This is a genomic window from Novosphingobium sp. BL-S-20, assembly GCF_055521635.1.
Genome location: NZ_CM145494.1, coordinates 2,319,070 through 2,771,696 on the forward strand (window position 1 = coordinate 2,319,070; position 452,627 = coordinate 2,771,696).

At 66.2% G+C, this 452,627-nt stretch carries 409 protein-coding genes, 6 tRNA genes, 2 pseudogenes and 3 riboswitches (2 of these 420 only partly in view); of the genes and pseudogenes, 160 read left to right on the forward strand and 257 right to left on the reverse strand.

The window, feature by feature from the left end; all coding sequences use genetic code 11:
• On the forward strand, positions 1-292 hold the 3' portion of the coding sequence (locus ACZ1II_RS18560) for a hypothetical protein (protein WP_465145079.1). Its footprint begins 110 nt before the window's first position; the window shows 292 of its 402 coding nt (coding positions 111-402); its start codon lies off the left edge, out of view; it ends in the stop codon at positions 290-292.
• Between the two features lie 10 nt (positions 293-302).
• Here ACZ1II_RS18560 and ACZ1II_RS18565 read toward each other — a convergent pair whose 3' ends face one another.
• From ACZ1II_RS18565 to ACZ1II_RS18660, 20 genes and pseudogenes are all read right to left on the reverse strand, one after another.
• Positions 303-1,331, reverse strand: a complete 1,029-nt coding sequence (locus tag ACZ1II_RS18565; protein ID WP_465147375.1) for a hypothetical protein — start codon at positions 1,329-1,331, stop codon at positions 303-305.
• 6 nt (positions 1,332-1,337) lie between these two features.
• Positions 1,338-1,406: pseudogene (locus ACZ1II_RS18570) on the reverse strand (zinc-ribbon domain-containing protein); the annotation flags it as partial.
• A 136-nt stretch (positions 1,407-1,542) separates the two neighbouring features.
• Entirely contained in the window at positions 1,543-1,863 is a 321-nt protein-coding gene (trxA, locus tag ACZ1II_RS18575) for a thioredoxin (protein WP_147215623.1), read from the reverse strand.
• Positions 1,864-1,944: 81 nt separating this feature from the next.
• A complete protein-coding gene (addA, locus tag ACZ1II_RS18580) occupies positions 1,945-5,448 on the reverse strand; it encodes a double-strand break repair helicase AddA (RefSeq protein WP_465145080.1) in 3,504 nt (1,167 codons plus the stop codon).
• Positions 5,445-8,459: a double-strand break repair protein AddB gene (gene addB / locus ACZ1II_RS18585; RefSeq protein ID WP_465147333.1), complete on the reverse strand. Its 3,015-nt coding sequence runs from the start codon at positions 8,457-8,459 to the stop codon at positions 5,445-5,447. Before addB ends, addA begins: the two co-directional genes overlap by 4 nt.
• A gap of 126 nt (positions 8,460-8,585) precedes the next feature.
• Positions 8,586-9,311: a nucleotidyltransferase family protein gene (locus tag ACZ1II_RS18590; RefSeq protein WP_465145081.1), complete on the reverse strand. Its 726-nt coding sequence runs from the start codon at positions 9,309-9,311 to the stop codon at positions 8,586-8,588.
• Positions 9,308-10,297 (reverse strand): aminoglycoside phosphotransferase family protein, encoded by a 990-nt coding sequence (locus ACZ1II_RS18595; protein WP_465145082.1) that lies wholly within the window; start codon positions 10,295-10,297, stop codon positions 9,308-9,310. The genes ACZ1II_RS18590 and ACZ1II_RS18595 overlap by 4 nt, the downstream gene beginning before the upstream one ends.
• Before the next feature lie 98 nt (positions 10,298-10,395).
• Positions 10,396-10,857 carry a tRNA (adenosine(37)-N6)-threonylcarbamoyltransferase complex ATPase subunit type 1 TsaE gene (gene tsaE / locus ACZ1II_RS18600; RefSeq protein WP_465145083.1) on the reverse strand — a complete coding sequence of 154 codons (462 nt, stop codon included), beginning with the start codon at positions 10,855-10,857 and terminating at the stop codon, positions 10,396-10,398.
• On the reverse strand, positions 10,854-13,220 hold the full coding sequence (locus ACZ1II_RS18605; RefSeq protein WP_465145084.1) for a sensor histidine kinase: 2,367 nt from the start codon (positions 13,218-13,220) through the stop codon (positions 10,854-10,856). The genes tsaE and ACZ1II_RS18605 overlap by 4 nt, the downstream gene beginning before the upstream one ends.
• A 98-nt stretch (positions 13,221-13,318) precedes the next feature.
• Positions 13,319-14,767, reverse strand: a complete 1,449-nt coding sequence (gene ahcY, locus ACZ1II_RS18610; RefSeq protein ID WP_465145085.1) for an adenosylhomocysteinase — start codon at positions 14,765-14,767, stop codon at positions 13,319-13,321.
• Positions 14,768-14,888: 121 nt separating this feature from the next.
• The gene (gene katG / locus ACZ1II_RS18615) at positions 14,889-17,105 is read right to left on the reverse strand and encodes a catalase/peroxidase HPI (protein ID WP_465145086.1); all 2,217 of its coding nucleotides are present in this window, start codon (positions 17,103-17,105) and stop codon (positions 14,889-14,891) included.
• A 504-nt stretch (positions 17,106-17,609) separates the two neighbouring features.
• Positions 17,610-19,118: an L-lactate permease gene (locus ACZ1II_RS18620; protein WP_465145087.1), complete on the reverse strand. Its 1,509-nt coding sequence runs from the start codon at positions 19,116-19,118 to the stop codon at positions 17,610-17,612.
• A gap of 8 nt (positions 19,119-19,126) precedes the next feature.
• Positions 19,127-20,137 (reverse strand): 2-hydroxyacid dehydrogenase, encoded by a 1,011-nt coding sequence (locus ACZ1II_RS18625; protein ID WP_465145088.1) that lies wholly within the window; start codon positions 20,135-20,137, stop codon positions 19,127-19,129.
• A gap of 61 nt (positions 20,138-20,198) precedes the next feature.
• Positions 20,199-21,206: a L,D-transpeptidase gene (locus ACZ1II_RS18630; protein WP_465145089.1), complete on the reverse strand. Its 1,008-nt coding sequence runs from the start codon at positions 21,204-21,206 to the stop codon at positions 20,199-20,201.
• A 34-nt stretch (positions 21,207-21,240) separates the two neighbouring features.
• Positions 21,241-21,504, reverse strand: coding sequence for a GlsB/YeaQ/YmgE family stress response membrane protein (locus ACZ1II_RS18635; protein ID WP_465145090.1), 264 nt, complete (start codon positions 21,502-21,504; stop codon positions 21,241-21,243).
• A gap of 319 nt (positions 21,505-21,823) precedes the next feature.
• Entirely contained in the window at positions 21,824-22,573 is a 750-nt protein-coding gene (gene fabI, locus ACZ1II_RS18640; protein WP_465145091.1) for an enoyl-ACP reductase FabI, read from the reverse strand.
• Positions 22,574-22,583: 10 nt separating this feature from the next.
• A complete protein-coding gene (locus ACZ1II_RS18645) occupies positions 22,584-23,792 on the reverse strand; it encodes an ABC transporter permease (RefSeq protein WP_465145092.1) in 1,209 nt (402 codons plus the stop codon).
• On the reverse strand, positions 23,792-24,514 hold the full coding sequence (locus ACZ1II_RS18650; protein WP_465145093.1) for an ABC transporter ATP-binding protein: 723 nt from the start codon (positions 24,512-24,514) through the stop codon (positions 23,792-23,794). Before ACZ1II_RS18650 ends, ACZ1II_RS18645 begins: the two co-directional genes overlap by 1 nt.
• Positions 24,515-24,524: 10 nt before the next feature.
• Positions 24,525-25,847 carry an efflux RND transporter periplasmic adaptor subunit gene (locus ACZ1II_RS18655; RefSeq protein WP_465145094.1) on the reverse strand — a complete coding sequence of 441 codons (1,323 nt, stop codon included), beginning with the start codon at positions 25,845-25,847 and terminating at the stop codon, positions 24,525-24,527.
• Position 25,848: 1 nt separating this feature from the next.
• Positions 25,849-27,330 (reverse strand): efflux transporter outer membrane subunit, encoded by a 1,482-nt coding sequence (locus tag ACZ1II_RS18660; RefSeq protein WP_465145095.1) that lies wholly within the window; start codon positions 27,328-27,330, stop codon positions 25,849-25,851.
• Between the two features lie 156 nt (positions 27,331-27,486).
• On the opposite strand from ACZ1II_RS18660, the gene ACZ1II_RS18665 reads away from it, so the two are divergent.
• Positions 27,487-28,383 carry a LysR family transcriptional regulator gene (locus tag ACZ1II_RS18665; protein ID WP_465145096.1) on the forward strand — a complete coding sequence of 299 codons (897 nt, stop codon included), beginning with the start codon at positions 27,487-27,489 and terminating at the stop codon, positions 28,381-28,383.
• Between the two features lie 326 nt (positions 28,384-28,709).
• Here ACZ1II_RS18665 and ACZ1II_RS18670 read toward each other — a convergent pair whose 3' ends face one another.
• Both ACZ1II_RS18670 and ACZ1II_RS18675 read right to left on the reverse strand, forming a co-directional pair.
• The gene (locus tag ACZ1II_RS18670) at positions 28,710-29,048 is read right to left on the reverse strand and encodes a hypothetical protein (protein ID WP_465145097.1); all 339 of its coding nucleotides are present in this window, start codon (positions 29,046-29,048) and stop codon (positions 28,710-28,712) included.
• A gap of 173 nt (positions 29,049-29,221) precedes the next feature.
• Positions 29,222-30,211, reverse strand: coding sequence for an aldo/keto reductase (locus ACZ1II_RS18675; RefSeq protein ID WP_465145098.1), 990 nt, complete (start codon positions 30,209-30,211; stop codon positions 29,222-29,224).
• 268 nt (positions 30,212-30,479) lie between these two features.
• Here ACZ1II_RS18675 and ACZ1II_RS18680 point away from each other — a divergent pair, with 268 nt between their 5' ends.
• A complete protein-coding gene (locus tag ACZ1II_RS18680) occupies positions 30,480-31,334 on the forward strand; it encodes an aldose 1-epimerase (RefSeq protein ID WP_465145099.1) in 855 nt (284 codons plus the stop codon).
• A 2-nt stretch (positions 31,335-31,336) separates the two neighbouring features.
• Here ACZ1II_RS18680 and ACZ1II_RS18685 read toward each other — a convergent pair whose 3' ends face one another.
• Positions 31,337-32,053 (reverse strand): UTRA domain-containing protein, encoded by a 717-nt coding sequence (locus ACZ1II_RS18685; RefSeq protein WP_465145100.1) that lies wholly within the window; start codon positions 32,051-32,053, stop codon positions 31,337-31,339.
• Positions 32,050-33,420 (reverse strand): formimidoylglutamate deiminase, encoded by a 1,371-nt coding sequence (locus ACZ1II_RS18690; protein WP_465145101.1) that lies wholly within the window; start codon positions 33,418-33,420, stop codon positions 32,050-32,052. Before ACZ1II_RS18690 ends, ACZ1II_RS18685 begins: the two co-directional genes overlap by 4 nt.
• Before the next feature lie 82 nt (positions 33,421-33,502).
• Here ACZ1II_RS18690 and hutI point away from each other — a divergent pair, with 82 nt between their 5' ends.
• The 4 genes from hutI to hutU are packed head-to-tail and all read left to right on the forward strand — an operon-like array spanning position 33,503 to position 38,712.
• Positions 33,503-34,702 (forward strand): imidazolonepropionase, encoded by a 1,200-nt coding sequence (hutI, locus tag ACZ1II_RS18695; protein ID WP_465145102.1) that lies wholly within the window; start codon positions 33,503-33,505, stop codon positions 34,700-34,702.
• Positions 34,699-36,228: a histidine ammonia-lyase gene (hutH, locus tag ACZ1II_RS18700; protein WP_465145103.1), complete on the forward strand. Its 1,530-nt coding sequence runs from the start codon at positions 34,699-34,701 to the stop codon at positions 36,226-36,228. The genes hutI and hutH overlap by 4 nt, the downstream gene beginning before the upstream one ends.
• Positions 36,228-37,031 (forward strand): N-formylglutamate deformylase, encoded by an 804-nt coding sequence (gene hutG, locus ACZ1II_RS18705; protein WP_465145104.1) that lies wholly within the window; start codon positions 36,228-36,230, stop codon positions 37,029-37,031. The genes hutH and hutG overlap by 1 nt, the downstream gene beginning before the upstream one ends.
• A gap of 16 nt (positions 37,032-37,047) precedes the next feature.
• The gene (hutU, locus tag ACZ1II_RS18710) at positions 37,048-38,712 is read left to right on the forward strand and encodes a urocanate hydratase (RefSeq protein ID WP_465145105.1); all 1,665 of its coding nucleotides are present in this window, start codon (positions 37,048-37,050) and stop codon (positions 38,710-38,712) included.
• Between the two features lie 79 nt (positions 38,713-38,791).
• Here hutU and ACZ1II_RS18715 read toward each other — a convergent pair whose 3' ends face one another.
• Both ACZ1II_RS18715 and ACZ1II_RS18720 read right to left on the reverse strand, forming a co-directional pair.
• The gene (locus ACZ1II_RS18715; protein ID WP_465145106.1) at positions 38,792-39,856 is read right to left on the reverse strand and encodes a patatin-like phospholipase family protein; all 1,065 of its coding nucleotides are present in this window, start codon (positions 39,854-39,856) and stop codon (positions 38,792-38,794) included.
• Positions 39,857-39,921: 65 nt separating this feature from the next.
• Positions 39,922-40,671, reverse strand: coding sequence for an SDR family oxidoreductase (locus tag ACZ1II_RS18720; protein WP_465145107.1), 750 nt, complete (start codon positions 40,669-40,671; stop codon positions 39,922-39,924).
• A 103-nt stretch (positions 40,672-40,774) separates the two neighbouring features.
• On the opposite strand from ACZ1II_RS18720, the gene ACZ1II_RS18725 reads away from it, so the two are divergent.
• The gene (locus ACZ1II_RS18725) at positions 40,775-41,155 is read left to right on the forward strand and encodes a winged helix-turn-helix transcriptional regulator (RefSeq protein ID WP_465145108.1); all 381 of its coding nucleotides are present in this window, start codon (positions 40,775-40,777) and stop codon (positions 41,153-41,155) included.
• Positions 41,156-41,278: 123 nt separating this feature from the next.
• On the forward strand, positions 41,279-41,944 hold the full coding sequence (mtgA, locus tag ACZ1II_RS18730) for a monofunctional biosynthetic peptidoglycan transglycosylase (RefSeq protein ID WP_465147334.1): 666 nt from the start codon (positions 41,279-41,281) through the stop codon (positions 41,942-41,944).
• A 6-nt stretch (positions 41,945-41,950) separates the two neighbouring features.
• Here mtgA and ACZ1II_RS18735 read toward each other — a convergent pair whose 3' ends face one another.
• Both ACZ1II_RS18735 and ACZ1II_RS18740 read right to left on the reverse strand, forming a co-directional pair.
• Positions 41,951-42,349 (reverse strand): DUF1801 domain-containing protein, encoded by a 399-nt coding sequence (locus ACZ1II_RS18735; protein ID WP_465145109.1) that lies wholly within the window; start codon positions 42,347-42,349, stop codon positions 41,951-41,953.
• Positions 42,350-42,444: 95 nt separating this feature from the next.
• Positions 42,445-45,000 carry a TonB-dependent receptor gene (locus ACZ1II_RS18740; protein WP_465145110.1) on the reverse strand — a complete coding sequence of 852 codons (2,556 nt, stop codon included), beginning with the start codon at positions 44,998-45,000 and terminating at the stop codon, positions 42,445-42,447.
• Between the two features lie 347 nt (positions 45,001-45,347).
• Between ACZ1II_RS18740 and ACZ1II_RS18745 the strand changes: the two genes are divergently transcribed.
• Complete coding sequence (locus tag ACZ1II_RS18745; RefSeq protein WP_465145111.1) at positions 45,348-46,349, forward strand: cation diffusion facilitator family transporter; 1,002 nt, start codon at positions 45,348-45,350, stop codon at positions 46,347-46,349.
• Positions 46,350-46,460: 111 nt separating this feature from the next.
• Here the strand turns inward: ACZ1II_RS18745 and clpX are convergent, their stop codons facing one another.
• The 5 genes from clpX to ACZ1II_RS18770 form a co-directional block, all read right to left on the reverse strand.
• Positions 46,461-47,723 carry an ATP-dependent Clp protease ATP-binding subunit ClpX gene (clpX, locus tag ACZ1II_RS18750; protein ID WP_147215686.1) on the reverse strand — a complete coding sequence of 421 codons (1,263 nt, stop codon included), beginning with the start codon at positions 47,721-47,723 and terminating at the stop codon, positions 46,461-46,463.
• Positions 47,724-47,901: 178 nt separating this feature from the next.
• On the reverse strand, positions 47,902-48,570 hold the full coding sequence (gene clpP / locus ACZ1II_RS18755) for an ATP-dependent Clp endopeptidase proteolytic subunit ClpP (RefSeq protein WP_334182570.1): 669 nt from the start codon (positions 48,568-48,570) through the stop codon (positions 47,902-47,904).
• 156 nt (positions 48,571-48,726) lie between these two features.
• Positions 48,727-49,356, reverse strand: a complete 630-nt coding sequence (locus tag ACZ1II_RS18760) for a DJ-1/PfpI family protein (protein ID WP_465145112.1) — start codon at positions 49,354-49,356, stop codon at positions 48,727-48,729.
• Between the two features lie 105 nt (positions 49,357-49,461).
• Positions 49,462-51,033, reverse strand: a complete 1,572-nt coding sequence (tig, locus tag ACZ1II_RS18765) for a trigger factor (RefSeq protein ID WP_465145113.1) — start codon at positions 51,031-51,033, stop codon at positions 49,462-49,464.
• Between the two features lie 78 nt (positions 51,034-51,111).
• Positions 51,112-51,195 (reverse strand) — tRNA-Leu (locus ACZ1II_RS18770).
• 185 nt (positions 51,196-51,380) lie between these two features.
• Between ACZ1II_RS18770 and ACZ1II_RS18775 the strand changes: the two genes are divergently transcribed.
• Positions 51,381-51,542, forward strand: coding sequence for a hypothetical protein (locus ACZ1II_RS18775; protein ID WP_465145114.1), 162 nt, complete (start codon positions 51,381-51,383; stop codon positions 51,540-51,542).
• A 15-nt stretch (positions 51,543-51,557) separates the two neighbouring features.
• On the opposite strand, the gene sppA is transcribed toward ACZ1II_RS18775, so the two are convergent.
• The gene (sppA, locus tag ACZ1II_RS18780) at positions 51,558-53,453 is read right to left on the reverse strand and encodes a signal peptide peptidase SppA (protein ID WP_465145115.1); all 1,896 of its coding nucleotides are present in this window, start codon (positions 53,451-53,453) and stop codon (positions 51,558-51,560) included.
• A 270-nt stretch (positions 53,454-53,723) separates the two neighbouring features.
• Here sppA and ACZ1II_RS18785 point away from each other — a divergent pair, with 270 nt between their 5' ends.
• Entirely contained in the window at positions 53,724-54,704 is a 981-nt protein-coding gene (locus ACZ1II_RS18785; protein WP_147215695.1) for an aspartate carbamoyltransferase catalytic subunit, read from the forward strand.
• Complete coding sequence (locus ACZ1II_RS18790) at positions 54,701-55,942, forward strand: dihydroorotase (protein ID WP_465145116.1); 1,242 nt, start codon at positions 54,701-54,703, stop codon at positions 55,940-55,942. Before ACZ1II_RS18785 ends, ACZ1II_RS18790 begins: the two co-directional genes overlap by 4 nt.
• Positions 55,943-56,256: 314 nt before the next feature.
• Here ACZ1II_RS18790 and ACZ1II_RS18795 read toward each other — a convergent pair whose 3' ends face one another.
• The gene (locus tag ACZ1II_RS18795) at positions 56,257-57,501 is read right to left on the reverse strand and encodes an SPOR domain-containing protein (protein ID WP_465145117.1); all 1,245 of its coding nucleotides are present in this window, start codon (positions 57,499-57,501) and stop codon (positions 56,257-56,259) included.
• 2 nt (positions 57,502-57,503) lie between these two features.
• Positions 57,504-58,241: an AAA family ATPase gene (locus tag ACZ1II_RS18800; RefSeq protein WP_465147335.1), complete on the reverse strand. Its 738-nt coding sequence runs from the start codon at positions 58,239-58,241 to the stop codon at positions 57,504-57,506.
• A 239-nt stretch (positions 58,242-58,480) separates the two neighbouring features.
• Here ACZ1II_RS18800 and ACZ1II_RS18805 point away from each other — a divergent pair, with 239 nt between their 5' ends.
• The 5 genes from ACZ1II_RS18805 (at position 58,481) to ACZ1II_RS18825 (ending at position 62,865) form a co-directional block, all read left to right on the forward strand.
• A complete protein-coding gene (locus ACZ1II_RS18805) occupies positions 58,481-59,536 on the forward strand; it encodes an SPOR domain-containing protein (RefSeq protein ID WP_465145118.1) in 1,056 nt (351 codons plus the stop codon).
• 75 nt (positions 59,537-59,611) lie between these two features.
• Positions 59,612-60,913, forward strand: coding sequence for a DUF418 domain-containing protein (locus tag ACZ1II_RS18810; protein WP_465145119.1), 1,302 nt, complete (start codon positions 59,612-59,614; stop codon positions 60,911-60,913).
• Positions 60,914-60,982: 69 nt separating this feature from the next.
• Entirely contained in the window at positions 60,983-61,177 is a 195-nt protein-coding gene (locus ACZ1II_RS18815) for a (2Fe-2S)-binding protein (protein WP_086493477.1), read from the forward strand.
• 113 nt (positions 61,178-61,290) lie between these two features.
• Positions 61,291-61,776 (forward strand): bacterioferritin, encoded by a 486-nt coding sequence (gene bfr, locus ACZ1II_RS18820; RefSeq protein ID WP_147215701.1) that lies wholly within the window; start codon positions 61,291-61,293, stop codon positions 61,774-61,776.
• A 36-nt stretch (positions 61,777-61,812) separates the two neighbouring features.
• On the forward strand, positions 61,813-62,865 hold the full coding sequence (locus tag ACZ1II_RS18825) for an NAD(P)H-dependent flavin oxidoreductase (RefSeq protein WP_465145120.1): 1,053 nt from the start codon (positions 61,813-61,815) through the stop codon (positions 62,863-62,865).
• Here ACZ1II_RS18825 and ACZ1II_RS18830 read toward each other — a convergent pair.
• Positions 62,858-64,936, reverse strand: a complete 2,079-nt coding sequence (locus ACZ1II_RS18830; protein WP_465147336.1) for a prolyl oligopeptidase family serine peptidase — start codon at positions 64,934-64,936, stop codon at positions 62,858-62,860. The genes ACZ1II_RS18825 and ACZ1II_RS18830 overlap by 8 nt on opposite strands.
• A 158-nt stretch (positions 64,937-65,094) precedes the next feature.
• Here ACZ1II_RS18830 and ACZ1II_RS18835 point away from each other — a divergent pair, with 158 nt between their 5' ends.
• Positions 65,095-66,249 carry an AI-2E family transporter gene (locus ACZ1II_RS18835; RefSeq protein WP_465145121.1) on the forward strand — a complete coding sequence of 385 codons (1,155 nt, stop codon included), beginning with the start codon at positions 65,095-65,097 and terminating at the stop codon, positions 66,247-66,249.
• A 179-nt stretch (positions 66,250-66,428) separates the two neighbouring features.
• Here ACZ1II_RS18835 and der read toward each other — a convergent pair whose 3' ends face one another.
• Entirely contained in the window at positions 66,429-67,805 is a 1,377-nt protein-coding gene (der, locus tag ACZ1II_RS18840; RefSeq protein WP_465145122.1) for a ribosome biogenesis GTPase Der, read from the reverse strand.
• A 152-nt stretch (positions 67,806-67,957) separates the two neighbouring features.
• Here der and ACZ1II_RS18845 point away from each other — a divergent pair, with 152 nt between their 5' ends.
• Positions 67,958-68,557 (forward strand): CHAP domain-containing protein, encoded by a 600-nt coding sequence (locus ACZ1II_RS18845; protein ID WP_465145123.1) that lies wholly within the window; start codon positions 67,958-67,960, stop codon positions 68,555-68,557.
• Positions 68,558-68,727: 170 nt separating this feature from the next.
• Here the strand turns inward: ACZ1II_RS18845 and ACZ1II_RS18850 are convergent, their stop codons facing one another.
• On the reverse strand, positions 68,728-69,015 hold the full coding sequence (locus tag ACZ1II_RS18850; RefSeq protein ID WP_465145124.1) for a DUF3297 family protein: 288 nt from the start codon (positions 69,013-69,015) through the stop codon (positions 68,728-68,730).
• A 90-nt stretch (positions 69,016-69,105) separates the two neighbouring features.
• Here ACZ1II_RS18850 and ACZ1II_RS18855 point away from each other — a divergent pair.
• The 5 genes from ACZ1II_RS18855 (at position 69,106) to ACZ1II_RS18875 (ending at position 73,837) form a co-directional block, all read left to right on the forward strand.
• Positions 69,106-69,180, forward strand: a tRNA-Val gene (locus ACZ1II_RS18855).
• A gap of 121 nt (positions 69,181-69,301) precedes the next feature.
• A complete protein-coding gene (gene serS / locus ACZ1II_RS18860) occupies positions 69,302-70,741 on the forward strand; it encodes a serine--tRNA ligase (RefSeq protein WP_465145125.1) in 1,440 nt (479 codons plus the stop codon).
• Positions 70,742-70,881: 140 nt separating this feature from the next.
• Positions 70,882-71,646, forward strand: a complete 765-nt coding sequence (gene surE / locus ACZ1II_RS18865; protein WP_465145126.1) for a 5'/3'-nucleotidase SurE — start codon at positions 70,882-70,884, stop codon at positions 71,644-71,646.
• On the forward strand, positions 71,643-72,746 hold the full coding sequence (locus ACZ1II_RS18870; protein WP_465145127.1) for a LysM peptidoglycan-binding domain-containing protein: 1,104 nt from the start codon (positions 71,643-71,645) through the stop codon (positions 72,744-72,746). The genes surE and ACZ1II_RS18870 overlap by 4 nt, the downstream gene beginning before the upstream one ends.
• A gap of 11 nt (positions 72,747-72,757) precedes the next feature.
• Positions 72,758-73,837 carry a potassium channel family protein gene (locus ACZ1II_RS18875; protein ID WP_465145128.1) on the forward strand — a complete coding sequence of 360 codons (1,080 nt, stop codon included), beginning with the start codon at positions 72,758-72,760 and terminating at the stop codon, positions 73,835-73,837.
• On the opposite strand, the gene ACZ1II_RS18880 is transcribed toward ACZ1II_RS18875, so the two are convergent.
• Both ACZ1II_RS18880 and ACZ1II_RS18885 read right to left on the reverse strand, forming a co-directional pair.
• The gene (locus tag ACZ1II_RS18880; RefSeq protein WP_465145129.1) at positions 73,829-74,221 is read right to left on the reverse strand and encodes a DUF1761 domain-containing protein; all 393 of its coding nucleotides are present in this window, start codon (positions 74,219-74,221) and stop codon (positions 73,829-73,831) included. The genes ACZ1II_RS18875 and ACZ1II_RS18880 overlap by 9 nt on opposite strands.
• Positions 74,222-74,240: 19 nt before the next feature.
• On the reverse strand, positions 74,241-74,765 hold the full coding sequence (locus ACZ1II_RS18885) for a hypothetical protein (protein WP_465145130.1): 525 nt from the start codon (positions 74,763-74,765) through the stop codon (positions 74,241-74,243).
• A 115-nt stretch (positions 74,766-74,880) separates the two neighbouring features.
• Here ACZ1II_RS18885 and rimO point away from each other — a divergent pair, with 115 nt between their 5' ends.
• The 3 genes from rimO (at position 74,881) to ACZ1II_RS18900 (ending at position 78,108) form a co-directional block, all read left to right on the forward strand.
• Positions 74,881-76,263, forward strand: coding sequence for a 30S ribosomal protein S12 methylthiotransferase RimO (gene rimO / locus ACZ1II_RS18890; RefSeq protein ID WP_465145131.1), 1,383 nt, complete (start codon positions 74,881-74,883; stop codon positions 76,261-76,263).
• A 536-nt stretch (positions 76,264-76,799) separates the two neighbouring features.
• Positions 76,800-77,561 (forward strand): competence/damage-inducible protein A, encoded by a 762-nt coding sequence (locus ACZ1II_RS18895; protein WP_465145132.1) that lies wholly within the window; start codon positions 76,800-76,802, stop codon positions 77,559-77,561.
• Positions 77,551-78,108, forward strand: coding sequence for a hypothetical protein (locus ACZ1II_RS18900; protein WP_465145133.1), 558 nt, complete (start codon positions 77,551-77,553; stop codon positions 78,106-78,108). Before ACZ1II_RS18895 ends, ACZ1II_RS18900 begins: the two co-directional genes overlap by 11 nt.
• 80 nt (positions 78,109-78,188) lie before the next feature.
• Here ACZ1II_RS18900 and rplA read toward each other — a convergent pair whose 3' ends face one another.
• Together rplA and rplK are read right to left on the reverse strand one after the other, a co-directional pair.
• Positions 78,189-78,890, reverse strand: a complete 702-nt coding sequence (rplA, locus tag ACZ1II_RS18905; protein WP_465145134.1) for a 50S ribosomal protein L1 — start codon at positions 78,888-78,890, stop codon at positions 78,189-78,191.
• Positions 78,891-78,894: 4 nt separating this feature from the next.
• Positions 78,895-79,326, reverse strand: coding sequence for a 50S ribosomal protein L11 (gene rplK / locus ACZ1II_RS18910; protein ID WP_021232774.1), 432 nt, complete (start codon positions 79,324-79,326; stop codon positions 78,895-78,897).
• 205 nt (positions 79,327-79,531) lie between these two features.
• Between rplK and ACZ1II_RS18915 the strand changes: the two genes are divergently transcribed.
• Positions 79,532-80,245, forward strand: a complete 714-nt coding sequence (locus tag ACZ1II_RS18915) for a GNAT family N-acetyltransferase (protein ID WP_465145135.1) — start codon at positions 79,532-79,534, stop codon at positions 80,243-80,245.
• A 295-nt stretch (positions 80,246-80,540) separates the two neighbouring features.
• Here the strand turns inward: ACZ1II_RS18915 and nusG are convergent, their stop codons facing one another.
• The 4 genes from nusG to ACZ1II_RS18935 form a co-directional block, all read right to left on the reverse strand.
• Entirely contained in the window at positions 80,541-81,077 is a 537-nt protein-coding gene (gene nusG / locus ACZ1II_RS18920; protein ID WP_147215735.1) for a transcription termination/antitermination protein NusG, read from the reverse strand.
• 28 nt (positions 81,078-81,105) lie between these two features.
• A complete protein-coding gene (gene secE, locus ACZ1II_RS18925; RefSeq protein ID WP_086493495.1) occupies positions 81,106-81,300 on the reverse strand; it encodes a preprotein translocase subunit SecE in 195 nt (64 codons plus the stop codon).
• Positions 81,301-81,475: 175 nt separating this feature from the next.
• The gene (locus ACZ1II_RS18930) at positions 81,476-83,005 is read right to left on the reverse strand and encodes a hypothetical protein (protein WP_465145136.1); all 1,530 of its coding nucleotides are present in this window, start codon (positions 83,003-83,005) and stop codon (positions 81,476-81,478) included.
• Between the two features lie 222 nt (positions 83,006-83,227).
• Positions 83,228-83,303, reverse strand: a tRNA-Trp gene (locus ACZ1II_RS18935).
• Between the two features lie 208 nt (positions 83,304-83,511).
• On the opposite strand from ACZ1II_RS18935, the gene aat reads away from it, so the two are divergent.
• On the forward strand, positions 83,512-84,315 hold the full coding sequence (gene aat / locus ACZ1II_RS18940) for a leucyl/phenylalanyl-tRNA--protein transferase (RefSeq protein ID WP_465145137.1): 804 nt from the start codon (positions 83,512-83,514) through the stop codon (positions 84,313-84,315).
• A 35-nt stretch (positions 84,316-84,350) separates the two neighbouring features.
• Here aat and ACZ1II_RS18945 read toward each other — a convergent pair.
• Together ACZ1II_RS18945 and ACZ1II_RS18950 are read right to left on the reverse strand one after the other, a co-directional pair.
• Positions 84,351-84,650 (reverse strand): annotated as a pseudogene (locus tag ACZ1II_RS18945) (DUF2155 domain-containing protein); the annotation flags it as partial.
• 128 nt (positions 84,651-84,778) lie between these two features.
• Positions 84,779-85,186 carry an NADH:ubiquinone oxidoreductase subunit NDUFA12 gene (locus ACZ1II_RS18950; protein ID WP_147215739.1) on the reverse strand — a complete coding sequence of 136 codons (408 nt, stop codon included), beginning with the start codon at positions 85,184-85,186 and terminating at the stop codon, positions 84,779-84,781.
• A 234-nt stretch (positions 85,187-85,420) separates the two neighbouring features.
• On the opposite strand from ACZ1II_RS18950, the gene ACZ1II_RS18955 reads away from it, so the two are divergent.
• Entirely contained in the window at positions 85,421-86,476 is a 1,056-nt protein-coding gene (locus tag ACZ1II_RS18955) for an extracellular catalytic domain type 2 short-chain-length polyhydroxyalkanoate depolymerase (protein ID WP_465145138.1), read from the forward strand.
• 6 nt (positions 86,477-86,482) lie between these two features.
• On the opposite strand, the gene ACZ1II_RS18960 is transcribed toward ACZ1II_RS18955, so the two are convergent.
• Together ACZ1II_RS18960 and ACZ1II_RS18965 are read right to left on the reverse strand one after the other, a co-directional pair.
• The gene (locus ACZ1II_RS18960; RefSeq protein WP_465147337.1) at positions 86,483-86,947 is read right to left on the reverse strand and encodes a DUF192 domain-containing protein; all 465 of its coding nucleotides are present in this window, start codon (positions 86,945-86,947) and stop codon (positions 86,483-86,485) included.
• A 37-nt stretch (positions 86,948-86,984) separates the two neighbouring features.
• Positions 86,985-87,527, reverse strand: coding sequence for a regulatory protein RecX (locus tag ACZ1II_RS18965; protein ID WP_465145139.1), 543 nt, complete (start codon positions 87,525-87,527; stop codon positions 86,985-86,987).
• A gap of 150 nt (positions 87,528-87,677) precedes the next feature.
• Between ACZ1II_RS18965 and ACZ1II_RS18970 the strand changes: the two genes are divergently transcribed.
• Positions 87,678-89,438: a fatty acyl-AMP ligase gene (locus ACZ1II_RS18970; protein WP_465145140.1), complete on the forward strand. Its 1,761-nt coding sequence runs from the start codon at positions 87,678-87,680 to the stop codon at positions 89,436-89,438.
• Between the two features lie 276 nt (positions 89,439-89,714).
• On the opposite strand, the gene ACZ1II_RS18975 is transcribed toward ACZ1II_RS18970, so the two are convergent.
• The 5 genes from ACZ1II_RS18975 to ACZ1II_RS18995 all read right to left on the reverse strand — a co-directional run bounded on the left by ACZ1II_RS18975 (position 89,715) and on the right by ACZ1II_RS18995 (position 94,555).
• Complete coding sequence (locus ACZ1II_RS18975) at positions 89,715-90,155, reverse strand: DUF2721 domain-containing protein (protein WP_465145141.1); 441 nt, start codon at positions 90,153-90,155, stop codon at positions 89,715-89,717.
• Between the two features lie 24 nt (positions 90,156-90,179).
• Positions 90,180-90,995 carry a class I mannose-6-phosphate isomerase gene (locus ACZ1II_RS18980; RefSeq protein WP_465145142.1) on the reverse strand — a complete coding sequence of 272 codons (816 nt, stop codon included), beginning with the start codon at positions 90,993-90,995 and terminating at the stop codon, positions 90,180-90,182.
• A gap of 10 nt (positions 90,996-91,005) precedes the next feature.
• Positions 91,006-92,055: a mannose-1-phosphate guanylyltransferase gene (locus tag ACZ1II_RS18985; protein WP_465145143.1), complete on the reverse strand. Its 1,050-nt coding sequence runs from the start codon at positions 92,053-92,055 to the stop codon at positions 91,006-91,008.
• Positions 92,056-92,374: 319 nt separating this feature from the next.
• Positions 92,375-93,115 (reverse strand): TonB family protein, encoded by a 741-nt coding sequence (locus ACZ1II_RS18990; protein ID WP_465145144.1) that lies wholly within the window; start codon positions 93,113-93,115, stop codon positions 92,375-92,377.
• Between the two features lie 51 nt (positions 93,116-93,166).
• Positions 93,167-94,555 carry a helix-turn-helix domain-containing protein gene (locus tag ACZ1II_RS18995; RefSeq protein WP_465145145.1) on the reverse strand — a complete coding sequence of 463 codons (1,389 nt, stop codon included), beginning with the start codon at positions 94,553-94,555 and terminating at the stop codon, positions 93,167-93,169.
• 148 nt (positions 94,556-94,703) lie between these two features.
• Here ACZ1II_RS18995 and ACZ1II_RS19000 point away from each other — a divergent pair, with 148 nt between their 5' ends.
• The 4 genes from ACZ1II_RS19000 (at position 94,704) to ACZ1II_RS19015 (ending at position 100,791) form a co-directional block, all read left to right on the forward strand.
• On the forward strand, positions 94,704-96,296 hold the full coding sequence (locus ACZ1II_RS19000; protein ID WP_465145146.1) for an isocitrate lyase: 1,593 nt from the start codon (positions 94,704-94,706) through the stop codon (positions 96,294-96,296).
• 44 nt (positions 96,297-96,340) lie between these two features.
• Positions 96,341-96,511 (forward strand): hypothetical protein, encoded by a 171-nt coding sequence (locus ACZ1II_RS19005; RefSeq protein WP_465145147.1) that lies wholly within the window; start codon positions 96,341-96,343, stop codon positions 96,509-96,511.
• 286 nt (positions 96,512-96,797) lie between these two features.
• Positions 96,798-98,903: a putative bifunctional diguanylate cyclase/phosphodiesterase gene (locus ACZ1II_RS19010; RefSeq protein WP_465145148.1), complete on the forward strand. Its 2,106-nt coding sequence runs from the start codon at positions 96,798-96,800 to the stop codon at positions 98,901-98,903.
• Between the two features lie 553 nt (positions 98,904-99,456).
• A complete protein-coding gene (locus tag ACZ1II_RS19015) occupies positions 99,457-100,791 on the forward strand; it encodes an MATE family efflux transporter (protein WP_465145149.1) in 1,335 nt (444 codons plus the stop codon).
• A 96-nt stretch (positions 100,792-100,887) separates the two neighbouring features.
• Here ACZ1II_RS19015 and ACZ1II_RS19020 read toward each other — a convergent pair whose 3' ends face one another.
• Genes ACZ1II_RS19020 through ACZ1II_RS19030 form a run of 3 tightly spaced genes read right to left on the reverse strand, consistent with a single transcriptional unit; the run spans position 100,888 to position 105,064 of the window.
• Entirely contained in the window at positions 100,888-102,474 is a 1,587-nt protein-coding gene (locus ACZ1II_RS19020) for a DHA2 family efflux MFS transporter permease subunit (protein ID WP_465145150.1), read from the reverse strand.
• Entirely contained in the window at positions 102,474-103,613 is a 1,140-nt protein-coding gene (locus ACZ1II_RS19025; RefSeq protein WP_465145151.1) for an EmrA/EmrK family multidrug efflux transporter periplasmic adaptor subunit, read from the reverse strand. Before ACZ1II_RS19025 ends, ACZ1II_RS19020 begins: the two co-directional genes overlap by 1 nt.
• A complete protein-coding gene (locus ACZ1II_RS19030; protein ID WP_465145152.1) occupies positions 103,613-105,064 on the reverse strand; it encodes an efflux transporter outer membrane subunit in 1,452 nt (483 codons plus the stop codon). Before ACZ1II_RS19030 ends, ACZ1II_RS19025 begins: the two co-directional genes overlap by 1 nt.
• A 66-nt stretch (positions 105,065-105,130) precedes the next feature.
• Here ACZ1II_RS19030 and ACZ1II_RS19035 point away from each other — a divergent pair, with 66 nt between their 5' ends.
• The 5 genes from ACZ1II_RS19035 (at position 105,131) to ACZ1II_RS19055 (ending at position 110,390) form a co-directional block, all read left to right on the forward strand.
• The gene (locus tag ACZ1II_RS19035; protein WP_465145153.1) at positions 105,131-105,748 is read left to right on the forward strand and encodes a TetR/AcrR family transcriptional regulator; all 618 of its coding nucleotides are present in this window, start codon (positions 105,131-105,133) and stop codon (positions 105,746-105,748) included.
• Between the two features lie 191 nt (positions 105,749-105,939).
• Positions 105,940-106,443: an asparaginase domain-containing protein gene (locus ACZ1II_RS19040; protein ID WP_465145154.1), complete on the forward strand. Its 504-nt coding sequence runs from the start codon at positions 105,940-105,942 to the stop codon at positions 106,441-106,443.
• A 242-nt stretch (positions 106,444-106,685) separates the two neighbouring features.
• Positions 106,686-108,143 carry a sensor histidine kinase gene (locus ACZ1II_RS19045; RefSeq protein ID WP_465145155.1) on the forward strand — a complete coding sequence of 486 codons (1,458 nt, stop codon included), beginning with the start codon at positions 106,686-106,688 and terminating at the stop codon, positions 108,141-108,143.
• Positions 108,136-108,591, forward strand: a complete 456-nt coding sequence (locus tag ACZ1II_RS19050; RefSeq protein WP_465145156.1) for a response regulator — start codon at positions 108,136-108,138, stop codon at positions 108,589-108,591. The genes ACZ1II_RS19045 and ACZ1II_RS19050 overlap by 8 nt, the downstream gene beginning before the upstream one ends.
• Positions 108,588-110,390: a putative bifunctional diguanylate cyclase/phosphodiesterase gene (locus ACZ1II_RS19055; RefSeq protein ID WP_465145157.1), complete on the forward strand. Its 1,803-nt coding sequence runs from the start codon at positions 108,588-108,590 to the stop codon at positions 110,388-110,390. The genes ACZ1II_RS19050 and ACZ1II_RS19055 overlap by 4 nt, the downstream gene beginning before the upstream one ends.
• A gap of 88 nt (positions 110,391-110,478) precedes the next feature.
• Here ACZ1II_RS19055 and ACZ1II_RS19060 read toward each other — a convergent pair whose 3' ends face one another.
• Positions 110,479-111,324, reverse strand: coding sequence for a PhzF family phenazine biosynthesis protein (locus tag ACZ1II_RS19060; protein WP_465145158.1), 846 nt, complete (start codon positions 111,322-111,324; stop codon positions 110,479-110,481).
• Positions 111,325-111,497: 173 nt separating this feature from the next.
• Between ACZ1II_RS19060 and ACZ1II_RS19065 the strand changes: the two genes are divergently transcribed.
• A complete protein-coding gene (locus tag ACZ1II_RS19065) occupies positions 111,498-111,890 on the forward strand; it encodes a glycine zipper 2TM domain-containing protein (RefSeq protein WP_465145159.1) in 393 nt (130 codons plus the stop codon).
• Positions 111,891-111,952: 62 nt separating this feature from the next.
• Here the strand turns inward: ACZ1II_RS19065 and ACZ1II_RS19070 are convergent, their stop codons facing one another.
• Positions 111,953-112,696, reverse strand: coding sequence for a GGDEF domain-containing protein (locus tag ACZ1II_RS19070; RefSeq protein WP_465145160.1), 744 nt, complete (start codon positions 112,694-112,696; stop codon positions 111,953-111,955).
• Positions 112,697-113,054: 358 nt separating this feature from the next.
• Between ACZ1II_RS19070 and ACZ1II_RS19075 the strand changes: the two genes are divergently transcribed.
• From ACZ1II_RS19075 to ACZ1II_RS19105, 7 genes are all read left to right on the forward strand, one after another.
• On the forward strand, positions 113,055-113,720 hold the full coding sequence (locus ACZ1II_RS19075) for a hypothetical protein (protein ID WP_465147338.1): 666 nt from the start codon (positions 113,055-113,057) through the stop codon (positions 113,718-113,720).
• Between the two features lie 168 nt (positions 113,721-113,888).
• Positions 113,889-114,221, forward strand: coding sequence for a glycine zipper 2TM domain-containing protein (locus ACZ1II_RS19080; RefSeq protein WP_465145161.1), 333 nt, complete (start codon positions 113,889-113,891; stop codon positions 114,219-114,221).
• 110 nt (positions 114,222-114,331) lie between these two features.
• A complete protein-coding gene (locus tag ACZ1II_RS19085; RefSeq protein WP_465145162.1) occupies positions 114,332-115,132 on the forward strand; it encodes a sulfotransferase family 2 domain-containing protein in 801 nt (266 codons plus the stop codon).
• Positions 115,133-115,335: 203 nt separating this feature from the next.
• The gene (locus tag ACZ1II_RS19090; RefSeq protein WP_465145163.1) at positions 115,336-116,091 is read left to right on the forward strand and encodes an SDR family oxidoreductase; all 756 of its coding nucleotides are present in this window, start codon (positions 115,336-115,338) and stop codon (positions 116,089-116,091) included.
• 120 nt (positions 116,092-116,211) lie between these two features.
• Positions 116,212-117,459 carry a class I SAM-dependent methyltransferase gene (locus ACZ1II_RS19095; protein WP_465145164.1) on the forward strand — a complete coding sequence of 416 codons (1,248 nt, stop codon included), beginning with the start codon at positions 116,212-116,214 and terminating at the stop codon, positions 117,457-117,459.
• A gap of 104 nt (positions 117,460-117,563) precedes the next feature.
• Entirely contained in the window at positions 117,564-118,784 is a 1,221-nt protein-coding gene (locus tag ACZ1II_RS19100) for an argininosuccinate synthase (RefSeq protein ID WP_465145165.1), read from the forward strand.
• Positions 118,785-118,912: 128 nt separating this feature from the next.
• Entirely contained in the window at positions 118,913-119,458 is a 546-nt protein-coding gene (locus tag ACZ1II_RS19105) for a septal ring lytic transglycosylase RlpA family protein (protein WP_465145166.1), read from the forward strand.
• Positions 119,459-120,934: 1,476 nt separating this feature from the next.
• Here the strand turns inward: ACZ1II_RS19105 and ACZ1II_RS19110 are convergent.
• Both ACZ1II_RS19110 and uvrA read right to left on the reverse strand, forming a co-directional pair.
• Positions 120,935-122,740 carry a hypothetical protein gene (locus tag ACZ1II_RS19110; protein WP_465145167.1) on the reverse strand — a complete coding sequence of 602 codons (1,806 nt, stop codon included), beginning with the start codon at positions 122,738-122,740 and terminating at the stop codon, positions 120,935-120,937.
• Between the two features lie 98 nt (positions 122,741-122,838).
• Positions 122,839-125,745 carry an excinuclease ABC subunit UvrA gene (gene uvrA, locus ACZ1II_RS19115; protein WP_465145168.1) on the reverse strand — a complete coding sequence of 969 codons (2,907 nt, stop codon included), beginning with the start codon at positions 125,743-125,745 and terminating at the stop codon, positions 122,839-122,841.
• 504 nt (positions 125,746-126,249) lie between these two features.
• Between uvrA and ACZ1II_RS19120 the strand changes: the two genes are divergently transcribed.
• Together ACZ1II_RS19120 and ACZ1II_RS19125 are read left to right on the forward strand one after the other, a co-directional pair.
• Positions 126,250-126,651: a UrcA family protein gene (locus tag ACZ1II_RS19120; RefSeq protein WP_465145169.1), complete on the forward strand. Its 402-nt coding sequence runs from the start codon at positions 126,250-126,252 to the stop codon at positions 126,649-126,651.
• Between the two features lie 233 nt (positions 126,652-126,884).
• The gene (locus tag ACZ1II_RS19125; RefSeq protein WP_465145170.1) at positions 126,885-127,295 is read left to right on the forward strand and encodes a hypothetical protein; all 411 of its coding nucleotides are present in this window, start codon (positions 126,885-126,887) and stop codon (positions 127,293-127,295) included.
• Positions 127,296-127,534: 239 nt separating this feature from the next.
• Here the strand turns inward: ACZ1II_RS19125 and ACZ1II_RS19130 are convergent, their stop codons facing one another.
• On the reverse strand, positions 127,535-128,005 hold the full coding sequence (locus tag ACZ1II_RS19130) for a hypothetical protein (RefSeq protein ID WP_465145171.1): 471 nt from the start codon (positions 128,003-128,005) through the stop codon (positions 127,535-127,537).
• 276 nt (positions 128,006-128,281) lie between these two features.
• Here ACZ1II_RS19130 and ACZ1II_RS19135 point away from each other — a divergent pair, with 276 nt between their 5' ends.
• Positions 128,282-128,749 (forward strand): hypothetical protein, encoded by a 468-nt coding sequence (locus ACZ1II_RS19135; protein ID WP_465145172.1) that lies wholly within the window; start codon positions 128,282-128,284, stop codon positions 128,747-128,749.
• Positions 128,750-128,977: 228 nt separating this feature from the next.
• Positions 128,978-130,651, forward strand: a complete 1,674-nt coding sequence (locus ACZ1II_RS19140; RefSeq protein ID WP_465145173.1) for a M28 family metallopeptidase — start codon at positions 128,978-128,980, stop codon at positions 130,649-130,651.
• Between the two features lies 1 nt (position 130,652).
• Here ACZ1II_RS19140 and ACZ1II_RS19145 read toward each other — a convergent pair whose 3' ends face one another.
• Positions 130,653-132,161 (reverse strand): ABC1 kinase family protein, encoded by a 1,509-nt coding sequence (locus ACZ1II_RS19145; RefSeq protein ID WP_465145174.1) that lies wholly within the window; start codon positions 132,159-132,161, stop codon positions 130,653-130,655.
• Between the two features lie 109 nt (positions 132,162-132,270).
• Here ACZ1II_RS19145 and ACZ1II_RS19150 point away from each other — a divergent pair, with 109 nt between their 5' ends.
• On the forward strand, positions 132,271-132,855 hold the full coding sequence (locus ACZ1II_RS19150; RefSeq protein WP_334182501.1) for a septal ring lytic transglycosylase RlpA family protein: 585 nt from the start codon (positions 132,271-132,273) through the stop codon (positions 132,853-132,855).
• A gap of 79 nt (positions 132,856-132,934) precedes the next feature.
• On the opposite strand, the gene ACZ1II_RS19155 is transcribed toward ACZ1II_RS19150, so the two are convergent.
• Positions 132,935-133,384, reverse strand: a complete 450-nt coding sequence (locus ACZ1II_RS19155; RefSeq protein ID WP_465145175.1) for a globin domain-containing protein — start codon at positions 133,382-133,384, stop codon at positions 132,935-132,937.
• A 95-nt stretch (positions 133,385-133,479) separates the two neighbouring features.
• Here ACZ1II_RS19155 and ACZ1II_RS19160 point away from each other — a divergent pair, with 95 nt between their 5' ends.
• The 3 genes from ACZ1II_RS19160 (at position 133,480) to ACZ1II_RS19170 (ending at position 136,698) form a co-directional block, all read left to right on the forward strand.
• Positions 133,480-133,899 (forward strand): Rrf2 family transcriptional regulator, encoded by a 420-nt coding sequence (locus ACZ1II_RS19160; RefSeq protein WP_465145176.1) that lies wholly within the window; start codon positions 133,480-133,482, stop codon positions 133,897-133,899.
• Between the two features lie 160 nt (positions 133,900-134,059).
• Positions 134,060-134,218: a hypothetical protein gene (locus ACZ1II_RS19165; protein ID WP_465145177.1), complete on the forward strand. Its 159-nt coding sequence runs from the start codon at positions 134,060-134,062 to the stop codon at positions 134,216-134,218.
• 302 nt (positions 134,219-134,520) lie between these two features.
• Complete coding sequence (locus ACZ1II_RS19170) at positions 134,521-136,698, forward strand: M3 family metallopeptidase (protein WP_465145178.1); 2,178 nt, start codon at positions 134,521-134,523, stop codon at positions 136,696-136,698.
• Positions 136,699-136,810: 112 nt separating this feature from the next.
• On the opposite strand, the gene ACZ1II_RS19175 is transcribed toward ACZ1II_RS19170, so the two are convergent.
• The 5 genes from ACZ1II_RS19175 to ACZ1II_RS19195 all read right to left on the reverse strand — a co-directional run bounded on the left by ACZ1II_RS19175 (position 136,811) and on the right by ACZ1II_RS19195 (position 141,702).
• Positions 136,811-137,095 (reverse strand): GIY-YIG nuclease family protein, encoded by a 285-nt coding sequence (locus ACZ1II_RS19175; protein WP_465145179.1) that lies wholly within the window; start codon positions 137,093-137,095, stop codon positions 136,811-136,813.
• A gap of 75 nt (positions 137,096-137,170) precedes the next feature.
• Positions 137,171-137,950 (reverse strand): ABC transporter ATP-binding protein, encoded by a 780-nt coding sequence (locus ACZ1II_RS19180; RefSeq protein WP_465145180.1) that lies wholly within the window; start codon positions 137,948-137,950, stop codon positions 137,171-137,173.
• Positions 137,947-138,915, reverse strand: coding sequence for a FecCD family ABC transporter permease (locus ACZ1II_RS19185; RefSeq protein WP_465145181.1), 969 nt, complete (start codon positions 138,913-138,915; stop codon positions 137,947-137,949). The genes ACZ1II_RS19180 and ACZ1II_RS19185 overlap by 4 nt, the downstream gene beginning before the upstream one ends.
• A complete protein-coding gene (locus tag ACZ1II_RS19190; RefSeq protein ID WP_465145182.1) occupies positions 138,912-139,835 on the reverse strand; it encodes an ABC transporter substrate-binding protein in 924 nt (307 codons plus the stop codon). The genes ACZ1II_RS19185 and ACZ1II_RS19190 overlap by 4 nt, the downstream gene beginning before the upstream one ends.
• Before the next feature lie 34 nt (positions 139,836-139,869).
• Positions 139,870-141,702, reverse strand: a complete 1,833-nt coding sequence (locus ACZ1II_RS19195) for a TonB-dependent receptor domain-containing protein (protein WP_465145183.1) — start codon at positions 141,700-141,702, stop codon at positions 139,870-139,872.
• Between the two features lie 102 nt (positions 141,703-141,804).
• Positions 141,805-141,992: riboswitch (cobalamin riboswitch) on the reverse strand.
• A gap of 211 nt (positions 141,993-142,203) precedes the next feature.
• Between ACZ1II_RS19195 and ACZ1II_RS19200 the strand changes: the two genes are divergently transcribed.
• The 13 genes from ACZ1II_RS19200 (at position 142,204) to ACZ1II_RS19260 (ending at position 157,876) form a co-directional block, all read left to right on the forward strand.
• Positions 142,204-143,325, forward strand: coding sequence for a cell wall hydrolase (locus tag ACZ1II_RS19200; protein WP_465145184.1), 1,122 nt, complete (start codon positions 142,204-142,206; stop codon positions 143,323-143,325).
• Positions 143,326-143,459: 134 nt separating this feature from the next.
• The gene (locus ACZ1II_RS19205) at positions 143,460-143,810 is read left to right on the forward strand and encodes a hypothetical protein (protein WP_465145185.1); all 351 of its coding nucleotides are present in this window, start codon (positions 143,460-143,462) and stop codon (positions 143,808-143,810) included.
• Between the two features lie 55 nt (positions 143,811-143,865).
• Positions 143,866-144,333 (forward strand): HEAT repeat domain-containing protein, encoded by a 468-nt coding sequence (locus ACZ1II_RS19210; protein WP_465145186.1) that lies wholly within the window; start codon positions 143,866-143,868, stop codon positions 144,331-144,333.
• 444 nt (positions 144,334-144,777) lie between these two features.
• Complete coding sequence (mdh, locus tag ACZ1II_RS19215) at positions 144,778-145,740, forward strand: malate dehydrogenase (RefSeq protein WP_465145187.1); 963 nt, start codon at positions 144,778-144,780, stop codon at positions 145,738-145,740.
• A gap of 170 nt (positions 145,741-145,910) precedes the next feature.
• On the forward strand, positions 145,911-146,801 hold the full coding sequence (sucD, locus tag ACZ1II_RS19220; RefSeq protein WP_465145188.1) for a succinate--CoA ligase subunit alpha: 891 nt from the start codon (positions 145,911-145,913) through the stop codon (positions 146,799-146,801).
• 191 nt (positions 146,802-146,992) lie between these two features.
• Entirely contained in the window at positions 146,993-149,842 is a 2,850-nt protein-coding gene (locus ACZ1II_RS19225) for a 2-oxoglutarate dehydrogenase E1 component (protein WP_465145189.1), read from the forward strand.
• A gap of 8 nt (positions 149,843-149,850) precedes the next feature.
• Positions 149,851-151,080 (forward strand): 2-oxoglutarate dehydrogenase complex dihydrolipoyllysine-residue succinyltransferase, encoded by a 1,230-nt coding sequence (gene odhB / locus ACZ1II_RS19230; RefSeq protein ID WP_465145190.1) that lies wholly within the window; start codon positions 149,851-149,853, stop codon positions 151,078-151,080.
• A gap of 117 nt (positions 151,081-151,197) precedes the next feature.
• Positions 151,198-152,598, forward strand: a complete 1,401-nt coding sequence (gene lpdA / locus ACZ1II_RS19235) for a dihydrolipoyl dehydrogenase (protein ID WP_465145191.1) — start codon at positions 151,198-151,200, stop codon at positions 152,596-152,598.
• A gap of 836 nt (positions 152,599-153,434) precedes the next feature.
• Entirely contained in the window at positions 153,435-153,860 is a 426-nt protein-coding gene (locus ACZ1II_RS19240) for a VOC family protein (protein WP_465147339.1), read from the forward strand.
• A gap of 124 nt (positions 153,861-153,984) precedes the next feature.
• The gene (locus tag ACZ1II_RS19245) at positions 153,985-154,425 is read left to right on the forward strand and encodes a hypothetical protein (protein ID WP_465145192.1); all 441 of its coding nucleotides are present in this window, start codon (positions 153,985-153,987) and stop codon (positions 154,423-154,425) included.
• 21 nt (positions 154,426-154,446) lie between these two features.
• A complete protein-coding gene (locus tag ACZ1II_RS19250; RefSeq protein WP_465145193.1) occupies positions 154,447-155,202 on the forward strand; it encodes a TorF family putative porin in 756 nt (251 codons plus the stop codon).
• 91 nt (positions 155,203-155,293) lie between these two features.
• Complete coding sequence (locus tag ACZ1II_RS19255) at positions 155,294-156,802, forward strand: DUF4403 family protein (protein ID WP_465145194.1); 1,509 nt, start codon at positions 155,294-155,296, stop codon at positions 156,800-156,802.
• 135 nt (positions 156,803-156,937) lie between these two features.
• A complete protein-coding gene (locus ACZ1II_RS19260) occupies positions 156,938-157,876 on the forward strand; it encodes a quinone oxidoreductase family protein (protein WP_465145195.1) in 939 nt (312 codons plus the stop codon).
• Positions 157,877-158,124: 248 nt separating this feature from the next.
• Here the strand turns inward: ACZ1II_RS19260 and recN are convergent, their stop codons facing one another.
• Positions 158,125-159,786 carry a DNA repair protein RecN gene (gene recN, locus ACZ1II_RS19265; protein ID WP_465145196.1) on the reverse strand — a complete coding sequence of 554 codons (1,662 nt, stop codon included), beginning with the start codon at positions 159,784-159,786 and terminating at the stop codon, positions 158,125-158,127.
• A 219-nt stretch (positions 159,787-160,005) separates the two neighbouring features.
• On the reverse strand, positions 160,006-160,803 hold the full coding sequence (locus tag ACZ1II_RS19270; RefSeq protein WP_465145197.1) for an outer membrane protein assembly factor BamD: 798 nt from the start codon (positions 160,801-160,803) through the stop codon (positions 160,006-160,008).
• Positions 160,804-160,971: 168 nt separating this feature from the next.
• On the opposite strand from ACZ1II_RS19270, the gene ACZ1II_RS19275 reads away from it, so the two are divergent.
• The gene (locus tag ACZ1II_RS19275) at positions 160,972-162,753 is read left to right on the forward strand and encodes a cation:proton antiporter domain-containing protein (RefSeq protein ID WP_465145198.1); all 1,782 of its coding nucleotides are present in this window, start codon (positions 160,972-160,974) and stop codon (positions 162,751-162,753) included.
• A 152-nt stretch (positions 162,754-162,905) separates the two neighbouring features.
• Here the strand turns inward: ACZ1II_RS19275 and ACZ1II_RS19280 are convergent, their stop codons facing one another.
• Together ACZ1II_RS19280 and alaS are read right to left on the reverse strand one after the other, a co-directional pair.
• Positions 162,906-163,838: a glutaminase gene (locus ACZ1II_RS19280; RefSeq protein WP_465145199.1), complete on the reverse strand. Its 933-nt coding sequence runs from the start codon at positions 163,836-163,838 to the stop codon at positions 162,906-162,908.
• Between the two features lie 25 nt (positions 163,839-163,863).
• Positions 163,864-166,524 (reverse strand): alanine--tRNA ligase, encoded by a 2,661-nt coding sequence (gene alaS, locus ACZ1II_RS19285; RefSeq protein ID WP_465145200.1) that lies wholly within the window; start codon positions 166,522-166,524, stop codon positions 163,864-163,866.
• Between the two features lie 198 nt (positions 166,525-166,722).
• Between alaS and ACZ1II_RS19290 the strand changes: the two genes are divergently transcribed.
• Positions 166,723-168,537: a DUF885 domain-containing protein gene (locus ACZ1II_RS19290; protein ID WP_465145201.1), complete on the forward strand. Its 1,815-nt coding sequence runs from the start codon at positions 166,723-166,725 to the stop codon at positions 168,535-168,537.
• Between the two features lie 214 nt (positions 168,538-168,751).
• On the opposite strand, the gene recA is transcribed toward ACZ1II_RS19290, so the two are convergent.
• The 4 genes from recA to smpB all read right to left on the reverse strand — a co-directional run bounded on the left by recA (position 168,752) and on the right by smpB (position 173,474).
• A complete protein-coding gene (gene recA, locus ACZ1II_RS19295; protein WP_465145202.1) occupies positions 168,752-169,828 on the reverse strand; it encodes a recombinase RecA in 1,077 nt (358 codons plus the stop codon).
• Positions 169,829-169,924: 96 nt separating this feature from the next.
• Positions 169,925-172,363, reverse strand: a complete 2,439-nt coding sequence (locus tag ACZ1II_RS19300; RefSeq protein WP_465147340.1) for a hybrid sensor histidine kinase/response regulator — start codon at positions 172,361-172,363, stop codon at positions 169,925-169,927.
• Between the two features lie 35 nt (positions 172,364-172,398).
• Entirely contained in the window at positions 172,399-172,995 is a 597-nt protein-coding gene (locus tag ACZ1II_RS19305) for a DUF2062 domain-containing protein (protein WP_465145203.1), read from the reverse strand.
• The gene (smpB, locus tag ACZ1II_RS19310; protein ID WP_465145204.1) at positions 172,992-173,474 is read right to left on the reverse strand and encodes an SsrA-binding protein SmpB; all 483 of its coding nucleotides are present in this window, start codon (positions 173,472-173,474) and stop codon (positions 172,992-172,994) included. The genes ACZ1II_RS19305 and smpB overlap by 4 nt, the downstream gene beginning before the upstream one ends.
• Positions 173,475-173,732: 258 nt before the next feature.
• On the opposite strand from smpB, the gene ACZ1II_RS19315 reads away from it, so the two are divergent.
• A complete protein-coding gene (locus ACZ1II_RS19315; protein ID WP_465145205.1) occupies positions 173,733-175,610 on the forward strand; it encodes an alpha/beta hydrolase family protein in 1,878 nt (625 codons plus the stop codon).
• A 56-nt stretch (positions 175,611-175,666) separates the two neighbouring features.
• Here ACZ1II_RS19315 and dapA read toward each other — a convergent pair whose 3' ends face one another.
• Positions 175,667-176,548, reverse strand: coding sequence for a 4-hydroxy-tetrahydrodipicolinate synthase (gene dapA / locus ACZ1II_RS19320; RefSeq protein WP_465145206.1), 882 nt, complete (start codon positions 176,546-176,548; stop codon positions 175,667-175,669).
• An 80-nt stretch (positions 176,549-176,628) separates the two neighbouring features.
• Between dapA and ACZ1II_RS19325 the strand changes: the two genes are divergently transcribed.
• A complete protein-coding gene (locus tag ACZ1II_RS19325) occupies positions 176,629-178,605 on the forward strand; it encodes a lytic transglycosylase domain-containing protein (RefSeq protein WP_465145207.1) in 1,977 nt (658 codons plus the stop codon).
• Between the two features lie 209 nt (positions 178,606-178,814).
• Here the strand turns inward: ACZ1II_RS19325 and ACZ1II_RS19330 are convergent, their stop codons facing one another.
• Positions 178,815-180,188: a glycoside hydrolase family 27 protein gene (locus tag ACZ1II_RS19330; RefSeq protein ID WP_465145208.1), complete on the reverse strand. Its 1,374-nt coding sequence runs from the start codon at positions 180,186-180,188 to the stop codon at positions 178,815-178,817.
• Positions 180,189-180,310: 122 nt separating this feature from the next.
• On the opposite strand from ACZ1II_RS19330, the gene greB reads away from it, so the two are divergent.
• Positions 180,311-180,796: a transcription elongation factor GreB gene (gene greB, locus ACZ1II_RS19335; protein WP_465145209.1), complete on the forward strand. Its 486-nt coding sequence runs from the start codon at positions 180,311-180,313 to the stop codon at positions 180,794-180,796.
• Positions 180,793-181,302 (forward strand): hypothetical protein, encoded by a 510-nt coding sequence (locus ACZ1II_RS19340; protein WP_465145210.1) that lies wholly within the window; start codon positions 180,793-180,795, stop codon positions 181,300-181,302. Before greB ends, ACZ1II_RS19340 begins: the two co-directional genes overlap by 4 nt.
• Before the next feature lie 214 nt (positions 181,303-181,516).
• On the opposite strand, the gene ACZ1II_RS19345 is transcribed toward ACZ1II_RS19340, so the two are convergent.
• The gene (locus ACZ1II_RS19345; RefSeq protein ID WP_465145211.1) at positions 181,517-182,185 is read right to left on the reverse strand and encodes an outer membrane protein; all 669 of its coding nucleotides are present in this window, start codon (positions 182,183-182,185) and stop codon (positions 181,517-181,519) included.
• A gap of 330 nt (positions 182,186-182,515) precedes the next feature.
• Here ACZ1II_RS19345 and rlmN point away from each other — a divergent pair, with 330 nt between their 5' ends.
• The gene (gene rlmN / locus ACZ1II_RS19350) at positions 182,516-183,784 is read left to right on the forward strand and encodes a 23S rRNA (adenine(2503)-C(2))-methyltransferase RlmN (protein ID WP_465147341.1); all 1,269 of its coding nucleotides are present in this window, start codon (positions 182,516-182,518) and stop codon (positions 183,782-183,784) included.
• Positions 183,785-183,956: 172 nt separating this feature from the next.
• Positions 183,957-184,883: a formylglycine-generating enzyme family protein gene (locus ACZ1II_RS19355; protein WP_465145212.1), complete on the forward strand. Its 927-nt coding sequence runs from the start codon at positions 183,957-183,959 to the stop codon at positions 184,881-184,883.
• A gap of 64 nt (positions 184,884-184,947) precedes the next feature.
• Here ACZ1II_RS19355 and ACZ1II_RS19360 read toward each other — a convergent pair whose 3' ends face one another.
• The 4 genes from ACZ1II_RS19360 to ACZ1II_RS19375 all read right to left on the reverse strand — a co-directional run bounded on the left by ACZ1II_RS19360 (position 184,948) and on the right by ACZ1II_RS19375 (position 189,475).
• A complete protein-coding gene (locus tag ACZ1II_RS19360; protein ID WP_465145213.1) occupies positions 184,948-185,688 on the reverse strand; it encodes a LuxR C-terminal-related transcriptional regulator in 741 nt (246 codons plus the stop codon).
• Between the two features lie 941 nt (positions 185,689-186,629).
• Complete coding sequence (locus ACZ1II_RS19365) at positions 186,630-187,313, reverse strand: PIG-L deacetylase family protein (protein WP_465145214.1); 684 nt, start codon at positions 187,311-187,313, stop codon at positions 186,630-186,632.
• Positions 187,314-187,316: 3 nt separating this feature from the next.
• Complete coding sequence (locus ACZ1II_RS19370; RefSeq protein WP_465145215.1) at positions 187,317-188,222, reverse strand: methionyl-tRNA formyltransferase; 906 nt, start codon at positions 188,220-188,222, stop codon at positions 187,317-187,319.
• Between the two features lie 17 nt (positions 188,223-188,239).
• Positions 188,240-189,475, reverse strand: coding sequence for a glycosyltransferase family 4 protein (locus tag ACZ1II_RS19375; RefSeq protein WP_465145216.1), 1,236 nt, complete (start codon positions 189,473-189,475; stop codon positions 188,240-188,242).
• Between the two features lie 461 nt (positions 189,476-189,936).
• Between ACZ1II_RS19375 and ACZ1II_RS19380 the strand changes: the two genes are divergently transcribed.
• The 3 genes from ACZ1II_RS19380 to ACZ1II_RS19390 are packed head-to-tail and all read left to right on the forward strand — an operon-like array spanning position 189,937 to position 194,175.
• A complete protein-coding gene (locus ACZ1II_RS19380; protein WP_465145217.1) occupies positions 189,937-192,036 on the forward strand; it encodes a polysaccharide biosynthesis protein in 2,100 nt (699 codons plus the stop codon).
• A 40-nt stretch (positions 192,037-192,076) separates the two neighbouring features.
• Entirely contained in the window at positions 192,077-193,330 is a 1,254-nt protein-coding gene (locus tag ACZ1II_RS19385) for a DegT/DnrJ/EryC1/StrS family aminotransferase (RefSeq protein ID WP_465145218.1), read from the forward strand.
• On the forward strand, positions 193,327-194,175 hold the full coding sequence (locus ACZ1II_RS19390; RefSeq protein ID WP_465145219.1) for a sulfotransferase: 849 nt from the start codon (positions 193,327-193,329) through the stop codon (positions 194,173-194,175). The genes ACZ1II_RS19385 and ACZ1II_RS19390 overlap by 4 nt, the downstream gene beginning before the upstream one ends.
• Before the next feature lie 190 nt (positions 194,176-194,365).
• Here ACZ1II_RS19390 and ACZ1II_RS19395 read toward each other — a convergent pair whose 3' ends face one another.
• Both ACZ1II_RS19395 and ACZ1II_RS19400 read right to left on the reverse strand, forming a co-directional pair.
• Complete coding sequence (locus ACZ1II_RS19395) at positions 194,366-196,834, reverse strand: PhoX family protein (protein ID WP_465145220.1); 2,469 nt, start codon at positions 196,832-196,834, stop codon at positions 194,366-194,368.
• A gap of 143 nt (positions 196,835-196,977) precedes the next feature.
• Positions 196,978-197,730 (reverse strand): Crp/Fnr family transcriptional regulator, encoded by a 753-nt coding sequence (locus ACZ1II_RS19400; RefSeq protein WP_465145221.1) that lies wholly within the window; start codon positions 197,728-197,730, stop codon positions 196,978-196,980.
• A 338-nt stretch (positions 197,731-198,068) separates the two neighbouring features.
• Between ACZ1II_RS19400 and ACZ1II_RS19405 the strand changes: the two genes are divergently transcribed.
• On the forward strand, positions 198,069-200,618 hold the full coding sequence (locus tag ACZ1II_RS19405; RefSeq protein WP_465147342.1) for an HWE histidine kinase domain-containing protein: 2,550 nt from the start codon (positions 198,069-198,071) through the stop codon (positions 200,616-200,618).
• 261 nt (positions 200,619-200,879) lie between these two features.
• On the opposite strand, the gene ACZ1II_RS19410 is transcribed toward ACZ1II_RS19405, so the two are convergent.
• Both ACZ1II_RS19410 and ACZ1II_RS19415 read right to left on the reverse strand, forming a co-directional pair.
• Entirely contained in the window at positions 200,880-201,515 is a 636-nt protein-coding gene (locus ACZ1II_RS19410; RefSeq protein WP_465145222.1) for a hypothetical protein, read from the reverse strand.
• An 81-nt stretch (positions 201,516-201,596) separates the two neighbouring features.
• Positions 201,597-202,610, reverse strand: coding sequence for a DNA topoisomerase IB (locus ACZ1II_RS19415; protein WP_465145223.1), 1,014 nt, complete (start codon positions 202,608-202,610; stop codon positions 201,597-201,599).
• A 138-nt stretch (positions 202,611-202,748) separates the two neighbouring features.
• Between ACZ1II_RS19415 and ACZ1II_RS19420 the strand changes: the two genes are divergently transcribed.
• Together ACZ1II_RS19420 and ACZ1II_RS19425 are read left to right on the forward strand one after the other, a co-directional pair.
• Entirely contained in the window at positions 202,749-203,231 is a 483-nt protein-coding gene (locus tag ACZ1II_RS19420; RefSeq protein ID WP_465145224.1) for a hemerythrin domain-containing protein, read from the forward strand.
• Positions 203,232-203,320: 89 nt separating this feature from the next.
• The gene (locus tag ACZ1II_RS19425; protein WP_465145225.1) at positions 203,321-203,785 is read left to right on the forward strand and encodes a pyridoxamine 5'-phosphate oxidase family protein; all 465 of its coding nucleotides are present in this window, start codon (positions 203,321-203,323) and stop codon (positions 203,783-203,785) included.
• Positions 203,786-203,861: 76 nt separating this feature from the next.
• Here the strand turns inward: ACZ1II_RS19425 and ACZ1II_RS19430 are convergent, their stop codons facing one another.
• From ACZ1II_RS19430 to ACZ1II_RS19440, 3 genes are all read right to left on the reverse strand, one after another.
• A complete protein-coding gene (locus ACZ1II_RS19430; protein WP_465145226.1) occupies positions 203,862-204,245 on the reverse strand; it encodes a DUF2501 domain-containing protein in 384 nt (127 codons plus the stop codon).
• 63 nt (positions 204,246-204,308) lie between these two features.
• Positions 204,309-204,728, reverse strand: a complete 420-nt coding sequence (locus ACZ1II_RS19435; RefSeq protein ID WP_465145227.1) for a response regulator — start codon at positions 204,726-204,728, stop codon at positions 204,309-204,311.
• Positions 204,729-204,791: 63 nt separating this feature from the next.
• Entirely contained in the window at positions 204,792-205,403 is a 612-nt protein-coding gene (locus ACZ1II_RS19440; RefSeq protein ID WP_465147343.1) for a sigma-70 family RNA polymerase sigma factor, read from the reverse strand.
• A 624-nt stretch (positions 205,404-206,027) separates the two neighbouring features.
• Here ACZ1II_RS19440 and ACZ1II_RS19445 point away from each other — a divergent pair.
• Positions 206,028-206,822, forward strand: a complete 795-nt coding sequence (locus tag ACZ1II_RS19445) for a response regulator (RefSeq protein WP_465145228.1) — start codon at positions 206,028-206,030, stop codon at positions 206,820-206,822.
• Positions 206,823-207,051: 229 nt separating this feature from the next.
• Here ACZ1II_RS19445 and ACZ1II_RS19450 read toward each other — a convergent pair whose 3' ends face one another.
• Both ACZ1II_RS19450 and ACZ1II_RS19455 read right to left on the reverse strand, forming a co-directional pair.
• Positions 207,052-207,435, reverse strand: coding sequence for a PilZ domain-containing protein (locus ACZ1II_RS19450; RefSeq protein ID WP_465145229.1), 384 nt, complete (start codon positions 207,433-207,435; stop codon positions 207,052-207,054).
• Positions 207,436-207,496: 61 nt separating this feature from the next.
• On the reverse strand, positions 207,497-209,158 hold the full coding sequence (locus ACZ1II_RS19455) for a CHASE domain-containing protein (RefSeq protein ID WP_465145230.1): 1,662 nt from the start codon (positions 209,156-209,158) through the stop codon (positions 207,497-207,499).
• Positions 209,159-209,441: 283 nt separating this feature from the next.
• On the opposite strand from ACZ1II_RS19455, the gene ACZ1II_RS19460 reads away from it, so the two are divergent.
• Positions 209,442-209,654, forward strand: a complete 213-nt coding sequence (locus tag ACZ1II_RS19460; protein WP_465145231.1) for a NepR family anti-sigma factor — start codon at positions 209,442-209,444, stop codon at positions 209,652-209,654.
• Positions 209,647-210,234, forward strand: a complete 588-nt coding sequence (locus tag ACZ1II_RS19465; protein ID WP_465145232.1) for a sigma-70 family RNA polymerase sigma factor — start codon at positions 209,647-209,649, stop codon at positions 210,232-210,234. Before ACZ1II_RS19460 ends, ACZ1II_RS19465 begins: the two co-directional genes overlap by 8 nt.
• 79 nt (positions 210,235-210,313) lie before the next feature.
• Here ACZ1II_RS19465 and ACZ1II_RS19470 read toward each other — a convergent pair whose 3' ends face one another.
• The 4 genes from ACZ1II_RS19470 to ACZ1II_RS19485 all read right to left on the reverse strand — a co-directional run bounded on the left by ACZ1II_RS19470 (position 210,314) and on the right by ACZ1II_RS19485 (position 212,799).
• Positions 210,314-211,180 (reverse strand): NAD(P)-dependent oxidoreductase, encoded by an 867-nt coding sequence (locus tag ACZ1II_RS19470; RefSeq protein ID WP_465145233.1) that lies wholly within the window; start codon positions 211,178-211,180, stop codon positions 210,314-210,316.
• A 110-nt stretch (positions 211,181-211,290) separates the two neighbouring features.
• Complete coding sequence (locus ACZ1II_RS19475) at positions 211,291-211,893, reverse strand: superoxide dismutase (RefSeq protein WP_465145234.1); 603 nt, start codon at positions 211,891-211,893, stop codon at positions 211,291-211,293.
• 261 nt (positions 211,894-212,154) lie between these two features.
• Complete coding sequence (locus tag ACZ1II_RS19480; RefSeq protein WP_465145235.1) at positions 212,155-212,442, reverse strand: hypothetical protein; 288 nt, start codon at positions 212,440-212,442, stop codon at positions 212,155-212,157.
• An 87-nt stretch (positions 212,443-212,529) separates the two neighbouring features.
• Positions 212,530-212,799, reverse strand: a complete 270-nt coding sequence (locus tag ACZ1II_RS19485; RefSeq protein ID WP_465145236.1) for a GlsB/YeaQ/YmgE family stress response membrane protein — start codon at positions 212,797-212,799, stop codon at positions 212,530-212,532.
• A 189-nt stretch (positions 212,800-212,988) separates the two neighbouring features.
• Here ACZ1II_RS19485 and ACZ1II_RS19490 point away from each other — a divergent pair, with 189 nt between their 5' ends.
• A complete protein-coding gene (locus ACZ1II_RS19490) occupies positions 212,989-213,708 on the forward strand; it encodes an energy transducer TonB (protein ID WP_465147344.1) in 720 nt (239 codons plus the stop codon).
• Between the two features lie 60 nt (positions 213,709-213,768).
• A complete protein-coding gene (fahA, locus tag ACZ1II_RS19495) occupies positions 213,769-215,085 on the forward strand; it encodes a fumarylacetoacetase (protein WP_465145237.1) in 1,317 nt (438 codons plus the stop codon).
• Between the two features lie 196 nt (positions 215,086-215,281).
• Here the strand turns inward: fahA and ACZ1II_RS19500 are convergent, their stop codons facing one another.
• The 32 genes from ACZ1II_RS19500 to ACZ1II_RS19655 all read right to left on the reverse strand — a co-directional run bounded on the left by ACZ1II_RS19500 (position 215,282) and on the right by ACZ1II_RS19655 (position 249,120).
• The gene (locus tag ACZ1II_RS19500; RefSeq protein WP_465145238.1) at positions 215,282-216,205 is read right to left on the reverse strand and encodes an NAD-dependent epimerase/dehydratase family protein; all 924 of its coding nucleotides are present in this window, start codon (positions 216,203-216,205) and stop codon (positions 215,282-215,284) included.
• The gene (gene proB / locus ACZ1II_RS19505) at positions 216,202-217,332 is read right to left on the reverse strand and encodes a glutamate 5-kinase (RefSeq protein ID WP_465145239.1); all 1,131 of its coding nucleotides are present in this window, start codon (positions 217,330-217,332) and stop codon (positions 216,202-216,204) included. The genes ACZ1II_RS19500 and proB overlap by 4 nt, the downstream gene beginning before the upstream one ends.
• 62 nt (positions 217,333-217,394) lie before the next feature.
• Positions 217,395-218,336 carry a DMT family transporter gene (locus ACZ1II_RS19510; protein ID WP_465145240.1) on the reverse strand — a complete coding sequence of 314 codons (942 nt, stop codon included), beginning with the start codon at positions 218,334-218,336 and terminating at the stop codon, positions 217,395-217,397.
• A gap of 39 nt (positions 218,337-218,375) precedes the next feature.
• The gene (locus ACZ1II_RS19515) at positions 218,376-219,278 is read right to left on the reverse strand and encodes an alpha/beta hydrolase (RefSeq protein ID WP_465145241.1); all 903 of its coding nucleotides are present in this window, start codon (positions 219,276-219,278) and stop codon (positions 218,376-218,378) included.
• 95 nt (positions 219,279-219,373) lie between these two features.
• Positions 219,374-220,429 (reverse strand): GTPase ObgE, encoded by a 1,056-nt coding sequence (obgE, locus tag ACZ1II_RS19520; protein ID WP_465145242.1) that lies wholly within the window; start codon positions 220,427-220,429, stop codon positions 219,374-219,376.
• Between the two features lie 189 nt (positions 220,430-220,618).
• Positions 220,619-220,694 (reverse strand) — tRNA-Ala (locus ACZ1II_RS19525).
• Positions 220,695-220,840: 146 nt separating this feature from the next.
• Positions 220,841-221,581, reverse strand: coding sequence for a hypothetical protein (locus ACZ1II_RS19530; protein WP_465145243.1), 741 nt, complete (start codon positions 221,579-221,581; stop codon positions 220,841-220,843).
• A gap of 142 nt (positions 221,582-221,723) precedes the next feature.
• On the reverse strand, positions 221,724-222,464 hold the full coding sequence (locus ACZ1II_RS19535) for a Bax inhibitor-1/YccA family protein (RefSeq protein WP_465145244.1): 741 nt from the start codon (positions 222,462-222,464) through the stop codon (positions 221,724-221,726).
• 142 nt (positions 222,465-222,606) lie between these two features.
• On the reverse strand, positions 222,607-223,416 hold the full coding sequence (locus tag ACZ1II_RS19540) for a pyrroline-5-carboxylate reductase family protein (protein ID WP_465145245.1): 810 nt from the start codon (positions 223,414-223,416) through the stop codon (positions 222,607-222,609).
• A 96-nt stretch (positions 223,417-223,512) separates the two neighbouring features.
• The gene (locus tag ACZ1II_RS19545; RefSeq protein ID WP_465145246.1) at positions 223,513-224,019 is read right to left on the reverse strand and encodes a type III secretion system chaperone family protein; all 507 of its coding nucleotides are present in this window, start codon (positions 224,017-224,019) and stop codon (positions 223,513-223,515) included.
• A 182-nt stretch (positions 224,020-224,201) separates the two neighbouring features.
• Positions 224,202-226,253: an SPOR domain-containing protein gene (locus ACZ1II_RS19550; RefSeq protein WP_465145247.1), complete on the reverse strand. Its 2,052-nt coding sequence runs from the start codon at positions 226,251-226,253 to the stop codon at positions 224,202-224,204.
• Between the two features lie 139 nt (positions 226,254-226,392).
• Positions 226,393-227,940: a cell division protein FtsZ gene (gene ftsZ / locus ACZ1II_RS19555; RefSeq protein ID WP_465145248.1), complete on the reverse strand. Its 1,548-nt coding sequence runs from the start codon at positions 227,938-227,940 to the stop codon at positions 226,393-226,395.
• A gap of 337 nt (positions 227,941-228,277) precedes the next feature.
• Complete coding sequence (gene ftsA, locus ACZ1II_RS19560) at positions 228,278-229,558, reverse strand: cell division protein FtsA (RefSeq protein ID WP_334182192.1); 1,281 nt, start codon at positions 229,556-229,558, stop codon at positions 228,278-228,280.
• Positions 229,558-230,547 carry a cell division protein FtsQ/DivIB gene (locus ACZ1II_RS19565; protein WP_465145249.1) on the reverse strand — a complete coding sequence of 330 codons (990 nt, stop codon included), beginning with the start codon at positions 230,545-230,547 and terminating at the stop codon, positions 229,558-229,560. The genes ftsA and ACZ1II_RS19565 overlap by 1 nt, the downstream gene beginning before the upstream one ends.
• Entirely contained in the window at positions 230,544-231,500 is a 957-nt protein-coding gene (locus tag ACZ1II_RS19570) for a D-alanine--D-alanine ligase (protein ID WP_465145250.1), read from the reverse strand. Before ACZ1II_RS19570 ends, ACZ1II_RS19565 begins: the two co-directional genes overlap by 4 nt.
• A complete protein-coding gene (locus ACZ1II_RS19575; protein WP_465145251.1) occupies positions 231,497-232,003 on the reverse strand; it encodes a DUF4262 domain-containing protein in 507 nt (168 codons plus the stop codon). Before ACZ1II_RS19575 ends, ACZ1II_RS19570 begins: the two co-directional genes overlap by 4 nt.
• On the reverse strand, positions 232,000-232,896 hold the full coding sequence (gene murB / locus ACZ1II_RS19580) for a UDP-N-acetylmuramate dehydrogenase (protein WP_465145252.1): 897 nt from the start codon (positions 232,894-232,896) through the stop codon (positions 232,000-232,002). The genes ACZ1II_RS19575 and murB overlap by 4 nt, the downstream gene beginning before the upstream one ends.
• The gene (gene murC, locus ACZ1II_RS19585) at positions 232,893-234,314 is read right to left on the reverse strand and encodes a UDP-N-acetylmuramate--L-alanine ligase (RefSeq protein ID WP_465145253.1); all 1,422 of its coding nucleotides are present in this window, start codon (positions 234,312-234,314) and stop codon (positions 232,893-232,895) included. Before murC ends, murB begins: the two co-directional genes overlap by 4 nt.
• Positions 234,311-235,522 carry an undecaprenyldiphospho-muramoylpentapeptide beta-N-acetylglucosaminyltransferase gene (murG, locus tag ACZ1II_RS19590; protein ID WP_465145254.1) on the reverse strand — a complete coding sequence of 404 codons (1,212 nt, stop codon included), beginning with the start codon at positions 235,520-235,522 and terminating at the stop codon, positions 234,311-234,313. Before murG ends, murC begins: the two co-directional genes overlap by 4 nt.
• Positions 235,519-236,736, reverse strand: a complete 1,218-nt coding sequence (locus ACZ1II_RS19595; RefSeq protein WP_465145255.1) for an FtsW/RodA/SpoVE family cell cycle protein — start codon at positions 236,734-236,736, stop codon at positions 235,519-235,521. Before ACZ1II_RS19595 ends, murG begins: the two co-directional genes overlap by 4 nt.
• A complete protein-coding gene (murD, locus tag ACZ1II_RS19600) occupies positions 236,736-238,097 on the reverse strand; it encodes a UDP-N-acetylmuramoyl-L-alanine--D-glutamate ligase (protein WP_465145256.1) in 1,362 nt (453 codons plus the stop codon). The genes ACZ1II_RS19595 and murD overlap by 1 nt, the downstream gene beginning before the upstream one ends.
• 13 nt (positions 238,098-238,110) lie before the next feature.
• The gene (gene mraY, locus ACZ1II_RS19605; RefSeq protein ID WP_465145257.1) at positions 238,111-239,181 is read right to left on the reverse strand and encodes a phospho-N-acetylmuramoyl-pentapeptide-transferase; all 1,071 of its coding nucleotides are present in this window, start codon (positions 239,179-239,181) and stop codon (positions 238,111-238,113) included.
• Between the two features lie 16 nt (positions 239,182-239,197).
• Positions 239,198-240,715 (reverse strand): UDP-N-acetylmuramoyl-tripeptide--D-alanyl-D-alanine ligase, encoded by a 1,518-nt coding sequence (locus ACZ1II_RS19610; protein WP_465145258.1) that lies wholly within the window; start codon positions 240,713-240,715, stop codon positions 239,198-239,200.
• A 4-nt stretch (positions 240,716-240,719) separates the two neighbouring features.
• Positions 240,720-242,180: a UDP-N-acetylmuramoyl-L-alanyl-D-glutamate--2,6-diaminopimelate ligase gene (locus ACZ1II_RS19615; RefSeq protein WP_465145259.1), complete on the reverse strand. Its 1,461-nt coding sequence runs from the start codon at positions 242,178-242,180 to the stop codon at positions 240,720-240,722.
• 10 nt (positions 242,181-242,190) lie between these two features.
• Complete coding sequence (locus ACZ1II_RS19620) at positions 242,191-243,966, reverse strand: peptidoglycan D,D-transpeptidase FtsI family protein (RefSeq protein ID WP_465145260.1); 1,776 nt, start codon at positions 243,964-243,966, stop codon at positions 242,191-242,193.
• Positions 243,963-244,511, reverse strand: a complete 549-nt coding sequence (locus tag ACZ1II_RS19625; RefSeq protein WP_465145261.1) for a hypothetical protein — start codon at positions 244,509-244,511, stop codon at positions 243,963-243,965. Before ACZ1II_RS19625 ends, ACZ1II_RS19620 begins: the two co-directional genes overlap by 4 nt.
• Entirely contained in the window at positions 244,508-245,533 is a 1,026-nt protein-coding gene (gene rsmH, locus ACZ1II_RS19630) for a 16S rRNA (cytosine(1402)-N(4))-methyltransferase RsmH (RefSeq protein ID WP_465145262.1), read from the reverse strand. Before rsmH ends, ACZ1II_RS19625 begins: the two co-directional genes overlap by 4 nt.
• Positions 245,530-246,027 (reverse strand): division/cell wall cluster transcriptional repressor MraZ, encoded by a 498-nt coding sequence (locus ACZ1II_RS19635; protein WP_465145263.1) that lies wholly within the window; start codon positions 246,025-246,027, stop codon positions 245,530-245,532. The genes rsmH and ACZ1II_RS19635 overlap by 4 nt, the downstream gene beginning before the upstream one ends.
• 318 nt (positions 246,028-246,345) lie before the next feature.
• On the reverse strand, positions 246,346-247,251 hold the full coding sequence (locus tag ACZ1II_RS19640) for a DUF4350 domain-containing protein (RefSeq protein ID WP_465147345.1): 906 nt from the start codon (positions 247,249-247,251) through the stop codon (positions 246,346-246,348).
• Complete coding sequence (locus ACZ1II_RS19645) at positions 247,148-247,501, reverse strand: hypothetical protein (protein ID WP_465145264.1); 354 nt, start codon at positions 247,499-247,501, stop codon at positions 247,148-247,150. The genes ACZ1II_RS19640 and ACZ1II_RS19645 overlap by 104 nt, the downstream gene beginning before the upstream one ends.
• A gap of 16 nt (positions 247,502-247,517) precedes the next feature.
• Positions 247,518-248,528, reverse strand: a complete 1,011-nt coding sequence (locus ACZ1II_RS19650) for a cysteine synthase A (protein ID WP_465145265.1) — start codon at positions 248,526-248,528, stop codon at positions 247,518-247,520.
• Between the two features lie 274 nt (positions 248,529-248,802).
• Positions 248,803-249,120, reverse strand: coding sequence for a 2Fe-2S iron-sulfur cluster-binding protein (locus ACZ1II_RS19655; RefSeq protein WP_147218822.1), 318 nt, complete (start codon positions 249,118-249,120; stop codon positions 248,803-248,805).
• A 106-nt stretch (positions 249,121-249,226) separates the two neighbouring features.
• On the opposite strand from ACZ1II_RS19655, the gene ACZ1II_RS19660 reads away from it, so the two are divergent.
• Complete coding sequence (locus ACZ1II_RS19660) at positions 249,227-249,844, forward strand: DNA-3-methyladenine glycosylase family protein (protein WP_465145266.1); 618 nt, start codon at positions 249,227-249,229, stop codon at positions 249,842-249,844.
• Positions 249,845-249,856: 12 nt separating this feature from the next.
• Here ACZ1II_RS19660 and ACZ1II_RS19665 read toward each other — a convergent pair whose 3' ends face one another.
• Positions 249,857-250,150 carry a 4a-hydroxytetrahydrobiopterin dehydratase gene (locus ACZ1II_RS19665; RefSeq protein ID WP_465145267.1) on the reverse strand — a complete coding sequence of 98 codons (294 nt, stop codon included), beginning with the start codon at positions 250,148-250,150 and terminating at the stop codon, positions 249,857-249,859.
• Positions 250,151-250,215: 65 nt separating this feature from the next.
• Here ACZ1II_RS19665 and ccmA point away from each other — a divergent pair, with 65 nt between their 5' ends.
• The 3 genes from ccmA to ACZ1II_RS19680 all read left to right on the forward strand — a co-directional run bounded on the left by ccmA (position 250,216) and on the right by ACZ1II_RS19680 (position 252,356).
• The gene (gene ccmA / locus ACZ1II_RS19670; protein ID WP_465145268.1) at positions 250,216-250,797 is read left to right on the forward strand and encodes a heme ABC exporter ATP-binding protein CcmA; all 582 of its coding nucleotides are present in this window, start codon (positions 250,216-250,218) and stop codon (positions 250,795-250,797) included.
• The gene (locus ACZ1II_RS19675; protein ID WP_465145269.1) at positions 250,794-251,453 is read left to right on the forward strand and encodes a heme exporter protein CcmB; all 660 of its coding nucleotides are present in this window, start codon (positions 250,794-250,796) and stop codon (positions 251,451-251,453) included. Before ccmA ends, ACZ1II_RS19675 begins: the two co-directional genes overlap by 4 nt.
• 456 nt (positions 251,454-251,909) lie before the next feature.
• Positions 251,910-252,356: a hypothetical protein gene (locus tag ACZ1II_RS19680; RefSeq protein WP_465145270.1), complete on the forward strand. Its 447-nt coding sequence runs from the start codon at positions 251,910-251,912 to the stop codon at positions 252,354-252,356.
• Between the two features lie 198 nt (positions 252,357-252,554).
• On the opposite strand, the gene ACZ1II_RS19685 is transcribed toward ACZ1II_RS19680, so the two are convergent.
• Positions 252,555-253,715, reverse strand: coding sequence for an isovaleryl-CoA dehydrogenase (locus tag ACZ1II_RS19685; protein WP_465145271.1), 1,161 nt, complete (start codon positions 253,713-253,715; stop codon positions 252,555-252,557).
• A gap of 113 nt (positions 253,716-253,828) precedes the next feature.
• Between ACZ1II_RS19685 and ACZ1II_RS19690 the strand changes: the two genes are divergently transcribed.
• From ACZ1II_RS19690 to ACZ1II_RS19700, 3 genes are all read left to right on the forward strand, one after another.
• Entirely contained in the window at positions 253,829-254,710 is an 882-nt protein-coding gene (locus tag ACZ1II_RS19690; RefSeq protein WP_465145272.1) for a LysR family transcriptional regulator, read from the forward strand.
• A 371-nt stretch (positions 254,711-255,081) separates the two neighbouring features.
• The gene (locus ACZ1II_RS19695) at positions 255,082-256,002 is read left to right on the forward strand and encodes a LysR family transcriptional regulator (protein WP_465145273.1); all 921 of its coding nucleotides are present in this window, start codon (positions 255,082-255,084) and stop codon (positions 256,000-256,002) included.
• Positions 256,003-256,116: 114 nt separating this feature from the next.
• A complete protein-coding gene (locus ACZ1II_RS19700) occupies positions 256,117-256,650 on the forward strand; it encodes a phosphoribosyltransferase (protein ID WP_465145274.1) in 534 nt (177 codons plus the stop codon).
• 187 nt (positions 256,651-256,837) lie between these two features.
• Here ACZ1II_RS19700 and ACZ1II_RS19705 read toward each other — a convergent pair whose 3' ends face one another.
• The 7 genes from ACZ1II_RS19705 to ACZ1II_RS19735 form a co-directional block, all read right to left on the reverse strand.
• Positions 256,838-257,365: a DUF4269 domain-containing protein gene (locus ACZ1II_RS19705; RefSeq protein ID WP_465147346.1), complete on the reverse strand. Its 528-nt coding sequence runs from the start codon at positions 257,363-257,365 to the stop codon at positions 256,838-256,840.
• A complete protein-coding gene (locus ACZ1II_RS19710; protein ID WP_465145275.1) occupies positions 257,362-258,378 on the reverse strand; it encodes an adenosine deaminase in 1,017 nt (338 codons plus the stop codon). The genes ACZ1II_RS19705 and ACZ1II_RS19710 overlap by 4 nt, the downstream gene beginning before the upstream one ends.
• Positions 258,375-259,661, reverse strand: coding sequence for a guanine deaminase (guaD, locus tag ACZ1II_RS19715; protein ID WP_465145276.1), 1,287 nt, complete (start codon positions 259,659-259,661; stop codon positions 258,375-258,377). The genes ACZ1II_RS19710 and guaD overlap by 4 nt, the downstream gene beginning before the upstream one ends.
• 13 nt (positions 259,662-259,674) lie before the next feature.
• Complete coding sequence (locus tag ACZ1II_RS19720; protein ID WP_465145277.1) at positions 259,675-261,033, reverse strand: NCS2 family permease; 1,359 nt, start codon at positions 261,031-261,033, stop codon at positions 259,675-259,677.
• A 98-nt stretch (positions 261,034-261,131) separates the two neighbouring features.
• Positions 261,132-262,403, reverse strand: a complete 1,272-nt coding sequence (locus tag ACZ1II_RS19725; protein WP_465145278.1) for a spinster family MFS transporter — start codon at positions 262,401-262,403, stop codon at positions 261,132-261,134.
• 28 nt (positions 262,404-262,431) lie between these two features.
• Positions 262,432-263,313, reverse strand: a complete 882-nt coding sequence (locus ACZ1II_RS19730) for an alpha/beta fold hydrolase (protein ID WP_465145279.1) — start codon at positions 263,311-263,313, stop codon at positions 262,432-262,434.
• Positions 263,314-263,391: 78 nt separating this feature from the next.
• Complete coding sequence (locus tag ACZ1II_RS19735) at positions 263,392-265,740, reverse strand: TonB-dependent receptor (protein ID WP_465147347.1); 2,349 nt, start codon at positions 265,738-265,740, stop codon at positions 263,392-263,394.
• 152 nt (positions 265,741-265,892) lie between these two features.
• Between ACZ1II_RS19735 and ACZ1II_RS19740 the strand changes: the two genes are divergently transcribed.
• The 5 genes from ACZ1II_RS19740 (at position 265,893) to ACZ1II_RS19760 (ending at position 269,558) form a co-directional block, all read left to right on the forward strand.
• Complete coding sequence (locus ACZ1II_RS19740; protein ID WP_465145280.1) at positions 265,893-266,549, forward strand: TetR/AcrR family transcriptional regulator; 657 nt, start codon at positions 265,893-265,895, stop codon at positions 266,547-266,549.
• Between the two features lie 283 nt (positions 266,550-266,832).
• On the forward strand, positions 266,833-267,462 hold the full coding sequence (locus ACZ1II_RS19745) for a L,D-transpeptidase family protein (RefSeq protein ID WP_465145281.1): 630 nt from the start codon (positions 266,833-266,835) through the stop codon (positions 267,460-267,462).
• 23 nt (positions 267,463-267,485) lie between these two features.
• Positions 267,486-267,926 (forward strand): group II truncated hemoglobin, encoded by a 441-nt coding sequence (locus ACZ1II_RS19750; protein ID WP_465145282.1) that lies wholly within the window; start codon positions 267,486-267,488, stop codon positions 267,924-267,926.
• A gap of 89 nt (positions 267,927-268,015) precedes the next feature.
• On the forward strand, positions 268,016-268,690 hold the full coding sequence (gene ligK, locus ACZ1II_RS19755) for a 4-carboxy-4-hydroxy-2-oxoadipate aldolase/oxaloacetate decarboxylase (RefSeq protein ID WP_465145283.1): 675 nt from the start codon (positions 268,016-268,018) through the stop codon (positions 268,688-268,690).
• Positions 268,683-269,558: an amidohydrolase family protein gene (locus ACZ1II_RS19760; protein WP_465145284.1), complete on the forward strand. Its 876-nt coding sequence runs from the start codon at positions 268,683-268,685 to the stop codon at positions 269,556-269,558. Before ligK ends, ACZ1II_RS19760 begins: the two co-directional genes overlap by 8 nt.
• A 196-nt stretch (positions 269,559-269,754) precedes the next feature.
• Here the strand turns inward: ACZ1II_RS19760 and fghA are convergent, their stop codons facing one another.
• Together fghA and ACZ1II_RS19770 are read right to left on the reverse strand one after the other, a co-directional pair.
• The gene (gene fghA / locus ACZ1II_RS19765) at positions 269,755-270,585 is read right to left on the reverse strand and encodes an S-formylglutathione hydrolase (RefSeq protein ID WP_465145285.1); all 831 of its coding nucleotides are present in this window, start codon (positions 270,583-270,585) and stop codon (positions 269,755-269,757) included.
• The gene (locus ACZ1II_RS19770) at positions 270,585-271,697 is read right to left on the reverse strand and encodes an S-(hydroxymethyl)glutathione dehydrogenase/class III alcohol dehydrogenase (RefSeq protein ID WP_086491802.1); all 1,113 of its coding nucleotides are present in this window, start codon (positions 271,695-271,697) and stop codon (positions 270,585-270,587) included. Before ACZ1II_RS19770 ends, fghA begins: the two co-directional genes overlap by 1 nt.
• 87 nt (positions 271,698-271,784) lie before the next feature.
• Between ACZ1II_RS19770 and ACZ1II_RS19775 the strand changes: the two genes are divergently transcribed.
• Positions 271,785-272,681: a LysR substrate-binding domain-containing protein gene (locus ACZ1II_RS19775; RefSeq protein ID WP_465145286.1), complete on the forward strand. Its 897-nt coding sequence runs from the start codon at positions 271,785-271,787 to the stop codon at positions 272,679-272,681.
• Between the two features lie 188 nt (positions 272,682-272,869).
• Here ACZ1II_RS19775 and mdoH read toward each other — a convergent pair whose 3' ends face one another.
• The 5 genes from mdoH to pobA form a co-directional block, all read right to left on the reverse strand.
• Positions 272,870-274,690 (reverse strand): glucans biosynthesis glucosyltransferase MdoH, encoded by a 1,821-nt coding sequence (mdoH, locus tag ACZ1II_RS19780; protein ID WP_465145287.1) that lies wholly within the window; start codon positions 274,688-274,690, stop codon positions 272,870-272,872.
• Positions 274,687-276,267, reverse strand: a complete 1,581-nt coding sequence (locus tag ACZ1II_RS19785) for an OpgD/OpgG family glucan biosynthesis protein (RefSeq protein WP_465145288.1) — start codon at positions 276,265-276,267, stop codon at positions 274,687-274,689. The genes mdoH and ACZ1II_RS19785 overlap by 4 nt, the downstream gene beginning before the upstream one ends.
• Positions 276,268-276,348: 81 nt before the next feature.
• Positions 276,349-277,524: an efflux RND transporter periplasmic adaptor subunit gene (locus ACZ1II_RS19790; RefSeq protein WP_465145289.1), complete on the reverse strand. Its 1,176-nt coding sequence runs from the start codon at positions 277,522-277,524 to the stop codon at positions 276,349-276,351.
• Complete coding sequence (locus ACZ1II_RS19795) at positions 277,517-278,749, reverse strand: TolC family protein (RefSeq protein WP_465145290.1); 1,233 nt, start codon at positions 278,747-278,749, stop codon at positions 277,517-277,519. The genes ACZ1II_RS19790 and ACZ1II_RS19795 overlap by 8 nt, the downstream gene beginning before the upstream one ends.
• Before the next feature lie 344 nt (positions 278,750-279,093).
• On the reverse strand, positions 279,094-280,263 hold the full coding sequence (gene pobA / locus ACZ1II_RS19800; RefSeq protein WP_465145291.1) for a 4-hydroxybenzoate 3-monooxygenase: 1,170 nt from the start codon (positions 280,261-280,263) through the stop codon (positions 279,094-279,096).
• 138 nt (positions 280,264-280,401) lie between these two features.
• On the opposite strand from pobA, the gene ACZ1II_RS19805 reads away from it, so the two are divergent.
• Positions 280,402-281,265, forward strand: a complete 864-nt coding sequence (locus ACZ1II_RS19805) for a helix-turn-helix domain-containing protein (protein WP_465145292.1) — start codon at positions 280,402-280,404, stop codon at positions 281,263-281,265.
• 217 nt (positions 281,266-281,482) lie between these two features.
• Here ACZ1II_RS19805 and ACZ1II_RS19810 read toward each other — a convergent pair whose 3' ends face one another.
• Positions 281,483-285,643: a glycosyl hydrolase gene (locus tag ACZ1II_RS19810; RefSeq protein WP_465147348.1), complete on the reverse strand. Its 4,161-nt coding sequence runs from the start codon at positions 285,641-285,643 to the stop codon at positions 281,483-281,485.
• 3 nt (positions 285,644-285,646) lie between these two features.
• Here ACZ1II_RS19810 and ACZ1II_RS19815 point away from each other — a divergent pair, with 3 nt between their 5' ends.
• Positions 285,647-285,925, forward strand: a complete 279-nt coding sequence (locus ACZ1II_RS19815; RefSeq protein ID WP_465145293.1) for a DeoR/GlpR family DNA-binding transcription regulator — start codon at positions 285,647-285,649, stop codon at positions 285,923-285,925.
• A gap of 192 nt (positions 285,926-286,117) precedes the next feature.
• On the opposite strand, the gene ACZ1II_RS19820 is transcribed toward ACZ1II_RS19815, so the two are convergent.
• The 17 genes from ACZ1II_RS19820 to cyoA form a co-directional block, all read right to left on the reverse strand.
• Positions 286,118-287,443 carry a family 1 glycosylhydrolase gene (locus ACZ1II_RS19820; RefSeq protein WP_465145294.1) on the reverse strand — a complete coding sequence of 442 codons (1,326 nt, stop codon included), beginning with the start codon at positions 287,441-287,443 and terminating at the stop codon, positions 286,118-286,120.
• Between the two features lie 12 nt (positions 287,444-287,455).
• Entirely contained in the window at positions 287,456-288,316 is an 861-nt protein-coding gene (locus tag ACZ1II_RS19825) for an alpha/beta hydrolase (protein WP_465145295.1), read from the reverse strand.
• A complete protein-coding gene (locus ACZ1II_RS19830; RefSeq protein ID WP_465145296.1) occupies positions 288,313-288,798 on the reverse strand; it encodes a hypothetical protein in 486 nt (161 codons plus the stop codon). The genes ACZ1II_RS19825 and ACZ1II_RS19830 overlap by 4 nt, the downstream gene beginning before the upstream one ends.
• Positions 288,799-288,874: 76 nt before the next feature.
• Entirely contained in the window at positions 288,875-291,067 is a 2,193-nt protein-coding gene (locus tag ACZ1II_RS19835) for a TonB-dependent receptor (RefSeq protein ID WP_465145297.1), read from the reverse strand.
• A gap of 58 nt (positions 291,068-291,125) precedes the next feature.
• A complete protein-coding gene (locus ACZ1II_RS19840) occupies positions 291,126-291,959 on the reverse strand; it encodes a fumarylacetoacetate hydrolase family protein (protein ID WP_465145298.1) in 834 nt (277 codons plus the stop codon).
• Positions 291,960-292,005: 46 nt separating this feature from the next.
• On the reverse strand, positions 292,006-292,890 hold the full coding sequence (locus ACZ1II_RS19845) for a VOC family protein (RefSeq protein WP_465145299.1): 885 nt from the start codon (positions 292,888-292,890) through the stop codon (positions 292,006-292,008).
• Positions 292,887-293,318, reverse strand: a complete 432-nt coding sequence (locus ACZ1II_RS19850) for a GlcG/HbpS family heme-binding protein (protein WP_465145300.1) — start codon at positions 293,316-293,318, stop codon at positions 292,887-292,889. Before ACZ1II_RS19850 ends, ACZ1II_RS19845 begins: the two co-directional genes overlap by 4 nt.
• Positions 293,315-294,838, reverse strand: coding sequence for a bifunctional 3-(3-hydroxy-phenyl)propionate/3-hydroxycinnamic acid hydroxylase (locus tag ACZ1II_RS19855; protein ID WP_465145301.1), 1,524 nt, complete (start codon positions 294,836-294,838; stop codon positions 293,315-293,317). Before ACZ1II_RS19855 ends, ACZ1II_RS19850 begins: the two co-directional genes overlap by 4 nt.
• 15 nt (positions 294,839-294,853) lie before the next feature.
• Positions 294,854-296,089, reverse strand: coding sequence for an amidohydrolase family protein (locus tag ACZ1II_RS19860; RefSeq protein ID WP_465145302.1), 1,236 nt, complete (start codon positions 296,087-296,089; stop codon positions 294,854-294,856).
• Between the two features lie 97 nt (positions 296,090-296,186).
• Positions 296,187-297,113, reverse strand: a complete 927-nt coding sequence (locus tag ACZ1II_RS19865) for a LysR family transcriptional regulator (protein WP_465145303.1) — start codon at positions 297,111-297,113, stop codon at positions 296,187-296,189.
• Positions 297,114-297,314: 201 nt separating this feature from the next.
• Positions 297,315-297,866: a response regulator transcription factor gene (locus ACZ1II_RS19870; RefSeq protein WP_465145304.1), complete on the reverse strand. Its 552-nt coding sequence runs from the start codon at positions 297,864-297,866 to the stop codon at positions 297,315-297,317.
• Positions 297,863-299,206 (reverse strand): ATP-binding protein, encoded by a 1,344-nt coding sequence (locus ACZ1II_RS19875; protein ID WP_465145305.1) that lies wholly within the window; start codon positions 299,204-299,206, stop codon positions 297,863-297,865. Before ACZ1II_RS19875 ends, ACZ1II_RS19870 begins: the two co-directional genes overlap by 4 nt.
• The gene (locus ACZ1II_RS19880; protein ID WP_465145306.1) at positions 299,194-299,934 is read right to left on the reverse strand and encodes an SURF1 family protein; all 741 of its coding nucleotides are present in this window, start codon (positions 299,932-299,934) and stop codon (positions 299,194-299,196) included. Before ACZ1II_RS19880 ends, ACZ1II_RS19875 begins: the two co-directional genes overlap by 13 nt.
• Positions 299,935-299,983: 49 nt before the next feature.
• Positions 299,984-300,361, reverse strand: a complete 378-nt coding sequence (gene cyoD, locus ACZ1II_RS19885) for a cytochrome o ubiquinol oxidase subunit IV (protein WP_465145307.1) — start codon at positions 300,359-300,361, stop codon at positions 299,984-299,986.
• Positions 300,361-300,900, reverse strand: a complete 540-nt coding sequence (gene cyoC, locus ACZ1II_RS19890; RefSeq protein ID WP_465147349.1) for a cytochrome o ubiquinol oxidase subunit III — start codon at positions 300,898-300,900, stop codon at positions 300,361-300,363. Before cyoC ends, cyoD begins: the two co-directional genes overlap by 1 nt.
• 105 nt (positions 300,901-301,005) lie before the next feature.
• Positions 301,006-303,012: a cytochrome o ubiquinol oxidase subunit I gene (gene cyoB, locus ACZ1II_RS19895; protein WP_465145308.1), complete on the reverse strand. Its 2,007-nt coding sequence runs from the start codon at positions 303,010-303,012 to the stop codon at positions 301,006-301,008.
• Between the two features lie 7 nt (positions 303,013-303,019).
• Positions 303,020-304,306, reverse strand: a complete 1,287-nt coding sequence (cyoA, locus tag ACZ1II_RS19900; protein ID WP_465145309.1) for a ubiquinol oxidase subunit II — start codon at positions 304,304-304,306, stop codon at positions 303,020-303,022.
• A gap of 194 nt (positions 304,307-304,500) precedes the next feature.
• Here cyoA and ACZ1II_RS19905 point away from each other — a divergent pair, with 194 nt between their 5' ends.
• Entirely contained in the window at positions 304,501-305,814 is a 1,314-nt protein-coding gene (locus ACZ1II_RS19905; RefSeq protein WP_465145310.1) for an MFS transporter, read from the forward strand.
• Positions 305,815-306,137: 323 nt separating this feature from the next.
• On the opposite strand, the gene ACZ1II_RS19910 is transcribed toward ACZ1II_RS19905, so the two are convergent.
• From ACZ1II_RS19910 to ACZ1II_RS19940, 7 genes are all read right to left on the reverse strand, one after another.
• Positions 306,138-307,553: an efflux transporter outer membrane subunit gene (locus ACZ1II_RS19910; RefSeq protein ID WP_465145311.1), complete on the reverse strand. Its 1,416-nt coding sequence runs from the start codon at positions 307,551-307,553 to the stop codon at positions 306,138-306,140.
• An 11-nt stretch (positions 307,554-307,564) separates the two neighbouring features.
• Complete coding sequence (locus ACZ1II_RS19915) at positions 307,565-310,750, reverse strand: efflux RND transporter permease subunit (protein WP_465145312.1); 3,186 nt, start codon at positions 310,748-310,750, stop codon at positions 307,565-307,567.
• Positions 310,751-310,815: 65 nt separating this feature from the next.
• A complete protein-coding gene (locus ACZ1II_RS19920) occupies positions 310,816-312,105 on the reverse strand; it encodes an efflux RND transporter periplasmic adaptor subunit (protein ID WP_465145313.1) in 1,290 nt (429 codons plus the stop codon).
• A complete protein-coding gene (locus ACZ1II_RS19925) occupies positions 312,102-312,521 on the reverse strand; it encodes a hypothetical protein (protein WP_465145314.1) in 420 nt (139 codons plus the stop codon). Before ACZ1II_RS19925 ends, ACZ1II_RS19920 begins: the two co-directional genes overlap by 4 nt.
• 616 nt (positions 312,522-313,137) lie before the next feature.
• Positions 313,138-313,749, reverse strand: a complete 612-nt coding sequence (locus ACZ1II_RS19930) for a TetR/AcrR family transcriptional regulator (RefSeq protein WP_465145315.1) — start codon at positions 313,747-313,749, stop codon at positions 313,138-313,140.
• Positions 313,750-313,843: 94 nt separating this feature from the next.
• Entirely contained in the window at positions 313,844-314,656 is an 813-nt protein-coding gene (locus tag ACZ1II_RS19935) for a ferredoxin--NADP reductase (protein ID WP_465145316.1), read from the reverse strand.
• 437 nt (positions 314,657-315,093) lie between these two features.
• Positions 315,094-315,552, reverse strand: coding sequence for a MarR family winged helix-turn-helix transcriptional regulator (locus ACZ1II_RS19940; RefSeq protein ID WP_465145317.1), 459 nt, complete (start codon positions 315,550-315,552; stop codon positions 315,094-315,096).
• A gap of 112 nt (positions 315,553-315,664) precedes the next feature.
• Here ACZ1II_RS19940 and ACZ1II_RS19945 point away from each other — a divergent pair, with 112 nt between their 5' ends.
• From ACZ1II_RS19945 to ACZ1II_RS19975, 7 genes are all read left to right on the forward strand, one after another.
• Entirely contained in the window at positions 315,665-316,093 is a 429-nt protein-coding gene (locus ACZ1II_RS19945) for an organic hydroperoxide resistance protein (RefSeq protein WP_147218728.1), read from the forward strand.
• Between the two features lie 170 nt (positions 316,094-316,263).
• Complete coding sequence (locus ACZ1II_RS19950; protein WP_186829984.1) at positions 316,264-316,437, forward strand: hypothetical protein; 174 nt, start codon at positions 316,264-316,266, stop codon at positions 316,435-316,437.
• Between the two features lie 88 nt (positions 316,438-316,525).
• Positions 316,526-317,062: an RNA polymerase sigma factor gene (locus ACZ1II_RS19955; protein ID WP_465145318.1), complete on the forward strand. Its 537-nt coding sequence runs from the start codon at positions 316,526-316,528 to the stop codon at positions 317,060-317,062.
• Positions 317,063-317,100: 38 nt separating this feature from the next.
• Complete coding sequence (locus ACZ1II_RS19960; protein ID WP_465145319.1) at positions 317,101-318,033, forward strand: FecR family protein; 933 nt, start codon at positions 317,101-317,103, stop codon at positions 318,031-318,033.
• A gap of 35 nt (positions 318,034-318,068) precedes the next feature.
• Positions 318,069-320,471 (forward strand): TonB-dependent receptor, encoded by a 2,403-nt coding sequence (locus tag ACZ1II_RS19965; RefSeq protein WP_465145320.1) that lies wholly within the window; start codon positions 318,069-318,071, stop codon positions 320,469-320,471.
• 244 nt (positions 320,472-320,715) lie between these two features.
• Positions 320,716-321,318, forward strand: coding sequence for a polysaccharide biosynthesis/export family protein (locus ACZ1II_RS19970; RefSeq protein WP_465145321.1), 603 nt, complete (start codon positions 320,716-320,718; stop codon positions 321,316-321,318).
• Positions 321,302-322,555 carry an outer membrane beta-barrel protein gene (locus ACZ1II_RS19975; protein WP_465145322.1) on the forward strand — a complete coding sequence of 418 codons (1,254 nt, stop codon included), beginning with the start codon at positions 321,302-321,304 and terminating at the stop codon, positions 322,553-322,555. Before ACZ1II_RS19970 ends, ACZ1II_RS19975 begins: the two co-directional genes overlap by 17 nt.
• A 69-nt stretch (positions 322,556-322,624) precedes the next feature.
• On the opposite strand, the gene ACZ1II_RS19980 is transcribed toward ACZ1II_RS19975, so the two are convergent.
• Positions 322,625-323,824: a glycosyltransferase family 4 protein gene (locus tag ACZ1II_RS19980; RefSeq protein ID WP_465145323.1), complete on the reverse strand. Its 1,200-nt coding sequence runs from the start codon at positions 323,822-323,824 to the stop codon at positions 322,625-322,627.
• The gene (locus ACZ1II_RS19985; protein WP_465145324.1) at positions 323,821-325,206 is read right to left on the reverse strand and encodes a pectate lyase family protein; all 1,386 of its coding nucleotides are present in this window, start codon (positions 325,204-325,206) and stop codon (positions 323,821-323,823) included. The genes ACZ1II_RS19980 and ACZ1II_RS19985 overlap by 4 nt, the downstream gene beginning before the upstream one ends.
• A gap of 276 nt (positions 325,207-325,482) precedes the next feature.
• Between ACZ1II_RS19985 and ACZ1II_RS19990 the strand changes: the two genes are divergently transcribed.
• The 5 genes from ACZ1II_RS19990 to ACZ1II_RS20010 all read left to right on the forward strand — a co-directional run bounded on the left by ACZ1II_RS19990 (position 325,483) and on the right by ACZ1II_RS20010 (position 332,529).
• Positions 325,483-326,844 carry an O-antigen ligase family protein gene (locus ACZ1II_RS19990; RefSeq protein ID WP_465145325.1) on the forward strand — a complete coding sequence of 454 codons (1,362 nt, stop codon included), beginning with the start codon at positions 325,483-325,485 and terminating at the stop codon, positions 326,842-326,844.
• A complete protein-coding gene (locus ACZ1II_RS19995; protein WP_465145326.1) occupies positions 326,841-328,262 on the forward strand; it encodes a lipopolysaccharide biosynthesis protein in 1,422 nt (473 codons plus the stop codon). Before ACZ1II_RS19990 ends, ACZ1II_RS19995 begins: the two co-directional genes overlap by 4 nt.
• Entirely contained in the window at positions 328,259-329,428 is a 1,170-nt protein-coding gene (locus tag ACZ1II_RS20000) for a glycosyltransferase (protein ID WP_465145327.1), read from the forward strand. Before ACZ1II_RS19995 ends, ACZ1II_RS20000 begins: the two co-directional genes overlap by 4 nt.
• A gap of 177 nt (positions 329,429-329,605) precedes the next feature.
• A complete protein-coding gene (locus tag ACZ1II_RS20005; RefSeq protein WP_465145328.1) occupies positions 329,606-331,945 on the forward strand; it encodes a GumC family protein in 2,340 nt (779 codons plus the stop codon).
• 14 nt (positions 331,946-331,959) lie between these two features.
• Complete coding sequence (locus ACZ1II_RS20010; RefSeq protein ID WP_465145329.1) at positions 331,960-332,529, forward strand: sugar transferase; 570 nt, start codon at positions 331,960-331,962, stop codon at positions 332,527-332,529.
• A gap of 235 nt (positions 332,530-332,764) precedes the next feature.
• On the opposite strand, the gene ACZ1II_RS20015 is transcribed toward ACZ1II_RS20010, so the two are convergent.
• Genes ACZ1II_RS20015 through ACZ1II_RS20025 form a run of 3 tightly spaced genes read right to left on the reverse strand, consistent with a single transcriptional unit; the run spans position 332,765 to position 335,551 of the window.
• Complete coding sequence (locus tag ACZ1II_RS20015) at positions 332,765-333,430, reverse strand: HAD family hydrolase (RefSeq protein ID WP_465145330.1); 666 nt, start codon at positions 333,428-333,430, stop codon at positions 332,765-332,767.
• Positions 333,423-334,382, reverse strand: coding sequence for an ATP-grasp domain-containing protein (locus ACZ1II_RS20020; protein ID WP_465145331.1), 960 nt, complete (start codon positions 334,380-334,382; stop codon positions 333,423-333,425). Before ACZ1II_RS20020 ends, ACZ1II_RS20015 begins: the two co-directional genes overlap by 8 nt.
• Positions 334,383-334,396: 14 nt before the next feature.
• Positions 334,397-335,551: a glycosyltransferase family 4 protein gene (locus ACZ1II_RS20025; RefSeq protein ID WP_465145332.1), complete on the reverse strand. Its 1,155-nt coding sequence runs from the start codon at positions 335,549-335,551 to the stop codon at positions 334,397-334,399.
• A gap of 285 nt (positions 335,552-335,836) precedes the next feature.
• Here ACZ1II_RS20025 and ACZ1II_RS20030 point away from each other — a divergent pair, with 285 nt between their 5' ends.
• The 7 genes from ACZ1II_RS20030 to ACZ1II_RS20060 all read left to right on the forward strand — a co-directional run bounded on the left by ACZ1II_RS20030 (position 335,837) and on the right by ACZ1II_RS20060 (position 344,252).
• The gene (locus tag ACZ1II_RS20030; protein ID WP_465145333.1) at positions 335,837-337,564 is read left to right on the forward strand and encodes a glycosyltransferase family 39 protein; all 1,728 of its coding nucleotides are present in this window, start codon (positions 335,837-335,839) and stop codon (positions 337,562-337,564) included.
• A 259-nt stretch (positions 337,565-337,823) separates the two neighbouring features.
• A complete protein-coding gene (gene rfbF / locus ACZ1II_RS20035; protein WP_465145334.1) occupies positions 337,824-338,660 on the forward strand; it encodes a glucose-1-phosphate cytidylyltransferase in 837 nt (278 codons plus the stop codon).
• Positions 338,653-339,789: a CDP-glucose 4,6-dehydratase gene (gene rfbG / locus ACZ1II_RS20040; protein ID WP_465145335.1), complete on the forward strand. Its 1,137-nt coding sequence runs from the start codon at positions 338,653-338,655 to the stop codon at positions 339,787-339,789. The genes rfbF and rfbG overlap by 8 nt, the downstream gene beginning before the upstream one ends.
• Positions 339,780-341,000: a DegT/DnrJ/EryC1/StrS family aminotransferase gene (locus ACZ1II_RS20045; RefSeq protein ID WP_465145336.1), complete on the forward strand. Its 1,221-nt coding sequence runs from the start codon at positions 339,780-339,782 to the stop codon at positions 340,998-341,000. The genes rfbG and ACZ1II_RS20045 overlap by 10 nt, the downstream gene beginning before the upstream one ends.
• A complete protein-coding gene (locus ACZ1II_RS20050) occupies positions 340,993-342,252 on the forward strand; it encodes a methyltransferase domain-containing protein (protein ID WP_465145337.1) in 1,260 nt (419 codons plus the stop codon). The genes ACZ1II_RS20045 and ACZ1II_RS20050 overlap by 8 nt, the downstream gene beginning before the upstream one ends.
• 58 nt (positions 342,253-342,310) lie before the next feature.
• Entirely contained in the window at positions 342,311-343,267 is a 957-nt protein-coding gene (locus ACZ1II_RS20055; protein WP_465145338.1) for an NAD-dependent epimerase/dehydratase family protein, read from the forward strand.
• 4 nt (positions 343,268-343,271) lie between these two features.
• On the forward strand, positions 343,272-344,252 hold the full coding sequence (locus ACZ1II_RS20060; protein ID WP_465145339.1) for a glycosyltransferase family 2 protein: 981 nt from the start codon (positions 343,272-343,274) through the stop codon (positions 344,250-344,252).
• Here ACZ1II_RS20060 and ACZ1II_RS20065 read toward each other — a convergent pair.
• Positions 344,221-344,643: a GtrA family protein gene (locus ACZ1II_RS20065; protein WP_465145340.1), complete on the reverse strand. Its 423-nt coding sequence runs from the start codon at positions 344,641-344,643 to the stop codon at positions 344,221-344,223. The two genes, ACZ1II_RS20060 and ACZ1II_RS20065, sit on opposite strands and share 32 nt — an antisense overlap.
• A 229-nt stretch (positions 344,644-344,872) precedes the next feature.
• Here ACZ1II_RS20065 and ACZ1II_RS20070 point away from each other — a divergent pair, with 229 nt between their 5' ends.
• The 4 genes from ACZ1II_RS20070 to ACZ1II_RS20085 all read left to right on the forward strand — a co-directional run bounded on the left by ACZ1II_RS20070 (position 344,873) and on the right by ACZ1II_RS20085 (position 350,512).
• Positions 344,873-346,075, forward strand: a complete 1,203-nt coding sequence (locus ACZ1II_RS20070; RefSeq protein ID WP_465145341.1) for a TetR family transcriptional regulator — start codon at positions 344,873-344,875, stop codon at positions 346,073-346,075.
• 97 nt (positions 346,076-346,172) lie between these two features.
• Positions 346,173-348,461, forward strand: a complete 2,289-nt coding sequence (locus ACZ1II_RS20075; protein WP_465145342.1) for a TonB-dependent receptor — start codon at positions 346,173-346,175, stop codon at positions 348,459-348,461.
• A 28-nt stretch (positions 348,462-348,489) separates the two neighbouring features.
• Positions 348,490-349,719, forward strand: coding sequence for a Ca2+-dependent phosphoinositide-specific phospholipase C (locus tag ACZ1II_RS20080; protein WP_465145343.1), 1,230 nt, complete (start codon positions 348,490-348,492; stop codon positions 349,717-349,719).
• 10 nt (positions 349,720-349,729) lie between these two features.
• Positions 349,730-350,512 (forward strand): hypothetical protein, encoded by a 783-nt coding sequence (locus ACZ1II_RS20085; RefSeq protein ID WP_465145344.1) that lies wholly within the window; start codon positions 349,730-349,732, stop codon positions 350,510-350,512.
• 21 nt (positions 350,513-350,533) lie between these two features.
• Here ACZ1II_RS20085 and ACZ1II_RS20090 read toward each other — a convergent pair whose 3' ends face one another.
• Positions 350,534-351,172: a DJ-1/PfpI family protein gene (locus ACZ1II_RS20090; RefSeq protein WP_465145345.1), complete on the reverse strand. Its 639-nt coding sequence runs from the start codon at positions 351,170-351,172 to the stop codon at positions 350,534-350,536.
• A complete protein-coding gene (locus ACZ1II_RS20095) occupies positions 351,172-352,758 on the reverse strand; it encodes a tyrosinase family protein (protein WP_465145346.1) in 1,587 nt (528 codons plus the stop codon). Before ACZ1II_RS20095 ends, ACZ1II_RS20090 begins: the two co-directional genes overlap by 1 nt.
• 249 nt (positions 352,759-353,007) lie before the next feature.
• Here ACZ1II_RS20095 and ACZ1II_RS20100 point away from each other — a divergent pair, with 249 nt between their 5' ends.
• Entirely contained in the window at positions 353,008-353,469 is a 462-nt protein-coding gene (locus tag ACZ1II_RS20100) for a hypothetical protein (RefSeq protein WP_465145347.1), read from the forward strand.
• Positions 353,470-353,811: 342 nt separating this feature from the next.
• Here the strand turns inward: ACZ1II_RS20100 and istB are convergent, their stop codons facing one another.
• Together istB and istA are read right to left on the reverse strand one after the other, a co-directional pair.
• Positions 353,812-354,618: an IS21-like element helper ATPase IstB gene (istB, locus tag ACZ1II_RS20105; protein ID WP_465145348.1), complete on the reverse strand. Its 807-nt coding sequence runs from the start codon at positions 354,616-354,618 to the stop codon at positions 353,812-353,814.
• Positions 354,608-356,131 (reverse strand): IS21 family transposase, encoded by a 1,524-nt coding sequence (gene istA, locus ACZ1II_RS20110; protein ID WP_465145349.1) that lies wholly within the window; start codon positions 356,129-356,131, stop codon positions 354,608-354,610. Before istA ends, istB begins: the two co-directional genes overlap by 11 nt.
• Before the next feature lie 99 nt (positions 356,132-356,230).
• Here istA and ACZ1II_RS20115 point away from each other — a divergent pair, with 99 nt between their 5' ends.
• Positions 356,231-357,379, forward strand: a complete 1,149-nt coding sequence (locus tag ACZ1II_RS20115; RefSeq protein WP_465145350.1) for a tyrosine-type recombinase/integrase — start codon at positions 356,231-356,233, stop codon at positions 357,377-357,379.
• Positions 357,380-357,544: 165 nt separating this feature from the next.
• Here ACZ1II_RS20115 and ACZ1II_RS20120 read toward each other — a convergent pair.
• Positions 357,545-357,634, reverse strand: a tRNA-Ser gene (locus ACZ1II_RS20120).
• 153 nt (positions 357,635-357,787) lie between these two features.
• Here ACZ1II_RS20120 and hspQ point away from each other — a divergent pair.
• Entirely contained in the window at positions 357,788-358,168 is a 381-nt protein-coding gene (gene hspQ, locus ACZ1II_RS20125; protein WP_465145351.1) for a heat shock protein HspQ, read from the forward strand.
• Positions 358,169-358,241: 73 nt separating this feature from the next.
• Here hspQ and ACZ1II_RS20130 read toward each other — a convergent pair whose 3' ends face one another.
• Positions 358,242-359,147, reverse strand: coding sequence for an ABC transporter permease (locus tag ACZ1II_RS20130; protein WP_465145352.1), 906 nt, complete (start codon positions 359,145-359,147; stop codon positions 358,242-358,244).
• Between the two features lie 95 nt (positions 359,148-359,242).
• Here ACZ1II_RS20130 and ACZ1II_RS20135 point away from each other — a divergent pair, with 95 nt between their 5' ends.
• The 3 genes from ACZ1II_RS20135 (at position 359,243) to ACZ1II_RS20145 (ending at position 361,333) form a co-directional block, all read left to right on the forward strand.
• Positions 359,243-359,938, forward strand: coding sequence for a GcrA family cell cycle regulator (locus ACZ1II_RS20135; RefSeq protein ID WP_465145353.1), 696 nt, complete (start codon positions 359,243-359,245; stop codon positions 359,936-359,938).
• Between the two features lie 64 nt (positions 359,939-360,002).
• Positions 360,003-360,650: a peptidylprolyl isomerase gene (locus ACZ1II_RS20140; RefSeq protein WP_465145354.1), complete on the forward strand. Its 648-nt coding sequence runs from the start codon at positions 360,003-360,005 to the stop codon at positions 360,648-360,650.
• A gap of 335 nt (positions 360,651-360,985) precedes the next feature.
• Complete coding sequence (locus ACZ1II_RS20145) at positions 360,986-361,333, forward strand: hypothetical protein (RefSeq protein ID WP_465145355.1); 348 nt, start codon at positions 360,986-360,988, stop codon at positions 361,331-361,333.
• A gap of 99 nt (positions 361,334-361,432) precedes the next feature.
• On the opposite strand, the gene ACZ1II_RS20150 is transcribed toward ACZ1II_RS20145, so the two are convergent.
• The 8 genes from ACZ1II_RS20150 to fliG all read right to left on the reverse strand — a co-directional run bounded on the left by ACZ1II_RS20150 (position 361,433) and on the right by fliG (position 370,302).
• Entirely contained in the window at positions 361,433-362,104 is a 672-nt protein-coding gene (locus ACZ1II_RS20150) for a flagellar hook assembly protein FlgD (protein WP_465145356.1), read from the reverse strand.
• 12 nt (positions 362,105-362,116) lie between these two features.
• Entirely contained in the window at positions 362,117-363,625 is a 1,509-nt protein-coding gene (locus ACZ1II_RS20155) for a flagellar hook-length control protein FliK (protein WP_465145357.1), read from the reverse strand.
• Positions 363,626-363,708: 83 nt separating this feature from the next.
• Positions 363,709-365,808 (reverse strand): flagellar biosynthesis protein FlhA, encoded by a 2,100-nt coding sequence (gene flhA / locus ACZ1II_RS20160; protein WP_465145358.1) that lies wholly within the window; start codon positions 365,806-365,808, stop codon positions 363,709-363,711.
• A 22-nt stretch (positions 365,809-365,830) separates the two neighbouring features.
• The gene (locus ACZ1II_RS20165) at positions 365,831-366,289 is read right to left on the reverse strand and encodes a helix-turn-helix domain-containing protein (RefSeq protein WP_465145359.1); all 459 of its coding nucleotides are present in this window, start codon (positions 366,287-366,289) and stop codon (positions 365,831-365,833) included.
• Positions 366,289-366,648, reverse strand: a complete 360-nt coding sequence (gene fliN, locus ACZ1II_RS20170) for a flagellar motor switch protein FliN (RefSeq protein ID WP_465145360.1) — start codon at positions 366,646-366,648, stop codon at positions 366,289-366,291. The genes ACZ1II_RS20165 and fliN overlap by 1 nt, the downstream gene beginning before the upstream one ends.
• A gap of 11 nt (positions 366,649-366,659) precedes the next feature.
• Complete coding sequence (gene fliF, locus ACZ1II_RS20175) at positions 366,660-368,270, reverse strand: flagellar basal-body MS-ring/collar protein FliF (protein ID WP_465145361.1); 1,611 nt, start codon at positions 368,268-368,270, stop codon at positions 366,660-366,662.
• A 96-nt stretch (positions 368,271-368,366) separates the two neighbouring features.
• Complete coding sequence (locus ACZ1II_RS20180; RefSeq protein ID WP_465145362.1) at positions 368,367-369,041, reverse strand: FliH/SctL family protein; 675 nt, start codon at positions 369,039-369,041, stop codon at positions 368,367-368,369.
• A gap of 232 nt (positions 369,042-369,273) precedes the next feature.
• On the reverse strand, positions 369,274-370,302 hold the full coding sequence (fliG, locus tag ACZ1II_RS20185; RefSeq protein ID WP_465147350.1) for a flagellar motor switch protein FliG: 1,029 nt from the start codon (positions 370,300-370,302) through the stop codon (positions 369,274-369,276).
• 129 nt (positions 370,303-370,431) lie between these two features.
• On the opposite strand from fliG, the gene ACZ1II_RS20190 reads away from it, so the two are divergent.
• From ACZ1II_RS20190 to ACZ1II_RS20205, 4 genes are all read left to right on the forward strand, one after another.
• Complete coding sequence (locus ACZ1II_RS20190; RefSeq protein WP_465145363.1) at positions 370,432-373,131, forward strand: NHL repeat-containing protein; 2,700 nt, start codon at positions 370,432-370,434, stop codon at positions 373,129-373,131.
• Between the two features lie 11 nt (positions 373,132-373,142).
• A complete protein-coding gene (locus tag ACZ1II_RS20195; RefSeq protein WP_465145364.1) occupies positions 373,143-373,568 on the forward strand; it encodes a flagellar biosynthesis protein FlgB in 426 nt (141 codons plus the stop codon).
• 703 nt (positions 373,569-374,271) lie between these two features.
• Positions 374,272-375,315 carry an XRE family transcriptional regulator gene (locus ACZ1II_RS20200; RefSeq protein ID WP_465145365.1) on the forward strand — a complete coding sequence of 348 codons (1,044 nt, stop codon included), beginning with the start codon at positions 374,272-374,274 and terminating at the stop codon, positions 375,313-375,315.
• 230 nt (positions 375,316-375,545) lie between these two features.
• Positions 375,546-376,802, forward strand: a complete 1,257-nt coding sequence (locus tag ACZ1II_RS20205; RefSeq protein ID WP_465145366.1) for a putative bifunctional diguanylate cyclase/phosphodiesterase — start codon at positions 375,546-375,548, stop codon at positions 376,800-376,802.
• A gap of 102 nt (positions 376,803-376,904) precedes the next feature.
• On the opposite strand, the gene ACZ1II_RS20210 is transcribed toward ACZ1II_RS20205, so the two are convergent.
• The 8 genes from ACZ1II_RS20210 to flgC form a co-directional block, all read right to left on the reverse strand.
• The gene (locus tag ACZ1II_RS20210; protein WP_465145367.1) at positions 376,905-377,327 is read right to left on the reverse strand and encodes a flagellar biosynthesis protein FlgN; all 423 of its coding nucleotides are present in this window, start codon (positions 377,325-377,327) and stop codon (positions 376,905-376,907) included.
• On the reverse strand, positions 377,317-377,616 hold the full coding sequence (locus ACZ1II_RS20215) for a rod-binding protein (RefSeq protein ID WP_465145368.1): 300 nt from the start codon (positions 377,614-377,616) through the stop codon (positions 377,317-377,319). The genes ACZ1II_RS20210 and ACZ1II_RS20215 overlap by 11 nt, the downstream gene beginning before the upstream one ends.
• A 2-nt stretch (positions 377,617-377,618) precedes the next feature.
• On the reverse strand, positions 377,619-378,731 hold the full coding sequence (locus ACZ1II_RS20220) for a flagellar basal body P-ring protein FlgI (protein ID WP_465145369.1): 1,113 nt from the start codon (positions 378,729-378,731) through the stop codon (positions 377,619-377,621).
• A gap of 82 nt (positions 378,732-378,813) precedes the next feature.
• Positions 378,814-379,884 (reverse strand): flagellar biosynthesis protein FlhB, encoded by a 1,071-nt coding sequence (gene flhB, locus ACZ1II_RS20225; RefSeq protein WP_465145370.1) that lies wholly within the window; start codon positions 379,882-379,884, stop codon positions 378,814-378,816.
• Position 379,885: 1 nt separating this feature from the next.
• Positions 379,886-380,671, reverse strand: coding sequence for a flagellar biosynthetic protein FliR (gene fliR / locus ACZ1II_RS20230; protein ID WP_465145371.1), 786 nt, complete (start codon positions 380,669-380,671; stop codon positions 379,886-379,888).
• Between the two features lie 4 nt (positions 380,672-380,675).
• Positions 380,676-380,939, reverse strand: a complete 264-nt coding sequence (locus tag ACZ1II_RS20235) for a flagellar biosynthetic protein FliQ (RefSeq protein WP_465145372.1) — start codon at positions 380,937-380,939, stop codon at positions 380,676-380,678.
• 103 nt (positions 380,940-381,042) lie between these two features.
• Entirely contained in the window at positions 381,043-381,390 is a 348-nt protein-coding gene (locus ACZ1II_RS20240) for a flagellar hook-basal body complex protein FliE (RefSeq protein ID WP_465145373.1), read from the reverse strand.
• Between the two features lie 11 nt (positions 381,391-381,401).
• On the reverse strand, positions 381,402-381,809 hold the full coding sequence (flgC, locus tag ACZ1II_RS20245; protein WP_147219603.1) for a flagellar basal body rod protein FlgC: 408 nt from the start codon (positions 381,807-381,809) through the stop codon (positions 381,402-381,404).
• 116 nt (positions 381,810-381,925) lie between these two features.
• On the opposite strand from flgC, the gene ACZ1II_RS20250 reads away from it, so the two are divergent.
• The 3 genes from ACZ1II_RS20250 to fliP are packed head-to-tail and all read left to right on the forward strand — an operon-like array spanning position 381,926 to position 383,247.
• Positions 381,926-382,159, forward strand: coding sequence for a FliM/FliN family flagellar motor switch protein (locus ACZ1II_RS20250; protein WP_465145374.1), 234 nt, complete (start codon positions 381,926-381,928; stop codon positions 382,157-382,159).
• A gap of 4 nt (positions 382,160-382,163) precedes the next feature.
• Positions 382,164-382,493 (forward strand): flagellar biosynthetic protein FliO, encoded by a 330-nt coding sequence (locus tag ACZ1II_RS20255; protein WP_465145375.1) that lies wholly within the window; start codon positions 382,164-382,166, stop codon positions 382,491-382,493.
• Entirely contained in the window at positions 382,486-383,247 is a 762-nt protein-coding gene (gene fliP, locus ACZ1II_RS20260) for a flagellar type III secretion system pore protein FliP (protein WP_465145376.1), read from the forward strand. The genes ACZ1II_RS20255 and fliP overlap by 8 nt, the downstream gene beginning before the upstream one ends.
• An 82-nt stretch (positions 383,248-383,329) precedes the next feature.
• Here the strand turns inward: fliP and ACZ1II_RS20265 are convergent, their stop codons facing one another.
• From ACZ1II_RS20265 to motA, 13 genes are read right to left on the reverse strand one after another with little or no spacing between them, the layout of a single operon-like run.
• Positions 383,330-383,959: a PilZ domain-containing protein gene (locus ACZ1II_RS20265; protein ID WP_465145377.1), complete on the reverse strand. Its 630-nt coding sequence runs from the start codon at positions 383,957-383,959 to the stop codon at positions 383,330-383,332.
• Positions 383,960-384,002: 43 nt separating this feature from the next.
• On the reverse strand, positions 384,003-384,440 hold the full coding sequence (locus ACZ1II_RS20270) for a hypothetical protein (RefSeq protein WP_465145378.1): 438 nt from the start codon (positions 384,438-384,440) through the stop codon (positions 384,003-384,005).
• 27 nt (positions 384,441-384,467) lie between these two features.
• Positions 384,468-385,334, reverse strand: coding sequence for a flagellar motor protein MotB (locus tag ACZ1II_RS20275; protein ID WP_465145379.1), 867 nt, complete (start codon positions 385,332-385,334; stop codon positions 384,468-384,470).
• Between the two features lie 10 nt (positions 385,335-385,344).
• On the reverse strand, positions 385,345-385,644 hold the full coding sequence (locus ACZ1II_RS20280) for a hypothetical protein (protein WP_465145380.1): 300 nt from the start codon (positions 385,642-385,644) through the stop codon (positions 385,345-385,347).
• Between the two features lie 47 nt (positions 385,645-385,691).
• Positions 385,692-386,222, reverse strand: coding sequence for a chemotaxis protein CheD (locus tag ACZ1II_RS20285; RefSeq protein ID WP_465145381.1), 531 nt, complete (start codon positions 386,220-386,222; stop codon positions 385,692-385,694).
• 4 nt (positions 386,223-386,226) lie between these two features.
• On the reverse strand, positions 386,227-386,616 hold the full coding sequence (locus ACZ1II_RS20290) for a response regulator (RefSeq protein WP_186830014.1): 390 nt from the start codon (positions 386,614-386,616) through the stop codon (positions 386,227-386,229).
• A gap of 12 nt (positions 386,617-386,628) precedes the next feature.
• On the reverse strand, positions 386,629-387,660 hold the full coding sequence (locus ACZ1II_RS20295; RefSeq protein WP_465145382.1) for a protein-glutamate methylesterase/protein-glutamine glutaminase: 1,032 nt from the start codon (positions 387,658-387,660) through the stop codon (positions 386,629-386,631).
• Positions 387,657-388,541 (reverse strand): CheR family methyltransferase, encoded by an 885-nt coding sequence (locus ACZ1II_RS20300; protein ID WP_465145383.1) that lies wholly within the window; start codon positions 388,539-388,541, stop codon positions 387,657-387,659. Before ACZ1II_RS20300 ends, ACZ1II_RS20295 begins: the two co-directional genes overlap by 4 nt.
• Complete coding sequence (locus tag ACZ1II_RS20305; protein WP_465145384.1) at positions 388,541-389,029, reverse strand: chemotaxis protein CheW; 489 nt, start codon at positions 389,027-389,029, stop codon at positions 388,541-388,543. Before ACZ1II_RS20305 ends, ACZ1II_RS20300 begins: the two co-directional genes overlap by 1 nt.
• Entirely contained in the window at positions 389,026-391,245 is a 2,220-nt protein-coding gene (locus ACZ1II_RS20310) for a chemotaxis protein CheA (protein WP_465145385.1), read from the reverse strand. The genes ACZ1II_RS20305 and ACZ1II_RS20310 overlap by 4 nt, the downstream gene beginning before the upstream one ends.
• Positions 391,242-391,607, reverse strand: a complete 366-nt coding sequence (locus tag ACZ1II_RS20315; RefSeq protein ID WP_147219591.1) for a response regulator — start codon at positions 391,605-391,607, stop codon at positions 391,242-391,244. Before ACZ1II_RS20315 ends, ACZ1II_RS20310 begins: the two co-directional genes overlap by 4 nt.
• Entirely contained in the window at positions 391,604-391,951 is a 348-nt protein-coding gene (locus tag ACZ1II_RS20320) for an STAS domain-containing protein (protein WP_465145386.1), read from the reverse strand. Before ACZ1II_RS20320 ends, ACZ1II_RS20315 begins: the two co-directional genes overlap by 4 nt.
• Positions 391,935-392,819, reverse strand: coding sequence for a flagellar motor stator protein MotA (gene motA, locus ACZ1II_RS20325; RefSeq protein WP_147219590.1), 885 nt, complete (start codon positions 392,817-392,819; stop codon positions 391,935-391,937). Before motA ends, ACZ1II_RS20320 begins: the two co-directional genes overlap by 17 nt.
• Before the next feature lie 203 nt (positions 392,820-393,022).
• On the opposite strand from motA, the gene flaF reads away from it, so the two are divergent.
• From flaF to ACZ1II_RS20340, 3 genes are all read left to right on the forward strand, one after another.
• Positions 393,023-393,385, forward strand: coding sequence for a flagellar biosynthesis regulator FlaF (gene flaF, locus ACZ1II_RS20330; RefSeq protein WP_465145387.1), 363 nt, complete (start codon positions 393,023-393,025; stop codon positions 393,383-393,385).
• 175 nt (positions 393,386-393,560) lie between these two features.
• Positions 393,561-396,275 carry a PAS domain S-box protein gene (locus tag ACZ1II_RS20335; RefSeq protein WP_465145388.1) on the forward strand — a complete coding sequence of 905 codons (2,715 nt, stop codon included), beginning with the start codon at positions 393,561-393,563 and terminating at the stop codon, positions 396,273-396,275.
• Positions 396,272-396,892 carry a response regulator transcription factor gene (locus tag ACZ1II_RS20340; RefSeq protein ID WP_465145389.1) on the forward strand — a complete coding sequence of 207 codons (621 nt, stop codon included), beginning with the start codon at positions 396,272-396,274 and terminating at the stop codon, positions 396,890-396,892. Before ACZ1II_RS20335 ends, ACZ1II_RS20340 begins: the two co-directional genes overlap by 4 nt.
• Before the next feature lie 48 nt (positions 396,893-396,940).
• On the opposite strand, the gene ACZ1II_RS20345 is transcribed toward ACZ1II_RS20340, so the two are convergent.
• From ACZ1II_RS20345 to ACZ1II_RS20370, 6 genes are all read right to left on the reverse strand, one after another.
• Entirely contained in the window at positions 396,941-398,314 is a 1,374-nt protein-coding gene (locus ACZ1II_RS20345; RefSeq protein WP_465145390.1) for an alginate export family protein, read from the reverse strand.
• Positions 398,315-398,556: 242 nt separating this feature from the next.
• Entirely contained in the window at positions 398,557-399,435 is an 879-nt protein-coding gene (locus tag ACZ1II_RS20350) for a sigma-70 family RNA polymerase sigma factor (protein ID WP_465145391.1), read from the reverse strand.
• A gap of 173 nt (positions 399,436-399,608) precedes the next feature.
• Entirely contained in the window at positions 399,609-400,649 is a 1,041-nt protein-coding gene (locus ACZ1II_RS20355; protein ID WP_465145392.1) for a peptidoglycan-binding protein, read from the reverse strand.
• Positions 400,649-401,083 carry a hypothetical protein gene (locus ACZ1II_RS20360; RefSeq protein ID WP_465145393.1) on the reverse strand — a complete coding sequence of 145 codons (435 nt, stop codon included), beginning with the start codon at positions 401,081-401,083 and terminating at the stop codon, positions 400,649-400,651. Before ACZ1II_RS20360 ends, ACZ1II_RS20355 begins: the two co-directional genes overlap by 1 nt.
• Positions 401,067-402,404 carry a flagellar protein export ATPase FliI gene (fliI, locus tag ACZ1II_RS20365; protein ID WP_465145394.1) on the reverse strand — a complete coding sequence of 446 codons (1,338 nt, stop codon included), beginning with the start codon at positions 402,402-402,404 and terminating at the stop codon, positions 401,067-401,069. The genes ACZ1II_RS20360 and fliI overlap by 17 nt, the downstream gene beginning before the upstream one ends.
• Positions 402,405-402,420: 16 nt before the next feature.
• A complete protein-coding gene (locus tag ACZ1II_RS20370; protein WP_465145395.1) occupies positions 402,421-402,885 on the reverse strand; it encodes a flagellar biosynthesis repressor FlbT in 465 nt (154 codons plus the stop codon).
• Between the two features lie 175 nt (positions 402,886-403,060).
• Here ACZ1II_RS20370 and flgE point away from each other — a divergent pair, with 175 nt between their 5' ends.
• The 3 genes from flgE to ACZ1II_RS20385 are packed head-to-tail and all read left to right on the forward strand — an operon-like array spanning position 403,061 to position 407,477.
• The gene (gene flgE / locus ACZ1II_RS20375; RefSeq protein ID WP_465145396.1) at positions 403,061-404,377 is read left to right on the forward strand and encodes a flagellar hook protein FlgE; all 1,317 of its coding nucleotides are present in this window, start codon (positions 403,061-403,063) and stop codon (positions 404,375-404,377) included.
• Positions 404,378-404,437: 60 nt separating this feature from the next.
• Positions 404,438-406,546 (forward strand): flagellar hook-associated protein FlgK, encoded by a 2,109-nt coding sequence (gene flgK, locus ACZ1II_RS20380; RefSeq protein WP_465145397.1) that lies wholly within the window; start codon positions 404,438-404,440, stop codon positions 406,544-406,546.
• 22 nt (positions 406,547-406,568) lie between these two features.
• Complete coding sequence (locus ACZ1II_RS20385; RefSeq protein WP_465145398.1) at positions 406,569-407,477, forward strand: flagellin; 909 nt, start codon at positions 406,569-406,571, stop codon at positions 407,475-407,477.
• A gap of 91 nt (positions 407,478-407,568) precedes the next feature.
• Here ACZ1II_RS20385 and ACZ1II_RS20390 read toward each other — a convergent pair whose 3' ends face one another.
• The gene (locus tag ACZ1II_RS20390; protein ID WP_465145399.1) at positions 407,569-409,380 is read right to left on the reverse strand and encodes a hypothetical protein; all 1,812 of its coding nucleotides are present in this window, start codon (positions 409,378-409,380) and stop codon (positions 407,569-407,571) included.
• Positions 409,377-409,640, reverse strand: a complete 264-nt coding sequence (locus tag ACZ1II_RS20395; RefSeq protein ID WP_465145400.1) for a hypothetical protein — start codon at positions 409,638-409,640, stop codon at positions 409,377-409,379. The genes ACZ1II_RS20390 and ACZ1II_RS20395 overlap by 4 nt, the downstream gene beginning before the upstream one ends.
• Before the next feature lie 87 nt (positions 409,641-409,727).
• On the opposite strand from ACZ1II_RS20395, the gene ACZ1II_RS20400 reads away from it, so the two are divergent.
• A complete protein-coding gene (locus ACZ1II_RS20400; protein ID WP_465145401.1) occupies positions 409,728-410,183 on the forward strand; it encodes a hypothetical protein in 456 nt (151 codons plus the stop codon).
• 83 nt (positions 410,184-410,266) lie between these two features.
• Here the strand turns inward: ACZ1II_RS20400 and ACZ1II_RS20405 are convergent, their stop codons facing one another.
• The 4 genes from ACZ1II_RS20405 to ACZ1II_RS20420 are packed head-to-tail and all read right to left on the reverse strand — an operon-like array spanning position 410,267 to position 413,035.
• Positions 410,267-410,935, reverse strand: a complete 669-nt coding sequence (locus ACZ1II_RS20405) for a MotE family protein (protein ID WP_465145402.1) — start codon at positions 410,933-410,935, stop codon at positions 410,267-410,269.
• Complete coding sequence (locus ACZ1II_RS20410) at positions 410,932-411,519, reverse strand: DUF6468 domain-containing protein (protein ID WP_465145403.1); 588 nt, start codon at positions 411,517-411,519, stop codon at positions 410,932-410,934. Before ACZ1II_RS20410 ends, ACZ1II_RS20405 begins: the two co-directional genes overlap by 4 nt.
• Positions 411,516-412,535 carry a flagellar motor switch protein FliM gene (fliM, locus tag ACZ1II_RS20415; protein WP_465145404.1) on the reverse strand — a complete coding sequence of 340 codons (1,020 nt, stop codon included), beginning with the start codon at positions 412,533-412,535 and terminating at the stop codon, positions 411,516-411,518. Before fliM ends, ACZ1II_RS20410 begins: the two co-directional genes overlap by 4 nt.
• Positions 412,532-413,035 carry a flagellar basal body-associated FliL family protein gene (locus ACZ1II_RS20420; RefSeq protein ID WP_465145405.1) on the reverse strand — a complete coding sequence of 168 codons (504 nt, stop codon included), beginning with the start codon at positions 413,033-413,035 and terminating at the stop codon, positions 412,532-412,534. Before ACZ1II_RS20420 ends, fliM begins: the two co-directional genes overlap by 4 nt.
• 148 nt (positions 413,036-413,183) lie before the next feature.
• Between ACZ1II_RS20420 and ACZ1II_RS20425 the strand changes: the two genes are divergently transcribed.
• The 6 genes from ACZ1II_RS20425 (at position 413,184) to ACZ1II_RS20450 (ending at position 419,180) form a co-directional block, all read left to right on the forward strand.
• A complete protein-coding gene (locus ACZ1II_RS20425; RefSeq protein WP_465145406.1) occupies positions 413,184-413,927 on the forward strand; it encodes a flagellar hook-basal body complex protein in 744 nt (247 codons plus the stop codon).
• A 40-nt stretch (positions 413,928-413,967) separates the two neighbouring features.
• The gene (flgG, locus tag ACZ1II_RS20430) at positions 413,968-414,753 is read left to right on the forward strand and encodes a flagellar basal-body rod protein FlgG (protein ID WP_465145407.1); all 786 of its coding nucleotides are present in this window, start codon (positions 413,968-413,970) and stop codon (positions 414,751-414,753) included.
• A gap of 4 nt (positions 414,754-414,757) precedes the next feature.
• Entirely contained in the window at positions 414,758-415,195 is a 438-nt protein-coding gene (gene flgA, locus ACZ1II_RS20435) for a flagellar basal body P-ring formation chaperone FlgA (protein ID WP_465145408.1), read from the forward strand.
• Between the two features lie 13 nt (positions 415,196-415,208).
• Complete coding sequence (gene flgH / locus ACZ1II_RS20440) at positions 415,209-415,982, forward strand: flagellar basal body L-ring protein FlgH (RefSeq protein WP_465145409.1); 774 nt, start codon at positions 415,209-415,211, stop codon at positions 415,980-415,982.
• A gap of 265 nt (positions 415,983-416,247) precedes the next feature.
• A complete protein-coding gene (locus tag ACZ1II_RS20445; RefSeq protein ID WP_465145410.1) occupies positions 416,248-417,084 on the forward strand; it encodes a flagellin in 837 nt (278 codons plus the stop codon).
• Between the two features lie 254 nt (positions 417,085-417,338).
• Positions 417,339-419,180, forward strand: coding sequence for a methyl-accepting chemotaxis protein (locus ACZ1II_RS20450; protein ID WP_465145411.1), 1,842 nt, complete (start codon positions 417,339-417,341; stop codon positions 419,178-419,180).
• Positions 419,181-419,242: 62 nt separating this feature from the next.
• Here the strand turns inward: ACZ1II_RS20450 and cobU are convergent, their stop codons facing one another.
• From cobU to ACZ1II_RS20495, 9 genes are read right to left on the reverse strand one after another with little or no spacing between them, the layout of a single operon-like run.
• Entirely contained in the window at positions 419,243-419,749 is a 507-nt protein-coding gene (cobU, locus tag ACZ1II_RS20455; RefSeq protein WP_465145412.1) for a bifunctional adenosylcobinamide kinase/adenosylcobinamide-phosphate guanylyltransferase, read from the reverse strand.
• Positions 419,746-421,200: a cobyric acid synthase gene (locus ACZ1II_RS20460; RefSeq protein WP_465145413.1), complete on the reverse strand. Its 1,455-nt coding sequence runs from the start codon at positions 421,198-421,200 to the stop codon at positions 419,746-419,748. The genes cobU and ACZ1II_RS20460 overlap by 4 nt, the downstream gene beginning before the upstream one ends.
• The gene (gene cbiB, locus ACZ1II_RS20465; RefSeq protein ID WP_465145414.1) at positions 421,188-422,126 is read right to left on the reverse strand and encodes an adenosylcobinamide-phosphate synthase CbiB; all 939 of its coding nucleotides are present in this window, start codon (positions 422,124-422,126) and stop codon (positions 421,188-421,190) included. Before cbiB ends, ACZ1II_RS20460 begins: the two co-directional genes overlap by 13 nt.
• Complete coding sequence (locus tag ACZ1II_RS20470; protein ID WP_465145415.1) at positions 422,123-423,094, reverse strand: threonine-phosphate decarboxylase; 972 nt, start codon at positions 423,092-423,094, stop codon at positions 422,123-422,125. Before ACZ1II_RS20470 ends, cbiB begins: the two co-directional genes overlap by 4 nt.
• Positions 423,091-423,804: an adenosylcobinamide-GDP ribazoletransferase gene (cobS, locus tag ACZ1II_RS20475; protein WP_465145416.1), complete on the reverse strand. Its 714-nt coding sequence runs from the start codon at positions 423,802-423,804 to the stop codon at positions 423,091-423,093. The genes ACZ1II_RS20470 and cobS overlap by 4 nt, the downstream gene beginning before the upstream one ends.
• Entirely contained in the window at positions 423,801-424,382 is a 582-nt protein-coding gene (locus tag ACZ1II_RS20480) for a histidine phosphatase family protein (protein WP_465145417.1), read from the reverse strand. Before ACZ1II_RS20480 ends, cobS begins: the two co-directional genes overlap by 4 nt.
• On the reverse strand, positions 424,379-425,395 hold the full coding sequence (cobT, locus tag ACZ1II_RS20485) for a nicotinate-nucleotide--dimethylbenzimidazole phosphoribosyltransferase (protein ID WP_465145418.1): 1,017 nt from the start codon (positions 425,393-425,395) through the stop codon (positions 424,379-424,381). The genes ACZ1II_RS20480 and cobT overlap by 4 nt, the downstream gene beginning before the upstream one ends.
• Positions 425,392-425,799: a DUF1636 domain-containing protein gene (locus ACZ1II_RS20490; RefSeq protein ID WP_465145419.1), complete on the reverse strand. Its 408-nt coding sequence runs from the start codon at positions 425,797-425,799 to the stop codon at positions 425,392-425,394. Before ACZ1II_RS20490 ends, cobT begins: the two co-directional genes overlap by 4 nt.
• Positions 425,799-427,679, reverse strand: a complete 1,881-nt coding sequence (locus ACZ1II_RS20495) for a TonB-dependent receptor plug domain-containing protein (protein WP_465147351.1) — start codon at positions 427,677-427,679, stop codon at positions 425,799-425,801. The genes ACZ1II_RS20490 and ACZ1II_RS20495 overlap by 1 nt, the downstream gene beginning before the upstream one ends.
• 222 nt (positions 427,680-427,901) lie before the next feature.
• A riboswitch (cobalamin riboswitch) is annotated at positions 427,902-428,093 on the reverse strand.
• 68 nt (positions 428,094-428,161) lie between these two features.
• Positions 428,162-428,367: riboswitch (cobalamin riboswitch) on the forward strand.
• Positions 428,368-428,507: 140 nt separating this feature from the next.
• On the opposite strand from ACZ1II_RS20495, the gene ACZ1II_RS20500 reads away from it, so the two are divergent.
• Entirely contained in the window at positions 428,508-429,842 is a 1,335-nt protein-coding gene (locus ACZ1II_RS20500) for a cobyrinate a,c-diamide synthase (RefSeq protein WP_465145420.1), read from the forward strand.
• A 124-nt stretch (positions 429,843-429,966) separates the two neighbouring features.
• Here ACZ1II_RS20500 and paoC read toward each other — a convergent pair whose 3' ends face one another.
• The 5 genes from paoC to ACZ1II_RS20525 all read right to left on the reverse strand — a co-directional run bounded on the left by paoC (position 429,967) and on the right by ACZ1II_RS20525 (position 435,926).
• The gene (gene paoC, locus ACZ1II_RS20505) at positions 429,967-432,165 is read right to left on the reverse strand and encodes an aldehyde oxidoreductase molybdenum-binding subunit PaoC (RefSeq protein WP_465145421.1); all 2,199 of its coding nucleotides are present in this window, start codon (positions 432,163-432,165) and stop codon (positions 429,967-429,969) included.
• Complete coding sequence (locus ACZ1II_RS20510; RefSeq protein ID WP_465145422.1) at positions 432,162-433,112, reverse strand: FAD binding domain-containing protein; 951 nt, start codon at positions 433,110-433,112, stop codon at positions 432,162-432,164. Before ACZ1II_RS20510 ends, paoC begins: the two co-directional genes overlap by 4 nt.
• On the reverse strand, positions 433,109-433,798 hold the full coding sequence (paoA, locus tag ACZ1II_RS20515) for an aldehyde dehydrogenase iron-sulfur subunit PaoA (protein WP_465145423.1): 690 nt from the start codon (positions 433,796-433,798) through the stop codon (positions 433,109-433,111). Before paoA ends, ACZ1II_RS20510 begins: the two co-directional genes overlap by 4 nt.
• Positions 433,799-433,928: 130 nt before the next feature.
• Positions 433,929-435,725: a sensor domain-containing diguanylate cyclase gene (locus ACZ1II_RS20520; RefSeq protein WP_465145424.1), complete on the reverse strand. Its 1,797-nt coding sequence runs from the start codon at positions 435,723-435,725 to the stop codon at positions 433,929-433,931.
• A gap of 110 nt (positions 435,726-435,835) precedes the next feature.
• Positions 435,836-435,926, reverse strand: a tRNA-Ser gene (locus ACZ1II_RS20525).
• Between the two features lie 78 nt (positions 435,927-436,004).
• Between ACZ1II_RS20525 and ACZ1II_RS20530 the strand changes: the two genes are divergently transcribed.
• Both ACZ1II_RS20530 and ACZ1II_RS20535 read left to right on the forward strand, forming a co-directional pair.
• Positions 436,005-437,063: a peptidylprolyl isomerase gene (locus ACZ1II_RS20530; protein ID WP_465145425.1), complete on the forward strand. Its 1,059-nt coding sequence runs from the start codon at positions 436,005-436,007 to the stop codon at positions 437,061-437,063.
• The gene (locus tag ACZ1II_RS20535; protein ID WP_465145426.1) at positions 437,060-437,407 is read left to right on the forward strand and encodes a DUF1905 domain-containing protein; all 348 of its coding nucleotides are present in this window, start codon (positions 437,060-437,062) and stop codon (positions 437,405-437,407) included. The genes ACZ1II_RS20530 and ACZ1II_RS20535 overlap by 4 nt, the downstream gene beginning before the upstream one ends.
• A gap of 10 nt (positions 437,408-437,417) precedes the next feature.
• On the opposite strand, the gene ACZ1II_RS20540 is transcribed toward ACZ1II_RS20535, so the two are convergent.
• Both ACZ1II_RS20540 and hemF read right to left on the reverse strand, forming a co-directional pair.
• A complete protein-coding gene (locus tag ACZ1II_RS20540; RefSeq protein ID WP_465145427.1) occupies positions 437,418-439,514 on the reverse strand; it encodes a RelA/SpoT family protein in 2,097 nt (698 codons plus the stop codon).
• Between the two features lie 238 nt (positions 439,515-439,752).
• Positions 439,753-440,619, reverse strand: coding sequence for an oxygen-dependent coproporphyrinogen oxidase (gene hemF / locus ACZ1II_RS20545; protein ID WP_465145428.1), 867 nt, complete (start codon positions 440,617-440,619; stop codon positions 439,753-439,755).
• Positions 440,620-440,678: 59 nt separating this feature from the next.
• Here hemF and pdeM point away from each other — a divergent pair, with 59 nt between their 5' ends.
• Together pdeM and infC are read left to right on the forward strand one after the other, a co-directional pair.
• Positions 440,679-441,383: a ligase-associated DNA damage response endonuclease PdeM gene (pdeM, locus tag ACZ1II_RS20550; RefSeq protein WP_465145429.1), complete on the forward strand. Its 705-nt coding sequence runs from the start codon at positions 440,679-440,681 to the stop codon at positions 441,381-441,383.
• A 163-nt stretch (positions 441,384-441,546) separates the two neighbouring features.
• Positions 441,547-442,068, forward strand: coding sequence for a translation initiation factor IF-3 (gene infC / locus ACZ1II_RS20555; protein WP_147219547.1), 522 nt, complete (start codon positions 441,547-441,549; stop codon positions 442,066-442,068).
• 124 nt (positions 442,069-442,192) lie between these two features.
• On the opposite strand, the gene ACZ1II_RS20560 is transcribed toward infC, so the two are convergent.
• The 16 genes from ACZ1II_RS20560 to hisB form a co-directional block, all read right to left on the reverse strand.
• Positions 442,193-442,726 (reverse strand): J domain-containing protein, encoded by a 534-nt coding sequence (locus ACZ1II_RS20560; protein ID WP_147219546.1) that lies wholly within the window; start codon positions 442,724-442,726, stop codon positions 442,193-442,195.
• A gap of 108 nt (positions 442,727-442,834) precedes the next feature.
• Positions 442,835-443,323, reverse strand: coding sequence for a peptidoglycan-associated lipoprotein Pal (gene pal, locus ACZ1II_RS20565; RefSeq protein ID WP_147219638.1), 489 nt, complete (start codon positions 443,321-443,323; stop codon positions 442,835-442,837).
• A gap of 186 nt (positions 443,324-443,509) precedes the next feature.
• Positions 443,510-444,910 carry a Tol-Pal system beta propeller repeat protein TolB gene (gene tolB / locus ACZ1II_RS20570; RefSeq protein WP_465145430.1) on the reverse strand — a complete coding sequence of 467 codons (1,401 nt, stop codon included), beginning with the start codon at positions 444,908-444,910 and terminating at the stop codon, positions 443,510-443,512.
• Entirely contained in the window at positions 444,907-445,866 is a 960-nt protein-coding gene (locus ACZ1II_RS20575; RefSeq protein WP_465145431.1) for a hypothetical protein, read from the reverse strand. The genes tolB and ACZ1II_RS20575 overlap by 4 nt, the downstream gene beginning before the upstream one ends.
• Before the next feature lie 14 nt (positions 445,867-445,880).
• Positions 445,881-446,339, reverse strand: coding sequence for an ExbD/TolR family protein (locus tag ACZ1II_RS20580; protein ID WP_465145432.1), 459 nt, complete (start codon positions 446,337-446,339; stop codon positions 445,881-445,883).
• On the reverse strand, positions 446,339-447,049 hold the full coding sequence (tolQ, locus tag ACZ1II_RS20585) for a protein TolQ (protein WP_147219542.1): 711 nt from the start codon (positions 447,047-447,049) through the stop codon (positions 446,339-446,341). The genes ACZ1II_RS20580 and tolQ overlap by 1 nt, the downstream gene beginning before the upstream one ends.
• Positions 447,046-447,510: a YbgC/FadM family acyl-CoA thioesterase gene (locus tag ACZ1II_RS20590; RefSeq protein WP_465145433.1), complete on the reverse strand. Its 465-nt coding sequence runs from the start codon at positions 447,508-447,510 to the stop codon at positions 447,046-447,048. Before ACZ1II_RS20590 ends, tolQ begins: the two co-directional genes overlap by 4 nt.
• A 329-nt stretch (positions 447,511-447,839) precedes the next feature.
• Positions 447,840-448,217 (reverse strand): histidine triad nucleotide-binding protein, encoded by a 378-nt coding sequence (locus tag ACZ1II_RS20595; RefSeq protein WP_465145434.1) that lies wholly within the window; start codon positions 448,215-448,217, stop codon positions 447,840-447,842.
• 23 nt (positions 448,218-448,240) lie between these two features.
• Positions 448,241-448,567, reverse strand: a complete 327-nt coding sequence (locus ACZ1II_RS20600) for a phosphoribosyl-ATP diphosphatase (protein ID WP_465145435.1) — start codon at positions 448,565-448,567, stop codon at positions 448,241-448,243.
• 47 nt (positions 448,568-448,614) lie between these two features.
• Positions 448,615-448,785: a PEP-CTERM sorting domain-containing protein gene (locus tag ACZ1II_RS20605; RefSeq protein WP_465145436.1), complete on the reverse strand. Its 171-nt coding sequence runs from the start codon at positions 448,783-448,785 to the stop codon at positions 448,615-448,617.
• A 130-nt stretch (positions 448,786-448,915) separates the two neighbouring features.
• Positions 448,916-449,677, reverse strand: a complete 762-nt coding sequence (gene hisF / locus ACZ1II_RS20610; protein ID WP_465145437.1) for an imidazole glycerol phosphate synthase subunit HisF — start codon at positions 449,675-449,677, stop codon at positions 448,916-448,918.
• Between the two features lie 4 nt (positions 449,678-449,681).
• Positions 449,682-449,927 carry a hypothetical protein gene (locus ACZ1II_RS20615; RefSeq protein ID WP_465145438.1) on the reverse strand — a complete coding sequence of 82 codons (246 nt, stop codon included), beginning with the start codon at positions 449,925-449,927 and terminating at the stop codon, positions 449,682-449,684.
• Entirely contained in the window at positions 449,924-450,652 is a 729-nt protein-coding gene (gene hisA / locus ACZ1II_RS20620) for a 1-(5-phosphoribosyl)-5-[(5-phosphoribosylamino)methylideneamino]imidazole-4-carboxamide isomerase (protein WP_465145439.1), read from the reverse strand. Before hisA ends, ACZ1II_RS20615 begins: the two co-directional genes overlap by 4 nt.
• A 153-nt stretch (positions 450,653-450,805) precedes the next feature.
• Positions 450,806-451,429 carry an imidazole glycerol phosphate synthase subunit HisH gene (gene hisH, locus ACZ1II_RS20625; RefSeq protein ID WP_465145440.1) on the reverse strand — a complete coding sequence of 208 codons (624 nt, stop codon included), beginning with the start codon at positions 451,427-451,429 and terminating at the stop codon, positions 450,806-450,808.
• Positions 451,426-451,719 (reverse strand): YciI family protein, encoded by a 294-nt coding sequence (locus ACZ1II_RS20630; protein WP_465145441.1) that lies wholly within the window; start codon positions 451,717-451,719, stop codon positions 451,426-451,428. Before ACZ1II_RS20630 ends, hisH begins: the two co-directional genes overlap by 4 nt.
• Positions 451,719-452,321, reverse strand: a complete 603-nt coding sequence (hisB, locus tag ACZ1II_RS20635) for an imidazoleglycerol-phosphate dehydratase HisB (protein WP_465145442.1) — start codon at positions 452,319-452,321, stop codon at positions 451,719-451,721. Before hisB ends, ACZ1II_RS20630 begins: the two co-directional genes overlap by 1 nt.
• Positions 452,322-452,508: 187 nt before the next feature.
• Between hisB and ACZ1II_RS20640 the strand changes: the two genes are divergently transcribed.
• Positions 452,509-452,627, forward strand: partial view of an SspB family protein gene (locus tag ACZ1II_RS20640; protein ID WP_465145443.1) — the 5' end (the start) only. It continues 382 nt past the right edge of the window; the window shows 119 of its 501 coding nt (coding positions 1-119); it begins with the start codon at positions 452,509-452,511; its stop codon lies off the right edge, out of view.

Sequence of the window (452,627 nt, forward strand, 5' to 3'; positions counted from 1 at the left end):
CGCCGAAGCCCGCGGGAAGGCCTTGCAGGGCTTCGACGGCGAACGCGGCGTGAAGTTCGGCGGCAATCTCCCCGAAATCCTCGATGCGGGCAACGCCAGCCACATCTCATTCGAAATCGACGGCACGAGCGTGAAAGGCTACGATCGCGCCTCCGCGACTTTCTACGAGGCCCGTGTTGGCGAAGGACTCGTGCAGGTCTTCGATCACGGCGAGGCCGCCTGGTTCGCCTACGACATCCAGGATGCCGAGGCCGCCCAGAGCTATCACCGCAGCGCTGAAACGGGCCGCTAGAGCCCGCCTTTCAGACCCCGCAGATCAATTCGCTCTTGCCGCGCATCTGCTTGTCTTCCTGCGTGGCGGAAATCGACGAAGACACCGGGGTATCGTCGGAGACGGCGAAGCTGCCGTCCTTGTCGATGCGGAAGCCCAGCTTGCGGAACACCGCCTCCACGCGGGCGGGCGAATCGACGAAGGCCACCCCGTGCCATTCGTAGCCGCTCACCACGTAGCTCACCTTGAGGCCCCGGAACGTCTTGTTGACGGGATAGATATATTCCTCGGCGGATTCGTCTTCCGTAGTGGGCCTTAGCGCCGAGGCTTTCTCGAAATAGGGGGCCAGTTCGTCGCCGAATTCGCAGCTGCGCGGCTCGAACTCGATCAGCCCGTTCGCCGCCGCCCACTTGGCAGATGACGGCTGGGTCGGGCAGGCGTCCTTCGCCGCATAGCCGACGCCGCCGCCCGGCACCGCCAGTTCGACGGCGCCCTTACCGGTAATTCCGACGATCCGCACCGGCGATCCTGCCGGGACTTCCCCCTTCTCCTTCGAACCCACCGCTTCGGCCTCGCGGATCGTGCAAGGCGCAGTGGTCACGCGGTCGCTGCCGTCGATCTCGGCGAGGCGCGGCGGCGCGGCCGACGACAGATTGACGAGATTCACATAGGCCCCGCCCTCGTCGAGCTTCAGCCAGCGACCGCCCTGCGTGCCATCGACGAGCACCCCGCGCACCGCCTGCCCGCGCTCGATCCGCCCGACGACCTGCGATCCGTCCTCGCGCGGCGCATCGCGCAGATCGCTCTCCACCGCGACATGATAGTCGAGCGATTTCGGCGTCTCCGCTGCCGCCGTTTCATCGGCGACCGGCGCTTTGGTGGCGATGGACGGGCCGGTGGTTTCCCGCCCCAGCCAGAGCCCGCCGACGATGGCCAGCGCCAGCACCCCGACGCCCGCAATCAGCGGCACGCGGTTGCGGGCCGCAAACGAAGCGCGCGGCGCCGCCGGATCGTGCGCCGGAGGCACCGACTGCGTCTCCTGCGGAATCTCAGCCGTCACGGCCTCACCACAGTCCTGACAGAAACGCGCGCCCTCTCCGAGAGCCGCTCCACAATGCTGGCAATATTTACGCATTGCACTGCGATAATTCGAAACAAATCCCGCCCGCAAGTGACTGTTTCTGTTATCCCGTTACTGCAAACGAAAACCCCTCCCGCCTCGCGGCGGAAGGGGTTTTTCATTTCCAGCCAGAAAGCCGAAAAGCGAAGCGTCAGAGTTCGCCTTCGATCCAGCCCTTCAGCGCGCTCTTCGGAGCGGCGCCAAGCTTCTGGGCGACCGGCTTGCCGTCCTTGAACAGCACCATCAACGGGATCGACTTCACGCCGATCTCGGCAGGAATGCCGGTGTTGGCCATGATGTCCATCTTGGCGATGGTGACCTGGTCGGACAGCTCTTCGCTGATCTCTTCCAGAGCCGGGCCGATCATCTTGCAGGGGCCGCACCAGTCGGCCCAGAAATCGACGAGCACCGGCTTGTCGGACTTCAGAACGTCCGCTTCGAAGCTGGCGTCGGTAACAGCGATAGTCGCCATGAATTGAAACTCCTCGGGTATCTCGGTTGAACGCAATCTAGGGACGAATTGTCCGGAGGCAACGCCTGCCCCGGCATAGGTTTACTGGGCCGGGGAAAAGTCCGGCTTGTGGGCGGCCAGCACTTCGGCGGGAACCGTGATCAGGCGCGGCACCGTGGTGTAGAGCAGCGCCACTTCCACCGCGCGCCCCGGAAAGGCCACTTCCAGCGCAGCGGCATAGGCGCCCATCTGGCGCAGCACGCCGCGCGGCACCTGTTCCAGACGCTCGGGCGGACGGCGCGCGGTCTTGTAGTCGACCAGGCGCACGCGCTGCGGCTCCACCACCAGACGGTCGATCGTGCCCGCCACCACCTGCCCGCCGACGACCGCTGCCACCGGCACTTCGGCCAGGCTGTCCGGGCCGAACAGCTGCGCCCATGCCGGATTGCCGAGCACGGCCATCGCGCTTGCCAGCATGGCCTCGCGCGCGTCCTCCGGCAGGTCGGCGGCATTGCGGGCGAGCCATTGCCAGCCCGCTTCCTCGCGGAGGTCCGCCGCGACTTGCGGCAGGCGTTCGAGCAGCTTGTGGACGAGCGTGCCGCGCCGCAGGGCATCGCGCCCGGCGCCCGGCGGGAACGGCGGATCGGGCGCATCGTCCTCGCCCAGCGCCGAGGGCGCCAGCGGGCGCGGCGGGCGCGGTTCGGCAGGCGGCGCGCGCTCCAGCCAGCGCGGCAGAGGTTCGCGAAACGGCAGTTCCACCGAGCGCACTTCGGCAGGCAGCGGTGCAGGCACCGGGCCGTTCTCGCAGCGCGTGCCCCAGATCGCGTCCTCAATGTCGGCCTCTGCCGGGAACAGGGCGCGCAAGCTGGCGTACCAGCTCTTTTCCGCCGGGCCATCCTTGTCCCGCCGCCCGAGCGCGCCGCCGACGAACAGCGCTTCCTCGGCGCGGGTCATGGCGACGTAGAGCAGGCGCCAGTGCTCCTGCTCGTCGCCCTCGCGGTTGGCGGCGATCTGCGCGGCGATGCGGCCGACCTTCTCGTCCTTCGACAGCGGCGGCAGCGGCACCTTGCGGCGCTCCTCGCGCGGGTCGGCGAGATCGAAGCCCCGGTCCCGCGCGGCTTCCGGATTGCCGGTGGCATCGGCGAGGATGACGATCGGCGCCTGAAGCCCCTTCGAGCCGTGGACCGTCATCACCCGGACGAGGCCCGATGCGGCATCCGCCTCGCGCTTCAGCTCGCCGTCGCCCGCGTCGAACCAGGCGAGGAAACCCGCAAGGCTCGGCGTATCGGTGGCGACATAGGCCTGCGCGGCGTTGACCAATTCGTCGATCGGATCGTTCGCCTCGCTGCCGAGCCGCGCCACCAGCTTGCGCCGACCCTGCCACGGGCCGACCAGCAGCCAGTGCAGCATGTCCTGCGGCGGCGCGAAGTCCGCGCGCCTGAGCAGCTCGATCAGTTGCTCCAGCGCCGCGCCGATCTCCGGGCCGGACTGGGTGCGCAGATGCTCCCAGAGGCGGCGGTTCCTGTCGCGGTAGCCGAAGCGCAGCAATTGCTCCTGGCTCCAGCCCACCAGCGGCGAGACCAGCAGCGCGGCAAGGTTGAGATCGTCGAGCGGCTGCACCGCAAAGCGTAGCGCCGCGATCAGGTCCTTCACCGCCAGCGGCGCGCCGAGGCGCAGGCGGTCGACGCCCGCCACCGGCACGCCCGCCGCATGAAGCCGCGCGACGATCAGCCCGGCGAGTTCCTTGCGCTGGCGCACCAGCACCATGATGTCACCCGCGCCCGCCCGGCGCTGCCTACCTTTGCTGAGCGTGAAGCCCGGCCCCGAGGGATCGAGCCATTCGCGCACTTGCTGCGCAATACGCTCGGCCATCTGGCGGTCGGGGCGGGAGAGCCAGTTGGGCTGCTGCCCGTCATTGTCGTCGCCCTCTTCGAGCGGCTCGTCGTCGTCCTCACCGACCTGCTCGGAGACCGGCTTCCACAAGGCGACATAGCCGGGGCGTTCCTGGCCGACATGGCGCTCGGCGGGACGGTCGAGGCCGAAGCGGGCATGGCCGATCCCGGCGATGGCCTCGTCCACGAAATCGAGCACCGGCTGCGCGGTGCGGAAGCTGCGGTCCAGCCCCAACTCCACCAGCGGGCGCGCGGCCAGTTCGCTGCGCAGCATTTCGGCGTTCTCGGCGGCGTCCTGCATCCGCGCGCGCACGCGGTCGGCGGCGCGGCGGAAGTTCTCGGGGCTGGTGCCCTGGAAGCGGAAGATCGCCTGCTTGTAGTCGCCAACCACGAAGAGCGTGCGCATCAGGTCTGTGCGCTGGCCTTCGCCGGACCAGAACTCCTCCGCCATGGCGAAGACGATGTCCCACTGCGCGGCATTGGTGTCCTGCGCCTCGTCGACGAGGATGTGGTCGAAGCGGCGGTCGAGCTTGTAGCGAATCCAGTCGGCGGAGGCTTGCCCGCGCAGCAGATCGGCGGCGCGGCGGATTTGGTCGTCGAAGTCGATCAGCCCCTCGCGCTGCTTCGCCTCGTCCCAGGCGAGCGCGAAAGCACGGCCGAGGCGCAAGGCGGGCACCAGCCTGTTCGCGAGGCCCAGCAGCGCCTTGGTCTCGCGGATACGGGCAAGGCTCTCGCCGACGCGCAGGGCATAGCCTTCGTAGTCTGGATCGCGCTTGGAAAGATGGTTGAGGCTGCGGACGCTGTCGTCCTTGGTGAAGAGCGCGGCATGGAGATCGTCGATCCCCTCGGCGCGCTTCGCCGCACTCCAGGTCAGCCAGGGCACGAGAACGTCAGTGGCCTTGTGCGCGGTGGCGGTGTTCCACTCGGCCAGCACTTCGCAGCATTTGCGCAGCGAGCGCACGTCGAAGGCCTCCTCGCCGCACATCTCCGCGAGCAGGCTCTCGTCCGCCTCGGCGGGGAGGCCGAGCAGGCGCAGCACATGGCTGCGGATATCGCCCGCCTGCCACGATCCGGGGCCGAACCAGGCCTCACGCGCACCGGCGCAGCGCAGCAGGAAATCGACTACCGAATCCGGCCCATGCCGCAAGGAAAGCTGGGCGATGGCGCCGAGCAGTTGCGGGCCGTCGAAAGCATCGGTCTCGGCGGCGACCAGCAGGTCCGCGAGCACCTGCCGCGCCAGCAGCGCGCGTTCGCGGTCCTCCATCGGCCGAGTGCCGGGAACGAGCTGCGCTTCCAGCGGAAACGTCGCCAGCAGCCACTGCGAGAAGGCGTGGATCGTGTCGATCCTGAGGCCCCCGCCGGGACTGTCGAGCACGGCGGCGAACAGCGTGCGGGCGCGGTCCATCGTCGCGGGATCGGTCGGTGCACCGATGGCGTCGAGGCGCAGGAACAGCTGCGTCTCTTCCAGACGCACCCATTGGGCGAGCTGGTCGTTGATGCGCGCGGCCATTTCCGTCGCGCCGGCCTTGGTGAAAGTAAGGCACAATACCTGCGAAGGCTCGACGCCCTCCTGCAGCAAAAGCCGCAACACGCGCGAGGACAGCACCTGCGTCTTGCCGGTCCCCGCCGAGGCCGAGAGCCACACGGTATCGCGCGGGTTCACCGCCAGCATCTGGTTGCCGTGCAGCGGATGGACGGCAGCGGAACCGCTCATGCTGCGTCCTCCCCGCCCGCACGTTCCCCGCCCGCGTCTTGCCTGCCGCCAAGCGAGGTGATCCATTCGTCGAGGCGCATCAACTGGTCGTAGTCCGCATAAGAACCGAGTTCGGGATTGAGCCGCGCGGTGAACGGCTCGGTGCCGAGAATCCAGCGGTCGAGCGCGTCGTTCAGATAGCGCTCGGTTTCGGGCAGGAAGTCGTCCGGCTCGATCCCGGAGCGGCGCTTGCCGACCTTGAGCGGCGTCGTCGCATAGCCGATGCGGTTCTTGTCCTTGGCCATCGACCAATATTCGAATTCGCTGGCCTCACCCGCGATCTCTTGGCCCTGCATGTCCTTGAAGCCGCCCTCTTGCGCGATCAGCGCGATCAGGCCGAGTTGCAGCGCGAAACCTTCCTCCACCCGGCGCGGAGTCGGCGGCGAGCCGGTCTTGTAATCAACCACCGCCAACGAGCCGTCGGGCAGCCGGTCGATGCGGTCGGCGCGGCCATGGATGCGGATGTCGCGGTAACGCATGTCGCCCCAGGCCTCGCTGGCCACGACCTTGCGGCCCGCCGTCTTGTGCGCCAGCACGAGGTCGCGGAAAGTATCGAGCGCGGCGGAAAGGCGCGGCCACCAGAGCGCGCGCATCAGCGGGTGCGCGTTCTTCTCGGTTAGCACCGCCTGCGCGATGGCGTGGAGGCCGTCCACCGGCTCGCCCGCCTTGTGCCAGTCCTCCAGGATCTTGTGTGCGACTTCGCCCTTCCACGCGGCGCTCGGCTCGGCATCGAGCGCGTCGAGCTTGCGCAGGCGCAGCACGGCATTGGCGTAGAATTCGTAAGGATCGCCGCGCAAGCGGTCCAGCCCGGTCACGGCCAGATCGACACGGCGCTGCTCCGCCGAAGGCATGGGTTGCGGGCGCGGATGGCCCGCGACCGGCGGGGCATCGTCGAGCAGGCGCGCCAGACGCAGCGCCTCGCTCTCGATATGGCGCTCCACTTCGTCACCCAGCAGCGCCTTGATGCGCAGCACGAAGCGCGAAGGGATCACCGGCCCGCCCGCATCGCGCAAGGCCCAGCTCAGCACGACTTCCGGCGCGCCGAGCGCAGCGGCAAGGTCGTGCGCGGCGAGACCGATGCGGAAATCCGCACCCGGCACGCCGAGCGCGCGCAGCACAGCAGGCGGCAGCAGCGCGTCCTGCGAGGGCGACGCGGGCCAGACGCCCTCGACGAGACCGCTGCAGATCACCAGATCCGCGCGGCTCATCCGCGCTTCGAGCAGGCCGTAGATCGAGACGCGCGGATGGCCGCCCCAGGGCGGGCGTACGGAGACGCGGTCCATCGCATCGCGCAGCATGGCGTGAAGCTCGCGCGGGTCGAACAGCGTGCCTGCCGAGCCTGCCGCCGCGCGCAGTTCCTCGACCATCATGCTGAGGCTGCGACCGTCGGCCTGCGCCCAGATCGCCTCCCCGCAGAGCGCTTCGGCGGCATCGACGAGCGCCCCGAGCATCGCTTCCAGCGGCTGGCCCTCCTGAAGCGCGAAGAGCGGTGCCAGCACGGCCTCCACTTCGCCCCACCAGTCGCCCAGCTTGGCCTGCTGCGCGAGATCGGCGAGCGCCGTCAGCCCTGCACCGGGACGCGGCCCGCGCAAGGCGAGGTCGAGCTTGCGCGCCGATTCCAGCCAGCTGGCTCGCCCCTCTCCGCCGCCTGCCAGCGGGTGGACCAGCAGCGCGATCAGCGGCACCGGCGCGGCCTGCTCGGCCAGCACTTCCGCCAGCAGCAGCAGGAGCCGCCCCGCCGCCGTCTGCGCCAGGGGGCGGCCCGCGGTATCGTCCGCCTCGATCCCCCAGCGCGTCAGATGCGCGACCACGCGGCCTGCCAGTCCGCGATCCGGGGTGATGAGCGCGACGCGGCGCTCGGGCACTTCCAGCGCCTCGCGGATCAGCACGGCAATGGCCTGCGCTTCCTGCTCCGGGTGGGTGCTTTCCATCAGCCGCACGCCGGAAAGGCGGCGCTTCTCGGCAGGCAGGCCGACCCATGCTGCGGAGGCGCGCGGCGGCAGGAACAGATTGGAGATCACCGTGCTGCGCTCGGCGGGTGAAGCGCCGTAGCCGGAGCGATGCCAGGGCGAAACTTCCTCGCGGGCGATGCCCATGCGGTTCAGCAGAAGCTTGAGATGGTACTGCGGATGCGTCACCGCATCGCCCCGGCCGAACGGCGGTTCCTCCGGATTCTCGGGCTTTCCGGCAATGCCGAGTTCATCCCAGACTTCGCCCGGCAGCGCCAGATCGAAGTCCGGCAGGACCACCGAGCCGCCCGGCAATTCGCTGACCACGCGCAGCAATTTCGCCAGCGCGGGCGAGGCGCTGGTCACGCCTGCCGCGACCACGGGATAGTGCGGCGGCACCGCGCGCCATTCCTCGGCGGCATGTTCGAACAGGCGGTTGCGGCGCTCCGGCGCGTCGATCTCGCCGCGTTCCGCGAGTTCCGCGATCCAGTATTGCTGCACCTTGAGGAAGGTGCGGGTATTGTCGGTCCAGTGCCCGGCAAGGTCGCCGACGATGCCGATCACCCGCTCGCTCATCAGGTCGAGCGGGGCGATGCCTTCGACCAGCAGGCGGTCCATGGTGCGGCCCAGTTCCCAGGCGCGGCGCAGCAGGGCTGCGCCCTTCCCGGCCTCGGCGCCTTCGACTTCGCGCAAGTAATGGGCGAGCCGCAGCCAGCGCCGGGTCGCATCGGCGGCGGGCGGAATGTCGGCGGCGCCGAGCGGGTCGAGCAGCGGCCCGAGCGTCTCGTCAAGATCGAGATCGCCGACCACCGCCATGCGCGGCAGCAGCATGCCGGGCCGGTCGGTCGTGCCCGAATGGCGCACGAAAGCCTCGGTGACGGTGCGGACCGCGCGGCGACTCGGCAGCAGCAGGGTCAGCCTGGCGAGGCCGAGTTCGCCTTCGGAATAACGCGGCACCAGCCCCGCCACGAGGGCGTCGGCGAAACCACGGTGCGCAGCAATGGAATAGACTTTCGGCGTCATAATCAGGTGCGGCACCGGCCCACGCCCCCACCCGACCTCCCACTAGTGTATCCTGGATGGGAGGTCGGGTGGGGGCGTGGGCCGGTACCGCCAAAATCCGCCTGCGGCGGATTTTCAAACAGACTCTCACGCACGGGTCAGCCATTCCTCGGTCGGCTTGATGGCGGTCGGTTCGCCCACTTCGAACCACAGGCCGGTATGGGTGATGCCGAAGAGACGGCCTTCCTCGATGGCGCGGTTCCACAGCAGGTTGGTGGAAAACGGCCCTTCCGGCGCATCGCGCAGCAGGCGCTTCGAAACGATCTGGATGCCCGAATAGATGAAAGGGGCAACCCGGCCCTGCTTGCGGCGCGAGACGTGGCCCACGGCATCGAGGTGGAAATCCCCCTCGCCGCGATAGTTCATCGCGCTCGGGTGCGAGACCACCAGCAACAGCGCGTCCATTCGCTCCTCGTCCCAGGCGCGCGAGAGTTCGTGGAACACGTCCTCCGGCCCGTCGAGCCAGATATTGTCGCTGTTGAGGCAGAAGAAAGTCTCGGGCAGCAGCGCCGCCGCGTTGACCATGCCGCCGCCGGTTTCGAGCAGCTGCGCGCGCTCGTCTGAAACGGTGACTTGCGGCCCCTTGCGGCGCGCCTTGAAGTGCCCTTCCAGCGCATCGGCCAGATAGTGGACATTGACCACCGCCTTCTCGATCCCCGCCGCATCGAGCTTGTCGAGCGCATGGTCGATCAGCGACTTGCCCGCCACGCGGACCAGCGGCTTGGGCTGGGTCGCGGTGAGCGGGCGCATGCGCTTGCCGAGACCGGCGGAGAGCACCATGGCCGTGTCGCTGGCCAGCTTCACTTCATTCATGCGGCATAGCTCCCGCCGTTCGCGTCGCGCAGATGGGCGGGGATATTGGCATCGAACCAGCGCGCCACCGGCTCCAGCGCCGGATGGGCGAGGTCGCGCTCCAGCATGGCCCAGACGCGCGGGATCAGATCGAGGTAGCGCGGCTTGCCGTCGCGCCGCCAGAGGCGCACGAAAATGCCGATGATCTTGGTGTTCCGCTGGGCGCCGAGGCGGGCATAGTCGGCCAGGAACGTCTCGGGATCGACGCCGGTGATCTGGAGGTAGTGATCGAACATCTCCGCCTCCAGTTCGGGCGAGACGTCGCGGCGGGCGTCCTGGAGCAGCGAGACCAGATCGTAGGCCGGGTGGCCGATCAGCGCGTCCTGGAAATCGAGCAGGCCCTGCTTTTCCAGCGCGCCGAGCAGCATGATGTTCTCGGCATGATAGTCGCGCAGCACGGTCACGCCGGGGCGCTGGCGCGGGAGCATGCCGCTGAGCACGGTTTCCCAGGCGGCGACGAAACCGGCGGTGTCCACCCGCAGGTTCTGCGCGGCGCAGTACCAATCGACGAAGAGACGGACCTCGCGCTGGTATTCGCTCATCGAGTAGTCGAGGAAAGGCCCCGGCGGCAGTTCGCGCAGCTGCGCCAGAACGTCCACCGCGCCCTTGTAGACCGCCGATTCGTCATCGGGCCACTGGTCGAGGTAGTCGCGCATGCGGGCATGGCCGAAGTCCTCGATGAGCACGAGGCCGCGATCCGCCCAGTCCGACAGGATCTGCGGCGCCCGCAGCCCATTGGCATCGAGCCAGCGCGCGGCGCGCAGGAACGGCGTCGGGTCCTCGTTGGGCGGCGGCGCGTCCATCAGCATCGCCGTCTCGCCATCCGTGCGGGTCACGCGGAAGTAGCGGCGGAACGAGGCGTCGCCGGCCAGCGGTTCGACATGGGCACCCGCCCAGCCGGCCTGGGCGAGGAAGGGTTCGAGATCGGCGGGAAGATTCGTGCTCATTTCGGTTCCCGCCCTAGAGCATTTTCAAGTCAGGTGGAAACACCTGACGACCGGGAAAATGCGACCAACAAACAACAGGGATCGCCGTTCTGATGAAATCAGAACGAAACGCGATCCCGCCAATCGGTGCCCGGCTCGACAATGGCGATCCGCCCCTCATCCGCAACTTCCAGCGTAATTGAAAGGCAGCCCGGCTCATGCGCGAAGCCTCCGGCGTGGTCGGGCCACTCGGCGAGCAGCGCAGCACCATAGCGATAGTCGTCGAGACCGATCTCGTCGGCTTCCGACGGGTCCTTGAGGCGGTAGAAGTCGGCATGGACCAGCGGCAGGCGCACGCCCGGCGCGCCGGAAAGCGGCGGATCGTAGACCTCGATGATCGCGAAGCTGGGCGACGGCACTTCGCCCTCGTGCCCCAGCCCGGCGATGATCGCGCGGGCGAGCGTGGTCTTGCCCGCGCCGAGGCCGCCGGTCAGGGCCACCACGTCGTCGGGGCGCAATCGGTCGGCGATGGCGCGGCCGAAGCGCTCCATCGCGGCGAGGTCGGGCAATGCAATCTTCACGGAAGCTCCACCAGAGCGCTGGTGCCCTTGCCGGGCTCGGAAACGAGGCGCAGCGCGCCGCCATGGGCCTCGACCAGCTGGCGCGCGAGCGGCAGACCAAGGCCCTGGCTGCGCTCCACCGACTTGCCGTCGGCGCTGGCCTTCATGCCGTCAAGCGCGAGGGCGACACTGCGGCTGTCCATCCCCGCGCCCTGATCCTGCACGAGAATCTGGAGCCACTCCCCCTCGCCCGACGTGCGGCGGCCCAGCTGCACGAGGATGCGCTCGCCCCGCGGCGAGGCGGCAATGGCATTGTCGACGAGATGGCCGAGCGCGCGCGCCAGCCGCTTGCGGTCGCCGGAGATCGGGCGCAGCAGCCCGCTGGCCTGAAGATCGAGCACGAGGCCTGCCTTCTGCAGCCGCGCCGCGCGTTCCTCGACCACCGAGCGCACGAAGGGCATCGGGTCGATCTCTTCCTTCTTGAGCGGCAGCAGGCCCGCCTCGCTCTGCGAAAGGTCGAGCAGGCTGTCGATATGATCGCCGAGCTGCTCCACCGAGGTCAGGATCGCGCCGACATAGTCGTGCCCGCTCTCGGAAAGGTCGCCGCCGACGCCCGCTTCCAGCAGTTCCGCGAAGCCGCCGATCGAAGTCAGCGGCGTGCGCAGCTCGTAGCTCATCTTGGCAAGGAAGCGCGTCTTGATCGTGTCCGCCTCGATCAGCGCGGCATTGCTTTCGCGCAGCGCCGCCTCGGCCTTCTGCGAATCGGTGATATCGAGCACTGCCAGCAGCCCGTTGCCGTCCGGCAGCGGCACGCCTGCAAATTCCAGCATGCGGCCATCGGCCAGCGCGATGCGGCCGCCTTTTTGCGCGCGGTCGAGCGTGGCGGTGCGCACCACGCCGCCGACCGTCTCCGCCTCGACCGGACGCTTGAGGCGCGGCGCGATCTTCTTGAGCAGGTCCTGCATGTGCGGATGGGTGTCGAGGAAATCGCTGTCCAGCCCCCAGTCGGCGGCGAAACGGCGGTTCCAGATCTGCAAGCGCCCGTCCGGCGCGAAGACCGCAATCGATTCGAACAGGCTGTCGAACGTCGCCGTCCGCGTGCGCAGCAGGGTGTCGCGCACGGCGGAGAGGCGCAGTTGCTCGGTGCGGTCCTCGGCGATCAGCATCAACCCGCCGTCCGGCACCGGCTGGGCGACGATGCGAAGGTGCGTGCCGTCCGCGAGGGTCCAGGCTTCCTCACTCGCCTCGCCGCTGGCGAACCACGCCGCCTTCTCGCGCCGCCAGGCCGGGAAGTCGCGCGCCTCGGGCACGCGCCCGGCATCGCGCGCGGCATCGAGCAGGCGCTCGAAGGCGGGCAAGTCCTGCATGGCGGCGGCCGAAAGCTTGAACAGGCGCTGGAACGGCTGGTTGGCGAAAGTCAGGCGCTTCTTCGCATCGAACTGGGCGACGCCCGCCGAAAGCTGGTCGAGCAGCCCGCGCTGCGCCTCGCGGAACGCGCGGAACGAGCGCGACATTTCCTCAAGGTCCTCGATATCGACGGCATAGCCCGCCACCCCGTCCTCGCCGAGCGGCAGGTCGCTGACGCGCATCGCGCGGCGCTGGCCGTTGATCGTGGTCGAGACAATGCGCTGGATCGGCGCGCCCTTGTCGGCAGCGGCGCGCGCCACTTGCGCAGGCGTCAGGCCATCCGCGCTCTCGATCAGTTCGGTGCCGCTGGCGACCACGGCCTGCGCGCTGTCCCCGCCGACCGCGGCGACATAGGCCGAGTTCACCAGTTGCAGCTCGCCATCCGGGCGGCGGAACCACATGGGCATCGGCGCCGCCTCGATCAGCGAGACCAGCGCGGTGAAATCCCCCCTCGCCCGCGAGGCTTCGTCGCGCAGGCGGGTGAGTTCGGTCTCGCTGTCGGAAAAGTCGAAGACCCAGACCAGCGCGGCGCCGCCGGGCGAGATCTGCGGATCGGCCAGATGGCCGCGCAGCGCCAGCGAGCGGGTCGAGCCGCGCGGCGTCAGCACCATGCGGAACGGCGCGGCGGTCTTCTGGGTGCGGCGCACCGCCTCGGTCAGTTCTTCCAGCTTCGCGGTGGGCAGGCCGCGTTCGCCGCCAAGTTCGCCGGGGTCGAGTTCGGAGAGGAACTGCGGCACCCCGTCCAGCCCCAGCCACTGCGCGAGGCGCGGGCTGGCCTCGATTCGCCCGTCCGAGCGGACGAGCAGCGGCAGCGCGGGCGATTCCTCGACCATGCGGCCGAGCCTGCGCGCCGAGCGAAGCTGGCCTTCCGCGCGTTTCTGGCGGCTGCGCGCGGTAAGCACGGCCCAGGCCGCCGCCAGCATCCAGGCAGCGAGCAGCAGGCCGATCAGGAGGGGTACGAGGCGATCCTGGTCCATTCACCCAAGGCTATGAGGTGCGGAAGCCCTAAACACAATGGGGAGAGCGCCACGATTGCAGCACTCTCCCCATCGTTAGCCAATCAGTGCCTTACCGATCAGTAGCGGTAGTGGTCCGGCTTGAACGGACCGGCTTCCGGCACGCCGATGTAGTCGGCCTGCTTCTTCGACAGCTTGGTGAGCTTCACGCCCAGCTTTTCGAGGTGCAGCGCGGCGACCTTTTCGTCGAGGTGCTTGGGCAGCACGTAGACGCGATTCTCGTAGTCATCGTTCTTGGTGAAGAGTTCGATCTGCGCGAGCGTCTGGTTGGTGAAGCTCGACGACATCACGAAGCTCGGGTGGCCGGTGGCGCAGCCGAGGTTCACCAGGCGGCCCTTGGCGAGGACGATGATCTGCTTGCCGTCCGGGAAGGTCACGAGGTCGGTCCCGGCCTTCACTTCCTTCCACTCGTAGTTGTCGAGCGCCGAGATCTGGATCTCGCTGTCGAAGTGGCCAATGTTGCAGACGATCGCCTTGTCGCGCATGGCTTCCATGTGCTCGCCGGTGATGACGGCTTCGTTGCCGGTGGCGGTGACGAAGATGTCGCAGCGCTTCACGGCGTCTTCCATGGTGACGACTTCATAGCCTTCCATGGCGGCCTGAAGGGCGCAGATCGGGTCGATCTCGGTGACCATCACGCGGGCGCCGCCGTTGCGCAGCGAAGCGGCCGAACCCTTGCCGACGTCGCCGAAACCGGCAACGCAGGCGACCTTGCCGGCCAGCATCACGTCGGTGGCGCGGCGGATCGCGTCGACCAGCGATTCCTTGCAGCCGTAGAGGTTGTCGAACTTCGACTTGGTGACCGAATCGTTCACGTTGATCGCGGGGAACGGCAGCTTGCCGTCCTTGGCGAGGTGGTAGAGACGGTGGACGCCGGTGGTGGTCTCTTCCGAAACGCCCTTGATCGCATTGACCGAGCGCGAGAGGTAGCCCGGCTTGGCCTTGAGGAAGGCGTTGAGCGCGCGGACGAACTCGATTTCCTCGGCATTGGTGGGTTCGAACAGCGGCTCACCGGCTTCGACGCGCGCGCCCCAGAGCGCGAACATGGTGGCGTCGCCGCCGTCGTCGAGGATCAGGTTGGCGGTGAGGTCGGGGTTTTCCTCGGTCGACCAGTCGAAGATCTTGCCGACGTAGTCCCAGTAGTCGGCCAGCGATTCACCCTTGATCGCGTAGACCGGGATACCGGCAGCGGCGATGGCGGCGGCGGCGTGGTCCTGGGTCGAGAAGATGTTGCAGGTGGCCCAGCGCACTTCGGCGCCGAGTGCGACCAGCGTCTCGATCAGCACGGCGGTCTGGATCGTCATGTGCAGCGAGCCGGTGATGCGCGCGCCCTTGAGCGGCTGCGACGCGCCGAATTCCTCGCGCAGCGCCATCAGGCCCGGCATTTCGGTTTCGGCGATGGCGATCTCGGTACGGCCGAAATCGGCGAGCGAGATATCGGTAATGGCGTAGTCGTGGGCGATCTGGGCAGTGGCCACGGGAAGCTCCTGGTACGTTGGACGTTGCATGGGGACACCGCGCCTAGGCCCGGCGTCCCCCAATGCATCGTCCCTACCCCGTCAGCATTCGCGACGCAAATATAAAGATATCTTTATATGCTTCGCGAAAGTTGCGGCGGAGCACGCAAATTCACCTCAAATCGAAGCGATCCGCGTTCATCACCTTGCACCAGGCGGTCACGAAGTCCTTGAGGAATCGCGGCCCGGCGTCCGACTCCGCATAGACCTCGCTGAGCGCGCGGAGTTGCGAGTTGGAGCCGAACACGAGGTCCGTCCGCGTCGCCGTCCATCTCGGCTGGTTCGACGCACGGTCGGTGCCGGTGAACGTCTCGTCCGCCTCGTCGTGCACCTGCTTCCACGCCGTGCCCATGTCGAGCAGGTTGACGAAGAAGTCGTTGGTGAGCTGCCCCGGCCGGTCGGTGAACACGCCTTCGGTCCTGCCGCCGTGATTGGCGCCGAGCACGCGCAGCCCGCCGACCAGCGCCGTCATTTCCGCCGCGCCGAGGCCGAGCAATTGCGCGCGGTCGATCAGCAGTTCCTCGGTCGGCACCGTGAACGCGACCTGGAGGTAATTGCGGAAACCGTCCACGCGCGGTTCGAGCACTGCGAAGCCGTCCACATCGGTCTGCTCCTGCGAGGCATCGGTGCGACCGGGCACGAACGCGACGTCGAGCGGGGTTCCCGCATCGGCCGCCGCCTTCTCGATCCCCACGCTGCCGCCGAGCACGATGAGGTCCGCGATCGAGACCTTGCGGCCCGAAGCGCCGCCGTCGAACCCGGCCTTGATCCTCTCATAAACGCCGAGGACTTTCGCCAGCTTCTCAGGCTCGTTCACCTCCCAGTCCTTCTGCGGGGCGAAACGGATGCGCCCGCCGTTGGCGCCGCCGCGATGGTCCGAACCGCGATAAGTCGAGGCCGAAGCCCAGGCGGTGGAAACCAGTTCCGCGACCGTGAGGCCCGAGGCGAGAATGTCCCGCTTGAGCGCGGCCACGTCCTCGCCGGTAATGACGGGGCCGTCCGCCGCCGGGATCGGGTCCTGCCAGAGCAGGTCCTCCGCCGGAACTTCCGGCCCGAGGTAACGCGCCTTCGGCCCCATGTCGCGGTGGCAGAGCTTGAACCAGGCCCGCGCGAAAGCATCGCCGAAATAGGCGGGATCGGCGCGGAACTTCTCCAGAATCCGGCGATATTCGGGATCGACCTTGAAGGCCATGTCGGCGGTGGTCATCATCGTCGGCAGGCGGCGTTCGGGGCTATGCGCGCCGGGGGCGAGGTCTTCCGGCTTCTGGTTCACCGGCTGCCACTGCTGCGCCCCTGCCGGGCTGCGGACCAGCTCGTATTCGTAGTCGAGCAGCATGTGCAGGTAGCTCATGTCCCACCTGGTCGGCGTCGGCGTCCAGGCGCCTTCGAGGCCCGAGGTGATCGTGTGATCGCCGAAGCCGCTTTCATGGCCGCTCTGCCAGCCGAGGCCCTGCTGGGCGATGTCCGCGCCTTCCGGTTCGGCGCCGATCTTGGCTGCATCGCCCGCACCGTGGCACTTGCCGAAGGTATGGCCGCCCGCCGTGAGCGCGGCGGTCTCCTCGTCGTTCATGCCCATGCGCAGGAACGTCTCGCGGATGTCGCGGGCCGAGCCAATGGGGTCGGGCTCGCCGCCGGGGCCTTCGGGATTGACGTAGATGAGGCCCATCTGGATCGCCGCCAGCGGGTTTTCGAGCGCCATCTCCCGCTCCGGCTGGATGCGGGTTTCGGCGCCCTGCCCCACCCATTGCTCCTCGGTGCCCCAGTAGACGTCCTTCTCCGGCTCGAAAATGTCCTCGCGCCCGCCGCCGAAGCCGAATGTCGGCCCGCCCATGGACTCGATGGCGACATTGCCGGTCAGGATCAGCAGGTCGGCCCAGGAGAGCCTGGCGCCGTACTTCTGCTTGATCGGCCAGAGCAGGCGGCGCGCCTTGTCGAGATTGGCATTGTCCGGCCAGGAATTGAGCGGAGCGAACCGCTGGTTGCCCGAGGACGCCCCGCCGCGCCCGTCGCCGGTGCGGTAGGTGCCGGCGCTATGCCAGGCCATGCGGATGAAGAACGGGCCGTAATGGCCGTAGTCGGCCGGCCACCAGGGCTGGCTGTCAGTCATCAGCGCGGTGAGATCGGCCTTCACCGCCGCATAGTCTAGCGACTGGAAGGCCTGCGCATAGTCGAAACCCTCGCCGAGCGGGCTGGCGCCGCTCTGGGGCAGGATGTCGAGGGAAAGCTGGTTCGGCCACCAGTCGCGATTGGTTCGGCCCAGGAGCGATCGTATCGGCGTGCCGTGCATCGGGCAGCCGCCCATGTTCCCGCTAGAGGTCTTGGCGTCCATGTCGTTCTCCTTCCGGTCGGTACCGCCCACCCTGTTTCCGGGTGGTTCTGAAATGTCCGGTCATCGTCTCCAACGGCGCGCAGCTTGCCAGATATGGCGCCGGGATCAAAGCGCGAGCGCGCGCTGCCGTCACGCGAAATTCCGATCATCGACCGGGGGGAAACTGATGAAAGAAGCTGCCGGGATGCGCCGTTTTTCCGCCTCCTGTCGCGCTCGGTGGTAGTTGACAGGAGGCGGAAGTTGGCCCGACAGGCGAGGCCTGCCGTTGCACCTCCGGGACGGAGCCGAAGCCCCGCCTGATGGCTGGAGCGATACACTCCGTTCGCCCCCGCTATCTCCCGGAATTATTACACGTGCAAGACAAATATTCGCGCACCATCACATCTATAGATTCGATCGTTTCTTGAATTAACCAAGATATGAACAGAAACGAACATTGCAGCATGATGCCAAGCCTTTGCAACAGGCCTGAAATTTCCCGACGAATTCGGGGATATACTCGGCCTATCTCATCCGGCCGAGGCTCCACCAGACCAGCAGCACCAGCACCCCACCTGCCAGCGCATAGGCGAGGCAGACCGGCGCGGTGCGGGCCAGCGCCTTGCCCTCGCGCCCGACCAGTCCGACCGTGGCCGAACCGGCGACGATATTGTGCGGCGCCATGATATTGCCGATGCCCGAGCCGAGGCTTTGCCCGGCGAGCGCCAGCCAGTGCGGCAGAGTCACCGCATCGGCGGCAGCGACCTGGAAATTCGCGAAGATGATGTTCGAGGCCGTGCCCGAGCCGGTCACGAACGAGCCCAGCGCCCCGACCAGCGGCACCGCCAGCGGCCAGGCCTGCCCGAACAGGCCGGTCGCCCCCACCGCCAGCGCATCGATCAGGCCGCCGTGCACCATGAAGCGCGCCAGGGTCAGCACCGAGACGAGCGCGATGGCCACTTGCGGCAACCGCCTTGCCGCCGCCACCATCGAAGCCGCGACCAGCCTCGGCCGCGAACGGTTGGCCACGGCGGTCAGCAGGAAGGCCAGCAACAGCATCGTGCCGGGATGGTAGAGCGGCAACATCTGGTCGCCGAAAGCATGGCGATAGCTCCAGGCGATGGGATGCTCGCGCAGCAGGGCGCGCAGCGGCTCGATCAGGCGGCTGGCGAGGATCAGCAGCACGAGCACCATGTAGGGCAGCCCGGCCCGCACCAGTTCCCGCGTCGCAGGCGCGTCCTCGGCCCCGGCAGGCGGCGCGCCACGCCGCAGCCAGACTATGAACAGCGCCCCGCCCAGCAGCGCCCCACCGAGCGTCGGCAGTTCCGGCCCGGCCAGTCCCGCGATCAGCGCCGCGCAAGGGAAGAAGCACGCCGCCGCCATGATCGCCACCTGCCACGCTGCCGTGCCGTCGCGCCGCATCCTGGCGCTGCCCAGCTTCACGACGATCAGCGCGAGGGTCCAGCCGAGGCAGGCATGGAGCAAGAGGATCGCCAGCGAGAGCCGCCGCTCGTCCACCGGCGCCGCCTCCAGCAGCGGCACCATCGGCGCACCGACCGCGCCGAACGAGACGCCCACGACATGGCCCATGAGCGCCACCAGCAGCGCCCGCTCCGGCGCAACGCCGAGCGCAACGAGCATCGGCCCGACGATCGCCACCGGCGTCCCGAAACCCGAGGCGCCCTCCAGGAACATCGCGAAGAAATAGCCGACCAGCAGCGCCGTTGCCGCCGGGTCGGAAGAGATCGACGAAAGCCACTCGCCGATCACCCGCGTGCCGCCGGTGCGCACCTGGTATTCGTGGATCGAGAGCGCCGGGAACACGATCCACAGGATCGTCGCCGCCGTGAACCCCGCCTCCAGCACCGGCCCGGCCAGATCGGCAGGCGCGTCGCCGAACTGGAACGCCGCCACCGCGACGATCGCGGCGACCACCGCTGCCACCGTCCCTGCCGCCGCTGCCGACCAGCGCAGCCCCGTCATCAGCAGGACCAGCGCCAGGATCGGCACGAGTGCGAGAAGCGGAGCGGGCATCCTGCGCCCTAGGCCTTGCGCTCCGTGGGCACGGGATGGAGCGGCGCGCCGGCGCGCTCGAAAGCGCTGATGTTGTCGATGGTCGTCCCGGCAATGGCGGTCATCGCCTCGCGGGTGAAGAAGCCCTGATGGCCGGTGATGAGCACGTTCGGAAACGTCATCAGGCGCACGAAGACATCGTCGCGGATTACCTGATCGGACAGGTTCTCGAAGAACAGGTCTTCCTCTTCCTCGTAGACGTCCAGCCCGACATAGCCGACTTTGCCGCTCTTCAGCCCGGCGATCACCGCGCGGGCATCCATCACCGCGCCGCGACTGGTATTGATGAGCATGACGCCGGGCTTCATCTTCGCGATGGCCTCGCGGCCGATCAGGTGATGGGTCTCGGGCGTGAGCGGGCAATGCAGGCTGATCACGTCGCAGCGGGCGAGCAGTTCGTCGACGGCCACATAGCGCCCGCCTAGCGCGGTGAGTTCCCCGCTCTCGAACGGATCGCTCGCCAGGACCTCGCAGCCGAAGCCCTTGAGGATGCGCGCGACGTTGATGCCAATCTTGCCGGTGCCGATCACGCCTGCGACCTTGCCCTTGAGATCGAAGCCGAGCAGGCCCTCCAATGCGAAGTTGCCTTCCCGCACGCGGGCATAGGCCTTGTGGATCTTGCGGTTGAGCGAGAGGATCAGCGCGACGGCATGCTCGGCGATGGCGTCGGGCGAATAGGCCGGAACGCGGCCGATCTGAAAGCCCAGCTCGCGCGCGGCGGCGAGGTCCACATTGTTGAACCCGGCACTGCGCAGCACAATCAGGCGGGTGCCGTTCGCGGCGAGGATTTCCAGTTCCGCGCGCCCGAGCTGGTCATTCACGAAAGCGCAAACGCCCTCGTGACCCGCTGCGAGATGGGCCGTGTGAGCATTGAGCCGAGGCTCCAGATAGAACAGCGCATGCCCGGCGGCGGACTGCTCGTTGGCGTGATCGAGGAATTCACGGTCGTAAGGACGCGTGCTGAAGACCGCAACTTTCAAGGAAGTTCTCCAGTAATCAGGACATTTTCCGAAGTATCATCGCAGGAGGCGGTACCCGGTTTCACGGGAGCGGCTTCACCGCATCGATCACCGTCAGGTGCTCCAGCGGCCCCTCCCCCACGCGCGAGTTGGTGACGAGGATGGTCGTGCCGGGCGTCAGCACCGCCTTGACCTTCTCGTAGAACGGGCGCGGCAGGCGCAGGCGGTTGATCACCGCCTCGTCCACTTCGCGCCCCTCGTCCTCGGCGTGACCGGGCAGGCCGATATAGATCCAGCGCGGCCTGCCCTCGCGCAAGGCCATGGTGATGACATGGGAGCCGGGATCGTCGTCGTTCACTTCGGCCACGCTGCGGCCGATCTCCACCCCGCCGCGCAGCACCACGACGCGCTGGTCGAGCTTGGAGACGATGATCGAGAGCGGCCCGCTCGGCGCGAGCTGCGGGCGCCAGCGATATTGCTCACCGCCCGCCAGCGGGGTGCGGTCCACCGGCTTGCCCTGCCCGTCGAACGGCGCCAGCAGGCTGTTGTCGCTGGTGCGGACATGGCCTTCCGCGTCGCCCGCCACTACTACCGTCACGCCCAGCTTGGTGATCGCGAACAGCTCCTTCGCGAAACCGTAAGGCAGGTGGACGCAGCCGTGGCTTTCGGGATAGCCGGGCAGTCCGCCCGCGTGGAGCGCCACGCCGTCCCAGGTCAGGCGCTGCTGATAGGGCATCGGCGCGTTGTTGTAGGTGCTCGACCGGTGCTTGGCGTCCTTCTGGAGGATCGTGAACACGCCGGTCGGGGTGGCGTGGCCGGACTTGCCGCTCGACACCGTGGTCGCGGCGATACGCACGCCGTTGCGATAGACGATGCCGATCTGGCGCGAGAGATCGACGTAGATCACCACCGGCCCGCTCGGCGAGACGCCCGGCGCCCAGACCCATTCGCCGGGCTTCAGATGCTCGATCCGCCGCGCGAATTCCGGCGGCGAGCTGGCCTTCGCCCCTTGCGCCGAGGCCGGCGGCGACCAGAGCGCAAGAAGCCCGAGTGACGACGCCAGCAGCGCCGCCCGGTTCAATCCCCGCATTGCATTTCCTGTATTGTAGCCCCTGTATATCAGTTCAGCGCACACGCCCGCGCTGGATGAGATTGACGATGCCCAGCAGCACGACCGCGCCGATGAAGGCCACGATCAGGCCGACGATCGAGAATTCCTTGACCGATCCGGCAATGCCGAACTGGTTCGCGATCAGATTGCCGATCACCGAACCGACGCAGCCGACGACGATATTCCACAGGATGCCCATCGAGGCATCGCGGTTCATCACCAGACTGGCCAGCCAACCGGCAATGCCGCCCACGATCAATGCAATAATCCAGCCCATGACGTTCTCCCGATGAAAGTCCCGCGAAGAGGACGGAGATTTGGTCTTTACCTGAACAATTCTGCGGGGAGGCTGCGCCTGTCTTCCAAGAACGTCAACCGATACATCCGAATTTCTACGATTTCATACGAAACGCGTCGCGATCCGCAAAGTCATAGGCACAACCAACCCCGTTACGCCCGCGAACCATCCCGTCGCCCCCGCGAAGGCGGGGGCCCCGCTTCTTTTGCGAGGTCGCGTCTTGCGCAAGGAACAAGCGGGATCCCCGCCTTCGCGGGGATGACGGGGTGGTGATGGAGTGTGAGAAGCGCCGGACGGCTCATCCCCCGACGCTGTTGTAGCCGCTATCGACGTAGATCGTCTGCCCGGTGACGAAGCGCGATTTTGGTCCCAGCAGGAAGGCGCCCATGTGGCCGATCTGCTCGATGGTCACGAGCTGGTGGAGCGGCGCCTTGTCCGCCGCCAGCCGCATCAGTTCGTCGAGATGCGAGAGGCCCGAGGCGGCGCGGGTGCGGACCGGCCCGGTCGAGAGCGCATTGACGCGGATCGCGCTCGGCCCGAGTTCGTCGGCAAGATAGCGCACGCTGGCCTCCAGCGCCGCCTTGACCGGCCCCATCAGCCCGTAGCCCGGCACGACTTTCTCCGAACCGTAGAAACTCATCGTCAGGATCGAACCGCCGCCCGCCATCAACGGCTCGGCAAAGCGCGCGAGGCGGATCAGCGAGTGGCACGACACGTCCATCGCCTTGGTGAAGCCCTCCACCGAACTGTCCACCACCCGGCCCTGCAGGTCCTGCTTGGGCGCGAAGGCGACCGAATGGAGCAGGAAGTCGAGACTGCCCCAGCGCGCGGCGATCTCCGCGAAAAGCGCTTCCATCTGCGCGGGCGCGGTCACGTCCAGCGGCTGGAAGATCGCCGCGCCGAGCGCCTCTGCCAGCGGCTCGACATGGGGCCGCGCCTTCTCGCTCTGATAAGTGATCGCCAGTTCCGCGCCTTCCGCGCGCAAGGCCTCGGCGCAGCCGAAGGCGAGCGACTGGTCGTTCGCCATGCCTACGATCAGACCGCGCATGGAATTCTCCTCATTCGTGCCGAAGGGCGTCGATCGGATTGAGGCTCGCCGCGCGGCGCGCCGGGAAGTAGCCGAAAATCACCCCGATCGCCGCCGAGACCGCAAAGGCGCCGAGGTTGACCACCGGGTCGAATATCCACGGCAGGTCCATCAGCGGCGTCGCCACCCCGACCACCAGTTGCGCCAGCAAGAGGCCGATCAGCCCGCCGAGGCAGGACAGCACCACCGCCTCGACCAGAAACTGCATCAGCACTTCGTTGGCGACGGCGCCGATGGCGAGGCGGATGCCGATCTCCCGCGTGCGCTCCGTCACCGAGACCAGCATGATGTTCATGATGCCGATCCCGCCGACGACGAGGCTGATCGCGGCCACGGCGGCGACGATCCGGGTCAGCATCGTCGTGGTCTGGGTCAGGGTATCGGAAATCTGCTTGGTGTCGAAGATGTTGAAATCGTCGTCCTTGCCCTCGGTGATGTGCCTCCGCTCGCGCAGCAACCGGGTGAGGCTCTGCTGGACCTGCTCGCTCGAATAGTCGCCGTTCACCCCGACCAGGATCGTGCGGATCGAGGTCGAACCAAGGAAGCGCCGCTGCACCGTCTTGAGCGGCATGATGACGATATCGTCCTGATCGCCGCCGAAGCCCGCCTGCCCCTTGGTGGTGAGCAGGCCGATCACGTCGCAGCTGACATCGCCGATGCGGAAGCGCTTGCCGATCGGATCGACGCCGCGGAACAGGTTGCTGCTGACGGTCGAGCCGACGATGCAGACCGACTTGCCCGCCGCTTCCTCCTCCGGATTGAACAGGCGGCCCGACTGGAGCGGCCAGGGCTGGATCTTGAAATAGGCAGACGTGGTGCCGTTGATCGTCGTCGACCAGTTGGCGCCTTCGTAGATCGCCCGCCCGCTGTAGGAGACTTGCGGCGCGACCGCAGTGACGCCGCCCACCTGCTGGCTGATCGCAACGATATCGGCGGGATCGAAATCCTTGGGCGCCGGTCCGCCGCCGCCGCGACCGAAGCCCTGTCCGGGGCGGACCTGAAGGATATTGGTGCCGAGCGCGGCGATCTGCTGCGTCACCGCCGCCGTCGTCGCCTTGCCCAGCGTCACCATCGAGACCACCGCGCCGACGCCGATGACGATGCCCAGCATCGTCAGGAGCGAGCGCAGGACATGGCGGCGGATCGAGCGCAGCGCGAGGAGGAAGATCGTGCCCAGCATCAGCCGGTCACTCCGGCATGGGTGCCGTTGCCCTGATCGATCCGGTCGATCAGCCCGTCCTTGAAATGGACGATCCGCCGCGCATATTCGGCCATGTCCGGCTCGTGCGTGACCATCAGCACGGTGATCCCGGAATCGCGGTTGAGCGCGGCGAGGAACTCCATGATCTCCACCGAGCGCTGGCTGTCGAGGTTGCCGGTCGGCTCGTCGGCCAGCAGAACCTCGGGCTGGGTGACGATGGCGCGGGCGATCGCCACGCGCTGCTGCTGGCCGCCGGAAAGCTCGCCCGGCGTGTGCCCGGCCCAGTCGGCAAGGCCCACCTTGTCGAGCGCCGCCATCGCTTCCTTGCGGCGGTCCTGCTTGGCATCGCCCCGGTAGAGCAGCGGCAGTTCGACATTCTCCAGCGCGGACGTGCGCGCCAGCAGGTTGAAGCCCTGGAACACGAAGCCGAGGTACTTGCGCCGCAGCAGCGCGCGCTGGTCGCGGTCGAGGTTCTCGACGTGATGGCCATGGAACAGGAACTGCCCGGAAGTCGAGACATCGAGGCAGCCGAGGATGTTCATCATCGTCGACTTGCCCGAACCCGATGGCCCCATCACCGCCACGAAATCGCCCGCCACGATATCGAGATCGACGCCTTTCAGCGCCCGGAAAGCGGTCTCGCCGCTGCCGAAGACCTTGGTGATGCCGCGCAGCGAGATGATCGGATCGGGGGCGCTCATGCCGGTCGCCTCAGCTTCCCGAAGCGGCGAGCTGGCCGGTCACGACCTGCATTCCGGGCTTGAGGTCGCCCGAGACCACTTCGGTCTGCTGGCCGTTGGTGCTGCCGGTGACGATCTCGATCGGCTGCGGCGTGCCGTCGGCGCCGAGTACGTAGATGGTCTGGCGGGTGCCGCGATCCAGAGTGGCGCTCTTGGCGGCGCGCTGGCCGCGGCGGGGCGGGCGGAAGCTGATTGCCTCGGTCACGCCGCCGCTCTTCTTCTTCGCGCTCGTCTGCGGGGTGAAGGACAGCGCGGCATTGGGGATCAGCAGCAGGTTCTGCTTGTCCGAGGTGACGATATCGGCGGTGGCGGTCATGCCGGGCCGCAGTTTCAGGTCGGCATTCGCCACCGAGAGATCGGCCGCATAGGACACCACCTGCCCGCTGGTGCTGGTCGTGCTGGTCGAGGAACTGGACGAGCTGGCCGAAGAGGCGGTGAGGTTCGACGCGATCTCGACGCGGGTAATCTTCGCCGGGAAGGTCTGGCCGGGGAAGGCGTCCACGGTGAACTTCGCGCTCTGGCCTTCCTTCACGGTGCCGACATCGGCCTCGTCGATCGCCACTTCCAGCTTCATCTTGCTGAGGTCCTCGGCGATCACGAAGAGCGTCGGCGTGTTGAACGAGGAGGCCACGGTCTGGCCGGGATCGACCTGACGCGCCAGCACCACGCCCGAAACCGGCGAGATGATCCGCGCCCGCGCCCGCTGCGTCTGGTTCTGCGCCAGCGAGGCTTCGGCGGCGAGCACATTGGCCTGCGAGGTCTTGAGCGCGGCGGCGGCGCGCTGCATGTCGGCGCGGCCTGCCTGAAGCTCGGTCTTCGACGGCACTTTGCCGCCCGACAGCCGCGCGACTTCCTCCAGCCGCGCCAGTTGCGCCTGCGATTCCGCTAGCGTCGCCCGCGCCTGCTCCACTTGCGCGCGGTTGGCGGCAAGCTGCGCCTGTCCCTGCCGGATCTGGTCCTCGATCTGCTCGGGATCGATCTCGGCGAGGACCTGTCCGGCCTTCACTTCGTCATTCACGTCGACGAGGACTTTCACCACCAGACCGGAAAGCTGCGAGCCGACCGTCACCTGGGTGGTCGGCGCCAGCTTGCCGGTGGCCGAAACGCTGGTGACGAGTTGGCCGCGCTCCGCCTTGGTCGTCGCATAACCCTGCTTTTCCGCACCGCCGAAGCAGCGCACCAGCAGCAGCGAGAGCAGCACCAGCAACGCAAGGCCGGTCCAGAACACCCATTTGCGCTGCCAGATCGGCCGCTTGTCCGCGCCCAGGAATTCGTCGAGTTTCGCGTCGGCCATCTCAGTTACTTCCCTGGGGCTCGGTTGCCAGCACGGTATAGTCGGAAGACGGGTCCCAGCCGCCGCCGAGCGCGTCGTAGAGCGCGATCAGCGCGGTGGCGCGGTCGGAGTGCGCCTGTACCAATCCGTTGCGCGCCGAGATCAGCGCGGATTCCTGCGTGTTGAGCGTGGTGAAGTCGGTCAGCCCCGAGCGGTACTGCGCCCGCGCCAGCAGCGCCGAATTGTTCGAGGCGTCGAGCGCGATGGCGAATTGCCGCTCCCGCTCCTCGGCCGATTGCAGGGCGACGACGGCGTTCTCCACGTCTTCCAGCGCCGTCAGCACCGAGGACTTGTAGGCCGCGAAGGCGCCGTCCGCCGCCGCGCGGCTGGAGCGGACTTGCGCATTGAGCAGCCCGGCGTTGAAGATCGCCTGACTGATCCCGCCGAACAGGCCGCCGGTGATCGTGTCGAGCAGCCCGCCGAAATTGCCGGCATTGGTGTCGAGACTGCCGCTGATGTTGAGCTGGGGCAGAAGCTGCGCCTTGGCCACGCCGATCTGCGCGGTGGTGGCGGCAAGCTGGCGCTCCGCCGCGCGCACGTCCGGCCGCTGGCGCAGGACATTGGCAGGAATGCCCGAGCCGACCTGCTCCGGACCCTTGGGGATCGGCGCTGCTGCCGCCATCACCGGCTTGACTGCGCCCGGCGCCTGCCCGGTCAGCACCGCGATGCGCGAGACGGCGGCATTGTACTGCTGCTCGACCTGGGGAATGCCCGCGGCGGTCTGCGCCCGGCTCGCCCGCGCCTGTTCCTCGTCCACCGAGGAGACGAGGCCCGCCATCACCCGCCATCCGGCGATCTGGAGGTTGTCGTCCTGAATGGCGAGGCTGGCCCGCGCATTGGCCAGCTGCGCCTGATAGGCGCGCGCCAGCATGTAGTTGCGCGCGACTTCGCTCTCCACGGTGAGCAGGGTCGTCGCATAGTCTAAGCCCGAAGCCTCGAACTGCGCGCGGCTCGCTTCCACCGCGCGGCGATTGCCGCCGAACAGGTCGAGCTGGTAGCTGGCGTCGAGACCGAGCGAGAAGCTGGTGCGCCCGCCCCCGCCGGTGGTGATGACGGTGCCGTCGGGCTGGGTCAGGGTGGCCCCGCCGCCGCGCAGCGGTTCGGTGCGATTGACGCTGCCCGAGCCGCTGACCGAAGGAAACAGCGCCGCCCGGCTGATGATGAGCGATTCCCGCGCCTGCCGCAGCCGCGCGAGGGCCTGTTCGAGATCGAGATTGGCGGCGGCGGCCTGTTCGACGAGGCCGGTCAGCACCGGATCGTCGAAATTGCGCCACCAGCGGGTCAGGTCCTCGGCCTGCGGCGGCGCCGTGACGGACCACTGATCCGGCACGCCCAGTTCGGGCGCGCTCCGGGCCTTGTAATCGGGGCCTACCGCGCAGCCTGCCAGCAGGCCCGCCGTGAGCGGAACGAAGAGAAGACGATCGAATCCGGCTCGCAAGATCATCGGGCTCCAGGTGATCCCTCGACGAGTTGCGAAGTTGATCTGTTTCGCGAGGAAAGGTCAATAAGAAGCTGCGATGATTACAAAGTCTTGTCGCATCCTGATGTTCCCGACGCTTTTTCGGCGAAACCGCATGACAGTCATGATATGCGCGCATCAATGCACCGCGAACATCTCGCCGACCTGACCGCCTTCATCGCCGTTGCCGACGAAGGCAGCTTCACCCGCGCCGCCGCCAAACTGGGTTCCTCGCAATCGGCGCTGAGTCATACGATCCGCCGCCTGGAATCGCGGCTCGGCGTGCGCCTGCTCTCGCGCACCACCCGCGCGGTCTCGCCCACCGAGGCGGGCGAGCGTCTGCTCGCCACCTTGCGCCCGGCGATGGACGAGATCGCCATGGGCCTCGCCACTGTCAGCGAGCTGCGCGACAAGCCGGCGGGCACCGTCCGTCTCACCGCTTCGGAACATGCGGCGAATTCGGTGATCTGGCCGGTCCTGCGCAAGTTCCTGCCGCTCTATCCGGACATCAATGTCGAGCTGAACATCGATTCCGGCTTCGTGGACATCGTCGCCGAGCGCTTCGACGCGGGCGTGCGTCTCGGCGAATCCATCGCGCGGGACATGATCGCGGTGCGCATCGGCCCGCACGCCCGGCTCGTGCCGGTCGCTTCGCCGGACTATATCGAGCGCCACGGCATTCCCCAGACCCCGCACGACCTTGCCGCGCACCAGTGCATCAACTTGCGCTTCCGCACGCGGGGCAGCATCTTCGCCTGGGAATTCGAGAAGGACGGCCGCGAACTCAACGTCCGCGTCGACGGCCAGCTGACTTTCGACAGCATGGCAATGATCCTGCAAGCCGCGCTGGACGGCGCCGGAATCGCCATGATGATGGACACTTACGCCAAGCCGCATATCGACGCCGGACGGCTGGTGCCCCTGCTCGACGACTGGTGCCAGCCGTTCTCGGGCTACCACCTCTACTACCCCAGCCGCCGCCAGCCCTCCGCCGCCTTTCGACTGCTGGTGGACGCCTTGCGCTATCGGGGGGAGTAGAGGGGTGGTGGTTTCGATGCGGGTTTCATGTGGGACCCGACTTTGCGGATTCGCTCCGAAACCGACCTCCCAACCCGCTCAGGCTGAGCCTGTCGAAGCCCCCGGCGTCAGAACCCTGCATGAGGGGGATCAGGCGGATGGTCCAACGTCGCGGGCGGGCTTCGACAGGCTCAGCCTGAGCGGGGTTGGGTGAAAGACCGGCAAGCCTGAATGTAGTCCGATTACCCGGAACGCAGGCCGTTGAAGGCGCGCTCATGTCTTCCCGCCACCTGAATGACAGCTTTCAGGGTTTTAATCGCGAGAAGCTGTCATTCCGGATTCGCCGATTATCGGACGATGGGCGCGATCTCAAACAGGAGTGAAAGCTGTCGCTCGCCATTCCAGTCTTCTGGACATTTACTTGACCTACCTTGCCATTTCATCACCTTGCCCCACTCGGCGCGATATGCCTTTAAGGACGCCAGAATAGTCTCTTGGGCTTTGCCTGATGCGTAGGGGTTATCATCGAAGCCGGGTTCCCACATGCAGCAAGGACATATTGTGACACCCGCCAATCCGCCACTCTCATCGTATGCGGCTTTGTTGGAAAATTCGGGAAAACCGCATGAAGGGCAAAGCAAACGACCCTTTGCATCGCGGATATTGTATCGCTGAGCATCTATCATTCTGCACGCTTACTAAGTAGTGAGGCGGCTTTCCATTATCTTCGCTCCAAAAGCTGACCATCTCCTAACCCCGACCATCCCGCCATTCCACTCGGTCCATCCGCTCCCCGTTATCGGACATAAACCAGCCCGATGCATGACAAAACGGCCGGGTCGCCCCGGCCGTTTCCCGTTCAGCGCCCGATCGTCGCCATGAGTTCGGGTGGGTAGCGGTCGCCCTCCACCTGGATGGCGTCGGCGGCGGTCTGGAGATCGGCCAGTTCCTGCGCCGAAAGCGCCACATCGGCGGCAGCGATGTTCTCTTCCAGCCGGTGCAGCTTGGTGGTGCCGGGGATCGGCACGATCCAGGGCTTCTGCGCCAGCAGCCAGGCCAGCGCGATCTGCGCGGGCGTGGCGCCCTTGATCCCGGCGACCGACTTCAGCAGATCGACCAGCGCCTGGTTCTTGTCCATCGCCTCGGGCGTGAAGCGCGGCAGGCGGCTGCGGAAATCGCCTTCGCCGAGGCTGGTTTCGCGGCTCATGGCGCCGGTGAGGAATCCCTTGCCGAGCGGCGAATAGGGCACGAGGCCGATGCCGAGTTCCTCGCAAGCCTCAAGAATTCCGTTGGTCTCCACCCCGCGCGTCCAGAGCGAATATTCGTTCTGAAGCACCGCCACCGGCTGCACCGCATGGGCGCGGCGGACGGTCGCGGCGCCGGGTTCGGACATGCCGAAGTGGCGCACTTTGCCCTCGGCGATCAGGTCTTTGACGGTGCCCGCCACGTCCTCGATCGGCACGGCGGGATCGACGCGGTGCTGGTAGAACAGGTCGATCACCTCGACGCCCAGCCGCTTGAGCGAGGCGTCGGCGACCGCGCGGATCTGCTCGGGACGGCTGTTCAGGCCCTTCATCTCGCCATCGACGATATCGAAGCCGAACTTGGTGGCGATCACCACTTCGTCACGCCGCGGCCGCAATGCCTCGCCGACCATTTCCTCATTGGTATAAGGACCGTAGACTTCGGCAGTGTCGAAGAAAGTCACGCCGCGATCGACGGCGGCGCGGATCAGGGCGACGCCCTCGTCCTTGCTCACTTTGGTCGCATAGCCGAAATCGAGGCCCATGCAGCCGAAGCCGAGGGCCGATACTTCGAGGCCGCTGCGGCCGAGAATGCGGGTCTTCATGGGAAATTCTCCTTGGGCAGCCGCCACGCAGGGGGACTTGGGCAGGGGATTGGGGGGAGCGACGGCGCCTGCCGGCAAGATAGGCCGATGCCTCGCCCACGATTAGCCCGGTAAACGAGCACGCCGTGATGAACGGAACGCATCAATCGCACGCATTGCCCCGTCCCCGCTGACCGGGCTTGCCAGCAAGCCTTTGTTAGCGCTACCTCGATCTTGCCAGCGCGGCCATCAAGGCCTGCGGCAGTCCCATGGGAGTGGACCGGAAGCGATGATCGACCTCGAAGCATACGGCTATCGGCTGGAACTGGCCCCCGAACGCGGCGGCGCCGTGCTGCGGCTGGACTGGCGCGGCGAGGCGCTGATGCGGCCGGTCTGCGGGGAGACGATCTTCGATGTCGCCAGCTTCCCGCTGGTGCCCTTCTCCAACCGCATCGCCCGCGGGCGCTTCAATACCGGCGCGCGCAAGGGCACGATCGCACCGAACTTTCCCGGCTCCGACCATCCGCACCCGCTCCACGGCTTCGGCTGGCTTTCGGCATGGGATGTGGTTGAGCAGAGCGAGGAGCGCGCCATTCTCGAACACGCCTACCCCGGCGGCGAATGGCCCTGGCCCTATCGCGCGCGCCAGACTTTCAAACTGGGCGCGCAAGGTGTGAAGACGACGCTCTCCGTCACCAATCTCGGAGAGGCGACGATGCCCGCTGGCCTCGGCTTCCACCCCTATTTCCCGCGCGATGCGACGACCCTCTATCGCGGGCTGCACCACGGCGAGTGGTACAACACCCCCGACTGCCTGCCGAGTTCGCTCGACGAGCACGAGGAAGCGATCGACTGGTGGCAGGGCGCCCCGGTCGGCAGCCGCGCGGTCGACACCGCCTATACCGGGCGCGAGGGCCTGCTCGAAATCGACTGGCCCGCACGCGGCCTCGGCCTGACGATCGCGCCTTCGCAGGAACTGGCGACCACGGTGGTCTTCACGCCCGAGGGGCAGGACTATTTCTGCGTCGAGCCGGTCAGCCACGCCACCGATGCAATCAACCGCGCGCCGGAAACGATGCTCTGGCTGGAGCCGGGCGAGACCGCCGAAGTGAGCATGACGATCACGGGGCGCCTGCTGAGCTGAGGTCAGCCTTCGCGGCGCGCGCCCGGTCCGAAATGCGCAGTCAGTTCGTAGGCTCCGGCGACGAAAAGCTGGCGGACATACGTGATCGGCTCCGGCCCGCGCCAGGTCTTGCGCGCCACGCAGAGGCATGGCTCGCCCGGCTCCACCGCCAGCGCGCGCGCCTCGGCGGCGCTGGCCCCGGTCGCGGTGATATGGGCGTCGGCCTCGGTCCAGGGGACATGTTCCAGCAGCCATGTACCGGGCGAGGAGCCGGTGAAGTCCGCCGCCGATATCTCCGGCACCGCAGCGACGTTCACGAAGCGGTGTTCCCACGCAAAGGGTGTGCCGTCGGCGAAATGCACGCCTTCCAGTTCGAGCAGCGGCACCGCGCGGTCCACTTTCCACTCCAGCCGTGCCTGCCCGCCGGTCAGCTCACGCCGCAGGCCGAGATCGAAACGATAGGTCTGCCCGCGCTCGGCCACTTGTGCGCCGATATCGGGAATATCCATGGCCATCGCGTGGACGCGCGGCCGGGCGACGAAAGTGCCCGCCTTCTTGCGCCGGTCCACCAGACCTGCGGTGGCGAGCGCGGTCAGCGCCTTGTTCACCGTCATGCGCGCGCAGTCGTAATCCGCCATCAGCGCCTGCTCGGTCGGCAGGCGCGCGCCAGGAGCCAGCGCGCCGGAAAGGATGCGCGTCTCGAAATCCTGACGGATGCGTTCGTGGAGCGGTAAGTTCACCCGATCAGCCTGCCCAACTTGTCCCTGTAGCGCCGGACGACCGCATCCCGCGCAAGGTGACGGCCTCCGCTTACCACTTGCGCGCCGAAGCGCCAGACGCAATCCACCGCGCTCCGTCCGGCGGCGAAGACCAGCCCGTCGAGCAGGCGCTCGCTGCCGCGCATCGCCAGAGAGGGATGATCGAGGTCAAGCGAGACGGCATCGAACGGCAAGCCGATGGAAAGCCCGCACTTTACGCCGAGCGCCTGCGCGCCGCCCTGCACTGCCTGACGCCAGAGCGTCTCGCCGGTGGAGCGCATCTCACGGCTCGCGACAATATTGCGTCCGCGATGCTGGAGCCGCTGGCCATACTCGAACAGCCGCAGTTCCTCGGCGGCATCGATCAGCACGTTCGAGTCGCTGCCCACGCCCCAGCGCCCGCCCGCGTCCAGATAGGCCCGCGCCGGAAACAGCCCGTCGCCGAGATTGGCCTCGGTGATCGGGCAAAGCCCCGAGACCGCGCCGCTGCGGGCGAGCCGCCGGGTCTCGTCCTCGGTCATGTGCGTCGCGTGGACGAGGCACCAGCGCGCGTCCACTTCGGCATGATCGAGCAGCCATTCCACCGGCCGCTGCCCGCTCCAGGCGAGACAGTCCGCCACCTCGCGGACCTGCTCGGCAATGTGGATATGGATCGGCCCGGCGCCCGCCATCGCCTCCAGCGCCGCCAGTTGCTGGGGCGAGACGGCGCGCAGGCTATGCGGCGCGAGACCGACCACCGCATCGTCCAGCCCACTCACCGCCTGCCGCGCCCCATCGAGCAGCCGCGCGAAGCCGTCGAGATCATGGAGGAAGCGCCGCTGGCCCGTACTCGGCGGCTGCGCGCCGAAGCCCGAATGGGCGTAGAACACCGGCAGCAGCGTCAGCCCCAGCCCGACCTCTCCCGCCGCGCGGGCGATCGCCGCGCTCATCTCGGCGGGATCGCCATAAGCCCGGCCTTCGGGATCGTGGTGGAGATAATGAAATTCGCCGACGCGGATGAAACCGCTCTCCAGCATCTCCAGATAGGCCATGGCGGCCACCGCATGGAGGTCGTCCGGCGTCATCCGGTCGAGGAAACGGTACATGACCTCGCGCCAAGTCCAGAAGCTGTCGTCGGTATCGCCGCGCTGCTCGGCCAGCCCCGCCATGCCGCGCTGGAAGGCATGGCTATGGAGATTGCCGAGGCCGGGGATCACGCAAGCATGGCGCTCGTCGCCCGCCTGCGCCGCCGCGCCGCTCTCGATGGCGGAAATCCGTCCTTCCCGGACTATGAACCGCACGTCGGCAGCCCAGCCGTGGTCCAGCAGCGCGCTCTGCGCGAAGATCGAACTGGCGGGGTTTTCGGCCATGGCGGGAAGCTCCTTCATTATTTTGTCTATACATTAAACCAGGTCGATGCAATAACCGGGGCAACAGGAGGATGGACTCGTCATGCGCTGCGACAGGCTCTGGAAAAATGCCCGGCTGGCCACGATGACGGGCGACTCGATGGGCCTGGTGGAACAGGGCGCGATTGCGTCGCGGGACGGCCTGATCTTGTACGCCGGTCCGGAGGCGGAGGCTCCTTCATTCGACGCCGCCGAAACCATCGACTGCGAAGGCCGCTGGATCACGCCGGGCCTGATCGACTGCCACACCCACCTCATCTTCGGCGGCGACCGCTCGCGCGAGTTCGAGCTGCGGCTGGAAGGCGCCTCCTACGAGGAAATCGCCCGCGCCGGGGGCGGCATCGTCTCGACCATGAAGGCCACCCGCGCCGCCAGCGAGGACGAACTCGTCGCCTCCGCCCTGCCCCGGCTCGATGCGCTGATCGCGGAAGGCGTCACCACCGTCGAGGTGAAGTCGGGCTACGGCCTCGACCTCGCCAGCGAACTCAAGATGCTGCGCGCCGCGCGGCGGCTGGGCGAAGTGCGCCCCGTCCGGATCGTCACCACTTTCCTCGGCGCCCATGCGCTGCCCCCGGAGTTCGCGGGCGATGCCGAGGGCTATATCGACCACATCTGCGAGGTCATGCTCCCCGCCGTGGCCGAAGCAGGACTCGCCGACGCGGTGGATGCCTTCTGCGAGGGCATCGGCTTTTCACCCGCCCAGACCGAGCGCCTGTTCCGCACCGCCAAGGCGCACGGACTGCCGGTAAAGCTCCACGCCGAACAGCTTTCCAACCTCCACGGCGCCGCCCTCGCCGCCCGCCATAACGCCCTCTCGGCGGACCATCTGGAGCACCTCGACAGCGCAGGCATTGCCGCCATGGCCGCGTCCGGCACCGTCGCCACGCTGCTGCCGGGCGCCTACTACTTCTGCCGCGAGACCGTGCTGCCGCCGGTCGCGGGCTTGCGCGAGGCGCGCGTGCCGATTGCGCTGGCGACAGACTGCAATCCCGGCACCTCGCCGCTCACCTCGCTGCTGCTGGCGATGAACATGGGCGCGACCCTGTTCCGCCTTACCGTGCCGGAATGCCTCGCCGCCGTGACGCGCAATGCCGCGCAGGCGCTGGGCCGATCTCACCGGCTCGGCACGCTCGAACCCGGCAAGGCCTGCGACCTTGCGATCTGGGACATCGCGCGCCCGGCCGACCTCGTTTACCGCATGGGCTTCAATCCGCTCCATGCGCGCATCTGGAGTGGACAATGAACGACATCCTTCTCACGCCCGGAGACGTGAGCCTCGCCGCATGGCGCGCGGTCTATCGCGGCGCGGGCGTGAAGCTCGACCCGGCCTGCGCCCCGCGCGTGGCGACAAGCGCCGCCGCCGTCGCCCGCATCCTCGCCAAGGGCGAGCCGGTCTACGGCATCAACACCGGCTTCGGTAAGCTCGCCAGCGTGCGTATCGGCGACGAGGACCTCGCCACGCTCCAGCGCAACATCGTGCTCAGCCACGCCGCAGGCACGGGCGAGCCTTCGCCGGTGCCGGTGATCCGCCTGATGATGGCCCTGAAGCTCGCCAGCCTTGCGCAAGGCGCCTCGGGCGTGCGCCCCGAGACCGTCGCCCTGCTCGAAGCGATGCTGGCGCAGGGCCTGACCCCGGTGGTGCCCTCGCAAGGTTCGGTCGGCGCCAGCGGCGACCTCGCCCCGCTCTCGCATATGGCCGCGACGATGATCGGCGTGGGCGAGATCGTGTTTGAAGGCGAGCGCCTGCCCGCCGCCGAGGCCCTCGCCCGCGCCGGTCTCGCGCCGCTCGAACTCGGGCCGAAGGAAGGCCTCGCGCTGCTCAACGGCACCCAGTTCTCCACCGCCAATGCGCTGGCCGGGCTGTTCGAGGCGGAACTGCTGTTCCGCTCCGCGCTCGTCACCGGCGCGCTTTCCACCGAGGCCGCCAAAGGCTCCGACACCCCGTTCGACCCGCGCATCCACGCCCTGCGCCGCCATCGCGGACAGATCGAGGTGGCCGATGCCCTGCGCGGCCTGATGGCCGGCAGCGCCATCCGCGCCAGCCATGTCGAGAACGACGCCCGCGTGCAGGACCCCTATTGCCTGCGCTGCCAACCGCAGGTCATGGGCGCCGCGCTCGACGTGCTGCGCCAGGCGGCGACGACGCTGGAGATCGAGGCCAACGGCGTTTCCGACAACCCGCTCATCTTCCCGGAGGCGGACGAAGCCCTGTCCGGCGGCAACTTCCACGCCGAGCCGGTCGCCTTCGCCGCCGACATGATCGCGCTGGCCGTCTGCGAGATCGGCTCGATCTCCGAGCGCCGCATCGCCATGTTGGTGGACCCGGCGCTCTCCGGCCTGCCCGCCTTCCTGACGCCGCGCCCCGGCCTCAATTCGGGCTTCATGATCCCGCAAGTGACCGCCGCCGCGCTGGTCTCGGAAAACAAGCAGAAGGCCTATCCCGCCTCGGTGGACTCGATCCCGACTTCGGCCAATCAGGAAGATCACGTTTCGATGGCCGCCCACGGCGCGCGCCGCCTGCTCTCGATGGTGGAGAACGCGACCGCCGTGATCGGCATCGAACTGCTCGCCGCCGCGCAGGGCATCGAGTTCCATGCCCCGCTCACCTCCAGCACCTGGCTCGAAGCCGCCCGCGGGGTGCTGCGCGCCGAGGTCCCCGCGCTGGACGACGACCGCCATTTCCACCCGGATATGGAAGCGGCCAACGTGCTGATCCGCTCCGGCGCGCTGGCGGATACGGCGGCGGACCTCCTCCCGGCGATTTCGTGATGGCGCCTTTCGTCCTTTATCGCGGGGAGGCGCCGCTCATCGTCGCCTTCCCGCATGTCGGCACCGATCTTGCAGACATCGGCCCGACCTTCCGCTCGGAATGGCTGGCGAGGCGCGATGCCGACTGGTGGGTGGACGACCTCTACGCCTTCGCCCGCGAACTCGGCGCGACGACGATTGCGGCGCGCGTTTCGCGCAGCGTGATCGACCTCAACCGCGATCCTTCGGGCGCCTCGCTCTATCCCGGGCAGGCGACGACGGAGCTTTGCCCGACGACCACGTTCGACGGCGAGCCGCTCTACAAGGCCGAAGGCCCTGACGAAGCCGAAATCGCCCGCCGCCGCGCGCTCTGGTTCGATCCGTACCACGCCGTGCTACGCTCCGAGATCGCACGGCTGCGTGCGCTTCACGGCAAAGTCGTGGTCTATGACGCACACTCGATCCGCAGCCATGTGCCGCGCCTGTTCGACGGCGAATTGCCGCAGTTCAACATTGGCACCAACCTTGGCCAGACCTGCGATCCGGCGCTTTCCGCCGCCGTGACCCAAGTCTGCGAGGCCAGCGGCCTCACCCACGTTCTCGATGGCCGCTTCCGTGGCGGCTGGACCACCCGGCACTACGGCGAGCCCGCCAGCGGCGTCCATGCGATCCAGATGGAACTCGCCATTCGCGGCTACATGGACGAGCCCGAAGTGCCGAGCGAAGCCAACTGGCCCCTGCCCTATTCGGCGGCGCGCGCCGCCGCCCTCACCCCGATCCTGCAAGACGTGCTGAAGGCCGCCATCGCCTTCGCCCGCACCTGACCTGAGGAACACGCCCATGACCCGCCTCGACAACAGCCGCGTCATCAAGCCCGCGACCGGCACCGAACTCAGCGCAAAGAGCTGGCTCACCGAAGCCCCGCTGCGGATGCTGATGAACAACCTCCACCCCGACGTAGCCGAACGGCCGGAGGAACTGGTGGTCTACGGCGGCATCGGCCGTGCCGCGCGCGACTGGGAAAGCTACGACAAGATCGTCGAAACCCTGCGCCGCCTTGAGGGCGATGAAACGCTGCTGGTCCAGTCCGGCAAGCCGGTCGGCGTGTTCCGCACCCATGCCGATGCGCCGCGCGTGCTGATCGCCAATTCCAACCTCGTGCCGGAATGGGCGAATTGGGAGCACTTCAACGAACTCGATAGGCGCGGCCTTGCCATGTACGGCCAGATGACCGCCGGTTCGTGGATCTACATCGGCACGCAGGGCATCGTTCAGGGCACTTACGAGACGTTCGTCGAAATGGGCCGCCAGCACTATAACGGCGACCTTTCCGGCAAGTGGCTACTGACGGCGGGCCTCGGCGGCATGGGCGGCGCGCAGCCGCTCGCGGCCGTGATGGCGGGTGCCTCGTGCCTTGCCATCGAGTGCCAGCCCAGCCGCATCGAAATGCGCCTGCGCACCGGCTATCTTGACGTTGCCGCCAGCACCATCGACGAGGCCATGGCGATCATCGAAAAGGCCAATGCCGAGAAGAAGCCGGTCTCCGTCGGCCTGCTCGGCAACGCGGCGCAGCTGCTGCCCGAGATGTTCGCGCGCGGCATTCGCCCCGACCTGCTGACCGACCAGACTTCCGCCCACGATCCCGTCAACGGCTACCTCCCCGCGGGCTGGACCGTCGCCGAATGGATCGAGAAGCGCGAGCGTGAGCCTGAAGCCGTCGCCAAGGCAGCCAAGGCCTCCATGGCGGTCCACGTCCAGGCCATGCTGGACTTCCAGGCAGCGGGCGTGCCCACCACCGACTACGGCAACAACATCCGCCAAATGGCCAAGAACGAAGGCGTCGAAAACGCGTTCGACTTCCCCGGCTTCGTTCCCGCCTATATCCGCCCGCTGTTCTGCCGCGGCGTGGGGCCGTTCCGCTGGGCCGCGCTCTCCGGCGATGCCGAGGATATCTACAAAACCGACGCCAAAGTGAAGGAACTGCTGCCCGACCACGCGCACCTGCACAACTGGCTCGACATGGCGCGCGAGAAAATCCAGTTCCAGGGCCTGCCCGCGCGCATCTGCTGGGTCGGTCTGGGTGACCGCCACCGGCTGGGCCTCGCCTTCAACGAGATGGTGGCGAAGGGCGAACTCAAGGCCCCGGTCGTCATCGGCCGCGACCACCTCGACAGCGGCTCGGTCGCCTCGCCTAACCGCGAGACCGAGGCCATGCGCGACGGTTCGGACGCGGTTTCGGACTGGCCGCTGCTCAACGCCCTGCTCAACACCGCCTCCGGCGCGACCTGGGTGTCGCTGCACCATGGTGGCGGCGTCGGCATGGGGTATTCGCAGCATTCGGGCATGGTGATCGTCGCTGACGGCACCGAAGCCGCCGCCAAGCGTCTGGAGCGCGTGCTGTGGAACGATCCGGCGACGGGCGTGATGCGTCACGCCGATGCGGGGTACGATATCGCGCTGGATTGTGCGCGGGAGAAGGGTCTGGATCTGCCGGGAATTCTCTGAGGGTTTTATAGCCCTCAACCGTCATCCCTGCGAAAGCTGGGATGACGGTTGAGTTTTCACGAGGCGTCCGGGGCTCCCATCACCCCGGCCCGAACCGGCTCGCCAGATCGACAGTGCTCTCCTTGCCCAGCCGCTCGATCGAGGTCTCGCACCAGCGCCGGGCCGCCGCCTCGCCCGCATCGCGCAGGGTCAGCAACAAGTGCCGCACCGGCAGCAGCTTGCTCTGCGCCGGAAAGGCAGCGAGCGTCTCCTCGTCATGGATTTCGTGGAAACGCAGCCGCTCCACTTGCGCTATCAGGCCATCCTTCGCACGGGTGCGCCCGATCGAGGATTGCAGCAGGAACAGCCCCTGCAATTCCTTGCGCATGGACTGGTTGAAGCCGATTTCGGTAATCCGGTCGACGATGGCGGCGGCATTGCGCGGCGTCTGATCGCGCACTTGCGGATTGACGGTAATCAGCAGCAGATCGTCGTTCGCGCTTTCCAGCACCAGCGGCACGAGCGGCGGATTGGCGCTATAGCCGCCGTCCCAGTAATCCTTGCCGTCGATCGTCACCGGCGGAAAATAGAGCGGCAGGCAAGCCGAGGCGAGCAAGGCCTCGGTCGTCAGGTCCTGCTTGTGAAAGATACGCGCCGTGCCGCTCTGCGCATTGGTGGCCGAAATGAACAGCGGCGGCGCCGCGTCGCTGGCGATGGCCGCGAAATCGACGTGCTCCTCGATGATCTTGCGCAGGATTTCCTGCAATTCGCGCCCCATCTCCGGCGAAGTGTGAGCGGTGCCGAGATCGCCGAACATCGTGTTCCACCACGAGGACATCGCCCGCGTGGTTTCCGGAAAGGCCTCGATCATCGGGATCAGCGGCCCCGCCTCGCGGCCCGAGCGATTGAGTTCCTTCCAGAACGAGCGCAGCCGCTCCCGTGCGCCTTCCGCCCCGCCGCAGACGAGGCCCGAAACCAGCACCGCCGCGTTCATCGCCCCCGCGCTGGCCCCGCTCACCGCGCCCACCGCGAGGCGCGGTTCCTGGAGCAGCCCGTCGAGCACGCCCCAGGTGAAGGCGCCATGCGCGCCTCCCCCCTGAAGCGCGAGATCGAGGCTATGAGGCTTCTCGGGAGGCTTTTCCGTGCGGGCCATTCGCGTGCTCACTCATGCTGCATTGCAACATGGAAATTCATAGCATTCGCGAATGTTCCTTGCCAGCGGAGAACCACTCAATGCGCGGCACCGTTCAACGCCGCGAACGTCTCCGCATAGCGCCCTTCCGCTTCGGCATTGCGCAGGAAGCCGAGACGCTGGACGCCGATCAGCTCGGGCGTGGGCACCACCGCGAAAAGGTCCATCACTTCGTCGATGAAGGCGTCCAGCGGCATATAACCCTCGCGCGTGGACTGGCCGGGCGTCAGTTCGGTCTGCACCGCGGGCGGCGCCAGTTCGATCACTTCGACCACGCCATTGAGTGCGAAGCGCAGCGAATCGCTCCACGAATGGATCGCCGCCTTGGTCGCCGAATAGACCGCCGCGCCCACCAGCGGCACGAAGGCGAGACCGGAACTGACGTTGACGATCGCTGCATCGGCCTGCTCGCGCAAGTGGCCGATGAAGGCATCGGTCATGCGGATCGGGCCGAGCAGGTTCGTCACCACGCAGGCCTCGGCACGGGAGAGGTCGCGAGGGACCGAAACGTCCTCCAACGGCATGATCCCGGCATTGTTGACCAGCACGTTGAGGGCCGGGAACCGCGCGAGGATATCCGCCGCGAAAGCCGCGATCGCCGCCGGATCGGCCACGTCGAGCGCGAAGGCATGGATGTTCTCGCGGCCCTTCGCGGTTTCCTCCAGGCTGGCAAGCGTGCGCCCGGTGACGATCACGACATTGCCGGCATCGTGCCAGCGCTGCGCCAGTTCGCGCCCGATGCCGGTGCCGCCGCCGGAGAGAAGGATGGTGTTTCCGCTGGTCTTCATGGAACTCGCTCCTGTGAGAAGAGATTGCGGGAAGGGATGTAAGCCGATACTATATTTTGGAAAGTAGGCACCCAATAGTGCCGTAGTTACCCGAGAGTAAGAAATGGAAAATCCGGCAATTACCCGTTACTCGAACGTGCCCGGCGTCGATGCTCTCGTCAACGAGCTGATCGGCCGCGTCGCCGACAAGTGGACGCTACTGGTGCTGGAGGCCCTGGAGGAGCACGGCGAAAGCCGCTTCAGCGCCCTCGCTCGGGCCGTACCGGGGATCAGCCAGAAGATGCTCACGCAGACGCTGCGCCAGATGGAGCGCGACGGCTTCGTCCACCGCACCGTCCATCCGGTGATCCCACCCCATGTCGACTACCGTCTCACCCCGCTGGGCCACAGCCTGGGCGAGGCCTTCTGCAGCGTCTGGCTCTGGGCCGAAGCCCATCTCGAAACCGTAGCCGCCGCCCGCGCCGATTTCGACACCCGCGACTGATTTTTGCGCCGTACGGTGGAAAGCCGGTGCGCGAGCATCTTTTCCGCCGCGCCGGTTATCGCTAGTCAGAGCGCCGGACGGTGCGCATTCCCGCTCGCCGTACACCGGGGCTTCCTTCCTTTGCTGCGCATCCTTGCCAAGACCGTCTTCTGGTTCGTCGCGATCAGCGTGGGGCTGACCGTGCTCTACCGCTTCGTACCGCCGCCGGTGACGGTAACGATGCTGGTGGACGGCAACGGCATCACCAAGGACTGGCAGCCGCTGAGCCGGATCGACCGCAACATGGTCGCCGCCGCCATCGCCGCCGAGGACGGCAAGTTCTGCACCCACAACGGCTTCGACACGACGGCAATCGAAAAGGCCTTCGAGCGCAATGCCGCGGGCGGCCGCCTGCGCGGCGGCTCGACGATCAGCCAGCAGACCGCCAAGAACGTCTTCCTCTGGCAGGGCGACGGCTGGACCCGCTATCTGCGCAAGGGCCTGGAAGTCTGGTTCACTTTCCTGATCGAGAACCTGTGGGACAAGCGGCGGATCATGGAAGTCTACCTCAACGTCGCGGAGACCGGCATCGGCACTTACGGCGTGGAAGCGGGCGCCCAGCGTTACTGGGGCCAGTCGGCCTCGAACCTGACGACGATCGAGGCGGGCCGCATGGCTGCCGCCCTGCCCAGCCCCAAGACCCGCAGCGTGAAGAGCCCCTCCGGCTTCACCCGCCGCTACGGCAACACGATCGCCGCCCGGATCGGCACGGTGAAGACCCAGGGCCTCGATTCCTGCGTCTACGACTGACCGGTCTTAGCGACCGCGCGCAGGCTTCCCGGAGAGATTGAGCGCGATCGCCGCTCTAATCAGCGCCGTCAGCGCGGGTTCGTCGATGGCGTCTCCTTCATAGAAATCGATGGCGCGGCGCTGGTTGCCGTCGAGGCTGGCGTTGAACAGCCCGGCAGGATCGTCCAGCGCCGCGCCCTTGGCGAAAGTCATCTTCACTGCCGCCTTGTAGGTCTCGCCGGTGCAGATCATGCCGCCGCGATACCAGACCGGCACCCCGCGCCACTTCCAGTCCTCGGTGATCTCCGCATCGGCCGCGAGGATCACCCGTCGCAGCCGCGCCAGCACCGCCCCCCGCCAGTCCCCGAGTTCCGCGATCCGGGCATCGATGCGCTGCGAGGGCGTGGGCTCGTCGTTCGAATTCATCGCGTCCTCTCCCTTCTCCCGCGAGCATACGAAAAAAGGGGAGGAAACCGAAGTTTCCTCCCCCTCTATCCGTTCGCTTGCGCGAAAGCTCCGGATCAGAAGCCCATGATGAACGTGGCGCTGATCGCGCGCGGTGCACCGAAGTTCACGAAGGCCGAGCTCGAGGTCGGGAGGGTATCGAGACCGCCCGAGAACGAACCGACGTAGTAATCGTCGAACAGGTTGGTGACGTTCAGCTGGATCTCGCTCTTGTCGAGACCGAGCTTCTCCAGCTTGTAGCGCAGGTTCAGGTCCACCGTGGTGAAGCTCTTGAACTTCGCGCCGGTCAGGGTGCCGACCGTGCCGTTGATGTCGTTCAGGTAACGCGAGCCGGTGTACTTGGCCTGGCCGCCGACGCTGAAGTCGCCGAGGTCAAGCTGGGCGCGGCCACCGAACAGCCATTCGGGGGTGGCACGCTCACGCTTGCCAGCGGTACGGAGGTAGCTCACGCCGCCCGTGGTGTAGCAAAGGCCTGCAGCTGCAATCACGCCCGTGCAACCGCCGGTGACGGCATCGTTCTGGATTTCCGACTTGATCCACGAACCGAAGGCATAGAGCGACAGCGGCTGGACCGGACGGACCGAAACGCTGGCGTCGACACCGTACTTCTTCACCGGGCCGAGGTTGGTATCGGTGGCGTTGCCATCGATATCATAGGCGGTGACGAGGCGGTTCTTGTACTTCGTGTACCAGCCGGTCAGCGTGGCCTGGACCAGCGGGGTCGAGTAGCGCAGCGAAGCGTCGAAGCTGTCTGCGGTTTCCGGCACGCGGTAAGCCGCATCGCTGTCCGCCGGGAAGTAGAAGGCGTTGTACAGCGTATCGGTGCTGGGGACCGAGATGTTCTTCGAGTAGCTGCCCGCGATGCTCAGTTCCGGCGTGATCTTGTAGGTCAGGCCGACGTTGGGGAGTACCTTGTCGTAGTTGAGCTTGCGCGACTGCGGCAGTGCCGATCCGGTCGCCTTACCCGTCGTAGCGTTATACGAGTAGGGCTTGGCAGCGATGTAGGCAGCCTGCTGGTCTTCCGGCACGCAGTCGACGAAACCGCCCGAGCTGGTGGTGAAGCAGTTCTGCGTCAGGTCGCGCTTGTAGAACGGCGCGGCCACGCCGAGCACGACGGTCAGCTTTTCGTCGAAGAACGCACCGCGATATTCGCCGGCGATCTTGTGGAGCGTGGCGTAGGAGTCACGGTCGCGCTTCTGCAGAACGTTGCCAGCCAGGTCGGTCAGCGGATCGTTGACCGGGAACACGTCGAAGGGTTCGCCATTCGCCTTGAGCAGGCCGGCAGCGCCGGTCTGGCGGTGGTGAGCGCGGTCGAACGAGTACGACAGACGGACACGGTTGGTGTCGTCGATTTCGTAGGCCAGGTTGGTGATCGCAACATAGCGGTTGGTCTTGGTCTGGCTCGGCTGAACCAGGGTCACGCGGTCAAGCGTATCACCGTCGCCATTGAGATCGCGGCCGAAGTAGAACGAACCGCCGTAGTTGCCGGTGCCGGTGAAGCCGTTGCTGGTGTAGGCGCTCTCATTGGCGCTGGTGGTGCCGCCGCCGTTGGCCTTGGTGTACTGATAGGCCGCGTCGACCGACAGCGTGAGCTTTTCGGTCAGGTGGAACAGCGAGGCAAGACGCATGTTGCCGGTGTTCGACGGGTTGTAGCGACGCTCGAAATCGGTGCCGCACGAATTGGGCGAGTCCACCACGCCGGCACGGGCGGCCGCGACGGTGCAGTCAGCGCCGCCGGCGATGTCGTAGAAGCGGTCGGCCTTGTCGCCCGTGAACGCGCTGGCGCGGAACGGCGAACCGCCGAAGTTGTTGCGGTTCACGTTGTAGTGACCGGCAAGCGACACGAAGTCGCCGTTGGTGCCGATCGGCTGGTAGATCTTGCCGTTGAACTGCTTCTTCTCGACCTTGCCGTAGTTGGCGAAAGCCGCGCCGTTACGGGCATAGGAGCCCGAGAACCAGGCCTTGGTGCCGATCGAGGTGAACTCGCCGGTTTCGACCTTGCCGAACATGCGCTGGTACGAACGATCCGAACCGCCCGAACCGTCGGCCACCACGTCACCGTAGGACAGGCTGGTCATGATGCCGAACTTGTCGTCGGGAACCTTGGTGTTGATGTTGACGGTACCGCCGACGGCCGAAGCGGTCGGGCTATCGACGTCGGTCGAACCCAGGTTGACGTTGACGGTCTCGATCAGCTCGGGATCGACCTGCTGGTTCGAGTAGATCGCGTAGTTGCCCGAGTCGTTCAGCGGAATACCGTCGAAGGTCTGCGAGATACGGCTCGAATCGAAGCCGCGGATCGAGAAGTTGCCGCCGCTCGAACCCCAGGGGTCGTTGTTGGTGAAGCTGACGCCGGGAACGAGGTTGATCATGTCGTTCACGGTCTGGCCAGCGCGCTGGTTCGCGATGAATTCCTTGTCCAGCACGACCTTCGCCTTGGGCGAGTCGGGGGTGCGGATGCCGACGATGTCGTTCGTGCGGGCGCCGGTCACGACGATCGCGTCATCGAAGTCGGAAGAACCCGTCGACTGCGCGAATGCCGGGACAGCGAGGAACGCGGCGCCGACGGCGAGCGAGCTGGTCGCGGTGGAGAGAATGGTCTGAAACTTCATCTTAGCCCCCTGGAAACCTTCAGAGTGGTTGGAACCGAATGCGGAAAGGGTTGCCCCGCCGCAGGTTTTGCTGCGGCTGCTAAGAGCAGCGCAATATGACAATCTTCTGACGCACGGGATTCATTTCCGATCATCGCCGCGCAATTTTCTGACCCGAATTTCGGCGTTCAGCAAAATTCGCAAATTTATTAATATATATCAGGTATTTATTGCCCAATGTGACAAAGTGCGGTGAGGCATAAATGTCACGCACCGCGACTTCTGGGTCTCAGCTCCGGAAGCGCTTTCGGCATGAGATGATACGTCATCGCTTGCTGTTAAGGTCCCGCGCATGCGATGAAATTGCCATGGGCGTCGCACACCAGCATCATCACGGTCACTCCGATCACGGGCATTCCAACCACGGAAATGGCAAAGGCCATTCGCATGGCCATGGGCATTCTCATGGCCATCACCACCACGGCCCTCCCCCTGCCGGAGACATCGGCAAGGCCTTCGCAATTGCGGTAGGTCTCAACGTCGTCTTCGTCGTCGCCGAGGCGGCGGCGGGCTTCCTCAGCGGCTCGATGGCGCTGCTTGCAGATGCCGGGCATAATCTCTCCGACGTGCTCTCGCTGCTGCTGGCCTGGGCCGCCAGCGTACTCGCCGCGCGTCCGCCTTCGGAGCGCTTCACTTACGGCCTGAAGAGTTCCTCCATTCTCGCAGCGATTGCCAATGCGGCGCTGCTCTGGGTCGCCATCGGCGCGATCCTGGTCGAGACGGTCCGCCGTTTCGCGGAGCCTGCGCCGGTCATGGGCACGACGATGATCGTCGTTGCCGCGCTCGGCATCGCGGTGAACGCGCTGTCGGCCCTGCTCTTCGCCAAGGGCAGCAAGTCCGACCTCAACTTGCGCGCCGCTTTCGTCCACCTCATGGCCGATGCGGCGGTGTCTGCGGGCGTGGTGATCGCCGGGATCGTCATCCTGTTCACCGGCTGGCAGATCGTCGACCCGATCGCCTCGCTGGTCATCACCGCTGTCATTGCCTGGTCAAGCTGGGGACTGCTGCGCGAATCGCTGACGATGGGCATGATGGCCGTGCCCGAAAGCATCGACATCGCCGCCGTGCGCGCCTTTTTGGAAAGCCAGCCCGGCGTCACCCGCGTCCACGACCTGCATGTCTGGCCGATGAGCACGACTGAGACGGCGCTGACCGTCCACCTCGTCAAGCCCGGCGCCGACCGGGGCGACGGCTGCCTGCACGAACTGGCCCATGAGCTGGAACACCGCTTCGGCATCGGCCATCCGACCATCCAGATCGAAACCGACGCCGAGTCGCCCTGTGCTCTGGAGAGCGAGGCGGTCGTCTAGAACCTATCCCTCGTGGAAAAATGAAAACATGGAAAAATGAAAAGGCCCGCCCGGACGAACCGGACGGGCCTTTTTCATGATCCGGCCCCGAAAGGCCGGAATTCAGATGCCTCAGGCGGCTGCTTCCGCCTTGTCGCCCTTGAGGACGCGGACGGGTTCCTTGCGGCCTTCGACCACTTCCTTATCGACCACGACTTCGGCGATATCGCCTTCGGTCGGCAGGTCGAACATGGTGTCGAGCAGCAGGCCTTCCACGATCGAGCGCAGGCCGCGCGCGCCGGTCTTGCGGTCGATGGCCTTCTGGGCGATCGCCTCGAGCGCCTCGTCCGTGAAGGTCAGTTCGACGTCTTCGAGGTCGAACAGCTTCGCGTACTGCTTGATCAGCGCGTTCTTCGGCTCGCGCAGGATCTTGACCAGCGCCTCGATGTCGAGGTCGTTGAGGGTCGCGATCACCGGCAGACGGCCGACGAATTCGGGGATCAGGCCGAACTTGAGCAGATCTTCCGGCTCCGCCTTCTGGAGCAGTTCGCCCACGCGGCGCTTGTCCGGATCGGCGACATGAGCGCCGAAGCCGATCGAACGCTTCTGGAGGCGGTCGGCGATGATCTTTTCAAGGCCCGCGAAGGCGCCGCCGCAGATGAACAGGATGTTGGTCGTGTCCACCTGCAGGAATTCCTGCTGCGGGTGCTTGCGGCCGCCCTGCGGCGGAACCGAGGCGGTGGTGCCTTCCATCAGCTTCAGCAGCGCCTGCTGCACGCCCTCGCCCGAAACGTCGCGCGTGATCGACGGATTCTCGGCCTTGCGGCTGATCTTGTCGATCTCGTCGATGTAGACGATGCCGTGCTGCGCCTTCTCGACATTGTAGTCGGAAGCCTGGAGCAGCTTGAGGATGATGTTCTCCACGTCCTCGCCCACGTAACCGGCTTCGGTCAGCGTGGTGGCGTCGGCCATGGTGAAGGGCACGTCGAAGGTCTTGGCGAGCGTCTGCGCGAGCAGCGTCTTGCCCGAACCCGTGGGACCGACGAGCAGGATGTTCGACTTGGACAGTTCCACGTCGCCCTGCTTGCCGCTGTGCTTCAGCCGCTTGTAGTGGTTGTGGACAGCCACCGACAGCACGCGCTTGGCGCGTTCCTGCCCGATCACGTAGTCGTTAAGCGTCTCGCAGATTTCGCGGGGAGACGGCACGCCGCCGTCCTTCTTGCCCGCGATCCCGGCCTTGGTCTCTTCGCGAATGATGTCGTTGCAAAGCTCGACGCATTCGTCGCAGATGAAGACCGTGGGTCCCGCGATCAGCTTGCGCACTTCGTGCTGCGACTTGCCGCAGAAGCTGCAGTAAAGGGTGCTTTTCGCGTCAGATCCGCTCAATTTCGTCATTTTCCGTCTTTAGGCCATTTCCAGGCGACTCATCAAGTCTACCTTGGACAAGGCCGGTTTTGCAATCCTGAGACCGATATGGGTATCCCCATAACCGTTGCAAAGGTCATAACCCCGCAAGGATTGAAGGCCGAAGTCTTGCCAAACCATGGGCAGAACTCCGGCCTTGCGGTCATGTTCAGGCTTCGGTCGGCTTGTCGCCGTCGGGGCGGGTCTCGAAGACCTTGTCGACGAGGCCGAACGCCAGCGCTTCCTCGGCTTCGAGGAAGGTGTCACGGTCCATCGCCTTCTCGATCTCGTCGAGCGACTTGCCGGTGTACTTCACGTAGAGGTCGTTGAGACGCTTGCGCATCCGCAGGATCTCGCGTGCCTGGATCTCGATGTCCGAGGCCATGCCCTGGGCGCCGCCCGAGGGCTGGTGGACCATGATGCGGGCGTTCGGCAGAGCGATGCGCATGCCCGGCTCACCGGCGGCGAGCAGGAAGCTGCCCATCGAGGCGGCCTGGCCGATGCACACGGTCGAGACGCGCGGCTTGATGTACTGCATGGTGTCGTGGATGGCCATGCCGGCCGTCACCACGCCGCCCGGCGAGTTGATGTACATCGAGATGTCCTTCGAGGGGTTTTCCGACTCGAGGAACAGGAGCTGCGCGACGATCAGCGAGGCCATGTGGTCCTCGACCTGGCCGGTCACGAAAACGATGCGCTCGCGCAGGAGGCGCGAATAGATGTCGAAGCTGCGTTCACCGCGGCTGGTCTGCTCGACGACCATCGGCACCAACGCGCCGGTCACGGGGTCGGTTGTGAACTTTCCTTGGGCGCCCGAAGCGCCAAACAGGTCGAGCATGGGAGTCCTCTTCTGGTTTGGACCGCCTATGTCGCGTGCCCCCGCCCGATGTTCAAGGGCTTTAAGCCGTCAATCGATGCAAGACACACAACTATCGGGGGGCAAACGCCGTGTGGAGCACAAGTTGTGCCGCTTCCGGGCGGTTTGCAGCGCCCTTCACGCCGGTTCCGCACCCTTCAGGCTTTCCTGCGCCAGCCAGGGCGCGACCACCGCCATCGCACGCTCCACGTAAAGCTCCTTTTCGCCCACCGGCGCCACATAATGAAGCGCCTCCTCGGCATCGCCGGGCGAAGCGCCGCGGGCGATCGTCCAGGCCGCGAGATATTGCGAGGCCAGGCACCCGCCCGCAGTGGCGACATTGCCATGGGCCACGAAAGGCCGGTCGACCACGTTCACCCCCGCCTCGATCACCCAGGGCCGGGTCGTGAGATCGGTGCAGGCGGGCAGATCGCCGATCAACCCGAGCTTCGCCAGCAGCAGCGTGCCCGAGCACTGCGCCCCGATGAGCTGGCGCGCGGGGTCGAGCATGATTCGCGACAGCAGCGCCTCGTCGCGCGCGATCTCGCGAGTGAGAATGCCGCTGCCGATCAGCACCGCATCCGCCTCGGTCGCAAATTCCAGCGGCTTCTGCCGCTCGATCGTAACCCCGTTCATCGAGGTCACCTGCACCGAGGGCGAGGTGATATGCGCGGCCCAGCCACGCGATTTCATGCGATTGAGAATGCCTGAGGCCACGAACGAGTCGAGTTCGTTGAAACCGTCGAACGTAAGAACCGCGATCTGCATGGACGTCTCCGGAAAATGAGGTCGAAAATTGGGCGGCCAAAACGAAAACGGCCCGGTGCATCGCTGCACCGGGCCGTTTCGTGACGATCCGTCCGATGGAAGCGATCAGTCTTCCTTCTTGGCGGCAGCCTTCTTGGCCGGTGCCTTCTTGGCAGGCTTGGCTTCAGCTTCGCCCTCGGCTGCTTCGTCCTTCTTGGCCGAAGCCTTCTTGGCGGGAGCCTTCTTCGGCTTTTCCTCGGCGGCAGCTTCCTCAGATGCTTCTGGGGCCGGAGCCTCGGCAGCTTCCTTCTTGGCAGCAGCCTTCTTCGCCGGGGCCTTCTTGGCCGGCTTCTTGGCTTCGACCTTCTCGCCGTCGGTGTCGGCTTCGATGGCGGCCTGCAGCTCGTCGCGGGTCACTTCACGCTCGGTGACTTCGGCCTTCTCGATCAGGAAGTCGACGACCTTGTCCTCGTAGAGCGGCGCGCGCAGCTGGGCGGCCATCATCGGGTCCTGCTGGACGTATTCGAAGAAGCGCTGGCGGTCTTCCGGACGGTACTGCTGAGCGGCCTGCGAGACCAGCATCTGCATTTCCTGCGCGGTGACTTCGACGCCGTTCGACTGGCCGATTTCCGACAGGAGCAGGCCCAGACGCACGCGGCGCTCGGCGATCTTGCGGTAGTCGTCCTTCTCGGCTTCGATCTCGGCGAGAGCGGCGGCCGGGTCTTCCTCGTGGCTGGCTTCGTGGGTCAGCTGCTGCCAGATCTGCGAGAATTCGGCTTCCACCATGGTCGGCGGCACGTCGAAATCATGGCCGGCGGCAAGCTGGTCGAGCAGCTGGCGCTTCATGGCGGTGCGGGTCAGGCCGGCAGTTTCCTGCTCCAGCTGGCCCTTCAGGAGGCCCTGAAGCTGCTCAAGGCTCTCAAGGCCGAGTTCCTTGGCGAAGTCGTCGTCGATCTTCGATTCGGCAGGCGCCTTCACTTCGTGGGCGACGATGTCGAAGGTGGTTTCCTTGCCGGCGAGGTTCGCGGCCTGGTAGTCTTCGGGGAAGGTCACGGTGATGACGCGCTCTTCACCGGCCTTGATGCCGACGAGCTGCTCTTCGAAACCGGGGATGAAGCGGTTCGAACCGATCACCAGCGGGGCCTTCTCGGCCTTGCCGCCGTCGAACTCGACGCCGTCGAGCTTGCCGGTGAAGTCGATGATGACCTGGTCGCCGTCGGCGGCGGCGCCGTCCTTGGCTTCGAAGCGCTGCTGCTGCGAAGCGATACGCTCCACGGCTTCGGTCACGGCGTCTTCGGCCACGGGCACGACCAGCTTTTCGAGCTTGAGGCCGTCAAGCGAAGGGGCGGCGATCGTCGGCAGCACTTCGAGGCTGACGGTCAGCTCGGCATCCTTGCCCTGCTCGTAACCTTCGCCGAGGGCGACGTCGGGGTTCATCGCGGGGCGCAGGGCGTGGTCGGCGACCAGCTTGTCCATGGCTTCGCGGATCGTGGCGTTCAGCGCGTCCTGGTGGATCGCTTCGCCGTGCATCTTCTTGACGAGGTTGGCCGGAACCTTGCCGGCGCGGAAGCCGGGCATCTTCACCTGCGGGGCGATCTTCTTGATCTCGCCTTCGACGCGGGCAGTGATGGTCGTGGCGGGGATGGTCACCGTGTAGGCGCGCTTCAGGCCTTCGTTGGTGGTTTCGACGATCTGCATTTCAAATGCCTTCCTGTGCAATTCAACGGGCCTTACGGGGCCAATTCTCGCGACCTCATCTCCCCCAGGGCGGCGTAATGGTGCGGGCGAAGGGACTCGAACCCCCACATCTTTCGATACTGGTACCTAAAACCAGCGCGTCTACCATTCCGCCACGCCCGCAAAGATCGAAGCCTGAAACTCAAGGGACGTGCCCTTATAAGGCCACGCGGAAAAGGGCAAGCGCCGCGAGTCGCGTGAGTGCAAGTCGATGGCTGCTTCCCTCTGCAGATCGACTGCCTCGGGCAACTTGCGCCCGGCTACCGGGTTCCCACTTAGGAACCGACAGCAAGGAGCGAGTAACGATCATGGCCACCCAGCCCGCCGACGATCCCGGCAACACGCCGCCCGAAACCCCGGCCCTGCCCGGCGATCCGGGCGAACCGACAGCGCCGGAGGAATTTCCCGATATCGGCCCGGACTTCGACCAGCCCGAGACCGGGCCGGTCGAACTGCCGCCTTTAGACTGAGGCTTCCCGCCTCGGTCAGTCCTTGCCGAAGAACCGCGCGAGGCTCTCCAGCATCGAAAGCTCGCGCGCGTTCACCGCCTTGGCCGCGCCCGGCACCACCGGGCATTCGAGGCAATAGGCCTGCGCCCCGCGCGTCGAGAACATCGCCCCGGCCTGCTCGGCCACCCGCACGAACTGCTGCTGGCGGCGGATCGCCACGAAGCTGGCGAAGTCGAAGGCCGACTTGGGTTCGCTCGCCGAATCCGAAGTCAGCCCGCTCAGGAACTTCGAGAACGAATCCTCGTCCTCCTTCAGGTAGACCGCCTGCCACTTGCCGTTGCCGACGCCGCCGAGGCGGGCCGCTTCGGCCAGTGCCGCGTCGAGATCGCCGATCTTGTCCACCAGCCCGATTCGCTGCGCTTCCTGACCCGGCCAGACCCGGCCCTGCGCGATCGAATCGAGCTTCTCCGGCGTCATCTTGCGCGCGGCGGCGGAGAGGCCGACGAACTTGCGATAGGTGTTCTCGATCGAGGCCTGGAGCATGCCCTCCACTTCCGGCGTGAAGCCGCCGAGAATGTCGGGCTGGCCGGAAAGCGCCGTCGTCTTCACGCCGTCGCTGGTGACGCCGTAGTCGCCCAGGGTCTTCTCGAAGCTCGGGATCACCGCGAAGACGCCGATCGAGCCGGTGATCGTCTCGGGCTGCGCGAAGACCTGCTGGCCCGGCGTCGAGACCCAGTAGCCGCCGCTCGCCGCGACATTGCCCATCGAGACCACGATCGGGATCTTACGGTCCTTGTAGCGCACGATGGCACGGCGGATGCGCTCCGCCGCCATGGCCGAGCCGCCCGGCGAATCGACCCGCACGACCAGCGCCTTGAAGCCCTGGTCGATATTCTCGTCCAGCAGCTCGGCGATGCGGTCGCCGCCCGCCTTGCCCGGCCCGGCATCGCCGTCGACGATCTCGCCCGCCACGGTGACGACACCGATCTTCGCGCCCTCGGCCTTCTCCGGGTTCGCGGCGAGCCAGGCGGCGAGGCGGTTGGCCTTGTACGGCAGGTCGCCGGTGCCCTTGGCCGCCTCGTTCTTGCCCGCGATCTCGGCGACGCGGTTCTGGAATTCGGTGCGGTCGCCGAGACGGTCGACGAGACCGGCGGCCTTGGCGCCTTCGGCGAAATCGCCGCCCGAAGCCTTCGACCAGGCGACCGGATCGCCGGTCATCCGCTCGAGACCGGCCTTGGGCCGCGCCCGGGCGATATCGGCCTTGTAGCCGCTCCACAGCGCGCCGTAGATGTCCTCATAGGCCTCGCGCGCGGCGGGGGACATGTCGTTGCGCAGATAGGGCTCGACGAAGCTCTTGTAAGTGCCCGCGCGGTAGACGTGGGCATTGACCTTGAAGCGGTCGAGCAGGCCCTTGAAATAGACCTGGTTGCCGCCCGGCCCCGACACGAAAGCCCCGCCCATCGGATCGACCCAGACTTCGCTTGCGTGGGAAGCCAGCTGCACGCCGTCGTCCGCATAGGCATTGGCGAACGTCAGCACCGGCTTGCCCGCCTTGCGCACCGCGTCGAGCGCCTTGCCGATCTCCTCGATGTGCACCATGCCACCGCCCAGGAAGCGCGACATGTCGAGCACAACGACCTTGATCCGCGCATCCGTCGCCGCCAGCCGCAGCGCCCGCTCGATGTCGCGCGCTTGGTACTCGCTGGCCGGCGATTCCGCGCTCATCAGCAGCTTGAGCGGATCGACCTTGCTCTTCTCCTCGACGATGCTGCCGTCGAGATCGAGCAGCAGCGCGCCATCCACGATCTTGCCCGGCGCGGGCCGCGAGGACAGCGCGGCATAGAGCAGCGCGAAGAACAACAGCAGGAAAATCAGGGCCAGAGCGTCTTTCACGCCCACCAGCAGGTTCCAGATCTTGCGCGCGAACGTCATGAATTCACCAGCCTTTCCATGCCTAGCCATAACGGGCGAAAGGCGGCCCGGCCAGAGGGGGAAACCTTGCGCCTCGTCTCGGGGCCTTCGACAGGCTCAGGCTGAGCGGGGAGGAGAGCTTCAATCCCCAAGGCCATCTCGCCCTCTCAACCCACCCCCGCTCATCCTGAGCTTGTCGAAGGATCATCCCCAACTGTCGAAGCATCGTCGAAGGATCACGCAACAAACCACTTGAGCCGACTCCGCCCCGTGCCTAAGGCCTTGTCTTCGATGACAGCTCCAGAATTCATATATCCGGAAGGCTCCGCAGCCTTCCCGCATCGCAGCCTCGTGGGCATCGGCGGCCTGGCCCCGCACGAGATCATGTTCCTCCTCGACGAGGCCCAGCAATGGGTGGAGCTGAACCGCGGCACGCAGAAGCGCCGCGACCTGCTCTCCGGCCTGACGATCATCAACGCCTTCTTCGAGAACTCGACACGCACGCTGCTGAGCTTCGAGATCGCCGGCAAGCGCCTCGGCGCCGACGTGGTGAACATGGCCGTGGCCAATTCCAGCGTGAAGAAGGGCGAGACCCTGATCGACACGGCGTGGACGCTCAACGCCATGCGCGCCGATGCCATCGTCATCCGCCATGCCAGTTCGGGCGCGGTGCACCTGATCTCGAACCTCGTCGACTGCCCGGTGCTCAATGCCGGTGACGGCCAGCACGAGCACCCGACCCAGGCCCTGCTCGACGCCCTGACCATCCGCCAGAACAAGCGCGCCTTCAACGGGTTGCGCGTGACCATCTGCGGCGACATCCTGCACAGCCGCGTCGCCCGCTCCAACATCCTCTCGCTCAATTCGCTGGGCGCCGAAGTGCGCGTCTGCGCGCCGCCCGCGCTGCTGCCCGCCGATATCGAGCGGATGAACGTGCAGGTCTTCCACGATTTCGACGCGGCGCTGAAGGGCGCCGACGTGGTGATGATGCTGCGCCTCCAGCTCGAACGCATGGAAGGCCAGTTCATCCCTTCCCCGCGCGAATATCGCCACCTCTACGGCCTCTCGCTGGAGCGCCTCGCCAAGGCGGAAAGCAATGCCCTCGTCATGCACCCCGGCCCGATGAATCGCGGCATCGAGATCGACAGCAATGTCGCCGACCTCGTCGGCCGCTCGCAGATCACCACCCAGGTCGAAATGGGCGTCGCCATGCGCATGGCCTGCCTCGAAGTGCTGACGCGAAGAGCGCGCGGTGTGGAGGGATGGGCATGAGCAACAACGCCCCCCTGACCCTGACCGGCGGCAAGCTGGTCCTGCCCGACGGCACCATCGTCCCCGGCGCGCTGCGCAGCGAAGGCGGCTTCATCACCGCCCTCGGCTCGGACGTCGCGCCCCAGCCCGGCGACGAAGTCCACGACGCGCGCGGCAAGCTGATCGCCCCCGGCCTCGTCGATATCGGCGTCTTCGCCATCGACAAGCCCGCCTTCCACTTCGGCGGGATCACCCGCGCCGCGCTGATGCCCGACCAGAACCCGCCGCTCGACGTGCCCGCCCGCGTCCGCTTCGCGGCCCAGTCGGGCAAGCCGGACCTCTGGGTCCACCCGTTCGCCGCCGCCACCCAGAACCTCGAAGGCAAGGCCCTCGCCGAAATCGCCCTCATGCGCGACGCGGGGGCGAAAGCCGTCACCACCGGACGCCAGTGGATCGGCGATTCGGGCACGATGCTGCGCCTGCTCCAGTACACCGGCATGCTCGGCATGGTCGTGCTCACCCACCCCGAGGACGCCGGGATCACCGGCAAGGCCGTCGCCACTTCCGGCGAGATAGCGACCCGCCTCGGCCTGCCCTCCGCGCCCGCCGAAGCCGAAGCCCTCGCCATCGCGCGCGACATCGCCTTGGCCGAACTGGCGAATGCCGCCATCCACTTCCGCAAGGTCACGACCGCCAAGGGCCTCGACCTCGTGCGCCGCGCCAAGGATCGCGGGCTGAAAGTCACGGCAGGCGTCACGCCCGCCTACTTCATGCTCTCGGACCTCGCCCTCGCGGGCTTCCGCACTTTCGCCCACCTCTCGCCGCCGCTGCGCTCGGAAGACGACCGCAAGGCCGTGATCGCCGCCGTGGGCGACGGCACGATCGACGTCATCGCCTCCGGCCACGACCCGCGCGGCCCCGAGGACAAACGCCTGCCCTTCGCGGACTCCGCACCGGGCATGGCTGGCGCGGAAACGCTGCTGCCGCTGACGATGAACCTCGTACGCGACGGCGTGATCTCGCTCTCGCGCGCCTTCGAACTGATCGCCACGAACCCGGCGAAGCTGCTCGGCGTCAATGCGGGCAAGCTCGAAGTCGGGGCCGAGGCGGATATCGCGGTGATCGATGCCGACCGGCCGTGGATCGTCGATTCGGACAAGATGGCGGCTGCGGCAGGGAATACGCCGTTCGACAAGCAGCCCGTTCAGGGGCGCGTGCTGGCGCTGTTCAAGGGCGGCGTTGCCGTTAAGGCCAAGTAAGAGAAGGGATAAAGCAGGGGAGCATAGCCCCCCTGCACCCCCAATACCGTCTAGGTCAGGCGGACCAACTCCGTTGCGCGCCCATGGTGGCGTCGGAAGACTTATTGGCTGCGCCGCAGGGAGTGCGCGACCGCTAGGCAGCGCGCGACGTAGACATTCCGAGGGTCTGGGGGATCTCCTGAGCCTGTCGAAGGGCCCCAGGACTTTCACTTTTTTAACTTCCCTAAAACCAAAAAAAGACGGCCCCTGTCCGAAGACAGGAGCCGTTTAGTTCACATGGAACTCTTGTGCGAGGCAACGACCTCGCGGAAACTTCAAAGCTCGGCGCGGCGGGTCTGGCTCATCCGGACACTGCCGGGCAGAGGCCGCTGCTGCGCGTAGGCGAGACAGGGATTGCCGCCCTTCCTAACGCTGGAGCATACCGACTGCGCCGTGCGCTGGTCGAACCCGGCTGCCGCGACGCGGTAGTAGGTCAGCCCGTTCACTTTCGCCTCGGTGATACGCAGATCATGCCCTTTTAGCGCAGGATTGCGCGACTGGAAAATACCCCAGGCCTTTTTAGCACCGTCCATCGTCCGGAACGAGCCGAGCTGGACGAGGTGCGTGCCCGAAACGGCGGCTTTGGCAGGCACCGGCAGAGTGCGCGCGGCGACGGCAACCTTGGGCATCCCGGGCTTCAGCGCCGGACGCACGGCAGCACGCGCAGGGGCGGGCGGCGGTGCAGGTGCTTCGTCCTGCGGCTGATAGGCGCCCCAGAAGCTTTCGCCGCTCTGCACCGGCGGCAATTCGGCCTCGGGTGCGGGCGCGGGAACTTCGGCCTTGGCGAACTTCGGCGCGGCGGCGGGTGCGTTCAGCGCGAGCATCGTGGGCTGACCCGGATCGGAGCGCAGCGGAGCGCCGATCAATCCGGCGATCCGGGCGCGCGACTGATCGGCGCGGGCCGCTTTCGCCCACTCGCCGAGGCGGGCGTCGAGCTGGTCGGCAGGAACGTCCTGCGAGGCGATCAGCCGCGCCTCGCGCCAGCGCCCGTCGAGAGCATAGGCATAGGCGAGGTTCTGGCGCGCCTTGGGTGTATTTTCGCCGCCGCGCACCACGTCGGTCAGCACGTCCACACCCACGGCGGGCTGTCCGGCAAGGGCCACGGCGAGGCCGTAGTCGCTTGCGGCAATGCCGTTCCGGAAGCGCTGTAGCACGGCCATGGCCTCCGCTCCGCGACCGGCGCCGATATAGGCAAGCGCGGTGCTGAGGCCGGTGCGCGGGTTCTGGTCGCCCAGCGCAATGGCATCCTCGAACGTCGTCGCGGCCGAATCGAAGCGTCCGGCGGCGAGATAGCTCTGGGCCAGCGCGGCGCGGGCCGAGGCATCGCGCGGCGAGCGGGCGACGCGCTGTTCGGCGCGGGCGAGGTCCTTATCGGCAGGTTTGTCGGCAGGTTCGCCGGGAGCCGCCGACGAACCGGCGCGGGCGAAAGGTGCCTGTCCGGCACAGCTCACCAGCAGCACGGCGCCCATGGCGGTGCAGATCGCGAGGCCCGCATGGCGCAGGCGGAGATTGGCCTTCATCCTCATGCCCCGGCGACGCCTCCGGTAATCCGGCGCCCGAAGCCGCCGACCGGGCGCGGCGCGCCGGGCAAGACGGGCTGGCCGGTGAGGCCCGGTGCCGAGAACACGGTGCGGCGGAAATTGCGTTCGAGCCGGTCGGAAACATAGCTCCACAGCGCGGTCACTTCCTGCGCGGAACGGCCGTTCGGATCGACTTCCATGACGGTGCGACCGTCGATCATCGAGGCAGCGAAATCGGTGCGCTGGTGCAGAGTGACCGGCGCGACGGTGCCGTGCTGCGAGAGCGCGACGGCGGCCTCGGCGGTGATGCGGGCCTTGGGCGTCGCGGCGTTGACCACGAAGATCAGCGGTTTGCCCGCACGCTCGCAGAGATCGACGGTGGCGCCGACGGCGCGCAGGTCATGCGGGCTGGGACGGGTCGGCACAACGATCAGTTCGGCGACCGAGATCACGCTCTGGATCGCCATGGTGATGGCGGGCGGGGTGTCGATGACGGCCAGCTTGAAGCCCTGCTGGCGAAGCACCTGCAAATCGTTGGCGAGGCGGGCCACGGTGGTCTGCGCGAAAGCGGGATATTCGGCCTCGCGCTCGTTCCACCAGTCGGCGAGCGAGCCTTGCGGATCGATGTCGATCAGCACGACCGGCCCGGCACCGGCGCGCTGCGCCTGCACGGCGAGGTGCCCGGAAAGCGTGGTCTTGCCCGAACCACCTTTCTGCGATGCCAATGCCAGTACGCGCAAAGCCGTTACCCCCTGAGCGCCGCAGAAAAATCGGCGCCTCACAAGAGGCTGGATCGCAGATCGTTCCTAATTTAGGGTTAATCCCGCAATGGCATTCCGGCAGGACCGGTCGATCGTATGCCATCGGAATTAACGCGATTTTCGCTCTTCCTTCTCCATCGTGCGACCTGACAGAGCATTCCGGCAAGACTTTCGCTTTCGATGACCGGACCCGAACCAGGAATTAGAGGCCAGCCGACGTGCGGAAAAATCGACGCTCCCTTTCGCTGGGTCTCGCGCCCCTGGCCTTCGCCGTCAGCCTCGCAGCTGCTCCCGTCTTCGCGGACGTGAAGGCCGGGGTCGATGCCTGGACTGCGGGCAATTATGCCGCCGCCGTGCAGCAGTGGAGGCCGCTGGCCGACAAGGGCGACGCCGATGCCCAGTTCAACCTCGCCCAGGCCTACAAGCTGGGACGCGGGGTGCCGGTCGATCTCGGCAAGGCGGAGGCGCTTTACGGCAAGGCCGCCGCGCAGGGCCATGTCCAGGCCTCGGACACCTACGGCCTGATCCTGTTCCAGCGCGGCGAGCGGGCGCAGGCCATGCCCTATATCCGCAGTTCCGCCGCGCGCGGCGATGCGCGGGCCGAGTACATTCTCGGGCTGGCGCATTTCAACGGCGACATCGTGGAGAAGGACTGGGTCCGCGCCTATGCCCTCGTCAGCATGGCGCAGCGCGCGGGTCTGGCGCAGGCCACGAGTGCCCTCGCGCAGATGGACGAACATATCCCGCTGGCAGACCGGCAGAAGAGCATCGCCCTCGCCGCCCAGCTCACCGCACAGGCCGACGCGACCCGCGTGAGCGAGGCGACCGGCGCGGAACTCGGCACCGTGCCCCGCGCCGTGGCGGCACCGCGAGTCGCCGCGGCCTCCGAAAGCCCGGCCCGCGCAGGAGCCGACTATACGCTGCCCACGATTGCTCGCCCGGCGCCTCAAGCTCCAGCAAAGGCTCCCCCAAAAGTGGCCGCCGCCCAGCCTACTCCAAAACCGGCACCCAAAGCCCCACCCCGCCTTGCCCCGGTGGCGGCGAGCGGCGGTGTGTGGCGACTCCAGCTCGGCGCTTTCGGCGTCCCCGGCAATGCAGAGCGCCTCTGGGCTTCGCTGGCGAAACGCCCGGAAATGACCGGCGCCAAGCGCCAGCTCGTCCCCGCCGGAAAGCTGACCAAGCTCTACGCCGCCGGATTCGCCAGCAAGGCACAGGCGGACAAAGCCTGCGGCGCGCTCAAGGCCTCCGGCCACGAATGCATCGTCACCTCGTAGTTTACGAAGGCACGCGCCGGTCGTCGTGGACGAGGCACGCCTGATCGCTTATTCTCCCGCGCAGGGAGACAGGGAATGCTGGAAGCGATCACGGGCGAAAACGCCCGGACAGCTAGACGCGCGTCGATGTCATGGCGGCCACCCGATGCGGGAGGACGACTGGCGACGCTCGACCTCATCCGCGGCGTGGCCGTGCTGGGTATCCTCGCTATCAACATATCCGGATTCGCCGGGCCGAGCCTCGGCGCGCTGACGCCGGACTTTCCCGCCCCCGCCAGCCTGCCCGACGAAGCCGCATGGGCTTTCGGCTTCCTGTTCTTCGAAGGCAAGATGCGGGCGCTGTTCGCCATGCTGTTCGGCGCGGGCATAGCACTCCAGTGCACGCGCATGGACGCCGCCGGGCAGGACGGGGACTTGCTGCAATTCCGCCGCCTCTGCTGGCTGATGGTGTTCGGAACGCTCCATTATCTGCTGCTGTGGTGGGGCGACATCCTGTTCGTCTACGCCTGCTGCGGCATCGCCGTGCTGTTCCTGCGACGCCTGCCCTGCGCGGTGCTGCTGGGCCTGGCTGCCGGGATCATCGTCACCGCGACAATCGTCGACTTGTGGTCGCTGCTCCCGCTCGTCCGCGCCGAGGAGGCGGTCCGCCTCGGCACCGCGAGCGCGGCGCAGCATGGGGAAGTGACGGCCCGGCTCGATCTCTACCACGCCAATACGGCGGGGCAGATGCGGCTCTATCACGCGGGTTTTCTCGATATCGCGCTCTCCAAGCTGCGCGGCGATCCGTTCTGGCTCTTCACCATGATCGCCCATGCCTGGAGCGAAGTGCTGCCGCTGATGCTGCTGGGCGTCGTGCTGCTGCGGAGCGGGTTCTTCGCCGGGACATGGCCCGCGCACTGGATGAAGCGCCTGCGAATCGGTGCGACCGCCATCGGACTTGGCCTTACGCTGCTGGTGCTCGCCTGGGCCTGTCCGCGCCATTTCCCGCCGATCGCCATGGCCATGCTGCTCGGCGAAGCGCTCTGGCCTGCGCATCTGCTCATGGCACTGGGCTACGCCGCCCTGCTCCTATGGGCGACGCCGCACCTGATCGAGACCCGGCTCGGCCAGCGGATCGTTGCGGCAGGCCGGGTGGCCTTCACCAACTATATCGCCACCAGCCTGCTCATGTGCAGCCTGTTCTACGGGTGGGGTCTGAACCTGTTCGGCAAAGTGGATCCAGCGGGGCAATGGGCCTTCGTGCTGCTCGGCTGGATCATGATGCTGGCCTGGAGCCCGGCCTGGCTGAGTCGCTATCGCCGAGGCCCGCTGGAGCTGCTCTGGCGCTGCCTCACCTTGCAAAAACGCCTGAAAAACCGGCGTTCGGCAGTAGCTTGAGAGAAAAATCAACTCCGCTATTGCGATCCATTTGCATTTGCATATGATGGTCCTCAAGAGGATCGCACCATGTACGTTTGTATCTGCAATGCCATTCGTGAGACCGACCTGCGCACCGTCGCCCGCTGCTGCCGCGGCGATGCGACAGCGCTCTACGGTGCTCTCGGACATGCACCGCAGTGCGGACAGTGCCTGGACGATGCCGAAGACATTATCGCCGAGGAATCGGCAAGCGCCAACGCGCCGCTGAGCGCAGCAGCCTGACCCTGCAACAAGGCGGGTTACATCTGGCTTCGGCCGGGTGTTTTCGCGCGCCCGCTTGCCTTGTGCTCCCGAAAGGGCCATAAACCCGCCCGAACAGATTCAGGAGCTTTCCCATGAAGGGCGACCAGCAGGTCATCGATTTTCTCAACAAGGCGCTCTTCAACGAGCTGACCGCGATCAACCAGTACTGGCTGCACTACCGCATGCTGGACAACTGGGGCATCAAGAAGCTCGCCGAATACGAGCGCCATGAATCGATCGACGAAATGAAGCACGCGGACGTGCTGGCCGACCGTATTCTCTACCTCGACGGCCTCCCCAACTTCCAGGCCCTCGGCAAGCTGCGCATCGGCGAAAGCGTCGAGGAAATCCTGAAGGCCGACCTCGCGCTCGAACACGACGCGATCCCGCTGCTCAAGGACGCCATCGCCCACTGCGAAACCGTGCGTGACTTCGTCAGCCGCGAAATCTTCGCCCGCATCCTCGAAAGCGAGGAAGAGCACGTCGACTTCCTCGAAAAGCAGTTCGACATGATCGAGCGCATGGGCATCCAGAACTACTGCCAGCTCCAGAGCAAACCGGCAGGCGAGGGAGAGTAAGTCCGGACGGCGCGCGGAAAGGCCTCCATCTCAGACATGGACTTTCTCGCGCGCCTCGGTCTTTCGATACCTCTGATACAGGCGCCGATGGCGGGCACTTCCACCCCCGCCCTCGCCGCCACCGTCTGCAATGCCGGAGCGCTCGGCTCGCTCGCCCTCGGGGCCATCGCCCCCGACGAGGCCCGGCGCCAGATCGCCGATCTGCGCAGCCGCACCGCCCGGCCCTTCAATCTCAACCTCTTCGTCCACGCGACGCCGCAGCCCGATCCTGCGAGTGAAGCCGGGTGGCTGGATGCACTCGCCCCCCTCTTCGCGGAGTACGGCACACAGCCCCCCGCCGCGCTGGAAACGATCTACGAGAGCTTCGCGGGCAACGCGGAGATGCTGGGTGCCGTGCTGGAAGCAAAACCCACCGTCGTCAGCTTCCACTTCGGCCTTCCCGATACCGCCACCATCGCCGCGCTCAAGCGGTCGGAGTGCCTGCTCCTCGGCAGCGTCACCAGCCTTGCCGAAGCGGAGCTTTCGCTGGCGGCGGGGATCGACGTGCTCGTGGCGCAAGGCTGGGAAGCGGGCGGCCATCGCGGCATGTTCGATCCCGATGCGCCGGACGACCGGCTTGGCACTTTCGCGCTGACCCGCCTGCTCACGCAATGGGGCAAGTTGCCGGTGATCGCCGCAGGCGGGATCATGGACGGGGCCGGTATCCGCGCCACGCTCGATCTCGGCGCGGTCGCCGCGCAGCTTGGCACGGCCTTCATCGCCTGCCCGGAAAGCAGCGCCGATGCGGGCTATCGCACATTGCTTGCGTCCGATGCGGCAGAGCACACGGCGATGACGCGGGCGATCTCGGGACGCCCGGCGCGCTGCCTCGCCAATCGTTTCACGGAGTTCGGAGAGCGGGCCGACCTGCCGCCCGTCCCCGCCTATCCGCGCACTTACCATGCCGGGAAAGCGCTCAATGCCGCCGCGAAAGTGCGGGGCGAGACGCGTTACGGCGCGCAGTGGGCGGGACAGGGCGCGCCGCTGTCCCGCGCGATGCCGGCGGCGGAGCTGGTCGCCCTGCTCGCCGCCGAACTCTCGCTTACTTAGCGTCCGCTGCCGGAGCCGCCTTGTCGGTCCGGTACTTGTCGAACCACGCCAGGATCGCCGAAGCCTTGGCCGCCGACTGCGAGGGCCGCGCGGCAATGCCGCCGTGGCTGGCGCCCGGCACCTTGACCAGCGCCGTCGGCACGCCGCGAATCTGGAGCGCCGCGTAATACTGCTCCGCCTCGCTGACCGGGGTGCGGAAGTCTTCCGAGCCCACGACCACCATCGTCGGCGTCTTGACGTTGCCGACCAGACTCAGCGGCGAGCGGCGCCAGTATTCCATGGGGTCCTCCCAGGGCTTCTTGTCGAACCAGTAGCGCGAGGTGAACGGCGTCGCGTCCATCGTCAGCGCCTCGCTGATCCAGTTGATGACCGGCTTCTGCGTCACCGCCGCCTTGAAGCGGTCGGTCTTGCCGACGATCCAAGCGGTCAGCACGCCGCCGCCCGAGCCGCCGGTGACGAAGAGGTTGTTCGGATCGGCCACCCCGTCGGCGATCGCGGCATCGACCGAGGCCATGAGGTCGTCGTAGTCGGTGCCGGGATAAGCACGGTCGATCAGGTTGGCGAATTCCTCGCCGTAGGACGTGCTGCCGCGCGGATTGGTATAGAGCACCGCGTAGCCGTGCGCCGCGTAGAGCTGGTAGTCGGTCGCGAAGCCCGGCGCATAGGCGGTGTTCGGGCCGCCGTGGATTTCGAGGATCAGCGGCGCCTTCTGCCCCGGCGCGAGGCCCGCCGGCGTCACCAGCCAGGCATCGATCGCGCGGCCGTCCGGCGCGGTCACCGCCAGCTTGCGCACCGGCGCGAGGGCCTTGGCATCGAGCCAGGTGCCGTTGAGATCGGTCAGCTTGCGCCCTGCCCCGCCATTGCTGACCCAGAGATCGGCAGGACGCTGGGTGGTGCCCGAAGTATAGGCCACGCGCCCGCCCTTCGACACGCTGAAGGCGCCGCCGGTATAGGGCCGGTCGAAGTGATCGCCGGGGCTGAGCCCCTCGACGACGTTCTTGCGCGCACCGTCGAGGCCGACGCGGGCCACATAGGTCTTGGCGTGATCGTCGTACTGCACCATGATCGCCGAATTGCCCGCCCAGTCGAGCGCGTCGATCGAATGGTCGAAGCCCTTGGTGAGCAGCCGCGAACCGGAACCGTCGCTGTTCATCACGTAGAGGTCGGAATTCTCGTAGGACCGGTTCACGTCGTCATAGCCGAGATAGGCGATGTGCTTGCCGTCGGGCGAGACTTTCGCGCCGGAATCCGGGCCGTTTCGCGACGTCAGCGCCGTCACTGCGCCGCTGGCGAGATCGAGCGCGTAGACTTCCGAATTGTTGATGTCGCGCTGCCAGTTGTCGTGGCGGTTGGCGCTGAAAACGATGCGCTTGCCGTCCGGAGTCCACGAGAGCGGGCCGCCATCGTCGAAATCGCCGAAGGTCAGCTGGCGCGGGGCGCCGCCGTCAGCCGAGACCACGAACAGGTGGTCGTAGCCCGGCTGCGCATAGCCGCCGCCGTCGAAGCGGTAGGTCACGCGGTCGATCACCTGGAGCGGCTCGGCCCACTGCGCGCCTTCGGGGCGACCCGAGGGCTGCGCGCCCATCTTGAGGCCCTCGCCCGGCACCCGCATGGTGTAGGCGATCCGGGTGCCGTCGGGCGACCACGCGAGGCTGCCCGGACTGTCGGGAAGGCCCGTCACCTTGACCTTGGCGCCGCCGTCCAGCCAGAGCACATAGAGCTGCGGCGCGCCGCTGCCGTCGCTTGACACGAAGGCCAGACGCTTGCCGTCCGGAGACCAGCGCGGCGAGAAATGCGCCCCGGCGCCGGTGACGAGCGGGCGCTGCACGCCGCTGGCGGCATCGACCAGCCAGATCGAGGGCACGACCTTGTCGGTCATCACATCGGCAGCGGCGCGGACATAGGCGATGCGGCTGCCGTCCGGCGAGATCTGCGGATCGGTGGCACCGGCCAGCTTGAACAGGTCGTCGGGGGTGAAGCCGCGTTCCGGCCCCTTGGTGGCAGGAGCCGCATCCGCAGCAAAGGCGGACGAGAGCGGAACGACGGCGCAGGACAGCGCGAGAGCGGCCATACGGGCGGCCAGGTTACTGGGCAAAATGGGAAACTCCTGCTCGAAAGGCGGATGGCCCTGTCTTGCCCAGACTTCCTGAAAAATCCAGACTTCGTGAAAAATCCAGTCACGAAGCCTCTCGCGATTGCCTCTGCGCAAATCATGCTAAGACGCGAGGCATGGAGCAACCCGAACGCCCCCCCTATACCATCGAGGACTACGGTTTCGGCGTCCTCGTCATTCTCGTCACCGCCGCCTTCGCCTGGCTGCTGCTGCCCTATTTCGGCGCCGTGCTCTGGGGCGTCGTCGCCGCGATCCTGTTCCAGCCGCTGACCGCAAAGCTCGCGGCGGCCCTCGGCGGGCGCAAGAGCCTGGCGGCGGGCCTCATGCTGCTGGCGCTGCTGGCGCTGTTCATCATTCCGACCATCCTACTCGGCGTGAGCCTCGTGCAGGAAGTCTCGAACATCTACGAGCAAGTGCGCGGCGGCCAGATCGACATTCCGCATATGCTCGAACAAGTTCGCGCCGCCGTGCCGGAATCGTTGGAGCGCATGGTCGACCGCTACGGCCTCGCCGATTTCGAGAACTTGCGCCGCCAGTTCGGCGCGGGCATCGCCAATGGCCTGCAGGGCCTCGCCGCGCGGCTGCTCTCGGTCGGCCAGGGCGCCTTGAGCTTTCTCGCGGCGCTGGGCGTGATGCTCTATCTCACCTTCTTCCTGCTGCGCGACGGCGACCGCTACGGCGCGCTGATCCGCGACGCCATGCCGCTGCGCCCGCACCTTCGCGACCGTCTGGTGAACAACTTCGTCGTCGTCGTGCGCGCGACGATGAAGGGCACGGTGGTCGTCGCCGTCGCGCAGGGGCTGGTCGGCGGCACGATCTTCTCGCTGCTGGGCATCCAGGGTTCGCTGCTCTGGGGCGTGATGATGGGCTTCTTCTCGCTGCTGCCCGCGGTCGGTACCGGCCTCGTCTGGGTGCCGATGTCGGCCTACCTGCTGGCGACCGGCCACATGTGGCAGGGCGGCGTGCTGGCCTTCTGCGGCCTCTTCGTGATCGGCATGATCGACAATATCCTGCGGCCGATCCTGGTCGGGCGGGACACCCGCATGCCCGACTTCGTAGTGCTGATCGCGACCTTGGCGGGCCTGCAGATATTCGGCCTCAACGGCTTCATCGTCGGCCCGGTGATCGCCGCGCTGTTCATCGCCGTCTGGACGCTGATGCGCGAGATCAAGAACAGCGACGGCATGCTGGAACCCGATGCCATCGAGGTCGCGGAAGAACGCGCCGAAGCGCCGCTGTCGGATGCGGAAACCGCCGCGCATCCGTCCTGACGGGCGCGCGCCTAACCAAACCGCGCCCCCGCGCAGGCGGGGGTCCCGCTTGTTCTTGCGGCTCAGCACAAGAGAAGCGGGGTCCCCGCCTTCGCGGGGACGACGGGGGTTGGTTGGGCTACCTTATCGTTGGCCTGCCTATGGTTGGACTGCCCGTGATGGGCGGATTCCATACCCTCTTACTTGGCGAAGGGATTCTTCGGCATTCGCAAGTTGAGCCGGATCGGCACGGCCTCGAAGCCCAGCTCGCGGCGCATGCCGTTGATCAGATAGCGGCGATAACTTTCGGGCAGCAGGTCGAGACGCGTGCCGAACAGCACGAAGCCCGGCGGGCGGGTCTTGGCCTGGGTGATGTAGCGCAGCTTGATGCGCTTGCCGCCCGGTGCCGGCGGCGGATTGGCCGAGAGCGCATCGTCGAACCAGCGGTTGAGCGCGGCGGTGGGCACGCGCTTGCTCCAGGCCTCGCGGATCGAGAAGCCGGTGGCGATGAGGTCATCAATACCCTTGCCGGTGCGCGCCGAAACCGCCAGCAGCGGCACGCCGCGCACCTGGGCCAGACCTTCGTCGAGCGCGCCGCGAATGCCGTTGAACAGGCCGGACGGGCCTTCCGCCACGTCCCACTTGTTGATCGCGATGATCAGCGCGCGGCCCTCTTCCAGCACCTTGGAGGCGATGGTGAGGTCCTGATGCTCCAGCCCGCGCGTGGCATCGAGCAGCAGCACGACCACTTCGGCGAAATCGATCGCATGGCGCGCGTCGGCCACGGCCATGCGCTCCAGCTTCTCGGTGACGTTGGCGCGCTTGCGCATGCCCGCGGTGTCGATCAGGCTGACCTGGCGGACTTCCTGCGTCTTGGGATCGGTCCACTCCCAATCGACCGTGATCGAATCGCGGGTGATCCCCGCTTCCGGCCCGGTGAGCAGGCGGTCCTCGCCGAGGATGCGGTTGATGAGCGTCGACTTGCCCGCATTCGGACGGCCGACGACCGCCAGCTTGAGCGGACGGCGCAACAGTGCTTCCTCGTCCTCTTCCTCGGGGAACTCCGGCTCTTCGGGCTGGAGCGGTTCGAGGTGCGGTAGCAGCGATTCGAACAAGTCGGCAATGCCGACGCCGTGCTCGGCGGAGAAAGTGATCGGCTCACCAAGGCCCAGCGAATAGGCCTCCAGCACGCCGCCCTCGCCCGCGCGGCCTTCGGCCTTGTTGGCCAGCACGATCACCGGCACTGTCGAGGCGCGCAGCCACTGGCCGATTTCCTCGTCCAGCGGGGTCAAACCGGCGCGCGCGTCGACCACGAAGAGCGCGACATCGGCGGTTTCCAGCGCCGCTTCGGTCTGCTTGCGCATGCGGCCGGGCAGCGTCTGGTCCTCGTCGTCTTCCCAACCTGCGGTATCGACGATCTGGAATTTCAGGCCGAGCAGCTCGGCGTCGCCGAAGCGGCGGTCACGCGTGACGCCGGGCTGATCGTCGACGAGCGCGAGCTTCTTGCCGACGAGCCGGTTGAACAGCGTGGACTTGCCGACGTTCGGTCGGCCGATGATGATGACCTGGGGTAACATGCTATAACTCGATAAGGGATTCCGGCCCCTAGACGAATTCCGCGCAAATGGGAACTTTCGCATTTCCGCAATGCAGCGGGAACAAATTCCTACTTCGCGATTAACCATCCTCTGAAGGATTCTCACAAGCAAACAGGGCCGAATTGAGGGGCATGAAGGGTTACCGGATCGCAATCATGCTGGGACTGGCCGGAGCGACTGTCGCGCCTGCAAGCGCCCGCTCCGCCATCGACGACGCACTTGCCGGCATGGACGACGATCGTCCCGCCGCCGCGAAAGGCCCCGACTATCTCGAATGCGTGCCTTATGCCCGGCAGCTTTCGGGCATCCAGATTTTCGGTGATGCGCATACCTGGTGGAAGCAGGCATCGGGCCGCTACGCCACCGGCCACGCCCCGCGCGTCGGTGCGGTCATGGCGATGGAGCCTTATGCGGGATCGCAGCTGGGTCATGTCGCCACCGTGAGCAAAGTGGTCGATTCGCGCACGATCCTGGTCAGCCATGCCAACTGGTCCCCGATCGAGGGCCAGCGCGGGCGGATCGAGAAGAACGTCACCGTGCTCGACGTCTCTCCCGCCAACGACTGGAGCGAAGTGCGGGTCTGGTACGAACCGATCCACAACCTCGGCAATACCCACTGGCCGGTCTCGGGCTTCATCTACAACGACAAGCCCGGCAAGACGGTGGCCGCGACCAAGAAAAAGGGCCGCCGAAGCGACCCCATCGGCGACATCATCGCCGGTAACTACTGAGCATTCAACAAAACCCATCGTCACCCTGAACTTGTTTCAGGGTCCATTCGTGAACCTCAACCGGAGGTCTGAGCGGCGAAATGGACCCTGAAACAAGTTCAGGGTGACGATGTGGCTGAAAGCAGGTCTCACGTCATTGGCCCAGAAAAGGCCCAATGACGCCAAGACTATCAGATCTTCGCGACGGGTGCGTCCTCGCCGAGGTCCTCGTACCAGGCCTCGACCGGCCCCTGGAGCTTGACGGTCAGCGGATTGCCCTTGCGGTCCAGCGTCTTGCCAGCCTGCACGCGCACCCAGCCTTCGGAAATGCAGTATTCCTCGACATTGGTGCGCACGGTGCCCTTGAAGCGGATGCCCACGCCGCGCTTCAGCTTGTCCTCGTCGAAGAACGGGCTGCTGGGGTTGATGGCGAGGTGGTCGGGCGGCACGTCGGCGCCGGTCTTGGTCTCTTCGGTCATGCCCTCGCGATTTAATTGCAGATGGGCGCTTGTCAATTCGATCCGACTCATCTAGAGGCGCGCTTCCCCGACGGACACGGTCCATTCGGCGGGCGCGTAGCTCAGTGGTAGAGCACACCCTTCACACGGGTGGGGTCGCAGGTTCAATCCCTGCCGCGCCCACCATCTCCCCTTTCGCGAGATGGTTCAAGTCTTCGGACATTTTCCCCAAGATCGCCGTTTCCCGCAGGCCCGACCGGCTCCTCGAATCTTGCGCCTGCCGGCCTGAGACGGCATAGCGCGCGCCATGCACGATATCCGCCTTATCCGCGAGAATCCCGAAGGATTCGACGCCGGCCTCGCCCGCCGTGGGGTTGCCCCCGTGGCCGCCGACATCCTCGCCCTCGACGAGCAGCGCCGCTCGGTCGCGACGCGCATGCAGGAAGGGCAGAATCGCCGCAACGAAGCCTCCAAGGCCATCGGCAAGGCCATGGGCCAGGGCGACACCGCCACCGCCGAAGCGCTCAAGGCCGAAGTCGCCCAGCTGAAAGACACCCTCCCCGCGCTCGAAGCCGAGGAGAAGGACCTTTCCGCGCAGCTTCATAACGCGCTGGCAGGCCTGCCCAATATCCCGGTGGCCGAAGTGCCCGACGGTGCGGACGAGACCGAGAACATCGAAGTCGCCAAGTGGGGCACGCCCGGCACGTTCGCCTTCGAGCCGAAGGAACATGCCGATCTCGGCCCGGCGCTCGGCCTCGATTTCGAGACCGGCGCGAAGATTTCCGGCGCGCGCTTCACGTTCCTCAAGGGCCAGATGGCCCGCCTGCACCGCGCCCTCGCCCAGTTCATGCTGGACACCCAGACCGCCACCAACGGCTACATGGAATGCATCGTGCCGCTGCTGGTGAAGGACGAGGCCGTGTTCGGCACCGGCCAGCTTCCCAAGTTCGCGGAAGACCTGTTTATGACCAGGATCGGCGTCGATCGGGACGCCATTAGACAGGAAATTGACGCCGCGCTCGATCAGGTCCGCGACGAGGAAGAATTTTCCGGTAGCCCCGAAAAGATATTCGAGGAAGCTAAACGGAAAACTTATTTTGCAGTTCTGGAAGCACAGCAAAAGGCTTCCACAAATCGCCGCTGGCTGATCCCCACCGCCGAAGTCTCGCTGACCAACGCCGTGCAGGACGAGATCGTCGATCTCGAAGCCCTGCCGCTGCGCATGACCGCGCTCACCCCCTGTTTCCGCTCGGAAGCGGGCGCGGCGGGCCGCGACACGCGCGGGTTCATTCGCCAGCACCAGTTCGAGAAAGTCGAACTCGTCACCGTCTGCCCGCCCGAGCAGTCGGAAGCCGAGCACGAGAAGATGGTCGCCGCCGCCGAATCCATCCTCCAGGCGCTGGAACTGCCCTATCGCAAGGTCCTGCTCTGCTCGGGCGACATGGGCGCGACCGCACGCAAGACCTTCGACCTCGAAGTCTGGCTGCCGGGTCAGGCCGCCTACCGCGAGATCAGCTCGATCTCGAACTGCGGCGACTATCAGGCCCGCCGCATGAACGCGCGCTTCAAGCCGGAAGGTTCGAAGAAGACCGAGTTCCTGCACACCCTCAACGGCTCGGGCCTCGCGGTCGGCCGCACGCTCGTCGCCGTGCTGGAGAACTACCAGCAGGAAGACGGTTCGGTGCTGGTTCCGGAAGCGCTCAAGCCGTGGATGGGCGGGATCGAGAAGCTGGAGCCCTGCTTCTGAAGGGGCTTCGACAGGCTCAGCCTGAGCGGGGCTCGCGAGGGCATTCCTCCAATCCCGCCCAGCCTGATCCTTCCCTTCCGCTCATCCTGAGCTTGTCGAAGGATGAATGGGCCAACGCCCGGCCAAGTTAGAGAGACATCATGCGTATCCTGCTCACCAACGACGACGGCATCAACGCCCCCGGCCTCTATGTCCTCGAAAAGATCGCCGCCCAGCTTTCGGACGACATCTGGATCTGCGCGCCGAGCGAGGAACAGTCGGGCGCGGGCCACTCGCTGACCCTCGGCCGCCCGGTGCGGATGCGCGAACACGCGCCCAAGCGCTTCTCGGTGACGGGCACTCCCACCGATTCGGTGACGCTCGGCATCAAGAAGGCCATGCCCGGACCGCCCGACCTGATCCTCTCCGGCGTCAATCGCGGCGCCAATCTCGGCGACGACGTGACTTATTCCGGCACCGTCTCCGCCGCGATGGAAGGCGCGCTGGCGGGCATCCGCTCGATCGCGCTGAGCCAGGTCTATGCCGGCGAAGGCCATGGCAACAACGTCAGCTTCTCGGCTGCCGAGGAATGGGGCGCCAAGGTCCTCAGGCCCCTGCTCGACGCGCCTTTCGCGCCGCGCACGCTGGTCAACGTCAACTTCCCGCCGGTGGCCGGTGCCGATGTAAAGGGCATCCGCGTCGTCCGTCAGGGCTTCCATGACTATGCGCGCGGTTCGGTGGTCGAAGGCATGGACCCGCGCGGGTTCCCCTACTACTGGTTCGGCCTCCACGGCATCGAGCAGACCCCCGGCCACAGAACCGATCTGGAAGCCATCGCCGAGGGCTATATCTCGGTGACGCCGCTCCAGCTTGACCTCACCCACGACGCCTCGCTGGCCGAGATGGCGAGCCGCTTCGAGGCATGATGCGCAAGACTGCCCTGCTGCTGGCGGCGCTCGCGCTGCCGCTTGCTCCTGTTGTCGCCGCCGCGCCGAAGCAGGAAACCGTACACGTCGTCGCGGCGGGCGAGACGCTGAACGGCATCGCCAACCGCGCAGGCGTGACCGCCGAGGCGCTGGCCAAGGCGAACGGGCTGAAAGCGCCTTATGTCGTCAGGCTCGGCCAGAAGCTGACGATTCCCCGCGCCAAGGCGGCACCGGCAAAGACTCCCGCGAAAGTTCCGGCAAAGCAGTCCGATCCCGCCGCCCCGGCGCGAAAGGCCGCCGCCGCTGCGAACTCGACCGCCAAGGCCGCCATCGCCGCCGCCGGATCGCCAGAACAAGAGAGCGTCCACGTCGTCCAGCCCGGCGAGACTCTCGGCAGCATCGCGCTGGCCGCCAAAGTCCCGCGCGTGCTGATCGCCGAGGCCAACGGCTTGCAGGCCCCCTACAACGTGCGCCTCGGCCAGAAGCTGCACATCCCCCGCACCCGCCGCCATACGGTGAAGGCGGGCGATACCGGCTTCTCGATCTCCTACAAATACGCCGTGCCGTGGGAGCAGATCGCGCTCGCCAACGGCCTCGACGCCGGTGCGCCGGTCAAGCCGGGTCAGGCCCTGCTGATCCCGACCCTGCTCGACCCGCCCGCGACGAGCGCCGCTCCCACTCCCGCCACGCCGGTCGACGCGCCGCCTCCCCCGGCGGCCCGGTCGAAGCGCTTCGCCTGGCCGGTGAACGGCCCCGTCCGCCGCGGCTTCGCGAGCGGCACGAACAACCACGACGGCATCGACATCAAGGCGCCCGAAGGCACGATGGTCCGCGCCGCCGCCGCCGGAACCGTACGCTTCGCCGGGATGGAGAAGGAGCAGTTCGGCAACCTCGTCGTTCTCGACCACGGCGACGGATGGTTCACCGCCTATGCCTTCCTCAGCCGCGTGACCGTCAAGGACGGCGCGAAAGTGGCGGCCGGGGAACGGATCGGCCTAGTCGGCCACACCGGCCTCGCCAAAGGCAACGAACTCCACTTCGAAGTGCGGCGAGACGGCAAGCCCGTCGATCCGCTGGACGACCTCCCCAAGGCTCCCTAAGCTGGCGGGGCATGTCGAAACGGCACCCCGTCCGCAACCTGCTGCGACCCAACGCGATCAAACCGCTTCGGCGCACGCTGGCCCTACCGGTCTGGGCCGACGTGGTCCTGCGGCTCGGCGGCGCCTTCCTGCTGATCTTCATCGTCATCATGGTCCACTGGAGCGACCGCGCGGGCCTCAACGACGTCCACGACGGGCAGGTCAGCTTCCTCGACGTCGTCTACTTCACGATGATCTCGATCACGACCACCGGCTTCGGCGACATCGCCCCGGTCAGCGACCGCGCGCGGCTGATCGAGGCGGTGCTGGTCACGCCGATCCGGCTCGCGGTCATCACCATCTTCGTCGGCACCGCCTACAATTTCATCATCAAGCGCAGCTGGGAGACATGGCGCATGAAGCGAATCCAGGAGAGGCTGGAGGACCACATCGTCGTGCTCGGCTTCGGCGTCAGCGGTTCGGAAGCGGCGAGGGAACTGATCGAGCGCGGCACCGATCCCGCCTGCATCGTCGTGGTGGACCCCGCGCAGGCGCGCCTCGCCCAGGCCGAGAAGATGGGCTGCAACGTGCTCCAGGGCGACGCCACCCGAGACGAAGTGCAGAACGCCGTCCGCGTCGGCACGGCAAGGTCTATCCTGGTTTCAGCCGGGCGGGACGATACTTCGGTGCTGATCGTGCTGACCGCCCGCCATCTCGCCCCGAAGGCGCCGATCACCGTCGTCATCCGCGCCGACGACAACGAATTGCTCGCCCGTCAGGCCGGAGCCAACAATGTCATCAACCCGGTCCGCTTCACCGGCCTCCTGCTCGCCGGATCGGCGGAAGGGCAGCATGTCGCCGACTATTTCTCCGACCTCGCCTCGGCGGCGGGCCGGGTCCAGCTGGTGGAACGTGCCGTCGATCCCTCCGAGATCGGCGGATCGCTCGACACCCTCGTCAGCGGCGGCAAGGGCCTGCGCATCTACCGGGGGACACGCACCATCGGCTTCTGGGAAGACGATGCCAAAGCGCTCAAGGCCGGAGACGTGGTCGTCGAAATCCTGCCTACGGCTTCCACCGACCGGCCTCTCGCAGGCGACGAATCAGCCTAGCAGCCAGAACACCAGACCCATCGCCAGATAGGCGACCAGCCAGAACAGGCAGTCCATCGCCCGGCGCATCGGCTCGGCGCGGTAGCGCACATGGGTCAGCCAGATCGCCGGGAGCACGAAGGCGATGGCGACGCCGCCGGTCTGCATGAAATAGAGCCAGGGCTTGGCCGCCAGAGTCTCGGCGCCGATCCGCGCGAAATTGTGGCCGAGCATCACCGAACTGATCAGGAACACGAAGCAAACGAGGCCGTAATTGCCCGCCCGCTCGGACTTGCGGGGCGAAAGGCTGCGTCCGTCCTGAAACGGCTGCCCGTTCCAGATCACCCCCAGCACGACGGCGAGCGCCGCTGCCAGAACCACGGCCAACCAGTTCACCGGACCCATTGCAATTCCCTTTCGTTCGTCAGGCCGCTTCCGGCCAATCGAGCCGCGCCGAAAAACCTTCCTCGCCGTCGATCCACGCACAGGCGAACACGGCGATGGCATCGCGCACCCGTCCCAGCGCATCCTGTTCTCCCGGCGCTTCCAAGGATGCCGGTAACGGCACGAAGGAACTCTCGCAAGCGGTGCGGGCCATGGCGAGCAGGGCCTCGTCATCGCCGCCGCCCGACCACAGGTCCGCCTCGAAACACTCGACCAGTCGCTCGGCCTGGAGCAGTTCGACGATACCCTCATCGGGCACCACGGCTCGCGAAGCACTGGCGTGGCCACCTGCCTTGGCCATTTCAATCAGTTCTTCCGGATGGCGCCCTTCGGCGACCAGCCCCCAGAACCCGCGCGCGAATCCCAGGCCCTGCTCGACAAAGAAATGAACCGCGTCGTGAGGCACCGGGCCTTTCTTGGCGAAAATGGTTTCGATGCATTCTCCGCAAGCCCGGCGGATCGCGATATGGTCTTCCTTCAAACCCTTGGTAATCGTGATTTCCATGGCCTAGGTGATATTCCGCTACCCGGCCCCAGGCAATCGTATCGGCTCGACTCGCCCGGATTCCATTCAATTCGTGACTCCGGGCCACAATCGGAGTATCGGGCGCGCCATTCCTATGGCTATCGAAATCCCCTCTCCGCCCAAGGTCGGCATGGTCAGCCTCGGCTGCCCCAAGGCGCTTGTCGACTCCGAACGCATCCTCACCCGCCTGCGCGCCGACGGCTACACGATGAGTCCCGACTATGCCGGGGCCGATGTCGTGCTCGTCAACACCTGCGGATTCCTCGATTCCGCGAAGGAAGAGAGCCTCTCCGCAATCGGTGAAGCCATCGCCGAAAACGGCCGCGTGATCGTCACCGGCTGCATGGGCAACGAGGCCGACGTGATCCGCGCCCGCTTCCCGGACGTGCTCGCCGTCACCGGCGCACACCAGTACGAAGCCGTGGTCGAGGCCGTGCATGAGGCCGCTCCGCCCGAGATTTCGCCTTACGTCGACCTGATTCCACAGGCCTACGACGAAGCGGGCGTGAAGCTGACCCCGCGCCACTACGGCTATCTGAAGATCTCGGAAGGCTGCAACCACGCTTGCTCTTTCTGCATCATCCCCAGCCTGCGCGGCAAGCTGGCGAGCCGCCGTATCGACGCGGTGCTGCGCGAGGCGGAAAAGCTGGTGCAGGCTGGTACCCGCGAACTGCTGGTCATCAGCCAGGACACCTCGGCCTATGGCGTCGACGTGCGCCATGAAACGCGCATGTGGAAGGACCGCGAGGTCCGCACCCACATGACCGATCTCGCCCGCGAACTGGGCCAGCTCAGCGATTCGCAGGGCCGCAAGCCTTGGGTGCGCCTGCACTACGTCTATCCCTACCCGCACGTCGACGCGGTGATCCCGCTGATGGCGGAAGGGCTGATCACGCCTTACCTCGACATTCCCTTCCAGCATGCGGCGCCTTCGGTGCTCAAGTCGATGAAGCGCCCGGCCAACGAGGCCAAGGTGCTCGACCGCCTGCGCAAGTGGCGCGAGATCTGCCCGGATATCGCCATCCGTTCCAGCTTCGTGGTCGGCTTCCCCGGCGAGACCGAGGCGGACTTCCAGTATCTGCTCGACTGGCTGGACGAAGCCCAGCTCGACCGCGTCGGTGCCTTCCGCTTCGAGCCAGTCGAGGGCGCCAGCGCCAACGACCTGCCGAACGCGGTGCCGGAAGAGGTCAAGGAAGAGCGCTACGCCCGCATCATGGAGAAGACCGCCGCGATCAGCGCCGCCAAGCTCCAGGCCAAGGTCGGCCGCATCCTGCCCGTCATCATCGACGAAGTGGGTGAGCCGGACGAGGATGGCGACATCGGTGCAACTGGTCGCTCGCAGGCGGATGCCCCCGAGATCGACGGTAACGTCTTCCTGCGCGGGGCCGGGAAGGACCTGCAAGTCGGTGATATCGTTGACGTTCTTATCGAGGATGCCGACGAGCACGACCTCTACGGCGCGGTGACCGAAATCTGAATGCGGATTGGGTGATAGTTGCACGTCTTGCAACATTGCCCAATTTTTTCGCATTTGCAGCGAATCGGTACCAAGGGCATATGGAGCGGGCCTTTCAGGCATCCTCTCCCAAAAACTTTCCAAGGGCTGGTCTTCGGACCGGCCTTTTTTTTGCGCATCGCCCGCTGATCCTGTGAAGCAGCCAGGCCATCGCCTCCTCACCTCCCCCTTACCCGCTCCCGGCCATCGCAGGCGTGGCGTACAATCGCGCGCTCGGCGCACCGAAGGTGCTACATGCAGTTACAGCAACTTGCAGGCGCTGCCAAAGCCCCGGGAAATAGCGGATGACGCGAATAGTTGCACACCATGCAACATAGGCCCATTTTTTCGCATTTGCAGCAAAACGTGTCCGAGTTCATAAGAACCCTGCCTTTCAGGCATCCTCTCCCAAAACTTTTCATAGGACTGATCCTCGGATCGGTCCTTTTTTTTGCCCGTTTTCCGGGTGATAGCCGCCATGGCTGGCAGTCGGCGCGGCTTTGTCCTAGCCATGCTGCATGGCCGAATCGTCGCGAATCTACACCGCCGCCCTCGTCGTCATCGGTGACGAAATCCTCTCCGGTCGCACGCACGACAAGAACATCGCGCAAGTGGCGACCTGGCTTCAGGTGCAGGCCATCCGTCTGAAGGAAGTGCGCGTGGTCGCCGACGACACCGCCGCCATCGTCGAGGCGGTGAATACCCTTCGCGCCCGCAACGACTATCTCTTCACCACCGGCGGCATCGGCCCGACCCACGATGACATCACCGTGGATGCGATCGCCGAGGCGCTGGGCGTGCCCGTCATCGTCCACCCGGAAGCGCGCGCCATTCTCGAAACCTATTACGAGACGCGCGGCGGCCTCACCGAAGCCCGCCTGCGCATGGCCCGCACGCCTGAGGGCGCCAGCCTCATTCCCAACCGCTACACCGGCGCGCCGGGCATCCGCTTCGAAAACGTCTTCATCATGGCAGGCGTTCCCAGCATTACCGCAGGGATGCTCGATGCGCTTTCTGGCCAGTTGGAGGGCGGCGCGCCGCTGCTGTCGGAGACGATCGGCTGCTGGGTCGGCGAAAGCGAGGTCGCCGAACTGCTCCGCCAGACCGAAAAGACCCACGAGACCTGCCAGATCGGCTCCTATCCTTTCTGGGGCGAGGGCCGGACCGGCGCCAATTTCGTGATCCGCTCGGTCAGCGCCGAGGATCTCGCCGCCTGCACCCGCGCGCTGATACAGGGGCTGGAAGCCATGGGCCGTACGGCAGTGCCCGGTGGCATCTGAAATCGCCGCCGCGCTTGCCCTGATGGCCTCTTCCGTGCCTGCCCCCGTTCCCGCCGCACCGAGCCTCGAAGCCTTCGAGCAGGTCCTGAGCGACCACGACAGCGCCACCCTCGCACTGGAGGCGTGGTGCGCCATGCGCGGCTTCGCGCAGCCCGCTAGGGTGACGGCACAACTGGTCGAGGGCGAAGACCTGCCCGCTCCCGCCGATATTGCCGCGACGCTGCAGCTGACCGAAGACGAAACCGCCATATTGCGCCATGTCCGCCTGAGTTGCGGCGCCCGCGTGCTGTCGGAAGCGTGGAACTGGTACGTCCCCGAGCGCCTGACGCCGGAGATGAACCAGGTGCTGCGATCGAGCGACGTGCCGTTCGGCAAAGCCGTCGCCGCGCTTCGCTTTCGCCGCAAACCCCTCGCCGTGATCGCAGGCCCGGCGGCGAACTGCCCGGCCGGGACGATCTCGACCCACCGGGCGATGCTCTTCCTGCCCGACGACCGTCCGCTGGCCCATCTGGTGGAATGCTACACCGCGGCCAATCTGGCGCCCTGAAACAGGCATGAAAAAAGGGCCGGAGGTTTCCCCCCGGCCCTTCTATCCGTTTCGCCGATCCCGAAGGACCGTGCGCCAAATCAGGCGCCAGCGATTTCGGTCGTGTCGATCTTGAGGCCCGGGCCCATCGACGACGACAGCGAAATCTTGCGAACGTACTTGCCCTTCGAGCCCGAGGGCTTGGCCTTGACGATCGCATCGACGAATGCGCTGAAGTTGGTCAGCAGGTCGGCGTCCGAGAACGACATCTTGCCGATACCGGCGTGGATGATGCCCTGCTTTTCGACGCGGAACTCGATCTGGCCGCCCTTGGCGTCCTTCACGGCCTGCGTGACGTTCGGGGTCACGGTGCCGAGCTTCGGGTTCGGCATCAGGCCCTTCGGACCCAGCAGCTTACCGAGACGGCCGACGACGCCCATCATGTCCGGGGTGGCAATGACGCGGTCGTAGTCGAGGTTGCCGGCCTGCATGTCTTCCATGAGGTCTTCGGCGCCAACCTTGTCCGCACCGGCGGCTAGAGCTTCGGCAGCCTTGTCGCCCTTGGCGAACACGGCGACGCGAACGGTCTTGCCGGTACCGGCGGGAAGCGAAACCATGCCGCGAACCATCTGGTCGGCGTGACGCGGGTCGACGCCCAGGTTCATCGCGACTTCGACGGTTTCGTCGAACTTGGTGGTCTTGACGTCGCGCAGGGTCTGCAGCGCGTCAGCGACGGGGTAAAGCTTCATGTTGTCGCCGAGCTTCGCGGTCAGCGACTTCTGCTTCTTGGTCACCTTGGCCATGGAATCAGCCCTCCACCACTTCGAGGCCCATCGCGCGGGCCGAACCTTCGATGATCTTGGTGGCGGCATCAATGTCGTTGGCATTGAGGTCGGCCATCTTGACCTGGGCGATCTCGGCAAGCTGCGAGCGCTTGACGGTACCGGCGCTGATCTTGCCCGGCTCCTTCGAGCCCGACTTCAGGTTCACGGCCTTCTTGATGAGGAAGGTCGCCGGGGGCGTCTTGGTGACGAACGTGAAGCTGCGATCCGCATAGACCGTGATGATGGTCGGGATCGGCATGCCCTTTTCGAGCTCCTGCGTGGCGGCGTTGAAAGCCTTGCAGAACTCCATGATGTTCACGCCGCGCTGACCCAGCGCAGGGCCGATCGGCGGGGACGGCGTGGCGCTGCCGGCCTTGACCTGCAGCTTGATGTAACCTTCGATCTTCTTGGCCATGTGGCCACTCCTTTCACACTTTCACACCTGCCGGGCAGATGCTCATGTTTAGCGGTCTTACGGACGCCGGGGCATCCTCCCGCAGGGAATCGGGGGGCACGAGGCCGCTCCGAAGGGCGCGCCCCTAAACCATATCCGTCCAAAAGGAAAGAGCCGGATTCGTCTCTTCTCGCGGCGGTTCATCGCCGCCATATGCAGGAACGACATGACGGACAATCCACTCGACAATCTCTTCTGGACGGCGCTCTCCGGAGAGCAGGCCGCCTTCTCCATCGGCGGCGAGCACGCCAAGCGCTTCGATCCCGTGATCGGCCCGCTCGCAGGCCTGCGCGACCTCTCGCCGGAGAGCCTCGCCGCCTTTGCGCAGTTGGTGCGGACGACCGGCACGGCCGCGCTTGGGCTCACCGACGTTACCGAGGACCTTCCCATCCCCGGCACGCAGATCCTGCGCGGGGGCCAAGGCGTGCAGATGGTCTTCGACGGCAATGCGGAGCCCCTGTCGGAGATCGAACGCGCCCTTGACGATCCGCGCATCGTTCCGCTGGGCGAGAGCGACTACCCGGAGATGCTGGAACTCGCACTGCTTACCGAGCCGGGCCCCTTCGCCGAGCGCACCGGCGATCTCGGGCAGTTCTGGGGGATTCGCGAGAACGGGCGGCTTTTGGCCATGGCCGGCCAGCGCGTGCGCACGGCGAGCCATGTCGAAGTGAGCGGTGTCTGCACCCATCCCGAAGGCCGCGGCAAGGGCTATGCCGCCCTGCTTTCGCGCCGCGCGGCCGCAGCGATCCTTGCGGAAGGCCGCTGCCCCCTGCTTCACAGCTATGCCGACAATGCGACGGCGCTGGCGCTCTACGGAAGGCTGGGCTTCGTCGAACGCGCCCGCGTGCGCTTCACGATCTACGCGCCGGTTTTAGCCTGACCAGCACCCAGTTTTGGCCAGAAATCCAGCCTCACCTGCAAATCACCGCCTCACCTACAAATCTCCGTCGCCCCCGCGAACGCCCCGCTGCCTTTGCAAGCTCGCGTTCTGGCGGAAGGAGGAGAAGAAGCGGGATCCCCGCCTTCGCGGGGATGACGAGGATGGCTTGGGATCAGAACGCTGCTGGGAGCGACGAGGACGAGTGATCTGCGCATCGCGCGGACTCACAAAAGGACGGCCCAACCGAACCGCCCCCGCATAACGAAAAAGGCCGGGCGATTGCCCGGCCTTTCGATCACTTGCTGAGTTCGACGTGCTCGAAGTCGAGTTCGACCGGCGTCGCGCGGCCGAAGATCGAAACCGCGACCTTGACCTTGTTCTTGTCGAAGTCGAGTTCCTCGACGAGGCCGTTGAAGCTGGCGAAGGGACCGTCGAGGACCTTCACCGAATCGCCGATCTCGTAATCGATGTTGACGGTCTTGCGCGGTGCGGCGGCGGCGGCTTCGGCAGCACCGAAGTAACGCGCGGCTTCGCTCTCGCTGATCGCCTGCGGCTTGCCGCTCGAACCCAGGAAGCCAGTGACTTTCGGGGTGTTCTTGACGAGGTGGTAGACGTCGTCGTTCATCGCCAGCTTGGCGAGCACGTAACCGGGCATGGTCTTGCGTTCGGTCTGGACCTTCTTGCCGCGCTTGACCTCGGTGATGGTCTCGTGCGGAACCTGAACGTCCTCGACAAGCTGCGAAAGCCCCATACGCTCGGCTTCCGAGAGGATGGATTCCTTCACCTTGTTCTCGAAACCGGAATAGGCGTGGATGATGTACCAGCGGGCCATGATTCTCTCTTTAAGCTAGTTCAGGCGATCACAGCAGCGACAGGATCGAGCTGACGACCCAGCCGAACAGCGCATCGATACCCAGGAAGAACACCGCGAGAAAAACCGTCATGATTCCGACGAAGATCGCCGTCGTCACCGTCTCCTGGCGCGAGGGCCAGTAGATCTTGGAGGTTTCCGTGCGTACCTGGCGGATGAATTCGCCGGGACTGGTCTTGGCCATGACTGTCGTTCTCGCGTCTCTTGCCTGCTGCCTGAGCAGAAAAATTGCATCTCTTCCGGCTAGGGGCCATCGCCGCCCCGGCCGAGGCCGGGAGGGGCAGATGCGATCCTCATGTCGGAAGGAACCGCCGACTTAACCCCGCCCTGCCCGTTTTGCAAGGTCTGCCGAAGATGCTTTACGTCCCCGGAGCCGAAGGATCGGCGAGGCGGGCGAGGAAAGAATTCTCGCTGGAATAGAGAATCCGTGCACCGTCCGGCAGCGCCACCGGCTTTATCCGACCGATGTACCAGAGATACTCGGCATGGCGGGCCGGGCCGAACTTGCGCAGATCGATATGCTGGCGCGGCGAATAGAGGATACGCTGGCTGGGATCGGCAAAGCGGTACGACAGATCGCGCATCGACAGCATGTGCACGTCGGGCAGCGCGAAGTTGGAATTCTCCATCGCGCTGCGGCGCACCACGGCATAGGAGCCGAAGTGCTCGAACGGCCCGAAGCGCCACTGGATGCGCGGGATCGCCACGGCGGTGGCGACGCGGGCGCCTTCCGGCACCTGATCGAGCGCGGCAATGAGCTGGCGCGCGGTCTGCGCGTCCTCGTACCACACGACCGTCGTCACCGCGGTGCGCGAGACGAACAGCGCCGCCGCCGCCACGACCATCCAGCGCCGGATCGGCAGGTCGATCGCAAGGCAGGCGACCATCAATGCGGTGGTGCTGAGGCGGTAGTCGGCATAGTCGCCGCCGAAGATCTGGCGCGGCACGATCAGGGTCAGCACCAGCAGGATCAGCGCAGCCCAGCCGAAGCGCCCGTCGATCCGCTTGCGCAGCAAGGCCCAGCCGAGCACCAGCAGCACCAGATCGAGGCTGATGATATCGAAATAGAAGTCGAAGCTGCGCATCGCCTTGTAAAGGATGCCCCACTTGTATTCGAGCACGTAACGCCCGTAGGACACCTTCGAATTCGCACCCATGCCGATCAGCATCGGCAGCAGCGGGAAGATCAGCGGCCAGGGCTTCACGAAGGGGCGCCAGTCCAGCCAGCTGCGGCGGCGAGCCCATTCATAGCCGAACAGCATCACGCCCATCACGCCCCAGCCCGAGACGTGGCAGAGCCAGACCACGAAGCTGATCGGCACCATCACCGCCCAGCGCCACGGCTTGCCCTCCAGCTTCACCCAGAGCGCGAACGTGAACAGCCCCAGCGCGATCGACAGCGCATAGTTGAGGAAGCCCATCAGCAGCGAGGGCGACCAGATCATCGCGAAGGCGAGAATCGGCCCGACGCTCAGCTTGCGGCCGAGCGAACGGCAGGCCGCCACGATCGACAGGCCGGTGAGGAAGGGAATCATCGCGACGATGATCCGGCCCGCCTGCTCCAGCCCGAAGATCGGCGCCATCGGCACCATCAGCAGCTCTACGCCGAGATTGCCGGTCCATTCCCAGTTGAACACGAAGTAGCGCGTCAGATAGGGATCGGCCCCGTGATCCAGCGCGACCTTGTAGCCGGCCAGATGCGAGGGATAGTCCGTCATCTGCGGCGCCCAGGCGACGAGCGCGGGCAAGGCAGCCACCGCCGACAGCACCACGCCCAGCACGAGCGCCTTGTCCTGCCCCAGCAGCTGGGCGAGACGCTGCCACAGGCCGCGCCATCCACCGTTGTTCAGTCCGATCTGTTCCGCTTGCGGTTGCGCGGTTCCGTGCATCAGCGCCTGTATCTTTCTCGAGAAAGCCCCCGAACGATTTTGGTCCGGGCTGCCGACCAGGGTCGACGCGGATGCCCGATTCGCCAAACGCGGCTCTCTAATCGGAGTGCCGCGAATGACAAGGGATGCACGGTATCGCGCTTCTCCGTTTATCGCAATTGCAGCACGAAACGCGAAACGCCCGCTTCCGACGAATTCGGTAGCGGGCGTTTCAGGAAATGCTGGCAGGAGTGCACGGACTCGAACCGTGGGCCCTCGGTTTTGGAGACCGATGCTCTACCAACTGAGCTACACTCCTGCGGGCGAGGAGGCCTCTAGAAGGAGACGGCGAGGATTACAAGAGGGTTACGGCGCGGTGACGCAAGATAATTCACAGGCTTGCATTTTGTCCGCGCGAAACCCCAGATTATACGGCAAATCCCATGGCTTTCCATGGACCGCCCGGAGCCGGAGCGAAGCATTTCCTTCCGGCCACAAGCCCCTTTCAGGATACCGCTGCCAGGATCATGCACGCCCCCGCCACCCCGACCATGATCGAACCCGACCTGTTGATGCTGGCCTATCGCACCGGAATTTTCCCGATGGCGGACAGCCGCGACGATCCCGAAATCTTCTGGATCGAGCCGCGCCTGCGGGCGATTCTCCCGCTGGACGGCTTTCACCTCTCGCATTCGCTGGCACGGACGCTGCGCCGGGGGCGATTCTCCGTCACCTGCAACGCCGCCTTCTCCGAGGTCATGGAAGCCTGCGCGGCGCCGCGCCAGGTGAAGCCCGACAGCGACGACGACAGCGGAAGCTGGATCAGCCACCGCATTCAGGCGAGCTACGAGCAGTTGCATGCGCTGGGTCATGCCCATTCGATCGAAGTCTGGCAGGATTCCGGCGACGGTCGCCGCGAACTGGTGGGCGGCCTCTATGGCGTCGGTTTCGATCGGGTGTTCTGCGGCGAAAGCATGTTCTCGCGCCGCACCGATTCGTCGAAAGTGGCGCTGGCCTATCTCGTCGCCGCGCTGAGGCGCGCAGGGGCGACGCTGCTCGACTGCCAGTTCATGACCCCGCACCTCGCCTCGCTGGGCGCGGTGGAAATGCCGCAGAAGCGCTATCTCACGCTGCTGCGCGAGGCTCAATCGGTGGCGGGAACTTCGGTGGCCGGGGCCGGACTCGGCGAAGCCGGAGCGGCGGAAGCGGCTTCGGAAGGCGCTGCGCTCGGCTTGCCGGCGGCCTTCGCCGGGCTTTTTGCCGCATTGCCGGAAGCCGATGCTTCCTCGCCCGGGAAAGTCATCGCGCAGCTCTTGACCCAGACGTCATAGACCGGGTGCTCGACCGCGTTGAGCGCGGGCGAATTCTTGAACAGCCAGCCAGAGAAGACCTTGCGCCAGGCCAGCTTCTCGTTGGCGCTGCGACGTTCCTCGACGAAAGCCTGAACGAAAGCGCCCTCTTCCTGCGGCTGCTCCCAGGGGAGCGACTTCTCGCAAGTGGCGACCTTGACCACGAGGTTGCCGATGCGGCGCGCCTCGCCCGGCTTCATCACCAGGTCCTGGGTCAGGTTGTTGCGCTTGTTGAGGACGCCCAGTGTGACCACGCGGTCCTTGTTGGGCGTGCCGATCTGCTGGCCCTTGGCGGCCTGGGCAGGCCCTGCCTGCATCCCGGCGATCGCATCGGGAACGCTGGTATCCTGCGCCTCAGGCGCCGGTTCGCCCTTGCCGCATCCGGAGAGGAGCGGCAGCAGGACGAGAATCGGCGCGAAGGCGGAAAATCGCGTCACGGAAGCTCTCAGGCTTCCGGCGACCAGGCTTCGTAATCGCCCGTAGCCGCAGCGCGCTTGCCGCCACGTTCCAGAGCGCCCTGCGGACGATAGGCCGTGGCCGTGCCAGTGGCATTGGGGGTGTAGTCCACTTCCCAGATGCGCGCGGGCGCCAGATGGCTTTCCGGCACGCCGTCGTAGGAGTGGTGCAGCCACCCATGCCATTCGGAAGGCACGTTGCTGGCGTCGTTGGCGCCGGCATAGATCACCCAGCGACGTTCCCATCCCTCGGTCGTGCGCACTTTGGCGGACTTCGAGCGATAGTACTTGTTGCCCTGCGCGTCGGTGCCGACGTGCTCGCCGTTACGCGAGCTCCAGAGCGAGGTGCCGATGGTGGCGCCGTCCCACCAGGTGAAGATCTTGGACAGGATTCCCATGAGCCGCGCGTTAGCGCTGTTCACCGCCGATGCCAAGCATGTTCCCGAACGAAAACGACAACGAAGACGACGGAACCCGATCATCCGGGGACCATCTCCTCCGCTTCGGCTATATCTGCCCCCACCTGCAAATCGATTGCATGCTGGACATGCCCTCCCGCCCGCATCACGCTGCCATGCGGGAGAGAGGCTCGAAGGCGCTTGGTTTGGCAACGACCCTGGGGAGGGCTTCGCATGCGTAAACAGACATTCGCGCGACTTGCATTGGCCGCGCTGGCTCCTTTGGCTTTTTCAATCGCCGCACCTTCTTCCAGCGCTCAATCCGCCCGGCTCGCGAAATTGCCCGCCCTCGGCGTGGACGCGAATCACGTCACCGTTTCCGGCCTGTCCTCGGGCGGGTTCATGGCGGCGCAGTTCTCGGTGATCCATTCCGCCACTGTCAGCGGCGTCGGCATCGTTGCGGGCGGGCCTTACGGGTGCGGATTAATGGGGCTGGCCGTGGTCCAGACCTGCATGACCGGCTCGCCTTCCGGCTCGGGGGCGAGGCTCGCCGCGCAGATCAACGAGATGAGCGGCCTCATCGATCCACTCTCCAATGTGAAGGGGCAGCGCGTCTATCTGTTCCGCGGCGCCTCCGACACGGTCGTGGGGCAAGGCGCACTCGATGCCCTGCGCGACTTCTACAAGGGCGTCGGAGTGCCTGCGCAGAACCTCCAGTACCTCGCGAGCTTCCCGGCGGAACACGCCTTCCTCTCGCTGACGGCCAAGTCGACTTGCGCCTATCTCGGCGGGCCATACGTCAATCACTGCGGCGCCGACGGAACCGTTGGCGGCCAACCCCGCTACGACCAGCCCGGCGCGATTCTCACCAAGGTCCTGGGCGGCACCATCACGCCGCCTGCCACCAGACTGTCGAGCGCACCGCAGGCCTTCGCGCAGTCCCCCTACCTCTCACCGCTGAGCGCCATGGCCACGACGGGTTACGTCTACGTCCCCAAGCCGTGCAGCAGCGCCGGGGCCAATTGCCGCATCCATGTGGTGTTCCACGGCTGCGAGCAGGCCGCGGCCTATACCGGCGACGCCGTCTACGGGCAGCTCGGCTACAATGCCTGGGCCGATACCAACCGGATCGTCGTGCTCTATCCACAAGTCGAGAAAAGCACGCTCTCCGGCAATCCGATGGGCTGCTGGGATTGGTGGGGCTACACCGGGGCTTTCGCCACCCGCTACGGCCCGCAGACGCAATCGGTGCAGGCGATGATCGATCAGCTTGCCAAGACCGGCAGCTGACTTCGCCTACCAGTCCACCCTGTCGCCGGGCGCGATACCGAGTTCAGCCGCGCGCCCGGCATTCAGCTCCAACACGGCGATCACTGGCCCTGCCGAGGGCAGCGGCGTCTCGTCATAAGGCACGGCATCGGCGGCGATGTTGAGAACGCGGTGGTCCGGACCGATGAACAGCAGATCGAGCGGGATCACCGTGTTCCTCATCCAGAACGCAGCCTTGCGCGGCGTCTTTTCGGGGAAGATCATGCCCTCGTCCGCGCCCATCATGGTGCGGAACATCAATCCCTTGGCCTGCTCCGCCTCGCTCGCCGCCACTTCGACCCGAAAGACATGCGACTTGCCGCCCGATACGACGGTGAGCGGCACCACCGCCAATCCCGATTCGGGGTGGACGGATTTCGCTTCCGCCGCCGCACTTTCCGTTTCCGCCCCGCCTTTCGAGCAGGCCGCAGGCAAGAGCAGCACGGGCGCCATCAGGCAAAGGGCAACAATCCGGTTCAACCGCATCGCTTCACTCGTCTCCAGCCTCGGACACCCACGCCTCGGCATCTTCCGGAGTCCCGGCATCGATGATCGCGCGCGCCACGTCGAGCCGGTGCCCGGCCCGCAGCATCGCGCCCATATGCTTTTCCCGCAGCGGCCTATCCGGCTCCTGAACGCTAAACGGCCCGAACCGCCGCCGCCGCGCCAGCACCAGCGCCGCCTGGCGCTCGGCGGCCTCGTCGGGACGGACGTCCTCCCGCAGGGCCTCGTCCAGCCCGGCATGGCCCAGCGCCTCGCCTACCCGCCGCGCGCCGTAGCCGCGCCGCAGCAAGCTGCCCGCCTTCATCCGCGCCCAGCCTGCGTCGTCCACGTAACCGAGTTCGACATAGCGCCCGACCAGCCGCTCCAGATCGGGAGCCTCTTCCCCGTCCCAGCCCCGTTCGCGCAATTTGCGTTGCAGATAATCGCGCAGCTTCCCTTGCGTCGTGGCGAAACGCGCGACATAGGCCAGCGCCAATTCTTCCAGGCGTGGTTCGGAAAGTGGTTGCGGATTGCGACGCTTGACGGACATCTTGCCCTATTCGTGCCACAGTCGGCTCGGATTGGGGAGAGCGCACGGAACCACGTCGTGCGGATTTGTTGCCTCCGGATCAGAAAACCGGGTGTCAACAACGGGGTTCCGGTGAGAATTTACGGTATAACAACAACGGGTTAGAACGAAATGAACGACACCATCAACGTGGTGCCGCGAGCGATCGAAGCACTAGTCGCCACACCTAACGACGACGCGCTTGCCCGCCGCTTTGCCGATTTCGACACCTTCTGCGATGCGCTGGACTATGCGGCGCAGGGCCAGCGCGGCTTCAATTTCCACGATCCGCGCGGCACGCTGAAGCAGGTCTATCCGTTCAGCCAGCTGCGCACGGATTCGCTCAAGGTCGCCCATGCGCTGATCGCGCGCGGCGTGAAACCGAACGACCGCGTGGCCCTGATCGCCGAGACCGGCCCGGACTTCGCAGCCCTGTTCTGCGGCGTCGTCTACGCCGGTGCCTGGCCGGTGCCGCTGCCCCTGCCCACCAGCTTCGGCGGCAAGGACAACTATATCGAACAGCTCGCCGTCCAGCTTTCCAGCTCGGACCCGATGCTGCTGGTCGGCCCGGACGAGATCGCCGAAATGACCGCCCAGGCCGCGACGCGCCAAGGCTGCGACCACGCCACCTGGGCCGATTTCGCGGCCAAGGACGCCCCCGAAGTCGCCCTGCCCAAGGCCGGCCCGGACGATATCTGCTACCTGCAGTACTCCAGCGGCTCGACCCGCTTCCCGCACGGCGTTGCCGTCACGCACCGTTCGCTCATGTCGAACCTCGCCGCGCACAGCCACGGCATGGAACTGGCCGAAGGCGACCGCTGCATCTCGTGGCTGCCCTGGTACCATGACATGGGCCTGGTCGGCTGCTTCCTCTCGCTGATCGCCAACCAGGTCTCGGGCGACTATCTCAAGACCGAGGACTTCGCCCGCCGCCCGCTCGCCTGGCTCGACATGATCACGCGCAACGAGGGCACCTCGATCTCGTACTCGCCGACGTTCGGCTACGACATCTGCGCCCGCCGCATCTCTAGCCAGAGCCACGTCGACGATCGCTTCGACCTGTCCCGCTGGCGCCTTGCCGGCAACGGCGCCGACATGATCCGCCCCGACGTGATGCAGAGCTTCGTCAATGCCTTCGCACAGGCGGGCTTCAAGGCAACCGCCTTCCTGCCGAGCTACGGCCTTGCCGAAGCGACACTGGCCGTCACCATCATGCCGCCGGGCGAAGGCATCCGCGTCGAACTGGTCGAGGAAGAACGCCTCTCCGGCACCCCGCGCGACCTCAGCCGCCCCGCCCGCTACCGCGCCATCGTCAACTGCGGCAAGCCCGTGCGCGACATGGAAGTGGTGATCCGCGGCGAGAACGGCGACAGCCTCTCCGACCACAAGATCGGCAAGGTCTGGTGCCGCGGCACCAGCGTCATGCACTCCTACTTCCGCGATCCCGAAGCGACCGAGGCCTGCCTCGTCGACGGTTGGCTGGACACCGGCGACATGGGCTACATGGCCGATGGCTACCTGTTCATCGTCGGCCGCGCGAAGGACATGATCATCATCAACGGCAAGAACCACTGGCCCCAGGATATCGAATGGGCCGTGGAACAGCTGCCGGGCTTCAACCACGGCGATATCGCCGCCTTCTCGGTTGAAACCGACAATGGCGAGGAAGCCCCCGCCGTGCTCGTCCACTGCCGCGTCTCCGATCCAGCCAAGCGCATCGAACTGCGCGACCTGATCCGCGACAAGGTGCGCTCGATCACCGGCATGAACTGCGTGGTCGAACTGGTGCCGCCCAAGAGCCTGCCGCGCACCAGCTCGGGCAAGCTCAGCCGCGCCAAGGCGAAGAAGCTCTACCTTTCGGGCGAGATCGAGCCTTTCAAGCTCGCTGCCTGATCGGGGCTTTCAGATAGGGGAACGGGCCGGGAAGCGTTGTGCTTTCCGGCCCGTTTTCTTTTCAAGAACAAGAGATAAGCAGGGGGTCAACACCCCCTGCACCCCCATTACCGTATAGGTGGGGGCGCCTCCTCATCGTCGTGCCCAGATTGCCCGAAGGGCTATTTAATGCCCTGCGGGCGGCCGCAAGGCGCGCACAACGGATAGGCAGGGCACAACGAAGACAGTCTTGGGGGTGCAGGGGGTGTTGACCCCCTGCTTTTCCCTTTCCGTCCTTCAAATAGTCCGATGCAATTCCAGATAATCCCGCGGAATGCTCAGGGCTTCCTTCGCCACCTGGGTCTCGCGCAGGAACAGCACCAGCGCCACCAGCAGCAGCACGATCGAGGCGAGGAAGATCACCGCCGCGACGCCGTGGAGGTTCAGTCCGGCGAGGCCCTGGAGGAACAGCACCGCCACGGTCGTACCGATGCACAGTGCCGAGAGCACCATGAAGCGGATGGCCTTGGTGATGATGTTGATGCGCTTATCGACCAGGCGGATTTCCAGGACCACCATATCGTGTTCGGCGCCGGCTGTCCGGTTGTGCCGTTCCTGAAGCTCGCGCGCGCGATCGACCACCCGGCCGAGGCGACTGGAGAGGATGTTCAGGATATTGCCGATGGCGACGAGCACGAAAACGGGCGTCAGCGCCAGCTGGATGGTCTGGACGATCATGGCATCATTTATGTCTGACACGCGTCAGTCTGCACAGGCGCGAGCGAGCAGGCAGACGCCGTTTTCCGCAAATTCCACGTCGTCCAGCGAGGAGGCCAGTCCGCAGCCGCCGGGCGCGATGGTGTCGCCGCCGATGCGGACCGAACCTTCGCGCGGGATCACCAGCAGGGCCTGCGGATAGCGGGCCGCGACTTCGGGGGACGGCTTGCCCGCGACCTGATCGAGCAGGAACAGCGGCCCGTCTACGAGGGTCGCGCTGCCTTCGGCGGGGACACGCTTGTGCCAGCGGGCGAGATCGTAGACTTCACCGCGCGAGACGGCCATGCCTTCGTCGAGGTGCAGTTCGCGCGGGCGACCGTAGTCGTAGAGGCGATAAGTGATGTCGCTGTTCTGCTGGACTTCGATCAGGCTGACGCCGACGCCGATGGCATGGACGGTGTTGGCGGGAATGTAGAAGAAGTCGCCCGGCACCACCTCGTGCCAGGTCATCAGCCCTTCGATCGAGCCGTCGAGCGCAGCCTCGCGCATGGCTTCCTCGCCGATCGGCGCATCGAAGCCGATCCCGAGCGTGGCGCCGGGTTCGGCGGCCACGATCAGCCAGCACTCTTCCTTGCCCTGTTTGCCCAGCCCCTTGGCGAGCGTCTGGGCATCGCTGGGGTGCACCTGGACCGAGAGCTTCTCGCTGGTGAAAATGTACTTCACCAGGAGGTCGGGCAGCGCCGCGGGCGGCTCGAACCAGATCTCTCCAATGCGTTCACCGTCCGGAGCCTTGAACGGCGCGGGCAGCACATCCTTGCCCCAGGGCTTTTCGACCTGGCGGATCGGCAGTGCAGCAGTCATCGATATATCCTTACTGGTTGACGGCTCCGGAGAGCTTTCCGACCTTTTGCACACCGTCAACGGTCGTGACCAGCACATCGTTTCCGTCGATCACGACAATCACGTTTTCCAGCCCGATCACCGAGACCCGCGGCCCGTCGCTGTCGACCAGGACATTGCTGCAATCGACCATTTCGACTTCGCCGGAACCGCGCACGGCATTGCCTTGAGCGTCCTGCGGCAGCGCCTCGTGCAGGGCCTGCCAGTTGCCGATGTCCGACCATTCCATGTCGGCGGGCACGAGGGCGGCGCGGCGGGTGTTTTCCATGACCGCATAGTCCACCGAATCGCTTTCGACTTCGGCGAAAGTCGCGGCATCGGGGTGGAAGCGGTGGCCGTCCTCTGTGCCCTTCTCGACCGCTTCGCGCACTTTGGCGGCGATCTGCGGACGATGGGCGGCGAGTTCGGCCATGAAGTCGCCCACGCGGAAAGCGAAGATCCCTCCATTCCAGGCGTAATTGCCGTCGGCGAGGAACGATTTGGCGCGTTCGAGGTCCGGCTTCTCGACGAACTGCGCGGTGCGGAAGGCCTTTTCATGCCCTTCGATCGCCTCGCCGCGTTTCAGGTAGCCGAAGCCGGTTTCCGGCGCGGTGGCCTCGATGCCGAAGGAGACCAGCCAGCCGTCCTTCGCCAGTTCGGCGGCGGCGCAGGCGGCCTTGGCGAAGATTTCGGGGCGTCCGATATGGTGGTCGCTGGGGCAGACCAGCATCACTGCGTCTTCCGGCAGGCGGCAGGCGGCCAGCGCGATCGCGGCGGCCGTGTTGCGCGCGGCGGGTTCGACGATGACCGAAGCGCCCTCGACCCCGCGCAGCTGCGCCTCGACATGTTCGAGGTGCTTCGTGCCCGTGACCACCACCGGCGCCGCAAAGCCGCCGTCCGCCGGGCAGCGCGCCACGGTCGCCTCGAACAGGGTCGAATCGCCGACGAGCGGCAGGAACGGCTTGGGCATGGCGACGCGGCTACGCGGCCAGAGCCGGGTGCCGCTGCCGCCGCAGAGAATGACGGGTACGATTTCGGGCATGTTCAGCAGAGGAGCGCTCGCAGCATCAAGGGAGAGGGAATTTTCCGGCGCGCTATTAGACGCACCTTCGACCAATGCAACAGGATCGATCCAGTCAGACTTCATCATTCACTCCTGCGCAGCGGTTTTCCGGGGGCAATCGACCAGAGGCAATAGAAACACCCGACAACACCCGGAAAAACACCTGGATCCGGAAACTTCGTTTCGTCCCGCAAGGCTAGCGCGAACCGCGCCGCCCGTCTTGGCGGAACGAGACCAAACGAACCGGAGCCGCGCCATATGGAAAATGCCCCTTTTGGAGCATGTTGTCTTGCAAGCCCTACCCCTCGCCCTTGAGGAACCATCGCTGCCGCCAGCCGAATTCCGTCTCGACCGGATTTCCGGCGGCATCCCGGCCCGGCCTGAAACGGAAACGCTCGGTGGCGAGTCGGCAGGTGATCCGATCCGCCTCGGCATCGGGACTGGCGCGGATCACGCGGCAGGCCTTCACCCGCCCGTCCGTCCCGACTTTCAGGGCGATCACCACTTGCGAACCCAACCGCAGGGCGCGGCTCTCGCGAGGGTAGTCTCGCGCGGAGTTGATGTCCCCGGCAATCTTCACCGGTTTGGCGGCAATTCCGCCACCGCCCTGTCCTGAGCCGCCTGAGCCTGCTCCGGTTCCGCTGCCGAGGCCTGCTGCGCCGGTTCCCGTGCCTTCATCCCGCGCTCCGGCGGCGTTTTCGGTGCCCTTGCCTGCAACGGGTGGCGCCTCGCTTGGCCTGATCGTGATCGGCGCTTTCGGGACGGCGGTGTCGCGGGGCTTGGCGCGTTTGCCCGGCGCTCCGGCGGCGCCTTCATCCTGTGCGGATGACGGGTGCGGCTGCGGTGCAGGGGACGGCGGTGGAGGCGGAGTTGCCAGCGGCACGTCGAAGGTCTGCGTCAGCGATCCCACGATGGAGGCTGCGAATTCCGGTGTGAAAGCACGGATCAAGGCGGCGAGCGCCAGGAAATGAAGCAGCGCGACCAGCGCGATCGCACCCAGCCGCGTTTTCCGCGCCGGTTTGAGGTCGGCCTTCACCATGAGGGCGGAAATGCCATGGGGTTCGGCGGCTTGGCAAGGTGCCGGGGAGGATCAGCTTTCCGCGAAAGAGTAGGGCTGCGCGGCGCGGCGGTAGTCGTCGGCCAGCACGTCGCGGCCGATGGGCGGCACCGAGCGGGCTGCGCAGTCGGCGCGCTGGCAGAGGCGGCAGGTCACGCCGATGGGCGTGACGCTCGCCTCGCCTTCTTCTGCATAGACCAGCTTGCCCGCCTCTTCCGCCGCACAGGCGAGCGCCACGGCGCGCGTGACTTTCATCCGCCCGTGCCGCCCCTCGCCCGAAGTGACGGTGCGCGCGATCGAGAAGAAGCGCTGGCCGTCCGGCAGCTCCAGCCATTGGGTGCGCACTTCGCCGGGCCAGCGGAACACCTGATGGACCGACCACAAGGGACAGCCACCACCATGCGCCGCGAAGGGGAAGCCCGCGCCGTCCAGCCGCTTGGAGACGTTGCCCGCCTCGTCCACCCGTAGGAAAAAGAACGGCACCCGCTCCTCCCCCGGCCGGTGCAGCGTGGTCAGTCGGTGCGCGACTTGCTCGAAACTGGTGCCGAACAACCCGCAGAGCGCCTCTATATCGTAGCGCCGCACCTCGGCCGCGCGGGCGAATTTGGCATAAGGCATCAGGATCGCCGCCGCCGCGTAGCCCGCCAGCGCCCGGCGCACGAGCGTCGCCGTGGTCGTCTGCACAAAGGCGGCGGCGCGCACGACGGCCACGATGTCGCTGCGCATCGCGGTATGGGCGATGTGGGTGGCGATTTGGAACGCCCGGCTTGAGGGGCCGAGCGTATCGTCGATCAGCAGTTGCTGGTTGTGCCGGTCGAACCGCCGCAGCGAATCGACCATGACGTCGGGCGGTAGAAAACGCACGCGGACGCCCTTGGCGGCAAGCCAAGCGGTGGCGCCACCGGCCTGTTCGATCTCGCCGGCAAGTTCCTCCGCCCGCACGTCGAGGGCGTGGAAATAGTTGCGCGAAGCCCCAAGGAACCGCTGCGCCTCACGCACCGGCTCGTTCTCTTCCGCCGCCGGGCCGGAGGCTCGCTGCTCGGCCAGGGCCTGACTTTCGCGGGTGTAAGCGCCGTGAAGCCGCAGCAACGCTTCCGAAATGCCGGGAAAACTCATCGCGAGATCGGCCACTTCCAGCGAAGGCAAGTCGATGTCTGCGAACAGCGGATCGCGCAGAACGTCGCCCACGCGGCGGGCATAGTCCTCGCCATCGTCTCCGGCGATATCGGCAATGTCCAGCCGGTAGGTCCGCGCAAGGCGCAGCAGCATGTCCGCCGTGACCGGGCGCTGGTTGCGTTCCAGCAGCGCGACGTAGCTGGGCGAAATCTCCAGATCGTCCGCCATGGCCTGCTGCGTCAGACCCAGTTCGCGGCGCAGGCGGCGCAGCCTGGGGCCAAGGTAGAGAGGTCGTGATTCCGCCATGTCCTCCGCAGTTTGTCATGCCTGCACATCTTTACAAGGAATATCTGTAAAGTTTGACAACCGGACTTCGCAGGCCGTTCCGCGCCGCACGAATGAGGGTTAGCTCCAGGTCATCGCCCAATCCTATTTTCGACGGGGACTTTTCGCAGTGACCTACCAGAGCAAGATCACCGAAGCCGGTCAGACCATCGGCACCGAGCCCAACTGGAACGGCATCGAAGCGGAATCGGTCGCGCGCATGCGCCTGCAGAACCGCTTCCGCACCGGCCTCGACATCGCCCGCCATACCGCCCGCATCATGCGCGAGGACATGGCGGCCTATGATCGCGACCCGGCCAACTACACCCAGTCGCTGGGCTGCTGGCACGGGTTCATCGGCCAGCAGAAGATGATCTCCATCAAGAAGCATTTCGGCACGACCAAGGGCCGCTACCTCTACCTCTCGGGCTGGATGGTCGCGGCGCTGCGCAGCGAGTTCGGGCCCCTGCCCGACCAGTCGATGCACGAGAAGACCTCGGTTCCGGCGCTGGTCGAGGAACTCTACACCTTCCTGCGCCAGGCCGATGCCCGCGAACTGGGCATGCTGTTCCGCGATCTGGACAAGGCGCGCGAGGCCGGTGACGAAGTCGAGGCCAAGCGCCTCGAACACGCCATCGACAACCACGAAACCCACGTCGTGCCGATCGTCGCGGATATCGACGCGGGCTTCGGCAATGCCGAGGCGACCTACCTGCTCGCCAAGAAGTTCATCGAGGCTGGCGCCTGCTGCATCCAGATCGAGAACCAGGTCTCTGACGAGAAGCAGTGCGGCCATCAGGACGGCAAGGTCACCGTTCCGCATGAGGACTTCATCGCGAAGATCCGCGCGGTCCGCTACGCCTTCATGGAACTGGGCGTCGACGAGGGCCTGATCGTGGCGCGCACCGACTCGCTGGGCGCGGGGCTGACCAAGCAGATCGCCTTCACCCGGCAGCCGGGCGATATCGGCGACCGCTACAACAGCTTCCTCGACTGCGACGAGATCGCGGCGGGCGACGTCGGCCACGGCGAAGTGCTGATCACCCGCGAAGGCCGCCTGATGCGCCCGAAGCGGCTGCCCTCGAACCTCTACCAGTTCCGCAGCGGAACCGGCGAGGATCGCTGCGTGCTCGATTGCATCCATGCGCTGGAGAACGGCGCCGACCTGCTGTGGATCGAAACCGAAAAGCCGCATATCGGCCAGATCGGCGGAATGGTCAGCCGCATCCGCGAAGTGATCCCGAATGCCAAGCTGGTCTACAACAACTCGCCCAGCTTCAACTGGACGCTGAACTTCCGCCAGCAGGTTTACGATGCATGGGAAGCGGAAGGCCGCGACACCGGCGCCTATGACCGGGCGAAGCTGATGAGCGTGGACTACGACGGCACGGAGCTCGGCAATGAGGCCGACGAGCGCATCCGCACCTTCCAGAAGGACGCGGCGCGCGAGGCGGGGATATTCCACCACCTCATCACCCTGCCGACCTACCACACCGCCGCCTTGTCGACCGACAATCTGGCGAAGGAGTACTTCGGCGAGGCGGGGATGCTCGGCTACGTCAAGGGCGTGCAGCGTCAGGAAATCCGCCAGGGTATCGCCTGCGTGAAGCACCAGAACATGGCCGGATCGGATATCGGCGACGACCACAAGGAATACTTCGCCGGCGAGGCCGCCCTGAAGGCAGGCGGCACGCACAACACGATGAATCAGTTCGCTGCCTGAGGCAGTTGGGGAAGTTCCCCGCCAAGCAAGGAAAGGAAGGTACTATGACCACCATGACCACCGAACCGGCCCGCGCCCGCGCGGTGCTTTCGAACCAGGACTTCAAGCTGCTGCAGGAAGCCGTGCTCTACTACATGCGCGCACATGAGGATGATCCGGTCAGCTCGACGTATTCGAACCTCTACCACCGGCTCGGCAGCGCCACCCGGCGCTGAGGACAAGAAGCAAGCCAGCGCCGCCCGGCGCTGGTTCGAAACACCGGAACGCAGGCACCCATAACGCCTGCGACCGGAACCACCGGCTCTCCTGAGCCGGATAACCTCTCAAGCGTTTTCCTGGGGAGGAAAACCAGGCCCGCCGCACCCTCTGCGGCGGGTCCTTGTTATTGGTTAACTTGCCGCCAGAAATATCCACCGGCATGGAAACACAGGGCACCGTCAGGCGTTGACGGAAATGTTAACATCTTGTGACATAACCTGATTCCAACACGGGGACGCAAAGTTGGTTCTGGTAACTTCGGAAGAGTACGAGGCGTTGGCAGGCGAAGCGCTACCTGAATCGTTCGACGCCGCGCTCGCGGCGGCATCCCGTGCGGAAAGACGGCTGCGCGAAGCGATCGACGTCTTGCCGCAAGGCGTCGTCTTCCTGGACGAACAGGGTCGTTACATCCTCTGGAACCGCAAGTACGAGGAAATCTACTGCCGCTCGGCCGACCTGCTGGAGCCCGGCGCCAGACTGGCGGATACGCTGCGGGTGGGCGTCGAACGCGGCGACTACCCTGAAGCCAGTGGCCGCGAGGAAGAATGGCTTTCGGACCGCCTGGCGCTGATGCAGCAGCCCGCCGCCCGGCACGAACAGCGCCTGTCCAACGGCCGCTACGTGCTCATCGAAGAGCGCCGGACGGAGGACGGCGGCTCGATCGGCCTGCGCGTGGACATCACCGACCTCAAGCAGAAGGAGGAAAGCTTCCGCCTCCTGTTCGAGCAGAATCCGCTGGCCATGCTGGTCCATGATCCGGAAACCGGCCAGATCCGCACCGCGAATGCCTCGGCGTGCCGCCTGTTCGGATATGAACCGGAGGAGATGGAAGGCCTCAATGCCCGGCGGCTGTTCGGCGGCGAGGCCTGGCCCGAGGCCTCGCGGATGCTCGATGCCGACAAGCCCACCTGCCATGCGGGCTGGACGATGTTCCGGCGCGACGGCGAAGTGGTGGAAGCCCATGTGACCACCCACGCCTCGGTCATCGAGGGGCGTCCGGTGACGATCGCCTCGGTCTTCGACGTGACCGAGCGTCGCCGCATCGAACGGCGCATGGAATACATGGCGCGCCACGATGAATTGACCGGACTTGCTAACCGCTCGCATTGCCGCGAGACCTTGCGGGACCTGCTGTCGAAAGTCTCGCCTTCGGAAACGGTGACGCTGGCGCTCATCGATCTCGACAATTTCAAGACCGTCAACGACACTTACGGCCACCACTTCGGCGACGCCCTGCTGACCGACGCGGCCTTGCGCATGCGCGAACTGGTACCGCCCGGCGCGCTGCTCTGCCGGATCGGCGGCGACGAGTTCGCGATCATCTTCCGGAAGTCGAGCCTCACCCAGGCGGAAATCGTCAGCAAGGCGATCATCGCCGTGCTCTGCGAGCCTTTCCACGTCCACGGCAACACCCTGCACATCGGCGCTACCGTGGGCATGGCGGGCGCTCCGTTCGACAGCAGCGATCCCGAGACACTGCTGCGCTTTGCCGACCTCGCGCTCTATGCCGCCAAGGCCGACCGGCGCGGCACCTGCCGCCGCTTCGAAGCCGCCCTCGACGAAGCCGCGCAGGCCAAGATCCGGCTCGAGACGGATTTGCGCAAGGCCGTGCGGGACGGCGAACTCGACGTCCACTACCAGCCCCTGCTCAACCTCGAAACCGGCGTGATCGAATGCTGCGAGGCGCTGCTGCGCTGGAACCATGCGGAGCGCGGCCCGGTCTCGCCCGAGGTCTTCGTGCCGCTGGCGGAAGAACTCGGGCTGATCGACAGGCTCGGCAGCTTCGTCCTGCAGACCGCCTGCCGCGAGGCGACGCGCTGGCCCGAACATGTGCGCCTCTCGGTCAATGTGTCGCCGGTGCAGTTCCGCAACGGCAACCTGCTGGGCACGGTGGTGAACGCCCTCTCCGCCTCGGGCCTCTGCGCCGAGCGGCTCGAACTGGAGATCACCGAAGCGGTGCTGATGGAACAGGGGCCACGCCCCGCCGCGATCATCCGCAACTTGCGCAGCTTGGGCATCGGTATCTCGCTCGACGACTTCGGCACCGGCTATTCCTCGCTGAGCTACCTGCTCAACTACCCCTTCACCAAGATCAAGATCGACAAGTCGTTCATTCTCAACCTCCACGAGGAAGCCAGTTCGCGTGCGGTGATCCGCGCCGTGATCGGGCTTGGCCGCAGCCTCGGCCTGACGGTGGCGGCGGAAGGGATCGAGAGCGAGGTGGAACGGGAATACTTGCGCTCGGAAGGCTGCACCCAGGGCCAGGGCTTCCTGTTCGGCCGTCCCCAGCCCGGCTCGATGCTGGAGTTTCCCGAGGGGCCGCCGCCCGACAGGCGCGACGCCGCCTGAGTTGTTCGGGCGATATCGCCGCTGATCGCCCTGCCCTGAGCCTTGCAATCGAATGTTGCAGATAAAGGCGCCGCCGCTGTCCAAGTGGATGGTGCCGCCGGTACTTGCCCGCTGCAGCATCGGGCGGAACATTATGCTGCCCTTCCTGCAATTCCGCTTTGAGATCGTGCGAAATTGTTGCAGAGTGCTTGGCGAAAGGTCGCTAGCGGCTTTACCGGCGTTGGGAGAGAGCGCGCCGGGAAGGAAGTTAATTTCTTTCCGGCGCGCCGAATCTTCGCAGGTGCAACATCTTATACTGACTAGGTTTTAGCGCCCCGGCCCGCACAAAGCGGACCGGGGCGCTCTCGTTCCGGCGCACGCGAACTCGCCTTGTTCGCAGTTGCAGCATGAACCTGAAAGCGTTCCGAGACCGCGAATCGGCGCAGATCGAATCACTCTTACCCGCATGCTTCTCCGGGTCGATTGGACGATTCGCCCCATGTCGGACCCGAGCCTGCCCGTGGCCTGGCTCATGTTTGCCCCTTCCGGGCCGCTACGCTAATCGCGAAAGACCTTGACCCAGCCCCTCATCCAGCCCGCCCGAAGCCAGACACACCTGCTCTGGTCGATCGCCCTTCCGGCGATGCTGACCAACGTCGCCACTGCACTGTTCGGCCTGGCCGACATGTGGGCGATCGGGCGCCTCGGCGACGCCCCCGCGCAAGGCGCGGTCGAACTGGGCGCGAAGTACATGATGGGCCTGCTCAACGTGTTCAACTTCCTGCGTACCAGCACCGTCGCGCTGACCGCCCAGAGCGCCGGACGGGGCGACCGCAGCGCACAGGGCGAAACCCTGGCACGGGCCATGGCCGTCGCGATGGGCATCGGCGCGGTGCTGCTCTGCCTGATGCCGCTGGCGATCCCCTTCGGGCTGGACCTGCTGGAAGCGCAAGGCGCGGTCCGCGAAAGCGCCCGCCACTATATCGCCATCCGTTACTGGGCCGGGCCGCTCTGGCTGGGCAATTGCGTGCTGGTGGGCTGGCTGATCGGCCAGCGCCTCGTCCGCCATGTCCTCGTGGTCGAAGTTGCTGCCAATATCGTCCACATCGCGCTCGACCTGTTCCTCGTGCTCGTGGTGCAATGGGGCGTGACCGGAGTGGCGACAGCGACCTTCTCCTCCGAACTGTTCAAGCTCCTGGTGCTGGCCGCCCTCGTGCTGCGCCGCCCCGAAGCCCGCACCGCTTTCGCCTCGGTGCGCCAGCGGGCGACCTGGCGGCGCGCCGAACTCGCCCGCCTCTTCGCGCTCAACCGGGACCTGTTTTTGCGCACCCTGCTGCTGACCGCCGCCCTGCTCGCCTTCGCCCGCAGCGGCGCGCAGGCTGGGCCGGTCACGCTGGCGGCGAATGGCATCCTGTTCCAACTCTTCATGCTGGCGACCCTCCTGCTCGACGGTTTCGAAAGCGCCGCGCAAGTGCTTTGCGGCGAGGCCCTCGGCGCCCGCGACCGCAGCCGCTTTACCGGGGTGGTCCGTTCGGCGCTGCTCTGGGGTGCAGTCATGGGACTGGCCCTGACACTCGGCTATGCGCTGGGCGGACGCATGCTGGCGGCGGCCTTCACCACCGCGCCGCAGGTCATCGCCGCCACCGCCGTCTATGCCCCCTGGCTGGCGCTGCTGCCGCTGCTGGGCGTCTCCGCCTATGTGCTCGACGGCGTATTCGTGGGCGCGGGATGGACGCAGGCGATGATGGGGACGATGCTGGCAGCCATGGCTTTCTACGCGGTGCTGCTGTGGGGTCTGCATCCCTGGGGCAACCACGGCCTCTGGGCGGCCTTCACCCTGTTCTTCGTAGCCCGCGCCTGCGCCCAAGCCGCCGTGTTGCCGCGCCTCCTGCGGCGCAGCTTCTCCTGAACGGCAAAAGCCGCCGACGCTGGAGGAGGGATAGCGTCGGCGGCTCGCTTGGCCTCGGGTGGGACGTTCAGGGAGCCTTGGTCAGCCCCCCGGGGATCAGTGCCCGCCCGATGCCGGCTTCGCACCGCGCGGGGGACGCGGGGCAATCCAGATAGTGCATGCAGCGATGAACAGCAGGATCGCGCAGAGTGCGAAGACATGCACCGTGCCCAGCACCGTCCCCTGCGCATTGACGAGATTGGCGAGCGTCTGGCGCGCCTGCTCCATCGAGAAACCGGCGTTCTGAAGCTGGTCCATCGTCTGCTGCGAATTGTTCATCGTCGCCGCCATGTCCGCCCCGTTGGCGCGGCTCATGTCTTCCCAGGTCGTGGTCACCAGAGCGGTGGCGATGGCGCTGGCCAGGGTGCGTCCGAAGTTGGCGATGCCTGCCGCACCCGCGGTCTCGTCGGGATCGACCGAGGCCAGGCTGATCGTCGTCAGCGGCACCATGAACAGCGAGACGCCCACGCCCTGCACCAGCTGCGGCCAAGCGATCGTCCAGAACGGCACGTCGGTGGACCAGCTCGTGCGGAAGATCGCCACCACGCCGATCCAGGCGATGCCAAGGAACACCAGCATGCGCGGATCGAAGCGCTGCATCAACTTGGGCACGAAGGGCGAGGCGAAGACCGCCAGCACGCCGGAGAAGGCCATGGCTTCACCCGCCTGCGTCGCGGTGTAGCCCATCGAGGTCTGCAGCCATTGCGGGATCACCACCACCGAGGCGAAGTAGGTGCCGAAGGCGATGGTCAGCGAGAAGGTCGCCGCCGAGAAGCCGCGGTGCCGGAAGACCTTGAGGTCCACCACCGGATGGTCCTCGGTCAGTTCCCAGATCACGAAGGCGATGAAGAAGACCACCGCGATCACCGCCAGCGCGACAATGAAGGGCGAACCGAACCAGTCGTGCTCGCGGCCGAGATCCAGCATCATCTGGAACGCGGCAACCCAGGCGATCAGCAGGCCCAGCCCGACCACGTCGATCGGTAGCTTGCGCGTCGGCGTCTCCACCCCGCGCAGGATCGTGAAGAGGCCGAAGAAGACCAGGATCACGATGGGCACGTTGATGAAGAAGATCCATTCCCACGACCAGTTGTCGGAGATGTAGCCGCCGACGATCGGACCCGCGATCGGCGCGGTGACGACGGTCATCGCCCACATGGCCATGGCGCGCGGGTGCATGTGCTTAGGGAAGATGCGCAGCAGCAGCGTCTGCGTCAGCGGCATCAGCGGACCGCCGCAGAAGCCCTGCCCGAGACGGAACAGCACCAGCAGGCCGAAGCTATGGGCGATCCCGCAGAGCGCGGAAAACACGCCGAAGCCGATCAGCGAGAGCAGGAACACGCGCAAGGACCCGAAGCGCCCTGCGAGCCAGCCGGTCAGCGGCACGCAGATCGCCTCCGCCACCGCGTAAGACGTGATCGCCCAGGTGCCGTTCGACACCGAGACGCCCAATCCGCCCGAAATGTGCGGGATCGAGACGTTGGCGATCGTCATGTCGAGCACGACGACGAAGTTGGCCATCGCCAGCAAAAAACCGGCGATGAGCAGCTTCGCACCGGTGAAGGTGGTGTCGCCAGCCGCCTGACTTCCGGCTCCGTTTCCGGCCTGGCCTCCGGTCGCTGGCGCAGCGGGTGCGCCGGCCATCAGTCGGCGTCCGTCAGTTCGATCTCGGCATCCATCGAGAGACCGATGCGCAGCGGATGCTCCTGAAGCTCCTTGGGATCGAGTTCGATGCGCACCGGCAGGCGCTGCACCACCTTGATCCAGTTACCCGTCGCGTTCTGCGCCGGGATCAGCGAGAAAGCCGCGCCGGTGCCGCCCGAGAAGCCGACGACCTTGCCGTGATAGGTCACGCCCGAACCGTAGAAGTCGGAGGTCAGCGTTGCGGGCTGGCCGGGGCGGACCTTGCCCAGCTGCGTTTCCTTGAAATTGGCATCGACATAGAGATGGCCGACCGGAACCACGGTCATCGCCACGCCGCCGGCCTGGACCTTCTGGCCGACCTGGATGGCGCGCTTGGCGATCACGCCGTCGATCGGCGCGCGCACCACGGTGCGTTCGAGATCGAGCTTCGCCTGGTCGAGCTTGGCCTGGGCCTGGCGGATTTCCGGCGCGGTGGTGTCCGAAGTGCCCTTCGTCAGGGCGACGGCAGCGTCTTCCTGGCGGCGAGCGCTGACGGCGGCGGCCTGCATCTGGGCGAGCATCGCGCGCGCCTCGCTGGCCGAGGCCTGCGCCGAGGCCAGCTGCTGGCGGGCGGTCGTCAGTTCGTCGCCCGAAACCGCACCGCTGCCCACGAGAGCCTGACGGCGGGCGAAGTCGGTCTTGGCCTTGGTGAGCGTCGCCTCGGCCGAAGCCACGCTGGCCTTGGCGGAGTTGATCTGCGCATCGCTGGCGTCTGCCGAGGCGCCGAGCGCCCGGTTCTGCGCGAGCGACTGGCCGTAGCGGCGCTGCGCGGCGGCGAGTTCCGCCTCGGCCTGGGCGAGCGCGATGCGCTGGTCCGAATCCTCGATGCGGAACAGCAGCTGGCCCTTGCGGACGGGCTGGGTGTCGGTGACCAGCACTTCCACCACGCGGCCCGAGGTCAGCGGCGTCACTTGCGCATTGTCGCCGCCGACATAGGCATTGTCGGTCGAGACCGAGCGGCTGCCGATGAAGGTGTCATAGGCGAAGTAGAGCAGGCCCACCGCCGCCACGCCCACCGCGAGGCCGACGAGAAGCGGCTTGCGCCTGTTCTTTCCGAGCACGCTCCCGGAGCCCTGCTCGTTGCTGTTTTCGTCACTCATCACTCGGGAGCCTTCTTGCTTGAATTGTCTTCGTAACCGCCGCCCAACGCGCGCTTGAGCGCGACTTCGCTGGCGAGGGTCCGGAAATGGGCATCGACGGCGGCCTGCCGCGCATCGAGCGCGGTGGTCTCGGCGCTCAGCGCGTCGAGATAGTTGGCGAGGCCGCCCTTGTAGCGCTTCATCGCGATGTCGTAGGCGCGGGCCGACTTGTCCTGCGCATCGGCGGAGGCCTGTTCCTGCTCGGCCGCCGCATTGCGGGTGGCGAGCGCATCGGCCACGTCCTGAAGCGCGCCGATCACCGTGGCGTTATAGTCCGCCACGGCGAGATCGTAGGCGCCGCGCGTCTTGGTGTACTCGCCCTTCAGACGGCCACCCTGGAAGATCGGCAGGCTGATCGCGCCGCCCGCATTGCCATAGGTGGACCCGCTCTTGAACAGGTTCGAGAGGCCAAGCGACTGGAGGCCGAACAACCCGCTGATCGAGATATCGGGCAGGAACGCGGCCTTGGCAGCATCGATCCGCTTGCCCGCACCCTCTGCGCGCAGGCGCGCGGCGACGATATCCGGACGGCGACCGACGAGGCCGATCCCGGCGTCGGCGGGAACCGGCGTCACCGGCAGGCTGGCGATGGAACTGGGCGCAATCGACAGACCGCGATCCGGCCCGGAACCGAGCAGCGCGGCAAGCGCATGGCGGCGCAGCAGGATCTGCTCGCTGTTGGCCGAAAGCTGGGCGCGGGCCGAAGCCGCCAGCGATTCCGACTGGCGCAGCGGCAATTCGCTGTCGAGACCCTGCCGGCTGCGCTGGTCGCTGAGCGTGACCATCGCCTCGCGCGCCTTCACAGCATCCTTCAGCGCCTCACCGCGCGCCACGAGGCGGGCGAGGTCGAAGTAGGAGGAGACCACGTTCGAGGAGATCATCAGCTCGGCCTGACGGGCATCGGCCTCGGCGGCCTTCTGCTCGGAGGTCGCTGCGGCCAGCATCTTGCGATACTTGCCCCAGAGGTCGAGATCGAAGTCACCGGAGAGCGCGAGATCACCGGTGCTCTTCCAACCCTTGGGAACGAACTCGGCCGGAATGCCGTTGTTGTAGCTCTGCTTGGTGCCACCGGCGGAACCCTGCCCGCCCACGGTCGGCAAAGTCGAGGCCCCTGCCACCAGCGAAGCGCCGCGCGCCTGCAGGATACGGGCCTGCGCCTCGGCCACGTCGGGCGAATTGGCCAGCGCTTCGGCCACCAGCGCATCGAGCTGGGCGTCGCCATAGGCGGTCCACCACTGCTGCTGCGGCCATGCGGCATCGGATGTGGCGCCGAGCGATTGGGCGCTGTCCAGGGTTGCGGGAGCCCGCATCTGCGGCTTCGGCCCGAGGTCGGGCACCGCGCAGGCGGACAGCGAAAGGCCTGCGGCGAGCATGGAGACTGCCGCGACTCGGGTGATAGTGATCGTACTCATCGGTACAGTTTTTATCGGAGTCCGGCTTGCGCCTGTCAACGAAAAAGTGTACCAGCTAGTACCACTATGGCAGATAATCCGGGCAAACGAGAACTCAACAAGGCGAAGAAGCGGGCCGCGATCGTGGAAGTGGCGACGAAATCCTTCTTCGAGCGCGGCTATGCGGCAACCACGATGTCCTCCATCGCCGACGAGCTTGGCGGTTCGAAAGCGACCCTCTGGGCGCACTTCAGCTCGAAGGAAGAGCTTTTCGCCGCCGTAGTCGACAACAAGGTCGATGCCTTCGCGCAGGACGTGAACGAGGTTCTGATCGGCCAGACCTTTTCGTTTCCGGCGCTGCGGCGGGCATGCCTGCGCTTCGTCGACTGCCTGCTGCGCGAGAACTCGGTGCAGTTGTTCCGCCTCGTCGTCAGCGAGGGAGAGCGGTTTCCCGAGATCAACGAGATGTTCTACGAACGCGGTCCCACACGCTTTCGCGGCTGCGTGACCGAATTCTACAGGACCGCCTTCACGCAGGAGGAAGCCCTGCGGCTGACCCAGGTGACCGTCTCGGCGCTGGTGGGTTATCGTTCGGACATCCTGATGCGGCCCAAGCGCCCGACCATCAAGGAACGCGAGGCTTTCGTGGACGACCTGATCGGCCTGATCGACTGGCCGCGCCGCCCCTGCCCGCAAGTGGCGTAAGTTTGTCTGGAAATTCGCCTTAGACGAATTTCGCGGCACCGGCCCGCTCCCCCACCCGACCTCCCATTCAGTATATCCTAGATGGGAGGTCGGGTGGGGGAGCGGGCCGGTGCCGCCACGAAAATGCGCCTTAGCGCATTTTCCAGATCCTATCGCTTGACCCGGCGCCGCCGGAATAGGAAACGGCGCGCATGGACAAGTCCCCCGCACTCAGCCCAATCCTCGTCGTCACCACCGGCGGCACGTTCGACAAGCAGTATTTCGACGCCCTCAGCGAATACCAGATCGCCGAGAGCGTGATCGAGAAGCTGCTCAAGGTCGCCCGCGTCGCCCATCCGGTGCGCGTGGTCGAACTGATGCGCAAGGACAGCCTGGAGCTGACCAACGAGGACCGCGCCGCGATCCGCGCCATCGTCGCCTCCGCACCGGAAGCCCATGTCGTCATCACCCACGGCACCGACACGATGACCGACACCGCCAAGGTTCTCGCCGATCTGCCCGGCAAGACCACGGTGCTGACCGGCGCCCTCGCCCCGGCCCGCTTCGCCGAGAGCGACGCGACCTTCAATCTCGGCATGGCCTTCGCCTGCTGCCAGTCCGCACCCGAGGGCGTGTGGATCACGATGAACGGCTCTGTGTTCAACGGCCTCAAGGTGCGCAAGGACCGCGAGGCGGGGAAGTTCGTCAGCGTTTGAGTGCTTCAGGGATAATCCACCGCACTTCTCACGCCACCGTTTTCCAGAACCAGACAGCTTTTCCCGAAAACTAAGGGCAAAACCGGAAAGCCCTGTTCGTCAGCTGCAAACGGCTGCCCCCATAGACCAGCACGCGGAAGGCCGATCGCCGCGTCGCTGAGGAACGCGCACGACCTCCCGGTCGCACGGTAACACCGCCTCCCTCGCCGGGGGGTGGTTCTTACGCTGCAACGGGAGTTTTCGTGACGATAGCGCTTCAGAACCAGGCCGATGTCCATGTCGCACTGACGCATGCGCCGATCGGCGCGATGATCATCGACAGGGCCGGCGTGATCTCTTGGGCGAATGCCTCGCTGGCCGCATTGCTGGGCGAACCGGACCCCGCCGCCCTGCGCCTCACCCTTGCTTTCGCCTGGCTGTCGCAGAGCGATGCCGAAATCCTCCAGCAGATGCTGGAGCTGTTCTTCGCCGCCCCGGTGGAGGCCCGCCCCTCGTGGACCCGCACGGTCACGATCAAGGCGCTGGAAGGCATCGAGCAGACCGTCGAACTGACGCTGACATCCTCCCCCGGCGAGTTCGACAAGCGCGCGATCCTCTGGTTCCAGAGCCTGACCCGCCAGACCATCGCCGAACGGCGCTTCACCCAGATCTTCGAGAACCTGCCGCTCGGCGCCCTCGTGGTCGACAGTCGCCAGCGCATCGTCCAGGTCAACTCCGCGCTCGCCGCCGAGTTCGGCTATCCGCGCGAGGAACTGGTCGGCCAGCCGCTGGAGATGCTGCTGCCTCCGCGCTACCGCGAGGGGCATCAGCGCCATGTCGAGGGCTATGTCGCCGCTCCCGCATCGAGGATGATGGGTTCGGGTCGCGACCTGACGGGCCTGCACCGTTCGGGTCAGGAAATCCCGGTCGAGATCGCCTTGACCCGTCTCGAAAACGGCGCCCAGCCGATGTTCATGGCGATCGTCAACGACTTGTCGTCCCGCAAGCGGGGCGAGACCGCACTCCAGCAGACCAATGCCCAGCTTGAGGAGTTCACCTATGTCACCAGCCACGATCTGCGCTCGCCGCTGCGGGGCATCGCCGATCTCGTCACCTGGATTCGGGAGGACCTGAGCCACGTCGACCTCTCCGAGGACGTGCAGCACAATTTCGACCGCATCGCCCTGCGCATCGCCCGCGCCGAACAGATGATCGACGACCTGCTCGACTATGCCCGCGCCGGGGTGCGCGACCGCCATACCGAGACCATTTCCCCCGCCGCGCTGATCGACGAAGCCTTGAGCCTGGCCCTCGTGCCCGACAGTTTCCGGATCGAGATCGACCTCCAGGGCGGCGACATCACCGCCCCGCGCGCGCCGCTGGCAACCTCGCTGCGTAACCTTATCGGCAATGCGGTGAAGCACCACGGCGGGAGGGCAGGCCACATCCGCATCGCCATGCGCGAAGAAGGGCGTTTCTCGGTCTTCACCGTCGACGACGACGGCAAGGGCATTACCCCCGGTAACGAGGACCGCATCTTCAAGCTGTTCCACCGCGCCTCGCCCGGCACCAGCGGCGACGGCGTCGGCCTCGCCTTCACCCGCCGCATGATCAACGCCCACGGCGGCATGGTGACGGTGCAGTCGCCGGGGGCGCTCGGCGGCGCCTCGTTCGAGATTCACTGGCCCCGGATCCTGCTGAAGGAGAACGAGGATGACTGACAGCGAAACCGCCCTGTTCGACTATACCGTGCTGGTGGTCGACGACGACGACGTCGCCCTCGAAGGCGTGCTGCGCAGCTTCAAGCGCCATGGCGTCCCCTGCCGCAGCCTAACTGCCGGAGACGGCCGCGAGGCGCTGGACATCCTGCGCGGACGGCATCCCGGCAAGCAGATCGATACCCCGGTAATCGTCCTGCTCGACCTCAACATGCCGAACATGGACGGTTTCCAGTTCCTGGAGGAACTGCGCGCCGATGCCGAGCTGAAGCGGACGGTCGTGTTCATCCTCAGCACCAGTTCGCGCGATCAGGACCGCTCACGCGCTTACGACGAACATGTCGCCGGTTACATGGTGAAGTCGGCGGTCGGCCCGCAGTTCGCCCAGCTCGCCCAGTTCATCACCAAATACGCCACCACGCAGAACCTGCCCGCGATCGCGCATCCGTGATCCCGCTGCACCCAGCCAAGGAATCCGAGACGATGGAGTACAACTACAACGGCAAGACGGAAATCCAGGCCCTCGTGGTGGACGACGACGATGTCGACCGGGAACGCCTGATCCGCATGCTCCAGCGCGGGCCGCGCGCGATCAACGTGATCGAGGCCAGTTCGCAGGCCGAGGCGCTCCAGATCATCCGCCATGCCGAACCCGCGCTCGACATCGTCTTCCTCGACGTCGGCCTGTCCGACGGGGACGGGCGCGATCTGGTGCCGACGATCCGCGCCGAAGTCGATCAGGACTGCCCGATCGTCGCCGTCACCGGCAATGTCGACGAGCAGGTCGCGGCGGATTCGATCAAGGCCGGAATGACCGAATATCTCACCAAGCGCGCGCTTTCGCCGGAACGGGTCGCCGCCTCGGTCGAGGAAGGCATCGCCTGGCGCAAGTACCGGCAGGACCTGCGCCGCACCGAGGAGGAACTGACCCACCGCAGCCTCCACGATCCGCTGACCGACCTACCCAACCGCACGCTGCTGTTCGACCGCCTCGGCCAGGCCTGCGCCCGCGCCCGCCGCAACGGCAGCTCCTTCGCGGTGATGATGATCGACCTCGACCGCTTCAAGGAAATCAACGACAGCTTCGGCCATGCCGCGGGCGACGTCGTGCTCACCACCGTCGCCCGGCGGCTGCGCGGCCACTTGCGCGAGGTGGATACCGTGGCCCGGCTCGGCGGCGACGAGTTCGCCCTGTTGCTGCAGGACGTGCCGGACTATGAGACCGCCACCGGCCTCGCGGGCAAGCTGGCGCGGGTGATCGAGCAGCCGATCGTCCACGACAACCGTATCCTCCACGTCGGCGCCTCGATCGGCATCGCCATGTGCCCGCAGCGCGGCTATGCGCCGACGGGCCTGCTCTCCGCCGCCGACGATGCGATGTATGCGGCCAAGCGCGGGCTCGACAAGCTGGTGACCAGCCGCGACAGCCTGCCCGCCGCCCCCGCGTTCGATCCCAAGGATATGCTGGAGGAGATCGACCAGGCCATCGCCCACGATGCGCTCGAATGGCACTGGCAGCCCAAGGTGGACTTGCGCGACGGGCGCGTGCTCGGCTTCGAGGCGCTGGTGCGCTGGCGTCATCCGCGCAGCGGCAATATCCCCGCCGACCAGCTCATCCGCACCGTGGAGCAGTCGCCGCTGCTGGAGACCTTCACCCACCAGTGCCTCGACACCGTGCTCGCCCAGTTCGCGCGGATACAGGACAAGGTGGACGGCGCCGCCATCGCCATCAACGTCTCGGCCCGGATGCTGGAACGACCGACTTTCGTGGACAGCGTGGTCGAACTGATCGAATGCCACCGCATCGCCCCTGAGCGGGTGACGCTGGAACTCACCGAGACCGCCCTCATCACCAATCCCTCGCAGGCCAAGCGGGTGATCGAGCGGCTGCACGAGCACAGGATTCCGCTCTCCATCGACGATTTCGGCGCGGGCTTCACCTCGTTCGGCTACTTGCGCGACTTCGCGATCAGCGAGATCAAGATCGACCGCTCGTTTATCTCGCGCTTCACCGAGAGCCGCTTCGACCAGTCGCTGGTGAACAGCCTCGTGGTGCTCTGCGAAAGCCTCGGCATCCCGCTGGTGGCCGAGGGGGTGGAGAATCCGGAAACGCAGGAACTGCTGGTCTCGCTCGGCTGCAATGCGGGACAGGGCTACGGCATCTGCAAGCCGATGCCTTACGAGGATGTGCTCGACTGGATGGATACCTGGCGCGGTCAGGCGCCAATGATCCGTCAGGTGAACGCCTGACGGGGCCGGGAACAGAGGTCTCAGCTCCTCCCGTCGTCCCCGCAAAGGCGGGGACCCCGCTTCTTTACTGACTGACGACGCAGCCCGCTCAGAAAGGCCCGGACAAACCCCCTCCAGAGGAAACCGTCGCCACCCGGCCCGCAACCCAGATCGAACCGTCGCCGTCCCGTCGGCAATGGACCAGACCATCTGCGCCGACCTTGCGCCCCTGCGCGGCAACGTAGCTCTCCCGAACCAGCCCTTCGGCAAAGAGATACTGCGCCACGGCCGCATTGAGACTGCCGGTCACCGGGTCCTCCACCATGCGGCCCGCCGGATCGGCGAAGAAAGCGCGCACTTCGAACTGCGCCTGCGAGCCGGGAGCACAAGGCCCCAGCAGCGCCACATCGGTATGCAGCGGTGCACGCGGCGACGGTTCGGCGGCGAGAACCGCCTCGACGGAAGCGAGATGCAGCAGCTTCCAGCCGGGACCGTTGGCGGCATGAACAGCGGCGACCACGGCGCTTTCCTCCACCCCGCAGAGGCGGATGGTCTCGGCCCGGTCCGCAGCATCCAGCGGACCCGAGCGGCGCAAGTCCGGTGCGCGGAAGGCCAGCATGTCTTGCTCCTGCCGCACGTCGACGAGGCCGATGCCGCATTCCTGCACCACCTTGCCCGCAGCCTTGGGAACGCCCCCAGCCGCCAGCCAGGCATGGGCGCTCCCCAGCGTCGGATGCCCGGCGAAGGGCAGTTCACCCGCCGGATAGAAGATCCGCACCCGGTAATCGGCCGCAGGGTCGGTCGGCGGCAGCAGGAAAGTGGTCTCCGAAAAACCCAGCCAGCGCGTGATCCGCAGCATCGTCTCCGCATCCAGACCCTCGCCGCCGCGCACCACTGCGAGCGGGTTTCCGGTCAGCGGACCGGAGCCGAACACATCGATCAGATCGAGTTTCATCAGCCGCATTCCCTTTCAATTCCGATTGCTTGGCGCTATTTTCGCACGGTCGCGACTTCGTAGCGATACGCCGCTTCCAAGGTTTTTCCCGTGGTTCATTCCGGGTTGTGGAGCAAGGGTGCATGCGGTTCGTTATGCCGTCACGAAAATACGTTCTCAGGAAGGACACCGCGATGAAAAAGACCCTTTTGGCGTTCGCCATGGCAGCCCTGGTTCTCCCGCTGGCCACCCCCGCAGCCGCGCAGGACTGGCGCCGCGACCGTCATGACAACCACGGCCGCTACGACCGGGACCGTAACGATCGCAACCGCTACGACAACCGCGGTCGCTATCGCGAACCCCGCCGCCTCGGCCGCAATGACCGCGTCTGGCGCGGCAACGATGGCCGCTACTACTGCAAGCGCGACAACGGCACCACCGGCCTGATCATCGGCGCCGGTGCGGGTGCACTGGCCGGCCACGAGATCGCCGGTCGCGGCGACCAGACGCTCGGTGCGATCATCGGCGGCGTCGCCGGCGGCCTGCTCGGACGGGAGATCGATCGCGGCGAAGTGAAGTGCCGCTGAGGTTCTGAACGGCTGCAAACGAAAAACGGCGCGCCATCCTTCGATGGCGCGCCGTTTTCCTCTCAGGTATTCCTCGTAGTCACCAGCCGCAGATGGTTGTCCGTAGCCGGGTCCACAGCGGAGACCGTGCGATTCCGCCCCTGCCGCTTGGCATCGTAGAGCGCCTCGTCCGCCCGCCGCATCGCTTCCGGCAGGGAAAGTCCCGTCGTCGATGCCACGCCCAGGCTGAGCGTGGGTACCACCTGATCTCCGGCAAAAGTCGATACGGCCAGCTGCGCCACCGCGCGGCGCAGGCGCTCGGCGGCGGCATGGGCCTCTCGGCCGCTGCGGGCATGGAGGAACAGTCCGAACTCCTCTCCGCCGAGCCGTCCGCACAAATCCCCGGCACGCAAGTTATCCTGGATCGTATTGCCGATCGCGACCAGCACGCGGTCGCCCACCCCATGACCGAAATCGTCGTTGATCTGCTTGAAATGATCGACGTCCGCCACGATCAGCCAGCCGTCGCGGTCTGCCATGATATCGCGCGTCAGTTCGATGAAGACGTCGCGATTGGTCAGCCCGGTCATGCCGTCGACGCGGGAGGTGCGTTCCAGCCGCTTGAATGCCTGCGCCAGTTCGCCGTGCAGCGCGGCGATCCGCAGCTGCTGGCGCATGAGCACGATGCACACCGGTGCCGAGACCGCCAGCGCCACGACCATGCCGAGCACCAGCAATTGCACCGGCATCGCAAAGCCGGGCAGGAACGCCGCCAATTGCAGCAACAGCAATGTCGCCGCCACCGACAGCCCCGTCCCGGCAGCCACACTGCGCAAGCCATGGCTTTTCATTTCGAACAAAACCCCGTTTAACCCCTGAGCGGCAGATAGGCCGGGATAGTTAACAACCTCCTGCATAGCCTATTCGTACTTATACCTAAGTAAGACCCGCATTACCTCGAACGACACCCACTCATCCACTGAAAAGCCCCGGAAAACCCGCGCTTCCCCTTGCCAACAACCGGCATTCCCACGCGCGATAGGGCAGCCGTTCCGGCAATAAGTTCTGTAAGGTAACATTGCCCGGCGATAGGGGCTGGCCTCCGGCTTCGTCATCAGCCATCGTGCAGCATCCGTTCTGTCAGGAGACTGCGTGTACCGTCCGACGCTGATCGCCCTCTGCACGATGCCCGTCCTTGCCTCGGCCCTTGCTCCGGCGGCCGCGATGGCGGACAGCCCGCGCGAACTTCTGACCGCAGCAGCCTTTCAGGCGCCGGACAAGCCCAGGGCGCTGGCCCTGATCGGGCAGGCGATCGCGGCTTCCGACCGGATATTGGCCGCCCACCCCGGCGACCATGAAGCGACGCTCCAGCGCGGCATCGCCATCGGCTATCGTGCAAAACTGACCCGCAGCCGATCGGACGCGCGCACCTCGCTCGGCATCTTCGAAAAGCTCGCGGCCCAGAACCCGCGCGATGCCGAAGCGCAGATGGTGATCGCGGGCTGGCATCTCGATGCGATCGACCAGCTCGGCGGCTTCATGGCCCGCACCGCGCTGGGCGCGAAGAGCCAGGCCGGTGAAGCCGCGCTCACCCGCGCGGTCGCGCTGGGCGGAGACCGTGCCTTCTATCCGGGCCTCGCCGCTCTCATGCAGATCCGCAAGGACCAGGCGGACATCGCCCAGATCCGCCGCTGGGCGGAGGCCGCCGCCAAGGCCCCCACCCCCACTCCGCTCGATGCGGTGATGAAACGCGGCGCCCTGGCCATCCTGCCGTCGCTGCGTGCAGGCAATGCCAAGGCGGCAGCGGCCACGGCGCGCAAGCTGCTACCGTTCGGAAAACTGGCGAGCTGACGCGGCAGAGTCCGGCACCCCGCCCCAAGTACCGCCCCCTCTTCGTCGACGGCAAGCCTCGTTTCGGCGTGTATCGTCAAATTGACGCGAATGTTCATCCTCCGTTTTGGCGCCCGGTGGAAAGGCCGGGGCCGGTCAACAAGACATTCAACTCGGAAGGATTTTCAGATGCGCAAAGCCATCACCGCAGCCCTGCTCGCCGCGATCACCGTGCCCGCCACGCTCGCCGTCACCGAAGTCGCCGAAGCCCGCGATCACGGTCGCCGCTACCACCGCACCGACAACGGCGTGCGCTACTGGCGCGGCAATGACGGCCGTTATCGCTGCAAGAAGGCGAACGGCACCACCGGCCTGCTGATCGGCGGCGTCGCCGGTGCCCTGGCTGGCCGCGCCATCGACACGCGCGGCGATCGCGCCACCGGCACGATCCTCGGCGCCGGTGCCGGTGCCCTGCTCGGCCGCGAGATCGACCGCAACAACAGCCGCCCGCGCTGCCGTTAATCTACGGAAAACCACGACGCGCCGACCCTCGGGACGGCGCGTCCCATACCTGCCACGATTGAAATATTTCGAAATCACCGGGCGACGGGATATGCCTAAGCCCTCGCCCCATGGCACCCGATCTCGAACGGACTACCGGTACCACCGGCGTCAACCGCCTCCTCGCATCGGCCTTCGGCGTAAGCCTCGTCAGCGATATTCCCGAACGCCTTTCCCGTCACGGCCTGCGCCCCTGGCTGGACGGCAAGCGCCGCCGCCGGCTCGACCGCATCCGCGACAGCGGCCTGCTGTTCATCCACGTCCCCAAGAACGCCGGAACCTCGATCTGCGACCGCCTCTACGGCGCGCAGATGAAGCACTGCTCGATCCGCTACTACGCCAAGGCCGCGCCCGACCTGCTCGATCTGCCCAGTTTCGCGCTCGTCCGCGATCCGGTCGACCGCTTCCTTTCCGCCTTCCGCTATGCCCGCACCGGCGGCACCCGCCATCGCACCGTCTCCGCACCCTTCCGCGAGCGTTACGCCACGTTCCGGACGATCGACGATGCCATCGAGCACCTTGCCGAGGCACGCTCCCCCTTTGGCATCGATCACATCTTCCGCCCCCAGTGCTGGTACGTGCTCGACGCCCAGGGGCGCTCGGCGGTCGACCGGCTGATCCCCTACGAACAGATCGGCGAGATCGGCAAACGCCTCGGCCGCGAGGAACTCTCCACCCTGCCCGAGTTCAACCGCAGCCATGAAACCGGCGGCCACAAAACCGACTGGCGCCCGACACCCCGCCAGCTCGACTTCCTGCACCGCTTCTACGCGGCGGACTTCGCGCTGCGCCACCAGGCGGTGACCGGCATGCCCGCGCCGCAGCGCAGCACCGGCACAGCGACCAACCCGGTACCCTCGCTCGCGGGATAGTCGCCCTAAACGGAAGTATGTGATTATGCGGAGAGGCCTTTCCTACAGGTCCGGTCTGTGCTCCTATGCCCGGCAATGATCGCTCGCTTACTTTTCTCGCCACGTCGCCTCTCCTGCCGAACCGGACAGGATGGCCGGGGCGCCGGGAATTTTCTCCCAGGACCGTGTAAACCGTGTCAACCTGCCGCCATGGCAGCCCTGCGATGAGCGAGCGGCCTGCCATGCTGGTGACCGGCGGCGCCAAGCGGATCGGCGCTGCCATAGCCCGCATGTTCGGCGCGGCGGGATGGCACGTCGTCATCCACTACGGCCATTCGCGGGAACAGGCCGAAGCGCTGGCGGCGCAGCTTCCCTCATCCGAGATCGTCGGCTGCGAACTGAACGACTGGAACGCCGGTCCCGCCATGGTCGAAGAGCTTGCCGCCCGCCTGCCGGACTGGCGCGTGCTGGTGAACTGCGCGGGCATGTTCGACCTCGACACCGCCCGGTCGCTCGATCCGCAGACTTTCGAGAAAGCCATGCGCGTCAATGCCGGAACCCCGGCACGGTTGGCCCAGGCCTTCCTCGCCCATGCCCGCGCCAAAGCCGGGCGGCGGGTGATCCACGTCACCGACCAGAAGCTGCTCAATCCGAACCCGGATTTCTTCTCCTACACGATGAGCAAGCATGCCCTCGCCGCGACGATCCCGATGCTGTCGATGGCCCGCGTTCACGAGGACGACCGCATCTACGGCCTCGCCCCCGGCGCGATCCTGGCCAGCCACGACCAGACCGAGGCGGAAACCGAAGTTTCGCACCGCATGAACCTGCTGGGCCGCAAGACCACCCCGGAAGACGTGGCATCCGCCGCCCTGTTCCTCTCGCAAGGCTGGCTGGCCAGCGGCGAGACGCTCTACGTCGATTCCGGCCAACACCTCCTCGCGCAGCCGCGCGACGTTCTCTTTCTCGCACGCCAGTAATTCTGCCCTTTCCTCCCGATGAGCGCTCCTCCCAGACCGTAACGATTACCTCGCCCTCGCTTGCGCTTATGGCAAGCGAACCCTCTTGCACCGGGCCGTAACGCCCTTCACAAATGGTTGATGGCAATGGGAATTCTCGATCACTTCCTGCAACGCGGCGTCCGCCAGGGCGTTCTGGAAGTCGTCCGCCCCGATGGCAGCGTAAAGCGCTTCGGCACCCCCACCCCCGGCTTTCCGGACGTGCGAATCCGCTTCACCGACAAGGCCGGTGAACGGCGCATCCTCACCGATCCTCGCCTCGGCGCAGCGGAAGCCTTCATGGACGGTCAGCTCGTCATCGAGCAGGGCGATATCATGGACATGGTCGAACTGATCCGCGCCAATGCCAAGTGGGACAAGGGCGGCGAGCTTCACGAGCAGACCGCGTTCAAGAAGCTGAAGGGCAAGGTCGTCACGCTGGTCGACGGCATCAACAAGGCGGCGAGCGCCAAGAAGAACATCGCCCACCACTACGATATCGGCAACGAACTCTATAACCTGTTCCTCGATATCGAGCACATGCAGTATTCCTGCGCCTATTGGCCGCAACCGGACATCTCGCTGGAGCAGGCGCAGACTGCCAAGCTCGCGCATATCGCCGCCAAGCTGGCGCTCGAACCGGGCCAGCGCGTGCTTGACATCGGCTGTGGCTGGGGAGGCATGGCGATCTATCTCGCCAAACACGCCGGAGCCTCGGTGCTCGGCATAACTCTTAGCGAGGAACAGCTCGCCCTCGCCCGCGAGCGCGCGGAACAGGCCGGTGTGGCCGACAAGGTGACGTTCGAACTCGTCGACTACCGCGACCTCGCCGCGCGCGGTGCCAAGTTCGACCGCATCGTCTCGGTCGGCATGTTCGAACACGTCGGCCAGGCGCAGTTCGGCCAGTTCTTCAAGGCGGTCGGCAACCTGCTGACCGACGACGGCGTGATGCTGCTGCACACGATCGGCCGCATGGGCGGCCCCGGCTCGACCGACGCCTTCACCCGCAAATACATCTTCCCCGGCGGCTACATCCCCGCCCTCAGCGAGACCGTGGCGGCCAGCGAGAAATTCCGCCTGATCGCCACCGACGTCGAGAACCTGCGCCTCCACTACGCCCTGACCTTGCGCGAATGGTACAAGCGCTGCGTCGCCAACAAGGAAGCCATCGTCAACCTGATGGACGAGCGCTTCTACCGCATGTGGATCTTCTATCTCGCGGGCGCCACCGCCGCCTTCGAAAGCGGCGGCATGTGCAACTACCAGATCCAGTACGCCCGCAGCCGCCACGCCCTGCCGCTCACCCGCGACTACATCGGCATCGCGGAAAAGGCGCTGCTGGCCGAATAGACCCGGCGCTTTCCTTCCCAGCGCTTTCCTTCATTGCACAGGGGGGCGCGTGCTGATAGGCGCGCGTCCCGAATCCCATGCCCTTTCCTGCGGAGCCCGCGCCCATGTCCGACAGCATCAAGAAGGTCGTCCTCGCCTACTCCGGCGGCCTCGACACCAGCGTCATCCTCAAGTGGCTTCAGGTCACCTACAACTGCGAAGTGGTGACCTTCACCGCCGACCTCGGTCAGGGTGAGGAACTCGAACCCGCCCGCGCCAAGGCCAAGCTGATGGGCCTGCCGGACGAGAACATCTACATCGACGACCTGCGCGAGGAATTCGTGCGCGACTTCGTCTTCCCGATGATGCGCGCCAATGCCCGCTATGAAGGCGACTATCTCCTCGGCACCTCGATCGCCCGCCCGCTGATCTCCAAGCGCCTGATCGAGATCGCGCATGAGACCGGCGCCGACGCCGTCGCCCATGGTGCGACCGGCAAGGGCAACGACCAGGTTCGCTTCGAACTCTCGGCCTACGCGCTCGATCCGAACATCAAGGTCATCGCCCCCTGGCGCGAGTGGGACCTGACCAGCCGCACCGCCCTCATCGCCTGGGCCGAGCAGCACCAGATCCCCGTCCCCAAGGACAAGCGCGGCGAAAGCCCGTTCTCGACCGACGCCAACCTCCTCCACACCTCGTCCGAAGGCAAGGTTCTGGAAGATCCGTGGGAAGAGACCCCCGACTACGTCTACTCGCGCACCGTCAACCCGGAAGACGCGCCGGACGCACCGGAATACATCACCATCGACTTCGAGAAGGGTGACGGCGTCGCCCTCAACGGCATCGCCATGTCGCCCGCCTCGCTCCTCACCGCGCTCAACGAACTGGGCCGCAAGCACGGCATCGGCCGTCTCGACTTGGTCGAGAACCGCTTCGTCGGCATGAAGTCGCGCGGCATGTATGAGACGCCGGGCGGCGAGATCTACGCCCGCGCCCATCGCGGCATCGAGCAGATCACGCTCGACCGCGGCGCCGCGCACCTCAAGGACGAGCTGATGCCGAAGTATGCCGAGCTCATCTACAACGGCTTCTGGTTCGCCCCGGAGCGCGAGATGCTGCAGGCCGCCATCGATCACTCGCAGGCCCGCGTCAACGGCACCGTCCGCCTGAAGCTCTACAAGGGCAATGCCTCGGTCGTCGGCCGCAAGTCGGCAGACTCGCTCTACTCCGAACGCCACGTCACTTTCGAGGACGATGCCGGTGCCTACGACCAGAAGGACGCGGCCGGTTTCATCAAGCTGAACGCCCTGCGACTCCGCCTGCTCGCCCAGCGCGACGCCAAGTAAGCGCCCCGGATTCGGCCTCCCGAATCCTTTCAACGTCTTAACGACATCCGGCGGCCCGTTGCCAAAGTGCGACGGGCCGCTTTTGCATGGGTCCCCAGAGCGACGAACTGCCTGTAGGACTCCTCGCCATGACGGGGAAGCACAACCAACCGCATAAAGCCCAGCGACTTGCGCGCATCGGCTTTGCACTTGCCACCGCTGCCATGCTGGTAGCTCCGGCCTCCTCGGCGATCGCTGAGTCGAAGCTGGCGCCCGCGAAGGCCGCCCCGGAAATCACTGGCTCGGCACCCGCCGCGATCATCGCCGCACCCACGGCCACCACGCCCGTCGCCGCCCTGCCGCAATCGCTCGAAGAGCAGACCCAGGAATTCGAGGCCATCAAGGGCGGCACCGCCAGCTTCTACGGCCACTCGCTCCGCGGCGCCCGCACCGCCAGCGGCGAGCGCTTCAACCCGGACGACCTCACCGCCGCCCATCCCTCGCTGCCCTTCGGCACCATGCTGCGCGTCACCAACGCACTGACCGGCGATTCCGTCATGGTCCGCGTCAACGACCGCGGCCCGTTCCACTCCAACCGCGTGATCGACCTCTCCGAGGCCGCCGCGAAGGAAATCGGCATCGCCCGCATGGGCTCCGGCAAAGTCGAACTCGCCGTTCTCACCGAAGACGAGTAAACCGCGCAATTCTCTGAAAAAGAGAAGGCCGACGCGGTAACGGAGGGGGTGGGGGAAGCACCGCGCCGACCTTCACCCATGATAACATCGCACCCCGCATCGGGTTCCCGGCCGAGCTGCAAATCACCGACCCTGCCCCCAGCAGGTTGACACGGTTTACACGGTCCAGAGCGAAAAAACCCGCGCCTCCCGCCCAGCGACTTGAACTCCATCGGAGGCAAGTCCCGGCAAGCCTCCGCCACCACCGCATCGACCTCCCCCTCCGCGCGCCGACGCCAGCCGTCCCAGTCCCGCGCCGCCACCTCCCGCCAGACCGCCACGCGCGCCTCAGGCTCGTCCTCCGGCCCCGCCTCGCCCGCCGCCACGGCCTGCTCCCACTGCCGGTCCGCCTCGTCCTGAAGCAAGGCCCCCGCCGCCTCGGCGTAATCCTCGCGCGCCGGAGGGAGCAGTTCCGCCGAAACCGCCACCAGCTCCACCGGCCCCGCGCCCGCAACCACCGCCAGCACCTCATCGAACCGCTCGGCCAGACCGCCCTCCGCCGCCCGGTCCAGCCGCGCCAGATGCGCCAGCAACAGCCGCGCGTCATACCGCCGCCGCACCGCCACCTGCTCGCCATGGTAAAAGACCGGCTCCTCCACCCCGTCGAGCGCCCGCGTCGCCAGCACTTCCTCGACATGCCGCCGCGCCAGCCCCAACGCCGCCTCCCACCCGAGCGCGAAAGCGGTATCCCGCCGCCGCAACACATAAGCCGACTGCCGCGACATCCCCACCCGCGCCGCCGCCGCCCGCACATCGCCCTTCTCGGCCAGATAATGCAGAAACCGAACCTTCCGCACGGGAGACCAGCGCGAGTCATCCAGGGGTGAAGAAGAAAGAGAAGTGCGAGGGCCATCGCCCTCGCGCTCCCCGGCCCTTTCCGCCGTGCCCCGCCGACCCGGAGCGCCCTCCTTGAGAGCCTCCTCCAGCCCGACATCGCAAGCCGAAGCACCGCCTTCTTCGTCATCCCAGCGAACGCTGGGATCGCCCTCAGCCGAGCGCCCACCCCGCCCGCGCGGAAAGGACTCCCCCGGCAACCCGATATCCCGAGAAGCCGGAATCCACCCCCGCCCGGCAGCCGTGGGATACGAAGAGTTTGAATGGTCGGACATGGTTCACCCCCAGAATTGGAGCCAAAGCCCCGGCGCAACCGCGCCGGGGTGAACCGGATCATTTATCGCATATGGGGATGTGTAGGAAAGTGACCCCATCAGATCAAAAAAAAGGCCCGGAAAACCGGGCCTTTTAGAGGACACAATGACAATCTTAGTCGTCGGTATAGGGCTCGAACTTAAGCCGCGCTTGCCGGACCACATAGCTAATCGCCATTGCTCTTCTCCTCTGATCGATCGCTGGTTAGGATCGTAGATACGAATCCCAGACTTCCTTTGGCATTAATGCAAACGCCTGACAAGCTCCTTACGTTCCCCTCCTGCGCCATCACGCCTTGAGAGACATATCTAAAGTTGCTCGACATTCACGCAAAACGTGCTCCTCTTCAGAGGAACCGCCTCGATCATAGCACCCCAATTTTTCCAAATTTTCAATTGCTAATTTAGCAAAATGACGAGCCTGTTCGTAATTTTTTATAAATATAAAATATCGCCGCAAGGTATTAAGCTTATGATAATCCGCACTTCCGGATTCATCAAATTGCCCAACTTCACTCACCGCACTGTGAATAAAATCATCACTGATACCGTGCTCGGCCAATTGAGAACGAACGCCCCCTAATTCCAAAAATTCGGTAACAAAATATAATACGTTACTGAGCGCCATGATCCTTGAAGATTCATGAGGATGATCGGTCGGAAAGGGAGCATCCGCAACAACGATCTGAGATGCGGAATATGAATAATACGCAGCAAGCAGAACTTCGTTAAGATCGGCACTCGACCAATCACGAGCACGCTCAGTAGGCTGATTTTTGACGCCATCCCAATGCCAGAATCCTAAAATTCTATTAGCAGAGGCGTGAACCCAATGATTTTCCGGCAAATCTAATTCAGAAAAATTATCAATAAGCCCGCGCATTTTTGTTTTAGCAGATTCAAACTCACCCAAATCATATAGTACTCTAGCAAGTCTGTAGGGAATTATGCCTCTATCTGGATAAGAAATTTCTATCGCATCGTATATCATACGAGCATTTATCAAATTAGCATTACCAGAAGACTTCCCTAATCGCCTTCCCAACTCAAATTCGAGCAAAGCCCGCTCCATAGAACAGACGTAGCGAAGTTCTTTTTCAAGATCCGGCTCTACAGATAGCGTATCAATCCATTCCGAAGCAGCTTTTAGTTCCCTTGAAGCCACCCTGATTTGCGCAATATTATTTGTAGTTGAATAAGCCTTCATGCCTGAGTCGAGCAAAGACTCTCGAGACTTACTCAAAAGCATATGCATTCGATCTTTTAGCGCCCCTCTATACTGCGAAAATGGGCGCAACCTTATTTCTGGCTCTTCAGCCAACCTCGATCGATGCACACGTTTAACGCTATCATCTAATTCGTCGATTTGTATTTTGACTTGGTCACCATACTGAGCAAGCCCATCATTCAGAGTCTTCATAACATTCAAATGAGCAAGGCAATTTTCGACCATAGCAGACATAGCACTATCCATGTCTGGATTTATTCTTCTTTTATACTTCAAACGATGGTCAATTTCAGCCCACACATCTTCAAGAGCAGTACGAATTTGTATTTCTATAGGGATATCGAGATATCGACCATTCCACTTTCCGCGCGCCCACAAAACAATGTGTGTCGATGAATAGTTCTCAGGACGCTCAATAATTTCACAGCGAAGTGAATGCCCCCTGTCCTTGAAAATAGCCTGTATCCGATGAGCTAATTTTTGCGCATCACCAACAACATTAACAGAATATATTTTTATCTCTTCAACAGGATTTTCGAGAAAAAGACTACCCTCGTCTTTTCCTGAATTTTCAGATATCCTATCGAGAAGTACAGGAATGATGCCAAGGGCATCCAACCTATACAGCGTCACAATTCGAATACCAACGACATCCCTGATATCGGTGACTCGATACGATCTTCCCTCGACTATTTTTCTATTAATTTTTTCGACAATTTTGAAATCGTCTTTTACTCGCGACTTAACTGCATAAGCCATCTCCGAAATTGAAGGCGCACCCAACTCGAAGATACGAAGTACTTGATCAGCTACCCCTTGGGCGCCACGAAGGCGCTCCATCGCTTGTTGCTCAATAGACTTGCCCACACTGCCCCACCTAGAAAACAATACCCCTTACGAGTAGCTGTCTCTAAGCATCTATGGCAAGAGGGCTAGTGATTAACCTTAGACAGAATATCTGTAAATTACTTCGCCCAGCTGGAAAGCAGCGGCTTCAGATAGTGCCCGGTGAAGGACTTCTTCACCTTCACGATATCCTCCGGCGTACCGGCGGCGATCACCTCGCCGCCGCGCACGCCGCCTTCCGGGCCCATGTCGATGATCCAGTCGGCGGTCTTGATGACATCGAGGTTGTGCTCGATCACCACCACCGAATTGCCTTGTTCGACAAGGCGGTGGAGCACTTCGAGCAGCTTGCGCACGTCCTCGAAGTGGAGGCCGGTGGTCGGCTCGTCCAGCACGTAGAGCGTCTGGCCGGTGGAGCGGCGGGCGAGTTCCTTGGCGAGTTTGACGCGCTGCGCCTCGCCGCCGGACAGCGTGGTCGCCTGCTGGCCGACCTTTACGTAGCCGAGGCCCACTTCGTTCAGCATGTGCATCTTGTCGCGGATCGGCGGCACGGCCTTGAAGAACTCCTCCGCGTCCTCGATCGTCATGTCGAGCACGTCGGCGATGGAGTGGCCCTTGAACTTCACTTCCAGCGTTTCGCGGTTGTAGCGCTTGCCGTGGCATTCCTCGCAGGTGACGTAGACGTCGGGCAGGAAGTGCATCTCGATCTTGATCAGGCCGTCGCCCTGGCACGCCTCGCACCGGCCGCCCTTGACGTTGAAGCTGAAGCGCCCGGCCTTGTAGCCGCGGGCTTCCGATTCCGGCAGGCCCGCGAACCAGTCGCGGATCTGGGTGAAGGCGCCGGTGTAGGTGGCGGGGTTGGAGCGCGGCGTGCGGCCGATGGGGGACTGGTCGATCTCGATCACCTTGTCGCAGTGTTCGAGCCCGGTGATCCGGTCATGCGCCCCGGCGACGACGCGCGCGCCGTTGAGCTGGCGCGCGGCGCCGGCCTGCAAGGTGTCGATAGTGAGCGAGCTTTTGCCCGAGCCGGAGACGCCGGTGACGCAGCAGAAGGTGCCGAGCGGGAACTCGGCCGTCACGTTCTTCAGGTTGTTGGCGCGGGCGTTTTCGACCACGATCTTCTTGCCGTTGCCTTTGCGGCGCGTGGTCGGCACCTCGATCTTGCGCGTGCCGTTGAGGTAGGCGGCGGTGAGGCTCTTCTTGCTCTTGAGCACCTGCTTCAGCGTGCCTTCGGCCACGACTTCGCCGCCGTGGACACCGGCGCCGGGGCCAAGGTCAACAATATGGTCGGCGGTGCGGATCGCGTCCTCGTCATGCTCGACGACGATCACGGTGTTGCCGAGGTCGCGCAGGCGCTTGAGCGTTTCCAGCAGCATGTCGTTGTCGCGCTGGTGGAGGCCGATCGAGGGTTCGTCGAGCACGTAGAGCACGCCCGACAGGCCCGAGCCGATCTGGCTGGCAAGGCGAATGCGCTGGCTTTCGCCGCCTGACAGCGTGCCGCTCGTACGGTCGAGATTGAGGTAATCGAGCCCGACGTTGTTGAGGAAGCCGAGGCGCTCGTTGATTTCCTTGAGGATGGCCTTGGCAATCTGCTGCTGCTGGCTGGTGAGCTTCTCCTCCAGCGCGCCGAACCACGCGAAGCCGTCCGCCACTGAAAGGCGCGCGGCATCGGCAATGTCGCTGCCCGCGATCTTCACCGAAAGCGCTTCGGGCTTGAGGCGCTTGCCCTCGCAGGTTTCGCAGGGCTGTGCGGTCTGGAACTTGGACAGTTCCTCGCGCATCCAGGCAGAGTCGGTCTGGATCATGCGGCGGTTGAGGTTGCCGATCACGCCCTCGAACGGCTTGTTGACCGTGTATTCCTTCTTGCCGTCCTTGAACGTCAGCGGCACGGCCTTGCCGCCGGTGCCGTAGAGGATGACGATCTTCAGCTCGGTCTGCAGCGCGTCCCACGGCGTGGTGAGGTCGAACCCGAAGTGCTCGGCCAGGCTGGAGAGCACCTGCATGTAATAAGGCGAAGGCGGGTTCGACTTGGCCCAGGGCACGATGGCGCCCTGCTTGAGGCTGAGATGCTCGTTCGGGACCACCAGCTGCGGGTCGAACAGCAGCTTCTCGCCCAGACCGTCGCAGGCCGGGCAGGCGCCTTGCGGGGCGTTGAACGAGAACAGGCGCGGCTCGATCTCCTCGATGGTGAAGCCGCTGACCGGGCAGGCGAACTTTTCCGAGAAGACGATGCGGTTCGGCGGCAGGCCGGTGCCCTTGAGGTTCTTCTTGCCCTTCCCTTCCGCCTCACGACCGGGAACGACGCCATCCGCAAGGTCGATATAGGCCAGCCCCTCGGCCAGTTTCAGCGCCTGTTCGAAGCTGTCGGCAAGGCGGGTCTGGATGCCGTCCTTCACCGCGATGCGGTCCACCACGACTTCGATGTCGTGCTTGTACTTCTTGTCGAGCGCCGGGGCGTCCTCGATGGCGTAGAGTTCGCCGTCGATGCGCACGCGGGTGTAGCCCGCCTTCTGCCACTCGGCCAGTTCCTTGCGATATTCGCCCTTGCGGCCGCGCACGACCGGCGCCAGCAGATAGGCGCGGGTGCCTTCGGGCAGTTCCATCACCCGGTCGACCATGTTGGACACCGTCTGCGCCTCGATCGGCAGGCCGGTGGCGGGCGAATAGGGAATGCCCACGCGCGCCCAGAGCAGGCGCATGTAGTCCCAGATCTCCGTCACCGTCGCCACCGTGGAGCGCGGGTTGCGGCTCGTGGTCTTCTGCTCGATCGAGATCGCGGGGCTGAGGCCGTCGATATGCTCGACGTCTGGCTTCTGCATCATCTCCAGGAACTGGCGCGCATAGGCGGAGAGGCTCTCCACATAGCGGCGCTGGCCCTCCGCATAGATCGTGTCGAACGCGAGGCTGGATTTCCCCGAGCCCGACAGGCCGGTGATGACGATCAGCTTCTCACGCGGGAGTTCGATGTCGAAACCCTTGAGGTTGTGCTCACGGGCGCCGCGGACGGTGATGTGGGAGAGACTCATGGAGGTGACGTGTTCCAGATTTGTTCGCAAAGCGCAAGCGGCGGCGACCGGTGTGGGCGACGGGGGTGTTGGCCGCTTAGAAAGTCAGGCGCCCATGTGGTGCCGAAGTCCGCAATTGCAACGTCGGCACTTCCCGTCCGCCGCTCCCCATGTCGTCCGTCGTTCGAACACTGTCGTTCGACGATCCGGAGGCAAGGATGACTTGAACCCGGCACGGTTCTGCGCAATAGAGAAACTGCCCGGAAATAATACCGACTCACCTTTTGCCGAATGCCGATCTTACAAATACAAGTAATGATCTAGACATTTCTCGAAAGCCAAGGCGTGATCGCGGGGGCACTTCAAAAGTCTATACATGATCGTGAAGTCGTAATGGAACCCCGCAGCGCTCGCGTTGCTTGGGATAGACTTCCTTCATCCAGAGCGGTCGCTTAGCAGTTCGTTTGCCACGAGCCGTGGGGGTTCGTGCCGGGAGAGCTGCGCTCTTGCAACGGGAGAATGCAGATGACCAGGATTCACACCACTTTCGCCGCCTTCGGCATGATCGCCATGGCTGCTGCCGGACTTTCCGGCCCGGCCCTTGCCGATGTCGTCGTGAAGGACGGCTCGCTTCGGGACGTTCCCCATCGCGAAGTCCGCTATGGCGACCTCAATCTGGACAGCCAGGAGGGTCTCGACACGTTGAACATGCGGCTGGAAGTCGCCATTCGCGCGGTCTGCCCGATGAACAGCAACCATCTCGACGAGATGGCCTGGACCCGCGACTGCCGCGACGATTCCCGCGAACGCGCCTTCGCCGCCCGTGACGACATGCTCGCGACCCGGCTGGCGGCAAAGGCCAACCCCGATCGGCTGGCCGTCGCAGAGCCTACTTCGCTGGCTATCGTCGCCCGCCGCGGCAAGTAACCGCCTGCCCCCGGAAAGGCCGCCGCTCCCCGCACGGGATCGGCGGCCTTTTCGCGGCGACTGCCGACAGGGTTCCCGCGTTCGCCTCAAGCGCCGCGCGGCTCGTCGTGCGGACAAACGGCCCGTCGCATCCGCAATTGCTTCCGCCCCGCGGCTTCGTCAGGAAATCGAGAAGGCCATCAGGCCAGAATCCTTCAGGGCCAAAATTCTTCAGGGACGGAAAGACGAGACTTATGAAAGCTGGGCGCATCCTGCTCGCCTTGGGCACTCTGGCGCTGTCCGCGCAGGCCTTCTCCGGCACGGCGCGGGCCGACGATCCGAACGACCGCATGACGCCCGAGGACATCGCCCGCGACGCCGCGATCATCCGCAAGCTCAACCGCGACCAGCTCGATTACGTGCGCAAACGCGACGCGCAGTACGCCTCGGGCTGGAAGGCCTATCGCGACAGCGACGGCGGGGCGCGCGATGCGGACGAGGACTACGCCGAAACCGACGATCGCGACTACCAGACCAGCAGGCGCGAATATGCCGGACAGTCGCGCGCCTATGCCCAGGCCCGCCGCGACTACGAGGCCGACCTCGCCCAATGGCGCCGCGACGTCGCCGCCTGCCGCGCGGGAGACTATTCGCGCTGCGAGTGAGGTGTCGGCTTGGGAATGCGATCGAGGCGGAGCGGGCGCGGCGCCCGCTCCGCCTTTTTCATGTCGGCGGGGTTTGCGATTGGGCGTGCGGCGAGATGAGCGCTTTCCAGATCGTTTTGACAAAAAGCTGCCTGACGGCAGGCACCCCAAGTCGGCCAGTCAACTCGGGAGAAATGAGCGGCCGCTTTCAAGCCGTCCCAGCTTCGAGCGCTATGGCATCAATATCGGGGTGAGCGGACCTAAGCAAATCCGTTGCATTCGGCACGTTCGATCTGCTTTGAGCGCGGATCGAAGATAATTTCAACCTGCATGCAGCCGCCGTCTAAGATAATCGGCAGCTCGCGATAATCATCAAACCAACGAGCCTCATCGGCGGCACCAAACCTCGCCGCAGTGGCCGCGTCCTGCTGCTTACTTTCGGCTATTTCTTCCTCGGTACAAGGCCGGCTCGTAAGGTCTTCAAGCATTACTTCGCAGCCGAAACCTTCGCTATCATTCCACGTTGGCTCGGGAGGAATGACAAAGACCGCGACAACCTTCCCGTCCGGTCTCAAAGCATAATTCCGCGAATATTGATCGATGGAACTTGCTCCCACGGGCAATTTCACGCTGCTCTCAATCTTTACCATTAGAGCCTGCTGTTCGGATACCGGCACTGTAGTGGCACCTGTTAATGCGATAAATAGCATTGAAGCGACAATGAGTTTCATCCTGCGAGTTTGCAGCCAATAGTGGCTGTCCGCAATGTCGGCGTACCGGAAAGGCTGCTTTTGAACCGAAATCTCGCATTGCAGATCTTCGTTCCTGATTGCGGCAATGACAACTAACCACCCCTTTCGCCTCCTCACGACGCTGTGGGCCGCATTCCATAGCTGCCTGTCGGTGCCACTGGTAGCGAAGAAGAGCGGCCTGACGGGACACGCCCCCTTGCAGCCTCTCATTCTTTCATGGATCACTCCTGTAAGCAGACATGAGGGCGGTAAGGCATGCGGTTTGTTTCCCGCGCTACGATACTTGGTGTTTTGATCTTAGGGTTGGCAGGCTGTTCCCAAGGGAAGCATCCTTTCCGCATGGTTCAGTTTTGTCTCGCTGGTCCACAAGAAATTCCGGCTTTTACCAGTTTCATGAATGAAATCGCGCAATCATATCGAATGAAGTTTTTTGATCGAAGCGGCCAAACGCATGATGAATTAAAAAATCTCGCATCAGATAATAAAAACGTGCCCGTAAATGACCGCGCTGTGAATATTGGAGCGGAGAGAGGAAGTGCATTTAGCTTTGGTGCTGGAAATCTGGGCCTGCCTACAGATCAAATCGCGATAGGATTTAACGGTGACGACCTGCATGAAGCGAAGGCTTTTGCAGATGCTACCGTGGAAAAACTATCCGCGAGATGGCACGTCCATGAAGTTCCACAAGAGCGCGGTGCCTTGCCGCTTTCTCACTGCGACTAGCTGAAGGTCGGTTTTACTGGTGGAGATGCCGAAAAACAGACCATCGCAAAACCACCCCAAGTCGTCGTCCCCGCGTAGGCGGGGACCCCGCTTTTTTCTTCAGGCGTGAGGTCGTGCCTCCAGATAGCGGGGCCCCCGCCTTCGCGGGGGCGACGGCTAGGTAGGGAGAGAAGCCCCCGAACCACGACTCTATTGCCTCCCCTGCCCTGCGGCCTAAAAGCGCTGGTCATGAAGACAAAGCTCCTCCTCGCGCCTGTCGCCGCGCTGCTCGCACCCACCATGCTTTTGGGCGTTTCTCACTCTGCCGTCGCGAGGGAGGCCATCGATGCCGACCGCATGGTCGCCGATGTGAAGACGCTCTCGTCCGACACGTTCGAGGGCCGCGCGCCGGGCACCGTGGGTGAGGAGCGCACCATCGGCTATCTGATCGCACGCTTCCAGGACATCGGCCTCCAGCCTGCCGGGCCGGACGGCCAGTGGGTGCAGAAAGTGCCGCTGCTGCACACCAAGCTGGGCGCGCCGAAGACGCTCGCGTTTGCGGGGCCCAAGGGGGCAATGCCGGTGACGGTCGGCAAGGACGTCTATGTCTCGACATTACGCGACACGGCGCGCATCGCGGGCGCCCCGGTGGTCTTCGTCGGTTACGGGGTGAATGCGCCGGAACGCGGCTGGGACGACTTCAAGGGCATGGATCTCAAGGGCAAGGTCGTCGTCTTCCTCATCAACGACCCGGACTTCTACGCAAAGAAGGGCGAGCCTGCCGCGGGCAAGTTCGGCGGCCGGACGATGACCTACTATGGCCGCTGGACCTACAAGTTCGAGGAAGCCGCGCGGCAGGGCGCGGTGGGCGCGCTGATCGTGCATGACACGGCGGGCGCGGGTTACGGCTGGAACGTCGTCACCAGTCCGGGCGGCGAGAACTACGATATCGTGCGCGAGGCCGACAAGCTCACCAGTCTGGCGCTGCAGGGCTGGCTCTCCGCCGATGCCTCTACCCGGCTGTTCGCCTCGGCCGGGCTGGACCTTGCCAAGCTCTCGGTCGCCGCGCGCCGGACGGACTTCAAGCCGGTGGAACTGAAGGGCGTGACGTTCGATGCCGAAGTTCCGGTGAACCACGAGGAAGTCATGAGCCACAACGTGCTGGCGCAGATTCCCGGCACCACCCGCAAGGACGAAGTGGTGATGTTCGGCGCCCACTGGGACGCCTATGGCAAGGGCGCGCCCGACGCGCAGGGCCGCATCTACCGCGCGGGCGCCAATGACGACGGTATCGGCATCGCCGGCATTCTCGACATCGCCCGCGTCATGAAGAGCGAGCCGGCGCCGCAGCGCACGGTCGTCTTCGCGGCCTGGACGGCGGAAGAGCGCGGGCTGCTCGGTTCGGAATTCTACGCCGCCAACCCGGTGTTCCCGATGGAGAAGACGGTCGCCAACCTCACCATCGACGTGCTCCAGACCGCCGGTGCCGCGAACGACGTGACGGTGATCGGCAAGGGGCAGGACACGCTGGAGGACGACATGGCGCGCGTCGCCGCGACGCAGGGCCGCCGCGTGACGGCCGAGAGCCTGCCCGAGCGCGGGCTGTTCTACCGCGCCGACCACTTCTCCTTCGCCAAGCGCGGCGTGCCGGTGATGCTGATGATGGGCCTTGCCGGGGCGGCCGACCTGAAGGAAGGCGGCGTCAAGGCGGGGCAGGCGTGGATCGATGCCTATACCGGCCAGTGCTACCATCAGGCCTGCGACGCCTGGTCGCCCGACTGGAAGATGGAAGGCGCGGTACAGGACGTCGAGCTGATCCGCACCATCGGCGAGGAACTCGCAGGTTCCGCCAAGTGGCCGCAGTGGAAGCCCGGCTCGGAGTTCAAGGCCGCGCGCGACAAGTCGGACGCGGTGCGCAACTAACTCAGGTCCAGTGAATGAGCAGGTCGGCGGCGGCGTGGAGCACCACGGCGCCGCCGATCAGCCATCCGGCCCCTTTCACCGCCCGCGCGGTGCTGTCATCACGGGCGGGCACTGGTTGCGCTTCCATCCGCGCCGAGGCCGCCCGCAGGAAACGCGGCGCCTCTTCCGCCACGCGCGAGAGTTCGAGCAGCGCCGTCTCCAGCTTGTCCGGCGCGGCTAGCCGCTGCAGCCGCGAGGCGACCAGCTTGCCGCGCATCCGCCCGAGCGCATCCGACAAGTCGAAGTCCGGGGCGATGCCGGAAAGCACGCCGTCCATCGTCACCATCGCCTTGAAGATCAGCACGAGATCGGGCGGCAGCACCAGCCCCTCCTGCCGCAGCAGCGGGAAGAAATCCGCGACCATCGCGTTCAGCACCAGCGATCCGGTGCCGTGCCGCGCGACGAGGCGTTCGGAAGCGCTGAGCAGCTTTTCACGCGGGACCTCACCGCTTTGCGACCATGCCGCCAGCATGTCCGCCACGCCGCCGGGGTCGCCGCTGCGCAAGGCGAGGATGAAGGTCAGGAACTCGTGCTGGCGGCGCGGGCTGACGAAGCCGACCGAGCCGAGATCGAGGAGAGCCAAACCATCGCCGGGCAGGCAGAGCAGGTTGCCGGGATGCGGATCGGCGTGGAAGCGGCCGTTGACGAGCACCATCTCCAGCACCAGTTCCGCGCCGAGCGAGGCGATGCGCGAAGGGTCGATGCCCGCCGCCCTGAGCGCCTCGGGATCGCGCGGAGGGATGCCCTCCACATAGTCCATGACCAGCACTTGCTCGCCGGTCCATTCCCAGTGGATGCGCGGCACCGTGACCCGCTCCAGCGCGGCGAGATCGGCGCGCAGCAGGTCGGCATTGCGGCCCTCATTGGTGAAATCGAGTTCGTCGAGAATCTCGCGCCCGAGTTGCTCGATCATCGCGGCGGGCTTCATCCGCCGCACGACCGGGCTGCGCGCCTCGGCCAGCGCGGCGAGGTGGCGCATGAGCCTGAGGTCCGCCTCCATCCGCGCGCGAATGCCGGGGCGGCGGATTTTCACCACGACCTCGGTGCCGTCCTGCAAGCGCGCGCGGTGGACTTGCGCGATCGAGGCGGCGGCCAGCGGCTCCGTATCGAAATGCGCGAAGACGCTTTCCGGAGGCCCGCCGAGCGCAGCTTCCACTTCGCCGCGGAGGTCCTCGAAGGGAATGCGCGGGGCATCGCTCTGAAGCTGCTCGAACGCGGCGATCCACGGGTCGGTCAGCAGGTCGCGCCGGGTGGCGAGAATCTGGCCGAGCTTCACATACGTCGGCCCGAGCGCTTCCAGCGCCCGCCGCGTGCGACTGGGCAGATCGCGCGGTTCGGCGCCCTCCTCGGCCTCGCCTTCGCCCAGCCCCAGGCGCACCGCCAGCGAGTCCAGCCCGAACCGGGCGATCACCGCCGAGACTTCGGCCATCCGCCCCCGGTCGCGCGTGGCCACGGCTATCGACTTGAACATGCATGACTCCTTCGACCCTGCACAACCTGCCCCGGCACTGCGCGGTTCCCCCCAAAAGGGATAGGCACCGGCATGGACAGCCTGCCATCCCCAAGGCTAGGACCCGCGCATGAGCGGCAGTTTAACGGGGGCGTTCAGGCCCGCATTCGCAATCGTCCTCTGCGCGGCACTCGCGGCCTGCGGCGGCGGCACGAAGTTCCGGCCCGTCAGCGACACTCCGGTCCGCGTCGGCGCGCCCTACAAGGTGCGCGGCACGACCTACACGCCCGCCAGCCAGCCGGGCTACGACGTGCTGGGCTATGCGACGTGGTACGGGGGCGAATCCGGCAACCAGGTCGCCAACGGCGAGCGCTTCCGCCCGAGCTGGCTGACCGCCGCGCACAAGACCCTGCCGCTGCCGAGCTATGTCGAAGTCACTTCGCTCGATACCGGCCGCCGCATCCTGGTGCGCATCAACGATCGCGGACCGTTCGGGGAAAGCGCGCGGATCATCGACCTCTCGCGCGGCGCCGCGGAAGCGCTGGGCGTGCGCGGCAAGGGCAAGGCGGCGGTGCGGGTGCGCGTGGTCGAGCCTGCCGAAAAGGACCGCGCCGCCTTGCGCAAGGGCAAGGCGGCGAAGGAACTGGCGCCGGTATCGGGCGCGACTTTGGCGAACCTCCAGTCTCAGTTCGAGACCGGCGTGGGGACGCGGTAGTTCTTCAGGCATTCTTGTGTAAGCCGGGGGTGCCCCTCCACCACCCTTCGGGTGGTCCCCCTCCCCCGGCGGGGGAGGATCAGGCGGCTTCGAGGTCGGCGTAAGCTTCGGCTTCCTTGCCGATCAGGATATCGGCGAGGAACCAGTAGGCCTCGCCCCAGGCGGCGAGCACTTCGTCGGTGGCCGCCTCGCCCAGCACGTCGCGGATCGCTGGGAGCAGGGCTTCGGCCACCAGCGGATAGTGCTCGGCCTTCACGCCGGTATCGACATGGCGCTGCACCATCCGCGCCACCGCGCCGGTGAGGTTCTGGAGCTTGTCCACGTTCTGCGCATAGCCGAGGATCGCGGCGGCGAGACGGCGCGGCTGCTCGCCCGAATCCTGCGCGGCCTGATCGAACATCGCGCGCACCTCCTCGTTGCGAAACAGGCGTTCGTACATGCGCGTGGTGATCTCCACCCCGTGCTGCTGGAGCGCGGGTGCAGTCGCCTTGATGATGGCGACGGTCTGTTCGCTGAGCGGAGCGGCCATTTCGATTCGTCCTCTTAAAAGATGCAAACTGGATGCATCTATACGCCGATCCAAAAAGATGTAAATGTAGTGCATCATTTTTCGGAGAAGCCGCCTTGCGCCTCACCGCGCACACCGACTACGCCCTGCGCATCCTGCTCCACGCCGCCGTCGAACCCGAGCGGCTGTTCTCGATCGCGCAAGTGGCGGAGGCCCATGCGATCTCGCGCAACCATGCGATGAAAGTGGTGAACCTGCTCGGCAATGCGGGCCTGCTGGAGACGGTGCGCGGGCGGAACGGCGGCTTCCGCCTCGGCCGCCCGGCCAGCGCGATCACGCTGGGCGAAGTCGTGCGGCTGACGGAGCCGAACATGAGCCCCGCCGATTGCGGCAACTGCCTGCTTCAAGGCGCCTGCGGGCTGACCGCGCTGCTGCGCAAGGCGATGGGCGCGTTTCTGTCGGAACTGGACGCGCATACTTTGGCCGATGCGGCGATGGGGACCCGACTGCCCTTCCCGCTCGGCTTGCCAGCCTGACACGCACATCGGTGTAGGCCCCATAGTCTCCCGTCTCAGTCGTCGCCCCCGCCTTCGCGGGGGCGACGAAGCGGTATGTATCGATAGGAGGAAAACGACCTGCCTCTCCGGGAACTTTTCCCTCGCGGCCGCGTTTCTCCTCCAAAGAGGAGAGCCTGAAATGAACATCGGAGCCGAAATTCCGTTTCGCCGCAGCCGTTTCGCGCGCAAAACGGGATCGCTGATCCTGGACCGCAAGCGCGAGGAACATCGCCGCGACCATGAGGACGGCACCGATCCCATGCTCGTATGGACCAACGGTCGCTTTCGCACCGGCTGACCCGCACCAGCCAAAAAGCCTCCCTTCCCTGTCGGCCGAATCCCCTGTTGGACCGACCGGACGGCGTGCCGGAGCGTAACTTGATTGCGCTCCGGCGCGTATTCGTGTGCGGCAGGAAATGTCGTATACGTCATTTGCGCAATGTGCTTCCGCAGGCCCGACCTGCGCTTGCAACCCCCGGTTTTCTGCGCTTCAACCCCGCTCCTCGATTACCTCGGCAATCCATCCGTGCCGCTTCAGGGAGGCTGCCAGTCTTCCTTCGGCGACTTCCTTCCGATTGCCGAAGCCAGGAGAAAACGACGATGAAGACCCGGCTCATGGCCGCCGCCGCTCCCCTCGTGCTCGGTGCCGCCCTGCTTGGAGGATTTTCCGTGACGGCGATGGCGAAGACTGCGGGCGCGAAGACTGCTGAAAAGACCGCTGCTGCGGCGTACACCGGTCCCTTCGCCAAGCCCAGCGCGCTGCCGCTCCATGCCCCGGACTTCGCCCAGTACAAGGACGCCGACTGGCAACCCGCGATCGAGGCCGGCATTGCCGCCAAGCGCCGCGAGATTCGTGCCATCACCGTCGTCCGCTCGGTCCCGACCTTCGAGAACACGATCGTCGCGATGCAGCGCGCCGGCACCCTGTTCGACCGCGTCTACAACGTGTTCAGCCAGCTTACCTCGGCCAATACCAGCGACGCGCTCGATGCCGTCGATACGGCGGTCAGCCCGCAGATTTCCGCGCTGAACGACGACATCTATCTCGACGATGCGCTCTTCGCCCGCGTGAAGGCCGTCCATGACAGCGCGGAAGGGAAAGCCCTGACCGGCGAGGACGCCATGCTGCTGGCGACGACCTACGACAAGTTCGTCCACCGCGGCGCCCTGCTTTCAGCCGAGCAGAAGGTCGAGCTGAAGGCGATGAACCTTCAGATCGCCAAGCTGGAAACCGCGTTCTCGCAGAAGCTGACGATCGCCACCGCCGCCAAGGCACCGATCTTCGACAGCGCTGCCGAACTGGACGGTCTGTCGCAGGCCGAGATCGCCGCCGCCGCCAAGCTCGCTGCCGAGAAGGGCCATGCCGGCAAGTTCATGCTGGCCCTGGGCAACACCACCCAGCAGGCCGCGCTCACCAGCCTCAACAACCGCGCCAGCCGCAAGAAGCTGTGGGATGCCAGCGTGAACCGCACCTCGGGCGGCGACGAATACGACACCACCGCGATGGTCACCCAGATGGCGGTGCTGCGCGCGAAGAAGGCCAAGCTGCTCGGCGCGCCCGACTTCGCCACCTACCAGATGTACGACCGCATGGTGAAGACGCCCGAAAAGGCGATGGAATTCATGAAGGGCTTCGTCCCCGCCCTGCGCGCCACGCAGGACCGCGAAGCCGCCCTGCTCGAAGCCGCCGCAAAAGCTGACGGTCAGAATATCAAGCTGGAGCCGTGGGACTGGTCCTACTACGCCGAGAAGGTCCGCAAGGCGAAGTACGACCTCGATGAAAACCAGATCAAGCCCTACTTCGAAGTCTGGCGCACGCTGGAAGACGGCGTGTTCTATGCCGCCAACCAGACGTACGGCCTGACCTTCAAGCGCCGCACCGACCTGCCGGTCTATCACCCGACGATGCGCGCCTACGAAGTGTTCGACGCCGACGGCAAGTCGCTGGCGATCTTCTATTACGATCCCTTCGCGCGCTCCAACAAGAAGGGCGGCGCCTGGATGAACAACTACGTCGAGCAGTCCTACCTGCTCGGCGAGAAGCCGGTCGTCAGCAACACCCTGAACATCGCCCCGCCCGCCGATGGCGAACCCGCGCTCGCCAGCTTCGACGACGTGGAGACGATGTTCCACGAATTCGGCCACGCGCTGCACGGCTTCTTCGCCAGCCAGAAGTACCCCTCGCTCTCGGGCACCAACACCGCGACCGACTTCGTGGAGTTCCCCAGCCAGTTCAACGAGAACTTCGCGACGATCCCCTCGGTGCTGAACCACTATGCCAAGCACTACCAGACCGGCGCGACGATCCCGCCCGAACTGATCGCCAAGATCGAGGCGGCCAAGACCTTCAACCAGGGCTTCGCGCTGGGCGAGACGCTGTCGGCGGCGATGCTCGACATCCAGTGGCACCAGCTCTCGCCGGAAGAAGCCGCGCAGCCGCCGATGGCCTTCGAGGCGAAGGCGCTGGCCGCCACGGGTCTCAACACCGACCTGATCCCGCCGCGCTACAAGACCCCGTATTTCCGCCATATCTGGGACAACGGCTATGCCGCGGGCTATTACTCGTACATCTGGACCGAGATGCTGGCGCACGACGGCTGGGACTGGGTGGTCAAGCACGGCGGCATGACCCGCGCCAACGGCGACCATATCCGCAAGTCGTTCCTCGGCCAGGGCCACACGAAGGACTTCGCGGAACTCTACCGCGACTTCACCGGGCATGACCCGCAAGTCGAACCGATGCTGGAAGCGCGCGGTCTGGCGCCGAAGGCTCAGTAAGCCGGATTGAACTCTGCAAGACGCCGCTCCGGAAACGGGGCGGCGTTTCTGTATGCACCCTACCCCGTCATCCCAGCGAAAGCTGGGACCGCTGTCAGCCAAGCGCCACCCCTCAGAATAGAAGCTCAAAGAGATCGCTCCACGATGGATTGCGCTCTTCAATAAGCGCGATCTTCCAATCCCGCTTCCACGCCTTGAGCGCTTTCTCACGCTTTATCGCAGCAGCAATCTCACCATGCTCCTCGATCAGAACCAGCCGCTTCAGCCCATACTTCCGGCAAAAACCGGAACCCGTTCCCGCATGGTGCTGCATCATCCGCACGGCGAGATTGCCGGTCACGCCGATATAGAGAACGCCGCGCGGCTTGTTCGTGAGAATGTAGGTCCAGCCGCCCATCTCCGCAGCCTAGCGTAAACCGACAGCGGTCCCAGCTTTCGCTGGGATGACGACAGAGTTTTAATCCGGCGTCGTTTAAAACTGCTGCCGGAAATCCACCGCCAGCGGGGCCGGGGCGCCGATCGAGAGGGCGCGTTCGCCGGGGTCGCCGAGCCAGTGCGCCGGGCAGTTCCACACGCGGCTGACGACCTCGCGCGAGAGGGCCATTTCGGGCGGGCCTTCCGCCTCAACCCGGCCCTTGGCCAGCACCAGGACCTGATCGGCGTGGTTCATCGCCGTCGCCAGGTCGTGGAGGACGATCACCACGCCCTTCCCCGCCCGTGCCTGCTGGCGGAAGCGCTGCATCAGCGCGAGGCCGTGAGCGAGGTCGAGGCTGGCGAACGGCTCGTCGGCGAGCAGCCAGCCGGGCTGGGTCGCCAGCACACGGGCCATCAGCGCGCGGGCGCGTTCGCCGCCGGAGAGGGTCGAGACCGGACGGTGGCGCAGGTCCTGAAGGTCCATCGCGGCGATGGCGTCCTCGATCGCGGCCTGCGTCTCGGCGGCGGGAGCGCCGCGCCAGGGCAGGCGGCCGAGCGAGATCAGCACTTCCACCGAGACATCCCAGGCCACTTCCGGCGTCTGCGGCAGATAGCCGATCCACTGCGCGCGCTGGGCGAGCGAGACAGCGGTGAGCGCGCGCCCGCCCATCACCGCGCGCCCGGAATCGGGTTTGACCAGTCCGGCGATCACCGAAAGCAGCGTGGACTTGCCCGCGCCGTTAGGGCCGCAGATCGCGGTGATCATGCCCCGGCGGCAATTGAGCGAAACGCCGTCGAGGCGGCCTGCGACGGTAACGTTGTCGGCGCCGAAGCTCATGCCACCATCCCCCGCCGCATCTTCAGCAGCAGCCGCAGGAAGAACGGTGCGCCGAGCAGGCTGAGCGCGATGCCGAGGCGCAGTTCCCCGCCCGCGAGCGGCAAGATGCGGCAAAGGCAGTCGGCGAAGAGCAGCAGCAGCGCCCCCGCCACGGCGGAAGGCACGAGCAGCGAGGACGGCTTGCGGTCGGTCATCGGACGCACGAGATGCGGCACCATGAGGCCTACGAAGCCGATGATCCCGGCCACCGCCACGCCCGAACCGACGATCAGGCCGACGCCGAGGATCATCAGCGCCTGAAGTCGCAGCGGCTCCACGCCGAGCGAGCGGGCGGCCATCTCGCCGAGGGTCATCGCATCGAGGTCCCGCCCGGCGTAGAACAGCACGCCGAGGCCGGTCAGGGTCAGCGGCGTCGCGATCCAGACCTCGTGCCAGGAGCGGTCGGCCAGCGAACCCATCATCCAGGTGACGATCTCGCTCATGGCGAAGGGCGAAGGCGTGAGGCTGATCGCCAGGCTCATCAGCGCGCCCGCGAGGCTGGAGACCATCAGCCCGGCCAGCGTGAACAGCGCCACGCCGCCGCCGCGCCCGGCGATCAGCGCCAGCAGGGTCATCGCCCCGCCCGCGCCGATCAGCGCAAAGAGCGGCAGCATCCACGGTGCCGCGGCATAGCCGGTCCAGAAACTGAGCACCGCACCCAGCGCCGCCCCCGGTGCGATGCCGAACAGGCCCGGGTCGGCCAGCGGGTTGCGCAAGTAGCCCTGCATCGCCGCCCCCGCCGCGCCCAGACCCGCGCCAAGCACGAGCGCCAGCACCGCGCGCGGCAGGCGCAGTTGCACCAGGATCACCGAGGCGTTCTGAAGTTCCGGGGAAAAGGGGTTGATCCACACGCGGCCCGCCAGCAGCGACAAGGGCACCGCGACAAGGAGCGCGAGAGCCAGTAGCAGGACGAAACGCAGGTTCATGGCGAGAGAGAAACAGTCCTTTGGAGGATTGGCCTGTCAGCGAGGGGCTGCGCCGAACCCATCGCCCGCCGTGCCGCCGCCAGTTCGTCCAGCGCATGCGGGATCGTCGGCCCGCCGCACCACAGGATGGAGCGGCTCAGCATGAAACGCCGGGTACTGGTCAGCGCGGAAAGCGCCGGGTGGTGCAGCATTCGGTCCTCCTCGGCGAGCGGATCGCCTACCGCAAAGACCACGCGCGGCGGGTCCGCCAGCACGTGCTCCAGGGGCAGGAAATCGGCCTGGGAGAGGCCTCGCGCGCCGGCAACATTCGTAAAGCCGGTGTGCTGCATCATGTCAACGATCAGGGTCCGGTCGCCTGCTACCAGTCCACCGGATTCCCACATAAGTGCCGGAATTTTGCGATAACCCGAAGGCGCTGCGGTGCGGCGCAAGGCGGCATCGATGCGCGCCACCAGCCGCTCGCCGCGCTCGGGATGGCCCGCCAGACGCGCCAGTTCGCGCACCTGCTCGCGCGCGGAAGCGATGTCCGAAGCGATCGGCATCTTCACCAGACGATAGCCGAGCCGCTGGAACGCCCCCTCGCTCGCCGGATCGAGGAAGGCGCTGGCGACGACCACTTTCGGGCGGATCGTCGCCACTTCCTCCACCGTGCCCGAGATCGCGCGGTAGCGGTGCGCTTCGGCCATCGGCATCGAGCTGCTTTCCGGATCGCGGCTGTAGCTGGAAATCGCCAGCAACTGCCCCGGTCCGGTCACTTCTGCGAGGATCGCGTCGGTGCAGGGATTGAGCGAGACGATGGTGGGCTGCGCGTCGCTGCGCGCGCCCGTCACCGCCTCGCTCCCGGTACCGTCGCCGCACCCCGCCACCGCGCCGGAAAGACCCAGCACGGCGGCAAGAACGACAAGATTCCCGCGTTTCAAAGGCCTTCCCCTCCCTTGAGGGAAAGCTGCGGCGTCACATCTTCACCCGGACCCCGGCGTAAGCCGCGCGGCCCGGCGTGCCATAAGTCCGCACCACTTCGTAGTGCTCGTCGAACAGGTTCTCGACCCGGCCGTAGAGCTGGATGTTCTGCGTCACGTCGTAGGCCGCGCGCAGGCCGACCACGACATTGCCGCCGAGATAATAGGCGTTCGCCACGTCGTCATAGCGCCCCCCGCCCACGCGCAGATCCGCGCCGAGGCGGAAACCGTCCGACCAGTGCTTGTCGAGGCTGGCGTAGAGGTTGGTCTTGGGACGGCGGGCGAGCCGGGCGCCGGTGTCCTCGTTGGTGGCATCGAGATACGTGGCGGAAAGGCTCATGTCGAAGCCTTCCCAGTCGCTCACCTGCATGCCCAGTTCCACGCCCTTGGCGCGGGCGCGCCCGACGTTATAGTAGTTCCACTCGGCATAGTCGTAGTCGATCAGGTTCTTGGTCTTGCGGTCGAAGTAGGTGACCGAGAACGTGCCGTGCCCTTCCGCGAAGGGCTGCTCGACGCCCACGTCCCAGGACTTCGAGGTCTCGGGATCGAGCGCGCGGAAACCGGCATTGGTATAGAGCTGGTAGAGCGACGGCGCCTTGAAGCCCTCGCCGTAGCTGGCGCGCAGGATCGGCGCGCTCTCGCCGCCGCCGGTCACCCAGCCGCCGTTCGCCGAGAAGGTGGTCTTGTGGCCGAAGTCCGAATTGTCGTCGTAGCGCAGCCCGCCGTTCAGGGTCAGGCCGGTCAGCGGACGCAGGGTCAGCATGCCGAAGTAGCTGTCGATCGAGGTCGAATCCTTCGAACCGTAGTTGTCCGAGAACTTCTGCTTCTCGGTCTCGGCGCCGACGAGAAGGCTCGCCATCTCGATCGGCGTGAAGGAAACCTGCCCCTCGAAGCGGTCGGCGCGGCCATTGGTGGTATAGGGGCCGAAGACTTCGTCGTCCGAGATGCGGCGCGTGTCGGTAAGGCCGTAGCCCATGCGCGCGGTCAGGCGGCCATCAAGGCCCTTGTAGCGAAGGTTCGCATAACCCACCGTGTCGCGCTTCATGCCCACGTTCAGGGCATCGGCGCCGGTATTGTCGTAATCGTAGTTGGCCTTGGTCCAGTAGGTCCCGGCATCGGCGGAGAGGCCCTCCACCAGCTCGACTTCGGCGCGGGCATTGGCGCTCTTGCTCTCGAAGCCGTCCTTCTCCTTGCCGCCGAGGCGTTCGTCGAAGGCCGAATAGCCGTCGCCCTTGAGCCAGTTTCCGCCGAGCGTCAGCCCGACCGGCCCCACCTTGCCCGCCGCCGAGGCGCCGAGCTGCTTCTGGTCGCGCCAGCCGTACTCGGCCTGGCCGCGCGCGGTCCACTCGTCGGTCGGGCGCGCGGTGATGAGGTTGATCACGCCGCCGATGGCGCGGCTGCCCCAGAGCACGCCCGAGGAACCGCGCACCACTTCGATGCGGTCGAACTGGCCGACGGTCAGGCTGCCGAAGTCGAAGCCGCCGCCGACATCGCCCGGATCGTTGATCCGCACGCCGTCGATCAGCACCAGGCTCTGGGCGTTCTCGGCGCCGCGGATGAAGACGCTGGCGGGCTGGCCGAAGCCGCCGGACTGGGTGAAGGTCACGCCCGGCAGGCGTGCCAGAATGTCGGTCGCGGTGACCGCCTGGGTGCGCTCGATATCCTCGCGGGTGACGACCGAGACAGACTGGCCGATCTCGCTCACCGGCGTTTCGGTGCGCGTCGCGGTGACAACGATATTGTCGATGGCCGCCTCGTCCGCAAATGCGGGGGTGACAACGGGGGTAGAGACCGCAAGGGCGGTGCCCAGCAGAAACAGGTACTTCACGCGTATTCCTCCAACCTGAACGACTTGTGCCGTCCATGGCGGAGCCGCGCGCGTTTTCCTTCGCGCGTCTGCTCGCTGCATGCCGGGACACCCCGCCCGGCTGCGGAACGACCGTCAAAGGCAGGTCTCCTGGCTCCCGGATCGTCGCGCCGCTCCCGCCTTCCCGGTGTGACCCAGTGGCATCGCTTGGAAGGGGCGCTCCCCGGTCACAGTTGCGGGGGCAGCTTCGGACTTGCGCCGAATTCCCTTTTGAGGCCCGATTGCGGGCCACCCATGACGTATCGCGCGAATTACCGGGCGATGCGGGGATTGGCAAGCGGTGCGGAAAGCGCGGTGCTCGGGCATCGCCGGGGCAAATCCCCAAGAAAGTCTTAAGCGATTCACGCTATCCCTCCCGGCTGTACCGCTTCGGGACGCGCCGATCTGGGCAGATGCCGAGCGCGCCGAAGCAGAGTAGGCGCGAAGTGCGCCTCGTTGAAGCCGCGCCCGAGAGGACCCGAATTGACCGCTGCCGCCCTTCCCTCCTGCCCCGAAACCTGGGAGCCGCGCCCGCGCGATTTCCAGGGGAATTTCGTGCGCGGCGGACGGCGGCGGCTCCAGCGGCGGCGTCGCCGTTGGTCGCTCGGCGCGGCGGCGCTCGTGGCCGTGGCCCTGCCCGCCTTCGCCTCGCCGCCGCTCACCGGATGGGACGGCTTCACCGTAGCGGGGGCCGAAACCGCGCAGCCGCCGGTGCTGCCGATGCCCTTCGAGCAGGCGGGCGCCAGCTTCCCCGGCTCGGCCTATTACTATCTCGAAGCCGAACAGCCGGTGCTGAAGATCGGCGAAGGCATCCATTCAGACGCGGAGTATGCGGCGAGCGGCCCCGTCGCCCGCGCCTTCCGGATCGACAACTCCGGCGTCGACCGCAGCCGCGCGCTCCAGTGCCTCACCGCCGCGATCTATTACGAGGCCGCCAGCGAACCGGACGGCGGCCAGCGCGCAGTGGCGCAAGTCGTGCTCAACCGCGTGGCCCATCCGGCCTATCCCAAGACCGTCTGCGGCGTCGTCTACCAGGGCTCGGAGCGGCCGACCGGCTGCCAGTTCTCCTTTACCTGCGACGGCTCGCTGGCCCGCGCCCCGCAGCGATATTTCTGGCAGCGGGCAGAGGATGTCGCCCGCGCCGCGCTGTCCGGCTACGTCTACGCGCCGATCGGGCTGGCGACGCATTACCACACGATCCAGGTCAATCCCTACTGGGCGCCGAGCCTCCACTACCTGACGACGATCGGCGCGCATCGCTTCTATGCCTTCAACGGCGCGGCGGGGAACCCGGCCTCGTTCCGCTTCGCCTATCTCGGCGGCGAACCGCTCGCCGCCCCGCATCGCCGCGACGATTCCGCCGCCAGCGCCCTCGCCAATGCCGCGCTCGACCCGCTGGCGGTGCAGCGCGCCTTCGAGGCTTCCGCACCTGCGCGGCTAGAGACGGTGACGGCACCCGCAGCCCCGGCTCAGGCCCCGCTCTATTCCAGCGACGTGCGCGAACGCGGCGGCGAGGACCTCTACCGCGCCCGCAACCTGCCGGAAGCGACCGTCCGTCCGGAATATGCCAATTCCGGCAAATGGATCGCCCAGCCCACACATTGAGAGTAAACCTCCGGTGTCGGCGGCAAGGTTTTAGCAACCATAGGCTCTCACCAAGGCTTAGCGGCTTCCTCCTATAAAGAGCCTCCGGGACGCCGCCCCTGAGCGTCTCCAAGAAACGAGGCGCACTTCTCACCATGGCAATCCGCTTTTCCGCCGCCCGGAATGGCTCCTGTCCCGTGCTCGTGCGCGCGCTCTGCCCCTCGGTGCCGCTCTGCGCCGCCAACGACAATTCCCCGGCCCGCGCTCGCCTGCACCGCCGCATTCGCGAAGCGACGGCGGATACCGCCAACGAGCGCATCTTCGCCGAGGCCCTGCGCCACTTCGCCCGCCACGGCCTCTCCGCCGCCGCCCATGCCCGCGCCCATGCCGCCGCCGCCCGCCTCGCCGGGGACGAAGTGTCCTGCACCTGGTGGATCGCCATCTGCCGCCAGCTCGACCGCCGCATGGCCGACGCCTTCGCCCAGCGCATCGCCCGGAACGGGTGAGGACGTTCGATAAGACGCGATGGCCCAACGCCCGCCTCAATGGCATCATCACACCATGAGCGAGCGCTATCTTCCACCATCCGATTTCCTCCAGGCGATCATCGACGACACCGTCCCTTTCGGCGATCCCGACTTCGGTGAAACCAACCTGATGCGGCTCATGGAAATGACGCGCGATCGCGATCCATCCAATCGCGACTGGGCCACCATGCTTCTGTCGCAACTCGAACTCGACCGACCGGATGTTCGCGAAACGTTGATCGGCGCAACTGCGGACGAGGAACCTGCCGTCCGCGCGGAGGCACTACTGGGGATCGCCATGCTCGACCGTGCCGTCGCCCTGCCCCTCGTAAAGCGGGAACTGGCGGGCGACGCCATCAGCATGCCCCTTCTCGAAGCCGCCATTCTGGTCGCGGACGCTTCCCTGACTGACGACCTCGAAGCATTTTCAGCTCCTTCCAGCAACACCTTGCTCGATGGCCTGGTGAGCGAAGCGATCGAGGCCTGCCGCTCCAACCCATAGGACGCGGCAACATTCCGCAAGACCGGCGACACCCGCCGTTCAGTTCCTCCCTCTACAATAGCCTAAACCTCAACCGCGCGGCGCGACCGTCTGCCCTTTCCTCGGGGCGACTCGCCTGCGGGGACGCTTGCCCGTCATCGGGGCGTGCGAGAGACTGAGACCGAATGCGAGGGATGCAATCTGCGCCCCGACGGTTGCGGAAAAGAGGCCGAAACCTGCGTTTCGGGCCGCGATTTCCGCGCACTTCCGTGACTTATTGCAATTGCGAACTATTATCAGTAAAAAGCGACGCATGAGCCTTTCCCGCAGGCTTTTCCCGGTTGCAATGTCGGTTCGGGGGGCGTAGGCCGCCCCTCGTTGAACACCGGCGCCTGCCTCAGCGGGACAAGAGCAGGCCGCCTTTTCGTCCGTAGGTCCCGCCTTTGGGAAGGACAAGCAAGCATCATGGCTCGTAAGAAGATTGCCCTCATCGGCGCCGGCAACATCGGCGGCACCCTCGCGCACCTCGCCGCGCAGAAGGAACTGGGCGACATCGTCCTCTTCGACGTTGCCGAAGGTCTGCCGCAGGGCAAGGCGCTCGACCTGTCGCAGTGCGGCCCGGTCGAAGGCTTCGACGCCAAGATCACCGGCACCAACGACTATGCCGACATCGCCGGCGCCGACGTCATCATCGTCACCGCCGGTGTCGCCCGCAAGCCCGGCATGAGCCGCGACGACCTGCTGGGCATCAACCTCAAGGTGATGAAGTCGGTCGGCGAAGGCATCGCCGCCAATGCACCCGACGCTTTCGTGATCTGCATCACCAACCCGCTCGACGCGATGGTCTGGGCGCTGCGCGAATTCTCGGGCCTGCCCGCGAACAAGGTCGTCGGCATGGCCGGCGTGCTCGACTCGGCCCGCTTCTCGACCTTCCTCGCCTGGGAATTCGGTGTCTCGATCCGCGACGTGAACACTTTCGTGCTCGGCGGCCACGGCGACACCATGGTCCCGGTCGTGCAGTACTCGACCGTCAACGGCATCCCGGTTCCCGACCTCATCAAGCAGGGCCGCACCACCCAGGAAAAGATCGACGCGATCGTACAGCGCACCCGTTCGGGCGGCGGCGAGATCGTCGGCCTGCTCAAGACCGGCTCGGCCTTCTACGCCCCTGCCGCCTCGGGCATCGCCATGGCCGAAGCCTACCTCAACGACCAGAAGCGCATCCTGCCGATCGCCGCTTACGTCGACGGCCAGTACGGCGTTGACGGTCTCTACGTCGGCGTTCCCGCCGTGATCGGCGCCAACGGCGTCGAGGAAATCGTCGAGATCGCTCTGGACGACGAAGCCAAGGCCAATCTCCAGGTCTCGGTCGACGCGGTCAAGGAACTGCTGGTCGCCTGCAAGGGCATCGACCCCTCGCTGGCCTGATCCGAACAATGACGGCCCCGCCCGCCCCGTGATCGCACGGGGCGGGCGGGGTCTTCGGCCATTCGGCCGTTGATTTTAACACTGGGGCGGTTGCACTTCGCGGAATTTGCGCCATGGCGCTACTCAAGCCGGAATCGGCCTACACCAGGAACAGGAATTAGGATCGACCTATGTCCATTCTCGTCGACAAGAACACCAAGGTCATTACCCAGGGTATGACCGGCAAGACCGGCAGCTTCCACACCGAAGCCGCGCTGGCCTACGGCACCCAGATGGTTGCCGGCGTCACCCCCGGCAAGGGCGGCACCAGCCACCTTGACCTGCCCCAGTACGACACCGTCGCCGAAGCCAAGGCCGCGACCGGCGCCACCGCCTCGTGCATCTACGTGCCGCCCGCAGGCTGCGCCGACGCCATCCTCGAAGCGATCGACGCCGAGATGGAACTGATCGTCGCGATCACCGAAGGCGTTCCGGTTCTCGACATGGTTCGCGTGAAGCGCGCCCTTTCGGGTTCGAAGTCGCGCCTGATCGGCCCGAACTGCCCCGGCGTTCTCACCCCCGGCGAATGCAAGATCGGCATCATGCCCGGCAGCATCTTCTCCAAGGGTTCGGTCGGCGTCGTCTCGCGCTCGGGCACGCTCACCTATGAAGCCGTGTTCCAGACCACCAACGCCGGCCTCGGCCAGACCACCGCAGTCGGCATCGGCGGCGACCCGGTCAACGGCACCAACTTCATCGACGTGCTGGAACTGTTCCTGGCCGACGACGCCACCAAGTCGATCATCATGATCGGCGAAATCGGCGGCAGCGCCGAAGAAGAAGCGGCCCAGTTCCTCAAGGACGAAGCCAAGCGTGGCCGCAAGAAGCCGATGGTCGGCTTCATCGCCGGTCGCACGGCGCCTCCGGGCCGCCGCATGGGCCACGCCGGTGCCATCGTCTCGGGCGGCCAGGGCGGCGCCGAAGACAAGATCGCAGCCATGGAAGAAGCAGGCATCCGTGTCTCGCCTTCGCCGTCGCTGCTGGGTGAAACCCTTGTGGAAGTCCTCAAGGAAATCGCCTGATCCATCCCCGCGGGCGGCGCGGTGTCCTTCGGGACCTGTGCCGCCTTGCGGACCCACATGACCATCCGGCGCGTTGGCGCGAGCGGATGCGATGCGAACGAACCGGCCCCTCCCCCCTTTCGGGACCATCGGTCGCTATAACAGATTTGGCAGCGCCGGCCGTTTTCCGGCGCGACAAAAGGTGACACCCGATGGGCGACGAAAGTTTCGACTTCACCCCCGATGATATCCTCGACGGCCCGCAGGCCGGTCCGAGCTGGCAACGCAAGAACTGGCCGCTCGTCGGCGCCGAGTTCGAGGACGACCTGACCCAGGGCCTCGACCCCAGCGCCCTCAAGGTCAAGATCGAGAAGGCCGCCGCCAAGGGCGGTCAGAAGGTCGATCAGTCCCGCATAGACGAAGCCGCGGCCGATGCCATCCGCGCCATGATGCTGATCCGCACCTATCGCGTGCGCGGTCACCTGGCTGCCGAACTCGACCCGCTCGGCCTCAACCAGCGCCAGCTTCCCGCCGACCTTACCCCCGAATACCACGGCTTCGTAGGCGCCGCGCAGGACCGTCAGGTCTATGTCGGCGGTGCGCTCGGCCTGGAGTGGGCGACCGTCCGCGAGATCGTGCAGATCCTGCGCGCGAACTATTGCGGCAAGGTCGGCCTCGAATACATGCACATCGCCGATGTCGAGGAACGCCGTTTCCTCCAGGAGCGGATGGAAGGCGCCGACAAGGAAATCGAGTTCACCCCCGAAGGCAAGAAGGCCATCCTTCAGGCCGTCGTGCGCGGTGAGCAGTACGAGAAGTTCCTCGGCAAGAAGTACGTCGGCACCAAGCGCTTCGGCCTTGACGGCGGCGAGGCCATGATCCCGGCGCTCGAAGCCGTGATCAAGTACGGCGGCACGCTGGGCGTGAAGGAAATCGTGTACGGCATGGCCCACCGCGGCCGCCTGAACGTGCTCGCGAACGTCCTTGCCAAGCCCTACAAGGTGATCTTCCACGAGTTCTCGGGCGGCACCGCCAACCCCGAAGACGTGGGCGGCTCGGGCGACGTGAAGTACCACCTCGGCACTTCGGCCGACCGTGAGTTCGACGGCATCAAGGTCCACATGAGCCTGATGCCCAACCCGTCGCACCTCGAAACCGTCGATCCGGTCGTGCTCGGCAAGGTCCGCGCCTACCAGACCATCGCCGACGACATCGGCGACGACATCGGTCCGGGCGCCAAGCACAAGCAGGTCCTGCCGGTCCTGATCCACGGTGACGCGGCCTTCGCCGGCCAGGGCATCATCTGGGAGTGCTTCGGCCTCTCGGGCGTGAAGGGCTACAACACCGGCGGTTGCATCCACTTCATCATCAACAACCAGATCGGCTTCACGACGAGCCCGCAGTTCGCGCGCAACTCGCCGTACCCGTCCGACGTGGCCAAGGGCGTCCAGGCCCCGATCCTGCACGTCAACGGCGACGATCCGGCTGCCGTGACTTTCGCGTGCAAGCTTGCGATCGACTATCGCCAGACCTTCGGCCGCGACATCGTGATCGACATGTGGTGCTATCGCCGCTTCGGCCACAACGAAGGCGACGAGCCCGGTTTCACGCAGCCGCTGATGTACCAGAAGATCCGCCAGCACCCGCCGGTCAGCAAGATCTACGGCGATCGCCTGAAGCAGGAAGGCGTCATCGACGACGCATTCCTGTCGCAGACGGAAGCGGAGTTCACCGCGCACCTCGAAGACCAGTTCGAGGCGGCCAAGACCTACAAGTCCAACCAGGCCGACTGGTTCTCGGGCCAGTGGAGCGGCTTCCACAAGCCCGCCGATCCCGAAACCGCGCGCCGCAACGTCGACACCACGATCGAGAACAAGCTGTTCGACAGCCTCGGCCGTACCCTGACCACGGTTCCCGAAGGCCTGACCGTCCACAAGACGCTGGCCCGCGTGCTCGCGGCCAAGGAAGAGATGTTCAAGTCGGGCGACGGCTTCGACTGGGCCACGGCGGAAGCACTCGCTTTCGGCAGCCTCGTCACCGAAGGCTACAACGTGCGCCTCTCGGGCCAGGACTGCGAACGCGGCACCTTCTCGCAGCGTCACTCGGTCTGGGTCGACCAGACGGACGAGCGCAAGTACACGCCGCTGACCACCCTGCCCCACGGCCGCTTCGAAGTGCTGAACTCGACGCTGTCGGAATATGGCGTGCTCGGCTTCGAGTACGGCTTTGCCAGCGCCGATCCGAAGACGCTGGTGCTCTGGGAAGCGCAGTTCGGCGACTTCGCCAACGGTGCGCAGATCATCATCGACCAATACGTCGCCTCGGCCGAGTCCAAGTGGCTGCGCGCCAACGGCCTCGTCATGCTGCTGCCCCACGGCTACGAAGGCCAGGGACCGGAGCACTCGTCGGCCCGTCTGGAACGTTACCTGCAGCTCTGCGCGCAGGACAACATCCAGGTCTGCAACATCACGACGCCCGCGAACTACTTCCACGTTCTGCGCCGTCAGATGCACCGCCCGTTCCGCAAGCCGCTGATCATCATGACCCCGAAGTCGCTGCTCCGCCACCCGCTGGCGAAGTCGGCTGCCTCGGAGTTCACCAGCGGCACCTTCTCGCGCATCCTGTCCGACCCCAAGGGTTCGGAAGACGCCGCGACCAAGAAGGTCATCCTGTGCTCGGGCAAGGTCTTCTACGACCTGCTCGAAGCCCGCGATGCCGCCGAGATCGACGATACCCAGATCATCCGCATCGAGCAGCTCTATCCCTTCCCGGGCGAGCCGCTGGCCAAGCGCCTTGCGCGCATGCCGAACCTCGAAGAGGTCGTGTGGTGTCAGGAAGAACCGCAGAACAACGGTTCCTGGTTCTTCGTCGAATCGCAGATCGAGGCTGCCGCCATCGAAGCAGGCGTGGCCCAGCCCCGTCCGCGCTACGCCGGCCGCAATGCCTCGGCCTCGCCGGCCACCGGTCTCGCCAAGCGCCACGTTGCCGAACAGGCCGCGCTGGTTGCCGACGCGCTGCATCTTTCCGTTCGTTCCGAACTCCGTCGCAAGCAGAAGGCTTGAGATAAATCATGACCACCGAAGTCAAGGTCCCCGTCCTTGGGGAATCCGTCGCCGAAGCCACCATCGGCCAATGGCTGAAGCAGCCCGGCGAAGCCGTTGCCGCTGACGAGCCCATCGCCAGCCTCGAGACCGACAAGGTCGCGATCGACGTCATGGCGCCCCACGCGGGCGTCATGGGCCAGCAGATCGCCAAGGAAGGCGACACCGTCGTCGTCGGCGCCCTGATCGCCACGATCGAAGAAGGCACCGGCGGTGCCGCGGCTCCGGCGCCTGCCGCCGCCGCCGCGCCTGCCCCGGCCGCTGCTGCCGTCGCTCCGGCCCCGGCCGCCAGCGCCACCGCCGCTGACGAAGGTTCGGCCGGTTCCTCGGTCCTCTCGCCGGCCGTGCGCCGCGCGATCCTGGAACACGGCATCGACCCGGCGACCATCAAGGGCACCGGCAAGGACGGCCGCATCACCAAGGACGACGTCCTCGAAGCGGCCAAGAACAAGCCCGCCTCGGCCCCTGTCGCAGCCTCCGCTGCCGCTGCTCCCGCAGCCCGCAGCGAGGAACGCGTCAAGATGACGCGCCTGCGCCAGACCATCGCCAAGCGCCTGAAGTCCGCGCAGGACAACGCCGCGCTTCTCACCACCTTCAACGACGTCGACATGTCGGCCGTCATCGAAGCGCGCGAGAAGTACAAGGACGTGTTCCAGAAGAAGCACGGCATCAAGCTCGGCTTCATGTCGTTCTTCGCCAAGGCTTCGGTCCTCGCGCTCAAGGACATCCCGGCCGTCAACGCGCAGATCGACGGTGACGAGATCGTCTACCACGACTACGTCGACATCTCGGTCGCCGTCTCGGCTCCGAACGGCCTCGTCGTTCCGGTCGTCAAGGACTGCGACAAGCTGGGCTTCGCGGGCATCGAGAAGGCCATTGCCGAATTCGGCAAGAAGGCCAAGGAAGGCACGCTGACCATGGCCGACATGACCGGCGGCACCTTCACCATCTCGAACGGCGGCGTGTTCGGCGGTCTGATGTCGACCCCGATCATCAACCCCCCGCAGTCGGCCGTGCTCGGCCTGCACCGCATCGAGGACCGCGCTGTCGTTCGTAACGGCGAGATCGTGATCCGCCCGATGATGTACATCGCGCTGTCTTACGACCACCGCATCATCGACGGCCGCGAAGCCGTCACCGCGCTCAAGACCATCAAGGAAGCGATCGAGGACCCCACCCGTCTCCTCATCGACCTCTGAGCCGAAATACCCCGTCCGCCCCGATCCTGGTCGGGCGGGGTTTTCACATGAAATAAAATAACTATTTTCCGCTCGTGCATGATCCAGTGCGAAGCATGAGCGTACGGAGGCCTGAACATGGCTGATTACGATTACGACGTCCTTGTCATCGGTGCCGGCCCCGGCGGCTATGTCGCAGCGATCCGCGCCGCGCAGCTCGGTCTGAAGACCGCCTGCGCCGAAGGCCGCGAAACGCTGGGCGGCACCTGCCTCAACGTCGGCTGCATTCCCTCGAAGGCCCTGCTCCACGCTTCGGAATACTTCGAAGCGGCGAAGGAAGGCGGCTCGATGGCCAAGATGGGCATCAAGGTCACGCCCGAGCTGGACCTCGACACCATGCAGGGCCAGCGCCTCGACGCGGTGAAGGGCCTGACCGGCGGCATCGAATTCCTGTTCAAGAAGAACAAGATCGACTGGCTGAAGGGCTATGCCCAGTTCAAGGACGCGCACAGCGTAGAAGTTGCGGGCAAGACCGTGACGGCCAAGAACATCGTGATCGCCACCGGCTCCTCGGTCACGCCGCTTCCGGGCGTCGAGATCGACAACGCGGGCGGCGTGGTCGTGGACTCGACCGGCGCGCTCGAACTGAAGGCCGTTCCCAAGAAGATGGTCGTCATCGGCGGCGGCGTGATCGGCCTCGAACTCGGTTCGGTCTGGCGCCGTCTCGGCGCGGAAGTCACCGTCGTCGAGTTCCTCGACCAGCTCCTGCCGGGCATGGACGGCGAAGTGCGCCGTGAAGCCGGCAAGATCTTCAAGAAGCAGGGCATGATTCTGAAGCTCGGCACCAAGGTCACCGGCGTGACCGTCGAAGGCAAGACCGCCAAGGTCACCGTGGAACCCGCCAAGGGCGGCGATGCGGAAGTCATCGAAGCCGACGTCGTGCTGGTCTCGATTGGCCGCCGTCCCAACACCGAAGGCCTTGGCCTTGGCAACATCGGCCTCGAACTGAACGCCCGCGCGCAGATCGAGACCGACCACGACTTCGCCACCAAGGTGGACGGCGTCTGGGCCATCGGCGACGTGATCGCCGGCCCGATGCTCGCCCACAAGGCCGAAGACGAAGGCATCGCCGTCGCCGAGAACATCGCGGGCCTGACCGGCATCGTGAACCATGACGTGATTCCGGGCGTGGTCTATACCCAGCCGGAATTCGCGGGCGTCGGCCTCACCGAGGAAGCCGCCAAGGAACGCGGTGCCATCAAGGTCGGCAAGTTCCCGATGCTCGCCAACTCGCGCGCCAAGACCAACCACGAGCCGGATGGCTTCGTGAAGGTGATCGCCGATGCCGAGACCGACCGCGTCCTCGGCGTGTGGTGCATCGCCTCGGTGGCGGGCACGATGATCGGCCAGGCCGCGCAGGCCATGGAATTCGGCGCGACCTCGGAAGACATCGCCTACACCTGCCACGCACACCCGACCCACTCGGAAGCGATCAAGGAAGCGGCCATGGCCGTCCTGGGCAAGCCGATCCACATCTGATCGGCGGCTTTCCTCAAGGGTTAAGAAAAGACCGGCGGTGCGCAAGCATCGCCGGTCTTTTCGTTTCGGCACGCCTGTTGGCGGTCGTCGTTACCGGCAGGAAAGAAGAATGGTTCACGCAGAAACACGGAGGCGCAGAGAGGTCGCGCTTGCGGCAAAGCCGCGTTTCTTTTCAACGTCGCGAATTCCGCTGCGTTCGAAGAAGAAAATGCGCGGCGCCCTTACGCAACACCTTTGCGCCTCCGCGCCTCTGTGTGAATCTCTATTTCTTCTTTCGCCGACATTGCGGTCATCGACAGGATTGATCCGCCCAGCCTAATGCACTTGCTGCAGCACTTCGGAGGGTTTGAGAATGCGCTTTTTGCGTTGGGCGTGGAACGTGCAGATATCGACGACAGCAAGGGCACTTATAGCGGTGCTTTCCTTAGGCGTATGCATTGGCCTGTTGATCACTGGGCCTTTGTTGACCGATCACGTAAGCGAAGAATCTGTATTCGTAAATTTGACCGTGGCGATGGGAATAATCGGGATTGTCGCGGGCGTTAGCTGTGTCTCGAAATGGCTTCGCGACCGAGGAATTGTTCGATGACAGGGATGCGCTTGCAACACAGCTATCTTGCGGACCTATTTCAAAAAACCCGTAATTCCTGCCGTCATCCCGAACTTGTTTCAGGATCTATCATGCCGACCGCTCTGTACCTAGATCGAAAAACCGAAACCTCAGCTTACTTCTAGACGCTCCAGCGCCAATGGAATGATGGATCCTGAAACAAGTTCAGGATGACGGACGGGTGATATCCATGGCATCCCCTCGCCATCCCCGCTATCTCACTCCCATGACCCTGCGCCCGTTCCACCTCGCCTTTCCCGTCCACGATCTCGACGCCGCGCGGGCGTTCTGGGGCGGCGTCATGGGATGCCGCGAGGGGCGCAGCAGTGCGGCCTGGGTCGACTTCGACTTTAACGGCCACCAGATCGTCGCCCATCTCGTGCCGGGCATGGCGCGCGGGGATGCCGGGTCCAATCCGGTCGACGGCCACGGCGTGCCGGTGCCGCATTTCGGGATCGTGCTGGCGATGGAGGACTGGCAGGCCCTCGCCGACCGCCTGCGCGAGGCAGGAACGGCGTTCGGCATCGAACCCTATATCCGCTTCGCCGGACAGGCGGGCGAGCAGGCGACGATGTTCTTCCGCGACCCTTCCGGCAATGCCATCGAGATGAAGGCCTTCGCCGACCTCGGCCAGCTTTTCGCCACCGATTGAGCCTCTCGAAGACCGCCAAATTCAACCGCTGGAAACAAACCGGACAAATCCGGCTGCTACCTCTCATGCACAACAATTGAGCAGACGATGCCTTTATTTTAGGCACAACGAGAGGATGTAAGACGTGAGCCTCCTTGCCCTGACCGCCGCAGCAGCCGCCCTCGCCGCACCTACCCCCACTCCGGCACACAGCGTCCAGATCGACCATCGCGGCGCCAGCTATGCGGTGGAATACGTCACCCATGTCGAAGCCAATGCCAAGGCCGTCGGCATGTCAGCCGGAACGCGCCCGAGCACCCGCCGCTGCATCGTGAGCGCCGAAGTCAGCGTCGAGCGCCGCATCCAGCCTGCAAGCGGCGGCCGCGCGATCGCCTCGCGCCTGCCCGGTACCCGCAGCTTCACCCAGAACCACCCCGGCGACTGCCGCAAGGGTAGCGAGGACGGAGCAAAGCTGGTCGCGGCCCGCTCCGACGCCATCGACGCCCATGTCCGCCAGCTCGCCTCGGCCGATCACCACGACACTCTGGCCGCAATCGATGCCGCCCGCGATTTCGCAGTGAACTGAAAACCGGCTACACGCCTGCAAATGAACCGTTTCCTGATTCCGGCGGCCCTCTCGGCCGCCGCCTTCGCCGCGCCCGCAGCCGTCCTTGCGCAGTCCGCCTCCCCCAGCCTATCGGTCGAAGCGACTACGGACTTGCGCGAGCGCGGGCTGAGCTGGTCGGACGGCAACCCGGCCCTTTCGCTCGACGCCACCCTGCCCGTCTCGCAAAGCATCTCGATCGATCTCGGTGCCGCCAGCCTGCGGGATAGCGCCCGGCACGGCGGCGCCGACCTCGGCCTTTCCGTCGCGCCCGAAGTTTCGCTGCTCTCCACCGGCGGCTGGACGCTTTCGGCGGGCGCGACCGGGCATGTCTTCGTCGGCGGCTCGGGCCTGAGTTATGGCGAGCTGAACTCCACCCTCGCCTATGCCATCGGCCCCGCCCAGCTGTCGTTCGGCGCCAGCTACGCCCCCTCGCAGAAGGCGATCGGCGGCAGCGACCTCTATCTGGAAGGCAAGGCGACCGTGGGCATTCCCGGCACCGCGCTGACCCTCTACGGCGGCGGCGGCTACAGCACCGGCTCCGCCCGCGACAGCGCGCTCGCCGCCGAGCGCGTGCGGCGCCTGCGGCCGGACGGCAGCTACTGGGACTATTACCTTGGCGTGGAGCACCAGATGGACCGTCTCGCGCTGGGCCTGCGCTTCACCGGCACCTCGATCGGCGACGACCTCGCACCCGGTCGCTACGTGGACCGCGACACCGGCACGCGCCTCGCCGCCTACTTGCGCTTCACCCCGTAAGCCGAGGCTGGGAACCGGGGCCAGCCTCAGGTATTGTTCCTCGCTCAAGGGGCCATATCCGGGGCATTCACGGCATGAGGACATTCTCAGGATGAGGACTGGGCGCGTTCGAAGTGCGACGGCAGCGGGACTGCTGCTCTGCCTCGCCCTGTCGATAACCGGCTGCAAGCGCCACGCCGTCCACGAACCGCCGCCCCGCTCCAATGACACCATCGCCGTGGAACCGCGCGCCTCGCTGATAACGGTGCCGCTCCACGCCGATGTCAGCGGCCTCGCCGCCGCGCTGGAACAGGAAATCCCACGCAAGCTCTGGTCGATCGACCGGCCCGAGACCACCTGCGTCGCCTCGAAGAAGGTGAAGGTCGCCTTCGTCAAGCTCAAGACCCCGACGCTGAAATGCCGCGTCGTCGGCGAAGTGACGCGCGGCCCCCTGCGCTTCCAAGGCAAGGGCCGCGACATCGTGCTGACCATGCCGCTCCACGCCGTAGTCCGGGCCGAGGACATCGGCGGCGTGCTCAAGCGCGAGACTGCCACTGCCGATGCTCTGGCCCATGCCGCGATCCGCCTGACGCTCGGCTCGGACTGGACCCCGCGCGGCACCGTGGACATCCGCTACGACTGGACGAACACGCCGCATCTCGATTTCCTCGGCCAGCGCATCGATTTCACCGACAAGGCCGACGAGAAGCTGAAACCAGTGATCGCCCGGCTGGAGCGCACCTTGCCCGGCCATCTCGCCCGACTGGAACTGCGCCCGCAGATCGAGAAGGCCTGGGCTTCGGCCTTCACCTCGCTGGAACTCAACGCACAGAACCCGCCGGTCTGGATGCGGGTGACGCCCGAGGAACTCCAGTACGGGGGCTACGAACTTCAGGGCAATCGCCTGCTGCTGCGCCTCGGGTTGAAGGCCGTGACCGAAACCTTCATCGGCGAGCGTCCCGCCGATCCCAAAGTCAAGCCGCTGCCGCCGGTCCGTCCGCTCGAACAGGAAGCGGGCAAGCTCGCCTTCTTCATCCCGGTCGTCGCCGACTATCGCCAGTTGGAGCCGGTGCTGATGCGCGCGCTGCGCAAGCGGGCTGCGCGGCCTTTCGAAGTGCCGCACTTCGGACCGATCATGGCGGATTTCAGGAAAGCGACGATCTACGGCACCACCGGCGGACGCATCGCCGTGGGCGTAACGTTCACCGCCCGCGACAAGGCCGGGCGGGTCAAGCCCGCGCACGGCACGGTCTGGATAACCGCCATGCCGGTGAATGCCGAAAACTCGCGGAAGGTCGACTTCGCGGACTTCCACGTCAGCGGCACGACCGACGCGGTGGGCGGCGACCTGCTGATCGGCTTTGCCAATACGCCGGGTCTCGCGAGCACGCTCGCCAGCGCGCTCGGGCAGAATTTCGAGAACGACTACCAGGACCTGCTCGGCAAGATCGCCCGTGCCATCGACGACAAGCGCGAGGGCGCCTTCCTGATCCGCGCGCAGGTCCGCCGCGCTCAGACCGGCCGCATCCAGGCGAGCGGCCAGGGACTCTACCTGCCGGTCACGGCGGAAGGGACCGCCTCGATCGTCCTGCATCCCAACTTCGAGAAGCATGCTCCGTAACGGGACGCAGCAAGGATGCGACAGGCTTGACGTGCAAACGATTTTATACAGAGTTGTCCAAGGTTTCGAATTTGAACTGACGACGTTGGGAATCGCTTGCAGGCTGTATTTTGCTCCGGATTCGCGGAAGGCTCCATGCTCACGTTCGGTGAAGCACCCGACCCGGAACCGGGTGCGGCCATGGTGCTGATCCGGGTGGAACTGGTCTCGATCGAAGCCGTAGACCTCGTGAAACTGGCACTCTACCGCTCAGGATTAGCCGAAGTGCCCGCTCGCAGCGTCCTCGGTTGCCAGGCCAGCGGCACCGTCGTCGCGATAGGGCGGGACGTCACCCGGTTCCGCCCTGGTGACCGGGTCGTCGCCTATAACGGCTGCGGCAGCCACGCCGAGCTTTTCGCCGCGCCGGAAGCCTCGACATGGCTGCTGCCGGAGGGCCTGGACTCCGGTACCGGCGCGGCGGCCCCCTATACGCTGGCGGCGGCACACGGGACGCTGTTCACGCGCGGCCGACTGCGTGCCGGGGAAACCGTGCTCATCAACCATGCCAGCAGCAGCCTGGGCATCGCCGCCGCGCAACTCGCGGCGCAGGCCGGTGCCACCGTCATCGGCGTGACACGCGATTCGGGGCGACACCCTCGACTGGCCCGGCTCGGGCTGCATCACCTCTTCTCGCGCGCCAGCGACGACGTGATGGCCGGCTGCCTCGAACTGACCGGGGGCCGGGGCGTGGATATCGTGTTCGACGTCAGCGCCGGAGAGCGCTTCGCCGAACTGGTCCGGCTGGTGAAACCCGGCGGTTGCTATGCGTCGATCTCGGTAGCGGGCGAGATATCGCCGCCCGTCTATGGGCGGGAGGGCGCGAATGCCCCGCGCATCACCCGCTTCACCATCGGCCCCGCCGCACCGATGCACGACCGCGGCACCCACGCCGAAGTCGCGCGCCTGCTCGATCTGGTCGGGCACGGCGCGATCCAGCTTCCCATCGAGCACGAATTCGCGCTTTGCGAGGCTGCCGAGGCTTATGAGTTCATTCTCGGCGGGTTGCCGTTCGGCCATGTGGTGATGCGGCCTTGAGCGGGGTGTGCAAGCCTTGTTTGCACTCAGGAACAAGAACAAGCGGGGTCCCCGCCTTCGCGGGGACGACGGGGGTGGATGGTGTAGTTTGTTCGCTTGATCGGACCAGCGCTGCTTTCGCATTTACGCGGCCACCTATCCGATAGCGCAACCTCTCGCCGGAAGACAAAGTAGGAGCGCACTCCGGATAGGTGGCACGCAAGGTCGCCATTCTGAGGGTCCGGGGGATCATCCCCCGGAATCTTCTCTTAAACTTCCAACAACCGATCCGCCTGCGCCCGAGCCTCAGCCGTAACCTCGGCCCCGGAGAGCATCCGCGCGATCTCTTCCTTACGCTCGCCGTCATCAAGCAGCGCCACGGAAGTGCGCGTGACGGTGCCTTCGCTCGACTTGGCAATCATGTAGTGCCGCCGCCCGCGCGCCGCGACTTGCGGGCTGTGGGTGACGGCGAGCAGCTGCCCATCCGAAGCGAGCCGCGCCAGGCGTTCACCGATGGCGCTGGCCACCGCGCCGCCGACGCCGCGGTCGATCTCGTCGAAAATCACGGTCGCCGCGCCGCCTTCTTCCGCCAGCGCCACCTTGAGCGCGAGGATGAAGCGCGAGAGTTCGCCGCCCGAGGCGATCTTGGCCAGGGGGGCGAAGTCGGCGCCGGGGTTGGTGCTGATGAGGAATTCGACCGCATCCATGCCCTGCGCGTTCCAGCGCTCCTCAGGCAGGCGGATCACCGACGTCTGGAACCGCGCGGCATCGAGCTTGAGCGGCGCGAGTTCGGCGGCGACCGCCTTGTCGAGCCGCTTGGCGGCAGAGCGGCGGATATCGTGCAGCGCCTCGGCCTGCTCGCGGTAGGCGAGCGCGGCCTTCTGGGCAGTGCGTTCGAGGCCGGCGACGTGTTCCTCGCCGCCTTCGATGGCATCGAGCGCGCTGCGCATCTCGCGCATCTTTTCGGGCAGGTCATCGACCTGGCAGCCCTGCTTGCGGGCCGCGGCGCGCAGGTCGAACAGGCGGGTCTCGATGCGGTCGAGTTCGTCGGGATCGAAGGCCAGCGCCTCGGCGGCACGGTCGAGCCGGTCTTCCGCCTCGCTCGCCTCGATCACGGCGCGGTCGAGCGCTTCGAGCGCCTCGGCCAGCAGCGGGTGCTCCCCGGCGATGCGGTCGAGACGGCGCGAGGCGCCGCGCAAGGTGGCCAGTGCCGAATCGGAGCCGGTCCAGAGGTGCTGGAGCGCGACGAGATCGTCCGAGAGCTTCTCGCCCTTCTGCATACCGGCGCGGGCCTGGGCGAGTTCCTCTTCCTCGCCTTCCAGCGGGGCCAGGGCATCGAGTTCGGCGAGATGCGCCAGCAGCAGGTCCTGGTCCTCGGCCGCCTTGGCGACTTGCGCGCGGGCAGTATCAAGCGCGGTCTGCGCCGTGCGCCAGGCCTTCCATGCCGCTTCCACGCCCGCGACATCGCCCCCGGCGAAACGGTCGAGCAGGGCGCGGTGGCCCTTGGAATTGACGAGGCCGCGGTCGTCGTGCTGGCCGTGGATCTCGACGAGCGCGGGGGCGATCTCGCGTAGCAGGGCGACGCCGACCGGCTGGTCGTTGAGGAACGCGCGGCTGCCGCCGTCGGCCTTGAGCTGGCGCTTGAGGATCAGCGGCTCGCCCGGCTCGATCTCCAGCTCGGCATCGTCGAGCACGGCGCGGAGCGTGGCCGGAAGCTGCGGGAACTCGAAGCTGGCGGTGACGGTGGCGCGGGCTTCTCCGGCGCGGACGAGGCCGCTGTCGGCGCGGTTGCCGATGACGAGGCCCAAGGCGTCGAGCAGGATCGACTTGCCCGCGCCGGTCTCACCGGTGAGAACGCCCAACCCTCTTGCAAAATCGAGGTCGAGCGCTTCGATCAGCACGATATTGCGGATGGAGAGGCGGTTCAGCATGTTCGCGTTCCGTTCTAGCGAAAGAATATCCGCGCGTCACGCCTGTTTGAAAATTCGCGGCACGCGAATTTTGGCGGCACCGGCCCCAATCTCCTTCAGGCGCCCCCACCCGACCTCCCCATAGGGTACTATCGTTGGGAGGTCGGGTGGGGGCGCCCGAGATCAAATGGGGCCGGTGCCGCCAAGAAAATGCCCGTATGGGCATTTTCCAAACAACCCTCAGGCCGTGACGTTCTTCGGCGCGTACTTGCCCATCAGCTTGTAGGCGCGGTCGTACCACTTGCTGTTGGGATAGTTGTGCTCCAGCACGGCGGCGGCCTTCTGCGCCTCGTCGGGAACGCCGAGTGCGAGGTAGCCTTCGACGAGGCGGAACAGCGCTTCGGGGGCGTGGCTGGTGGTCTGGAAATTGTCCACCACGTTGCGGAAGCGCAGCGTGGCGGCCAGCCACTTGCCGCTGGCTTCATAGCCGCGACCGATGGTCATTTCCTTGCCCGCGAGGTGATCGTTCACGAGGTCGATCTTGAGCTTGGCATCCGAGGCATAAGCCGTGCCCGGATAGCGGCGCATCACGTCGGTAAGCGCCTGCTTGGCCTGCTCGGTGGTCTTCTGGTCGCGAGTGACGTCGCTGATCTGCTCGTAGTAGCAGATGGCGATCAGGTAGTAGGCGTAAGGCGCGTCCTTGTTGCCCGGATGGATCGACAGGAAGCGCTGCGCCGACTGGATCGACTTGGTGTAGTCACGCGCGGCATAGTAGCTGAAGGCGCTCATCAGCTGGGCGCGGCGGGCCCAGGGCGAATAGGGATGCTGGCGCTCGACTTCGTCGAACAGCGCGGCGGCCTGGCGGGTGCGTCCCAGGTTCAGGCGCTGCTGGGCAGCGGCATAGAGCGTGTCCACGTCGCGCGCGACATAGGCGGTATCCTTGTTGCCGCCTCCACGCCCGGCACATCCGGCAGTCAATACGAGCGCCCCGGTAGCGGCGGCGGCGAGGGCGATCTTGAAGCGCGAGCGTTCGAACATGGGGCCGGTCTATAGCCAGCGGTTTGCTGAACGCCAAGTGAAGTTGCGAGTGGATACACTTTAGCGTGGACAGCAAGAGCGCGCGCTCCTCTGCAAACGCAGAAATACCCGTGAACAGGGCCGCTTTGCCATTGTCTGTCGCGTCGCGGCTGCCATAGTCGAAAGACAATGGCAGGCAGCAACGCACTCTCTTCTCCGGTCCTCTCCGACGCGCTCGTGATCCTCGGCGCGGCGGGCATCGTGATTCCCGTGTTCAACCGATTCCGCATCACTCCGGTGATCGGCTTCATCCTCGTCGGCCTGCTGGTCGGCCCGTTCGGCCTCGGCAGACTGGTGTTCGACACCCCGTGGCTGTCCTGGGTGACGATCACCGACCCCGACGGGCTGGAGATATTCGCCGAATTCGGCATCATCCTGCTGCTGTTTTCGATCGGCCTCGAACTCTCGTTCGGGCGATTGTGGGCGATGCGCAGATTCGTGTTCGGACTGGGATCGCTGGAACTGATCCTGACCGGCAGCGCCCTCACCTTCTTCTTCGCGGCGATCGGACAGGGCTTTTCCGGCGCCATGGCGCTCGGCCTCGCGCTCGCGCTGTCCTCGACCGCGCTGGTCCTGAAGATGACCGACACGACCACCCCGGTCGGCCGGGCCGCGCTGGCGATGCTGCTGTTCGAGGATATCGCGCTGGTGCCGATCATCTTCCTGCTCGGCGCGCTCGCCCCCCATGCCAAGGGCGCGGGTGTGGACGGACTGATCCATACGCTGGTCTGGGGCACCTTGGTCGTCACCGCGCTGCTGGTGCTGGGCCGCTACCTGCTGCCGCCGCTCTTCGCCCAGGCCGCGCGCACCAAGAGCCCGGAACTGTTCCTCGCCGCCAGCCTGCTGGTGGTGATCCTCGCCTCGCTGGCGACCGGCGCCACCGGCCTCTCGCCGATCGTCGGCGCGCTCGTCGCGGGCCTGCTGATCGCCGAGACCGAATACCACACCGAAGTCGAGCAGATCATCGAGCCGTTCAAGGGCCTCGCCCTCGGGGTGTTCCTGATCACCATCGGCATGAGCATTGACCTGCGCGTCGTGTGGGAGAACCTCGCCTCGATCCTGATCGCGACGGTCGGCGTGGTGCTGCTGAAGTCCACCGTCACCGGCCTGCTGCTGCGCATGATGGGCGCCCGGCGCGGCACCGCGACCGAGACCGGCATCCTCATGTCCAGCCCTTCGGAGACCACGCTGATCGTGCTGAGCGCCGCCGGCGCCGCGCAGCTGATCCAGCCCGGCACGGCGATGTTCTGGCAGATCGTCACCGCCCTTGGCCTGACGGTCACGCCGCTGCTGTCGATGATCGGCAAAGTCCTCGCCCGGCAGGTGGACAGCGTGGAGGCGCCGCACCAGCCCGCCGAGGCGCCGGACAAGCCGCGCGTGCTGATCGTCGGCTTCGGCCGCGTCGGGCGGCTGGTTGCCGACATGCTGGCGCGCCACGGCCGCCCCTATCTCGCGGTGGACAGCAACACCGACCTCGTCACCGAGGGACGGCGCCACGGCTACACGGTGGCCTTCGGTGATGCCGGACGCGGCGATGCGATGCTGCGCTTCGGCGCGGCGAGCGCGGCGGCGGTGATCCTGACGATGGACGAGCCGGTCACCGCCCAGCGCATCGTCCGCAAGCTGCGCGCCGACTTCCCCGACCTGCCGATCATCGCCCGCGCCCGCGACGCCGAGCACGCCGCCGTGCTCTACCGCGCCGGGGCCACGCATTCGGTGCCGGAGACGCTGGAAAGCTCGCTCCAGCTCTCCGAAGCGGCGCTGGTCGAAATCGGCGTGGCGATGGGTCCGGTGATCGCCTCGATTCACGAAAAGCGTGACGAATTCCGCGAGCAGATCATGCAGCAGGGCGGCCTCTCGCAGAAACCCGCGCTCAAGTCGGGGCAATTGCGCCAGCCCGAGAAGGTCTAGGACAGAGCCTTCCCAATGCTTGGCGTCCCCCTCCCCGCTCATCCTGAGCTTGTCGAAGGATGGGAGGCATAGCGCCACGCCGCAGGGGGCTTCGACAAGCTCAGCCTGAGCGGAGTTGAGAGCAGTATTGTGAGCGCTGTTGAAAGACGAAGTTAAATCGCGCGCGGCTCGAACACCGACCATCCGGTGCGCTGGACGAGCCGCTCCAGCGCCATCTGGCCGAGCTGCGAATTACCGCTTTCGTTGAGACCGGGCGACCAGACCGCCACGCTGGCGATCCCCGGCGCCACCGCGAGGATGCCGCCGCCCACGCCCGACTTTCCGGGCAGGCCGATGCGATAGGCGAAGTCGCCGGAATTGTCGTAGTGACCACAGGACATCATCAGCGCATTGATGCGCCGCGCGCGCTTCTCGCTGATGACGCGGTGGCCGTCGGAACGCCCGCCGTCCATCAGGTAGCGCCCCGCGAGCGCCAGTTGACGGCAGCTCATGGCGAGCGCGCAGAAGTGGAAATAAGTGCCCAGCACCAGTTCGACATCGCCGTGGACGGTGCCGAAAGCACGCATGTAATTGGCCAGCGCGCGGTTGCGGAAACCCGTCTCGCGTTCGGCGGCGGCGACCGTCTCGTCGATGGCGATGCTGTCGTCGCCCGCCAGTTCGCGCACGAAGCGCAGCATCTGCCCGATCGCCTCGCGCGGTTGCAGGCGGCCGAGTAGCACGTCAGTGACGACGATGGCCCCGGCATTGATGAAGGGGTTGCGGGGAATGCCGTGCTCGGTCTCCAGTTGGACGATCGAGTTGAATGCGCTTCCCGAAGGCTCGCGCCCCACCCGCTCCCAGAGCTGGTCGCCCACCGCGCCGAGTGCCAAGGTCAGCGCGAAGACCTTGGAGATCGACTGGATCGAGAAAGCCTCGTCCGCATCACCCGCGACATGAACCTCACCGTCCGCCATGACCACCGCCATGCCGAACTTGTCGAGCGGCACGGCGGCGAGCGGCGGGATATAGTCGGCAACCGTCCCCCGGCTGCCGACTTCGCGCATTTCCTCGGCAATGGCCGTGACGATCTCGGCGATAGAGAACATCGGCGAGGCCCCGGCCCGTCCGGGATCAGCCTGCGAGCACTGCCTTGACCGCAGCGATGGCATCCGCCGCCTTGTCGCCGTCGGGACCGCCGCCCTGCGCCATGTCGGCGCGGCCGCCGCCGCCCTTGCCGCCCAGCGTCTCGACGCCCTTGCGGACGAGATCGACGGCGCTGATCGTGCCGGTGAGGTCTTCGGTAACGGCGGCGGCGATGCTCGCCTTGCCCTCGTTCACGGCGACGATCGCGGCGACGCCCGAACCCATGCGCTGCTTGGCCTGATCGAGCAGCCCGCGCAGTTCCTTGGGATCGAGGCCGTCGAGGACCTGGCCCGAGAACTTGACGCCGTTCACTTCCTCATCGGCCGCTTCGGCCTTGCCCGAGCCGCCGCCAAGGGCCAGCGCCTTCTTGGCTTCGGCCAGTTCGCGTTCCAGCTTGCGGCGCTCGTCGAGCAGCGCGGTGACGCGGGCCTCGACATCTTCCGGCGTCGTGCGCAGCGCGCTGGCGGCGCCCTTCAACGCTTCCTCGCGGGCCACCAGCCACTGGCGCGCGCCTTCGCCGGTCAGCGCCTCGATGCGGCGCACGCCCGAGGAGACCGCAGATTCCGAAACGATGCGGAACACGCCGATGTCGCCGGTGGCGCGCACGTGGGTGCCGCCGCACAGCTCGACCGAGTAGTTGCGCTCGCCCGCTTCGGTCTTGGCGCTGCGGCCCATCGAGAGCACGCGCACTTCATCGCCGTACTTCTCGCCGAACAGCGCCATCGCGCCTGCTTCGATGGCGTCGTCGGGCGTCATCAGGCGGGTGAGCACCGGATCGTTGGCGCGGATTTCCGCGTTCACTTCGGCTTCGATCGCCGCGATGTCCTCGGCTTCGAGCGCCTTGGGGTGCGAGAAGTCGAAACGCAGGCGCTCGGCGGCGACCAGCGAGCCCTTCTGGGTGACGTGATCGCCCAGGCGGCCACGCAGCGCGGCATGGAGCAAGTGCGTGGCCGAGTGGTTGGCGCGCACCGCATCGCGGCGCTCGGCATCGACCTTGAGGTTGACGGCATCGCCCACCTTGATCGTGCCCGCCTCTACCGTGCCGCTCATGGCATGGAGACGGCCAAGCGGCTTGGCGGTGTCGATCACGACGATCTTCAACCCGTTCGCGCCAAGGATCGTGCCGCGATCGCCTTCCTGGCCGCCCGATTCGCCGTAGAACGGCGTCTGGTTGGTCAGCACCACGACCGCTTCGCCTGCGGTGGCCGACTGGACTTCCTTGCCGTCCTTGACCAGCGCCACGACCTGGCCTTCGCCGGTGGTCGAGGCATAGCCGGTGAACTCGCTGGCGCCTTCGCGCTCGGCGATGTCGAACCAGACTTCGCTATCGGCGGCCTGACCAGAGCCCTTCCACGCGGCGCGGGCGGCAGCCTTCTGCTGCGCCATGGCGGCATCGAAACCGGCGCGGTCAACGGCGATGCCGCGCGAACGCAGCGCGTCTTCGGTGAGGTCGTAAGGGAAACCGTAAGTGTCGTAGAGCTTGAACGCGGTCTCGCCGGGGAGTTCGCCGCCCTCACCCATCTCGCCGGTCGCTTCGTCAAGCAGCTTGAGGCCGTTGGCGAGGGTCCGGCGGAACTGCACTTCCTCGCGCTCCAGGGTTTCCTCGATCAGCGGCTGAGCGCGGCCGAGTTCCGGATAGGCCTGGCCCATTTCGGCCACGAGCGCGGGCACCAGACGGTGCATCAGCGGATCGCGCGCGCCGAGCAGGTGGGCGTGGCGCATGGCGCGGCGCATGATGCGGCGCAGCACGTAGCCGCGGCCCTCGTTCGAGGGCAGCACGCCGTCGGCCAGGAGGAAGCTGGTCGAGCGCAAGTGGTCGGCAATGACGCGGTGGCTGGCGCGCTGCTCACCCTGCGCGGCAACGCCGGTCAGGCTTTCCGACGCGGCGATCAGCGCCTTGAAAGTGTCGATGTCGTAGTTGTCGTGCACGCCCTGCATGACCGCCGAGATGCGCTCGAGGCCCATGCCGGTGTCGATCGAGGGCTTCGGCAGGTTACCGACGATTTCGCCCGCCGACTGCTCGAACTGCATGAACACGAGGTTCCAGATCTCGATGAAGCGGTCGCCGTCTTCCTCGGGCGATCCCGGAGGGCCGCCCCAGATGTGGTCGCCATGGTCGAAGAAGATTTCCGAGCACGGTCCGCACGGGCCTTCGTCGCCCATCGCCCAGAAGTTGTCCTTGGTGGGAATGCGGATGATCTTCGATTCCGGCAGCCCCGCCACCTTCTTCCAGAGATCGAAGGCTTCGTCGTCGGTGTGGTAGACGGTGACGAGCAGCTTCTCGACCGGAAGGCCCCATTCCTTGGTCAGCAGGGTCCAGGCGTGGGTGATCGCCTGTTCCTTGAAATAGTCGCCGAACGAGAAATTGCCGAGCATTTCGAAGAACGTGTGGTGGCGCGCGGTATAGCCGACGTTGTCGAGATCGTTGTGCTTGCCGCCGGCGCGGACGCACTTCTGCGAGGATGTGGCGCGCGGCGCGAAGGGCGTTTCAAGACCCGTGAACACGTTCTTGAACGGCACCATGCCGGCATTCACGAACATCAGCGTCGGGTCGTTGTAAGGAACGAGCGGCGCGGACTGAACGGCCTCGTGACCATTGCTGGCGAAATAGTCGAGGAAGGACCGGCGGATTTCGTTGGTCGTGTGCATGAACGCGCCGATAATGCAGCCGCGCAGGCTCGGCAAGCGGGTTGCAGCAGTCAGACTGTTCGGGAATTGCGATATCTCGTCCGGAGTGGCGCTAACGCCACCCTGTCGGAGCGGGATTGAATTTATCTTGCGAGGGCGACTAGGTTGCGAGCCTAAGGGTCGCACAACGGACCGGAACAGGTTTTAAGGGGAAATTTCATGGATCGCCGCTCTTTCCTGGGGCAGGCCAGCGTAGCCGCGCTGGCCGCCGGGCTTCCGTCCGCCGTCTTCGCAGCCGCCTCGGCAAGTCCCGCCGACCGGAAACTGCGCACGCTGCTGGACACGATCTTTAACGATCGCCTGACCGAAAGCCCGGAAGGGGCGACGCGGCTCGGCCTCGATACCGGCAAGAACGCCGCGCTGAAATCGCAGCTTTCGGGGCGCGGCGCCGCCGATGTGGCGAAGGACCTCGCCCGCTCGCGCAAGGAGCTGGCCTCGATCAAGGCGATCGGTCGCGCCGGGCTGGGTGAGGATGCCGCGCTCGACTACGATGTCGTCACCTACCAGCTCGAACATTCGATCGCCGGGCAGGAAACCTTCACTTACGGCTCCAGCGGCGGCCGCTTCGCGCCTTACCTGATCAGCCAGCTGACCGGCGCCTATCAGGACGTGCCGGACTTCCTCGACACCCAGCACCGGGTGAACGAGGCCGCCGACGCCGATGCCTATCTGGCGCGCCTCGGCGCTTTCGCCACGGTTCTCGATCAGGAAACCGAGCGCCAGCGCGCCGATGCCGCGCGCGGGGTCTTCGCACCGGACTATGTCCTCGACACCACGCTGAAGCAGTTCGCCGCGCTGCGCGACAAACCTGCGGCGGAGACCGGCCTCGTCACCGGGTTCGCCGCCAAGCTGGCCAAGGCGGGCCTGCCTGCGGACCGTGCAAACGAGGCGGCCAAATTGGTGGCCGAGAAGGTATTCCCGGCGCTCGACCGCCAGCGCACGCTCGTCACCGAGCTGCGCGGCAAGGCCACGCATGAAGCGGGCGTATGGCGCCTGCCGGACGGCGATGCCTATTACGCTTCGGCCGCCGAAGCGGCGACGACGGTGCGCCTCAGCGGCGACGAAATCCACCGCATGGGTCTCGATCAGGTGGCCGAAATCGGCGCGCGGATCGACGGCATTCTCAAGACGCAGGGCATGAGTCAGGGCACCGTGGGCGAGCGTCTCGTCGCGCTCAACGAGCGGCCGGACCAGCTCTTCCCCAACACCGACGAGGGCCGCGCGGCCCTGCTGGGCGAACTCAACGCGCAGATCGTCAAGATGCAGGCCCGCCTGCCCGAGCAGTTCGCCACCCTGCCCAAGGCGCCGGTGGAAGTGCGCCGCGTGCCGCCCGCGATCCAGGCCGGTGCGCCGGGCGGCTATTACCAGAATGCCTCGCTCGACGGTTCGCGACCCGCGATCTACTACATCAATCTGCGCGATACTTTCGACCGGCCGAAGTTCGGGCTTGCCACGCTGACGCATCATGAGGCGGTGCCGGGGCATCACCTTCAGGTCATGCTGGCGCTCGAATCGCAGGACATTCCGATGATCCGCCGCCGCGGCGGCTTCAGCGGCTACAGCGAAGGCTGGGCGCTCTATTCGGAGCAGCTGGCCGACGAGATGGGGATGTACGAAGGCGATCCGCTGGGTCAGGTCGGTTACCTGCAATCGCTGCTGTTCCGTGCGACGCGCCTCGTCGTCGATTCGGGCATGCATGCCAAGCGCTGGAGCCGCGAGAAGGCGACCGACTACCTGATCGCCACCACCGGCATCGCCCGCGGGCGCAGCCAGGGCGAGATCGATCGCTACACCGTCTGGCCGGGTCAGGCTTGCAGCTACAAGATCGGCCATACCATGTGGGTAAAACTGCGCGACGAGGCCCGCACTAAGGCCGGGGCGAAGTGGGACCCCAAGGCGTTCCACTCGGTGCTGCTGAAGGGCGCCCTGCCACTCGCCGTACTGGAGAAGCTGGTGCATTCGCGTTACGGCTGAGGCTGAAGCCCCGCTTTCCTGCTGGAAAGGAAGCGGGGCCCCCGCCTTCGCGGGGGCGACGGGGTGAGGCCATGCGGCACTCCGCATCCCATCCGCTGTACCACTTCGCCATTGCGAGCTTAGCGAAGCAATGACGAGATCACCTGAAACCCCATAAACAAAAACCCCGGCACCAGGGCCGGGGTTTTCTTCGTTCTGCGGGTACGCGCAGGACTTATTCGATATCGTCTTCCGCCGAAGGGCCGACCATCATTTCCTCGGCCAGACCGGCGGTCTGGGCGCGGATCGCCTTTTCGAGGCGGTCGCAGATTTCCGGGTTGGTCTTCAGATAGGTCTTGGCGTTTTCGCGGCCCTGACCGATGCGGATCGAATCGTAGCTGAACCAGGCGCCCGACTTCTCGACGATGCCCGCCTTGACGCCGAGGTCGAGGATTTCGCCGATCTTGGAAATGCCCTCGCCGTACATGATGTCGAATTCGACCTGCTTGAACGGCGGCGCGACCTTGTTCTTCACGACCTTCACGCGGGTGGCGTTGCCGACGATATCGTCGCGGTCCTTGATCTGGCCGGTGCGGCGGATGTCGAGGCGGACCGAGGCGTAGAACTTGAGCGCATTGCCGCCCGTGGTCGTCTCGGGGTTGCCGTACATCACGCCGATCTTCATGCGCAGCTGGTTGATGAAGATCACCATGCAGCGCGAGCGGCTGATCGAGCCGGTCAGCTTGCGCAGCGACTGGCTCATCAGGCGGGCCTGCAAACCGACGTGGCTGTCGCCCATCTCGCCCTCGATTTCGGCGCGGGGGACCAGTGCGGCCACCGAGTCGACCACCAGCACGTCGATCGCGTTCGAGCGAACCAGCGTGTCAGTGATCTCCAGCGCCTGTTCGCCGGTGTCGGGCTGCGAGACGATCAATTCGTCGATGTTGACGCCCAGCTTCTTGGCATAGACCGGATCGAGCGCGTGTTCGGCGTCGATGAAGGCGGCGGTGCCGCCCGACTTCTGGGCTTCGGCGATGACGTGGAGGGCGAGCGTGGTCTTGCCCGAGCTTTCCGGCCCGTAGACTTCGATCACGCGGCCGCGCGGCAGGCCACCGACCCCCAGCGCGATGTCGAGCCCGAGCGAGCCGGTGGAGATCGCCTCGACCTGCATCGCTTCCTTCGAACCCAGCTTCATCGCGGAGCCCTTGCCGAACGCCTTGTCGATCTGCGCAAGCGCGGCTTCGAGCGCCTTCTGACGGTCCATGTTGTCCTTTTCCTTGCCTTCCTGGATCAGCTTGAGCTGAGCAGCCATGTCACTTCCCCTTGCTACCGGCCTGACCGGAAAGGTCAACGTCGTGGGAAGCTATGTATCCACTTTGTTCTCATGGAACAAGAGGGGAACGATGGCTTATTTCCTATTTTTAACGCCGCCTGCGGTGCGGGCCAGAACATCCCCGACTTTTTCCGAGAGCTGCTGCACGGAGAACGGCTTGGGCATGAACCAAGCATTGGCGATGCCGATTTCCTTGCGCAACTGCTCCTCGGCATAGCCCGACATGAACAGCACCGGCAGGTCCGGGGCGATGCGGCGGATCTCGCGCGCCATGCCGGGGCCGTCGAGCGTGGGCATGACCACGTCGGAGATCACGAGGTCGAACCGGCCGCCCTCCTCCACGAGTTCCAGCCCCTCTTCGCCGTCGCGCGCGCAAGTCACGACATAGCCCTGCCGGGTGAGCGCGCGTTCGGCGACGATGCGCACCGGGTCCTCGTCCTCGACCAGCAGGATCGCGCCGCCGCCCGCCCACTGGCTGGGTTCGGCCTCGGGTTCCTCGACCGGCGCGGGTTCGGGCGCGGTGCCGGGAGCGACGTGGTGGACCGGCAGGTAGACGACGAAGCGCGTGCCTCGGCCCGGCTCGCTTTCCGCGAAGATGAAGCCGCCCGACTGCTTGACGATGCCGTAGACGGTCGAGAGGCCGAGGCCGGTGCCCTTGCCCTGCTCCTTGGTGGTGAAGAACGGCTCGAAGATCTTGCCGAGGTGCTCGGGCGGGATGCCGCCGCCGGTATCCTCGACGATCAGCGCGGTATAGTCGCCCGCCGGGATGATCTCGCTGCGCATCGCCCGAACGTCGGTATTGCTGATGCGGCAGGTGGCGAGCGTGAGCGTGCCCGCGCCGTCGCCCTTCATCTGCATCGCGTCGCGCGCATTGACCGCGAGGTTGACGATCACCTGCTCCAGCTGGGTCGGGTCGGCGCGGACCGGGCCGAGGTCGCGGTCGTGGGTGACGACGAGCTGGATCTTCTCGCCGATCAGGCGGCGCAGCATCTGCGAGACGTCCGCCACCACGTCGGGCAGCTGGAGCACTTCGGGGCGCAGGGTCTGCTGACGCGAGAAGGCCAGAAGCTGGCGGGTCAGCGAGGCGGCGCGGTTGGAGTTGGCGCGGATCTGCTGGATGTCGTCATAGTCCGAATCGCCGGGCGTATGGCGCATCAGCATGAGGTCGCAGGTGCCGAGGATCGCGGTCAGCACATTGTTGAAATCGTGCGCGACGCCGCCCGCGAGCTGGCCCACTGCCTGCATCTTGGTGGCCTGCGCGACCTGGCGCTTGAGGCGGGTTTCCTCCGAGGTGTCGGTGAGGCCGAGCAGCACCGCCGCCTCGCCGAGACCGCGCACGCCCGCAAGACTGAGCGAAACCGGATCGTCGGGCTGGGTGGTCAGGCGCACGGCGATGTCGCCCGCCGCGGCGGGGCCTTGCGCGAAGCGGCGGATCGCCTCGGACAGCGCGCGCTTGTCGTCGCGGACGACGAGGTCGGTGGGATAGCTCGGCGGGTGCTGGCCCTCCTGCCCGGCGGCGCGCATGAAGGCGGGATTGGCGAAAAGCAGCCGTCCGTCGCGGTCGGCCATGGCGAGGCCGAGCGGCAGCTGGCTGATCAGCGCCTCCAGATGCGGCGCGGCGGTGCCGCCGCCTCCTCCTGCGCCGATGCCCTGCCCGGCCTCGACCACCAGCATCAGCGAGGGCGTGACATGGGGATCGGGTTCGCCCGGCGCATCGGGATCGGCGATCGGGACGTGGTAGAGTACGAGCGGCCCGCCGCGTCCGGCTTCGCGCGCCCAGCCGATGCGCTCGCCTTCCTCCTGGCTGATGAGCGAGACGAAATCGAGGCCGGTCATATCGGCGAGGGCGTCACCCGTCGCGCGCTGGGAGAAACCGGCGCTGGCGGCGCGGATCATGCCGTCGGGATCGACCACCGCCGCCGAGATACCGGCGCGGGCAAGGCCCTTGCCCAGTTTTCCGTCGATCTGGCGGACCATCTCGCCCACGAGATCGACCGAGCTGACCGGCTGGAAGCGCCAGACGAGAAAATCGTCGCCCCGGCCCGAGCGCTGGATCTCCACCCGCCAGTCGGCCGGAATATCGCCTTCGGTGCGCAAGTCGGTGCGGGCATGGCCGTCGCGCCAGGCGGCGCGGACGGCTTCTGTAAGGCGCTCGGTGGCGGCATCGCCCACCGGCAGGCGCGGCGGCGGACTGGCAGTGCCGAACCACTGCTCGAAACCGGCATTGGCGCAGGCGAGGCGCCCGGCGCGGTCGGTGACGGCAATGGCGCTGTCGGCGCGGTCGATCGCCGCGACGGTAACGGACCAGTCGGGCTGGGCGAATTCGACGTCGGCAGCCTCGGTCCGGCGATTGGCGACCATCCAGGCGATACCCGCGAAGACCAGTAGCGTGCCGGTGAGGATGGCGGTGAGCAGTCCGTCGCCGCTGACCAGCCAGACCAGTCCGGCGCTGAGCACCAGCGCGATGCCGACGATGGCAGTGTCGGAAAGACCGCCGATTTTACCCGTCGCCATGACCTCGCCCGCTTCCCGCTCCCGCTGGCCTGCCTTCATGCAATTCCTTCCGTATCGGCGGGTTTCGCCGCCACTGCAGCAGCCGCCGCGCGGTGGCGGCGGGCGCGGTGCTTGCGCCCGATCCAGTAGCGCCAGAACCAGATCGTCAGGAAATAGCTGACGAAAGCGGCGACGACCGACTGGATGAACAGGCCGATGACGACGGCAGGCGCGGTGTCGGACAGCAGCCAGTTTCGCCACTGCGCCAGGCCCGCCCCTTCGCGCACCATGGCCTCCACGGTGGCGATGTCGGCGTGGTAGCCGAAGCTGTTGCCGATCGCGACCGCCACCGGCAGGATGATGAGCAGCGTCGTCACCGGGTTGGAAATGAAAGTGATCGCGGCGGCGAGCGGGATATTGCCGCGAAACGGCACGCACATCAGCGCCGCGCCGACGATCTGGACGCCGGGAATCAGCGCGAAGATGCCGATGAACATGCCGACCGCCACGCCGCGCGGCACCGAGCGGCGGGTGAAGCGGAACAGTTCGGGGCGGCGCGTGAAGGGCGCCGTGAAGCGATTCGCCTCAAGCTGCGCATGGGTGGGCATCTGGCCGTGCAGCCAGGCGCCCAGCCGGTGCAGCAGCGCGCTCACTTGTGCTCGCGCAGGATGCGGCCCTGCTCCCGCTTCCAGTCGCGTTCCTTGATGGTGCTGCGCTTGTCCGCCGCGTTCTTGCCCTTGGCCAGCGCCAGTTCGACTTTCGCGCGGCCCCGGCCGTTGAAGTAGATCGAGAGCGGCACCAGGGTCATGCCCTTGCGTTCCACCGAGCCCTGGAGGCGGGAGATTTCCCGCTCGTGCAACAGCAGCTTGCGCGGGCGCTTGGGCACGTGGTTGTAGCGGTTGCCGTGGCTGAATTCCGGTACGTTGGAGTTCACCAGCCAGCATTCGCCGTTCTTGACCTCGGCGTAGGCCTCCGCGATCGAGCCTTCGCCGAACCGCAGCGATTTCACCTCGGTGCCGGTCAGCGCGATGCCGGCCTCGAAGGTTTCCTCGATGTGGTACTCGAAGCGGGCCCTGCGGTTTTCCGCGACGCTCTTGTGCTTGTCGAATGTCTTGTGCTGCGGACGTGCCATGATGACCCGGCATGTAGGGATTCGCGCGCAAAAAGGAAACGCCCCGTTTGCGCGATTTCGTCATGCCGTGAACGATCGGTGGTCGGACCGCCTGCATGAAAGGATTTTAACCGCGACGGCGCCGAAGATTGTCCTTGCCAAACAACCCCGCCGATTTGATTAGTCGGGAACAAACGGGGGAAATTCTACGTGCACCTGATACTTCGGTCGGCTCTTCCGGCCGCCTTGCTGATTGCCGAATCCACATTTTCTACTGCCATGGCTGCGCCCGGCGCGCCGCCGCTCGATGCCTATGGCGAACTGCCGCAAGTGGAGGATGCCGCGCTCTCGCCGGACGGCACCTCGATCGCCAGCGTCACCAACAGCGACGGCGAGCGGCGCGTCGTGGTCATCAAGGACAACAAGGTCGTGCTCAGCGGATCGCCCGGCACCTCCAAGGTCCGCGCGATCGAATGGGCGGACAACGACACCGTGTTGCTGACCAACAGCGCCACGGTGCCGCTGTTCGGCTTCACTGCCGCCAAGTACGAGATGAACGGCACGATCATCCTGCCCCTGAAGCCGGGCAGCGAATCGGGGATGGTCTTCGCGAAGAACCAGGCGATCGCCAAGACCACGCGCGGCCGCTACGGCATCCGCACGATCGACGGCCGGACGGTCGGCTATTTCGGCGGCATCGCGCTCGATGTCGAAGGCAGCCAGACCCGCTGGCGCCATGGCCGCTCCACGCTCTATGCGGTGGACCTCAAGACCAATCGCGCCCGCGCCCTCGCTTCGCCCCCTGCCGAAGACCATTACCGGGACTGGCTGATCGACCGCAGCGGCAACGTGGCGGTGATCCTCGACATCTCGGAGGCGAGCGGTCTCTGGAAGATCAATGTCCCGCGCGGGGCGGAACTGGCGCGCGGCATCGATCCGACCGGCAATGTCAGCCTGATCGCCTTCGGCAAGGGCGGCGCCACCGTGATCTACGCGATCGAGGACGAGGACGGCGACTCGCGCTGGTTCGAAGTGCCGCTGGCCGGCGGGGAAGCCAAGGAAATCCTCTACGACATCGGCATCGACCGCCTTTTCGTCGATCGCAGCAGCGGCGACATGATCGGCTATCGCACCCAGGGCGAGACGCCGCAGACGGTCATGGACGATCCGGCCCATCAAAGCGCCATCACCCGCATCTTCAAGGCCTTTTCCGGCCGCGAAGCGCATCTGATCGACTGGACGCCGGACTTCGCGAAAGTGCTGGTGCGCACCACCGGCAACAAGGACAGCGGCACCTGGTATCTCGTCGACGTGCGCGCCAAGCGTGCCGATCCGATCGGCTACGAACGCGGCGATATCCCGCCGGAGCAGGTCGGGCCGATCTCGGTCGTCAACTACAAGGCGCAGGACGGTCTCGAGATGGACGGCATCCTGACGCTGCCGCCCGGCCGCGAGGCGAAGAACCTGCCGGTGATCCTGCTGCCCCACGGCGGCCCCGCCGCGCACGACAAGGCCGAGTTCGACTGGTGGGCGCAGGCTTTCGCCTCGCGCGGCTATGCAGTGTTCCAGCCGAACTTCCGCGGCTCGACCGGACGCACCGATGCCTTCCGCCATGCCGGGGACGGCCAGTGGGGCCGCAAGATGCAGACCGACATTTCGGACGGTCTCGCCGAACTGGCCAAGCAGGGCATCGTCGATCCGAAGCGCGCCTGCATCGTCGGCGCGAGCTATGGCGGCTATGCGGCGCTGGCCGGTGTCACCCTGCAACAGGGGCTTTACCGCTGCGCGGTCTCGGTGGCAGGCGTCGCCGATCTCAGGCTGATGTATTCCACCGACATCCGCGAAAGCGGCGATTCGAAGATGCTCACCAAGGCGCTGCGCGAACAGCTTGGCGACCCCAAGCTCTACGACGAAGTGTCACCCCGCCGCTTCGCCGCGCGTGCCGATGCGCCCGTGCTGCTGATCCACGGCAAGGACGATACGGTCGTCGGCTACAAGCAGAGCCAGGTCATGGCCGATGCGCTGAAGGACGCCCGCAAGCCCTACGAGTTCGTCACGCTGGCAGGCGAAGACCACTGGCTGTCGCGCGAGGAAACGCGCAAGCGCATGCTGTCTGAGGCCGTGCGCTTCGTAGAGAAGAACAATCCGGCGGATTGAGGGCCGGCCTATAAACGTCGTCCCGGATCAGGTCCGGGACGACGGCATATTCACTTTCAGACCAGTCCGGCGTGGACCAGCGCTTCGTCGACAGCGGTGCGGGCCTTGTCGCTGCACGGGACCAGCGGCAGGCGCAGTTCGTTCTCGATCCAGTCGTGAACCTGGGCCAGCGCGTACTTGCACGGTCCCGGCGAGCTGTCCTCGAACATCGCGTAGTGCAGCGGATAGAGCAGGTCGTTCAGGCGGCGCGCTTCCTCAAGGTCGTTGGCCGCGCAGGCTGCCTGGAACTCGGCGCAGAGCTTCGGCGCGACGTTCGCCGTCACCGATATGCAGCCCACGCCGCCCGCCGCGTTGAACGGCAGCGCCAGTTCATCGTCGCCGCAAAGCTGCACGAAGTCCTTGCCGATGCCCATGCGGTGGTCGGTCACGCGGCTGAGATCGCCGCTAGCGTCCTTGATGGCGATGAAGCGATCGGGGAAACGGCGCGCCAGTTCGCAGACCGTTTCCGGCAGCAGGTCGGTGACGGTGCGGCCGGGCACGTTGTAGAGCACGATCGGCAGGTCGTTGTTTTCCGCCAGATAAGTGAAGTGGGCGAGCAACCCTGCCTGGCTCGGGCGGTTGTAATACGGTGCCACCAGCAGCGCGGCGGAGGCACCGCACTTCTTGGAGAAGTTCATGTGCAGCAGCGCATTCATCGTATCGTTACTGCCACAGCCCGCGATTACCGGCACGCGTCCGGCCGCCTGCTCGACGCAGAGTTCGATGACGCGGTGATGCTCGGCGTTCGAGAGCGTCGAATTTTCGCCGGTCGTGCCGCAGGGAACGAGCGCTGAGGAGCCCGATTCGATCTGCCAGTCCACGAGTCGCCGAAAGGCCTGTTCATCGAACGCTCCGTCGCGAAACGGTGTAACAAGCGCAGGAATGGAACCCGAGAACATGGACTTTACCTCACCGGATGTTCAATGATCGGGGCCGACGGACCCGATGTTCAGCGCCTGATAAGGAGCCTTTTCCCAAAATGTCCAGCATGCAGCGTGTTGCCCCCCTCGTCTTGCTTGCTTCGACCGCCCTCTTCGGCATCGCTTTCGCCGCCCCCGCAGCCGCACAGGACGGCCGCGAATGGGACCTTGCGAAGGCGCGCTCCATGCAGTCGCACGATATGGCCGTTCACCAGTCGATCGACCGCTGGCGCCAGCTCGTGGCGTCGGACGGGTTCGATTTCGGCAGCTATTCCAGCTTCCTGCTGACCTATCCCGGCTATCCGCAGGCCGACAAGATTCGCGGTTCCGCCGAACGCGCGCTGGTGAATCAGGCCCCCGACGCCAATTCCGTGGTCGCCTTCTTCACCCGCTATCCGCCGCTCTCGAACCAGGCCGCCGGGCGCTATGCCACGGCGCTGACCACCTTGCGCCGTCCCGAGGCGCAGCAGCGCGCCCTCGCCGCCTGGCGCGGCGGCACGCTGGCGCCGAGCGACGAGGCGGCGATCCTCGCGACATATCGCGGCGCGCTGACGACGACCGATCACGACACCCGCATGGACCGCCTGCTCTGGCAGGGCGAGACCGCGCAGGCCGAGCGGCAGATCTCCTTCGTTTCCGCCGAACGCCGCGCGCTGTTCATGGAGCGGCTGACGATGCTGCAAGGCTCGCCCCCCGGCACGCTGGGCCTGACCTTGACGCCGCAGATGAACGCCGACGCAGGCTATATCTACGCCCGCGCCGTCCAGTCCCGCAAAAGCGGCAACCTGCCCGCCGAGATCGCTCTCCTGTCCAATCGCCCCACCCTGACGACGCCGGTGCCCGAGCCGGAGAAGTGGGTGCGCGAACTGCTCACCGCCGCCAAGGGCGCAGGCGCGGATTCGGCGGTGCGGATCGCGGGCGGCATCGACGACGCCTTCGCCCCCGGCACCGACATCAGCCAGCTCTCCTTCCGCCTGCGCGACGACTACACCACGCTCGTCTGGCTGGGCGGCACCAAGGCGCTCTGGCAACTGGGCGACGCCCGCCGCGCCGCGCCGCTGTTCTACCGCTACGGCGCCGCCGCGCAGACGCCGGGCACCCGTTCCAAGGGCTTCTACTGGGCAGGCCGCGCGCTCGCCAAGGCCGGGGACACCGCAGGCGCCAACCGCTACTTCCAGATGGCCGCCGCCTATCCGCACTACTTCTACGGCCAGCTCGCGCTCGAACGTCTGGGCCGCCCCCTGCCCGACCTCGACACCCGCCCGCGCGCCGTGCCCACCCAGGCCGAGCGCAGCGCCTTCTTCGCCAAGCCGCTGACCAATGCCGTGCGCGACGTCGCCCGCGACGGCGATTGGCGCACCACCGTCCAGTTCTTCCGCGAAATCTCCGACCAGGCCCAGAGCGAGAGCGACCACGTCCTCGTCGCCGAACTCGCCCGCGACATCGGCCGCCGCGACCTCGCCGTGATCCTCGGCCAGAGCGCCCACGGCGACGGCTACCAGGACTTCGGCCAGATCGCCTATCCGCTGATCCCCATGCCGCCGGGCGCCGACTTCGCCATGGTCCACGCCCTCACCCGGCAGGAGAGCCAGTTCGCCCAGAATGCCCTCAGCCACGCCGGAGCGCGCGGCCTGATGCAGCTCATGCCCGCCACCGCCCGCGAACAGGCAGGCAAACTCGGCCTCGCCTACGACCAGAACCAGCTGGTCAGCGACGCCACCTACAACATCCGCCTCGGCGATGCCTACTTCACCCGCATGCGCAACTACTTCGGCGGCTCGCTGCCGCTGGCGGTGGGCGCCTACAACGCAGGCGCGGGCAATGTGAACAAGTGGCTGGCAGCCAACGGCGATCCGCGCACCGGCGCGGTCGACTGGATCGACTGGCTGGAACAGATTCCGATCTACGAGACCAAGAACTACATCCAGCGCGTGCTGGAGAACGCCGTGGTCTACGAGTCGATGTATCCGACCCAGTCGGGCTATCGCGGGAATACGCCGCTTACGCAGTTGATCGGGAAGCGGGCGCCGGGGTGAGTGTTTAGGTTTTAAGAGAAGAAGCAGGGGAGCATCGCCCCCCTGCACCCCCAATACCGTCTAGGTCATGCCCAGCCTACCCGTTGCGCGCCCATGGCGGCGTCGGGAGACTTATTGGCTGCGCCGCAAGGGGCGCACTACAGGTAGGTAGCGCGCGACGCTGACATTTCGAGGGTCTGGGGGATCATCCCCCAGGACTTCCTCTTCCCTTAAATGCCCTTCACCCTGAACAACCCCGCCCCATGCGAAGCAAGCCGCGCCGAAACGCTCCCTTCGACTTGGCCAAGGTCCTTCCCTTCCCACAAATCGCGCACCGTCGCCTTGCCACCGAGACCAAGCAACGAGAGCGCCACGCTCACCTCGCGCGGCTGGTCGGACACATTGAACAGCGCCACGTAGCGATCCGCGCTACCTTCCGCGCGCGCGGTCCAGACCTTGGTGCCGTCGTCGAGGAACAGCGGCGCGTTGTCGGTGCTCGACTGGTTTACCGCCAGCACTTCGCGGTTGGTCAGCAGCGCCAGTGTCGGTGCGTCGAGGTGGCGCAGGTCGCCGCCCATGATGAGCGGCGAGCGGGCGATCGACCAGAGGGTCATCAGCGTGCGTTGTTCGTCGGGGGTGAAGCGGGTGTCGCGGTCGCCCAGGGCGAGGCGGCCGAGGGGGAGCATGTCGGCGTCGGGCCAGGAGCCGGGGCCGCGGAACGGCGTCCAGTTTTCGAGGCGGGTGAACTGGGCGTAGAGCTGTGCCCATTCGTCCCAGAAGTCGTCGGAGATGCGCCACATCTGCGCGTGCTGGCGGACGTGGGCGCCGCGCAGGACGGGGGTTTCGCCGGGGGAGAGGCTGAGCACGATGGGGCGTCCGCAGCGGGCGATGGCCTTGGCGGCGGCCTCGATTTCCGGCGCGTGGGCGTCGTAGGGGCGGCTCATGTCGTCCATCTTGACGAAATCGACGCCCCAGGAGGCGTAGAGCGCAAAGATGCTATCGTAGTATTCCTGAGCGCCGGGCTTGCTCATGTCGACGCCGTACATGTCGGGGTTCCACGAGCAGATGCTGGAGGTGTCGGCGATGTCCTGCGCGCGCAGCTTGGTGCCGAGAATGGGGAGGTTGAGCTTGACGGCATGGCGGGGGATGCCGCGCATGACGTGGATGCCGAACTTCATGCCCATGGCGTGGACTTTGGCGGCGAGCGGCGCGAAGCCCTTCCAGCCCTTTGACGAAGGGAAGCGGTTCGGGGCGGGGATCACCCGGCCATGGGCGTCGAGCGCGGGGATCGGGTTGGCGTTGTAGGTGTAGCTCCTGGCCTCCGGCTCGTACCACTGGATGTCGACGGTGAACACGTCGTAGCCGAAGGGCAGCAGCTTCTCGCGCATGATCGCGGCGGTTTCGAGCGCCTGCGCCTCGGTGATGGTTCCGGCGAAGCTGTTCCAGCTGTTCCAGCCCATCGGCGGGCGCGGCGCGAGGGCGGCACCGGGCGCGGGTTCGAGAGTCGTCGAAGGACCAACGACTTGCGCACCCGCCCTTGCGGCAAGGCCGGCCAGCGGCGCGGAAGCGGCGGCGAGCAGCGCGCTGCGGCGTGAAAATTCCATGGTCTGTCCTTGCTCCCAATTCGTAGACCGCTCTTTTGTCGGACTAATAGAGCATACGCAAGGTCGTGGAGAAGGCGGCGGAGGACTTGGCCGAACCGGCAATGCTTTATAAGGATCAGGCCATGAAACCGTCCGGTCCTCCGATTTCGCCCGCAGGCATGGCCGCGCTGCGCGCCCGTTACGACCACCTGCTCGGCAAGGAGCGCCCGGAGATCGTCGAGATCGTCTCCTGGGCGGCGGGCAACGGCGACCGCTCGGAAAACGGCGACTATCTCTACGGCCGCAAGCGCATGCGCGAGATCGACCGCGAACTCGGCTATCTCGCCCGCCGGATGAAGGCGCTACGGGTGGTGAACCCGGCCAACCAGACCGAGCGCGGCAAGGTCTTCTTCGGCGCCACCGTGACGATCGCCGATGAGGACGACGTCCACAAGACGCTCACCATCGTCGGCGACGACGAACAGGACGCGGCGAAAGGCCTGATCGGCTGGAGCGCCCCCCTCGCCCGCGCCCTGCGCGGCGCCGCCGTGGGCGACCTCAAGATGGTCCGCCTGCCCTCGGGCGAGAAGGAGTGGGAAGTCATGGAGATCGAGTACCCGGTCCGGTGACTTTCCGATTCCCTGCACTTGCCCTGACGATTGCGGGCTGCCTCTTCGCGCTGCCCGCCGCACCCGCGCTTGCCCGCGAGAGTCTGGGTATCTACGCAGGCTGGGGCGCGTTTCGCGATCCGGTGATCCCGCGCTGCTATGCCATCGCCATGGCCGAGCCGAACGCCGCCGCACGCGAGTATCAGCCTTTCGCGGCGGTCGGCACCTGGCCCCGGCGCGGGGCGCGGGGGCAGGTGCATTTCCGGCTTTCGCGGCGGCTGGCTCAAGGGGCGCAAGTCACGCTTTCGCTGGGCGGGCAGCGCTTCGTTCTTGCAGCGGGCGAAGGCGATGCCTGGGGGCGGGACGAGAAGGACAACGCCGCCATCGTCGCCGCCATGCGCTCGGCCCCGCGCATGACCGTCACCGCACGGGACCGGCAGGGGCGGCGTTTCGTCAATGCCTGGGCGCTCTCGGGTGCCGCTTCGGCGATGGATGCGGCGTTGATCGGCTGCGCCAAGCTGCAATAAAGCGCGGTCGGGGTGTCCGCTTCCCCCTCTCCACCCGCTCAGACCGAGCTTGTCGAAGCCCCCTGCGGCGGGGTGCTGTGGCTCCCACCCTTCGACAAGCTCAGGATGAGCGGGGTGGGTGAGGAGAAGTTTGGGGACTGGTAAACCGCCCTCGCACGCCCACGAAAAAGGGCGGGAGCTTTCGCCCCCGCCCTCTTCCTCAATCATCGCTCGCTCAGAAGCGGACGCCGGCGCCGACCATGACCTGGTGACGGTCGGTGTCGAGATTGAAACGGGTGCCGTCCGGAATGTCGCCGGTATAGTCGATCTCGCCCTTGCTGTAGTTCGAGTAGCGGTATTCGAGCTTCACGAAGGCATTGTTGGTGACAGCCTGCTCCACGCCCGCGCCGATGCGCCAGCCGTCGGCGTCGATGTCGCGGTTGGTCTCGACGGTGCCGAAAGTGCTGCGCACGTCGAACTTGGCGTTGGTGTAGCCGCCCTTGGCATAGACCATCGTGGTCGGCGTGACGACATAGCCGAGGCGGGCGCCGACATAGAGGTCGCGGTTGGTCTTGACGTTGCCGATGCCGAAGCCTTCGAAATCGCCGTCGTCGAACTTGGTCTTGGCGGTGGACCAGGTCACTTCGGCCTCGGGACCGAAGACCAGGTTGCCCGAGCGGAAGTCGTAGCCCGCGCCGACACCGTAAGCGAAGCCGTCGATCGACTGGTCGTTGTCGACATTGACGTCGTCATCGACGCTGCTGCCCGCCTTGGTCACGTCGTAACCGGCAAGCGCCTCCACGTGGAAGCCGGAGAAAGGCTGCACGGGGCCGGTGTCCTGCGCCATGGCGGGGACCGAGGCGAGCGCCGAACCGGCGGCGAGGCAGATGAGAATGTTCTTCATGCGATGCTCCATTCGTTGTTCTTTTCGGCGGGCATCCGTTTCGGCGACCGGCCCGTCCGGACTGGTCAAATGTTCGTCATAGGGAGGCGGTTTCCTGAACCTAACACAACGAAAATGCTGATGTTTTTCGGTCACACTTGATCGACGGAGCGCCTTTCGCGAGCGCCCGGCGGCGGGAACTCCAGAGGCTATTGCGGGGTTCGCGCGGGCACCTCTGCGCGCGCATCTTCCGTTTTGGCCGCGGATGCACTATATGGCCGCCCAATCATGACAGACGCGAACACCACCCTCACCGGCGCGACCGGCCCAGTTCCCCATTCCGGCGCTCCGATGCCGATCCCGGGCCATATCGACCCCGTGCCGGTGCCCCGCCCGAACCTAGTGGAGGGCGTGACCCCGCGCGAGGACGGCCGACTGGACCTGATCGGCCTGCCGAAGAAGCGGATCGCGGAACTGTTCGAAGGCGCCGGTCTCGACGCCAAGGCCGCCAAGCTGCGCGCCAAGCAGGTTTACCATTGGCTCTACCACCGCGGCGTCACCGAGTTCGAGGCGATGACCGATATCGCCAAGACCATGCGCCCCTGGCTTGCCGAGCGCTTCGTGATCGGCCGCCCCGAAATCGTCGAGGCCCAGCACTCCAGCGACGGTACCCGCAAGTGGCTGCTGCGCACGGCGGACGCGCACGACTTCGAGATGGTGTTCATCCCCGACGCCGACCGCGGCACGCTCTGCGTCTCTTCGCAGGTCGGCTGCACGCTCAATTGCCGCTTCTGCCACACCGGCACCATGCGCCTCGTGCGCAACCTGACGGTGGGCGAGATCGTCGGCCAGGTCATGCTGGCGCGCGATACGCTGGGCGAATGGCCCAAGGGCCGCATGGACTTCACCTTCGGGGACGGCGTTGATGGCGCCGACAGCGATGACGAGGAAGGCGGTTACTCGTCGGACGGCCGCTTGCTCACCAACATCGTGATGATGGGCATGGGCGAGCCGCTCTACAATTTCGACAATGTGCGCGATGCGCTGAAGCTCGTCATGGACGGCGACGGCCTTGCCCTGTCGAAGCGCCGCATCACCCTCTCGACTTCGGGCGTGATCCCGCAGATGGCCCGCTGCGGCGAGGAAATCGGCGTGAACCTGGCGGTCTCGCTCCACGCGGTGACCAAGGAAGTCCGCGACGAGATCGTCCCGGTCAACAAGAAGTACGGCATCGAGGACCTGCTCCAGGCCTGCGCCGACTATCCGGGCGCCTCCAACGCGCGCCGCATCACCTTCGAATATGTGATGCTCAAGGACAAGAACGACAGCGACGCGGATGCGCACGAACTCGTCCGCCTGCTCAGGAAGTACGACCTGCCCGCCAAGGTCAACCTGATCCCGTTCAACCCCTGGCCGGGCGCGCAGTACGAATGCTCGACGCCGGAGCGGATCAGGGCGTTCTCGGAGATCGTGTTCAAGGGCGGTATCTCGGCCCCGGTGCGCACCCCGCGCGGGCGCGACATCGATGCGGCCTGCGGCCAGCTCAAGACCGCCGCCGAGAAGAAGAGCCGCGCCGAACTGGAACGCCTCTATGCCGAGAAGGAAAAGGAACTCGGCTGAGGCCTTCCTTCACTTCAGAATTGCGCATTTGGCAGACTGCAACAGCAGCCCTAACAATACCCCGTCGCCCCCGCGGATGCGGGGATGACGGTGTAGTGATATGCGTGAGAGGACTGAGATGAGCGAGGACCTGTCTCCAAACCCAGCCAAAACGGCAGAGCGCCGGAACGGGATGATCCACCTCCCGGGCGGCACATTCACGATGGGCTCGGAGCGGTTCTACCCAGAGGAAGCGCCATCGCGGCGCGTCTCGGTCGATGCTTTCTGGATCGACGAAGCACCCGTCACCAACCGCGATTTCGCCCGCTTCGTCGAGGCAACCGGCCATGTCACCGTGGCCGAAGTCGCCCCCGATCCAAAGGACTATCCCGGAATGCCGCCGGAGATGGCCAAGGCCGGATCGCTGGTGTTCCGCAAGACGGCGACCCCGGTGGATACCGCAAACCCCGCCAACTGGTGGAACTTCGAATTCGGCGCGAACTGGCGCCATCCGCTCGGCCCGGAGAGCGATCTCGACGCGCTCGACCTCTGGGATCATCCCGTCGTCCACGTCGCCTACGCCGATGCCGAAGCCTATGCGAAGTGGGCAGGCAAGGACCTCCCCACCGAGGCCGAATTCGAATTCGCGGCCAAGGGCGGTCTCGACGACGCCGACTATGCCTGGGGCGACGAACTCGCGCCCGAAGGCCGGATGATGGCGAACTACTGGCAGGGGCTGTTCCCCTTCGCCAACCAGTGCCTCGACGGCTGGGAACGAACCTCGCCGGCGCGCAGCTTCCCGGCCAACGGCTACGGCCTCCACGACATGATCGGCAATACCTGGGAATGGACGCGGGACTGGTGGTCGGAGCGGCCCGAGGCGCCGAAGAAGTCCGGCGGCTCATGCTGCGCGATCAGCAATCCCAAGGGCGCGAAGCTGAAGGAAAGTTTCGACCCGGCCCAGCCACTGGTGAAGATCGGCCGCAAGGTCATCAAGGGCGGTTCGCATCTCTGCGCGGCGAACTATTGCCAGCGCTATCGCCCCGCCGCGCGCCATCCCGAGATGATCGACACGGCGACGACGCATATCGGCTTCCGCTGCGTCGTGCGGGAAAAGTAGAACCCTGTTTCAGTGGCCGGTCGAAACGCTCGACCGGCCCCCTGTTCTTTGCCCCGTATCCGCCCTAGCGGGCGATCGCCAGCGCCACTGGTGCGCGGACGGTTTCCTCTACCGGCACGTAGTCTGCCGTCTCGCGGAACTCGCCGCCATGGGTGATCAGGCCCTGGTTGACCGCCCAGATCGCCGCCTGGGTGCGGTTCTGCACCATCAGCTTGCGCAGGATCGCCTTGACGTGGACCTTCACTGTCGCCTCGCTAATGTCGAGGCGATAGGCGATCACCTTGTTGGGATAGCCCATGACGAGGCAGCGCAGCGTGTCGATCTCGCGTTCGGAGAGCAGTTCGCTGAGCTGGACCTGCACTTCGGCCTTGCCCTCGGCGATGATCTGCTTCTGCGGCAGATGCTGCAGCAGCGCGCTCGGCAATACCTTTTCACCCTGATTAACCAATCGCAGCGACTCGATCAGCGGTTCGGAGCCGATTTCCTTCAGCAGGAAGGCATGGGCGCCGAGCTGGAAGGCTTCCACCATCTGGCCGAAGTCGAATTCGTCGGTCAGCAGCACCGCCCGCATCTGCGGATGGCGTTCCTTCATGGCGGGAAGGCATTCGAGCAGGTCACCGCAGGTTCCCATGTCGAAAACCGTGAGGCCCACCGGCGGCATGTTACTGTCGCTGAGCACCGCGTCACAGTCCTTGAAGAACCGGGTGCACTTGAATTCGCACTTGTCGAGGATCTTGCAAATCCCTTCCCGAACGAGGGAGTTGAAACCGACAATGCTCACGGACACTTCATCAAAAGTCGACATCGTCTTTCTCTCCTGAATAACGGAAATACGGACGACCCATTTTTTTATAATTCTTTTGGGGCAAAATCCGGCGTGCGGATGCGCAGGACGGACCAGCCAAAGGATTTCACCTAAGGAAATCCCGTATCAGAAAATCAACGACAATCGCCGGATGACTGTGCCAGAAATGGCGAGCCCCCTTTGCATGCCCCCTATTTCCACCCACTCCTTAGGTAGATCATCTTAGAACATATCCTCGTCTTCAAGTCGAGGGGGCCTCTTGGTGCAATTGAGCGCCCGAACATTCATTACGAGTTTCCCGAATTCCCCATATGATCAGTTGGATAACCACGCTTTCCAAAATTTCATTCTCGCCCTTGGAAAGACGAACGTATAATTCTGGTACACTCTACCTCGAAAGAGGTAGTTAGCGGATTAAGTTTACCGTTTTCAATCGGTTAACTTACAAATCCCGATTACCCCCTTATATGACCCTGCCAGAAAAGATGAATCGCCTTCAACTTTACGGGGGCGTCACATTTTGTCGATTCCCCGCAATATCCGCATTTCCGAGACGCGACTCGCAAGCCTGCTGCAATCGACTGCGCCTCCCGAACGGAGCCAGATTGCGCGGCAATGTCGGAATGATTTCGACCGGGATGGATCGCCCGCAGGCAGCGCCTGCAAGGCAGGCTCTCCGCGCCGATCGCCTCGGTTGCGTTGCACTGCGGTATAAGACTTACGCCTTGAACGGTGGGTTTAATTCATAAACTAACTTAACTTTCACCTACGGACATACTTGCCGGTTGCCGGGCCTCCCGAACCGCGCGCGGCAAGAGGCCGGGCAAATGCGCGTAAAAGTATTCGCCAACTATATATAAAAACATCTTTCGAAAAATCGGAGCATTCCCCGCCCCGAAGCAGGCAACGCCGCAAGACGTTATTTTTACGGGGCCGCGCTTTCAGCGTTCGATGGCGCGCACCAGCACGAAGCCTTCGGCGGCTTCGGCATAGACCGTCGATCCGCGCAGACGCGCCAGCGCCTCGATGGTGATGAGCGAGCGTTCTTCGGGAAAGTCGCGAAGCTGGCTCTCGAACATCGCGAAGGCATCGAGCTTGCGTTGCAGCGTGGCGGTGATGTCGATGTGGACGTTCGGCACGAAAGGCGGCGTCAGCGGCGCAGCGTACCAGTTGGTCTCGGACAGCGTCTCGTAGGCGAGCACCCGCGTCGGCACGGTGCGATCGCGCGGGCGAGCGGCGACCATCGCGGCGAGGAACGCCAGCTGATGGTCCTGATGGATATCCCCCAGGAACGGCACGAAGAGCGTGTCCGGCTGCACCGCGCGCACCACCCGGCCAAGCGCTGCATTGAGTTCGGCAGCAGGCACGATGTCGAGCGAGGCCGCCGGAAAATCCAGCATGTGCACCTCGCTGACGCCGATATGCTCGTGCGCCCGGCGCATCTCTGCCTGGACTTTTGCCACGCCCTCTTCCGAGAAGGCCGGGGGTCGTCCGCTGGTGACAACCACGACCTGAACGTCCATCCCCGCCGCCGCCATGCGCGCCATCGTGCCGCCGCAGCCGAGGATCTCGTCGTCGGGATGAGGCGCGACGACCAGCACCTTTCCATAGTGATCGAGAGGCACCTGTTATCCTTTCAACACGGCATGAAGCGCCGGAGGCTTGCCCTCGGCCAGTTCCCAGTCGGTCAGTTCGAGAAGGCCCTCGCCGGTCTGCACGGTCAGAACGCCGCCGCGGCTGGCCATGACCTGTCCCGGCATGGCGTGATGCCGCTCGCCACCGCCGACCGGGCGCGTGGCCCAGACCGTCAGCTTGCGCCCGGAAACATGGGTGAAGGCGCCCGGATAGGGCCGCCCTACCGCACGGACGAGCCGGTCGATGGCGACAGCCGGATCGCGCCAGTCGATCAGGCCGTCGGCGGGCGTGCGCTTGGTCGCCCAGGTGGCGTAGCGCTCGTCCTGCACCGCGCGCGGCTGCTCGCCCGCGGCCAGCCGGGGGAGCAGCGTGCGCAGCATCGCGCGAAGGGCGTCCATGTGCTTGTCGTAGAGGCCCTGCGCGGTCTCGTCGCGGGCGAGGTGGAAATAGTGCTGGGCGAGGATGTCGCCGTCGTCGGTGCCCTCCGCGATCCAGAACAGGCTGGAGGCGGAGATCGGCTCGTCCAGCAGAATCGTCCAGGGGATCGCCGCCCGCCCGCGCAGACGGGGCAGCGGCGCCGGATGATAGCCGATCGCGCCTTTCGCGGCGATCGACAGAAATTCCGGCCCGACGATCTGCGACCAGCCGACCACGAAGACATAGTCCGGCCGCTCGGCGCGCACCCGTTCGAGCACGTCGGCATCGTTGGTGCGGGCGATAGGGAACAGCTGCGCCCCGGCCCGCTTGGCGAAAGGCGCCATGTCCACGATGTCGGAATGGCGCCCGTGGAGTTCGGGCGGCAGGGTTCCGACCATAGTCAGGTCCCAGTCCGCCGCGGCGGTGAGTTCTTCCACGAGGACCTGGGTGCTCCTCACGGCCCCGATCACGACAGCCCGCATTGCCCCGCTCCCGCTTCTCAGCCCACGACCGCCCGCGACGGCCCGGTACTGCGCAACGGCGCGGTCTCGGGCGGAAGGTCGCCGCCAGGCGCGGGCTGCGCGCGGATGGTCGCCGGTTCGTTCCAGGGTTCGCGCAGAAGGTCCATCTCGTCGAGCAGCTGGTGGTTCACCTTGCGCACGTCGTAGATCTTCTCGGCCAGGTCACGCGAGCGGGCGGCCATGCTCGTGACCAGCGGGGGCGCCTCGATGAAGCGCTGCATCGCCGCCTTGAGCGCGCCCACGTCGCGCGGGGCCACCAGGAAGCCGTTCTCGCCCTCGATCACCGGCTCGCGGCAGCCGGGCATGTCGGTGGTGATGATCGGGCGGCCGGTCGCCATGGCTTCGAGGATCGTGCGCGGCAGGCCCTCGCGGTAGTAGGACGGCAGCACGAAGACCGAGCTGCTGGCCAGATAGGGCCGCACGTCGCTGGTGCCGGGAATGAACTGCACCGGGAACTGACGCGCCAGCCGGGCGCATTCCACATCGTCGATGCCGGTGGGATTGGCGCGCTCGTAATGGCCGAGCACGCAGAATTCGACTTCCGGATGATCGAGCTTGAGCTGCCGCGCCGCCTCGACGAATTCGTAGATGCCCTTGTCGCGCATCAGGCGTCCGACCAGCAGGAAGCGCAGGCGCCCGCGCGGCAGCGGTTCGAGGCGGAAGCGGTCGAGATCGACGCCCGAGCCGGGCACCTGCACCACGTTCTGGCGCGGCGTGACGATGCCGAGGTCGATCATGTCCTGTCGGTCGTCGGCATTGAACACGAAGACTCCGCGCGCGCGGCGCACTGCCTCGCGGTAGAGCCGCGTCACCGCCCAGCGCAGGCCCTTGCGCGCCTTGCTATCCTCGCTGAAGACATAGCCGAGGCCGGACATCAGCGCGAAGAAACGCGGCACGCAGAGCATCCGCGCGGCGATCCCGCCGTAGATTATCGGCTTCTGCGTATAGGCCAGCACGAGGTCCGGCTTTTCCGCCATCATCAGCTTCACATAGGCGGAGAGCAGCGCCGCGTCCTTCAGCGGATTGGTGCCGGTGCGCGCCATCGGCACGAGGCGGAAGGCGACGCCCCAGGCGGCGAGGTCCTGCTCCACGGCGGCATTGCGGTCGGGCGCCACGGCGACGACCTCGTGCCCGTTCGCTTTCAGCTCCCGCAGCAGCGCGCCCCGGAAATTGGTGAGCGAATAGGCCAGGCTGGAAAGGACGAGTATTTTCATGCGTGATCGAGCCCCAGGCTGAAGGATGGTGCCGCAAGGCTGCCACCACGCCCCCGCGTAAGTGCCCCCATCCCTTCGTGCTGAATGATGGCCCTCGGACCGCCGACCGCAAGCCGACTAATCGGCTGATAGCCCTTCGAGATGACCCGCGGCGATTAAGGGCGGGATATCCGCCGCCCGGCCCGCTCCCTTTGGATCAGGCCCCTGTCCGACAGTCGAAATCGCGCCCCCTTCGCAAGGGGAGCGGCAATTACGGCTGATGGCTTCATGCACAAGTGCGCGGCCCAGGAATGGTCAATAGATCATGAATCCATGAGGCCGGATGCGGCCCCGCGCCTGTTTTCCCGCCCCGGCGATCGGCCTTCCGCAAGGACAGGTCCGAAAAACCGGAAAGGGCCCGAAAGCAGCGGGGCGAAGCGCGATCCGGGACCTGACCAGACAAAGCCGAGAAGGTCGACGCAATGAGTCATGCCGCTACGCCAAGCAGTGCCTCGACGGTTGCCGCAGGGTCCGGAAGCCGGTTCCTGCGGGTGCGCAAGCTGGGGTCGGCACATGGCCGTTCGCGGACCGCTTCCACGCAGTTCAGCCTGCGCCGCACTTTCCGCAACACCGTACTGATGTCGATCGACTTCGTCGTCCTCTCGCTCACCCTGGCGCTGGCGTTCGAGCAGATCGGCAAGACCGGCTTTCCCAAGTCGGACGGCCATCTCGGCGCGATCCTCTCCTTTGCGCTGGTGGTGATCGGGGTGTTCTACACAGCCGGCATCTATCGCCGCTCCTGGCGCTTCTTCAGCTTTTCCCATGCGATCCAGCTGGCGATGCTGACGGTTCCGGCTTTCGCGTTCGCCTGGGTGGCGATCATGATCGTGCCGGGCGTGCGGGCCGAGCGCGGCCAGCTCATCGACATCGCGCTGGCGCAGTGGCTCTTCGCGATGACCGCGCTGTTCTTCGTGCGCGGCGCCCGCCGTGCCCTGCGCGAAAAGCTGACCCATACCGCCAAGGCCCTGCCCGCCCATGTCGACAGCAAGAACCTGCGCGGTGCCCTCCTGGTCGGCTCGCCCGACTGGGTGCTCTCGATCGTCGAGATGCTGAGGCGCGAGACCACGCCCAGCTTCTTCGTCACCGGCATCCTGCTGCCCGCCGACAACGACACTCTGCAACAGATCGCCAGCGTGCCGGTGCTCGGCAGCCACGACGACCTTGCCCACGCGGTCGAGACGCTGGAACTGCAAGGCCGCCGCCCCTCGCTGGTGATTGCCTGCGACGACGGCACCGACCTCTCCAACCGCGAGATGGCCCGGCTGACCTCGCGCGCGCGCAATCTCGGCCTCGAACTCTCGCGCATCCGCGACGGGTGGAGCCATATCCTCCAGCGCAACCACGGCGCCTCGCCCGACGAGCTTTCGGTGAAGGACCTGCTCGGCCGCAGCGAATTCACGCTGGAAGGCGAGCAGATCACCAGCCAGATCACCGGCAAGTGCGTGCTGGTCACCGGCGCGGGCGGCACGATCGGCGGGGAACTGTGCTGGCAGCTTGCCAGCTTCCGCCCCTCGCGGCTGGTGCTGGTCGAGCACAGCGAATACCACCTCTACCAGGTCGAGATGAAGCTGCGCGAGCAGTATCCCGATCTCGACGTCCAGCCCGAGCTTTGCAACATCCGCGAGCGCGACGACGTGCGCCGGGTCTTCGAGAAGCATCGCCCGGTGATCGTCTACCACGCTGCCGCGCTCAAGCATGTGCCGATCGTCGAGGCCAATCCTTGCGCCGGGGTCCATACCAATATCCTCGGCACCCGGATCGTCGCCGACGCGGTCTGCGAGTTCTCGGCCAAGGCGATGGTGCAGGTCTCCACCGACAAGGCGGTGAACCCAGTGGGCATGATGGGCGCCACCAAGCGCGTGGGCGAACTCTACAGCCAGGCGCTCGACATGTGCGGGGTGGACGATCCCGAGGCCCCGCGCTTCATGACCGTGCGCTTCGGCAACGTGCTGGGATCGAGCGGCTCGATCGTCCCGCTGTTCCACCGGCAACTGCGCGAAGGCCGCGCGCTGACGGTGACGCACCCCGATATCGAACGCTTCTTCATGACCGTGCGCGAGGCGGTGCAGCTGATCCTCCAGAGCAGTTCGGCGGCGCTCAGCCAGAACTCCCAGCGCGGCACGATCTTCGTGCTCGACATGGGCAAGGCGGTGCGCATCGTCGACCTCGCGTACCGGATGATCCGGCTCTACGGCCTCCAGCCGGAGATCGACGTGCCGGTGGAATTCGTCGGCCTGCGCCCCGGCGAGAAGCTCTACGAGGAGCTGTTCGACATCTGCGAGGAACAGCTTCCCTCCGGCATCAAGGGCATCTTCGAGGCCCAGTCCAAGCCGATCCCCCTGCCCTTCATCTCGCGCAGCATCGACCGGCTCGCCCGCGCGGTGGAACTCGGCGACCATGTCGAGGCGCGGCGGATCACCCATACCTTGGTCAAAGTGCCGAGCGGCAGCGCCGGGTTCGAAGTGGTCGAGAACCCCGGCCTGAACCGCCCGCAGGGCACCGGCGAACCCGTGAAAGCCTGACGAGAAAGCCTGACACCGGGCCTTGAGGGAGACATCATCCGTGAATCTGGCAAGCCTCCCCGGAATCGAGGATTCGTCCCCGGCGCCGGAAACCTTCCGCAGCGAACCCGCTCCCCGCCCCGTGCGCTCGCTCTGGCCCCGGCACGAGCCGGACGAGATCGAGGCGGTCGCCCATGTCCTGCGCTCGGGCAAGGTCAATGCCCTGGTCCACGGCGAGCAGAACCGGGCTTTCGCGGCCGAATTCGCGCGCTTCGTCGGCATGCCCGAAGGCCTGTGCATGGCCAACGGCACGCTGACGCTGGAAGTGGCGCTGCGCGCGCTCGGGGTCGGGCCGGGGCATGAAGTGATCGTCCCCGCCCGCAGCTTCTTCGCGACGGCGAGCTGCGTGCTGGCGGTCGGCGCGCTGCCGGTCTTTGCCGATGTCGATCCGGTCAGCCAGAACATCGACCCCGCCTCGGTGGCGCGCATGGTGACGCCCGCCACCCGCGCGGTGATCTGCGTCCACCTCGGCGGCTGGCCCTGCGACATGGATGCGCTGGGCCGCATCTGCGACGAGCACGGTCTCCACCTGATCGAGGACTGCGCGCAGGCCCACGGCGCCAGTTGGCGCGGGCGGCAGGTTGGCTCGTTCGGCGCGGCCTCGTCCTTCTCGTTCTGCACCGACAAGATCCTATCGACCGGCGGCGAAGGTGGGCTGCTGCTGCTGCGCGACCACGAGGTCTGGCTGCGCGGCTGGTCGTTCAAGGACCACGGCAAGAGCTACCGCAAAGTCACCGACGATGCCGGTACGCCGGGCGCGTTCCGCTACATCCACGACACCCCCGGCTCGAACTACCGCATGACCGAGATGCAGGCCGCGCTCGGTCGCTGCCAGCTCGGCAAGCTGCCGCGCTGGCTGGAGGCGCGCCGCCGCAATGCAGAGACGCTGCGTGAAGCCCTCGCCGGGGTTCCGGGCCTGCTGCTGCCGCAGCCGCCCGCCGACGTCAGCCACGCCTGGTACAAGTTCACCTTGCGCCTCGAAGGCCCCGCAGACCGGGTGGAGGAACGCCGCGCCGCGGTGCTCACGGGCCTGATCGCGCGCGGCATTCCGGCGGGCAGCGGCTCCTGCCCGGACATGAGCCGCGAGCATGCGCTCTCCGGCCTGCCGATCCGCCGCGACGGTTCGCTGCCGCAGGCCGTCGACCTCGGCTGCCGGACGCTGCTGTTCCCGGTCGATCACACGCTGGACGAACGGGACATGCTGCGCATGGCCGCAGCCCTGAAACAGACGATGATGGAGACGCGCGCGCTATGATGGCTCCCGACTGGCAACCCCGCTTCATCGTCATCGGCGCGGTCAAGGCCGCCACGACCTGGATTCAGGCGCGGCTTCAGGACAATCCGGCGATCTACATGCCCGATCCGGAGCCGCATTACTTCAGCTCGGAATTCGATCGCGGCGAGGACTGGTATCGCGGCTTCTTCGCGAACCGCCCGGAAGGCGTGCAGCTGATCGGTGAGAAGTCCGCCGATTATCTCGCCCATCCGCTCGCCGCCCAGCGCATCGCCCGCGCCCTGCCGCAGACCCGGCTCGTGCTGCAACTGCGCAACCCGGTGGAGCGCGCCTACTCCGACTACAAGATGCTCTACCGGCGCGGCACCGTGAAAGGGCCGCCGGAGGAATATCTGCGCTCGCTCGACAGTGCCTATCCGCGCTTCCTGCAGGACGGCCTCTACGCGCGCCATCTCGCCCGCTGGTACGACCTGTTCCCGCGCGAGCAGATCCTGATCTACCTCTACGAGGATGTCGCCGTGCAGCCGCAGCGCATCGTCGAAGAAGTGTCCCGTCACATCGGCGTCGCGCCGGTCTTCCGCCCGGAACGCGCGCGCGCCGAGGAAAACAGCAGCCGCTCGGCCATCCTGCCGCTGCCGCTGCGCAAGGCACTCGCCCCGCTCAAGGACACGGTGCGCCCGCTGCGCGGCACCGCCATGTTCGAGAACGTCCGCTCGCTGCTCGCGCGCGAGATCACCTATCCGCCGCTGTCACCGGGCCTGCGCGAGCAGATCCACGACTTCTACGCCCGCGACGTGGAGACGCTGGAGGCGATCTGCGGTCTCGATCTGTCGCGCTGGAAGACTTCGGCCCGAACGGCGGCCTAGAAAGCGCCCCGGATCCGCCCCCTTCATTCGTCATTGCGAGCGTAGCGAAGCAATCCAGGGCGGCTTGAGACCGACTCTGGGTTGCTTCGCTGCGCTCGCAATGACGAAGATGGGTGCCTGCCAAACGAAGCATGTCACCCGTGGAAGGGCAGGAGGCGCGCCGCGCCTCCTGCCCCGTTCAACCCATCGCTCAGAGCGCGATCACACCGCCATCATCCTTGGTGATCGCGATGACCGCCGAGCGCGGGCGTACGGTCGCGGCGGGGGTGCCGGTCTGGCTGTCCGGCCAGTGGCTCGACGGCGCCGCAGGGGTGCCGTCTTCGCCCGGATGCTGGATGCCGACGAACAGCGTGCGGCCGTCCGGGGTCGAGTCGATGCCGGTGATCTCGCACTGGACCGGGCCGACCAGAAAGCGCCGCAGGTTCGCCGCCGTCGCAGGCGCACCGACCACCGTCGCCTGGGTTGCGGTGGCGCCGGTCGAGGCGGTGTTGGTGATCGTCTTCGCGCCGCCGTCACCGACACGGCCGGGGATCGCCGCCAGCAGCATGCAGTTGGTGCGATCGGTCAGGGCGCCGTCGTCGGTCTCGATCCAGAGCACCGGGTTGAACTGCCCCGCCGGGTTGGTGGCGCGCGAGAAGTAGGCGCCGTCCGGGCTGGAGAAGTCGTTGTCGGCGGTCAGGCCCGAAATGTTGACGTTGGCACCGGCATCGGTCGCGTCGGCGCCGAACAGGTAGATGTCCCACTTGAAGGTCGTGGCTGACGTGGTGTCGCCGTCCTCGCGCAGGCGGACGATATGGCCATTCGGATTGCCGTACTGCGCGGTGTTCGAAGCGCCCTTGGGGTCGTTGTAGTGGCGCGGGTTGGCGGCATCGGTGCCGGTGATCGGACGCCCGGCGGCATTGTTGTTGGTGAGAGTGAGATAGATTTCGCCGGTCACCGGATTGCCCACAGTCCATTCCGGGCGGTCCATCGGCGTCGCGCCCACCGCGTCGGCGGCAAGGCGGGTGTTGACGAGGATGTCGGCCTGATCGGCGAAGACATATTCCGGCATCCCGGACGCCGCCGGACGGTTGGGCACCGAGCCGAACACCAGCGGCAGCCACTGGCCGCTGCCGTCGGCATTGAACTTCGCCACATAGAGCGTGCCGGTGTCGAGATACTTGTCACCCATGGCGAGGCGGCTGGTCGAAGCCGCGTCGGCGGCGGCATAAGTCGCCGAGGACACGAACTTGTAGAGATATTCGCGGCGCGAGTCGTCGCCCATGTAGACGCCCAGCTTCTGGCCGTTCACCGCGCGCACGAAGGCGCCCTCATGGCCCATGCGACCCAGCGCGGTGCGCTTGCGCGGGGTCGAGGCGGGGTCGTAGGGATCGATCTCGACCACCCAGCCATACTGGTTCGGCTCGTTGCGATAGTCGTCCGCCGCCGTGGCGCCGGTGATCGTCGCGTTCCACTTGGTGTAGATCGAGTCGGTCGAATTCGCGAAGGACCAGGCGTAGTTGCCGGTGCGGCTGGTCACGCCGAAGCGCGCGAACGCGGTCATCTCGCGCACGCTGCGCTTGGCATCGTCGGCGGCATCGCGGCGGAAGTATCCGGCCCAGTTCTCCTCGCAGGTGAGGTTGGTGGCCCAGGGGGTCATGCCGTTGGCGCAGTTGTTGATGGTGCCGCGACCGGCGGTGCCGTTCGCGGAATAGGCGGTGATGAGCAGCGCCGAACCGGCCGCCGGGCCGTGGAAGCTCATCGGCGTGTTCGGGGTGATGCGGCGGTTGTAGGTGCTGGTGGGCACATAGGACCACTTGCGGCTGCCCGCATCGACGTATTCCGACACCGAGACGCCGTGGGCCTCGATCTCCTTGATCGCCTCGGCTGCCGGACGCGGGCCGGTGGAGACATTGGTCGGGCCGTTCGGGTGAAGGTACTGGACGTTGAGGTTCTCGTGGTTCTGCACCATGAGGCCGCGCGTGGAACTGGCGTCGTCGCGTCCGCCCGCTGCGGCGAGGCCGAAGAAGTGCAGCCCGTCGCCGTGGTCGCCGATGCGCTGGGCGAAGTTGCCGTCCGTACCGTCGTTGGCATAGGCCGAAACCCCGGTGGCGAGCGGATCGCCAAGGCGGGTCATCACCGTCACCGAATAGCCGGTGGGCACCTTCACCACGTCCGCCAGACTATGGGCGACGGCCGTGAAGCCCAGCACGCCCGGCGAGACGCGCACGGTCGTAGTGGCGGTGCGCACTTTGCCGAGGCTGCTGGTGGCGGTGAAAGTGAAGACCAGATCGGTCGCCGCGGCAACGCCCGGCGCAATGAACGTGACGGTGGAACCGGAGCCGGTCAGTTCGACGGCGGTGCCCGAAGTCTGCGCCCAGCCGGTGCGATAGCCGCCGTAGCCGTTGTCCGGGCTGCCGGTCAGCGTGACGACGCGGCCGGCGCTGGTCGCGGCATTGGCACCGGCGCTGACGGACACGCCTTCCTGGTCGTCGTCATCGCCGCAGGCCGCCAGCAGGGCCGTGCCCATGAAGGCCATGGTCGTGGCACCGGCGCCCCGGAACAGGGCCTGACGGCGCGAATAGCGTTCCGCCGCCATGCTTTCCAGCGAGCGTTCGGTGGTGGAGTTGGTATCGACATCGCCATCGGTATAGCCGTTGGCGGGAAGCCCTTCAGTCATGGTGTGCCCCTGTTCTTTCGACATTCGCAGGGGCGTTGCTAGGAGCGCTTCATGTCAATCGAGCGCAATTTCCGCGTCAGTTCGATGGCGGTTTCACGACAGCTCTGTTGCGGAAAATTCAGGAAGCGCCGGGCGCCTGCCGATCACGGCTCGGGATAGACCCCGGCGAGCACCTTCTCGAAATGCGCGGCGACATGATCGTTGCACGAGCAGGCCCTGGCCTTGAGACTGGCGCGGTCGACCACGGCGATGCCGCCGCGCCGGGTGCGCACCAGTCCGTCGCGCTTGAAGCGCTGGAGCACGCGGCTGGCATAGCTGCGGCCGATCCCCATCATCGAGGCGAGCTGTTCCTGCGTCATCGTCACGTCGTTGCGCCCGATCCGGTCGACCGCCGCGATCAGCCACTTGGCGGCGCGTTCCTCGATCGTGTGGACGGCGTTGCAGGCGATCGACTGGAACACCTGGGCCATCATGCAGTCGGCATAGCGCGCGAAAAGCCCGGCGATCGCCGGCACCCGCTCCTTCACTTCTTCCAGCTGGCGGGTGGGAATGCGCCAGAACAGGCCGCCGTGCAGCACATTGGCGCGGGCATAGGCGGGCAGGCTGCCCTGGCTGACCACGCCCCCCAATGCGCCCTCGCGCCCGACCAGGATCGTCTCCACCGAAATGCCGCTGTCGAGTTCGACGAAGAACGAGCAGATCGAGGCACCGCGCGGCAGGTAGCAGTAGTCCACCTGATCGCCCGGATGGTAGATCACCTCGCCGGAGCGCAGTTGCACTTCGCTCAGATGGGGTTCGAGCAGGGCGAAGTCCCCCGGACGCAGCGCCGCGAGCAGATCGCTTTGCTCCTGGCTGGTCTGTGACGCCATCTTCACCGGCTCCATGAAATTCCGCACCGAATTCTCCCGCGCCGGGACGGCGCCAATCTCTCACGCCGAAACGGCGCCGCATGGCCAACAATGCGGCAGGCCGCTTGCGGTTCCCGCCGGGAACGTACAGAAGTGAACAGACGGGTCGGTGGAACATCGCTAGAGCGTTCCTGAGGAACATTTCTCTGGCGCCGGAGTTGTGATGCCTCGAACGGGGGGCTCGCGCGCCGGCGACGGAGCGTGTCCAACCGCCTGTAAATACTTCAAATCTGGGCGACACGACGAAATGCGGACCGAGGACCTGATTGTTTCGAGAGCCGACCCGGCCGCCCTCCGGACGGAATACCCCCTGCGTGGCTGACGGCATGCATCAGGTAGATCTCAGCACTTGCGATCTGGAGCCGATCCACATCATCGGCCGCATCCAGAGCTTTGGCTGGCTGCTCTCGTTCTCCAGCGACTGGATCATCAACCACGTCTCGCTCAATTGCGAGGAACTGTTCGGCGCCTCGGCGCGCGACATGGTGGGCCTGGCCGCCATGCAGTTCCTCTCGCCCGGCGCCATGCACGACATCCGCACCCGCCTGCAGGTGCTCGGCGGCGCCAGCACGGTGGAGCGCGTGTTCGAAGTGGACCTGCGCGGCGACGGTCGCCTGTTCGACATGGCGATCCACGTCTCCGGCCGCTCCTATGTGCTGGAAATCGAACCCCACGAAGGCGGCCGCCGCCGCGATTTCGTCAGCTACGTGCGCCCGATGATCGACCGGATGCGCCAGTCCACCTCGATCGAGCAGCTCTGCGCCAGCGCCGCCCGCCACTTGCGCGGGCTGACCGGCTTCGACCGGGTCATGGTCTACCGCTTCGAGGGCGACGGCGCCGGGGAAGTGATCGCCGAAAGCCTCAACGGCATGGTGGACAGCTTCAAGGGCCAGCACTTCCCGGCCTCCGACATTCCCGCCCAGGCGCGCCGCCTCTACACCCGCAACATGCTGCGCATCATCAGCGATATCGACGATCCCACCGTGCCCATCCATCCGGTGACGGACCCCAACGGCGATCCGCTGGACCTGTCGATGTCGGGCCTGCGCGCGGTCTCGCCGATCCACATCGAATACTTGCGCAACATGGGCGTGAAGGCGTCGATGTCGGTCTCGATCATGCGGCGCGGCAAGCTCTGGGGGCTGCTGGCCTGCCATCACTATGCGCCGCTGCGGCTGTCCTATTCGATCCGCACCGCCAGCGAGCTGTTCGGCGAGTTCTTTGCCTATCTGCTGGAGCAGAAGGAGACCGATTTCGCGCTGGAGCAGCGCGCCGCCTCGATGCGGCTCCATGACGAGATGATGTCGCGCGTCGCCGCCGGGGGCTCGTTGCTGGAAGCCTTCGAGGACTTCTCCGATTCGATCGCCCGCGTCATTCCCTTCGACGGGATCATCGGCTGGGTCGACGGACGCTTCGTCAGCCACGGCGCGACCCCCAGCGAAGCGCAGTTTTCCGAGCTTGCCCGCTTCCTCAACACCGCGGGCGCCAGCACCGTCTGGTCCACCGATTCGATCGGCGCGCTCCATGCTCCGGCAAGCGAATGGGCCGACCGCGCCGCCGGGCTGCTCGCCCTGCCCGTCAGCCGCAGCCCGCGCGACTACATCGTGCTGTTCCGCCGCGAGCAGCCGCGCGAGGTGAACTGGGCGGGCAATCCGGAAAAGGCCATCGAACTCGGCCCCAACGGTCCGCGCCTCACCCCGCGCAAGAGCTTCGAGATCTGGAAGGAGGAGCGGCGCGGCCAGTCCCGCCCCTGGACCGAGGAAGAGACGCTCGCCGCCGATGCCCTGCGCGTCACCCTGCTCGAAGTGGTGCTGCGCCTCGCCGATGCCGCCCATGTCGAGCGCGAGCAGGCGACGCGCCAGCAGGACATGCTGATCGCGGAACTCAACCACCGCGTGCGCAACATTCTCAACCTGATCCGCGGCCTCGTCGCCCAGAGCAAGGAAGGCGCCAGCACGATCGACGAATTCGCCGAGATCGTCGGCAGCCGCATCCACGCCCTCGCGCGCGCCCACGACCAGGTGACGCAGAAGGACTGGACGCCCTCCTCGCTCTACGACCTGATCCGCACCGAGACCGCCGCCTATGCCAGCGACAGCGCCGAGCGGGTGGTGATCGACGGCCCCGACGCGCTCGTCGCGCCCAGCGCCTTCACCACGCTGGCGCTGGTGTTCCACGAACTGACGACCAATTCCTGCAAGTACGGCGCCCTGTCGGATTCGCGCGGAACGGTGACGATCACCCTCGATCGCGGCGACGACGGCTCGTTGGAGATCGACTGGCGCGAGTCGGACGGTCCCCCGGTCAAGACCCCGACCCGGCGCGGCTTCGGCTCGACCATCATCGAGCGCACGATCCCCCACGAACTCGGCGGCTCGGCCTCGGTGATCTATCCGGCGGAAGGCATGAAGGCGCTGTTCCTGATCCCGGCCGACCATATCGCCAGCTTCGAGACGCCCAGCCCTTCCGAAGACCGCCCCGCGCCCCATGTGCCGGAAGCAGCGGAGCTGGCCGGAACGCTCCAGGACGGGATCGCGCTGATCGTCGAGGACAACGTCATCATCGCCATGGAAGCTGAAGACGTGCTGCGCGGGCTGGGCTTCAACGACTGCCGGATTGAGGGTGGCGTGGCTTCGGCCATGGCGCTTGTCGAGACCGGCGAGGTTTCGTTCGCGATGCTCGACGTCAATCTCGGCAAGGACACCAGCGAACCGGTGGCGCAGGCCCTGCTGGCGCGCGGCGTGCCGTTCATCTTCGCCAGCGGCTATGGCGAGCGCTCGCTGATGTCCGGCGCGTTCAAGGGCGTGCCGGTCGTGACCAAGCCTTACGGCGAACGCGAGGTGCGCGCGGCGATCGGGCGGCTCGGGCGGGGCTGAGCAGGGCCTCAACGAAACCCATTCCCTCACATCCCAGCCCCCGTCGCCCCCGCGAAGGCGGGGGCCCCGCTTTTCTTCGATCGGCAGGAATCCGGGTTAACAACGGCACCACCTCTCTGCGTCTCCGCGTCTCTGCGTGAACCCAAAAAAGCGGGACCCCCGCCTTCGCGGGGGCGACGAGGTGGTATGGATCAATGCTGGCAGGCTCCAATGCTGGCAGGCTCCAATGCTGGCAGGCCCAACTCGCGATAGCCCCTCGCTTCAGGGCGCGTCGGACTGGCCACTTCGGGATGGACAGGCACCCAGATGGCGGCCAGTGATCGACCAGCGCGTCATGTCGGGTTTCGGCCTGGGGTCCTCCGGGTTCCGGGGGGGCGGAAAGCTTGCAAACTCCCTGCGGTCATCGAAATCGAGCTTGAACTGCCGGGCATCGTACTTCCCGGAGACCGTGAGAACTACGCGGGTTGGGTAAGTACCGACGATGTGCGTGGTCGTGTCCAGTCGGGACACGCTCCCACCCCGGCAGGTCTGCGTTGCCCGCAGGCGCCCCTCACCAACCCGCACCAGCAGCTTGGGGCAATGGGTAGTGCCTGCGGTTTCCGAGCGCCCTTCACCCGTCAGCAGCGTGACCAGCGCCTCGACCTGCGTTTCCGGAATGCAAAAGCGCCAGTCCCGGTCTTTGCCGATTGCGGGCACGAACGGACGCCCATCCAGGTTCTCTCCGAAATGATAGGACCGCGAAACGGTGACGAGCCATTCGCCGCTGTCGAGCACGCTTTCATCGCGGCGGCCTTCCACGACGATATCGCCGCCGCCTTCCGCTTCGACCGCCTGGACCGGCCAGAAGGATGCGCCAAGGGCCAGCGCGGTAAGGGGAGCGGATCGAAGAGCCTTCATCGCCGGCAATGGTGCCCCGCCGGACCTCCCGCCGCAATCGGCAACTCTCGCAAAAGGAGGCCCCTCACCGTTACATTTCCTTCACCCCCAACTGCTTGCTGGCGGCGCGGTTTCGAGAAAGGCGATCAATCCGCGCTCTTCGCCCGCCAGCCAACGCGTGCGGCGCGGCAGGCGTTCCGGCAGGTCCGGCACCGGCTCGGTGCCCCGCACGAAAGCGATCAGCGCCGGGTGGACATAGGACTTGCGCGCGATCGCCGGCGTATTGCCGAGATGCTCGGCGACATCCTCCAGCATCGCCTTCAGCGTCACCTCCGGCTCCCGCCATATCCGCGCGAAAGCCAGGGCGCTCGCGGCGAAGGTGCGGAAATCCTTGGCCGAGAAGTCCTCGCCCATCGTCTCGTGGAGATAATCGTTCACCTCCTGCGAGCCGACCGGGCAGGCGCAGCCGTCCTCATCGAGGTACTGGAACAAGTGCTGCCCCGGCAGGTCCTGCATCTTGCGCACGCAGGCGACGAGGGCGCGGTCGCTCGACAGCACCTCGCGCAGCTTGCCGTGCTTGGCGCGGAACCGCAGCTTCAGGGTGCGGCCCTTGAGCGTTGCATGGCGACCGCGCAGGGTGGTGGCACCGAAGCTGCGGTTCTGCTCGGCATAGCGCTCGTTGCCGATGCGCATCGCCGCGCTGTCCAGCAGGGCGACGACCGAGGCCACCGCCCGCTCGCGGCACAGGCGCGAAAGCGCGAGGTCCTCGGCCACGCGCTTTCGCAAGTCTGGCAGGGCATGGCCGAAGGCGGCGCAGCGGTCGAACTTGCGGGCATCGCGGTCGGCGCGCCAGTCGGGGTGATAGCGGTACTGCTTGCGCCCGCGCGCGTCGAAGCCGGTGGCCAGCAGATGCGCCTCGGGATCGGGCGAGAACCAGCAGTCGATATAGGCGGGCGGCAGGGCGATGCGGTTGAGCCGGTCGATCTCCTCGCGGTCCTTGATGCGCACGCCGTCCGGATCGAAGTAGGCCCATTTCACGGGCGTCGCTTCGCCGCGCCTTATCGCCTTGCGGGTGATCCCCGGTTCGTCTGCTTCGGTAAAGGAGAGGCGCGGCATCGGGGCTCCAAAAACGTCTGTCCGATGGAAACGCACGATCCGGCGCGAAGTTGTGCCAAGCAGCCGATGGGCCGGAACCGCCGCGCCGCGGCAGCCGTTGCTCCCTGCATAGAACAGCCCCCAGACAGGAGCGACACCATGGCAGATGCCCGTATCTTCAAGGACCTCAAAGCCGACCACGACCGCCACCGCGACATGCTGGCCCAGCTCGGCGAAACGCAGGGCGACAGTCCCGAGCGCCGCGAACTGTTCGAGGCTCTGCGCCGCGAACTCCAGGCCCATGCGGCGGCGGAGGAAGAGGCGCTCTACGCGACGATGCTCGCCGATCCGGACCTGCGCGACGAGGCCCGGCACTCGGTCTCCGAGCACAAGGAGATCGACGATTTCCTCGGCGAACTGCTCGACATCGACATGGGTTCGGGCGCCTGGCTGATGAAGTTCAAGGACATGCGCCACCGCTACCTCCACCATATCGACGAGGAGGAAGAGGAGATGTTCCCCACCGCCGCGAAGGCACTTTCCGCCGAGGAGGAACGCGAAATCGCGCAGACCTTCGAGAAGCGCAAGCCGAAGGAACTGGCTCTGGCCGCCCGGCAGAAGCCGGGCGACGAAAGAGACTGACCGCTGGTCGCAACCGGGAACGTCCGGGGTCCGGGCGGCGTTGCTTGATTAAGATCAGGGCTTGGTTAACGATCAGGAGGAGAGCAGCCATGGAAAGCCACGTTCGCGAGAGGTTCTGGAAGGCCTTCGCCGCCAGCCCGTTCATGATGATCAAGCTCGACGCCGCCCATGGCCATGCCGAACCGATGACCGCCCTGCTCGACCGCGACGCGCACCATGCCGTGTGGTTCTTCTGCAAGCGCGACAACCGGATCGGCGGCGGCGGCCGGGCGATGGGGCAGGTCATGACCAAGGGCCACGACGTCTTCGCCTGCCTCGCCGGAACCCTGGTCGAGGAAACCGACCTCGCCGTACGCGAAAAGCACTGGAGCAACGCCGTCGAGGCGTGGTTCCCCAAGGGCAAGGCCGATCCCGCCATCGTCATGCTGCGCTTCGAAATCGACGATGCCGAAGTCTGGACTTCGGATGTCGGCATCACCGGCCTGTTCAAGCTGGCGACCGGCGGCACGATCGATCCGTCAAAGGCTGGCGAGCACGAGCTGGGCGCGGTCTGAATCCCTCGTCGACCGCGCGAACCGTGCTCCCGGGGGGCGCGGAGGCCAGCCCCTTCGCGCCCCTTTTCCTGTGCGGTCAGAGCATCGAACGGGACTGCTTGAGCACCATGTTGCAGATCGTCTTGCGCACCGGCTTCGGGGCCTTGTCCAGCGAATAGGGCGCACTGCCCGCGCTGAGCAGCGTGCCGGAAGAGCCGGACTTGTAATCGTCCGACTGCTGCGAGACGCCCGGCGCCTTCGAAAGCAGGCCGTAGGCCGAATTGCCTTCCACGGAATCGACGAGCTTCTGTTTCATGCAGTAACTGAGCACCCCGGCGGCGTTGCCCGCGCCGGTAGAGGCGACATCCGGCAGCGCGGACGTGCCGAGCGCGCCGGGAACCTTCGCGGATACCGGGGCGAATACCGGGCCGATCGCGGAAAGCAGCACCAAAGGAACGAGGGGAAGGCGGAGAAGCGTCATCGGTCGGCTCCCTGCAGGGTCTCTTGCCTGCAAGAATGCCATAACCCGCCCCTGCAAGGAAGATCACTTCCCGGCGAGCGGTTCCAGCTCGGCCGGGCGGGCGCTGTCCGGGCACCCCGCCAGCACATAGGCGATGGCGGCAAGGATCGCCTGCCGCGAGAACGGCTTCTGGACCACCCCCACAGCCGTCGGTGCAGGCTTGTCGATCTGGCCGGGATTGGCGGTGACGTAGATGACCCGCGCCCCGAACCGCCCCGCCAGATCGCGGGCGACGGCGGGGCCGGTCAGTCCGTCGCGCAAGTTGAGATCGACCAGCGCCACGTCCGGCGCTTCCCCCAGCGCAGCTACCGAGGCCGCATCGGGGAAAGTGCCGAGCACGGCGTGGCCGCCGTCGGAAAGAATGTCTTCGAGTTGCAGCGCCACCAGGAATTCGTCCTCGACGATGAGGACCTTTGCCGCACCAGACGCCGCATTTGCCGTCATCGCACCCAAGGCACGCGCATCCCTTTTGGGCGCCCCGTCATGGGAAGGGGCGCCATTATTGCATCACGCCGCGACGGCATCTTCCTGCTCGTCGGTGACATTGGCGATCTTGACCAGTTCCGCAAAGAACGCGTCGATGGCGTCCCCGGACAGCACGAAGTTATGGCGGAAGTCCGGAAGCTGGCCGGATTCGATGACCTTGGACAGCATCGCGCGGGCGCGGCAGATGCGGCTCTTCACCGTGCCGAGGGCAATGCCGCAGATGCGGGCGATTTCCTCATAGGACAGGTTCCCCGCCGCCACCAGGATCAGCGCCTCGCGGTAGGTTTCGGGAATGGCGGTCAGCGCGCGGAGCACGTCGGCCAGTTCGATGGCGCTTTCCTGGCTGGCTTCGGCGCGCAGGATGCGCTCGGCGGCCAGTTCGTCATACTCGCCGTGGAAGCGGGCGCGGCGGGCCTCGCTGTAGAAGTGGTTGCGCAGGATCGTGAAGGTCCAGGCCTTGAAGTTGGTCCCGGCGGCATAGCGACCACGCGCGGCCCAGGCACGGAGCATGGCTTCCTGCGCAAGATCATCGGCACGGTCGCGGCAGCCGCAGAGGCCGCGCGCGAAGGCGCGAAGGTGCGGCGCGACATCGGCCAGCGCGCGCTTGAAATCCCGGTCGCTGAGAGTTGCCATTTCCCCGCCTGCTACTTGCGCCGCGACCTGCTTGGCTGCCGTTGCGGCGATGGCACCGGCGCTGGTTTCGGTTGCTGCGGTCATTGCGTTCCCTCCTTGGCTGATCCCGTTTCGGGACCCGTCGATTTGGCAAACGCGACTAATGCACACAAGGTTCCCCGAATTGCCGGGCACTTGACGGTTTAGCGCGGTTTTCGGTGGCCATGTGCGTTCAATACAAGACAGAACGAGCCTGACGAGCGATCTTCGGTGCTGTCTGAAAGCCCAAATTCGACGAAATGGCGGAACTTTTTTCCGTTCATCCCGGGAACAACATCGGCCGGTAATCTTTGAAGCCCTGAATTTAGAGGCCCCCGTTCACTCTGCGGTGAACGGAGGCCTCCGGGATCGGGTCACCACCGGTTTGCGGGGGGTGGGGGAGCCAGTGGTGACAAGGAGCAAACGTGGGCCTGCCGCGTTGGTTCCCGAAGCAGCCGCTGCCGACGAAAAATTTTGAGGTTGCCCTGCCCTCCCTGCGGCGTCAGAAATCGATGGCCGGTCGGGAGGGGGCGCGGGCCACCGATGCGAAGAAGAACATAGGCCAATAGCAGGGAAGCGCGGCTTCCCTCGATCCAAGGAATTTCGATGTCCGTCTCCGACCAGATCGCCATCCAACTGCCCTACCTTCGCCGCTACGCACGCGCGCTGACCGGCTCGCAGCAGTCCGGCGACACTTACGTACGCGCCACTCTGGAAGCCGCCCTGGCCGACAAGGTGCTGCGCGACGATATCGCCCGCAGCCGCGCCGCCCTCTATGCCGCCTTCACCCGCATCTGGACGACCGGCCATATCGAGGAACCGGGCCTGAACAACGAAGGCGGCCGCCACGAACAGGCGGCGCAGACCCGCCTCGCCACGATCGCGCCGACGCACCGCCAGGCGCTGCTGCTGACCACCGTGGAGGAATTCTCGCGCGAGGATACCGCCCGCATCCTCGCCGTCGCGCCCGAGGACGTCGATGCGCTGGTGACGCAGGCCGTGCTCGAAATCGAAGGCGAGAGCACCACCGACGTGCTCATCATCGAGGACGAACCGCTGATCTCGATGCAGCTCGAAGGACTCGTCAGCGACCTCGGCCACCGCGTCGTCGGCACCGCCGCCACCCACGCCCAGGCGCTCGACATCTTCGAACGCTCCCCCGCCGGTCTCGTCCTCGCGGATATCCAGCTCGCGGACGGCAGCTCGGGGATCGAAGCGGTGGAAGACCTGCTCAAGTTCGGCGACGTGCCGGTGATCTTCATCACCGCCTACCCCGAACGCCTGCTCACCGGCGAACGGCCCGAGCCTACCTACCTCGTCACCAAGCCGTTCCAGGAAGCCACCGTACGCGCGGCGATCAGTCAGGCGTTGTTCTTTGGGTCGAGCAAGCCGCTCGGGTGAAGAGAATAAGGTAGATTCCGGGGGATGATCCCCCGGACCCTCGGAATTAGCGACGTTGCGCGCACCCTATCCGTAGTGCGCTCCTTGCGGCGCAGCCATTAAGTCTCCCGACGCAGCCATGAGTGCGCAACGGATAGGCGAGGCGTGACCTAGACGGTATTGGGGGTGCAGGGGGGCGAAGTTTATCCTGAGCTTCGCGAAGGGCTCCCCTGCTTTTACCTTCCTACCTTCAGTACCGTCGCCCGAACCGCCGCTCCCCGGCATCGATAGGCGGCAGCAGACGGCCGAAATGGTCGCGCGGCATTTCCTCGGAGGGCGGCGGCTGGAAGCCCAGATGGCGCACCACGGCATCGTGGACCGGGGCGAAGAAGCGCACGCCTGCGCAGCCCGCAGCCTGCCAGACCACTTCCCCCTTAGCCCGCTGTTCGCGGCAGAGTTCCAGCTCGATCTCTACACCAATGGCCGGTGCATCCCCGGCGAATTCGACCATGCAGCCTCCGGCAGAAAGGTCGTAGAGGAAGACCGGACCGCTCGGCCCGTTTATCTCCCGGCCCGCCTCCCGGCATTCGATCTTCTTTTCGACGATACGCCGATCCCAGCCTCGTGCTTCCATTTACCCACCCCTCCAGGATGAACAATCGTTCATCCTTAGGAGCGAATCACCTAAGTTTTCGTTATCGGCGCTCGCTGCGCAGGGCGAATTCGCGGCTGGCGCGGACCGGTACCTTGAGGCGGCATTCGACCCCTTCCGGCTTGAACCGGAGGTCGACTTCGGACTTGAGTTCGTGCGCGACGATCTTCTCGATCAGGTCGCGGCCAAAGCCCCGTTTTGTGGGTTCGCGCACCGGCGGGCCGCCTTCCTCGCGCCAGTCGAGTTCAGCAAGGTCGGGGTTTACCAGCCTCCAGCCCACGTGGATGCGCCCGCCGCTGGCGCTGAGCGCGCCGTATTTCGCGGCATTGGTGGCCAGTTCGTGGATCGCGAGGCCCAGCGACATCGCGTCGTTGGGCGCCAGCCGGATTTCCGGGCCGGAGAGTTCGACGTGGCTCTCGTTGCCCTCCATATAGGGTGCCAGTTCCGAGCGCACGACATCGCCGAGGATCGCGTGGGTCCAGTCCGACTGGGACAGCAGGTCGTGCGTGGCGGAAAGCGCACGGATGCGGGCGGTGAGGCTTTCGGTAAAGTCGTCGATATCGGTGGCGCGGCGGCGGGTGAGCGCGGCGATCGACAGCACGTTGGCGAGTGTGTTCTTGACGCGGTGGTTCAGCTCGCGGGTCAACGAATTGCGGATCGCGGCCTGGCTCTGGAGCCATTCCAGCACCATGCGATCCTCGGCGGCGCGGCGGGTGATGAGCCGCCCGATCGCCATGACCATGAGCGAGGCGAGCGCGCCGAAGAACAGGGTGATGCGCGAGGCAGTGGAGAGCACCCCGCTCTTGCGATCGCTGATGACGACCACCCAGGTATGGCTGCCGAGATCGATGCGCCGCTCCATCTGCGGCCCGGCGGAGCCTTCCGCGCGGCGCTCGGCCAGGAGCTTGTCCGGCTCCACCGAACCGTCATAGACCGCCACGTCGATATTGTTGTTGCGATAGAGTTCGCTGGCCGATTCCAAGAAGGTCTCGGCGCGGAACGGGCTGAACACGAAGCCCTTCACCTGCCCGCCCGAGCGCGGTGCGATCACCGGCATGTAGATCAGGAAGCCCGGCGTCTGCTGCTTGTTGCCCACGTCCTGCACGAGGTGGACCTTGCCCGAGGCGACCGGCTTGCCGACCTTCATCGCCCGTTCCATCGCGGTGCGGCGAACATCTTCGGACAGCATGTCGTAGCCCACCGCCACGCGGTTGGTGCCGTCATCGGGTTCGAGGTAGACGATCGGCGCCAGATAGCGCCGGGAATAGTCGGGGCGCGGATAGACGAGGAAATCGGGGCGCTCGGAGCCTTGGATCGACAGCTCCAGATTGGTCACCCGGTCGACCTGCACCAGCGGCGCCCAGCCCATGCCGAGCGAGCCGTAGAGATCGCCCTTGCCCTGGAGATCCTCCGCGAAGGAGCGGAACTGCGCGGCGCTCACCTGCTCCTGCGTGGCGAAGAGCGCGGCCCCTGCCCGCAGCAGCGCGATGTTCTCGGTCGCGCGGCGCTGCAGTGCCGAAGAGATTTCGGTGAGGTTGCGATCCAGCTCCACCTGGCGGGTCTGACGGTCGGCGCGCTCGATCGCCATGACCGAGACCGCCGTGGTGATGGAGGCGATGATGAACAGCAGGAAGGGCCAGCCGCGCGGATACTTGTGGAACCACGCCTGCTTCTGAACCCTGTCGAGCAGAGCCTGGTCAATCACCGGAAATCCATGCCATTTCAGCCGAGCCGCATCTTTTCTCAGGAGCATTGCCGTGCTCCGAACCCTTCGCGAGACAGGTTGCGAGGCAGGCCGGGACAAGACTTTGTGGCTAAGGGAACCAAGACCGACCTCGATTGTTCCAACGAAAACGATGTTCGGTTGCCTTGCCGGCGAAAGGACAGTGGATCGGTCTGCCTTCGACGGCGCTGCAACGCGCTTGCAGCATGACTCTTGACCCGCTCCCGGCCAGCAAGCAAGTGTCCAGGTTGCGATGGAGCCAAAGTTGAATCAATCCGAAGGACATGGCGCGGAACACCGCGACGCCCCCGGCGGGCGCGAACCGGTGACGCCAGGCCTCCCCCCGGAAGTCCTCAGGGACGGCGAACCGGGCTGGGCCGGGGGATTGAGGAAGCTTTACAACTCCGTGGTGGACGAGCCGCTTCCGGACAGCTTCAGGGATCTTCTCAAGAAGCTGGACGGGGCGGACGATGCCTGAGGACAGCGACGCCGCCCCCGGCGCCGAGCAGAAGCGCCCCGATCCCAGCATTCCGCGCCCCGAGGACGAATCGTTCCGCCGCGAACTGCTGACCGTGCTTCCCCATTTGCGCGCCTTTGCGCGCGGTCTTTCGGGTCGCCCCGATTTTGCCGACGACCTCGTGCAGGAAGCCGCGATCAAGGCCTGGACGGCGCGGGACCGCTACCAAGCGGGCACCAACATGCGCGCCTGGACTTTCGCGATCCTGCGCAACCATTACTTGTCCGAACTGCGCAAGAGCAAACGCCAGACCGACCTCGACGAAGGCGCGGTGGAGCGCATGCTGGTGATGGAGGCGGACCAGGAAGGCCCGCTGCACCTCGGTGACATGGAAACGGCCTTGCAGAAACTGGCGCCTGAGCGGCGCGAGGCGGTGCTGCTCGTGGGGGCCTCGGGCTTCAGCTACGAGGAAGCGGCGGATATCGCCGGTTGCCCGATCGGGACGATGAAAAGCCGCGTCGCCCGCGCCCGCGCCGATCTGGCGCGGATGCTCAACGGCGAGGCGGAACTGCTGGAAGTGGGCGAACACCGGCCGGGTTGAGCGCCGGGGTTTCGTTTTGCCGCAAGAACAAGCGGGGCCCCCGCGAAGGCGGGGGCCCCGCTTCCTTGTTTCAGCCCTCTCAGCCCCGCGCCGTGTCGATGGTATATTCCGCCATGACACCCCAGTCGCGATCCGCATGGCCAGCAGCGATCGCCTCGCCCATGCGGGCATGAACGGCATCGAGTATCGGCAGGCTGCCCTGCGTTCCGGTCGCCGTCTCCGCCGCCAGTTCGCGCGCGAGGCGCAAGTCCTTGAGGCCGAGCACGGCCTTGAAGCCCGGCTCGTACTTGCGCTCGGCGATGATGCCCGAATAGTTCTGGTAGACGCGGCTGCCGAACAGGGTGCCCAGCATCAGTTCGAAGAACTTCTCGCGCGGGAGGCCCTTACCCTCGGTCAGGACGACGGCCTCGGCCATGCCCTCGATGGCCATGGTGATCATCATGTTGCAGGCGATCTTGGCGGCATTGGCGACCGTGGCATCCTCACCCATGTCCCAGACCTTGCCGGCAATCGCGGCGAAGACCGGCTCCAGCCGCGCCGCATGTTCGGCCGGGCCGCCGAGGATCACGTTGAGCTGACCCACCGCCGCCACGTCGGGACGGCCGAGCACCGGGGTCGAGAGATAACCGACACCCGCCGCTGCATGCCGCTCCACCAGTTCGCGCGCGAAGGCGACCGAGATCGTCGAGCAGACGAGATGGACCACCCCCTTCGGTGCTCCGTCCAGCACGCCGCTGTCGAGCAGGACCTCGCGGATCGCGCCGTCTTCCGAGAGCATCGTCAGCACCGCGTCGCCGGCGAAGGCCTCTGCGGGGGTGGCGACCATCTCGACGCCTTCCACCGTGCCGCCCGAGCGGTTCCACGCCCGTACCCGGTGTCCCGCCGCCGCGAGGTTGCGCGCCATGGCGCTGCCCATCGCGCCGAGACCGATGAAGCCGATGTCCATAGGGAATGTCCTGAAAAAGAAGATGCCGGAAATGCTGCGGGCCGGATCGCGCCTTGCAGCGCGACCCGGCCCGGTTCAGCGTGTCATGCCAGCCTTGCGGCCGCCGGAAATCAGACCGGGTAGGTCCAGGCCGTGCCGCGCTCGAAGTTCTCCGAGGCGAAGTCCCAGTTGATGAGGTTTTCGAGAACCGTCTTCACATAGACCGGGCGCTTGTTCTGCTGGTCGATGTAGTAGGCGTGTTCCCAGACATCGATGGTGATGAGCGGGTTGACGTCGGTGGTGATCGGGGTGCCCGCGTCATGGGTCGAGATGACCTTGAGCTTGCCGCCGTCGACGACGAGCCATGCCCAGCCCGAAGCGAAGTGGTTGACGGCTTCGGCCGAGAGCGCTTCGAGCAGCGCGTCGAGCGAACCGAAGTCGGCTTCGATCGCGGCCAGAAGGGCGGCGCTCGGCGCGGTCTTCGCGGGGTTCAGCGAGTGCCAGTAGAAACCGTGGTTCCAGGTCTGCGCAGCGTTGTTGAACAGCGGACCCGAAGCGAGCTTGGTGATTTCCTCGACCGACTTGTCGGCATTGTCGCTGCCTTCGATGGCGGCGTTCAGCTTGTCGACGTAAGTCTTGTGGTGGGCGCCGTGGTGGATTTCGAGGGTCTTCGACGAGATGTGCGGTTCGAGCGCGTCCAGCGCGTAGGGCAGCGGCATCAGCGAAATGGTCATGGCTGTCTTCCTGTTTCAGGTTATAAAAGGTTTGGACTGCCCCCCGCAGGTCAGCGGAGAGCGCATCGAACGGTGCATCTTGTTTCCGGGGCTATGTCTGCCCTCTTGTCCAACAATTCAAGCGTCTATTGGCGGCATTTTCACTGTCCGGGCTGATAGCGCGCCTTGGCGGCGAAGCGGCAGCCGAAAACGCGAGAAGGATGACGGGTCTCCCCGCCATCCTTCTGCGCCCGTTCGGGACGGGTATGGGTGGCTTGCGGATCAGTTCTGCTTCTTGATCTCGTCCGCCTTGTTTTCGAGTGCGTCGGACTTGGCCTCGCCCGCCGCCTCGACGGCATCCGCCTTCTGGTCGACCGCTTCGGAGGCAGCTCCGGTCATCTGGTCGGCCTGGTCGCGCAGGGCATCGGCGGCAGCGTCGGACGACTGTTCGACGGCATCGGCCTGCTGCTCGGTGGCATCGTCCGCCTTGTTGTTGCAGGCAGCGAGACCGAGCGAACCGGCCGAGACGATCGCGATCATCGCAAGACGCGCAGTGGGCATCACTTTCATGGCAGGCATCCTTTCCCTGTTATCGACTTTATTGATTTCGAGGGGCGCGCCTTTCTTGCGGAGGGCGCGCCCCATTATTCCAGGATCTTAGCGGATCGAGCCGCGACGGAAGAGGTTGACGATCGCCAGCAGCACGATCGCGCCGAGGAACGAGGCGAACAGCGACATGATGTCGAAGGCGCCGCTGGTGATGGGCGCGCCGCCGATCAGCGGGGTGATGAGCAGGCCAGCGATCAGCGCGCCGACCACGCCGACGACCACGTTCAGGAAAATACCCTGCTGCGCATCGGTGCGCATCACGATCGAAGCGAGCCAGCCGATGACGCCGCCGACGAGGAGAATAAGAAGTAGAGTCATTGCCGTTTCTCCAAAATTGTGTCGTTGGCAGAGTAACGACGTTGCGAACTCAAGGTTCCGCAGTGCGGCTAACCATTTATCGCAGCCTGCCGCAGCCGCCCGCCCTCGAACCGTCGGGGAGCCTTCGTGGCCTCCACTTGTTTTTTCCGGAGAGGGCCGGATGCGGTACAGGAGAACGCAGGCTTGCAGATGCCCCGACGAGACCGGCTGCTGTCCGCCCTCGCCTCGGCGGCGATCGTCGGCGGTGGGCTGGTCGCGCTGGGCATTGGGCTGGGCGTGGATTTGCCGGTCCTGCCCTCCCGCGCCGCGCTGACTGCTGTCACGGTTGCGCCTGTCAGGCCCCCGCCAGAGCCGCCGCGTCCTGAGAAATCCGCGTCGGCTCCGAAGGACAAGGCGGCTCCCGAGGGCCGCAAGGCCGAAGCCTCTCCCCTCGCACCACCGCCTCAGATCGTTCTTCCCGTGAACCCGCCGATCCTCACCGCGCCGCGTCCCGGCGAGGGTGCGCAATCCTCACAAGGCGCGGGCGTAGGGGGAACCGGCAGCGGCACGGGCGGTGACGGAAACGGGACCGGCGGCGGCCGGGGCGGCGACGGGGCCGGTCGCAACGCCGGTGTCGCCACCTATCCCCGCCAGACCGCCGGACGCATCCGCTTCTCCGACCTTCCGGCGGACTTGCGCAAGTCCCGCAGCGGCGCGCAGATCACCGTGCGCTACCGCATCGGCGTGGACGGGCGGGTCAGCGGCTGCACCGTCGTCGCCTCAAGCGGCAGGCCGGATGTCGACAGCGGCACCTGCCGGGCCATCACCGAACGCTTCCGCTTCCGCCCCGCCCGCGATGCGCGCGGCGATCCCGTGCCCTTCGTCATGACCGAGACCCAGGGCTGGGACGATGTCGAAGAGGAGCCGTGACGCCGCCATTTCAAGCGGCTAGGGATGCCCTCGAAACATAAAATGGAAGAGGAGAATCCCATGGCCCTGATCGACGAAACCCATGACGCCGCGCTGCGCTCCTGGGTGGCAAGCGCGAACGGCCATGGCGATTTCCCGATCCAGAACCTGCCGCTCGGCGTGTTCTCCCGCCCCGGCGAAACCGCGCGCGGCGGTGTGGCCATCGGGGACCATATCCTCGACCTCGCTGCCCTTGCCGCGTCGGGCCTGCTCGAAGGCGAGGCGCTGGAAGCCGCCCGCGCCGGTTCGGGCGAGACGCTGAACCCGCTGCTTGCCCTCGGCGCCGCACCGCGCCGCGCGCTGCGCCGCCGCCTCTCCGCGCTGCTGGCCGAAGGTGCCGCCGAGCGCGCGCAAGTCGAACCGCTGCTGGTGGCCATGGCCGAGGCGACGCTCCACCTGCCCGCCCGGATCGCGGACTACACCGACTTCTACGTCGGCATCCACCACGCCACCAATATCGGCAAGCTGTTCCGCCCCGACAATCCGCTGCTGCCCAACTACAAGCACGTCCCCATCGGCTATCACGGCCGCGCCTCCACCGTCCGGCCGAGCGGCGCCCCGGTGATCCGCCCGAACGGCCAGACCAAGGCCCCCGACGCGGACGCGCCCTCGTTCGGCCCGATCGGACGGCTCGACTACGAACTCGAACTCGGCGTGTGGATGGCGCAGGGCAACCAGCTCGGCCAGCCGATCCCCATCGGCGAGGCGTTCGATCACGTCGCGGGCGTGACCCTGCTCAACGACTGGTCCGCGCGCGACGTGCAGGCCTGGGAATATCAGCCGCTCGGGCCGTTCCTCGCCAAGAACTTCCTCACCACCGTCTCGCCCTGGATCGTGACGATGGAGGCGCTCGCCCCCTTCCGCATCGCCCAGGCCCCGCGCCCGGCAGGCGATCCCCGCCCCCTGCCCTACCTCTGGGACGAGACCGACCAGCGCGAAGGCGCGCTTTCGCTCGACCTCGAAGTCAGCCTCAGCACCGAGCGGATGCGCGGCGAAGGCCTGCCCGCGCAGCGCCTCAGCCATGGTCCGGCGGGCAACATGTATTGGACGATCGCGCAGATGGTGACGCACCACGCTTCCAACGGCTGCGAGATGAACCCCGGCGACCTGCTCGGCACCGGCACGATCTCGGGCCCCGAAGACGGTTCGCAAGGGAGCCTGATGGAGATCACCCGCTCAGGCCGCGAAAAAGTGACGCTGCCGACCGGCGAGACGCGCACATTCCTTGAGGATGGCGACGAACTCGCGCTGTCGGGCCGGTTCGTGGCGGAAGGTGCGGTTTCGATCGGGTTCGGGGCCTGTGCAGGGGTCGTGCAGGCGGCAGTTTCTTTGAAGTAGAAAAGGGAAAAGCAGGGGAGCTTAGCCCCCCTGCACCCCAATACCGTCTAGGTCACGCGTGCCAACTCCGTAGCGCGCTCATGGCTGCGTCGGGAGACTTAATGGCTGCGCCGCAAGGAGCGCAGGACCGATAGGTAGCGCGCAACGACGACATTCCGAGGGTCTGGGGGATCATCCCCCAGGACTTCCTACTTCTTCAAAGCCACCCGCTAGCCCGATACCACTCGGCAGTCGCCCGCAGCCCATCGCGCGTATCGATACGCGGTTCCCAGATCGACGCAGGCACTGCCGCCTCCGCCCCGACCACCCAGTCCGGATGGCTGAGATACCCCGCGCGGTCGGCGGTCATCTTCGCCCCGTCACCGCGCAGGAACTGGTCCACTTTCGCCGCCTTGGCGAGCGCTCCGGGCGAAAGCGAGAACACCCGCACGCGGCGGCCGACGGCGGTGCCGATGGCGCGGGCCATCTCGGCATTGTCCCAGCCGAGCGGCTTGCCGTCGTCGGGTTCGAAGAGTTTGCCGGTCACATCCTCGCCGCCCGGAATCAGCGCCACCAGCAGGCGCGCGAGGTCCTCGACGTGGATCATCGAGGCCGCGCCTTTCGGCACCGGCACCACACCCCAGCGCGCGGCGCGGAACAGTTCGAACATCTCGCGGTCGCGCGGGCCGTAGATCGCGGGCGGGCGCACGATGGTCCAGTCGAGCGGGCTGGCGCGCAGGAGCTTCTCGGCCTTGGCCTTGGAGGCGCCGTAGGCCGACAGCCCCGGCTCGCGCGCGGAAAGCGAGGAGACGAAGACGAGGCGGCGGATGCCCTTGGCCACTGCCGTTTCGATCACGTTGAGCGTGCCGGTGACGTTGCCGGCCTCGTATCCGGCGGCGTCGGGCGCGCTGACCACGCCCGCGACGTGCAGGATCGCCTCGGCCCCGCGCGTCAGTTCGGAGAGCGAGGCGGTGTCGCGCAGCTCGCCGCGGACCCAGGTGACGTTCTCGCGCGGCTCCTGCTCGCGGCGGGTGAGCGCGCGGACGTTGTATCCGGCGGCGACGGCTTCATCGAGCAGCGACTGGCCGACGAAGCCGGTGGCTCCGGTCAGCGCGATGGTGGGGTAATCGAATTCCATCATTTCAGAACAAGCTGGTCGCGATGCACCACGGATGAACGGGGCGAATAACCGAGCACTTCGGCCTGCTCGCTGGAGTGCAGGCCCCGGATCGCGGCGCATTCGCCCGCGTGGTATTCGGAAAGGCCGTGGGCGACGACGCGGGCCTCGGCATCGACGATGGCGACGGGATCGCCGCGCTCGAAGTGGCCTTCTACCCCGGTTACGCCCTTGGCGAGCAGGCTCGATCCGCGCGTCAGGGCGGCGGCGGCTCCGGCATCGACATGGATGCTGCCCTTGAGCCGCAGCCGTCCGCCGAGCCAGGCCTTGCGCGCGCCTGCGCGGCGGCGCGGCAGGAACAGGGTGCCGATGCCTTCACCGATGATCCGGGCCACCGGGCGATCGTGCTGGCCGTTGCCGATGACGAGGCAGATGCCCGCGAGTTCGGCGATCTCGGCCGCCTGCAACTTCGAGACCATGCCGCCCGAACCCATGCCGGAGTTCGATTCGGTGCTGGCCATGGCGTGGACTTCCGCCGTGACGCCCTCGACCACCGGGATCATCCGGGCGCCCGGCTCCTTGGGGTGGCGGTCGTAGAGGCCGTCGATATCGGAGAGCAGCAGCACGGCGCTCGCCTGCGCGGCCTGGGCGACGCGGGCGGCGAGGCGGTCGTTGTCGCCAAAGCGGATTTCCTGGGTGGCGACCGAATCGTTCTCGTTGATGACCGGCACCGCACCGGCATCGAGCAGGCGGGTGAGCGTGGCGGTGACGTTGAGGTAGCGGCGGCGATCCTCGAGGTCGTCCAGCGTCAGCAGCATCTGCGCCGCGGTGATGCCGTGGCTGCCGAGCAGTTCGGCCCAAAGACCCGAGAGCGCGATCTGGCCGACCGCGGCGGCGGCCTGCGCATCGGCGAGCGAGCCGCGACCGCCCTTCTCCAGCCCCAGCGTCGCCGCGCCCAGCGCGATGGCGCCCGAGGAGACGACGATCACGTCCTGACCGCGCGCGCGTGCTTCGGCGATCTCGGCGACCAGCGCAGTCAGCCAAGCGCGCCGCACGCCCTCCTTGCCGACGAGCAGCGCCGAGCCGACCTTGATGACGAGGCGGGGTGCGAGGGCTCTGTCGGAGAGATCGGAAAGGCGCGATACAGGCATGGAAGCCGAGCCTCTAGGACAGTTGCCGATTCGGGGAAAGCATTCGCTTGCGAAAGCGCATGCTAGGGCGCCGAAGCGATGCGCCGTGCCTGCCGGGCGCGAAACATCTCGTGGCCGCTGACCAGCAGGATCCCCGCGATCACCATGAGCGCGCCGCCGATGAAGGCCGGTTCGAGCCGCTCGTCCAACAGGACCACGCCGAAGACCACGCCGAACAGCGGCGTCATGAACGAGAGCACCCCAAGCCGCGAGGCGAGATAGACCCGCAGCATCCCGAACCAGACCAAGAGGCTGATCAGCGAGACGAAGACGATCTGGAAGGTCATGCTCAGCCCCAGCAGCGGCGTCATCGTCACCCCGGTCTGCCCGGTGGCGAGCGCCAGCAGGCCCAGCAGCACGAAGGCGCCGAAGAGCTGGTAGAGCGTCGTCACGCTGCTCGGCGCCTGCGAGAGGCGGGAGAAGCGCAAGGTCAGCGTCGTCGCACCCCAGGCCGCCCCGGCGCCGATGCCCATGAGGTCGCCGATCCACGCCGTGCCGCGTGCAGGGCCGCTTCCCGCGCCGCCGAGGAACGAGACCGCCACCCCGCCGAACGCAGTGACGATGCCCAGCCATTGCAGCGGGCTCAGGCGCTCTTCGGGGAGGCCGAAATGGAGGCCCAGCGCAGTGAAGATCGGCGCGGTGTAGAGGAAGATGCCCATGTGCGAGGCATTGGTGAAACGCAGCCCCTCGCCCATGAACAAGTATTCGAGCGCGAAGAGCGCGCCGATCGCCACGCCCGGTTTCCAGGTGCCGCCGCCCAGGGCGTGGCTCTCGCCTCGCGCGAAGACCAGCGCGGCGATGAACAACGCCGCGATCCCGGAGCGCAGGCTGATCTGGAGGACCGGCGCCATGTCCGCGGCAACGGCCTTGAGCGCGGTCTGCTGCATGCCCCAGATCGCGCAGAGGCCGATCATGAGAAACGCGGCCTTGCCGTCGACCGGCTTGCGGGGAGCGATGCTGTTCATGCGCCGCTCCATAGCTGCGCCTGCGCGGAGGCGGCAGCGTTATTTTTTTGGCGGCTGGGCGCCCTCGATCATGAACCACGGGGTGCCCTCGCCTTCGTAGGGCGGGGCCGGATAGAGCCAGCGCAGCGCGTCTTCCGCCGCGTGGTGATAGACGGTGGCGTGGGAGGCGCTCTTGCTGAAATCGTCGTAGCGCAAAGTGACGCGCTCAGGCGGCTGTGCCGCGAGGAAAGTACGAAGGCGGTCGATCCCGTCCTGCATGGTGCCACCTTCGTCACCCACCGCGAGATAGAGCCGCGCCCCGGTCATGTCCTTCACGCGGGCGGTGCGGGCGAGATCGGCGAGCGGGCGGCGGTCGTCCCACCAGAGGCTGGGGCTGATCGCCACATAGTCGCCGAACAGCGTCGGGTCCTTGAGCAGGGTATCGACGACGAACAGCCCGGCCAGCGATTCGCCCATCACCGCGCGGCGCTCCCCGGTGCGGAAGCGCGCTTCCACCAAAGGCACGACTTCCTGCCGCAGGAACCGGCGGAACCTGTCGGCGCCGCCGCTTTCGGGGAAGGCGGAAAGGTAGCGCGGATCGCTGGGCCGCGCGGTCAGTTCGGCGCGGCGGTTCTTCGTCTGCACGCCGACCACGATCATCGGGCCGTATGTCCAGCTAAGCGAGGCGAGATTGCCGAGACCGGCGATATGGACGAAGTCCTGATCCAGTCCGCCGTCCAGCAGGTAGACGACCGGGTAGCGATCCGTCGATTTCTCGTAGCCGGTCGGCAGCCAGACGTTCAGTTCGCGGGTGTCGTCCAGCACGGCGGAATGAAGCTGGTAGCTGGTGCCAAGCGCGATGGGCTGACTGGAAATCTCCTGCGCCGCCTTCTGCGCGAAAGCGGCGGTTGGCGACAGGAGCAGCGCGGCGGCAAAAATGGTCTTCTGGAGCGTCATCGCCATGGTCTAGCGAGAGCGGCCTGCCCTGCCAACATGGCTTTGAAACACAACCGAATAAGCGCGAGCGACGCTTGCGCCGCCCGCGCTTACCTATCCGCTCAGATCGGCGACCAGGGCTTGTCGTCGGCTTCCTCGCGCTCGCCTTCGGGACGCTCGGTCACGGTGGCGGCGGGGAGATAGTCGATCACCGCATCGAGCAGCTTCGACATGCCCTTGCCGGTAGCGCCCGAGATCGGGAACACTTCGTCGGCACCGGCCTTGAGCAGTTCCTTTGCATAGTCCGCCGCCAGGGCATCGTCCACGAGGTCGATCTTGTTGAGCGCGACGAGGCGCGGCTTGTCCTCAAGCCCTTCGCCATAGGCCTCCAGCTCTTCCTCGACGATCTGCATCGCCTCGACCGGGTCGGTGCTGGAAATGTCGATGAGGTGGACGAGCACGCGGCAGCGCTCGATATGGCCGAGGAAACGGTCGCCGATGCCCGCGCCGTCGGCGGCACCTGCGATCAGGCCGGGGATGTCGGCCAGCACGAATTCGCGGTTCTTGTGGGTGACGACGCCAAGCTGCGGGCGCAGCGTGGTGAAGGCGTAGTCGCCGACTTTGGCCTTGGTGTTCGACAGCTTGTTGATGAAGGTGGACTTGCCCGCATTCGGCATGCCGACGAGGCCGACGTCGGCCAGCAGCTTGAGGCGCAGCCAGACCCACAGCTCCTGCGGGGCGATGCCCGGCTGGTGCTGGCGCGGCGCGCGGTTGGTGCTGGTCTTGTAGCTGGCATTGCCGCGACCGCCCATGCCGCCTTCGAGCAGCACGACCTGCTGGCCCGCCTCGGTGAGGTCGGCCAGAACGGTTTCGCGGTCCTCGTCGTCGATGATCTGGGTGCCGACCGGGACCTTGATGACAAGATCCTTGCCCGCCGCGCCGTTGCGGTTCTTGCCCATGCCGTGGCCGCCGCGCGGGGCCTTGAAGTGCTGGGTGTAGCGGAAGTCGATCAGGGTGTTGAGACCGGCCACGGCCTCGAACACCACGTCACCGCCCTTGCCGCCGTTGCCGCCGTCAGGGCCGCCGTACTCGACGTACTTCTCGCGCCGGAAGGATACCGCACCCGGACCGCCGCCGCCCGAACGGATGTAGATCTTGGCCTGGTCGAGAAAATGCATGTGTCTGGCTTCCGGCAATCCTGAGAGCTGAAATGGGCTGGCGATTGCATCGCCGGGGCGGCACCGGCTCTCTTCCAGTGCCTTGCACCGCTGAAAAAGCGGCGCATCGCAGATAAACAAAAAACCCGGCCATGTCTCGGGCCGGGTGATGCCCGGCGCGGGGCCGGACATACATCAATCCTTATATACTGGTGGAGCCGAGGGGGATCGAACCCCTGACCTCGTCATTGCGAACGACGCGCTCTCCCATCTGAGCTACGGCCCCGTTCCAGTATTTTCGCAAGGCGACAGGCGCTTTGCGAGGCGCTCCCTTAGCGAAGTGCTCTTTCCCATGAAAGAGCAAAAATGAAGCGCCCGAAAATTCGCAGGCTTCGCGGGAATGCTCACACCGAGCATTTCCGCGGCACCAGTTCAGCGCGAAGAGGCCTGCTGGCTGAGGCCCGGAGCGACGGCCACCGGGGTCGTCGTCGCCGGAGCACCGGCGGTTGCACCGGCGCCGTAGCGGGATTCCCAGGCCGCGAGATCGGCGCGGTACTGGTCGTAGCTGTTGAAGAACTCCTTGAAAGGCGCTTCCGCCTTGGCAAGGCCGGTCACGGCGAAACCGTCGAGCTGGCCCGCGGGCACGGCCTGGAGATCGACCGAAAGGCCCATCGCCGCGTTGCAGAGCGCCGGAACCACCGGCGGCAGCGCGAAGAAATTGTAGACCTGCGTCTGGTAGGATTCACGCTCGCGTATCGACTTGGCGCCGTAGCGGGTCTTGAATTCCTTATCCAAGGCCTTGTTCGCGGCGTTCAGCGACTTCAGGTGCTTCTTCAGGAAGTCCTTGTAACCGGCGAGGATCGGCTCGTACTGCGGGCCAACGCAGTTCAGCGCCGCGACATTGTAGGCCGAACGCAGATTCCAGACCGTCTGGGCCGAGGACACACCGGTGTTGACCGTGCGGCGCGAACCGTCAACCGCCAGCGCCGGAACCACCATGTTGGGCGAAGCGCCGAGCGGCGGCATCGGCCGGGGCGGGATCACCACCTGAGGCGGCGGCGGCGGCGGCGCCACTGCGACCTCCTTGGGGCCGCAACCCGAAAGCAGGGCGACGAGCGAACCCGTCATCAGCGAGAGACCGCGCAGCAGGCCTCTATTCTTCAGGTTTACCACCCCGGAAACTCCAGTGCTCAGGCCGGTTCTCAGCCCAGTTCCTACAATGGCCGGGATTCTATCGCGACTCGACTCCAATGAAAATGCCCGGTGCGACGAATCGCACCGGGCATATCCTGTTTCCCGATCAAAAAACCGTGGATTAACGGCGATCGCCCAGGAAGCTCAGCAGGAACTGGAACATGTTGATGAAGTCCAGGTAGAGGCTGAGCGCACCCATCACCACGGCCTTGCCGAGGAACTCGGTGCCGCGAAGCTGGAAGTACTGGTTCTTGAGCATCTGCGTGTCGTAAGCGGTAAGGCCTGCGAAGATCAGCACGCCGAGGACCGAAATCGCCAGCTGCAGCACCGTCGAACCGACGAAGATGTTGACGACCATCGCCACCAGAATGCCGACCAGACCCATGATCAGGAAAGTGCCGAAGCCCGACAGGTCCTTCTTCGTGGTATAGCCATAGAGGCTGAGGCCCGCGAAGGCGGCGGCAGTCGCGAAGAACGTGGTCGCGATCGAGGTTGCGGTGAAGACCAGGAAGATCGCCGAGAGTGACAGGCCCATGACCACGCAGAAGCCCCAGTAGAGCATCTGGACGGTCGAGGTCTTCATGCGGTTCAGACCGAAGTTCATCGCCATCACGAAACCGAGCGGCGCCAGCATGATGACCCAGCGCAGCGGGGTGCTGAGCACCTGTGCCGCCATGCCGGAATTCGCGAAGAGCACCGCAACGATGCCCGACAGCAGCACGCCCGAGGCCATGTAGTTGTAGATGGACAGCATGTAGCTGCGCAGGCCCGCGTCATACGTGGCCTGGCCGGCTGCGCGTCCGTCAAGGCTCGGAGACGCACCGAAGCCCGTGCGGGGCTGGGGGTCGTTCCAATTCGCCATTTCAAACTCCTTTGGCGGGCACCAGCGAAATGCGGTGCCCGGACAAGAGGAATATCGTCCTGCAAGCCCCCGATTTCAAGAAAAACCGGAGACTCGACTTTGTGTCAAAATGTAAAAATGAATGGACTCGCCGCGAGTTGCCTCAGCCCTTGCGGGCTTCGGCGGCCATTTCGGCATTGCGGTCGCGCGAAGCGGCCATCGTTGCGGCGATCAGACGGGCAAGCGCCTCGTCCGCATCGAGCACGTTCATGCCCGCGCGGGTCGAGCCGCCGGGACTGGCGACCTTGTCCGCCAGTTCGCCCGGCGAGAACGGCGAGGCCGATGCCAGCTGCGCCGCGCCTTCCACCATCGCCACGGCAAGGCGCTGCGACTGCCCTTCTTCCAGGCCCAGCGCGACCCCGCCCGCCGCCAGCGCATCGATGAAGCGGTAAACGAATGCCGGGCCGCAGCCTGCAAGCGCGGTCACGGAATCGAACAGATCCTCGCGCACCAGCCACTCGGGCGTGCCGAGATGCGCCATCATCGCCGTGACCGCCGCGCGGCCGGTCTCGTCGAGACCCCGCGCATCGAGCGCGATCGGCGACTTCCCGATGGCGGCGGCAAGGTTCGGCATGATCCGCACGATCGCCCCGGCATCGGGGAAGCGCGCGGCGAGGCTGTCGAATTCGACGCCTGCAAGGATCGAGAACAGCGCCGTGCCCCTGCCGACCAGCGGGGCGATGGCAGGCGCCGCCTCGTCCAGCCCCTGCGGCTTGATGCCGAGCATGACGGCATCGAAGCGCCCTTCCCGCGGCAGCTCGCGCAGAAGGGTGACGCCTTCCGGCAGTTTCTCGCGGCGGGGATCGACGACCGTGAACGCCGAAGGCGACATGCCGCCCTTCAGCCAGCCTTCGAGCATGGCACCGGCCATGTTGCCGCAGCCGACCAGAAGGATGTTTCCAAAGCGGTTCATGTCATTCCCCTTGCGCGAATTCGTATTCGATCCCGCGCTTAGGGGAGCGCCCGAAGGCTGCCAAGACCCAATGACACCGCCGCCGACGGGACCAGTTCAGGCTTCTCCGGCAGCGTCGATCATGGCGGCGGCCAGAGCCTCGGTCGGGGTCTTGTCGCCCCAGAGGATGAACTGGAATACCGGGTAGAAGCGGTCGCATTCCTCGATCGCGGCCTCGACCACGGTCTGGGCCTGGCCGGGGCCGAGCAGTCCGTCCTCGCCGAGCATCAGCCCGTGGCGATAGAGCACCACGCCGCTGCTCGACCAGGTGTCGAAATGGCCGACCCAGATCTGCTCGTTGATGAGCGCGAGCGCCTCGAACATGGCCTGCCGCTTGCTGTCGGCAATGCGAATGTCGGGCAGGCAGAGCAGTTGCAGGACGCGGTCCTCAACCCGCCAGATCGCCTGGATCTGGTAGGTCGCCCAGGCGCCCTTCACTTCGGCCGAGATTTCGTCCTCGCCCGCATATTCGAAGGCCCAGTCGCGCGCTTCGAACAGCGACGCCAGCATCTCGATCGGAGCGGATTCGTCCTCCCGGCTAATGTCGTCCTGTACCGTTCTCATGATTTCCGACATTTGCCCTCCGCGACGCGACGGAGGCATGGATGCTTTGCCAAGGGGGGCAAGCACAATCCGGGGCACGCGATCGCCTGCGCAAAACTCCACTAGCCTGTTAACAGGATGTGGATAAGGCCGGACGAAAGGCAGTCGGGGCGAACCGAGCCTGCCTTACTTCGCGGCCTGTCTTACTTCGCGGAAAGCGCGTCCACGACCTGTCCGGCGGGGCTGGTCCACGGCAGCGCATCGGAAAAGCCCTGCTTCCTGGCATCGGCCATGAAGCTGCTCGCCGCCTTTTGCGTCGCGAAGGGACCGATCAGGATGCGGTTGGTCCGCCCCATCTCGCTGACGTACGGCTCGCGCCCCTTGAACAGCGCCGGTGCCTGCTTGTTGTAGCGACGCCAATCGAAGGCGATCGCGGCCTTGTCGCGCCCGACGCCGATCTGCACCCAGATGCGGCTGGGGTGCGACGGGGGCGCGGGTTTCTTGGCCTTGGCTTCCTTGGCAGCTTCCGCCTTGGCCTTGGCGATTTCCGCCCTGGTCTTGGGAACGGCCTTTCCGGCAGGCTTGTCCTCATCGTCGGCAGCCGCCTTGGCACCAGGCTTGGCCTTGGGGTCCGGCTTCGCCTTGGGATCGGCCTTGGCAGGAGCCTTTTCGGCCTGCTTGGGCGCTTCCGACTCCGGCTTTGGCAGCACGATCTTCGGCGGCGCAGGACGGGCCGGTTCGATCTGGCGAATATCGACCGCGCCGGAGGCAGGCATGCTCTGCATCGTCGGCTTGCCGATATCGGCGAATATCTGCGCCAGCGAGAGCTGCTGCGCGCCCGGCTCAGGCGGCGTTTCGGCGGGTGCCGCCTGCGCCGGGGCGGGTGCCGGCGCGGGCGTAGGCGCCGATGCCAGCGGGGCAGGCGCTGCCTGAGTGCCTTGAGCCGGAACGGAACGCGCCAGATCGAAGCCCGGCGTCGCGGTATTGCTCACCGGCGAGGCAGCCGCCGTGTGAACGGGAGCCGTGCCCACCGCCTTGGGATCGAAGCCCGGCGGCAGCGAAGAAGCGGCGGCAGGCGGCGTGGTCGCAGGCTTTGCCGAGACCGGAGACGCGGCAGGCGTCGCGCTTGCGAGCGGCGGCAGTTCACCGGTCGCGCCGTCACGCTCGATGGTCGGCTTCGGCTCGGGCGGGGCGACGCGGGCGGGTTCCAGTGTCTTGGCCGTGCTTGGCGTGGAGCGCGTCGTCCGCGTACCGCCAAGGCGATAGGGATCGGCCGCCGCGACCGAAACACCACCAGTCTTCGGTCCTGCCTTGCTTCCGCTGCCGGTCCGCGTGGTACGCGAAGGCCGCTCCGGCGCCTTGCCGCTACCCAATGCCTCGCCGCGGGGGACGAGATTGGCATCCGCACTCGCCACCTGCACCGGCTTGTAGGCGGCGATGCGAGCATCGTCGTGACCGATTTCAGACGCACGCGGGAACTTGCCGAGATTCGCCGCCGCCGCCTGCTGCGCGCGGGTCAGGCGCGGCATGTAGCGCAAGTAAGGCGCGATGTTCTGGGCGAGCTGCGGCGGCAGGATCGTGTTGGAAACCTCGACCGCCTGCTTGGTATCGCCCGCGATCGCCAGCGAGAAGGCGCGCGTGCGCCAGCCCGGCTTGTCCTGCTTGCGCAGCAGCGGCATGATCGTGGTTTCGGCAGCCTGGGCATCCCCGGCAATCGCCTGGCTGATCGACAGACGCATGCGCACGTCCTCATCGTTCGCACCGCCGAGCGCCAGTGCATAGTAGCGCTGCGCCGCCGCGTTATCGCCGACGAGATCATAGGCGAGGCCGCGGTCGGCAGCGAGACTGGTCGGGCTGGCCCCGGCCCGCTCGGCCTCGGCGAAGAGCGGCAGCGCCGCCACCGGATCGCCGCTCTGCGCCAGCGAGGCGGCAAGCCCCGCCTTCACGCGGGCATTCCCGGCAGAAATTTCGTCGGCGCGGCGATAGAAGCCGATCGCGGCGTCGAAATCGCCGAGCCTGCGCGCCGCATCACCGGCATCGATCAGGGCGGAAACGTCGCGCGGATCACGGCCGAGACGGGCCAGCGCCGCATTCAGCTTCGTCTGGTCCGCGCTGGGCAGCGCCTGAACCACGGGCGCTGCCGAGGCCGATGTCGCCACGAAAACGACCGCGAGACCTGCGGCAGGAACAGCCAGTGCGACATGGGCAGCCGCCGAAGCCAGCCACTTGCTCGAAACCCTCTGACGTAGCCGCAAGACTCGAAAAACCTCTTGAAACGGACAAAGGCCCGAATGGGTCGGGCCTTTGCCGGAAATCGACCGGCCGCGCCTATGGCGTGCCGATCCTGAACCTTGCGAAAACGGGCGGAGATGCACGCACCTCCGCCCGTCTCACTTACTGGTTGTTCTGCCGCCCGAGGAAGCGCGGGATGCTGATCGAAGCGCCGTCGTCCTCGTCACCGGCAGGCTCTGCCGGAGCGGGCTTGGGGCGCGAGAGGCTGGTCATGCGCTCGAACAGCGTGGAACCGCCGCCGACCGGACGGGCCGGAGCGGGGGCAGGCTGGCTGAGTGCAGGCTGGCTGGGCGCAGGCGCGCGCACCGGCGCTTCCGGCTCGGCGTGCTGGCTGCCGTTCAGCAGCAATTCGTCCTGCGGACGGGCTGCCGATGGCTGGGGCGCGCCGAGATCGAGCGGCTGGCTGCTGCGCAGACCGGCATAAGCGACCGGCGCTTCCGGCTCGACTTCCTCGCTGGCGCCGAGTTCGAGTTCGAACGGCTGTTCGGCCGCCTCGGGCGCGGGGGTCGAGAGTTCGAACGGCTCGGAGACCGAAGCGGCAGGCGCCTGCGGGATCGCCACCGCCGGAGCCGGGGTGACGAGCGGCGCGGGCGCGCTGGGCACCGGACGCGAAACCATCGGGCGGACCGGGCCGCGCGAGGCGCTGAGGTTCAGCGGGCGTGCCGCGATCTCGGCCATTTCGGTGGTCTGTTCGATGCCGGTGGCGACCACCGAGACGCGAATCTTGCCCTGAAGGTCCGGGTTGAACGCCGAGCCCCAGATGATGTTCGCGTCGGGATCGACCAGCTCGCGGATATGGTTCGCCGCTTCATCGACTTCGAGCAGCTTCATGTCGTCGCCGCCGATGATCGAGATGATGACGCCCTTGGCGCCCTGCATCGACACGCCGTCGAGCAGCGGGTTCGCTATGGCACGTTCGGCGGCTTCGAGCGCGCGGTTCGGGCCTTCGCCCTCGCCCGTGCCCATCATCGCCTTGCCCATTTCGCCCATGACCGAGCGGACGTCCGCGAAGTCGAGGTTGATAAGGCCCGGCATGATCATCAGATCGGTGATCGAGCGCACGCCCTGCTGGAGCACTTCGTCGGCGAGCGAGAAGGCTTCCTTGAAGGTGGTGTCAGCCTTGGCGACCAGGAACAGGTTCTGGTTCGGGATGACGATCAGCGTATCGACGTGCTTCTGCAGCTCCTCGATACCCGCGTCGGCCGAGCGCATGCGGCGCGTGCCTTCGAACATGAACGGCTTGGAAACCACGCCGACCGTCAGCACGCCCTTGGCGCGCGCGGCCTGGGCGATGATCGGCGCGGCGCCGGTGCCGGTGCCGCCGCCCATGCCGGCGGCGATGAAGACCATATGGACGCCTTCGAGCAGGCGCTCGATGTCCTCGATGGTTTCCTCTGCAGCGGCGCGGCCCACTTCCGGACGCGCACCGGCACCGAGGCCCTGGGTGATTTCCGGACCGAGCTGGATGCGCGTTTCCGCGATCGAGTTGTTGAGCGCCTGGGCGTCGGTATTGGCGACGACGAAGTCCACGCCCTCTATCTGGGCCTGGATCATGTTGGCGATGGCGTTGCCGCCCGCACCGCCTACGCCGATGACGACAATCCGCGGACGAAGCTCTTCGATCGCCGGCGGTCCGATGTTGATGCTCATTTCGTTCTCCTGGCAGGCACGTGCGCGAAGAAAATTATCTTGACTAGCCTGATTGCACGCCTGCCTCCATCAAGGCAAAGCGCGCGGGGCTGTTGTCCACAGGCGAAACCGCCAATTCCAGCCAATCCTGCCGTCCCTGTCGCAGGGATTGCACGACTGGCCAAAGTGCGCGGCTTTCGTCTGGAAATTCGCTGACGCGAATTTCGCGGCACCGGCCCACGCCCCCACCCGACCTCCCAACGATAGTATCCTGCGGGTGGTCGGGTGGGGGCGCCTAAACGAACCGGGGCCGGTGCCGCCTCAAAAATGCCCTGAAGGGCATTTTTCAGACAATCACTCAAAAGTATTCCCTCAAGGCTCTATAGACGCGATTTACGACGCCGAGGCCGCTGTAACGTACTGTACCCTGACGGTTCTTGCCGAAAGTGCGGATGTCGATGGGGTCTGCCGCGGCGTAGAGCACGAGGCCCGCCAGCGTCGAGAAGCCCGGTTTCACGTGGGCTTCGGCCAGTCCCGCGAGGTGCGGCACCCGCCCGATCCGCACCGGCTTGCCGAGCGCGGCCTGCGCATAGTCGGCCAGTCCCACCAGTTCCGCGCCGCCGCCGGTGAAGACCACCTGCTTGCCGCGCTGGGCGTTGAAGCGCATCAGCTTGAGCGCCTTGTTGATCTCTTCCATCAGGATGCCGAGCTGGCCGGTAATCACCCCAATCAGTTCGGCGCGGGGAATGCGGTTCTTGTCGTCGGCATGGCGGGCGATCGGGCCGGTGCCCTCTTCCCCCGGCGCGTTGACCGGGATCATCTCGCGGTGGTCGTGCGGGCTGGCGATGGCCGAGCCGTTCACGCATTTCAGCCGCTCTGCCTGGAAGCGGCGGATGCCGAAGGCCGAGGCGACCGCGTCGGTGATGTCCGCCGAACCCATCGGGATCGAGATCATGTCGATCAGCAGCCCATGCGAATAGACCGCGACATTGGTGACTTCCGCGCCGAATTCGACGAGCGCCACGCCGAGGTCACGCTCCTCGGGCGAAAGGCAGGCCTGACCCGCCGCGATCGGCGAGCCGACCACCGCCTCGACTTCGAGATGGGCGCACTGCACGGCCTCGGTCAGGTTGCGGATCGGCGCGCCGTCCGCCAGCACGATATGGATATCGACGCCGAGCCGCTCGGCATGGAGGCCAGTGGGATTGCCGACGCCGTGGGCACCGTCGAGGCGATATTGCGCGGGCTGGGCATGAAGCACCATGCGCCCGTCAGGCTGGATCACCTCACGCGCGGAGATCAGCAGCTGGTCGATGTCCTCCTGCTCGATGCGGCGACCGCCGATCTCGGCATCGAACTGGTCGATGCGACTGGCCAGCCCTGCTCCCGAACAGCCGATCCAGACTTTCGACACGCTGGTGTCGGCCATCTTCTCGGCCCGGTCGATGGCGTCGCGCACGGCGTAAGTCGCCGCGGCCATGTCGGTGACATAGCCGCGCTTGATGCCCTGGCTGGCGCGGTGGCCGGAGCCGAGCACGATCATGTCGCCCATTTCGGACATGCCCGCGACGATCGCGGAAATGCGGAAGGAGCCGATATTGACCGCGCCGAACACGCGGGTGATGCGAGGGGGCGCCATTACTGTTCCTCCGCCGCCACGGCGGTCGTGGGCGCCGTGGCGTTAATTGCTGATGGGCTCGCTTCTGCACCCGTATGCGGCACTGCCCCCGCCTTCATCGCCAATTCCTGTCCTTCGCCGTCGGGCACCCGCAAGTAGATGCGGTCCTTCGCGCGCATGTCGATCGCCGTCACTTTGCCGCCGATCAGCCGATTGGTGCCGTCCAGCCTTGCGAAGGTGACAAGCGCGCTCGCCGATTCGGTATCACCTTCCGGCAGGGCCAGCACCTGCCCGGTCTGAAACGTCAGATTCCAGCGGCGGTTGCCGATCCATTCGGCTTCCTGCACTTTCGGCTGGAGCGCCGGCGCGGCTTCCAGCAAGTGCCCGAGCTGCGTCACCTGCTGGCCCGCGCCCGGGCCGGAGACGATCAGCTTGCCCTTGGCATCCTTGCGGTTGATCGCCTCAAGCTCCTGTCCGGTCTCGTCGATCAGTACGAAGCGGTCGGCCTTGCGCAGCACTGCGTGGGGCGCGCGCTCGACGATGTCGATCACCAGCGTGTCGGGAAGCTGGCGCGAGACGCGCGCGTCCTTGACCCACGAGAGGCCCATCAATTCGCCGCGCAGCCCGTCGAGATCGACCTGGGTCATCGCCCGGTCGCGTTCTGCAAGGGCTTTCTCGTAGACTTTCAGCTCGTTGAGGTTCTTCACCCCGCGCACTTCGACGCGCTTCACCTCGAACCCGGCGTCGGCAGCCACTTGCGCGAACTGCTTGCCCGCTAGCATCGGCACGCCCGCCGCATTGGCGACGACCCAGATCAGCAGCCCCGCACCGCCGAGGATGGCGACGAGGAAGATCTTGTGAAGCTGCTCCTCGGTGAAGGGCAGCCAACTCATCACCGTGTCGACGGCGGTGCCGCTCGTCGCCTTGGCCTGGCGGACCTTTGCCTTGGTGTTCCGGGCCGCTGCGGCCTTTCGCGCTGTCTTCGGCTTGCGCCGGATCGTCTGGCTCATTTGCCCCCCTTGGCGACCTTTCCGGCGTCGGCAAGCGCTTCGGCGATGATAGCCTCCACGAGATCGGGGTATTCCATGCCGCAGGCACGCGCCTGTTCTGGGACGAGGCTGAGCGGGGTCATGCCCGGCTGGGTGTTGACCTCCAGCAGGAACAGGCCCTCGACGCCCTGCGTGTCGTCCCAGCGGAAGTCGGCGCGGCTGGTGCCCTTGCAGCCGAGCAACTGGTGCGAGCGCAGCGCGAGGTCCTTGCAGGCCGCGGTGATCTCGTCGGGGATTTCCGCCGGGCAGACGTGTTCGGTCATGCCGTCGGTATACTTGGCGTCGAAGTCGTAGAAGCCCGACTTGGGCTTGAGTTCGGTGACGAGGAGAGCGCGGTCTCCTATCACGGCAGTGGTCAGTTCGCGGCCACGAATGAACGGTTCGGCAAGCAGGCGGTCGAATTCCTGCCACGGCCCCTTGGCGTCCTTCGCGACGGGATTGCCGTAATTGCCCTCATCGGTGACGATGGCGACGCCGACCGAGGAGCCCTCGTTGACCGGTTTGAGCACATAGGGACGCGGCAACGGATCGCGTTCGTGGATTTCCGCGCTCTCGACGATACGGCCGCCGGGCATCGGAATGCCGTGCGGGACCAGCGCCTGCTTGGTCAGTTCCTTGTCGATGGCGATCACCGAAGTGGCGAGGCCCGAATGGGTGTAGGTGAGGCCCATCAGGTCCATCATGCCCTGCACCGTGCCGTCCTCGCCCGGCGCGCCGTGGAGCGCGTTGAACACGACATCCGGCTTTGCCTCCGACAGGCGCAGCGCGACATCGCGGTCCATGTCGATGCGGGTGACCTTGTGGCCCTTGGACTCGAGCGCCTTGGCCACGCCCTCGCCGCTCATCAGCGAGACCGGCCGCTCGTTCGACCAACCGCCCATCAGGACCGCGACGTGGAGTTTGGAGAGGGTCATGAATTCAATCTCGGATTATAGATTGCGGGCTGACTTGCGCGAACCCAATCCGCGCAACCATCATCCCAAGGAAAACGATTTTCTGCATCTGGCCAAACAAGCATCGCAACATCTTGAAGTGGTTGCTGCATTTGGGTTCGATGGAACCATAACGCTGAATTGAAATATTCCTCATCAAGCCAAGTTTCATGCACTATTCGGACAATACAATCATAGTCGCCGAATACGCCTGATATTCTCTGACCCTCAGAAAGAACTAAACCTTCCGCGCATAAAACCAGCATCTGGTTTACGGCCGGAGCGTAAACATCATCCGGCAAGCCGAACATAATGACCTCAGGTGCCCCGACAGTCTTTTTAAAACCTACGGAATAAGCGAAAGTTTGATAGGGTGTCGCTTCATCGCGGACAGCATTGATGTGGCATCCATGCCTCGCAACGTTTTCCACGATCAACGCCTCAAAGCTATTGAGTGCCTCCCGCTTCTTTCGTCCAAAGATCATAGCCGCCCCACTCGCTGGATTTCCCATTCGAGCATGACGCCCGACTTTTCCTTGACCCGGCGGCGGACTTCCTCGCCCAAGGCCTCGATATCGCTGCTGGTGGCGTCGGCAACGTTGAGCAGGAAGTTGGTGTGCTTCTCGCTCACTTGCGCGCCGCCGAGGGTCAGGCCGCGGCATCCGGCTTCGTCCACGAGTTGCCAGGCCTTGTGGCCTTCGGGGTTCTTGAAGGTCGAACCGCCGGTCTTGCTGCGCAGGGGCTGGCTGGCCTCGCGGCTGGCGGAAATGCGGTCCATTTCGGCCTGGATCGCCTCCGGTTCCCCGGCGCGGCCCTTGAAGCGCGCGGCGACGACCACGGCGCCTTCCGGCAGCTGCGAGTGGCGATAGGTATAGCCGAGGTCGGCGTTACCCAGTGTCACCAGCGAACCGTCGCGCAGGACCACGTCGCAGTCGATCAGCACATCCTTGACCTCGCCGCCGTAAGCGCCGCCGTTCATCCGCACGAAGCCGCCGACAGTGCCGGGGATCGAGCGCAGGAATTCGACCCCGGCAATGCCGTTGTCGCGCGCGGTGGAGGACACGAGAATGCCGCTCGCCCCGCCGCCGCATTCCAGCGTGACCTCATCGACGCGGGAGACTTTCGCAAAAGCCTTGCCGAGGCGGATCACCACGCCCGGAACGCCGCCGTCGCGCACGATCATGTTCGAGCCGAGACCCAGCGCCATGACCGGCACCGAGGGATCGAGATCGCGCAGGAAGCCTTGCAGGTCGGTGAGGTCCTTGGGTTCGAACAGCCACTCGGCCGTCCCGCCCGACTTGAACCAGACGAGCGGCGCCAGCGGCGCGTCGGCCTTCAGCTTGCCGGAAACCTGCGGAAGATGCGCGGCTTCGCTCAAGCGGCCCTCCGTGCCCGGATCGCGTCGGCCAGACCTGCTGCCCACTTGGTGATGTCGCCCGCGCCGAGGCAGACGACCATGTCGCCCGGCTGGATCGAGCCTGCCAGCACGTCGGCCAGCGCGTCCGCCCCGGCGACGACTTGCGCCGAGCGGTGGCCGCGCGCCTTCATGCCCGAGACCATGTGCTCGGAATCGACGCCTTCGATCGGCTGCTCGCCCGCGGCGTAGACCGGCGCGGCATAGACCACATCGGCGTCGTTGAAGGCGCCTTCGAAGTCTTCCATGTGGTCGCGCAGGCGGGTGAAGCGGTGCGGCTGGACCACGGCGATCACGCGATTGCGCACGCCCTCACGCGCGGCGGCCAGCACGGCGCGAATCTCGACCGGGTGGTGGCCGTAATCATCGATCACGGTGACGACACCGCCCTCGACTTCGACTTCTCCGACTTTGGTGAACCGGCGCTTCACACCGCCGAATTTCGAGAAGCCGGTCTGGATGCAATCGTCCGAGCAGCCCATCTCCACCGCCACGCCCACGGCGGCGAGCGCGTTCTGGACGTTATGGCGGCCCGGCATCGGCAGTTCGATACCCTCGATCCGGCGGAACGAGCCGTCGCGCTGGCGCAGGGCCACGTCGAAGCGGTTGCCGCCGGGAATCGGGGTGACGTTCTCGCCGCGAATGTCGGCCTGGGCCGAGAAGCCGTACGTCACCACGCGGCGGTCGCGCACCTTGGGGATGATCGCCTGCACTTCCGGGTGGTCGATGCAGAGCATCGCCGCGCCGTAGAAGGGCACGTTCTCGATGAATTCGACGAAGGAGTCCTTCACCTTGTCGAACGATCCGTAGTGGTCGAGGTGCTCGGGATCGATATTGGTGACGACGGCGATGGTGCCGTCGAGGCGCAGGAACGAGCCGTCGCTTTCGTCGGCTTCCACCACCATCCAGTCCGAGGCGCCGAGGCGGGCGTTCGAGCCGTAGGAATTGATGATGCCGCCGTTGATGACGGTGGGATCGACCCCACCCGCATCGAGCAGCGCCGCGACCATCGAGGTCGTGGTGGTCTTGCCGTGGGTGCCGGCCACGGCGACGGTGTTCTTGAGCCGCATCAGTTCGGCCAGCATCTCGGCGCGGCGGACCACGGGAATGCGGTTTTCGAGCGCATAGACGACTTCGGGATTGTCGCGCTTCACGGCGGTCGAAGTGACGACCACGGCCACGCCCTCGACGTTCTCGGCCGACTGGCCGATCATGACCTTGATCCCGCGCCCGCGCAGGCCTTCGACCACGTAACCTTCGGCAATGTCGGAGCCTTGCACCGAATAGCCGAGGTTGTGCATCACTTCGGCGATGCCGGACATGCCGATGCCGCCGATGCCGACGAAGTGGATCGTGCCGATGTCGGTGCCGACGCCCCTCACTGCACGGACTCCTTCGCGAGCTTGCCCTTGGCGAGGGCTTCGCCGCTCTTGGCGGGCATGGCCTTTTCCATGCGGATCACGTCCATGATCGGCGCGGCGCCGAAGCTCTCGACGAGGTCGGCCAGATCGCTGGCGGCATTGGGATAACCGCAGTTCCACGAGGCGTGGGCGGCATTGGCAAGGGTTTCGGGATGCTGGGCCATGGCCTGTATCTGTTTCGCGAGCGTGGTCGCGGTGAAGTTTTCCTGACGGATCGCACGCGCGCCGCCCGCCGCGACGATCTCGCGGGTGTTGGCGGCCTGGTGGTCGTCGGTGGCGATCGGCAGCGGGATCAGGATCGCGGGACGGCCCACTGCCGTGAGTTCCGCGATCGTCGAGGCGCCCGAGCGGCCGATGAACAAGTGCGCACCGGCAAGCCGCTCCGCCATGTCCTCGAAATAAGTCGCGAGTTCGGCGGGGATGCCCTGCCCGGCATAGCGGGCGCGGACGGCCTCGATATCCTCCGGGCGGCACTGCTGAATCACCTGAAGCCGCGAACGCAGCGCCGGGGGCAGCATGGCGAGGCCGTCCGGCACGACTTCCGAAAGCACCCGCGCGCCCTGGCTGCCGCCGGTCACGAGGATGCGCAGCAGGCTGTCCTCGGCGAATTCGGGGAACGGCGCCTCGCGCAGGGCGAGAACTTCGTCGCGCACCGGATTGCCGACGAGCGTGACTTTATCCGCCAGCTTGGGATCGAGCCGGTCGACTTGCTCGAAAGCCGTGGCGATGGCGTTGACCTTGCCCGCGAAGTAGCGGTTCACCCGGCCCAGCACCGAGTTCTGCTCGTGCAGGATCGTCGGAATCTTCGCGGAATGGGCCGCCAGCATCGTCGGCAGCGCGGGATAGCCGCCGAAACCGATCACGGCGGTCGGCTGGAAGCTCTCGAACAGGCGCAGCGCCATGGCGCGGCCCGACAGGATGCCCTTGAGGCCCTTGAGCCAGTTCAGCGGGTTCTTGCCCGCGATGCGGCCCTGCGGCAGGACATGGGCGGGCAGATAGTCGGGCTTGCCGGGGATCGCCGCGCCGCGCTCGTCGGTGATGAGCGCGACGTGGTGGCCGCGCCGGTCCAGTTCGGCGGCGAGCGCGAAAGCGGGAATGAGGTGTCCGCCGGTCCCGCCCGCGGCGAGGACGTAATGGCGGCTTACCGAGCCTTTTACGGCCGAACTCATGAAGAAAAGTCTCCAACGGCGCGGAGCGAGAACTTCTCGCGCTTGATGAACGGGTTGCGGCGCGTGATCGCCAGCAGCAGGCCCACAGTCATGCACATGGCGACCGTGGAGGAGCCGCCGTAGCTGATCAGCGGCAGGGTCATGCCCTTCGAGGGGAAGAGCTGGAGGTTGACCAGGATGTTGATGAAGGCCTGCCCGCCGAACTGCGAGGCGATGCCGGAGGCGGCGAGCACGGTGAAGAGGTCCTCCTCCTCGGTGAGGCGCAGCATCACCCGCGTCAGCAGCGCGAGGTAGATCATGACGATGATGACGCAGGCGATCAGCCCGAATTCCTCACCGATGACCGAGAAGATGTAGTCGGTATGCGCTTCGGGGAGCGCCATCTTGCGCGCGCCCATCCAGAAGCCCTGCCCGAACCATCCGCCGTTGAGCAGGGTGCGCTGGGCAAGGTCCACCTGGTCGAAGGCATTGCCGCCCGACAGGAACGAGTCGATGCGGTTCCGGCCGTTGTCATAGGTGAAATACATCAGGACAATCCCCGCGACGCCGAGACCCGCGAACAGGCCGATGCGCTTCAGGGGAATGCCCGCCAGCAGGATCATCACGAAGAAAGTGCCGGAAAACAGCATGGTCGAGCCAAAGTCCGGCTGCGCCATCAGCAGCGCGCCGAGCAGGCCCATCAGGCAGAAGCAGATCGCCACCACCGGAATATGCGGATCGCGCGCGCGCCACGAGAGAATCCAGGCCAGCAGGATCGGGAAGCCGGAGCCGAGGAACTGCGAAGGCTGGATCGAGAAGCCGAGCCTCAGCCAGCGCCGCGCGCCGTTCACTTCGGAGCCGACCACCGGCACCAGCACCAGCCCCACCAGCATGACCGCCGCGATCAGGATGCCGACCCGGCGCGCGCTGTCCTTCGACAGGCTGGAGGCCCAGAACATCGCGCAGAGGCCAACGAACTGCCAGCGGAGGTGCAGCCAGAAGAAGTGCAGCTGCGAGAGCTTCTCGTGCGCAGTCGAGAGGCGCCGGGCGCTTGCCGGGGAACCGGCGGCGACGGCCACGGCGCCGATCCCCATGAGGATCAGGACAATAGCCAGCACGGTGCGGTCGATCTCCTGCCACCAGATCGCCAGCTGGCCGCGACGGTTGCGGTTGTAGCGGACATTGGCGGGAGTGGTTCCGGGGCCGGTCCCAGTGCCGGGCGCGACTATAGCCATCAGTGCCTGATCCCCTCGGCATCCGTGCCCTGCGATTCCAGCAGCGCCTCGACGATCTGGCGGAAGGCCAGCCCGCGCGCCTCGTAATCGCGGAACTGGTCGAAGCTGGCACAGGCGGGCGAAAGCATGATGACGTCGCCGGGGACAGCGCGGACCATCGCCTCGCGGATGGCCTCGGCCATCATCTCGCTGCGGTGCACTTCGGTATAAGGCGCAAGGATTTCGGCAAAGCGCGCACCCGCATCGCCGATCGTATAGGCGGCGGCGACATTGCCGAAGTACGGCACGCATTCGTCGAGATTGTCACCTTTGGGCAGTCCTCCGACGATCCAGTGGATGCGCGGTGCAGGCGCGGGCGGATAGGCGGCCAGCGCGGGCGCGGTGGAGGCCGGATTGGTCGCCTTGCTGTCGTTGATATAGAGCACGCCGCCAGCCTCGGCCACGCGCTCCATGCGGTGGGGGAGGCCGCTGAAAGTGCGCAGCGCCGGTTGCCATTGCTCGGCGGAAATCCCCAGCGCCTCGACGATGGCGACGGCCACGGCGGCGTTCTGGAGATTGTGCGGGCCTTGCAGCGAGGGCCAGTCCGGCTGGAGCGCGGCGAGATCGCTGCCGTCCACCCGGCGCACGGCACCGGGCGCACGGCGCGCTTCTTCCACCTCGGCTATGTCAGCGGTTTCGCGATCGCCGGTGCCGAACACCGCGGGACGGTCGGCGGCCTGCATGGCGAAGAGGCGCGCCTTGGAGGCGGCATAGGCCTCGAACCCGTCGTAGCGGTCGAGGTGGTCGGGGGTGATGTTGAGCAGCGCGGCCACGTCGCAGTCGAGGCTGCGGGTGAGATCGATCTGGTAGCTCGACAATTCGAGCACATAGACGCCGCCTTCTGGCAGCGGCTCCTCGCCCAGCACCGGCACGCCGATATTGCCGCCGACGCGGGTGGGCACGCCAGCGCTTTCGAGCAGATGATGGACCAGCGAGGTCGTCGTCGACTTGCCGTTGGTGCCGGTGATGCCAACCACGCGATGCGCGGGCAGGCTCTCACGCGCCAGCGCGAAGAGTTCGATATCGCCGATCACCGGCACGCCCTGGCGGCGCGCGGCTTCGGCGATCGGGTGGGTGTTGAGCGGAACGCCGGGCGAGACGATCACGCCGTCATAGCCGGTGATATCCGCCGTGACCGGATCGGCCAGTTCGATGCTTTCCGCATCGCGCCGGGCGCAGAAGGCCTGGCGCGGCTCTTCGCGCGCGTCCCAGGCCATGACATGGGCGCCGCTGGCGAGCAGCGTCTCGACCGCAGTGAGGCCGGAGCGCGCAAGTCCGAGAACCGCGTAGCGCTTGGCGGCAAAGGCGGAGGAGACGATCACGGCCAGACGCCCCTTATCGCAGCTTGAGGGTGGAGAGGCCGAGGACGGCGAGGACGATCGAGATGATCCAGAAGCGGATCACGACGGTCGATTCCTTCCAGCCCTTCTGCTCGAAGTGGTGATGGATCGGGGCCATGCGGAACACGCGGCGGCCGGTGCGCTTGAACCAGAACACCTGGATGATAACCGAGGCGGCTTCCAGCACGAAGAGACCGCCGACGATGGCCAGCACGATCTCGTGATGCGCGGCGACGGCAATGGCGCCGAGCGCGCCGCCGAGTGCGAGACTGCCGGTGTCGCCCATGAACACGGCGGCAGGCGGCGCGTTGAACCACAGGAAGGCCAGGCAGGCGCCGATGATCCCGGCGCAGAACACCGCGAGTTCACCCGCGCGCGGAACGTGCGGAATGCCGAGGTAGCTGGCATAGTCGACGCGGCCCGCGAGGTAGCAGATGATCGCGAAAGTGCCCGCCGCGATGATGACGGGCATCGTCGCAAGGCCGTCGAGACCGTCGGTCAGGTTCACCGCATTGCCCGCACCCACGATCACCACGGCGGCGAAGACGTAGTAGAACGGCCCCAGCGGAATGTAGCGGCCCGAGAGGAACGGCACGTAGAGGTTGGTGTTGAGCTGGCTGACGATGATGTAGGAGGCGATGCCCGCCACCACGAATTCCAGCGCGAGGCGCAGCTTGCTGGAAAGCCCGGCGGTGCTCCGCTTGGAAACCTTGTCGTAGTCGTCGAGGAAGCCGATGATGCCGAAGCCCACGGTCACGGCCACGCAGGCCCAGACGAAGGGGTTGGTCACGTCCATGAACAGGATCATCGAACTGACCAGCGCGGTCAGGATCATCAGCCCGCCCATCGTCGGGGTGCCGCGCTTGGCGAGGTGGCTCTGCGGGCCGTCCTCGCGGATCGGCTGGCCCTTGCCCTGGCGCACGCGCAGCATGTTGATGAAGCGCGGCCCGATCAGCAGGCCGAGGCCGAGCGCGGTCATCAGCGCCGCGCCCGAACGGAACGACTGATAGCGGAAGAGGTTGGACAGTCCCTCGAAATGGAACCATTCTGCGATAAGATACAGCATCTTGCGGGGTTGCCCCCTACCCTTCCTGTTTGTCGAGCGCGTTCACCAGGGAAGCCAGGCCCACCGAATTCGAACCCTTGACCAGAATGACATCATCCTTTTCGAGGCCGAATTCACGCAGTGCGTCCAGAGCTTCCCGCACAGTCAGGCAATGCGCGAAGGGCACGGCCTTGCCAAGCGGAAGAGCGGCGGATTTCCCCAGTTCCCCTGAATTTCGGGCCGCTTCAAGCACCTGCGCGAGCGGTGCCATCTCCTCGCCGACCAGCACGGCGTAATCGACGCCCGCTTCGCCGATCGGACCGGCGAGGGCGGCGTGATAGTCGGGGCCGTGACTGCCGAGTTCCTTCATTGCCCCGAGCACGGCGATCCGGCGGTGCGCGGGCGTGCGGCCGAGCTGTTCCAGCGTCGCGCGCATCGAGGCGGGGTTGGCGTTGTAGCTCTCATCGATCAGCAGCGCCTTATCGCCGCCGGACACGTCGATCTGGAGCCGCGCGCCCCGGCCCGGCAATCCGCCCATTTCGGCGAGCGCCACGCCTGCGGCGCCGAGGTCGCCCTTGACCCCGCGCACGGCGGCCATGACCGCGAGCGAGTTGATGACATGGTGCTCGCCGGGCGCGGCGACGGTGTAGCAGACCCGGCGGTCGCCCATGTCGATCGTCACCAGCGAGCCGCCGCCGATCGCCGGAACCGCATCGAGCAGACGGACATCGGCGTCACGCGCCTTGCCGAACGAGACGACTTGCGCGCCCGCGGCCAGCGCGGCTTCCTTCAGCCGGTTGAAATAGGGGCTGTCTGCCGGAATCACGGCCACGCCGCCCGCTTCCAGCCCCTCGAAGATTTCCGCCTTGGCGTCGGCGATGGCTTCCATCGAGCCGAGCATCTCGATGTGGGCGGGCGCGATCGTGGTGATGACCGCCACGTTCGGGCGCACCTGCCGGGTCAGCGCGGCGATCTCGCCCGCGTGGTTCATGCCCATCTCGAAAATGCCGAACCGGGCGCGGGCGGGCATCCGCGCGAGGCTGAGCGGCACGCCGACATGGTTGTTGTAGCTCTTGACCGAGCGGTGGGCATCGCCCCGGCTCGCGCGGTCGAGGGCGTCGAAGATCGCTTCTTTCACGCCGGTCTTCCCGACCGAGCCGGTCACGCCGATGATCGGGCCGCGTGAACGCTCGCGCGCGGCGGCGCCGAGCAGTTCCAGCGCTTCGGTGGTGTTCTCAACCAGGATATGCGGCCCATCGACCGGACGGTCGACCACGACCGCCGCCGCGCCCTTGGCAAAGGCGCCCTCGACGAAGCGGTGGCCGTCCATCGCCTCGCCCTTGAGCGCGAAGAACAAGTCGCCGCCCTGCACGTCGCGGCTGTCGATCTCGACGCCGGAAACGGCGAATTCACCGCTGGCCTCGCCCTTCATCACCCGCGCGAGCGTGGCGGAATCCCAGAGCGCGGGCCAAAGCGCGGAAGAAGACCACGGGGCAAGCGGGTTCGCCTCGGCCGTATCGGTAGGCCATTCGAGGATCCGGGCTACAGCATTCATCGCACTACCTTCCCTGCGGACCAGACATTTCCCTGGCCACGGTGACGTCGTCGAATGGCAGGACGCGCACTGCGTCGCCGCTGCCGATGATCTGCCCCTGTTCATGCCCCTTGCCGGCGATGAGGACGATGTCCCCACGTCCGGCTTCCGCGATGGCGGCACCGATCGCCTCGCGCCGATCGCCGATTTCCTTCGCGCCTTCGCCCATGCCCGCGAGCACCATGGCGCGAATCGCTGCCGGGTCCTCGCCGCGCGGGTTGTCGTCGGTGACGATCGCCACGTCCGCGCCTTCGCTCGCCACCCGGCCCATTTCCGGCCGCTTGCCCTGGTCGCGGTCGCCGCCCGCGCCGAACACCACGATCAGGCGCCCTTCCACATGCGGACGGAGCGCCGCGATCGCCGCCTCCAGCGCATCGGGCGTATGCGCATAGTCGACATAGACCGGCGCGCCTACCGAAGAAATCGCCGCGCGCTCAAGCCGCCCGCGCACGGTGACGAGCCGCTTCAGCGCATCGAAAGTCCGATGCGCGTCACCGCCGCTGGCCAGCACCAGCCCTGCCGCGACCAGCGAATTGGCCGCCTGATAGGCGCCGATCAGCGGAAGCTCGAGCACGTAGGCTTTGCCTTCGTGCTCGAGCTCCAGCTTCTGGCCGAGTCCGCCCGGCTTGCGACCCGAGAGGCGGATGCCGGTGCCCTTGGCACCAACGGTGAAAGTCTTAAGCCCGCGCTTTTCGGCATGGGCAATGGCCTTGTCGGACCAAGCATCGTCGGCCCAGATCACGGCGGTGCCGCCATCGACGACCACTTCGTCGAACAGGCGCATCTTCGCTGCGAAATAGTCGTCCATGTCGGCATGGTAATCGAGATGGTCGCGCGAAAGGTTGGTGAAGGCGCCCGCCGCCACGCGCGGCCCTTCGATGCGGAACTGCGAGAGGCCGTGGCTCGACGCTTCGTAGGCGACATGGGTGACGCCCTCGCGGGCAAGGCCGGTGAGATTGGCGAGGAAGGTCACGATATCCGGCGTGGTGAGGCCGGTGGAGACGGTCTCGTCGCTGGTGGTGACGCCCAGCGTGCCGATCGAGGCGGCGCGCTGCCCGGCCATGCGCCATATCTGGCGGGTCAGCTCGACCGTGGAAGTCTTGCCGTTGGTACCGGTGACAGCCACCAGCGTCTCGGGCACCGGCTGGAAGAACGGCGCGGCGAGGCGTGCGAAGAGACGGCGCGGTTCGGCATCGGCGAAGTGCACCGCGCCTTCGACTTTGGCGTCCGGATGGGCAACGATAGCGACGGCGCCTGCTTCGATGGCGGCGGCGATATAGTCCTCCCCGTTGAACTTCGCGCCGCGAAACGCGCCGAACACCGTGCCGGGCGCGACCTTGCGATGGTCGATGGCAAAGCCGGTCACGTTCGAGTCTGCACCCGCGAAAGAAACACCAGCAGCGGCGCAGAGGGCAGTCAATTTCATTCTTCCAGGCTCACTCTTCAGCGGTTCCGGCCGGGATCAGCGGCTTGAGGTCGGAAATGTCGATGTCGCGGGTCTCGTCGGGCATCACGCCGAGCAGCGGGCCGATGCGCGGGACGACGCGCTGGATCACCGGGGCCGAGTTCCACGCGGCGGTACGCTGGAACGAGGTCGCCTCGGTGCCCTGCGGCTCGTCCATCATGGCGATGACGACATAGCGCGGGCGGTCCATCGGGAAGGCGGCGGCGAAAGTCGCCACCAGCGAATGCTTGCGATAGCCGCCGACGCCGGGCTTTTCGGCCGAGCCGGTCTTGCCGCCGACGCGGAAGCCCGGCGCATCGGCCTTGCGGCCGGTGCCGTAGGACACGATCATGCGCAGCAGCTGGCGCATGCGGGCGCTGGTCGCGGCGGTGAAGACGCGGCGTCCGGCGGGGACCTCGGACGGCTCCAGCTTCTTCAGCGTCGCCGGACGCCAGATGCCGCCGTTGACGAGCGATGCGTAAGCAGAGGCAAGGTGCAGCGGCGTCACCGCGATGCCGTGGCCATAGGCGACCGTCATCGTGCGCAGGCGCGGCCATTCGCCGCGCGGCCAGAGCGGGAAGCCGCGCGCAGGCAGTTCGACATAGGGCCGCTGGTTCATCGCCAGCGATTCCATGGTCTTCTTGAGGCGTTCGCCGCCGAGTTCGTCGGCGATGTGCGCGGTGACGGTGTTCGACGAATGGATCAGCGTTTCCAGCACGTTCAGCGAGGAGCCGTAGTTGTGCAGGTCGTGGATCGTGAACTTGCCGACATGGACCGGCGTGGCCGGCCAGCGGCGGCGCAGATCGGTGATGACCCCTGCATCGAGCGCGGCAGCGACGGTGATCGGCTTGAAGGTCGAGCCGAGTTCGTAGACCTGGTTGGTCACCCGGTTGAAGCCGCGCGGCACGTCGCCCGCCTTGGCCTGCTCCTCGGTGATCACGAGGTCGCTGGGCTGGACGTGGTTGGGATCGAACGAGGGCAGCGATGCCAGCGCAAGGATTTCGCCGGTATCGACGTCGAGGATGACGCCCGCCGCGCCCTTGGCCTTGCTCAGCGCCATGCCCTTGCCGAGTTCGTCTTCCAGCGCGCTCTGCACGCGGAAGTCGATCGAGAGCGTCGCGGGCTGCGCGCGGCCCTCGGGGCTGGTGAGCTGCTTGTCGAAGGCCTGCTCCATGCCGACCTGGCCCTTGCCGAAAGTATCGACATAGCCGAGCACCGAGGCCGCCATCGAGCCTTGCGGATAGAAGCGCGTGGCTTCCTGCGGGTATTCCAGCGCCGGTTCACCCAGCGCGTGGACCTTGTTGGCATCCTCGGGCAGGATCGACTTGCGCAGATAGCCGGGCTTGTCCGAGGAAAGCTTGGCGATCAGTTCGGCGCGGTCGAGATCGGGGAAGATGCGGATCAGACCGTCGGCGACTTCGGCGGGCGTGTGGATCAGCGACGAGCCTTCGCTCATCGCCTTGGGGTTGAACCACAGCGAATAAGTACGGAACTCGCGCGCCAGCGGCACGCCGTTACGATCGACGATCTCGCCGCGCTGGGGCACCAAGAGGTCCGAGAGGTCGCCGCCGCGCACCGAAGGGCCGGTCACGCCGAGGTAGACGATGCGGAAGAACGCCAGCATCCCGATGAGCGTGAACACCCCCAGAATCCACAAGGTGCGCATCTTCGCCGTCAGCAGCGACTGCTGCCGGACGTTGAAAAGCTTGCGCCTGCCGGTCGAGACCGTGGTGGGGACCGCTCCGATCGGGAAGGCCGGAGCGTTCACTGCTGGGCGGCCTCCGCCACTTCGATCCGCGCGAGACGGCTGCCGAGCGCCGCGGCGTCGCGGGCCATCTGGTCGCGCTCGGGATCGCGATTCTTGCCGCCCGCACCCTTGGGTTCAGGCTGCGAGGCGGCGGCAGCGCCGCTTACCGGCGAGACCATCGCCAGCAGGCCGCCATTGTCGGCCGCGCCGTCCTCGCCGGTCTTGTCGGCATTGGCATAGCGGATCGGCGCCGGGGCGCCCGGCCCCACCGGCATACCCAGCGCGGCAAGCTGGCGCTCGCCCTCGATGTACTGGCCCGCGGTCGGCGCCTTGTAGCCGAACTCGACGTCGTTGAGTTCCTTCAGCGCCTGCTGGTTGGAGCGGGTCTGGAACTCGGTTTCCAGGAAGTTGATGTCCTGCTGCACCCAGACGATCCGCTTCTCGGTATCGTGGACCTGACTCTTCACCGCGTTGACGCGCAAGGTGAGGCCGATCGTCAGCGCCCCGCAGACCAGCAGCACGGAAATCCATCCAATCGAATGGACGCGATCGCGAGTGAGGTTCATGGGGCACTCCTGGGGTCTTTACGGCCATCGTGGGCCGCTGTTCTTGGGGGGGCTTGCGTTCGCACGGCGGCGCGCAGGGTTGCGGATCGGGAGCGGGGATTGGCGGTGAGTTCCGCCTCCCCCGGCCGCACGGCCTTGGCCACCTGTTCGAACGTCGCCTGCAGACCCGAACCCACTTGCGGCAAGTGCCGCGAAGTGGTCTGGGCCTGCCCGGCGGCGTCGCGCAGGAAGCGCTTCACCTTGCGGTCCTCGAGACTATGGAAGGTCACCACCGCCAGCCGCCCCCCGGCGCGCAGCAGGGTTTCGGCCCCTTCCATCCCGGCATCGAGTTCGTCCAGCTCTCCGTTCACATGGATACGGATTGCCTGGAAGCTGCGCGTCGCCGGATCCTTCGGCGCGGCAGCTCCTTTGTAATTCGGATTATAACCCACGGCCTTGCGGACCACGCGGGCGAGTTCGCCGGTCGTCTCGATCGGACGCGCCGCGACGATCGCGCGGGCCACCCGGCGCGACTGGCGTTCTTCGCCGTAGAGGTAGAGCACGTCGGCGATCTGGGCCTCGTCGGCCTCGTTCACGAAATCGGCGGCGGACATGCCCGCCTGGCTCATCCGCATGTCGAGCGGACCGTCGGCGCCGAAAGCGAAGCCGCGCTCGGCCTGGTCGAGCTGCATCGAGGAGACGCCGATATCCATGACGACGCCATCGACATGCGCGACGCCGACTTCCTCAAGCCCCGCGACCATTTCCGAGAAGCGGCGGGCATGCAGCACGAGGCGGGGCGGAACCGTGTCCAGTTCCGGCCACTTCGCGCGGTTCGCCTCGATCGCGGCAATGGCGTCGGGATCGCGGTCGAAGGCGTGCACGGTCGCGCCCGCGTCGAGCAGGCGGCGGGTATAGCCGCCCGCGCCGAGGGTGCCATCGACGATGACGTCGCCGCCCTGGGGGTTCAGGGCGGCGACGACCTCCTCAAGGAGCACCGGAACGTGGGGAACGCCCTCGGGTATGGTGCGAGAGGCGCTCATTTCTTCGACGCTTTCTGAAGTTCCTTGGCCGCCAGGCTGCGACAGGCGGTCTGCGCCGCCTTCCAGCCATCGTCCATTTCGTTGAGGTTTTCCGGGCTCCACACCGTGAAGAAGCGGCCGTTGCCGCGGAAGTAGAGCTGGTCGGTGACATTGGCGAGCGCGGCCAGGTCCTCGGGCAGGACGAAACGGCCGCTGCCGTCGAACGGCACTTCGTAGGAGGCGTAGATGTCGCTCGCGCGCTTTTCCGCGTCGAAGTCCTTGCCTGCGCGAACGGCCATTTCCTGCTGTTCGCGGATTTCCTGCTCGAAGTCCTGGATGCGAGAGAGACCGAAGCCGACAAGGCAGGGCCAACGGTCATGGGTGGTCAGGCAGAGCAGGTCCTTGCCGCTCGATTCGCGCACGGTGCCGCGAAATGCATTGGGCAGCACGAAACGGTTCTTGTCGCGTAGCAGCGAGAAGCCCTGTCCGTTGTAGATGAATGGCTGCCCAGCCATGATTCCCTGTTTCGCCCCTAAAGCTCGCTTCTCGGGCATGAGAGAACCCCGCCCCGCCGCGCAGTCGCGCGATGAGGTCCGCACCCTGTGAAGAGGGCACGACGAGACTCAGCCATTCCGATTGACATTGCTTTTATAACGGGAATTTTGGGGATTAAAGGGAAATGTGGGGATCAGCGGGAATAAATCGGCGGATTTCTTCGGATTTTCGGCACGGGTCGTCCCGCAGGCGAGTGGGTTAATCGCTGCTAAACTACAAAAATATCTGATTTCTAACGGGTTTTCCCGTAATCGAAGCCCAATGCCATACTTCCCCGCTCAATCCCCGGTTTCGGCCCAGCCTATCAGCGCCGAGAGGACTTTTCGCCGCAGGGCAAGCGAAGCGGGATCGTCCGATTCTTCGAGCACGGCGGCATCGGAAATAGCGAAAATCCGCCCCTTTTCGACCGCACACTGGGCCAAAAGGCCCTCAGCCTCCAGATGGCAGCGACCGGGGGCATCCCCGCTCGTCCCCATGATCCCGGATTTTCCCGGATCGGTGATGCGATCCCCGCCCGTCCCGTCCTTCCCCGAAAATCCCGAAAGGCGGAAACGTCCGGCGAGGTTCACCGGAATCGGCCCGAGCGCGGTCTCGACCAGACGCTCACCGGCAGGCTGGGCTTCGTCGAATTCCAGCCGCAAGCCCCAGCGCGCGAGGATCGGCGAGAGCAGCACGGTGTCCTGCGGCCTGCGCGGATCGCCCAGGGCATAACGGGTCGGCGCAGTCAGTAGCGGGTCAGCGAAGATCAGCACCCTGCCCCCTGCCCGCACCCAGCGGTCCAGCGCGACGTTCTCCTGCGGCGAAAGCGGGCGCGGCTGGGCGAGCACCAGCAGGGCGTCGCGGGGAAGCCGATCCGTCACCGTGTCGAGCGGGCGCAGCGTCCCGGCGGCCGACAGGACCGCGAGCGCCCAGTGCCGGGGGCGCTCCTTCTCCAGCAGTTCGCGGATGTCGCCGCTCTCTCCCCAGACGATCGGCAGGCTGGTGTAGAGGCCGATCTCGCGGTTGCGGCTAGAGGACGGCTGCGAATCGCCACAACCGGCGAGCGTAAGGGCACTCGCCAGCAGCAGAGCCTTGCGCAGCTTACTGAACGGCAGCGCCGCTCGCTTCCGCGTCTGTCGCCGTGGTCGGTGCCGGGGTCGGGCTGGGATCGGATGCGGGCACCACGCCGATATCCGCGAGCGGATCGCTGGCGGCCTTCTTCGGCTTGGCATCCACCGCGACGACCTGCTGGATCGGATCGGCGGTATCGATCAACCGCGTGCGATCGTTGATGATGTTCGCGAGCCCCACGATCAGGAGCATGGCACAGAGGCCGAACAGCCCTACCTGCAACCTGTGAACGGCCTGAGATCGCAGCTCACGACCCGTCGGCGGCACGAAGTGCTGCGGAGTGGTGATCTGCTCGACCATTTTAGGCGGAATGTGTCCTGCCATCGACAGACCGTTTACCTCAGGATTGCAGCCAGGGGAAGACGGGCAGATTCTTCGACTTCAACCATTCCGGATTGTACAACGACGAAAGGTAGCGGAATCCGGTGTCGCACAGGATCGTCGCCACGCGCGCGTCGCTCTTGCCTTCGGCCACCAGCTTGCGGCCCAGCGCGACCGCACCCGCGACATTGATGCCCGAGGACAGGCCGAGGCAAAGCCCCTCTTCCGACAGCAGGCGGCGCACCCATTCAAGGCCTTCCTCGTCCGAGATGCGGAACTGGGTGTCGATCGGCGCGCCTTCGAGATTGGCGGTGATGCGGCCCTGCCCGATGCCCTCGGCCACCGAATTGCCCTCGGCCTTGAGTTCGCCGTTCGCGTAGTAGTTGTAGAGCGCAGCGCCGTGCGGATCGGTGAGCGCGATCGTGATGGCCTCATCGAAGGCCTTGAGGCCCATTCCGGTTCCCGCGATCGTGCCGCCGGTGCCCGCTGCACAGGTAAAGCCGTCGATGCGGCCTTCCATCTGCTGCCAGATTTCCGGCGCGGTGCTTTCGATATGGGCCTTGCGGTTGGCGATATTGTCGAACTGGTTGGCCCAGATCGCGCCCGGCGTCTCTTCGGCAAGGCGGCGCGAGGTGTGGACGAAGTGGCCGGGGTTCGAGAACGGCGCGGCCGGAACCAGCACCAGCTCGGCGCCGAGCGCGCGCAGCGTGTCCATCTTCTCGCGCGACTGGGTCTCGGGCATGACGATGATCGTCTTGTAGCCCAGCGCATTGGCGACGAGCGCAATGCCGATGCCGGTATTGCCCGCCGTGCCCTCGACGATGGTGCCGCCGGGCTGGAGCAGGCCCTTCGCCTCGGCATCGCGCACGATCCAGAGGGCGGCGCGGTCTTTCACCGAGGCGCCGGGATTCGCGAATTCGCACTTGCCCCAGATCTCGCAGCCCGCGGCTTCGCTCGGTCCCTTGAGCAGGACGAGCGGGGTGTTTCCGATGAGGTCGAGAGTGGCGCGCTGGGGAATGGGTGCAGTCATGGCCGCACAGGTAGGAAGTCCGGCGGAAAGGCGCAAATGATTTGCGCGTTTATCCTTCAAAACGGGATTTTTGCTTCACCGGGAGCCCGAAGTTCCATGTGCATGGAACGCCCTGAAAGCGGGCAAACGCAAAAAGTCGGTGAGTTTCGTTCCATGGCGGAGCGAGAGTGGTGGGCTTCGAGAACCGGCGCGCAGCGTACTTAAGTACGTGAGCACCGGAAGCGCAGAAGCCCGCCGTTCGTAGCCCGTCAGGGGGCGAAAATCGCCGGCTTTTTCAGTCTTCCGCGGCGATCGTGACCTTGCAGCCTTCGAGCGCGGCGGTCACCGGCACCTGGCACGACAGGCGCGAGAATTCGTTGCGGTGGTCGGAGCTGTCGAGCAGGTCGTTCTCGTCCTCGCTCATTGCGGGAAGCTTGTCGACGAAGGCCGGATCGATATGTACGTGGCAGGTCGCGCAGGAGCAGCAGCCGCCGCAGAGGGCCAGAAGCTCGTCGAAACCGCCGTCGCGGATCGTTTCCATCAGGGTGCGGCCTTCGACGGCCTCTACGGTGGATTCTTCGCCCGATTGATTGATGACGATGATCTGCGGCATTCTCGTCGATCCCCTTGGTCATAGTGCATGCAGGACAACATGCTTGTCATGGCTTTTGACGCCGGCTGCTAATGGCTGGCACCTCCTTTTGCAAGGTAATCGACATATGGGCTTGAGCGCTGACGCACTGAAACTGGGCCTCGACGCCATCGCCGCGAAAGAGCCGTCCATCGCCCGCGCTCTGGATGCCGCGGGCTATCCCGAACCGCGCATAAGGCCGACCGGATATGCCACCCTGCTGCGCACGATCGTCGGCCAGCAGGTCTCGGTGGCAGCAGCCTCCGCCGTGTGGAAGCGGCTGGAAGACCTGCTTGGCGAAGGGATCGCACCGGAAGCCGTACTGGCCGCCGATTTCGAGGCGCTGCGCGCCTGCGGACTGTCACGCCAGAAGCAGGGCTATGCCCGCAGCCTCTGCGAACTGGTCTCCGCCGGGACGCTCGACCTGGAAAATCTCCCCGAAGACGACGAGGAGGCGATTGCCCAGCTCGTGCAGATCAAGGGCATCGGCCGGTGGTCGGCAGAAGTCTATCTGCTGTTTGCGGAAGGCCGGACGGACATCTGGCCTGCCGGTGACCTTGCCGTGCAGGCCGGGCTGCACAAGATCATGGGGCTGGTAGCGCGGCCAAGCGAAAAGGAAGCGCGCGAACTGGCCGAAGCCTGGCGCCCCCATCGCGGCGCCGCCGCGATCTTCACCTGGCACTGCTACAACAACCCCGCGCTCTGAAAGCGCGGGCGTTCAGGGGGCGATGGCGTTTATGAAAAGGGCCATGTCCACGTCGCGGCGGCTGAGGCCGCCTGCGTCGTGCGTGGTCAGCGTGATCTCCACGCGGTTGTAGACGTTGAACCACTCAGGATGGTGATCGACTTTCTCAGCCTGGATCGCCACGCGGGTCATGAAGCCGAAAGCTGCGTTGAAGTCCGCGAACTTCAGCTTGCGAACCACGGCGAGACCGTCCTCGCGCAAGTCCCAGCCAGGCAGCGCGGCAAGCGCTTCCTCGCGCTCGGCATCGGTAAGGCGGGCTATCGACATGGCGTAACTCCGTGAAGCGGCGGCCAACTTGGCACCTGCGCGGCTTTCCACTATCGCGTGACCCCATGCAAGGGGCCTCCATCGCCATCGACGATCTCGCCTGCCGCCGCGGCGACAGACTGCTGTTTCGCGGCGTCTCGGCGCGGCTGGCGGCGGGTCAGGCGCTCCAGATCACCGGCAGCAACGGCATCGGCAAATCGAGCCTGCTGCGGATCGTCGCCAGGCTGGCTCCCGCCTTCGCCGGAACCGTCGCGAGCGAAGGCGCGATCGGCCTCGTCGACGAACGCCCGGCGCTCGATCCGGCGCTGACGCTGGGCGGCGCGCTGGCGTTCTGGCGGCAGATCGACGGCGGCGACGACGAACACCAACTCGCCCGGCTCGGCCTCGAAAGCCTGCTCGACGTTCCGGTGCGCTATCTCTCGACCGGACAGAAGAAACGCGCCGCCCTCGCCCGCCTGCTTGGACAGCGGGCGGAAATCTGGCTGCTAGACGAGCCGCTCAACGGCCTCGACACTCATGCCGTCACCCTCACCGAAACACTCGCCGCCGAGCACTGCGTGCGCGGCGGCATTGCCCTGATCGCCTCGCACCAACCCTTTAGACTACCCGGCATGCAGACGCTCCCGCTTGCGGAGTTCGCGGCATGAGCGGACGGGTCCTCCCCCTGCTCAAGCGCGACCTTGCGCGCCTGCTGCTTGGCGGACGGGGCGGCGGCGCGCTGCTGCCGATCCTGTTCTTCCTCTGCGTGGCGATGCTCTACCCCTTCGCGGTCGGACCCGATGCGCCGCTGCTGGCGAAGACGGGCGGCGGGATGATCTGGGTGGCCGCGCTGCTCGCCGCGATCCTGCCGCTCGACCGGCTCGTCGAGCCCGATATCGACCTCGGCCTGTTCGACCAGTGGGCCCTTCGCGGCATTTCGGAGGAACTGGTGATCGCCGTGCGGGTGATCGCCCACTGGCTGAGCTTCGGCCCGCCACTGATGCTGGCGGCCCTGCCCGCCGCCGCCCTGCTCGGGCTGGACGGCGATAGCCTGCTCACTGTCGAGATCGGCCTGCTGGCGGGAACGCCCGGCCTCGCCGCACTCGGCGTGACGGTGGCGGCGCTGACCGCGGGCCTGCGCGGCGGCACCGCGCTGGCCGGATTGCTGGTCATTCCGATGGCGGTACCGATCCTGATCTTCGGTGCCGGAAGCCTCGGCACCGGGGGCGAGAGCGGTCTGGCACTGACCGCCGCCGCCAGCCTCGTCCTGCTCGCCATCGCGCCTTTTGCAGGCGGCGCGGCAGTGCGCGCGGCGCGCGGCTGACCGGCTCCGCAGTTTTCCACAGCCGCGCCGCAACCGTAGCCGCCCTCCCCCCGGGCCGATTCGCGAAAACGGAACGAATCGGACTCTGCCGATTCGAATCGCCCGCGATTCGCAATCATGCTCCGGCATGTTCGCCGACCGACTTTTCGTGTGGAAAATCTCGCCCGCAAATCTGCACACCTCACCGACCACGCAAATGGCGCCGGCTGTGGACAATGTCGGTAAAACCCCAGGATAACTGTGGCAAAACCACTGGATTTTCTAGGAAAAAGTGGGCCGGGGCGCTCTCTCGCGCATAGCGTGAGATCGCCCCGGCCCAGTCGACAGGAAGGGCAGGACGGCGCCCCATGACAAACGCCGGCCCTAGGTCCTTGGTGCAGGCTTGACGGGCAAGACAAGCTGCGTAGACATAGCTAATGATAATCATTCTCAAGTGCAAGCCCAAGGAGAACAGGCATGTATCAATATGTCGATCGCCCGCTTAATTCGCTCGACGAAGGATGCCGCTTCCTGGTCTGGTCCATGCGAGCCTGGGTCACGACTCTGGCCCGCCGCCAGTGCCCCGCACAGGCCCTGGCACCGGCTTTCGCCAAGTGGCGGATGATCGGCGGCCTCCAACCCTTCCACCGCTCGATGCTGCTGTTCAACCGCGACGCGCTGGAGACTTTCGCCTTCTGCCCGATGGCCTGCAGCCACGTTTCCGAACACGAGGCGGTGATTCTCGAACTCATCACCTCCCTGCGCGACCGCGGCCCGCAGCAGACACGCGACACGCTGGAGATGGTGATCTCCGAAGACAGCGTGGGCGATATGCTGGAGACCCTCTCCAAACTCGGCGCGGCGATGGCGATTGCGGGGATTTTCCCCGGAGAGCCGGTGGCGGCGAAGAACCTTCGGCATTGAAGGGCAAGGGAAGAAGCAGGGGTTAACACCCCTGCACCCCAATACCGTCTAGGTCACGCGGGCCGGCTCCGTAGCGCGCCCATGGCTGCGTCGGGAGACTTATTGGCTGCGCCGCAATGAGCGCACCACGGATAGGTAGCGCGCAAGGTAGACATTCCGAGGGTCCGGGGGATCATCCCCCGGAATCTTCCCGTCGCCTTAAACCCCAATCAACTCCCGCCCAATAAGCATCCGCCGAATCTCGTTCGTCCCAGCACCGATATCGAGCAGCTTGGCGTCGCGCAGATAGCGCTCCACCGGCCAGTCCCTGGTATAGCCTGCGCCGCCGAGCGCCTGCACCGCCTCGCCCGAGACGCGGAAGGCGTTCTCGCTCGCCAGCAGGATCGCGCCTGCCGCGTCGAAGCGCGTGGTCTGCCCGGCGTCGCAGGCGCGGGCGACCGCGTAGACATAGGCCCGCGCCGATTGCAGCGCGACGTACATGTCCGCCACTTTTGCCTGCATCAGCTGGAACGTGCCGATGGCGGTGCCGAACTGGCGGCGCTCGCGGACGTAGGGGATCACGGTGTCGAGGCAGGCCTGCATGATGCCGATCTGGAGGCCGGCGAGCACCACGCGTTCGTAGTCGAGGCCGCTCATCAGCACTTTCACGCCGCCATGGAGCGGCCCCATGACGTTTTCGGCGGGCACGAAGCAGTCGTCGAACACCAGTTCGCACGTGGGCGAGCCGCGCATGCCCAGCTTGTCGATCTTCTGGCCGATCGAGAAGCCGGGCATGTCCTTTTCGATCAGGAACGCGGTGATGCCTTTCGAACCGGCTGCGGCATCGGTCTTGGCGTAGACGACCAGCACTTCGGCATACGTGCCGTTGGTGATCCAGAACTTGGTGCCGTTGAGCCGGAACCCGCCCTCCACTGCGTCCGCGCGCAGCTTCATGCTGACGACATCCGATCCGGCGCCGACTTCGGACATGGCGAGGCTGCCGACGTGCTCGCCGGAGATCAGCTTCGGCAGGTACTTGGCCTTTTGTGCGTCATTGCCCCAGCGGCGGATCTGGTTGACGCAGAGGTTGGAGTGCGCGCCGTAGGAGAGGCCCACCGAGGCCGAAGCGCGGCTGACTTCCTCCACCGCGATCACATGCTCCAGATAGCCGAGGCCGGTGCCGCCCCACTCTTCCTCGACGGTCAGGCCGTGGAGGCCGAGTTCGCCCATCGCGGGCCAGAGTTCGCGCGGGAACCAGTCCTCGGCATCGACGCGGGCGGCGAGCGGGGCGATCTGTTCGTCGGCGAAGCGGGCAACGCTTTCGCGAATCATCTCGGCGCTTTCGCCCAGTGCGAAATCGAAGTCGGGGGTGGCTTTCATCTCATCTTCCCAAAACGCACGGCCCGCGTTCCTGCGGCCTTTCCGGGGAGACTATCGAATGGTCATGACTCAAACAAATTGAAACTTGCACGGCCTTTGAATAGATTTTTCCAATGATAAAGCGCACGCATATCCGGCATTTTCTGGCGGTCGCCGATTCCGGCAGCTTCAAGCAGGCGGCGGCGCGGCTGCATGTGACCCAACCGACCGTCTCGACCAGCATTGCGGAACTGGAAAAGCTGGTCGGCTCGGTGCTGTTCGTGCGCGACCGGCGCCATGTGCGGCTGACCGAGGCGGGCGGCGCTTTACTGCCGATCGCCCGCGACCTCGAAGCCGGTTTTCGCCGCGCCGACCAGTTCGGGCGCCCCGTGCAGGAGCAGTGGCCGGGCCTCAGGCTAGGCGTGATCCCGACGATTTCCGGGCCGATGCTGGAGCGCATTGCCCGCGAACTTTCGCGCGATTTCGGGATCGAACTGGTCGAAGGCGACGATCGGGAGCTACGCGGCCAGCTTGCCAGCGGGAAGATCCAGCTTGCCCTGACTTTGCTCGGAGAGAGCGATGGCAGCGCCGATCCGCTGCTGGAGGAGCCATACGTCCTCGTCATGCCCGCCACCCACCGCTTTGCCGGTCTAGAAGCGGTTGCACCGCAGGACCTTGCAGGAGACATCATGATCGCGCGGCGGTCCTGCGAGGTGCTGCAAAGGACCAGCCGCTTCTTCACCGATGCCGGGGTGCGCCCGCGCTTTGCACTGCGCAGCGAGAACGAGGACCGCTGCATGCGCATGGTCGCGGCGGGTCTGGGCGTGACGGTGGCGCCGCGCTCGCTGGCACCTGCGGGGACGGCGACGGCCGAGATCGTCGGTTATGGATTGAAACGCAGGTTGGGGCTGGTTCGCGGCGCGGCCCTACTCGAAGCCGCACCCGAAGAGGCAAAGGAAAGACTGACGACGACGCTGGAGATCGTCACCGCCAGCCTTTCCCTTCCTAGGCCCTGAACCCCGAGATTCGATCCAGCTGCCCACCCTTTGCGGGTGGTGCAGCAAGTCCGATATTGTCTTGTAACCCCGTCAATATGCCCCCTTGCAGGCCCCGATTTCCCGGCTTCCAGGTAATCGGACCCCATCCTGCAAGCGGGGGCGCCACTGCAAACGGGGTCCCTTTTTACACCCGTCCGCAGCAATGCGCCCCCAGCCGCCATGCAACAACGAACCTTCCGCGACCTCGTTGGGAGGAGAAATCGCGTCCGGTATCGCATCGCACGTTTCGGCGTTGCCCAATGCGTAAAGTCCTGACACGATACGCGCAAACGCAATGAATTCGACGAAGCGTTGCAAAAATTAGAGCAGGTCCGAAAAGCACCCGATCCATGCCGGTATTCTCTCGCTTCCTTCGCTACTTCCTGGCCGTCGGCCGCCTCGGTTCGATCCGCCGCGCGGCGGACGAGCTGAACGTCTCCGCCTCCGCGATCGACCGGCAGATCCTCAACGCCGAAGCGCAACTGGGCCTCCCCCTGTTCGAGCGCCTGCCGACCGGACTGCGCCTCACCGCCGCCGGCGAGATGATGATGGCCTCCGGCGTGCAATGGCAGCAGGACTTCGCGGGACTGCGCGCGCGGGTGGAGGACTTGCGCGGCCTCAAGCGCGGCCATGTCGATATCGCGGTGATCGATTCGTTGGCGCGCGGGCACGTCCCGGCCACGATCCACGCGATCCAGCAGCGCTATCCGGGCATCACCATGGGCGTGCGCGTGCTCGGCAACGACGCCGTGCGCCGCGCCGTGATCGACGGCGAGGTCGATTTCGGCATCCTGTTCGAACCACAGTCCTACCGCGAACTCTCGGTCCGCGCTTTCACTGAAGTGGTACTGGGCTTCGTCACCCCGCCCGATCACCGGCTGGCGAAAATGGCCGCCGCGCGCTTCTCGATCTGCGCCGACGAGCCGATGATCGTCCCCTCCGCTCCGCTCGGAGTGCACCAGCAGATCGCCGTGCTCGAAGGCGCGACCGGCGTGACGCTCGACCGGCGGGCCAGCTCGGACAATATCGAGACGATCACCGCCCTCGTTCTGCAAGGCGCAGGCATCGGCGTGCTTACCTCGCTCGACGTCCGCACCGAAGTGCAGCGCGGCCTGCTGGCCTTCACCCGCATCTCCGATTCGCTCCTACGCCCCATGACGCTGGCACTCTGCACCGCCACCGCCCGAACCCCCTCCTACGCCGCCGCCATGGTGCTAGGCGAATTCGAGACCGGCTTCGCCCAGCTCGGCCATTCCATTTCAGCCACTTAGCGACACCGGCACTCAGACGCATCCGCCCCGGCGCTTCGCGCAATTGCGAATTTCGGGCAAAACCGATAAGCGGAGGCGCTTCCTCCTCACATTCCCGTTCAGGACGTGCCCACCATGAGTGAAGCTTCCGAGCCGCAGCTCCATTTTCTCGAATACTACGAAGACTTCCTCGCCAAAGTCCGCCAGCTCTCGCGGCAGGTGCAGAAGAACGACTGGCAACCCGACTTCATCATCGGCCTGGGCCGCGGTGGACTGGTTCCGGCGGTCTATATCTCGCACCAGCTTGCGCTGCCGATGCTGTCGATCGACCACTCCGCCAAAATCCCCGGCTTCGCCGACGAACTGCTGGCGAAAGTCGCCGCGATGAGCGCAGAAGGCACGCGCATGCTGTTCGTGGACGACATCAACGACACAGGCGGCACCATCGAATATATCCGCAGCCAACTCACCCAGGGCGGCGGCAACCACGACAACCTGCGCTTCGCGGTGGTCATCAACAACAAAAGCTCCAAGGTCGAAGTCGACGTCTGGGCAGACGTGATCGACCGGGCCGACGACAAGCGCTGGTTCGTGTTCCCGTGGGAGTCGGTCGGCACGCGCGAGAGCATCGTCGAAGAGGCGCTTTCGGTGCCGGAGCGGTTGGCCTGAAGGTTTGAGGTTTGAAGGTTAAGGGAAGACGCAGGGGTTAACACCCCTGCACCCCATTACCGTCCAGGTCACGCGGACCAACTCCGTTGCGCGCCCATGGTGGCGTCGGGAGACTTAATGGCTGCGCCGCAAGGAGTGCGCGACAGCCAGGTAGCGCGCAAGGTCGACATTCCGAGGGTCTGGGGGATCATCCCCCAGGACTTCCTCTTCTCTTCAAAATCTCCCCCAACTGGGCATCTTCTTTCCCCGCCAAGGCCAGCATCGCCTGATAGGGATCCCCCTCCAACCCGAGTACCTCTGCGAAAGCAGGCTCGGTCTTAGCCCCTGCCCGCCGCGCCGTCATGACCGCCTCGCGCAGGCCCTCACCGCCCAGCCGCAACAGGCGCGCTTCCACGGCGAAGTGTCTCCAGCCGCACTGCTCCTCCACCGGCAGTGCCTGTCCGAAAACTTCGAACGGCACGCCCGCCACCGAGAACGCCGCGACCACCGGGCGATCTGCTTTCTGCCACTGCCACATCGCGAAATGTTCGAAGTCGCGGCAGGTCTCCCACAGGGCCTCGGCGAAAACCTCAGCGTCGGGAGCGTGGCAGAGCACGTCGATATCGCTTCCGGGCACGGCGAGGCCGAGCGGGAAAGTTCCCGCTATATGCGGATCGAAGCGGGCGAGCCGCGTCAGGACGCCGCTCGCCGCGAGGGCCGCCTGCCAGTCGGTCAGCGGTGGGCCTCAAGGTAGGCGTCGAGGCGACCGAGGTGCTCCGCCACCGCTTCGGCGGGCAGGAACGAGCCCGTAAAGCTGTTGCGTGCGAGGGTGGCGAGGGCATCGCGGTCCAGCCCGCGCGCGGCGGCGATGGCGCGGTAGTTGTCGGCCACGTAGCCGCCGAAGTAGGCGGGGTCGTCGGAATTGACGGTGGCTTTCAGGCCTTGGGCGAGCATCGCGTCGATCGGGTGGTCGGCGAGGTCGTCCACGACGCAGAGCTTGTGGTTGGAGAGCGGGCAGACGGTGAGGGTCATTTCCTCGCGCACCAGCCGTTCGATCAGGGCCGGGTCTTCGAGGGCGCGGTTGCCGTGGTCGATGCGGTGGACGCCGAGGAGGTCGAGGGCCTGGTGGACATATTCGGGCGGGCCTTCCTCGCCGGCGTGGGCGGTGATGCGCAGGCCCTTTTCGCGCGCGGCGGCGAAGACGCGGGCGAACTTTTCGGGCGGGTGGCCCAGTTCGGAGGAGTCCAGCCCCACGGCCTCGATGCGGTCGAGCCAGGGTTCGGCTTCGGCCAGGGTGGCGAAGGCTGCTTCCTCGGAGAGGTGGCGCAGGAAGGAGAGGATGAGGCTGCTCGACATGCCGTGTGCCGCGCGGGCGGCGGCCATGGCGGAGAGCAGGCCCTCGATCACTTCGGAGAACGGCACGCCGCGATCGGTATGGGTCTGGGGATCGAACATGAGTTCGGCGTGGACCACGCCGTCCGCTGCGGCGCGCGCGAAATAGGCCATGGCGAGGTCGTGGAAGTCCTGCCGGGTCAGCAGCACGTTGGCGCCCGCGTAGTAGATGTCGAGGAAGTCCTGGAGATTGGAGAACTGGTAGGCCGCGCGCACGTCTTCCACGGTGGCGAAGGGGATCGAGACGCCGTTGCGCCTCGCCAGCGCGAACATGAGTTCGGGTTCGAGGCTGCCTTCGATGTGGAGGTGAAGCTCGGCCTTGGGCAGGCCGGCGATGAAGGTGTCGAGGTCGGTCATGGCTTGTTCCTGTTCCAGGCGCTTTTGCCCAGCAGATAAGTGCGCGCTACCGCGCGGTCGTCGCCCAGCACCTGCAACGCGAAGAGGCGCTGCGCAAGGTCGGTGTCGCGGGTGCGGCGCGCTAGGAGCGGCGTGGCGGCGGTGTCGAGTACCACGAAATCGGCCTCCTGCCCCGGTTCGAGGCGGCCTACCCGGTCGCCGATGTGGAGGAGGTCAGCGCTGCCTGCGGTCGCCAGCCAGAGCGCGCGGAAGGGATCGAGCGCCAGTTCCTTCAGCTGCGCGGCCTGGTAGGCGAGGCCCTGGGTGTGCAGCAGCGAGAACGTCGTCCCCGCCCCGACATCGGTGCCGAGGCCGAGGCGCAGGCCGTGGCGCTGCGCCTGCGCGAAATCGAAGCAGCCGGAGCCGAGGAAGAAGTTGGAACTCGGGCAGACCGCGATCCCCGCGCCGGTCTGGTGCAGGCGCTGGCAGGTGCGGTCCGGCAGATGGATGCCGTGCGCAAAGACCGAGCGGGGAGTGACGAGGCCGAAGCGGTCGTAGACGTCGAGATAGTCCGCCGCCTCGGGGAAGCGCTCCGCCACGGCGACGCATTCGCGGCGGTTTTCGGCGAGGTGGGTGTGCATCAGCACGTCCGGATGCTCGGCCAGCAGCGCTCCGGCGTCCGACAACTGCGCGTCCGACGAGGCGAGCGCGAAACGCGGCGTCACCGCATAGCCGAGCCTGCCGCGACCGCGCCAGCGGCGGATCAGCGCCTCGCTTGCGGCGCGGCCCGAGGCCGGGGTGTCGTTCAGGCCTTCCGGGCCGAGGTCCATCAGCACTTTTCCGGAGATCACGCGCATGTCCCGCGAGAGCGCCGCCTCGAACAGGGCGTCCACCGATTGTTCGTGGACGGTCGGGAAGACGAGCGCGCTGGTGGTGCCGTTCCGCAGCAGTTCGTCGAGGAAGAAGGCCGCCACCGTATCGGCGTGGGCCTTGTCTGCGAAGGCTTTCTCGGCGGGGAAGATGTGCCGCTCCAGCCAGTCGAGCAACTGTTCACCGTGGGCGGCGATGCGGTCGGTCTGGGGGTAGTGGACATGGGCATCGACGAAGCCGGGCACGACGAGGCCGGGCAGCACTTCCACCCGCACCTGCGGAAATCGACCGGCAAGTTCGGCATAAGTCCCGCGCGCGACGATCAGGCCGTCCTCGACGACGAGCAGCCCGTCCGGCTCGTGGCGCACGGCATCGGGATCGTCGGTGGGATCGCGGGAAACGGAGAGCAGTTCGGCGCGAAAGGCGTGGATCATGCAGTCTTGTTCCTCAACCGCCCGACAGCCAGACGAAGCGCGCGACGAAGATCAGCGCGAGCACCAGCAGGAACCAGTCCTTCCGCTCGATCGTGCCGCGCACCAGCTTGAGCAGGGCATGGGCGGTGATTCCGAAAGCGAGGCCGTTGGCGATCGAGAAGGTGAAGGGAATCATCGCCACCGTCAGGAAGGCGGGGATCGCCGCCAGCGGGTCCTCCCACTGCACTTCGGTCAGCGGCAGCAGCATCAGGCCGCCGACGACGATCAGCGCCGGGGCCGTCGCCGCCAGCGGAATGATCTGGGCATAGGGCGCGACGAACAGGGTGGCGAGGAACAGCAGGCCGGTCACCACCGCGGTCAGGCCGGTGCGCCCGCCCGCCTGCACGCCCGCCGCGCTCTCCACATAGCTCGTCACCGTGCTGGTGCCCGCCATCGAGCCGACGATGGTGGCGGCGGCGTCGGTCACGAGAATGCGGTTGAGGCGCGGGATTTTCCCTTCGCGGTCGATCAGCCCGGCCCGCTTGGTGACGGCGACGAGCGTGCCGATATTGTCGAACAGGTCGACGAACAGGAACACGAAGAGAATCTCGAACAGGCCGAGGCCGTGACTTCCCGAAAGCCCGAACACGCCTGCGAGGTCCAGCTTGAAGGCGGTGCCGGTCAGGGCGTCCAGCGAATAGGGCTCGGGATGGACGGTGACGAGGCCGCAGAGCCAGCCCAGCGCGGTCGTGGCGAGGATGCCGATCAGCATCGCCCCGCGCACGTTCCACACGGAAAGCGCGCCGATCAGCACCAGCCCGAACAGCGCCAGCGCGGCGCCGGGGGCCTTCAAGTTGCCCAGCGCGACGAACGTGGCGGGATCGGCCACGACGATGCCCGCGCTCTTGAGGCCCACGAAGCCGATGAACAGGCCGATCCCGCCTGCCACCGCCGCGAAGAGATATTGCGGGATCGAGTTGACGATCAACTGGCGCACGCCGGTAACGGTCAGCGCCAGGAAGGCCACGCCGGAGAGGAACACGCAGCCCAGCGCTACCGGCCAGGGCACGCCCATCTGCTGGACGACGGTGAAGCTGAAATAGGCGTTCAGTCCCATGCCCGGCGCCAGTGCGAGCGGCGTATTGGCGACGAGGCCCATGAGGATCGAGGCAAAGGCCGCCGCGAAGCAGGTCGCCGCCGCCACCGAGGCCACCGGCATCCCCGCCGCGCCAAGGATCGCCGGGTTCACCAGCACGATATAGGCCATCGTCAGGAAGGTCGTCGCGCCTGCGAGGACCTCGGTGCGGGCATCGGTGCCGCGCGCGCTCAGGGCAAAGCGGCGTTCCAGCAGGCCCGTCCGGGGCGTATCGGCGGCCGGACTCTCAGTGTGCATCGGCCGTCCGACCCTTTCGTTCCCGCCCGGCACCACTTGGGCAATCCGGCGCATCGGCCATCATGCCCAAGCGGTGTCGGGCGGGCAAGTCGCTGATTTCAGGTCTCGCTCACCCACTCGCGGCGCAGGGCGGGACCGGCAAGGCTCATCAGCAGCGCGGCCAGCAGATAGAGCGCCAGTCCGATCAGCATCGAGTAGCGCAGCGATTCCGCGCCGTAGACCGGGGCCAGTGCCTTCGACAGGGCGCCGAGCGCATAGATGCCGCCGCCGAGGCCGATCAGGTTGTTGATGAGCAGGAACAGCGCCGAGGCCGTCGCCCGCGCGGGCGGCTCGACGAGGTGCTGGACCGCGCTCGTCACCGGCCCCAGCCAGACATAGGCGAGCGCCTGCGGCACCAGGAACAGCAGGAAGGCGAGCGGCACGCTGGAAGTCCAGATTCCGCCCGCGAAGAGCGGCACGGCGACGACATAGGCAATCGCCGGAACCCGGCCGTACCAGGCGCGGTCGGCCTTGCCGAGGCGGTCGGCCAGCAATCCGCCCATGAGCACGCCCACGGTCCCGCCGATCAGCAGCACCGCGCCGATGAACCACGACGTCTGAACCAGATCGAGCCTGAAACTGCGCTGAAGCAGGCTCGGCAGCCAGAACGCGAGGCCATAGCCCAGCATCGAACTGGAGGCGGCGCCGAAGCTCAGCAGCCAGAACGCGCGCTTGCGGGCGAGCAGCGCCGCAACTTCGCCGAAGCGGATCGTGGGCGCGCTCGTCACCGGGCCGTTCCCTGCCACTTTGGGCTTGTCCTTCACCACCAGCTTGAAGAGCGGCGCGATCAGCAGTCCGGCGAGGCCCACGGCGACGAAGGCCGCGCGCCAGTCCACCCGCGCCGCGACATAGCCGCCCGCCAGTACCCCCGCTGCCGAGCCGAGCGGAATGCCCAGCGAGTAGACCGAAAGCGCGAAAGCCCGCCGCTCGCTGGGGAAATGGTCGCCGATCACCGCATAGGACGGGGCGACGCCGCCCGCCTCCCCCACCCCGACGCCGAGCCGGGCGAGGAAGATGTGCCAGAACCCACTGGCCGCGCCGCAGAGCGCGGTGAACAGGCTCCAGACCACCAGCGAGCCGGTGATGACCCAGGAGCGGCTGGTGCGGTCCGCCAGCCAGGCCAGCGGCACGCCGAGCGTCGAATAGAGCATCGCGAAGGCAAGACCGCCCAGCATGCCCATCTGCGCATCGTCGAGGCTCAGTTCCTGCTGGATCGGCGCGGCCAGGATCGCGAGAATCTGGCGGTCCACGAAGTTGAAGATATAGACCAGCAGCAGCATCGCCAGCACCAGCCGGGGCGATCTCGATCCGGCCACTTTTTCGTCACGCATTCCATTCGCCCCGTTTCGTCGCCCCGGATCAGGTCCGGGATAGCGGCATATGCTCTTTCAGGAAGGCGGAAATCGCCGCCACGGCGGGCAATTCGTCGAGGATCGGCGCATGGCCCACGCGGGGAATCTCCACCGCCGAGAAGAACCCGGCATGGCGAGCGGCCATCTCCCGCACCGTCGCGGCGGAGAGGAGATCGGACAGCGCCCCGCGCACGACCAGCACCGGCGCCGCGTCCAGGAGGTCCCACAAGGGCCAGAGATCGAGCGGCACCGTCTGCGGCGCATCGCCGGAAATGCTCTTCGCGATGGCCGGATCGTAGGCGAAGGACAGGGTCCCATCCGCATTCTCCCGGCAGGTGCGCCGCGCGAAGGCCAGCCAGTCCGCCTCTCCGAAATCCGGAAAGGCCGCCGCGTTGACCGCCCGGCACCGCGCCGCCGCCTCCCGCCACGAAGCCATGACCGCGCCCGGCCCGACATAGCCCTGGATGCGCGCCAGACCGGCGGGATCGAGCACCGGGCCGATGTCGTTGAACACGAAGCCGCTGGCGAGGTCCGGCCTCAGCGCGTTCATGACCATGGCCATCAGCCCGCCCATCGAGGTGCCGATCAGGCAGGCCCGCGCGACGCCGAGGCCGTCCAGCAGTGCCAGCATGTCCTGCGCATAGACGTCCGGCCGGTACTGCGCCGGGTCCGGGTCCCATTCCGACAGCCCCCGCCCGCGCTGGTCCGGTACGATGAGCCGGTAGCGCCCTGAGAGATGCGCCGCGAGCGGCTCGAAATCGGCGGAATTGCGGGTGAGGCCGTGCATCATCAGCAGGACCGGCGCCCCGGCCTCTCCCGCTGGATAGTCACGCGCGGCGAGATCGAGCCTCCCGCAGGCGCTGCGGTAGCGATGGAGGCGATATTCCATGGCGAGCATTGTCCTTTCGGCCCGCAAGAGACCGGATGACGGGCCTCACCTTCCCCGGATGAGGCCCGTCCGGCGTGATCAGAATTCCAGCGTCCCGGTGACGAAAACCTGGCGCGGATTGCCGTAGAACGCGGTCAGCGTGCCCTCGCGGCCGAGCGTCGGGATCAGCCCGCCGCTGCCGTTGCGCAGGATCGTTCCGGTCACCGGATCGGCACTGATGAAAGTATAGCCCGAGGTCTTGTATTCCTTGTCGAGAATGTTCTTGCCGTGGACGCCTAGGCTCCAGCGCCCGCCCGGCGCGGTGTAGACAAGGCTGGCATCGAGCAGGGCATAGCCCTTCTGGTCGATATAGGGGTTCGGGACTTCGAACTGGTAGGTCTTGCCGCGGTAGGAGACCGTGGTGTTGAACGAGACGTCACCCTCGCCCACCGGCGCGGTATAGGCCAGCGTCGCGCTGCCGTTCCACTTGGGGGTGTTCTGGACCTTGCGGAAATCGGCCACGTCCACCGGGCCGACGCCCGGCACCTGGGTGATGTATTCCTTGTACCGCGCATTGATGTAGCCGAGCGAGCCGGACAGGTTCAGGCGGTCTCCCGAAGCCGCAAGGTTCTGCGCGAGGCGGGCATTGGCCTCGAACTCGATACCGTCGATCTTCACTTTGCCGGCATTGGTGATGACGCCGCAGAACGTCGGCAGCCCGTTCACCGTGCAGCCCGCCGAGCCGGGAATCTGCACGTCCTTGTAGTCCATGTGGAACGCGGCCAGCGCCACGTAGAGACCGCCGCCGAACAGGTTGCCCTTGTAGCCGACCTCGTAGCTGTCCACCGATTCCGGCGTGAAGCTCAGATAGTCGCTGACCTCGGCATCGGTCGGGCGGCCCGGCACCGCGGCGGGCGCGTTCACGCCGACGCCGCGCGGATCGAAGCCGCCGCCCTTGAAGCCCTGCGAATAGCTGGCGTAGAGATTGTGGTCCGGCGTCGGCTTGAAGCTGAGCGAGGCGCGCGGGGTGAACTTCTTGAACACCGCCTTGCCGGAAAAGTCGGTGCTCGGCGCGCCGAGCGGCACGCCGAGGCCGCCAAACACCGGCGATCCGCCGCCCAGGTAGTTCTGACGCAGGATCTGCGCCTTGCGCTCGTCCCAGGTATAACGCCCGCCGACCGCGAGGCTGAGCTGATCGGTGAAGTCGAAAGTGAAGTCGCCGAAGACGGCCCAGGTGCTGGTGTCGACATCGGCCTGGGTAAAGGCGGTCAGGCCGTTGACGGCGGTGAAGATGCGCACGTCGAAGGCGGTATCCGCCTTGGCGCCGAGGTAATAGGCACCGATCATGCCCTGGAGCCAGCTGCCGTTGTCGTAGAGCAGCTGGAATTCCTGGCTGACCTGCTCGTTGTTGTAATAGGCCGGAACGTCGACATCGACGGCAGGCAGCGCGTCGAAGTCGATCGGCGAGGCGCTCTTGTCCTTGCGCCAGGCACTGATCGAGCGGAACGTCAGGGCGTCGCTGAGTTCGGCGCTGGCATTGATCGCAAAGCCATAGGCCTTCACGTCCTGCCGGGGATCGTCGAGGCCGCCCTGGCTGTCGAACACGTCATCCAGCACCGGCGTGCCCGAGAGCATGCCGGGGACCAGGCGATGGCCGCCGCGCGTGTTCGACTTGTCGCGGGTATAGTCGCCCGAGATGCGGATCAGCACCGGCTGACCCTTGCCGCCGATCTCCACGGTGCCGCGCCCGGCCCAGATATCCTTGTTGTAGTTGTCCTCGCCGGTCGTCAGGTTCTTGCCGAAGCCCCCGCGCGACAGGCGTGCCACCGAACCGCCGACGCGCACGATGTCGTTGATCGGGGTCGAGACGGTCAGCACCCCGTCGGCCTGGTCGTAAGTGCCGTAAGTACCGCGCAGCTTGAGCGAGAAGTGGTCGGGCAATTCGCGGGTCACGTACTTCACCGCGCCGCCGATGGTGTTGCGGCCATAGAGCGTGCCCTGCGGCCCGCGCAGAACTTCGATGCGCTCGACGTCGTAGATATCGAGCACGGCGGCCTGCGGGCGGTTGAGGTAGACGTCGTCGAGATAGATGCCCACGCCCTGCTCGAAGCCCGAGACCGGGTCCTGCTGGCCGATGCCGCGAATGAAGGCCGAGAGCGTGGAATTGGTCCCGCGCGAGACTTCCAGCGTCACGTTCGGGGTGGACTGGGCGATATCGGTGATGTCGAGCGCGCCGGACTTGGCGAGCTGCTCGCCGCTGAAGCTGGTGACGGCGATCGGCACCTCGACCAGGCGTTCCTCGCGGCGGCGGGCGGTGACGACGATTTCGCCGGTGCTCACGTCGCCCGTGGCGGCAGGCTGATCGGCCTCCTGCCCCAGAGCCGGTGCGGCAAAACCAAGGCTCATGGCCAGCGCAAGGCAGCTTACTCCCCTGCCGCCAACCCTCATGCTGCCGGTCCCCATGCCGCGAAAACGCACCTTCTGCATCCCTGTCACTCCCATCACACTCTTATGGTGTTGCCCCATGGATATCGAAACTTGAACCATGTTTCAACATAGAAGGTTTGCCATGGCCGCGATCTGGGTCTAGCTGTGCCTTCGTGACCACAGACAATGCGCCCCAGGATCGAAAAGACGCGCGGGAGCCGGCGATTTCGGCCAAGGTTCCGCGCACGGAACGCGGGCGGCGCACCTTGCGCAAGCTGCTGGACGCCGCCGCCATCGAATTCGGCGAGAACGGCTTTCACGAAGCCTCGATAACCGGGATCACCAAGCGTGCGGGAACGGCGCTCGGCAGTTTCTATACCTACTTCGATTCCAAGGACGAAATCTTCCGCGCGCTGGTGGACGACCTCAGCGGCAAAGTTCGCGAAGCCGCGCGCGAGGCGCTGCGCGAGCCGCTTCCCGCGCTCGAAACCGAGCAGGCCGCCCTCACCGCCTTCCTGCGCTTCGCCCGCGAGCACAAGGAAATCTACCGCATCATCGACGAGAGCGAATTCGTCGATCCCGCCGCCTTCCGCATCCACTACGAATCGACCGCCCGCCGCATCCGAGAACGGCTTGCGGAAGGCACCCGCAAGGGGGAACTGCGCGAGGGGTTGGGCGAGGCCCATGCCTGGGCGATCATGGGGATGAACGTGTTCCTCGGCCTGCGCTATGCGGTCTGGTCGAACGAAGGCACGCCGGAGGGGCTTGCCGAATTGGCGAACTCGATCCTGCGCGAAGGCATCGCCGCGCGGGTTGGGGATGAGGGGTGAAACCCCACGCCAGCAACGAACTATCCGTCGTCCCCGCGAAGGCGGGGACCCCGCTGCCTTTTTCCGGGCTCTCACCATGCCGCAAGATAAGCGGGGCCCCCGCCTTCGCGGGGATGACGAGGTGTTTTGACTGAACGAACAGGCGCACCCGCCCACTCTGCGTTAACTTTTGCCCTCCGCCAGTCCCCCCTCGGGACAGCGCTGGCGACGGACTGGCAATCCCATCGAGCTTGCGCGATGATGGGCGCGTGAAAGCCGCCGAACCGACAGGACATCTCTTTCCGTGACTCCCCGCCTCCTGCTCGCTTCCGGCGTACTGGCGATTGCCGTGATCGTCGGCGTCTTCGCGCTGTCCACCTCGAAGCCCGCCGCGCCCGTCCCGCACCGGACCGCCGCCGCAGCTCCCGTAAAGCCCGTCCCTAAGCCTTCTGCACCGCCCAAGGACGAACCTTTCGTCATCAAGCGCATCCTGCCGATCAAGGGCGCGATCAAGTACGGTGAATGGCACTGGGACGAGGCCAACGTCCCCGCCGGACCGATCGTGATGACCGTCGATCTCGACGCGCGGGTTATCTCGGTATTCAAGGGCGGCTACGAGATCGGGACGAGCGCGGTGCTGCTCGGCACCGGGGACACGCCCACTCCGCTCGGCGTCTTCCCGATCACCGAGAAGGACAAGGACCACGTCTCCAACATCTACACCGGCGCGCCGATGCCCTACATGCAGCGCCTGACCAACGACGGCATCACCCTCCACGGCTCTGACGTCGCCTTGGGCTACGCCAGCCACGGCTGCGTCGGCATGCCGGTGGACTTCGCCGCAAAACTGTTCGCCACGACGAAGATCGGCGACAAGGTCTATATCACGCGCGGCAAGCAGGTCGGCCTCGGCGACGATCTCGCAGGTGGCTGACAGGGCTTGAACCAGGAGCGGCAATGCCCGAAGACGCCGCCACGATGACCGAAACCAGCCTCTACGACCGCATCGGCGGCGCCGCGACGATCGATGCCCTCGTCGACAGCTTCTACGCCCGCATGGACCAGTTGGACGAAGCGCGCACGATCCGCGAAATGCACCCGCAGGACCTCGCGCCGCTGGGGCAAGTGCTCAAGGACTACCTCTCCGAATGGCTCGGCGGCCCGGCGCTGTTCTCGCCGGTGCGCGGCCATCCGCGCATGCGCCAGCGCCATATGCGGGTGCCGATCGACTCCGCCGCGCGCGACGCCTGGCTGCTCTGCATGCGCGGCGCCCTCGCCGAAACGGTGGCCGACGAAGCGGCGCGCACCGCCATCGACGAGTCGATGGCCCGGCTTGCCGACTGGATGCGCAATGTCCCCGACAAGACCCCCGCAGAAAACACGATTAGCCAGAACTAATACCCCATGAGGGCAATCGCCTTCGCCTTTCCTGCGGCTTCCGGCCTAGAATGACGGCCTGAAATTCCGATAATGCAGGAGAGCACGTGATGAGTGGTATCGTCGTCCAGAACATCGAGCGGGCCGACCCGGCGGTGATCGACGGCCTCGCCAAGTGCGGCGTCGCAACCGTCCATGAAGCCCAGGGCCGCACCGGCCTTCTCGCCAGCTACATGACCCCGATCTACCGCGGCGCCCGCATCGCCGGTTCGGCCGTGACCATCAGCGCGCCTCCGGGCGACAACTGGATGGTCCACGTCGCCATCGAACAGCTCAAGGAAGGCGACGTGCTCCTCCTGGCGCCGACCAGCCCCTGCGAGGACGGCTATTTCGGCGACCTGCTGGCCACCAGCGCCATCGCCCGCGGCTGCCGCGGCCTGATCATCGACGCCGGCGTGCGCGACGTGCGCGACCTCACCGAGATGGAATTCCCGGTCTGGTCCAAGGCGGTCTACGCGCAGGGCACCGTCAAGAACACGCTCGGCTCGGTCAACGTGCCGGTCGTCTGCGCCAATGCCGCCGTGAAACCCGGCGACGTGATCGTGGCCGACGATGACGGCGTGGTCGTGGTCCCCCGCGAAAAGGCCGCCGAAGTGCTCGCCGCCGCACAGGCCCGCGAAGCCAACGAAGGCGAAAAGCGCGAGAAGCTGGCCGCCGGCGTGCTCGGTCTCGACATGTACAAGATGCGTGAGCGCCTCGAAAAGGAAGGCCTCAAGTATGTCTGAGCGGATCACCTCGTGGCACGCGGCCCCGAGCAAGCCGCTCTACACGCCGCCCGCAGGCGCCGTTGACGCCCATTGCCACGTCTTCGGCCCGATGGCCCAGTTCCCGTTCAGCGCCAAGGCCAAGTACCTCCCCGAGGACGCCGGGCCGGACAAGCTCTTCGCCCTGCGCGATCACCTCGGCTTCGCCCGCAACGTCATCGTGCAGGCGAGCTGCCACGGCACCGACAATGCCGCGACGCTGGACGCCATCGCCAAGTCCGAAGGAAAAGCGCGCGGCGTGGCCGTGGTCGATCCGGCGATCTCGGACGCGGACCTCGCAGCTCTGCATGAAGGCGGCATTCGCGGCATCCGCTTCAACTTCCTGAAACGCCTCGTCGATGACGCGCCGAAGGACAAGTTCCTCGAAGTCGCTGCTCGCCTGCCCGAAGGCTGGCACGTCGTTATCTACTTCGAGGCCGACATCCTCGAGGAAATGCGTGCCTTCATCGCCGCGATCCCGGTGCCGGTCGTGATCGACCACATGGGCCGCCCCGACGTGACCCAGGGACCGGACGGCGCGGACATGACGGCGTTCCGCACCCTGCTCGATTCGCGCGAGGACATCTGGTTCAAGGCCACCTGCCCCGATCGCCTCGACCCGACGAATGACCCGTGGGACAAGTTCGCCGAAGCCGTCGCGCCGCTAGTGGCCGACTACCCGGACCGCGTGATCTGGGGCACCGACTGGCCGCACCCGAACATGCAGGACAACATCCCGGACGACGGCCACCTCGTCGACATGATCCCCCGCATCGCGCCTACGGAAGAGCTTCAGCAGAAGCTGCTCGTGACCAATCCGATGCAGTTGTACTGGCCGGAAGAGCTTTAAAAGTTAAGGGAAAAGCAGGGGAGCATAGCCCCCCTGCACCCCCAATACTTTCTCGGCGCGCCCCGCACTCGCGGTTGGCGCGCCGATTGCGTCGGAAGACATAAAAAGCCTGCGGCGCAGAGAGCGCACGAGGCATCTGCACGCGCAAGGTCGACATTCCGAGGGTCCGGGGGATCATCCCCCGGGTCTTCCTCTTCTACTTCAGCCTTTCCGCATGCCAGCCAACATGCTCGGCCATGAACGTCGAGATGAAGTAGTAGGAGTGATCGTAACCCTCCTGCATCCGGATCGTCGCAGGCTGCCCGGCCTTGGCGCAAGCCTCCTCCAGCAGATGCGTCTTGAGCTGGCCTTCGAGGAAGCCGTCCGCCAAGCCCTGATCCACCAGCAGGTCCGGCAGGCGAGCGCCGTCCTCGATCAGCGCGCAGGCGTCGTACTCGCGCCATGCCGCGCGGTCCGCACCGATGTAGCCCGTCAGCGCCTTCTCGCCCCAAGGGCAGTTCAGCGGCGAAACGATCGGCGCAAAGGCGCTGACCGAACGGAACCGCGAAGGATCACGCAACGCGATCGTCAGCGCGCCGTGGCCGCCCATGGAATGGCCGGTAATGCCCTGCCGCGCCATGTCGGCGGGGAAGTGCTCCGGGAGCACGGCGGGAAGCTCGGTCTCGATGTAGGAGCGCATGCGGAAATTCGCGCTCCAAGGCTCCTGCGTGGCATCGACGTAGAAACCCGCGCCCTTGCCGAAGTCATAGCCTTCGTCGTCCGGCACATCGTCGCCGCGAGGGCTAGTATCCGGCGCGACGAAGATCACGCCATGTTCGGCGCAGGCGCGGCGGAACTCGCCCTTTTCGGTGACGTTGGCGTGGGTGCAGGTCAGGCCCGAGAGATACCACAGCACCGGCAGCTTCGTGCCCGGCGCATGATCCGGCACAAAGACCGAAAAGGTCATCGGTGTGCCGGTCTCGGCGGAGGCGTGGGTGTAGACACCCTGCACCCCGCCGAAAGCCCGGTTGGTGGAGACCGTCTCCATCAGAAGACGACGACCGAACGGATCGACTTGCCTTCGTGCATCAGGTCGAAAGCGGTGTTGATCTCTTCCAGACCCATGACGTGGGTGATCATCGGGTCGATCTCGATCTTGCCGGTCATGTACATGTCGACGATCTTCGGCACGTCGGTACGGCCCTTGGCGCCGCCGAACGCGGTGCCGCGCCAGTTACGGCCGGTGACGAGCTGGAACGGGCGCGTCTCGATGGTCTTGCCCGCTTCGGCCACGCCGATCACGATCGAGGTGCCCCAGCCGCGATGGCAGGCTTCCAGCGCCGTGCGCATCACTTCGGTGTTGCCGGTGGCGTCGAAGGTGTAGTCCGCGCCGCCGTCGGTCATCAGCACGATCTTGGCGACCACGTCCTCGCGGCTCATGCCCTTGGTGTTCAGGAAGTCGGTCATGCCGAAGCGGCGGCCCCATTCCTCGCGGTCCGGGTTGATGTCCACGCCGATGATCTTGTTGGCGCCGGCGAGGCGCGCGCCCTGGATCACGTTGAGGCCGATGCCGCCAAGGCCGAAGACCACCACGTTGTCGCCCACCTGCACCTTGGCGGTGTTGATGACCGCACCGACGCCGGTGGTGACGCCGCAACCGATGTAGCAAGAGGACTGGAACGGCGCGTCTTCACGGATCTTGGCGACGGCGATTTCTGGCAGCACGGTGAAGTTCGAGAAAGTCGAGCAGCCCATGTAGTGGTAGATCGGCTGGCCCTTGTAGGAAAAGCGCGTGGTGCCGTCCGGCATCAGGCCCTTGCCCTGCGTGGCGCGGATCGCGGTGCAGAGGTTGGTCTTGCCCGAAAGGCACGACTTACACTGGCGGCATTCCGGGGTGTAGAGCGGGATCACGTGGTCGCCCGGCACCACCGAAGTCACGCCCGCGCCCACTTCGCGCACGATGCCCGCGCCTTCGTGGCCGAGCACCGACGGGAAGATGCCCTCGCTGTCGAAACCGTCCAGCGTGTAGGCATCGGTGTGGCAGATGCCGGTGGCCATGATCTCGACCAGGACTTCGCCCGCCTTGGGGCCTTCAAGATCGAGTTCGACGATTTCGAGCGGCTTCTTCGCCTCGAACGCAACGGCGGCGCGGGTCTTCATGGGGTATGCTCCTTGAACTGCTGGCACGCTTTGTAGGACCGGCGTGTTCTGTGATAAAGCGACGTTTCTGAAAAGTATTATCACCATATGGGGAAAATTATGCTCGGCCAGTGGGACGGGATCGAGGAGTTCGTGATGGTGGCGCGCCACGGCAGCTTCACCTTGGCGGCGGAGGCCTATGGCGCCAGCGTCACGCATATGAGCCGGGCACTGGCGCGGCTGGAAACACGACTGCAGGTCCAACTGATGCTGCGCACGACACGCACACTTCGATTAACGGAAACGGGCCAGATCTTCCTCGAAACCTGCCGCCGCCTGATCGAGGAGCGGGACGAGGCGATTGCCGCCATCACCTCTCAGGGCGAGCCGCACGGGCATCTCCGCGTCACTTGTTCCTACGCGCTGGGCGAGAAGTTCGTGGCACCGCTGGTGCGCGAACTGTCGCAGGCCTATCCGGCGATTTCGGTGACGCTGGACCTCGACAACGCGCTCGTCGACCTGATCGCGGCGGGATACGATCTGGCCATCCGCACCGGGCATCTCGACGATAGCCGGCTGGTGGCGACGCGCGTGGCGAGCCGCGCATTAGTCACGCTGGCCTCGCCCGCCTACCTCGATGCGCATGGACGGCCGCAGGATCTGGCAGACCTTCGGCACCACGAATGCCTCGTCGGCTCGGCGGCGCAGTGGCATTTCACCGGGGACAAGACCTTCCGCCCGCAAGGCCGCTGGCGCTGCAACAGCGGGAATGCCCTGCTGGAAGCGGCGCTGGCGGGCATGGGTCTATGCCAGTTGCCCGCCTTCTACCTTGGCGACCATGTCGCGGCGGGGCGGCTGGAGCCGGTCTTAGCGGAACTGGCGCCGGAGGAGGAGCCGATCTGGGCGGTCTATCCGCAGCGGCGGCATCTCTCGCCCAAAGTCGGCGCGCTGGTGGCGCATTTGCGCGCCAACCTGCCCGCGCGGCTGGCGGAGGCGAGTGCTTAAACCGCCTCCTCTCCAAACAAAACTCCGTCGCCCCCGCGTAGGCGGGGGCCCCGCTTCCTTCTGCGTCTTCACGCTGACGCTGCAAGAAAAAGCGGGGTCCCCGCCTACGCGGGGACGACGGCGGTTTTGTGGCTATGTTCGGCGGTTTTGTGGCTATGTTTGCTTCCGCCTATCCGGAAGCATCAAACTCACCCGATCACCAGCGGCGGCGTACCGCCCTCTTCCACATCGTCGTTGGCATGTTCGACGGGATCGTCGATCGTCGGCGCGGGGACGCGGAAGTAGCCGTGTCGCTCGGCCCGCTCGCCGATCTGCTGGCTCGACGTCAGGCTGATCAGCCAAGGCGAGGCAAGCAGGCCCAAGGTCAGCGGCGAGAGCCACAGCGCCGTCACCGGATCGATGAACACCGTCGCCGCGAAGAGCACACCGAGCGCGATATGCTCCTTGAGATCGGGCAGCACCTCGCGCACGGAAATGCGGCGGGCGTCGCGGTCCTGCGTATTCCAGTGCACCGGAATGCCGAGCGCGAGGCCGACCAGCGCCTTGACCTGCATGACCATCGTCACCGGCGCCAGCAGGATCGCCAGCGGCACTTCCAGCGCGACCGTGCGCAGCACGCCGCTGAAGCCCCCGAAGCTGCGGCGGCGCGTCCTGTCGGCGAGGACCCAGATCGTGCCCATCGCCTTCGGCCCGAACAGCAGCAGCACGGTGAGCCAGAGCACGCTCGGCGGCGTCACCACGCCGAGGATCTGCCCGCCCTTGCTAGCGGCGGCCTGCGCAATCGAAGTGATGAGCAGCAGCAGCCAGCCCGGCGAAGTCAGGTAGGCCGAAGCCCCGATCAGCAGGTGTAGGCGGCTCGCCCAGTGCAGGCCCGAGGCATCGAGCAGGCGCAGATGCTGGAGATTGCCTTGCATCCAGCGCCGGTCGCGGATCGCGTGATCGACGATGGTGGGCGGGAATTCCTCGTAGCTGCCGTCGATCATCACCATGTGCACGGCCCAGCCGCGGCGGCGCAGCAGCGCGGATTCCAGCATGTCGTGGCTGAGGATATGCCCGCCGAACGGCGGCTTGCCCGGCAGCTCCGGAAGACCGCAGGCCTCGGCGAAGGCACGGGTGCGGACGATGGCGTTATGGCCCCAGAAGTTCGATTCCGCCCCCGACCACCAGAGCAGCCCCGCCGAGGCGATCGGCCCATAGGCCTCGCTGGCGAAGCGCATCCAGCGCTGGAACACCGTCTTGGCGTTGATGATCATCGGCACGGTCTGGAGCAGGCCGATCGAGGGCCGCTCCTCCATGATCGCCGCCATGCCGATGATGGCATCGCCGCTCATCAGCGAGTCGGCATCGAGGATCAGCATGTTCTCGTAGGCACCGCCGAAACGCTGGACCCATTCGGCGATATTGCCGGGCTTGCGCGCGATGTTCTTCTCGCGGCGACGGTAATAGACAGGGATCGGCGCCTCGGCGGCGATCTCGCGCCAGGCGGCTTCCTCCCGCTTGCCGTGGAAGGCGTTGGAATCGCTGAGGACGAAGAAGTCGATCCACTCCGCCGCGCCCGCTGCCGCGATGGAATTGGTCATCGCCCGGACGCGGCCGAAGGTCGCCTCGACGCTCTCGTTGTAGACCGGCATCAGCACGGCGGTGCGGTGCCGCAGCGAGGAGGCCGGGCTGGGGATCGCGGTGAAGCCGGGATGCTTGCCGCTGATAAGCTGGAGGAAACCGATCGTCGAGGTGACGAAACCGAAGGAAATCCAGCAGAACAGCGGCACGAAGAACAGCAGCAGGATCACGTCTATCACGCCGAGACCGTCGCGCGACAGGGCGAAACGCACTTCGCTCGACGCGGCAAGGCCGATCGTGGCGGTCAGCGCGATCAGCAGCAGGCGCTTCACCAGCATGCCATGCGGGCTGGTTTTCACGGCGATGGTGCCGGGCGCGATACCGTCGAGGTCCTGGATCGGCATCGCCAGCGGCGCTTCCGCCGGAAGCGGGTTGAGGGCGCGGTTCATGGCTGAATTCCCTGGATCACCGTCTCGCTGAGCGCCTGGTCGCCCTCCGATTTACTGGCCCGTTTTATATATAACCTGAATTCGGGCGAAGGCACAGCCGAGGGCAGCACATCCAGCGTCACGCGCCAGCGGCCCTCCTGTCCGGCCACCGGATAGGCTGCGGAATGGAGCAGCGCCTTGGGCGGCAGGTTGGTCGCCGCCATGACCCCGCTGTCGCGGGTAAGCCCCTTCAGCGCCGCGCCTTCGAAATCGAACACGAACTTGCGCGCTTCCTGCGAAGTCGGCGTGTCGCCCGGTCGTCCGGCCCGGCCCTGCCAACTATCCACGCAGCGCGCCGCCGTACCGGCGCTGGGGTCCTGCGAGGTCCAGGTGAGGCGATAGGCGAACTCGCGGCTCTGCCCGGCCTTGGCGGGCTGGTCCGATACCCAGAAGGCGGCGATATTGTCCTGCGTCTCGGCGTCGGTGGGCATGCGGTAGAGCATGACCGTGCCCGTGCCCCAGTCCCCCTGCGGCTCGACCCAGAGCGAAGGGCGGCGGTCGTAGAAGGCACCGTCGTCCTGATAGTGGTCGAACGTCTGGTCGCGCTGGAGCAGCCCGAAAGCCTTCACATGATCGGCACGCAAGGCATTGGTGCGGTTCACCGAGGGGTTGGCGAGCGGCATCCAGATGCGCTCGCCATTGCCCGGCCACAGGGCGAGACCATCGGAATCGTGGATTTCCGGACGCCAGTCGGTGCGTTTGGCGGGGTCGGACTGGTCGTACCAGAACATGCTGGTGATCGGCGCGGCGCCAAGGCGTTCGATATCACGGCGGAAGAACAGCGCCGCGCGCACGTCCTGCGTCACGCCCGCTGCCGACTTGCGGCAGTCGAAGGCATAGGCGCCGGTCACGCTCGGCCCGTCGAGCAGCGCGTGGATGCGCACATGATCGCCGCCGAGGTTTTCGATCCAGAACTCGGTGAAGGCGGGAAATTCTTCCGCCTTGGGCAGTGCGGTGTCGACGGCGATGCCGCGCGCCGACAGCCCGTACTGGTCGCGCGAACCGGACGCGCGGAAATAGGAAGCGCCGAGATAGGCCATCCAGTCCGAGTGCTGGTCGGCAGTCATGACCCGGAACCCCGCCGGATCGCCCTGCTTGCCGCCCACGAAGAGGCCGCGCGCATCGACAAGCTCGCGCGCCGCGCCGTTCTCGACGAGATGCAGCTTCACCGCATGGGGCGAGGTGCCGCGCGTGGTCGGGAACAGGCGGACATTACCGCCGAGCGCCTGCGCCTGCCCATATGTCAGCCTACCCGCCGCATCGAAATCGGCGGCAGCATGGGGCGAGGTCGTCGGCTCGGCCCAGTGACGCCCGGCAAGCGCGCGCGCCTGCTGGACCAGCGTATCCCAGGAAAACGGCGTGGGCGCGGCAAATTTCGGCTGCACGGCGGCCTCGGCCATGCGCGGGAAAGCGGCAAGCCCGGCCATCAGGGCCAGCAAGCCCGAAAATTCGCGCCGGGCGAGTGATTGCTGCGAGACGGGAAGATCGGCCTCAATCGCCGTATCCGGGCTCTCGCCCCTCATGTTCGTTCGGTTCATGCGGTCAATACGCATAGACGAAACCAAAGTTTCGTTGCGCAAGAAGGGTCCTTCTATTGTCGGGCGCAATCACCGGCCCTGTCACCGGGCAGGCGGATTGCGCCAGCCGATGATCACTTCGTCACCGGGCTTGAGATCGTTGGCGAAGACTTCCGTGCGTTTGCCGTCGCCTGCGCCTGTCGAAACATAGACGCGGCGCGGCTCTCCGTCCGGCGAAACGAGATAAATGCGCGCCCGGCTGCGGTCGGCCGAGTTCTCCGGATCGAAAGTGAGCGCGGAATCCGGCACCAGCATCACCCCCTTGCGCGCGGGCAGGGCGATTTCGACCGTGGCGGCCATGCCCGGACGGACCGTTTCCGCCGGATTTTCGAGCGTGAAAGCGGCGCGGCGCGATCCCGGCGCATCGGCGCGGTCCAGCAGGACGCGGGCGAGCGTGGCCTGCTGAACGGTATCCGGCATCGCATCCAACCGCACGCGGGCTACGGTGCCGGTACCGATCTCGGCATTGCCTGCCTTGGCCAGCGGAATCTCGATCTCCAGCGTCTCGTCGCTGGCGGCCAGCGTGAACAGGCGCATCCCGGAGCGAACGCGCTGCCCGGTGCTGATGTTGCGATCCACCACGAAGCCCGCGAAAGGCGCGCGCACGACGGCGGCGGCCAGTTTCTCGCTATCGGCCTTGAGACCGCTCTGCGCCGCCGCAAGACGCGCCTGCGCCGCAGCAACCTCGCGCGTCGCCCGATCGACGGCGCTGCGGGCGCTTTCCAGCTCGTTGACCGCCGGGACCCGGTGCCCGGAACGGCGCCAGACATCCTCGAACCGGCCCAACTTCGCCGCCGCCTCGTCCCGCGAAGCCCGCGCCGCGGCAAGCTCGGATTCCGCTGCCGAGACCAGCGAACGGTCTGCAGAAAGCGTGCTGCGCAGCGGCTCGGCATCGATCGTGGCGAGCACTTGCCCTTCCTCCACGCGCCCGCCCGCCGGAACGCCTTCCGCCGTGACGGTGCCGTCCAGCGTCGCCGTCAGGCCGACTTCGCCGCTGCCGTGAATCGTTCCCTGCTCCGAGATCAGCGGCACCACATCGCCGCGCTCGACCAGAGCCGTGTAATAAGGCGAATCCGTGCCGCTCAGGAACCGGACCAGCAGCATCACCGAGGCGACCGCCGCCAATGCCAGCAGCAGCCAGCTGAGCAAGTGCCCCCTGCCCCGCCGTTTTCCGGACCCCAGGAATGTATCGAGTGCCCCCGATTCGGCTTCAGTCACAGGTCGCAGCCCCCATCGGCGGATCGAGATCGGCAGCCGACCAGCCGGCGCCCTCCTGCTTGTGCAGGCGAACGGTCATCGCCGCGCGGTCCGCCTTCATGCCGACGCGCGCTTCCTCCGCCGCCAGCGCCGCCGCTTCGGCGACATAGAGCGTGGCGAAATCGCCGAATCCCGCCCGATAGGCCGCGCGCGCATCGGTAACGGCGCGCTTCGCCTGGGCGGCGGTATCCGCCAGCGCGGCCTCGCGCTTGTCGAAGGCGGCAAGCGCCTCGCGAGTCGAGGCGACTTCGGCGCGCGCGCCTTCATCCGCCTTCGCCAGCTTCTGCAAGGCATCGCGCAGCGCCTGCGGCGTCGCGGGGTCCTCCGGCGCGGCCAGAGCGGCATCGAGCTGGGCCTGCGTCACTTTTTCATGCGCGAGGCTGGATTCGAGACGGCTGCGCAGCGCCAGAAGATCGGCGCGGTGCAATTGCGCAGGCGCATCGACGGCAAAAACGGGAATATCCGCCTTTTCGCCGAGCGCAGTGAGCAGATCGGTGTCGCTCATGCCAGTCTGCGCCGAAAGCGCCGCCCGCGCGGCATCGTAACGCGCGCGGGTGGCAGCAACATCGGCATCGACCACGCCCGCCATGCTGTTGCCAAGTCCCCCGTCGATCGCGGTGACGAGACCGGCCTGACGGCGGAACTCGGCGATCACCGCATTGTCGCGGAACTGGTCCAGCCGCTGGGTCCGCAGCATCAGAATCTGCTGAAGACGGCGCACCTGCACATAGGCCAGCGCCACTTCGCTCGCGCGGTCGGCACGCGCCTGCGCATAAGCATAAGCCCAGGCCATCCGCGCCGCATCGCGCTCCGGCGCCTCGTCCTTGCCGACCAGCGCGCGGACCTTGCCCGCAAGCCGCCGCGAGGCCGCCGCGTCAGTCTCTTCCTGCTCGTGCAGACGCGCCGCGCGGCAGGCGAGATCGTTGTCAGCCGCGATCCCCCGCTCGATCAGATTGGCCAGCAGCGGATCGCCCGCCGCCTTCCACCAGTCGCCATCCTGCGGCGCGGCCACGGGCGGGGCGATCGTCAGGCTGGCATGGGTCTCGGGCGCCTTGGACGTGGCGCACCCGGCCAGTACGCAGGCAAGCGCCAGCGCCATGGGACCGCTCGCGCGGCGAAGGGCAACAGGATTTCGCACAAGGGCTGCGATAGCAGCAAAGCGCGCCGAGGCAATCATGCTGCGCATGCGAAGCCCCCAAGTTCTTGCCGGAGTGACGAAAAACGCACCCACAGCCGCCTGCTGGCCGCTTCCCGATCCATGTCCCGTATCCCCTCGCTCTATTCCGGTCGAACGGTGCCGAAACGCACGGAAGCGCCGAGAGTGTCGTAAAGAAAAAGAAAAAGCAGGGGATCATAGACCCCCTGCACCCCCATTACTGTCTAGGTCACGCGGACCAACGCCGTTGCGCGCCCACGGCGGCGTCGGGAGACTTAATGGCTGCGCCGCAAGGAGCGCACTTCGGATAGGCGGCGCGCAGCGTAGACATTTAGAGGGTCTGGGGGATCATCCCCCAGGACTTCACTCTTCCTTTAAACCGGCAACCCCACATAATTCTCGGCAATAACCCGCCGCGCATGTTCGCTCGACGCGATGTAATCGAGTTCCGCCAGCTGCATCCGGCGCTCGAACGGGCCGTCCTCGGGGAAGCGGTGCATCAGCTTGGTCAGCGACCAGCTGAAGCGTTCCGCCGCCCAGACGCGGCGCAGGGCCTTGGTCGAATAGGCCGGGATCGCGTCGTTATCGACGTTCCTGAAGAAGGCGGTCAGGGCTTCGTGGGCGTAGTAGACGTCGCTGGCGGCGAGGTTCAGGCCCTTGGCGCCGGTCGGCGGGACGATATGCGCGGCATCGCCGCAGAGCAGCAGGCTGCCGTGGCGCATCGGTTCGAACACGAAGGAGCGCAGCGGGGCGATCGACTTCTCGATGGAAGGGCCGCGCGTGATATGGGCGGCGGCGTCGGGACCGAGGCGGATCGAGAGTTCGTCCCAGATGCGCTCGTCGCTCCAGTCTTCCAGTTTTTCGGTCAGCGGCACGTCGATGTAATAGCGGCTGCGGGTGTGGCTGCGCTGCGAGGCGAGCGCGAAGCCGCGTTCATGGTGCGCATAGATCAGTTCGTGGTTGCAGGGCGGCACGTCGGCGAGGATGCCGAGCCAGCCGAAGGGATAGACACGCTCGAAAGTCTGGCCGACGCTGGCGGGGATCGCCTGACGCGAAGGACCGTGGAAGCCGTCGCAGCCGACGATGAAGCGGGCGTCGATGCGGCGCTCGGCGCCGCCCTTGGTGTAAGTGACGTAGGGCGCGTCGCTCTCGATGTCGTGGAGGGCGACGTCGGCGGCCTGATAGATCACTTCAAGGCCGCGTTCCTCGCTCGCTTCCATGAGGTCGCGGGTCAATTCGGTCTGGCCGTAGACCATGACCTGCTTGCCGGTCAGCGCCTTGATGTCGATGCGGATCAGGCGCTCGCCGTCGGCGAGGTTGAAGCCGTCGTGGGGCAAGCCTTCGGCCTTCATGCGCGCATCGAGGCCGAGGCGCTCCATCAGCGCGACGGTGCCCTGCTCCAGCACGCCCGCGCGGATGCGGGAAAGGACGTATTCGCCGGTCTGGCGCTCGACGACGACGCAGTCGATACCCTCGGCGCGGAGCATGTGCCCGAGGAGCAGACCGGCCGGACCGGCACCGATGATGGCTACTTGCGTGCGCACTTTCGCATTCTCCCAATTCCAGACATGCGGGCTCACGCTTCGCTGATCGGGGAGCCTCGCTTCGCCTTGGGATTGACACTGCACGCGGTCTGGCGGAATGCACCGGACGGCCATTCTTCCGGTACTTTCGAGACACGCATGACACTTGCCCGGCCCGTCCCCTCCTATGTCCTCTACGGCGAGGATATTCCGGACAGCTCTCCGGAATTCGGGCATATCGAGACGATCGCTGCACGAAGCTCCTTGCATGACTGGGAAATCGCGCCGCATCGCCATGTCCGCGGCGTGCAGGTCATGCTGGTATCGAAGGGACAGGTGACGCTCACCATCGATGACAGGACCGAAACGCTGGAAGCGCCCTGCCATATCGTGATTCCGGCGGGCAGCATCCACGGCTTCCGCTTCCGGCCGGAGACGCTGGGCTATGTGCTGATGCTCAGCAGCGGTTTCGCGGAGCGGCGCAGCACCCCCGGCGACCCGCTACTCCACGCCGCCACCCATGGCCGCTTCGCACTGACGTCGGTGGAAATACTCTCGCGGGTCGAATTCCTCTGTGCGGAAATGCTCGCCATTCCGCAGGACTGGCGGCGCCCGAACGCGCTGTTCCTGTCCATGGCCGAAGCGCTGCTGCGCTCGCTGCTGCCGGAAGAGGGGGCCGCCGACGAAGGCAGCGGCGACCAGCGCATCTCGCACCTCCGCCACCTTGTCGAACTGCACTTTCGCGACCAGCTGCCGGTGGGCTGGTACGCCGAGCGGCTGGGCATGACGGCCCGCACCCTCACCCGCCTGTGCCGCGCGAAACTGGACTGCTCGCCGCAGGAACTGCTCCATGCGCGGCTGGCGCTGGAGGCGCAGCGGCTGCTGTGCTTCGCCAATGCCAGCGTGGTGCAGGTTTCGAACGAACTGGGCTTTTCCGATCCCTCGTATTTCTCGCGGTTCTACCTGCGGATGACGGGGCATCGGCCGCATCTGGACAAGTCCACCCATGCGCAGGGGGAGTAGAAGGGGGAAGGGAAGAAGCAGGGGATCATAGACCCCCTGCACCCCCATTACTGTCTAGGTCACGCGGACCAACGCCGTTACGCGCCCATGGTGGCGTCGGGAGACTTAATGGCTGCGCCGCAGGGAGCGCACTACGGATAGGTGGCGCGCGGCGCTGACATTCAGAGGGTCTGGGGGATCTCCTGAGCTTGTCGAAGGGCCCCAGGATTTCCTCTTCTTACTTCCCCAAAGTAACCGGCCCGATCAGCCCCGAGGGCCTCAGCGGCGCATCGGCACGATAAGTCGGCATGGCCGTCCAGGTGATCGGTTTCGCGCCCGGTTGAGCATCCCCGACCAGACGGTTGACCCAGAGGTTGGCCACCTTCACCTCGATGGTGTTCACGCCGCCCTTCACGGCCTTGCCCACATCGATCCGGTAAGGCGCGTGCCAGACCGCGCCGACCGGCTTGCCGTTCACCGTGACTTCCGCCAGATCGCCCACCTGCCCGAGATCGAGCCAGAGCGGCTGTCCGGCCTTGCCCCCCTTGGGCAGGGTGAAGCTGCGCGAATACGTCGCCTCGCCGGAAAAGTACTTCACGCCTGCATCGGCGTTCCGTTCGAGCGGGGCCAGCTTCGCCATGTCGATAGAGGCCGGGGCGCCGCGATCGGCCTGGAAGCGCACGGTCCAGCTATCGTCGAGTGAGGCCAGCGTCTGTACCGGCTTGGTCGTCAACGTGAGGCTCTGCTTCGTTGCAGCCTTGCGGAATACCACGAAGACCGCATCATCCTCGATCAGTGACAGCGGCACGACCGTCTCGCCGTTCTCGATGCGGTAGCTGACCGGCTCGCTGGTGCCGGTTTCGGCGTGCCAGAGTTCGGGCACCTTGCCGGTCACGCGGAAGTGCGCCTCGATGGTCTGCGGACCTTGCGGGTTGGAGAGATAGTAGATCTCGCCCTGCCCGTCGCGGCGGTGGACGAAGGGGATTTTCGCGCCCGCTTCCGCCCCGGTGAAGCGGAAGTCCGGGGCGGCGCCGATAGCCCCCAGCGCGCCTTCCACATCCTTGCCCGCAATCACCCGGCCCTTGCCGACAGTCGCGTCACCGCTGCCCGGCCAGAGCTTCACCACCAGCGCCGACCACTCGGCGTCCTGCGCGCCCATCATGCTGGGTGTGGCAACCGGCGCATCGCCGATCACCGTCGCGCCGCCTTCGACAAGCGCCGCCAACTTCTTCAGCGCTCCCAAGGTCATGCGCTGCGAGGAACCGCCGAGGTAGATCGCCCGGTAGCGCGCGCCGCTGGGCGCGACCACTTCGTTACCGTCGTTCGACAGCAGGCCGGTCAGCGCATCGTAGCTCAGGAAATCATAGGCATGGGAGACCGGCGCATCGGCCACCGGCTTGTCGCCGTAGAGTCCGGTCAGCGGCGCTTCCTCGCCGTAGAAGTAGGCGACATCGGCCACGTTCCGCCCCGCCTGAAGCAGCAGCGAGGAGCGGGAGATATAGTCCACCCAGGGCTTCGCCATCTCGCCCCAGCTTTCCATCCGGTTGAAATACTGGCCAAAGATGAACAGCGAGAGGCCCGGCTTCTTGTCGTCCACCGGCACATGGACCGAAGTGTGGACCACCGGACGGTTGACGCCGTTGACGAACTCCATGTCGATCACGCGCTTCAGGTCCTTGGGCGCAAAGGCCCAGGGCGACATCGAGGCAGTCATCGATTCCGCCGCGACAAGGTTCTGGCCGTAGAGGTGCGCGACCGAGGCCGCGCCCTTCATGTCGGCGATCAGGGTCTGGCGCGGGCCTTCCTCGCGGAAGGTCCACATGGCGGCCATCGGAATGTCCGTATGGCTGCGCATGGTCATGTCGTCGCCCAGCATCGGGCGCTTGTCTTCCAGCGCCTCTCCATAGAGCTTCAGCCCGTTTTCGTGGGCGACCCTGGCAACGGTGCCGTAGTGCTCGCTGGCCAGCAGGTCGGCCAAAGTGCGACGGTAATCGTAGAGGAACTTGTCCGCTTCTTCGCGCGTGCCGACCAGCACGCCCGCCAGCGTCGGCAACCAAGGCCGCGCGTCATAGCCGCGCAGGCGCTGGAACTGCTCCAGCATCTTCGGCGTCCAGTTCGCCTCACCCACCTCGATCGAATCGGTCAGCAGCGCGCGCACGCCGCGCTGGCCGATCATGTCCGGCCCGGCGGCCTCCTTGTACATGCCGATATAGTGGTCGAGATAGCGGCGCACGGCATCGCCATCGAACTTGTCCACCTCAAGCCCGGTCGCCTCGGGCGGCGCGGGGTGGTTGGTGGTGCCGAGCAGCGAATAGCCCATGCGCAGCACCCGCCAGCGCTGGCCCTTGGGCAGCGCCGGGGCCTGCCAGTCGAGCGTGCCATCGGCTTTCAGCTTGCCGGTGAGATCGATGACGCTGGCGGGCGCAACGCCCTCGGCGCCGTCCTTGGGTTCTTCCAGCGCGTAGTAATCGCGGCTCATCACGAAACCGGCCTTGGTTTCGAAGCGGTCCACCCTCGCCCCGGCATCGAGCGCGAAGGTGCCGACGATCAGCGGCTTCTTCGCCAGCATCGCCCCGACGCCGTCGAACAACCCGCCCATGGCAATGCCCGGCGCGGGCGAGCCGAGGCCGCCGTCGGGCTTGCGCGCTTCCAGCACCAGCCGGAAATGCGCGGCGGTGACAGCGGGGAAGCTGACCGTGGTGGGCACGGTGCCCAGCGTCAGCGTCGCGATCCGCGTCCATGCCTTGCCGTCCGCGCTCGATTCCAGCGCGCCGGTGAAGGCCGCTCCGGCGAAGGGGATCACCACATCGGGCACGAAGACCGTAGCCGAACCGATCTTTGCGGGCGTGGCATAATCGAGCCGCAGGCTGGGCGTCTCGCCCTCCTTGCGGGCCAGCGTGACACCCTTGTTCAGATCCGCGTCGAACAGCGCCGCTGCCGAAAGCGCATTGCCAAGCCCGTCGACGGCGCGCGGCAACGCGGCGGCAGGCGCCACGGTTTCGGGGAAGGCAAAAACGCCGACTTCGCCGTAATACGAAGGGCCGGGAGGCGCGGGATGGCCGGAAATCATCTCCTCGATGGAGAGCGCGGGCGCGAGGCTCTGGTAAGGGCCGGTCTGCACCGGCGGCGCGGTCAGCTTGCCGGAGAAGCGCTGCCCGGCAGGCACCGCAGTCTCGGACCACACCAGCTTCTTGAGGCCGTCCTGCGGCTGCACCCACGGCCCGCCGGTTTCGGACCAACCGGGGGAAGAGGCGATGGCGAGTTCCAGCCCCTGCCGGTCCGCCTCATGCGCGGCGAAGCGGAAGGCATCCTTCCACTCGGGCGTCATGTAGACGAGGCGGTGATCTACCACTTGCGGGGTCTGGAGATTGGCGTCGAAATTCTGGAGACCGCCGATGCCGACGCGCTTCATCCACGCCATGTCCTTGGCGATGCCGTCCTTGGAGATATTGCCGTTCATCCAGTGCCACCAGACGCGCGGACGGGCGGAGTTCGGCGGATCGCGGAACTGTTCTTCCAGCGGAGCGGCTGAGGTATCGGTGTTGGCGGCAGGTGCCTGCTCCTGCGCGATGGCAGGAACGGCAACAAGTGCGGTGGCAGCGCACAGCAGAGTGCGCAGCGTATGGATCGGCATAATCCCTCCTGGATCCAGATGGTTGTTTTTGGCGCAGTGGCCATGCCGGGAGGGCTTTTGCCCTTCCCGGCGGCAGTTCAGGTATTGGTGAGTATCAGACGATCCCGGCGCCGAGGCCCACGGCCTTGGTTCCTGCGTCTTGCGGTCGCGCCAGCGGCTTTCGCGGTAGACGCCCAGCACGTCCGCCGCGCCGCCCGCTTCTACGCGCGCCTTGGCGAGGATCGGGCCGACATCAACGTTGTAGGCCCGGCGCAGCGCCTGGAAGGCCATCATTGTGTCGTTGGCTTCCTGAGCCAGATGCAGCGCCTCGCGGTCGACCAGCAGCGCCTTGTAATCGCGCACCTTGTCCCAGGGAAAATGCGGCGAGACGCGCGGGGTCAGGCGCGAAAGCTGGTTGATGACGGCGCAGTCCTGCAGCTTTTCGTGAATGTTGGTCGGCTCGCCGGCCAGCGGGAACTTGGCGAAGCGGGTGCCGCCCCAGATTTCCTGCGTCGCCGCCTCGTCGCCCGAGCTGGCCGCCAGCGCGATGATCGCATCGGGGTGAACGTGATCGACATGGGCGAAAGGCAGCAGCGAGTGCAGCGGCGTGTCGATAGAGGCAGCCCGCGCGTTCAGGTTGAAGGTGCAGTGCGGCAGATAGCCGACCATCTTGTCGTCGTCTTCCGGCCCGGCATAGTGCGCCTCAAGGCCGAGCAGCTTGTCCTGATAGAGCGGGTGCAGGCGCCCAGCGAACAGAACATCGTCCTCGCACCCGCGGGCGAGGATTCGATGCCGCGCTTCCACGCGCCCAAGCTGTTCATGGGCGCGGCGGCGGTGGGACCTCAGGGGGTGATGCAGCAGGATGTGATCCTCGTCGCCCCCGAGCGCCGGTTCATGGACCGGGCGGAGGAAGTCGTGTTGCTCGTGGACAGCTCGAAGTTGCGCTCTTCGTCGGGCGCGATCGTCTGCGGGCTGGATGAGGTGGATACGATCGTTACCGATGCCGGGATTCCGCAGGATATGGCGGATCGGTTGCGGGACCTTGGGGTTAAGGTGATTATCGCCTGAAGATAGGAAGAAGTCCTGGGGGATGATCCCCCAGACCCTCGAAATGTCGACCTGGCGCCCAGCCTCTCCGTTGTGCGCTCTTTGCGGCGCAGCCATTAGGTCTCCCGACGCGGCCATGAGCGCACGACGCTGTTGGTCCGCCTGACCTAGACGGTAATGGGGGTGTTGCCCCCCTGCTTTTCCTCTTCCCACTTAAAGCGAATTCCGCCTGGCAATCCCTCCCAGCACCGAAGCACTCGGCTTGGGCGTCCGCGCAAACGTCGTGCGGTCCACGCTGCACAAGCCGAAGCGCGGCTTGTAGCCGAAGATCCACTCGTAGTTGTCCAGCAGCGACCAGTGCATGTAGCCGAGCACCGGCACCCCGTCGTCCATGGCCTGCTTCAGCCCTTCCAGCGCCGACGGAATGAACCGGGCGCGCAAGCTGTCGTCCTCGGTGCCGACGCCGTGTTCGGAGACGAGGATCGGGACCTTCGTGGCCGCGTGGACGTAGCGCACCGCGCCTGCCAGCGAGGGCGCCCAGACTTCGGTGCCGGACCAGTTGCGGTCGGCGCTGTCGGGCGCGGGCAGACGGCCCTTGTCGTTCCAGACCGCGCGCTCGTAGTTCTGCACGCCGATGAAGTCGTCGCCCTTGGCGATCTCCAGCCAGCCGCCGTAGAGTTCGGCCCGCACCTTGTCGCGCATGGAGTTCTTGCCCGATGCCTGGTCGTCCAGCACCGAGAGCGTGAAGCCCACAGGCAGGTCTCCGCGCACCGCCTTGATCGCGGCGCGCGCGGCCTTGTGTCCGGCCATCTGGCCTGCGACGATGGCATCGACATCCTCGCGCCCGGCGACATTGGCGCAGAGGAAACGCTCGACGCCGAGGCGCTTGCCCGCGGCGGCGAGCGTCTCGCGCTGCATGTCCCAGACCGGCGGCGGCAGGATGTTCTTGAGGATGAGCAGGATGTTCGGCTCGTTCAGCGTCATGGCCATGGCGATGCCGGCGCCGATGGCGCGGGCCACCCTGTCGCAGTAGCGGGCAAACAGCTGCGCCGAGTCCGGGTTGGCCCAGCCCCCTTGCGCGCTGAACCAGCGCGGCGCGGTGAAGTGGTTGAACGTCACCAGCGGCGTCAACCCGCGCGCGTGGCAGCCTTCGACGATGCGCTTGTAGTGGTCGAGCATGGCCTGCGAGAACAGGCCCTTCTCCGGCTCGATCCGCGCCCATTCCACGCCGAAGCGGTAGGATGTGAGGCCGAGCGACTTCACGATGTCGAGGTCGGTCGCCCAGAGCTCGAGGCTGTTCACCGCATCGCCCGAAGGCTCGGCAAAAACGGTCGGCTTCTGGTTTTCGACGAACCAGAGGTCGGAGGCGGTGTTGTTGCCCTCGATCTGGTGCGGCGCGGTGGCGGCGCCCCAGAGGAAGCCCTTGGGGAAGGCCGGGTTCGGGCGTTTCGTCGCAGCATGCGCCATGACCGGCGCTGCGGCGGCGAGTGCTCCTGCCGCGAGCAGGCTTCGGCGGTCGAGATTTGCGATCTTGGTCATCGGACGTGCCCCTCAGGAATGGTCGGCGAAGAAGGAAAGCAGTTCATCCGACAGGCGGCGGTCCGCGGTGCCGAGATGCATGGCCATGGAATAGTGGTTGTGCCCGGAGGCATAGTGCGCGCGCGGCAGGTGGCCGTGACGGCCGAGGCGAGCCTGCAGCAGGCTGGCCCATTCGGCCTGAAAGCGCGGCGGATCGAACTCGGCGCAGGCTATCAGGAGCGGCAGGCCCGTCGCCATCACCGCGCCCATCGGCATGCGCAAGTCGTAGCAGTCCTGCGGGCCGTAGTAGAGCATGTCGCGCTCATCCAGTGGCGTGAAACCGTAGAGGCCCGAGAGCAGCGCCGCGCCGCGCACCAGCTTGCCGTGATCCTCGCGCGCTCTCAGAAAAGCCGAGACATGGACCGCGCCCGCCGAAGTGCCGAGCAGGAATATCCGCTCCGGATCGCCGCCATGCTCCGCCGCGTTCGCGCGCAGCCAGTCGACTGCGAGGCCCACGTCTTCCGCACCGGAGGGCCACATATGCGCGGGCGCGAGGCGATAGTTCATCACCGCGCCGATCAGCCCGTTCGCCGCCGCCCAGCGCCCGACATGGGCATTGGTCCAGCCGCTCCCCCCGTTTTCGCCATACCCGCCTTTGTCGCCGACGAGGAAGCCGCCGCCATGGACAAAGAGGACGACCGGACGCGGCTCCATGCTCCCTCCGTCACAGTAGAGATCGAGCCGGTTGCGCGGATCAGGACCATAGGTGCAGTCCGCCGCAATTGGCGGCATCGCGGCGGCGAGTGCCTCCTGTTCCGGCCCATAGAGCGCGCGGAGGGCTGCCACCACGTCCGGCCCCATCCGCGTGCCGAGATTCCGGATCGTCCCGCTCATGCCGTCCGCTCCCCAAAGCCGCGGAAGAACAGCCGCGTCACGGCAAGCCGCGTGCAGACCGCGCCGAGCGCAGCACCATAGACGACCTTGAAAGCCAGCGCGGGCAGGCTCGAAACCGCATGAAACGGACCGTAGAGCGCCAGCACCGCCAGCAAGGCCGCACTGGCGAACCCCAGCAGCACGCCGCTTGCCGTGGTTCGGGCGATTTCCGTTCCGGAAGGCCCCAAGCCCAAGCCAAAGGCTCCCGCCCTGCGCAGCTTTCCGCGCACCACGAAAGCCGGCACCAGCGAAGCCATCAGCGAGACCATCATGCCTTGTGGCAGGAAATCCAGCGCGAAGCGATCCGGCGCGCCCATCGCCAGTTGCCGCGCAGTCAACCCGAAGACGAGCGCGAAGAACGCCGCGCTCAGCACCGCATTGATCGCCGCGCTGACGATCTGCTCCTGCCGCAGCAGGCGATAGGGATCGAATTGTCTCTGCATCATCCTCTTTCCCTTTCGCGAAACCTTGCGCCGGACGTGGGCCGGACGTGACCCTGGCCACGCCCGGCGCGCAAGATCAGAACTTGGCGTCGAGGCTGATGCCGACATTGCGATAGGACTGCGGCCCGTAGATCGCACCGACATTGGCCGCGTTGCCGAACGGGAAAGAGGTCTGCATCAGCGAAGGCTCGTGCACGTTGAACAGGTTGCGCACGAAGACCGCGACCGAGTAGCGATCGTCCTGGGTGCGCAGGCCCAGTCGCCCGCCGACGGTCCAGTGCGGCCGGAAGGTGCTTTCCGAATAGGCGTTCTCTTCGTAGCGGATGCGCGATTTCCAGACCGTATCGACCGACAGGAACCCGGCGAAGCGCTCGCCGATCGGCTGCTCGTACTCGCCCGAGAGCGTGAACTTGTAGCGCGGCGCATAGGCCAGCTGCGAGCCGCCGATATCGGTGCCGTCGGAGCCGATATAGCTCTTCGGATAGGTCGCCTTGGCGTAGATGAAGCCGGTGTTGAGCGAGAGATTGTCGAAGACCTTGCCGAAGAAGTTCAGCTCGGCGCCGCGCGTCTTCACGCCGTCCACGTTCTTCTGGTCGCAGGAAATCACGCTGGACGAATTGATCGTGCAGCTCTGGGCCTGGAAGTTGTCGATCTTCATGTAGAACAGGCTGGCATCGGCCACCCAGCCGCCGAACAGCGTGGACTTGAAGCCAAGCTCATAGGAGGTCGGGATTTCGGGATATACGACATAGGGATCGCGGCCGTCGCTGGGCACGGCGATCTGGCCGCCCTTGAAGCCCCGCGAGACAGTGGCATAGGCCATCGTCGTCGAATTCAGGTCGTACTGGGCGCCGAGACGCCACGACCACTTGGCGACATCGAGCACGGTATCCGGCTGATCGGCGATATCCAGCGACAGGCGGTCGGTCGTGTAGCGCACGCCGCCGATCAGGCGGAACTGGTCGGTCACATGGCCGGTAAGCTGGCCGAAGAAAGCCAGCGATTCGTCGCGGATGGTCAGCGCCGGGGTAGTCGAGGGCGGCAGCGCATTGCCGAACAGCGTCACCTGCACCGTCTCGGGATCGCGGGTCTGCTTCTGGTTCGAATAGAACGCGCCCGCGGTATATTCGATCGGCGAACCGGCCGCCGAGCTGACCCGGAACTCCTGCGTGAACAGGCTGATATTGCGGTTGACCGGATCGTTGATCACCGTCAGCGGCAGGGTATCCGCGCGGAACACGTTGGAGGCCGCGCCATAGCCGGATTCGCCGGACTTGCGCAGCGACGTGATCGAGGTGAGCGTGAACGGATCGGCCTCGTAGTCGACCTGGAGCGATCCGCCGTAGTTCTTGCTCTTGCCGGTGAAGCGGCTGTCCATGCAGTACTTCGAATTGCCCTCGCCCACGGTGACGCCGCAGCTTGCGAGTTCCGCCGTGATGTCCGGGGCGGCCTTGACGAAGGTGAAGAAGTCGCCGCCGTTCTTGAAGCGGGTCTGCGCATAGTCGCCGATCAGGTTCACGGTAACACGGTCGGTCGGCTCCCAGAGCAGGCGACCGCGCACGCCGTAGCGGTTGGTATCGTTGAGATCGCCGGTGACGGTATTGCGGTTCACGCCCTGACGGAGGTTGGCGACGCCCGACACGCGGATCGCGGCGTTCGATGCCAGCGGCACGTTGACGACGCCCTGCACGACCTGGTTGCCGTACCTGGCCCCCGCCGTCCCGGCATCGGACAGCTCGGTCCGCACGCGGCCCGAGAACTGCGTGAAGTCGGGCTTGTTGGTGGTGATGTTGATGACACCAGCCGAAGTGGTCAGGCCGAACAGGGTTCCCTGCGGGCCTTTCAGCACTTCGACGCGGGCGATGTCGAACAGGTCGGAGATATTGGCATTGCCCTGACTGACCTGATCGACGACGACGCCGACCGAGGCTACTGCGCCGGGCGAAAAGGTCATCGTGCCAATGCCGCGGATCGAGCCGCCGCCGCCGGTGTTCTGGCCCGGAGCCGCCTGGATTTCGAGGCTCGGCGCGATGCGGGCAAGGTCGTTGACGGTGTTGACCTGCTGGCGTTCGAGTTGCTCGGCGCTCGCCACGGTGATCGAGATCGGAACCTCGGTCACTTTCTCGGCGCGGCGCTGGGCGGTGACGATGATGTCGCTGCTGGAGATCGTCTCGGCAGCCTGAGGCGCGGTGTCCTGTGCCATGACAGGTGTACTCAGAGTGCCGAGAGCGATGCCGGAAAGCAAAGCGATCTTGTGAATGCGGGTCATTTGGTCTCTCCCCAAACTGATTGTTATTTCGATATTTCTTTTGTCGTTATGCGACCCGTCAGGTCTCATCGATGACGGGGTTGGAAAGGGTGCCGATCACGCCGATGGAGACTTCCACCGTGTCTCCGGCCTTGAGGTAGAGCGGGGGCTTGCGCTTGTCGCCGACGCCGCCGGGGGTGCCGCTGGCGATCACGTCGCCGGGCTTCAGATCGGTGAAAGTGGAGCAGTATGCGATGAGCTTCGGGATATCCCAGATCATGTCGGACACCGGCTGATCCTGCATCAGTTCGCCGTTCACGCGGGTCTGCACGCGCTGCGAAGCAAGGTCTTCCACATCGGCAGCGGCGACCATCGACGGGCCGAAGCCGCCGGTGCCGGGCCAGGTCTTGCCGGGGGTGAACTGGATGTTGTGGCGCTGCCAGTCGCGGATCGACCCATCGTTGAACGGCGCGAAACCGGCGACATGCTCCCACGCGTTCTCCGACGCGATGCGGCGGCCGCCCTTGCCGATGATGACGGCCAGTTCGCCCTCGTAATCGAAGCGCTCGCTTTCGGGCGGGCGGACCATGGCATCACCATCGGCGATCAGGCTGTCGGCCCAGCGGGTGAAGATCGCCGGGTGTTCCTTCTGCTCGCGGCCGGTCTCAGCGACGTGGGTGGCGTAGTTGAGGCCCACGCAGAGGATCTTTTCGGGGTTCGGGACCACCGGCAGCAGCGTGACGGCGGCGAAGGCGAACTCGCCGGTGGCGGGCAGCGCGGCAAGGTCATCGCCCAGCACGTCCTTCAGCCAAGCGTCGCCGCCGGATGCGCCGAGATCGAACACCTTTTCCCCTTCGAGGCGGCCGAAGCTCTTGCTGCCATCGGGACGTTCGAAGCTGATGTAACGGTTCATGCGTAGTCTCCCCTGCCCCGCGTGTCCTGCGGCGGCGGTCAAATGGTCAGAGCGGCGCGGCTTCCCAGTCGCGGCGGAAACGGAAGCGTTCCTCGGCACGGCGCAGGCCTTCGAAATCCTTGTCCGAGATGCCCCACTGGTCGATGCGGTTCGGCGGCCAGGTCCAGTCTTCCGGGGCGCCGGCCTTGTAGTCATGCGGCACCTTTTCGACGGCGGTCGAGAACTCGATCACCGGGCCGAACGGGGCGATGAAATAGGCGTAGACATTGGCGCCCGGGCCGTGGCGGCCGGGGCCCCACGCGGGAACCATGGCATGATCGCGCAGACGACCGATTCCGCGCATCACCGCGTCGATGTCCTCCATCTCGAAGGCGACATGGTTGAGTGAGGCAAAGCCGGCACGGGCGAAGGCGGTGGAGTGGTGGCTGTCGTTGCAGCGCACGAAGACCATGCCCTTGGTACGGTCGGAAACGAGGAAGCCGAGAATGTCCTCCACCGCGTGGCCGCAGGCTTCGGCATCGGCAGCGTTGAACACCACGTGGGTCAGCTTCACCGGCAGGTCGCGCCCGGTGATGGGCGCGACTTCGGTAGCGTCCACCAGGAAGCGCAGGATCGTGCCTTCGGGCAGTTCGACCAGCAGGCCGTGCCCGCCGCCAAGGTCGTGGCTCTGGGTCGGGCTGGCGGTCCAACCCGAGGCGGTCACGCGTGCCTTCAGCGCTTCCAGTTCCTCGCCCGTGCATACGAAGGTGGTCGAGCGGACGAATTCGTCTTCCGACTTCTCGAAAGCCACGAGGTAGGGGAACGGGCCGGAGCCGCGCAGATAATGCGTCTCGCCCTTCGTCTCAGCCTCAGCCATGCCCCAGATTTCGGTCATGAACGTGGCGGCAGCGGCCGGATCGGGCATCGCCAGTTCGATGCTGCGCAGTTTCATGCCTCTTGCTCCTGGAAAAGTCCCGCCGCGCGGATGCCGGCGCGGGCGCACTGAGCATCGCACTCGCCAGTGTCACCGCTGACGCCCACGGCGCCGATCAGGGTGCCGGCGGCATCGCGGATCACTACCCCCCCGGGAGAGAAGGCGATGCGGCCGCCGACGGCAGCGGTGACGCTTTGAAAGAACACGGGGTTGCCCTTGGCCCGCTCGGCAAGGACAGCGGTGTCCGCGTCCATGCCCACGGCGCCCTCGGCCTTGGCCCTGGCGATATCGAAGCGGTAGAGGCTCGCCCCGTCCTCGCGAGCGAAGGCGACCGGGTGCGCGCCCGCGTCGAGCACGATCACCGCCAGCCTCTTGGCATTGCGGGCCCGCGCTTCGGCCAGCGTAGCCGTGACGATGGTCTGTGCTGCGACAAGCGAGAGAGTCATGCGGCAAGCTCCTGATGGCTGAAAAGCTGGGCCGCACGGGCGGCAAGGAGGTCTTCGGCGCTATGGTTGGCGGTGCCGAAGACGTAGTGGTCGGGGCGGATCAGCACGGCATCCACGCCGTGTTCGTCGAGCCATGCGGTGACTGCGCCGTTGTCCGGCAGGGTGCCTGCCGAAACGCGGGTGACGCCCTCGGCCCGGCCCGGCACGGCATCGTCGCGGACGAAGAGGCGCCAGTCGCCGCCGGTCAGGTCGTCGAGCTTGCGGCCATCGGCCAGCACCGGCTGCACGAAGCGGACGCCCGCGCCGGAGGTTTCGCCAAGAACCACACCCTCGGCGATGGCGGGGATCAGATCGTGCGCGGTCTCACCGGCCTTCTGGCGCGCTTCCTCGCGGATGCGGGCATCGCGGGCGGCGGCAGTGGCAGGATCGAGTTCGCAGATGTAACGACCGGCAGCCACGGCAGCGCCGATCACCGCGCGGACGTGCGGATCACGCTCGCGCTGGTAAGTACCCAGCACCGATACATCGGCGCCGTGATTGGCCACTGCGTCCATCTTCCACGCCAGATTGGCGACGTCGCGCAGGCCATGGCACATGCCTTGCCCGAAGAACGGCGGCGTCTGGTGCGCGGCATCGCCAGCGAGGAACACGTTGCCGACCTGCCACTGATGCGCGACGAGACCGTGGAACCGATAGGTCGCAGCGCGCACGATCCGGTGCGGCACATCGGCCATCCACGCGCCGACCAGTTCGGCCACCTTTTCCGGCGCCGACATCGCCGTGTCGTCCTCGCCGGGGAGCAGCATGAACTCCCAGCGGCGATGGTCGCGGCGGCCGGGAACCACGGTGGCGGGACGCGAGGGATCGCACATCATCACCGAAAGGCGCTGGAGATCGGCCCCCTCCGGCACGCCGGAGAGCGGCGGAAACGCGACCGGTCCTTCCACTTCGGCATCGACGACAAGCCAGGGCTCCTCGAAATCGAGATCGTCCAGAGCGACGCCCAGCGCCTTGCGCACGGCACTGCGCGCGCCGTCGCAGGCGATGACCCAGCGGGCCTTGGCAGTGCGGGTTTCAGCGCCGTCGAGATACTCGACCGTCACGCCCTCTGCGTCCTGCGTCAGCCCCGTGAAGCTGGCGCCCAGCTTCAGCTCGACATTGGGCATCGCGGCAAAGCCCTCGCGCAAGTGCGCTTCGAGTTCGGGCTGGTAGAAGAAGTAATCGTTGGCCCACCCGAACGGACGCGGCTTGCCCACGGTGCCCATGTAGCGGATCACGCCATGGTCGGCTCCGACATGGAGGTGGCCGTCGGTGGCGATCATGTCGCCCTCAACCCGATCGATCACCCCGGCCGACTGGAACAGGCGCATCATCTCGTGATCGAGATGGACCGCGCGCGGTAGCGGGTAGTGTTCCAGTTCCCGTTCGAGAACCAGCACCTTGAGCCCTTTCAGGCCGAGAAGGTTCGCGGCCAGCGCGCCCACAGGGCCGCAGCCTACGACAACCACGTCGTATGACATTGATTTAGCCCCTGGTTACTCTGTTGCTTCGATCTCGGCGGGCGCCTTGTGGAACGCCCCGCCTTTCATGATCATGCTCAGCCGGTCCTTGTCCTGCAGCACCGCGACATTCGCCGTGGGGTCGCCGTCGACCAGCAGCAGGTCGGCCAGCCAGCCCTCCTTCACCAGCCCGACCTCAAGACCCATCAACTCGCCGCCGTACTGCGTGGCAGAGCGCAGGGCTTCGGCGGGAGTGAAGCCGAAGTACTGGACGAAATGCTCCAGATCGCGGGCGTTGCGGCCATGCGGATTGAACGGAAAGCCATAGTCGCCGCCGGTCAGGATGCGCACGCCGCGCGCCTTCAATGCAGGCACCAGCTTGCCCTCAAGGCCCATGCGCTCATGCGCGCTGGCCTTCATATGCGTCATGTCGACATGCGGCGGCGGGTTGGCCTCGATCGCCGCCACCGAAACGCCGGGACCGGGCGCGTAGAAGAACGTGTCCTTGTCCGCCGCCATGCGGTCCACCGTCGCCGCATCCGCGAAGGAGCAGTGGTAGAGAATGCGCGCACCGGCATCGAGGGCAAGGCCGATGGCTTCGGGCGAATAGGCGTGGGTGGCGATCCACATGCCCGCCTCGCGCGTCGCCTCTCCGGCGGCCAGCATTTCCTCGCGGGTGTAGAGCACCTGCATGGCCGAGCCGGGTTTCAGCGCATCCTCGCCGGAGACGACCAGCTTGATCGACTGGACGCCCTCATCCTTGCAGTAGGACACGAACTTGCGCATCGCATCGGGCCCGCGCCCGTTGAACACGTCGCCGGTCTCGACGCCTTCGTCGCCTTCCGGGCTGCGTTCGAGGGTGGAGGGCACCATACGCGGCCCCGGCGTCTCGCCTGCCGCAATGGCCTGAGCGAGTTCCGGCTCGATCATGTCGCCCAGCGCGCCGGCCGAGTAGATCGAGGTGAAGCCGTGGTCGAGCAGCACCCGCGCATTGCGCCAGGCCGCGACCTTCAGCTCGTCGGGTGGGAGGATGAACTGGTGGTAGATCTTCTCGACCGAAGATCCCCAGGTGAGGTGCGTGTGCGCGTCGACCAGACCCGGCATCAGCGTCTTGCCGCGCCCGTCGATGGTCACGTCGGCGGTTTCACCCGCCAGCGCATCGGCGCCGTAGGCCACGCGGGCGATCCGCTCGCCGTCCACCAGCACCGAGCCGGTCTGGAGAGCGCTGCCGCTGCCGTCGAAGATGGATACATCGCGGATCAGGGTCCGCATCGCTCTCTCCCGTCTTTTATCGTTCGGTTGAGCGAGGTTTAGCGCGCTATCGGCCCTCAAGTAAAATAATGAGTTTTCGATTTGCCATAGTCAAAAACTATGGAACTTCGGGCAATGCCCGAAGCATCGCTTCCGCCAGCGGAGAGAGCCGCCGGTCGGCAAGCCGCAGCACGCCGACGCTGCGTTCGAAGACGGCCTCCTTGATGGCGATGGCCCGGATCGAGCCGTCCGAAGCACCGTCGAGGGCCACGGTACGCGGCAGCACGGTGACGCGGTCGGTCTCGCGCACGATGGCGCGGGTGGTGAGCAGCGAGTCGCTGCGGATCGTCGTGCGCGGCACCGAGACACCGGCGGCGATGAACAAGGCGTCCACCTGGCGGCGGAAGGCCCCGCGTGCCTCGGGCAGAACCCAGGGGTAATGCTCGACCTCGCGCAAGGAGACGCGGCTCCCCAGATCGGCATGGCGCGGGCCGACGATCAGCGCGAAAGGGTCGCGCGCGCAGGTCACTTCCACCATGTCGGTGGGCACGTTCTGGATGCGGGTGGTGACGAAGGCGAGTTCGATCTCGCCCTTGCGCAGCATGTCGAGCAGTTGTTCGTCAGGTTTCTCGACCGCACTCAAGGCGAAGTCACCGACAGCTTCCTCCACGCGCATGATCGCGCCGGGCAGCAGCGTGAGCAAGGCACCGGGCGTGCCGCCGATCCGCAGCGGTCCGGCGATGTGGTGGCGGGCATGCTCGACATCGCTGACGGCATCGGAGAGCAGGCGGGCCATGGCCTCGGCCGGACGGCGCAGCACTTCGCCCTCGCGGGTGAGGACGATGCCCCCGCGCCGCCGCTCGAACAGGACGACGCCGAGGCGGCGTTCCAGCAGCGCGATAGTGTTGGAAACCGAGGGCTGCGACAGGTTCAGCATCCGCGCCGCCGCGCTGATCGAGCCGGTCTCGCAGACCACCCGGAACGTCATCAGCGCGCGCGGATCGATCGCGGGCATGCGTGCCAGCGGGGAGGAGTTGTCCGTCATGTCGATATTGCTCTCACCGGTCTTTTTTGCAGATTTTTGCAGGCCTACCTTACGGTCCGGACACCCCGTCATCCTGAACTTGTTTCAGGATCCATTCCTCGACACGAACGGCTGTCTGTTGGGCAAGATGGATCCTGAAACAAGTTCAGGATGACGAGTAATAGAGCGGCAACTTTTAGCGAAATCCACAAGCCCGCTCGGCTAGATCTGGCGCTTCTCCAGCTTGCGCGCGAGGGTGCGGCGGTGGAGGCCGAGACGGCGCGCGGCCTCGGAAATGTTGAACTCGCACTCGACCAGGGTGCGGTGGATATATTCCCACTCCAGCGTCTTGATCGAACTCTTGCGTCCGTCCACCGGCACGCTGGCATCGCCCTCGCCGCTGGTGAAGGCGGCCTCGATATCGTCGGTGTTCGACGGCTTGGCGAGGTAGTGCGAGGCGCCGAGCTTGATCGCCTCCACCGCCGTCGCGATCGAGGCATAGCCCGTCAGCACGACGATCCGGGTCTCCGGCGAGCGGGCGTGGAGCGACTGCACCACTGCAAGACCCGATGACGCGGCGAGCTTGAGATCGACCACTGCATATTCGAAGGCTTCGCCCCGGCTGAGCGCTTCGGCCTCATCGGGGCTGGAGGCGGAACTGACGCGGTAACCGCGCCGCTCGAAGGAGCGGCGCAGGGTGCGTGCGAAAGTCGGGTCATCCTCGACGATCAGCAGGCTGGCGCCGTCCGGATCGATCACTACTGCGTCTGTCATGGTGCCCCGCCTGCTATGCCTCCAACTGTGTCCTCGCCCTTTCTGGGCTCATAGGCCAGTGTAGCAAGGGGAATCGCAAGTTGCACCCTCGCGCCGCCATCCGGCAGGTTGTCGACCGCGACTTTGCCGCCGAGCTTGCGGATCACGTTGACGACGAGAAACAGGCCGAGACCGCCGCCGTCGCGCCCCTTGGTCGAGGCATAGGGCTGGCCGACGCGCGGCAACATGTCCGCAGCGAAGCCGGGACCGCGATCGCTGACGGTGAGGACGAGGCGGCCATGCTCTTCCCATGCTTCTATGACGACGAGTTCCGGGGATACTTCCACGGCGTTGTCGATCACATTGCCGATCACCTGCCTGAGGCCGGGATCGGAGACGATCGAGCGGTCTTCGGCGATGCGGTCGATGAAGCGCAGCTCGCCGGGCATACGGGCGCGCCATTCCTCCAGAATCTCGCCGAGGAAGCCGCGCAGGGTCGTCACCGCCGGGTCGATGCCGCGGATTTCGCCCGCCGACATCAGGATGCCGCTGACGATGTTCTTGCAGCGCGCCAGTTCGCGGCGCACGTCGGCGAGATCGGCGGCCATGTCGGGGTCGTCGGCAATACCGGGCTGGCGTGCCCAGTCGCCGAGGATCACCGAGATCGACGACAGCGGCGTGCCCAGTTCATGCGCGGCGCCCGAGGCGAGCAGGCCCATGCGGATGATATGGTCCTCCTCGATCGCCTGCTGGCGCAGCGCGGCGAGCTTGGCGTCGCTCTCTCGCCGGGTGAAATCGAGCCGGGCGACGAAGACGATCAGCAGCACCGCCGCCAGCACGAAGCAGAACAGGCTGCCGTAGATATAGAGTTCGAACGGATGTCCGGCGTAGCGCGCGGGCAGTTGCAAGGGCACGTAGAAGTACGTCAGCAGCAACATGCAGAGGCAGGCGTTGATCGCGACCAGCGAACTCCAGCGCAGATCGAGGATCACCGCCGCGATCACGATCTGGAGCAGGAACAGGAAGGTGAAGGGATTGGTCGCGCCGCCGCTGTGATAGAGCTGCCAGCACAGCGCGATCACGTCCACCATCAGGGCCGAGAACAGCTCGCCCTGTGTGAAGTCCCGCCGTCGCAGGACGACGCTCGCCGAGGCGAGGTTGACGACGATCAGCAGCAGCGGCGCCAGCAGCAGCGGCGCCAGTTCCAGCTTCACGCCCAGTCCCTGCGAGACGATGACGATCGTCGCCAGCTGGCCGAACACCGCCGTCCAGCGCAGCTGCGTAAGCAGAATCACATTGGCGCGGCTCGCAGAGCCGCGCGGCAGGCCTTGCGGCGCGAACAGCCCGATCAGGCGTTCCATTGCCCGCGCCGCCAGACGAAGACCAGCGCCGCGCCAGACATCAGCGCCATCGCGAACCAGGTCAGCGCATAGCTGAGGTGGCTGTCGGGGAAGTGAATCTGGGTGAGACCGGGAACCGGACGCAGCCCCTCCACCGGAGCGGCCTGCTCGACCTGTACATCGACGAAGGCCGGAGCGACCGCACCGATCCCGCGCACCGTGGCCAGCGCCTTGACGTCGCGCGAGTACCAGCGGTCGGCACCGGGCTGGTTCGATTGGAGAATGCTGCCGCCCGGTTCGGTCGGGCGCAGCAGGCCGGTCACTTCGACATGGCCCGGCGGAGTTGTGGCCGCAGCTTGCTCGCGCTTGGTTCCGGCCGGGACGAAGCCGCGGTTGATCCAGACCTGCCGTCCTTCGGCAGTGCGGATCGGTGTCATCGTCCAGTAGCCGGTGCCAAGTTCGGTCGCCGCGCGGACGAGCGCGGTGGCCCTGCCCTCGTACGTTCCGGCGATCTTGACCCGCAGGTATTCGAGTTCGCGCGCGCCTTCGCCGGTCAGGCGGGCATCCTCCGGCACGACGACCGGGGCGGCATGAACCCGTGCCTCGACGCGGGCGATCAGCGCGTGTTTCCAGTGCATCCGCTGCACCTGCCAGACGCCCAGGGCCACGAAGGCCATGAGCGCCACCAGCAGAAACGCGGCGAGCCCCGAGGGCCGCCGCGTTTCCGTTCGATCCGTTTCTGTCCGCATTTGCTCGGTCAGTTTCGTCTCTTTTTCCCGACCTCGGTCAGGCCAAGCCTCAAGGGAGCTGGCCCATGTCGTGGGTCGTCATCGGCATCATGTTGTGGTTCAGGTGGTACATCACCCAAAGCGAGCCGGAAAGCGTGATCACGAGCACGACGATCGTGAAGATCAGCGCCATGACGGTCCAGCCGTTCTCCGACTTCGTGTTCATGTGCAGGAAGTAGATCATGTGGACCACGATCTGCACGCCCGCGAAGGCCATGATCACCAGGGCCGTCGTCGACTTGTCGGCAATCGCGCCGGTCATCACCAGCCAGAACGGAATCGCGGTGAGGATGACCGAGAGGATGAAGCCGATCACATAGTCGCGCAGCGAGCCGTGGCTGCCGTGATCGTCGTCGTGATGGTGGTTCGGGTGAACGTGCTCGCTCATCACAGCATTCCCATGAGATAGACGAAGGTGAAGACGCCGATCCAGATGACGTCGAGGAAGTGCCAGAACAGCGACAGGCACATCAGGCGACGCTTGTTCGCCGGGATCAGACCCTTCTTGCCGATCTGGACGACCAGCGTAAACAGCCAGATCAGGCCGAACGTGACGTGAAGGCCGTGGGTGCCCACCAGCGAGAAGAACGCGGTGAGGAAGCCCGAGCGCATCGGCGTCGCGCCTTCGTGGATCAGGTGGCTGAACTCGTAGAGTTCGATGAAGAGGAAGGCGCCGCCGAACACGGCGGTGACCAGCAGCCAGAGCTGCGTGACGCCCTTGCTGTTCTTCTCCATGGCCAGCATCGCGAAGCCGTAAGTGATCGACGAGAACAGCAGCATCGCCGTGTTCAGCGCCACCAGCGGCAGGTCGAAGAGATCCCTCGGACCCGGACCCGCCGCGAAGCTGCCGCCGAGCACCCCGTAGGCGGCGAACAGCATCGCGAAGATGAGACAGTCGCTCATCAGGTACATCCAGAAGCCCAGCATGGTGCTGCCGCCTTCGGGATGGTCGTGCTCGTTGAGGTCGTAGAACGCAGCCTGAAGTTCAGGCTGACTCAGGTTCTTGGTCATTTCGGCAGTGGCAGTCATCGATCAGGCTCCTGCCGCTGCAAGCTGGCGCGTACGCTCGGCCTCGGTCTGTTCGACCGTCTCGACCGGGATGTGGTAATCGCGCTTGTAGTTGAAGGTGTGGAAGATGGCATAGCCGAGGATTCCCGCGAAGGAGACGGCTGCCAGCCACCAGATGTACCAGATCATCGCGAAGCCGAGGGCCACCGACAGACCGGCCAGGATGATACCCGTTCCGGTGCCCTTGGGCATGTGGATCGGACGGAACCCTTCGGTCGGACGTTCCACGCCGCAGCGCTTCATGTCTTCCCAGGCGTCGATGTCGTGGACGATCGGCGTGAAGGCGAAGTTGTACTCCGGCGGCGGCGACGAGGTCGACCATTCCAGGGTACGGCCGTTCCACGGATCGCCGGTTTCGTCCTTCAGTTCCTCGCGCTTCCAGATCGACACCGCGAACTGGACGAGCATGGCACCGATGCCGCCCGCGATCATCAGCGCGCCAAAGGCGGCGACGATGAAGAAGGGCTGGAGCGACGCATCGTCGAACACGCGCATGCGGCGGGTCACACCCATCAGGCCAAGGATGTAGAGCGGCATGAAGGCGAACCAGAAGCCGGGAACCCAGAGCCAGAAGCTGACCTTGCCCCAGAACTGGTTGAGCTTGAAGCCGAAGGCCTTGGGCCACCAGAAGTTGATCGCCGCGAAGATGCCGAACAGCACGCCGCCGATGATGACATTGTGGAAGTGGGCGATCAGGAACAGCGAGTTATGCAGCACGAAGTCGGCAGGCGGCACTGCGAGCAGGACGCCGGTCATGCCGCCGATGGTGAAGGTCAGCATGAAGGCGACCGTCCACATCATGGGCAGTTCGAACCGGATGCGGCCACGATACATCGTGAACAGCCAGTTGAAGAGCTTTGCGCCGGTCGGGATCGAGATCACCATCGTGGTGATGCCGAAGAACGAGTTGACGCTCGCGCCCGAACCCATGGTGAAGAAGTGGTGCAGCCAGACGAGGTACGAGAGGATGGTGATGACCAGCGTCGCGTAGACCATCGACGAGTAGCCGAACAGGCGCTTGCCGCTGAAGGTCGAGGTGACTTCCGAGAAGACGCCGAAGAGCGGCAGGATGAGGATGTAGACCTCGGGGTGACCCCAGATCCAGATCAGGTTCACGTACATCATCGGCGAGCCGCCGAAGTCGTTGGTGAAGAAGTTGAAGCCGAGATAGCGGTCCATCGTCAGCATCGTCATCACCGCCGTCAGCACCGGGAAGGCAGCGACGATCAGGATGTTGGTGCAGAGCGAGGTCCAGGTGAAGATCGGCATGCGCATCATGGTCATGCCCGGTGCGCGCATCTTGACGATGGTCGCGATCAGGTTGACGCCCGATAGCAATGTACCGACACCGGCGATCTGCAAGGCCCAGATATAGTAGTCGACGCCGACCCACGGGCTGTACGCGATGTTGGACAGCGGCGGATAGGCCAGCCAGCCGGTCTGCGCGAACTCACCGATGAACAGCGAGGCCATGACCAGCACCGCGCCCGCCGTCGTCATCCAGAAGCTGAAATTGTTCAGGAACGGGAAGGAGACGTCGCGCGCGCCGATCTGCAGCGGCACGATGTAGTTCATCAGGCCGGTGACGAAAGGCATCGCCACGAAGAAGATCATGATCACGCCGTGGGCGGTGAAGATCTGGTCGTAGTGGTGGGCGTTGAGGTAGCCCTCGTTGCCGTTGAAGGCGATCGACTGCTGGATACGCATCATGACCGCGTCGGCGAAGCCGCGCAGGAACATGATCAGGCCCAGCACCATGTACATGATGCCGATCTTCTTGTGGTCCACGCTGGTGAACCACTCCTTCCAGAGATAGCCCCAGAGCTTGAAATAGGTCAGCCCGGCCACGAGCGCCGCGCCGCCGAGGGCGACGACGACGAACGTGGCAAGCACGATCGGTTCCTGTGGCATGGCGTCCCACCACAGGCGGCCCAGTAACGGGCTCCAGTGAGAATGGTCTACAGCTTCCATTGTTCTGTCAGTTCCGGGAAATCTGGGAGGAGTGCACGGCGTCGTTGGCGGCTACGGGTTCCGCCTTGGCCCCGGCGGCAGGTTCGGAGAGAGCCTGCTCGTCCTTGCCGAACAGCGGCAGGGACTGCGGGGCCTTCAGGCCGGCGCCGATCAGCGAACGCAGGTTCTCGGGCGCCTTGACCGTGTGGTCGGGGGCGCTGCCGGGCATCTGGCGGCAGAGGGCGCGAACCCAGGCCAGCTCGCGCTGGACGGCGGCGTTGGGATTGGCGGTGGCGCGGGCAGCGGCTTCGCGGCCGTGCTTGTCGTAGGCGAGCATCTCGACGTTGCGGATGCCGGCCTTGCCGAGACCGCCGCGCGCATCGAGCGCCATCATTTCGCTCATGCACATCTTGCCGGGCTCGACGCACATGTCGACAATGGCGCCGTAGAGGTCGGGCGAAACGGCTGCGTAGCGGATGACCGGAACCTTCTCGCTCGGCTTTTCGAGCTGGAGGTAGGCGGCGCGGTCAAGCGTGCCGCCAGCCTTGTTCGCCTTCACTTCGGCAGTCCACTTGGCGAAGTCCGCATCGGAAACCGCGCGCGTGGCGAAGCGCATGTTGGAGAAGCCGGCGCCCGAGTAGTTGGCCGAGAAGCCGATGGTATCGATCGGCTTGTTGAACACGGCGTGCAGGCGCGTTTCCATGCCCGGCATCGCGTAGATCTGGCCAGCCATGGCGGGCACGTAGAAGGAGTTCATCACGCTCGAAGAGGTGATCTTGAACGAGAGCGGACGACCGGTCGGCACGACGAGTTCGTTGACCGTGGCGACGCCCTGTTCGGGATAGATGAAGAGCCACTTCCAGTCGAGCGCGACGACTTCGACTTCCAGCGGCTTGGCAGTGGCCGCCACCGGAGTTTCGTGATCGATGCGGCCGAGCGTGCGGTAGGGGTCGAGCAGGTGGGTGGTGACCCAGGTCAGCGCGCCGAGGCAGATGATGATCAGCAGCGGCGCGGTCCAGATCAGCAGTTCGAGCTGGGTCGAGTGATCCCAGTCCGGCTGATAGTTGGCCTCCTTGTTCGACGCGCGGTAACGCCACGCGAAGAGGACCGTGGCGATCATGACGGGAACGATGATGAGGAGCATCAGCAGCGTGGAGATGACGACGAGGTCACCCTGCTGACGCGCCACATCGCCGGCCGGATGGAGCACGACGGTGTTGCAGGCAGAAAGCGCGCCAGTCAGGGACAAGGCGGCAAGGGCTTTGGCGAGCGCGGTCAGCTGCCGCGGCTTCGGTCTGGACTCGGGTGGGCGCATGGGTGGAGCGCCTAAGCCCATGCCGCGAGTGCGAACATAGGACATTTTGTCCAATCCCCTTGAAGCCGGACAATGACGATACGCCCCCCATATGTAGCCGGGCGTTTCGCGCGCCCGCCTTGATTCGTCCGCGCACGGCAGGCCGTTACCGAGCTGTCCGCACGCGGACCCGAAACGAAGGCCGCAGAATCGAAATGACCAGCACACCCCAGCCCCGCGAAGCCCTGGGACTGCCGACGTTCAAGGAGCACCATCAGCCCTCGCCCGGCGAGATCGCGATCGGTGTCATCATCGGGCGAACCTCGGAGTTCTTCGACTTCTTCGTCTACGCCATCGCCTCGGTGCTGGTGTTCCCGAAGCTGTTCTTCCCCTTCGTGGACGCGCTGACCGGCACGATCTATTCCTTCGCGGTCTTCGCGCTGGCCTTCGTGGCCCGCCCGATCGGCAGCCTCGTGTTCATGGCGCTCGACCGCGCCTATGGCCGCGGCACCAAGCTGACGATCGCGCTGTTCATGCTCGGCGGCTCGACCGCGGCGATCGCCTTCCTGCCGTCCTACGCCACGGCCGGCAGCACCGCGATCACCCTGCTCTGCCTGTTCCGCCTCGGCCAGGGCTTCGCCCTCGGCGGCACCTGGGACGGCCTGGCCTCGCTGCTCGCGCTCAATGCGCCCGAGAACAAGCGCGGCTGGTATGCGATGATCCCGCAGCTCGGCGCGCCGTTCGGCCTGATCGTGGCCTCGACGCTGTTCGCCTTCATGATCGCCGCCCTGCCCGCCGAGGACTTCCTCGACTGGGGCTGGCGCTATCCGTTCTTCGTGGCTTTCGCGATCAACGTCGTCGCACTCTTTGCCCGCCTTCGCATCGTCGTCACCGAAGAGTTCGAGAGCCTCTTCGCCAGCCGCGACCTTCAGCCGGTCAGCGTGAGCGCCACCCTGCGCACCGAGTGGAAGACCATCGTGCTGGGCGCCTTCGCCCCGCTCGCCAGCTTCGCGCTGTTCCACATGGTCACCGTGTTCCCGCTTTCGTGGGTCTTCCTCTTCACCCCCGATTCGCCGATCGGCTTCCTGCTAATCGAAGCCCTGGCCGCTGCCTTCGGCGTCGTCGCCGTGATCGCCTCGGGCCGCATTGCCGACAAGTTCGGACGCCGTAACCTGCTCGGCACTTGCGCCGTGGCCATCGCCGTGTTCTCGGGCTTCGCACCGCAGCTTCTCGATGCCGGCCAAGTGGGCGAGATCTCGTTCATGATCATCGGCTTCGTGCTGCTCGGCCTCGCCTTCGGCCAGTCCTCGGGCGTGGTCGCCTCGGAATTCTCCAGCGAGCACCGCTACACCGGCTCGGCACTCACCAGCGACCTTTCGTGGCTGGTCGGCGCGGCCTTCGCCCCGCTGGCGGCGCTGCTGCTGGCGACCAACGGCGGTCTCATCGCCTCGGGCGGCTACCTGCTTTCGGGCGCCATCGCCACGCTGGCGGCGCTCTGGCTGAACAAGGGCCTCGCCAGCCGCAACTGACGGCCGGTTCCCTTGGGGAAACAGGAAAGGGAGCGCTTCGGCGCTCCCTTTTTCGTTTGGGAGACGGAGATAGGAGGGGCGCTTCGCCCCTCTCCGGAGGTCACTGCGCTTTTCCCGGCTCTGCCCCTCTTCTTCGTCGTTGCAGGCATAGCCCAGCCAGCCCTTCTGAGGCTCCGGATTGCTTCGCTGCTCTCGCAATGCTGGCAAGGCGCGGGTGTTGCCGCGAGACTTCCCAAAAGCCTCTGCCCCATTCCCCGAACGCAGACACGAAAAAGGGCGGCAAGGTCATCGACCTTGCCGCCCTTTTTTCCGTCAGGAAGCCGTCAAGTCTGCTGCCAGCTCCCGCCGAGCGCGCGGAACAGGTCCACTTGCGCGAAAGCCACGGCGCGGGTCGCCGCCGCATAGTCGGCCTCGGACTGGGCCAGCGTACGCTGGGCGTCGAGCACGTCGAGCGAATCGATCTGCCCCCTGCTCTCGCGCGCCAGGCTGACATTGGCCGCCCGTTCCGCCGCATCGCGCGCCGAGCCGAGGCGTTCCTTGCGCAGCAGGGCGTTGCGATAGGCCGAAAGCGCGGTCTCGGTCTCTTCCAGCGCCCGCAGCACGGTGCCGTCGAAAGTCGCGAGATCGGCCTTGGCATCGGCCTTGGCGCCGCCGATCCGTGCGCGGATCGCTTCCTGGTTGGGGAAAGCCCAGGAGATCAGCGGCCCGAGTACCCAGCGCAGCGGCCCGCCGCCAAGGATATCGGTGGCGCCGACCGCCGTGCTCCCGATCGAGCCGCCCAGCGTGATCTTCGGGTAGAGGTCCGCCGTCGCCACCCCCACACGCGCGGTATCGGCGGCGAGACGGCGCTCCGCCGCCTTCACGTCGGGACGGCGCGCCAGCAGGGTGGCACCGTCGCCGACCGGGATCGGCTTGCTGACGTCGGGCGTGGTCGTGCGGGTGCGTGCCGCCTCAGGCAGGTCCTGCGGCGTGCGGCCGGTCAGGGTAGCGAGACGGAACAGCGCCGCATCGCGGGCGGCCTGAAGGCTCGGGATGGCCGCGGCCTGCTGCTCGCGCAGCTGGGTCACGCGAATCACGTCGAGCTTCTGGTTGAGACCGCGCTCGAAGCGGGCATTGGTGATCCGCGCTGAACGGTCGAGCAGGTCCACCGTACGCTGGGCGACGCCGAGCTGGTCGGCGGCGCTGGTGGCATCGACATAGGCGCGCACGGTGTCGGCCACGACCGTCACCCGCACCGCGTCGGCATCCTCCTGCGCCGCGGCGAGATCGGCGCGCGAAGCCTCGACCCCGCGCGAGACACGGCCGAACAGGTCGAGTTCGTAGCTCACCGCCAGCTGCCCGTCGGTGCGACGCCCTTCCCGGTCGAAACCGGGAAGGGCCTGTGCCTCGGAAACCCGGCCATAGGTGCCGGTGGCGCTGATGTCGGTCTGCGGCAGACGGTCCGAGCGCGCGCCGCGCAGGCCCGCGCGGGCTTTCTCGATCCGGGCCACTGCCACCCGCACGTCGGTATTGGCGGCCAACGCGTCGGCAACGAGGCCGTCGAGCACGGCATCGTCATAGAGCCGCCACCAGCTGTCGTCGGGCGCGGCCGTGGTTACTTCGGCGCTCTGGACGCCCACGAAGGGCGCCCCCGCCGCGACCGGCGGCGTCGGCGCGACATAGTCGGGTCCGACGGCGCAGGCCGAGAGGGCGGTCGCGGTAAGAAGTCCCGCGACCATGTTCTTGATATTCAGGGACATCATCCGTCCTTTCATTCCGCCGGAACCACCGCATGGCTCTCGTGGTGCGGCGCGACCGGTTTCCGGCGCAGCGCCGCCGCGAGCTTGCGGCAGACGACGTAGAAGGTGGGCGTGAACAGCAGGCCGAAGCCGGTAACGCCGGTCATGCCGAAGAACACCGCCGTACCCAGCGCCTGGCGAAGCTCGGCGCCTGCTCCTGTCGCCACCACCAGCGGCACCGCGCCGAGGATGAAGGCGAACGAGGTCATCAGGATCGGGCGCAGGCGGGTGCGGGCCGCATAGACGGCAGCTTCCACCGGCGAGTAGCCCCGCTCCTCTTCCGCCTGCTTGGCGAACTCGACCACGAGGATCGCGTTCTTGGCGGCCAGCGCGATCAGCACGACGAGGCCGATCTGGGTGAGGATATTGTTGTCCATCCCCCTCAGGTTCACGCCCAGCATGGCCGCGAAGAGGCACATCGGCACGATCAGGATGATCGACAGCGGCAGGGTCAGGCTCTCGTACTGCGCAGCGAGCACAAGGAAGACGAACAGCACCGCCATGCCGAACACGATACCAGCGGTATTGCCCGCATGGGCCTGCTGGTAGGCGATGCCGGTCCACTCGGTGTCATAGCCGGTGGGCAGGGTTTCGCCCGCGAGCTTCTCCATCGTCGCCAGCGACTGGCCCGAGGAATAGCCCTTGCCGTAGCTGCCGTCGACTTCGACCGCCGGGTGCAGGTTGTAGCGCACCACGCGGTAGGGTCCGGTCTCGTCCTTGAAGGTCGCGACCGAGCCGACCGGGACCATCGCGCCCGAGTCCGAGCGGGTCTGGAGGTTGGCGATGTCCGCCGTCGATCCGCGATGCTCGGCATCGGCCTGCGCGGTGACGCGGTAAGTGCGTCCCAGCAGGTTGAAGTCGTTGATGTAGGACGATCCGAGATAGACCTGCATCGCCTCGAAGACCTTGGCGGGGGAGACGCCCAGCATGTCGGCCTTGCGGCGATCGACATCGGCATAGACGCGCGGCGTGTTCATCGTGAACAGGGTGTAGACCTGGCTCAGTTCGGGGGCCTGGTTGGCCTTGGCGATCAGCGCGCCGGCAGCCTTCTGAAGCTCCGCGAGACCGCGCCCTTCCTTGTCCTCCACGACCATGCGGTAACCGCCCGGAGGGACGATGCCGTTGATGGTCGGCGGCGGGATCAGCAGGACCTGCGCCTTGTCGTAGCCCTGCATGGCGGCCTGGGCCTGGGCCATGATTCCCTCATAAGTCACGCCGAGAGCTTTCCGCTCCTCGAAGCTCTTGAAGGGGAAGTAGATGGCGGCGGCGTCCGGTGCGGCGGTCTGCGAGGGACCGTGGAAACCGGCGAACATCACCGCGCCGCGCAGGCCCTTGACCGGCAGGATGCGCCTGGCGACTTCCTGCGTCACTTCGTCCGTGCGGTTCAGTGAGGAACCCGGCGGCAGGAAGATGGCGGCAAGGAAGTAGCCCTGGTCCTGGTTCGGGATGAAGCCCGCAGGCGTCGCCCAGAACATGCCGACGGTGGCGGCGATAAGCGCGGCATAACCGGCCATCATCTTCACCGGACGCTTCACCAGCGTGAGCGTGAGGCGGGCATAGCCCTCGCTCATCCGGTCGAAGCCGTGGTTGAACTTGTCCGCCGCGCCTTGCAGCGCCCGCTTCCAGCGCGGGGCATTGGCGGGAAGGCCATGCTTTTCCTTCAGCAGCATCGCCGCCAGCGCCGGAGACAGCGTGAGCGAGAGCAGCAGCGAGATCGCCGTGGCCGTGGTGATGGTCACCGCGAACTGCTTGTAGAACTGGCCCGACATGCCGGTGATGAACAGCGTCGGCACGAAGACCGCGCAGAGCACCAGGACGATGGCGATCAGCGCGCCGGTCACTTCGTCCATCGAGCGGCGGGCCGCCTCGATCGGCTTCATGCCCTCCTCGATATAGCGCTCCACGTTCTCGACCACGACGATCGCGTCGTCGACGACGATGCCGATGGCGAGCACCAGCCCGAACAGCGAGAGGTTGTTCAGCGAGTATCCGACCGCCGCGAGCATGATCGCGGTGCCGACCAGCGACACGGGGATCGCAATGATCGGAATCACCGCCGCGCGCCAGTTCTGGAGGAAGACGAGAATGACGAGGACGACGAGGATCACCGCCTCGAACAGGGTGTGGTACACCGCGTCGATCGACTGGCCGATGAACTCGGTGGGGTTGTAGATGACGGAATATTCCAGGCCCTTGGGGAAGTGCGTGGCGATATCGTCCATCTCGGCGCGCACCGCCTTGGCGGCGTCGAGCGCATTCGAACCCGGACGCTGGAGCACGGCGATCACGACCGTGGGCTTGCCCGAGAGGTAAGTGTTGGTGGTATAGTCCTGCGCGCCCAGTTCTACGCGCGCGAAGTCGCGCACGCGGACCTGGCGGCCCTCGGCATCGGTGCGCACGACGATGTCGCCGAACTGCTCGGGCGTGGTCAGGCGGCCCTGCATCTCGACGCCGACCTGATACGCATTGCCCCGGTCATAAGGCGGCGCGCCGATCGCGCCCGAGGAAACCTGCACGTTCTGCGCCTTCAGCGCATCGACGATCTCGCCCGCGGTCAGGTTCATGGCGGCGGCCCGAGTGGGGTCGATCCAGATGCGCATGCCGTAGTCGCGCGAGCCGAACAGCTGCACGTCGCCCACGCCGTTGAGGCGCGAGAGGCGGTCCTTGACCTGGGTCAGGGCATAGTTCGACAAGTAGTCGCGATTGAACGTGCCGTCAGGCGACTGCAGGTTCACCACCATCAGGAACTCGGGCGAGGTCTTGCGCGTCACCACGCCCATCGCGCGCACGGCATCGGGCAGGCGCGGCTCGGCAATGGCGACGCGGTTCTGCACGAGAACCTGCGCGGCATCGAGGTCAGTGCCGATCTTGAAAGTGACGGTGATCGTCACCTTGCCGTCGCCGGTCGACTGCGAGGACATGTAGAGCATGTCGTCGACGCCGTTGATTTCCTGCTCGATCGGAGCAGCCACGGTGTCGGCGACGGTTTCGGCGGAAGCGCCGGGATATTGGGCGGTCACCGTCACCGTCGGCGGGACGATGTCGGGATACTGGCTGACCGGCAGGCCGAAGAACGCAAGCGCGCCCACCACGGTGATGAGCACCGCGATGACGCCTGCGAAGATCGGCCGGTCGATGAAGAACCGGGAAAATCGCATGGGAATATGCCCCTCTGGGGGGAGCGGCCGCTCAGGTCGAGCGCCGCCCCCCGGTTGGGTGAATGTCAGTTGGCGAGCGTAGCCTGCGCGGCGACGGGCGCGCGCAAGTTGGTATCGGGACCGGAGGCCGCATGGGCGGCCTTGGGGTCCACCGCGATCTGGCCGCGGCGGGTATTGACTTTGGCCCCGGTGATCGCGGCCTGATAGTTGGAGATGACGACGCGGTCGGTGGGGGCAAGGCCCGAACGGATCACGCGAAGGCCGTCCACCAGCGGGCCGAGTTCGACCGGCTTGGCCGCGACCACCCCGTCCTGTCCCACCGTCAGCACGACCTTGCGCGCCTGGTCGGACTGCACGGCGTCGTCGGGCACCAGCAGGGCCTTGACCGTGCCGCCTTCGGCCAGACGCATGTTGCCGAACATGCCCGGCGTCAGGAAGCCGTCGGCATTGTCGAGCACGGCGCGCACGCGGATCGTGCCCGAGCGCGGGTCCAGCCCATTGTCGGTGAAGTCCAGCTTGCCGTTCCAGCGGTACTGGGTCTCGTCCTGGAGCCGGACCTGCACGTCGGCGGCCTGCTTGTGCTCGGCCTTTTCGCGCTGGGTCTTGAGGAACAGCGCTTCGGAAGCGTCGAAAGTGAAGTAGATCGGGCTGACCGCATTGATGGTGGTCAGCAGCGTGGCGCCGGTGCCGTTCTCGCCCGAGACGAGGTTGCCCACGTCCACCCGGCGATCCGAAATGCGGCCCGAGATCGGCGCGCGCACGGTGGCGAACTCGACATCGAGCGCACGCTGGCGCACGCGGGCCTCGGCCCCTGCCAGCGCGGCGGTGGCGGCGCGGACCTTGGCGCGAAGCTGGTCGACTTCGCTGGCCGCCATGGCCTCGTCACCCCTGAGCCCGGCGACGCGGGCATAGTCCGATTTCGCAAGGACCAGCGCGCTCTGGGCGGAGGCCACTTCTGCCTGCGCCTCGGCCAGCGCGGCGCGGTAGGGGCGCGGGTCGACGGTGAACAACGGCTGCCCCTCGCGGACGAAATCACCGTCCTTGAAGAACAGCTGGGTGATCGCGCCCGAGACGCGCGGGCGCACTTCCACCGACTTGCTGGGGGCGAAGCGGCCGACATAGTCGTCCCACTCCGTCACGTCGCGGACCAGCGGATTGGCGGCCTGGACGACGGCGGGCGCCATCGGCGCCGCGTCGGCTTCGGCATGGTGGAAGGTCTTCCAGCCGATACCCGCCACCGCGATCAGCGCGATGGCGGCCACGGCGGCCTGACGCCCTCTTTTCGGACGAGTGCGGGGCAGTTCAGCCTCCGCCTCGACCTTGGCGAGGGTTTCTGGAGATACGGGGAAATTCACGCGGCAAGCCTCCGGAACGGGGCGCGGGCGCGCCCGATAAAGTCGATGACGGCACCGATCTTGGCCTCGCTGTGTCCGGCCACGCGGGCTTCCTTCATGACGGAAGCGGGCAGCGTGTAGCCGTGGTGCCAGGCCTGCACGGCCAGGCGGCGCAGCGCTTCGAGCTGCTCGTTGGCGAGCATCGGCGACGGCGGCTGCGGGCCGAAGATCAGGCGGGCGAACCAGCCGCGCTTGCGCTGCGGCTTCAGCGTGTCGAGGCCATCCTCGCGCGCCAGTTCGACGATCCTGCGCTCGAAGCGCGAAAGCGGCTCGTTGGCGGCGGCGGGGGCGTTGGCGGCGACAGGCGCCGTTTCGGTTACAGTACGGAACGCGGGCAGCGCCTGGAGCGCCGCATCGGTGAAATCGATGAAGGCCATGTTGTGTGCTCCCTGGAAAATTGCCCGGCGCACGCCCTCGGGACAGGAGGGGGAAGAAAGGGCGCGCGCCGGGGTGTTCCGGCGCAAGGGGCGTCGGAAAGTCTTGAGGCGCAGCAGGACATCGCCCGGAATCGCACTTCCGGAAACGCCGACTGCACAGGTTCGTATGCTCAGGAGACGCCTGCGGGGGGACAGGCGGCACCAAGGGAGGTCCGGTTGACCGGACCCTAGCGAACTCGGCTCCGTCACTCCCTCAAGCGGCGAGTCGGGCTACCTCGTTCTGTACCACTTGGTATATATTGCGGTGCGGTATCTCGTCAAGCGACTTTCTGTACCGCTTGGTAAGATTTGTTCGAAAGCCCGCTTTTCAAGGGGCTTAACGCCGGTTGAACGGGATTTTTCTGGTTTGGGCGAACAAGGACGGGAGTAGAGCGTCTCGTTAGGGACAGCCCTGCCCTCCAACTCAACGTCATCCTGAACTTGTTTAGCTGCGCTGGCCTTCGGCTCAGGATCCATTTAGCCGATCAGGCCGATGGTTGAGGTTGAGAGATGGATCCTGAAACGAGTTCAGGATGACGTCGTGGGAGGCTGAGGAGTTCCTTCAGCCCCTGCCCTCTCAGCGCCCCGGCCACATCGTCAGGTAGGTATCGACCACACCCTTCAGCTCCTGCGCGCAGGAGCCGCCCTGGGCCTTGACCGACATGCCCTGGAGCACCGTGGTCAGGCATTGCGCCAGGCAGCGGGCATCGACGGTTTCGGGCAGGTCGCCCTCGTCCTTGCCGCGCTCGAAGCGTTCGATGAGGGCGTCCTCGGTGGCGATCCGGCGCTCGGTCACGAAGTCGCGGATCGAGGGGTCTTCCATCGTGCAGGTGACGGTGGACATCACGCCGAGACAGCCATGCGGATCGCTGCCGCCGCAATGGGTGGAGATCGCGCCGGAAAGCAGCCGCTCGGCCACACCGCGCGCGGTGGGCGCTTCCAGCGCCTTGCCGACATAGGCCAGCTTGTCGCGCTCGTAGAGGTCGAGCGCCTTCTTGAAGAGTGCTTCCTTGTTGCCGAAGCAGGCGTAGAGGCTGGGCTTGGTGATGCCCATCGCCTCGGTCAGTTCCGCCATCGAGGCGCCTTCGTAGCCGCGCTGCCAGAACACCCGAAGCGCGGCCGTCAGGGCCTCTTCAGGGTCGAACTCGCGCGGGCGACCCCGAGTCGATGTGGGAGCGGAACATTTCATACCGATCGGTATATAGGTAGCGCGCGGCTTTCCGTAAAGTGCCACGCTCGCGCATGCGGCGAGCGTGGCAAGCAACGGAAGAAGCCCGCCTTTCTCAGCCCACGAAGGCGCGTTCGATCACGAAATCGCCCGGCTTGGCGTTCGAACCCTCGGTGAAGCCCCAGGATTCGAGGTCGTGCGAGAAGTCCTTGATCATGTCCATCGAGCCGCAGAGCATCACGCGGTCGGTCTCGGGATTGAAGCGCGCATCGCCCTTCAGACCTTCGAACAGACGGCCGTTTTCGACCAGCGAACCGATTCGGCCGGTCGTGTGGAACGGCTCGCGGGTGACGGTGGGCACGTAGTGAAGCTGCACCAGCGCCTGCTCGGCGACCAGCGGGTCTTCAGCCAGATGGCTTTCCAGCTCCTCACGATAGGCAAGGTCGCTGACGCGGCGGACGCAGTGGACGACGATAACCTCATCGTAGAGGTCATAGACGTCCGGGTCGCGGATCAGCGACATGAACGGCGCCAGGCCGGTGCCGGTCGAAAGCATGAACAGACGCTTGCCGGGCAGCAGCGCGTCGGTGACGAGCGTGCCGGTGGGCTTGCGGCCGAGATAGATCTGGTCGCCCGGCTGCACGAGCTGGAGACGCGAGGTCAGCGGGCCGTCCGGCACCTTGATCGAGAGGAACTCGATTTCCTCGGCCCACGAAGGGCTGGCGATCGAATAGGCGCGCAGCAGCGGGCGCTTCTCGCCCTGGAGGCCGAGCATGACGAATTCGCCCGAGCGGAAGCGGAACGAGGCCGGGCGCGACATCGTGAAGCTGAACAGGTGCTCGTTCCAGTGGCGGACGCTGAGAACTTCCTCGACCGAAAGGGCCGTCGTGGGTTCAAGAGTGGGCATCACGGCCTGACCGTCGCTCATCAATTCATTCCTCGGGTGGTAGAGTGGCAAAGCTCACGTATCGGGCCAGTTAGCCTCGAAACCCGTGAGTCGATATTTTCTGCGAGACCGGCGACGGTCCGCACGTCATCGACGCACCCGGCGCGCATAGCAGAAGCAGTCGCAGGCGCAAGAGCGGTCGCAAGTGCGGTCTCTGGCGCCCGGTGCCCGAAGGTGCCGGAATGGTCCATGAACTTGAAGGATCTGCCTGATAGACGCGATCGCCCCGGATGCAACGCAATTGCATTTGCACCGCCGAAAGCCAGACTTCGGCGCAGGGGCGGCGCAAAGGTCAGGGAACCGCAGGGCGCAGCAGCAAGGCCCCGAACGGGCGGCAGGAAGACCAAGGCAGTCACGCTACCGCGACTAACCTTATTGCTATCGTATCGCAATAGCATATCTCGCCTTGAATGGCGCCCTCACCCGCCGCGTAGCTGGCTTCGCAGGGCCTTGAGTTCCCGGTTCAGTTCGGCAATGCGCTCGATCGACACGCCGGTCGCCTCGACCAGTTCCCCCGGCACGCAGCGCGCTTCGGCGGCGGTTTCGCGGCCCTTGTCGGTCAGAGTGATCCGCACCACCCGCTCGTCCTCGACGGAACGGCGGCGCTCGACCAGCCCCGCCGCCTCCAGCCGCTTGAGCAGCGGTGTCAGCGTATTCGATTCGAGGAACAGCTTCTCGCCCAATTCGCTGACCGTCTGGTCGTCCTTCTGCGCCAGCCCAAGGATCGCGAGGTATTGCAGATAGGTCAGGCCGAGCCGATCGAGCAGCGGCTTGTAGATGCGATTGAAGGCAAGGCCGGTGGAATAGACCGAGAAGCACAGGAAATCCTCGAAGGGATCGAGATCGGCTTCCGGCCGCGAAGGAGGGGTCTGGGTCATGATCGCAATATAAATCGCACGCGATTGAATCGCAACGCTTGACATCCGGCAGCGACTCACGCATTTAGATCGCACACGATTTAATCACTAACGATCTAAATGGAGAACCACGATGTCGATCAATCCCCTCTACAAGACCAGCGCAACGGCAACCGGCGGCCGCGACGGCAAGGCCCGCACCGATGACGGCGCTTTCGAAGTGACCCTGGGTACCCCCAAGGAACTCGGCGGCAACGACCAGGGCAACAATCCGGAACAGCTCTTCGCCTCGGGCTATGCTGCCTGCTTCCTCGGCGCGATGAAGTTCGCCGCCAGCCAGGACAAGAACCTGCCCCGCGTACCCGCCGATACCACGGTCAATGCCACCGTCGGCATCGGTCCGCGCAGCGACAAGGGTTTTGGCCTGACCGTCGAACTGGTCGTCACCCTCCCCGGCGTCGAGCGTGAAGCCGCCGAGGCTCTGGTCGCCGAAGCCGACACCATCTGCCCCTACAGCCACGCCGTGCGCGGCAATATCTCGGTGACGCTCGCCGTCGCCTGAGTGGTTTCAGGTCCCTTCGTGTCATGCCGGGGAGTCCTCCCTCCCCGGCATGACATTTCAACAATCTGGAACAATTCGGATCAACTTATCCCAATTCCCGGAAAGCCTCGAAAAGAGGAAGAAGAGGTCAGTCCAGACAGCCAGCCACACCAGCACGAAAGTCCCCCGCCATGTCCCGCTTCTTCAATCCCATCCACGATCGCGCCAGCCGCCTTGCCGACGCCGCCCAGCCGGTCATCATCGCCATGGGAACCGCGGGCCTGACCGGCGGCGCCATGGCCGCCCTTGCCCTCTTCACCGACCGCGCCATGCAGTCCCGCGCCGCCGCGCAAAGCGCACGCTGACACGCCCTTGCCTTTCCCCCGAAGGACATGAGGGCAAAGACTTTCCCCGAGGCTGCGGACAGTCTATCTGTCCCCGCGAAACGCCACCATGCCTCCTTCCGCGCCGCCTTCCTCCTCCCGATCGGGCCTTGAAGCGACTTTTCTCGAGAATCGGGACAAGCTGCTGCACTTCCTGCGCGCCCGCGGCGCCGGGGATGCGGCGGAAGACCTGGTCCAGGAAGTCTGGCTGAAGATTTCCCGCGCCGCGCCCGGCCCCGTCGCCGCGCCGCTCTCCTACCTGTTCCGCACCGCCGACCTGCTGATGATCGACCGTTTCCGCTCCACGCGCCAGTCCGGCACCCGCGAGCGCGACTGGACCGAGGCGCATGTCGATGAAGCCGGTGCTTCCCCCGAACCCTCCGCCGAACGCCGCCTTTCCGCCGCGCAGGAAGCCGGGCGCGTGCTTTCGCTGCTCGAAAGCCTCGGCCCGCGCGTCTCGGCGATCTTCCGCCGCCACCGGATCGACGGAATGGCGCAGAAGCAGGTCGCCGCCGAACTCGGCGTCAGCCTCAGCACGGTGGAAAGCGATTTGCGCGTGGCCTATCGGGCGCTCGCCCAATGGAAGGAACGCAGCGATGAGGCTTGAGCGCCTTGTCTCCGTCTTCGCCGCAGAAGGAGCGCGCGATGAGTGATGACGACAAGATCAGGGCCGAAGCCCTCGACTGGACCCTGCGCGTCGGCGACCCGGCCTTCGAGGACTGGGAAGGCTTCACCCATTGGCTCGACGCGAACCCCGCCCATGCCCGCGCCTATGACACCGTGGCCGCCGCCGTGGCCGACGGGGCCGAGCTGATCGCCTCGGCAACGCCCGCCAATGACGATGTGGAACCGGCGGTCGTAGCTGCGCCCCGCCGCCGCGCATGGCTGGGCGGCGCCGTGGCCGCCTCGCTCCTGCTTGTAGGCGGCCTGTGGGTCTGGCAGGCGGGCAGCCGCGACCTCTACCGGATCGAGACCGCACCGGGGCAGGTCCGCAGCGTCGCGCTCGATGCACAGACGCGCGTGGACCTTGCGGGCGGTACCGCCATGGAGTTTGACCGCAAGGACCCACGCTTCGCCCGGCTCGAAAGCGGACAGGCGCTCTTCACCGTTCGCCATGACGAGGCCCGCCCCTTCCGCGTGACCGTGGGCGAGGATACGCTGGTCGATGTCGGCACCGTCTTCGACGTGCGCCACGACGGCGAGGACTTCAGCGTCGCGGTTTCGGAAGGCGCGGTGCAGTTCAATCCCAAGGCGCAGGACCTGCGGATCGCGCCCGGCGAAGTGCTCCGGCGGCACGGCAAGGCCGGTGACTACACGCTCGGCAAGATCGCTGCCGCCCAGGTTGGCGAATGGCGCGAGGGCCGCGTCACGTTCGAGGATACCGCGCTGGATTCCGTTGCCGCCGACCTCGCCCGCGCCACCGGCGTGGCCTATGTCGTCGCGCCGGGAAGTGCGGAGCGCAAGGTCTCCGGCTCGCTGCTGGTGGCGCCGCTGCGGGACGATCCGGCAGCGCTCGGGCCGCTGCTCGGCGTCAGGGTTCGCGCGGACGGAAAACGCTGGGTGATCGGCGCGCCCTGACGATGAGAGGTGCGGCCTGGCTTCTGGCGGCCGCCATGGCCATGCCTCTTCCCGTCCTCGCCCGCGAGGCGGAAGTGGCCACGCGCGCCGGCACCGCCAGCGAGGCGGTCGTCGATCTCGCCCGGCAGACCGGCACCAGCATCGTCATCGCCGACCCCGCGATCGCCCGCCGCGCGATTCCCGCCCTGCGCGGACGCATGGACGTGGCCGAAGCCCTGAGCCGCCTCGCCCGCGCGGCAGGCGCGCGCGCGGTGCCGGTCGGGCGCTCGGCCTGGCGCCTCGAAGCCGCGCGACCCTCGGCGCCGCTCGCCCGGCCGGTTCGCGAGGCATCCCGGCCCGCCGCCCCGCGCCCACCGATCGAGACTCACAGCGAACCCATCGTCGTCCAGGCCACCAAGCGCGACCTCCGGGTGGAGGACGTACCCGGCCAGCTCGCAATCCTCGACGGCAAGGCGCTGGAAACGGGCGGCGTCGGCGGCACCGAGAAGATCACCCGCCAGCTTGCGACCGTCTCCTCGACCCATCTCGGCAGCGGCCGCAACAAGCTGTTCATCCGCGGCATCGCCGATTCCAGCTTCACCGGCCCGACCCAGGCCACGGTAGGCCAGTACCTCGGCGACATGCGGCTGACCTACAATGCGCCGGACCCCGACCTGCGGCTGTCCGACCTTGCCCGAGTCGAAGTGCTGGAAGGCCCGCAGGGCACGCTCTACGGCGCCGGATCGCTGGGCGGGATCATCCGCCTCGTGCCCAATGCCCCGGTCATGGGCGAGACCGGCGGCACGGTGATCCTCGGCGGCTCGCTGACGCAGCACGGCGCCCCCGGCGCGGATGCCAGCGCCACCGTCAACCTGCCGGTCGCGGGCGAGAGCGTGGCCCTGCGCGCCACGTTCGACAGCGCCACCTTCGGCGGCTACATCGACAAGCCCGTGCTTGGCCGCAGCAACGTCAACCGTTCGAACATGCTCGGCGGCAAGCTCGCCCTGCGCGCCCGGATCGCGCCGGACTGGACGATCGACCTGATCGCCCTCGCCCAGAGCACCGAGGCGGATGACAGCCAATACGCGGACCGCAGCGGCAAGCCGCTGGAAAGCTCGGCGCGGGTGCCGGAAGGCTCGAAGGCGGACTATGCGCTCGGCCAGTTCGTGGTGTCCGGCAGGATCGGCGCGGTGAATGTGCGATCGACCACCGGCGTGGTCGCGCAGGACCTTCACGAGCACTACGACGCCAGCCAGACGGACGACGACCCGCGCCTGTTTTCGCAGACCAACGACACCCGCATGATCGTGCACGAGACGCGGTTCTGGCAGAGCGAGCGCCACGGCTTCGGCTGGCTGCTCGGCGCCAGCTACACCCACAACCGCACGACGCTGAACCGCGATTTCTCCAGCCCCCTGTTCGACATGCGCAAGGCCGCGACCGGCGTGCGCAACACGATCGACGAGTTCACACTCTACGGCGAGGCCAGCCTGCACCTCATGGGACCGCTCACCGCGACCGGCGGCGGGCGCTTCACCCGCTCGCGCCTCGGCGGCGACGGCGAGGATATCGCCCCTGCCGCCGCCGCATTCCTCTCCACTTCGGGCGTGACGGCGCGGCGCACGATGAGCCGGTTCCTGCCCTCCTTCGCGCTGAACGCCCGGTTCTCGCCCGAAGACTCGCTCTACTTGCGCTACCAGCAGGGCTTCCGCCCCGGCGGCTTCGCGATCGAAAGCAACGTGGTGCGCCGCTTCCAGAGCGACCGCACCGGCACGTTCGAGATGGGCGCCCGCCATGGCCGCGCCGGGGCGACGCCTTTCGATCTCGCGCTGAGCCTGTCCTACACCCGCTGGCAGGATATCCAGGCCGACTTCATCGATGGTTCCGGCCTGCCGAGCACCGCCAATATCGGCGATGGCCGCGTCTGGTCGGCCAGCCTGTCCGGCGGCGTGCTGCTGGCGCCGGGCCTGCGCGTGGAACTCGGCGCGACCTGGAACGAGAGCAAGGTGGACGAACCCTCGGCGGCGCTGGTGCAATATGTACTGGCCCCGGTCGGTCTTGCCGCGGCGACGCTCTCGCGGGCGGACGTGCTGCGTTATGTCGCCACGCGCGGTATGCAGGTGCCGAACATCGCCCGTTTCGCCGGGCACTCAGCGCTCGCCTGGACCCATGAGGTCAGCGCGGACTGGACGCTGAACGCCAATGCCTGGGCCAACTACATCGGCCGCTCGCGCCTCGGCATCGGGCCGGAACTGGGGGCGCCGCAGGGCAACTATTTCGACAGCGGCTTCGACATGCGGATCGGCACCGCCAGCTACGGCGTCACCCTCAGCGTAACCAATCTTGCCGACGTGCAGGGCAATCGCTTCTCGCTCGGCACGCCGTTCAGCACCGGGCGCGAGCAGGTGACTCCACTGCGCCCACGCACCCTTCGCGTGGGACTGGACGCGCGATTCTAGAACCCGTCCTTGCCGCGCTTAAGCCTAAGTAGTGCGCACCGGCTTGCAAAAATTTAATCCCCGACCCACGAGGATTAGCCGTTCTCGCCCGAGTAGCCCCGCGAATAACACTTAATAACCAAGGCATTCCGGCGTATTTTAGGCCACCTTCTGCGGGTGGTTCGACGGGCGTCGCTCCGCGCAACGACAGACGCGGCGCCCGCGGCCTCGGTTCAGGGGTACGATACAAGGGAGGGCACCCGGAATGTCTCACAGTCTTACGCGGCGATTGACGTCGCGCCTGTCGGCGGCTGCGCTGACGGCTGTACTGGTTTCGACTTCGATGCTTGGCGGATGTTCCTCGCCCACCGCATCGATGCCCACGCTCGCATCCGCTCCGGCAGGCAACTACCGGGTGGGTGCGGGCGACAAGCTCCACATCGTGGTGCAGGACCTGCAGAGCGCCAACGGCGACTATATCGTCGAGGACAGCGGGGCGATCTCGCTGCCCTATATCAAGCAGGTCGATGTGGCCGGGATGACCTATCGCGAGATCGAGCAGGGCATCGCCGCATCGCTGCTGCGACAGGGGATCATGACCGGCGACCCGGTGGTCAATGTCGGCCCGGTGGAACTGCGGCCGTTCTATGTCGTCGGCGAAGTCAACAAGCCCGGCCAGTTCGAATATCGCCAGGGCATGACGGTGCTGGCGGCGATTTCGGCCGCGGGCGGCTATACCTACCGCGCCAAGACCGGCAAAGTCGCGGTGACCCGGATCGTGGGCGGCAAGGACGTGACCGCCAGCGCCGACGAGTTCGCCACGGTCCTGCCGGGTGACCGGATCCGCGTCTATGAGCGGTGGTTCTAAGGCCGTGCGGGGGGCAATCGCACTGGCCGCGCCAGTCCCGTTCCTGCTTGCCGTCCCGCAGCAGGCCCTGGCCCAGGCGCGCGACATCGGCTCGACCGCCTCGGCCGTCTATCCGGACGCCAAGGAGTACAAGGAACTGCCGATGCGCCTTGGCTCGCTCAACGTCAGTCTCGGCGGCGAAGCGCGCGTGGAATACGACACCAACGTCTATGCCACGCCGAGCAATGCGCGAGACGACGTGCACCTTGAACTGACACCGGAAGTGCAGATCGCCACGGCGCCCGGCCCGCTGAGCGCCACGGCGCACGGTTCAGCGACGATCCGGCGCTTCGCCGATCTCAAGACCGAGAATACCGAGGCCTGGGTGGTCGACGGCTCGCTGCGCTGGGCTCCGGTAACGACGACTTCCGTCACCGGCCGCGCCTTCTACCAGCGCGCGGTCGAGGAACGCGGCAGCCCGGAATCGCGCCAGGACCCGTCCTCCGGCCCGCGTGAAATCGACAGCCTGGGCGTGGACTTGCGGTTCCGCCACATGACCCGCCGCCTGTTGTTCGACCTTCAGGGCAACGCCACCAAGTACAATGCCCTTGCCGCCGCCGATGCCAACCGCGACTTCACCGGCCTGAACGGCGTGGCCACGGTCGGCTGGCGCGTCACCGGGATCACGTTCGTGACCGCCAGCGCCTTCGTGGCCAAACGCGACTTCCGCCTCGAACGGACGCTGGGCGGCAGCAAGCGCAACACCACGACCTGGGGCGGCCGCCTCGGCGTGGAATTCGAACCGGGCGGCGTGCTGGAAGGCAATCTTTCGGCCGGTATGTTCCGTTTCGTGCCGGAGGACAGCCTGACCCGCAGCCGCACCGGCCTTTCGGTCTCGGGCAGCCTGACCTATCGCCCGCGCCAGCGCACGGCGATCATGCTGGATGCCTTCAACGGCGACGTCGCAACCTTCCGCAGCGGCGCCCAGTCGCGTACCGACACCACGGTCAAGCTCTCGATCCAGCAGGAAATCCGCCACAACCTCTACGCCACCGTCGGCGGCGGCTATCGCCGCAGCCGCTACAACGGCTCGGGCGTCAAGGAACAGACACCGACGCTCAACGGCGAGGTCGAATACATCTTCTCGCGCAACATGTCGGTCGCGGCCTACGTCAACTACGGCAAGCGCACCAGCGACGATCCGACGCTCGAATTCGATCGCGCCAAGATCGGCGCCTCGTTCCGCATGCGGTTCTGACCGGCTCTCGAAGTCCCCTGTGAAAGCCCTTCCGCCTGATGCGGGAGGGCTTTTCCTGTGCGAGGACGACTACCTCCTTATCAGTTCCTCGTAGACGGCGGTGACCTGGCGGATGTGGTTCTCACGCGAGAAGCGGCGCCGGGCCTCGCCCCGCGCGCGGGTGCGGATCACGTCGAGCCGTTCGGGATCGGCGAGCAGGTCGGCGGCGGCGCGGGCCATGGCGGCAGGGTCGTCGAGCGGGCAGAGTACGCCGCAGCCGCCCTCCAGCGCTTCGGGATTGCCGCCGGAATCGGTGGCGACGACCGGGGTACCGACCAGCATCGCCTCCACCAGCGTGCGCCCGAGCGGCTCTCGCGCGGCGGGGACAAGCAACAGGTCGCAGCCCGCCAGCCATTCGTGGCCCGGCGCGCGGTAACCCATCATGACGGCACGCGCGTTGCCCGAGACCCGTGCGATGCGCTCGAGGAGAGCATCCCCCACTTCGGTATTGCGCGGATCGCCGAACATCAGCCCGACCACCGGCCTGTCCAGCAAGGCGCCCAGCCGCTCGACCGCCTCGACGAATTCGAGCGGGCGCTTGCGCTGCACGAAATTGCCGAACCAGCCGCAGAGCACCGCATCGGGCGCGCAGCCGAGTTCCTCGATCAGGGTGCGGCGCATTGTCGCCCAGTCGGCGGTGACGCTGGTGTCGAAGGGGCTGTAGACCACTTGCGCCGCTTTCGCCGCACTGCTGCCGCCCTGCGGCAGGGAGAAGCGCGAGACGGTGAATATTCGGTTCGCCAGGAGCGGCGCGGCGTAGCGCAGGCCCCGCGCATCGGGATCGCCGCGATGGTGCCAGACCAGCTTTGCGCCTGCCAGCCGCGCCGCCAGCGCCCAGCCCGCATGGCTGCGCCCGTCGTTGCTGTGCACCACGTCGATCGCGTTTTCGCGCAGGAAGCGCACGCGGCGCGGCACGCCTGCCAGCGCGCGCAGCGCCTTGCCAAGGCCGAACCGGGCGCCCGGCACGAAAGACCGTGCGGGCGGCGCCGGGTCGGGCACTTGCGCAAATTCCGAGAAGAACCCGGCGATCGTGCCTTCCGGCACTTCGGGCACGACCAGCAGGCGATAACGCCCCGGATCGAGGCCTTCCATCAGCCCCCGCGCGGAAACGTGGCTGCCGCCCAGTTCATCCCCCGCGAAGGGAAAGCAGATGCGCAAGGCTCGGCTTCGCGCCTCTACCCTCGCCGGTGCCGAAATGTCCCGCTCAAACGGGGCTGCAAGGCCGCTCAAAGGCCGAACCCTTTCTCGCGATAGCTGAGGAATTCCTCGAAGTTCTCGATGCCGTTGCCGTTGGCATCGCCCCAGGCGTCGTTGCGGGTGGGGTCGAGGCCGTTGGCGCGTTCCCAGGCATCGTCCATGCCGTCCTTGTCGTTATCGACGTAGGGCGTGCCGGAAGTCGGCGCCGGGATCGCCGGGGCGGGCGAGCCGATGCGGCCGGTGCGGGCCTTGACGTCCGCCACTGCCGCCTTGTCGATCGCATCGCGTGGGAACGCCCCGGCGCGGGCGAGCACCGAGGTATAGGCCGCCGAAGCGCTCATGGGCTGAACCGTCAGCGGGCACGGCGCCTGCTGAATCTGGGCAGGCACCACTTCGGGACTGACATGCTTGAAATTGCCGTCGAAATCATTGTCCCAGAGATAGATCGAGGCGGTTCCCGTCGATCCTTGCGTCTCGCGCGCCACGCCCCGGCTCATCGCCGTCGTGTTGGTCCCGGCAATGAAGCTGTTGCCGACGATCGAGACCGGACTGCCGCCGTAGCTTTCCCAGACCTCGGCGAATTCCGAGGCGGCGTTGTAAAGCACGTTGTTGATGACTTCGACGCAGGAACCCTTGGGGAAGTTGATGTCCGGGTTGCGGTCTCCATTGTGGGCGCAGAGATTGCCGATGAAACTCAGCTTCTGCTTGTCCACCGGATCGCTGGCCAGCAACGCGCACTTGTCGTGCTTGGGAATGCCCCAGGCGAAGATCGAGTTGCTGATGGTGATCTCGTCGTTGTCGTCGTAGCCGTTGATCAGCTCGTCGCGCGCCCAGGAGGCGCTGACATGGTCGATCACCACGCGGCTGCTCTTCTCGATGGTGATGCTGTCTTCCGCCTCGCGGTTGCCGCCGACGCGGTCGTTGCGCACGCGGATGCCGCGCACGACGACATCGTGAGTATCCTTGATGACCAGCGGCGTCAGGCCGTTCTTGCCGCCGCCATGGGCGAGCGTGATGCCGCTGCCCGGCGCGGTCTGCCCGGCGATCGTCAGGTAGGGCGACATGATCCACGGCGGGCGCTGGGTGAAGCGGATCACCCCGCTGACCCGGAACACGCAGACGCGCGGACCGGTCGCGGTGACGCAGGCGCGGTAGGAACCGGCGCCGGAATCGGCCAGGGTGGTGACGTAGATGATCCGCCCGCCGCGCCCACCCACGCTCGTCGCGCCGTAACCGACGGCGGCAGGGAAGGACTTCTTGCCGGCAGGAACTTTCACGACCGGCGCCGCCGCCATGACTTCCTCGCTCGTCGTGCCAGCAATGCCGAGCGCAATGGCCGCGATGGTCACGCCCGCTGCGGTCAGGACCAGGATCGTGCGCAAAGGGGGCTTCTTCCCGAGTCTCACCGCCGTCATGCCGTTTCTCCTGCCACTAGGGGACGAAACCGTCCGGCGCGGTTCCCGAAGGCCCTGGAGATCGCGGGGAAACGACGTTCCCGGACCTGCCCCGCGCAGAGCCATGCACCCGCCATGCAAGGGCAGGAACGTGGGCCTCCCGCCACCCCCGCACAAGTTACCATTTGGACTTAGCCCGGCAGGCCGCCTCCTCCTTTTGCGCTAACATCTATGCGCTCCCTTATTGTCCGGACTGGCCTTTGCCTTGGGGCGATTCACTGGCCCATGATCGCGGACATGGCCGCTATCCTGACCCAGCTACCCGACGACGGGACGCCGCAGTCCGCATCCTGGCGGCCCGCTCTCGTTTCGGCCCGCGAGTCGGCCTCGCCTTACGACCGCGCGATCGCCGTGCTGCTGCCTGCCGCGGCCTTCTTCCTGAGCTGGTGGCAGGTGGGACGGCTTCCCAATGCCAACCTGACGATGTCGGACATGATCCTGATCGTCTGCACCCTGCTGATGCTCGTCTCGCGCGGGCTGAACGCACGGATGATGGGGCGGATGTCGGTGCTCTGGGTAGGCGGCATCGTCATGCTGCTGGGCGGCATGCTGGTCGGCTCGACCATGCACGGAGACTTCACCCGCTGGCCGGTGGTCGCCGGACAATATGCCTTCGCGCTGCTGCTAATCCCGATGGTCCTGGCCAACTGCTCGCTACCGGTGCTGCGCAAGTCCGCGCTCGCCTATGTCTGGGGCGTCGCGGTGTCGCAGGCGGTGGGGATCGCGCTGGTCAACCTGTTCAGCCGCGACATGATCAACCTGTACGTCAACAAGTACGTCGTCACCGGCAATGGCCGTCTGGGCGCCTTTACCGGAGAGCCCAATTCGAACGGCGCGGTTTGCGTCTTCGCGCTGATCTTCCTGCTCCATGCGGTAATCGAGAAGCGCCTGCGCCCGGTCCTAGCCGTGCCGCTGGCGCTGGTGATCGTCGCCGGGCTGGTCTATTCCGCCAGCTTCACGGCTTTCGCCACGACGATCCTGTCGATCGGCTTCGTCCTCGCCCTCTCGCGCATCCGCACGGTGATCACGATCGCCCTGCCGGTGCTGCTGGTGGTCGGCGCTTATGTCGGCCTCGGCGGCCCGGTTCCGGCCGTGTTCGAGCAGCGGGTGGGCGACGCGGTCGTCTCCGGCGACCCGACCAAGGCAGGCACATTCGTCGGCCGCTCGGTGCTGATCCAGGAGGCCTGGCAGATGTCGGGCGACAACCTGCTGATCGGCCTCGGCAGCGACGGCTACCGCAAGGCCAGCGCCTACGGCATGCCGGTCCACCAGCTCTATCTGCTGGTGCTTAACGAAGGCGGCGTGATCTCCTTCCTCGGCCTGTGCCTGATGTTCGCGGCGATGTTCGTGCACGGCACTTCCATTGCCGGGCGAAGTCGCACCGACGGGGTCTGCGCGCTGGCGCTGCTGGGCGTGTTCTTCCTTTACGCGATGTCGCTGCCGCACATGTTCGCGCGGATGTGGAACGGCCCGGCAATGCTGATGTTCGCGCTGGCGAGCGCCGGCGCCGGAGCCGCCACCCTTTCCATGACACGGCGCCCGGCCTGGCGCAGCCAGGCCGAACCCTCGGAACCAGAACGGACCTCGGAAGCAGGATGACCCCCATCGAAAGCGCAAGCGAGGTCGCCGTGCACCGCGAGGCTTCCTTCCTGTCCCGGCAGTTCGCCCGCTGGCGCGGCAGCGAGATGCTGAGGCCCCACCTCGTCAGCATCGGCCACTTGCTCTCGGGCAATTTCGGCGGCGTGATGATCATGATGGCGAGCCTCGCCATCGCCACCCGCGCGCTCGGACAGGAGCAGTTCGGCATCCTTGCCGTGGTGCTGGCGATTGGGCGCGTCTGCGAGCGGCTGATCCGCTTCGAATCGTGGCAACCGCTGGTGCGCTTCGTCGCCGTGGAGGAAGAGAACGGTGACGTCGGCCGGATGTCCTCGCTCTATGCCTATGGGCTGCTGCTCGACGTGGCGAGCGCCCTCGTGGCGGCGGTGATGAGCGTGCTGGTGGCCTGGCTGGCCGGAGACCTGATCGGCATCGGCCGGGACAACGTCCACCTCGTCGCCATCTATGCCTGCGCGATCGCCTGCAACCCGCGCGGCATGGCCAGCGCGGCGCTGCGCCTTGCGGGCAAGTTCCGCATTCTCGCCTATGTCCAGCTCGCCTCGTTCGTCGCCCGCTTCGCGCTTTCGGCGCTGCTCTATGCGCTGGGGGGCGGGCTGATCTGGTTCGTGCTGGTCTGGACGGTCAGCCAGATCTTCGATTCGGCGCTGTTCAACCTGCTCGGCTTCCGCGCCCTTTCCGAAAACGGCATCCCCAACCCGCTCAAGGCCGACTGGCGCGATCTGCCGGGCCGGTTTCCGGGCTTCATGCGCTTCGCGATCTCGACCAACCTCTCCTCCACCCTGCGCACGATGACGCACGAGATGGACACCCTGCTGGTCAGCACTTTTGCAGGCGCCACCGCGGCGGGCCTCTACTATCTCTCCCGCCGCATCGCCAAAGTGGCGCAGACCGCCGGGGACATGATCCAGACCGTGATCTATCCCGACCTCGCGCGCCTCTGGAGCAAAGTCGGACCCGGCGCGATGGGGCAGCTGGTCTCGATCCTGCAACTCTCGCTCGCCGGGATCGCACTGGCGGCGGTGGGCGCCTGCTGGCTGATCGGCAGACCGGCAATCGAGCTGGTGTTCGGCCCCGGCTTCGCGGACAGTTACCAGCTCCTGCTCGTCCAGCTCTTCGCGGTGCTGCTGACCCTCCACGCGACCCCTGCGCGCGCCGCACTGCTGGCGATGAACCGGCCAACTTATGTGCTGGCCGCCAGCTTCGCCTCGACCGCCGCATTCTTCACGGCGGCCTTCCTGCTGATCCCGCGTTACGGCGCGCTCGGGGCCAACTATGCCCATATCGCCTTCGGGCTGGCGACGGTGATCCTGCTTGACCTGGCGTTCTGGCGCAACTTGCGCCGCGCCGGGCAAGAACCGGCTCCTGCCAACAGCGCTTACGCCATGGAACCCGAGTCATGACGGTCCATTCCCCGATCGAGGCCTTTCCCCGCGACACCGAACCGCAGCCGCCGCTGAAGGTCAGCTCGATCATCACCAGCCTGACCTCCGGCGGCGCGGAAGTCCTCGTCACCAACCTCAACGCCGCCTTTGCCGCCAAAGGCGCGCGCGGTACGATCCTCGCCCTCTGCGATGCGCCGGTGCTGGGCAATTCGCCGGAGATGGAAGCCGAACTGATCGACCAGATCGCCCAGAGCGGCTGCCGGTTCGAATCGTTGCACCTCGGCCGCCGCCGCCGTCTGGTGCCGGGCGTGCTGGCGCTGCGCCGCCATCTGGCCGAGGCCCGGCCCGACGTCGTCCATGCCCATACCGTGCGCGCGGTGACGATGCTGGCCTTCAGCGGCTTTTCCGGGCCGATCGTCTTCACTTACCACAATAGTCGCCTGAGCTTTCCCCCCGCGCTGTTTTCCGCGCTGGACCGGGTGGTCCATCACTATGTCGCGATCAGCAACGACACCGCCGGAATCTACCGGCACTGGTCGAGGCGGCCCTTCACCTTGATCCAGAACGCGCCCTCCTCACGCTACAAGGCCTCCTCCCCGCGCGTCGCGGCGCGGCGGCCCTGCAACGTGCTGACGGTCGGCGCCGTCTCGGACCAGAAGAACTACCCGCTGCTGATCGAGACCGCCCGCATCCTGAAAGACCGCGCGACCGAGGCCCAGCCGCCCCCGGTCCTGCGCGTCGCAGGCGGCGGTGAAGGGCTGGAGGCCCTACGCTCCCGCGTCCGCGAACTGGACCTGGGCGATGTCGTCGAGTTCCTCGGCGAACGGCGCGACGTGCCCGACCTGCTGAAGCGCAGCGACCTCTATCTCAACACCTCGCATTACGAAGGCTTTTCGGTGGCCATCCTGGAAGCCATGGCCATGGGCCTGCCTGTCGTCGCCACCGATGTCGCGGGCAACCGGGGCCTGGTGCGGCAGGGCCAGAACGGGCTGCTCTGCCCGCTCGACAAGCCCCAGGCGCTGGCCGCCGCCATACTGCGGCTGACCCAGGACAATTCGCTCTACCGCCAGTTTTCGACCGGCGCGCTGGCCACCAGCCGCGAGTACACGATCGAGAACGCCGCCGCGCGCCACCTCGAACTCTACTCCGCCCTGCTGCGCCGCCGCGTCCCCCAAAAGGACTAGTCTCTATTGAGGCCCGCGCGGCCCCGATGCCCTTTTTGCGCGGTCCAGCTTTGACCGCATAGTTCACGATGAAGACCGTCCCGCGCGGACGACTCCGCACCGTCCCGAGGGAGGACGGCAAGGTTCACGAAAGCCGCCCGCAAAGGCGGCGCACTTCACCTCGTTGGAGGGGCACACATGTCGACTGCAATCGCGACCAGCCCGATCGGCGGCGCGCCGGCGCATTACCGCGGACCGGCGCCATCACGGGATATCCCATCGTCCGATCAGCAGGTCGGCCCGCGCGACCTGCTTCGCGTGTTCTACCGGCATCGAACGATGATGGCGCTGGTGATCGGCACGATCACCCTAGCCGTACTGGTGCAGCAGTTGCTCTCCCCCACCCTCTACCGCGCCTCCTCCACCGTGCAGGTCGAGCTAATCGACGAAGTCGGCACCAACCAGGCCGACGTCAATTCGCGCAATGCCGAACGCGTCGCGAATGCCGTGCGCCTGCATCGCTCGCGCTCCGCCGCCGAGCAGGTCGTCGCCGACCTCCACCTGACCAAGGACAACGACTTCCTCAAGGAACTCGGCAAGATTCCCGAAGACAAGCGGGTGCTGCAGCAAGTGGCGACCAACAAGGTCCTCTCGATGGTCTCGATCAGCTCCGAGGCCGGTTCCGACCTCGTGGAAATCTCGGTGACCGCCGGTTCGCCGGTCCTGGCCGCCTCGATCGCCAACCAGATCCCGGTCTCGGTTCGCTCGCTGCGCACGATGAAGACCAACGAGCGCCGCGCCGAACTGCTCGCCTCGCTGGAACAGGAGCAGCAGGCCCGCGCCACCGAGGCCGAGGAGACCGCCCAGCGCGTCGCCGACTTCCGCGGTCAGCACCAGATGCTGACCGGCGCAGGCGGGACCGAAGACCTCGCCCAGCTCAACCGCATCGCCGTGCAGAGCGCCTCCGCCATCGCCGCGCGCGATGCCTCGATGGCCCGCAGCGCCGGGATCGCCCGCGCCAGCCGCATGCAGAGCACCGCACTCGCCAGTTCCGGCGTGCTCGACCAGCTCGAACGCACCCGCGGCGAACTCGTGGCCGAAACCTCCAAGCTCTCCACCAGCCTCGGGCCAAACCATCCCGACGTGAAGCGCCTGAATTCCCAGCTGGCCACGGTCAATGACGGCATCGTCAAGGAGCAGGCCCGCGTCCAGGCCGCCGCCCAGGCCGATGCCTCGGCCAAGGCCGCGCAGATGACCGAACTTGCCCGCAGCGAAGCGGCAGGCAACAGCGCCCAGGCCAGCCGCCTCGAAGGCATCGTCGCCGGACTCAGCTCGACCGCCTATCGCAACACCGCCAATTCGGTGCAGCTCGACAAGCTGGTGCGCGAATCGACCCTGGCGGACGATGCCTACAAGGCGATCGCCGGCCGCGTCGAACAAGTCCGCGCGCAGATGCAGATGGAAGGCGTGTCTTCCTCGGTCGTCTCCCCGGCGGTGCCGGACTTCGATCCGGTCGCGCCCGCGCCGGTCAAGATGGCGATCACCGCCCTGCTCGGCTCCAGCGTGCTGGCCTTCCTGATCGCCTTCGCCCGCGACTTCCTCGACGACCGCCTGCGCACCACCGCGCAGATCCGCCGCCTCTTCGGGCTGCCGACCTTGGGCATGCTGCCACTGCTCGACAGCAACCTCTCGGAAGATCCGAACGACAGCCCAGTCATCCACGAGCCGCAGTCGCTCTTCGCCGAAGTCGCCCGCTCGACTTATACCGAAGTGCGCGCGCTCGACCGCAAGGGCGGCAATTCGCAGGTCGTGCTGGTCACTTCGCCGCTGCCGGGCGACGGCAAGTCCACGGTCTCGCTGACGCTGGCCGCCGCCGGGATCGCCATGGGCGACCGCACGGTGATCCTCGACCTCGACTTACGCAAGCGCGGCGCGCTCCAGCGGCTCCAGAACGAGATGCAGGTGCCCGACCTCGTGGACATCGTCTGCGGCCGCGCCGACCTCGACAGTCTGGTCAGCCCGCGTTCCGCCCATCCCTACGACGGCAAGCTCATCACTTCCGCCGACGGTACGCAAGTGATCGAACCGGAAGGCGCCAACAAGATCGTCCTGCTCAGCGCCAAGGACCCGGTAGCCGAACCCGCGCTGCTGCTCTCGTCCAACCGCCTGAAGACATTGCTGGAACAGCTGCGCGAGCGCTTCGAACTGGTCATCATCAATGCCCCCGCCGCCCTTGCGGTGCGCGATGCGCGGGCGATGTGCCACTTCGCCGACCAGACCGTACTGGTCGCCCGCTGGGGCCACACGACCGGCGACCAGATGCGCGCCGCGCTGGAAATGCTGGACGACAGCGTCGGCGGGGTGATCTTCGACCAGGTCGACTACGCCGAACATGCCCGCCGCCGCTACGGCGACTCGGTGCAGTTCTACGCCGACTCGGCCAGCTACTACTCCTCGCCGGTCCCCACCCGCGACGAGTGGGCGGCCAAAGTCCGGCGCTTCTTCCGGGGTCACTCCTGGCGCCCCGTGGAAGCGTGAGCAGGAGCGCGCGAGTGGCCTTCGCTTCCCTTCGATTGCTCGCCACGCTGCTCCTGCTCACCCTTCTGCCGCTGCTCCTGCTGCTGGGGCTGGGCGTGCTGCTCTCGATGGGTCGCCCGGTGCTGTTCCGACAGCGCCGGGCGGGCCGCGAGGGGCGGGACTTCACCCTGCTCAAGCTGCGCTCGATGCGCGATGCCACCGGGGCCGATGGCAAGCCACTGCCCGACGAGGCGCGCGTCACTGCCTTCGGCCGCTTCCTGCGCCGCAGCCGTCTCGACGAACTGCCGGGCCTGTGGAACGTCGCCGCCGGAGACATGACTTTCGTCGGCCCACGCCCGCTACTACCCGAGACCATCGCCGCCCTCGGCGCTCGGGGAATAGCGCGAGGCCGGGTGCGGCCGGGGCTGACCGGCTGGTCTCAGGTCAACGGCAATACGCTGCTCTCGCTCGACGAGAAGATCGCGCTTGATCTCTGGTATGTGGACAATGCCTCGCCGCTGCTGGATCTCAGGATCGTGGCGTTGACGCTCTGGGTCATGGTCGGCGGCGAGCGGCGGTCGCGCGAGGTGGCTCTGGCGGATTGAGGCAGGCTACTGCCGGATCAATTCAACCCGCCCCACCTCCCACCCGCTCATGCTGAGCTTGTCGAAGCATGGATCGGCGCGCCACGCCTCGGGGCCTTCGACAGGCTCAGGCTGAGCGGGTTGAGAGTGGCGGCGAGGCGAGGCGAGATCAGTTCTCTCAACCGCCCCTTTCAGAACCCCCAATGAGAATGCACTCATTTCAGAACCCGCTCGGCCTGGGCTTGTCGAAGGCCCATCAAGCCAGCACCAGTTCATCCAACGACATCACCACATGGTGCGCGGCGTGGGCAGGCGTCGGCGCGATGCAGGCGTGAATCCGGCCCTCACGCAGGATCTGAACGGTTGTCCAGCCGCGCGCACGCGGGGTGACGAAATCCTTGGCCGCATTGTCGGCAATGTAGACATGCGCCGCCCCCGGACGGCCGGACCACTGCTCCACCATCTCGTAAGCCATGGCATGAGGCTTGCCGCAGCCCTCGGGCAGCAGGCCGGTAAGCACCACCTTGCCGATGCGGTCGTAAAGCCCCAGCGCGGCGACCTTGTTGCCCTGGGTCTGGGCCGGACCATCGGTGATGATCGCGCTCGGCCGCGCGCCGAGCCGTGCGAGCAGCCGCTCCGCGTCTTCGGCCAAAGCGATTTCCGGCACGTGGCCACGATAGAGCGATACCAGCGGAGCGACCTCGATCGCGGCGACTCCGAGCGCAATCAGCGCCGCATCGAACACGGTGCCGCGATGCCCTTCGTCGAGCAGGCGCGCACATTCCGCCGCATAGCCGGAAACGCCGTGGCTCTCCTCCAGATGCCGCCCCACCGCCGCAAACCCGCTCAGTGCGAAATCCCGTTCGAGATAGAGCGTGTCGTCGAGATCGAGAACGACGACTTTGTCCGCGATATCAACCACGGAACACGGCACTGTCGTAACGCACCATGGTCACGCACTCGCGCCAGAGATCGCTCGCGCATTCGGCGCGGCCCGTAACGCGGGCCAGCAGGCTCTCGGCAAAGCGCCCCCCGGCATGGTCGGCCAGCGGATAGCCGCCGCCGAAGCGGGCATTGATCTCGAAGACGCGCGGGCCGCGGTCGGGATCGTCGATCAGCTGGAAGCAGAGCACCCCCTCGGCGCCTCTGAGGGCCGCGGCAATGTCGGCGGCGATGGCGATCATGCGCGGGTCGCGCACCGTGCGCCCCTTCTCCACCTCACCCGCGCGGGTCGAGATACGCAGATGCGGGATCGCCGAGAGCATCCGCCCGCGCGCGTCGAGGTACATGTTGATGGTATATTCCGGCCCGCGCAGCAGTTCCTGCACCAGCATCGGCTCGGGATAGTCGTCGCGGATGTCCGCCGCCGATTGCAGTACGCCGATGCCCCGGCTGGCACTGCCGCCCACCGGCTTGACGAAGAGCGGAAACGTCCAGCCCGAAGGATCGCCGCGCAAGTCCTCGATCCGCGCCGTGCGCGGCACCGGCACGCCCGCTTCGGCCAGGACCGAGACGGTGCGCTCCTTGTCGCGCACGACATCGATCACTTCAGGCGCGCTGACGTGGACCAGAGTGCCTACCTGCGCGAATTGCTCCCGCGCCCGAGAGAGCACGTCGAGTTCGGTATCGATCGTCGGCACCAGCAGGTCGATCTGCTCGCGGCGGCAGTGGTCCAGCAGGCGCTCCACATAGTCCGGCGCGGTGCAGCGCGGCACCGCAAAGGCCACTTCGGCCTCCAGACAGGCGGCGCTGAGTTCGGGTTCAAGGTCGCAGGCGTGAATCTCCGCGCGCAGCCCCAGCTTCTCGGCCGCGCGGCGAAAACAGCGAGTCAGTTCGACCCGGCGCCCGGCCGACGTGAAAAGTATCCGTACCACCCGGTTCCCCCCGATCATCCTTTTGCACCGGCCCTTCGCCCGGCATTGGCCGAGACAGCGGCGAATCTCTCGCCACCATGCCGGGGGGACAGGACTTGCGCCAGCACCTGATCCCACTGCTGGAGTATCCTTCCCGGCTGGAAACGGGCCATCCCTTCCTCCGCCGCCGCCCCGATACGGGCGCGGGCGCAGGGATCGCCGATCAACCCGGCCATCGCCTCGCCCAGCGCCAGGGCATTCTCGCTTTCCACGAGCAACCCGCTGCGGCCGTGCTCCACCATGTCGGCGGGGCCGAAATCGCAGTCGGTGGCGATCACCGGCAGGCCCGCCGCCATCGCCTCGCCCAGCACGTTCGGAAATCCCTCGTAGCGCGAGGACAGCACGAAGATTCCCGCCTCCGCCACCCAGGCGCGCGGCCGGGGGCTGATCCCGCGCAGCGCCACACGCTCCTCCAGCGCAAGATCGCGGACCTGCCCCTCCAGCGCGGCACGCTCCGGCCCCTCGCCCCAGATGTCGAGCCGCCAGTCCGGCCAGCGCGGCGCCACTTTGGCGAAAGCGGCCACGAGCAGGTCGAAGCCCTTCTGATGGGCCAGCCGCCCCACCGCGCAGAGACGCTTCACCTCGGCCGCCGGGCGCGCGACGTCGGGTAGCGGAACGGGATTGGGAATCGTCACCAGCTTGTCCTGCACGGCAACGGGAAAGCAGCGCCGCACCGCCGCCGTCTGGCAGACAATGGCGTCGGCGCGGCGATAGAGCAGACGCAGCAGCAGGTTCCACAAGGGATGCGTGTCCTGCCGCTCGGGATTGTTGCGTTCGGCGCAGACGAGACGAGTCTGCGTCCCCACCGTGGCGAGCGCGGCGATCAGGTTGTTCTTGGTCAGGAACGAAACGATCACATGCGGTCGCTTTCGCATGAGTACCCGGCGCAGGGCGACGACCCGCCGGGCCATGCCCACGAAACCGCTGTCGCCGCCCAGCCGGTGCAGAGCGGCCTGCTCCGGCAGGCGATGGAACACAGGGTCCTCGCTGTGGTCGAAGGCGATCACGGCGACATCGTGCCCCGCCCCGCACCAGTGGAGCGCAAGCTGGGCGATCACCTGCTCCGCCCCGCCGGCACCAAGGCCGGAGGCGAGGATCGCGATACGCATCTTGCCGGGTGTAAGTGCCAAGGGGCCCCCTTGTTCGCTTGGGGAAACAGTCCGCCTGGGTGAAAACCTGTTCCGTCGATTGCCCCCGAACCTAACCGATGCCGGGGCGGCGGACAGGCGTTCATGCGGTCTAACCCTTTATTGGAGAGTTCGATTCAGAGGCAGGTCCGGGATAGCTCCGGGGCAGGTCCGAGGCATCGTCATCCGGAGTGGGTACGCCCTAATCGCGCTCCCGTTCGCCAGCCGCATCCGCCACACTCTCGCGCAGAGGGCGCACACCAGGGGCGAGCAACAGGGGAGCCGATGATGAAACGCGACATGTCGCCGAGCGCCGAGGGAAACCTGGCGCAGGACCCAGGCTATTCCGCTCCGCCACCCCTGCCGGACGCAGGTATAAGCGCCGAAGCCGCAGGGCTGTCCGCTTCGATATCCACCGGACTGAGCGATGGGCCGGGCGGCCTGGCACCGCGTACCGCGCCGAACCTGGCGACGCTCGCCGCCTCGGCGCTGCTCGCGGTGCTCTATCTCGGGCTGGTCGGAAGATTGCTCGCCTATCCGATCGGGCGCGACGAGAACCTCTTCATCGCCGTGGCGCGGCTCTGGGGCAGCGGCGATATCTACCGCGACTTCGGCTATAACCACCTGCCCTACCTGCCCTACATGCTCGGTGGACTCTATTGGCTGACCGGCACGGGCCACCTGCTGCTGCTGGGGCGATTGCTGATCGCCGCATCCTGGGCCATGGCGATCGCCGCGCTCTGGCTCATCGCCCAGCGCCAGCGCGCCGGGTTTCCGGCCTTCTTCACCGGCGCGATGCTGCTGATGGGCAATGTCCTGCTGATCGGCGCACCGGGCCTTATGGTCAGCAACAACTTCCTGCCGCTACCCTTCGCGCTGATGGCCATCCATTTCCTGCTCTGCGGGCTGGACCGCGAGCGGCCTTCGTGGATGTGCTGCTTCGTGGCGGGCGTGCTGATCTCGGTCGCCGTGGGACTCAAGGCCAACTACATCTTCCTCGCCCCCTTCGTGGCCCTGACCACAATGCTGGCGCCGCTGGCCCATCCGCTGCGCCAGCGACTCGTCTGCGGCACGGTGCCGCTGGCGCTGGGCGGCCTGACGGGCGGGGTTCCGGCGCTGATCGCCATAGCTTCCGACCCGGATGCCTTCTTCGCCCATACGATCCGCTACTTCACCCAGCTCCAGCCCGCGTACTGGTCCCATTCCACCGACCCCAAGATCATGAGCGTCGCCCAGAAGATCCTGCTGGCCGAGGAAATCTGGACCTCGAACGCGACCCTGCTGGCGCTCGTCGGCACGGTCGCGCTCATCGCCCTGCCGCTATGGCGACGTGGCTGGCGGGACGGCGTGTTGGCGGTCTGGTCCTGGCCGGTGGTGCTCGCCGCCGCGCTGGCGGTGATGGGCGTGGCCATCTCCTTCGTGCCGACCCCCTCGTTCCCGCAATATTTCGTGCCGCCGATCCCGTTCCTCGTGCTGCTGGTCGTGCTGCTGCGCGCCCGCACGCTGAGCGAAAACCGGGGCGCGGCCGATGCTGTGCTGCTCTCGCTGGCTTTCGTGGCGCTGCTCTGCGCGGGATCGCGGCTGGCACCGGGGCTGATCTCGCTATCTCGCCCCGCCACATGGGAGGGCGTGAAGATCCACCGCGAGATGCGCACCCTCGCTCGCAATGCAGGGGCTTCCTCGGGCGATACGGTGGCCACCCTCTCGCCGGTGCTGGCACTGGAAGGCAGCTTTTCGCTGCCCCCCGAATTCGCCGCCGGACAGTTCGTCTACCGCGTGGCGGACTACCTGCCGCCGCAGGACCGGACCTACTGGACCACGACTTCGCCCACCCACCTCACGTCCTGGCTCGATGCCAATCGCCCCTCGGCCATTCTGGTGAGCGGTGAGGAACCGCTGGAGCAGGCCTTCGCCGACTATGCTCGCAGCCACGGCTACAAGGCCTTTACCGGAAAGCGCGGCGACGCCGGGCCGGTGCTTTACCGCCGTCCGCCTGACCCCGCCGAGCTGGAATAAGCGTCCATCATAACGGCCCGCCTCACCGCCGCCCCGCCCCTGCCGCGTAAGCGAAAGGGCCGGGGCGGCGAAAGCATATAGGGGCCTCCCCAAATGGCCCCGCCGCGCATTTGCAGGTGAGCGCTTAGCCCTTTGGCACCCCGGCTGGCTAAAGCTGCCTAACCCCGATGAACACTTCTCCACCGGCCCGAACTGCCCTTAACCTTGCCTTATCGACGGGAGCAATTCTCCAGAAAATTCCGACACCGGAGGTGCGGTCATGAAAGTCGTCCTGCTCGCCGGGGGCCTTGGCTCCCGCCTTGCCGAAGAAACGGTCCGGGTTCCCAAGCCCATGGTCGAAGTGGCCGGCCGTCCGATCATGCTCCATGTCATGGATATCTACGACCGCTGGGGACACAACGACTTCATCGTCGCCTGCGGTTACAAGGCCATGGCGATCAAGAGCTTTTTCCAGGACCTCCACCTCATGTCGAACGACTTCACGGTCGGCATCGGCAATGGCGAGATGGCCCTGCGCCCCACGTCCAAGATCGACTGGCGCGTCTCGGTGGTCGATACCGGCCTGGCGACGATGACCGGCGGGCGCCTGAAGCGCCTGCGCTCGTGGCTCGACGACGAGACCTTCATGGTCACCTACTCGGACGGGGTGGGCAATATCGACCTCGACGCGCTGCTGGCGTTCCACCGTTCGCATGGCAAGCTCGCCACCGTCACCGCGGTCCAGCCTCCGGCGCGCTTCGGCAACCTCGAACTGGGCGCCTGCGACGGCACCGGCGGGCAGGTCGTCGAATTCACCGAGAAGGTCATCAAGTACGAGACCTGGATCAATGGCGGCTTCTTCGTCTTCGAGCCGGGCGTGCTCGACTACCTTTCGGGAGACGAGGAACCGCTGGAGCAGGCGCCGCTGACGCGCCTTGCCCATGACGGCCAGCTCATGGCCTACAAGCACAAGGGCTTCTGGCACCCGATGGACACCGTGCGCGACCGCGACACGCTGGACAAGCTGGGCACCCAGGCCCTGCCGCCGTGGATGGATTTCGAGAACGGACAGCCGGTACTCAGCACCGACGTCCCGACGAAGCTGCAACATGCCTGAAAAAGGCTCACTGGATCAGGCGCTTGTTTCGGCATTCCGGGGCAAGCGGATTCTGGTGACCGGCCACACCGGCTTCAAGGGTGGCTGGTTGTGCCTCTGGCTCAGGCAACTGGGTGCAGAGGTCATCGGAGTCGCCTTGCACCGCCCCCCGCAAGGCCCTGATATGTTTCACACGGTCGACCTCGGGGGGCTGGTCGACCACCGCATCGCCGATATCCGCGATGCCCGTGCCTATGAAGAAGCCTGCCGGGGCCTGGAACCGGACCTCGTGTTCCACCTCGCCGCGCAGGCGCTGGTGCGCCCATCCTACGACGATCCGGTGGAGACTTTCGCGACCAATGTCACCGGCACCGCCGTCGTGCTGGACGCGGTGCGGCGGATGCCCTCGGTGCGCGGCGTGGTCGTCGTCACCAGCGACAAGTGCTACGAGAACCGCGAGTGGGAATGGCCCTACCGCGAGAGCGACGCACTTGGTGGGGCCGACCCCTACAGCGCCTCGAAAGGCTGTACCGAACTGGTCGCCGCCGCGTTCCGGCGCTCCTATTTCTCCGACCCGACAGGCTGCCAGATCGCCACCGTGCGCGCGGGCAACGTGATCGGCGGAGGCGACAATTCGCTCGACCGGCTGCTGCCCGACGTGGTGCGCGCCACCCTTGCGGGCACTGCGGTGACGATCCGCAATCCGGCCAGCGTGCGCCCCTGGCAGCACGTGCTGGAGCCGCTTGCGGGCTACCTGATGCTGGGTGCGCGGTTTCTTGGGGAGGATGCGCCGCGCTTTGCCGAAGGCTGGAACTTCGGCCCCAGCGCCGATGGCTTCCTCGATGTCGAGGAAATCGCGCGCCACTTCCAGCGGGCCTGGGGGCCGGGGGTGGCGCAGATCGCCTTCGGGCGGCGGCCCGACGATCCGCATGAGGCCGGGATGCTGACGCTCGACAGCAGCAAGGCCCATGCGCGGCTCGGCTGGCGCCCGCGTCTCTCGACCGAGCAGGCGGTGACGATGAGCGCCGAGTGGTACCGCGCCTTCGCGGCCGGAAGCGAAAACATGCGCGCCTTCAGCGAGGCGCAGATCGCCCGCTATTCCGGGGATTTCAACGAAACATTTGAGGGGGAAGCAGCTTTATGCGCGTGAACTATGGCCAGACCGTCCACGGCGAGGAGGAGATCGCCGCCGTCCTGGAGGTTCTGCGGACATCCACCCAGATGGGGCCGAAAGTCCGCGCCATGCAGGAACAGGTCTCGGCGCTCTTCGCCAAGGACCACGGCATCATGGTCAATTCCGGTTCCTCGGCGAACTACCTCGCGATCGAACTGCTGAACCTGCCGGAGGGCAGCGAGGTCATCACCCCGGCGCTGACGTTCGCCACCACCGTCGCCCCGATCGTGCGTTCACGGCTGGTGCCCGCATTCGTGGACTCGGCGGTCGGCACCTACAATATCGACGTCGAGAAGATCGAGGCGATGATCGGGCCGAATACCAGGGCCATGATGATCCCCTCGCTGATCGGCAACCTGCCCGACTGGGACCGCATCCGCGAGATCGCCGACAGGCACGGCCTGATGGTCGTGGAAGACAGCGCCGATACCCTGGGCGCCAGCTTGCGCGGCACCAGCACCGGCACCCGCTCGCACATTTCCACCACCAGCTTCTACGGCTCGCACGTCATCAACGCGGCGGGCAACGGCGGCATGCTCTGCGTCTCGGACGAGGACCTCGCCCGCCGCGCGCTCTTGCTGCGTTCCTGGGGCCGGACCAGCTCGCTCTACGTCGATTCCGAAAGCATCGAGAAGCGCTTCAACGTCGCGCTCGACGGCATCGACTACGACGCCAAGTTCCTGTTCGACGAGCTGGGCTTCAACGTCGAGCCTTCGGAAATGGGCGCCGCCTTCGGCCTCGTCCAGCTCAAGAAGCTGGACCACAATATCGCCGCGCGCGAACACAATTTCGCCCGGCAATACGCCTTCTTCAAGCAGTACGAGGACTGGTTCGTCCTGCCCGAACAGCTTCCCGAATCGCGCACCGGCTGGCTCGCCTTCCCGCTCACCATTCGCGAGGACGCGCCCTTCACCCGCACCCAGATGCAGATATGGCTGGAAGAGCGCGACGTGCAGACCCGCCCGGTCTTCACCGGCAACATCCTGCGCCAGCCCGCCATGCAGGGCGTGCCGCTCAAGGCCGCGCCGGAAGGCTATCCGGTCGCCGACGCGGTAATGAAGGGCGGCATCCTGCTCGCCTGCCACCATGGCCTGACCGAGGCCCACCTCGACTTCATGCACGAGACTTTCGAGGGCTTCGTCCGCTCGCTCTCGACCACACCTTCGCGGGAGGCCGCCAATGCTTGAAATGCCGATCCCCCAGCAGGAAGCCACCGACATCCTCTCGGAATGCCGCGCCTGCAAGGCCCCTGCGCCTTATCTGTTCCTGCCGCTGGGCGACCATGCCCCCGGCCAGATGCTGATCCGTCCGGACGATCTCGGCGCCAAACAGCCCTCCTTCCCGCTCAATACCCAGGTCTGCCTGGAATGCGGGCTGGTGGAGATCGCCGACCAGATTCCGGCGGACTTCTTCCGCCACTATCTCTACGTGCCCTCGGGCGCGGCGCGGATGCACAGCCACTTCGCGGGCTTCGCGGAAGTGCTGGCGCAGCGCGCCGGGGACGGGCTGATCGTCGATATCGGCAGCAACGACGGCCTGCTGCTGGCCGCCTGCAATGCACTGGGCTGCAAGACCCTGGGCTTCGACCCGGCCGAAAACATCGCCGCCATGGCCGCCGAGCGCGGGGTCGAAACCCACATCGACTACTTCACACCCACTTCGGCCGAACTGGTCCGCTCACAGCGCGGCCCGGCCACAGTGATCGTCACCACCAACACCTTCAACCACATCGGCGATCTGCACACCTTCATGGAAGCGATCTCGATCCTGCTGGCCGATGACGGGACTTTCGTGATCGAAGTGCCCCGCGCCAAGGAGTACATCGACCACACCGAGTTCGATAATATCTACCACGAGCATGTCTCCGAGTTCAGCCTGCTCTCGATCGTCAAACTCGCCGCCTTCTTCGACCTCGAAGTGACCGACGCGCTCTCGCTGCCCGACATCCACGGCGGCTCGATGCGCGTGTTCCTGAACCGCAAGGCGGCCGGGATCGGCCCCTCGCAGTCGGTCGCCGACATGCTGCGCGACGAACTGGCGGGCGGCATGCTCGTGCCGGAGACTTACGACATGCTCGCGCGCGAAGTCGAAGACATGGGCCGCGACGTGCGTGCCATGCTCGACGAGATGAAGGCCCACGGGTTGAAGATCGCAGGCTACGGCGCTTCGGCGCGGGGCAACACGCTCATCACCCACTACGGCATCGACACAAGCTATCTCGATTTCCTGGTGGACCGGAACCCGCTGAAACACGGACTCTATTCGCCGAACACGCGCATTCCGATCCGCCCGGTCGAGGCCATCGAGGAAGAACAACCCGACGTGCTCTTCGTGCTCGCCTGGAACTTCTTCGACGAGATTTTCGAGCAACAGGCGGCGTTCCGCGCTCGCGGGGGCAAGTTCCTGGTGCCGCTGCCGGTGCCCAGGATCGTGTGCTGAACTGAACCGTCCGGAGCCGGAACCAACCCGGCCCGGACCTTTTCGGAAGGGTTGCCCAGTGGCCGAAGGCGTAACGCTATTGACCGGTGCCGGCGGCTTCATCGGCGCACATCTCGTCCGCCGCCTTCTGGAAGACGGCGGAGACGTCCACGCGATCGTGCGCCCTTCCACCGAACTCGGCCGCCTCTCGCCTTTCGCCGAGCGCCTGACGATCCACCGCATCGACCTCTCGGACCGGCTGGCGATCCGCGCCTGCATCCGCGCCATGGCCCCGCGCCGCGTGTTCCATCTCGCCGCCGAGACCCGCCTGCCGCCCGAGCCGGACTTCACCTCCGCCCGTACTGCCGACGCGATCTACCTCCGCCCTGCGCTCAACCTGCTGGAGCCGCTGGCCGAACTTCCCTGCCCGCCCGAAGTGGTGGTGCGCGCCGGAACGATCGCCGAATATGGCCGCGCCGCGCTGCCCTATCGCGAGGACGCACGCGCCATTCCCTCGACCCCCTACGGTGCAGGCATGCTGGCCACGACCGAGGCCATCGCGATGCTCGCGCCGCGCCTGCCCTTCCCGGTCGTCACCGCCCGCCTCGCGCTCTGCTACGGACAGGGACAGGCGCCGAGCTTCCTGATCCCGGCCCTGATCGACGCCTGCCTGTCGCGCCGCCCGATGACGATCCGCCGCCCGCACGACCGACGCGACCTGCTCCACGTCGACGACGCGGTGGATGCCCTGCTGCACATTGCCCGCAGCGCCCCGTTCGGCGGCGACCTCGACTGCGTGAACATCTCCACCGGCGAAGCGCCGACGATGGACCAGGTCGCCCGCCGGATCGAGGCGATGACCGGCTGCGGCGAAGGCTTCCTCCCCCGCTCGGCCATCGCGGACGAACCCGTGGAACTGCGCTCCAGTCCCGACCTCGCCGCCGCGCGCCTCGGCTGGCGTCCCCGCATCGCCCTCGACGAAGGCCTCGCTCGCACCATCGCGGACGAAAACGCCCTCTGCACGAAAGCAGGATAGACCCGTGAACGCCGAGCCGAAGACCCTGGTTTCCATCCTAGTTCCTGCCTTCAACGAGGAACTCAACGTCGTGCGCTGCTACGAGGCGATCGTGCGCGTCTTCGAGAAGCTGCCCGAATACAGTTACGAGATCATCGTCACCGACAACCATTCGACCGATCGCACCTTCGAACTGCTGGAAGACCTCGCCCGGAAGGACCCGGCACTGAAGGTCATCCGCTTCTCGCGCAATTACGGCTACCAGCGTTCGCTGCTCTGCGCCTACAAGGCGGCGACCGGCGCCTGCTCGATCCAGCTCGACTGCGACCTTCAGGACCCGCCCGAACTGATCCCCGAGATGCTGGGCCTCTGGCGGGTCGGCCACCAGGTGGTCTACGGCATCCGTCGCTCGCTGAAGGACGGCTTTTTCATCGCAACGCTGCGCCGCGCCTTCTACCGCTTCATCACCTGGATCAGCGACGACGACCTGCCGGTCAATGCCGGGGAGTTCCGCCTCGTCGACCGCCGCATCCTCGTCGAACTGCACAAGGTGGAGGATGCCTCGCCTTACTTGCGCGGGCTGATCAGCGCGATGGGCTTCTCGCAGATCGGCCTCGAATACGACCGCAGAGACCGCATCGCCGGGGAAAGCAAGTTTCCGCTCAAGTCGATGATCTCGCTGGCGGTGGACGGGGTGCTCAACCACTCGCTGATGCCGCTGCGGATCGCCTCGATCGCGGGCATCGTCATCGGCGTGCTGAGCATGGTGCTGACGTTCATCTACCTCGTCGGCCGGGTGCTGCTGGGTCAGGCCTGGCCCGCCGGTTTCGCGACGACGACGATCCTGCTGCTCATGTCGATCTCGATCAACGCGGTGTTCATGGGCATTCTCGGCGAATATGTCGGGCGGCTGTTCCTTCAGGCCAAGCCCGGCACCAAGCCGATCGTCGAGGAAAAACTCAACTTTCCCGAAGTTATCTCGCTGGTTGCGCGCGAAAGACAGTGATCCGGGTGAGCACGAAGAGCACGCCTGCATAAGTGCAGATCGCCAGGCCCTGCACCAGGGCGCTGCGCTCGAACCCGGCGCCTCGGCCCAGCGCGACCACCGCGAGATTGGCGCCATAGGCGATCAGGAATGCCGCGCCGTAACGTAGCGCCTCGCGGAGGGTAGCCCGATGGCGCGCCCGGAAGGTCAGGTGGCGGTGGAGGCCATAGGAAATCGGCAGCCCCATCGCGAAACCCGCAAGATTGGCCGCATAGTCCCCCAGCCCGAGCCGCAACCAACCGAGGATCAGGCCATAGCCGATCGCGGTATTGGCAAGGCCCACCAGCGCGAAGCGCGCCAGCGTCGCCGCTTCGCGCCCCAGCAGCACCGTCCGCCCGGCGGGGCCGCTCATGCCGCCTCCTTCCCCCGGCAGCCGCCGATCGCATGGTCCATCAAGCATTGCGCGGCGGTACGGTTCAAGAGCGTCATCCTGTTGCGACGGGTTCCGCCGCAAGGGTGCCCCCTATCGCGCGCGTCCGGCAATCCCCCGCAAGCATATCGCCCCCGGTCATTCGCGCCACGATTTCGCCCAAGGGATTAGCCCGCTGGACTGGCACGCCGATCGCGATATGCAGGGCGCCATGAAATCCCCCAGCGATCGCCGCTCCCGGTCGAACCCCGCCGAGACCGCCAGCCTCGTCGATGCCGCCCGCACCATCATTGCAGTCAGGGGCATCGCGGGCATGAGCCTGCGGACCGTGGCAGAGGAGGCTGCGACTTCGGTCGGTTCGATCACCTATCGCATCGGCGATCGCGCCGCGCTTATTGCCGCCGTGCTGGAGCGTGAGATCGCGATCATGGCCCAAATCCGCGCGGAATGGCGCGAAAGGCTCGCAGGGATCGATCCGCTCGAAACCGGCATTCTTCCCGATCTGATCTGCGAATGGCTGGAGCAAGGCGCGGGCGTCCGGCGAACTTCCGCCATCGTCACCTGCGAACTGACTCTCCTGGCCAGCCGCGAACCCGCAGCGCTGCCGAGGATCGCCGCCCTGCTCGACGAAGGCGAGGCGCTCTGGCGCGATCTGCTGGGCGATGCGCCGCAAGGCGAAGCGCTGGCCCGTCTGATCGCCTGCTATTGCCGGGACGAGCAGCCCTTCTCCATCCTGCTGGCCGACGAGACCGACTATCGCCTGCTGCGCCGCTCGACGATCCTCGGCCTGCTGCGCGGGCCGGGCGAACCCGGCAGCGTCCCGGCTCCTGCTCTCACCGATTGGCACATGGCTCTGGTCGATCGTCTCGCCGTGCCCGCAGCGCTCGCCCATGACGAAACCGCCAAGGTACCGGAGGGCACGAAAGGCGTTCTGGCGGATCGCATCGCCGACCTCATCGCCCGGCAAGGCGTCGGCGCCCTGTCGCATCGCGCAGTCGCCCAGGCGGCCGGAGCGGCGACTTCCAGCGTCGCCCATCATTTTCCCACCCAGCGGGACGTCCTGTTCGCCGGGGTCGAGGCGCTCTATCGGCGGATGCGCAGCGCGATCCGCTCCAACGAGGCACAGACCGGAAACCGCGAGATCGTGTGGCTGACCCACGAATGCGCGCTTCTGGCCCTGAGCGATCCCGCCGTCCGCCCTTTCGCCATCGATATGCGCCGCCGCCGGGCGGAAAACGTCCATGCCCGTTTCGCCGAATGGCTGGACATTCCCGCAGGATCGGATCGCGCGAAAGTACAGGCCCTCGTCATGGCCGCGATCGGATCGGGATTGCGCGCCATGGCGCTGGGCCAGGAATTCGTCACGTCCAGAGAAACCGCAAGGTCGCTTTCTGAAGACGTACACTCGTTATGAAATTGCTTTAAATTCTACCAATAGAATCGAACACATGTCCTGAAACCGTAACAGAGCCGACCTAGAGGGCCGTCCAAACACAGGACGGAGCCCTCCCATGTCTGCTTTGAATCGCAAGCGCCGCAGCTATCTTCTCTCGACGGTTCTCGCCGGGGCACTGGCCTCCGGCTGGACCATCGCCGCCCAGGCGCAGGACATCGCGGCAGATGACGGCAACGCCCTCCCCGAGATCACCGTTACCGCCGAGCGCCGCGCGGAGAGCAGCCAGAAAGTGCCGCTGGCGATCCAGTCCATCGACGGCGAGACGCTGGCGAAGACCGGCTACACCTCGGTCACCGACCTCCAGTACACGATGCCGGGCGTTCAGTATGACCCCACGCAGGGCGCGGCGTTCCAGATCCGCGGGGTCGGCAGCACTTCGTTCGACTTCTCCAATGCCAAATCGGTCAGCGTCGTCGTCGACGACGTGGTGATGGACGGCCAGCGCGCCAACGGCCTCACCGGCCTGGTCGACATCGCCCGCGTCGACGTGCTGATGGGGCCGCAGGGTACCCTGTTCGGCAAGAACGCTACGTCCGGCGTGATCGCGGTGACGACCGCGAAACCCAGGCTCGGCGAATGGTCGGCGCGGGGCAGCGCCAGCTTCGGAGAGCATGACGAGCGCATCCTCAACGGCACCGTAAACGTTCCGCTCGGCCCGATCGCGGCGCTGCGCGTCTCGGGCTTCGACCAGGCGTTCGACGGCTTCGGCCGCAACGTCACGCTGAACCGCAAGGTCGGCTCGCAGCACGAATACGGCGGCCGCGCCAAGCTCTATCTCGAACCTTCCGACGGGTTCAACCTGACCCTCTCGGGCGACTATGCCCATCACTGGGACAGCAGCGTGCGCACGCCGGTCTCCGGCCAGAGCGCCGCCGTTACCGCGATCCTCAACGAACTGGGCGTCTTCCCCGGCCCGAAAAGCGCCGATACCGCCGATTCCTCGTTCGGCCAGATCAAGACCGAGGAATGGGGCGCCTCGCTGCGCGCCAATGCCATGATCGGCGACCACGAACTCACCTCCGTCACCGCTTACCGCGTGACCGGCTACGACAACTGGACCCCGGCCAGCCTCACGCCCTACGACCGCTACGCCTATATCCCGTTCAACCTGGGCCAGCTCGACACCGACAAGTTCAGCCAGGAAGTCCACCTCGCCTCGCCCACCGGCGGCTTCGTCGAATACCTGGTCGGCGCGTTCTACAACCGGCTCCATGCCCGCCAGACCCAGCTCCAGTGGTCGACCGGCGGCCAGCCGCTCTATGACGCCAACGGCACGCCGCTGCCCACCCTGATCGCGCTGACCGGCGCTCTCGGCCGCGACGGAAACGCCTCGCTGTTCGATTCCGTCAACGAGACGATGGCCGCGTTCGGGCAGGTGAAGTTCAACTTCACTCCCCGCCTCAGCCTGTCGCTGGGCGGACGCTACACCCATGACAACAATGCGCAGGGCATCGACTATGTCACCGTCGATCCCCTGTCGATCGCCGGCTACACCCCGAACTTCGTGGCATCGAGCGCCGCCCCTGCCTTCGATTTCGGCCGCGTGAAGGGCGACAACTTCTCGTTCCGCATCGCCCCGCAGTTCCAGGTGACGGACAACGTGATGCTCTATGCTACCTATTCGACCGGCTACAAACCGGCGGGCATCGCCTTCGTGGGCAACAAGTACGCGCCTTACCAGGACGAGACGGTCAAGGCCTGGGAGGCAGGCATCAAGTCCGAGTGGTTCGGTCGCCGCCTGCGCCTGAACCTCGACGTGTTCCGGTCCGACTTCAAGGATTTCCAGGCAACCATCCTGACCCAGATCCCCGACGGCGCGGGCGGCATGATCCAGGCCACCGTGATCGGCAATGCGGGCGGTCTGCGTACCCAGGGCGTTGAGGGCAACCTGGTCGTGCAGCCGATGCGCGGATTGCAGCTCTCCGGCGCCGTGACCTACACCGACGCCAAGTTCACCGACTACGTTTACAATGCGAGCACCAACTACACCGGCACGCGCCTGACCAATTCGCCGGAATGGTCGGGTACCGCCGCGGTCGATTACGACCACGAATTCGGTTCGGGTCTGGGCTTCAAGGCCCATGCCGACTACGCCTATCGCAGCGAATACTGGACCGTCGTGGGCCAGCCCGCCTATTCGAACGTACCCGGCTACGGCCTCGTCAACGGCCGCCTCAGCGTTACCCTGCCCAATCGCAAGGTCGAGATCGGCGTCTACGCGCGCAACCTGTTCGACAAGTACTTTTCCACTGGCTGGCAGCAGTACGGCGCGCTTGGCCTGCTGCACTACACCTCGCCCAATGCGCGGCGCACGGTGGGCGGTTTCGTCAATGTCGACTTCTGATCGCCGCGTGCCTTTCGGGAAGCACGCCATGCACACGACAACCAGGGGGGCGGTGCTGACCGCCGCCGCCGCGCTCCTCGCGAGCGCGGCGGTAGCCGGGACCGGGACGGGCGCCGACACCCGTTCGGACGACGATCTGCCGATCAATGCGATCCAGGTAGTGGGCACGCACAACAGCTATGCCCTGCCCGCCGATGCGCGGGTAACGCAGAGCATGGCGCCGCGCCTTTCCGCGCTGATGGCGGCCATGAAGCGCTCGATGTCGCCCGAGCAAAGCGCGGCCATGGCGGACGAGCATCCCGGCGATCTCACCGACATGGCCCTGGCGCTCGACTATGTGCAGATGCCCCTCCAGGCCCAGTTGCGCAGCGGCGTGCGCAGCATCGAGATCGACCTCCAGCCCGATCCCGAGGGCGGCGCCTATGCCGACCCCCTGCCCTACCGCGAACTGCGCGCCAGGGGCGAGACCGACCTTGCGCCAATCTACCGCGAGGAACTGATGAAGCCCGGCCTCAAGGTCTTCCACGTCGCGGACCTCGATTTCCGCAGCCAGTGCCCGACCTTCCGCTCCTGCCTGACGCTGCTGCGGCAATGGTCGGATTCGCAGCCGGACCACAGCCCGGTCTTCGTGCTGCTGGAACCCAAGCTCTCGGGTCTAGACCGGGCAATTCCCGGCGCCGCGAAAGTCCCGCCTTTCGACAAGGCCCAGTTCGAGGAAATCGACGCGACGATCCTCAACGTGCTCGGGCGCGACAAGATCTTCGCGCCAGACGACTTGCGTGGCACGATGCCCACTCTGGAATCCGCCGTGCTCGCCGGACGTTGGCCCAGCCTCGGCCAGACACGCGGCAAGTTCATCTTCCTGTTCCTGGTGCCGGCGATGAACCTAAAGGCCTTCGCACCCTATCTGGAAGGTCATGCTTCGCTGGAAGGGCGCATGGCTTTCGTCCAGGGCAGGCCGGGCATGGCCCACACCGCGTTCATGCTTTACGACAATGCGCTCAGCCATCAGGACGAAATCCGCGAGGCCGTGCGCAAGGGCTATCTCGTCCGCACCCGCGCCGATATCGACACTGCCGATGCCCGGCGCGGGGATACGGCACGGCGCGATGCCGCATTGGCCAGCGGCGCCCAGATCGTATCGACCGATTACCTCACCGCCCCCAATATCTACGGCAACGACTATCACCTCTCGCCTGCCAGCCGCGGCTGGCGATGCAATCCCGTTGCGACACCCTGTTCGCACAGCGCCAGGTAAGGAACGAAACATGCCGATAACGACGCGGCGCTCGGTTCTGCTGGGCGGTTCGGTGGCCTGCCTGATGGGGCCCAAGGCGCTGGCAAATCCGCTGGGAGAGGCCGGTTCAGCGCCCGGCGATGCGCAGGCGCTCGAACGGCTCATGGCCAGAACGCTGGAAAGCGAGCTCCAGGATACCGCCGTCGCGCAGCGGCTTGCCGCCTGCATCGCCGAAGCGGGCTTCCGCTGGACGTATCCGGTCTTGCCCGTGCGGGACGCGGACAGCGTGGTCGCCTACAGCTTCGGCTATCGCTCGGCCACCGGCCATGTCGATCCCGTGACGGGACTGGCGGACGGCGAGGAAATGCCCGAACCCGGACCGATCAACATGCTGCTCGCCGAAGCCGTCTACGCCATCCGCAAGACGCGCGCGCTGCGCGTCTATGCCCAATGGGAAATCGCCGAAGTCCTTCGCAAGCGATACGGCATGACGGACATCGTCCCGATCTATCCGGAGCGGGACAAGGACGGGAAGAAGACCTATCTCAGCACCTACGGCGTAGCGAAAGCCGTGATCGCCCATGCCGGGACGGCACAGGCGCTGGGCCGCGTCGCCGTCGTCGGCCACCGCGATCACGTCAAACGCTGCATTCTCGTATCGCGCGACAACGGCATGAATGCCGCTGCCGCGCATGAGATACCCCTGCCGGTCCAGTACGATCCGGAATCCGCCCAGCCCTGGACCCGCCGCCGCGACGCCTATCTGCTGAACGACGTGATCGCCCAACTGACGATGGCACGGACGCGGATATGATCTGCTCCTAACCCGGGCGCCCTAACAAAGCGAAGGCACGATCACATTGGGAATGAGGCTCGCCACCGGCGGCTCGGGATAATATTGCGAAACCCGCTGCGCCTGCTGCGCGGCGGGCGTGCCGGACAGAATCTCGATCAGCCGCAGCGCCTCATCCAGCCCCGAGGAAATTCCACCGCCGGTCAGCCGGTTACGATCCTCCTGGAAGCGTGGATGGCCGTCGCCTACGATGACTGCGGGATAATCCGCCAGGAGATCGGGAATGGCCGACCAGTGCGTCGTCGCCGTATAGCCGTCGAGCAACCCGGCGGCGGCCAGCAGCAGCGCGCCGGTGCAGACTGAACAGACCCAGTTGCTCATCTGCGCCTGCGCCACCAGGAAATCGAGATAAGTGCGATCAGGATCGCCGATGAGACGTTCCAGAGCGGCCGAACCCGCTCCCGGCACCCACAGCGCATCGTAGGCCGATGGCACCGGAAGACCGCTGGCCACCTGCAGCGAGACACCCGATCCGGTGACGACGGTGCCCGGCACCTCTGCCACCAGATCGACCTGAATTCCGCCCCAGAAGAGCATTTCGGCAGGGCCGCAGACATCGAGCAGATCGACACCCTGGTAAACCGGAATGAGGACCCGCGGCTTCGCCTCGCCCGTGCCCATCAGCGGATTTCCAGCGTGAAGGGAGGCACCGTCTCCGCCAGCTCGGCCGCCGCCAGCCCCGATTTGCGAAGCATCCGCGGCCCACCGCCCAGCGGCCCCTTGTGAGTGCGCACCTCGACTTCGATCGTCCCCTGCTCTGCCGCCTGCACCGGAAGGCGAAAATCGGCCGAACTCTTCAGATGCGTCTGGCAATTGGCGCATCCCTCGACATGCCAGCGGCTGAGCACCGCTTCGTGCCCGAGCAGGTGCCGCTCTCCGTCGATTTCGGCATAGGCGGAAATAACGAAGGACCCCCGGATCTTGGACCGATCGACGCCGCCGACATGCAGCGTGCGCTCATCGTCGGCACGCTGCACCAAGGCCTGCGCTTCCGCCGCTTCGAAGCTCGGCGCGACAAAACCGTCCAGCGATCCGGGGCCATAGCCATAGCCCAGCTGCCCCTCGATATCGATGCAGTCCGCCGTGGTGTAGACCGTGCCGTCCGCCTTCTTGAACGGGTTGAGCGGCGTCTGCATCGTGATCGGCTCGTCGGGGTCGCCATCGGCTGGCGGCGGATTGTTGGTGCCGTAGATCGCGCCAGGATCGGAGGAATCGATCGTGAAGGATGTGGTCGCGCCATTGCGGCGCTGCCAGGTCCAGAACACGTAATCGATGAAGCAGTGATGGAAGAAGAAGATCGGATCGAGACCCGCCGTATCGTTTTCGCCCATGTCGCCGTTCGCACCGTCGATCGGCGACATGTTGCCCTGATCGGGAACGTCGAAACCGCCGACGGCCAAGTGCATGCTGTTGTGCGGGCTTTCGAGCGCGCGCACCGGCTTGGTCGGGTGCGCGGTATTCCAGGCGCCTTGCGAGGTGGTGTTCGAGAACAGCGTGTATGTCGGTGCGCTCAGGCAGGCGACGAACTTGCTGTAGACCTCCCCCATCGGATTGCCGCCGATGACAATGGTCGATGTCAGCCAGGCGATGACGTTGCCGTTCAGGGTTTCGACATTCGCCGCGTAGCTGGGAAACTTCGCATTGTGCGCGGCAGTCGCCTGCCGGTCCGCTTCCGTACCGACCAGCCCCGACAGCGGATAGCGCACGGTCTCATAGCCGGCGGGCTTGCTGTAGAGGGCATTGTCTCCCTGCACATTGTCGACGATTTCCAGCGGCAGCTTGAAGGATCGCAGCGGATTGTCGATCTGGACCCCGTCCAGTTCGAAGAACTCGTCCGTCAGGGCGCGGGGAATGCCCCCGGTCCGCGAAGCCTCGCTGCATTCGTCCCAGAAGGGAAGCGTCACGCTCTCGCAACCGGGAATGCTCTGCAAGGCCTTTTCAAGCGCATGAAGATAGACCCTGTGCCAGCTCGGAAACAGCACGGTGCCGTGCTGGCAATAACCGCCCCACCACTTCGGATCGGTTTCGCCCGGACCGCGAAACGGCTCGCCGTGATATCCGCCCAGCACGAAGAACGAGCGGAGATCGGCAGGATCCAGTTCCTTGATGCCCTTCCACGCACGCATCAGGTTTTCAAGCTCGGACCTGTTGCCGGCATCGTAATCTGCCTGAATATCGGCAATCGAGCGGCGGATACCAACACTCATCACGCATTCTCCTGAAAAAGAGACACGATCATCGTTTTCAACGACGATCAAATGACAATGATTTCCAATCGATCAGAAGTAATTAAAATAAGTTAACTCGAAAACAGCGGCGACATTGATTCGATTTAAGCTACGACACGACCTGCTTCAGATCGAATTCAATCTCATAAAATACAGATTTTTAATCCCGTACCCGCAAAGCCGTCATGGTATTTGACAGGGAAAGCCACCCTGGGATCGAGGTGCCCGATGCTCGCCGGAAAATGGACTTATCGCAGCTATCTGAACGATCCCGCACTGGTTGGAACCGACCCCGCATCCGCGCTCGGCCTCATCTTCGGTGAGGGCACTTTCGATTTCGAACCGGAAAGTCACGGCCACTTCAACGGCGGGCTGGGTATGGGCAGCGGCTATGCGCTTACGCTGGACGGCCACCTGATCGAGCGTGATCCGGTTCGGTTTTCGATCATCGGGCGGGGAATCGATGGAACTGCGACGGCGGGCTGGCGCTACGACTATCACGGCATAGCGGGCTACATGTGGCCATCGGGAATCGATCAGGTGCCCAGCCTGCTGGGCACCGTCCTGCGGGTCAACGCACATGGCCCCGACGCCCCTGCCGGCGTCACCGCATCGTTCATCGCGGTACGCCAGCCCGAACCGGCATCCCCGCGAATGGCCCGCCGCTCCTCGCTTACGATGGGATTATGAGGACCTTGTCGGTTCCGACCGTTCTGCCGCTCCTGCGACGTCATCCGCCATGGCTGGCGACCCCGGCAATCTGGTCACTGGTCATGTCGCCGATCATGGCCGCTCAACCCCATTGGTTTGCGATCCCGATCTGCGGCAACAGCAGCTCGGAACAGACCCGCCTGCCCATCTCTCCCGGAGGAGCGCCCGGCGACCACCAGGACGGCGCCTGCGCACACGCCACATGTCCGCGCCCGACCCGCGAGAACCGAAACACCCCCAAACCTCGCGCTTGTCCGTAGAATGTTGATTGCCGCTGAGAGGTGACCCGGGATTTCCATCGAGAAGTGACCCGGCTTGTGATTATGTTTCTTGTGTCAGCGACGGGTCAAGCTGGCGTCTCTCCTTTCGTGGTCTGCCTCGCTGGGCGGAGCTGTTTTTGAACCGGAAGCTGTCATTCCCGGTTTCGAGGATGTGGCAGTGATGAGTAAGGCGATCGAGAAGCGCGGTTGTCATCTTGGCATCGCCGAACACGCTGGCCCATTCGCTAAAGCTGAGGTTGGTGGTGATGATGACGCTGGTACGCTCGTAAAGCTTGCTGAGCAGATGGAACAGCAGCGCTCCGCCTGAGGCGCTAAACGGCAGATATCCCAGCTCATCGAGGATCACGAGGTCGGCATGGGCCAGCCTTCCCGCAATCTGTCCGGCCTTACCCTGCGCCTTTTCCTGCTCAAGCGCGTTGACCAGTTCCACCGTTGAGAAGAAGCGGACGCGCTTGCGGTGGTGTTCGATGGTCTGGATGCCCAGGGCCGTCGCGATGTGGGTCTTGCCGGTTCCCGGACCGCCGACCAGGACCACGTTGTCGGCAACGTCGATAAAATCGCAGGCGTGGAGCTGACGTACCAGGGCCTCGTTGATTTCACTGCTGGTAAAATCGAAGCCGGCCAGATCGCGATACGCCGGGAAGTGCGCAGCTTTGAGCTGATAGGCGACGGAACGCACCTCGCGCTCCGCTGTCTCGGCCTTCAGCAGCTGCGACAGGATCGGGATTGCGGCCTCGAAGGCAGGCGCACCCTGCGCCATGAGGTCGGTGACGGCTTGGGCCATCCCGTGCATCTTGAGGTCGCGAAGCATGACGACGATGGCGCCGCTGGCAGGGTCATGACGCATGGCGGTTCTCCTGACGCAGAGCATCATAGCGCTCGACATTGGCCATGGGCTCACTGACCAGTTTCAACGCCTGCGGCGCCGTAACCGGCGGGGTGGTGACCGGCTTTCCATCGAGCAATCGGTGGAGGAGGTTGAGGATGTGGGTTTTGGTTGGAACGCCCGTATCCAAGGCCATGGCCACAGCGGTGAGAACCGCTTCTTCATCGTGATGCAGGATCAAGGCCAGGATCTCGACCATCTCCCGATCACCGCCGGGAATGCGCAGCAGATGGCGTTGTAATCGCAGGAAGGCGTCGGGAAGCTCCAGGAACGGAGCGCCATTGCGCAAGGCTCCTGGCTTGCGCTGAACCACCGCGAGATAGTGACGCCAATCGTAGACCGTGCGGCCTGGGCTATCATGGGATCGATCGATGATCCGAAGATGCTCACACACAATCCCGCCTTCGGCGACCACCAGGAAGCGGTCGGGATAGACCCGAAGGCTCACTGGCCGGTTCGCGAAGGAGGCCGGTACGCTGTAGCGGTTGCGTTCAAAATGGACGAGGCAGGTCGGAGAGACGCGTTTGCCATGTTCGACGAAGCCGTCAAACGGCCGCCCTACTGGCATGAGGTATTCTGCCTCGTCCGCCCACGCATCAGCAACCGAGCCCGGCTCGATCCCGTGTGGGATCTCCTGCCACAGCGCCTTGCAGCGCTCCTCCAACCACCGGTTCAGCGCATCGAGACTCTGCGCTTGTGGGATCGGTTGCCACAAACGGTGCCGTGCATCTTGGACGTTCTTCTCGATCTGGCCTTTCTCCCACCCTGCGGCCGGATTGCAGAACTCGGCTTCGAACAGGTAGTGGCTGACCATCGTCAGGAAGCGGGTGTTGACGCTTCGCTCCTTGCCTCGCCCGACCTTGTCGACCGCAGTGCGCATGTTGTCGTAAATCCCGCGGCGCGGCACGCCGCCCAGCACACGGAATGCGTGGTTATGGGCATCGAACAACATCTCATGCGTTTGCAGCAAGTAGGCCCTGACGACGAACGCGCGGCTGTAACTGAGCTTGAAGTGAGCCACCTGAAGTTTGGTGCGCACGCCGGCGATGATCGCCCAATCCTCGCTCCAGTCGAACTGGAAAGCTTCTCCGGCGGCGAAGGAAAGCGGCACGAATGTGCCGCGGCCGCTTATGTGCTGCTGCCGGCGATATTCCTCGTGCCAGCTCCGGGCGAACGCCGCGACCCGATTGTAGGAGCCATCGTAGCCCAAGCTGAGCAGGTCGGCGTACAGTTGCTTGATCGTGCGCTTCTGCTTGCGCGACCTGCTCATCTCTCGCCTTAGCCAGGCCGACAAACGATCAGCGAATGGGTCCAATTTGCTCGGACGATCCGGCACCTTGAAATGGGGTTCGATCGTGTCCGACCGCAGATACTTGCGGATCGTATTACGTGAAAGGCCGGTCCGTCTCGCAATCTCGCGGATCGAAAGGTGATCGCGGTAATGCCAGCGCCGGATAACGCTCAATAACGCCATGTCCAACACTCCATGATCCCTCGCTCGCCAAAGCCAGGGCCGAGTTCAACATGGGTCAATTCTCAATGGAAATTTGGGCGCTTCCCGGGTCACTTCTCAGTGGCAATCAACATAACCAACCTCAAAAAGCCTGGCCAACATCATGACGGTGCCGGCCTCTACCTTGAAATTGCAAAATCCGGGGCAAAGCGATGGACGTATATCTTTCGCTTCGGAGGCAAGCGTTGCCAGAAGGGCTTCGGCACCGTCCCCGAGGTAAGCCTGCAACAAGCTCGCGCCAAGCGGCTGGAAGCTGAGGCCATGATCCGCGACGGCGTCAATCCCATTCACGCGGCCAAGGACGTAGCTCCGGATCAGACCCCGGCCACCTTCGGCGCCGTCGCACTCGACTACATCGCCTCGCAAGAGGCTGGCTGGAAGAACCCGAAGCACCGGCAGCAGTGGCCTAACACCCTGCGCACCTATGCCAAGTCCATATGGGACAGCCCCATTCACGAAATTGGAGTCACCGACGTGCAGAATATCCTGAAGCCTATCTGGCACAAGAAGGCAGAGACCGCGAAACGGGTCCGCGGACGGATCGAGAAGGTTCTCGGTGCCGCAACCGTGCTCGGCATGCGTTCCGGTCATAATCCGGCCGCATGGCGCGGTAACCTTGAGCATCTGCTGGGCAAGCAGCGTAAGGGACCTAAGCGCCATCAACCTGCAATGCCCTATGCAGACGTGCCGTCCTTCCTCACGGCGCTCCGGGGCCAGCAGGGGACTGCTGCCCAGGCGCTGGAACTCCTAATCCACACGGCGACCCGCACTTCAGAGGTGCTGAAGGCCCGCTGGAACGAGTTCGACCTTGCAAACCAAGTCTGGACCATTCCCGCCGAGCGCATGAAAGCTGGTAAGGTGCATCGTGTTCCCCTGACGCCGCAGGTCATGAAGCTGCTGGAGAGCCTGCCGCGGCAGCAGAGCTTCCTGTTTCCCGGCCAGTCAAAGGGCAAGCCGCTCTCCAACATGGCCATGCTGATGTTGCTGCGCCGGATGGAAATCGAGGATGTCACCATCCATGGTTTCCGTTCGTCATTCCGTGACTGGTGTGGTGAATGCACCAACGAGCCTCGCGAGATGGCCCTGGCGCACGAAGTTGGGAATGAGGTCGAGCGCGCTTATCGTCGCGGCGACGCCCTTGATAAGCGCCGCAAGCTGATGGAACAGTGGTCGGATTATCTGGTGGGCGCGAACCAGCAGGCCGACTGACCTTTGAGCTGATGCCGAAGACTCGGGGGCGACCCTAAAACTGACCCTAAAACCGGGTCATGGTTGCCCCCGATCAGCCAACGATGCGAGCGAACGCAAAATCGCTCTAAACGCATGTTTTTCAACGATTTCATTTAGGAGAACCCACAGTGTTCTGCGGGTAAGTGGCGGAGAGGGTGGGATTCGAACCCACGGTACGGTTGCCCGTACACTGCATTTCGAGTGCAGCGCATTCGACCACTCTGCCACCTCTCCGCTAGAGATGCGATAGCGATGGAAGGTCTCCATCGGGTCGGGAAGCGCGCCACTAGCCTGACCTTTCGGGCTTGCCAAGCCCCTCTTTTCAAAAATGGGGATTATCCACAAGCATTCCTTGTGAGGAAACCGCAGGAAACCTATATTTCCTGCATGAACAAGGCCTCATTTTTTTCTCCGACGGCCGGCCGCATCATCGATGCACCGCGTGAAACACGGGCGCGATTCGGGATCGGCGATGTCGTTCGCCACAGGAATCACGACTTTCGCGGCGTCATCTTCGATATCGATCCGGTCTTCGCGAACAGCGAGGAATGGTACGAATCCATTCCGCTCAATGTGCGCCCGCGGCGCGACCAGCCCTATTACCACCTCCTCGCCGAGAACGAGGAATCCAGCTATGTCGCCTATGTCAGCCAGCAGAACCTGATGGCCGATGCGGAGAGCGGGCCGGTCGACCATCCCTCGCTCTCACAGATCTTCGAGGATTTCGACAACGGGCGCTACCACTTGCGGCGCGGGTTGACGCACTGATCCTTCCGCGCACGAAAAACCCCGACCGGAGGTCCGGCCGGGGTTTTCGAAAGCACATCATTCGAGTGGACGGTCAGCCCTTGATCTTCCAGCCCGAACGCAGAACCATATAGACGATCCCTGCCAGCACCGCGTCGAGCAGGCCCATGCCCAAGGCGCTGTGCAGAACCGCCATATTGGTGTCGCCGATGTCGCTGACGCCGAGAAAGCCGAAGCGGAAACCCGAGATCACATAGAAGAACGGGTTCAGGCGGCTGATCGCCTGGAACGTCGGGGCCAGGTTGTCGATCACGTAGAACGTGCCCGAAAGCAGCGAAAGCGGCGCGATCACGAAGTTGGTGACCGCGGCATTATGATCGAACTTCTCGGCCCAGATCGACGAGAGCAGGCCGAGCAGCGCAAGGAAGACCGAGCCGGTCAGGCCGAACCAGACGACCGCCCAGGGATGCGCCACCGAAAGGTCGACGCCGGGCCAGAGCAGCATCGCCCCGGTCAGCGCGCAGCCGACCAGAACCGCGCGAGTCACGGCGGCTCCGGTCATCGCCAGCATCAGTTCGCCTTCGCTCAGCGGCGGCATCAGATAGTCGATGATCGTGCCCTGAATCTTGCCCGCCAGGAACGAGAAGCTCGCATTGGCAAAGGCGTTCTGCATCATGCCCATGACGATAAGGCCCGGCGCCACGAAGGTCGCGAAATTGACGCCGAGCACTTCGCGCCCGCCACGGCCCATCGCCACGGTGAAGATCACCAGGAACAGCAGGGTCGTGATCGCCGGTGCCCAGATCGTCTGGGTCTGGACCTTGAAGAAGCGCCTGACCTCCTTCATATAAAGGGTCTTGAGCCCCTCCCAGTTCACCTGGTGGATCAGGGGTTCTCCCTTCGCCGGGAACTGGCGGGCCGGCACTGTCCGGGGTGCGATGCTTTCGGGCACGATCCCTCCGGACGTCGGCAGGTCGGTCGAATTCGTTTGATCGGGCATGGACCGGCGAGTATCGGCTGCGGCTTTCCAAGGCAAGCCGCGCCACGGAATTTTGGGGCGATTCTCACTTCGCCCGATGAAGAGATGGAACACGAATGAGCTGGACGGACGAGCGGATCGAGAAGCTGACCAAGATGTGGGAGGGCGGTGCCACCGCCAGCCAGATCGCGGACGAACTCGGCGGCGTGAGCCGCAATGCAGTGATCGGCAAGGCCCACCGCCTTGGCCTCAAGGCTCGCCCCTCCCCGGTCAAGGCCAATGAAAAGCCTGCGCGCCCGGCGCCTGCCCCCAAGAAGCCGAAGCCGGTAGAGGCCGCGCCTGCCGCGCCCGAACCCAAGGTCGAGGCTCCGGTCGTGCGCGCTGCGCCGCCGCCTGCCGCGCCTGCACCGCGCGCACCGCAGCCGGCAGCCGCACCGGTCGCTGCCGAGGACGCCGCGCAGGCCGCACCCAAGGGACCGCGTGTGGTCTCGGTCGGCCCCGGCGGCTTCCTGCGCCAGGGCCCCGGCGACCAGCAGCAGCCGATCCCGCCTGCGCCGCCGCGCCGCCTGATCCCGGCCAAGCCGAGTCCCGAGATCGCCGACAAGACCAGCCTGCTGGACCTCAACGACCGCGTCTGCCGCTGGCCGATGGGCCACCCCGGCGAGCCCGACTTCCACTTCTGCGGCGACAAGGTGAACCCCGGCTTCCCTTATTGCGTCGAGCATTGCGGCCGCGCCTATCAGGCGCAGCTTCCGCGCGGCGCCCGCCGTCCTCCCCCGCCCCTGCCCTTCGGCGGCCCGCGGGTACGCTGATCCCATGGCCAGGACGCGGCGCGCAATGTCGGCAATCCGGCTGCATGCCGCGTCTTTTTCATTCATGCTCGCCGCGGCGCTGGCCTTTCCTGCGCTTGCGCAAGGGACTGCGGCGACTGCGCCTGTTCCCTCGGCACCTCCTCCTCAGGCGGTTCCCGTCGAGCATGTCTACGTGGCGCTGACCACCAATGCCGGTGTGATCGTGCTGGACCTCGACAAGACCCACGCACCGCTCACCGTCGCCAACTTCCTCAAATACGTCGACAGCAAGCGCTTCGACGGCGCGACTTTCTACCGCGCCATGCACCTCGATTGGGGCGATGCGCCCAACGGCTTGCTCCAGGGCGGCCTTCAGGGCGTGAACGTACTACCGCCCGTCGCGCATGAGCCCACCAGCCTGACCGGTATCAGCCACAAGGCCGGTACGATCTCCATGGCGCGCTTCGCGCCCGGCAGCGCAACCGCAGACTTCACCATCATGCTCGGCGATATTCCCTCGCTCGACGCCCAGCCGGATGCCGATAACGCAGAAAGCCGCGCCGGCTTCGCAGCCTTCGGCCATGTCGTCTCCGGCATGGACGTCGTGCGCAGGATCTGGGACGAGCCGCGCTCTGCCACCAAGGGCGAAGGCGTGATGAAAGGGCAGATGCTGGAGCCGCCGGTACGCATTGTCAGCGTGCGCCGGATCCCTGCCCCGCCGGTAACGCCCTGAGAGAGTCTCAGCCAAGGCCGAAACGGCTTTGAAACGCCCCGATTAACAAGTTTTCACCCCACCTTCGAGGCGAGCTTGCTATAGGCCGCACGCCCACGTCCTCGGACGATAATTCGTTTTTTCTCAACACGTCACGTAGCCGCAACCGAACGGCGCTAGCCTGAAAACTCGCTTGGTAAGAAATGGTTTACCCCGTTTCCGATCGAGTACGGGAAATCCCTTAGTTGGTCCTGCTGGGTCCGACAGCCATTGCATTTGCAGGGGTTGTGGAATTCCCTCTCAGGTCCGGGGGCACGGACTGCATCTATTCGGTCTGATGTACTGTTGAGAGTGCGATGATAGAAAATTTACCTTTCAATTGCGCCGGCGAAGCCGGTCCAACTGTCGTTTCGCACGAAGAGTTCTGGTTCTCGCTGAAGTTGAGAGTTGATTCAGCTTCTCAACTTTGGCAGGCGGCCGCGCTTCGCTGCATGAGCCAATCGGAGATGTCCTATGAGGAAGTCGACGAGTTGATCGGCCCGATCGAAGATCCATCGATCGCGGACTGTCTGATGATCCTTTCCCTGCCGGATCGCATTCCTGGCTGCACAAGGCTCGACGTGGCCATGCAGGCCACGGAAAGCCCGGGCATGGTGGCGGTGATCGGCAGCAGCGACTGTCGCAGTACGGTCGACCAGCGCTGACACGAAGAACCCCTGAACCGCAGACGGCGGTTCAGGGGTTCTTCGTTTTCGGCCAAGCTACCGGGAGATCGCCATAGCGGCAGACCTCCCGGCATCCTCTCAGCTGTCGATATTCGTTCCGGCCGCCGCGATCGCGACAAGGCCCGAGGCGGACATGCGGATGCCGTTCACGCCCAGCATGATGTTGGTGCCGTCGGTCACGACGTCGCTGACAAGCGCGACCGAGTTGATCGTCGTATCGAGGGTATTCCCGGCGCTGTCGGTCGCCGTGACGGCAAGCGTATAGGCTCCCTTGTCGGCCTTCGTGCCGTCGGCCTTGGTGCCGTCCCACTCGTAGCTGCCCTGCGATTCCGGATCCAGTGTCACGGTGTTGACCACCTTGCCGGTGGAATCCTTGATCGTCGCGGTGATCGCAGACGGGGTGCCGTCGACGTAATAGGTCCAGTGCGCAGGCGCATCACCGAGACCGGACACGGCAGAATCGAAGCGCGCCTCGCGCCCGATGTAGTTCGAGGCCGTCGACATCTGCTGCGAGGTGAGCTGGCTGAGGATATCGCCGAGCTTGCCGGTCTGCTGGATCGACTGTTCGACCTGCGAATACTGCACGAGCTGCTGCGTGTATTCCGAGGTATCCATCGGATCGAGCGGGTCCTGGTTCGTCATCTGCGTGGTGAGCAGCTTGAGGAACAGGTTGTAGTCGGTCAGCAGTCCCGAAGTGGATGCTGCCGTTGCGTCGGTCGTCGTCGACGAAGTGCCTGAAACGGTGGTCATTGCCTTGATGCCTTATGCCATGAGATCGACATGGCCGCTGCTGCGCAGCGACCGATAGATCGGGTCGTCGCTCCCGCCGAAACCGTCCGCGAGGCCGCCACGGGACTGGAGACCTGCCTGCTGTTGCCCCTGCTGCTCGCCCTGCCAGCGCTGACCGCTCCCCTGACCGCCGGAGCGGCTATCGAAGCGCAGGGACTGGCCGTCGCTGCGCACCCCGGCATCGGCCAGGGCGCGGTTCAGATCGGTGCTTTCCCGGCGCAGCATGTCCAGCGAGGAGGCGCTGTCGGCCGAGAGAACTGCGCGCAGGACGCCGTCGTGGTCGAAGGAGAGCCGCACGTCGATCCGGCCCATGTGACGCGGATCGAGGCGGATCAGCAGATCGTCACCGCCCTTGTCGAGCGCGCGGGCGATTTCCACGCCGATGTCGTTGCCGAACTGGCCCTGCTGCACGGAAACGGTCGCGCTCTGCGGCGCCGAAGGGGCAGTTGGCGTGTAAGGCAGCGCACCGGGCCGGCTGGCAGTTCCGGCAAGCGTCTGACTGAACAAAGGTGCGGAAAGGTTCGCGTCGGACGAAGGGGCGCCCTGATCCGCGGCAGCGTCGGTCGCGGCTGCGGCGACCGTCGTTCCGCCCTGCCCGCGCGAAGCGGCAGGCTCCTGCGCGGCGCGCTCGAACGGTGTGGCCGTGGTGGCCGCGCCCGCTTTCGCCAGCTTGGCGGAACCCTTGCCCGTACCTTCAGTCGTGCCCCTAGCGGCATTAGCGGCGGCATCGGCGGCAGCGACATCATGCACGTCCTGCGGCGCGGCTGCGAGCTGCGGCTGAATCGCAGCCGCACCGGCCAAAGCGGCGTTCGGCGCCGCTTGCGACGTCGGCGACAGGGCGGGCAGGACGACGACGGCAGCATCGCCTTCCGCGTGCTTTGCGACCGGCGCTTCGCCTTCGTCCGACACCGTCGCGGCATCATCGTCCGTCGCTTCCGTTTCCGAGGCCGGTTCCGCCGAAGTCGTTTCCGGCGACGCCGCCTGCTTCACCAGTTGTGGCAGGATCGGATCGGCGGTCGGCGCTTGCGGCTTGATATGGTCGGCAGCAACGGCATGCGCAGTTTCGGTCGGCTTGGCAGTCGGGCCGAGACTGGCGGGCTTTGCCAGCCCCGCAGCGGAGTCCTGCACCGGTACTTCGGTCGCGATCTGCGGCAATGCCGCCGCATCGGCGGCAAGCGTATCGGCAGGCGCCGCAGCCGCAACCACGAGATCAGCCGCCTCTTCCCCGCCCGGTGCCGCAGCGCCCGAAGGTGAGGCCGCCTTCGTCGAGGCAGCGGTTGCCAAAGCCACCTGAGGTGCTCCGACCTGCCCCGCACCGACCTGCGCTGCGCCGAGCAGCGACTGGAAGGACCCCATGGCCTGTCTCGCACTCGTCAGGCCGCCGGCAAGGCTGTCGGCCGCCCCGGCAAGAGCGACCGCCGGAGAGGCGGCACTGCCGGCTCCGGCAGCCATCGGAAACAGGGAATTCACGGAAACCGGCATTACTGGGCGTCTCCCGGCCGACGAACTGCGGCCATCATTTCATCATAGAAGGATTGCGGCCTAGCCGGTCGCACATCCTGTAATCAGCTAACCGTGCCGAGGCTGCGCAGGCGGGCGCGCGGATGGATCTCGTTCTGCGACAGCACCACCGTCGCCGGGCGCACCCGCTCGATGATCGAGCGGACGAAGGGGCGCAGCGGCGGGCTGGTGAGCAGACAGGGAATCTCGCCCTGTCCGGCAAGACGGTCGTAAGTGTCGCGCACCGAGGCGATGAAGGCCTGGAGCTGCGAGGGCGCCATGGCGAGATGGCGCTCATCGCCCTGCCCGACGATGGCGTCGCCGAAAGCCTCGTCCCATTCACCGCCGAGCGTGACGATCGGGATCGTCCCGTCGAAGGTCTGCTGCGCCGATATCTGGCGGGCGAGACGGGCGCGGACGTGTTCGGTCACTTGCGTGAGATTGCCGGTCATCGCGGTCGCTTCGGCCACACCTTCGAGGATCGTCGGGATGTCGCGGATCGATATGCCTTCGGACAGCAGGTTCTGGAGTACGCGCTGCACACCGGAGATCGAGATCTTGCTCGGGATCAGGTCCGCGATCAGCTTCTCGGTATCCTTGTGCACTTCGTTCAGCAGCTTCTGCGTCTCGGTATAGGAGAGCAGGTCGGCGATGTTGTCCTTGACGATCTCGGTCAGGTGGGTGGTCACCACCGTGCCGCAATCGACCACGGTAAGGCCGCGGAAGCCCGCTTCCTGGCGCATGTCGCGGTCGATCCAGAGGGCAGGGAGCTGGAACACCGGCTCCTTGGTCGGCTCGCCGCGCAGGCCGGTTTCCTGGCCCGAGGCATTGATCAGCAGCAGCTTGCCGATGCGCAGTTCGCCGCGCGCGATCTCGGTCTCCTTGACGTAGACGATGTACTCGTTCGGCTGGAGCGCCATGTTGTCGAGAATGCGGACCGAGGGCAGCACGAAGCCGTAGTCGATCGCCATCTGGCGGCGCAACGCGCGCACCTGATCGTCGAGGCGCGGCTCGGCCTCGGAATCGTTGATCAGCGGCAGCAGGCCGTAGCCCAGCTCGATGCGCAGAGCGTCGATGGCGAGCGTGCGCGAGATCGGTTCCTCGGCCTGCGCCTCCATCTGCTGCTGCTTGGCCATCGCCTCCTGCATGCGCTCCTGCGCCGCACTGGCCTGGGCCTTGCGCGACATCGACCACGCGAACCAGCCGCAGAGGCCGCCGAGCGAGGCGAAGGGGAAGAACGGCAGGCCGGGCATCAGCGACAGCACGCCCATCAGCACGCCGACGATGCCGAAAGCCTTGGGATAGCGGCCAAGCTGCTCGCCCAGCGCCGTGCCGGTCTTGCCGACGACGCCGCCCTTGGAGACCAGCAGGCCCGCCGCGGTCGAGACGATCAGCGCCGGAATCTGGCTGACGAGGCCGTCGCCGACGGTCAGGATGGTGTAAGTGGTGAAGGCCTCGCTGAAAGGCACGCCGTGGATGGCGACGCCGATGATCAGACCGACGACGATATTGATCGCGGTGATCAGCAGACCGGCGACGGCATCGCCCTTCACGAACTTCGAGGCACCGTCCATGGCACCGTAGAAGCCGCTTTCGGCCTCGATCTCGGCGCGGCGCTCACGCGCCTGCGCTTCGGTGATCGTACCGGCGTTGAGGTCGGCGTCGATCGCCATCTGCTTGCCGGGCATGGCATCGAGGCTGAAGCGCGCCGCCACTTCGGCGATGCGGCCCGCACCCTTGGTGATGACGACGAAGTTGATGACGATCAGGATCGCGAAGATGGTGAGGCCGATGACGGTCTCGCCGCCCATCAGGAACTCGCCGAAGGCCGCGATCACCCCGCCCGCCGCCTGATGCCCCTCATGCCCGTGGCCGAGGATCAGGCGCGTCGAGGCGAGGTTCAGGCCCAGACGCAGCATCGTCACGATCAGCAGGATCGTCGGGAAGCTGGACAGCTGAAGCGGCTTCTCGATGAACAGCGCCGTCATCAGGATCAGCACCGAGGCGGTGATCGACAGGGCCAGGCCCATGTCGAGCAGCCAGCCCGGCATCGGCAGGATCAGCATGCCGATGATGGCACTGACGCCCAGCGCCAGCGCGAGATCGCGGCTGGGGCCGAGGCGGGTCAGGAACTGGTCCAGCCTTTGAGAGACGATTGCGTTCATCGGATCACCGCAAGTCCAGAATTCAGTGTCGGATCAGGCCGGGGGGCACTGCGACCCCATCGGACAGGAACGTGCGCAGCTTGTTGCGCATGGTCCGGACCGAAATGCCCAGCATCGAGGCCGCATTGGTGCGGTTGCCGCGGCAATGCTCCAGCGTCTTGAGGATCAGCTCCCGCTCGACGTCGGCGATGTTCTGGCCCACGAGTTCGGAAACGGCGGTGCCAACGGAGGGCGTCGCCGCCTCTCCCTCTCCCGCCCCATTGCCGCGCAGCCGGGCCAGAACGTCCTCCAGGTTCACCGCAATGTCGACGACCACGAGGTCGTTGCGGGCACGCTGCCAGTCCTCGAACACGGTGGAATTCGCCGTGCCCACGGCAATGCTGGCGGGGGACCCGCGCACCATCTCCACCGCAAGGCCCATCGCGTTTCCGAGATCGCCCACCAGCATCAGCCGGGTCGGATCGTGTTCGGGCGTGGTCATCATGCTTCCTGCCGGACGATTTCGGTGAGCGTGATGCCCAGCGTGCTGTCGATCAGCACGACTTCGCCGCGCGCGATCAGGCGGTTGTTGACGAAGATGTCCACCGGCTCGCCGACGCGGCGGTCAAGTTCCACCACCATGCCCGGCTTCAGGCGCAGCAGGTCGCCGATGTCCATCCGCGAGCGGCCGAGCACGGCCTGGACTTTCACCGGCACGTCGAACACGGCCTGGAGATCTTCGGGCGTCGGCGGCGTGGTCGGACGCGGCGGGATCGCCGTTTCCTCGACATTCGCGTCGGCGGGATTTTCGTCGGTCAGGTGAGCAGGCGCCAGTTGGCGCGGCTCGAGCTCGTCGCTCATGGTCATACCTTTCAGCTGTTCATCCACTGACGGATTACGGATGCGGATTCTGCGGGACTGGCCGAGATGGCGTCACCGATGCGGCGCAGGGCGGAGAGCTTGATGCGCCCGTCCACTTGCGCCAGCGCGATTTCCTGATCGAGCATTTCGCCCTCTGCCGCGCGCTGTTCCTCAAGCTGGCGCAGGGCATCCTCGTCGCCTTCCGCCGCGCGTTCCTTGAGCGCCATCAGTTCGGCGTCGTCGGCGGTGAGGCGCTGCTCGACCACGCCTTCCACCAGCGGCGGCGGGAGCAGCTTGGGCTTCAGCATCTTGATGGCGAAGAGGATCACGCCGCCCACGACCAGAATCTTCAGCACGTCGAAGATGCGGTCCCAGGTCAGACCCAAGGGCAGGCCGTCGGACGTACCGTCGAGATCGGTCGGTGCGTTGAAGGCCATGTTCTCGACCACGACACTGTCGCCGCGCTCGGCATCGAAGCCTACCGCGTTCTCGACCAGCCGCTGAAGACGCTGCACTTGCGCTGCGGGCAGCCCCTGCGGGCCGCCGTCGACCATCACCGCCACGGTCAGGCGCTTGACCTGTCCGGGGGTGCGAACGGCCGTCTTCTGGGTGCGGCTGTTCTGGTAAGTGGTGTCTTCCGAGGTCTCGTTCTGCGCCGAGCGGCGCGCGTCGCCGCCACTGCCGTTGACGTTGCCCTGGTTGTCGGGAAGCTGCGCGCCGACGGTCACGCCCTGCGCGCCCGCAGCGTTCTCGTCGCTCTGGTTGCTGGATTCGACGGTCGTCTGATGCGCGATGACCTGGGTGTCGGGATCGAAAGTTTCCGATTCCTCGCGCACCTGATCGCGTTCGAGCACGGCGGCCACTTCGGCGCGAACCTTGCCCTGGCCGACGATCGGCTCGATCATCGATTCGATTTCGCTGCGCAGGCGGGCCTCGACGGCGTTCTGCCGGTCTTCGAGGTTGCCCGCACCGGCATCGCCGCCCTCGCCCGCCCGTGCCAGCAGCGCGCCGGTCTGGTCAACGATCGAGACCGCTTCGGGATTGAGATCGGGAACGGCGGAAGAGACGAGGTAGCGGATCGCCTGGATCTGCTCGCCGGAAAGGCGCCCGTTGGTCTTCACCGTCACCGAAGCGCTGGCCTTGCGCGGTTCGGTCTCGAACATCGCGCGTTCCGGCATGACGACGTGGACGCGGGCCTTGGTGACCTTTTCGAGGCTTTCAATCGAGCGGACCAGTTCGCCTTCGATGGCGCGGGTCTCGTTCATCTTGGCGCGCGAGGAGGAAATGCCGAAAGGCTCTTCCGCGTCGAGCACTTCATAGCCGATCTTGCCGCCCAGCTGGTCGGAGGCCATCGACATGCGCAGCTCGGCCAGCCGGTCGACCGGGGCCATGACCCCGGTGCCGTCGGCGGAAAGCTGGAAGGGAACGTTCTGCCCCTTGAGCTTGTCGGTGATCGATTTCGCCGCCGAGGGATCGAGATCGGTATAGAGATAGCCCATCTCGGTCGCAGGACTGCGAAAGGCCATCCATCCAAGCCCGGCCAGCAGGGCAAGGGCCACGCCGCCCATCAGCAGGGCCCGGCGAGGACCGATCTGCTCGATAAAGTTCCGCAACGGGTTCAAAAGTCGCCTCTTACATCAGCGGCGTCACTCCTTTGGTGTCGCCTCTGACATTATAGGATAAGCCGCTAGGCAACTCTTGCCGGGAACAGGAAAAGTTTACGCGCCCTCCGCCTGGTCGCCCTCGCGGCCCAGAACACCGGCCAATTCGGCCATGACCGCGGCGCGGCGCGCGCCCGCATCGACGTTGAGACCGCCTTCCGCCCAGCCGATATGGGCATCGCCCATGGGCAGGTTTTCGTCATCGACGACGACGATCGACAGCGAACGCCTTTCGCGCGCACGGCGTTCCTCGACGAGACGTTCGATATCCTCGCGCATCGCCGGATGGGCGCGGATCGACAGCGCGGTATCGCGCGCGACCTGATCGAGCGCGCGGGTCAGCGCCTCGTCGACGGCCCGCGCGGGCTGCGCGGCGATGGCATGTCCGGCAAGCAGTTCGGCGGCCTGAAGCGCGACCGATCCGGCTTCGGCGATCACCTGGTCCATCACCGCATCGAAGCGACGCTCCACGTCGTCTAGCGAGGCATGGAGCGCATCGGTGGCGGCCAGCATGGCTTCCGCCCGCTCGCCCCGCGCCTGCTCCAGCCCGGCCTCGAAACCGTCGGCCCGCGCCCGCGCGAGCTCGGCGACGTGATCCTCGTGCAGGCGCTCGATCCGCGCCTGGAGTTCCTCGACGTGTTCGCGCAGTTCGTCGTGCCGTCGCTCGTCGACGACCGGCTCGTTGCCCGGAAAACGGAATATTCTGTCGAAACCGAATGGCTGAATGGTCATGGGATCCTCCATCATCGCCGCACCCTCGGAATTCGTTCGACCTTGCGGTCGCGCATCGCAGGCACCGGCCCGCGACGCATGGCAATCTCTGAAACCCTGCGGATCGGCCCTTGGCCTCTCCAAATGGCAAGCTCGTGACGAATGCCACGAGCGCACCGGATACCGGACTCTTCGCTGCCCGCTCCAGACCTAAGGCTGGAGGAACAGCAGTTTAAACAGGTCGCCACCGCGATCAATAGATCATCGCATCGTCGCTCTTGGGATCGACGAGCATGATCTCCCCGCGGTCGCCCAGCGACTTGGCGAGGCGCACCAGCGAAGTCTGCGCTTCCTCGCATTCGCGGGCACGGACCGGACCCATTGCGGCCATGTCGTCGCGCATCAGCTTGGCGGCACGTTCGGTCATCGCGTTGAAGAAGAGCTTCTTCATCTCTTCCGGCGAACCCTTGAGCGCCAGGGCCAGCTCCCGCTTGTTGCAGTTGCGCACGATCGTCTGGATCGCCGCCGGCAGCAGGTTCGCAAGGTCCTCGAAAGTGAACATGAGCGCGCGGATGCGCTCTGCCGATTCCGGCGCCTTCTCGTCGAGCGCGCCGAGCATGGCTTCCTCGGTCGAGCGGTCGAGCGCGTTGAACAGCTCGGCCATCGTCTCGTGCGGATCGCGGCGCTGGGCGCGCGAGAGGTTGGTCATGAACTCGCTTTTCAGCGTCTGTTCGACCTGGACGATCACGTCCTTCTGCACCGTGTCCATGCGCAGCATGCGCATGACGACGTCGGTGGCGAAATCACGCGGCAGTTCCGACAGCACGCGCGCGGCATGGTCCGGGCGCAGCTTGTGCAGGATCACCGCGACGGTCTGGGGATATTCGTTCTTAAGATAGCCCGCGAGCACGGCCTCGCTGACGTTGGACAGCTTGTCCCACATCGTCCGGCCGGAAGGACCGCGAATGTCCTCCATGATCTCCTTCACGCGGTCCGCCGAGAGGATGCCTTCCAGCAGCCTTTCGGTGGTCTCGTAGGAGCCGTGGAGCGTCGCCATGCTGGAGACTTCGCCGGAGAACTGCACGAGCAGGTGCTCGACGACGACCGAAGGCACCCGGCCGAGCTGAGCGATCGTCGAGGACAGCTCCTTGATCTCCTCGGTGGTGAGCTGCTCCCAGATCGGACCGCCATGGTCACGGCCGAGCGCCAGCATCAGCGCGGCAGCGCGCTGCATTCCCGAGTATTTCTTGAGCTCCGGCGGCTCAACCACCGCGGCCATCATCGTCACTTCGGTACCCCCGAAAAATTGCTCGATCCCGTACGGTCAGGGCCTCGTTCCCTCTATTTATAGGAGGAAGGTCAGCGCAACGGCCGGATGGAGACAGAATTGGCGATAAATTTAAACAATGGGTTGATAGGACTGTCGGTTCTCGGCGGAACGAGCGCCTATTCGAGCCTTTCCAGCTCCCTCACCGCCATGGACAGCGCCGCTGTGATCAAGGCGAAGAAGGCGTTCACGCTGGCCCAGCCGGAAACCATCGCGCCCTGGCTGGAAGATGCGGACACCCGCCCCGTCAGCTCGCAGATTCAGGCCATCAAGAAGATGCTGTCAATCGTCGACACGACGAAGGACAGCAACCTCGAAGACCTGCCCGACGTGCAGACCGCCTATACGACCTACAAGGCGCTCGACAGCCTGCGCATTCTGGCAGAGAGTGCCGCCAAGAGCGGAACATCGTCGACGGAGCGCGCCTCGCTTCAGAAGGCCTTCGCCAAAGGTCTCGCCGATCTCCAGGCCTATCTCGGCGGCGCCGAGACCGACCTGCTCAACCTGAACTTCGGAATGCCCGCCAGCGGCAAGAGCACTGTCGGCGTCAATACCGGCACCTTGGGCTCCAAGGTCGTGGCCGAAGGCGTCACGACGACCCGTAACGCGGCCCTCTCGGGCATGACCGGCAACGAAGTCCTCGAAATCAAGCTGACGCGCGGCACCACGACCGAAACGGTCACCGTGGACCTGTCGCAGAGCACGCAGCCGCCCACGCTTGATTCCGTGGCAACCGCGATCAATGCCGCAATCGGCGCCACGCAGGCGGTGGATAGCAGCGGCAATCCGGTGGTCGATGCCGACGGCAATCCGGTCAGCAAGTGGAAGTCGAACTTCACCGTCGAAAAGAACGACGACAAGTGGGGCCTCGTCTTCAACCCGGCCGGCTCCGAAAAGGTCGCCATCGATCAGGTTGGCGCCAAGGACGCGCTGATCGTCGCCAGCGGCGAAACCGCCGCCTCCGCTCCCACCGCGGCGCGAATCTACCGCGTCGAGGACCTCGAAGATTCGCTCGCCTGGCAGCGCCTGAGCAAGATAAACGCGGTAGACACCGCAGCCACCGCTCAGGCGGAAGCGACCGGAAAGGCCAACTCCACGGCCAACGGCGATGACACCGAACGCGACTATACCGTGGCCGCCGCCACCCAGGCGAAGGCAATCGTCACCGATACCGAAGGGTTCAGCTATGTCGTGGGCACCACGGCAGGTGACCTCGGCACGCATATCTCCGACGGCAAGAACGACCTGTTCCTCACCAAGGTGGACAGCGAAGGCAATATCGTCTGGCAGCAGAACCTGGGCGCGGCGGGCACCGCGGAAGGCGCCGCCGTTACGATCGCCCCGAACGGCGACATCGTCGTTGCCGGTTCGGTAAGCGGTGCCTTCAACGGCACGGACGACAGTCAGACCGACATTCTGGTCTCGCGCTTCAGCTCAACCGGAGCCGAACTTTCCTCCACCGCGATCCGGCAGATCGGCAACGAGACCGCCAGCGCGGTGACGGTAGGGGACGACGGCAGCATCTATGTGGCGGGCCGAACCTCGACCGGCGGCGGCGACGCCTTCGTCGCCCGGCTCGATGCGACGGGCAAGCTCCAGGAACGCCGCAACATCGACAGCGGGGGCTCCGATTCCGTCACGTCGCTGGCGATCGACGGTTCCGGCAACCTGCTGGCCCTCACCAGCGAGAACGGCGTGGCCACCGTCCGCCGGCTCGACGCGGCCTCGCTTTCCAACGATCTCGGTTCGATCTCGCTGGGCAATGTCTCGGCCCGCGCGATCGCGGTGTCGGACAGCGGAGAGATCGCCGTCGTCGGCACCGCCGGTACGGCCGTTACCGGCTCGCAGGTCAACGCCATCAGCGGCGGACAGGACGCTTTCGTCACCCGTATCGACAGCGCCCTCTCCTCCTCCTCGACGACCTACATCGGCACCGCCGCCACCGACCAGGCCGACAGCGTGGCTTACGTCAACGGCACGCTTTATGTCGGCGGACGCACTGCCGGAGACCTCGGCGGCACCAAATCGGGCACGGTCGACGGCTTCGTCGCGCGGATCGATGCCGCGACCGGAACGGTCGAGAACATCTCGCAATGGGGCATGCACAGCTCCACCACCGAGCCGGTGAAAATCTCGGTCGCCACAGGCGGATCGACCGTCCTCGGCGCACTGGGCCTCAGCCGGGGAACCATCAACCAGCAGGAATCGACCACGCTCACCTCGCAGACCAGCCTGCGCGCCGGAGACCAGTTCACCATCCGCGTGGACGGCGGCGCGACACGGACGATCACGGTCGCCGCCGACGAGACGATGGCCACGCTTTCCAAGAAAATCCAGCGCATCACCGGCACCAAGGCTACGATCACCACCCCCCGCGTCGATGGCGAGACCACTCTGCGGATACAGGTGAAATCGGGCTACAAGATCGAACTCGGCGCTGGCGGCGAAGGCAAGGACGCCCTGTCGAAACTGGGTATCGATCCGGTTCGCCTGGTCGCATCGAAGGCCGCCGATCCGGATAGCCCCAAGGTCACGCCCGGCGGCACCTACAGCATGAACCTGACCACCAATCTCCTGCTGACCGATGCCAAGACGGCGGCGGCCTCGCTTGCCAAGATCAAGTCAGCGCTGTCGATGACGCAATCGGCCTATCGTTCGCTTTACTGGGACTCCGGAAAGGCCGCGCTCGTCGACGGCACTCTGGGTTCCGGCGGCGGATCGGCCTACCAGCAAAAACAGCTCGCCAATTACCAGGCCGCCCTGTCGCGGCTCACCGGTTCCTGAGGTAATCCTTCATGTCTGCTCTTCCTCCTATTTTCGACGGCATGGCCCAGTCGATGAAGTTCATGTCCGAGCACCAGCGCGTGATCGCCGAGAACATCGCCAACAACGAAACACCGGGCTTCAAGGCCCGCACGGTCGAGACCCCGGATTTTTCCTCGCTCGTCTCGCAATATGGCGGCGCGGCGGGGACGCCACGCGTTGCACGGCCGAAAGTGGAACTGTCCGGCGGGATGACCGCGCTGGGCGCGCGTCCGCCGCAGGCCGGCAGCCGCATCGTGCTCGACAGCGACACCACGGAAACCAAGCCTGACGGCAACAATGTCACGCTGGAAGACCAGTTGCTCAACCTCGGCCAGGTCCAGGCAGACTTCGCGGCGATGACCAACCTCTACCGCAAGCAGATCGGCCTGATGAAGACCGCGCTCGGCCGCGGCTGATCGGCGCGCTGCGCCGTCATGCGGCGCAGCGACGGCAGACTGTTCGTCCAACCGCCCAAAGGGGTGCAGTCCATCGCGGACCGCACCCCTTTTTCGATGATCGCACCAAATCCGTTGCGGACCCGCCCATGCAGGAATCGGCGGGCTTACCGGGCGCTCTGCCGCAACTATCCCGTTTCGTTCAGATTACCTTAAATTTGGCTGGGCTTATCCGGGAAATCTCCGGATTTATCCAGATAGTCGGGAACGGGAATAATGGACCAGCGTTTAAAGGGGAGTATATTTATTTCAATTCTTTAACACCCTCTCCCTCAGGAAATGCTCCTTTAGGGATAGCCCGAGATAGGCAAGTTTTTCCTGCAACGAAGCTGAAATCCAATGGAAACACGACAAGAATAACCATTATGGAGCAAGGCCGATGGATTATAGGTGGAACTTCTTGCCGACCGCGACAATCCGCCCCACTTTGGTACGACATATATAATGGATTATTGACCGTTCCGGATTTCCATGGAACAAATTCACCATTCATAGCCAGACAAGAGCTTCAATGACCCAAAAACCGCTTGGATCCCAGAAGCGGAATGGGAAGGCGCTTGCAACCGCGCCGACCGCAATCGAGATCGATGCTTATCGCACGCTCGTCTTTCCGAACCGGATCAGGAAATTTCGTAAGCAGCTCAATATTGGATCGCTGCTGGAATTGTCGGACAAGCTTCCGACGATAACCTATATTCGCCTTTCGAAGATCGAAAGGGGAGAGATTTTCGCGCGTGCTTCGGAACTGCGGGACATCGCCGCAGCCTTGGGCATCGATGCCGCGGAACTCCTGATCGACATCGACGATCCCGAATTCGACATCGCCGCCTGGGCCGATCCACTCCACGCCAGCGATCGCGCCGATCCTGAGGCGGAACGCTTTGCCGTCCTGCTTGCGGCGGCGTTGCGGAACCGCCGGGCTTCGGACAATGCCCTGACGATCGCCGTGCTCGAACAGGAATATGGCATTGCACCCGTCATCCTTTCTAGGATCGAGAATGCCCTGAAGCCTTACGACCGCTGGAACGAGGAAGTGCGCGCCGCACTGCGCCGCCTGCTTGATGCCCAGGACGACGAGGAACTGGCCGCCGTCATCAATGAAGCCCACATTCGGGGAGACCTGGACGCGGTTCTGCCGCTCGTGGCCAATCCGGAACTGCGGATCACCAAGTCCCGCACGCGCATCGCCGCGCTGCATGACGAACTCCGGGGCGTATCTCCGCCCGCTCGGGCGAATGCACGCGCCCTGCCGCATCCGCTGCTCGAACGTACCGGCGGAAATACCACGCGGTCGCAACCCAGTGCGATCGACATCCTCGAAACACAGGTCATGGAGCATCCGACCGTGCGCCTGGTGCCCGTTTTCGGCACCCCCCTGCCGGACGGCCTGATCGCGCGGACCCCCGGCGCGGCGCAAGTCGAGGCCCCGCGCAGCGCCGGCCCCCGCGCCTACGGCCTGCGCCTCGGACGGCCCACGCTGGGCGCCGGTCTTCCCGGCCGTTCCACGCTGATCGTCGATCCCGATCGTTTCCCCTCGGCAGGCGGCCTTGCCGTGGTTTCGACCGCGGAAGGACTGCGCGTGCTGTCCGTGGCGCTCGACCGGCTCGGCCACATGCTCGGCTACAGCGAAAATCCCGATATCGAAGTCGCTCTCGACCAACTCGATCCGGCCGACCTTGCGACAGTCGTGGCGGCGGTCTTCGAATAGTAACGGCATTTGACATATCGTGCAGGCCGCCGTCCCCGGTAGGCACGATATAAAGTATGTGTAGGATACCCGGAATCGGAATGCGCATACCTGGCCTGTTGAAGTCGATCGGGAAACGTCTGCGGCCTCTGGATTCCCGTATACGTCCCGCTTCTACCCTGACCCGCAATCCCGATGCGGCATCCCTCCTGGCCGCACGCGCGTCGCCGCTACGGGCCATAGAACAGGCATTGGCGCGCTATCGAGCGGGCGCCGGAAAGCCCGTTTCGTCATCGGCGACAGCGCTGCTGCTCATCGATCTCGACCGCTTCAGGCTGGTCAACGATCTCTGCGGCCACGCCGCCGGCGACACTCTCCTCGATACCGTCCGCGATCGCAGCGAGCGGGTCTTGCTTGAACGTTCTCGCCATGGAGCCGAAGTTGTCCCTATCGGTGCCGACGAATTCGCCTGCCTGGTCCCGCTGCACGATGAAACCGGAGATCGCGGAGACCTGAACCGGCTGGCGGAGCACCTGCTGAAAGCGATCGCAGCGCCGGTCGGCCTGGGCCGCCACATCATCCACCTGACCGCCTCGATCGGCATAGCCGTGGACCGCCAGGATACGATTTCCGCCGAGGAGCTGCTGCGCGGCGCCTCGATCGCGCTGTCCCATGCCAAGGAAGCCGGCGGCGCGCGCATCAGGCGCTTCTCGCCCGAGATGTTCGCCTCCCTCAATGACCGCGCCACCCTGGAGGAAGACCTGCGCAGCGGATTGCTGCGCGGCGAACTGATGCCGCACTATCAGCCGATCGTCGCCCTCCCCTCCCGCGAAATCGTCCGCTTCGAGGCGCTGGCACGCTGGCATCATCCGCAGCGCGGCGTGCTGGGGCCGGACCGCTTCCTGTCGATGGCGGAAGAGGTCGGACTCAACGACGACCTGCTCTACGCCATGCTCCGCCAGTCCTGCCGCGCGGCGCAGGACTGGGACGATCGGCTGGGCCTTTCGATCAACATGTCACCGCGGCAGGTCTGCGATCCAGACATCGCTTCCCGGCTGCTGCGTATCGTCTTCGCCAGCGGCCTTCGGCCCGACCGGCTGACGGTGGAAATCACCGAGAATGCCGTGATCCATAACGTCGTCGCCGCGCAGGCAACCGTGGCGACGTTGCGTGAAGCTGGAATCAAGGTGGCGCTGGACGATTTCGGCACCGGCTACGCCAGCCTGAGCAGGCTCTGCAAGTTCCCGCTCGACATGATCAAGATCGACCGCACCCTGGTCCAGGCACTCGGCAGCGATGCCGGGCGAAAGCTGGTGAAAGTGGTCGTCGACCTCGGCCACAGCCTAGCCATGCCGGTAACTGCTGAAGGGATCGAGACCGAGCAGCAGGCCCGCATGCTTTCAGAACTGGGGTGCGCTTTCGGACAGGGCTATCTGTTCGGCCGCCCTGCCCCGGCCTGCGAAACCGCGGTAAGGGCCCGCCAGAGCATGAGTGCACTGGCTTCCTGACGCACAAGAGAGAGGGCGCAGGGCTGTCAACAACCTCTAGATACGTGAAGGGGAGGAGCGACGCCGTGCCGCTCCTCCCCTTCACGTATCGATCTCCCGCGATCAGTATTCGGTGTTGAACGAGATCGGCGTGGTCAGATCGAGCCGCGCAATCGCGCCCTTGGGGCTGTAAGTATAAGTACGATTGCCGGAGAGCCGCTTGGCCTCGTTGGCGATGGCGCCCATCATCTCCATCGACAGCTCGATCTGCCGTTCGAGAAGCGCGGAATTGACCATGGAGGCCGCCCGCAACTCGCCGAGAGCGGCGGAAAGGGCCTCGCGAGTCTCGTCGTCCATCTGCTCGGTCCATTCGGGGTCGAGGCGGTTGCGCCGCGCCAGCACTTCCTCCAGCGAGGCGACCAGCCGGGTCTTCGCCGCCGCCAGTTCGGCGAGATCGAGCGCGCGCTCGCGGCCTTCGAGACGCTCGGTCTCCTCGCGCATGACCAGCGTCAGCGAGGTCATGATCTCGATCAGTTCATTCGGCACGGCTGCTGCCTCCCTGCAGGCGGATGATCTGTGCCTCGACGGCAGATGCGATGCCGAGGCCCTTGCCCTTGGCGATCTGGTTGCCGATCTGCTCGGCCAGTACGCCACGGAACATCTCCTCGCCGTGGCCGCCATTGAAATCCTCGCCCTGCTCGACGGTCTCCAGCATGATCTTGGTGATCTGCCCGGCGAAGACGCCCTCGAACTCGCGCGCCACTTTGGCGGGGCTGCGGTCCGGCGTCTGGATCGCGGGACGGGAAGGAAGCGAGCGTAAAACCGGATCTGCCATCTTTACTGTACCGCTATTTCGGCCTGAAGCGCGCCCGCCGTGCGCAGCGCCTGCAGGATGGTGATGAGATCGCGCGGGCTGACGCCCAGCGAATTGAGCCCCGCAACGAGCGTCTGGAGCGAGGTGCCGCTGTTCAGCACCGCCAGATGGGCGCCGCTGCCGTCGTCCGCTTCGACGCGGGTGCGCGGCACCACGGTCGTCTCGCCACCCGAGAACGGTGCGGGCTGCGAGACCACCGGCGTCTCGGTGACGCTGATGGTAAGGCCGCCCTGGGCGATGGCCACCGGGCTGACGCGCACGTCCGCGCCCATGACCACGGTGCCCGCCGCTTCGTTGATGACGATCCGCGCAACCTGGTCCACCTGCACCGGCAGGTTCTCGACGCGGGTGATGAGGTCGATCACCGAGCCGCCTGCCGGATCGAGTTCCACCGTGCCCGGATCGAGCACTTGCGCGGAACCGGGCGCCTCGCGGTTGATCGTCGCAGCGATCTGGCGCGCGGTGGTGAAATCGGGGTTCTTGAGCGCCAGCTTCAGCGTCTGGGCGGAGCGCAAGTCATAAGGAACCTCGCGCTCGACGATGGCGCCCCCGGCGATGCGCGCGGTGGTCATGACGCCGCGGCTGAGCTTGGCCGCCGCGCCCTGGGCCTTGAAGCCGGAGACCGCGACCGGGCCTTGCGCCACCGCATAGATCTCGCCGTCCAGCGCGCGCAGCGAGGAGACCAGCAGGATGCCGCCCTGCAGGCTGGTGGAATCGCCGAGCGCCGAAACCTGCACGTCGATCGCCGAACCGGCGCGGGCATAGGGCGGCATCGTCGCCGTCACCGTCACCGCCGCGACGTTCTGCGTCAGCATCTGCGTGCCGCGAATGTTCACGCCCATGCGTTCGAGCATGGCCTGAAGGGTCTCTTCGGTGAAGGGAATGTTGCGGATACGGTCGCCGGTGCCCTGAAGGCCGACCACGAGGCCGTAACCGACCAACTGGTTCGAGCGCACGTTCTCGACATCGACGATGTCCTTGATGCGCGGCTGGGAGCCGGCGAAGGCCACACCCGGCGCCAGCAGGACCGCAAGCAGCGCGGTGCTGGCCGCCATGGCCAGCAGCGAACCGTGCATCCTCGATTTCAAAGGCTTGAACATCTCTGACCTTATAGGATGATTGAAGCGGCGGAGGGCGGGCAGGTTCGGCATTTTCACCTCACTTCTTCCCGGTTCTGGCAAGCCGCATGACGTAGCCGATGATCTCGGCGACGGCGGCGTAGTGTTCGATCGGAATCGGGCGGTCGATATCGACGGCGGCGTAGAGCGCACGGGCGAGCGGCGGGCTTTCGACGATCGGCACCTTCGATTCGGTGGCTATCTCGCGGATGCGCAGGGCGATGGCGTCCACGCCCTTGGCCACCACCACCGGCGCCGCCATGGCGCCGTGGTCGTACTTCAGCGCAATGGCGTAGTGCGTCGGGTTGGTGATGATGACGCTCGCCTCGGGCACTGCCGCCATCATCCGCTTGCGCGAGCGCTGCATCTGGATCTGGCGAATCTTGGCCTTGATCTTGGGATCGCCGTCGCTCTGCTTGTGCTCGTCCTTCACTTCTTGGAGCGTCATCATCATGCGCTTCATGAAGGCCCGGCGCTGGTAGACGAAGTCGAACAGCGCCAGCGCCATGACCAGCAGCAGCACCGCGCGGATCGCCTCGTAGCCCAGTTCCCCCGCCGCCGCGCCGATCGCGCCCGGCGCGAAGCCGACGAGCTGGTCGAAACCGGTCATGCGCGGCTTCAGCACCATGAAGACGACGAGGCCGATGGCGCTGAACTTGGCCAGGGTCTTGGCGAATTCCACCAGCGCGCGCATCCCGAAGATGCGCTTGAAGCCGCTGGCCGGGTTGAGCTTGGACCATTTGGGCGCCAGCCGCGACCAGCTCATCACGACGCGGCCCTGAAGGAAGATCGTCGCGACCGCGCAGGCGAAGAGCACGCCGAACACCGGCAGCAGCGAGAACGCGAAATGGCGCGCCACGCCGGTCATCAGGTTCTGCGCGCCGTCTGAATCGAGCGGATAGTCCTCGGCGCTGCCCCAGAGGCGGGTCATCATCATGCCGAGGTGGCGGATCGCGGAAATGCCGACCCACCCGGTGACGATCAGCGCGCCGGTCATCATCGTGGCGTGGCGCACTTCCGGCGCCATCGCCACTTCGCCGCGCTTGCGGGCATCCTCCAGTTTCTTCTGGGTCGGCTCCTGTGTGCGCTGGTCCTTGTCGCTCTCGGCCATGCTAGAGGCTCCATCCGTTCTGCATGAAGCTGCCCATGGCGGTCGCGAATGCCGTCAGCATCGTCCCCAGCGTCATCGCCACCACCGAAATGCCGAGCAGCAGGTTGAGCGGCTGGGTGATGAAGAAGACCTGGATCGACGGCGCGACGCGGGAAGCGAGGCCGAGGCCGACGTTGAACAGCGCGCCGTAAAGGATCAGCGGTGCAGCCAGACTGACGCCCAGCGCCATCGCCTGCCCCGTTACCTTGACCGCCAGATCGGCGAATTGCGCCGAGGGCGGCAGGCCCCCGACCGGAAACACGGAATAGGACTGAAAGATCGAGGCGATCCACAAGTGATGGACGCCCATGCTCATGCAGACGATGATCGCCGAAATGCCGAACAGGCGCGAAAGCAACGGCGCCTGACCGCCCATCGACGGGTCGTTGACCAGCGCCGAGGCAAGACCGACCTGCTGGCTGGCGATCGAACCGGCGATCGCGGCGGCGCTGAACAGGATTTTCACGATCATGCCCATGGCGATACCGACCAGCATCTCGCCGATCACCAGCATCGGCAGCGAGGCGTCGGACTTCACCGCCGGGGCGACGTGGCCCTGAAGCATGCCGTAGAGGCCGAGCGTGAAGCCCAGCGCCATGACCAGCCGGACCTGCGGCGGGATGGAATCCTCGGAAAAGGCCGGGAGCAGCATCACGACCGCGCCGACCCTGCAGAACAGGATCAGGAAGGTCGCCGCATCGACTGGCAAAGCCGCGAGGGTCGCGATGTCGAGAGAAGCCCCGCCCATCGTATCAGCCGGTGACGATAGCGTCGGCGATGCGGTCCATGAAGGCGCCGAGGGCATGGCCGATCATGGGCAGCGACAGCAGCATGACCAGGCCCAGAACCAGAATCTTGGGCACGAAAGTCAGCGTCATTTCCTGTACCTGGGTAAGTGCCTGGAGCAGGCCGATGACGACGCCGACGATCAGCGCGGCAATTAGCATCGGCCCGGCGATGGTCAGCACCAGCACCAGCGCCGCGCGCGCGATCTCGATGGCTTCGGGTGAGGTCATGACTGCCGACTGTCCCTTGGATTACGTAAGATACTTTCGCGAGGGCGGCGGGAATGAAGGTCCGCAAGTTCGGCCAGACCCGCCATATCCGCCGCCGTCCCGACTAGATCTGCATCCGCATGATGTCGGAATAGGCGTTCACCACACGGTCGCGCACGGCCACCACAGTATCGAGCGCGGTTTCCGCCGCGCCGATCGCGGTGACGACATCGATCAGGTCGCCCTTGCCCGCCACCTGCTTGGCGCTTTCCGCTTCGGCGGTGCGCAGCGAGGTCGAGGCGTCGGTCACCATGGATTCCACCATGCTGCCGAAGTTGCCGCCGGTATTGCCGGCTGCACCGGAAATGCCGCCGGCCATGTCGCCGAGGCCGGTGAGGCCGCCTGTGGAAGGTGCAGCCGTCTTCATCGCGCGGCCATAGGCGGCCGTGGCGTCGAGTGCTCCGATTGCCATGGAGTGTTTCCTTACTTGAGCAGGTCGATCGTTCGCATGGTCATGCCACGCGCGGATTCGATCGCATTGAGATTGGCTTCGTAGGACCGCTGCGCCGCCTTCATGTCGGCAGCCTCGATCAGCGGATTGACGTTGGGCTGGTCGACGTAGCCCTGCGCATCGGCGGCCGGGCTGCCCGGCTGGTAGACGCGCGGGAACTGGCTCTTGTCGCCCTCGATCGACTTGACGGCGACCTGGGTGGCGCCGCTCGCACGGTCGACTTCGGCAGTGAAAGTGGCGACCCGGCGGCGATAGGGATCGGCGTCCGGGGTCTTCGCCACGGAGTCCGAGTTCGCCAGGTTTTCCGCGATCACGCGCATCCGCAGCGACTGGGCGCGAAGGCCCGATGCCGAGACGCCGATCGAGTTGTTCAGTTCCATCAACACAGCTCCTGCCCTGCCCTTGCGGCAGACAGCTTCCTTATAGGCATTTTTTGCCTAGCACCGCGCAATCCTATAAAATAATTCCTATAAGCAGGCTTGAAAGGAGACGCGTCATGTCCGTCCTCGAAGGCATTCCCATCGACATGTCGATCGTACTCGGATCGACCAGCATCCCCATCCGGCAGGTTCTCAAGATGAGCCGCGGCGCGATGATCCCGCTCGACTGCGGCCACAACGATCCCACCCGCGTTTATGTGAACAACCAGCTGGTGGCTGAAGGCAAGATCCTGGTGAACGGCGAAGTCATGTCGCTGGAGATCACCAAGGTCGTCGAACGCGAGCGCTGAGAGCATGGACTTTCTCTCTCTGCTGCGCACCATCGGCGCGTTGGGCGTGGTGCTCGGCATGCTCGTCGGTGCGCTCTGGGTGGTGCGCCGCTACGACCTGAAGCTGCCGCAGAAGTGGCTGAACGGCCAGCTTTTCGCAGGCCTCGGCGCGGACCACAGCGAACGGCGCCTCGAACTGATCGAGCGCCTTGCCATCGATCCGCGCCGCTCGGTCGTCCTCATCCGCCGCGACTACCGCGAGATCAGCCTGCTGATCTCGCCCGAAGGCGTCGTCATGCTCGATTCCGCGCCGTGCATCGGTCCGGTCACTCCGAAAGCTCCTGCTGATGCATAAGCGTTATGCCGTCGCCGCCGCACTTTGCGGGGCGGCAATTCTTGCCGTATTGCCCGAAGCCGCCCTCGCCCAGAAAGCCGCCGCCGCTGCGGCGGGTGCAGGTCCGCTCGGCGAAGGCGCTATGTCGGGCCGGGTGATCCAGCTCGTCCTGCTGATGACGGTGCTGAGCCTCGCACCCGGCATCCTGATGACGATCACTTCGTTCACCCGCATCATCGTCGCGCTGTCGCTGCTGCGCTCGGGCCTCGGCGTGCAGGGCGTGCCGCCGAACCCGGTGGTCATCAGCCTGGCGCTGTTCCTTTCCTTCTTCGTCATGGCGCCGACCTTCGACGCGGCCTGGAAGGACGGCATGGTTCCCTACAACCAGGGCCGCATCAACGAGACCCAGGCGCTGGAACGCGCGAGCAAGCCGTTCCACACCTTCATGCTCAAGCAGGTCCGCGAGGACGACGTGAAGCTCTTCGTCCAGCTCTCCGGCAAAGTCCCCGCCTCGCGCGCGGAACTGCCGATGACGACGCTGATGCCCGCCTTCATGATCTCCGAACTGCGCCGCGCCTTCGAAATCGGCTTCCTGCTGCTGCTGCCATTCCTGGTGATCGACCTTGCCGTAGCCGCCGTGCTGATGGCCATGGGCATGATGATGCTGCCGCCCGCAACGATCTCGCTGCCGATGAAGATCATCTTCTTCGTGCTGGTGGACGGCTGGGCGCTGATCGCCGGATCGCTGGTGAAGAGTTTCGGTGGGCCGGGGTAAAAACCGGCAAGGTCCGTTGCTTTCATCGGTCAGAAAAAAGGCGCGGCGGGTTCAAACAACCCGCCGCGCCTTTTTTTTCCGTTCACGCACCGTAACGCAGCGATCGGTCGATCAGCCAGGGACCAAAGTCCGCAAACGCCAGCGGCTCCAGGAACGAGAGGCCATAGGCCCCCTCACCCACCCAGCGCACGGCGGCCTCGCGCTCGCCCAGTCCGGGGATCGTGAGCCGGACGATGCTGTCGCGGATCAGCGGTACTTCTGCGACGAGCCGCGCGCCGCCTTGCGAAAGGTCGAGCAGACGAACCTCGTGGCGCTGATGGGCGGCGAGCAAGTCGCCGCGGCAATCGACGTCGAAGCGCGGCCCGCGGGCGACCCCCTCGGGACCGATACGGTTGGCGACATGGCCGAGCAGGTCGGCGACATGGACCGGTGCATCGAACTCCACACCGATCCGCCCATTCAGCGACCAGCGGACATGGCCGCGCAGCACGCCGCCGGCTTTCAGCGTCACGGCGACGGGATCGTTCACCGCGAAGGCGCCGTGGACTTCTGCCATGAGGCCATCGTCGGAAATATTGCGGATGCGGCAGATCGTCTCACCGAACCGGCTGGCGAGCTTGCCGATCAGCAGGATCGTGGTGACGCGCGGCCCGCGCGGAATGCGCGGCAACGGCGCTTCACCATGCGACAGGGCAGACGATGACACAGGCATCGCGGCCTCCTCCTTGCGGTTATTGTTCAGACCGGCCCCGAACTCAGACCGGCGATGCCTGGGTGACGACCACCCGGCGCACGAGGTCCTTGCCGTAGACTTCCACGGCGGCGTCCATCACCACCCGGCGGAAGGCGTCGATGCCGGGGATCATGCCGTCCGGCCCGCTGGCCAGCGGCGTGCGATAGGTCCGCATGTTGACGGCGTTGAGCAGCAGCGGAAGCTGGCCCGTCACGTCCGCGGCCTTGCCCTTGGCCACTTCGACCTGGCACTCGAACGAGACATAGCCCGCAAGCCGCCCGTCCGGGAAGGTCAACGGCGCGAGCATGGTGCCGGTCGGCACGAATTCTGTCTCGACCCTGATGGGGCCGAGGTCCGGCATGACCTGCGGCAGGTACTGACGAGCCGCATAGGCACCGCCGATGCCGACACCCGTGCCGGCGATCAGCGCGACCAGGCCGATCACGATGCGCTTTATCACGATAGTCTCCAGTCTTTGCCCATCGCGTCAGAACTTGAAGCTGGCATCGCGCGGCAGCGCGGAAGGCTCGGCCTTGACGACGATGGTGATACGGCGGTTCTCGGGGCGGTCCGGGCGGTCGGGATAGACCGGCTCGGTTCCCGCCTTGGCCACCACTTCGGAAAAGCGGTCGGCAGGCAGACCCGAGGCGACCATCGCCGCGCGGGCCGAAAGCGCCCGCTGCGCCGAGAGGTTCCAGTTGGCCTCGCTCTGGCCGCCGCTCGAATCGGTATGGCCCTCGATCGCGACTTGCGCCCCAGTGCCGGAGAGCTTGCGGGCGATCCGGCCCAGCATGGCGCGCGCATAGTCGTTGAGTTCGGCGGTCGGCCCCTTGAACATCGAGCGATGGTTGCTGTCCATCAGGTGGATGCGAAAACCGTCGCGGTCAGGTTCGACATCGATATTGCGCTTGCCCTGGCTCGGATCGACCGGCGGGTCGAGCGAGAGCTGCATTTCCTGCGCCATCACCCGCAGCGCCGCTTCCGGCACATCGGCAGTGCCGCCGCGCGCCGCGCCCTTGGTTCCCGCTTCGGCCGAAGGCTCACCCACGGCAACGGTATCGGCAGACTGGTTGCGGCGGCTATGCCCGCCAAGACCCGGCTGCGAACCGGGCTTGGTGGTCAGCGTGGTGGCCGGGGAAGACCTGTCGGCATTGGGCGAGAAGTACTCCGCCAGTCCCTTGAGCTGATCCTTGTCCGGATTGGCCAGGAGCCAGAGCAGCATGAAGAAGGCCATCATCGCGGTCACGAAGTCGGCATAGGCCACCTTCCACGCGCCGCCGTGATGGCCGCCATGCGCATGCTTCTTGACCTTGCGGATGACGATCGTGGGATGTTCGTCGTTACCCCGTGCCACGGCTCAATCCTCAGTCCAGCGCGGCGCGAAGCCGGTCCTGCATCACGGTCAGGCGCACCTGGCCGACCGCGTCTCCGGGGCTTTGCCCACCAGCCACGCGGTCGAGCAGCGCGGCGCTCTCATCCACATGCTGGGCGATCAGGTCGAAAGCCTGAAGCTGGTCGATATAGTCGAGGACGAAGCGCTCGTCGGTGACGAGCACCCCGGCCAGCTGTTCCAGCAAGGCGCGGGCCACGCGCATCTCCTGCGCCAGGGCCTGCCAGAGCGGAGCCGCTGCACCTTCCGGGGTTCCTTCTGTTTCGGTAGTCATGGATTCCCCCTGAATTTTCGTATCTGTTTCCGCCTGCCGGGCCATGGTCAGAATAGCTCCAGTTCGCCGGTCGGCTGCGCCACCGGTACGGGCCTCGGACGGACGACGGGCGGCAGCGGCTGGTCTTTCACCAGCGTCGCGCGCACCCGGCCCTCGTAGGGCATGAATTCCACCTTGCGCGCCTGCGTCCCGCCAAGGTCGCTATGGTCGAGCGCAATGCCTTCGGTCTGCATGAACTTGCGCGCGAACTGCCCGTTCTTGGTGCCGATTCCGCCCAGCCCGGCGACGATGTTGGCACCGCCGTAGAGATGTCCGCGCAGCCGCAAACGCTGCGCGCCGCGCTGCATCAGGGCGTTGATCAGCAGTTCCATCGCGTGGACGCCGTAGCGCTGCATGTCCGCCGGGTTCACCGGCGCGTCGGCGCCCGGCTCTCCCAGCAGGAAATGGTTCATGCCGCCCACCCGCGCGACGGGGTCCTGCAGGCAGGCCGCGACGCACGAGCCCAGCAGCGTCGAGATGACGACGCCGGGCTGGTGGACCACATGGTATTCACCCTGAACGATGGCGACGCGGCGCATGTTCTCAGACCAGCTCCCCGAAGACGCGCTCGATCTTTTCCTTGAGCGCGGCGGGGGCGAAAGGCTTCACGACATAGTTGTTCACGCCGAGCGCAGCGGCCTTCTGGACGATTTCCTTATCGGCCGAGCCGGTGAGCATGATGAACACGGTCTTGCCGATCACCGGGTCCTGACGCACCGCTTCCAGGAACTGGAGGCCGTCCATGTCGGGCATGTTGTAGTCGGAGATGATGAGGTGAACGCGGTCGGACTTGATCGCGGCAAGCGCCTCGACCGGGCCTGCCTTGTCGCGAATGTCCTTGAAACCCAGATCCTGTAGGGCGCGACGGATCATCGCGCGCATGGACGTCTGATCGTCGACCACCATTACTTTTATTGCAGACGCTGCCGGCATGAACCGCTCCATTTACCGCCGACACGCGCCGAGGATGGCCTCGGGCATGGCGGACAAACTGAATTCCTTTTCGACCGCGCCCGCCTCGAAGGCGGCGCGCGGCATTCCGTAGACCACGCAGGTCTCGCGCGACTGGCCGAGCGTGCGGGCTCCGGCATCGCGCATGGCCTTGAGGCCGATCGCGCCGTCCGAACCCATCCCGGTGAGGATGACGCCGACGGCGCGCGAGCCGAGCCGCGCAACCGAGCGGAACAGCACGTCCACCGAAGGACGGTGCCCGCTGACGGTATCGCCCGCCAGCAGCCTGACCTGGCCGCTGGTGCCGCCGAGCAGCTCCATGTGCTGGCCGCCGCCGGGCGCGAGATAGACCGTGCCCCGGCGCAGCGGCATGCCGTTCTGTGCTTCCACCACCTGCACCCGCGCGGCCTTGTCGAGCCGCGTGGCGAAGCTGCCGGTGAAGGCGGCGGGCATGTGCTGCACCACCATGACCGGCGGGCAGTCCGGCGGCAGGGCGCCGATGATCGAGAACAGGGCTTCCACCCCGCCGGTCGAGGCGCCGACCGCGATCACCACATCGCGCAAGGACCCTTGCGCAGCATTGACGGGCGTCGGCGGGCTGGCGGTGCGGCGCACCGAGGAGCGCGCCGCCGCCTTGACGATCTTGCGCAGCAGCGCACCGTCCTGCGCGATCTCCAGCGGATTGCCGGAGGGCTTGGCGATGCAGTCCACGGCGCCGAGGCGCATGGCCTCGATGGTGGCCTCGGTCCCGCGCGCGGTCAGCGTCGAGCACATGACCACCGGCATGGGACGCAGGCGCATGATGCGTTCGAGGAAGGACAGTCCGTCCATCCCCGGCATCTCGATATCGAGCGTGACCACATCGGGATTGAGCGACTTGATCATCTCGCGCGCGGCATGCGGCTCGGGCGCCATGCCGACGACCTCGATGGCGGGGTCGTGGCTCAGCAGCTTGTTCAGCAGCGCGCGCATCGCCGCGCTGTCGTCGACGATCAGGACGCGGGTCTTCTCGGGGGCTACCGTCATGCGGCGCCTCCGTCGTTGCGCGCGTAGATCGTCTGACCGACCGGCTTCATCAGCTGCGCGGCGGGGCCGATCAGGCGCTCGGAATGGCCGATGTAGAGCGTGCCGCCGGGCGCCAGCATCTCGACGAAGCGCGCCTCCAGCTCGGCCTTGGCGGTGTCGTCGAAATAGATCATCACGTTGCGGCAGAAGATCACGTCGTACTTGCGGCGCATCGGCCAGGGCTCGAACAAGTTGAGCACGCGCGCCGCGACCAGTTCGCGTAGCGGATCGACGATGACATGATCGCCGTTCGTCTCGGCCCGCATCCAGCGCCTGCGATAGCTCTCCGGGATCGGCTCGACCGTAGCGGCGGAATAGCGCGCGTCGCGCACCGCCTGGACGACCGGCGGCGAGATGTCGGTGGCGAGCAGGCGCACGTCGCCCTGCTGGAGCCAGGCCGCGCTCGTCGGTCCGTCGCCTGCCAGGCACATGGCGATCGAGTAGACTTCTTCGCCGCTCGAACAGCCTGCCGACCAGATGCGCACCTTTTCGCCCCGGCGCGCGCGGTCCTGCAACTTGGGCAGGACCTCGCGGCGCAAGTGGTCGAAGTGGTGGTTCTCGCGGAAGAAATGCGTGTGGTTGGTGGTCAGGGCGACCACCATGGCATGGCGTTCCTCGGCATCGCGCTGGACCAGCGAAACATAGTCGACGAAGCTGGACAGCCCATGCTCGCGCAACCGGCGGCTCAGGCGCGAGTGGACGAGCGTCATCTTGGCCTCGACCAGATGGATGCGCGCTTCCCGCTGCATGATCGCGGCAATATCGCGGAACTGGGCGGAACGCAGTTCGGCCGCAGCCCCCAGCGCCCCGCTCGCACCTTCAGAAGACGCCAGCACGCTCATTACGCGAAGTCCGGCACCTGGCGGGTCAGGCTCAGCGCGTCGAGGTCGAGCAGCAGGCACATGGCCTCGGCATTGGCCGCGTCATGGGTGCGGCGCTCGATCTTGACGAGACCGGCGATGGCGCCCTGCTCGTTGATCTCGACGTCCGGCGCGGGCTGGATTTCGCTTGCCTGGATCACGACGATATCCTGCACTTCGTCCACCAGGAAACCGGCATGGCGGCCATTGATGGTGACGACCAGGATGCACGAGCGCGAATGCAGCTCGCTCGGCGCCCAGCCGAGACGCTCGGACAGGCCGACGACGGGAACCACCGAACCGCGCAAGTTGGTCACGCCCTTCACGTAAGGCGGCACGCTCGGCAGCGGGGTGGGTTCTTCCCACTCGCGGATTTCGATCAGCGAGCGCATGTCGATGCCGAACAGGCGGCTGCCCAGCGTGAAAGTGACGATCTTGCGTTCGTCGAGTTCGGTTTCTTCGGTGCTCATGCTGCCATTCCTTTCAGCGCATACTTGGACGAGCCGCCGGTCGCGACCAGGGCATCGATGTCGAGGATCAGCGCGATCGAGCCGTCGCCGAGGATGGTGGCGCCGCCGAGGCCGCGGATCGGGTGGAGGTTGTCCTCCAGGCTCTTGATCACGACTTCGCGGCGGTTATCGATCGTATCGACCATCAGGCCGACGTTCCCCGCCGTCTCGCTCTCGACGATGATGACCAGCGAGTCCTCGGGCGCCCGCTGCGAGCGCATGCCGAACAGTTCGCCGACCCGGCGTACCGAGAGGTACTGTCCGCGCAGTTCGATCACTTCGGATGTCGGCGAAGTCTCCTTCACCTGGCCCGGCTCGGGCTGCACGGTCTCGATCACGTTGGCCAGCGGCAGCACGAAGCGCTGTTCGCCGAGGCGCACGATCATGCCGTCGAGGATCGCCAGCGTCAGCGGCAGGGCCATCGTGAAAGTCGTGCCCTCGCCGGGGATCGAATTGATTTCCAGACGGCCGCCCAGCGCCTCGACGTTGGAACGCACCACGTCCATGCCGACGCCGCGTCCCGAAATGTTCGAGATCGTCTCGGCGGTCGAGAAGCCCGGCGCGCAGATCAGCCCGTCGATTTCCTCGTCGGAAATCGCCGCATCGGCGGAAATGATCCCGCGTTCGATGGCCTTGGCGCGCACGCGCTCGCGGTTGATGCCGCGGCCGTCGTCGCGCACGCGGACGATGATGCGCGCGCCCTTCTGCTCGGCGGAGAGATGGATCGTGCCCTCGGCGGGCTTGCCGGCGGCGATGCGTTCCTCGGCGCTTTCGATGCCGTGGTCCACCGCGTTGCGGATCATGTGAGTCAGCGGGTCGCCGATCTTCTCGATCACGCCCTTGTCCACTTCGGTCATCTCGCCGATGGTTTCGAGGATCACCTTCTTGCCGGTCTCGGCCGAAAGGTCGCGCAACATGCGGGGCACGCGCGAGAAGGCCTGCTTGATCGGCTGCGCGCGCAGCGACATCACGTTGTCCTGGATCTGGCGCGTCAGGCGCGACAGTTCGGGCAGTTCGACGCGCTCCTGGTCGGCGGGCGAGAGCCGGTCGGACAGGATCGAGCCACGGATCACCAGTTCGCCCACGAGATTGAGCAGCTGGTCGAGCTTCGAGAGGTCGACGCGGATGGTCTGCGCCACTTCGACGCTGGCCGGACGCGCTTCCGCTTTCGGCTTTTCCGGTGCAGCCACAGCCGCCGCAGCGGGAGCGGCCACGGCGGGAACAGACATGGCGGGCGCCGGTTCGAGCGGCACGAGCGTCAGCAGATCTTCCGGCGCTGCCAGCGGTTCGAACATGCCGAAACCGTCGTCGTCATCGGCAACAGGTGCGGCGGGCACTTCCGGCACGATTGCGACGAGCACTTCCTCGCGCGCGATCTCGATCAGCGAGTCCGGCGCCACGAAGTCGAAGCAGTCGCGAATGTCCTGTTCGCCCACCGTGCCGGGCACGCGCAGGGTCCAGACGAAATAGCTGTCCTCGGGGTCGAGGTCGCGCAAGTTCGGCAGCGAGTCGATGTCGACGCCGGTGACGACTGCGCCCATGTCCTCCAGTTCGCGGATCACCAGCATCGGCTCGCCGCCGTTGCCGAGCGCCCCGCGCGAAGGACCGAAGCGGACGGTCCATCCGGCAGGTTCAGCCGGTTCGACCGGAGCGAAGTCCTCCAGATCGACTGCAACCGGCTCGAAACCGAAGGGATCGAAGTCCTCGACCACGGCAGCGACCGGCGTGAAGCCGAATTCGTCCGCTTCCAGGGCAGGTTCGGGAGCAGGCGCCGGAGCAGCTGCCGCCGCGCCCTTGCTCTCCAGAACCGCATCGAGCTGCGCCAGCATCGCCGCGTCGGCAGGCGGCTCGGTGCCGCCCTGGGCTGCCGCGACATGGTCGGACAGGATGTCGAAGGCGCCGAGCAGGGTCTTTGTCACTTCGGCACTGGCCGGGATGCGACCGCCGCGCACTTCGTCGAGCACGTTCTCGAAGCGGTGCGAGAAGGCCAGCAGCGCGGCGTGACCGAAGGCACCCGAGCCGCCCTTGATCGAGTGGACCGCGCGGAACACCCCGGCGATCGTTTCGGATGAAGCGTCACCTTCGGCCATCGCCGAAAGACCGGCCTCGGCAACGGCCAGACCCTCGGTGCACTCTTCGAAGAAGATGCCCTGGATTTCGTCGAGTTCGTCGCTCACGGGCAGACGCGGCGGACGGCCGCTCCCAGCTTGGCGGCTTCGAAGGGCTTGGTGATCCAGCCGGTGGCACCGGCTTCACGGGCGCGGGTCTTCTTCTCGTCCGAGAATTCGGTCGAGAGCACCAGGATCGGCGTGCCGCGGAATTCGGGCACCGCGCGCACCGCCTCGATCAGTTCGAAGCCGTCCATCTTGGGCATGTTGATGTCGGTGATGAGCAGGTCCGGCTTCACTTCGTGCATGCGCTCGAGGCCGTGCTCGCCGTCATCGGCAGCTTCGACGCGGAAGCCCTGCGCGGCCAGCGAGGCCTTCAGCAGCATCCGCATCGAGGCGGAGTCGTCGACGGTCAGGATGAGTTTGCTCACGACGGGAATTCCTCTTCAGAAAGGCCGACGGCTTCCGCCAGCCCGCAGGCCTGCACGCGCTCGACGAAGGCGGTGCTGGGATTGACGATTTCGTACTCGTGGTCGGCCTCGCGCGCTTCGGTGCGGGCGGCGACGAGCAGTTGCAGCACGGCCTGGCCGACCGTCTCGACCTGGCTGGCATCGATCTGCATCGCTCCGTCGAGGTCGCAGGCGAGGACCATGCGGACCCGCAGGTCCTCGGCGGTCACGGTCGAGCCGTGGACGGGAAGGTGGAGCGACCGATCTTCGGCAAATGCTTCCGGAGCCATGTCTTCGGGCTGCACGGATTCAGGCGGGTTTGGCATTGAGCTGATCCTTCACTTCGTCGAGCGCGGTCTCGAGCTGCGTGAACGAGGGGGCATAGGGAGACGGCGTCATGCGGCGCGCCAGTTCGATGGCCACTTCGGTCGGCTGCCCCTGCGCGTGACCGACGATCGCGGTCTTGACGATGAGGTAGGGCTTGAAATCGGAGTCGATGATCTGCTGCAGCTTCTGCGCGATCGGGCCGACCAGGCAGTAGGCCAGAAGCACGCCCAGGAACGTACCGACCAGAGCGCCGCCGATCATCGCGCCGAGAATCTCGGTGGGCTGGTCGATCGAACTCATGGTCTTGATGACGCCGAGAACGGCGGCGACGATGCCCAGTGCGGGCAGGCCGTCAGCCATCATCTGGAGCGCGTGCTGCGGCGCCATTTCCTCGGCATGATGGCGCTCGATATCGCCTTCCATGGCCTCGGCCAGCTGGTGCGGGTCCTCGAAGTTGACCGTCATCATGCGCAAGTAGTCGCACGTGAACTCGACCAGACCCTGATCTTCCAGCAGACGCGGATAGCGCGTGAAGATCGGGCTTTCCTCGGGCGCGTCGAGATGTTTCTCGATCGAGTTCGCGCCTTCCTTGCGGAACGTGGCAAGCAGGGTGAAGAGCAGCGCCAGCAGGTCGCGAAAATCGACCTCGGTCCAGCGGCCGCCCTTGAAGACGCGCTGAATCCCGCCCCAGGTCTTCTTGACCGTGGTCATCGAGTTGCCGAGGATGAAGGCGCCCACCGCCGCGCCGGCGATCGCCAGCATTTCGTGCGGCAGGGCGTGGGCGATGACCATTATGTTGCCGCCCGACATCAGGAAGCTACCGAAGACGCACAGCAGGATGACGACAAGGCCGATGGCGTTGAGCATGAAGAAGATCCGCGATTGATGGCCGCAAAAGGTTAGCGGGCCGAAGCCCTGCGTTAGTTATAGGATGCTCTGCGCTAGGCCGGTGCCGGACGACGGATTTTCCGTGACGGTCTTCTGCCGATCATCGCAAAGCGCGCGCCCCGCGACCGTTCTGCCTGCTTCCATCCTATATGAGGGAGGCGGACGTCCTTGCTGGAGCCATCATGTCACTCAATGCCTATCAACGCGTGCAACAGATCGCCGCGACTCCCCGCCGGAACGAATACCGGCTGATGAGCCAGATCACCGGCGAAATGATCGCCGCGCGCGATGCCGGCCTGCGCGGTGCGCAGCTGGCACCGGCCCTCCACCGCAACCGCCTGGCCTGGTCCACCTTTTCCTCGATGTGTGCATCGCAAGGCAACCAGTTGCCTGACGACTTGCGCGCCAGGATCATTTCGATCGGCATGTGGGTGGATAAGTACACATCCGAGGTCATTACCGGACATGATACGATCGATGACTTGATCGTCGTAAATCGCGCAATCATCGAAGGACTTGCCAACGAAAACGCCAGTAGCAACTAAGGAAAATCCCTTAAGACTGCGCGTACGATTTTTTACAAAGTATTATCAGACGCTTATCATCAAGCCACAGAAATGCGCCGGTCGCCGCCCGGCGCGTCTATTTACAAACATACGCAAAAGTCTAATGGCCCCGACGCCTTGAAGCTGTGAAGCAAGGCGCAAGAAACGGGTCGGAATGCAGGAACTGAATCCACCGCCGCAGCGCCTGAGCGGACGGCGTCCCGGCAGTATGGAACCGGTCGTTTCCGCTCTCGTCGCCGTGACGCTTCTTGTCTGCGTGCTCGTCCTGTTCGCCTGGATTCTCGACATGCCGCGCCTTGCCGGCGGCGGCGACACCAGGTTGCGGATGCAGCCGCTCGCCGCGCTTTGCTGCACACTGATAGGCGCGGGCATCCTCATGACCGCTTCGCCGCGGCGGTCGGTGCGACGCGCCGCGCGCTGGGTTCTCGCCCTCCCCCTGCTGATCGCCTTCTGCGGCCTGACCGAGGAATTTTCGGGCCGATCGCTCGGGATGGACCTGTTCCTGCTGCCGCGCAGCCTGCATCTCCTGCCGCGCGCGGACCCGGCCCGCCCCGGCCTGCTGCCCGCCGCCGGGATCATGCTGCTGTCTATCGCAGGCCTTGCGCTCGGCTCGTCGCATCCCCTGTTGCGGCGGCTCACCGTGACTTTCGCCTGCGTCGCCTTCGCCACCGCCGCCCTTTCCGGAGTGCTCGCGCCGCTCGGGATCAGCACGCCCGGTCCGAAGACGCACCATGCCCTGATGTCCATTCCCTCGGCGCTCGCGATCTGTCTCCTTTCCCTCGCGGTGATCGCCTTGCGGCGCCAATATGCCTGGCCGCGCAAACCCGAAACCGGGATCGGCTCGGGAACGCTCCAGACCTGCCTCCTGCTCTGCGTCAGCGTGCCCGTGCTATCCGCGCTGGCCCACTTCGAAGCCGCCCGTTCGGGACTGGCCTCGCCGGAAATGATCGAGATCGTCCAGGCTGCCACGCAAGTCGCCTTGTCCTGCGGGCTGATCGCCTGGGCCTGGATGCGCATCGCCCGCGAGAGCGGCGCCCGCCGTGCCGTCAATCTCGCGCTCGATGCCGCGCCCGTCTCCATCACCGACACCGAGGGCCGCATCCTGCGCTGGTCCGCCGGATGCGAGCGCCTCTACGGCTGGCCCTCCGATCAGGCGCTCGGTCACTTCCAGCCCTCGCTGGTCGGCACGCCGCCCCTTCCCGGTGACGGCATCGAAGCGCTGCTCGACGGTACCCGCCGCGAGAACGAAGTGACCGCCCGTCACCGCGACGGCACCGAGATGCGGGTGCTGCACAGCTGCCAGGCCGTCCAGCCCCGCCCCGATATCGCGCCGATGGTGGTCCATTCGATGACCGACATCACCGCGCGCAAGCAGGCCGAACTGGCTCTTCTGGCCAGCGACGCCCGCCTCTCGCTGGCGATCGATCTTCACGAACTGGGCATCTTCGAATGGTCGTCGGTCTCCGACCGTTTCGTGTTCCACGGCCATGCCGAGCGCCTGTTCCGCGTCGAACCCGGAAGTTTTCAGGGCGGTATCGAGGATTGGTTCCGGCACTTGCGCGATACCTTCGGCACCACTTTCGAAGTCCCCGATGCCTCCGGGACATGGCATTCGGAGCGCCAGACGTTCCGGCTCGTGCCGCTCCAGTCCGCCACGCGATCCGTCGTCGAGGGCACGGCCCATATCCACCGCGGCCCCGGCGCGGACGATATCTCGGTGATCGGCATCGTCATGGACGCGACCCAGCGTGAACAGCATGCCGAAATGCTGAAATCGCGCGATTCGGAACTGCGTTCGATCCTGGAGACCGTACCCGAGGCGATGATAACCATCGACCAGCGCTGCCGAATCCGCTCGTTCTCGGCAACGGCGGAGACGCTGTTCGGCTACGGCGCGGACGAAGTGCTGGGCAAGGACGTGCGGATGCTGTTGCCGCGCTACGTCCGCCCCGCCCCGGAGCAGACGTCCGCGGACGCCCCCTCCACCGACACTCATATCACCGCCGGACTCGATCGCGACGGCAACGAACTGCCGGTGAAGATCGCCATCGGCGCCGCGAACATCGGAGGCGAGCGCATCGCAATCGCCTTCGTGCGCAACATGCGCGAACAGCTCGCCACCCAGGCGCGGATGGGCGAGCTGCGCGAACAGTTCCTCCACGCCTCGCGCGTCAGCGCCATGGGCGAGATGGGCGCCGGCCTCGCCCACGAACTCAACCAGCCGCTGACCGCCACCGCCAATCTGCTCGGCGCGATGGATCTGGTGATGGCGCGCGAAAACGGATCGGAGCAGCTTCGCCGCATGCTCGACCTCGCCCGGCAGGAAGTGCTGCGCGCCGGGGCGATCATCCGCCGTATGCGCGCGTTTGTTTCCAGGGGCGAACTCGAGATCCGGGCCGAACCGCTGGACGACGTGATCACCGAAACGCTGCAACTCGCCCGCTCGCGCAGCCGCGCTCCGGGCGTGCATCTGCATTATCGGCCGGGGATCGTATCGCCTTCCATCCTTGCCGATCGCATTCAAATACAGCAGGTGTTGGTTAACATCATCAACAACGCCTTCGACGCACTCGCGGGCCTCAGCGACAGGCAACCGGAAATCACTATCTCGACCCGCCAGATGCACGACGATCAGGTCACGATCCGTGTGCTCGACAACGGCCCCGGCCTGCCGGAGGCGATCCTCGGCCGTCACTTCGAGGCCTTTACCTCGACCAAGCCCAATGGCATGGGGCTGGGGCTGTCGATCAGCCGCCGCATCGTCGAAGCGCATGGCGGGCGCTTTTCGATGCACAATGTCCCCGAAGGAGGCGCGGCCGTCGAGTTCACGCTTCCCGCTTACCCCGACCTGGAGCTGAAGGCCGGATGACTTCCCGACGCATCTACATTGTCGACGACGATCTGGCGGTTCGCACTTCGCTCGAATACCTGCTGTCGATGATCGGAGACAGCCGGATCACCTGCTTCGATTCCGGCGATACTTTCCTGGAAGCAGCATCGCTGCTGGAGCCCGGCTGCCTGCTGCTGGACCTGCACATGCCGGGTACTTCGGGCCTTCAGGTGCTGAGCACCGTCGGCGGGCGCCCGACGCGCTTCGTGCCGATCGTGCTCACCGGGGAAGGTGACGTTTCCGTGGCGGTCCAGGCGATGAAGCTGGGCGCGGTCGATTTCATCGAGAAGCCCTGCGACCATCACAAGCTGATGAGCGCGGTGGAATCCGCCTTCCTGCAACAGGCCGTCTCGACAGCAGAGGAGCGCCGCAAGGAAAAGGCGGTCTCGCTGCTGGAGCAGCTCTCCCCGCGCGAACTGGACGTGCTGAAAGGGCTGATCGACGGGCAATCGAACAAGATCATCGCCCATGCCCTCGACATCAGCCCGCGCACGGTGGAGATCTACCGCGCCAAGCTGATGGAAAAGCTCCAGGTCCGCAGCCTGTCCGAAGTGCTGCGCATCGCCTTTGCGGCGGGCCTGGTGCCGATGGACTGAGGGCCGGCCCGGGAAGGCAGGACTTTCCATAAGGCCGTGGCTGGCATCCTAGAAATCGAAATAGATGTCGATGTAGCCGTACTTCGTATCGCCGGTCTGCGGCGCATTGGGCGCGTCCTTGAGGAAATGCCCCTTGGCCAGCCATACCACGCCGGCATCCACCCGCAGCACTTCGGGGATCAGGGTGCGGCGGTAGCGTGCCTCGAACTGGTTCCCGGCGAAGCTGCCGCTGCTGCCCGAGGCATCCCTCACTCCGGTGCCGGAGAAACTGTCGGTCTTCGAATCCAGCCAGAGTGCACGGTACATGGCCATCACGTCGGACTTCCCGTCCGGCTTTAGCTCCAGCCGCGCACCGCCTGAAATCGTGTTGAAACGCCCGACCGCCCCGTAGAGACCCGAGGGGCCGAAATCGAAGCGGCGCGCACCGAACAGAGTATCGAAGCGGTTGTAGGTCCCGCCCCCGGCGCGGTCGCCGCTGGCCAGATCGAAGTCCAGCGACAGGCGCGGCTGCCAGCCGCCGCTGAAAGTGCGACCGGCTTCGGCATGGATCAGATAGGCCGACACGTCGAGGTCGGTCCGGTCCGAAGGCGCCGTCGTCGCCCGCGTCCGGCCGAACTGGTAGGCGCCTTCGAGATCGTAATCCGGCCGCCCCGCTTTCGGCGCACGGAACAGACGCAGGCCCGGCGTGAAAAGGTGCCGGTTGCGGGTGGGCCGGTCTGCACTGTCGCGCTCGGCAAGGCCGTAGCCGTAGAGTTCCAGCGAGCCGCCGAAGACATGCGCCTTGCTCAGCGAGGCACCGAAGAACTGGAGGTCGGTGGCCTCGCTGTCCCATCGCACGGAATTGTCGTGAATGCCCTCGACGTCGTCGGGAAGGCGGATGTGCGGCATGGCCCAGAGCAGGGTCAACTGATCGCCCGCCCTGCTCTTCCACTGGGCATTGACGCCGGTGAAGGCATTGGTCGAATTGCGAAAGGCCTGCCGCGCGACCAGACGGCGCGAACCGAGATTCATCGTGAAGCGCCCGGCCATCAGCCGTGCCTGCGAACCTCCGCCCATGGCGACATCGACACCGACATAAGCCTGCACCATTTCCAGGGCATCGACTTCGCCGGTCCCGGCAGAGGAGTTCGATTTCGCCCCATAAGCGCGCGCATCCCATAGCTCCCCGCCGACACGCCAGGGGCCGCCGTCGTATTCCACCTGCAAGGTCGTCTTCAGCGAGAACAGCGCATCGCTTTCGGCCACGCCCGGGCGGAACTGCCCGTCGATGCCTTCCACGCGGCTGCGGACTTCGCCTTTGACGGTGAGGCCTTCCGGGGCGCCAAGCGCGGTTGCCAGCATGCCCTGCGCCTGCGCGGAGCGCCCATGGCCGAGCAGCAGCAGACTGCCGAGCAGCGCGCCCGTCAATGCCCGCAGGCCCATGGACCGCATATCAGAAATCGGCGCCGACACGCATCGCAACCTCCCCCGTTTGCAACCTCGTTACAGGATGCAGGCACAACCGCAAACCATGCCGATGGGGAAGATATCGCGGCGTCCGGCGAAATCTCATCGCCATTCCGGTGGACGCGAATACGTTGGAGGAGAGGCTTCCCCAAAGGCGCCGAAGCCGCCGATCCGACAGCGTCGGTCCGGCGGCTTCGGGTTAACGTCTGGAAATGGTTTCAGTGCGCGGCGACCGGGGCCAGCATCGCCTGGCGATACTCGGCCATCATCGTGAAGCGCGGATCGGCACCGGCAAGGTCGCTCATGGTCTTGGCGGCTCGCTTGGCGATCTGGCGGACGCGCTCCTTGGCGACGCTGCTCTCGTCCTCTGCGGTATCGAGCGCGGCGATCTCGAAGAGGCGTCCTTCCACGACCTTGCGGTTGTGCTCGAGGCGCTCTTCCAGTTCGGCCAGTTCGACCGGATCGAGCGCGGCCTTGCCGCTGCGCCAGACCGAACGGCGGGCACCGGTCTCCGCGCGCGGCGCCTTCTTCGGCTGAGCCTTGCGGCGGATACGCTCGACGCCGATGTTGCGCAGATGCTCGACGTAGCTGTCGGTCAGCGAGGCCATGGCCTGCCGTGCGAGATAGTCCGAAGCGGCGGATTCCGTGCGGCCCAGGGCATCCTCGTCCTCGATCGAGGCGACGATCGACTGGCCCTCGCCATCCTCGCCGACGCCGATGGCATCGAGCGACACGGTGACCGCCTCGACCTTCTTGGCGGAAGGACGCTGGTCGGTCATGAGGCGGAAGCGCAGGCTCTGAAGTTCGCCGCGGATCTGCCAGTTCACGAAAGTGGTGAACTGCGCCTTTTCCGGATCATAGGCCTGGATCGCGCGGTGAACGGCGATCGCACAGACCTGCTCGGCATCGTCCCAATGGGCGACCAGACCGTACTGGCGGATGAAGTGGCGGATACGCGGTGCGATCAGCTTGATGATCTGCGCAAAGGCGCGATCCACGATCGCACGCTGGCGTGCCGACTGCGCCTGGCCCTCGGCCGGCATGTTCGCGCTGACAGTCGCTACAGCGGACTCCAGAGCGATGGTGATCTTCGACATGGTGAACCCCCGGTCAGAGTGGAGCCCCCGGGCGCCCATCGCCGCTGCTCCGCTTCAACGAGAACCGTTGTCTCGCGAATTTCTGAATGGAAGGTTAATCCTATAAGTCAGTTTCCTATATTTCCTATAATTATTTTCGTTTCGTCGGAAACCAGGGGCATTCCGCCCGGCAATTACCCGGCGAAACGATCCGGACGGATGTTCCGGCCGACATAGTCGAGCAGCCAGGAACGGTGCGCGGCGACCGCGCTTCCCGCCATCTCGATGCGGCGATTCGCACTTGCCGAGCCGACCTGGGCATTGAGCAGCGTGCGGGCCCGCTCGGGCGAGAGACCGCCCTTCAGGAAACGCACCGCATCTCCGAGACCGAGATGATGCCCGAGATAGGCCGCCTGGGCCTGTTCGACGACACCGCCGCCGATCTGCACACCGGAACCGCGCAGAGAATCGAGATTGGTCCGCGCATAGTCGGCAATCGTCTCGATCGAGGCCTGCGGGTCATAGCGCAGCGCCAGCAAGGCGCCGCGGCTCTCGCCGCGCACCTGTCCGCGGGCGTTGAGCCAGCCGTTCTGCTGCGCGAAAGCGTGAAGCCAGGTGCCCTCACGCTCCGCCTGCCCTTCCCAGGTCTTGTTGAGGAACTGCCCTATGCCGGCCGCACTGGAGCGCGGATTGCGCGAATAGGGCAGCCAGCGCCCGTCGGAGCCCTTGGCCGCCTCGGCATTGACGATCGTGGCGAGTGCTGCCGCCGGAATGCCGGTACGCGATGCCGCCGCGCCGAGAACGCCTGCGTAGCGCGCATTGGGGCCGTCCTGAATCGACAATGCACCTGCCGAACCGCCGCCGGAACTTCCGCCGCCGCCCTCGCTGTCCTGCTGCCGGGCGAATCGTTCCCAGACGCCTTCACGGGACATGCAGGACGAATCCGCCTGCGGCTTCGGCAAAGCCTGATCGGGTACAGCGGGCTGCGCACTGGCAGCTTTCGTCCGCTCGTCCAGCAAAGCCAGCAATCCGTCGAGACCCAAAGGATCGGAACGCTTGTCGACCAGCCCCCCGGCCTGCTTCTCATCCTCGCCGCCCAGCGCCGCGCGCCAGAGACGGCCCGAGAGTTCACTGCGGGCCTGGGTATAGATCAATTGCGCCTTCTGCGCCGGGGTCAGCCCCTGGAGATTGCCCGCCTGAGCACCGAGGCCCTGCGCACTCGCACCCTCGATCATCACGAATCCTCACGGCGCATCGCGCGACGCGCCTTGATGAAGGACATCGCCGCGAAATCGTCGATCCCTGCCTGCTCGGCATTGGCGATCACCCGCTCGGCATCCTGCCGATAGCCGTCCGCCGCCGTCTCGATGGCGCGGAACGTGCCATAGGCATCAACCGCCATCTCGCGCAGTTCGTCGAGCCGCGCCTTCAGCAGGACCTGGCGGGCGGTCAACTGGTGCCGCTCGTGCCGCATGCGCTGGAGATAGGCGTGAGAACAGACCGCAAGGTCACCCGCCGCAACGTCGGCCTCGCGAGTGATCGATTTGGAAACCCGGTCGCGCGCCTTCTCGACTTCGCCCAGAACGCCGGAATGCGTGCTGATCGCAGCGCTCATCTCGTCGATCTCGCGCTGCTGCACGCGCAGCGCGGCGTCATACGGCGTCTTCATCCGAGACCTCCATCAGTGCCGCCAGCGCCGCGAAACTCTCCTCGGCGAAGCCGCGATCCTGCTTGCCCTGCTTGAGCAGTTCCTCGATGCGCGGGGCGAGCGCGACTGCGCGGTCGACTTCGGAGCTCGATCCGGCGCGATAGGCACCGAGCCGGACCATTTCCTCCATGTCCTTGTAAGTCGCCATCTCGCGCCGCGCGGCAAGGCGGACGTGATTCTCGGCCTCACCCAGACAGTGCGGCAAGGTGCGCGAGACCGACTTGAGCACATCGATCGCCGGATAGCGGCCGCGCTCGGCGATCTGGCGGGTGATGACGATATGGCCATCGAGAATGCCGCGCACGGCATCGGCAACCGGCTCGTTGTGATCGTCGCCGTCCACCAGAACCGTGAACAGGCCGGTGATCGCACCCTGCCCGGGCAGCCCCGGCCCCGCGCGTTCCAGTAGCCGCGGCAGTTCCGCGAAGACGGTCGGCGTATAGCCCTTGGTCGCGGGCGGCTCGCCGCTGGCAAGGCCGATCTCGCGCTGGGCCATGGCGAAGCGCGTCACCGAATCCATCAGGCAGAGCACGTTGAGACCCTGGTCGCGGAAGTGCTCGGCAACGGTCAAGGTCGTCCAGGCGGCCTGGCGGCGCATCAGCGCGGGTTCGTCCGACGTCGCGACGACGACGACGCTGCGGGCGAGGCCCTCCTCGCCGAGATCGTCCTGCACGAATTCCTGAACCTCACGGCCACGCTCGCCAATCAGGCCGATCACCGCGACGTCGCACTCGGTCCAGCGCGCCAGCATCGAGAGCAGCACCGACTTGCCGACGCCCGACCCCGCGAAGAGGCCGAGGCGCTGGCCGCGGCACAGCGGCGCGAACAGGTCCAGCGCGCGAACGCCGGTGGAAAGCCGCCCGCCCACACGCGCCCGCGCCGAGGCGGGCGGCGGCGAAGCCTTGATCTTGCGCAGCATCGCGCCCTGTTCGAGCGGTCCCTTGCCGTCGACCGGACGGCCGAGTCCATCGACCATGCGGCCGAGCCAACCGCTCGAAGGCCGCAAGGCGAACTGGCTGGCGGAAAGGTCCGCGCGCGATCCCGAGGCGATGCCCTGCGGTTCGCTGAACGGCATGCAATGGGCGATACCCCGGTCCAGCCCGGTCACTTCCGCCTCAACCTGTCCGGTCGGCGAATTGAGCGTGACGCGCGAGCCGATCTGGGCGGCGCCCGAAAGCCCCTCGACCTCGATCAGCGCACCGCGCACGGCCACGACCCGGCCATAGCGCTGGTCGGGCGTGAGCAGGCGAAGACCTGCGGCGGCGGCGGCGAGACTGGCCATGACGCGCGCTTCCCGATCAGGCGGCGGGCGCGATTTCGGCAGGGACTTCGGCTGCCGGTGCGGACGCCGAAACCTGCAAGTCGACAGGCTGTTCGAGACGCGAAAGCGCATCGGATTCGTAGCCGATCAACCAGCGGCAGTCGGCCAGCGCATTATAGAACTGGCCGGTCGCGACTTTCTGCGCGAAGCGGATGCAGACCGCCTTGGCCTCGGTCGTTTCCAGCGCCGTCATCAGGGCCTCCAGTCGCGACAGCAGCACCTGCTGGTGGCGCGAGAGATCGGCCGGGTCGATATAGGCCATCATGCAGGCGAAGTAGAGCTGGCGCGCCGGAGAAGTCGCTTCCTCCGGCTTCATTACGTCGCGTCCGCGCAGGATCGTGGCCTCGTTCTCGACCACCAGATCGGTACGGCCGACGGCGCGCAGAACCGCGCCGTTCACGATCACCGGTTCCCCGTTGCGAAGCGAAATGCGAAGAGTCATGTCAATTGCCCCCGTGACATCTTCATCATTTATAGGATGACAGAGTCAAGTCCGTGGCAGCCGTCCAGAAATTTTATGGCCTGGGCGCCCGCGCACCCCGGCATTCTTCCTACAATGCCTCTGTTCGGTGGCCGGTACGCCATACCTTGCCGGCCGACACGCACAGGAGAATGAAATGAGCCTTTATTCAGCTCTTTACGCCGGCGTTTCCGGTCTCGGCGCGCAGGCGAGCGCCATGGCGACGGTCGCGGACAACATCACCAACGTCAACACCATCGGCTACAAGGGCGTTTCCGCCCAGTTCCAGACGCTTGTCACCGACGGCAAGATGAAGAGCAGCTATTCGGCCGGCGGCGTCACCGCCGCGCCCAAGGCGCTCATTTCCAAGCAGGGCCTGCTCCAGGCTTCCAGCAGCCTGACCGATATCGGCATCGACGGCGCCGGCTTCTTCGTCGTGCGCTCCAGCGCCGATACCAGCGGCCAGATCGCCTATACCCGCGCGGGTTCGTTCACGCCCGACGCCGACGGCTATCTGCGCAACACCGCCGGTTACTACCTGACCGGCTGGCCGCTCGACGCCAGCGGCAACTACACCAACAACGGCAGCTTCGCCTCGCTGGAGCCGATCAAGCCGAACTCGCTGACCGGCGCGGCGCTGCCGACCACCAAGATCTCGATGCGCGCCAACCTCGATTCCACCGCGGAACCGATTACCGGCGCCTATGTACCGGGTTCGATGGCCTCGGGTGCGCTTTCCCCGCAGTTCTCGCGCTCGGTCGAGATCTACGATTCGCAGGGCACTCCCCACACTCTGACCTTCAACTTCGTGAAGACCGCCGCCAATACTTGGACTGCCGAAGTCTCGGGCACTCCGGGCGAGATCACCAGCTCGAACGGTACCGCGATCACCGATGGCGTGCTGGCCAGCGGTACGGTCAAGTTCAATGCCGACGGCAGCCTCGATCTGGCCGGTTCCGACCCGGATCTCTTTGCGAACCTCGACATCGGCTGGGCCAACGGCGCCGGTTCGACGCCGATCACCCTCGGCCTCGGCTCCAACGGCGGGCTTGATGGCCTGACCCAGTTCGGCAGCGATTCCGCCCTGCTTTCGTCCAGCGTGGACGGCGGCGTGCTCGGCACCGTGGCCTCGGTCGAGATCTCGGACACCGGCATCGTCAGCGCCGTCTTCGATGACGGCACCACCCGCGCGATCTACCAGCTGCCGATCGCCACCTTCCAGAACCCGGACGGCCTGACCCGCACCAGCGGCAACGCCTATGTCGCCTCGGCAACCTCGGGCAACGTCGCCATCAACGAGCCCGGCGCGCTGGGCGGCGGCTCGATCGCGGCAGGCGTGCTCGAAGCCTCGAACGTCGACCTGGCGTCCGAATTCTCGAACATGATCCTCTTCCAGCGCGCCTACAGCGCCTCGTCGAAGATCATCACCACCGTCGACGACATGCTCCAGGAAGTCAGCAACCTGAAGCGCTGATAGCGGCGACTTTCCCAAGACCTTCCCTTTCCCGACGATATTTTCAGGAAGACCAGAACCGTGTCCCTCAACCAGATACTCAATTCCGCAATGTCCGGCCTTTCGGCCTCTCAGTCCGGAATGGCGACGGTTTCCAACAATATCGCGAACGTCAACACGGTGGGCTATGCCCGCCAGAAGGCGACGATCACCACCGGGGTCGCGGGAGGGAAGGTCAACGGGGTCGTGGTCGGCGAGCCCTCGCGCGTGGCGGACAAGTTCCTCGAGAACGCGGTCTACCAACGCGCGGGCGCAGCCGGACGGAGCGAAGCGGCCTCGAACTATCTCGACCGCCTGCAGTCGCTGCTCGGCTCGACCGATTCCAGCTCCGGCATCGCCGGGCGTCTTTCCGCCATTTCCACCTCGGTCTCGCAGATCGCCAGCCTTCAGGGATCGGCCCAGTCGATCGCCCTGTTCACCGGCAACGTGTCCGACACGATAGACGGCATCAACCAGCTCCAGAAGGACGTTGCCAACCTCCAGGCCGATGTCGAGAGCGAAGTCTCCGACACCGTCGACCGGGCCAACGTCCTCCTCAAGAAGATTCACGACCTCAACAGCGAAGTCGCCCGCCTCCAGGGCCTGGGCAAGAGCGTATCCGGCCCGGCCGACGAGCGCATGTCGGCGCTGGAGGAACTGAGCGGCCTGATGGACGTGACCGTGCGCGAACAGAGCGACGGCCGCGTCACCATCGATACCGCCTCGGGCCAGGTCCTGCTCGACAAGCGCCTGCGCCAGCTCAGCTATCCTTCGGGCACGGCCGCCTCGCAGGCGACCTACCCCGCCATCGACATCCGCTTCGCCTCGGACAGCGGCGTGATGGGCGCCTCGACCGGCGAGAAGATCGATTCCACCGCGGTCGGCGGCAAGCTCGGCGGGTTGCTCGATATCCGCGACCGCGCGCTGCCCAACTTCTCGGAACAGCTCGGCCAGCTCTTCAGTGGCCTCGCCGAAACGCTGAACAAGGTGTCCAACGAGGGCACCACCCTGCCCCCGCCCCAGACCCTGACCGGCGAGGCGAACGGCCTGAACGGCGCCGACCGCCTGGGCTTCACCGGCAAGGCGACTTTCGCGGTCGTCGCCAAGGACGGCACGCTGGTTTCCAAGGCCACGATCGACTTCGACGCGCTCGGCCCAACCGCCACCGTCGACGATGTGGTCGCCGCGCTCAACGCCGCCGCGCCCGATGGACTGGGTCCCGATGCCACGGCCAGCTTCACGGGCGGCGTCCTCTCGATCAGCTCTGCCTCCAGTGCCAACGGCATCGCCATCGCCCAGGACCCGGACACCCCCAGCGACCGTGCGGGGGTCGGCTTCTCGCAGTTCTTCGGCCTCAACAACCTGATCCGCTCGGACAGCAGCGCGCTGGCGCCCTCGGGCTTCACCGCCAGCGACCCCCACGGCTTCAGCGCCGGGGAAACCGCGCAGATCGTGCTGCGCGATCCGACCGGCAAAGTCCTGACCCAGTACACGCTCACCGGTTCGACCGGCTCGACCTGGGGCGATCTGGTGAGCGAACTCAACGCCAGCCCGCTTTCCGACTACGGCACCTTCGAACTGGACGACAAGGGCCGTATCCAGTTCAACAGCAACGCCGCCAGTGCCGGCTCGACGATCTCGATCCCCTCGGATTCGACCAACCGCTCCGGCACCGGCCTGTCGTTCTCCGCGCTTTCGGGCCTGACCGGGGCAGCCAGCGGCCTCTCCTCGGCCGAAGTTCCCGCCAGCATTCTGGCCGACCCCACCAAGCTGCCGCTGGCGCTGCTCCAGCTCGATGTCGCAGTGGGCGGCAAGGCGATCGGCTCGGGCGACATCCGCAATGTTTCCGGCTTCGTCGATGCGCTGACCGGCGCAGTCGATTTCGGCAAGGACGGCAGTTCCACGATCAGCACATTCGCCAACCGCCTGCTCGGCAGCGCCGGTTCGCAGGCCTCGCTGGCCAAGACCAACTATACCGATGCCTCCTCGCGGCTGAGCGATGCGCTCGACCGCCGCGATTCCTTCTCGGGCGTCAATGTCGACGAGGAACTCGCGCAGATGGTCGTGCTCCAGAACAGCTATTCGGCCGCGGCGCGCGTCATGACCACGGCCTCGGACATGTACGACACCTTGCTCGGCATGATCCGCTAATTTCAAGAACGAGGACCAGACGATGACCCGCGTAGCGACGATCCCCCTCCAGCGCACGCTTGCCAGCGGCATCGCCCGCTCGCAGGAGAACCTCGCCACCAGCCAGCTCCAGCTCGCTTCGGGCAAGAAGGCCACCGACTATGCCGGGCTCGGCCTCGATGCCGTACGCACGCTCTCGGCCCGCTCGATGCTGGCGCAGCAGGAATCCTACAAGAGCAATGCCGGCCGCGTCTCGACCACGCTGGCGCTCTATGACGCCAACCTCAACCAGATGGATTCCTCGCTCACGGACCTGAAGACCCAGCTCCTCGATGCCTATGGAACCGGCGATTCGCCAGGTCTCCAGGCAGCAATCGAGAGCGCCTTCGGCGACTTGCGCACCGCGCTGAACTCTGCGGAAAGCGGCATTCCGCTCTTTGCCGGATCGCAGACCTCCAGCAAGCCGTTCCTGCCCGAAACGCTCCAGGACACCGTCGGCCTCGACGCTGCCGATGCCTTTACCAACGACAGCGTGCGCCAATCGACCCGCGTCGGCGAGAACATCGATCTCGAATACGGCATCGGCGCCAGCGAAGTGGCCAGCAACCTGATCCCCGCCTTCCGCACCCTCGCCGAAGCCGGTCCGTTCGGAGAAAAGCTGACTGACGCTCAGAAGCAGGCGATCAGCGATGCGATGGCCCAGCTCGACGTCGGTATTACGGACGTGCGCACGGTCAATGCCACGAACGGCCGCAACCAGAACAAGATCGAGACCCTGAGCGACCGCGCCGACGACCGCATCGACCTGTTCAAGGAACTGATCGGCTCGGTCGAAGACGCCGACCTCGGCCAGGTCGCGATCGACATCACCCAGCGCCAGACCATTCTCGAAGCGAGCTATTCGGTCTTCGCACAGCTCAATTCGATGTCGCTGGCCCAGTTCCTGAAGTAAGCCGGGCCAAGCGTCACCGCCTACGAGAAAGGGCGCCGGGATCGAAATCCCGGCGCCCTTTTCGTTTGCCACCATCCCGCAGAGGCGAGGATCAGCCTTTCGGCGCGACACTGCCCGGCGCGCGCTCCAGCAGATCGGCGAAATCGCCTGCCGGGCTGACCGACGGCATGGCCGCCATGGCGCGGGCCAGTTGCGGGCCGCTGGCCTGCGCAGGGCTGCCTGCCAGCATCTCGAAGACCGGCGCCGAGGGAAGACCCTGGAAGGCCCCCGCATAGCGCGCGTGGAGGCTGCCAAGCGCTTCCTCGCGGCCCAGCATGGCCAGCGAGATCGCATGGCGCAGGACGACCGCCTGCCCCACGGCATCGAGCGCCACGCCCTTGGGCAGGCCCGAAGCCGAAGCATCGGCATAACGCGCCCAGTCGCGCTGCTTCCACAGAATTTCGGCCCGCAGGGTTTCCGCATCGGGTACGTCCTGAAGGACCGCCATCGCCTCGTCGATCCGGCCGATCTGGCTGAGCGCCGCTGCCTCGACCCGCTTGCGCGCGGCGATCATGGCATCGGGGAACGAGGGATCGTCGGACTTGCGCAAGGTATCCAGCGCCCGGTCGGGCCGACCCGCCAGAATGAACAGCGATGCCACCCGCGCCGAAAGCGGCCCACGCGCCAGATCGCCGGCGCGGACGAAGAGCTGGTAGCTCAGCAGGTCTCCGGCGCGCTCGTAAAGGCCTGCCTGCTGGAGCCGTTCGGCCAGATGGCTGGCCATGAGGTCGCCCTCAGCCCCGCCCGGCGCGATATCGCGGTAGTCCCAGTAAAGCCCTGCCGCCTTGTCCAGCGGCAGCTTGCGCGCGGGGTCGAGCGCATCGGTCAGCTTGGCGCGCAGCCCCGGCAGGAAGTCCACCCCCTGCCGCGCAACGTCGTGATAGCGGAACAGGGCCGCACCGGCCGCCAGCGCACCGGAGAGATCGCCGCGCGCATCGTAGAGCTGGTAGGTCAGTCGCAGCGCACGTTCCTCGATGGCATCGCCGCGCCAGGCATAGCGGATCGCATCGAGCCGCTTGAGCGCGGCTTCCGGGCCGACGGTGTGGTGGGCCACTTCCGATTCGACCTCGCTGAGCCGCGCATCCATGCGCTGTTCCATCGTCCCCGAGCGCTCCACCCGCGCGAAGCGCAGGCGGGCCTGATCGACATGGCCCTGCGCGAGTTCGGCGCGGCCGCGATAGAGATTGGCCGCCGGGTCGCGGTCGGGGAGCGGTGTCAGCCACTGCATCGCCTTTTCGGGCGCCCCGCCTTCGATCGCCGCACGGGCCGCCGCCAGCACGAAGGCCTTGGGACGCGGAGTGCCCAGCGCCGTGCGCGCGCAGTCCAGCTGTTGCAGAGCCTGCTCGCCCATGGCGCTCTGCGCGAGCGCGCGCAGGCGCCATGCGCAGGCCTCCGGGTTACCGTCGAGGCCCGGGACGCCGAGCGAGGCAAGAGCATCGGGATAGCGCCCCAGCAAAGTCAGCGCCGCGCCCTGGGCCAGGCGGTAGGTGTCCACCATTTCGAGGTCGGGATCGTCCTGCCGCATGACTTCGAGCACGCCGAAGGCTTCCGCGCCGCGCTCCAGACCGATCAGGCTGCGGGCATAGTTCCAGCGTGCCTGCTGCCGCTCGGGGCGGGGCACGCGGGCGAGACGGGTCCAGGCCTCGGCCTCGGACAGCTTCGCCCAGGCCGCCGGTCCGACGATCGCCGGCTGCTGCGCGAGATCGGCGGCAAAACCGGGCAGGCGCGACGCGGGCGGCAGGGTTACCGCGGCGGGCGGGTTCGAGACGACAGGCGCCGCTTCGGGCGCAGAAACGGTCGGCGCGGCAAGCAGTGCCGCGCCGGGAACGAGCGCGGCGGAGGCCAGCAGGCGGGTCAGAATCACAGCAAGGCTCCGGGGTGCAGGACCGAAATCGTGAACAGGACCCCGCCGAGCGCGCAGCCGATCAGGAACAGCAAGGCGCCCAGTACAATCCAGATCCGGCCGCCGGACTTGCCACCTTCCGCGTCGTTCGCGGCAAGCTGGGGCGCATCGGTGCGCCGTCTTCCGAGGTTTTGCTGGTCGGGGCTGGAGGTCTGGGAACTGGCATCCGGCGTTCCGGAGGAAAATACCCTGACTCTCGCCGGGCGCCGATCGTCACTCATCTTAACCTGACTCCTGGGGTTTCGTTCTATTATAGAAGGAGAAGCCGCCGGGCGGTCCTTGCCGGGCGGGTCGATCTGGAGTCTTCGATGCCGCGTTCCGCCTCTTCCCGCCGTGCCCAACGGCTCGCAGCACTGCTTGCAGCGAGCGTCGCGGCCATGGCGACGGCCGCGCCGACGCAGGCCGAAACCAAGAATGCCGAGGGCAAGAAACCCGACCCGATCCCGCCGCCGGACCCATCGTTCGTCGTGATGGACCCGATCGACGCACCGATCGTCGACAGCGGCCGCATCGACGGCGTGCTTCACCTCTCGCTCGCGGTGAAGATGAAGTCGGCCGAGAACGCCGCCGAACTCTCCAAACGCATGCCCGAACTGCGCGCCGCCTCACTGGCAGCGGCGATCGAGTTCGCGCGGCTCCACGCCTCGCCTTATGCGCCGGTCAACGTCGCCCGGCTTTCGGCGATGATGGCCCCGCCGATCAAGCGGCTCGACAGGGGAGTCGAGAAAGTCCTGATCGTGAAAGTTTCCGCCGACGAAGGTTGAGAACAGAGCCTTCGACTGGGAACCAGGAAAAAGCCCCCGTCCGATCCGGACGGGGGCTTTTTCGTTTCATCGTCTGACCAGCCTTACTGGGCAGGCGCTGCGGCAGGTTGCCCCGGCTTCCCGGCAGCGGCAAGGGCCTGCGGCTTGCCCCGCTTCGGCTGCGGCGCAGGAGCCGGAGGCGGCGCCTTGACAACCTTGCGGCCCGCCAGCGCCATCGACAGTTCGACGGCGGAACTCGGCGTCATATAGGCCATGATCTGCGCCGTCGCCCGCTCGCGCATGCGGCGCGCGACCTGGGTCTGCACCTCGATGTCGAGCTTCTCGAAAATCGGCGCGGCGCGCTGGGGCTTCATCGTCTGGTAGATGCGCGCAAGATTGTCGTAAGGCACTTCCGGCTCGGCGGCGTTCTTGCCGGCAGGCGGTGCGGCAGGGTCGGCCTGGTTCTGCTGGGCCTGACCCGCGAGACGCGCCTCGCTCGCCTTGACCGCCTGCTCGCGCATGTCGAGCTTGCGGCGCTCGGCCGCCATGGTCCGGTCGCGCTGGGCGCTGGCGTCCTGGAGCGAGGCGCCGAGGCGACCGGAATCGCCCTTCACGGTCGTGACCGGCGGGGCCGCGAGCGCGATGGCATTGGCCACCGCCGCCACTCCGGCCACACCCAGGATCAGCCGCGTGGGCGTCACCAGGTTGCGAAGCGGCGCCAGCGCGGCACCGATCCGCCCACCAGTCGGCGAAGGGGCCTCAGGGGTTATCATGCAACCGCGCTTTCACGCGAGGCGCGGGCGGCGGCGATGCTCACAACACCGTTGTCACCGCTCACGAAGTCGTTGGTAGCAGCCGGGACCGCGACCTTGCGGCGCGAACGGGTACGGGCCGGAGCGGCCTTCTTCTCGGCTTCGAGGATACCCGCGACGACGGTTTCGGCGTCGGTGGACTTGGCCGCCGATGCCGGTTTGGCGGTACGGGGCTTGGTCGTGCGCGGCTTGCGCACGGCGCGCTTCTTCGGAGCCTTTTCCTCGGCCTTGGGCGTCTTGGCGGCGGCTTCCATGATGCGGTCGGCAACGGCATTGCCGATGCCCACCATCAGGGTCAGTTCGTCGCGGATTTCCTCGGCGGCGGCGATGGAGGTCTGCTGCGCGGCGCCATCGGTCGCCAGTACGCGCTTGAGATCGCCGAGCACGACGCGGGCCTGACCCGTCGCCCGTTCGATCTGGGCGACGCTGTCGGCCAGCTGGGTGTCGCGCAAGGTGCGCAGGCGGCGGCTCATCCGCGCGCTCTGCACGAGCACGGAGACGCAGAGCAGGATCAGCACGACATTGATCGTTGTGGCGAAGGTCATTTCGGATACCCCTTGGAAATGTCAGTGGCCATGCGGATGGCGATATTGCTCGAACGCTGGCCGATATGCGCGCGGCCCAGCGGCACACCGCCGCACTGGACCTGAAGCGCATCGTTCGGGCTGTGGCTGAGGGCGATCGTCTGCCCGACCTTGAGAGTCATCACGTCGCGCAGGCTCATGAGCTTTTCGCCGAGCACGACATCCACGGTGACTTCGGTATTGGTAAGTTCGCTGGCCATGTGCGCCGCCCAGATGCGGTCGCGGCCGAGCTTTTCGCCCATGAAACGTTGCAGCAGCTTGTCGCGCACCGGCTCGATCGTCGCATAGGGCAGGAGGACGGAGAACTTGCCCCCGCGCCCTTCCATGTCGACGCGGAAGGTGGCGACCGCCGCGATATTGCTGGGACCGGCGATGGCGGCGAAGCGCGGGCTCGATTCCATGCGCTCGACCACCATGGTCACCGGCTCGATCGCCTCGAAGGCGGCCGAGAGATCGTCGAGCGCAAGCTGCACCATCTTGGAGACGAGCATCGTCTCGATCGTGGTGAAAGCGCGGCCCTCGACCCGCATCGGGCGCGAGCCCTTGCGGCCGCCCAGCAGTGCATCGACGACGGCGTAGATCAGGCCGGAATCGACCGTGACGACGCCGTAGTTCTCCCATTCCGTGACCTGGAACACCCCGAACATCGCGGGCAGCGCCACGCGGTTCATGAACTCGCCGAAGCGGGTCGAGGTGATTTCCTCCAGTGTCACGTCGATCGCGTCCGAGGTGAGGTTGCGCATGCTGGTGGCGAAGGAGCGCACCATGCGTTCGCAGACCACTTCCAGCATGGGCAGCCGCTCGTGGCTGATCACGTTGGACTCGATCATCGCCTTCAGCCCGCTCTTGGGCGCGGCCGGCATGTCGCTGTCGAACCCGAACAGCGCATCGATGCTGTCCTGGTCGAACATGTCGTCGTTGATCGCGCCCATCTTGGGCGGATCGGGGAGGATGAAGTCGTCGAAGTCGTCGCTCATTGCTGGACGAGGTCCTGGATCAGCACGTCCTTGACCATGCCGGCGCCGAGCGCCTGGGTCGCGCGCGTCATCATCTCTTCCTTGATGCGGAACACCGCCGCCGATCCGTTGAGATCGTCGGGCCGCAGTTCGCGCAGGAAGGGCTGCAGCGCGTCGAGGACGACCGGCAGCTTGTCCTTGACCTTGTCGGCCTTGCCGTTCGCCGCGACGATGATGAAGCGCAGCTTCAGGAAGCGCGCCTGGCTGTCGCCGCCGCGCAAGTTCACGATCATCGCCGGCACTTCGATATAGGATGATTTGTCACCACCCTCGGCGGCCCCTTCTGCCGCGGCCTCATGCTCGCCGCCGCTGTCGCCGCCGCTCATGAACCACCAGGCCCCGCCGCCGCCCGCGAGCAGCGCCAGGACCGCGGCCCCGCCGATAACCAGCATTTTCTTGCCGGGCTTCTTGGGCTCCGGAACATCGACCGCCGTAATGTCGATCACGTCGTCGCTGGACACTTTCATCCCCTTGGCTCGTGGGATGCACCCCCTTCATGGAAAAGGTACCGGCGCATCCGCTTTCGCGATTTCGCCTCTATTATAGGAAAGCTGAGCGGCAAAATCTGCCTAGCGCCGAATATCTGGAACTTTTTCGCAAGGTGCCCGAATGGACGTCTCTTCCTTCGTACTGCTGAGCCACGAACAGGCCCTGCGCCGTCAGCTCGACATCACCGCCAACAACATGGCGAACACCAGCACCGTGGGCTACAAGCGCGAGCAGGCGCTGTTCCACGAATATGTCGAGACGGTGAAGGACGCGCCCGTAGAGGATGCCCGCAAGACATCCTTCGTGCTGGACTTCGGCGCCGTGCACGATGCCTCGCAGGGCGCCTTCCAGTCGACCGGCAATGCGCTCGACGTGATGATCGACGGCCCCGGCTATCTCAATGTCGAGACGCCCGAAGGGGGTGTCGCCTATACGCGGGCGGGCTTCGTGAAGATCCTGAGCACCGGCGAACTGGCGACTTCCGGCGGCCAGCGTCTGCTGGACGAGAACGGCCAGCCGATCGCCATTCCCGCCGACCTCCAGAACCGCGTCACCATCACCGAGGACGGCACGGTCATGGCCGGCGACGGCCCGGTCGGCCGCCTTGCAGTGACCGACTTCGCCGACGAGAACATGCTGGAGGTGCGCGGCGACGGCATGCTCACCGGCACCAACGGGCGCATGCTCGGCCAGGCGCAGACCAAGCTCAAGACCGGCGGGGTCGAGGCCTCCAACGTCGAGCCGATCACCGAGACCACCCACATGGTCGAGATCCTGCGCTCCTACCAGACCAGCCAGCGCCTTTCCTCCGACCTCAACGACATGCGCAAACGCGCGATCGACCGGCTGAGCAAGCTGGGCTGATCGCTTTTCGTCTCTCCGTCATTCTCAAGAAGGAACCGCCATGCGTTCGCTCTCCATCGCTTCGACGGGCATGCTTGCCCAGCAGACCAATGTCGATGTCATCTCGAACAACATCGCCAACATGAACACTACCGCGTTCAAGCGCCAGCGCGCGGAATTCCAGGACCTGCTCTACCAGCAGGTCTCGCGCCCCGGTGCCAATACCAGCGAGAACGGCACCAAGGTCCCGACGGGCATCCAGATCGGCGCGGGCGTGCGCACCGGCGGCGTCTATCGCATCACCGAACAGGGCGCGCTGACCAATACCGGCAATACTTATGACATGGCGATCGACGGCCCCGGCTACTTCCAGATCACCATGCCTACCGGCGACATCGCCTATACCCGCGCCGGTTCGTTCCAGCTTTCGGACCAGGGCGAACTCGTCACCACCGATGGCTACCTCGTCCAGCCCAACATCACGATCCCGCAGGGCGCGCTGGACGTCACCGTCTCCAAAACCGGCGAAGTCCAGGTGAAGATTTCCGGCCAGGCCGAGATGCAGACCGTCGGCCAGCTCGAACTCGCCACGTTCATCAACGAGGCGGGTCTCGAAGCGATCGGCTCGAACCTGTTCCTCGAAACCGGCGCTTCGGGCCAGCCCACCGTCTCGACCCCCGGCCAGCCCGCCTTCGGCACCCTGAGCCAGGGCTTCGTCGAAGCCTCGAACGTCAATCCGGTCTCGGAAATCACCTCGCTCATCACCGCGCAGCGCGCCTACGAGATGAACAGCCGCGTGCTGAAGACGGCGGACGAGATGCTCCAGACCTCGACGCAGATCAGCTAAGGCCATGCTCACCGCACTCCTTCTCGCCCCCGCGCTCGCGACCGCCCCGGCCATGCCGTCGGGCGAGCCTGCGCCGGTTCTCGCCCGCACCGTCGAACGCGGCGAAGTCCTCACCCAGTCGGACTTCATCACGGCCCCGGTCTTCCCGGCGATCGCGCGCAATGCGCTGAGCCCGGCCGAGGCGGCGGGGCAGGAGGCGGTGCGCCGCCTCAATGCGGGCGCCCCCGTGCGCTCGACCGACCTCGCCCCGCCGCGCCTCGTGCGGCGCGGCGAGGCGGTGACGATCTCGCTGATCTCCGGCGCGCTCAAGATCACCTCGGCCGGACGCGCGCTCAGCGACGGCGGCAAGGGCCAGCAGGTGCGCGTGCTCAATCTCGCCACCAACCGCACGCTCGATGCCGTCGCCATGGGCTCGGGAGACGTGCGGATCACCGCACAGTAAGGAAGGACCGGCCGTGACCAACCGTTTCGCACCTTTCGTTTCCGTGCTCCTCGCCGCCAGCCTGCTCTCGGGCTGCGGCGCGGTGGGCCGGCTCAAGAACGTCGGCAAGCCGCCGAAGATGTCGGCGGCGGAAGACCCGGTCGCGCCCCGGCTCGAACCCTCGCTCGGCAACCATTCGGTGGACGACCGGGCACTGGCGGCGAACGGGCAGCAGGCCGACGCGGCCCGCGGCGCCTCGCTGTTCCGCACCGGCGGCGGCGCCTTCTTCCGCGACCAGCGCGCCTCGCGCGTGGGCGATATCGTGACGATCCGCATCAACATCGCCGACAACGCCCAGGTCGCCAACTCGACCACCCGCACCCGCAACGGCAGCGAGAGCGGCGGCATCGCCGCCCTGCTCGGCCTGGAAAGCCAGATTCCCAAGATTCTGCCGGGCAGCCCCGATCCGGGCAACCTCGTCAGCACCGATTCCAAGTCGAGTGCAACAGGCGTGGGCAACACCACCCGCAGCGAGCAGATCAACATGACGGTCGCCGCCACGGTCATCGGCGTGCTACCCAACGGCAACCTCCAGATCCGCGGCAAGCAGGAAGTGCGGGTCAACTACGAGCTGCGCGAACTCGTCGTCACCGGCGTGATCCGGCCCGAGGACATCGCCCGCGACAACTCGATCAAGCACTCCCAGATCGCCGAGGCCCGCATCAGCTACGGCGGACGCGGCCAGCTTACCGACGCCCAGCAGGCCCGGTGGGGACAACAGATCTACGACGCCCTGTTCCCGTTCTGACCGGGCGTCATTGCTGCATGAAAGCGCCTCTCCGGCAATTGCCGGAGGGGCTTTCGCCGTATTTAAAGTCCATCTGGCCATTAGACCCGAGATTTTCGGCGTTTTCGACCGTAACAGCGCGAATAATTTTTTTCCGATAAATCCCGGAGACTTCCTCTCCTTTCCTAGAATGAATGTGCAGCCGGAAGAATTCCAGCTGTGTGCATGGCGGCACTCCCGCCATCTGGCCGCAGAACTCGGCCTGTATTTCTAGAAGGAAGATAAAATGGCGTTTTCGGTTAACACCAATGCCGGCGCAATGGCGGCTCTTCAGAGCCTCAACGCGACCAACAAGGGCATGAACACCACCCAGAGCCGCATCAACACCGGCCTGAACGTGGCTTCGACCAAGGACGATTCGGCAAAGTACACCGTCGCGCAGAGCCTGCGTGGCGACCTTGCCGGCCTGACCTCGGTCAACTCATCGCTCAACACCGCCAAGAGCACTGTGGACGTTGCCGTCTCCGGCGTCGAACAGATCTCGGACCTCGTCAACCAGATGAAGTCCAAGGCCTATGACGCTGCCAGCGTGGCCGACACCGACACCACCAGCCTCGAAGCCCTCCAGAAGGACTACGACGGTCTGAAGTCGCAGGTCGACTCGATCATCAGCTCGTCGGACTTCAACGGTGTCAACTTGCTCAAGACGGGTGGTGGCTCGGTCAGCTCGCTGCAGACCCTCGACACCGCCGCCGCAGGCAAGCTGACGGTGGACAACATCGACCTCGAAGCCAATGCGACCCTGAGCGCCCTGGACGGTGCAACGGACCTCGCTGACGCAACGACCGCCGGTACCACCGTCGACACCCTCGACGCGCTGACGGATACGCTCAACGGCCACCTCAGCACTCTTGGCGCCAAGTCGCGCCAGATCGACGGCCAGCTGGAATTCAACAGCAAGCTGTCGGACGTTGTGACCACCGGCATCGGCAACCTCGTCGACGCTGACCTCGCCAAGGAATCGGCGAAGCTTCAGGCCCTTCAGGTTCAGCAGCAGCTGGGCGTGCAGGCTCTGTCGATCGCCAACCAGGCGCCGCAGACGATCCTGTCGCTCTTCCGTTAATCGGAAGTTCGATGGTCCCTCGGTTCACGCCGAAGGACAGTCGTCAGGGAGGCCAGGGTGGTTCGCCATCCTGGCCTCTCTTCGCTGGGGGAAGGGCCTGAAAGGCACAAGCCGACCGGCTACCGGCTCATGGGGCGCCCTTCGCGTCGCTCCGCCGCGGGTCCGGTCCATCAACAGCTGGAAAAGGGAGCCGCCGGCGGCCCCCAGCAGAAACTGGAATTTTCCAAATGTTCGACTTTCTGAATAACTGGAGCTTGCCGAAAAAGCTGTGGGCGGCTTTCTCGATCATCAACCTGATGATCGCCGCCGTCGGCATCAACGGCTATGTCACCACCACCTCGCTGACCGCGATTTCCAACGACCACGTCAATCGCGGTATCGCCGGCGCCAATGCGCTGTCCGACATCATCAGCGAGGCGAAGGAACAGCGGTTGCTGGTCTTCAACTATTACGCCGCCGCCAATGCGCAGGAACTGGCGAGCTTCCGCGAGCGCTACAAGGCCAGCCAGCAGCGCATGGATGCCGCCATCACGGCCTACTCCCAGATCGCCGGGGCAGATCTTTCCTCCGACGTCGCCCTGCTGCGCAAGAATTTCGAGACGCTCAAGACCGTCAACGACCGCACGCTGCAACTGCGCGACAGCGGCAATTTCGATGCGATGATGGCGATGGTCAAGAACGAGGCCAAGAACGCCTCGGTCGCCGTCACCGACCAGACCAATGCGCTTATGGACAAGGCACGCGCTAGCTCGGACGAAGCGGCCGCTGCCGGTGAAGCCACCAGCCGCACCGCGCTGACTCTCACGGTCGTTCTTGCGCTGGCGACGATGGGCCTGATCGTGCTGATCTGGCTGCTCATCAACCGCTCGGTCGCCGCGCCGATGAGCCGCATCGCCCATATCACCACCTCGCTGGCCGAAGGCGGCCACGAAGAGGTTCCCTACCGCGAGCGCGGTGACGAGATCGGCGAGATCGCCGAAGCCGTCGAGCAGTTCCGCGTCGCCGCGGCAGCGCGCGCCGAAATCGATGCCCGCCATGCCAGCGAGCAGGAAGTCGTCACCACAACCCTGCGCACCAGCCTCCAGGCGATCAGCGAGGGCGACCTCACCCAGAACATCACCGCCGAGTTCCCGCCGGCCTACGGCGAACTGAAGAACAACTTCAACATGGCGGTCGGCGCCCTGCGCGAACTGATCGGTGCGGTGGCCGAAAGCGCCGTCGCCATCCGCACCGGCTCCAGCGAGATCGCCCAGGCCTCCGAAGATCTCGCCCGCCGCACCGAAAGCAATGCCGCCAGCCTCGAAGAGACTTCGGCTGCAATCACCCAGATGGACGGGCGCCTGCGCGCCACCGCCGCCGCCGCCGGTCGCACCGTGCAGCGCGCCGACGGAGCGATGACCGTGGTCGGTTCCGGCCGCGAGATCGCCGACGAGGCAGTCCAGGCGATGGGCCGCGTCAGCGAAAGCGCCAAGGGCATCGATTCGGTGATCGAAGGTCTCGACAAGATCGCCTTCCAGACCCGCGTTCTGGCCATGAACGCCGCCGTCGAGGCAGGCCGTGCAGGCGATGCCGGTCGCGGCTTCGCGGTCGTGGCCGATCTCGTCTCGGCGCTCGCCATGCGCTCGGAAGAGGAAGCCAAGCGCGCCCGCGAGCAGCTCACCGCAACCCAGACCGACATCGGCACGGCCGTGGAAGCCGTGCAGCGCGTCGATGGCGCCCTGCAGAACATCTCGGGCGACGTGACCGAAGTGCACACCCTGCTCAGCGACATCGCCAGCGACAACCAGGCCCAGTCCTCGACAATCACCCAGATCAGCGCGACGATCGGGACGATGGACCAGGCGACCCAGCAGAATGCCGCGATGGTCGAGGAAACTTCGGCCGCAGCACGCAATCTCAACAGCGAAGTGACCTCGCTGTCGGACCGCGCGGCCATGTTCCGGATCGGCAACGAAGCCCGCTTCGGTTCGGCACCCCGCCCGGTCGCACGTCCGGCCGCGGTACCCGTCGCTACGCCTCTGGCCGCGGCAGAGCCGGTGCAGATCCGCAAGCCGATGAAGGCGCTCACCACCGCCGACGACTGGATGGACTTCTAAGCCCTTCCGCCAAGGCCAAACGGAAAAGCCGCCCTGCTCGGGGCGGCTTTTTCTTTGTCCGTCTACTTCAGCATCAGCGGCAATCCCGCCGCCACGAACACCGCGTGCTCCACCGTCGCCGCGACCTGCTGGTTGAGGCGTCCCGCCTCGTCACGGAAGCGCCGACCCAGCGGCGTGTCGGGCACGATCCCCAGCCCCACTTCGTTGGCGACCAGCACCAGCGGCCGGGGACACTCCGCGATCGCCCGGCACAGCCCGTCGAACTGCGGTTGCAGCACCGCGTCGGCCAGCATCAGGTTGGACAGCCACAGCGTCAGGCAATCGACCAGCACAGCGTCAGCCTCGTGCGCGGCGCGCTCGATCGCCCCAGCAAGGTCGCCGGGCGCTTCCAGCGTGGACCAGCGCGGCCCGCGATCCTCACGGTGACGGGCGATCCGCGCCTCCATCTCGTCGTCGAGCGCCTGCGCGGTGGCGATATAGACCAGCCGCCCCGGATGGCCTTCGGCCAGCGCCTGCGCATGGCGGCTCTTGCCGGAACGGGCCCCGCCCAGCACGAGGGTAGAGGTCATGCGCGGTACTCCGTCAGGGCCAGCAGGCCGTCGATGTCGATATGCCGCTCCATCTCGGCAGCGAGTTCGTCGAGCGCGGCATCGACCCCGGCGTGATGGTCCAGCCCGTCGCTCTCTCCGCCAAGCCGCGCCATAAGTTCGGCGCGCAGGCCCGTCGAGGCCAGCAGGCCATGGCAATAAGTACCCATGATCCGGCCCGAAGCATCGATCGCCCCGTCAGGACGCTCACCGCCAAGCAGCGCGAAGGGCTTCGCCAGCCCCCGCTCGGTCACGCCCATGTGCATCTCGTAGCCGGTCAGCTGCGCACCCAGCGCCCGGCCCGAAACCTCGCGCAGGGCCTTGCGGTCGCCGAGCACCGTCGTCACGTCGAGCAGGCCCAGGCCGGCGATCTCGCCCGGCGGTCCCTCGATGCCGAGCGGATCAGCGATCGAATGCCCCAACATCTGATACCCCCCGCAGATGCCGAGGATCATGCCGCCGCGCCGATGGTGCGCGAGCACGTCGATGTCCCAGCCCTCGGCGCGCAGAAAAGCCATATCGGCCATCGTCGCCTTGGAGCCGGGCAAGACGACAAGCGCCGCCTCGGCGGGGATCGGCGTGCCGGGCGGGATCATCGCCACCTCCACGCCGGACTCCTGCCGCAGCGGGTCGAGATCGTCGAAATTGGCGATGCGCGGCAGGACCGGGCAGGCGACGAGCAGCTTGCCGGTGCCGCCGCCCAGCCCGCGTTCGAGCACCACCGCATCCTCACTCGGCAGGCGTCCGACCGCACGCGCCCAGGGCATGACACCATAGCCGCGCCAGCCGGACAGCCGCTCGATCGCCGCATAGCCGTCCGCGAAGAGCGCCGGATCGCCGCGGAACTTGTTGATGAGAAAGCCCCGGATCATCGCCGCGTCCTCGGGATCGATCACCGCCCGCGTGCCCGCCACGGCGGCGATCACCCCGCCCCGGTCGATGTCGCCGACCAGCACCACCGGCACCTGCGCCTCACGCGCGAAGCCCATGTTGGCAATGTCCCCGGCGCGCAAGTTGATCTCCGCCGGAGAGCCCGCGCCTTCCACCACCACGAGGTCGCAGCGCGCCTCCAGACGGCGATAGCTCACCATGACTTCGGGCAGCAGGGTACGGCGCGCCTCGCGGAAATTGGCGCTGCCGAGCGTGCCGCGTACCTCCCCGTGGACCACGAGCTGCGACGTCCGGTCGGCCTGCGGCTTGAGCAGCACCGGGTTCATGTCGACATGAAGCGGCACCCGCGCGGCGAGGGCCTGAAGCGCCTGCGCCCGGCCGATCTCGCCGCCTTCCGGGGTGACGGCAGCGTTGTTCGACATGTTCTGCGGCTTGAACGGCAGGACTTTCAGCCCGCGATTGGCAAACGCGCGGCACAGCCCCGCCACCAGCACGGACTTGCCGACATCCGAGCCGGTCCCCTGCAACATCAAACCAGCCATGCGACTCCTAATGCAATAAAGGCGAGCAGCACGCAGGCCCGGCGATAGATCGCCAGCGCCCGCCGCAAGTCCGCCGCGCCTGCCGTGCGGCCCTCCTCCCCGATCCACGGCTTGGGGGCAAGAACTCCGTCGTAGACGATCGGCCCGGCGAGCCGCACACCGAGCGCCCCCGCCATCGCCGCCTCGGGCCAACCGGCATTGGGCGAAGCGTGACGGCCATGGTCGCGCAGCATGACCCGCCAGCCGCCAAATCCAGCGACGCAGAGCAGCAGCCCCGCCAACCGCGCGGGCAGCAGGTTCGCCAGATCGTCGATCCGCGCCGCTGCCCAGCCATAGGCGCGCAGCGGTTCTTCAGGGTGACCGATCAGGCTGTCCGCCGTGTTGATCGCCTTGTAGGCCCATGCCCCCGGCACACCGCCGAGCAGCAGCCAGAACAGCGGTGCGGCCACACCGTCGCAGAAGCTCTCGGCAAGACTTTCGATGGCGGCGCGCACGACGCCCGCCTCGTCCAGCCCCGCCGTATCGCGGCCGACGATCATGCCGACGGCATGGCGCGCCTCGGCCAGATCGCCCGCTTCCAGCGCTTCAAGCACCGGGCGCACGTGATCGTCGAGGCTACGCGCGGCAAGGGCAGGCCATGCCAGCAACGCGAGCGGCAGCCATGCCCATTCCCCGGTCCAGCCACGCGCGAGCCAGACCATCAGCCCCATGCCGAGCAGCACCGCCGCGATCAGCCCCAGCATCGCGCCGAGACCGGCGAGCCGCCGCGCCATCTCGGACCAGTCCGCGCGGTTGAGCCTGCGCTCGCAGCTGTAAATGACTTTCGCAAACAGCCCGACCGGATGGCCGATCAGCCCGTAGAGCCGCCCCGGCCAGCCGAGCGCGCCTTCCAGCGCCATGGCGGCAAAGGCGACCGGATCGATCATCGAAGCGCCTCATCGAGACGGGCCAGCGCATCGGCATCGGCAGGAACCCCGAACCGCACCCAACCCGGATGCTCGGCGAAGGGCCGCACGAGGATGCGCGCGGATGCCAATCGCTCGAACAGCGCCTGCCCCTCGCAGCCGGTAACGAGCCGGAACAGCGGGCATTCGCCCTCCGGCTCAAGCCCGTGGCGGCGCAACACGGCATCGAGCGCATCAGCGCGGGCGGGCAGTTCCTCCCGCGTCCGGGCAATCCATGCTTGGTCGGCATAAGCCGCCGTTCCCAGCGAGAGCGCCGCCGCGTGGACCGGCCAGCTGCCCAGCATCTGCCGCAGCAGCATCATGAGTGCGGGCGGCCCCAGCACGAAACCCAGCCGCAGCCCCGCAAGTCCGAAGAACTTCCCGAACGAACGCAGGACGATCATCCGGAACCCCGGCGCGACGGCGCGGGCGACGCTGGCTTCGGGGTGGCAGTCGGCAAAGGCTTCGTCGACGATCAGGAAGCCGCCGCTTTCGTCGATCCGCCCGGCCCATTCGATCACCGCCTCGGGCGCGCGCAGCACGCCGTCGGGGTTGTTGGGATTGGCGAGGACGAAGACTTCCTTTGCCCTCGGTTGCTCTCCGAACTGCACCGGGCGCGAGGGGAAGAACGCCTCGCGGTGGGTGCGATAGGCGGGGACCAGCGCCCTCCCCGGCAGGTCGAGCGCCTTGGCGAGCAGGCGCAGTGCGGTCTCGCTGCCCGGCACTGCGCAGCACAGGCTAGGGGCCACTCCGAAATGCCGCGCGGCCTCGGCTTCGAGGCGGGCAAGCGCATCGGGATCGGGCAAGGCGGTCCAGTCGGTGGGCTGCGTCCCCGGCCATGGTCGGGGGTTGAGGCCGGTCGACAGGTCCAGCCACTCCGCAGGCACGCCGCCATAGGCCCGCGCCGCCTCGCTCACGCGGCCGCCGTGGAAGACGAAGGCCCCGCTCATCGGATCGTCACCAGCGCCAGCAGCAGCAGGGTCTCGACGACCTCGATCCCGGCGCCGTGGCCGTCGCCCGAGATGCCGCCGATCCGGCGCCTTAACCAGTAGCCCCAAACCGGAACGGCAAGAAACAACGCCAGCAACGGCGGTGCGACGAGCAGGCCGAGGATCGCCGCCAGCACGCTCCAGAAGCCCATATGCCACCACGTCACCGCGCTGCGGAACCGGCTGCCCAACCCCTCGTGCAGCGGCGGCAGCGCCAGCGTCCAGGCCAGCGGCGCGATCCGCGCGAGCGGCGCTACGAGCAGCAAGGCCCAGACCGCTCCCGGCGCGAGGGCATGGAGCAGCACCAGCTTCGCGATCAGTTGCAGGACGATCGCCACGACCGCGAAGCTCCCGACATGCGGATCGGCCATGACCGCCGACAGCCGCGCGCGGTCCTTGTGCGCCGCGCCTGCACCATCCGCCACGTCGCCCAGCCCGTCGAGGTGCAGCGCGCCGGTCATTCCGATCCAGGCTGCCAGCCCCAGCAGCGCCGCGAGCCAAGGATCGCCGAGACGGCTTCCCAGCCACGAGGCTCCGGCCACGGCGCCGCCCACGGCCAGTCCGGCCAGCGGAAACCAGCGCATCGACTTGGCAAAGTCCTCGGCATCGGCCCGCACGGCCGGAAGCGGCAGGCGCGTCAGGAACTGGAGCGCGAGGACGAGCCGCCTCATGTCGTCTTGCCGCTGTCGAGCGTGAGAATCTGCGCGGCGGGCAGGCCCTCGCCGGGCCAGAGGCGCAGGCTGACCAGCGCACCATAGGGCAGTTCGAAGGCCCAGACTTGCCGGTGATCGAAGCCGAACAGCACCGAAAGTGCCGCACGCATGGCGCCGCCATGAGTGAGGATCAGGCTGGCGCGGTCGATCTGCGAAAGCGCCTCGCCGACGCGGGTGCAGAGCTGCGACCAGCGCTCGCCGCCGGGCGGGGCGTGGGCCTCGGGATCGTCCCAGAACCGCGCCTGCACCGCTGGATCGAGTTGCTGCGGGGCGAGGCCGTCCCATCCTCCGAAGTCGATTTCGCGCCAGCGCGGATCGAGGTCATGCCGCCGTCCGCGCAAGGCCGCGATCTGCGCGGCGGGGATGCTCGACCTTTGCAGGTCGGAGGAGACCACCCGCTCGAACGTCAGGCCCGCCGCCCGCGTCACGCAGTGGGCCACCCCGGCAGGCGTCGAAGGATCGTCGCGGTGGCCGAGCAGCAGCCCCGGCTTCACCGGCGCGCCGTGGCGCATCAAGTGGACGAGGACGCCGCTCATGCGGCCCCTGCGACCGCAGCCTCGGCGAACGTCGCCATGCCGTCATGCGCGGCCAGCGCCGAGCGCACGATCTGCGCCGCCACCGCCGCGCCCGACCCTTCGCCCAGCCGCATGCCGAGGTGCAGCAGTGGCTCCAGCCCGAAGCGTTCGAGCAGACGCACGTGCCCCGCCTCCGCCGAGCAATGCGCGGCAAGGCAGTGGCCGAGGAAGGCGGCGTTGTCCGCGAGCAGCGGCGCCAGGGCCGCGCAGGCGATGAACCCGTCGAGCAGCACCGGCACCCGCAAGTGCCGCGCCGCCAGCACCGCCCCTGCCATGGCCGCGATCTCGCGCCCGCCGAGACGGCGCAGGGTCTCGAAGGCATCGGTGCAATCGGCCCCGTGCAGCGCGAGGGCCGCCGCCAACGCCTCGGCCTTGCGCGCAAGGCCCGCATCGTCGAGGCCGGTGCCCCGCCCCACCCATTCCCCGGCATCCCCGCCGAAGATTTGCGCGGCCAGCGCGGCAGCGGGGGTCGTATTGCCGATGCCCATCTCGCCCACGAAGAACAGGTCGCTATCCGCCTTGACCGCCGCCGCCCCGGCATTGAGCGCGGTCAGACACTCCGCCTCGCTCATCGCCGGTTCGCGGGTGATGTCCCCGGTCGGGCGGTCGAGGTCGAGCGGGACGACCGCCAGCTGCGCACCGCAAGCCGCCGTCAGCGCATTGATCGCCGCGCCGCCCGCCTCGAAATTGGCGACCATCTGCACGGTGACTTCCGGCGGATAGGCACTGACCCCGCGCGCGGCGACACCGTGGTTGCCTGCGAAGATCACCGCACGAATGCGGTCGGCGCGGGGCCGCTCGCGGCCCTGCCAGCCCGCCATGAACACCGCGATCTCCTCCAGCCGCCCGAGCGAGCCGAGCGGCTTGGTGAGCACCGCCTGACGCGCACGCGCGGCGTCCAGCGAAGCACCATCGGGTTCGGGCAAGTCGGCGAGCGCGGCGGCGAAGGCGGCGCGGTTCTCGAAACGGATCATGTGCCGATGTAGCCTTCGGGCGGGGTGCGCGTGATGAAATGGCCTTTCACGCCCTGCGGCCATTCGCGGTAGGGCACCTGCCCGTGCTCGCTGGCGGCATGGCGCGAAGCATATTCGAGGATCGCACGGGCGGCTTCTTCATCCGGCGTGAAGTCGCCGAGCACATAGCCGAGCTTGCCCGGCGCCCGGATCGCCACGGTGCATTGGCGCTGGCAGGCGAAGAGACAGGGCATCTCCTGGACCGCCACGCCCTGAAGCGCGGGATCAGCCGCCTGCACCGCGCGCATGGCCTCTGCCAGCGCCGCGCCGCCGCGCTGGCCGTTCTCGTCCTCGCGCACTTCGGCGGAGTGTCGGCAGGTGTTGCACACCACCACGGAAGGGCCGGGTTCGACGGGATGCAGCATCAGAACCGGCTCCTCAGGCCCAGATAGACGGTGCGGCCAAGCGTGCCGTAGCCGCTCACGGTCTCGTATTTCTCGTCGCCCACGTTTTCGATACGTCCTTGAAGAATCAGGCCTTCCCTGACCTGCCACTGCGCGCGCAAATCCACCAGCCAGGCATCGTCCAGCGTCGCGGTGCCGGTCGCGGCGTTATAACTCTCGCCCGAATAGCGCGCGGCGATGCTGGCCCGCAGGCCCTGCGGCAGGTCCAGCCCTGCCTCGGCATTGGCCAGATGGCGCGGCACCCGTTGAAGCTGGCGGCCGTAAGTGCTGCTGCCCGAAGTGCGGTCCTCGGCCTCGATCCAGCTATAGTTGCCCTCGGCGAAGAGGATGCCCCACCGGGCCGAAGCCGTCAGTTCCAGCCCGCGCGCATGGCTGGCCTTGACGTTGGCGTAGTAACCGAAGCGCGTAGTCGTGCTGCCGGGGACGGTGCAGACGTCGGGCAGCACGCCGCTGGTCGGGCAATAGGCGAAGTCGATCAGGTTGTCGGTATCGCGCTCGAACCATGTCGCGGAAAGCCGCAGCACTTCGCCGAAGCCCTGTTCCGCGCCAAGTTCCCAGCCCCTGGCCTTCTCGGGCTTGAGGTCGCTCACGCCGTAGAGGCTGAACAGCTGGTAGAGCGACGGCGCCTTGAAGCCCTCGTCATAGCTGGCGCGCAGCACGGTGGCGCCGGCATTGGGCGTATAGACCGCACCCGCGCTGAACACCGTATTGCCGCCGAAGCGCGACTGGTGATCGTAGCGCGCGCCGCCGTTCATGGTCAGGCCCGCCAGCGGCGTCAACCGGAGTTCGCCGTAGACGCTGTCGGTATCCGCCCGTTCCGGCGTCAGCAGGTAGGGCACGGTGCTGTTGGCAGGAGAGGCAGTGGTCATCCGCTGTTCCTCGCGTTCGGCACCGAATACCGCCTGCACCGCGTCCGAGACGGTGTAGGTCCCCTGATATTCGAAGCGGCGCACGCGGCCATGGGCATCGAACGTGAGCTGGCGGAGGGACCGGGCGGGGTCGTAGTTCTCGCGGTCGGTCTCGGTCTGGAGCACGGCCACGCGGTTCGCCAGCCTGCCGTCCAGCAGCGCGAAATTGAGACCGGCATAGCCCGACCATTCCCTAGTCCGGCCATAGGCAAGCGAATCCCCTGCGATGCCGTCGAATTCGTTCTTCGAATCCGACCAGTAGCCGCGCAAGTCCAGCGAGACGCCAGGCGCGACGCGCAAGGTCAGGGTGCCGCTGGCGGAACTGCGCCGGTAGCCGTCGTCCTCGCTGCCGTTGGAGCGGGCCGAGATGCCGTCCGTGGTGAAGCGCGAGGCGGCGAGGCGCCAGTCGATCGCCTCGGATGTGCCGCCCACCCCGGCGCGGGCAGAGACGGTGTCGTGGGTCCCGGCCTCTACCGCGAAGCTGCCTTCGAGCGGCTCGACCGGGCGGCGGGTGCGCACGTTGCCGACGCCGCCGATGGCATCGCTGCCCCAGAGGATCGACTGCGGCCCGCGCAGAATCTCGATCCGCTCGGCATCGTCGACGAAGAAGTTCGCAAAACCGTAGCCGCCCGCAGTGGAGGACGCATCGGACAGGCGCATGCCGTCGATCACCATGACCGTCTGCCCGGCGTCGGCACCACGAATGCGCAGCGAGGTGGTGGTGCCGTAGCCGCCGTTGCGCGACAGGCTGATGCCCGGCGTGCGCAGGAGAATGTCGGTCAGTGCGATCGGCTGGGCGGCGACGATCTGCGCGTCGTCGAGCACGGTGACGCTGTCGGCCACGCGATCGGCGGCGACCGGAGTGCGCAGCGCGCTGACGACGATGCGGTCATGTTCCTCGGAGGCATCGGCCTCCTCGGCCTGTGCGGCCATCGGGGAGAAAGCCAGCGCGAGAGCGAGAGTGCTGGCGGCGGAAATTCGGCAGTTCACGGCATGTCCTTCAGGCGAGCATCGAACCCGGCCGGACCGACGTGCAGGCAAAGGACATGTGATCGCGGCAGGCGACGACAGGCCCTTTCGCACCGCGAGACGGCACGGCAGTGGCTGTCGCTCGGCGAGGTATGGCCCCGTTCGCCCGGCTCACCCTGTCCGGTCGAAGAACGACTGCGGCAGGCAGGTCTCCTGGCTCACGGGTCAGTGCCGGTTCAGCCGCCTTCTCGGGAGCTTGCACCCCCAATGGCGAAATGGCCGAACGGCTCGCCGCTTACAGTTGCAGGGGCAGCCCGGGCCTTGAACCCGCGTTCCCTTTTGATCCCCTCGCGGGGAACCTGTCGCAGGCGTGGCCTTATCCCGCCGGGGTGGCCCGTGCAAGTAGGGGGCAGGCCCGGTGCTTGCGCAGGCCGGCGAAGTGCCATAGTCCCACCGCCGCAAAGGGTGCCCGCCAGGGCTTAATCGGGAAGTCCGGACTGCGGGGATAGCCGCGGCGACCGGCACTGCTCCCGCAACTGTCACCGGGGATGCGCCCCGCCACCATGCCATTGGAGCCGTTCGGCTTCGAGAAGGCGGCGGAAGGCGCGAAGAGCCGGCAAGTCAGGAAACCGGCCCTTCGCCGTCGATCCTTCGCGCGGGCGGGATGTACCGGGCGAACGAGGGCCGCTTCCCGTGGGGGGAAGCCCCCTTCGCGTGACGACATGCGTGCGTTTGCGCCGAAGGGGGAATGAAGATGCGCCGCTGCCTTGCCTGCCCGTCCGGGCGATATTCATGACCGGCCCGATGGCCGGCTGCCCTGCCCTGCTCGTCACCGCGCCATCGTCGGGACAGGGCAAGACCCTCGTCACCGCCGCCCTCGCCCGCCGCCATGTCCGGGAAGGACGGCGAGTGCGGATATTCAAGTGCGGGCCGGACTTCCTCGATCCGATGGTGCACGAAGTGGCCAGCGGCGCGCCGGTCCATCAACTCGACCTGTTCATGTGCGGTGAGGACCAGTGCCGCGCCCTGCTGCACGAGGCGGCGCAGGAAGCGGACCTGATCCTGATCGAGGGAGTCATGGGCCTGTTCGACGGCACTCCCTCCTCCGCCGACCTTGCCCGGCACTTCGGCCTGCCGGTCATGGCGGTGATGGACGGGTCCTCGATGGCACAGACCTTCGGCGCGCTCGTCCACGGCCTCGCCACCTACCGGGACGACGTGACCCTGGCCGCGGTGCTCGCCAACCGCGTCGGCAGCGAGCGCCATGCCGAACTGCTGGAGCGGGGCCTGACCACCGGCAAGACGGACGGCGTGCAATGGCTCGGCGCGATGCGGCGCGAAGAGGACATGGGCCTTCCCGAACGCCACCTCGGCCTCGTGCAGGCTGGCGAAGTCGCGGATATCGAAGCCCGGATCGACCGCGCCGCCGACTTGCTCCCCGAAAGCGCGCTCTGGCTGCCCGAGCCGGTGTCCTTCCCGGCGCCCCGTCCTGCCGCGCCCATGCCCGCCGCACTGGCAGGCAGGCGCATCGCCATCGCCCGCGACGAGGCTTTCGGCTTCATCTACCGGGCCAATCTCGACTTTCTCGAACAAGCCGGCGCACAGCTCTCGTTCTTCTCGCCCCTTCGCGATAGCGCCTTGCCGGACTGCGATGCGCTGTGGCTGCCGGGCGGCTATCCCGAGCTTCACCTTTGCGCACTCTCGTCAAATCGCGCGATGATCGAAGCGATCCGGGAGCACTTCCTGGCCGGGCGCCCGATTCTCGCGGAGTGCGGCGGCATGCTCTACACCTGCGAGCGACTGACGGATACGGCAGGCAGTGCCGCGCCGATGCTGGGCCTGCTCCCTGCAAGCGCGACCATGCAGAAGCGCCTGGTCGCGCTTGGCATGCAGGAAGCGGAACTGGAAGGCCATGCCGTGCGCGGCCACACCTTCCACTATTCGCGGCTGGAGACCGCCCTCGAACCCATCGCACTCGCCCGGACGCCGGACGGGCGCAGGGGCGAGCGGATCTTCCGGCAAGGCCCGCTCACGGCGAGCTACATGCACCTATACTTCCCGTCTGCGCCGGAGCTGATTGCGGACTTGCTGGGTCAGCCCGGAACGGCTGAGCAAGCCGCCCAATAACCCACTGAGCAACCCGTCGCCCCCGCGAAGGCGGGGGTCCCGCTATCTTGTCCGCGGCGCAGGAAGAAAGCAGGGTCCCCGCCTTCGCGGGGACGACGGGGAGGTTTGGTCAAGCGATCCTTTATCAGGCGATCGCTGGCAGCTTCGCCAGGTACTTGTCGAGCGTGATCGGATAGTCGCGCACGCGCACGCCGGTGGCATTGTAAACCGCATTGGCCACCGCCGCACCCACGCCGCAGAGGCCGAGTTCGCCCACGCCCTTGGCTTTCATCGGCGAGACCTTGTCGTCCGCCTCGTCGAGGAACACCACTTCCTGATGCGGAATGTCGGCATGGACCGGCACTTCATACCCGGCAAGGTCGTGGTTGACGAAGAAACCAAAGCGCTTGTCGACCGCCAGTTCCTCCATCAGCGCGCCGCCGACGCCCATCGTCATCGCCCCGATCACCTGGCTGCGCGCCGTCTTGGGGTTGAGGATACGCCCGGCGGCGCAGACCGCCAGCATGCGCCGCACCCGCGTCTCGCCGGTATAGGAATCCACCGCCGCCTCGACGAAATGCGCGCCGAACGTCGATTGCTGGAACTTCTTGCCGAGATCGCCCCATTGCATCGTCTCTTCGGCGACGAGTTCACCGGACTTCGCCGCTTCGGCCAATGCCGCCGAACGGTTGCCCGCGCGGACCTCGCCGTCGACGAACTGCACGCTCGCCGGGTCCATGCCGAGGCGCTGGGCTGCCATGTCGCGCAGCTTGGCGCAGGCTGCGTAGACGCCCGAGGTCGCGCTATTGGCACCCCATTGCCCGCCGGAGCCTGCAGAGGCCGGGAACGACGAATCGCCCAGCTTCACCCGCACTTTCTCAACCGGCAGGCCCATCATCTCCGCCGCCGTCTGGGCGATGATCGTGTAGGAGCCGGTGCCGATATCGGTCATGTCGGTCTCGACCGTGACCATGCCGTCACCCGCCAGCCGCACCCGCGCCGCCGATGTCATGTTGATATTGTTGCGGAACGCCGCCGCGACGCCCATGCCGATCAGCCAGCGCCCCTCGCGCACTTGCGCGGGCCTTGCGCTGCGCCGGTTCCAGCCGAACCGCGCGGCTCCGTCTTCCAGGCAGCGCACCAGATTGCGCTGCGAGAACGGGCGCTCCGGATGCTCGGGATCGACCTGCGTGTCGTTGAGCACGCGGAACTTCACCGGGTCCATCGCCAGCTTCTCGGCCATTTCGTCGATGGCGATCTCCAGCGCCATCAGCCCCGGCGCCTCGCCCGGTGCGCGCATGGCATTGGCTTCGGGCAGGTCGAGTTCGGCCAGCCGCAGGGCAGTCAGGCGGTTGGCACCGGCATAGAGCAGCTTGGTCTGCTGCGTCGCGCCTTCCGGGCCGCCGCCGGGCAAGTCGCCCGACCAGCTTTCATGACCGATCGCAGTGAGCCTGCCGTCCTTCGTTGCGCCGAGGCGAATGCGCTGGATCGTCGCCGGACGGTGCGTCGCATTGTTGAGCATGAGCGGGCGCGGCATCGCGATCTTGACCGGCCTGCCGCAAGCCTTGGCCCCCAGCGCCGCCATCACCGCATCGGCGCGCAGGAACAGCTTGCCCCCGAACCCGCCGCCGATGAAGGGCGAGCGGACGTGGACTTTCTCCGGCGGCATCTGGAAAGTCGTCGCCAGTTCGCGCTTGTTCCAGGCGATCATCTGGTTCGAGGTCCAGACCGACAGGGCGTCCCCCTCCCACCAAGCGATCGTGGCGAAAGGCTCCATCATCGCGTGGTTCTGGTCGGGCGTGGTGTAAGTCTGATCCACCTGCACCGGCGCGGCAGCGAAAGCGCCTGCGAAGTCGCCCGTATGCGTATCGGCATCGTTGCCGGTGAGCGGCTGCGCGCCCGGCTTCTCCTTCGCGAGATCGAACCGCCCCTGTGCGCGGTCATACGTGATCCGCACCGCATTGGCGGCGCTGCGCGCCTGCTCGAAGCTCTCCGCAACCACCACGGCGAGCGCCTGGTGATAGTGATCGACGTTCGGCCCGCCGAGCAGTTTGGCGGTGTTCATGTTGCCCTTGCCGAGCGGCTGCGCGTTCTCGGCCGAGACGATCGCCAGGACCCCCGGCATCCGCCGCGCTTCCTCGGCATTGAAGGAGGCGATGCGCCCCTTGGCGATCCCGGCGCCGATCACATAGCCGAAGGCGGGCTTGGCCGGAACCTCGCCATGCTCGTAGGCATAGGGCGCCTGTCCGGTGGTCTTGAGCTTGCCGTCCACGCGGTCGACCGCCTGGCCGATGACCTTCATCGCGTCGATGGGATTGGTGCCCGCAGGCGTGTCGAACTTCATGCCCGGTTCTCCGCGATAAGCGCCGCCAGCGTGCGTTCGGCCAGCGTCACTTTGAAGGCGTTTTCATGCGTGGGCCGCGCTTCGGCGAAAGCCGTCTTCACCGCCGCCCCGGCGCCGTTCCGAAGCTGCGCATCCGCTGCCTCGACCCGCCATGGCTTCGGTGCGACGCCGCCGAAAGCCACCCTCCCGCTGCCGTCCTCGTTCAGCACCGCGGCCACCGAAACGAGCGCGAAGGCATAGGAGGCCCGGTCGCGAACCTTGTGGTAGAAATGCCGTCCGCCCAGGGGCTTCGGCAGGGTCACGGCAGTAATCAGTTCGCCGGGCTGGAGCACGTTCTCCAGATGCGGAGTATCCCCCGGCAGACGGTGGAACGCGCCGATCGGCACGCTGCGGGTCTTGCCTGCAGCATCGACGGTCTCGACCGCGGCATCCAGCACGCGCAGGGCGATCGCCATGTCGCTGGGATGGGTGGCGATACAGGCATCGCTGGTGCCGATCACCCCGAGCGGGCGGCTGAACCCGCCGATCGCGGCGCAACCGGAGCCGGGCTTCCGCTTGTTGCAGGCCTGGTTGGTGTCGTAGAAATAGGGGCAGCGGGTGCGCTGGAGCAGGTTGCCGCCGGTCGTCGCCTTGTTGCGCAATTGCCCCGAGGCGCCCGCAACAATGGCGCGGGTCAGCACGCCATAGTCCTTGCGCACCCGGGAGTCCGCCGCCAGCGCGGTATTGCTTACGAGCGTGCCGATGCGCAGGCCGCCCTCCTTCGTCGCCTCGATCCGGTCCAGCCCGAGGTCCTGCACGTCGACCAGATGCGTCGGCGTCTCGATCTCCAGCTTCATCAGGTCAAGCAGGTTGGTGCCGCCAGCGATGAACTTGGCGCCCTTGTTCGCGGCGACGGCAGCGGCAGCCGCAGCCGCAGTCTTCGCGCGCTCGTAGGTGAAGGCCTTCATGCCCGAACCTCCGCATCATGGGTTTCCGCGATCCGGACACCGGCGACTTCCGCCATGGCCTCCGCGATGTTCGAGTAGGCGCCGCAGCGGCAGAGATTGCCGCTCATTCGCTCGCGCATTTCCAGCACGGTCATCTCCGGCGCGCCGCCGATGTCGTCCTGGACGTGACTGGGAATGCCCGCCTTGATCTCGTCCAGCACCGCCACCGCCGAGCAGATCTGCCCCGGCGTGCAATAGCCGCACTGGAAGCCGTCATGCTTGACGAAAGCCGCCTGCATCGGGTGCAGTTCTTCCGGCGTGCCGAGACCTTCGATCGTCGTCACCGCATCGCCTTCGTGCATCACCGCAAGGCTGAGGCAGGAATTGATGCGCGTGCCGTTCACCAGCACCGTGCAGGCCCCGCACTGGCCGTGGTCGCAGCCCTTCTTGGTGCCCATCAGGCCGACATGATCGCGCAGCGCATCCAGTAGCGTCGTGCGCGTATCGAGCATCAGTGCCTGCGCCTTGCCGTTAACCTTGAATGAAACCGCCATCGTCGGGGGCTGCTGTGCCATGGGTGCCGCTCCTTCCGCGACGGACGGGATGGCGGAAATGCCGACGCTGGCTACGCCGCCCGCCAGAACCGCACGCCTGGATACCTCGAAATGCCCCGTCTCTAGCGAGGCTTCGCTCGACGTTTCGTTCATTGCCCGTCCTTTTCGCACCATTGGGACGGTTGGCCGTCCATCAGGCACAATAACGCATTGGTGAGCGAAACGTCACTGCGCTGAATCGCATACCGTCATGAACGCAGCTCATGATGGATCGATCCCGGTATCAGCCTGTCTGGCGAAGCAGATTCCGGCCGTCGTGCTTGGCCTGATAGAGCGCGCGATCCGCACGCAGCATCAGTTCCTCGCAGTCCGCGTTCCCCAGGCACGACGCCAGACCGATGCTGACTGTCACTTGCGGGAGGTCGAGCGGCTGCCAATCGATGGCTTCGACGGCGCGGCGCACGCGCTCGGCCACGGCGAAAGCCATTTCCGCCTCGGTCGACGGCAGGACGATCAGGAACTCCTCCCCGCCGATGCGACCGACGATATCCGTCCCGCGGATCGCCAGCGCGCAGACTTGCGCCACGCGGCGGATCACCCGGTCGCCGACGGCATGGCCGAAACGGTCGTTGATCAGCTTGAAACGGTCGATATCCAGAACCGCGATCGAAAGCGGCCCGCCCATAACGGAGCCCTGAGCGATCTCGGCATCGAGACAGGCCATGACCTTGCGGCGATTGGCGATCTCGGTCAGCGCATCGGTTTCGGCCAGATGGATCGCCTCGTCCGCGCGGGCTTCCGCCAGCGTCCGGGCGCTGGCAAGTTCCATCGCGGCAAGCACGCGGCTGGTCACGTCCTGAAAGATGCCGAAGATCGCGCCCGGCTTGCCATCCTCGCGCAGCTCCACTTCGCTGCGGCTGTAGACATAGCGGATTTCGCCGTCCGCACGGACGATGCGCGCCTCGAAATCGATGGGGCTGAGCGTTTCCAGGCTCTGCGCCAGAGTACCTTCCACCAGCGACCGATCCTCCGGGTGGTAGAAGTTCACCGCCATATCCAGCGACGGCAGCGGGCCGGGTTCGAGACCGTGAATGCGGAACACCTCGCCCGACCAGAACAGCCGCTGTTCCGCCAGTTCGAGCCGCCAGTGCCCGACTTTGGCGATGCCCTCGGACATCTCAAGCCAGCGCTTGCCGCGCTCCACTTCGGCGAAACTGCGATCGCGCATGGCGATGAGCGCCGCCAGCGGAAGCGCAGAGACCAAGAGGGTGAAGAGATAGAACTGGAAGAACAGCACTTCCACCCGGGTGCCGCCGTCCGTCAGGCTGATCGATCCCTGCCCCTGCCAGATCGCCACCGAGCCGATCGCGGCGATGGTCAGGATGCTGCACGTCGCGCCAGTGGCGCCGAGGAAGTAGGTCGCGAAAAGCACGCTCAGCAGCGGCAGGAACAGCAGCGGATACGTCGATTGCGCGAAGACCACGGCAGTCGTTGCCGCCACCAGCACCAGGATCAGCGCCGTCAGCCCGAAATGCCCGGCGCCCCTGGCGGGGCCGCTCGTGCCGGGGTGCACGAAGTTCATGATGAGCGGCACGACGATCAGGATGCCTAGCGCTACTGTCGTCAGCCAGGACAGGAACATGTGGCCGAAATTGTCTCCGGCGATGAGACTGGCGACGGTCGCACTCGTCACCGAAGCGAAGATCGCGGCGAGACAGAAGCGCAGGATCGCGGAAATGTGGAAGAACGAATCGTTGCGGCGCTGAATGTCGCGCATGACCCCGAAGGCGATCAGCGCCTCCAGCACATTGGCGAACGTCAGCCCGAGCGCAAGGCCCGACCGACCGCTGAAAACGAGATTGGCCAGAAAGCTGGCAAGGGCCAAAGCCAGCACGACCCATCGCCGCTGACCCGGCTGCGCCAGCAGAAGCGCCGCCACGGCCACCCCGCTGGCCGGCCAGACGGTAGCGATGCCGTCGGCCCCGCGCGTCAACTGAAGTGCGATGACGGCCAGAGCAAAATAGAGACCGCCCGCCAGTGCCGCCGCTAGAATCGTCCGACCAAGATTACTGCTACCCACATGCCCGGAATAGCGGTCTGCTCGCCCGATTTCGACATAATATCCATCGCGATGCGAAATTTCGGTGCGTCGATGCGGGACAACGGGGCAACTTTTGCCCGGACAGGGCTTGGCGGAGCGGGAGGGATTCGAACCCTCGATACGCTTTTGACGTATACTCACTTTCCAGGCGAGCGCCTTCGACCACTCGGCCACCGCTCCGCATGCACTGGTAAGGCGGGCGCCCTAGCCTGCGTTGAAGGGTTTCGCAAGCCGTCTCGACGTGCCATCACGCACTCGATGCGAAATTTCTTTTCCGCCCTCGTGGTTTCCGCCCTTTTGACCGCTCCCGTGCTCGCCAAGGACACGCCTGTGCCGCGCACGCCGAACGATATCGTCGCCGCCGCGCCTGTCGGGGACTGGAAGCGGATCGCGCCGTCCGATCTTCTGGTGATGGACCTCGCTCCCGATGCCGCGGGCAAGGCGCGGAGGGTGGTGATCCAGTTGATCCCCGCGCCGTTCTCGCAAGGCTGGGTCGGGAATATCCGCAAGCTCGTCGCCGCGCGCTGGTATGACGGGATTGCGGTGGTGCGGGTTCAGGACAATTACGTCGCGCAATGGGGCGATCCCGAGGGGGAAAATCCGAAGAAGGCCAAGCCGCTGCCCAAGGAGCTGACGGTAATCAGCGAAAGCAGCTACGCAGCCGGGGTAAAGAGCCTCACAGTTCATATGGAAAAGAGCGGCGACGAGCGCAGCGCTCAGGTCGATCTCGTGCTTGCAGATGGAAGCAACAAGCTCGCCAAGCCGGTCTTCTGGGGCAAGGATGCCTATGCCGGTAACACGATGATCCTCGACGGCTGGCCTGTCGCCATGGGCGATCGAGAACCGAATGCCGGAAAACAAAATGGTGATAGCCAGAGCGTCTTTCCGGCGCGAGAAGGGCAGCTCCTCTGGCCGACCCACTGCTACGGCTACGTTGGCGTAGGCCGGAACAATTCGCCCGATACCGGCACCGGCGCCGAACTCTATGCGGTGATCGGCCATGCCCCGCGCCAGCTTGACCGTAACGTGGCGATCGTCGGGCGCGTGATTGCGGGGATCGAGAACCTCTCCGCCCTGCCGCGCGGCACCGGGGATATCGGCTTCTACAAAACGCCGGGGGAGCGCACGGCGATCCGTTCGATCCGCATGGGCAACGAAGTGTCCGGACTGCCCACTTACGAGTACCTTTCCACCGAGAGCCGCAGCTTCGCCGCCTACGTGGACAAGCGCGCCAACCGGCAGGACGATTTCTACATTCACCCGGCCGGCGGCGTCGATGTCTGCAACGTCCCGGTGCCGATCCGGGAGGTCAAGTGAACGGCGAAGTCGGCAGCGAGACCTTGTCCCACACCGGCCGTCTCTGGCGCTGGACGGGCGGCTCGGGCAGCGGGACCTGGCATTTCCTCACCATCGACGGCGCAGCGGGCGAGGCGCTCTCCGGCACAGCGTTAATGCGCAAGCTGGAAGGCAGCGCGCGCGGGTTCGGCTCGCTCAAGGTCAAGGCGCGGATCGGCGACAGCGCCTTTGCGACCTCGGTATTTCCGAGCAGGTCCGATGACGGAGAGGTGCAGCAGGTCTGGCTGCTGCCGGTAAAGGCCGCCGTCCGCCGCGCCGAAAGGCTGACGGAAAGCGACGAGGTGGAGGTCAGCCTGGAATACTGACCTCACCGGGTCAGATGCGTGCCGCTTCCGCAACCGCCTCACTGGCGCGCAGGGCGCTGACGATGCGGGTGAGGTGCGCGAGGTCGTTGACTTCCAGATCGACCTCGTAAGTGCCGAAAGGCTCGTCGCGGTGGACCATTTGCAGGTTGGTGACGTTCGCGCGGTTGGAGGCGAGGATCTGCGTCACTTCCGCCAGGGTGCCCGGCCGGTTGTAGAGCACGAGGCTGAGGCGGCCGACCGCGCCGGTCGTACGCTCGCCCCAAGACAAGTCGAGCCAGTCGACATCGGCGCCGTTGGCCAGGGTGAAGCAGTCGATCGCGTGGACTTCCACCTTGTGGTCGGGGCGCCGGATGCCGACGATGCGGTCGCCGGGGACCGGGTGGCAGCATTCGCCCAGCTCGAAGCCGACGCCCGGCGTCAACCCGCGAATCGAGATCGCCCGCTCGGCATGCGCCCAGTCGCCATCGTCGGGGAGTTCGGCGGTGCTGCCGGGCACCAGCGCTTCCATCACCTGACGATCGGTGAGCCGCGCCGAGCCGATGGCGAACATCAGGTCTTCCTCGTCGCGCATGTCGAGGCGCTGGATGGCGCCGTCGATCGCCTTCTTGCCGATCCGGCCCGGCAGGCGGCCGACGATCTCGTCGAGCAGCTTGGCGCCGATCTCGGCCACTTCCTGCCGCTCCTTGGCCCGCACCGCGCGGCGGATCGAGGCGCGCGCCTTGCCGGTGACGACGAAGCCCAGCCAGGACAGCTGCGGCTCGGAAGTCGGGCTCTTGATGATCTCCACCACATCGCCGTTGGCGAGCTGGGTGCGCAGCGGCATGTGGCGGCCATTGATCTTCACGCCGACCGTGGCGTTGCCAAGATTGGTGTGGACCGCATAGGCGAAGTCCACCGCGGTCGAGCCCTTGGGCAGCTGGAACAGCGCGCCCTTGGGGGTGAAGGCGAAGATGCGGTCCTGGTAGATCGCCATCTTGGTGTTTTCGAGGAGTTCCTCGGCGTCGTGGCTGGCATCGACGATTTCGATCAGGTCGCGCAGCCAGCCGACCTGCCCATCGGGACGGGCGCCGCCGCCCTGCTTGTAGGCCCAGTGCGCGGCAAGGCCGAATTCGTTGGTGCGGTGCATCTCGCGCGTGCGGATCTGCACTTCCATGCGCATCGAGCGTTCGAAGATCAGCGCCGTGTGCAGCGACTGGTAGCCGTTGGACTTGGGCGTCGAGATATAGTCCTTGAAGCGCCCGGGAATCATCTGCCACGCCTGATGCAGCACACCGAGCGCCTGGTAGCATTCCTCCACGTTGTCGGTGAGGACGCGGAAGGCCATGATGTCGGTGATCTGCTCGAAGGTCACATGGCGCTCGGCCATCTTGCGCCAGATCGAATAGGGGTGCTTCTCGCGGCCCGAGACCTCGACGTTGAGACCGGCCTCGGCCAGCGCCTGCTTGATCGAGAGCGCGATCGCATCGACCTGCCCGCCTTCCTCGCTGCGAATCTGAGCGAGGCGGCCGGTGATCGTGGCATAGCCTTCGGGTTCCAGCTGCTCGAAGGCGAGCATCTGCATCTCGCGCATATATTCGTACATGCCCACGCGCTCGGCCAGCGGCGCGTAGATATCCATGGTCTCGCGAGCGATGCGGCGGCGCTTGTCCTCCTTCTTGATGTAATGGAGGGTGCGCATGTTGTGCAGGCGGTCCGCCAGCTTCACGAGCAGGACGCGCAAGTCCTCGCTCATGGCCAGCAGGAACTTGCGCAAGTTTTCCGCCGCGCGCTCGTTCTCGGTCATCACCTCGATCTTGGAGAGCTTGGTGACGCCGTCCACCAGACGCGCGACGTCGGGGCCGAACAGCTTCTCGATCTCGTCGATCGTCGCCAGCGTGTCTTCCACGGTATCGTGGAGCAGCGCGGTGATGATGGTCTGCTGGTCGAGCTTCAGCTCGGTCATCAGACCCGCGACTTCGACCGGATGGCTGAAATAGGGGTCGCCTGAGGCCCGCTTCTGGGTGCCGTGCTTCTGTACGGTATAGACGTAGGCACGGTTGAGCAGGGCCTCATCGGCCTGGGGCGCGTATTCCTTAACGCGTTCGACAAGTTCGTATTGGCGCAGCATTCCCAGGCTTCATGTCAGGATTTTTCGCGGCGCGGCAAGAGGCCGAGTCTCGACATGCAGATTATGCAACGAAACTGTGACATCCGCACCACCGATAGCAGTGGAAATCGATTGTTCGGGCGCTTTCAGGCACGGCTCGCCGGTCTGCGCCGCTGCACGAAGAAGCGCTGCAATGCGGCTCGACCGATCAGGCGGCTTGCGACCGATTCGCAGCGTGTACACCCGATAGCGCGGCGGCTCAGGACCAGGTCGCCTCGGGCGGCAGGCTCATCAGGATCGCATCGATATTGCCGCCGGTCTTGAGGCCGAACAGCGTGCCGCGGTCATAGACGAGGTTGAATTCCGCATAACGGCCCCGCCATTCGAGCTGGCGGGCCTTGTCCTCGGGGGTGAACGCCATGCCCATCCGCCCCCGCACGAGCCGGGGGAACACCGCCAGGAACGCCTCGCCCACGGCCTGCGTATAGGCGAAGTTCGCCTCCCAGGCCGCTTCGTCGGCGCATTCGAGGTGGTCGTAGAAAATGCCGCCGACACCGCGATGGACCTTGCGGTGGGGAATGTAGAAATAGTCGTCCGCCCAGGCCTTGTAGCGCTCGTAATAGTCGGCGCCATGGGCATCGCAGGCGGCCTTGAGTTCGGCGTGGAATGCGGCGGTGTCCTCGTCGTAGGGGATCGGCGGGTTGAGATCGGCACCGCCGCCGAACCAGGCCTTGGTCGTCGTGAGGAACCGGGTGTTCATGTGCACGGCGGGCACATGCGGGTTCGCCATATGCGCGACGAGGCTGATTCCGGTCGCCGAAAAGGCGTTCTGCTCGGCCGAAGCGCCGTTGATCGAACCCGCAAAGTCCTTCGACAGCGAACCGACTACGGTGGAAACGTTGACGCCGACTTTCTCGAAGACCTTGCCCTTCATCAGCCCGCGCGTCCCGCCGCCAGTCTCGCCTTCCGCGCCGCCCTCGACCGCCGCGCGCGTCCAGGGTGTATATTCGAAGGCCGCCGACGAGCCTGCCTCCCGCTCGATCGCCTCGAATTCGGCGCAGATGCGGTCCCGCAGCGTCTCGAACCAGTCGCGGGCGCGGGCAGTATGGGCAGTCCAGTCGGTCATTACGTTTCCTTTTCCGCCGGGCGCTTGCCAAATCGCACGGCCTGCGGCAAGGAAAAGCCATGGGTCCCTTTTCGTTCTGCGCGCAGGAGTTGCAGCTCGTCCCCTCTCCGGACGGCACCGCGAACGGGCGTGGGGCCGCGCTCTACTGGCCGCGCGAGCAGGCGCTGCTGGTGGCGGACCTCCACCTCGAAAAGGCCAGCTTCTATGCGCGGGGCGGGCAGATGCTGCCGCCCTACGACAGCCGCGAGACGCTGGAACGCCTGGCCCTCGCCGTGCGGCAGACGGGGGCACGGCGGGTCTTCGCACTGGGCGACAACTTCCATGACAGCAAGGGCACCGAGCGGCTCGAACCCCATGCCGCCGGGATGCTCGGCGCCCTCACCCGCGCGCTCGACTGGGTGTGGATCACCGGCAACCACGATCCGCATCTCGGCAGCGAGGCGGGTGGTACGCGGGTCGAGGAGATCGTGGTGGACGGTATCGCCCTGCGCCACGAGGCGCGGCCCGGTACCACGGAGCCTGAGCTTTCCGGCCATTTCCATCCGCGCCTGATCGTCCATGCGCGTGGCCGCCGGATTGCCCGGCCCTGCGTGGTGCACAGCGGAAATCGCCTGATCCTGCCCGCTTTCGGCGCCCTTACCGGCGGCATGGATGCAGCCGATCCGGCGATCCTCAAGGCCCTGCAACCGGCCAGCCAGATCGACGCCCTGCTGGCCGCAAAGGACCAGTTGCTGCGCTACCCCCTCTGGCGATCCGCGGCCTGATTACCTATATACAGTCACGACCATTTCATATGGTCGGGGCGTCCTGTAGAATTTACGCGAAATCGTGCTTTGCGTGCGGAGGCGATTCGCATTAATGACGCCCCCACTCGCCTAGCGACAGCAACGATTCAGGAGAACGCTTATAGCACCCCCACCACGGCGTATGATGACGCCACCGGTCAAGAGCGGACCGCGCTACAATAATATGATCCAGTCGGACAAGGTCCGCGTGATCGATCAGGACGGCGAGAATATCGGCGTCATGTACACGCGTCAGGCTATCGAGCAGGCGGCCGAAGTCGGCCTCGACCTGGTTGAAGTCTCGCCGAACGCGGATCCGCCGGTGTGCAAGTTCCTCGATGTAGGCAAGTACCGGTACGAGGCCCAGAAAAAGGCCAATGCCGCGCGCAAGACCCAGAAGACGCAGGAGATCAAGGAGATCAAGATGCGTCCGAACATCGACGACCACGACTACGACACCAAGATGCGTAACGTGGTTCGTTTCATCGGTGACGGTGACAAGGTGAAGGTGACGCTGCGCTTCCGCGGTCGTGAACTCTCGCACCAGCAGCTGGGCATGAACCTGCTCCGCCGCGTGCAGGAAGACGTGGCCGACATTGCCAAGATCGAAGCCTATCCGCGCATGGAAGGCCGCCAGATGCTGATGGTCCTGTCGCCCAAGTAAGCGACGGACTCAGTAGCTGACTAACACAAAGGGCGTGCCGCAAGGCGCGCCCTTTGTTTTTAGGTCTTCCTGTTTGCAGGCTGGGCGGGCCGCATCTCCGACAGGACCCTGAAAAGAGCTTCGCTCAGCCCTTCCACTCGCGGCGTTCTTCCGCCGCGCGCAGGACTTCGTAGGCGAGCTGATAGGTCTGGAACGCCTTGGCCGCTTCGGGATCGTTGGGCTTCACGTCCGGATGCACTTCCTTGGCCCGGGTGCGCCAGGCCTTGCGGACGGCATCGAAACTGGCATCCGGATCGAGGCCGAGCGCTTCCAACGCCCGCAGTTCGTCGCGGCTGCGACTGCCGTCGCCGGAGCCGGTCCAGCCGTAGTGCGCCGATTCCTTGTAGCCCGAACTCTCGGTCCGTTCCTCGGCTTCGCGCCGGGCGGCTTCCTCGGCATCGAGGCCCGCGAAATAGTCCCAGCCCGCATTGTATTCGGCGGCATGCTTCTGGCAGAAATACCAGCGATCCGGGCTGTTCGGACTCTTGGGCGCGGGGCAATTGCCGGGTTCGGTGCAGCCGTGCCGATCGCACAGGCGCACTTGTGCAGCCTCGCGCGAGCTGCCGTAGCTGCGCCAGCGCGGGAAACCCCAATCCATCGATCGACCTGCGCGACTCATCCGGCGAGCGATACCTGCCCTTCCAAAGTCAATGCAAGCACCGATCCATGCAAAAAGGCCCGGCTCGCATGCGCGAACCGGGCCTTCATCACATTCGCAGCAGCGAAATCAGTCGATCGTGACCGTCACCGCGCGGCGGTTCTGCGCCCACGAGGCCTCGTCCGAACCGAGCGCGATCGGGCGTTCCTTGCCGTAGCTCACGGTGTTCAGGCGCGAGGGATCGATGCCCAGGCTGATGAGGTAGTTCTTGGCCGCATTGGCGCGGCGCTCACCCAGCGCAAGGTTGTATTCGCGGGTGCCGCGTTCGTCGGCATGGCCTTCGATCGTGGCGCGCTTGCTGGGATACTGCTGCAGCCACTGGGCCTGCTTCGACAGCGCGGCCTGGTCGGTGGCGTCCACGGTGTCTTCGTTGAGCTGGAAGTAGATGGTGTCCGAACCCATCATGCGCGCGACGAAGTCGGCCTGGCTGCCCGGCTGCGGGCCGCTCGGCGGCGGGGTGGTCTGGGTGGTGGTTGCCGGGCCCGGCTCGGGCGGCAGTTCCTTCGGCGCCTTCGATGCACAGGCCGACATGGCGAGCGCCCCGGCGATGAGGAGCATTGTCGATCCGGTCTTCACATGACGGCGGTACATGAGGGCAGGCATGAGGCAATCTCCTAAGGTGCGCAGCCAATTATGAATGGCCTGCGATTGTTGAAGTTTCGTGTAATTTTCTGAGGTGTCAACCTGAACAAGGCCCTTCCCTTTAGGGAAGGAACCCGGTTCAGGCGACGGATAAGGAAAGGATCAGGGGCGGACGGGACCCCAGGCCGGGTCGGAGGCACCCACCGGCGTCGGCAGGCGGCGCTCGTTGCGGCCGGTCAGATCGACCTGCCAGATCGAGGCCGTGCCCGCGCCCTTGGCGGTGCGGAAGAACTGGATGATGCGGCCGTTCGGCGACCAGGTGGGCGCCTCGTCCTGCCACGAATCCGTTAGGTGGCGCAGACCGCCGCCGCTGGGGTTCATGACCGCGATGCGCAGATTGCCCGCCACGTGGGTGAAGGCGATCTGGTCTCCGCGCGGGCTCCATTCGGGCGTCGCCGAGCGGCCGCCGAAGAAGCTGATGCGGTGCTGGTTGGAACCATCCGCGTTCATCACGTAGATCTGCTGGTTGCCCGAGCGGTCGCTCTCGAACACGATCTGGCTGCCGTCCGGCGAATAGGACCCGCCGATCGAGATGCCCGGCGTGTTGGTCAGGCGCTGCGGGGTGCCGCCGCCGGCCGAGGAGATGCGGTAGATGTCGGTATTGCCGCCCGAGGCCATCGAATAGAGCACCCACTTGCCGTCCGGCGACCAGCGCGGGGCCATCGTCGGATTGCCGGTGCGCGCGATCAGCTTCTGCGTGTTGCTGGCGAGATCGTAGACGTAGATGCTCGGCTGGCCGTTGAGATAGGACAGGTAGAGGATCTTCGAATAGTCCGGCGAATAGCGCGGGGTCAGTGCGGTCGACTGGCCGCTGGTCAGGTAGCGGTGGTTGGCGCCGTCCGAATCCATGATCGCCAGACGCTTCATGCGGTGGTCCTTGGGACCGGTCTCGGCGATATAGGCGATCTTGGAATCGAAGAACGGGCTTTCGCCCGAGAGGCGCGAATAGACCATGTCGGCGCACTTGTGCGCGGCGCGGCGCCAGTCGGACGGCGGAACCTGCCAGCCGCCCTTCACCAACTGCTGCTTGAGCGCGACGTCGTAGAGGTAGCAGCCGACCGTGATCTGGCCGCCTGCGCCTGCACGCACGTAACCCTGCACCAGCATGTTCGCGGCGCGGGCCGACCAGGTCGGGAAGTCCGGCGACTGGATCTGGGCATAGGCGGGCTGCGGCAGACCGTCCGGGCCGGAGGGCTTGAACAGGCCGTTGTTCTTGAGGTCGGCAGCCACGACTTGCGACAGCGCGCGGCCGAGCGCAGCGGTGGAACCGGCATTGGTGCCGGTGGGCACGTCGGCGTCGGTCGCGAAAGTGGTGATGGCGATGCCGAGGTCCTGCCAGTCGCTGTCATCCGAAACGGTGACCTGGAGACCGCCGTCCTCGTCCGCAGGCGCCTGCTGGCCGGTCGGGACCGGCTGGGGTGCCGGCGGCGCGCTCTGGGCGAAGGCCGCCACGGAACCGGAAAGCAGCAGGCCGAAAGCAGCGATGTGGATTATCTTTTTCATTGCGAGAGCCTTCTGTCGAAGTTGGTCGTGATGACCTTCCAGCCGTTGTAGAGGTCTTCCGGCAGATTGAACGGCGCGGCAAGCTTCACCGCGCGGATCGCCTGTTCCTGGTGGCGCTTGACCTGGGCCGAGTTGGTCGCGGTCTGGCCGGTCGTGCGCAGGACTTGCGGTTCGCCGTCGAGGCTGCCGTCCTTGTTCAGGCGGAAGCGCACGGTGGTGACGAGGAGTTCCGCATCGGCCCCTTGCGGTGCGGCCCAATGCGGCTTGAGCTGGCGGCTGATCGCACCGTTGAGCGCGGAGACTGCTGCCGGGCCAAGCGCCGCGGCGGGCGCGCCCTTGCCCTGGGTCGACGTCGCGCCCGAAACGCCCGAGAGGAAGTCGGCGCCGACGCGGCTGCCGCCCGCCTTCTTGGGCGGGGTGGTCGCCTTGCTCGATGCCGAGCCGGACTTGCCGACGATCTTGTCGATCGCACTGCTGTCGCGGCTGGTGGCGGGCTTGGCCGGAGTCTTCTGCGGCGCCGGTTTCGGCGCGGGCTTCGGCGGTGCGGGCTTCGGAGGTGCAGGCTTGGGCGGGGCCGGTTTCGGCGGCGCAGGTTTGGGGGCCGGAACCGGCTTCGGCTGCGGCTTGGGAGGCTGCGGGCGCGGCTGCGGTGCAGGCGCCAGAGGCGGCGGCACGGGCACCGGCTGCGGCAGGGGTTCCGGCTCGGGAGCCGGGGCCGGAGGCGGTGCGGCCTCGCCGATTTCAGGCGCCATGTCGGGCGCGGCTTGGCTGAACGGGTCGGGCGAAGTCGAGGTCATGCCGACCTGATCGCTCAGCGTCACCTCGATGCGCTGCGGCGGCTTCACGACCTCGCTGCGGTCGGGGCGCAGCACCATGATCGCCAGCACCGCAACGTGCAGCGCGACCGCCAGCGTGAGCCCCAGCCCCTCGTCCTTGCGCAATCCCAGCATTGCCATCGTGCCAGCCTAACTCAGCCGCCTGAACCGCTGCTGACGCCCGTCACCAGCGAGATCGAGGTGAAACCGGCATGGTTCAGCTCGCCCATCACGTCGATCACCCGGCCGTAGTCGAGCGCCTTGTCGGCGCGCAGCGTGACTTGCGGCTTGCGGCCATCGGCGCCGTCCGGAACCGAAGCGAGGCGCTCGGCCAGTTCGCCGGGGGCAAGCGCTTCGGTCTCGTAGTAGATCGTGCCGTCACGCTGGACCGTGATCGTGACCTGGTCCTGCTCCTCGTTCATCGCCTTGGCGCGGCTGTCGGGCAGCTCGATCGGCACCGCGGCCTTGAGCAGCGGCGCGGTGACCATGAAGATGATCAGCAGCACCAGCATGACGTCGACCAGCGGCGTCACGTTGATTTCGGCCATGGGGGTACGTCCCCCGCCGCTGCGCCGGCTATTTCGCCTGCCGCCGCCGGAGAGGCCCATGCCCATCAGCGCTGCTCCAGCTCACGCGTGAGCGCGGAGTGCAGGCGGTCGGCAAAGCGCTGGAGGCGCGATTCGAACAGGTTCACGCGGTGCGAGAAGCGGTTGTAGGCGATGACCGCCGGGATCGCCGCGAACAGGCCGATGGCGGTGGCGAACAGCGCTTCCGAAATGCCGGGTGCGACCACTGCCAGAGAGGAATTCTGCTGCTGGCCGATCTGGAAGAAGCTGTTCATGATGCCCCAGACGGTGCCGAACAGGCCCACGAAAGGCGCCACCGAACCCACGGTCGCCAGGAAGTTCAGGCGGTTGGAGATGCGGTCGCTCTCCTCGCCGACCGAGGAGGTCATGGCGAGAGCGATACGCTCGCGCGCGCCGTCGGGATCGAACTTGGGCATGGCGGCATTGCGGCGCCATTCGGCGAGACCCGCGCCCGCGACTTTGCCCATCGGCACGTCGCCGCGGCGGCGTTCCTTCTGGTAGGCCTCGAAGTTCTGGGCTTCCCAGAAGCCTTCCTCATAGTCCGCGCACTTGCGGTTGAGGCTGCCGATGCGCAGCATGAAGCTGATGATGATGGCCCAGACCCAGACGCTCGCCAGGATCAGCCCCGCCATGATCGACTGCACGACGATATCGGCGTGGAGGAACAGCTTTACCGGGTTGAGGTGGTCGGAATCGCTGCCGATGGTGACGGCAGAGGCGAGCAGTTCAAAAGTCATTCTGGTCCTCTCGGATGCTCTTGCATGAGCGAGGCGAAAGCATGTTGCCAGGCGGCGGGCTGTTTGCGCGGTCGTCCTTCAGGACTGATGAACCCCACCTTTACCGTGGCTTCGGTAAGGCGGATTTCTCCGCGCCGCGCCACTTGCCGGAGGGTGCAGCTGACCCGCCCGACCTGCAGCGCATGGGTATCGATCACGACCGCATCGCCAAGGCGCGCGGGCGAGAGGTAGCGGATGTTCACTTCCGCGACGGTGTAGAGCCCCTCCCCGGATTCCAGCGCCGCGCGCTGGTCGATGCCGAGAAGGTCGAGCAGGTCGGAGCGGGCGCGCTCGAACCAGCGGATGTAATTGGCATGATAGACCACCCCGCCCGCGTCGGTGTCCTCGTAGAACACGCGAAGCGCATAGCGGTGAAGCGGGCCGTCGAGGACGCCGCTGGGGGGGAGGGGGTCGCTGCTCATGCTGCCGAGTTGTGTAGCGGGAGGCGGGCGCAGTGCAATCCACTCGTCGCACTTATCCCGCGCGCGCGGGCGAATGGACGGTTAATTGCGTCGTAATTGTGGTGTTTGTTGGAATTTGGGGTTTGCGGCAGGTGCAAGGCAGCCGGTTCGCGTAAGCCCGGCCCTGCGCGAAAATCCACCCGTTCCGCCCTGAAACCCCTCTCCTCCCCGCTCAGGCTGAGCTTGTCGAAGCCCCCGAGACACAGCACAGCGCTATGCCTCCCATCCTTCGACAAGCTCAGGATGAGCGGGTGCGATTGGCGGGAGTGGGTTGGGAAGTATTTCCCGCTTTATTCCGCGATCATCTGGAAGAACTGGCGCCCGCCGAAAATGTGGACATGCAGATGCGGCACTTCCTGATGCCCATTGGTCCCCATGTTGACCATCAGGCGATAGCCCGGCCCGTCCATTTCCAGCTGGCGCGTCACATGGCCCACCGCGCGCATGAAACCGGCGATTTCCGCGTCGTCTGCCTTGGCGGTGAAGTCGTCCCACGAGACATAGGCCGCCTTGGGGATCACCAGCACATGGATCGGCGCCTGCGGGCGGATATCGTTGAAAGCCAGCGCGAAGTCGTCCTCGTAGACCTTGCTGCACGGCAGTTCGCCGCGCAGGATCTTCGCGAAGACGTTGTTGTCGTCATAGGGCAGCTTGGGGTCGATCGGCATCGGCTTCTCCCGAAGAATGAAAATCAGGCCTTGGGGCGGGCAGCCTTCTCGGCAATGCCCGAGACGCCTTCGCGGCGGTCGAGTTCGGCCAGCACCGCTGCGAACGGCACCTCGCGGGCGCCGAGCAGGACCATGAGGTGGAAGATCAGGTCCGAAGCCTCGCCCACCAGCGCCTTGTCGTCCTCGGTCAGCGCCGCGATCACGGTTTCGGTGGCTTCCTCGCCCAGCTTCTGCGCGATCTTGCCGAGGCCCCTGGCATGGAGCTTCGCCACGTAGCTGGTGTCGGGATCGGCAGCGCGGCGCGCGGCGATCGTGGCTTCGAGGCGGGCGAGAGTGTCGGGGCTGCTCATGCCATGCCCATGCGGCGCAAGGGCAGTCGGGTCAAGCGAAAGGCCCGTCAGTCCGAGCGCTTGCGCGAAAAACGGCGCCCTATCGCCACACCCGCCACGCCCATGGCGAGCAGGAACAGCCCGCTCGGCTCCGGCAGGCGCGTCGCTTCCGCCGCGAAAGCGGGCATCGGGGCGAGGGAAACCGCGGCGATGGCGGAAAGGCAGCAAAAGCGAGGCAAGGCGGGGGGCTCCTGCGGAACTGTTGGGGCGACCATTGGCGGAATGGCCGGAAACGACAAGCAGGGATCGGGCGCCTGTCCCGATCCGGGGCGATCGGGAGAGCAAAGGTTTGCCCTCCCGAACACGCATTTAACCCCGCGCCGGAAGCCCCGCCGCGCGCAGCGCCGCATGGGCCTCTGCAATCGAGTGCTTGCCGAAGTGGAAGATCGAGGCCGCCAGTACCGCGCTGGCCTTGCCCTGCGTCACGCCCGCCACGAGATGGTCGAGATTGCCCACCCCGCCGCTGGCGATCACCGGCACCGAGACGCTCTCGGCGATCAGCCGCGTGAGTTCGAGGTCGTAGCCGTTCTGCGTACCGTCGCCGTCCATCGAGGTGACGAGCAGTTCGCCCGCGCCGTAATCGGCCAGCTTCACCGCGTGCTCAAGCGCGTCGATCCCGGTCGCCTTGCGGCCGCCGTGGGTGAAGATTTCCCACTTGCCCGGCGCCACCTTGCGCGCATCGACCGAGGCGACGATGCACTGTGAGCCGAACTTCTCGGCAATGTCGGCCACCACTTCCGGGCGCGAGACGGCGGCGGAATTGACCGCCACCTTGTCGGCGCCAGCCAGCAGCAGCGCTCGGGCATCCTCGACCGCGCGCACGCCGCCGCCGACGGTCAGCGGCATGAAGCAGACCTCGGCGGTGCGCTGCACCACGTCGAGCAGGGTGCCGCGCCCTTCGTGGCTGGCGGAAATGTCGAGGAAGCAGAGTTCGTCGGCCCCGGCGGCGTCATAGGCGCGCGCCTGCTCGACGGGATCGCCGGCATCGACGAGATCGACGAAGTTCACGCCCTTGACCACGCGCCCGTTGGCGACATCGAGGCAGGGAATGACGCGGATACGGACGGTCATGACATCACTCCACCGGCTTGAAGAACAGCAGCACGCAGAACACCGCGACGGTCAGGCTCACGACGAGATTGAACGCCGTGTAGCCCCAGAACTTGCGCGGGTTCTCCGCGAGCGTGGCCTCCACTTTCGAACGCGCCCGGCTGAACAGCATCAGCCGCGCCCGGCCCTTGCGAAAGTCGCGCAAGGCGAAGAGCACGCCCGGCACGAAGATCGCCAGCGCCAGGACGGCGACGAGGCGGTTCTCGTTCACGCCTTCTCCGCCATCGCGATCGCGGCGGCGAGGTCGAGGCGACCGTCATAGAGCGCGCGGCCGGTGATGACGCCCTCGATGCCGTCATTGGCATGGAGCGCCAGCAGGCGGATGTCGTCAAGGCCCTTCACCCCGCCCGAGGCGATCACCGGCAGGTCGGTGCGGCGGGCGAGATCGACGGTAGCGTCGATGTTCACGCCCTTGAGCAGGCCGTCGCGGCCGATATCGGTGAACAGCAGCGAGGCCACGCCCGCGTCCTCGAAGCGGCGGGCCATGTCGACGATCGAAACGTCGGAGACTTCGGCCCAGCCCTCGGTCGCGACCATGCCGTCGCGCGCGTCCACGGCGACGACGATGCCGCCGGGATATTCGCCCGCCATGTCCTTGACGAACTGCGGGTCCTTCAGCGCCGCCGTGCCCATGACCACGCGGCTGACGCCGAGATCGAACCAGCCCGCTACTGCCTCGCGCGTGCGAATGCCGCCGCCGAGCTGGACGTGGCCGGGGAACACCTCAAGGATGGCTTCCACGGCCTCCCTGTTCTCGGCGCGGCCCGCGAAGGAGCCGTCGAGATCGACGACATGGAGATACTGCGAACCGGCCTCGGCAAAGAGCATGGCCTGCGCGGCGGGATTGTCGCCATAGACGGTGGCGCGGTCCATATCGCCTTCGGCGAGACGCACGACCTGACCCTGCTTGAGGTCGATGGCGGGAAATACGATCATTGCTTGGCGTTCCTGAGGTCCTGAGGGCTGCGCATGGGCTTCGACAAGCTCAGCCTGAGCGGGATTGGGTGTATTTCGGCTTGCAGGACGCGGACCCGCTCGCCGCCCCGCTCCGGCTGAGCTTGTCGAAGCCCCCGAGGCCAGGCACCGGCGTCACGGCTTCCACTCCAGGAACCGCGCCAGCAGCGCGAGGCCGTAAGCCTGGCTCTTTTCGGGGTGGAACTGCACCCCGACGACATTGTCCTTCGCCACCGCCGCGACCAAGCCGCCGCCATGGTCGGTCATCGCCGCCACATGCGCGCCTTCATCGGGCTGGAAGTGGTAGGAGTGCAGGAAATAGGCCTCGCCGGGTTCGATCAGGCCCTGCGCCGGGTCCTTGCGGCCGAGCGAGACGTCGTTCCAACCCATGTGCGGAATCTTGATCGCGGGATCGGTGCGCTCGATGATCTGCACTTGCCCGCCGATCCAGTCGAGTCCCTTGGTCACGCCGTGCTCCAGCCCGCGCGTGGCGAGCAGTTGCATGCCCACGCAGATGCCGAGGAACGGCGCACCGCCGACATGGACACGCTCGGTCATGGCCTCGACCATGCCGCGAATGCCCCAGAGGCCTTCGGCGCAGGCCCGAAACGAGCCGACGCCCGGCAGGACGATGCGGTCCGCCGCCCGGACCACGTCCGGATTGGCGGTGATCACCACATTTTCCGCCCCGGCCGCCCGCAGCGCATTGGCCACCGAATAGAGGTTGCCCGCGCCGTAGTCGATCAGCGCCAAAGTCATCCGGCGAGACCCGCCACGCTGTCGTCAAGGAAGCCGTGGGCCCATTCGATCACTTCGATGGTGGCGACGCCGCCCTGCACGAAGGGGTCCTGCAAGGCGAGCGCTTCCACTGCGGCCTTGCTTTCGCCCCGGGCCAGCAGGATGCCGCCCTCGCGCGGGACCTTGCGGCCCCAGCCCAGCAGATGGCCCGCCGCATGCTGCTCGCGCAGCCAGGCGACATGCTTGTCCAGCAGCGCATCGACCGCCTCGATCGGCGCGGTGTAGGTAAGCGAGACGATGAAGCTGGCCATTACAACGACTCCTGTCCGAGAATGCCCTTGGTCGAAGGGATCGCCCCGCCCTTGCGCGGGTCCAGTTCCACCGCGGTGCGCATGGCGCGGGCGAAGCCCTTGAAGATGCCTTCGCAGATATGGTGGTTGTTGGTGCCGTAGAGAAGCTCGATATGCAGGGTGATGCCCACCGCCTGCGCGATCGAGTGGAACCAGTGCTCGACCATCTCGGTGTCGAATTCGCCCAGCTTCTCCTGCGTGAAACCGGCCTTCCACACGAGCCAGGGGCGCCCCGAGATGTCGAGCGAAACGCGGCTGAGCGCCTCGTCCATCGGCGAGTGGACGTCGCCGTAGCGGCCGATCCCGGCGCGGTCGCCCAGAGCCTGGCTGATCGCCTGGCCGATGGCGATGGCGCTGTCCTCGGTCGTATGGTGCTGGTCGACGTGGAGGTCGCCCTTGATGCGGCAGGTGATGTCGATCAGCGAATGGCGGCTGAACTGCTCGATCATATGGTCGAGGAAGCCGATCCCGGTGGAGACCTGATAGGCCCCCGTGCCATCGAGATTCACCTCCACGGCGATGTCGGTCTCGTGAGTCTTGCGGATGATCGAGGCTGTACGCATGGCAGCGCCTATAGACCGCTACGCACGGGAATCAATTCCGCGCGGCACCAAGTGTGCGCGAAAAGCGTTTCGGAAGTAATCTTCGGTCGTAGGCATCATAAACGACCTAGGGAAAACCGGTCGGAACGTGTTATTTTCCACTTTAACCCGCTTGACCGGAAATGGAACCATGAGCACGTAAGGCGCGATGAACGATACGACACCAGACAGCCTGATCCCCTACGACGAAATCGTCCAGGAGGCCCTGCGCGCCGTTGTCGGCCGCGTGCTCGGCCAGGTCGAGGACGCGGGCGGCGTCCTGCCCGG

Excerpts from the sequence above, each read along its gene's own strand:
- trxA (WP_147215623.1), bottom strand. The coding sequence starts at position 1,863 with ATGGCGACTATCGCTGTTACCGACGCCAGCTTCGAAGCGGACGTTCTG.
- addA (WP_465145080.1), bottom strand. The coding sequence starts at position 5,448 with ATGAGCGGTTCCGCTGCCGTCCATCCGCTGCACGGCAACCAGATGCTG.
- addB (WP_465147333.1), bottom strand. The coding sequence starts at position 8,459 with ATGACGCCGAAAGTCTATTCCATTGCTGCGCACCGTGGTTTCGCCGAC.
- ACZ1II_RS18590 (WP_465145081.1), bottom strand. The coding sequence starts at position 9,311 with ATGAATGAAGTGAAGCTGGCCAGCGACACGGCCATGGTGCTCTCCGCC.
- ACZ1II_RS18595 (WP_465145082.1), bottom strand. The coding sequence starts at position 10,297 with ATGAGCACGAATCTTCCCGCCGATCTCGAACCCTTCCTCGCCCAGGCC.
- ACZ1II_RS18605 (WP_465145084.1), bottom strand. The coding sequence starts at position 13,220 with ATGGACCAGGATCGCCTCGTACCCCTCCTGATCGGCCTGCTGCTCGCT.
- ahcY (WP_465145085.1), bottom strand. The coding sequence starts at position 14,767 with ATGCAACGTCCAACGTACCAGGAGCTTCCCGTGGCCACTGCCCAGATC.
- katG (WP_465145086.1), bottom strand. The coding sequence starts at position 17,105 with ATGGACGCCAAGACCTCTAGCGGGAACATGGGCGGCTGCCCGATGCAC.
- ACZ1II_RS18620 (WP_465145087.1), bottom strand. The coding sequence starts at position 19,118 with ATGCCCGCTCCGCTTCTCGCACTCGTGCCGATCCTGGCGCTGGTCCTG.
- ACZ1II_RS18630 (WP_465145089.1), bottom strand. The coding sequence starts at position 21,206 with ATGCGGGGATTGAACCGGGCGGCGCTGCTGGCGTCGTCACTCGGGCTT.
- ACZ1II_RS18635 (WP_465145090.1), bottom strand. The coding sequence starts at position 21,504 with ATGGGCTGGATTATTGCATTGATCGTGGGCGGCATTGCCGGTTGGCTG.
- fabI (WP_465145091.1), bottom strand. The coding sequence starts at position 22,573 with ATGCGCGGTCTGATCGTAGGCATGGCGAACGACCAGTCGCTCGCCTTC.
- ACZ1II_RS18645 (WP_465145092.1), bottom strand. The coding sequence starts at position 23,792 with ATGCTGGGCACGATCTTCCTCCTCGCGCTGCGCTCGATCCGCCGCCAT.
- ACZ1II_RS18650 (WP_465145093.1), bottom strand. The coding sequence starts at position 24,514 with ATGAGCGCCCCCGATCCGATCATCTCGCTGCGCGGCATCACCAAGGTC.
- ACZ1II_RS18655 (WP_465145094.1), bottom strand. The coding sequence starts at position 25,847 with ATGGCCGACGCGAAACTCGACGAATTCCTGGGCGCGGACAAGCGGCCG.
- ACZ1II_RS18660 (WP_465145095.1), bottom strand. The coding sequence starts at position 27,330 with ATGATCTTGCGAGCCGGATTCGATCGTCTTCTCTTCGTTCCGCTCACG.
- ACZ1II_RS18665 (WP_465145096.1), top strand. The coding sequence starts at position 27,487 with ATGCACCGCGAACATCTCGCCGACCTGACCGCCTTCATCGCCGTTGCC.
- ACZ1II_RS18670 (WP_465145097.1), bottom strand. The coding sequence starts at position 29,048 with ATGATAGATGCTCAGCGATACAATATCCGCGATGCAAAGGGTCGTTTG.
- ACZ1II_RS18675 (WP_465145098.1), bottom strand. The coding sequence starts at position 30,211 with ATGAAGACCCGCATTCTCGGCCGCAGCGGCCTCGAAGTATCGGCCCTC.
- ACZ1II_RS18680 (WP_465145099.1), top strand. The coding sequence starts at position 30,480 with ATGATCGACCTCGAAGCATACGGCTATCGGCTGGAACTGGCCCCCGAA.
- ACZ1II_RS18690 (WP_465145101.1), bottom strand. The coding sequence starts at position 33,420 with ATGGCCGAAAACCCCGCCAGTTCGATCTTCGCGCAGAGCGCGCTGCTG.
- hutI (WP_465145102.1), top strand. The coding sequence starts at position 33,503 with ATGCGCTGCGACAGGCTCTGGAAAAATGCCCGGCTGGCCACGATGACG.
- hutH (WP_465145103.1), top strand. The coding sequence starts at position 34,699 with ATGAACGACATCCTTCTCACGCCCGGAGACGTGAGCCTCGCCGCATGG.
- hutG (WP_465145104.1), top strand. The coding sequence starts at position 36,228 with ATGGCGCCTTTCGTCCTTTATCGCGGGGAGGCGCCGCTCATCGTCGCC.
- hutU (WP_465145105.1), top strand. The coding sequence starts at position 37,048 with ATGACCCGCCTCGACAACAGCCGCGTCATCAAGCCCGCGACCGGCACC.
- ACZ1II_RS18720 (WP_465145107.1), bottom strand. The coding sequence starts at position 40,671 with ATGAAGACCAGCGGAAACACCATCCTTCTCTCCGGCGGCGGCACCGGC.
- ACZ1II_RS18725 (WP_465145108.1), top strand. The coding sequence starts at position 40,775 with ATGGAAAATCCGGCAATTACCCGTTACTCGAACGTGCCCGGCGTCGAT.
- ACZ1II_RS18735 (WP_465145109.1), bottom strand. The coding sequence starts at position 42,349 with ATGAATTCGAACGACGAGCCCACGCCCTCGCAGCGCATCGATGCCCGG.
- ACZ1II_RS18740 (WP_465145110.1), bottom strand. The coding sequence starts at position 45,000 with ATGAAGTTTCAGACCATTCTCTCCACCGCGACCAGCTCGCTCGCCGTC.
- ACZ1II_RS18745 (WP_465145111.1), top strand. The coding sequence starts at position 45,348 with ATGGGCGTCGCACACCAGCATCATCACGGTCACTCCGATCACGGGCAT.
- clpX (WP_147215686.1), bottom strand. The coding sequence starts at position 47,723 with ATGACGAAATTGAGCGGATCTGACGCGAAAAGCACCCTTTACTGCAGC.
- clpP (WP_334182570.1), bottom strand. The coding sequence starts at position 48,570 with ATGCTCGACCTGTTTGGCGCTTCGGGCGCCCAAGGAAAGTTCACAACC.
- ACZ1II_RS18760 (WP_465145112.1), bottom strand. The coding sequence starts at position 49,356 with ATGCAGATCGCGGTTCTTACGTTCGACGGTTTCAACGAACTCGACTCG.
- tig (WP_465145113.1), bottom strand. The coding sequence starts at position 51,033 with ATGCAGATCGTCGAAACCACCAACGAAGGCCTGAAGCGCGCCTACACG.
- ACZ1II_RS18775 (WP_465145114.1), top strand. The coding sequence starts at position 51,381 with ATGGCCACCCAGCCCGCCGACGATCCCGGCAACACGCCGCCCGAAACC.
- sppA (WP_465145115.1), bottom strand. The coding sequence starts at position 53,453 with ATGACGTTCGCGCGCAAGATCTGGAACCTGCTGGTGGGCGTGAAAGAC.
- ACZ1II_RS18785 (WP_147215695.1), top strand. The coding sequence starts at position 53,724 with ATGACAGCTCCAGAATTCATATATCCGGAAGGCTCCGCAGCCTTCCCG.
- ACZ1II_RS18790 (WP_465145116.1), top strand. The coding sequence starts at position 54,701 with ATGAGCAACAACGCCCCCCTGACCCTGACCGGCGGCAAGCTGGTCCTG.
- ACZ1II_RS18795 (WP_465145117.1), bottom strand. The coding sequence starts at position 57,501 with ATGAAGGCCAATCTCCGCCTGCGCCATGCGGGCCTCGCGATCTGCACC.
- ACZ1II_RS18810 (WP_465145119.1), top strand. The coding sequence starts at position 59,612 with ATGCTGGAAGCGATCACGGGCGAAAACGCCCGGACAGCTAGACGCGCG.
- ACZ1II_RS18815 (WP_086493477.1), top strand. The coding sequence starts at position 60,983 with ATGTACGTTTGTATCTGCAATGCCATTCGTGAGACCGACCTGCGCACC.
- bfr (WP_147215701.1), top strand. The coding sequence starts at position 61,291 with ATGAAGGGCGACCAGCAGGTCATCGATTTTCTCAACAAGGCGCTCTTC.
- ACZ1II_RS18825 (WP_465145120.1), top strand. The coding sequence starts at position 61,813 with ATGGACTTTCTCGCGCGCCTCGGTCTTTCGATACCTCTGATACAGGCG.
- ACZ1II_RS18830 (WP_465147336.1), bottom strand. The coding sequence starts at position 64,936 with ATGGCCGCTCTCGCGCTGTCCTGCGCCGTCGTTCCGCTCTCGTCCGCC.
- ACZ1II_RS18835 (WP_465145121.1), top strand. The coding sequence starts at position 65,095 with ATGGAGCAACCCGAACGCCCCCCCTATACCATCGAGGACTACGGTTTC.
- der (WP_465145122.1), bottom strand. The coding sequence starts at position 67,805 with ATGTTACCCCAGGTCATCATCATCGGCCGACCGAACGTCGGCAAGTCC.
- ACZ1II_RS18845 (WP_465145123.1), top strand. The coding sequence starts at position 67,958 with ATGAAGGGTTACCGGATCGCAATCATGCTGGGACTGGCCGGAGCGACT.
- ACZ1II_RS18850 (WP_465145124.1), bottom strand. The coding sequence starts at position 69,015 with ATGACCGAAGAGACCAAGACCGGCGCCGACGTGCCGCCCGACCACCTC.
- serS (WP_465145125.1), top strand. The coding sequence starts at position 69,302 with ATGCACGATATCCGCCTTATCCGCGAGAATCCCGAAGGATTCGACGCC.
- surE (WP_465145126.1), top strand. The coding sequence starts at position 70,882 with ATGCGTATCCTGCTCACCAACGACGACGGCATCAACGCCCCCGGCCTC.
- ACZ1II_RS18870 (WP_465145127.1), top strand. The coding sequence starts at position 71,643 with ATGATGCGCAAGACTGCCCTGCTGCTGGCGGCGCTCGCGCTGCCGCTT.
- ACZ1II_RS18875 (WP_465145128.1), top strand. The coding sequence starts at position 72,758 with ATGTCGAAACGGCACCCCGTCCGCAACCTGCTGCGACCCAACGCGATC.
- ACZ1II_RS18880 (WP_465145129.1), bottom strand. The coding sequence starts at position 74,221 with ATGGGTCCGGTGAACTGGTTGGCCGTGGTTCTGGCAGCGGCGCTCGCC.
- ACZ1II_RS18885 (WP_465145130.1), bottom strand. The coding sequence starts at position 74,765 with ATGGAAATCACGATTACCAAGGGTTTGAAGGAAGACCATATCGCGATC.
- rimO (WP_465145131.1), top strand. The coding sequence starts at position 74,881 with ATGGCTATCGAAATCCCCTCTCCGCCCAAGGTCGGCATGGTCAGCCTC.
- ACZ1II_RS18895 (WP_465145132.1), top strand. The coding sequence starts at position 76,800 with ATGGCCGAATCGTCGCGAATCTACACCGCCGCCCTCGTCGTCATCGGT.
- rplA (WP_465145134.1), bottom strand. The coding sequence starts at position 78,890 with ATGGCCAAGGTGACCAAGAAGCAGAAGTCGCTGACCGCGAAGCTCGGC.
- rplK (WP_021232774.1), bottom strand. The coding sequence starts at position 79,326 with ATGGCCAAGAAGATCGAAGGTTACATCAAGCTGCAGGTCAAGGCCGGC.
- ACZ1II_RS18915 (WP_465145135.1), top strand. The coding sequence starts at position 79,532 with ATGACGGACAATCCACTCGACAATCTCTTCTGGACGGCGCTCTCCGGA.
- nusG (WP_147215735.1), bottom strand. The coding sequence starts at position 81,077 with ATGGCCCGCTGGTACATCATCCACGCCTATTCCGGTTTCGAGAACAAG.
- secE (WP_086493495.1), bottom strand. The coding sequence starts at position 81,300 with ATGGCCAAGACCAGTCCCGGCGAATTCATCCGCCAGGTACGCACGGAA.
- ACZ1II_RS18930 (WP_465145136.1), bottom strand. The coding sequence starts at position 83,005 with ATGCACGGAACCGCGCAACCGCAAGCGGAACAGATCGGACTGAACAAC.
- aat (WP_465145137.1), top strand. The coding sequence starts at position 83,512 with ATGCACGCCCCCGCCACCCCGACCATGATCGAACCCGACCTGTTGATG.
- ACZ1II_RS18950 (WP_147215739.1), bottom strand. The coding sequence starts at position 85,186 with ATGGGAATCCTGTCCAAGATCTTCACCTGGTGGGACGGCGCCACCATC.
- ACZ1II_RS18955 (WP_465145138.1), top strand. The coding sequence starts at position 85,421 with ATGCGTAAACAGACATTCGCGCGACTTGCATTGGCCGCGCTGGCTCCT.
- ACZ1II_RS18960 (WP_465147337.1), bottom strand. The coding sequence starts at position 86,947 with ATGGCGCCCGTGCTGCTCTTGCCTGCGGCCTGCTCGAAAGGCGGGGCG.
- ACZ1II_RS18965 (WP_465145139.1), bottom strand. The coding sequence starts at position 87,527 with ATGTCCGTCAAGCGTCGCAATCCGCAACCACTTTCCGAACCACGCCTG.
- ACZ1II_RS18970 (WP_465145140.1), top strand. The coding sequence starts at position 87,678 with ATGAACGACACCATCAACGTGGTGCCGCGAGCGATCGAAGCACTAGTC.
- ACZ1II_RS18975 (WP_465145141.1), bottom strand. The coding sequence starts at position 90,155 with ATGATCGTCCAGACCATCCAGCTGGCGCTGACGCCCGTTTTCGTGCTC.
- ACZ1II_RS18980 (WP_465145142.1), bottom strand. The coding sequence starts at position 90,995 with ATGACTGCTGCACTGCCGATCCGCCAGGTCGAAAAGCCCTGGGGCAAG.
- ACZ1II_RS18985 (WP_465145143.1), bottom strand. The coding sequence starts at position 92,055 with ATGCCCGAAATCGTACCCGTCATTCTCTGCGGCGGCAGCGGCACCCGG.
- ACZ1II_RS18990 (WP_465145144.1), bottom strand. The coding sequence starts at position 93,115 with ATGGTGAAGGCCGACCTCAAACCGGCGCGGAAAACGCGGCTGGGTGCG.
- ACZ1II_RS18995 (WP_465145145.1), bottom strand. The coding sequence starts at position 94,555 with ATGGCGGAATCACGACCTCTCTACCTTGGCCCCAGGCTGCGCCGCCTG.
- ACZ1II_RS19005 (WP_465145147.1), top strand. The coding sequence starts at position 96,341 with ATGACCACCATGACCACCGAACCGGCCCGCGCCCGCGCGGTGCTTTCG.
- ACZ1II_RS19020 (WP_465145150.1), bottom strand. The coding sequence starts at position 102,474 with ATGGCCGGCGCACCCGCTGCGCCAGCGACCGGAGGCCAGGCCGGAAAC.
- ACZ1II_RS19025 (WP_465145151.1), bottom strand. The coding sequence starts at position 103,613 with ATGAGTGACGAAAACAGCAACGAGCAGGGCTCCGGGAGCGTGCTCGGA.
- ACZ1II_RS19030 (WP_465145152.1), bottom strand. The coding sequence starts at position 105,064 with ATGAGTACGATCACTATCACCCGAGTCGCGGCAGTCTCCATGCTCGCC.
- ACZ1II_RS19035 (WP_465145153.1), top strand. The coding sequence starts at position 105,131 with ATGGCAGATAATCCGGGCAAACGAGAACTCAACAAGGCGAAGAAGCGG.
- ACZ1II_RS19040 (WP_465145154.1), top strand. The coding sequence starts at position 105,940 with ATGGACAAGTCCCCCGCACTCAGCCCAATCCTCGTCGTCACCACCGGC.
- ACZ1II_RS19050 (WP_465145156.1), top strand. The coding sequence starts at position 108,136 with ATGACTGACAGCGAAACCGCCCTGTTCGACTATACCGTGCTGGTGGTC.
- ACZ1II_RS19060 (WP_465145158.1), bottom strand. The coding sequence starts at position 111,324 with ATGAAACTCGATCTGATCGATGTGTTCGGCTCCGGTCCGCTGACCGGA.
- ACZ1II_RS19065 (WP_465145159.1), top strand. The coding sequence starts at position 111,498 with ATGAAAAAGACCCTTTTGGCGTTCGCCATGGCAGCCCTGGTTCTCCCG.
- ACZ1II_RS19075 (WP_465147338.1), top strand. The coding sequence starts at position 113,055 with ATGCCCGTCCTTGCCTCGGCCCTTGCTCCGGCGGCCGCGATGGCGGAC.
- ACZ1II_RS19080 (WP_465145161.1), top strand. The coding sequence starts at position 113,889 with ATGCGCAAAGCCATCACCGCAGCCCTGCTCGCCGCGATCACCGTGCCC.
- ACZ1II_RS19085 (WP_465145162.1), top strand. The coding sequence starts at position 114,332 with ATGGCACCCGATCTCGAACGGACTACCGGTACCACCGGCGTCAACCGC.
- ACZ1II_RS19090 (WP_465145163.1), top strand. The coding sequence starts at position 115,336 with ATGAGCGAGCGGCCTGCCATGCTGGTGACCGGCGGCGCCAAGCGGATC.
- ACZ1II_RS19095 (WP_465145164.1), top strand. The coding sequence starts at position 116,212 with ATGGCAATGGGAATTCTCGATCACTTCCTGCAACGCGGCGTCCGCCAG.
- ACZ1II_RS19100 (WP_465145165.1), top strand. The coding sequence starts at position 117,564 with ATGTCCGACAGCATCAAGAAGGTCGTCCTCGCCTACTCCGGCGGCCTC.
- ACZ1II_RS19105 (WP_465145166.1), top strand. The coding sequence starts at position 118,913 with ATGACGGGGAAGCACAACCAACCGCATAAAGCCCAGCGACTTGCGCGC.
- uvrA (WP_465145168.1), bottom strand. The coding sequence starts at position 125,745 with ATGAGTCTCTCCCACATCACCGTCCGCGGCGCCCGTGAGCACAACCTC.
- ACZ1II_RS19120 (WP_465145169.1), top strand. The coding sequence starts at position 126,250 with ATGACCAGGATTCACACCACTTTCGCCGCCTTCGGCATGATCGCCATG.
- ACZ1II_RS19125 (WP_465145170.1), top strand. The coding sequence starts at position 126,885 with ATGAAAGCTGGGCGCATCCTGCTCGCCTTGGGCACTCTGGCGCTGTCC.
- ACZ1II_RS19130 (WP_465145171.1), bottom strand. The coding sequence starts at position 128,005 with ATGAAACTCATTGTCGCTTCAATGCTATTTATCGCATTAACAGGTGCC.
- ACZ1II_RS19135 (WP_465145172.1), top strand. The coding sequence starts at position 128,282 with ATGCGGTTTGTTTCCCGCGCTACGATACTTGGTGTTTTGATCTTAGGG.
- ACZ1II_RS19140 (WP_465145173.1), top strand. The coding sequence starts at position 128,978 with ATGAAGACAAAGCTCCTCCTCGCGCCTGTCGCCGCGCTGCTCGCACCC.
- ACZ1II_RS19145 (WP_465145174.1), bottom strand. The coding sequence starts at position 132,161 with ATGTTCAAGTCGATAGCCGTGGCCACGCGCGACCGGGGGCGGATGGCC.
- ACZ1II_RS19150 (WP_334182501.1), top strand. The coding sequence starts at position 132,271 with ATGAGCGGCAGTTTAACGGGGGCGTTCAGGCCCGCATTCGCAATCGTC.
- ACZ1II_RS19155 (WP_465145175.1), bottom strand. The coding sequence starts at position 133,384 with ATGGCCGCTCCGCTCAGCGAACAGACCGTCGCCATCATCAAGGCGACT.
- ACZ1II_RS19165 (WP_465145177.1), top strand. The coding sequence starts at position 134,060 with ATGAACATCGGAGCCGAAATTCCGTTTCGCCGCAGCCGTTTCGCGCGC.
- ACZ1II_RS19170 (WP_465145178.1), top strand. The coding sequence starts at position 134,521 with ATGAAGACCCGGCTCATGGCCGCCGCCGCTCCCCTCGTGCTCGGTGCC.
- ACZ1II_RS19175 (WP_465145179.1), bottom strand. The coding sequence starts at position 137,095 with ATGGGCGGCTGGACCTACATTCTCACGAACAAGCCGCGCGGCGTTCTC.
- ACZ1II_RS19180 (WP_465145180.1), bottom strand. The coding sequence starts at position 137,950 with ATGAGCTTCGGCGCCGACAACGTTACCGTCGCAGGCCGCCTCGACGGC.
- ACZ1II_RS19185 (WP_465145181.1), bottom strand. The coding sequence starts at position 138,915 with ATGAACCTGCGTTTCGTCCTGCTACTGGCTCTCGCGCTCCTTGTCGCG.
- ACZ1II_RS19205 (WP_465145185.1), top strand. The coding sequence starts at position 143,460 with ATGGCAATCCGCTTTTCCGCCGCCCGGAATGGCTCCTGTCCCGTGCTC.
- ACZ1II_RS19210 (WP_465145186.1), top strand. The coding sequence starts at position 143,866 with ATGAGCGAGCGCTATCTTCCACCATCCGATTTCCTCCAGGCGATCATC.
- mdh (WP_465145187.1), top strand. The coding sequence starts at position 144,778 with ATGGCTCGTAAGAAGATTGCCCTCATCGGCGCCGGCAACATCGGCGGC.
- sucD (WP_465145188.1), top strand. The coding sequence starts at position 145,911 with ATGTCCATTCTCGTCGACAAGAACACCAAGGTCATTACCCAGGGTATG.
- ACZ1II_RS19225 (WP_465145189.1), top strand. The coding sequence starts at position 146,993 with ATGGGCGACGAAAGTTTCGACTTCACCCCCGATGATATCCTCGACGGC.
- odhB (WP_465145190.1), top strand. The coding sequence starts at position 149,851 with ATGACCACCGAAGTCAAGGTCCCCGTCCTTGGGGAATCCGTCGCCGAA.
- lpdA (WP_465145191.1), top strand. The coding sequence starts at position 151,198 with ATGGCTGATTACGATTACGACGTCCTTGTCATCGGTGCCGGCCCCGGC.
- ACZ1II_RS19240 (WP_465147339.1), top strand. The coding sequence starts at position 153,435 with ATGACCCTGCGCCCGTTCCACCTCGCCTTTCCCGTCCACGATCTCGAC.
- ACZ1II_RS19250 (WP_465145193.1), top strand. The coding sequence starts at position 154,447 with ATGAACCGTTTCCTGATTCCGGCGGCCCTCTCGGCCGCCGCCTTCGCC.
- ACZ1II_RS19255 (WP_465145194.1), top strand. The coding sequence starts at position 155,294 with ATGAGGACTGGGCGCGTTCGAAGTGCGACGGCAGCGGGACTGCTGCTC.
- ACZ1II_RS19260 (WP_465145195.1), top strand. The coding sequence starts at position 156,938 with ATGCTCACGTTCGGTGAAGCACCCGACCCGGAACCGGGTGCGGCCATG.
- recN (WP_465145196.1), bottom strand. The coding sequence starts at position 159,786 with ATGCTGAACCGCCTCTCCATCCGCAATATCGTGCTGATCGAAGCGCTC.
- ACZ1II_RS19270 (WP_465145197.1), bottom strand. The coding sequence starts at position 160,803 with ATGTTCGAACGCTCGCGCTTCAAGATCGCCCTCGCCGCCGCCGCTACC.
- ACZ1II_RS19275 (WP_465145198.1), top strand. The coding sequence starts at position 160,972 with ATGGCAGGCAGCAACGCACTCTCTTCTCCGGTCCTCTCCGACGCGCTC.
- ACZ1II_RS19280 (WP_465145199.1), bottom strand. The coding sequence starts at position 163,838 with ATGTTCTCTATCGCCGAGATCGTCACGGCCATTGCCGAGGAAATGCGC.
- alaS (WP_465145200.1), bottom strand. The coding sequence starts at position 166,524 with ATGCACACGACCAACGAAATCCGCCGGTCCTTCCTCGACTATTTCGCC.
- ACZ1II_RS19290 (WP_465145201.1), top strand. The coding sequence starts at position 166,723 with ATGGATCGCCGCTCTTTCCTGGGGCAGGCCAGCGTAGCCGCGCTGGCC.
- recA (WP_465145202.1), bottom strand. The coding sequence starts at position 169,828 with ATGGCTGCTCAGCTCAAGCTGATCCAGGAAGGCAAGGAAAAGGACAAC.
- ACZ1II_RS19300 (WP_465147340.1), bottom strand. The coding sequence starts at position 172,363 with ATGGCGACGGGTAAAATCGGCGGTCTTTCCGACACTGCCATCGTCGGC.
- smpB (WP_465145204.1), bottom strand. The coding sequence starts at position 173,474 with ATGGCACGTCCGCAGCACAAGACATTCGACAAGCACAAGAGCGTCGCG.
- ACZ1II_RS19315 (WP_465145205.1), top strand. The coding sequence starts at position 173,733 with ATGGCTGCGCCCGGCGCGCCGCCGCTCGATGCCTATGGCGAACTGCCG.
- dapA (WP_465145206.1), bottom strand. The coding sequence starts at position 176,548 with ATGTTCTCGGGTTCCATTCCTGCGCTTGTTACACCGTTTCGCGACGGA.
- ACZ1II_RS19325 (WP_465145207.1), top strand. The coding sequence starts at position 176,629 with ATGTCCAGCATGCAGCGTGTTGCCCCCCTCGTCTTGCTTGCTTCGACC.
- ACZ1II_RS19330 (WP_465145208.1), bottom strand. The coding sequence starts at position 180,188 with ATGGAATTTTCACGCCGCAGCGCGCTGCTCGCCGCCGCTTCCGCGCCG.
- greB (WP_465145209.1), top strand. The coding sequence starts at position 180,311 with ATGAAACCGTCCGGTCCTCCGATTTCGCCCGCAGGCATGGCCGCGCTG.
- ACZ1II_RS19345 (WP_465145211.1), bottom strand. The coding sequence starts at position 182,185 with ATGAAGAACATTCTCATCTGCCTCGCCGCCGGTTCGGCGCTCGCCTCG.
- rlmN (WP_465147341.1), top strand. The coding sequence starts at position 182,516 with ATGCCGATCCCGGGCCATATCGACCCCGTGCCGGTGCCCCGCCCGAAC.
- ACZ1II_RS19355 (WP_465145212.1), top strand. The coding sequence starts at position 183,957 with ATGATCCACCTCCCGGGCGGCACATTCACGATGGGCTCGGAGCGGTTC.
- ACZ1II_RS19360 (WP_465145213.1), bottom strand. The coding sequence starts at position 185,688 with ATGTCGACTTTTGATGAAGTGTCCGTGAGCATTGTCGGTTTCAACTCC.
- ACZ1II_RS19370 (WP_465145215.1), bottom strand. The coding sequence starts at position 188,222 with ATGCGGGCTGTCGTGATCGGGGCCGTGAGGAGCACCCAGGTCCTCGTG.
- ACZ1II_RS19375 (WP_465145216.1), bottom strand. The coding sequence starts at position 189,475 with ATGAAAATACTCGTCCTTTCCAGCCTGGCCTATTCGCTCACCAATTTC.
- ACZ1II_RS19380 (WP_465145217.1), top strand. The coding sequence starts at position 189,937 with ATGAGTCATGCCGCTACGCCAAGCAGTGCCTCGACGGTTGCCGCAGGG.
- ACZ1II_RS19390 (WP_465145219.1), top strand. The coding sequence starts at position 193,327 with ATGATGGCTCCCGACTGGCAACCCCGCTTCATCGTCATCGGCGCGGTC.
- ACZ1II_RS19395 (WP_465145220.1), bottom strand. The coding sequence starts at position 196,834 with ATGACTGAAGGGCTTCCCGCCAACGGCTATACCGATGGCGATGTCGAT.
- ACZ1II_RS19405 (WP_465147342.1), top strand. The coding sequence starts at position 198,069 with ATGCATCAGGTAGATCTCAGCACTTGCGATCTGGAGCCGATCCACATC.
- ACZ1II_RS19410 (WP_465145222.1), bottom strand. The coding sequence starts at position 201,515 with ATGAAGGCTCTTCGATCCGCTCCCCTTACCGCGCTGGCCCTTGGCGCA.
- ACZ1II_RS19415 (WP_465145223.1), bottom strand. The coding sequence starts at position 202,610 with ATGCCGCGCCTCTCCTTTACCGAAGCAGACGAACCGGGGATCACCCGC.
- ACZ1II_RS19420 (WP_465145224.1), top strand. The coding sequence starts at position 202,749 with ATGGCAGATGCCCGTATCTTCAAGGACCTCAAAGCCGACCACGACCGC.
- ACZ1II_RS19425 (WP_465145225.1), top strand. The coding sequence starts at position 203,321 with ATGGAAAGCCACGTTCGCGAGAGGTTCTGGAAGGCCTTCGCCGCCAGC.
- ACZ1II_RS19430 (WP_465145226.1), bottom strand. The coding sequence starts at position 204,245 with ATGACGCTTCTCCGCCTTCCCCTCGTTCCTTTGGTGCTGCTTTCCGCG.
- ACZ1II_RS19435 (WP_465145227.1), bottom strand. The coding sequence starts at position 204,728 with ATGACGGCAAATGCGGCGTCTGGTGCGGCAAAGGTCCTCATCGTCGAG.
- ACZ1II_RS19440 (WP_465147343.1), bottom strand. The coding sequence starts at position 205,403 with ATGGCAACTCTCAGCGACCGGGATTTCAAGCGCGCGCTGGCCGATGTC.
- ACZ1II_RS19445 (WP_465145228.1), top strand. The coding sequence starts at position 206,028 with ATGTCCGTCTCCGACCAGATCGCCATCCAACTGCCCTACCTTCGCCGC.
- ACZ1II_RS19450 (WP_465145229.1), bottom strand. The coding sequence starts at position 207,435 with ATGGAAGCACGAGGCTGGGATCGGCGTATCGTCGAAAAGAAGATCGAA.
- ACZ1II_RS19465 (WP_465145232.1), top strand. The coding sequence starts at position 209,647 with ATGCCTGAGGACAGCGACGCCGCCCCCGGCGCCGAGCAGAAGCGCCCC.
- ACZ1II_RS19470 (WP_465145233.1), bottom strand. The coding sequence starts at position 211,180 with ATGGACATCGGCTTCATCGGTCTCGGCGCGATGGGCAGCGCCATGGCG.
- ACZ1II_RS19475 (WP_465145234.1), bottom strand. The coding sequence starts at position 211,893 with ATGACCATTTCGCTGATGCCGCTGCCCTACGCGCTGGACGCGCTCGAA.
- ACZ1II_RS19480 (WP_465145235.1), bottom strand. The coding sequence starts at position 212,442 with ATGAAAGTGATGCCCACTGCGCGTCTTGCGATGATCGCGATCGTCTCG.
- ACZ1II_RS19485 (WP_465145236.1), bottom strand. The coding sequence starts at position 212,799 with ATGACTCTACTTCTTATTCTCCTCGTCGGCGGCGTCATCGGCTGGCTC.
- ACZ1II_RS19490 (WP_465147344.1), top strand. The coding sequence starts at position 212,989 with ATGCCCCGACGAGACCGGCTGCTGTCCGCCCTCGCCTCGGCGGCGATC.
- fahA (WP_465145237.1), top strand. The coding sequence starts at position 213,769 with ATGGCCCTGATCGACGAAACCCATGACGCCGCGCTGCGCTCCTGGGTG.
- ACZ1II_RS19500 (WP_465145238.1), bottom strand. The coding sequence starts at position 216,205 with ATGATGGAATTCGATTACCCCACCATCGCGCTGACCGGAGCCACCGGC.
- proB (WP_465145239.1), bottom strand. The coding sequence starts at position 217,332 with ATGCCTGTATCGCGCCTTTCCGATCTCTCCGACAGAGCCCTCGCACCC.
- ACZ1II_RS19510 (WP_465145240.1), bottom strand. The coding sequence starts at position 218,336 with ATGAACAGCATCGCTCCCCGCAAGCCGGTCGACGGCAAGGCCGCGTTT.
- ACZ1II_RS19515 (WP_465145241.1), bottom strand. The coding sequence starts at position 219,278 with ATGGCGATGACGCTCCAGAAGACCATTTTTGCCGCCGCGCTGCTCCTG.
- obgE (WP_465145242.1), bottom strand. The coding sequence starts at position 220,429 with ATGCATTTTCTCGACCAGGCCAAGATCTACATCCGTTCGGGCGGCGGC.
- ACZ1II_RS19535 (WP_465145244.1), bottom strand. The coding sequence starts at position 222,464 with ATGGCGAATTGGAACGACCCCCAGCCCCGCACGGGCTTCGGTGCGTCT.
- ACZ1II_RS19540 (WP_465145245.1), bottom strand. The coding sequence starts at position 223,416 with ATGAACCGCTTTGGAAACATCCTTCTGGTCGGCTGCGGCAACATGGCC.
- ACZ1II_RS19545 (WP_465145246.1), bottom strand. The coding sequence starts at position 224,019 with ATGAGAACGGTACAGGACGACATTAGCCGGGAGGACGAATCCGCTCCG.
- ftsZ (WP_465145248.1), bottom strand. The coding sequence starts at position 227,940 with ATGAGCATCAACATCGGACCGCCGGCGATCGAAGAGCTTCGTCCGCGG.
- ftsA (WP_334182192.1), bottom strand. The coding sequence starts at position 229,558 with ATGGCGCCCCCTCGCATCACCCGCGTGTTCGGCGCGGTCAATATCGGC.
- ACZ1II_RS19565 (WP_465145249.1), bottom strand. The coding sequence starts at position 230,547 with ATGAGCCAGACGATCCGGCGCAAGCCGAAGACAGCGCGAAAGGCCGCA.
- ACZ1II_RS19570 (WP_465145250.1), bottom strand. The coding sequence starts at position 231,500 with ATGACCCTCTCCAAACTCCACGTCGCGGTCCTGATGGGCGGTTGGTCG.
- ACZ1II_RS19575 (WP_465145251.1), bottom strand. The coding sequence starts at position 232,003 with ATGATCTTTGGACGAAAGAAGCGGGAGGCACTCAATAGCTTTGAGGCG.
- murG (WP_465145254.1), bottom strand. The coding sequence starts at position 235,522 with ATGAGTTCGGCCGTAAAAGGCTCGGTAAGCCGCCATTACGTCCTCGCC.
- ACZ1II_RS19595 (WP_465145255.1), bottom strand. The coding sequence starts at position 236,736 with ATGGCTATAGTCGCGCCCGGCACTGGGACCGGCCCCGGAACCACTCCC.
- mraY (WP_465145257.1), bottom strand. The coding sequence starts at position 239,181 with ATGCTGTATCTTATCGCAGAATGGTTCCATTTCGAGGGACTGTCCAAC.
- ACZ1II_RS19610 (WP_465145258.1), bottom strand. The coding sequence starts at position 240,715 with ATGAATGCTGTAGCCCGGATCCTCGAATGGCCTACCGATACGGCCGAG.
- ACZ1II_RS19615 (WP_465145259.1), bottom strand. The coding sequence starts at position 242,180 with ATGAAATTGACTGCCCTCTGCGCCGCTGCTGGTGTTTCTTTCGCGGGT.
- ACZ1II_RS19625 (WP_465145261.1), bottom strand. The coding sequence starts at position 244,511 with ATGAACCTCACTCGCGATCGCGTCCATTCGATTGGATGGATTTCCGTG.
- rsmH (WP_465145262.1), bottom strand. The coding sequence starts at position 245,533 with ATGAGCGCCTCTCGCACCATACCCGAGGGCGTTCCCCACGTTCCGGTG.
- ACZ1II_RS19635 (WP_465145263.1), bottom strand. The coding sequence starts at position 246,027 with ATGGCTGGGCAGCCATTCATCTACAACGGACAGGGCTTCTCGCTGCTA.
- ACZ1II_RS19645 (WP_465145264.1), bottom strand. The coding sequence starts at position 247,501 with ATGGCAGGACACATTCCGCCTAAAATGGTCGAGCAGATCACCACTCCG.
- ACZ1II_RS19650 (WP_465145265.1), bottom strand. The coding sequence starts at position 248,528 with ATGACTGCACCCATTCCCCAGCGCGCCACTCTCGACCTCATCGGAAAC.
- ACZ1II_RS19655 (WP_147218822.1), bottom strand. The coding sequence starts at position 249,120 with ATGCCGCAGATCATCGTCATCAATCAATCGGGCGAAGAATCCACCGTA.
- ACZ1II_RS19660 (WP_465145266.1), top strand. The coding sequence starts at position 249,227 with ATGGGCTTGAGCGCTGACGCACTGAAACTGGGCCTCGACGCCATCGCC.
- ACZ1II_RS19665 (WP_465145267.1), bottom strand. The coding sequence starts at position 250,150 with ATGTCGATAGCCCGCCTTACCGATGCCGAGCGCGAGGAAGCGCTTGCC.
- ccmA (WP_465145268.1), top strand. The coding sequence starts at position 250,216 with ATGCAAGGGGCCTCCATCGCCATCGACGATCTCGCCTGCCGCCGCGGC.
- ACZ1II_RS19675 (WP_465145269.1), top strand. The coding sequence starts at position 250,794 with ATGAGCGGACGGGTCCTCCCCCTGCTCAAGCGCGACCTTGCGCGCCTG.
- ACZ1II_RS19680 (WP_465145270.1), top strand. The coding sequence starts at position 251,910 with ATGTATCAATATGTCGATCGCCCGCTTAATTCGCTCGACGAAGGATGC.
- ACZ1II_RS19685 (WP_465145271.1), bottom strand. The coding sequence starts at position 253,715 with ATGAAAGCCACCCCCGACTTCGATTTCGCACTGGGCGAAAGCGCCGAG.
- ACZ1II_RS19690 (WP_465145272.1), top strand. The coding sequence starts at position 253,829 with ATGATAAAGCGCACGCATATCCGGCATTTTCTGGCGGTCGCCGATTCC.
- ACZ1II_RS19695 (WP_465145273.1), top strand. The coding sequence starts at position 255,082 with ATGCCGGTATTCTCTCGCTTCCTTCGCTACTTCCTGGCCGTCGGCCGC.
- ACZ1II_RS19700 (WP_465145274.1), top strand. The coding sequence starts at position 256,117 with ATGAGTGAAGCTTCCGAGCCGCAGCTCCATTTTCTCGAATACTACGAA.
- ACZ1II_RS19710 (WP_465145275.1), bottom strand. The coding sequence starts at position 258,378 with ATGACCGACCTCGACACCTTCATCGCCGGCCTGCCCAAGGCCGAGCTT.
- guaD (WP_465145276.1), bottom strand. The coding sequence starts at position 259,661 with ATGATCCACGCCTTTCGCGCCGAACTGCTCTCCGTTTCCCGCGATCCC.
- ACZ1II_RS19720 (WP_465145277.1), bottom strand. The coding sequence starts at position 261,033 with ATGCACACTGAGAGTCCGGCCGCCGATACGCCCCGGACGGGCCTGCTG.
- ACZ1II_RS19725 (WP_465145278.1), bottom strand. The coding sequence starts at position 262,403 with ATGCGTGACGAAAAAGTGGCCGGATCGAGATCGCCCCGGCTGGTGCTG.
- ACZ1II_RS19730 (WP_465145279.1), bottom strand. The coding sequence starts at position 263,313 with ATGGAATATCGCCTCCATCGCTACCGCAGCGCCTGCGGGAGGCTCGAT.
- ACZ1II_RS19735 (WP_465147347.1), bottom strand. The coding sequence starts at position 265,740 with ATGAGGGTTGGCGGCAGGGGAGTAAGCTGCCTTGCGCTGGCCATGAGC.
- ACZ1II_RS19750 (WP_465145282.1), top strand. The coding sequence starts at position 267,486 with ATGCCCGAAGACGCCGCCACGATGACCGAAACCAGCCTCTACGACCGC.
- ligK (WP_465145283.1), top strand. The coding sequence starts at position 268,016 with ATGAGTGGTATCGTCGTCCAGAACATCGAGCGGGCCGACCCGGCGGTG.
- ACZ1II_RS19760 (WP_465145284.1), top strand. The coding sequence starts at position 268,683 with ATGTCTGAGCGGATCACCTCGTGGCACGCGGCCCCGAGCAAGCCGCTC.
- fghA (WP_465145285.1), bottom strand. The coding sequence starts at position 270,585 with ATGGAGACGGTCTCCACCAACCGGGCTTTCGGCGGGGTGCAGGGTGTC.
- ACZ1II_RS19770 (WP_086491802.1), bottom strand. The coding sequence starts at position 271,697 with ATGAAGACCCGCGCCGCCGTTGCGTTCGAGGCGAAGAAGCCGCTCGAA.
- ACZ1II_RS19775 (WP_465145286.1), top strand. The coding sequence starts at position 271,785 with ATGGGGAAAATTATGCTCGGCCAGTGGGACGGGATCGAGGAGTTCGTG.
- mdoH (WP_465145287.1), bottom strand. The coding sequence starts at position 274,690 with ATGAACCGCGCCCTCAACCCGCTTCCGGCGGAAGCGCCGCTGGCGATG.
- ACZ1II_RS19785 (WP_465145288.1), bottom strand. The coding sequence starts at position 276,267 with ATGAACCGAACGAACATGAGGGGCGAGAGCCCGGATACGGCGATTGAG.
- ACZ1II_RS19795 (WP_465145290.1), bottom strand. The coding sequence starts at position 278,749 with ATGCGCAGCATGATTGCCTCGGCGCGCTTTGCTGCTATCGCAGCCCTT.
- ACZ1II_RS19805 (WP_465145292.1), top strand. The coding sequence starts at position 280,402 with ATGACACTTGCCCGGCCCGTCCCCTCCTATGTCCTCTACGGCGAGGAT.
- ACZ1II_RS19815 (WP_465145293.1), top strand. The coding sequence starts at position 285,647 with ATGCCGCGCTTCCACGCGCCCAAGCTGTTCATGGGCGCGGCGGCGGTG.
- ACZ1II_RS19820 (WP_465145294.1), bottom strand. The coding sequence starts at position 287,443 with ATGACCAAGATCGCAAATCTCGACCGCCGAAGCCTGCTCGCGGCAGGA.
- ACZ1II_RS19825 (WP_465145295.1), bottom strand. The coding sequence starts at position 288,316 with ATGAGCGGGACGATCCGGAATCTCGGCACGCGGATGGGGCCGGACGTG.
- ACZ1II_RS19830 (WP_465145296.1), bottom strand. The coding sequence starts at position 288,798 with ATGCAGAGACAATTCGATCCCTATCGCCTGCTGCGGCAGGAGCAGATC.
- ACZ1II_RS19835 (WP_465145297.1), bottom strand. The coding sequence starts at position 291,067 with ATGACCCGCATTCACAAGATCGCTTTGCTTTCCGGCATCGCTCTCGGC.
- ACZ1II_RS19840 (WP_465145298.1), bottom strand. The coding sequence starts at position 291,959 with ATGAACCGTTACATCAGCTTCGAACGTCCCGATGGCAGCAAGAGCTTC.
- ACZ1II_RS19845 (WP_465145299.1), bottom strand. The coding sequence starts at position 292,890 with ATGAAACTGCGCAGCATCGAACTGGCGATGCCCGATCCGGCCGCTGCC.
- ACZ1II_RS19850 (WP_465145300.1), bottom strand. The coding sequence starts at position 293,318 with ATGACTCTCTCGCTTGTCGCAGCACAGACCATCGTCACGGCTACGCTG.
- ACZ1II_RS19855 (WP_465145301.1), bottom strand. The coding sequence starts at position 294,838 with ATGTCATACGACGTGGTTGTCGTAGGCTGCGGCCCTGTGGGCGCGCTG.
- ACZ1II_RS19860 (WP_465145302.1), bottom strand. The coding sequence starts at position 296,089 with ATGCGGACCCTGATCCGCGATGTATCCATCTTCGACGGCAGCGGCAGC.
- ACZ1II_RS19865 (WP_465145303.1), bottom strand. The coding sequence starts at position 297,113 with ATGACGGACAACTCCTCCCCGCTGGCACGCATGCCCGCGATCGATCCG.
- ACZ1II_RS19870 (WP_465145304.1), bottom strand. The coding sequence starts at position 297,866 with ATGACAGACGCAGTAGTGATCGATCCGGACGGCGCCAGCCTGCTGATC.
- ACZ1II_RS19875 (WP_465145305.1), bottom strand. The coding sequence starts at position 299,206 with ATGGAACGCCTGATCGGGCTGTTCGCGCCGCAAGGCCTGCCGCGCGGC.
- ACZ1II_RS19880 (WP_465145306.1), bottom strand. The coding sequence starts at position 299,934 with ATGCGGACAGAAACGGATCGAACGGAAACGCGGCGGCCCTCGGGGCTC.
- cyoD (WP_465145307.1), bottom strand. The coding sequence starts at position 300,361 with ATGAGCGAGCACGTTCACCCGAACCACCATCACGACGACGATCACGGC.
- cyoC (WP_465147349.1), bottom strand. The coding sequence starts at position 300,900 with ATGCTGGGCTTCTGGATGTACCTGATGAGCGACTGTCTCATCTTCGCG.
- cyoB (WP_465145308.1), bottom strand. The coding sequence starts at position 303,012 with ATGGAAGCTGTAGACCATTCTCACTGGAGCCCGTTACTGGGCCGCCTG.
- cyoA (WP_465145309.1), bottom strand. The coding sequence starts at position 304,306 with ATGCGCCCACCCGAGTCCAGACCGAAGCCGCGGCAGCTGACCGCGCTC.
- ACZ1II_RS19905 (WP_465145310.1), top strand. The coding sequence starts at position 304,501 with ATGACCAGCACACCCCAGCCCCGCGAAGCCCTGGGACTGCCGACGTTC.
- ACZ1II_RS19910 (WP_465145311.1), bottom strand. The coding sequence starts at position 307,553 with ATGTCCCTGAATATCAAGAACATGGTCGCGGGACTTCTTACCGCGACC.
- ACZ1II_RS19915 (WP_465145312.1), bottom strand. The coding sequence starts at position 310,750 with ATGCGATTTTCCCGGTTCTTCATCGACCGGCCGATCTTCGCAGGCGTC.
- ACZ1II_RS19925 (WP_465145314.1), bottom strand. The coding sequence starts at position 312,521 with ATGGCCTTCATCGATTTCACCGATGCGGCGCTCCAGGCGCTGCCCGCG.
- ACZ1II_RS19930 (WP_465145315.1), bottom strand. The coding sequence starts at position 313,749 with ATGAAATGTTCCGCTCCCACATCGACTCGGGGTCGCCCGCGCGAGTTC.
- ACZ1II_RS19935 (WP_465145316.1), bottom strand. The coding sequence starts at position 314,656 with ATGAGCGACGGTCAGGCCGTGATGCCCACTCTTGAACCCACGACGGCC.
- ACZ1II_RS19940 (WP_465145317.1), bottom strand. The coding sequence starts at position 315,552 with ATGACCCAGACCCCTCCTTCGCGGCCGGAAGCCGATCTCGATCCCTTC.
- ACZ1II_RS19945 (WP_147218728.1), top strand. The coding sequence starts at position 315,665 with ATGTCGATCAATCCCCTCTACAAGACCAGCGCAACGGCAACCGGCGGC.
- ACZ1II_RS19950 (WP_186829984.1), top strand. The coding sequence starts at position 316,264 with ATGTCCCGCTTCTTCAATCCCATCCACGATCGCGCCAGCCGCCTTGCC.
- ACZ1II_RS19955 (WP_465145318.1), top strand. The coding sequence starts at position 316,526 with ATGCCTCCTTCCGCGCCGCCTTCCTCCTCCCGATCGGGCCTTGAAGCG.
- ACZ1II_RS19960 (WP_465145319.1), top strand. The coding sequence starts at position 317,101 with ATGAGTGATGACGACAAGATCAGGGCCGAAGCCCTCGACTGGACCCTG.
- ACZ1II_RS19965 (WP_465145320.1), top strand. The coding sequence starts at position 318,069 with ATGGCCATGCCTCTTCCCGTCCTCGCCCGCGAGGCGGAAGTGGCCACG.
- ACZ1II_RS19970 (WP_465145321.1), top strand. The coding sequence starts at position 320,716 with ATGTCTCACAGTCTTACGCGGCGATTGACGTCGCGCCTGTCGGCGGCT.
- ACZ1II_RS19975 (WP_465145322.1), top strand. The coding sequence starts at position 321,302 with ATGAGCGGTGGTTCTAAGGCCGTGCGGGGGGCAATCGCACTGGCCGCG.
- ACZ1II_RS19985 (WP_465145324.1), bottom strand. The coding sequence starts at position 325,206 with ATGACGGCGGTGAGACTCGGGAAGAAGCCCCCTTTGCGCACGATCCTG.
- ACZ1II_RS19990 (WP_465145325.1), top strand. The coding sequence starts at position 325,483 with ATGGCCGCTATCCTGACCCAGCTACCCGACGACGGGACGCCGCAGTCC.
- ACZ1II_RS19995 (WP_465145326.1), top strand. The coding sequence starts at position 326,841 with ATGACCCCCATCGAAAGCGCAAGCGAGGTCGCCGTGCACCGCGAGGCT.
- ACZ1II_RS20000 (WP_465145327.1), top strand. The coding sequence starts at position 328,259 with ATGACGGTCCATTCCCCGATCGAGGCCTTTCCCCGCGACACCGAACCG.
- ACZ1II_RS20005 (WP_465145328.1), top strand. The coding sequence starts at position 329,606 with ATGTCGACTGCAATCGCGACCAGCCCGATCGGCGGCGCGCCGGCGCAT.
- ACZ1II_RS20030 (WP_465145333.1), top strand. The coding sequence starts at position 335,837 with ATGAAACGCGACATGTCGCCGAGCGCCGAGGGAAACCTGGCGCAGGAC.
- rfbF (WP_465145334.1), top strand. The coding sequence starts at position 337,824 with ATGAAAGTCGTCCTGCTCGCCGGGGGCCTTGGCTCCCGCCTTGCCGAA.
- rfbG (WP_465145335.1), top strand. The coding sequence starts at position 338,653 with ATGCCTGAAAAAGGCTCACTGGATCAGGCGCTTGTTTCGGCATTCCGG.
- ACZ1II_RS20045 (WP_465145336.1), top strand. The coding sequence starts at position 339,780 with ATGCGCGTGAACTATGGCCAGACCGTCCACGGCGAGGAGGAGATCGCC.
- ACZ1II_RS20050 (WP_465145337.1), top strand. The coding sequence starts at position 340,993 with ATGCTTGAAATGCCGATCCCCCAGCAGGAAGCCACCGACATCCTCTCG.
- ACZ1II_RS20065 (WP_465145340.1), bottom strand. The coding sequence starts at position 344,643 with ATGAGCGGCCCCGCCGGGCGGACGGTGCTGCTGGGGCGCGAAGCGGCG.
- ACZ1II_RS20070 (WP_465145341.1), top strand. The coding sequence starts at position 344,873 with ATGAAATCCCCCAGCGATCGCCGCTCCCGGTCGAACCCCGCCGAGACC.
- ACZ1II_RS20075 (WP_465145342.1), top strand. The coding sequence starts at position 346,173 with ATGTCTGCTTTGAATCGCAAGCGCCGCAGCTATCTTCTCTCGACGGTT.
- ACZ1II_RS20080 (WP_465145343.1), top strand. The coding sequence starts at position 348,490 with ATGCACACGACAACCAGGGGGGCGGTGCTGACCGCCGCCGCCGCGCTC.
- ACZ1II_RS20085 (WP_465145344.1), top strand. The coding sequence starts at position 349,730 with ATGCCGATAACGACGCGGCGCTCGGTTCTGCTGGGCGGTTCGGTGGCC.
- ACZ1II_RS20090 (WP_465145345.1), bottom strand. The coding sequence starts at position 351,172 with ATGGGCACGGGCGAGGCGAAGCCGCGGGTCCTCATTCCGGTTTACCAG.
- ACZ1II_RS20095 (WP_465145346.1), bottom strand. The coding sequence starts at position 352,758 with ATGAGTGTTGGTATCCGCCGCTCGATTGCCGATATTCAGGCAGATTAC.
- ACZ1II_RS20100 (WP_465145347.1), top strand. The coding sequence starts at position 353,008 with ATGCTCGCCGGAAAATGGACTTATCGCAGCTATCTGAACGATCCCGCA.
- istB (WP_465145348.1), bottom strand. The coding sequence starts at position 354,618 with ATGCGTCATGACCCTGCCAGCGGCGCCATCGTCGTCATGCTTCGCGAC.
- istA (WP_465145349.1), bottom strand. The coding sequence starts at position 356,131 with ATGGCGTTATTGAGCGTTATCCGGCGCTGGCATTACCGCGATCACCTT.
- hspQ (WP_465145351.1), top strand. The coding sequence starts at position 357,788 with ATGAACAAGGCCTCATTTTTTTCTCCGACGGCCGGCCGCATCATCGAT.
- ACZ1II_RS20130 (WP_465145352.1), bottom strand. The coding sequence starts at position 359,147 with ATGCCCGATCAAACGAATTCGACCGACCTGCCGACGTCCGGAGGGATC.
- ACZ1II_RS20135 (WP_465145353.1), top strand. The coding sequence starts at position 359,243 with ATGAGCTGGACGGACGAGCGGATCGAGAAGCTGACCAAGATGTGGGAG.
- ACZ1II_RS20140 (WP_465145354.1), top strand. The coding sequence starts at position 360,003 with ATGCTCGCCGCGGCGCTGGCCTTTCCTGCGCTTGCGCAAGGGACTGCG.
- ACZ1II_RS20145 (WP_465145355.1), top strand. The coding sequence starts at position 360,986 with ATGATAGAAAATTTACCTTTCAATTGCGCCGGCGAAGCCGGTCCAACT.
- ACZ1II_RS20150 (WP_465145356.1), bottom strand. The coding sequence starts at position 362,104 with ATGACCACCGTTTCAGGCACTTCGTCGACGACGACCGACGCAACGGCA.
- ACZ1II_RS20155 (WP_465145357.1), bottom strand. The coding sequence starts at position 363,625 with ATGCCGGTTTCCGTGAATTCCCTGTTTCCGATGGCTGCCGGAGCCGGC.
- flhA (WP_465145358.1), bottom strand. The coding sequence starts at position 365,808 with ATGAACGCAATCGTCTCTCAAAGGCTGGACCAGTTCCTGACCCGCCTC.
- ACZ1II_RS20165 (WP_465145359.1), bottom strand. The coding sequence starts at position 366,289 with ATGACCACGCCCGAACACGATCCGACCCGGCTGATGCTGGTGGGCGAT.
- fliN (WP_465145360.1), bottom strand. The coding sequence starts at position 366,648 with ATGAGCGACGAGCTCGAGCCGCGCCAACTGGCGCCTGCTCACCTGACC.
- ACZ1II_RS20180 (WP_465145362.1), bottom strand. The coding sequence starts at position 369,041 with ATGACCATTCAGCCATTCGGTTTCGACAGAATATTCCGTTTTCCGGGC.
- fliG (WP_465147350.1), bottom strand. The coding sequence starts at position 370,302 with ATGATGGCCGCGGTGGTTGAGCCGCCGGAGCTCAAGAAATACTCGGGA.
- ACZ1II_RS20195 (WP_465145364.1), top strand. The coding sequence starts at position 373,143 with ATGTCTGCTCTTCCTCCTATTTTCGACGGCATGGCCCAGTCGATGAAG.
- ACZ1II_RS20215 (WP_465145368.1), bottom strand. The coding sequence starts at position 377,616 with ATGGCAGATCCGGTTTTACGCTCGCTTCCTTCCCGTCCCGCGATCCAG.
- ACZ1II_RS20220 (WP_465145369.1), bottom strand. The coding sequence starts at position 378,731 with ATGCACGGTTCGCTGCTGGCCATGGCGGCCAGCACCGCGCTGCTTGCG.
- flhB (WP_465145370.1), bottom strand. The coding sequence starts at position 379,884 with ATGGCCGAGAGCGACAAGGACCAGCGCACACAGGAGCCGACCCAGAAG.
- fliR (WP_465145371.1), bottom strand. The coding sequence starts at position 380,671 with ATGGGCGGGGCTTCTCTCGACATCGCGACCCTCGCGGCTTTGCCAGTC.
- ACZ1II_RS20235 (WP_465145372.1), bottom strand. The coding sequence starts at position 380,939 with ATGACCTCACCCGAAGCCATCGAGATCGCGCGCGCGGCGCTGGTGCTG.
- ACZ1II_RS20240 (WP_465145373.1), bottom strand. The coding sequence starts at position 381,390 with ATGGCAATCGGAGCACTCGACGCCACGGCCGCCTATGGCCGCGCGATG.
- flgC (WP_147219603.1), bottom strand. The coding sequence starts at position 381,809 with ATGGAACTGAACAACTCGATCGGCGTCTCGGCATCGGGCCTTCGCGCC.
- ACZ1II_RS20250 (WP_465145374.1), top strand. The coding sequence starts at position 381,926 with ATGTCCGTCCTCGAAGGCATTCCCATCGACATGTCGATCGTACTCGGA.
- ACZ1II_RS20255 (WP_465145375.1), top strand. The coding sequence starts at position 382,164 with ATGGACTTTCTCTCTCTGCTGCGCACCATCGGCGCGTTGGGCGTGGTG.
- fliP (WP_465145376.1), top strand. The coding sequence starts at position 382,486 with ATGCATAAGCGTTATGCCGTCGCCGCCGCACTTTGCGGGGCGGCAATT.
- ACZ1II_RS20265 (WP_465145377.1), bottom strand. The coding sequence starts at position 383,959 with ATGCCTGTGTCATCGTCTGCCCTGTCGCATGGTGAAGCGCCGTTGCCG.
- ACZ1II_RS20280 (WP_465145380.1), bottom strand. The coding sequence starts at position 385,644 with ATGACTACCGAAACAGAAGGAACCCCGGAAGGTGCAGCGGCTCCGCTC.
- ACZ1II_RS20285 (WP_465145381.1), bottom strand. The coding sequence starts at position 386,222 with ATGCGCCGCGTCGCCATCGTTCAGGGTGAATACCATGTGGTCCACCAG.
- ACZ1II_RS20290 (WP_186830014.1), bottom strand. The coding sequence starts at position 386,616 with ATGCCGGCAGCGTCTGCAATAAAAGTAATGGTGGTCGACGATCAGACG.
- ACZ1II_RS20295 (WP_465145382.1), bottom strand. The coding sequence starts at position 387,660 with ATGACGGTAGCCCCCGAGAAGACCCGCGTCCTGATCGTCGACGACAGC.
- ACZ1II_RS20300 (WP_465145383.1), bottom strand. The coding sequence starts at position 388,541 with ATGAGCGTGCTGGCGTCTTCTGAAGGTGCGAGCGGGGCGCTGGGGGCT.
- ACZ1II_RS20305 (WP_465145384.1), bottom strand. The coding sequence starts at position 389,029 with ATGAGCACCGAAGAAACCGAACTCGACGAACGCAAGATCGTCACTTTC.
- ACZ1II_RS20320 (WP_465145386.1), bottom strand. The coding sequence starts at position 391,951 with ATGCCAAACCCGCCTGAATCCGTGCAGCCCGAAGACATGGCTCCGGAA.
- motA (WP_147219590.1), bottom strand. The coding sequence starts at position 392,819 with ATGCTCAACGCCATCGGCCTTGTCGTCATCCTGCTGTGCGTCTTCGGT.
- flaF (WP_465145387.1), top strand. The coding sequence starts at position 393,023 with ATGTCACTCAATGCCTATCAACGCGTGCAACAGATCGCCGCGACTCCC.
- ACZ1II_RS20335 (WP_465145388.1), top strand. The coding sequence starts at position 393,561 with ATGCAGGAACTGAATCCACCGCCGCAGCGCCTGAGCGGACGGCGTCCC.
- ACZ1II_RS20340 (WP_465145389.1), top strand. The coding sequence starts at position 396,272 with ATGACTTCCCGACGCATCTACATTGTCGACGACGATCTGGCGGTTCGC.
- ACZ1II_RS20345 (WP_465145390.1), bottom strand. The coding sequence starts at position 398,314 with ATGGGCCTGCGGGCATTGACGGGCGCGCTGCTCGGCAGTCTGCTGCTG.
- ACZ1II_RS20350 (WP_465145391.1), bottom strand. The coding sequence starts at position 399,435 with ATGTCGAAGATCACCATCGCTCTGGAGTCCGCTGTAGCGACTGTCAGC.
- ACZ1II_RS20355 (WP_465145392.1), bottom strand. The coding sequence starts at position 400,649 with ATGATCGAGGGTGCGAGTGCGCAGGGCCTCGGTGCTCAGGCGGGCAAT.
- ACZ1II_RS20360 (WP_465145393.1), bottom strand. The coding sequence starts at position 401,083 with ATGAAGACGCCGTATGACGCCGCGCTGCGCGTGCAGCAGCGCGAGATC.
- fliI (WP_465145394.1), bottom strand. The coding sequence starts at position 402,404 with ATGGCCAGTCTCGCCGCCGCCGCCGCAGGTCTTCGCCTGCTCACGCCC.
- ACZ1II_RS20370 (WP_465145395.1), bottom strand. The coding sequence starts at position 402,885 with ATGACTCTTCGCATTTCGCTTCGCAACGGGGAACCGGTGATCGTGAAC.
- flgE (WP_465145396.1), top strand. The coding sequence starts at position 403,061 with ATGAGCCTTTATTCAGCTCTTTACGCCGGCGTTTCCGGTCTCGGCGCG.
- ACZ1II_RS20385 (WP_465145398.1), top strand. The coding sequence starts at position 406,569 with ATGACCCGCGTAGCGACGATCCCCCTCCAGCGCACGCTTGCCAGCGGC.
- ACZ1II_RS20395 (WP_465145400.1), bottom strand. The coding sequence starts at position 409,640 with ATGAGTGACGATCGGCGCCCGGCGAGAGTCAGGGTATTTTCCTCCGGA.
- ACZ1II_RS20400 (WP_465145401.1), top strand. The coding sequence starts at position 409,728 with ATGCCGCGTTCCGCCTCTTCCCGCCGTGCCCAACGGCTCGCAGCACTG.
- ACZ1II_RS20405 (WP_465145402.1), bottom strand. The coding sequence starts at position 410,935 with ATGATAACCCCTGAGGCCCCTTCGCCGACTGGTGGGCGGATCGGTGCC.
- ACZ1II_RS20410 (WP_465145403.1), bottom strand. The coding sequence starts at position 411,519 with ATGACCTTCGCCACAACGATCAATGTCGTGCTGATCCTGCTCTGCGTC.
- fliM (WP_465145404.1), bottom strand. The coding sequence starts at position 412,535 with ATGAGCGACGACTTCGACGACTTCATCCTCCCCGATCCGCCCAAGATG.
- ACZ1II_RS20425 (WP_465145406.1), top strand. The coding sequence starts at position 413,184 with ATGGACGTCTCTTCCTTCGTACTGCTGAGCCACGAACAGGCCCTGCGC.
- flgG (WP_465145407.1), top strand. The coding sequence starts at position 413,968 with ATGCGTTCGCTCTCCATCGCTTCGACGGGCATGCTTGCCCAGCAGACC.
- flgA (WP_465145408.1), top strand. The coding sequence starts at position 414,758 with ATGCTCACCGCACTCCTTCTCGCCCCCGCGCTCGCGACCGCCCCGGCC.
- ACZ1II_RS20445 (WP_465145410.1), top strand. The coding sequence starts at position 416,248 with ATGGCGTTTTCGGTTAACACCAATGCCGGCGCAATGGCGGCTCTTCAG.
- cobU (WP_465145412.1), bottom strand. The coding sequence starts at position 419,749 with ATGACCTCTACCCTCGTGCTGGGCGGGGCCCGTTCCGGCAAGAGCCGC.
- ACZ1II_RS20460 (WP_465145413.1), bottom strand. The coding sequence starts at position 421,200 with ATGGCTGGTTTGATGTTGCAGGGGACCGGCTCGGATGTCGGCAAGTCC.
- cbiB (WP_465145414.1), bottom strand. The coding sequence starts at position 422,126 with ATGATCGATCCGGTCGCCTTTGCCGCCATGGCGCTGGAAGGCGCGCTC.
- ACZ1II_RS20470 (WP_465145415.1), bottom strand. The coding sequence starts at position 423,094 with ATGAGCGGGGCCTTCGTCTTCCACGGCGGCCGCGTGAGCGAGGCGGCG.
- cobS (WP_465145416.1), bottom strand. The coding sequence starts at position 423,804 with ATGAGGCGGCTCGTCCTCGCGCTCCAGTTCCTGACGCGCCTGCCGCTT.
- ACZ1II_RS20480 (WP_465145417.1), bottom strand. The coding sequence starts at position 424,382 with ATGAGCGGCGTCCTCGTCCACTTGATGCGCCACGGCGCGCCGGTGAAG.
- cobT (WP_465145418.1), bottom strand. The coding sequence starts at position 425,395 with ATGATCCGTTTCGAGAACCGCGCCGCCTTCGCCGCCGCGCTCGCCGAC.
- ACZ1II_RS20490 (WP_465145419.1), bottom strand. The coding sequence starts at position 425,799 with ATGCTGCATCCCGTCGAACCCGGCCCTTCCGTGGTGGTGTGCAACACC.
- ACZ1II_RS20495 (WP_465147351.1), bottom strand. The coding sequence starts at position 427,679 with ATGGCCGCACAGGCCGAGGAGGCCGATGCCTCCGAGGAACATGACCGC.
- ACZ1II_RS20500 (WP_465145420.1), top strand. The coding sequence starts at position 428,508 with ATGACCGGCCCGATGGCCGGCTGCCCTGCCCTGCTCGTCACCGCGCCA.
- paoC (WP_465145421.1), bottom strand. The coding sequence starts at position 432,165 with ATGAAGTTCGACACGCCTGCGGGCACCAATCCCATCGACGCGATGAAG.
- ACZ1II_RS20510 (WP_465145422.1), bottom strand. The coding sequence starts at position 433,112 with ATGAAGGCCTTCACCTACGAGCGCGCGAAGACTGCGGCTGCGGCTGCC.
- paoA (WP_465145423.1), bottom strand. The coding sequence starts at position 433,798 with ATGAACGAAACGTCGAGCGAAGCCTCGCTAGAGACGGGGCATTTCGAG.
- ACZ1II_RS20530 (WP_465145425.1), top strand. The coding sequence starts at position 436,005 with ATGCGAAATTTCTTTTCCGCCCTCGTGGTTTCCGCCCTTTTGACCGCT.
- ACZ1II_RS20540 (WP_465145427.1), bottom strand. The coding sequence starts at position 439,514 with ATGCTGCGCCAATACGAACTTGTCGAACGCGTTAAGGAATACGCGCCC.
- hemF (WP_465145428.1), bottom strand. The coding sequence starts at position 440,619 with ATGACCGACTGGACTGCCCATACTGCCCGCGCCCGCGACTGGTTCGAG.
- pdeM (WP_465145429.1), top strand. The coding sequence starts at position 440,679 with ATGGGTCCCTTTTCGTTCTGCGCGCAGGAGTTGCAGCTCGTCCCCTCT.
- infC (WP_147219547.1), top strand. The coding sequence starts at position 441,547 with ATGATGACGCCACCGGTCAAGAGCGGACCGCGCTACAATAATATGATC.
- ACZ1II_RS20560 (WP_147219546.1), bottom strand. The coding sequence starts at position 442,726 with ATGAGTCGCGCAGGTCGATCGATGGATTGGGGTTTCCCGCGCTGGCGC.
- pal (WP_147219638.1), bottom strand. The coding sequence starts at position 443,323 with ATGCTCCTCATCGCCGGGGCGCTCGCCATGTCGGCCTGTGCATCGAAG.
- tolB (WP_465145430.1), bottom strand. The coding sequence starts at position 444,910 with ATGAAAAAGATAATCCACATCGCTGCTTTCGGCCTGCTGCTTTCCGGT.
- ACZ1II_RS20575 (WP_465145431.1), bottom strand. The coding sequence starts at position 445,866 with ATGGCAATGCTGGGATTGCGCAAGGACGAGGGGCTGGGGCTCACGCTG.
- ACZ1II_RS20580 (WP_465145432.1), bottom strand. The coding sequence starts at position 446,339 with ATGGGCATGGGCCTCTCCGGCGGCGGCAGGCGAAATAGCCGGCGCAGC.
- tolQ (WP_147219542.1), bottom strand. The coding sequence starts at position 447,049 with ATGACTTTTGAACTGCTCGCCTCTGCCGTCACCATCGGCAGCGATTCC.
- ACZ1II_RS20590 (WP_465145433.1), bottom strand. The coding sequence starts at position 447,510 with ATGAGCAGCGACCCCCTCCCCCCCAGCGGCGTCCTCGACGGCCCGCTT.
- ACZ1II_RS20595 (WP_465145434.1), bottom strand. The coding sequence starts at position 448,217 with ATGCCGATCGACCCCAAGCTGCCCTATGACGACAACAACGTCTTCGCG.
- ACZ1II_RS20600 (WP_465145435.1), bottom strand. The coding sequence starts at position 448,567 with ATGAGCAGCCCCGACACTCTCGCCCGCCTCGAAGCCACGATCGCCGCG.
- hisF (WP_465145437.1), bottom strand. The coding sequence starts at position 449,677 with ATGACCGTCCGTATCCGCGTCATTCCCTGCCTCGATGTCGCCAACGGG.
- hisA (WP_465145439.1), bottom strand. The coding sequence starts at position 450,652 with ATGATCGTATTTCCCGCCATCGACCTCAAGCAGGGTCAGGTCGTGCGT.
- hisH (WP_465145440.1), bottom strand. The coding sequence starts at position 451,429 with ATGACTTTGGCGCTGATCGACTACGGCGCGGGCAACCTCTATTCGGTG.
- ACZ1II_RS20630 (WP_465145441.1), bottom strand. The coding sequence starts at position 451,719 with ATGGCCAGCTTCATCGTCTCGCTTACCTACACCGCGCCGATCGAGGCG.
- hisB (WP_465145442.1), bottom strand. The coding sequence starts at position 452,321 with ATGCGTACAGCCTCGATCATCCGCAAGACTCACGAGACCGACATCGCC.